Source organism: Streptomyces flavofungini, assembly GCF_030388665.1.
GTDB classification, from domain to species: domain Bacteria; phylum Actinomycetota; class Actinomycetes; order Streptomycetales; family Streptomycetaceae; genus Streptomyces; species Streptomyces flavofungini_A.
Map to the genome: position 1 here is coordinate 4,893,815 of NZ_CP128846.1, position 452,445 is coordinate 5,346,259.

400 protein-coding genes, 11 tRNA genes, 3 rRNA genes, 1 other RNA gene, 8 pseudogenes and 2 riboswitches (2 of these 425 only partly in view) are annotated in these 452,445 nt (G+C 72.1%); of the genes and pseudogenes, 214 read left to right on the forward strand and 209 right to left on the reverse strand.

Features of this window, described 5'->3' with window-relative positions:
• Both QUY26_RS20570 and QUY26_RS20575 read left to right on the forward strand, forming a co-directional pair.
• Positions 1-14: the 3' portion of an ABC-F family ATP-binding cassette domain-containing protein gene (locus tag QUY26_RS20570; protein WP_289948775.1), read on the forward strand. 1,585 nt of this gene lie to the left of the window's left edge; the window shows 14 of its 1,599 coding nt (coding positions 1,586-1,599); its start codon lies beyond the left edge, outside the window; its stop codon occupies positions 12-14.
• Between the two features lie 93 nt (positions 15-107).
• On the forward strand, positions 108-671 hold the full coding sequence (locus tag QUY26_RS20575; protein ID WP_289948777.1) for a GNAT family N-acetyltransferase: 564 nt from the start codon (positions 108-110) through the stop codon (positions 669-671).
• Here QUY26_RS20575 and QUY26_RS20580 read toward each other — a convergent pair.
• The gene (locus QUY26_RS20580; RefSeq protein ID WP_289948779.1) at positions 668-1,648 is read right to left on the reverse strand and encodes a LysR family transcriptional regulator; all 981 of its coding nucleotides are present in this window, start codon (positions 1,646-1,648) and stop codon (positions 668-670) included. The two genes, QUY26_RS20575 and QUY26_RS20580, sit on opposite strands and share 4 nt — an antisense overlap.
• 93 nt (positions 1,649-1,741) lie before the next feature.
• Between QUY26_RS20580 and QUY26_RS20585 the strand changes: the two genes are divergently transcribed.
• Positions 1,742-2,743: a DMT family transporter gene (locus QUY26_RS20585; protein ID WP_289948780.1), complete on the forward strand. Its 1,002-nt coding sequence runs from the start codon at positions 1,742-1,744 to the stop codon at positions 2,741-2,743.
• Here QUY26_RS20585 and QUY26_RS20590 read toward each other — a convergent pair.
• Positions 2,680-3,384 (reverse strand): annotated as a pseudogene (locus tag QUY26_RS20590) (sensor domain-containing protein); the annotation flags it as partial. The gene QUY26_RS20585 and the pseudogene QUY26_RS20590 overlap by 64 nt on opposite strands.
• 483 nt (positions 3,385-3,867) lie before the next feature.
• Here QUY26_RS20590 and QUY26_RS20595 point away from each other — a divergent pair.
• A complete protein-coding gene (locus QUY26_RS20595; RefSeq protein ID WP_289948782.1) occupies positions 3,868-4,500 on the forward strand; it encodes an RNA polymerase sigma factor in 633 nt (210 codons plus the stop codon).
• Positions 4,493-5,470 carry a CU044_5270 family protein gene (locus QUY26_RS20600; protein WP_289948785.1) on the forward strand — a complete coding sequence of 326 codons (978 nt, stop codon included), beginning with the start codon at positions 4,493-4,495 and terminating at the stop codon, positions 5,468-5,470. The genes QUY26_RS20595 and QUY26_RS20600 overlap by 8 nt, the downstream gene beginning before the upstream one ends.
• A gap of 213 nt (positions 5,471-5,683) precedes the next feature.
• Here QUY26_RS20600 and QUY26_RS20605 read toward each other — a convergent pair whose 3' ends face one another.
• From QUY26_RS20605 to QUY26_RS20620, 4 genes are all read right to left on the reverse strand, one after another.
• Complete coding sequence (locus QUY26_RS20605) at positions 5,684-6,106, reverse strand: PIN domain nuclease (RefSeq protein WP_289948786.1); 423 nt, start codon at positions 6,104-6,106, stop codon at positions 5,684-5,686.
• A complete protein-coding gene (locus QUY26_RS20610; RefSeq protein WP_289948787.1) occupies positions 6,103-6,318 on the reverse strand; it encodes a type II toxin-antitoxin system VapB family antitoxin in 216 nt (71 codons plus the stop codon). Before QUY26_RS20610 ends, QUY26_RS20605 begins: the two co-directional genes overlap by 4 nt.
• An 81-nt stretch (positions 6,319-6,399) precedes the next feature.
• The gene (locus QUY26_RS20615; RefSeq protein WP_289948788.1) at positions 6,400-7,194 is read right to left on the reverse strand and encodes a hypothetical protein; all 795 of its coding nucleotides are present in this window, start codon (positions 7,192-7,194) and stop codon (positions 6,400-6,402) included.
• Between the two features lie 1,658 nt (positions 7,195-8,852).
• Positions 8,853-8,940, reverse strand: a tRNA-Ser gene (locus QUY26_RS20620).
• Between the two features lie 120 nt (positions 8,941-9,060).
• Between QUY26_RS20620 and ffs the strand changes: the two genes are divergently transcribed.
• The 6 genes from ffs to QUY26_RS20650 all read left to right on the forward strand — a co-directional run bounded on the left by ffs (position 9,061) and on the right by QUY26_RS20650 (position 18,654).
• Positions 9,061-9,159: signal recognition particle sRNA small type (gene ffs / locus QUY26_RS20625), an RNA gene on the forward strand.
• A 90-nt stretch (positions 9,160-9,249) separates the two neighbouring features.
• Entirely contained in the window at positions 9,250-11,667 is a 2,418-nt protein-coding gene (locus QUY26_RS20630; RefSeq protein WP_289948790.1) for a DNA polymerase III subunit gamma and tau, read from the forward strand.
• Between the two features lie 251 nt (positions 11,668-11,918).
• Complete coding sequence (gene purD / locus QUY26_RS20635; RefSeq protein WP_289948792.1) at positions 11,919-13,178, forward strand: phosphoribosylamine--glycine ligase; 1,260 nt, start codon at positions 11,919-11,921, stop codon at positions 13,176-13,178.
• 506 nt (positions 13,179-13,684) lie between these two features.
• Positions 13,685-15,727, forward strand: coding sequence for a hypothetical protein (locus QUY26_RS20640; RefSeq protein ID WP_289955871.1), 2,043 nt, complete (start codon positions 13,685-13,687; stop codon positions 15,725-15,727).
• Between the two features lie 373 nt (positions 15,728-16,100).
• Positions 16,101-17,609 (forward strand): N,N-dimethylformamidase beta subunit family domain-containing protein, encoded by a 1,509-nt coding sequence (locus QUY26_RS20645; RefSeq protein WP_289948797.1) that lies wholly within the window; start codon positions 16,101-16,103, stop codon positions 17,607-17,609.
• A 130-nt stretch (positions 17,610-17,739) separates the two neighbouring features.
• Positions 17,740-18,654: a phosphoribosylaminoimidazolesuccinocarboxamide synthase gene (locus QUY26_RS20650; protein ID WP_289948799.1), complete on the forward strand. Its 915-nt coding sequence runs from the start codon at positions 17,740-17,742 to the stop codon at positions 18,652-18,654.
• 57 nt (positions 18,655-18,711) lie between these two features.
• Here the strand turns inward: QUY26_RS20650 and QUY26_RS20655 are convergent.
• From QUY26_RS20655 to QUY26_RS20690, 8 genes are all read right to left on the reverse strand, one after another.
• Positions 18,712-18,784: transfer RNA gene (locus QUY26_RS20655), tRNA-Gly, on the reverse strand.
• A gap of 23 nt (positions 18,785-18,807) precedes the next feature.
• Complete coding sequence (locus tag QUY26_RS20660) at positions 18,808-19,419, reverse strand: response regulator transcription factor (RefSeq protein ID WP_289948800.1); 612 nt, start codon at positions 19,417-19,419, stop codon at positions 18,808-18,810.
• A complete protein-coding gene (locus QUY26_RS20665) occupies positions 19,416-20,705 on the reverse strand; it encodes a sensor histidine kinase (RefSeq protein ID WP_289948803.1) in 1,290 nt (429 codons plus the stop codon). Before QUY26_RS20665 ends, QUY26_RS20660 begins: the two co-directional genes overlap by 4 nt.
• Before the next feature lie 46 nt (positions 20,706-20,751).
• The gene (locus QUY26_RS20670; protein ID WP_289948805.1) at positions 20,752-21,573 is read right to left on the reverse strand and encodes an ABC transporter permease; all 822 of its coding nucleotides are present in this window, start codon (positions 21,571-21,573) and stop codon (positions 20,752-20,754) included.
• The gene (locus tag QUY26_RS20675) at positions 21,570-22,565 is read right to left on the reverse strand and encodes an ABC transporter ATP-binding protein (protein WP_289948807.1); all 996 of its coding nucleotides are present in this window, start codon (positions 22,563-22,565) and stop codon (positions 21,570-21,572) included. Before QUY26_RS20675 ends, QUY26_RS20670 begins: the two co-directional genes overlap by 4 nt.
• Before the next feature lie 207 nt (positions 22,566-22,772).
• A tRNA-Gly gene (locus QUY26_RS20680) sits at positions 22,773-22,848 on the reverse strand.
• Between the two features lie 79 nt (positions 22,849-22,927).
• Positions 22,928-22,999, reverse strand: a tRNA-Gly gene (locus QUY26_RS20685).
• Positions 23,000-23,141: 142 nt separating this feature from the next.
• Entirely contained in the window at positions 23,142-23,459 is a 318-nt protein-coding gene (locus QUY26_RS20690; RefSeq protein ID WP_289948810.1) for a histone-like nucleoid-structuring protein Lsr2, read from the reverse strand.
• Between the two features lie 457 nt (positions 23,460-23,916).
• On the opposite strand from QUY26_RS20690, the gene purS reads away from it, so the two are divergent.
• The 10 genes from purS to purM all read left to right on the forward strand — a co-directional run bounded on the left by purS (position 23,917) and on the right by purM (position 34,074).
• Positions 23,917-24,180, forward strand: coding sequence for a phosphoribosylformylglycinamidine synthase subunit PurS (gene purS / locus QUY26_RS20695; protein WP_030362773.1), 264 nt, complete (start codon positions 23,917-23,919; stop codon positions 24,178-24,180).
• A complete protein-coding gene (gene purQ / locus QUY26_RS20700) occupies positions 24,177-24,860 on the forward strand; it encodes a phosphoribosylformylglycinamidine synthase subunit PurQ (RefSeq protein ID WP_289948816.1) in 684 nt (227 codons plus the stop codon). Before purS ends, purQ begins: the two co-directional genes overlap by 4 nt.
• Positions 24,857-27,106 (forward strand): phosphoribosylformylglycinamidine synthase subunit PurL, encoded by a 2,250-nt coding sequence (gene purL / locus QUY26_RS20705; RefSeq protein ID WP_289948820.1) that lies wholly within the window; start codon positions 24,857-24,859, stop codon positions 27,104-27,106. Before purQ ends, purL begins: the two co-directional genes overlap by 4 nt.
• A gap of 106 nt (positions 27,107-27,212) precedes the next feature.
• Positions 27,213-27,713: an ArsR/SmtB family transcription factor gene (locus QUY26_RS20710; protein ID WP_289948821.1), complete on the forward strand. Its 501-nt coding sequence runs from the start codon at positions 27,213-27,215 to the stop codon at positions 27,711-27,713.
• 101 nt (positions 27,714-27,814) lie between these two features.
• The gene (locus QUY26_RS20715; protein WP_289948824.1) at positions 27,815-28,669 is read left to right on the forward strand and encodes a M23 family metallopeptidase; all 855 of its coding nucleotides are present in this window, start codon (positions 27,815-27,817) and stop codon (positions 28,667-28,669) included.
• A 35-nt stretch (positions 28,670-28,704) separates the two neighbouring features.
• Positions 28,705-29,394 carry a TetR/AcrR family transcriptional regulator gene (locus QUY26_RS20720; protein WP_289948826.1) on the forward strand — a complete coding sequence of 230 codons (690 nt, stop codon included), beginning with the start codon at positions 28,705-28,707 and terminating at the stop codon, positions 29,392-29,394.
• 9 nt (positions 29,395-29,403) lie between these two features.
• Entirely contained in the window at positions 29,404-30,201 is a 798-nt protein-coding gene (locus QUY26_RS20725) for a maleylpyruvate isomerase family mycothiol-dependent enzyme (protein WP_289948828.1), read from the forward strand.
• A 114-nt stretch (positions 30,202-30,315) separates the two neighbouring features.
• Positions 30,316-31,140, forward strand: a complete 825-nt coding sequence (locus tag QUY26_RS20730) for an META domain-containing protein (protein WP_289948830.1) — start codon at positions 30,316-30,318, stop codon at positions 31,138-31,140.
• Positions 31,141-31,441: 301 nt separating this feature from the next.
• Complete coding sequence (purF, locus tag QUY26_RS20735; protein ID WP_289948831.1) at positions 31,442-32,968, forward strand: amidophosphoribosyltransferase; 1,527 nt, start codon at positions 31,442-31,444, stop codon at positions 32,966-32,968.
• A 32-nt stretch (positions 32,969-33,000) separates the two neighbouring features.
• Positions 33,001-34,074 (forward strand): phosphoribosylformylglycinamidine cyclo-ligase, encoded by a 1,074-nt coding sequence (gene purM, locus QUY26_RS20740; protein WP_289948833.1) that lies wholly within the window; start codon positions 33,001-33,003, stop codon positions 34,072-34,074.
• Between the two features lie 129 nt (positions 34,075-34,203).
• Here purM and QUY26_RS20745 read toward each other — a convergent pair whose 3' ends face one another.
• Together QUY26_RS20745 and QUY26_RS20750 are read right to left on the reverse strand one after the other, a co-directional pair.
• Entirely contained in the window at positions 34,204-34,458 is a 255-nt protein-coding gene (locus QUY26_RS20745; RefSeq protein ID WP_289948836.1) for a DUF3073 domain-containing protein, read from the reverse strand.
• Between the two features lie 331 nt (positions 34,459-34,789).
• Complete coding sequence (locus QUY26_RS20750; RefSeq protein WP_289948838.1) at positions 34,790-35,872, reverse strand: Leu/Phe/Val dehydrogenase; 1,083 nt, start codon at positions 35,870-35,872, stop codon at positions 34,790-34,792.
• A gap of 236 nt (positions 35,873-36,108) precedes the next feature.
• Between QUY26_RS20750 and QUY26_RS20755 the strand changes: the two genes are divergently transcribed.
• Together QUY26_RS20755 and bldC are read left to right on the forward strand one after the other, a co-directional pair.
• Positions 36,109-36,975, forward strand: coding sequence for a hypothetical protein (locus QUY26_RS20755; protein WP_289948851.1), 867 nt, complete (start codon positions 36,109-36,111; stop codon positions 36,973-36,975).
• Between the two features lie 534 nt (positions 36,976-37,509).
• On the forward strand, positions 37,510-37,716 hold the full coding sequence (gene bldC / locus QUY26_RS20760) for a developmental transcriptional regulator BldC (protein WP_003949541.1): 207 nt from the start codon (positions 37,510-37,512) through the stop codon (positions 37,714-37,716).
• A 583-nt stretch (positions 37,717-38,299) separates the two neighbouring features.
• On the opposite strand, the gene QUY26_RS20765 is transcribed toward bldC, so the two are convergent.
• The 3 genes from QUY26_RS20765 to hrpA form a co-directional block, all read right to left on the reverse strand.
• Entirely contained in the window at positions 38,300-38,587 is a 288-nt protein-coding gene (locus QUY26_RS20765) for a DUF6274 family protein (protein WP_289948852.1), read from the reverse strand.
• Between the two features lie 180 nt (positions 38,588-38,767).
• Positions 38,768-38,842 (reverse strand) — tRNA-Asp (locus QUY26_RS20770).
• 119 nt (positions 38,843-38,961) lie between these two features.
• Positions 38,962-42,921, reverse strand: a complete 3,960-nt coding sequence (gene hrpA / locus QUY26_RS20775; protein ID WP_289948854.1) for an ATP-dependent RNA helicase HrpA — start codon at positions 42,919-42,921, stop codon at positions 38,962-38,964.
• Between the two features lie 83 nt (positions 42,922-43,004).
• On the opposite strand from hrpA, the gene QUY26_RS20780 reads away from it, so the two are divergent.
• From QUY26_RS20780 to QUY26_RS20790, 3 genes are all read left to right on the forward strand, one after another.
• Positions 43,005-43,451 carry a hypothetical protein gene (locus tag QUY26_RS20780; RefSeq protein ID WP_289948856.1) on the forward strand — a complete coding sequence of 149 codons (447 nt, stop codon included), beginning with the start codon at positions 43,005-43,007 and terminating at the stop codon, positions 43,449-43,451.
• Positions 43,452-43,555: 104 nt separating this feature from the next.
• Positions 43,556-44,407 carry a DsbA family protein gene (locus tag QUY26_RS20785; protein WP_289948859.1) on the forward strand — a complete coding sequence of 284 codons (852 nt, stop codon included), beginning with the start codon at positions 43,556-43,558 and terminating at the stop codon, positions 44,405-44,407.
• A complete protein-coding gene (locus QUY26_RS20790) occupies positions 44,404-45,246 on the forward strand; it encodes a cytochrome c biogenesis CcdA family protein (RefSeq protein ID WP_289948862.1) in 843 nt (280 codons plus the stop codon). Before QUY26_RS20785 ends, QUY26_RS20790 begins: the two co-directional genes overlap by 4 nt.
• A 273-nt stretch (positions 45,247-45,519) precedes the next feature.
• Here the strand turns inward: QUY26_RS20790 and QUY26_RS20795 are convergent.
• From QUY26_RS20795 to QUY26_RS20805, 3 genes are all read right to left on the reverse strand, one after another.
• Positions 45,520-45,593, reverse strand: a tRNA-Phe gene (locus QUY26_RS20795).
• Between the two features lie 27 nt (positions 45,594-45,620).
• Positions 45,621-45,695, reverse strand: a tRNA-Asp gene (locus QUY26_RS20800).
• 492 nt (positions 45,696-46,187) lie between these two features.
• The gene (locus QUY26_RS20805; RefSeq protein ID WP_087884809.1) at positions 46,188-46,940 is read right to left on the reverse strand and encodes an AfsR/SARP family transcriptional regulator; all 753 of its coding nucleotides are present in this window, start codon (positions 46,938-46,940) and stop codon (positions 46,188-46,190) included.
• Positions 46,941-47,041: 101 nt separating this feature from the next.
• Between QUY26_RS20805 and QUY26_RS20810 the strand changes: the two genes are divergently transcribed.
• The 3 genes from QUY26_RS20810 (at position 47,042) to QUY26_RS20820 (ending at position 50,533) form a co-directional block, all read left to right on the forward strand.
• Positions 47,042-48,586: an FAD-dependent monooxygenase gene (locus QUY26_RS20810; protein ID WP_289948867.1), complete on the forward strand. Its 1,545-nt coding sequence runs from the start codon at positions 47,042-47,044 to the stop codon at positions 48,584-48,586.
• Positions 48,587-48,713: 127 nt separating this feature from the next.
• The gene (locus QUY26_RS20815) at positions 48,714-49,688 is read left to right on the forward strand and encodes a DUF1611 domain-containing protein (protein WP_289948869.1); all 975 of its coding nucleotides are present in this window, start codon (positions 48,714-48,716) and stop codon (positions 49,686-49,688) included.
• Entirely contained in the window at positions 49,685-50,533 is an 849-nt protein-coding gene (locus QUY26_RS20820; RefSeq protein WP_289948871.1) for an SMP-30/gluconolactonase/LRE family protein, read from the forward strand. Before QUY26_RS20815 ends, QUY26_RS20820 begins: the two co-directional genes overlap by 4 nt.
• A gap of 10 nt (positions 50,534-50,543) precedes the next feature.
• Here the strand turns inward: QUY26_RS20820 and QUY26_RS20825 are convergent, their stop codons facing one another.
• From QUY26_RS20825 to QUY26_RS20835, 3 genes are read right to left on the reverse strand one after another with little or no spacing between them, the layout of a single operon-like run.
• On the reverse strand, positions 50,544-51,860 hold the full coding sequence (locus QUY26_RS20825; RefSeq protein WP_289948872.1) for an MAB_1171c family putative transporter: 1,317 nt from the start codon (positions 51,858-51,860) through the stop codon (positions 50,544-50,546).
• The gene (locus QUY26_RS20830; protein ID WP_289948873.1) at positions 51,857-52,420 is read right to left on the reverse strand and encodes a toxin; all 564 of its coding nucleotides are present in this window, start codon (positions 52,418-52,420) and stop codon (positions 51,857-51,859) included. The genes QUY26_RS20825 and QUY26_RS20830 overlap by 4 nt, the downstream gene beginning before the upstream one ends.
• A gap of 8 nt (positions 52,421-52,428) precedes the next feature.
• Complete coding sequence (locus QUY26_RS20835; RefSeq protein ID WP_289948876.1) at positions 52,429-52,899, reverse strand: XRE family transcriptional regulator; 471 nt, start codon at positions 52,897-52,899, stop codon at positions 52,429-52,431.
• Between the two features lie 190 nt (positions 52,900-53,089).
• Between QUY26_RS20835 and QUY26_RS20840 the strand changes: the two genes are divergently transcribed.
• Together QUY26_RS20840 and QUY26_RS20845 are read left to right on the forward strand one after the other, a co-directional pair.
• Positions 53,090-54,259 carry a sensor histidine kinase gene (locus QUY26_RS20840; RefSeq protein ID WP_289948878.1) on the forward strand — a complete coding sequence of 390 codons (1,170 nt, stop codon included), beginning with the start codon at positions 53,090-53,092 and terminating at the stop codon, positions 54,257-54,259.
• Entirely contained in the window at positions 54,238-55,011 is a 774-nt protein-coding gene (locus QUY26_RS20845) for a response regulator (RefSeq protein ID WP_289948880.1), read from the forward strand. The genes QUY26_RS20840 and QUY26_RS20845 overlap by 22 nt, the downstream gene beginning before the upstream one ends.
• Here the strand turns inward: QUY26_RS20845 and QUY26_RS20850 are convergent.
• Positions 54,957-55,661 (reverse strand): SDR family oxidoreductase, encoded by a 705-nt coding sequence (locus tag QUY26_RS20850; RefSeq protein WP_289948881.1) that lies wholly within the window; start codon positions 55,659-55,661, stop codon positions 54,957-54,959. The two genes, QUY26_RS20845 and QUY26_RS20850, sit on opposite strands and share 55 nt — an antisense overlap.
• A gap of 69 nt (positions 55,662-55,730) precedes the next feature.
• Positions 55,731-56,783, reverse strand: coding sequence for a ketoacyl-ACP synthase III family protein (locus tag QUY26_RS20855; protein WP_289948882.1), 1,053 nt, complete (start codon positions 56,781-56,783; stop codon positions 55,731-55,733).
• Between the two features lie 380 nt (positions 56,784-57,163).
• Between QUY26_RS20855 and QUY26_RS20860 the strand changes: the two genes are divergently transcribed.
• From QUY26_RS20860 to QUY26_RS20895, 8 genes are all read left to right on the forward strand, one after another.
• Positions 57,164-57,436, forward strand: coding sequence for an acyl carrier protein (locus QUY26_RS20860; protein WP_087884800.1), 273 nt, complete (start codon positions 57,164-57,166; stop codon positions 57,434-57,436).
• Positions 57,429-58,667, forward strand: coding sequence for a beta-ketoacyl-[acyl-carrier-protein] synthase family protein (locus QUY26_RS20865; protein ID WP_289948890.1), 1,239 nt, complete (start codon positions 57,429-57,431; stop codon positions 58,665-58,667). The genes QUY26_RS20860 and QUY26_RS20865 overlap by 8 nt, the downstream gene beginning before the upstream one ends.
• Positions 58,664-59,821, forward strand: coding sequence for a beta-ketoacyl synthase N-terminal-like domain-containing protein (locus QUY26_RS20870; protein WP_289948891.1), 1,158 nt, complete (start codon positions 58,664-58,666; stop codon positions 59,819-59,821). The genes QUY26_RS20865 and QUY26_RS20870 overlap by 4 nt, the downstream gene beginning before the upstream one ends.
• A 116-nt stretch (positions 59,822-59,937) precedes the next feature.
• Positions 59,938-61,005: an aldo/keto reductase gene (locus QUY26_RS20875; RefSeq protein WP_289948893.1), complete on the forward strand. Its 1,068-nt coding sequence runs from the start codon at positions 59,938-59,940 to the stop codon at positions 61,003-61,005.
• A 109-nt stretch (positions 61,006-61,114) separates the two neighbouring features.
• A complete protein-coding gene (locus QUY26_RS20880) occupies positions 61,115-62,314 on the forward strand; it encodes an MFS transporter (protein WP_289948894.1) in 1,200 nt (399 codons plus the stop codon).
• 42 nt (positions 62,315-62,356) lie between these two features.
• Positions 62,357-63,343, forward strand: a complete 987-nt coding sequence (locus QUY26_RS20885) for an AfsA-related hotdog domain-containing protein (RefSeq protein ID WP_289948895.1) — start codon at positions 62,357-62,359, stop codon at positions 63,341-63,343.
• A gap of 78 nt (positions 63,344-63,421) precedes the next feature.
• Positions 63,422-64,108 (forward strand): HAD family hydrolase, encoded by a 687-nt coding sequence (locus tag QUY26_RS20890; RefSeq protein ID WP_289948896.1) that lies wholly within the window; start codon positions 63,422-63,424, stop codon positions 64,106-64,108.
• A gap of 431 nt (positions 64,109-64,539) precedes the next feature.
• Positions 64,540-64,680, forward strand: a complete 141-nt coding sequence (locus QUY26_RS20895) for a hypothetical protein (protein ID WP_289948897.1) — start codon at positions 64,540-64,542, stop codon at positions 64,678-64,680.
• A gap of 276 nt (positions 64,681-64,956) precedes the next feature.
• On the opposite strand, the gene QUY26_RS20900 is transcribed toward QUY26_RS20895, so the two are convergent.
• Together QUY26_RS20900 and QUY26_RS20905 are read right to left on the reverse strand one after the other, a co-directional pair.
• Positions 64,957-65,029: transfer RNA gene (locus QUY26_RS20900), tRNA-Glu, on the reverse strand.
• An 81-nt stretch (positions 65,030-65,110) separates the two neighbouring features.
• On the reverse strand, positions 65,111-66,670 hold the full coding sequence (locus QUY26_RS20905) for a metallophosphoesterase family protein (RefSeq protein ID WP_289948898.1): 1,560 nt from the start codon (positions 66,668-66,670) through the stop codon (positions 65,111-65,113).
• 149 nt (positions 66,671-66,819) lie between these two features.
• Here QUY26_RS20905 and QUY26_RS20910 point away from each other — a divergent pair, with 149 nt between their 5' ends.
• From QUY26_RS20910 to QUY26_RS20965, 12 genes are all read left to right on the forward strand, one after another.
• Positions 66,820-67,170 (forward strand): metallopeptidase family protein, encoded by a 351-nt coding sequence (locus QUY26_RS20910; protein WP_016643405.1) that lies wholly within the window; start codon positions 66,820-66,822, stop codon positions 67,168-67,170.
• A gap of 219 nt (positions 67,171-67,389) precedes the next feature.
• Positions 67,390-67,890: a hypothetical protein gene (locus QUY26_RS20915; protein WP_289948907.1), complete on the forward strand. Its 501-nt coding sequence runs from the start codon at positions 67,390-67,392 to the stop codon at positions 67,888-67,890.
• A 251-nt stretch (positions 67,891-68,141) separates the two neighbouring features.
• A complete protein-coding gene (locus tag QUY26_RS20920; protein WP_289948909.1) occupies positions 68,142-70,457 on the forward strand; it encodes a DEAD/DEAH box helicase in 2,316 nt (771 codons plus the stop codon).
• Between the two features lie 147 nt (positions 70,458-70,604).
• A tRNA-Lys gene (locus tag QUY26_RS20925) sits at positions 70,605-70,677 on the forward strand.
• A gap of 343 nt (positions 70,678-71,020) precedes the next feature.
• The gene (locus QUY26_RS20930) at positions 71,021-72,250 is read left to right on the forward strand and encodes an alginate lyase family protein (RefSeq protein ID WP_289948911.1); all 1,230 of its coding nucleotides are present in this window, start codon (positions 71,021-71,023) and stop codon (positions 72,248-72,250) included.
• Positions 72,251-72,362: 112 nt separating this feature from the next.
• Positions 72,363-72,436, forward strand: a tRNA-Met gene (locus QUY26_RS20935).
• 175 nt (positions 72,437-72,611) lie between these two features.
• The gene (locus QUY26_RS20940) at positions 72,612-72,986 is read left to right on the forward strand and encodes a hypothetical protein (protein WP_289948913.1); all 375 of its coding nucleotides are present in this window, start codon (positions 72,612-72,614) and stop codon (positions 72,984-72,986) included.
• Positions 72,987-73,062: 76 nt separating this feature from the next.
• Positions 73,063-74,304 carry a PLP-dependent cysteine synthase family protein gene (locus tag QUY26_RS20945; RefSeq protein WP_289948915.1) on the forward strand — a complete coding sequence of 414 codons (1,242 nt, stop codon included), beginning with the start codon at positions 73,063-73,065 and terminating at the stop codon, positions 74,302-74,304.
• Positions 74,301-75,569 (forward strand): MFS transporter, encoded by a 1,269-nt coding sequence (locus QUY26_RS20950; protein WP_289948916.1) that lies wholly within the window; start codon positions 74,301-74,303, stop codon positions 75,567-75,569. The genes QUY26_RS20945 and QUY26_RS20950 overlap by 4 nt, the downstream gene beginning before the upstream one ends.
• Before the next feature lie 407 nt (positions 75,570-75,976).
• Entirely contained in the window at positions 75,977-77,002 is a 1,026-nt protein-coding gene (locus QUY26_RS20955) for a PP2C family protein-serine/threonine phosphatase (RefSeq protein WP_289955874.1), read from the forward strand.
• Between the two features lie 230 nt (positions 77,003-77,232).
• Positions 77,233-77,368: riboswitch (cyclic di-AMP (ydaO/yuaA leader) on the forward strand.
• Positions 77,369-77,379: 11 nt separating this feature from the next.
• The gene (locus tag QUY26_RS20960; RefSeq protein WP_289948917.1) at positions 77,380-78,477 is read left to right on the forward strand and encodes a M23 family metallopeptidase; all 1,098 of its coding nucleotides are present in this window, start codon (positions 77,380-77,382) and stop codon (positions 78,475-78,477) included.
• 155 nt (positions 78,478-78,632) lie between these two features.
• Entirely contained in the window at positions 78,633-79,577 is a 945-nt protein-coding gene (locus QUY26_RS20965; protein ID WP_289948918.1) for an aldo/keto reductase, read from the forward strand.
• A 28-nt stretch (positions 79,578-79,605) separates the two neighbouring features.
• Here QUY26_RS20965 and QUY26_RS20970 read toward each other — a convergent pair whose 3' ends face one another.
• From QUY26_RS20970 to QUY26_RS20985, 4 genes are all read right to left on the reverse strand, one after another.
• On the reverse strand, positions 79,606-80,994 hold the full coding sequence (locus QUY26_RS20970; RefSeq protein ID WP_289948921.1) for a PrsW family intramembrane metalloprotease: 1,389 nt from the start codon (positions 80,992-80,994) through the stop codon (positions 79,606-79,608).
• Between the two features lie 80 nt (positions 80,995-81,074).
• Positions 81,075-81,953 (reverse strand): tRNA (guanosine(46)-N7)-methyltransferase TrmB, encoded by an 879-nt coding sequence (trmB, locus tag QUY26_RS20975; RefSeq protein ID WP_289948923.1) that lies wholly within the window; start codon positions 81,951-81,953, stop codon positions 81,075-81,077.
• 329 nt (positions 81,954-82,282) lie between these two features.
• Positions 82,283-83,488, reverse strand: coding sequence for an L-2-hydroxyglutarate oxidase (lhgO, locus tag QUY26_RS20980; RefSeq protein ID WP_289948925.1), 1,206 nt, complete (start codon positions 83,486-83,488; stop codon positions 82,283-82,285).
• A gap of 118 nt (positions 83,489-83,606) precedes the next feature.
• Positions 83,607-85,052 carry an MFS transporter gene (locus QUY26_RS20985; RefSeq protein WP_289948926.1) on the reverse strand — a complete coding sequence of 482 codons (1,446 nt, stop codon included), beginning with the start codon at positions 85,050-85,052 and terminating at the stop codon, positions 83,607-83,609.
• An 827-nt stretch (positions 85,053-85,879) separates the two neighbouring features.
• Between QUY26_RS20985 and QUY26_RS20990 the strand changes: the two genes are divergently transcribed.
• Complete coding sequence (locus QUY26_RS20990; protein ID WP_289948927.1) at positions 85,880-87,979, forward strand: asparagine synthase-related protein; 2,100 nt, start codon at positions 85,880-85,882, stop codon at positions 87,977-87,979.
• A gap of 627 nt (positions 87,980-88,606) precedes the next feature.
• Positions 88,607-92,086, forward strand: coding sequence for an AfsR/SARP family transcriptional regulator (locus QUY26_RS20995; RefSeq protein WP_289948928.1), 3,480 nt, complete (start codon positions 88,607-88,609; stop codon positions 92,084-92,086).
• Positions 92,087-92,227: 141 nt separating this feature from the next.
• On the opposite strand, the gene QUY26_RS21000 is transcribed toward QUY26_RS20995, so the two are convergent.
• Together QUY26_RS21000 and QUY26_RS21005 are read right to left on the reverse strand one after the other, a co-directional pair.
• Positions 92,228-94,342 (reverse strand): sigma-70 family RNA polymerase sigma factor, encoded by a 2,115-nt coding sequence (locus QUY26_RS21000; protein WP_289948930.1) that lies wholly within the window; start codon positions 94,340-94,342, stop codon positions 92,228-92,230.
• 210 nt (positions 94,343-94,552) lie between these two features.
• Positions 94,553-95,374, reverse strand: coding sequence for a TetR/AcrR family transcriptional regulator (locus tag QUY26_RS21005; protein ID WP_289948932.1), 822 nt, complete (start codon positions 95,372-95,374; stop codon positions 94,553-94,555).
• A 373-nt stretch (positions 95,375-95,747) separates the two neighbouring features.
• On the opposite strand from QUY26_RS21005, the gene QUY26_RS21010 reads away from it, so the two are divergent.
• Positions 95,748-97,106, forward strand: a complete 1,359-nt coding sequence (locus QUY26_RS21010; RefSeq protein ID WP_289948933.1) for an NAD(P)/FAD-dependent oxidoreductase — start codon at positions 95,748-95,750, stop codon at positions 97,104-97,106.
• A 251-nt stretch (positions 97,107-97,357) separates the two neighbouring features.
• Positions 97,358-99,028 (forward strand): ATP-binding SpoIIE family protein phosphatase, encoded by a 1,671-nt coding sequence (locus QUY26_RS21015; RefSeq protein WP_289948935.1) that lies wholly within the window; start codon positions 97,358-97,360, stop codon positions 99,026-99,028.
• 25 nt (positions 99,029-99,053) lie between these two features.
• Here the strand turns inward: QUY26_RS21015 and QUY26_RS21020 are convergent, their stop codons facing one another.
• Positions 99,054-100,328 carry an MFS transporter gene (locus QUY26_RS21020; RefSeq protein ID WP_289955875.1) on the reverse strand — a complete coding sequence of 425 codons (1,275 nt, stop codon included), beginning with the start codon at positions 100,326-100,328 and terminating at the stop codon, positions 99,054-99,056.
• Between the two features lie 115 nt (positions 100,329-100,443).
• Here QUY26_RS21020 and QUY26_RS21025 point away from each other — a divergent pair, with 115 nt between their 5' ends.
• The 4 genes from QUY26_RS21025 to rrf all read left to right on the forward strand — a co-directional run bounded on the left by QUY26_RS21025 (position 100,444) and on the right by rrf (position 106,881).
• A complete protein-coding gene (locus tag QUY26_RS21025) occupies positions 100,444-100,992 on the forward strand; it encodes a MarR family winged helix-turn-helix transcriptional regulator (protein WP_289948938.1) in 549 nt (182 codons plus the stop codon).
• 724 nt (positions 100,993-101,716) lie between these two features.
• Positions 101,717-103,242, forward strand: a 16S ribosomal RNA gene (locus QUY26_RS21030).
• A gap of 310 nt (positions 103,243-103,552) precedes the next feature.
• Positions 103,553-106,675, forward strand: a 23S ribosomal RNA gene (locus tag QUY26_RS21035).
• An 89-nt stretch (positions 106,676-106,764) separates the two neighbouring features.
• Positions 106,765-106,881, forward strand: a 5S ribosomal RNA gene (rrf, locus tag QUY26_RS21040).
• The 16S, 23S and 5S rRNA genes sit together here, the layout of an rRNA operon.
• Positions 106,882-106,969: 88 nt before the next feature.
• On the opposite strand, the gene QUY26_RS21045 is transcribed toward rrf, so the two are convergent.
• The 4 genes from QUY26_RS21045 to QUY26_RS21060 all read right to left on the reverse strand — a co-directional run bounded on the left by QUY26_RS21045 (position 106,970) and on the right by QUY26_RS21060 (position 110,766).
• A complete protein-coding gene (locus QUY26_RS21045) occupies positions 106,970-107,650 on the reverse strand; it encodes a response regulator (RefSeq protein WP_289948941.1) in 681 nt (226 codons plus the stop codon).
• Entirely contained in the window at positions 107,647-108,924 is a 1,278-nt protein-coding gene (locus QUY26_RS21050; protein WP_289955877.1) for a sensor histidine kinase, read from the reverse strand. The genes QUY26_RS21045 and QUY26_RS21050 overlap by 4 nt, the downstream gene beginning before the upstream one ends.
• A gap of 109 nt (positions 108,925-109,033) precedes the next feature.
• Complete coding sequence (locus QUY26_RS21055) at positions 109,034-109,840, reverse strand: ABC transporter permease (RefSeq protein ID WP_289948942.1); 807 nt, start codon at positions 109,838-109,840, stop codon at positions 109,034-109,036.
• Positions 109,837-110,766 carry an ABC transporter ATP-binding protein gene (locus QUY26_RS21060; protein ID WP_289948945.1) on the reverse strand — a complete coding sequence of 310 codons (930 nt, stop codon included), beginning with the start codon at positions 110,764-110,766 and terminating at the stop codon, positions 109,837-109,839. Before QUY26_RS21060 ends, QUY26_RS21055 begins: the two co-directional genes overlap by 4 nt.
• 157 nt (positions 110,767-110,923) lie before the next feature.
• Here QUY26_RS21060 and QUY26_RS21065 point away from each other — a divergent pair, with 157 nt between their 5' ends.
• Entirely contained in the window at positions 110,924-111,484 is a 561-nt protein-coding gene (locus tag QUY26_RS21065; protein ID WP_289948947.1) for a GNAT family N-acetyltransferase, read from the forward strand.
• Between the two features lie 41 nt (positions 111,485-111,525).
• Here QUY26_RS21065 and QUY26_RS21070 read toward each other — a convergent pair whose 3' ends face one another.
• The 12 genes from QUY26_RS21070 to QUY26_RS21125 all read right to left on the reverse strand — a co-directional run bounded on the left by QUY26_RS21070 (position 111,526) and on the right by QUY26_RS21125 (position 126,215).
• Entirely contained in the window at positions 111,526-113,019 is a 1,494-nt protein-coding gene (locus QUY26_RS21070; protein WP_289955878.1) for a type VI secretion protein, read from the reverse strand.
• A 124-nt stretch (positions 113,020-113,143) separates the two neighbouring features.
• Entirely contained in the window at positions 113,144-114,574 is a 1,431-nt protein-coding gene (locus QUY26_RS21075) for an ATP-binding protein (protein ID WP_030363591.1), read from the reverse strand.
• Positions 114,575-114,602: 28 nt separating this feature from the next.
• Positions 114,603-116,162 carry an SCO6880 family protein gene (locus QUY26_RS21080; RefSeq protein ID WP_289948950.1) on the reverse strand — a complete coding sequence of 520 codons (1,560 nt, stop codon included), beginning with the start codon at positions 116,160-116,162 and terminating at the stop codon, positions 114,603-114,605.
• A complete protein-coding gene (locus tag QUY26_RS21085; protein WP_289948952.1) occupies positions 116,159-117,487 on the reverse strand; it encodes a hypothetical protein in 1,329 nt (442 codons plus the stop codon). The genes QUY26_RS21080 and QUY26_RS21085 overlap by 4 nt, the downstream gene beginning before the upstream one ends.
• Positions 117,477-118,322: a hypothetical protein gene (locus QUY26_RS21090; RefSeq protein WP_289948953.1), complete on the reverse strand. Its 846-nt coding sequence runs from the start codon at positions 118,320-118,322 to the stop codon at positions 117,477-117,479. Before QUY26_RS21090 ends, QUY26_RS21085 begins: the two co-directional genes overlap by 11 nt.
• Positions 118,323-118,503: 181 nt before the next feature.
• A complete protein-coding gene (locus QUY26_RS21095) occupies positions 118,504-118,812 on the reverse strand; it encodes a hypothetical protein (protein ID WP_030363595.1) in 309 nt (102 codons plus the stop codon).
• A 364-nt stretch (positions 118,813-119,176) separates the two neighbouring features.
• Positions 119,177-120,640 (reverse strand): hypothetical protein, encoded by a 1,464-nt coding sequence (locus tag QUY26_RS21100; RefSeq protein ID WP_289948955.1) that lies wholly within the window; start codon positions 120,638-120,640, stop codon positions 119,177-119,179.
• A gap of 682 nt (positions 120,641-121,322) precedes the next feature.
• Complete coding sequence (locus QUY26_RS21105; RefSeq protein ID WP_289948956.1) at positions 121,323-122,003, reverse strand: hypothetical protein; 681 nt, start codon at positions 122,001-122,003, stop codon at positions 121,323-121,325.
• Entirely contained in the window at positions 122,003-124,279 is a 2,277-nt protein-coding gene (locus tag QUY26_RS21110; protein ID WP_289948959.1) for a hypothetical protein, read from the reverse strand. The genes QUY26_RS21105 and QUY26_RS21110 overlap by 1 nt, the downstream gene beginning before the upstream one ends.
• Before the next feature lie 9 nt (positions 124,280-124,288).
• On the reverse strand, positions 124,289-124,714 hold the full coding sequence (locus tag QUY26_RS21115; RefSeq protein WP_289948960.1) for a hypothetical protein: 426 nt from the start codon (positions 124,712-124,714) through the stop codon (positions 124,289-124,291).
• Between the two features lies 1 nt (position 124,715).
• Positions 124,716-125,969: a type VII secretion-associated serine protease mycosin gene (gene mycP, locus QUY26_RS21120; RefSeq protein ID WP_289948963.1), complete on the reverse strand. Its 1,254-nt coding sequence runs from the start codon at positions 125,967-125,969 to the stop codon at positions 124,716-124,718.
• A 48-nt stretch (positions 125,970-126,017) separates the two neighbouring features.
• A complete protein-coding gene (locus QUY26_RS21125) occupies positions 126,018-126,215 on the reverse strand; it encodes a hypothetical protein (RefSeq protein ID WP_289948965.1) in 198 nt (65 codons plus the stop codon).
• Between the two features lie 943 nt (positions 126,216-127,158).
• Here QUY26_RS21125 and QUY26_RS21130 point away from each other — a divergent pair.
• Positions 127,159-127,518, forward strand: a complete 360-nt coding sequence (locus QUY26_RS21130) for a hypothetical protein (RefSeq protein WP_289948967.1) — start codon at positions 127,159-127,161, stop codon at positions 127,516-127,518.
• 79 nt (positions 127,519-127,597) lie between these two features.
• Here QUY26_RS21130 and QUY26_RS21135 read toward each other — a convergent pair whose 3' ends face one another.
• Positions 127,598-128,149 (reverse strand): hypothetical protein, encoded by a 552-nt coding sequence (locus tag QUY26_RS21135; protein WP_354670700.1) that lies wholly within the window; start codon positions 128,147-128,149, stop codon positions 127,598-127,600.
• Between the two features lie 430 nt (positions 128,150-128,579).
• Here QUY26_RS21135 and QUY26_RS21140 point away from each other — a divergent pair, with 430 nt between their 5' ends.
• A complete protein-coding gene (locus QUY26_RS21140; protein ID WP_289948968.1) occupies positions 128,580-129,050 on the forward strand; it encodes a flavodoxin family protein in 471 nt (156 codons plus the stop codon).
• A gap of 48 nt (positions 129,051-129,098) precedes the next feature.
• Here the strand turns inward: QUY26_RS21140 and QUY26_RS21145 are convergent, their stop codons facing one another.
• From QUY26_RS21145 to QUY26_RS21155, 3 genes and pseudogenes are all read right to left on the reverse strand, one after another.
• Positions 129,099-129,320 carry a DUF397 domain-containing protein gene (locus QUY26_RS21145; RefSeq protein ID WP_289948970.1) on the reverse strand — a complete coding sequence of 74 codons (222 nt, stop codon included), beginning with the start codon at positions 129,318-129,320 and terminating at the stop codon, positions 129,099-129,101.
• Entirely contained in the window at positions 129,313-129,501 is a 189-nt protein-coding gene (locus tag QUY26_RS21150; protein WP_289948974.1) for a DUF397 domain-containing protein, read from the reverse strand. The genes QUY26_RS21145 and QUY26_RS21150 overlap by 8 nt, the downstream gene beginning before the upstream one ends.
• A gap of 10 nt (positions 129,502-129,511) precedes the next feature.
• Positions 129,512-129,934 (reverse strand): annotated as a pseudogene (locus tag QUY26_RS21155) (DUF5753 domain-containing protein); the annotation flags it as partial.
• A 202-nt stretch (positions 129,935-130,136) separates the two neighbouring features.
• Between QUY26_RS21155 and QUY26_RS41190 the strand changes: the two are divergent.
• Positions 130,137-130,433, forward strand: a complete 297-nt coding sequence (locus tag QUY26_RS41190) for a transposase (RefSeq protein WP_436840372.1) — start codon at positions 130,137-130,139, stop codon at positions 130,431-130,433.
• 248 nt (positions 130,434-130,681) lie between these two features.
• Here QUY26_RS41190 and QUY26_RS21165 read toward each other — a convergent pair whose 3' ends face one another.
• From QUY26_RS21165 to QUY26_RS21195, 7 genes are all read right to left on the reverse strand, one after another.
• Positions 130,682-130,999 carry a hypothetical protein gene (locus QUY26_RS21165; protein ID WP_289948976.1) on the reverse strand — a complete coding sequence of 106 codons (318 nt, stop codon included), beginning with the start codon at positions 130,997-130,999 and terminating at the stop codon, positions 130,682-130,684.
• 311 nt (positions 131,000-131,310) lie between these two features.
• Positions 131,311-131,805 carry a hypothetical protein gene (locus tag QUY26_RS21170; protein WP_289948977.1) on the reverse strand — a complete coding sequence of 165 codons (495 nt, stop codon included), beginning with the start codon at positions 131,803-131,805 and terminating at the stop codon, positions 131,311-131,313.
• A 95-nt stretch (positions 131,806-131,900) separates the two neighbouring features.
• Positions 131,901-133,151: a DUF7224 domain-containing protein gene (locus QUY26_RS21175; RefSeq protein ID WP_289948979.1), complete on the reverse strand. Its 1,251-nt coding sequence runs from the start codon at positions 133,149-133,151 to the stop codon at positions 131,901-131,903.
• A gap of 2 nt (positions 133,152-133,153) precedes the next feature.
• Positions 133,154-133,897 carry an ATP-binding cassette domain-containing protein gene (locus QUY26_RS21180; RefSeq protein ID WP_289948981.1) on the reverse strand — a complete coding sequence of 248 codons (744 nt, stop codon included), beginning with the start codon at positions 133,895-133,897 and terminating at the stop codon, positions 133,154-133,156.
• A gap of 440 nt (positions 133,898-134,337) precedes the next feature.
• Positions 134,338-134,568 (reverse strand): DUF397 domain-containing protein, encoded by a 231-nt coding sequence (locus tag QUY26_RS21185; RefSeq protein WP_289948983.1) that lies wholly within the window; start codon positions 134,566-134,568, stop codon positions 134,338-134,340.
• The gene (locus QUY26_RS21190) at positions 134,561-134,755 is read right to left on the reverse strand and encodes a DUF397 domain-containing protein (protein ID WP_289948985.1); all 195 of its coding nucleotides are present in this window, start codon (positions 134,753-134,755) and stop codon (positions 134,561-134,563) included. The genes QUY26_RS21185 and QUY26_RS21190 overlap by 8 nt, the downstream gene beginning before the upstream one ends.
• 11 nt (positions 134,756-134,766) lie before the next feature.
• Complete coding sequence (locus QUY26_RS21195; RefSeq protein ID WP_289955881.1) at positions 134,767-135,612, reverse strand: helix-turn-helix domain-containing protein; 846 nt, start codon at positions 135,610-135,612, stop codon at positions 134,767-134,769.
• 197 nt (positions 135,613-135,809) lie between these two features.
• Between QUY26_RS21195 and QUY26_RS21200 the strand changes: the two genes are divergently transcribed.
• The 3 genes and pseudogenes from QUY26_RS21200 (at position 135,810) to QUY26_RS21210 (ending at position 138,551) form a co-directional block, all read left to right on the forward strand.
• Complete coding sequence (locus tag QUY26_RS21200) at positions 135,810-136,229, forward strand: ATP-binding protein (protein ID WP_289948987.1); 420 nt, start codon at positions 135,810-135,812, stop codon at positions 136,227-136,229.
• A 69-nt stretch (positions 136,230-136,298) separates the two neighbouring features.
• Positions 136,299-137,300, forward strand: a pseudogene (locus tag QUY26_RS21205) (NlpC/P60 family protein); the annotation flags it as partial.
• 546 nt (positions 137,301-137,846) lie between these two features.
• On the forward strand, positions 137,847-138,551 hold the full coding sequence (locus QUY26_RS21210; RefSeq protein ID WP_289948992.1) for a phosphatase PAP2 family protein: 705 nt from the start codon (positions 137,847-137,849) through the stop codon (positions 138,549-138,551).
• An 85-nt stretch (positions 138,552-138,636) separates the two neighbouring features.
• Here QUY26_RS21210 and QUY26_RS21215 read toward each other — a convergent pair whose 3' ends face one another.
• Positions 138,637-140,220 (reverse strand): FAD-binding oxidoreductase, encoded by a 1,584-nt coding sequence (locus tag QUY26_RS21215; protein ID WP_289948994.1) that lies wholly within the window; start codon positions 140,218-140,220, stop codon positions 138,637-138,639.
• A gap of 438 nt (positions 140,221-140,658) precedes the next feature.
• Here QUY26_RS21215 and QUY26_RS21220 point away from each other — a divergent pair, with 438 nt between their 5' ends.
• Entirely contained in the window at positions 140,659-141,480 is an 822-nt protein-coding gene (locus tag QUY26_RS21220) for a hypothetical protein (protein ID WP_289948995.1), read from the forward strand.
• 112 nt (positions 141,481-141,592) lie between these two features.
• A complete protein-coding gene (locus QUY26_RS21225; protein ID WP_289948996.1) occupies positions 141,593-141,802 on the forward strand; it encodes a hypothetical protein in 210 nt (69 codons plus the stop codon).
• Positions 141,803-141,814: 12 nt separating this feature from the next.
• Here the strand turns inward: QUY26_RS21225 and QUY26_RS21230 are convergent, their stop codons facing one another.
• Positions 141,815-142,183: a metal-sensitive transcriptional regulator gene (locus QUY26_RS21230; RefSeq protein ID WP_289948997.1), complete on the reverse strand. Its 369-nt coding sequence runs from the start codon at positions 142,181-142,183 to the stop codon at positions 141,815-141,817.
• A gap of 167 nt (positions 142,184-142,350) precedes the next feature.
• Here QUY26_RS21230 and QUY26_RS21235 point away from each other — a divergent pair, with 167 nt between their 5' ends.
• Positions 142,351-142,971: a DUF47 domain-containing protein gene (locus QUY26_RS21235; protein WP_289949001.1), complete on the forward strand. Its 621-nt coding sequence runs from the start codon at positions 142,351-142,353 to the stop codon at positions 142,969-142,971.
• 9 nt (positions 142,972-142,980) lie between these two features.
• Positions 142,981-143,979 carry an inorganic phosphate transporter gene (locus QUY26_RS21240; protein WP_289949003.1) on the forward strand — a complete coding sequence of 333 codons (999 nt, stop codon included), beginning with the start codon at positions 142,981-142,983 and terminating at the stop codon, positions 143,977-143,979.
• A gap of 109 nt (positions 143,980-144,088) precedes the next feature.
• Here the strand turns inward: QUY26_RS21240 and QUY26_RS21245 are convergent, their stop codons facing one another.
• From QUY26_RS21245 to mshD, 9 genes are all read right to left on the reverse strand, one after another.
• Positions 144,089-145,519, reverse strand: coding sequence for an FG-GAP-like repeat-containing protein (locus tag QUY26_RS21245; RefSeq protein ID WP_289949005.1), 1,431 nt, complete (start codon positions 145,517-145,519; stop codon positions 144,089-144,091).
• 249 nt (positions 145,520-145,768) lie between these two features.
• Positions 145,769-146,545 (reverse strand): phosphate ABC transporter ATP-binding protein PstB, encoded by a 777-nt coding sequence (pstB, locus tag QUY26_RS21250; protein WP_030362251.1) that lies wholly within the window; start codon positions 146,543-146,545, stop codon positions 145,769-145,771.
• 56 nt (positions 146,546-146,601) lie between these two features.
• Positions 146,602-147,678: a phosphate ABC transporter permease PstA gene (pstA, locus tag QUY26_RS21255; RefSeq protein WP_289949009.1), complete on the reverse strand. Its 1,077-nt coding sequence runs from the start codon at positions 147,676-147,678 to the stop codon at positions 146,602-146,604.
• Complete coding sequence (gene pstC / locus QUY26_RS21260; RefSeq protein ID WP_289949011.1) at positions 147,675-148,700, reverse strand: phosphate ABC transporter permease subunit PstC; 1,026 nt, start codon at positions 148,698-148,700, stop codon at positions 147,675-147,677. The genes pstA and pstC overlap by 4 nt, the downstream gene beginning before the upstream one ends.
• 107 nt (positions 148,701-148,807) lie before the next feature.
• The gene (gene pstS / locus QUY26_RS21265) at positions 148,808-149,929 is read right to left on the reverse strand and encodes a phosphate ABC transporter substrate-binding protein PstS (RefSeq protein WP_289949013.1); all 1,122 of its coding nucleotides are present in this window, start codon (positions 149,927-149,929) and stop codon (positions 148,808-148,810) included.
• Between the two features lie 350 nt (positions 149,930-150,279).
• Positions 150,280-150,708 (reverse strand): NUDIX hydrolase, encoded by a 429-nt coding sequence (locus tag QUY26_RS21270; protein ID WP_289949016.1) that lies wholly within the window; start codon positions 150,706-150,708, stop codon positions 150,280-150,282.
• Entirely contained in the window at positions 150,705-151,988 is a 1,284-nt protein-coding gene (locus QUY26_RS21275) for a CHAD domain-containing protein (protein ID WP_436840373.1), read from the reverse strand. Before QUY26_RS21275 ends, QUY26_RS21270 begins: the two co-directional genes overlap by 4 nt.
• Entirely contained in the window at positions 151,969-154,371 is a 2,403-nt protein-coding gene (locus tag QUY26_RS21280; RefSeq protein ID WP_436840374.1) for an RNA degradosome polyphosphate kinase, read from the reverse strand. The genes QUY26_RS21275 and QUY26_RS21280 overlap by 20 nt, the downstream gene beginning before the upstream one ends.
• A 458-nt stretch (positions 154,372-154,829) precedes the next feature.
• The gene (gene mshD / locus QUY26_RS21285) at positions 154,830-155,771 is read right to left on the reverse strand and encodes a mycothiol synthase (protein WP_289949021.1); all 942 of its coding nucleotides are present in this window, start codon (positions 155,769-155,771) and stop codon (positions 154,830-154,832) included.
• A gap of 238 nt (positions 155,772-156,009) precedes the next feature.
• On the opposite strand from mshD, the gene QUY26_RS21290 reads away from it, so the two are divergent.
• Both QUY26_RS21290 and QUY26_RS21295 read left to right on the forward strand, forming a co-directional pair.
• Positions 156,010-157,872: a bifunctional metallophosphatase/5'-nucleotidase gene (locus QUY26_RS21290; RefSeq protein WP_289949023.1), complete on the forward strand. Its 1,863-nt coding sequence runs from the start codon at positions 156,010-156,012 to the stop codon at positions 157,870-157,872.
• Between the two features lie 52 nt (positions 157,873-157,924).
• Positions 157,925-159,202 (forward strand): LmeA family phospholipid-binding protein, encoded by a 1,278-nt coding sequence (locus QUY26_RS21295; RefSeq protein WP_436840375.1) that lies wholly within the window; start codon positions 157,925-157,927, stop codon positions 159,200-159,202.
• Between the two features lie 91 nt (positions 159,203-159,293).
• On the opposite strand, the gene abc-f is transcribed toward QUY26_RS21295, so the two are convergent.
• The 6 genes from abc-f to QUY26_RS21325 all read right to left on the reverse strand — a co-directional run bounded on the left by abc-f (position 159,294) and on the right by QUY26_RS21325 (position 166,495).
• Positions 159,294-160,922 carry a ribosomal protection-like ABC-F family protein gene (abc-f, locus tag QUY26_RS21300; RefSeq protein ID WP_289955886.1) on the reverse strand — a complete coding sequence of 543 codons (1,629 nt, stop codon included), beginning with the start codon at positions 160,920-160,922 and terminating at the stop codon, positions 159,294-159,296.
• A 236-nt stretch (positions 160,923-161,158) separates the two neighbouring features.
• Complete coding sequence (locus QUY26_RS21305; protein WP_289949027.1) at positions 161,159-162,574, reverse strand: sensor histidine kinase; 1,416 nt, start codon at positions 162,572-162,574, stop codon at positions 161,159-161,161.
• Complete coding sequence (locus QUY26_RS21310; protein ID WP_289949028.1) at positions 162,571-163,332, reverse strand: response regulator transcription factor; 762 nt, start codon at positions 163,330-163,332, stop codon at positions 162,571-162,573. The genes QUY26_RS21305 and QUY26_RS21310 overlap by 4 nt, the downstream gene beginning before the upstream one ends.
• Before the next feature lie 88 nt (positions 163,333-163,420).
• A complete protein-coding gene (locus QUY26_RS21315; RefSeq protein ID WP_289949031.1) occupies positions 163,421-164,476 on the reverse strand; it encodes a S1C family serine protease in 1,056 nt (351 codons plus the stop codon).
• Positions 164,477-164,576: 100 nt separating this feature from the next.
• Positions 164,577-165,626 (reverse strand): LacI family DNA-binding transcriptional regulator, encoded by a 1,050-nt coding sequence (locus tag QUY26_RS21320; RefSeq protein WP_289949033.1) that lies wholly within the window; start codon positions 165,624-165,626, stop codon positions 164,577-164,579.
• Positions 165,627-165,649: 23 nt separating this feature from the next.
• Entirely contained in the window at positions 165,650-166,495 is an 846-nt protein-coding gene (locus QUY26_RS21325) for a response regulator transcription factor (RefSeq protein WP_289949040.1), read from the reverse strand.
• 333 nt (positions 166,496-166,828) lie between these two features.
• On the opposite strand from QUY26_RS21325, the gene QUY26_RS21330 reads away from it, so the two are divergent.
• The 11 genes from QUY26_RS21330 to ygfZ all read left to right on the forward strand — a co-directional run bounded on the left by QUY26_RS21330 (position 166,829) and on the right by ygfZ (position 174,451).
• Positions 166,829-167,674, forward strand: coding sequence for an alpha/beta hydrolase (locus QUY26_RS21330; protein WP_289949042.1), 846 nt, complete (start codon positions 166,829-166,831; stop codon positions 167,672-167,674).
• Between the two features lie 21 nt (positions 167,675-167,695).
• Positions 167,696-167,950, forward strand: coding sequence for a MoaD/ThiS family protein (locus QUY26_RS21335; protein WP_289949044.1), 255 nt, complete (start codon positions 167,696-167,698; stop codon positions 167,948-167,950).
• A 10-nt stretch (positions 167,951-167,960) separates the two neighbouring features.
• Positions 167,961-169,256 (forward strand): hypothetical protein, encoded by a 1,296-nt coding sequence (locus QUY26_RS21340; protein WP_289949046.1) that lies wholly within the window; start codon positions 167,961-167,963, stop codon positions 169,254-169,256.
• 129 nt (positions 169,257-169,385) lie between these two features.
• Entirely contained in the window at positions 169,386-170,138 is a 753-nt protein-coding gene (locus QUY26_RS21345) for an LmeA family phospholipid-binding protein (RefSeq protein WP_289949048.1), read from the forward strand.
• Between the two features lie 203 nt (positions 170,139-170,341).
• Complete coding sequence (locus tag QUY26_RS40950) at positions 170,342-170,422, forward strand: putative leader peptide (protein ID WP_352321565.1); 81 nt, start codon at positions 170,342-170,344, stop codon at positions 170,420-170,422.
• A 179-nt stretch (positions 170,423-170,601) separates the two neighbouring features.
• Entirely contained in the window at positions 170,602-171,447 is an 846-nt protein-coding gene (locus QUY26_RS21350) for a sulfurtransferase (protein WP_289949050.1), read from the forward strand.
• Positions 171,448-171,485: 38 nt separating this feature from the next.
• Positions 171,486-171,773 carry a DUF1416 domain-containing protein gene (locus tag QUY26_RS21355; RefSeq protein ID WP_030362227.1) on the forward strand — a complete coding sequence of 96 codons (288 nt, stop codon included), beginning with the start codon at positions 171,486-171,488 and terminating at the stop codon, positions 171,771-171,773.
• Between the two features lie 127 nt (positions 171,774-171,900).
• Positions 171,901-172,158: a DUF3099 domain-containing protein gene (locus tag QUY26_RS21360; RefSeq protein WP_289949056.1), complete on the forward strand. Its 258-nt coding sequence runs from the start codon at positions 171,901-171,903 to the stop codon at positions 172,156-172,158.
• Positions 172,159-172,391: 233 nt separating this feature from the next.
• On the forward strand, positions 172,392-172,964 hold the full coding sequence (locus QUY26_RS21365; protein WP_289949060.1) for an FABP family protein: 573 nt from the start codon (positions 172,392-172,394) through the stop codon (positions 172,962-172,964).
• A gap of 16 nt (positions 172,965-172,980) precedes the next feature.
• Positions 172,981-173,451, forward strand: coding sequence for a Fur family transcriptional regulator (locus QUY26_RS21370; RefSeq protein WP_289949062.1), 471 nt, complete (start codon positions 172,981-172,983; stop codon positions 173,449-173,451).
• Between the two features lie 34 nt (positions 173,452-173,485).
• On the forward strand, positions 173,486-174,451 hold the full coding sequence (gene ygfZ, locus QUY26_RS21375; protein ID WP_289949064.1) for a CAF17-like 4Fe-4S cluster assembly/insertion protein YgfZ: 966 nt from the start codon (positions 173,486-173,488) through the stop codon (positions 174,449-174,451).
• 694 nt (positions 174,452-175,145) lie between these two features.
• On the opposite strand, the gene dtd is transcribed toward ygfZ, so the two are convergent.
• A complete protein-coding gene (gene dtd / locus QUY26_RS21380; RefSeq protein WP_289949066.1) occupies positions 175,146-175,571 on the reverse strand; it encodes a D-aminoacyl-tRNA deacylase in 426 nt (141 codons plus the stop codon).
• Positions 175,572-175,885: 314 nt separating this feature from the next.
• Here dtd and QUY26_RS21385 point away from each other — a divergent pair, with 314 nt between their 5' ends.
• Together QUY26_RS21385 and QUY26_RS21390 are read left to right on the forward strand one after the other, a co-directional pair.
• On the forward strand, positions 175,886-176,557 hold the full coding sequence (locus QUY26_RS21385; protein WP_436840376.1) for an RsiG family protein: 672 nt from the start codon (positions 175,886-175,888) through the stop codon (positions 176,555-176,557).
• 216 nt (positions 176,558-176,773) lie between these two features.
• A complete protein-coding gene (locus QUY26_RS21390; RefSeq protein ID WP_289949068.1) occupies positions 176,774-177,757 on the forward strand; it encodes an asparaginase in 984 nt (327 codons plus the stop codon).
• A 269-nt stretch (positions 177,758-178,026) separates the two neighbouring features.
• On the opposite strand, the gene QUY26_RS21395 is transcribed toward QUY26_RS21390, so the two are convergent.
• Positions 178,027-178,212: a hypothetical protein gene (locus QUY26_RS21395; RefSeq protein WP_289949070.1), complete on the reverse strand. Its 186-nt coding sequence runs from the start codon at positions 178,210-178,212 to the stop codon at positions 178,027-178,029.
• A 279-nt stretch (positions 178,213-178,491) separates the two neighbouring features.
• Between QUY26_RS21395 and QUY26_RS21400 the strand changes: the two genes are divergently transcribed.
• Positions 178,492-179,355, forward strand: a complete 864-nt coding sequence (locus QUY26_RS21400; RefSeq protein ID WP_289949072.1) for a winged helix-turn-helix domain-containing protein — start codon at positions 178,492-178,494, stop codon at positions 179,353-179,355.
• 66 nt (positions 179,356-179,421) lie between these two features.
• Here the strand turns inward: QUY26_RS21400 and QUY26_RS21405 are convergent, their stop codons facing one another.
• Positions 179,422-179,610, reverse strand: coding sequence for a hypothetical protein (locus tag QUY26_RS21405; RefSeq protein ID WP_289949076.1), 189 nt, complete (start codon positions 179,608-179,610; stop codon positions 179,422-179,424).
• A 125-nt stretch (positions 179,611-179,735) separates the two neighbouring features.
• On the opposite strand from QUY26_RS21405, the gene QUY26_RS21410 reads away from it, so the two are divergent.
• The 4 genes from QUY26_RS21410 to QUY26_RS21425 all read left to right on the forward strand — a co-directional run bounded on the left by QUY26_RS21410 (position 179,736) and on the right by QUY26_RS21425 (position 183,666).
• Positions 179,736-180,650 carry a winged helix-turn-helix domain-containing protein gene (locus tag QUY26_RS21410; protein ID WP_289955890.1) on the forward strand — a complete coding sequence of 305 codons (915 nt, stop codon included), beginning with the start codon at positions 179,736-179,738 and terminating at the stop codon, positions 180,648-180,650.
• Positions 180,651-180,695: 45 nt separating this feature from the next.
• The gene (locus QUY26_RS21415) at positions 180,696-181,403 is read left to right on the forward strand and encodes an HAD family hydrolase (RefSeq protein WP_289949078.1); all 708 of its coding nucleotides are present in this window, start codon (positions 180,696-180,698) and stop codon (positions 181,401-181,403) included.
• A gap of 284 nt (positions 181,404-181,687) precedes the next feature.
• Positions 181,688-182,719 carry an aminoglycoside phosphotransferase family protein gene (locus QUY26_RS21420; RefSeq protein WP_289949082.1) on the forward strand — a complete coding sequence of 344 codons (1,032 nt, stop codon included), beginning with the start codon at positions 181,688-181,690 and terminating at the stop codon, positions 182,717-182,719.
• Positions 182,720-182,808: 89 nt separating this feature from the next.
• Positions 182,809-183,666, forward strand: a complete 858-nt coding sequence (locus QUY26_RS21425; RefSeq protein ID WP_289949084.1) for a hypothetical protein — start codon at positions 182,809-182,811, stop codon at positions 183,664-183,666.
• Here QUY26_RS21425 and QUY26_RS21430 read toward each other — a convergent pair.
• Complete coding sequence (locus tag QUY26_RS21430; RefSeq protein WP_289955893.1) at positions 183,647-184,378, reverse strand: ABC transporter permease; 732 nt, start codon at positions 184,376-184,378, stop codon at positions 183,647-183,649. The genes QUY26_RS21425 and QUY26_RS21430 overlap by 20 nt on opposite strands.
• Positions 184,379-184,487: 109 nt before the next feature.
• Entirely contained in the window at positions 184,488-185,588 is a 1,101-nt protein-coding gene (locus QUY26_RS21435) for an ABC transporter ATP-binding protein (RefSeq protein ID WP_289949085.1), read from the reverse strand.
• 77 nt (positions 185,589-185,665) lie between these two features.
• Between QUY26_RS21435 and QUY26_RS21440 the strand changes: the two genes are divergently transcribed.
• Complete coding sequence (locus QUY26_RS21440) at positions 185,666-186,577, forward strand: TetR/AcrR family transcriptional regulator (RefSeq protein ID WP_289949086.1); 912 nt, start codon at positions 185,666-185,668, stop codon at positions 186,575-186,577.
• A 76-nt stretch (positions 186,578-186,653) separates the two neighbouring features.
• Here QUY26_RS21440 and QUY26_RS21445 read toward each other — a convergent pair whose 3' ends face one another.
• Positions 186,654-187,316 carry a TetR/AcrR family transcriptional regulator gene (locus tag QUY26_RS21445; RefSeq protein WP_289949087.1) on the reverse strand — a complete coding sequence of 221 codons (663 nt, stop codon included), beginning with the start codon at positions 187,314-187,316 and terminating at the stop codon, positions 186,654-186,656.
• A gap of 73 nt (positions 187,317-187,389) precedes the next feature.
• On the opposite strand from QUY26_RS21445, the gene QUY26_RS21450 reads away from it, so the two are divergent.
• Both QUY26_RS21450 and QUY26_RS21455 read left to right on the forward strand, forming a co-directional pair.
• A complete protein-coding gene (locus QUY26_RS21450; protein WP_289949088.1) occupies positions 187,390-189,564 on the forward strand; it encodes a HelD family protein in 2,175 nt (724 codons plus the stop codon).
• An 85-nt stretch (positions 189,565-189,649) separates the two neighbouring features.
• Positions 189,650-190,561, forward strand: coding sequence for an SRPBCC family protein (locus tag QUY26_RS21455; protein ID WP_289949094.1), 912 nt, complete (start codon positions 189,650-189,652; stop codon positions 190,559-190,561).
• Between the two features lie 186 nt (positions 190,562-190,747).
• On the opposite strand, the gene QUY26_RS21460 is transcribed toward QUY26_RS21455, so the two are convergent.
• Complete coding sequence (locus QUY26_RS21460) at positions 190,748-191,893, reverse strand: pyridoxal-phosphate dependent enzyme (RefSeq protein WP_289949096.1); 1,146 nt, start codon at positions 191,891-191,893, stop codon at positions 190,748-190,750.
• 63 nt (positions 191,894-191,956) lie between these two features.
• Between QUY26_RS21460 and QUY26_RS21465 the strand changes: the two genes are divergently transcribed.
• From QUY26_RS21465 to QUY26_RS21485, 5 genes are all read left to right on the forward strand, one after another.
• A complete protein-coding gene (locus QUY26_RS21465) occupies positions 191,957-192,277 on the forward strand; it encodes a hypothetical protein (RefSeq protein WP_289949098.1) in 321 nt (106 codons plus the stop codon).
• Positions 192,278-192,572: 295 nt separating this feature from the next.
• Positions 192,573-193,409, forward strand: coding sequence for a DUF4097 family beta strand repeat-containing protein (locus tag QUY26_RS21470; RefSeq protein ID WP_289949100.1), 837 nt, complete (start codon positions 192,573-192,575; stop codon positions 193,407-193,409).
• Positions 193,410-193,489: 80 nt separating this feature from the next.
• Positions 193,490-194,497 (forward strand): ATP-binding cassette domain-containing protein, encoded by a 1,008-nt coding sequence (locus tag QUY26_RS21475; protein ID WP_289949101.1) that lies wholly within the window; start codon positions 193,490-193,492, stop codon positions 194,495-194,497.
• Entirely contained in the window at positions 194,494-195,297 is an 804-nt protein-coding gene (locus QUY26_RS21480) for an ABC transporter permease (protein ID WP_289943958.1), read from the forward strand. The genes QUY26_RS21475 and QUY26_RS21480 overlap by 4 nt, the downstream gene beginning before the upstream one ends.
• A gap of 177 nt (positions 195,298-195,474) precedes the next feature.
• Positions 195,475-196,068, forward strand: coding sequence for a hypothetical protein (locus QUY26_RS21485; protein ID WP_289949105.1), 594 nt, complete (start codon positions 195,475-195,477; stop codon positions 196,066-196,068).
• A 33-nt stretch (positions 196,069-196,101) separates the two neighbouring features.
• Here the strand turns inward: QUY26_RS21485 and QUY26_RS21490 are convergent, their stop codons facing one another.
• Together QUY26_RS21490 and QUY26_RS21495 are read right to left on the reverse strand one after the other, a co-directional pair.
• Complete coding sequence (locus QUY26_RS21490) at positions 196,102-196,500, reverse strand: nuclear transport factor 2 family protein (RefSeq protein WP_289955895.1); 399 nt, start codon at positions 196,498-196,500, stop codon at positions 196,102-196,104.
• A gap of 340 nt (positions 196,501-196,840) precedes the next feature.
• Positions 196,841-197,509 carry a haloacid dehalogenase type II gene (locus QUY26_RS21495; RefSeq protein ID WP_289949107.1) on the reverse strand — a complete coding sequence of 223 codons (669 nt, stop codon included), beginning with the start codon at positions 197,507-197,509 and terminating at the stop codon, positions 196,841-196,843.
• Between the two features lie 213 nt (positions 197,510-197,722).
• Here QUY26_RS21495 and QUY26_RS21500 point away from each other — a divergent pair, with 213 nt between their 5' ends.
• Positions 197,723-198,199 carry a pyridoxamine 5'-phosphate oxidase family protein gene (locus QUY26_RS21500; protein WP_289949110.1) on the forward strand — a complete coding sequence of 159 codons (477 nt, stop codon included), beginning with the start codon at positions 197,723-197,725 and terminating at the stop codon, positions 198,197-198,199.
• Between the two features lie 62 nt (positions 198,200-198,261).
• Here the strand turns inward: QUY26_RS21500 and QUY26_RS21505 are convergent.
• Positions 198,262-198,577: pseudogene (locus QUY26_RS21505) on the reverse strand (DUF1062 domain-containing protein); the annotation flags it as partial.
• Positions 198,578-198,829: 252 nt separating this feature from the next.
• Here QUY26_RS21505 and QUY26_RS21510 point away from each other — a divergent pair.
• The 3 genes from QUY26_RS21510 to QUY26_RS21520 all read left to right on the forward strand — a co-directional run bounded on the left by QUY26_RS21510 (position 198,830) and on the right by QUY26_RS21520 (position 200,467).
• Complete coding sequence (locus QUY26_RS21510; RefSeq protein WP_289949112.1) at positions 198,830-199,312, forward strand: helix-turn-helix domain-containing protein; 483 nt, start codon at positions 198,830-198,832, stop codon at positions 199,310-199,312.
• A gap of 46 nt (positions 199,313-199,358) precedes the next feature.
• Positions 199,359-199,985 carry a hypothetical protein gene (locus QUY26_RS21515; protein WP_289949114.1) on the forward strand — a complete coding sequence of 209 codons (627 nt, stop codon included), beginning with the start codon at positions 199,359-199,361 and terminating at the stop codon, positions 199,983-199,985.
• Positions 199,986-200,134: 149 nt separating this feature from the next.
• Positions 200,135-200,467, forward strand: a complete 333-nt coding sequence (locus tag QUY26_RS21520; RefSeq protein WP_164328415.1) for a DUF2516 family protein — start codon at positions 200,135-200,137, stop codon at positions 200,465-200,467.
• A 95-nt stretch (positions 200,468-200,562) separates the two neighbouring features.
• On the opposite strand, the gene QUY26_RS21525 is transcribed toward QUY26_RS21520, so the two are convergent.
• From QUY26_RS21525 to QUY26_RS21535, 3 genes are all read right to left on the reverse strand, one after another.
• Positions 200,563-202,044, reverse strand: coding sequence for a PP2C family protein-serine/threonine phosphatase (locus tag QUY26_RS21525; RefSeq protein ID WP_289949121.1), 1,482 nt, complete (start codon positions 202,042-202,044; stop codon positions 200,563-200,565).
• A 528-nt stretch (positions 202,045-202,572) separates the two neighbouring features.
• Positions 202,573-203,634, reverse strand: a complete 1,062-nt coding sequence (locus QUY26_RS21530; RefSeq protein ID WP_289949123.1) for a C40 family peptidase — start codon at positions 203,632-203,634, stop codon at positions 202,573-202,575.
• Between the two features lie 261 nt (positions 203,635-203,895).
• Complete coding sequence (locus QUY26_RS21535; RefSeq protein WP_289949125.1) at positions 203,896-204,702, reverse strand: class I SAM-dependent methyltransferase; 807 nt, start codon at positions 204,700-204,702, stop codon at positions 203,896-203,898.
• 185 nt (positions 204,703-204,887) lie between these two features.
• Between QUY26_RS21535 and mshA the strand changes: the two genes are divergently transcribed.
• The 3 genes from mshA (at position 204,888) to QUY26_RS21550 (ending at position 208,541) form a co-directional block, all read left to right on the forward strand.
• Positions 204,888-206,237, forward strand: a complete 1,350-nt coding sequence (mshA, locus tag QUY26_RS21540) for a D-inositol-3-phosphate glycosyltransferase (RefSeq protein WP_289949127.1) — start codon at positions 204,888-204,890, stop codon at positions 206,235-206,237.
• Positions 206,230-206,730, forward strand: a complete 501-nt coding sequence (locus tag QUY26_RS21545) for a YbjN domain-containing protein (protein WP_289949128.1) — start codon at positions 206,230-206,232, stop codon at positions 206,728-206,730. Before mshA ends, QUY26_RS21545 begins: the two co-directional genes overlap by 8 nt.
• 146 nt (positions 206,731-206,876) lie before the next feature.
• Positions 206,877-208,541, forward strand: coding sequence for a glycosyl hydrolase family 28-related protein (locus QUY26_RS21550; RefSeq protein ID WP_289949130.1), 1,665 nt, complete (start codon positions 206,877-206,879; stop codon positions 208,539-208,541).
• A gap of 38 nt (positions 208,542-208,579) precedes the next feature.
• Here QUY26_RS21550 and QUY26_RS21555 read toward each other — a convergent pair whose 3' ends face one another.
• The 3 genes from QUY26_RS21555 to QUY26_RS21565 all read right to left on the reverse strand — a co-directional run bounded on the left by QUY26_RS21555 (position 208,580) and on the right by QUY26_RS21565 (position 210,563).
• A complete protein-coding gene (locus QUY26_RS21555; protein WP_289955897.1) occupies positions 208,580-208,780 on the reverse strand; it encodes a hypothetical protein in 201 nt (66 codons plus the stop codon).
• 65 nt (positions 208,781-208,845) lie between these two features.
• The gene (locus QUY26_RS21560) at positions 208,846-209,094 is read right to left on the reverse strand and encodes a hypothetical protein (RefSeq protein ID WP_289949131.1); all 249 of its coding nucleotides are present in this window, start codon (positions 209,092-209,094) and stop codon (positions 208,846-208,848) included.
• A gap of 74 nt (positions 209,095-209,168) precedes the next feature.
• Positions 209,169-210,563 carry an MDR family MFS transporter gene (locus QUY26_RS21565; RefSeq protein ID WP_289949133.1) on the reverse strand — a complete coding sequence of 465 codons (1,395 nt, stop codon included), beginning with the start codon at positions 210,561-210,563 and terminating at the stop codon, positions 209,169-209,171.
• A gap of 152 nt (positions 210,564-210,715) precedes the next feature.
• On the opposite strand from QUY26_RS21565, the gene QUY26_RS21570 reads away from it, so the two are divergent.
• Positions 210,716-211,477 carry a phosphoglyceromutase gene (locus QUY26_RS21570; protein WP_289949135.1) on the forward strand — a complete coding sequence of 254 codons (762 nt, stop codon included), beginning with the start codon at positions 210,716-210,718 and terminating at the stop codon, positions 211,475-211,477.
• A 229-nt stretch (positions 211,478-211,706) separates the two neighbouring features.
• The gene (locus QUY26_RS21580) at positions 211,707-212,273 is read left to right on the forward strand and encodes a GNAT family N-acetyltransferase (RefSeq protein ID WP_289949136.1); all 567 of its coding nucleotides are present in this window, start codon (positions 211,707-211,709) and stop codon (positions 212,271-212,273) included.
• Between the two features lie 30 nt (positions 212,274-212,303).
• Here QUY26_RS21580 and QUY26_RS21585 read toward each other — a convergent pair whose 3' ends face one another.
• Together QUY26_RS21585 and phoU are read right to left on the reverse strand one after the other, a co-directional pair.
• Positions 212,304-212,858, reverse strand: coding sequence for a DUF4760 domain-containing protein (locus QUY26_RS21585; protein WP_289949138.1), 555 nt, complete (start codon positions 212,856-212,858; stop codon positions 212,304-212,306).
• Positions 212,859-213,609: 751 nt separating this feature from the next.
• Complete coding sequence (gene phoU / locus QUY26_RS21590; RefSeq protein WP_190116020.1) at positions 213,610-214,290, reverse strand: phosphate signaling complex protein PhoU; 681 nt, start codon at positions 214,288-214,290, stop codon at positions 213,610-213,612.
• A 349-nt stretch (positions 214,291-214,639) separates the two neighbouring features.
• On the opposite strand from phoU, the gene QUY26_RS21595 reads away from it, so the two are divergent.
• Both QUY26_RS21595 and QUY26_RS21600 read left to right on the forward strand, forming a co-directional pair.
• On the forward strand, positions 214,640-215,956 hold the full coding sequence (locus QUY26_RS21595; RefSeq protein WP_289949140.1) for a sensor histidine kinase: 1,317 nt from the start codon (positions 214,640-214,642) through the stop codon (positions 215,954-215,956).
• Complete coding sequence (locus tag QUY26_RS21600; protein WP_030362171.1) at positions 215,953-216,633, forward strand: response regulator transcription factor; 681 nt, start codon at positions 215,953-215,955, stop codon at positions 216,631-216,633. The genes QUY26_RS21595 and QUY26_RS21600 overlap by 4 nt, the downstream gene beginning before the upstream one ends.
• Positions 216,634-216,750: 117 nt before the next feature.
• Here QUY26_RS21600 and QUY26_RS21605 read toward each other — a convergent pair whose 3' ends face one another.
• Entirely contained in the window at positions 216,751-217,506 is a 756-nt protein-coding gene (locus QUY26_RS21605; RefSeq protein ID WP_289949143.1) for a DUF461 domain-containing protein, read from the reverse strand.
• A gap of 775 nt (positions 217,507-218,281) precedes the next feature.
• Between QUY26_RS21605 and QUY26_RS21610 the strand changes: the two genes are divergently transcribed.
• The 7 genes from QUY26_RS21610 (at position 218,282) to QUY26_RS21640 (ending at position 225,503) form a co-directional block, all read left to right on the forward strand.
• A complete protein-coding gene (locus QUY26_RS21610; protein WP_003953493.1) occupies positions 218,282-218,764 on the forward strand; it encodes a CarD family transcriptional regulator in 483 nt (160 codons plus the stop codon).
• A gap of 409 nt (positions 218,765-219,173) precedes the next feature.
• Complete coding sequence (gene ispD / locus QUY26_RS21615) at positions 219,174-219,971, forward strand: 2-C-methyl-D-erythritol 4-phosphate cytidylyltransferase (RefSeq protein WP_289949144.1); 798 nt, start codon at positions 219,174-219,176, stop codon at positions 219,969-219,971.
• Positions 219,961-220,500 (forward strand): 2-C-methyl-D-erythritol 2,4-cyclodiphosphate synthase, encoded by a 540-nt coding sequence (gene ispF / locus QUY26_RS21620; RefSeq protein WP_289949146.1) that lies wholly within the window; start codon positions 219,961-219,963, stop codon positions 220,498-220,500. Before ispD ends, ispF begins: the two co-directional genes overlap by 11 nt.
• Before the next feature lie 174 nt (positions 220,501-220,674).
• Positions 220,675-221,079 (forward strand): PPOX class F420-dependent oxidoreductase, encoded by a 405-nt coding sequence (locus QUY26_RS21625; RefSeq protein WP_289949148.1) that lies wholly within the window; start codon positions 220,675-220,677, stop codon positions 221,077-221,079.
• A 91-nt stretch (positions 221,080-221,170) separates the two neighbouring features.
• Positions 221,171-222,574, forward strand: coding sequence for a cysteine--tRNA ligase (gene cysS, locus QUY26_RS21630; RefSeq protein WP_289949152.1), 1,404 nt, complete (start codon positions 221,171-221,173; stop codon positions 222,572-222,574).
• 124 nt (positions 222,575-222,698) lie between these two features.
• Positions 222,699-223,643, forward strand: coding sequence for a 23S rRNA (guanosine(2251)-2'-O)-methyltransferase RlmB (gene rlmB / locus QUY26_RS21635; RefSeq protein WP_289949153.1), 945 nt, complete (start codon positions 222,699-222,701; stop codon positions 223,641-223,643).
• A 117-nt stretch (positions 223,644-223,760) separates the two neighbouring features.
• The gene (locus tag QUY26_RS21640) at positions 223,761-225,503 is read left to right on the forward strand and encodes a DoxX family protein (protein ID WP_289949154.1); all 1,743 of its coding nucleotides are present in this window, start codon (positions 223,761-223,763) and stop codon (positions 225,501-225,503) included.
• Positions 225,504-225,628: 125 nt separating this feature from the next.
• Here QUY26_RS21640 and QUY26_RS21645 read toward each other — a convergent pair whose 3' ends face one another.
• The 3 genes from QUY26_RS21645 to QUY26_RS21655 all read right to left on the reverse strand — a co-directional run bounded on the left by QUY26_RS21645 (position 225,629) and on the right by QUY26_RS21655 (position 228,375).
• Complete coding sequence (locus QUY26_RS21645) at positions 225,629-226,363, reverse strand: nucleotidyltransferase family protein (protein WP_289949157.1); 735 nt, start codon at positions 226,361-226,363, stop codon at positions 225,629-225,631.
• 94 nt (positions 226,364-226,457) lie between these two features.
• Positions 226,458-226,916 carry a hypothetical protein gene (locus QUY26_RS21650; protein WP_087884697.1) on the reverse strand — a complete coding sequence of 153 codons (459 nt, stop codon included), beginning with the start codon at positions 226,914-226,916 and terminating at the stop codon, positions 226,458-226,460.
• A gap of 322 nt (positions 226,917-227,238) precedes the next feature.
• Positions 227,239-228,375 (reverse strand): ABC transporter ATP-binding protein, encoded by a 1,137-nt coding sequence (locus QUY26_RS21655; RefSeq protein ID WP_289949161.1) that lies wholly within the window; start codon positions 228,373-228,375, stop codon positions 227,239-227,241.
• Positions 228,376-228,582: 207 nt separating this feature from the next.
• Between QUY26_RS21655 and QUY26_RS21660 the strand changes: the two genes are divergently transcribed.
• Positions 228,583-228,659 (forward strand) — tRNA-Thr (locus QUY26_RS21660).
• Positions 228,660-228,731: 72 nt separating this feature from the next.
• Here the strand turns inward: QUY26_RS21660 and QUY26_RS21665 are convergent.
• Positions 228,732-230,135: pseudogene (locus tag QUY26_RS21665) on the reverse strand (NAD(P)/FAD-dependent oxidoreductase).
• 90 nt (positions 230,136-230,225) lie between these two features.
• On the opposite strand from QUY26_RS21665, the gene QUY26_RS21670 reads away from it, so the two are divergent.
• Both QUY26_RS21670 and QUY26_RS21675 read left to right on the forward strand, forming a co-directional pair.
• Positions 230,226-231,095, forward strand: coding sequence for a DsbA family protein (locus QUY26_RS21670; RefSeq protein WP_289949163.1), 870 nt, complete (start codon positions 230,226-230,228; stop codon positions 231,093-231,095).
• Between the two features lie 218 nt (positions 231,096-231,313).
• Positions 231,314-232,216 carry an aminoglycoside phosphotransferase family protein gene (locus tag QUY26_RS21675; RefSeq protein WP_289949164.1) on the forward strand — a complete coding sequence of 301 codons (903 nt, stop codon included), beginning with the start codon at positions 231,314-231,316 and terminating at the stop codon, positions 232,214-232,216.
• A 125-nt stretch (positions 232,217-232,341) separates the two neighbouring features.
• Here QUY26_RS21675 and QUY26_RS21680 read toward each other — a convergent pair whose 3' ends face one another.
• On the reverse strand, positions 232,342-233,493 hold the full coding sequence (locus QUY26_RS21680) for an endo alpha-1,4 polygalactosaminidase (protein ID WP_289949167.1): 1,152 nt from the start codon (positions 233,491-233,493) through the stop codon (positions 232,342-232,344).
• Between QUY26_RS21680 and QUY26_RS21685 the strand changes: the two genes are divergently transcribed.
• On the forward strand, positions 233,492-233,968 hold the full coding sequence (locus tag QUY26_RS21685; protein WP_289949169.1) for a GNAT family N-acetyltransferase: 477 nt from the start codon (positions 233,492-233,494) through the stop codon (positions 233,966-233,968). The two genes, QUY26_RS21680 and QUY26_RS21685, sit on opposite strands and share 2 nt — an antisense overlap.
• Here QUY26_RS21685 and QUY26_RS21690 read toward each other — a convergent pair.
• The 6 genes from QUY26_RS21690 to QUY26_RS21715 all read right to left on the reverse strand — a co-directional run bounded on the left by QUY26_RS21690 (position 233,965) and on the right by QUY26_RS21715 (position 241,585).
• A complete protein-coding gene (locus QUY26_RS21690; protein ID WP_289949171.1) occupies positions 233,965-235,590 on the reverse strand; it encodes a GNAT family N-acetyltransferase in 1,626 nt (541 codons plus the stop codon). The two genes, QUY26_RS21685 and QUY26_RS21690, sit on opposite strands and share 4 nt — an antisense overlap.
• 137 nt (positions 235,591-235,727) lie before the next feature.
• Positions 235,728-236,846, reverse strand: coding sequence for a zinc-binding dehydrogenase (locus QUY26_RS21695; protein WP_289949173.1), 1,119 nt, complete (start codon positions 236,844-236,846; stop codon positions 235,728-235,730).
• A gap of 81 nt (positions 236,847-236,927) precedes the next feature.
• On the reverse strand, positions 236,928-238,181 hold the full coding sequence (locus QUY26_RS21700; protein WP_289949175.1) for an NAD(P)-binding protein: 1,254 nt from the start codon (positions 238,179-238,181) through the stop codon (positions 236,928-236,930).
• Between the two features lie 416 nt (positions 238,182-238,597).
• A complete protein-coding gene (locus QUY26_RS21705; RefSeq protein ID WP_289949177.1) occupies positions 238,598-239,098 on the reverse strand; it encodes a hypothetical protein in 501 nt (166 codons plus the stop codon).
• 185 nt (positions 239,099-239,283) lie between these two features.
• A complete protein-coding gene (locus QUY26_RS21710; protein ID WP_289949179.1) occupies positions 239,284-240,075 on the reverse strand; it encodes a response regulator in 792 nt (263 codons plus the stop codon).
• A complete protein-coding gene (locus tag QUY26_RS21715; RefSeq protein ID WP_289955899.1) occupies positions 240,065-241,585 on the reverse strand; it encodes a sensor histidine kinase in 1,521 nt (506 codons plus the stop codon). Before QUY26_RS21715 ends, QUY26_RS21710 begins: the two co-directional genes overlap by 11 nt.
• Before the next feature lie 673 nt (positions 241,586-242,258).
• On the opposite strand from QUY26_RS21715, the gene QUY26_RS21720 reads away from it, so the two are divergent.
• A complete protein-coding gene (locus QUY26_RS21720; RefSeq protein ID WP_289955901.1) occupies positions 242,259-242,816 on the forward strand; it encodes a GlcG/HbpS family heme-binding protein in 558 nt (185 codons plus the stop codon).
• Positions 242,817-242,897: 81 nt separating this feature from the next.
• Positions 242,898-244,361 (forward strand): M1 family metallopeptidase, encoded by a 1,464-nt coding sequence (locus QUY26_RS21725; protein WP_289949180.1) that lies wholly within the window; start codon positions 242,898-242,900, stop codon positions 244,359-244,361.
• An 84-nt stretch (positions 244,362-244,445) separates the two neighbouring features.
• Here the strand turns inward: QUY26_RS21725 and QUY26_RS21730 are convergent, their stop codons facing one another.
• Together QUY26_RS21730 and QUY26_RS21735 are read right to left on the reverse strand one after the other, a co-directional pair.
• On the reverse strand, positions 244,446-244,742 hold the full coding sequence (locus QUY26_RS21730; RefSeq protein ID WP_289949183.1) for a GNAT family N-acetyltransferase: 297 nt from the start codon (positions 244,740-244,742) through the stop codon (positions 244,446-244,448).
• A gap of 16 nt (positions 244,743-244,758) precedes the next feature.
• Positions 244,759-245,508 carry a transposase family protein gene (locus tag QUY26_RS21735; protein WP_289949186.1) on the reverse strand — a complete coding sequence of 250 codons (750 nt, stop codon included), beginning with the start codon at positions 245,506-245,508 and terminating at the stop codon, positions 244,759-244,761.
• A gap of 271 nt (positions 245,509-245,779) precedes the next feature.
• Between QUY26_RS21735 and QUY26_RS21740 the strand changes: the two genes are divergently transcribed.
• Positions 245,780-246,220 carry a DUF6188 family protein gene (locus QUY26_RS21740; RefSeq protein WP_289949188.1) on the forward strand — a complete coding sequence of 147 codons (441 nt, stop codon included), beginning with the start codon at positions 245,780-245,782 and terminating at the stop codon, positions 246,218-246,220.
• On the opposite strand, the gene istB is transcribed toward QUY26_RS21740, so the two are convergent.
• The 6 genes from istB to QUY26_RS21770 form a co-directional block, all read right to left on the reverse strand.
• Positions 246,217-246,999 carry an IS21-like element helper ATPase IstB gene (gene istB, locus QUY26_RS21745; protein WP_289949190.1) on the reverse strand — a complete coding sequence of 261 codons (783 nt, stop codon included), beginning with the start codon at positions 246,997-246,999 and terminating at the stop codon, positions 246,217-246,219. The two genes, QUY26_RS21740 and istB, sit on opposite strands and share 4 nt — an antisense overlap.
• A gap of 25 nt (positions 247,000-247,024) precedes the next feature.
• A complete protein-coding gene (gene istA / locus QUY26_RS21750) occupies positions 247,025-248,641 on the reverse strand; it encodes an IS21 family transposase (protein WP_289949192.1) in 1,617 nt (538 codons plus the stop codon).
• 150 nt (positions 248,642-248,791) lie between these two features.
• A protein-coding gene (locus QUY26_RS21755) for an IS5 family transposase (RefSeq protein ID WP_289955696.1) occupies positions 248,792-249,576 on the reverse strand; the annotation gives its coding sequence in 2 pieces (ribosomal slippage) (positions 248,792-249,243 and positions 249,243-249,576; 786 coding nt in all).
• Between the two features lie 519 nt (positions 249,577-250,095).
• Positions 250,096-251,184, reverse strand: coding sequence for a hypothetical protein (locus QUY26_RS21760; RefSeq protein WP_289949193.1), 1,089 nt, complete (start codon positions 251,182-251,184; stop codon positions 250,096-250,098).
• Entirely contained in the window at positions 251,181-251,855 is a 675-nt protein-coding gene (locus QUY26_RS21765; protein ID WP_289949195.1) for a PadR family transcriptional regulator, read from the reverse strand. The genes QUY26_RS21760 and QUY26_RS21765 overlap by 4 nt, the downstream gene beginning before the upstream one ends.
• Before the next feature lie 166 nt (positions 251,856-252,021).
• Positions 252,022-252,597, reverse strand: a complete 576-nt coding sequence (locus QUY26_RS21770; RefSeq protein ID WP_289949196.1) for a TerD family protein — start codon at positions 252,595-252,597, stop codon at positions 252,022-252,024.
• Between the two features lie 280 nt (positions 252,598-252,877).
• Here QUY26_RS21770 and arfB point away from each other — a divergent pair, with 280 nt between their 5' ends.
• Complete coding sequence (gene arfB, locus QUY26_RS21775) at positions 252,878-253,321, forward strand: alternative ribosome rescue aminoacyl-tRNA hydrolase ArfB (protein WP_289955904.1); 444 nt, start codon at positions 252,878-252,880, stop codon at positions 253,319-253,321.
• 18 nt (positions 253,322-253,339) lie between these two features.
• Here the strand turns inward: arfB and QUY26_RS21780 are convergent, their stop codons facing one another.
• A complete protein-coding gene (locus QUY26_RS21780; RefSeq protein WP_436840518.1) occupies positions 253,340-253,858 on the reverse strand; it encodes a flavin reductase family protein in 519 nt (172 codons plus the stop codon).
• Positions 253,859-254,459: 601 nt separating this feature from the next.
• On the opposite strand from QUY26_RS21780, the gene cdgB reads away from it, so the two are divergent.
• Positions 254,460-256,133 carry a diguanylate cyclase CdgB gene (gene cdgB / locus QUY26_RS21785; protein ID WP_289949198.1) on the forward strand — a complete coding sequence of 558 codons (1,674 nt, stop codon included), beginning with the start codon at positions 254,460-254,462 and terminating at the stop codon, positions 256,131-256,133.
• Between the two features lie 252 nt (positions 256,134-256,385).
• Positions 256,386-257,432: a carbohydrate-binding protein gene (locus QUY26_RS21790; RefSeq protein ID WP_289949200.1), complete on the forward strand. Its 1,047-nt coding sequence runs from the start codon at positions 256,386-256,388 to the stop codon at positions 257,430-257,432.
• A gap of 175 nt (positions 257,433-257,607) precedes the next feature.
• On the opposite strand, the gene QUY26_RS21795 is transcribed toward QUY26_RS21790, so the two are convergent.
• From QUY26_RS21795 to QUY26_RS21810, 4 genes are all read right to left on the reverse strand, one after another.
• The gene (locus QUY26_RS21795) at positions 257,608-258,453 is read right to left on the reverse strand and encodes a class II fructose-bisphosphate aldolase (protein WP_289949201.1); all 846 of its coding nucleotides are present in this window, start codon (positions 258,451-258,453) and stop codon (positions 257,608-257,610) included.
• 171 nt (positions 258,454-258,624) lie between these two features.
• Positions 258,625-259,560, reverse strand: coding sequence for a 1-phosphofructokinase family hexose kinase (locus tag QUY26_RS21800; RefSeq protein ID WP_289949204.1), 936 nt, complete (start codon positions 259,558-259,560; stop codon positions 258,625-258,627).
• Positions 259,561-259,683: 123 nt separating this feature from the next.
• Positions 259,684-260,823, reverse strand: coding sequence for an N-acetylglucosamine-6-phosphate deacetylase (gene nagA / locus QUY26_RS21805; RefSeq protein ID WP_289949207.1), 1,140 nt, complete (start codon positions 260,821-260,823; stop codon positions 259,684-259,686).
• Between the two features lie 7 nt (positions 260,824-260,830).
• Complete coding sequence (locus QUY26_RS21810; protein ID WP_289949209.1) at positions 260,831-261,916, reverse strand: ROK family protein; 1,086 nt, start codon at positions 261,914-261,916, stop codon at positions 260,831-260,833.
• A 560-nt stretch (positions 261,917-262,476) separates the two neighbouring features.
• Here QUY26_RS21810 and QUY26_RS21815 point away from each other — a divergent pair.
• From QUY26_RS21815 to otsB, 3 genes are read left to right on the forward strand one after another with little or no spacing between them, the layout of a single operon-like run.
• Positions 262,477-263,700: an extracellular solute-binding protein gene (locus QUY26_RS21815; RefSeq protein WP_289955908.1), complete on the forward strand. Its 1,224-nt coding sequence runs from the start codon at positions 262,477-262,479 to the stop codon at positions 263,698-263,700.
• Between the two features lie 42 nt (positions 263,701-263,742).
• Complete coding sequence (locus QUY26_RS21820) at positions 263,743-263,994, forward strand: DUF3263 domain-containing protein (RefSeq protein ID WP_289949211.1); 252 nt, start codon at positions 263,743-263,745, stop codon at positions 263,992-263,994.
• A 16-nt stretch (positions 263,995-264,010) separates the two neighbouring features.
• Positions 264,011-264,871, forward strand: coding sequence for a trehalose-phosphatase (gene otsB, locus QUY26_RS21825; protein WP_289949214.1), 861 nt, complete (start codon positions 264,011-264,013; stop codon positions 264,869-264,871).
• Between the two features lie 107 nt (positions 264,872-264,978).
• Here the strand turns inward: otsB and QUY26_RS21830 are convergent, their stop codons facing one another.
• Positions 264,979-266,373, reverse strand: coding sequence for an alpha,alpha-trehalose-phosphate synthase (UDP-forming) (locus QUY26_RS21830; protein WP_289949216.1), 1,395 nt, complete (start codon positions 266,371-266,373; stop codon positions 264,979-264,981).
• Between the two features lie 111 nt (positions 266,374-266,484).
• Positions 266,485-267,468 carry a glucosyl-3-phosphoglycerate synthase gene (locus QUY26_RS21835; protein ID WP_289949217.1) on the reverse strand — a complete coding sequence of 328 codons (984 nt, stop codon included), beginning with the start codon at positions 267,466-267,468 and terminating at the stop codon, positions 266,485-266,487.
• Positions 267,469-267,599: 131 nt separating this feature from the next.
• A riboswitch (SAM riboswitch) is annotated at positions 267,600-267,752 on the forward strand.
• Between QUY26_RS21835 and thrC the strand changes: the two genes are divergently transcribed.
• The 7 genes from thrC to QUY26_RS21870 all read left to right on the forward strand — a co-directional run bounded on the left by thrC (position 267,746) and on the right by QUY26_RS21870 (position 274,771).
• Positions 267,746-269,086, forward strand: coding sequence for a threonine synthase (thrC, locus tag QUY26_RS21840; RefSeq protein WP_289949218.1), 1,341 nt, complete (start codon positions 267,746-267,748; stop codon positions 269,084-269,086). It overlaps the preceding riboswitch by 7 nt.
• A 127-nt stretch (positions 269,087-269,213) precedes the next feature.
• A complete protein-coding gene (locus QUY26_RS21845) occupies positions 269,214-269,489 on the forward strand; it encodes a ubiquitin-like small modifier protein 1 (RefSeq protein WP_128432056.1) in 276 nt (91 codons plus the stop codon).
• Between the two features lie 419 nt (positions 269,490-269,908).
• On the forward strand, positions 269,909-270,112 hold the full coding sequence (locus tag QUY26_RS21850) for a cold-shock protein (protein WP_005315736.1): 204 nt from the start codon (positions 269,909-269,911) through the stop codon (positions 270,110-270,112).
• A 408-nt stretch (positions 270,113-270,520) separates the two neighbouring features.
• Complete coding sequence (gene groL / locus QUY26_RS21855; protein ID WP_016643490.1) at positions 270,521-272,146, forward strand: chaperonin GroEL; 1,626 nt, start codon at positions 270,521-270,523, stop codon at positions 272,144-272,146.
• 179 nt (positions 272,147-272,325) lie between these two features.
• On the forward strand, positions 272,326-272,823 hold the full coding sequence (locus QUY26_RS21860; protein WP_289949253.1) for a SigE family RNA polymerase sigma factor: 498 nt from the start codon (positions 272,326-272,328) through the stop codon (positions 272,821-272,823).
• Complete coding sequence (locus tag QUY26_RS21865) at positions 272,816-273,322, forward strand: hypothetical protein (RefSeq protein WP_289949255.1); 507 nt, start codon at positions 272,816-272,818, stop codon at positions 273,320-273,322. The genes QUY26_RS21860 and QUY26_RS21865 overlap by 8 nt, the downstream gene beginning before the upstream one ends.
• Before the next feature lie 111 nt (positions 273,323-273,433).
• The gene (locus tag QUY26_RS21870) at positions 273,434-274,771 is read left to right on the forward strand and encodes a mannosyltransferase family protein (protein WP_289949257.1); all 1,338 of its coding nucleotides are present in this window, start codon (positions 273,434-273,436) and stop codon (positions 274,769-274,771) included.
• Between the two features lie 91 nt (positions 274,772-274,862).
• Here QUY26_RS21870 and QUY26_RS21875 read toward each other — a convergent pair whose 3' ends face one another.
• The 3 genes from QUY26_RS21875 to QUY26_RS21885 form a co-directional block, all read right to left on the reverse strand.
• Complete coding sequence (locus tag QUY26_RS21875) at positions 274,863-276,104, reverse strand: esterase/lipase family protein (protein WP_289949259.1); 1,242 nt, start codon at positions 276,102-276,104, stop codon at positions 274,863-274,865.
• Positions 276,105-276,226: 122 nt separating this feature from the next.
• The gene (murQ, locus tag QUY26_RS21880) at positions 276,227-277,177 is read right to left on the reverse strand and encodes an N-acetylmuramic acid 6-phosphate etherase (protein ID WP_289949261.1); all 951 of its coding nucleotides are present in this window, start codon (positions 277,175-277,177) and stop codon (positions 276,227-276,229) included.
• Positions 277,178-277,362: 185 nt separating this feature from the next.
• Complete coding sequence (locus QUY26_RS21885) at positions 277,363-278,292, reverse strand: MurR/RpiR family transcriptional regulator (protein WP_289949263.1); 930 nt, start codon at positions 278,290-278,292, stop codon at positions 277,363-277,365.
• A 123-nt stretch (positions 278,293-278,415) separates the two neighbouring features.
• On the opposite strand from QUY26_RS21885, the gene QUY26_RS21890 reads away from it, so the two are divergent.
• Together QUY26_RS21890 and QUY26_RS21895 are read left to right on the forward strand one after the other, a co-directional pair.
• Positions 278,416-278,802 carry a hypothetical protein gene (locus QUY26_RS21890; protein ID WP_289949265.1) on the forward strand — a complete coding sequence of 129 codons (387 nt, stop codon included), beginning with the start codon at positions 278,416-278,418 and terminating at the stop codon, positions 278,800-278,802.
• Complete coding sequence (locus tag QUY26_RS21895) at positions 278,799-279,065, forward strand: DUF4031 domain-containing protein (RefSeq protein ID WP_289949267.1); 267 nt, start codon at positions 278,799-278,801, stop codon at positions 279,063-279,065. Before QUY26_RS21890 ends, QUY26_RS21895 begins: the two co-directional genes overlap by 4 nt.
• A 176-nt stretch (positions 279,066-279,241) precedes the next feature.
• Here QUY26_RS21895 and QUY26_RS21900 read toward each other — a convergent pair whose 3' ends face one another.
• Genes QUY26_RS21900 through QUY26_RS21910 form a run of 3 tightly spaced genes read right to left on the reverse strand, consistent with a single transcriptional unit; the run spans position 279,242 to position 282,320 of the window.
• On the reverse strand, positions 279,242-280,486 hold the full coding sequence (locus QUY26_RS21900; RefSeq protein ID WP_289949269.1) for an ABC transporter permease: 1,245 nt from the start codon (positions 280,484-280,486) through the stop codon (positions 279,242-279,244).
• A complete protein-coding gene (locus QUY26_RS21905; RefSeq protein ID WP_289949271.1) occupies positions 280,483-281,262 on the reverse strand; it encodes an ABC transporter ATP-binding protein in 780 nt (259 codons plus the stop codon). Before QUY26_RS21905 ends, QUY26_RS21900 begins: the two co-directional genes overlap by 4 nt.
• The gene (locus tag QUY26_RS21910; protein ID WP_289949273.1) at positions 281,259-282,320 is read right to left on the reverse strand and encodes an efflux RND transporter periplasmic adaptor subunit; all 1,062 of its coding nucleotides are present in this window, start codon (positions 282,318-282,320) and stop codon (positions 281,259-281,261) included. The genes QUY26_RS21905 and QUY26_RS21910 overlap by 4 nt, the downstream gene beginning before the upstream one ends.
• Positions 282,321-282,409: 89 nt before the next feature.
• Between QUY26_RS21910 and QUY26_RS21915 the strand changes: the two are divergent.
• Positions 282,410-282,940, forward strand: a pseudogene (locus QUY26_RS21915) (RNA-guided endonuclease InsQ/TnpB family protein); the annotation flags it as partial.
• A gap of 34 nt (positions 282,941-282,974) precedes the next feature.
• Here QUY26_RS21915 and QUY26_RS21920 read toward each other — a convergent pair.
• Positions 282,975-283,682 carry a hypothetical protein gene (locus QUY26_RS21920; RefSeq protein WP_289949275.1) on the reverse strand — a complete coding sequence of 236 codons (708 nt, stop codon included), beginning with the start codon at positions 283,680-283,682 and terminating at the stop codon, positions 282,975-282,977.
• A gap of 134 nt (positions 283,683-283,816) precedes the next feature.
• Here QUY26_RS21920 and QUY26_RS21925 point away from each other — a divergent pair, with 134 nt between their 5' ends.
• From QUY26_RS21925 to QUY26_RS21935, 3 genes are read left to right on the forward strand one after another with little or no spacing between them, the layout of a single operon-like run.
• Positions 283,817-284,506, forward strand: coding sequence for a response regulator transcription factor (locus QUY26_RS21925; RefSeq protein ID WP_289949277.1), 690 nt, complete (start codon positions 283,817-283,819; stop codon positions 284,504-284,506).
• Positions 284,503-285,954, forward strand: coding sequence for a sensor histidine kinase (locus QUY26_RS21930; RefSeq protein ID WP_289949279.1), 1,452 nt, complete (start codon positions 284,503-284,505; stop codon positions 285,952-285,954). The genes QUY26_RS21925 and QUY26_RS21930 overlap by 4 nt, the downstream gene beginning before the upstream one ends.
• Positions 285,951-286,508, forward strand: coding sequence for a GerMN domain-containing protein (locus QUY26_RS21935; RefSeq protein WP_289949280.1), 558 nt, complete (start codon positions 285,951-285,953; stop codon positions 286,506-286,508). Before QUY26_RS21930 ends, QUY26_RS21935 begins: the two co-directional genes overlap by 4 nt.
• 10 nt (positions 286,509-286,518) lie before the next feature.
• Here the strand turns inward: QUY26_RS21935 and QUY26_RS21940 are convergent, their stop codons facing one another.
• The 3 genes from QUY26_RS21940 to QUY26_RS21950 all read right to left on the reverse strand — a co-directional run bounded on the left by QUY26_RS21940 (position 286,519) and on the right by QUY26_RS21950 (position 289,560).
• Positions 286,519-287,718, reverse strand: coding sequence for a Cmx/CmrA family chloramphenicol efflux MFS transporter (locus tag QUY26_RS21940; RefSeq protein WP_289949282.1), 1,200 nt, complete (start codon positions 287,716-287,718; stop codon positions 286,519-286,521).
• Positions 287,719-287,798: 80 nt separating this feature from the next.
• On the reverse strand, positions 287,799-288,902 hold the full coding sequence (locus QUY26_RS21945; RefSeq protein ID WP_289949284.1) for a GNAT family N-acetyltransferase: 1,104 nt from the start codon (positions 288,900-288,902) through the stop codon (positions 287,799-287,801).
• A gap of 10 nt (positions 288,903-288,912) precedes the next feature.
• Entirely contained in the window at positions 288,913-289,560 is a 648-nt protein-coding gene (locus QUY26_RS21950; protein WP_289949286.1) for an HD domain-containing protein, read from the reverse strand.
• 158 nt (positions 289,561-289,718) lie between these two features.
• Here QUY26_RS21950 and QUY26_RS21955 point away from each other — a divergent pair, with 158 nt between their 5' ends.
• Positions 289,719-290,399, forward strand: coding sequence for a maleylpyruvate isomerase family mycothiol-dependent enzyme (locus tag QUY26_RS21955; RefSeq protein WP_289949287.1), 681 nt, complete (start codon positions 289,719-289,721; stop codon positions 290,397-290,399).
• Between the two features lie 37 nt (positions 290,400-290,436).
• Here the strand turns inward: QUY26_RS21955 and QUY26_RS21960 are convergent, their stop codons facing one another.
• On the reverse strand, positions 290,437-291,378 hold the full coding sequence (locus QUY26_RS21960) for a hypothetical protein (protein ID WP_289949289.1): 942 nt from the start codon (positions 291,376-291,378) through the stop codon (positions 290,437-290,439).
• Between the two features lie 143 nt (positions 291,379-291,521).
• Between QUY26_RS21960 and QUY26_RS21965 the strand changes: the two genes are divergently transcribed.
• Both QUY26_RS21965 and QUY26_RS21970 read left to right on the forward strand, forming a co-directional pair.
• Positions 291,522-293,807, forward strand: coding sequence for a heavy metal translocating P-type ATPase (locus tag QUY26_RS21965; RefSeq protein WP_289949290.1), 2,286 nt, complete (start codon positions 291,522-291,524; stop codon positions 293,805-293,807).
• Positions 293,808-293,999: 192 nt separating this feature from the next.
• On the forward strand, positions 294,000-294,692 hold the full coding sequence (locus QUY26_RS21970) for a copper homeostasis protein CutC (RefSeq protein ID WP_289949291.1): 693 nt from the start codon (positions 294,000-294,002) through the stop codon (positions 294,690-294,692).
• 13 nt (positions 294,693-294,705) lie between these two features.
• Here QUY26_RS21970 and QUY26_RS21975 read toward each other — a convergent pair whose 3' ends face one another.
• Entirely contained in the window at positions 294,706-296,811 is a 2,106-nt protein-coding gene (locus tag QUY26_RS21975) for a HelD family protein (RefSeq protein ID WP_289949293.1), read from the reverse strand.
• Between the two features lie 415 nt (positions 296,812-297,226).
• Between QUY26_RS21975 and QUY26_RS21980 the strand changes: the two genes are divergently transcribed.
• Positions 297,227-297,436 (forward strand): hypothetical protein, encoded by a 210-nt coding sequence (locus tag QUY26_RS21980; protein ID WP_289949294.1) that lies wholly within the window; start codon positions 297,227-297,229, stop codon positions 297,434-297,436.
• Positions 297,437-297,479: 43 nt separating this feature from the next.
• On the opposite strand, the gene QUY26_RS21985 is transcribed toward QUY26_RS21980, so the two are convergent.
• The 4 genes from QUY26_RS21985 to QUY26_RS22000 form a co-directional block, all read right to left on the reverse strand.
• Positions 297,480-299,123 carry a DNA repair helicase XPB gene (locus QUY26_RS21985; protein WP_289949296.1) on the reverse strand — a complete coding sequence of 548 codons (1,644 nt, stop codon included), beginning with the start codon at positions 299,121-299,123 and terminating at the stop codon, positions 297,480-297,482.
• A gap of 348 nt (positions 299,124-299,471) precedes the next feature.
• A complete protein-coding gene (locus QUY26_RS21990) occupies positions 299,472-300,404 on the reverse strand; it encodes a hypothetical protein (protein WP_289949297.1) in 933 nt (310 codons plus the stop codon).
• A 94-nt stretch (positions 300,405-300,498) separates the two neighbouring features.
• The gene (locus QUY26_RS21995; RefSeq protein WP_289949298.1) at positions 300,499-302,955 is read right to left on the reverse strand and encodes a helicase-associated domain-containing protein; all 2,457 of its coding nucleotides are present in this window, start codon (positions 302,953-302,955) and stop codon (positions 300,499-300,501) included.
• Between the two features lie 208 nt (positions 302,956-303,163).
• Positions 303,164-304,081 carry a trypsin-like serine peptidase gene (locus tag QUY26_RS22000; protein WP_289949300.1) on the reverse strand — a complete coding sequence of 306 codons (918 nt, stop codon included), beginning with the start codon at positions 304,079-304,081 and terminating at the stop codon, positions 303,164-303,166.
• Positions 304,082-304,387: 306 nt separating this feature from the next.
• On the opposite strand from QUY26_RS22000, the gene QUY26_RS22005 reads away from it, so the two are divergent.
• Positions 304,388-305,653 carry a hypothetical protein gene (locus QUY26_RS22005; RefSeq protein WP_289949302.1) on the forward strand — a complete coding sequence of 422 codons (1,266 nt, stop codon included), beginning with the start codon at positions 304,388-304,390 and terminating at the stop codon, positions 305,651-305,653.
• A gap of 17 nt (positions 305,654-305,670) precedes the next feature.
• Here the strand turns inward: QUY26_RS22005 and QUY26_RS22010 are convergent, their stop codons facing one another.
• The 4 genes from QUY26_RS22010 to QUY26_RS22025 form a co-directional block, all read right to left on the reverse strand.
• Positions 305,671-306,660 (reverse strand): ABC transporter substrate-binding protein, encoded by a 990-nt coding sequence (locus QUY26_RS22010; protein WP_289949304.1) that lies wholly within the window; start codon positions 306,658-306,660, stop codon positions 305,671-305,673.
• The gene (locus QUY26_RS22015; protein ID WP_289949306.1) at positions 306,657-307,586 is read right to left on the reverse strand and encodes an ABC transporter ATP-binding protein; all 930 of its coding nucleotides are present in this window, start codon (positions 307,584-307,586) and stop codon (positions 306,657-306,659) included. Before QUY26_RS22015 ends, QUY26_RS22010 begins: the two co-directional genes overlap by 4 nt.
• Positions 307,583-308,608 carry a FecCD family ABC transporter permease gene (locus QUY26_RS22020; RefSeq protein ID WP_289955910.1) on the reverse strand — a complete coding sequence of 342 codons (1,026 nt, stop codon included), beginning with the start codon at positions 308,606-308,608 and terminating at the stop codon, positions 307,583-307,585. The genes QUY26_RS22015 and QUY26_RS22020 overlap by 4 nt, the downstream gene beginning before the upstream one ends.
• Before the next feature lie 116 nt (positions 308,609-308,724).
• On the reverse strand, positions 308,725-309,723 hold the full coding sequence (locus QUY26_RS22025; protein ID WP_289949307.1) for a FecCD family ABC transporter permease: 999 nt from the start codon (positions 309,721-309,723) through the stop codon (positions 308,725-308,727).
• A gap of 109 nt (positions 309,724-309,832) precedes the next feature.
• Between QUY26_RS22025 and QUY26_RS22030 the strand changes: the two genes are divergently transcribed.
• Positions 309,833-310,489 (forward strand): HAD family hydrolase, encoded by a 657-nt coding sequence (locus tag QUY26_RS22030; RefSeq protein WP_289949310.1) that lies wholly within the window; start codon positions 309,833-309,835, stop codon positions 310,487-310,489.
• Here the strand turns inward: QUY26_RS22030 and QUY26_RS22035 are convergent.
• The gene (locus QUY26_RS22035) at positions 310,453-310,716 is read right to left on the reverse strand and encodes a hypothetical protein (protein ID WP_289949312.1); all 264 of its coding nucleotides are present in this window, start codon (positions 310,714-310,716) and stop codon (positions 310,453-310,455) included. The two genes, QUY26_RS22030 and QUY26_RS22035, sit on opposite strands and share 37 nt — an antisense overlap.
• Positions 310,717-310,926: 210 nt before the next feature.
• On the opposite strand from QUY26_RS22035, the gene QUY26_RS22040 reads away from it, so the two are divergent.
• A complete protein-coding gene (locus tag QUY26_RS22040) occupies positions 310,927-311,310 on the forward strand; it encodes a cold-shock protein (protein WP_030363393.1) in 384 nt (127 codons plus the stop codon).
• Between the two features lie 195 nt (positions 311,311-311,505).
• Here QUY26_RS22040 and QUY26_RS22045 read toward each other — a convergent pair whose 3' ends face one another.
• The 4 genes from QUY26_RS22045 to QUY26_RS22060 form a co-directional block, all read right to left on the reverse strand.
• Positions 311,506-312,369: a 1,4-dihydroxy-6-naphthoate synthase gene (locus QUY26_RS22045; protein ID WP_289949318.1), complete on the reverse strand. Its 864-nt coding sequence runs from the start codon at positions 312,367-312,369 to the stop codon at positions 311,506-311,508.
• Positions 312,362-313,096, reverse strand: coding sequence for a futalosine hydrolase (locus QUY26_RS22050; RefSeq protein WP_289955912.1), 735 nt, complete (start codon positions 313,094-313,096; stop codon positions 312,362-312,364). Before QUY26_RS22050 ends, QUY26_RS22045 begins: the two co-directional genes overlap by 8 nt.
• Complete coding sequence (locus QUY26_RS22055; RefSeq protein ID WP_289949319.1) at positions 313,093-313,593, reverse strand: DUF2771 domain-containing protein; 501 nt, start codon at positions 313,591-313,593, stop codon at positions 313,093-313,095. Before QUY26_RS22055 ends, QUY26_RS22050 begins: the two co-directional genes overlap by 4 nt.
• 141 nt (positions 313,594-313,734) lie before the next feature.
• Positions 313,735-315,183 carry an MFS transporter gene (locus tag QUY26_RS22060; RefSeq protein WP_436840377.1) on the reverse strand — a complete coding sequence of 483 codons (1,449 nt, stop codon included), beginning with the start codon at positions 315,181-315,183 and terminating at the stop codon, positions 313,735-313,737.
• A gap of 514 nt (positions 315,184-315,697) precedes the next feature.
• Here QUY26_RS22060 and QUY26_RS22065 point away from each other — a divergent pair.
• The 4 genes from QUY26_RS22065 to QUY26_RS22080 all read left to right on the forward strand — a co-directional run bounded on the left by QUY26_RS22065 (position 315,698) and on the right by QUY26_RS22080 (position 322,680).
• On the forward strand, positions 315,698-316,636 hold the full coding sequence (locus tag QUY26_RS22065) for a DUF3027 domain-containing protein (RefSeq protein ID WP_289949321.1): 939 nt from the start codon (positions 315,698-315,700) through the stop codon (positions 316,634-316,636).
• Positions 316,637-317,228: 592 nt separating this feature from the next.
• A complete protein-coding gene (locus QUY26_RS22070; protein ID WP_289949323.1) occupies positions 317,229-320,516 on the forward strand; it encodes a molecular chaperone Hsp90 in 3,288 nt (1,095 codons plus the stop codon).
• Between the two features lie 406 nt (positions 320,517-320,922).
• Positions 320,923-321,783, forward strand: a complete 861-nt coding sequence (locus tag QUY26_RS22075; protein ID WP_289949324.1) for a calcium-binding protein — start codon at positions 320,923-320,925, stop codon at positions 321,781-321,783.
• A 66-nt stretch (positions 321,784-321,849) separates the two neighbouring features.
• Positions 321,850-322,680 carry a calcium-binding protein gene (locus QUY26_RS22080; protein ID WP_289949326.1) on the forward strand — a complete coding sequence of 277 codons (831 nt, stop codon included), beginning with the start codon at positions 321,850-321,852 and terminating at the stop codon, positions 322,678-322,680.
• Positions 322,681-322,768: 88 nt separating this feature from the next.
• Here the strand turns inward: QUY26_RS22080 and QUY26_RS22085 are convergent, their stop codons facing one another.
• Both QUY26_RS22085 and QUY26_RS22090 read right to left on the reverse strand, forming a co-directional pair.
• Positions 322,769-325,171 (reverse strand): cation-translocating P-type ATPase, encoded by a 2,403-nt coding sequence (locus QUY26_RS22085; protein ID WP_289949329.1) that lies wholly within the window; start codon positions 325,169-325,171, stop codon positions 322,769-322,771.
• A gap of 109 nt (positions 325,172-325,280) precedes the next feature.
• Positions 325,281-325,601: a DUF2530 domain-containing protein gene (locus QUY26_RS22090; RefSeq protein ID WP_289949331.1), complete on the reverse strand. Its 321-nt coding sequence runs from the start codon at positions 325,599-325,601 to the stop codon at positions 325,281-325,283.
• A gap of 226 nt (positions 325,602-325,827) precedes the next feature.
• Here QUY26_RS22090 and QUY26_RS22095 point away from each other — a divergent pair, with 226 nt between their 5' ends.
• Entirely contained in the window at positions 325,828-327,273 is a 1,446-nt protein-coding gene (locus QUY26_RS22095) for an NCS2 family permease (RefSeq protein ID WP_289949333.1), read from the forward strand.
• A gap of 78 nt (positions 327,274-327,351) precedes the next feature.
• On the opposite strand, the gene QUY26_RS22100 is transcribed toward QUY26_RS22095, so the two are convergent.
• Entirely contained in the window at positions 327,352-327,528 is a 177-nt protein-coding gene (locus QUY26_RS22100) for a ribbon-helix-helix protein, CopG family (protein ID WP_289949335.1), read from the reverse strand.
• A 166-nt stretch (positions 327,529-327,694) separates the two neighbouring features.
• On the opposite strand from QUY26_RS22100, the gene QUY26_RS22105 reads away from it, so the two are divergent.
• Together QUY26_RS22105 and QUY26_RS22110 are read left to right on the forward strand one after the other, a co-directional pair.
• Positions 327,695-328,132: a MarR family winged helix-turn-helix transcriptional regulator gene (locus QUY26_RS22105; RefSeq protein ID WP_030361471.1), complete on the forward strand. Its 438-nt coding sequence runs from the start codon at positions 327,695-327,697 to the stop codon at positions 328,130-328,132.
• A gap of 25 nt (positions 328,133-328,157) precedes the next feature.
• Positions 328,158-329,549 carry an MFS transporter gene (locus tag QUY26_RS22110; protein WP_289949338.1) on the forward strand — a complete coding sequence of 464 codons (1,392 nt, stop codon included), beginning with the start codon at positions 328,158-328,160 and terminating at the stop codon, positions 329,547-329,549.
• A gap of 128 nt (positions 329,550-329,677) precedes the next feature.
• Here QUY26_RS22110 and QUY26_RS22115 read toward each other — a convergent pair whose 3' ends face one another.
• Positions 329,678-330,211 (reverse strand): GNAT family N-acetyltransferase, encoded by a 534-nt coding sequence (locus QUY26_RS22115; protein ID WP_289949339.1) that lies wholly within the window; start codon positions 330,209-330,211, stop codon positions 329,678-329,680.
• Between the two features lie 17 nt (positions 330,212-330,228).
• On the opposite strand from QUY26_RS22115, the gene thpR reads away from it, so the two are divergent.
• Positions 330,229-330,879, forward strand: coding sequence for an RNA 2',3'-cyclic phosphodiesterase (gene thpR, locus QUY26_RS22120; protein ID WP_289949341.1), 651 nt, complete (start codon positions 330,229-330,231; stop codon positions 330,877-330,879).
• A gap of 235 nt (positions 330,880-331,114) precedes the next feature.
• Here the strand turns inward: thpR and QUY26_RS22125 are convergent, their stop codons facing one another.
• From QUY26_RS22125 to QUY26_RS22135, 3 genes are all read right to left on the reverse strand, one after another.
• Positions 331,115-332,107 (reverse strand): aldo/keto reductase, encoded by a 993-nt coding sequence (locus tag QUY26_RS22125; RefSeq protein WP_289949343.1) that lies wholly within the window; start codon positions 332,105-332,107, stop codon positions 331,115-331,117.
• A gap of 61 nt (positions 332,108-332,168) precedes the next feature.
• The gene (locus tag QUY26_RS22130; protein WP_354670701.1) at positions 332,169-332,300 is read right to left on the reverse strand and encodes a hypothetical protein; all 132 of its coding nucleotides are present in this window, start codon (positions 332,298-332,300) and stop codon (positions 332,169-332,171) included.
• 34 nt (positions 332,301-332,334) lie between these two features.
• Positions 332,335-332,904 carry a MarR family winged helix-turn-helix transcriptional regulator gene (locus QUY26_RS22135; RefSeq protein ID WP_436840378.1) on the reverse strand — a complete coding sequence of 190 codons (570 nt, stop codon included), beginning with the start codon at positions 332,902-332,904 and terminating at the stop codon, positions 332,335-332,337.
• A 23-nt stretch (positions 332,905-332,927) separates the two neighbouring features.
• Here QUY26_RS22135 and QUY26_RS22140 point away from each other — a divergent pair, with 23 nt between their 5' ends.
• From QUY26_RS22140 to QUY26_RS22150, 3 genes are all read left to right on the forward strand, one after another.
• On the forward strand, positions 332,928-333,440 hold the full coding sequence (locus QUY26_RS22140; protein WP_289949347.1) for a carboxymuconolactone decarboxylase family protein: 513 nt from the start codon (positions 332,928-332,930) through the stop codon (positions 333,438-333,440).
• A gap of 80 nt (positions 333,441-333,520) precedes the next feature.
• Positions 333,521-333,934, forward strand: coding sequence for a VOC family protein (locus tag QUY26_RS22145; RefSeq protein ID WP_289949350.1), 414 nt, complete (start codon positions 333,521-333,523; stop codon positions 333,932-333,934).
• Positions 333,935-334,067: 133 nt separating this feature from the next.
• Positions 334,068-334,589, forward strand: coding sequence for an iron chaperone (locus QUY26_RS22150; protein WP_289949352.1), 522 nt, complete (start codon positions 334,068-334,070; stop codon positions 334,587-334,589).
• A gap of 60 nt (positions 334,590-334,649) precedes the next feature.
• On the opposite strand, the gene QUY26_RS22155 is transcribed toward QUY26_RS22150, so the two are convergent.
• On the reverse strand, positions 334,650-336,200 hold the full coding sequence (locus QUY26_RS22155) for a helix-turn-helix domain-containing protein (protein ID WP_289949354.1): 1,551 nt from the start codon (positions 336,198-336,200) through the stop codon (positions 334,650-334,652).
• 278 nt (positions 336,201-336,478) lie between these two features.
• On the opposite strand from QUY26_RS22155, the gene QUY26_RS22160 reads away from it, so the two are divergent.
• Entirely contained in the window at positions 336,479-337,102 is a 624-nt protein-coding gene (locus tag QUY26_RS22160; protein ID WP_289949356.1) for a hypothetical protein, read from the forward strand.
• 101 nt (positions 337,103-337,203) lie between these two features.
• Here the strand turns inward: QUY26_RS22160 and QUY26_RS22165 are convergent, their stop codons facing one another.
• The 5 genes from QUY26_RS22165 to QUY26_RS22185 form a co-directional block, all read right to left on the reverse strand.
• A complete protein-coding gene (locus tag QUY26_RS22165; protein WP_289949361.1) occupies positions 337,204-339,537 on the reverse strand; it encodes an FG-GAP repeat domain-containing protein in 2,334 nt (777 codons plus the stop codon).
• Between the two features lie 2 nt (positions 339,538-339,539).
• Positions 339,540-341,033 (reverse strand): FG-GAP and VCBS repeat-containing protein, encoded by a 1,494-nt coding sequence (locus tag QUY26_RS22170; protein ID WP_289949364.1) that lies wholly within the window; start codon positions 341,031-341,033, stop codon positions 339,540-339,542.
• Positions 341,034-341,145: 112 nt separating this feature from the next.
• A complete protein-coding gene (locus QUY26_RS22175) occupies positions 341,146-342,513 on the reverse strand; it encodes a DUF418 domain-containing protein (RefSeq protein WP_289949366.1) in 1,368 nt (455 codons plus the stop codon).
• A gap of 46 nt (positions 342,514-342,559) precedes the next feature.
• Positions 342,560-342,769 (reverse strand): DUF397 domain-containing protein, encoded by a 210-nt coding sequence (locus tag QUY26_RS22180; protein WP_289949373.1) that lies wholly within the window; start codon positions 342,767-342,769, stop codon positions 342,560-342,562.
• Entirely contained in the window at positions 342,766-343,578 is an 813-nt protein-coding gene (locus QUY26_RS22185) for a helix-turn-helix domain-containing protein (RefSeq protein ID WP_436840379.1), read from the reverse strand. Before QUY26_RS22185 ends, QUY26_RS22180 begins: the two co-directional genes overlap by 4 nt.
• Positions 343,579-343,661: 83 nt before the next feature.
• Here QUY26_RS22185 and QUY26_RS22190 point away from each other — a divergent pair, with 83 nt between their 5' ends.
• Both QUY26_RS22190 and QUY26_RS22195 read left to right on the forward strand, forming a co-directional pair.
• Positions 343,662-344,081, forward strand: a complete 420-nt coding sequence (locus QUY26_RS22190) for a hypothetical protein (protein WP_289949374.1) — start codon at positions 343,662-343,664, stop codon at positions 344,079-344,081.
• A gap of 107 nt (positions 344,082-344,188) precedes the next feature.
• Complete coding sequence (locus QUY26_RS22195; protein ID WP_289949375.1) at positions 344,189-345,214, forward strand: hypothetical protein; 1,026 nt, start codon at positions 344,189-344,191, stop codon at positions 345,212-345,214.
• Here the strand turns inward: QUY26_RS22195 and QUY26_RS22200 are convergent.
• On the reverse strand, positions 345,204-347,129 hold the full coding sequence (locus tag QUY26_RS22200; protein WP_289949377.1) for a tetratricopeptide repeat protein: 1,926 nt from the start codon (positions 347,127-347,129) through the stop codon (positions 345,204-345,206). The genes QUY26_RS22195 and QUY26_RS22200 overlap by 11 nt on opposite strands.
• Before the next feature lie 76 nt (positions 347,130-347,205).
• Complete coding sequence (locus tag QUY26_RS22205; protein WP_289949379.1) at positions 347,206-347,994, reverse strand: SDR family oxidoreductase; 789 nt, start codon at positions 347,992-347,994, stop codon at positions 347,206-347,208.
• Here QUY26_RS22205 and QUY26_RS22210 point away from each other — a divergent pair.
• Entirely contained in the window at positions 347,986-348,492 is a 507-nt protein-coding gene (locus QUY26_RS22210) for a TetR/AcrR family transcriptional regulator C-terminal domain-containing protein (RefSeq protein WP_289949381.1), read from the forward strand. The genes QUY26_RS22205 and QUY26_RS22210 overlap by 9 nt on opposite strands.
• On the opposite strand, the gene QUY26_RS22215 is transcribed toward QUY26_RS22210, so the two are convergent.
• Positions 348,474-349,076, reverse strand: a complete 603-nt coding sequence (locus QUY26_RS22215; protein WP_289949383.1) for a hypothetical protein — start codon at positions 349,074-349,076, stop codon at positions 348,474-348,476. The genes QUY26_RS22210 and QUY26_RS22215 overlap by 19 nt on opposite strands.
• 255 nt (positions 349,077-349,331) lie before the next feature.
• Between QUY26_RS22215 and QUY26_RS22220 the strand changes: the two genes are divergently transcribed.
• Complete coding sequence (locus tag QUY26_RS22220) at positions 349,332-349,805, forward strand: profilin (RefSeq protein WP_289949385.1); 474 nt, start codon at positions 349,332-349,334, stop codon at positions 349,803-349,805.
• 50 nt (positions 349,806-349,855) lie between these two features.
• Here the strand turns inward: QUY26_RS22220 and QUY26_RS22225 are convergent.
• A pseudogene (locus tag QUY26_RS22225) lies at positions 349,856-350,923 on the reverse strand (cupin domain-containing protein); the annotation flags it as partial.
• Positions 350,924-351,058: 135 nt separating this feature from the next.
• Between QUY26_RS22225 and QUY26_RS22230 the strand changes: the two are divergent.
• Entirely contained in the window at positions 351,059-351,991 is a 933-nt protein-coding gene (locus tag QUY26_RS22230) for an MBL fold metallo-hydrolase (protein WP_289949389.1), read from the forward strand.
• A gap of 191 nt (positions 351,992-352,182) precedes the next feature.
• Positions 352,183-353,451, forward strand: a complete 1,269-nt coding sequence (locus QUY26_RS22235) for a serine hydrolase domain-containing protein (RefSeq protein ID WP_289949390.1) — start codon at positions 352,183-352,185, stop codon at positions 353,449-353,451.
• A 36-nt stretch (positions 353,452-353,487) separates the two neighbouring features.
• Here QUY26_RS22235 and QUY26_RS22240 read toward each other — a convergent pair whose 3' ends face one another.
• Positions 353,488-354,159, reverse strand: a complete 672-nt coding sequence (locus QUY26_RS22240; RefSeq protein WP_289949391.1) for a GDSL-type esterase/lipase family protein — start codon at positions 354,157-354,159, stop codon at positions 353,488-353,490.
• Positions 354,160-354,270: 111 nt separating this feature from the next.
• Between QUY26_RS22240 and QUY26_RS22245 the strand changes: the two genes are divergently transcribed.
• Entirely contained in the window at positions 354,271-355,314 is a 1,044-nt protein-coding gene (locus QUY26_RS22245; protein WP_289949394.1) for a WD40 repeat domain-containing protein, read from the forward strand.
• On the opposite strand, the gene QUY26_RS22250 is transcribed toward QUY26_RS22245, so the two are convergent.
• Positions 355,311-355,691 (reverse strand): hypothetical protein, encoded by a 381-nt coding sequence (locus QUY26_RS22250; RefSeq protein WP_289949397.1) that lies wholly within the window; start codon positions 355,689-355,691, stop codon positions 355,311-355,313. The genes QUY26_RS22245 and QUY26_RS22250 overlap by 4 nt on opposite strands.
• A 104-nt stretch (positions 355,692-355,795) precedes the next feature.
• On the reverse strand, positions 355,796-358,774 hold the full coding sequence (locus tag QUY26_RS22255; protein ID WP_354670702.1) for a hypothetical protein: 2,979 nt from the start codon (positions 358,772-358,774) through the stop codon (positions 355,796-355,798).
• A 56-nt stretch (positions 358,775-358,830) separates the two neighbouring features.
• Here QUY26_RS22255 and QUY26_RS22260 point away from each other — a divergent pair.
• Positions 358,831-359,043: pseudogene (locus QUY26_RS22260) on the forward strand (DUF1731 domain-containing protein); the annotation flags it as partial.
• Here QUY26_RS22260 and QUY26_RS22265 read toward each other — a convergent pair.
• Positions 359,040-359,813, reverse strand: coding sequence for a TetR/AcrR family transcriptional regulator (locus QUY26_RS22265; RefSeq protein ID WP_289949401.1), 774 nt, complete (start codon positions 359,811-359,813; stop codon positions 359,040-359,042). The pseudogene QUY26_RS22260 and the gene QUY26_RS22265 sit on opposite strands and share 4 nt — an antisense overlap.
• Before the next feature lie 165 nt (positions 359,814-359,978).
• Between QUY26_RS22265 and QUY26_RS22270 the strand changes: the two genes are divergently transcribed.
• Positions 359,979-361,055: an ATP-binding cassette domain-containing protein gene (locus tag QUY26_RS22270; RefSeq protein ID WP_289949402.1), complete on the forward strand. Its 1,077-nt coding sequence runs from the start codon at positions 359,979-359,981 to the stop codon at positions 361,053-361,055.
• Entirely contained in the window at positions 361,052-361,960 is a 909-nt protein-coding gene (locus QUY26_RS22275; protein ID WP_289949404.1) for an ABC transporter permease, read from the forward strand. Before QUY26_RS22270 ends, QUY26_RS22275 begins: the two co-directional genes overlap by 4 nt.
• Before the next feature lie 193 nt (positions 361,961-362,153).
• Here QUY26_RS22275 and serC read toward each other — a convergent pair whose 3' ends face one another.
• Positions 362,154-363,272, reverse strand: a complete 1,119-nt coding sequence (gene serC, locus QUY26_RS22280) for a phosphoserine transaminase (RefSeq protein ID WP_289949407.1) — start codon at positions 363,270-363,272, stop codon at positions 362,154-362,156.
• Positions 363,273-363,640: 368 nt separating this feature from the next.
• Here serC and QUY26_RS22285 point away from each other — a divergent pair, with 368 nt between their 5' ends.
• The 9 genes from QUY26_RS22285 to QUY26_RS22325 all read left to right on the forward strand — a co-directional run bounded on the left by QUY26_RS22285 (position 363,641) and on the right by QUY26_RS22325 (position 376,683).
• Entirely contained in the window at positions 363,641-366,490 is a 2,850-nt protein-coding gene (locus QUY26_RS22285; RefSeq protein ID WP_289949409.1) for an FAD-binding and (Fe-S)-binding domain-containing protein, read from the forward strand.
• Between the two features lie 249 nt (positions 366,491-366,739).
• On the forward strand, positions 366,740-367,726 hold the full coding sequence (locus QUY26_RS22290; RefSeq protein WP_436840519.1) for an EamA family transporter: 987 nt from the start codon (positions 366,740-366,742) through the stop codon (positions 367,724-367,726).
• A 130-nt stretch (positions 367,727-367,856) separates the two neighbouring features.
• Positions 367,857-368,663, forward strand: a complete 807-nt coding sequence (locus QUY26_RS22295; protein ID WP_289949413.1) for a TIGR03084 family metal-binding protein — start codon at positions 367,857-367,859, stop codon at positions 368,661-368,663.
• 59 nt (positions 368,664-368,722) lie between these two features.
• Positions 368,723-370,417: an acyclic terpene utilization AtuA family protein gene (locus tag QUY26_RS22300; RefSeq protein ID WP_289955919.1), complete on the forward strand. Its 1,695-nt coding sequence runs from the start codon at positions 368,723-368,725 to the stop codon at positions 370,415-370,417.
• Positions 370,414-372,012 carry an acyl-CoA carboxylase subunit beta gene (locus QUY26_RS22305; protein WP_289949415.1) on the forward strand — a complete coding sequence of 533 codons (1,599 nt, stop codon included), beginning with the start codon at positions 370,414-370,416 and terminating at the stop codon, positions 372,010-372,012. The genes QUY26_RS22300 and QUY26_RS22305 overlap by 4 nt, the downstream gene beginning before the upstream one ends.
• A gap of 21 nt (positions 372,013-372,033) precedes the next feature.
• Positions 372,034-373,908 carry an acetyl/propionyl/methylcrotonyl-CoA carboxylase subunit alpha gene (locus QUY26_RS22310; protein ID WP_289949416.1) on the forward strand — a complete coding sequence of 625 codons (1,875 nt, stop codon included), beginning with the start codon at positions 372,034-372,036 and terminating at the stop codon, positions 373,906-373,908.
• 140 nt (positions 373,909-374,048) lie between these two features.
• Positions 374,049-375,212: an acyl-CoA dehydrogenase family protein gene (locus tag QUY26_RS22315; protein ID WP_289949419.1), complete on the forward strand. Its 1,164-nt coding sequence runs from the start codon at positions 374,049-374,051 to the stop codon at positions 375,210-375,212.
• A 9-nt stretch (positions 375,213-375,221) separates the two neighbouring features.
• Positions 375,222-375,983 carry an enoyl-CoA hydratase family protein gene (locus QUY26_RS22320; protein WP_289949421.1) on the forward strand — a complete coding sequence of 254 codons (762 nt, stop codon included), beginning with the start codon at positions 375,222-375,224 and terminating at the stop codon, positions 375,981-375,983.
• 91 nt (positions 375,984-376,074) lie between these two features.
• The gene (locus QUY26_RS22325) at positions 376,075-376,683 is read left to right on the forward strand and encodes a TetR/AcrR family transcriptional regulator (RefSeq protein WP_289949423.1); all 609 of its coding nucleotides are present in this window, start codon (positions 376,075-376,077) and stop codon (positions 376,681-376,683) included.
• Between the two features lie 10 nt (positions 376,684-376,693).
• Here the strand turns inward: QUY26_RS22325 and QUY26_RS22330 are convergent, their stop codons facing one another.
• Together QUY26_RS22330 and QUY26_RS22335 are read right to left on the reverse strand one after the other, a co-directional pair.
• On the reverse strand, positions 376,694-377,158 hold the full coding sequence (locus tag QUY26_RS22330; RefSeq protein ID WP_289949425.1) for a cupin domain-containing protein: 465 nt from the start codon (positions 377,156-377,158) through the stop codon (positions 376,694-376,696).
• Between the two features lie 118 nt (positions 377,159-377,276).
• Positions 377,277-378,377 carry a citrate synthase 2 gene (locus tag QUY26_RS22335; RefSeq protein WP_289949428.1) on the reverse strand — a complete coding sequence of 367 codons (1,101 nt, stop codon included), beginning with the start codon at positions 378,375-378,377 and terminating at the stop codon, positions 377,277-377,279.
• A 262-nt stretch (positions 378,378-378,639) separates the two neighbouring features.
• Here QUY26_RS22335 and pdxH point away from each other — a divergent pair, with 262 nt between their 5' ends.
• On the forward strand, positions 378,640-379,389 hold the full coding sequence (gene pdxH, locus QUY26_RS22340; protein ID WP_436840520.1) for a pyridoxamine 5'-phosphate oxidase: 750 nt from the start codon (positions 378,640-378,642) through the stop codon (positions 379,387-379,389).
• A 145-nt stretch (positions 379,390-379,534) separates the two neighbouring features.
• Here the strand turns inward: pdxH and QUY26_RS22345 are convergent, their stop codons facing one another.
• Together QUY26_RS22345 and QUY26_RS22350 are read right to left on the reverse strand one after the other, a co-directional pair.
• Positions 379,535-380,401 (reverse strand): alpha/beta fold hydrolase, encoded by an 867-nt coding sequence (locus QUY26_RS22345; protein ID WP_289949430.1) that lies wholly within the window; start codon positions 380,399-380,401, stop codon positions 379,535-379,537.
• 552 nt (positions 380,402-380,953) lie between these two features.
• Positions 380,954-381,646, reverse strand: coding sequence for a metal-dependent transcriptional regulator (locus tag QUY26_RS22350; RefSeq protein ID WP_289949431.1), 693 nt, complete (start codon positions 381,644-381,646; stop codon positions 380,954-380,956).
• Positions 381,647-381,825: 179 nt separating this feature from the next.
• On the opposite strand from QUY26_RS22350, the gene QUY26_RS22355 reads away from it, so the two are divergent.
• Positions 381,826-382,620 carry an SIS domain-containing protein gene (locus tag QUY26_RS22355; RefSeq protein ID WP_289949434.1) on the forward strand — a complete coding sequence of 265 codons (795 nt, stop codon included), beginning with the start codon at positions 381,826-381,828 and terminating at the stop codon, positions 382,618-382,620.
• Positions 382,621-382,696: 76 nt separating this feature from the next.
• On the opposite strand, the gene QUY26_RS22360 is transcribed toward QUY26_RS22355, so the two are convergent.
• Both QUY26_RS22360 and QUY26_RS22365 read right to left on the reverse strand, forming a co-directional pair.
• Positions 382,697-384,055, reverse strand: a complete 1,359-nt coding sequence (locus QUY26_RS22360; RefSeq protein ID WP_354670703.1) for a sensor histidine kinase — start codon at positions 384,053-384,055, stop codon at positions 382,697-382,699.
• The gene (locus QUY26_RS22365) at positions 384,052-384,720 is read right to left on the reverse strand and encodes a response regulator transcription factor (protein WP_289949436.1); all 669 of its coding nucleotides are present in this window, start codon (positions 384,718-384,720) and stop codon (positions 384,052-384,054) included. Before QUY26_RS22365 ends, QUY26_RS22360 begins: the two co-directional genes overlap by 4 nt.
• A gap of 122 nt (positions 384,721-384,842) precedes the next feature.
• On the opposite strand from QUY26_RS22365, the gene QUY26_RS22370 reads away from it, so the two are divergent.
• The 4 genes from QUY26_RS22370 to QUY26_RS22385 are packed head-to-tail and all read left to right on the forward strand — an operon-like array spanning position 384,843 to position 388,454.
• Complete coding sequence (locus QUY26_RS22370) at positions 384,843-385,349, forward strand: hypothetical protein (protein WP_289949438.1); 507 nt, start codon at positions 384,843-384,845, stop codon at positions 385,347-385,349.
• Positions 385,346-386,416 carry an efflux RND transporter periplasmic adaptor subunit gene (locus tag QUY26_RS22375; RefSeq protein WP_289949440.1) on the forward strand — a complete coding sequence of 357 codons (1,071 nt, stop codon included), beginning with the start codon at positions 385,346-385,348 and terminating at the stop codon, positions 386,414-386,416. Before QUY26_RS22370 ends, QUY26_RS22375 begins: the two co-directional genes overlap by 4 nt.
• Complete coding sequence (locus QUY26_RS22380; RefSeq protein WP_289949441.1) at positions 386,413-387,243, forward strand: ABC transporter ATP-binding protein; 831 nt, start codon at positions 386,413-386,415, stop codon at positions 387,241-387,243. The genes QUY26_RS22375 and QUY26_RS22380 overlap by 4 nt, the downstream gene beginning before the upstream one ends.
• Positions 387,240-388,454 carry an ABC transporter permease gene (locus tag QUY26_RS22385; RefSeq protein ID WP_289949443.1) on the forward strand — a complete coding sequence of 405 codons (1,215 nt, stop codon included), beginning with the start codon at positions 387,240-387,242 and terminating at the stop codon, positions 388,452-388,454. The genes QUY26_RS22380 and QUY26_RS22385 overlap by 4 nt, the downstream gene beginning before the upstream one ends.
• 218 nt (positions 388,455-388,672) lie before the next feature.
• Here QUY26_RS22385 and QUY26_RS22390 read toward each other — a convergent pair whose 3' ends face one another.
• From QUY26_RS22390 to QUY26_RS22405, 4 genes are all read right to left on the reverse strand, one after another.
• The gene (locus tag QUY26_RS22390) at positions 388,673-390,037 is read right to left on the reverse strand and encodes a PAS domain-containing protein (RefSeq protein ID WP_289949445.1); all 1,365 of its coding nucleotides are present in this window, start codon (positions 390,035-390,037) and stop codon (positions 388,673-388,675) included.
• A 448-nt stretch (positions 390,038-390,485) separates the two neighbouring features.
• Positions 390,486-392,120, reverse strand: a complete 1,635-nt coding sequence (locus QUY26_RS22395; protein WP_289949447.1) for a transporter — start codon at positions 392,118-392,120, stop codon at positions 390,486-390,488.
• Positions 392,117-392,908 (reverse strand): ABC transporter ATP-binding protein, encoded by a 792-nt coding sequence (locus QUY26_RS22400; RefSeq protein ID WP_289949448.1) that lies wholly within the window; start codon positions 392,906-392,908, stop codon positions 392,117-392,119. The genes QUY26_RS22395 and QUY26_RS22400 overlap by 4 nt, the downstream gene beginning before the upstream one ends.
• 220 nt (positions 392,909-393,128) lie before the next feature.
• Positions 393,129-393,815: a bifunctional DNA primase/polymerase gene (locus QUY26_RS22405; protein WP_289949449.1), complete on the reverse strand. Its 687-nt coding sequence runs from the start codon at positions 393,813-393,815 to the stop codon at positions 393,129-393,131.
• 390 nt (positions 393,816-394,205) lie between these two features.
• On the opposite strand from QUY26_RS22405, the gene QUY26_RS22410 reads away from it, so the two are divergent.
• Complete coding sequence (locus tag QUY26_RS22410) at positions 394,206-395,594, forward strand: transcriptional regulator (protein ID WP_289949450.1); 1,389 nt, start codon at positions 394,206-394,208, stop codon at positions 395,592-395,594.
• Positions 395,595-395,839: 245 nt separating this feature from the next.
• Complete coding sequence (locus tag QUY26_RS22415; protein ID WP_289949451.1) at positions 395,840-397,921, forward strand: hypothetical protein; 2,082 nt, start codon at positions 395,840-395,842, stop codon at positions 397,919-397,921.
• Between the two features lie 49 nt (positions 397,922-397,970).
• Here the strand turns inward: QUY26_RS22415 and QUY26_RS22420 are convergent, their stop codons facing one another.
• A complete protein-coding gene (locus tag QUY26_RS22420; RefSeq protein ID WP_289949452.1) occupies positions 397,971-399,371 on the reverse strand; it encodes an ABC transporter substrate-binding protein in 1,401 nt (466 codons plus the stop codon).
• Positions 399,372-399,489: 118 nt separating this feature from the next.
• Between QUY26_RS22420 and QUY26_RS22425 the strand changes: the two genes are divergently transcribed.
• Both QUY26_RS22425 and purU read left to right on the forward strand, forming a co-directional pair.
• Positions 399,490-399,990, forward strand: coding sequence for an SCO4402 family protein (locus QUY26_RS22425; RefSeq protein WP_289949453.1), 501 nt, complete (start codon positions 399,490-399,492; stop codon positions 399,988-399,990).
• A gap of 73 nt (positions 399,991-400,063) precedes the next feature.
• Positions 400,064-400,957 (forward strand): formyltetrahydrofolate deformylase, encoded by an 894-nt coding sequence (purU, locus tag QUY26_RS22430; RefSeq protein WP_289949454.1) that lies wholly within the window; start codon positions 400,064-400,066, stop codon positions 400,955-400,957.
• A 134-nt stretch (positions 400,958-401,091) separates the two neighbouring features.
• Here purU and QUY26_RS22435 read toward each other — a convergent pair whose 3' ends face one another.
• Both QUY26_RS22435 and QUY26_RS22440 read right to left on the reverse strand, forming a co-directional pair.
• Positions 401,092-402,639 carry an MDMPI N domain containing protein gene (locus tag QUY26_RS22435; protein WP_289949455.1) on the reverse strand — a complete coding sequence of 516 codons (1,548 nt, stop codon included), beginning with the start codon at positions 402,637-402,639 and terminating at the stop codon, positions 401,092-401,094.
• Entirely contained in the window at positions 402,636-403,229 is a 594-nt protein-coding gene (locus QUY26_RS22440; protein WP_289949456.1) for a sigma-70 family RNA polymerase sigma factor, read from the reverse strand. Before QUY26_RS22440 ends, QUY26_RS22435 begins: the two co-directional genes overlap by 4 nt.
• Before the next feature lie 390 nt (positions 403,230-403,619).
• Here QUY26_RS22440 and QUY26_RS22445 point away from each other — a divergent pair, with 390 nt between their 5' ends.
• A complete protein-coding gene (locus QUY26_RS22445) occupies positions 403,620-403,994 on the forward strand; it encodes an STAS domain-containing protein (RefSeq protein WP_289949457.1) in 375 nt (124 codons plus the stop codon).
• 324 nt (positions 403,995-404,318) lie between these two features.
• Positions 404,319-404,816: an EF-hand domain-containing protein gene (locus tag QUY26_RS22450; protein WP_289949458.1), complete on the forward strand. Its 498-nt coding sequence runs from the start codon at positions 404,319-404,321 to the stop codon at positions 404,814-404,816.
• Between the two features lie 30 nt (positions 404,817-404,846).
• On the opposite strand, the gene QUY26_RS22455 is transcribed toward QUY26_RS22450, so the two are convergent.
• A complete protein-coding gene (locus QUY26_RS22455; RefSeq protein WP_289949460.1) occupies positions 404,847-406,400 on the reverse strand; it encodes a class I adenylate-forming enzyme family protein in 1,554 nt (517 codons plus the stop codon).
• Between the two features lie 180 nt (positions 406,401-406,580).
• Between QUY26_RS22455 and QUY26_RS22460 the strand changes: the two genes are divergently transcribed.
• The 3 genes from QUY26_RS22460 to QUY26_RS22470 all read left to right on the forward strand — a co-directional run bounded on the left by QUY26_RS22460 (position 406,581) and on the right by QUY26_RS22470 (position 409,564).
• Positions 406,581-407,723, forward strand: a complete 1,143-nt coding sequence (locus QUY26_RS22460) for an acyl-CoA dehydrogenase family protein (RefSeq protein WP_289949463.1) — start codon at positions 406,581-406,583, stop codon at positions 407,721-407,723.
• A gap of 7 nt (positions 407,724-407,730) precedes the next feature.
• Positions 407,731-408,627, forward strand: coding sequence for an acyl-CoA dehydrogenase family protein (locus tag QUY26_RS22465; RefSeq protein WP_289949465.1), 897 nt, complete (start codon positions 407,731-407,733; stop codon positions 408,625-408,627).
• A 466-nt stretch (positions 408,628-409,093) separates the two neighbouring features.
• A complete protein-coding gene (locus QUY26_RS22470; protein WP_289949467.1) occupies positions 409,094-409,564 on the forward strand; it encodes an ATP-binding protein in 471 nt (156 codons plus the stop codon).
• A gap of 504 nt (positions 409,565-410,068) precedes the next feature.
• On the opposite strand, the gene QUY26_RS22475 is transcribed toward QUY26_RS22470, so the two are convergent.
• Entirely contained in the window at positions 410,069-411,091 is a 1,023-nt protein-coding gene (locus QUY26_RS22475) for a cyclase family protein (protein WP_289949470.1), read from the reverse strand.
• Between the two features lie 83 nt (positions 411,092-411,174).
• On the opposite strand from QUY26_RS22475, the gene QUY26_RS22480 reads away from it, so the two are divergent.
• From QUY26_RS22480 to QUY26_RS22495, 4 genes are all read left to right on the forward strand, one after another.
• Complete coding sequence (locus QUY26_RS22480; protein ID WP_289949473.1) at positions 411,175-412,215, forward strand: SDR family NAD(P)-dependent oxidoreductase; 1,041 nt, start codon at positions 411,175-411,177, stop codon at positions 412,213-412,215.
• Positions 412,216-412,223: 8 nt separating this feature from the next.
• Positions 412,224-413,483 carry an acyl-CoA dehydrogenase family protein gene (locus QUY26_RS22485; RefSeq protein ID WP_289949476.1) on the forward strand — a complete coding sequence of 420 codons (1,260 nt, stop codon included), beginning with the start codon at positions 412,224-412,226 and terminating at the stop codon, positions 413,481-413,483.
• Positions 413,480-414,529, forward strand: a complete 1,050-nt coding sequence (locus QUY26_RS22490) for a Zn-dependent alcohol dehydrogenase (protein ID WP_289949479.1) — start codon at positions 413,480-413,482, stop codon at positions 414,527-414,529. Before QUY26_RS22485 ends, QUY26_RS22490 begins: the two co-directional genes overlap by 4 nt.
• A gap of 202 nt (positions 414,530-414,731) precedes the next feature.
• Positions 414,732-416,054, forward strand: coding sequence for an MFS transporter (locus tag QUY26_RS22495; protein ID WP_289949481.1), 1,323 nt, complete (start codon positions 414,732-414,734; stop codon positions 416,052-416,054).
• Positions 416,055-416,147: 93 nt separating this feature from the next.
• Here QUY26_RS22495 and QUY26_RS22500 read toward each other — a convergent pair whose 3' ends face one another.
• Complete coding sequence (locus QUY26_RS22500; protein ID WP_289949483.1) at positions 416,148-416,711, reverse strand: GNAT family N-acetyltransferase; 564 nt, start codon at positions 416,709-416,711, stop codon at positions 416,148-416,150.
• A 79-nt stretch (positions 416,712-416,790) separates the two neighbouring features.
• Positions 416,791-417,840 (reverse strand): GlxA family transcriptional regulator, encoded by a 1,050-nt coding sequence (locus QUY26_RS22505; RefSeq protein ID WP_289949484.1) that lies wholly within the window; start codon positions 417,838-417,840, stop codon positions 416,791-416,793.
• 72 nt (positions 417,841-417,912) lie between these two features.
• Here QUY26_RS22505 and QUY26_RS22510 point away from each other — a divergent pair, with 72 nt between their 5' ends.
• Positions 417,913-419,481, forward strand: coding sequence for an MFS transporter (locus tag QUY26_RS22510; RefSeq protein WP_289949486.1), 1,569 nt, complete (start codon positions 417,913-417,915; stop codon positions 419,479-419,481).
• 113 nt (positions 419,482-419,594) lie between these two features.
• Here the strand turns inward: QUY26_RS22510 and QUY26_RS22515 are convergent, their stop codons facing one another.
• From QUY26_RS22515 to QUY26_RS22540, 6 genes are all read right to left on the reverse strand, one after another.
• A complete protein-coding gene (locus QUY26_RS22515; protein ID WP_289949488.1) occupies positions 419,595-420,377 on the reverse strand; it encodes a flavin reductase family protein in 783 nt (260 codons plus the stop codon).
• A gap of 177 nt (positions 420,378-420,554) precedes the next feature.
• A complete protein-coding gene (locus QUY26_RS22520) occupies positions 420,555-421,019 on the reverse strand; it encodes a MarR family winged helix-turn-helix transcriptional regulator (protein ID WP_289949492.1) in 465 nt (154 codons plus the stop codon).
• A 403-nt stretch (positions 421,020-421,422) separates the two neighbouring features.
• Positions 421,423-422,088: a hydrolase gene (locus QUY26_RS22525; protein WP_289949493.1), complete on the reverse strand. Its 666-nt coding sequence runs from the start codon at positions 422,086-422,088 to the stop codon at positions 421,423-421,425.
• A 282-nt stretch (positions 422,089-422,370) separates the two neighbouring features.
• Positions 422,371-422,943 carry a MepB family protein gene (locus QUY26_RS22530; RefSeq protein WP_289949495.1) on the reverse strand — a complete coding sequence of 191 codons (573 nt, stop codon included), beginning with the start codon at positions 422,941-422,943 and terminating at the stop codon, positions 422,371-422,373.
• A gap of 241 nt (positions 422,944-423,184) precedes the next feature.
• Positions 423,185-423,364 (reverse strand): hypothetical protein, encoded by a 180-nt coding sequence (locus tag QUY26_RS22535; protein ID WP_289949497.1) that lies wholly within the window; start codon positions 423,362-423,364, stop codon positions 423,185-423,187.
• Positions 423,361-423,810, reverse strand: a complete 450-nt coding sequence (locus QUY26_RS22540; protein ID WP_289949499.1) for a hypothetical protein — start codon at positions 423,808-423,810, stop codon at positions 423,361-423,363. Before QUY26_RS22540 ends, QUY26_RS22535 begins: the two co-directional genes overlap by 4 nt.
• Positions 423,811-424,039: 229 nt before the next feature.
• Here QUY26_RS22540 and QUY26_RS22545 point away from each other — a divergent pair, with 229 nt between their 5' ends.
• From QUY26_RS22545 to QUY26_RS22555, 3 genes are read left to right on the forward strand one after another with little or no spacing between them, the layout of a single operon-like run.
• Positions 424,040-424,303 carry a hypothetical protein gene (locus tag QUY26_RS22545; RefSeq protein WP_289949500.1) on the forward strand — a complete coding sequence of 88 codons (264 nt, stop codon included), beginning with the start codon at positions 424,040-424,042 and terminating at the stop codon, positions 424,301-424,303.
• A complete protein-coding gene (locus QUY26_RS22550; RefSeq protein WP_289949501.1) occupies positions 424,272-424,802 on the forward strand; it encodes a DUF6879 family protein in 531 nt (176 codons plus the stop codon). Before QUY26_RS22545 ends, QUY26_RS22550 begins: the two co-directional genes overlap by 32 nt.
• A gap of 23 nt (positions 424,803-424,825) precedes the next feature.
• Positions 424,826-425,677 (forward strand): helix-turn-helix domain-containing protein, encoded by an 852-nt coding sequence (locus QUY26_RS22555; protein ID WP_289949503.1) that lies wholly within the window; start codon positions 424,826-424,828, stop codon positions 425,675-425,677.
• Positions 425,678-425,701: 24 nt separating this feature from the next.
• Here the strand turns inward: QUY26_RS22555 and QUY26_RS22560 are convergent, their stop codons facing one another.
• From QUY26_RS22560 to QUY26_RS22570, 3 genes are all read right to left on the reverse strand, one after another.
• Positions 425,702-426,502 (reverse strand): enoyl-CoA hydratase/isomerase family protein, encoded by an 801-nt coding sequence (locus QUY26_RS22560; protein WP_289949504.1) that lies wholly within the window; start codon positions 426,500-426,502, stop codon positions 425,702-425,704.
• Positions 426,503-426,650: 148 nt separating this feature from the next.
• Positions 426,651-428,876, reverse strand: coding sequence for an acetate--CoA ligase family protein (locus tag QUY26_RS22565; RefSeq protein ID WP_289949505.1), 2,226 nt, complete (start codon positions 428,874-428,876; stop codon positions 426,651-426,653).
• Between the two features lie 360 nt (positions 428,877-429,236).
• Positions 429,237-430,430, reverse strand: coding sequence for a flavin-containing monooxygenase (locus QUY26_RS22570; RefSeq protein ID WP_289949507.1), 1,194 nt, complete (start codon positions 430,428-430,430; stop codon positions 429,237-429,239).
• Positions 430,431-430,673: 243 nt separating this feature from the next.
• On the opposite strand from QUY26_RS22570, the gene QUY26_RS22575 reads away from it, so the two are divergent.
• Together QUY26_RS22575 and QUY26_RS22580 are read left to right on the forward strand one after the other, a co-directional pair.
• A complete protein-coding gene (locus QUY26_RS22575; RefSeq protein WP_289949509.1) occupies positions 430,674-430,853 on the forward strand; it encodes a hypothetical protein in 180 nt (59 codons plus the stop codon).
• Complete coding sequence (locus QUY26_RS22580) at positions 430,850-431,296, forward strand: Zn-ribbon domain-containing OB-fold protein (RefSeq protein ID WP_289949511.1); 447 nt, start codon at positions 430,850-430,852, stop codon at positions 431,294-431,296. Before QUY26_RS22575 ends, QUY26_RS22580 begins: the two co-directional genes overlap by 4 nt.
• 62 nt (positions 431,297-431,358) lie before the next feature.
• Here the strand turns inward: QUY26_RS22580 and QUY26_RS22585 are convergent, their stop codons facing one another.
• On the reverse strand, positions 431,359-431,862 hold the full coding sequence (locus tag QUY26_RS22585; protein ID WP_289949513.1) for a GNAT family N-acetyltransferase: 504 nt from the start codon (positions 431,860-431,862) through the stop codon (positions 431,359-431,361).
• Positions 431,859-432,629 carry a pyridoxine/pyridoxamine 5'-phosphate oxidase gene (locus QUY26_RS22590; RefSeq protein WP_289949515.1) on the reverse strand — a complete coding sequence of 257 codons (771 nt, stop codon included), beginning with the start codon at positions 432,627-432,629 and terminating at the stop codon, positions 431,859-431,861. The genes QUY26_RS22585 and QUY26_RS22590 overlap by 4 nt, the downstream gene beginning before the upstream one ends.
• Positions 432,630-432,843: 214 nt before the next feature.
• On the opposite strand from QUY26_RS22590, the gene QUY26_RS22595 reads away from it, so the two are divergent.
• Positions 432,844-433,689: a calcium-binding protein gene (locus QUY26_RS22595; RefSeq protein WP_289949516.1), complete on the forward strand. Its 846-nt coding sequence runs from the start codon at positions 432,844-432,846 to the stop codon at positions 433,687-433,689.
• A gap of 585 nt (positions 433,690-434,274) precedes the next feature.
• On the opposite strand, the gene QUY26_RS22600 is transcribed toward QUY26_RS22595, so the two are convergent.
• A complete protein-coding gene (locus QUY26_RS22600) occupies positions 434,275-435,414 on the reverse strand; it encodes a thiolase C-terminal domain-containing protein (RefSeq protein ID WP_289949519.1) in 1,140 nt (379 codons plus the stop codon).
• 241 nt (positions 435,415-435,655) lie between these two features.
• Here QUY26_RS22600 and QUY26_RS22605 point away from each other — a divergent pair, with 241 nt between their 5' ends.
• On the forward strand, positions 435,656-437,089 hold the full coding sequence (locus tag QUY26_RS22605) for an acyl-CoA dehydrogenase family protein (RefSeq protein WP_289949522.1): 1,434 nt from the start codon (positions 435,656-435,658) through the stop codon (positions 437,087-437,089).
• On the forward strand, positions 437,089-437,565 hold the full coding sequence (locus tag QUY26_RS22610; RefSeq protein WP_289949524.1) for a nitroreductase/quinone reductase family protein: 477 nt from the start codon (positions 437,089-437,091) through the stop codon (positions 437,563-437,565). Before QUY26_RS22605 ends, QUY26_RS22610 begins: the two co-directional genes overlap by 1 nt.
• A gap of 169 nt (positions 437,566-437,734) precedes the next feature.
• Here QUY26_RS22610 and QUY26_RS22615 read toward each other — a convergent pair whose 3' ends face one another.
• On the reverse strand, positions 437,735-438,382 hold the full coding sequence (locus tag QUY26_RS22615) for a TetR family transcriptional regulator (RefSeq protein WP_289949526.1): 648 nt from the start codon (positions 438,380-438,382) through the stop codon (positions 437,735-437,737).
• Between the two features lie 338 nt (positions 438,383-438,720).
• Here QUY26_RS22615 and QUY26_RS22620 point away from each other — a divergent pair, with 338 nt between their 5' ends.
• Entirely contained in the window at positions 438,721-439,503 is a 783-nt protein-coding gene (locus tag QUY26_RS22620) for a VOC family protein (protein WP_289949527.1), read from the forward strand.
• 238 nt (positions 439,504-439,741) lie between these two features.
• A complete protein-coding gene (locus QUY26_RS22625) occupies positions 439,742-442,240 on the forward strand; it encodes an outer membrane protein assembly factor BamB family protein (protein ID WP_289949530.1) in 2,499 nt (832 codons plus the stop codon).
• A gap of 54 nt (positions 442,241-442,294) precedes the next feature.
• Here the strand turns inward: QUY26_RS22625 and QUY26_RS22630 are convergent, their stop codons facing one another.
• From QUY26_RS22630 to QUY26_RS22640, 3 genes are all read right to left on the reverse strand, one after another.
• On the reverse strand, positions 442,295-443,089 hold the full coding sequence (locus QUY26_RS22630; protein WP_289949531.1) for an enoyl-CoA hydratase/isomerase family protein: 795 nt from the start codon (positions 443,087-443,089) through the stop codon (positions 442,295-442,297).
• On the reverse strand, positions 443,086-443,547 hold the full coding sequence (locus QUY26_RS22635; RefSeq protein ID WP_289949535.1) for a Zn-ribbon domain-containing OB-fold protein: 462 nt from the start codon (positions 443,545-443,547) through the stop codon (positions 443,086-443,088). Before QUY26_RS22635 ends, QUY26_RS22630 begins: the two co-directional genes overlap by 4 nt.
• A 129-nt stretch (positions 443,548-443,676) precedes the next feature.
• A complete protein-coding gene (locus QUY26_RS22640) occupies positions 443,677-444,828 on the reverse strand; it encodes a lipid-transfer protein (RefSeq protein WP_289949538.1) in 1,152 nt (383 codons plus the stop codon).
• Between the two features lie 111 nt (positions 444,829-444,939).
• Here QUY26_RS22640 and QUY26_RS22645 point away from each other — a divergent pair, with 111 nt between their 5' ends.
• Together QUY26_RS22645 and QUY26_RS22650 are read left to right on the forward strand one after the other, a co-directional pair.
• Complete coding sequence (locus QUY26_RS22645) at positions 444,940-446,601, forward strand: FadD3 family acyl-CoA ligase (protein WP_289949540.1); 1,662 nt, start codon at positions 444,940-444,942, stop codon at positions 446,599-446,601.
• 117 nt (positions 446,602-446,718) lie between these two features.
• Entirely contained in the window at positions 446,719-447,342 is a 624-nt protein-coding gene (locus tag QUY26_RS22650) for a Uma2 family endonuclease (protein WP_289949543.1), read from the forward strand.
• Positions 447,343-447,376: 34 nt separating this feature from the next.
• Here QUY26_RS22650 and QUY26_RS22655 read toward each other — a convergent pair whose 3' ends face one another.
• A complete protein-coding gene (locus QUY26_RS22655; protein WP_289949544.1) occupies positions 447,377-447,760 on the reverse strand; it encodes a VOC family protein in 384 nt (127 codons plus the stop codon).
• A gap of 457 nt (positions 447,761-448,217) precedes the next feature.
• Here QUY26_RS22655 and QUY26_RS22660 point away from each other — a divergent pair, with 457 nt between their 5' ends.
• Both QUY26_RS22660 and QUY26_RS22665 read left to right on the forward strand, forming a co-directional pair.
• The gene (locus QUY26_RS22660) at positions 448,218-448,721 is read left to right on the forward strand and encodes a hypothetical protein (RefSeq protein WP_289949546.1); all 504 of its coding nucleotides are present in this window, start codon (positions 448,218-448,220) and stop codon (positions 448,719-448,721) included.
• 75 nt (positions 448,722-448,796) lie between these two features.
• Positions 448,797-449,600: a hypothetical protein gene (locus QUY26_RS22665; protein ID WP_289949547.1), complete on the forward strand. Its 804-nt coding sequence runs from the start codon at positions 448,797-448,799 to the stop codon at positions 449,598-449,600.
• A gap of 139 nt (positions 449,601-449,739) precedes the next feature.
• Here the strand turns inward: QUY26_RS22665 and QUY26_RS22670 are convergent, their stop codons facing one another.
• The 3 genes from QUY26_RS22670 to QUY26_RS22680 form a co-directional block, all read right to left on the reverse strand.
• Positions 449,740-450,024 (reverse strand): hypothetical protein, encoded by a 285-nt coding sequence (locus QUY26_RS22670; protein ID WP_289949550.1) that lies wholly within the window; start codon positions 450,022-450,024, stop codon positions 449,740-449,742.
• Between the two features lie 183 nt (positions 450,025-450,207).
• Complete coding sequence (locus QUY26_RS22675) at positions 450,208-450,384, reverse strand: sigma-like protein (RefSeq protein WP_289949552.1); 177 nt, start codon at positions 450,382-450,384, stop codon at positions 450,208-450,210.
• A 203-nt stretch (positions 450,385-450,587) separates the two neighbouring features.
• A protein-coding gene (locus QUY26_RS22680) for an AfsR/SARP family transcriptional regulator (RefSeq protein WP_436840380.1) crosses the window boundary here: on the reverse strand, positions 450,588-452,445 show its 3' portion. Its footprint extends 1,217 nt past the window's final position; only the last 1,858 of its 3,075 coding nucleotides appear in the window; its start codon lies off the right edge, out of view — the gene reads right to left on this strand; it ends in the stop codon at positions 450,588-450,590.

A 452,445-nucleotide genomic window follows, 5' to 3' on the forward strand; every position in this document is an offset into this window, starting at 1 on the left:
TGTCCCTCGCCTGAGGCCGGAGGCCTGAGGCCTGCCGCCTGAGGCCCGGCGGCGGGCGGTGGGAAACTCGCGCGCCGGGCGCCCGGGGCGTGTGTTTCCATGCCCGGATGAGCGACCGACGCGAGGGTGCCGAAGCCGTGGATCTTCTTGTACGGGGACGGGCCCCCGCCGACCTCGACGCCTGCGCGCACGTCCTCGCCGACGTGCACGCCGGCGACGGCTACCCCACCAACTGGCCCGCCGACCCGGCCGGTTGGCTGACGCCGTCCGGCCTGCTCGGGGCCTGGGTGGCCGAGGCCGACGGGGACGTCGTCGGGCACGTCGCGCTCTGTGGGCCGGCGGCGGACGACGTGGCGCCCGGGATGTGGGGCGCGCGGGACGGCTCCACGGCAGTGGTCAGCCGGTTGTTCGTGGGGTCGACGGCACGGGGGCGGGGGATCGGCGCGGTGCTCCTCGACCGGGTGGCGGGGGCGGCGCGGGAGCGGGGGCTGTGGCCGGTGCTCGACGTGGTGGCCACGGACACCGGGGCCGTGGCGCTGTACGAGCGCGCGGGCTGGGAGCTGCTCGGGGTCGGCGAGCAGCGGTGGAGCGCGCGGCAGACGGTGCGGGTGCGGTGTTACGCGGGTCCGGGGTCGGCGTCGGCGGCAGGGCCGGGGTCGGCGTCGGCTTAGGCCGTCCCGCTCGTCACGCCCGCCTCGGCTGTCATGTCCGCCCCACTGGACCCGTCCGCCCCGCTCGCCTCCGCCGCCGCGTCCCGCAGCGCCCCCAGGAACGCCCGCAGCACCGGCCCCCGCGGCGCCGTCGCCCGTACCGCCGCCCAGATCGACCGCACCGGCTCCGGATCGCGGACCTCGCGTACGACCCACGCGGGACGGCCCCCGTCCGTGCCCGGCGCCGTGACCAGGCCCATCTCCGGCACCAGGGCGACGCCCACCCCGGCGGCCACGAACCCCTGCGCGGTGGCGTAGTCCCCGCTCTCCACCACGAAGTCCGGGGTGAACCCGGCCGACCCGCACGCGTCGAGGACCGCGTCCAGGCAGGGGCCCGGCAACTCGCTGCCGACGAAGGGCTCTTCGGCGAGGTCGCTGAGCCGCAGCTCCGGGCGGGCGGCGAGGGGGTGGGCCGGGGGAAGGACGGCGCGGTAGCGGTCGTCCAGGAGGTGGACGAAGCGGATGCCGTCGACCGGGGGCGCGTCGTGGCGCCGGACCACGAGGGCCACGTCCGTGCGGCCCGCCTTCACCTCGGGCAGCGGGTCGTCCGGGTCGGTGAGGCGCAACTCGGCCCGCACGCCGGGGTGTTCGCGGCGCAGCCGGGCCAGGGCGGGCGCGGCGACGCGGGCGCCCGCGGTGGCGAAGTACCGTACCGAGATCCGGCCCGTGCGGCCTGCCCGCAGGTCGGCGAGGGCTGTCTCCGCGCGGGCGACGTGCAGGCCGATGGAGGTCGCGCAGTCGGCCAGGAGCAGCCCGGCGTCCGTGGGCCGCACCCCGCGTCCGGTGCGCTCCAGGAGCGGGGTGCCCGCCTCCTTCTCCAGGGCCGCCATCTGCTGGCTGACCGCGGACGGGGTGTAGCCGAGGTGCCGGGCCGCCGCGGTGACCGAGCCGCTGGTGACGACCGCCCGCAGGATCTGCATGCGCCGCATGTCGAGCATGCCGCCAGCGTACGCCCCGAATACAGCACAGCTTAAATCTGCCTTCGAATCTTTTCGCTTGTCTTACGAATGGGGCCGGGGCACCGTCGAGGCATGCGCATCGCCGTCCTCGCCCTGCTGTGGGGCTCGAGTTTCCTGTGGATCAAGCTGGCCCTGGAGGGCGGCATCGCGCCGCTGCACGTGACGATCGTGCGCTGCGCGCTCGGTGCCGCGGTGCTCCTGGTCCTGGCCCGCTCGGCCCGCCAGCGCCTGCCGCGCGCCCGCCGGATCTGGGGCCATCTGCTGGTGGCGGCCCTGTTCTGCAACGCGCTGCCGTTCCTGTTGTTCAGCATCGGCGAACAGACGGTCGACTCCGGCGTCGCGGGCGTCATGAACGCCACGACCCCCCTGTGGTCCCTGGGACTCGGGCTGCTCCTCGGCACCGAGCGGGGGCTCGGCCCGAAGCGGCTCGCCGGTCTCCTGCTCGGCTTCGGCGGCACCCTGCTGATCTTCGCGCCCTGGCAGCAGTCGGGGCTCGCGACCTGGGGCGCCCTCGCGCTCCTCGCCGCCGCCGTCAGCTACGCCGTCGCCTTCGCGTACATGGCCCGCCACCTCATCGGCCACGGCACCCCGCCCCTGGCCCTCTCCGCCGCCCAACTCCTCGCCGCCACCGGCCTGACCACGCTCGGCCTGCCCGCGAGCCCGCACACGGAGTCGGCGCCGACCCTCACCGGCGTCCTCGCCCTCGTCGCCCTCGGCGTCCTCGGCACCGGCCTCACCTTCCACCTCAACTCCCGCCTCATCGCCGACGAGGGGCCGACCGCGGCGGCCACGGTCGGCTATCTGCTCCCGGTCGTCTCGGTCGGCCTCGGCGCGCTGGTCCTGGGGGAGGAGGTCGGCGTACGGGTGCTGGCCGGGATGGCGGTGGTGCTCGTGGGGGTGGGGCTGACCCGGGTGGCGACGGCCCGCACCCGGCCGGAGCCTCACCTGCCGAGCAGCGACCGCACCGCGGCCCGGTCCACACCGGTGAGCGCGCGCACGACCAGCGGCGTGAGCAGCACGAGCAGCCAGCCGACGGCGCCGACTCCGGCGACCTGCCAGGGCGACTCGATGTAGTACGCGTGGTGCTCGCCGCCGGACGTGTAGTCGAAGAGGCGGTACCCCGGCCAGTCGGTGTAGCGCGCGAACACCCACGAGTACGCGGGGAACAGCGCGACCGCCCAGCCGGTCACCCACAGCGTCAGCGCCACCACGAAACTCGTCACCCGCCACGGGAACATGACGATCTGGAACACCAGCGCCCGCCACCCGGCCCCGTCCCCGATCCGGGCCAGCGCCCGCGCCCAGACCCCGCCGTCCCCCGCCCGCACGGCCGCGGGCCCGGCCACCTCGACGCCGAGTCGCACCCGCGCCCGCCGCCGCTCGACCGCGCCGAGACCGCGCGCCCCGGCCAGCATCACCGCGAACACGGGCAGCCCGAGCAGCGTGACGGCGAGCCCCGCGCCCAGTGAGAACAGCGTGACGGCGAAGACGAAACCGGCGACGGCGATCGGCAGCGAGACGAGCGTGTACCCGAACTCGCGGAAGGTGACGGCGGCGAAGGGGGCGCGCCAGAAGGAGGGGCGCGGGGAGGCGGGGCCCGGGGACTCGTGACGCGCGGAGGGAACGGGCTCCTGGACCGGGGCCGTGGAGGGCGTCGGGGTCGGGGCGGGGGTGTGGGTGTGGGTGTGGGTGTGGGGGAGGGTGCCGATGGTCATCAGGGGCCTCGTATTCGTCTGTTCGCCCGGCAGGGGACGTACCGTGCTGACATCCCCGACTCTGCTGCGTGGACGGGCGCGAGGGCATAGGGGGAGACGGTGTCCGGGGGTGTACCCAGCACCCCTCTTCGCCCCGCCCGCGGGACGGCGGGCCGCGGGCACCACCGGGCGTCGCGGCCGAAAAGCAGCGAAGGGCCCTTCCGAAGTCCGGAACTCCGGAACTCCGGAACTCCGGAAGCCCGGAACTCCGGAAGCCCGGAACTCCTGGAGACCGCGGGCTTCATCAACGACCACTGAGCATCGGCGTGCGGCGGCCCGTGCCCACCGTGCCCCGGCCGCCGGCCGGCTGACCTCTCGCACATGACGAAGGCTCCGACCACGGCGTCGTCGAAGGGGGCTGAGGGAACCGCTTCGGCGCGAGGGGCGAAGGACAGGTGAAAGCCCAAGTATTCGAGCATCGTCCCTTGGACGAGAGGAGCCCCGATGACCGTCGTACCAGGCGTCGGCATCGGCACCCCGCGTGCCGACGCCGAGAGCGACGCCTCAGTGATCGCGCGGTCCTGGGACGAGCCCGAGGCGTTCGCCGTGCTCTTCGACCGGCACGCCGACGCCGTGCACCGCTATGCGGCCCGCCGCCTCGGCGGCGAGGTCGCCGACGACCTCGTGGCGGAGACCTTCACCACCGCGTTCCAGCGGCGACATCGCTACGACCCGGACCGTGGCGCGGGCACCGACGCCCGGCCCTGGCTGTTCGGCATAGCGACCAACCTGGTCGGCAGGCACCGGCGGGCCGAGGCCCGCCGGTTCAAGGCCATGGCCCGGGTCCCGGCCCCCGCCGACCACGACGAGCCGCTGGCCGACCGGGCCGCGGACCGGGTGGTGGCGCGGGCCGTACGCCGTGAGCTGGCGGCGGCGCTGGCCGCGCTGCCCGCTCGGCACCGGGACGTGCTCCTGCTGGTGGCGTGGGGGGATCTCAGCTACGGGGAGGCGGCCCAGGCCCTTGGTATCCCCGTGGGCACGGTCAGATCTCGGCTGCACCGGGCTCGCAGCAAGCTGAGCGAAGCACTGGGCGGATCCAATCCGACGGCACTGCGAGAGGTATCCGACCATGAATGACGAACTCGAACTCCTGAGGGAGTGGGACGCGGACGCGACCCCCCTCACCGGTCCGGCCCGGGACCGGGCCCGGCACCAGCTGCTCAACGCGATGGCCCACGCGGACCGGCGTACCGCCCCCGGCCCCGGTCGCCGCCACGCACTGCGCCTCGTGGCGGCCGCGGCGGTCGCCACGGCGGTCACGGGGACGGCGGTGCTGATCGGCACGGACGGCTCCGGCGAGGGCGGCGCACCGGGCACGAGCACCCCGAGGGTGAAGATCGCCGCCGCGACGGTGCTGAACGGGGCGGCGGCGTGGGAGCGCAAGCGGGAGAAGGAGCCGGTGGCGCCGCGCGACGACCAGTTCATCTACTCGAAGCGGATCATCAAGGAGACGGAGCAGAAGACCGGAAAGGTCAAGACCTACACCGACGAGATGTGGGACTCCGTGGACGTCTCCAAGCCCTCCTTGTCCATGGAGCTGGGCCGCGAGATGTGGGAGGAGCCCGCGGGGAAGGGCGGCGGGGTGTGGCCGCCCCGGAAGTGGAGCGAGCTGAAGAAGCTGCCCAAGGACCCGGAGAAGCTCATCTGGACCATCGTCTCCTCCGGCTCCCGCGACGGGTCCGACAACCGGCCGGTCAGCGACCTCGACAAGCTCAATCGGTACGAGGCCTACTGGCTGCTCGGCGAGCTCCTGAAGAACCCGGTCCTGCCCCAGGGACTGCGCCCCGCGGCATACGAGGCGCTGGCCCTCGTGCCCGGCGTCAGGACGATCCCGGGAGTGCAGGACTCCGCCGGGCGGACCGGGGTGGGGATCGCCCATACCGGGCGTGGCTCCTACAAGAGCAAGTACCTGATCTTCGACCCGGCGTCGTATGAGTTCCTGGGCTTCCGCGACGAGCGGGTCTCGGCTGACGGGAAGAAGAAGTACGGCCAGCTGTCGCACGTGGTGGCCTGGGGGATCGTCGACCGGGTGAGGCAGCGCCCGTAGTCCGCTGTCCCTCAGGCCAGGACCCGCGGGGCCGCCGGAACCGGCAGCCGGCCGTCGGCGGCCCCACACGTCGAAGGGCCCACACGTCGAAGGGCCCACGTCGAAGGGCCCCACCGCGAACGGTGGGGCCCTTCGACATCGTGCCCGGTGAGGCACTGGCGGAGGATACGAGATTCGAAGGTGAACGCAACCGGAACCGCGACCGCGCACCGGTTACTTGCCCGGTTCGGGCCCGTACCACTGCAGTGCCTGACCGGTGACGGCGGCGATGCAGTCGAAGTCGCGGTCGCGGTGCAGCAGAGTCAGTCCCTGAAGCTCTGCGGTGGCCGCCACGATGAGGTCAACGGCTCCGGCGCTACGGTGCTGCCCGCGCTTGGTGAGTACCTCCTGGACCTGCCATGCGCGGTCGTGGGCTCGGTCGTCAACGGGCACCCAGCCGAAAAGCAGCCGTATGTCCTCGATGCCCTTCGCCCGATCCGCGGCGGATCGGGCGCTGTAGCAGAATTCGAGCTCCGTGATGGGGCAGGTTGCGATCAGCCCAGCTGCTGCGGCCTGGTCCCAGCCGTATTGCTCGGCGTCAGCGCGCATGAACCTTGCGAGCGCGCTGGTGTCGATCAGGAACTGTGCCGCGTTCACCTGCGGTAGTTCCGCTTGTCCTCGAAGAGATCCAGGTCGAAGGCACCTTCGTCGGCCGTTGTCCGCAGCCGCGCCAGCGCGAGCGCGCGCCGCCGGTTCTCCAGAACCTCGCGCAGGGCGGTGTTGACGGTTTCCTTCTTGGTGCTGGTGCCCAGAGCCTTGGCCACGTCGGCGACCAGGCCGTCGTCGAGATCGATCACGGTCCGGGTCATCGACGCACCTCCATAGATACCTAATGTGCCACTGAGTATATCTCGCGAGGTGTCGTACGTGTGAGTTGCAGAGAGTGGCGCCTACGGCGAGCCCTCGTCCGGTCGGCCATCGGGCAGCATGCGGATCTCGTCGCCCAACTCGGGGGCGGATATCTCATGACCCCGGGCGAAGCTCTTGAACACTGCCGCCCCAGTGCTTCGATCGACCGAGGAGGCGTAGCAGATCTCCATCTGCTTGCATTGATCGCACAGAAGGCTGGCCACGAGGGGCGCCAGGGTGAGTGGACCCGCTGGACTCAGCACGTAGAACGTGTCGTTGGCGACAGGCTCAGCCCATGTGAAGGACTGGCACTCGAAATCGGGGTGGTCGCCCGTTACGCACTGCATGACTACTTCAAAGGCTCGCGGTCTCGGCCGATAACTACACGAAATCGTGAGAAGCCACCGAGTGCCGCTGAGGAATTCGGCCTTTCGCAGGGCCCGTTCGAGATGCGGTCTGAACTCGGCCACGCGCAGAGCGGATTCCTGCGGGCTCCGGGGCTTGTCGCCGTGCGATGTGCGGTTGCGTTCGTTCTGCAGGGCCCGGAGATCCGTGAGGATCCCTGGAGCCTGGCCGTCGCCCTGGAGGGCGTTCCGAAGGCCGGGGGTCAGGTCGGGCTGGGTGTCGGCGATCGGCCCGAGGTGCTGGTCGAGCCAATTCGTCCACGTCCCGAAGGTGGTGCGCTTGAGGAATGCGTTTCGCAGCGCGGTCAGCCCCTGCCGCGCTCGATCTCGCTGATCACTGTCACCGGCGACACGGCCATCAACCTGCCCTCGAAGCAGCGCTGCCCCGGTGACTGCGAGGGTGATGGCGAGGATCTCGGCAGCCTCGAGCACTGCCTCGTACTGTTCCTTCGGGGTGTGTGCCCGTTGGAGCGCTCGTACGGCGCGGGCGAGGGGGTGTGGCAAGGATTCCCGGGCGGTCACGGGTGCTTGTGAGGAGCGCGGAGGATGACGGCCGTCTTCCCGGTGCACACTGCTGATCGGCACAGCCTGCGACGGCTGAGGAGTCGGCACGTGGGTAACCGGGCGTTGTGGGGCGCGCCCGGAGGGCGGTGTCGGCCCACCGGGCCGAGGCGGCCGTACGGGTGCCGGCCCAGCGGTTTGGGCCGGCACCCGTGGCACCGTGCTGGGTGGCTCCTCCTGTCGCCGCCTCCGCCATCGGCGGAAGAGCAGTCGCAGCCAAGCCGGGAAGATGCCGAACAGTGCGATGAACACGACGACGGCGAGGAGGGTGTCCAGCCATGTCGGTAGAGCGCTCGGTTCTTTGCTGCTCGGAATGGAGGCGGCCGCGACAAGCCCCCAGCCGATGGTCATCCAGAACGCCCAGTCCCGGTACACGGGGTCGTCGAACAGTCCGAGCGCCGCGTTGCGTCGCTTCGGCCGGGCCAAAGGCGTAGGCGACGACGGGACTCTGGCGCCACTGTCCATAGAGCTATGGTGCCTCCGGTTGTCGTCCGAAAAAAGCGTCGCGTAACGCTCAGTCGATGCTTCGGAAGCCTTGGGCGGCAGGACAGTTCGAGAGCCGGAGCGGTCTTGCCGGGTGCGGAGGATACGAGATTCGAACTCGTGAGGGGGTGCCCCCAACACGCTTTCCAAGTCTTCGTGCGGCCGTCCGGTGGTGGTCGTGGGTGTACTGACCTGGGGCTGCGTGCTCAGGGGAGGGGACGCCGGACAGCGCCGGACGGTGGTGAACAAGACCGGGACCGAGACCACGGTTCGGTCTGTGCCGAGCCCTGGATGAGTCGAATCAGCCCTGTTCACGAGGCGGAGGGAGTAGCTCCGGCCAGGGGCACCACGCTGTTGGGCCGGGCCACCACGCTCCGTCGAAGGGCGGAACGTTGTCGATCCACAACACGGCGGCCAGCTCCTGCGGTGGCACCCACGCCGCAGCGTGGGTCGTAGGGGCGGGCAACGGTTCGGGGCAGAGCTGATCGCTTACGTCCTGGTGGAACTGCACGCGCGGCCCGCCCGCCACGAGTGTGTCGAGGAAACCGGCGGACAAGCCCACCCAGGGGTGACAGGCCAGGGCCACGACGAGCGGTACGGCGCCCGGATATGGCGCGTGGTCGTCCACCTTCTCCCGCACCGCTGCGGCGATCCGGGTCTCGGCCATCGGGCCGTGGCACGACAGATGCCCCCAGCATGCTCCCGCGCCTCCAGGCGCTGACTTCTCCTGTTCGACTGACAGCCGCGATATGCCCAAGCTGGAGACCGGCACCGGCGGGGACCGGCCCGACCGCTCGCGCCGCCGCAAGAGGGGCCTCGACGGCGCGGGACGCCGATGGGGCGCGCCTCGCGCGGCGACCGTTGCGACCCGGTAGGCGCGACGTGCGGGGAAGACCTCGCCGACGTCTGAGGCGCGGGGGCGGTGGCGCCGTGTCTCGAGCCGCGCCCGGCGATTGGGGCCGACTGAGACGGAAACCGAGACGGAGAACGTCGAAGGGCCCCACCGCAAGCGGTGGGGCCCTTCGACATCGTGCCCGGTGAGGCACTGGCGGAGGATACGAGATTCGAACTCGTGAGGGGTTGCCCCCAACACGCTTTCCAAGCGTGCGCCCTAGGCCTCTAGGCGAATCCTCCGCCGCAAACAATACAAGACGCGAGGGAGTGCTCGCGAACGCGTTCCGGTCTGGGGGACCTGCCGCGTTCGTGTCCGGGGAGCGGGCTCGTTCGCACCCCCCGGGATCGGCTAGGGTGGGGGCCAGCCCCTCACGTGGCGCTATCTGACTGAACTCCCCCAGGGCCGGAAGGCAGCAAGGGTAGGTCGGCTCTGGCGGGTGCGTGAGGGGCGCTTTGCGTTCCGGGGCCCGGGTGCGGTGGGGCCGGTGGGGGCGGGGGCTTCGTCCGGGGCGGTCCGGGTTGTCAGTGGGCGCCTATAACCTCGTACACGTGTCGTCTCTCGCGCTGTACCGCCGTTATCGCCCGGAGTCGTTCGCCGAGGTCATCGGGCAGGAGCATGTAACCGACCCGCTGCAGCAGGCGCTGCGCAACAACCGGGTCAATCACGCGTACCTGTTCAGTGGCCCGCGCGGCTGCGGCAAGACGACGAGCGCGCGCATCCTCGCCCGGTGTCTGAACTGTGAGCAAGGTCCCACTCCCGCCCCGTGCGGCGAGTGCCAGTCCTGCCGCGACCTCGCGCGGAACGGGCCGGGCTCCATCGACGTCATCGAGATCGACGCCGCCTCGCACGGTGGTGTGGACGACGCGCGTGACCTGCGCGAGAAGGCCTTCTTCGGGCCCGCCTCCAGCCGGTACAAGATCTACATCATCGACGAGGCCCACATGGTCACGTCGGCGGGCTTCAACGCCCTCCTGAAGGTCGTCGAAGAGCCGCCGGAGCACCTCAAGTTCATCTTCGCGACGACGGAGCCCGAGAAGGTCATCGGCACCATCCGGTCGCGTACGCACCACTATCCGTTCCGGCTCGTCCCCCCGGGCACCCTGCGCGACTACCTCGGCGAGGTGTGCGGGCGCGAGGGCATCCCCGTCGAGGACGGCGTCCTGCCGCTCGTCGTGCGCGCGGGCGCCGGGTCCGTGCGTGACTCCATGTCCGTCATGGACCAGCTCCTCGCGGGCGCCCGCGAGGACGGTGTGACGTATGCCATGGCGACGGGCCTGCTCGGGTACACGGACGGCTCGCTCCTCGACTCCGTCGTCGAGGCCTTCGCCTCCGGTGACGGCGCCGCCGCCTTCGAGGTCGTGGACCGCGTCATCGAAGGCGGCAACGACCCGCGCCGCTTCGTCGCCGACCTCCTGGAGCGGCTCCGGGACCTGGTGATCCTCGCCGCCGTGCCCGACGCCGCCGAGAAGGGCCTCATCGACGCCCCCGCCGACGTCGTGGAGCGCATGCAGGCCCAGGCCGGGGTGTTCGGCGGCGCCGAGCTGAGCCGCGCCGCCGACCTCGTCAACGAAGGCCTCACGGAGATGCGCGGCGCCACCTCGCCCCGCCTCCAGCTGGAGCTGATCTGCGCCCGCGTGCTGCTCCCCGCCGCGTACGACGACGAGCGCTCCGTGATGGCCCGCCTCGACCGCCTGGAGCGCGGCGGCAACTTCATGGCCGCGGGGCCCGCCGGCGCTCCCGCCATGGGGTACGTGCCCGGGCCCGAGGCCCACGCCGCCGTGCGGCAGCCGGGCGTCGCGATGCCGTCGCCGGGCCCGGACGTCCCGCCCGGGGGCGGCGCGGCCGCGGCTCGGGCGGCGGTACGGGGCGCCGGTGCGGGTTCTGGGGCGGGTTCCGGTCCGGCTTCTGGCGCGGCTTCCGGCGCTGGTGTCGGTGCCGAAGCCGGGGGCCCGCCCGCCGTGGCCCAGCCCGCTCCCGCCCAGCCCGCTCCCGCCCAGCCCGCCCCCGAGGCCCCGCCGTCCCCCCAGCCCCCCGCCCCGGCCGCACCCCCGGCCCCCGCCGAGCCCACCGCCCCGGCCCCCGCGGCCACCCGCCCCGGAAGCTGGCCCACGGCCTCCGCACCGGGCAGCGGTGCCTCGGCCCCGAGCGGTGGCGCGACCGGCGGCCCGGCCGGTGGGCCCGCGCCCGCAGCCCCCGCGGCCGCGGCGAACCGCCCGGGCGGCTGGCCGACGGCGGCCCCCGCGGGCGGCGGCCCCGCGCAGGCTCCCGCCGCGCCCCCCGCCCAGGCCCCGCAGCAGGTCCCCGCGGCCCCGGCGCAGTCGGCCCCGGCCGCCCCCGCCGCCGCGTACACGGGCGGTGGCCCCGACCCCCGCTCCCTCTGGCCGAACATCCTCGACGCCGTCAAGAACCGCCGCCGCTTCACCTGGATCCTGCTCAGCCAGAACGCCCAGGTGGCCGGGTTCGACGGCACCACGCTCCAGCTCGGCTTCGTGAACGCCGGTGCCCGGGACAACTTCGCGTCCAGCGGCAGCGAGGACGTCCTGCGGCAGGCGCTGTCGGAGCAGTTCGGGGTGCAGTGGAAGGTCGAGGCGATCGTCGACCCCTCCGGCGGCTCGGCACCGCCGCCCGCGGCGAGCGGATTCGGCGGCGCCCCGGTGGCCCCCCGCCCCGCCCCGCAGCAGCCCGCGCCGCCGCAGTCCCACGCGCCGTCGCCGTCCCCCGCCCCGCAGCAGTCCGGCCCCGCCCCGTCGGCGTCCGCGCCCTCCGCCTCCCCGCAGGGCCCGTCGCGCCCCTCGGCCCCGGCGCCCGCCCAGGCCCCTCCGTCCAGGGCCCCGGAGCACGTCGCCCCCGAGGACGACATCCCCGAGGACGACGACCCGGACCTGGTCGACTCGGCCCTCTCCGGCCACGAGCTGATCGTCCGGGAGCTGGGCGCGACGGTGGTCGAGGAGTACCCCAACGAGTAATGAGCGGCCGGGGGGCTCCAGCGGGCAGGAGCGGCGGGGGTACCCCAGCGGGCCATGCGTAACGAGTGGAGCACTCCACCGGCCAACGAGCGGAGCGCACCACCGGCCAACGAGAGGAGCGCACCACCGGGCGATGAGCAGGGAATCCCCAGCTCCGCACCCCTCACCTGGAGAAACCCACAAGCCTCAGGCCGCCCGTGCCTCGGACGCCCGAACAAAGGCACCCCGCCCGCCGGGCTAGGCTGACCCCCGTGAAGGTCCTCGTCATCGGCAGCGGTGCCCGCGAACACGCCCTGTGCCGCTCCCTGTCCCTCGACCCCGCGGTCACCGCCCTGCACTGCGCCCCCGGCAACGCCGGGATCGCGGACGTGGCCGAGCTGCACCCGGTCGACGCCCTCGACGGCGCCGCCGTGGCCGGGCTCGCCAAGAAGCTCGACGCCGCGCTGGTGATCGTCGGACCGGAGGCGCCGCTCGTCGCCGGAGTCGCCGACGCCGTGCGGGAAGCGGGCATCCCGTGCTTCGGGCCGTCGAAGGAGGCCGCCCGGCTGGAGGGCTCCAAGGCCTTCGCCAAGGACGTGATGGCGGGCGCGGGCGTACCCACAGCGCGCAGCTACGTCTGCACCACCCCCGAAGAGGTCGACGCGGCCCTCGACGCCTTCGGCGCGCCGTACGTCGTCAAGGACGACGGCCTCGCCGCGGGCAAGGGCGTCGTCGTCACCAGTGACATCGAGCAGGCCAGGGCGCACGCCCTGGCCTGCGGACGCGTCGTCATCGAGGAGTTCCTGGACGGCCCGGAGGTCTCCCTCTTCGCCGTCACCGACGGCGAGACCGTCGTCCCGCTGCGCCCCGCCCAGGACTTCAAGCGCGCCCTCGACGGCGACGAAGGCCCCAACACCGGCGGCATGGGCGCCTATTCGCCGCTCCCGTGGGCCGACCCGAAGCTCGTCGACGAGGTCCAGGAGACGGTGCTCCAGCCGACCGTCGACGAACTGCGCCGCCGCGGCACCCCGTTCTCCGGACTCCTCTACGCCGGACTCGCGATCACCAGCCGCGGCGTGCGCGTCATCGAGTTCAACGCCCGCTTCGGCGACCCCGAGACCCAGGTCGTCCTCGCCCGCCTCAAGACCCCGCTCGCGGGCCTCCTGCTCGCCGCGGCGAACGGCACGCTCACCGACCTGCCGCCGCTGCGCTGGAGTGACGACGCGGCCGTCACCGTCGTCATCGCCTCGCACAACTACCCCGGTACGCCGCGCACCGGCGACCCCATCGAAGGCCTCGCCGACGTCGCGGACCAGGACGCCCCGGACGCGTACGTCCTGCACGCGGGGACCAGGCGCGACGGCGACGCGATCGTCAGCGCGGGCGGCCGCGTGCTCTCGGTGACGGCGACCGGCGCCGACCTCGCGCAGGCCCGCGAACGCGCGTACGCGGCGGTCGGCCGCGTACGCCTCGACGGCTCCCAGCACCGCACGGACATCGCGGAGCAGGCGGCGCGGGGCGGCGCCGCGTAACCCCGCGCGCGAGGGCGCGGGCGGCGGCGTGCGGCCGCGTAGCCCGTACGGTCCGAGTCGTCCCGCGCAACCTCCCACCCCCGCGCCCCACGGGTCTACGGTCATCCGTAGACCCGTCCGGCGTTACGGAGGGCGTCTGCTGAGCCCGCCGTATGACGGCCGCCGACTTGCCGGAACCGCGGGCCTGGTCGCCGCCGTGGACGTCGGCCCCGAGGCCCCTGCGCACGGGCCCGCGCCCTGTCCCGCGGCCGCTCGCGGAGCGGGCCAGCTTTACCCAAAGCCATTCCATCGAGTGACCGCTCGGCCATCCGGCTGACGATGACCGACACCCCAACTAGGGTGCGGCGAAGGCATTGAAGGCACTCACAGCCAAACAGCCCACCGGCATTGCGATGTCGGTGGCGGGTGCCACAGTGGGGGAGTGAGCAACGCCAACGACGTGCGCCGTCGGCTCCGGCCGCCGGCCGAGCTGTAGGCAGCAGGGGGTGACTTCGGTCGTGTCAGGTATGGGTGTGGAGGCGGGCGCGCGGGCCGCGCGTTCCCGGGCCCTCGCCGTGCTGCGCATCCGCAGCCGGGCGCTGGCCGTCGCCCTGCTGCCCGCGGCCGTCGCCGTCGTGCTCCTCGCCGCCACGGCCATGGGGCACATAGGCGGCGGCAGTTGGGCCGCGGCGCGCTGGGCCGTGACGGTGCTCGCGGTGCTCGTGCTGCTCGGCGCCGGGGCCGTCGCCCTCGTCGTCGCGCGGGCCAGACCCGCCATGAGCCCGACCGTCCCGATCACGGAGGCCTCCGCCCCCGACCTGTACCGCCTGGTGCGGGACCTCGCCGACCGCCTCGAAGTCCCCGCCCCCTCGGCCATAGCGCTCACCCCGGACTGCGACAGCTGGCTCGAGGACCGCACGCACCGCGCGCACGGCGCCCCGGCCGACGTCCCCGCCCCCGGGCCGGGCACCGGCCCGGACGGTTCGCGTACGGACCTGCCCACCCCGCCCGGCGGGACCGCCCTCCAGGACGCCCGGCCGCCCCGGCGCCGCGCGCCCGCCGCCCCCGTCCTCGTCATCGGCTCGCCCTTCCTGTGGTGGATGCGCGTCGGCGAGCTGCGCGCGGTGCTCGCCCCCGTCGTCGCGGGCACGGGCCCCTCGGCGCACCCCGACATAGCGGCCGCCCGCCGTTTCGTACGCGGTCTGGACGCCGCCGTCGCCGTCGCGTCCGCGCCGGGGCGCGGACCGCTCGCGCGCACCGTCCTCGGCGGGGTCGGGAAGGTGGCGCGGCTGCTCCTGCGCAGCTGCCGGGTGCACGCCGCGGAGATGGAGCGCGGTGTCGCGGCGGCCGCGGCCGAGCGGGCCCAGAGCGTCGACTACGGCGTGCGGATCGTCGCCCAGGAGCAGGTCGGCCTCGCGTACGCCGGGTGGGACCGGCTGCTCACCCGGGTCGCGCTGCCCGCCTGGCGCATGGGGCGGTGGCCCTCGCGGCTCGACGCGGGCGTCGTCTCCGCCCTCACCGAGCTCTCCCGCCGCGACCGCCTCGCCGAAGGCTTCGCCTCCCGGCTCGGCGAACGCCCCGCGTGCGACCTCCTGGAGGAGCCCGGCGCGGTGGACGAGGCCGCCTCGCTGCTCGCCGCCCGCCTGTTCCACGGCGGGCCCGCCGAGTCCGGGCCCGGCTGGGTGCCGGTGGCCTGGCACGAGTATCCGGACGAGGTCGTCGACCGGAAGTGGCGGATGGACGCGGCGCGCCTCCACCGCGTCCTCGACTCGCTCGGCGTCAGCCGCTCCAGCGACCCGACGGCGGCCGACCCCAAGGGGCCGACGCTCGGGCGGATCCTCGAACACCTCACGGACCCGGAGGCGATGGCGCGGCGCGCGGCGGCAGAGGTGGCCGCGGGCCGCGCCGGGTCCCGCCCCGAGGGCGGTGCCCCCGCCTCCGAGGGCCGTGGTCCTGCCTCCGGCGGCGGCTCCCCCGCCCCCGAGAGCGGTGGCCCTGCTTCCGGCGCCGCTGCCCCTGCTTCCGGCGCCGCTGACCCCGCCGCTGACCCCGCCCCCGGCCCCGCCTCCGACTTCGCTCCCGGCCTCGCCGAAGCGGGCCTCACGGACGCCGAGTTGGCGCAGGCCGGATTCGTCGCCGCCGTCGATCCGGCCGAAGCCGCCGACGCCCCGGAAGGGCCGGGCGGGGAGCTCGCCGCGAGGCTCAGCGCGGAGCTGGCCCGGGAGGAGGCCGCGGCGCCGCCCCGGCCCGCGCCGACCGGGCAGGGGCCGGACGATGCGTTGTGGGACGACGGGGTGCTGCCGTTGTTCCCGCTGCAACCGCCGCGGTCCGGGCGGGAGTTGCTGGCCGATCACGTCACGGCGATGGTGTGCTGTGCGGCCGTGGACACGGCGGGTGCGTCGCCGGGGCTCGACTGGTTGGACGGGCCCTCGCTCCTGATGCACGGTGAGCGTGCGGCCGACCTGACGCCGAAGGTGCTCACGCTGGTCGAGGACGGTGACCCCGAGCCGCTCCGCCGCTGGCTCACCGAACTGGGCGTCCGCCCCGAAAAGCCCGTCCGCCTGGTCTGACCCCGGCGCGGCGCCGATCAGCCCATCAGCCGATCAGCCCATCAGCCGATCAGCCGATCAGGGGGCTGTCCCACCCGCACGGACACCCACCCCCGGGGGCCTCTCCCCTGGGGCCCTCCCCCCGGAGCCCAGGGGCGAAGCCCCGGTTCCGGGAAGGGGCGGGGACGGGGAGCCCTCGGCGGGACACCCACCCCCACCAATTCACGACGAACGGTAACGACGCACGTGCGTAATGTGATGTGCTGGACCCGGCAGCCGACACGGCCACGTGGGACAGCGCAGCACAACACGTGGGACAGCGCGGAGCAATCCGCGCAGCCCCGCCGCGCGACCCGTGTCGACCAGGCCGGGGAAGCGAGGGAGGGGACAACGCATGGGACCGGAGCCGATCCGCCGCTGGGAGTCGGGCGCCCTCGCCCACGCCGTGACCGACCCGTTCGGCCAGGGCCCGCTGCCCTGGCTCCGCGGCGCCGAGCACTACTTCGACGACACCGGCCAGGTCGTGCCCTGGTACGTCGACCACACCCCCGGGGCCACCGGCCCGGTCCCCGCCCCCCGCACCGGCAGCCCCCGCACGGCCGACGACATACACCGTCAGATCAAGGGCTTCACCAGCACCGGAGCCGCCGCCCCCGGCGAGGCGATCGACTTCCACATCACCGTGGACCCGCCCCAGCAGTTCAGCGTGGACATCTACCGCATCGGCCACTACAGCGGCGACGGCGCCCGCAAGATCACGACGAGCCCCCGCCTCTCCGGCATCGTGCAGCCGGCCCCGCTGGCAGCCGACCGCACGGTCTCCTGCCACCACTGGTGGCTGTCGTGGCGCCTGCAGATCCCGTCGTACTGGAACATCGGGGCGTACGTGGCCGTCCTCACCACGACCGACGGCTACCGCTCCCACATCCCCTTCACCGTCCGCGACAGCGTCCCCCCGGGCCCCGGCGAGCCCGTCGCCCCCTCGGCCGACCTGCTCGTCCTGCTGCCCGACATCACGTGGCAGGCGTACAACCTCTACCCGGAGGACGGCCACACCGGCGCCAGCCTCTACCACGCCTGGGACGACTACGGCCGCCTGCTCGGCGAGAGCGAGGCCGCGACGACGGTCTCCTTCGACCGGCCGTACGCGGGCGCGGGCCTGCCCCTGCACGTGGGCCATGCCTACGACTTCATCCGCTGGGCCGAGCGCTACGGCTACGACCTCGCCTACGCCGACACCCGCGACCTGCACGCGGGCCGCATCGACCCCACCCGCTACCGGGGCCTGGTCTTCCCCGGCCACGACGAGTACTGGTCGACGGCGATGCGCCGCACCACCGAGCTGGCCCGCGAGTCCGGCACGTCCCTGGTCTTCCTCTCCGCCAACACCATGTACTGGCAGGTCGAGTTGGGCCCTTCGCCCTCCGGCGTCCCGGACCGCCTGCTCACCTGCCGAAAACGCCGGGGCCCCGGCAAGGCCGCGCTGTGGCGCGAAGCGGACGTCCCCGAGCAGCAGTTGATCGGCATCCAGTACGCGGGCCGGGTCCCCGAGCCGCACCCCCTGATCGTCCGCAACGCCGACCACTGGCTGTGGGAGGCGACCGGCGCGCACGAGAGCGACGAGATCGACGGCCTGGTCGCGGGCGAGGCCGACCGCTACTTCCCGCGCACCGCGCTCCCCGAGCACCAGGACCGCATCCTGCTCGCCCACTCCCCGTACGAGGACAGCGAGGGAGCCGTGCGCCACCAGGAGACCTCGCTGTACCGCGCCCCGTCCGGCGCCCTCGTCTTCGCGTCGGGCACCTTCGCCTGGTCCCCGGCCCTGGACCGCCCCGGCCACATCGACGCACGCGTCCAGCGCGCCACAGCCAACCTCCTGGACCGCATCTGCAAACGCGACTGAGGCCCCGCCCCAGCGGACACGACCGAGGCCCGTTCGCGTTCACCACGCCCCGTCCGGGCAACCCGTGGCCAAAGCCAGCTCCCGCATACGGGAGAATCGAGGACATTGGACAGAACCACGGGGAGGAACCGTGTCCGGATTCGTCGAAAAGCCCGAGCCGATCCAGGTTCCGGGTCTGGTGCATCTGCACACCGGCAAGGTGCGCGAGCTGTACCGGAACGAGGCGGGCGACCTCGTGATGGTCGCCAGCGACCGCTTGTCCGCGTACGACTGGGTGCTGCCCACGGAGATCCCCGACAAGGGGCGGGTGCTCACCCGGCTCTCCCTGTGGTGGTTCGACCAGCTCGCCGACCTGGCGCCCAACCACGTCATCTCCACCGACGTGCCGCCCGGCGCCCCCGCCGACTGGGAGGGCCGCACGCTCATCTGCAAGTCCCTGGCGATGGTGCCGGTCGAGTGCGTGGCCCGCGGCTATCTGGCCGGTTCGGGGCTCGTCGAGTACGAGCGGTCCCGCACCGTCTGCGGCCTCGCCCTGCCCGAGGGCCTGGAGAACGGCTCCGAGCTGCCCGCGCCCATCTTCACGCCCGCCACGAAGGCCGAGGTCGGCGAGCACGACGAGAACGTGTCGTACGAGGAAGCGGCCCGCCGGGTCGGCGCCGACACCGCCGCCCAGCTGCGCCAGACGACCCTCGCCGTGTACAGCCGCGCCCGTGACATCGCCCGCGAGCGCGGTCTGATCCTCGCGGACACCAAGTTCGAGTTCGGCTTCGAGGCCCGCGACGGCGAGCCCGACACACTGGTCCTCGCCGACGAGGTCCTCACCCCCGACTCGTCCCGCTTCTGGCCCGCCGACGAGTGGCAGCCGGGCCGCAACCAGCCGTCCTTCGACAAGCAGTACGTACGCGACTGGCTCACCTCGGCCGCGTCCGGCTGGGACCGCACGAGCGAGCAGCCGCCCCCGCCGCTGCCCGCGGACGTGGTGGCGGCCACCCGCGCCAAGTACATCGAGGCGTACGAGCGGCTCACGGGAACGCCCTGGGCGTAGGCACGACCGGCAGCACGACAAAGCCCCCCGGTTCCGAGAACCGGGGGGCTTTCGCTGAGCGGACGACCAGGTTCGAACTGGCGACCTCAACCTTGGCAAGGTTGCGCTCTACCAACTGAGCTACGTCCGCGCTGCGCCGAAGCGCGAGAGCAACTATACCCAACCTCGCTCCCGCGCGAGACGCACTGCCGCATGCCGGTTCTCCGCGCCGATCTTGGTGACCGCCGAGGAGAGGTAGTTGCGGACCGTTCCCTGGGACAGCGCGGCCCGCTCCGCGATCTCCGACACGGGCGCGCCGTCGGCGGCGAGTTCGAGCACCTCGGCCTCGCGGGCGGTCAGCGGGGAGTCCCCGGCGGAGATCGCGTCGGCGGCCAACTCCTGGTCCACGTAGCGGTTTCCCGCGTGCACGGAGCGGATGATCTCCGCGAGCCGCTGCGCACTGACCGTCTTCGGGACGAACCCCCGCACACCGGCTTCGAGCGCCCGCTTGAGGTGCCCCGGACGGCCGTGGCTGGTGACGATCATGGTGCGGCAGTCGGGGAGTTCGTCCCGCAGGAGTGTGGCGACACTCACACCGTCGGCGCCCGGCATCTGCAGATCGAGCACGGCGACATCAGGGTGGTGGGCCCGCGCCATGGCCAGCGCCTCGGGTCCGGACGCGGCCTCGGCGACGACGACGAGGTCGTCCTCCAGGCCGAGCAGGGCGGCGAGCGCGCCGCGGATCAGATGCTCGTCGTCGGCGAGCAGGACGCGTACGGCGGTCATGAGGCCCTGGCCTCCGGGGTGAGCGGGGCGGCGTCCGCCGGGCCGTGGGCCGCCGCGGTGCCCGGTTCCGGCAGCGGCACCCGCGCCGTGAGCCGGAAGCGTCCGTCGGCCGAGGCGTGCTCCAGCGTGCCGCCCACGGTGGCGAGGCGTTCCCCGAGGCCCCTGAGCCCGGACCCGCCGCTGCCGACGGCGGTCTCGGGCGCGCCGTCGTTCTCGATGGTCAACTCCGTACGTCCTTCCGTCACCGAAACCGTGATGGTGCACGTCTCCGCGTCGCCGTGCCGCAGCACGTTGGTGGTGCCCTCACGCACGACCCACCCCAGCGCTGCCTGTACGGCCGGGGGCAGACGGCGCTCGGGGTCGTGCGCCCCGGTCACCCGGCAGTCGATCCCCGCGGCCTCCAGGACGCCCTGCGCCCCGGCGAGTTCGGCGCCGAGCTCGGCCTCGCGGTAGCCGCGGACGACGTCCCGTATCTCCCGCTGGGTCTCGTGCGCGATCCGCTGCACCTCGACCATCTGGTCCACCGCCTCGGGCCTTCCGCGCCGGGCGAGCTGCACGGCGAGCTCGCTCTTGAGGGCGATGACGGCCAGGTTGCGGCCCATGACGTCGTGCAGGTCGCGGCCGAAGCGCAGGCGTTCCTCGGCGACGGCGAGGCGGCTCTCGGTCTCGCGGGCCCGCTCTGCCTCCCACATCACCGAAAGCGTCCAGGCCCCGCAGCGCGAGGTCAGCAGCGAGACCAGGCCGCCGCCGACGACGAGCAGCGCGAGCGCGGCCACCTGGCCCCCGCTCGCGCCGACGGCGGCGAATCCGGCCGCCACGACGACGAGGATGCCCGCGAGGTGGCGGAAGAAGCTCGGGATCGACACGGCGAAGCCCAGCGCCTCCGCGTACGGGGTGATCAGGAACAGTATGGCGAGGCCGATCACGTCGCCCTTGACGCCGTCGACCTGCTGGAGCGCGAGGGCGAGGCCGAGGCCGGCGGCACAGAGGCCGAGCATGACGGCCAGGTCGCGGTGCGGGAACGGGCCACGTCCCAGGTAGTGGTCGAGGAGCCGGCGCAGCGAGCGGTTGATCTGTACGCACTGGAGCGCGGCCACGGCGAGCATCGACCAGCCCAGGAGCTGCGCGGTGGGCTCGTGCCGCAGGTCCAGGCCCACCGGCACCGCGCACCAGCTGAGGAAGAAGATCCACGGCACGGTGTGCCACATGACGATGCTCTGCAGCTCGACCTGCTCGATCTTCCTCAGGCCGCGCCAGCCGCGCTGCCAACCCCGGATCCTGCCCACCGCTCCCTGTCCCTTCGCCCGCTCGACGGCGTCCTGACGGGCGCCGCTAGCGCCGCGGCTCCCAGCGGAACCACTTGCGTACAGCAAACACGCCGACCGCGATCCAGGCCACCGCGATCGTGAGGGCGCGCAGCGCCTCCCCCGTGTCCAGCTCACCGGTCCAGCCGCCGCGGATCAGCGCGATCACGGGGGACAGCGGAAGGAGTTCGCAGATCCTGGCGAGCTTGTCCGGCATGACTTCCAGGGGCACGGTCGCACCGGAGCCGATCAGGGAGGCGATCAGCAGTGGCATGACCATGACCTGGGCGCTCTCCACGCTCTGGCTGACGATCGAGGTGACCGCCGCGAGCAGCGGGAACATCACGAGTCCCAGGACCAGCCCCAGGGCCACGTAGTGCACGGCGCCGGGGGTGCCGACGTCGAGCATGGCGGCGCACATGCCGATCAGCACGAGGCACTGGACGAGGCCGATGGCGACGGACGGCAGTGCCGCGCCCGCGAGGATCTCGGTGTCCCGCACCTCGCCGGTGCGCAGCCGCTTGAGCACGAGTTCCTCGCGCCGGGCCGCGTACACGGTGACCAGTGCCGAGTACACGGCGAAGAGCAGGGAGAAGGCGATCGCGGACGGCAGCAGGACCGAGCCGACGGAGAGGCCGGTGCCCTTCAGGTCCATCTCCTGGGCCGCCGACTTCATGGTGAAGGGCACCACCAGGGGCACGAAGAGCGCCGCGAACAGGGTGCCCTTGGCGCGGCCGATCAGGGTGAGCTCCGCGCGGGCCAGGGAGAGGAGCCGGCCGACCGGGGTGGTCGTGGTGGTGCCGGGGGCGGGCCGGTGGGTCCGCGGGGCAAGGGTGTCGGTGGGGCTCATCGCACGGTCTCCTTCTGCTGGCGCGACCGGCGGGTGCCGCCGACCTGACGGACGTCGCCGGTCTCCTCGGCGGTCCGGGTGGCCTCCTGGGCGATCTGCAGGAACGCCTCTTCCAGCGAGGCGGCGCGCACGTCGAGCCGGTCCAGCTGGACCCGGGTCGCCTGGGCCCAGTTGAGCAGGGCCGTGGCGACCCGCTGGAGCTGGTCGGTGCGGAGCCGGATGGTGCGGCCCTCCACCTCGTGTCCGGTCACGCCGAGTTCGGCGAGCGGCGGCAGGTCGCCGGGGAAGTAGCCCTCGGGCAGTTGGAAGGAGATGCGGGCGGGCTGGGAGGCGACGACCTCGGCGACGGTGCCGGTGGCGGCGATGCGGCCTTCGTGCAGGATCGCGAGGCGGTCGGCGAGGTTCTCGGCTTCTTCCAGGTAGTGGGTGGTGAGGAGCACGGTGGTGCCCCGGTCGCGCAGGGCGCGCACCAACTTCCAGGTCTCGCGGCGGCCTTCGGCGTCGAGCCCGGTGGTGGGTTCGTCGAGGAACAGCACGTCGGGGTCGCCGAGGAGGGCCGTCGCGAGGTCTAGGCGGCGCTTCTCGCCGCCGGAGAGCTGCTTGACGCGTACTTTTCCGCGGCCGGTGAGGCCGACGGATTCGAGGACCTCGGCGGCGGGGCGGGCCCCGCTGGTGCACCCGGCCCACATGCGCAGCGTCTCGTCGACGGTCAGCTCGGAGGGGAAGCCGCCTTCCTGGAGCATCACGCCGATCCGGGGCCGTACGACGGCGCGTTCGCGGTACGGGTCGTGTCCGAGCACGCGGACGGTCCCGGTGGTGGGTGCGGCGAGGCCTTCGAGGACTTCGACGGTGGAGGTCTTGCCCGCGCCGTTGGTGCCGAGCAGTGCGAACAGCTCACCGCGACCGGCGGTGAACGAGATCCCCCGGACCGCTTCGAAGCCTCCCGTGTAGCGGCGCCGCAGGTCGGTCACTTCGATCACTTGGTCTGTCATGACTCAAGGCTCGCCCGCCGCCGGAGCCGCGGGCAGTGCGCGTTGTCATCGGCTCGCATGACAAATGTCAGACGCGGGGGAGGGGGAGGGAGAAGGAGGGGGAGAGGGAGGGGGAGGGGGGGAGGAGGGAGCGCGGTGGTGGACGTGGAGGCAGCCGGTCCTGGGCATGACGAAGGCCCGGTGTCTGGGACACCGGGCCTTCGTGACTGGAGCGAACGACGAGGTTCGAACTCGCGACCTCAACCTTGGCAAGGTTGCGCTCTACCAACTGAGCTACGTTCGCATTGCCTCCGACCAGCTCTCACTGATCGGCGCGAGCACCAGCTTACCGCACCCGAATGGGTGGTCGGTGAGCGGTGCGGAGCGGGTGACAGGAATTGCACACTGCGCCTTCCCCCTGGAAGGGGGATGTTCTACTACTGAACTACACCCGCACGACTCCTCGGGGTCCGGCCTTTCGGCCTTGCCCTTCGGCGTGCTCCAGACTCTAGCTGACCAGCGGGGGTGCTGCGCAAGTCGGTTGCGCGAGCACCCCCGTTCCGAGGTCCGGGGGAGCCCCGTCGCCTGCGTCCGGAGTCAGTTGGCGGCCTCGAACGCCTCGTACACCTTCTTCGGGATCCGGCCGCGCGGCGGTACGTCGAGGCGGTGCGAGCGGGCCCAGGCGCGCACGGCCGCCGGGTCGGGGGTCACGGCCGTGTGCCGGTAGACCTTGCCGGACTTCGACTGCTTGCGGGCCGCGTCCAGGTAGGGCGCGAGCACCTTGCGGAGTTTCTCGGCATTGGTTTGGTTGAGGTCGATCTCGTACGACTTCCCGTCCAGACCGAAGGCGACCGTTTCCGCCGCTTCTGAGCCGTCGATGTCGTCGAAGAGAGTGACCACGACACGCTGCGCCACGAATATCGGTCCTTTCGTGCGGCGCCACCGCATTGACGTGCAACGATGTGCGGTGATGCCGACTGTCCGGCAGTTTTGGGACAAAGTATCGGCTATTGCCAATTCCTTTGTACAGTGCCCGGCATTGAATAGTGAAGCCATGGAAAACCAACCGCGTGTTCCGGCGGCGTGTCCGGGAGAATACGGGCAGGCCGGGCGCTTCCCCAGCAGGGTGGGTGCGGTGGGGTGGTGGGCGCAATGGTGAACTGTGATCTTTTCCAGGATTTTTCGCGGACGTGTCCTGCTCGACGCCGTGCCGACCCCTTCGAAGTGACTGCGGTCACGTATGTTGCTACGAATCTACGCGGGTAGAAATTTTGTACGGGTAGTCTGAAGGAACCTGCTCGACGGCCCGCTCGGCGCCGACTGAGCAGTACCCCGCAAGCAGCAGCGCAAGCACCACACACCGGGAGTGCCAGTGGCACGCGTCGTAGTCGACGTCATGCTCAAGCCGGAGATCCTCGACCCCCAGGGACAGGCGGTGCAGCGTGCACTGCCGCGCCTCGGTTTCCAGGGCATCTCCGACGTACGTCAAGGAAAGCGCTTCGAACTCGAGGTGGACGGGCCCGTCGACGACGCCGCCCTCGCCCGTATCCACGAGATGGCGGAAACCTTCCTCGCCAACACCGTGATCGAGGACTTCGTCGTAAAGGTCGAAGAGCCGGCGGTGGAGGCGAAGTGACCGCTCGAATCGGAGTCGTCACCTTTCCTGGAACGCTCGACGACCGCGACACCCAGCGCGCCGTGCGCGTCGCCGGTGCCGAGGCCGTGCCGCTGTGGCACCGCGACAAGGACCTGAAGCAGGTCGACGCCGTGGTCCTTCCCGGTGGTTTCAGTTACGGCGACTATCTGCGGGCGGGCGCCATCTCGCGTTTCTCGCCGGTCATGGAGTCGGTCATCGAGCAGGCGAAGGCCGGAATGCCGGTCCTCGGGATCTGCAACGGCTTCCAGGTCCTCACCGAGACCCACCTGCTGCCCGGTGCGATGCTGCGCAACAACCACCTGCACTTCATCTGCCGTGACCAGAAGCTGCGCGTGGAGACCAACTCGACCGCCTGGACCGCCGACTACGAGGCGGGCCAGGAGATCTCGATCCCGCTGAAGAACATCGACGGACGCTACGTCGCCGACGAGCGCACCCTCGACATGCTGGAGGCGGAGGGCCGCGTCGCCTTCCGGTACCTGGACATGAACCCGAACGGCTCGCTGCGCGACATCGCGGGCATCACGAACGAGGCCGGGAACGTCGTCGGCCTCATGCCGCACCCCGAGCACGCGGTCGAGCCGCTGATCGGGACCGGCCGCACGGACGGTCTGGGATTCTTCACCTCGATCCTGAAGAAGCTGGTGGACGCCCGATGACCCTCGACACCGTCAAGCACGCGACGGAGACCCCCGAGGCCGCGCAGCCCTGGAAGGAGCTCGGCCTCAAGGAGGACGAGTACACCCGCATCAGGGAGATCCTCGGCCGCCGCCCGACCGGCGCCGAGCTCGCCATGTACTCGGTCATGTGGTCCGAGCACTGCTCGTACAAGAGCAGCAAGGTCCATCTGAAGCAGTTCGGCGAGAAGGTCCCCGAGAACGACGCGATGCTCGTCGGGATCGGCGAGAACGCGGGCGTCGTCGACGTCGGCCAGGGCTACGCGGTCACCTTCAAGGTCGAGTCGCACAACCACCCGTCGTACATCGAGCCCTACCAGGGCGCGGCCACCGGCGTCGGCGGCATCGTGCGCGACATCCTCGCGATGGGCGCGCGCCCGGTCGCCGTCGTGGACCCGCTGCGCTTCGGCGCCGCCGACCACCCCGACACCAAGCGCGTGCTCCCGGGCGTCGTCGCGGGCATCGGCGGCTACGGCAACTGCCTGGGCCTGCCCAACATCGGCGGCGAGGTCGTCTTCGACTCCTGCTACCAGGGCAACCCGCTGGTCAACGCGGGCTGCATCGGCGTCATGAAGCACGAGGACATCCACCTCGCGAAGGCGTCGGGCACCGGCAACAAGGTCATCCTGTACGGGGCCCGCACGGGCGGCGACGGCATCGGCGGCGTGTCCGTCCTGGCGTCGGAGACCTTCGAGTCGACCGGTCCCGCCAAGCGTCCTGCGGTGCAGGTCGGCGACCCCTTCCAGGAGAAGCTCCTCATCGAGTGCACCCTGGAGATCTTCGGCGAGAAGCTGGTCGCGGGCATCCAGGACCTCGGCGGCGCGGGTCTGTCCTGCGCCACCAGTGAGCTGGCGTCGGCCGGTTCGGGCGGCATGCGCGTGGAGCTGGACACGGTTCCGCTGCGCGACTCCTCGCTCTCGCCCGAGGAGATCCTCATGAGCGAGTCGCAGGAGCGCATGTGCGCGGTCGTCGAGCCGGACAAGGTCGACCGCTTCATGGAGATCTGCGAGAAGTGGGACGTCATCGCCACCGTCATCGGTGAGGTGACCGAGGGCGAGCGCCTGGAGATCTTCTGGCACGGCGAGCAGATCGTCGACGTGCCGCCGCGCACGGTCGCCCACGAGGGCCCCGTCTACCACCGCCCCTACGAGCGCCCGTCCTGGCAGGACGCGCTCCAGGCGGACGACGCGAACAAGCTGGCGCGCCCGGCGGACTCCGCCGAGCTGCGCGAGCAGATCCTCAAGCTGGTCGCGTCCCCGAACCAGGCCTCCAAGGCGTGGATCACCGACCAGTACGACCGCTTCGTCCAGGGCAACACGATCCTCGCGCAGCCCGAGGACGCGGGCATGGTCCGCGTCGACGAGGAGTCCAACCTGGGCGTCGCGATGGCCACGGACGGCAACGGCCGGTACGCGAAGCTCGACCCGTACGCGGGCGCCCAGCTCGCGCTCGCCGAGTCGTACCGCAACGTCGCCGCCTCCGGCGCCAAGCCGCTCGCCATCTCCAACTGCCTGAACTTCGGCTCCCCCGAGGACCCGGACGTGATGTGGCAGTTCGCGGAGGCCACCCGTGGTCTCGCGGACGGCTGTCTGGCGCTCGGCACCCCGGTGACCGGCGGCAACGTCTCCCTCTACAACCAGACCGGCGAGAGCGCGATCCACCCGACGCCCGTCGTGGCCGTGCTCGGCGTCATCGACGACGTCACGCGCCGCACGCCGATCGCCTTCAAGGAAGAGGGCCAGCTCCTCTACCTGCTCGGCGACACCCACGAGGAGTTCGGCGGCTCGGCCTGGTCCCAGGTCGTGCACGACCACCTCGGCGGCCTGCCGCCCAAGGTCGACCTGGAGCGGGAGCGGCTGCTCGGCGAGATCCTGATCTCCGCCTCGCGCGACGGCATGATCGACGCCGCGCACGACCTGTCCGACGGCGGCCTGGTCCAGGCGGTCGTGGAGTCCTGCCTGCGCGGCGGCACCGGCGCCCGCCTGGTGGTGCCCGACGGCCTCGACGCCTTCACGTTCCTGCTCTCCGAGTCCGCGGGGCGTGCCGTCGTGTCCGTGCCGCGCAGCGAGGAGCTGCGGTTCACCGACATGTGCGGGGCGCGGGGTCTGCCCGTCACGCGGATCGGTGTGGTCGACGGGGACGCCGTCGAGGTGCAGGGCGAGTTCACGCTGCCGCTGAGCGAGCTGCGCGCGGCGCACGCGGAGACGATTCCGGGGTTGTTCGCCTGACGCCGCTCCGACGAGAGCTGCGGGAGCCCCCGTTCGGACGTGGTCCGGGCGGGGGCTTCGGCGTTCCGGGATTGATTGAGATTACGTAATTACGTAACCTGGTAGCGTGGATCTTGAAGAGCGCGTCGCCGAACTGGAGCGACGGATGGCCGCCCTCGAGGGCGAGGACCGGCCGGCGCCCGCCGTCGGCCGCGATGACTTCTGGGCGCTCGAAGGCCTGAAGGCGCAGCTCGCCGAGCTCGGGGCTGCGGACGGCGGGGTGCTGTACACCGGAGCGGTGCGGCTGCCGACGGGCCAGCGGTACGAGTGGCAGACCGGGAGTCTCACCGACCAGCTCTTCGACGAGGACTGGGCGGCGGCCGCCGACTCGTTCGCCGCGCTCGGGCACCCGGTGCGCCTGCGGCTGCTCCGCGAGATCCTCGGCGGCCGCCGCACCGCCGCCGACCTCGCCGCGCTCGACGACATCGGTACGACCGGGCAGATCTACCACCACCTGCGCCAACTCACCGCCGCCGGCTGGCTGGAGACGACCGGGCGCGGGCGGCACGAGGTGCCCGCGGGGCGGGTGGTGCCGCTGCTCGTGGCGCTGTCCGTCGCCCGGCCCTGACGCACCGGCACGGACCACCCGGCCCTGACGCCCCGGCGCGTACCCACCCCGGCCGTGACGCACCGGCACGCACCCAACCGCACACACCAGGGGGAACGACCATGTCCATACGTCTGCGCAAACTCCTCTACGTCCTCAGCCGTGTCCTGTGGCTGGCCTTCTTCGTCCAGGTGACCGCGGGCTCCTTCGTCGACCTGCCCTACAACTACTGGCTCGGCTGGCTGCCCGTGCTCGGCGCGATCGCGCTCGACGTCCTGCGCCGCCGCGGCGCCGCGAGCCGGATCCGGGCGGAGGCCCGGCCGCCCGTCGAGGTCGAGCCCCCGGTCACCGGCCGCTGGTCCGCCCTCAACAGCCCCGCCGACAAGGTGCCGAGCCACGGCACGCACAGCCTCGGACAGACGTACGCCATCGACATCACGGCCGAGCCGGAGGGCGGGCCGAGCCGCCCGGCCCCCGTCTGGTTCTGGCCCGTCGCCCGGCACGGCCGGGCCTACCCGGCCTTCGGGGCGCCGCTGCACGCGGTCGCCGACGCCACCGTCGTGCACGCCGAGGACGGCCAGCGCGACCACCTGAGCCGCAGCTCCCTGGCCGGGGTGCTGTACTTCTGGCTGATCGAGGGGGTCGGCAGGGCGATCGGCGGGACCCGCCGCATCGTCGGCAACCACATCGTCCTCGACGTGGGAGACGGCGTGTTCGCCGTGTACGCGCACGTCCAGCAGGGCTCGCTCGCCGTCCGCGCCGGGGACACGGTCGTCGCCGGACAGCGGCTCGGCAACTGCGGGAACTCCGGCAACTCCACCGAGCCGCACGTCCACTTCCAGCTGATGGACGGCCCGGACCTGAACACGGCCAAGGGCGTGCCCTTCCGCTGGCGGGGCATCGGAGTGCCCGCGAACCGGGAGGTGTTCACGGCGGAACAGGCATCCGGCGGGAAATTGATCCAGAGCCAAACTTAGCCTGAGAGTAAAATTCATCCTGGTATGGTCCGGCCATGGCAGCACGAGAAGCCACACCGGCCGGCGAGCCCGCAGCCTCTGACCAGGTCGGTCGCGCGCCCGGCCTGCGGGAGCGCAAGAAGCGGCAGACCGCCGCCCGGATCTGGCAGGCCGCGGTGGAGCTGTTCGTCGAGCGCGGCTTCGACAAGGTGTCCGTCGCCGAGATCGCGGCCGCCGCCGACGTCTCGAAGATGACCGTCTTCAACTACTTCGGCACCAAGGAGGACCTGCTCCTCAGCCCCATGGAGGAGCACGTCGCCGACGCCGCCGAAGCCGTGCGCGCCCGCGCCCCCGGCGAGTCCGCCGCCGAGGCCCTGCGCCGCCAGCTGCTCGACCTGATCGAGGCCAGGGACTCGTCCGTCGGCCTGAGCGACAGCGCCCGCACGCTCCAGGTCCTTCGCCTGATCACCGAGACACCCGTCCTCCTGCACCGCGCGCACTCCTTCCACCTGCGCCGCCAGGAACTCCTCGCCGACGTCCTCGCGGCCGAGACCGGCGACGCGGTCCTCGCGGAGGTCGCCGCGGCCCAACTGATCGGCGTGCGCAACGCGGTGTTCGCCGAGGTGCACCGCCGCCGGGTCGCCGGCGTCCCCCTCGACCAGGTCGCCGCCGACGCCGCGCGCCTGGCCAAGGACGCCTTCGGCCTGGTGGAAAAAGGCCTCAGCGGCTACGCGGTCAAGGCTTAGGCTCCCCCCATGCCACCGGCCAAGAAGCGCACCCGCAGCTACGACCCGACCAAGATCCGCACCGCCGCGCTCGCCCAGTTCGCCACGGTGCGCACGGCCGTCGCGGGCCTGAGCCCGGAGCAACTGGCCGCGCCCACCCGGCTCGGGGACTGGACCGTGCGCGAACTGGCCGCCCACCTCACGATGGTGCTCGGCTCCGTCGCCCGCTGTCTGGACGCGCCCGAGCCGGACAAGCTCGAAGTGCCGCTCCAGGAGTGGCCGTTCCGCACGTCATCGGCAGCCGGTCAGGTCGACGAGGACGTCCACGCGATCGTCGACGAGGGCTCCGACCTGGACGCCCTGTTCGCGCACGCCCTCGACCGGCTGGCGGACACCCTCCCCGGAGCGGCCGACGACCGCCTCGTCCCGACTCGCTTCGGCGGCATGACCCTCGCCGACTTCATGGTCACCCGCACCGTCGAACTGATCGTCCACACCGACGACTTGAACGCCGCGCTGCCGGGCCTCGACGTGCCGTACGACCGCCAGGCCCTGGCCGCCTGCACCCGCCTCCTCGCCGACGCCCTGGCCGTCAAGGCCCCCGGCGGCTCGGTCGAGGTGCGCGTCCCGCCGTACGCCGTGGTCCAGTGCGTCGAGGGCCCCCGGCACACCCGCGGCACCCCGCCGAACGTCGTCGAGACCGACCCGCTGACCTGGATCAGGCTCGCCACCGGGCGGACGACGTGGGCGGCGGCGCGCGAGGCGGCACAGGTCAGCGCGAGCGGTGAACGGGCCGATCTGGGCGGGTTGCTGCCGATCATGTCGTGACGGGTGGGGCCCGAGTGCCGAGACCACCGGCGGGAGCCGCGCGCCGGGCGCCGGCGCGCACGGAGGGAACCGGGCCCGGAGCCGCGCCGTCACAATGACATGTACAAGCAGCGTGTGACCCAGACCCTCACCGTCCTCGCCGCCGCCGGGCTGCTCGCGGCCTGCGGCTCTGAGTCCGGCTCCGGCGACGGCGGCTCCGACAAGGCCGGACCGGGCAACTCAGGCTCCGGCAAGGGCGGCGGCTCGGACTCGTCCCTGACCGGAGTCCGCTGGAACGTCGAAAGCCTCACGGTCGACGGCAAGAAGAAGACGGCCCCGAACGGCGCCTATGTGAAGTTCGGCGGCAAGGGCACCGCCGCGGGCAACTTCGGCTGCAACGGCTACGGAGCCAAGGCCTCCGTCGACGGCGACACCGTCCACTTCGAACCCGGGCAGCACACCCAGATGGCCTGCGACGCGCTCGACTTCGAGAAGAGCCTCGCCCGCGCCATGGACGGGAAGCTCAAGGCCCGGGTGGACGACGAACGCCTGACGCTCACCACCGCCGAAGGCGACCGCATCGCCTTCAGCGCCGAGGCCGGGGCGCCGCTGAAGGGCACCGAGTGGACGGTGACCTCCGTCGGCACCGGAGACACCACGACCTCCCTGCCCAAGGGCCTGAACGACAAGATCAAGCTCACCTTCACCAAGGACGGCGCGGTCCGCGGCAACCTCGGCTGCAACGACGTCACCGCGAACGCGGCCGCCGCCGACGGCAAGATCACCCTGGGCCGGCCCCGCGTCACCCGCAAGATGTGCCCCGGCGACGTCATGCCGACCGAGCGCGCCCTCCTGAAGCTCTTCGGCGGCAAGGCCTCCTACGAGCTCGACCACCGCACCCTCACCCTCACCGCGCCGGACGGCAGGACGACGGCCAAGGCCCAGGCCCCGGCGGCCTGACCCGGCGGCGGCTCCCGCGACCTCACCGGCGCAGGCCCGCCGGGGCGGCACCGAAGCCCGGCGGGCCCCGGCGAACGGGATGATTCGGACTCGTATGAAGACACGAAGTCCTCCTGGGCGGCGCGGGCGCGGCGGAGGCCGGGAAGGGCGCTCCAGCGGTGCGCCGCTGTTCAGGAGGGCTTCGTAGGATCGCCACAAGGGGTACTCAGGAAGCCGCCCGCGCCAGGGGCGCGCTCACGTTCCGTACAGGCTCCGTATCCCCAATTCGGACCAGTGGTCGATCTCGCCTACACTCGGTGGCGTGCCACGTGGTGACGGTCGACTCAATCACGATCTGCTCCCCGGCGAGAAAGGCCCCCAGGACGCTTGTGGCGTCTTCGGTGTCTGGGCTCCGGGTGAAGAGGTCGCAAAGCTCACGTACTTCGGGCTCTACGCCCTCCAGCATCGGGGCCAGGAATCCGCGGGAATCGCGGTCAGCAACGGCTCCCAGATCCTCGTCTTCAAGGACATGGGACTCGTCTCCCAGGTCTTCGACGAGACCTCCCTCAGTTCTCTCCAGGGACACATCGCGGTCGGTCACGCCCGCTACTCCACTACGGGAGCGTCCGTCTGGGAGAACGCCCAGCCCACCTTCCGCGCCACGGCCCACGGCTCCATCGCCCTCGGCCACAACGGCAACCTGGTCAACACGGCGCAGCTCGCCGAGATGGTCGCCGACCTGCCCAAGCAGGAGGGCCGCACCACGCGCGTGGCGGCCACCAACGACACCGACCTGCTCACGGCACTGCTCGCCGCGCAGACGGACGCCGACGGCAAGCCGCTGACCATAGAGGAAGCCGCCGGTGTGGTGCTTCCCCAGGTCCAGGGCGCCTTCAGCCTCGTCTTCATGGACGAGCACACGCTGTACGCCGGACGCGACCCGCAGGGCATCCGCCCGCTCGTCCTCGGCCGCCTCGAGCGCGGCTGGGTCGTCGCCTCCGAGAGCGCCGCCCTGGACATCTGCGGCGCCGCCTACGTCCGCGAGATCGAGCCGGGCGAGTTCATCGCCATCGACGAGAACGGCCTGCGAACGTCCCGATTCGCTGAAGCGAAGCCCAAGGGCTGTGTCTTCGAGTACGTGTACCTGGCTCGCCCCGACACCGACATCGCGGGCCGCAACGTCTATCTCTCGCGCGTCGAGATGGGCCGCAGGCTCGCCGAGGAAGCCCCGGTCGAAGCCGACCTGGTGATAGCGACGCCGGAGTCCGGCACGCCCGCCGCCATCGGCTACGCGGAAGCCTCCGGCATCCCCTTCGGCGCCGGACTGGTCAAGAACGCCTACGTCGGCCGGACCTTCATCCAGCCCTCGCAGACCATCCGCCAGCTCGGCATCAGGCTGAAGCTGAACCCCCTCAAGGAAGTCATCAAGGGCAAGCGCCTGGTGGTCGTCGACGACTCGATCGTCCGCGGCAACACCCAGCGCGCCCTGGTCAAGATGCTCCGCGAGGCCGGCGCCGCCGAGGTCCACATCCGGATCTCCTCGCCGCCCGTGAAGTGGCCGTGCTTCTTCGGCATCGACTTCGCCACCCGCGCCGAACTCATCGCCAACGGCATGAGCATCGAGGAGATCGGCACGTCCCTCGGCGCCGACTCGCTCTCCTACATCTCCATCGACGGCATGATCGAGGCCACCACCATCGACAAGCCGAACCTCTGCCGCGCCTGCTTCGACGGCGAGTACCCGATGGACCTGCCCGACCCGGAACTCCTCGGCAAGCAGCTCCTGGAGACCGAGCTGGCGGCCGGCCCGGCGGCCACGGCAGCGGCCGACGCGATCCGTCGCCCCTGAGCCCCGTCATCCAACCCGAAAGATCCCAGGCAATGTCTGAGACAACTGGTGCTTCCTACGCTGCGGCAGGCGTGGACATCGAAGCCGGCGACCGCGCCGTCGAGCTGATGAAGGAGTGGGTCAAGAAGACCCAGCGTCCCGAGGTCGCGGGCCTCGGCGGCCTCGGCGGCTTCGCCGGCCTCTTCGACGCCTCCGCCCTCAAGCGCTTCGACCGCCCGCTGCTCGCCTCCGCCACGGACGGCGTGGGTACGAAGGTCGACCTCGCGCGCAAGCTCGGCGTGTACGACACGATCGGCCACGACCTCGTCGGCATGGTCGTCGACGACATCGTCGTGTGCGGTGCCGAGCCGCTGTTCATGACCGACTACATCTGCGTCGGCAAGGTCCACCCCGAGCGCGTCGCCGCGATCGTCAAGGGCATCGCCGAGGGCTGCGTCCTCGCGGGCTGCTCCCTCGTCGGCGGCGAGACCGCCGAGCACCCGGGCCTGCTCGGCCCGGACGACTTCGACGTGGCGGGCGCGGGCACCGGTGCCGTGGAGGCCGACCGCGTGCTCGGCGCCGATCGCATCCGTAAGGGTGACGCGGTCATCGCCATGGAGTCCTCGGGTCTTCACTCCAACGGGTACTCGCTGGTGCGGCACGTCCTCTTCGACCGCGCCGGGATGTCCCTGGAGCAGGAGGTCGAGGAGTTCGGCCGCACGCTCGGCGAGGAGCTCCTGGAGCCCACCAAGATCTACTCCCTGGACTGTCTGGCGCTGATCCGCACGGCCGAGGTGCACGCCTTCAGCCACATCACCGGCGGCGGCCTCGCGGCGAACCTCGCCCGGGTCGTCCCGGACGGCCTGCACGCCACCGTGGACCGCTCCACGTGGACGCCGGGCGCGGTCTTCGACCTGGTCGGCCGCGCGGGCCGGGTCGAGCGCCTGGAGCTGGAGAAGACCCTGAACATGGGCGTCGGCATGATCGCCGTCGTGCCCCAGGAGTCGGTCGACGTGGCCCTCACGACCCTCGCCGACCGCGGGGTGGGCGCCTGGGTCGCGGGCGAGATCACCGACCGCGGTGACCGCGCGAGCGGCGCCGAACTCACCGGCGACTACGCGAAGTAGCCCCGACGCGGTCCCATGGACAGCACAAAACCCGGTCCGGCGGTGTTACCACCCCGGACCGGGTGAAGTGCGATCGCTGTCAGAACGGCGCGATTGGCGCGAACTCAGCTTCGTGCGGCTACCGCGAGGTCAAGCGCCGCGGCGCTGCGACGAGGGACCGGACTGGTCGTCCTCGTCTTCCTCGTCGTCGTTGTACAGATCCGCGTACTGCGCGTACGGGTCGTCTTCCTCGTCCTCGTCCTCGAACGGCTCGCCATTCGGCGGCTGCTGCGAAGTCGAAGCGCCCAGCTCATTGGCCAGACGCGACAGGTCAGTCCCGCCGCTGTTGTACTTCAGCTGGCGGGCGACCTTTGTCTGCTTGGCCTTGGCCCGGCCGCGCCCCATGGCTCGACCCCCTCGGTATCGGGGCTTCATGGCCCCAGAGTCTTGACACGCGTTCATGATCTAGAACGGACTCTCCATGGAGAGACCGGTCCGTAGGGCTTCCACGGTACCTGCTCCTGCGGCCATACGGTACGTCGCCCGCAGGACGCGCCTAGGCGCACGACTGGCAAGGTGCCCTTCCCTCGCTGGTCAGCTGCGATTTTAACCTCTTCTTGGCGGGCGACCCGCCGACGGGGGTGAGTCTTGTCTCCCGAGGGCGTCGGCGGGCCGTGGTCCGGCGTCGAATCGGCGCTTTCCGCGCACGTTCCGTCGGGTGCGCGTCAGCGGTGCGTCACGGGCGGCGGGCCTCCGCGATGCGCTGCTCGGCGATCCTGTCGGCCGCCGCGGCGGGCGGAATCCCGTCCTGCTTCGCACGTGCGAATATGGTCAGCGTGGTGTCGAAGATCTTCGACGCCTTCGCCTTGCAGCGCTCGAAGTCGAAGCCGCGCAGCTCGTCGGCGACCTGGATGACACCGCCCGCGTTCACCACGTAGTCGGGCGCGTAGAGGATCCCGCGGTCGGCGAGGTCCTTCTCGACGCCGGGGTGTTCGAGCTGGTTGTTGGCCGCGCCGCACACCACCTTCGCGGTGAGCAGGGGCACGGTCGTGTCGTTCAGGGCGCCGCCGAGCGCGCACGGGGCGTACACGTCCAGGCCCTCGGTGCGGATCAGGGTCTCGGTGTCGGCGACCGCGGTGACCTCGGGGTGCTTGCTGGTGACGCGGAGCAGGGAGTCCTCGCGCACATCGGTGATCACGACCTCGGCGCCGTCCTCCAGGAGGTGCTCCACGAGGATGTGGCCGACCTTGCCGACGCCCGCGACGCCGACCTTGCGGCCGCGCAGCGTGGGGTCGCCCCACAGGTGCTGGGCGGAGGCCCGCATGCCCTGGAAGACACCGAAGGCGGTGAGCACCGAGGAGTCGCCGGCGCCGCCGTGCTCCGGGGAGCGCCCGGTGGTCCAGCGGCACTCGCGCGCGACGACGTCCATGTCCGCGACGTACGTGCCGACGTCGCAGGCCGTCACATAACGGCCGCCGAGCGAGGCCACGAAGCGGCCGTAGGCGAGCAGCAGTTCCTCGCTCTTGATCCGGTCCGGGTCACCGATGATGACCGCCTTGCCGCCGCCGTGGTCGAGCCCGGCCATGGCGTTCTTGTACGACATCCCGCGCGCGAGGTTCAGGGCGTCGGCGACGGCCTCTTCCTCGGTGGCGTAGGGGTAGAAGCGCGTGCCGCCGAGGGCGGGGCCCAGGGCGGTGGAGTGGATGGCGATGACGGCCTTGAGGCCGCTGGCGCGGTCCTGGCAGAGCACGACCTGCTCGTGGCCCCCTTGTTCCGAGTGGAACAGGGTGTGCAGGACGCCGTCGGTTACATCGGTCACGGTGGTGACTCCCGGTTGCGTAGCGGCGGTTGGGCGGGGTTCCCGTGCGGGTGGCGGGCCCCGTTTGCCATGAGAGTAGAGCCTCGTGGTGCCCGGGCGCCGCACGGTGGCCGGCATGACTCTGTCCGGTCCCCGCGCGGGTCACTCTCGCGGGCCGCAGGACGGAGTACGGCACTGTTCGGCCATGGCACGATTTGCAGTGTTTTCCAGCCGCTGCGCGGGGGAGGGGAGGAGCCGTGCCCAAGGTGTCCTCGGTGATCGTCCCGTACGCGTCGTACCTGCGTGTGTATGAGCCCCTGGCGGCTTTCCCTGAGCCCGAGCGCGGCCACTGGGCGCGCTACGCCCGCCGCCGGGACCGCCCCTCGTACCAGGACGAACTCCGCCGCTCCCTGGCCGATCTCGTGCCCACGCCGCCCGTTCCGGTGCCGGTGCACGAGAGCGGCGAGGCGTTCGTGGTGGAGACGGACGGCGTGGTGTGCGTCTGCCCCTGGCGGACCCGGCTGCGCGGCTGGCAGGCCCTCGGCGCTCTCGGCGGCCAGCTGCCCCCGCCGGTCCTCGACGCGGTCCTGCCGCCGGTGGTGCGCCGCCAGGCCGCCGCGGACTACGAGCAGTGGCTGGCCCGCAACCCGGACGCGCGCCCCTGGATCCGCACGGCGACCTGGCACGTGCCGCTGAACTGGTTCGTCCTCGTCACGGACGAGGAGCGGCTGTACGAGCCCGGGGGCGCCGAGGGCGAGGAGACGTCCGCGGGGTCCGGGGGGCCGGTGCTGCGGTACCGCACGCCGATGGTGCAGGCGCGGCGCCGGGTGGCGCGGGGCCTGAAGGCGCTGCGGGACGCGATGGACGAGGGGCCGCTCATCGACGGCCTGGTGGACGTCGGGCGGTGGCTGGAGGAGTTCCACCCGCGCTCCCTGGTGGAGCTCGACTACGGCGGCCTGGTGCACGCGGTGCCGGAGGAGCTGCTCGACGAGGACCACTCGGCGGCGGACGTGGCGGCCGGGATCGAGGCGCTGCGGGCCGGTGACGGGGTGGGGGCCGGCGAGGCGTATGCGAGGCTCGTGGAGCGCTGGCGCGCGGTGCGGGAGCGGCAGTTCTCGAACTGAACGCCGTTCGGACCTCCGACTGAGCGACGCCGGTCCCCGACCGGTGCGGCGCTCCGGCCTGCTCTCATGGAGAGCGCTTGTCCCGGTGCCGGGACGTAGGTCCCGATCCGGGCCTTTGCCTCAAGCGTGATGGACCGCACTTAAGTCACCCTTGCGCCGATCGGCCTTCCTCATGCCAAAATAGGACAAGGAGTCCGGAGAGGGCTCCTTCCGTTCAACTATGGGCGGAATGCTCTGCATTGCACGCTATGGGGGGTCTGTTGACTCCTGATCGCTCTGTGACTGATCGTCACTGTGGCGTGACTGTCCGCTATGGCATGGTCCATCGGCTTCCGTCGCTGATGGACACCTGGGAGGGCAATTCCATCGGTTTGGCCGACGCGGCTGGACGGATGGTGTAGTTGTAGTGCCGAGGACAAGCCGTTCGTCCTATAACCGACTCGACTCGCGTCCGCCATTTCGGGCAACGCGGGTCAAGGTGCAGAATTTAGAGGAATGAACCGAGAAGGTTCGGTTCTCCCGAGGAGGCCGCTCATGACCGCTCGCACCCCTGATGCCGAGCCGCTGCTGACCCCGGCTGAGGTCGCCACGATGTTCCGCGTCGACCCGAAGACGGTCACGCGCTGGGCCAAGGCTGGCAAGCTCACGTCGATTCGCACGCTCGGCGGGCACCGCCGTTACCGCGAGGCTGAGGTCCGCGCCCTGCTGGCGGGTATCCCCCAGCAGCGCAGCGAGGCCTGAGCACGGCGTTTGTGAACTAAGCAGCAATAAGCAGTACACATCGGATGATGAGCTCGACCGCTGCCGGGTCCCCCAACCTGGCCGTAACGTCCGACATATAGCTACACGCGACACGGGACCCGCCCCAACGGGCCCCACGCCTGATCGTTCTGGGTGCGTCGTTGATCGCGCTGGACTCCGCCGGGTCCAGCGCGATTTTTCATGCCCGCGTGCCCCCTGGCGGCCCCCGCCGGCCGCCGTCCCCCGGCTGGGTGCGCGCTGTTGGGGGCCTCTGTGAGCCGTCCTGTTGATCCCTGGGGGACCCTGTCGGGCGAGCCGTACGGGGTCGGGGGGCACGCCGTCAAGGCGGCGCGTCAGGTGGTGCAATTGCACATATTAGATTGACCTGTTGTAGGGCAGGTGTAAGTTCCGGGGTTTCCAAAACTCGTTCGGTGACTACCGTCACACGAACCGTGGCTTGTTGCCCTGACTGCCCGTGCGCTAAAGGGGCGAAGCGCGCCGACACCGGGACGACTCCCCCGGAGAGCGCTCCCGCTCTCCGCTCAGCTTCCCACTGGACGGGTGGGGCGCGCCTCGGCTTTGGTCATGCCTTGGGAGGACTTTCGTCCGCGCGTTGCTCAACGGCCTCATGGGCCTCAGAGGCCTCGGCGGCCTCTGGGGCGCCCTCCATCTCCGGGGCGGCCTCCGCGCCCTTCTCCGGGGCTTCCTCCGGGGTGTCGCGCGGGTCGCCGGAGGGTTCCATGGCGAGGCGCAGGAGTTGGTGGCAGATGGGACAGTGCCGGGTCAGGTGGCGGTAGCTGGTGGCTGCCGCGAGATGGGCGCGCAGCAGCGCGCGGGTCTCGTGCCGTGCGGACGCGGGGTATGCGGGCATGCGCCACCTCCTCGGGAGCGTGCGGCTCGCTCCCTGTTGTCTGGGGTACCGGCGGAATGTGACGCCGTCAACCCCGCTGCGCACGGGCACGACGCAGGGGGCCCGCCCCCTCGCGGGGTGCGGGCCTGAACGCGAAAACGGGCCGCATCCTCATCGGATGCGGCCCGCTCTCCTTCACTGCGGTCCTGACGGGATTTGAACCCGCGGCCTCCACCTTGACAGGGTGGCGAGCACTCCAAACTGCTCCACAGGACCAGGTTTCGCAGCTCCGATTGTTGCTCTGGGCTGCGAGAAAAGACTGTACAGGAGGTCGGCTCCCTGGTCGAACTCGCTCTGGGTGAGCGGCTGGTTACAGCCGTGCGGCCGGAGGGGGCTCAGGGAGCGGCGGCGTCGATGGCCTTCACGATGCGTTTGTCCGAGACGGGGTACGCCGTGCCGAGGGCGTGCGCGAAGTAGCTGACGCGCAGCTCCTCGATCATCCAGCGGATGTCCAGGACCTCGCGCGGCACGGGCCGCCCCTGCGGCAGCTGCTCCAGGAGCCAGGCGTACTCGTCGCGCATCTCGCGGACCTTCTCCATGCGCGTGGTGTCCCGCTGGACGCTCGTCGGCATCTGCTGGAGCCTGCGGTCCGCGGCGACCAGGTAGCGCATCAGGTCGGGCAGCCTGCGCAGCCCCGTCTCCGTGACGAAGCCGGGCTTGATGAGGGCGTCGAGCTGCTCCCGCACGTCCGCGAGGTTCGCGAGCAGCGCCGGGCTCCTGGTGGACTTCAGGCGCCGCTCGCAGGCCTGCCAGGCGGCGAGGACCTGCTGGACCTGCGCGACGGCGTGCACGGTCGTGTCGACGATCTCGGCGCGCACCTTCTCGTACAGCTTGCGGTACGACTCCTCGTCCCACGCGGGCCCGCCGAAGTCCGCGATGAGCTTGTCCGCTGCGGCCCGCGCGCAGTCGTCGAAGAGGGCCTGCATGGAGCCGTGCGGATTCGCCGACAGGGCGAGCTTCTGGGCGTTGGTGAGCTTGTCCTGGGCGAACTTGGCCGGATTGACCGGGATGTTGCGCAGGATGAGGCGGCGGGTGCCCCGCCACATCGCGCCCGTCTGCTCCGCCTCGGTGTCGAAGAGGCGTACGGAGACGGTGTCGCCGTCGTCGACCAGGGCCGGGAAGGCCTTCACGGGCTGGCCCGCCCGCCGGGTCTCGAAGACGCGGGAGAGCGTGCCGATGGTCCAGTCCGTGAGGCCGGTGCGCTCCACGGACTCCCCGCCCGAGCGCTCGGCCGTCGCGGCGGCCGCCTGTGACAGGGCCTTGCGGGCCTTCGGCTTGAGCCGGAGCTTCAGGGCCTCGAGGTCCTTGTCCTCGGCGAGCTTGCGGCGCCGCTCGTCGGTGATCCGGAACGTGATCTTCAAGTGGTCCGGTACGCGGCTCAGGTCGAAGTCGTCGCCGTGCACGGGCACGCCGACCATCTTCTGCAGCTCGCGCCCGAGCGTGACGTGCAGCGGCTCCTGGAGGGGGGTGGCCCGCTGCAGGAACTCCTTGGCGTAGTTGGGCGCGGGGACGTAGTGGCGGCGGATCGGCTTCGGCAGGGAGCGGATCAGCTCGGTGACGACCTCCTCGCGCAGGCCGGGGATCTGCCAGTCGAAGCCGTCGGGCGAGACCTGGTTGAGCACCTGGAGCGGGATGTGGACGGTCACGCCGTCCGCGTCCGCGCCCGGCTCGAACTGGTACGTCACCCTGAACTTCAGCGGCCCCTGGCGCCAGCTGTCCGGATAGTCGTTCTTCGACACGTCGCCCGCGCGCTCGTTGATGAGCATCGACCGCTCGAAGTCGAGCAGCTCGGAGGCTGCGCCTCCTTCTTGGAGCTTCTTCTTCCACCAGGAGTCGAAGTGCGCCCCCGACACCACGTGCTCGGGCACCCGCTGGTCGTAGAAGTCGAACAGGGTCTCGTCGTCGACGAGGATGTCGCGGCGCCGGGCCCGGTGCTCCAGCTCCTCGACCTCGGTGAGCAGCCGGCGGTTGTCGGCGAAGAACTTGTGGTGCGTGCGCCAGTCACCCTCGACCAAGGCATTGCGAATGAAAAGTTCCCGGGAGACCTCGGGGTCGATCCGGCCGTAATTCACCTTGCGGTCGGTGACGATCGGGACGCCGTACAGCGTCACCTTCTCGTACGCCATGACGGCCGCCTGGTCCTTCTCCCAGTGCGGCTCGCTGTATGTGCGCTTGAGCAGGTGCTGGGCCAGCGGCTCGATCCACTCGGGCTCGATCCTCGCGTTGACGCGGGCCCACAGCCGGGACGTCTCGACCAGCTCGGCCGACATGATGAAGCGCGGGGGCTTCTTGAAGAGGGCCGAGCCGGGGAAGACCGCGAACTTGGCGCTCCGCGCGCCCAGGTACTCGTTCTTCGCGCCTTCTTTGACGTCCTTCATGCCGATGTGGGACAGCAGCCCGGCGAGCAGCGAGAGATGGACCTGCTTGTCGCCCGCGTCGTCGTCGTTCAGACGGACGCCGAGCTGCTTGGCCACCGTGCGCAGCTGGGTGTAGATGTCCTGCCACTCACGGATCCGCAGGAAGTTCAGATACTCGCGTTTGCACAAGCGGCGGAACGCGGAGGAGCCGAGCTCCTTCTGCTGCTCGCGGACGTACCGCCACAGGTTCAGATACGCGAGGAAGTCGGACGTCTCGTCCTTGAAGCGGGCGTGCTGCTGGTCGGCCTGCGTCTGCTTGTCGGCGGGGCGCTCGCGCGGGTCCTGGATGGACAGCGCGGCCGCGATCACCATGACCTCGCGCACACAGCCGTTCTTGTCGGCCTCCAGGACCATCCGGGCGAGCCGCGGGTCCACGGGCAGCTGGGCCAGCTTGCGGCCCTGCTGCGTGAGCCGCTTCTTCGGGTCCTTCTGGGTGGGGTCGAGGGCGCCGAGCTCCTGGAGGAGCTGCACGCCGTCGCGGATGTTGCGGTGGTCCGGCGGGTCGATGAAGGGGAACTTCTCGATGTCGCCGAGCCCGGCCGCGGTCATCTGCAGGATGACGGAGGCGAGGTTCGTGCGCAGGATCTCCGCGTCCGTGAACTCGGGGCGGGCGAGGAAGTCCTCCTCGCTGTACAGCCGGATGCAGATGCCGTCCGACGTACGGCCGCAGCGGCCCTTGCGCTGGTTGGCGCTGGCCTGGCTGATCGCCTCGATGGGCAGGCGCTGCACCTTCGTGCGGTGGCTGTAGCGGGAGATGCGGGCGGTGCCCGGGTCGATGACGTACTTGATGCCCGGGACCGTCAGGGACGTCTCGGCGACGTTGGTCGCCAGGACGATTCTTCGCGCTGTTCCTGCACCGGGCCGCTGGAACACGCGGTGCTGCTCGGCGTGCGACAGCCGGGCGTAGAGGGGGAGGACCTCGGTGAACCTGTAGTTCTTCTTGTTCAGCGCGTCCGCCGTGTCCCGGATCTCGCGCTCGCCGGACAGGAAGACCAGGATGTCGCCCTTGCCCTCGGCCTGGAGCTCCTCGACGGCGTCCGTGATCGCGGTGATCTGGTCGCGGTCGGGGTCGTCGTTGTCCTCTTCCAGGAGCGGGCGGTACCGCACCTCCACCGGATACGTCCGGCCGCTGACCTCGACGATCGGTGCGTCCCCGAAGTGGCGCGCGAAGCGCTCCGGGTCGATGGTCGCGGAGGTGATGACCACCTTCAGGTCCGGGCGCTTCGGCAGCAGCTGCGCGAGATAGCCGAGCAGGAAGTCGATGTTCAGGGACCGCTCGTGGGCCTCGTCGATGATGATCGTGTCGTACGCGCGCAGCTCGCGGTCCGTCTGGATCTCGGCGAGCAGGATGCCGTCCGTCATCAGCTTCACGTACGTGCCGTCGCTCACCTGGTCCGTGAAGCGGACCTTCCAGCCGACCGCCTCGCCGAGCGGCGTGTTCAGCTCGTCGGCCACCCGCTCCGCGACCGTGCGGGCCGCGAGGCGGCGCGGCTGCGTGTGCCCGATCAGGCCGCGCACGCCCCGGCCGAGCTCCAGACAGATCTTCGGGATCTGGGTCGTCTTGCCCGAGCCCGTCTCACCCGCGACGATCACGACCTGGTGGTCGCGGATCGCCTCGGCGATCTCGTCCTTCTTCTGGCTGACCGGCAGTTGCTCCGGATACGTGATCGCGGGCACGCCGGCGGCGCGGCCCGCCATGTGGGCCGCGGCCTTCTCGACGTCCGCCGCGATCTCCGCGAGAACGGCGGCGCGGGCCTCGGGCTTGCGGATCCGGCGCGCACCTTCGAGCCGCCTGCCGATCCGGTGCTCATCGCGCAGCGAGAGCTCCGTCAGGCGGGGGGCGAGGGCGTCGAGGGTGAGGGCGGGCTGCGTAGACATACGCGGTCCAGGATCTCACCCGGCGCTCGGGAACGGCCAACCGATTTCCCGTGGGGCACGGGGGAACACGTACGATTCCGGGCATGTGGTCCCGGGCCCGGCTTGCTTGGCGCCTCCTGGTGGGGGTGCTGGTCGTCGTGCTCGGGGTCGGGGTGCTGTGTGGCTCCGCGGGGGCTGCCGGGGCGACCGGGGTGTCTGGGGCGACCGGGGTGCCCGGGGCGATGGGGGTGCCCGGGGCGGTTGTGTCGTCCGGGGCTGTGTCGGCCGGGGGCACCGAAGCGCCGGTGTTCGTCGCCGAGCGCCAAGGCGTGCCCGGGTGCGGTCAGGGTGGCGACAAGGGTGACGTGCAGCGGCCCGCCGCGCCGCCGCGTTCCCCCACCTCCTACGAGCTGCTTCCCGCCCTCTACGACACCCGGGCCGGCACCTGCTCCTGGGTCGCCGACCAGGCCTTCCTGATCCTCTCGCCCGGCCGGGCGCCGCCCGCCCTGGTGCCGCCCTCGCCGATGGACCTCTCCGTTCTGCGTGTGTAGGAGGCCCCTGTCCCAGGGGCCCTCAGCCGCGTACGCGTACACGTACGCATCCCATGCATCTCACGCATCACACGCATCACACGCATCAGGAGAAGTGCATCAGCATGTCGTCATCCACGGGCAAGTCGTCCACGGGCAAGTCGTCCACGGGCAAGTCGTCCACGTCCACCAGCAAGGCCGCCGCCCGCGCCCAGCAGGCCGCGCGCGAGAAGGCCGCCGCCCGCAAGAAGAAGAACCTCGCCCTCGTCGCCGGTGTGGTCGTCGTCGCCGCGATCCTCGGCGTCGCCTCGTACACCGCCTCCAAGCCAGAGAAGGCGTCCACCGCCACCGCCGAGAAGTCCTCCGGCTCCGGCGAGACCGGCGCCTCCCCGCGCAAGGGCGTCTACCCCGAGCTGGCCGCCCTCGCCCGCCGTGACGCCAAGGACCCACTGGCCCAGGGCAAGGCCGACGCGCCTGTCGTCATGATCGAGTACGCCGACTTCAAGTGCGGCTTCTGCGGGAAGTTCGCCCGGGACACCGAGCCCGACCTGGTCGAGAAGTACGTCGAGGACGGCACCCTGCGCATCGAGTGGCGCAACTTCCCGATCTTCGGCGAGGACTCCGAGCGGGCCGCGCGCGGGGCCTGGGCGGCCGGCCGGCAGGGCAAGTTCTGGGAGTTCCACGAGGCCGCGTACGCGGACGGGGCCAAGGAGAAGGGCTTCGGGGACGGGCGGCTGAAGGAGCTGGCCCGGGAGGCCGGGGTCGGGGACGTCGAGCGGTTCGCCCGGGACGCCGGGAGCGATGCCGCTCGGGCCGCCGTGAAGAAGGACCAGGAGGAGGGGTACAAGCTCGGTGCCACCTCCACGCCGTCGTTCCTCGTGAACGGGCAGCCGATCGCGGGGGCGCAGCCGGACGCCGTGTTCGAGCAGGCCATCGACGCGGCGAAGGCAGAGGCGGCCGAGGGCAAGAAGAAGTGAGCGCCGACGTCGGGTACTTCGCCGCCTTCCTGGCGGGGTTGCTGGCCCTGGTGAGCCCGTGCAGCGCCTTGTTGCTGCCCGCCTTCTTCGCCTACTCGATCGACTCCACCTCGCGGCTCCTCGCCCGTACCGGGATCTTCTACGCCGGGCTCGCCACGACGCTGGTGCCGCTCGGCGCCGCCGGGTCCGTGGCCGGGCGGTTCTTCTTCGGGCACCGGGAGCAGTTGGTGTTCTGGGCCGGGTGGCTGATCATCGCGCTCGGTGTCGCGCAGGTGGTGGGCCTCGGGTTCGCCTCGCGGCGCATGGCCGAGCTGTCCGGGCGGATCCGGCCCACGACGGCTGTGTCGGTGTACGCGCTGGGGGCCGTGTACGGGCTCGCCGGGTTCTGCGCGGGGCCGATCCTCGGGAGCGTGCTGACCGTGGCGGCCGTGAGCGGGAGTCCCGTGTACGGGGGCGCTCTCCTCGCCGTGTACGCCCTGGGGATGGCTGTGCCGCTGTTCGTTCTCGCCGTGCTGTGGGAGCGGTTCGAGTTGGGGCGGCGGCGGTGGCTGCGGGGGCGGGTGTTCCGGGTGGGGCGCTTCGAGCTGCATACGACGTCGGTGCTGTCCGGGCTGTTCTTCGTGCTGCTCGGGGGGTTGTTCCTGGCGTACGACGGGGCTGCGGCCTTGCCGGGGTTGCTGGACGTGGACGACTCGTTCGCCGTGCAGGAGTGGGCGGGGCGGCTCGGGGACGCTGTGCCGGACTGGATGATGCTGGTGGGGGTCGTCGTGGTGGTGGGGGGTGTGGTGCTGCTTCGGCGCCGTCGGTCCGCCGCGGCTGAGGCTGACGTGTCTGGGTGACTGGGGGGATTCGGGTTGCGGTCCCTCGCCCTCGGTTCGGTTGTGGGGCGGGGCCGCGCCGGTATGTCCGTGCTCGCGTGTGTGGCCTGGTGAGTGTGCTGTGTGCGTTCGTCGTGGTCATCCGAGCTGCGCGCGGACATACCGGCACGTCCCCTCCGGTTCGGTTCGCGGCTTTCGGTCCGGTGGGGGTTCCCCATTCGGCCGACGGTCACTGTGATGTGAGGGGGAGGGCAACGGCGAAGGCCCCGTCCTGGGGACGGGGCCTTCTGGAGGTGGCTGGGGCCGGGATCGAACCGGCGACCTATCGCTTTTCAGGCGATCGCTCGTACCAACTGAGCTACCCAGCCACGCAGCTCACCGGGGTGATCTGCAAGCGGTCCTGACGGGATTTGAACCCGCGGCCTCCACCTTGACAGGGTGGCGAGCACTCCAAACTGCTCCACAGGACCATGTATTGCGCGAGGGTAATTCTCGCACAGTGTGTTGCGTGCTCCCAACGGGATTTCTTCTTCCACACGGAGGTGGAGTGAAGGGCGATCCCGGAGGAAACGGTGCTCTCCGTCACTGTTTCCTCGGAGCACTGCCGACTCCAGGAGGTTGACTCCCGGTGTTGGTGGAGGTGCTCGTCAGGTCTGGTGACGTCGCTGGATCAGCGTATCAGAGTGGATGCCGTGCTCTGAAAACGTGGCGCCGGGGCCAATGGATCTTGTCGCTCGATGGGGCACGGCAGGTCGGACCGGTTCGGCCGACACCTTGAGTGGCTCGGTGTCGGCGGAGTCGCTGTGTCTCCAAAGCGGCAACAGGGCCCTGTGGCAGGTCCTTTGACGGCGCTTTCTCCTCGCTTTCATCGGGGTTTCAAGAGCCCGTCCCACCCTCGGGGACACAGTGAGGAGGAACTGATGCACCCCAGGAACGGGAGGCTTCCCGGAACCGCTGCCGGGTCACGCGGGCACGCTCCACAGCGGCTCGTCCGCGGGTTCGATGCCCAGTTCGTCCCGGAGCAGGGTGCGCAGTGCCTGGAACGCGGTGCGGGCCTCGCCCCGGCGGCCCGACTCCCGCAGGGACGCGACGAGGGCCTGGTGGAACCACTCGTTGAAGGGGTGGGCGGCCACCAGGTCGCGCAGTTCGGGGACGAGCTGGCGGTGTCGGCCCGCGCGCATCTCCGCCTCGACGCGGATCCGCTGCGCGTGGATGCGCAACTCCTCCAGGTAGTCCACGTGGCCGGCGAGTACTCGGCCGGGGCGCAGCGTCGACAGGGCTCGGCCCCGCCACAGGGCCAGGGCCTCGTGGCAGGCGGAGGCTGCTTCGGCCGGGCGGTCCAGAGCGAGCAGCCGCTCGCCCTCCTTGCTCAGGCGCACGAATCGGGTCGCGTCGAGCCGCTCGGGGTCGATGTCCAGGACATACCCGGCCTGCCGGGTGTGCAGCAGGTGGCGTGCGGGCGTGCCGAGTGCTTCGTCGAGCTGGCCGCGCAGGTGGTAGATGTGCGTCCGCACGGTGCTGACGGCCCAGCGGGGCGGACGCTCCTCCCACAGCTCGTCGATGAACACATCGACGTCGACCACCTGGCCCAGGCGCAGCAGAAGCAGAGCCATCACCTTGTTCACCTTGGGGCCGCGCAGGGTGTGGGGGGTGCCGTCCACGGTGAGGTGGAGGGCGCCCAGTACCGAGAAACGCTCGTGCGTGTCGTCGTTCACGGGCCGGAATACAAACACGGCCGCGGGCCGCGTGCGGTGCGGCTGCGCCTCAGTGGGCGTACGGCTGCGTCCAAAGAGACATCAGCACAGAAGGTGGAATCATGACCGAACCCTCGCAGGTGCTCATCGTCGGCGCGGGCCCGGTGGGCCTCGTCACGGGGATCGAACTCCTCCGGCGGGGGGTGCCGGTGCGCGTCGTCGACCGCTCCGAGCGGCCCAACCCGCACTCCAAGGCGATCGCCCTGTGGCCGCGGGGGATCGAGGCGCTGGCGCGGTTCGGCGCCGCGGACGAACTGCACCGGCGGGGTGTGGTGCTTCGGGCCCAGAACTACTACTCACAGGGGCGGCGCGTCGCTCGGCTCGCCTTCGGCGGAATGCGCCGTACCCGCTACCCGTATGCGCTGTCGATCCCGCAGCAGGAGACGGAGGCGGTGCTGCGAGACGTGTTCCAGGACCTCGGCGGTGTCATCGAGTTCGGCACCTCCCTGACCGGCTTCTCCCAGGACGGAGAGGGTGTGCGGGCCGAGCTGGAGACCGGGTCGGCCCAGCGGACGACCGAGCGGTTCGGCTGGCTGGTGGGGTGTGACGGCGCGCACAGCACAGTGCGCGGCGGGCTCGGGGTGCCCTTCCGGGGCAGCTCGTACCCGCAGCAATTCCTTCTCACCGACGGCCCCGTCCGTACGTCGCTGGCCCATGACGAAGTGCACTACTTCATGTCGGGCGCCGGGATCCTGGTCGTGGTGGGGCTGCCGGGCGGCTCGTATCGGACGTTCGTGAGCGCTGCCCCGGACCTGCGGGTGGACGACGCGACCCAGGCGGTGCAGCAGGCCGCGTCCGAGCGTTGCCCGGTACCGATCGAGCTGGTCGGCGAGCAGCGCACCGGGGTGTTCCGGGTGCACCGCAAGGTCGTCGACCGCATGCGCGTGGGCCGGGTCCTGCTGGCGGGTGACGCGGCGCACATCCACAGTCCGGCGGGCGGCCAGGGGCTCAACACAGGGATCGAGGATGCCGCCTCGCTGGCCTGGCGCCTCGCCGGAGTACGAGCGGGGCGGTACCGGGACGAGGTGCTCGACCGGTGGGAGAGCGAGCGGCTCGGGGTGGCGCGGGCGGTCGTCGGTGACACCGACTGGCAGACCCGGATGTGGACCATGAACGGCTGGCGGGCACGGGCGCGCGACGCGGTGCTCGGCGTGGGCGGGCGCAGCGGCGTTCTGAACCGCGTGGTGGTGCCGCGCCAGGCGCAGCTTTCGCTCGCCTACCCGGGCCCGCGGGAGCGGGTGGGTCGGTTGCGCACCGGGATGCGGTTGCCCGACGTACCGCTCGACGCGGGGCGGTGGCTGCGGGACGAACTGGACTCCACGGAACCGCTGTTGCTGTTCTTCCCGGGCGTGGGAAAACACCGGCGCGATGTCGGGGGCCTGGTCGAACACCACCGGAAGAAGCATGTCGGCATCCGTGTGACCGCGCCGGCCGACACGGGCGAACGCGCTCATCGGCTGCTCGGTCTCGTCCGGCCGTGTGCGGTCCTCGTACGGCCCGATGGAGCCGTCGTCGCGCTGCGCGACCCATTCGGTGATGAATTTGAATTGGACCAGTCCGTACGTGAATTGACCGGTGTGGCAGCCGAGGCGCGATGGGTAGGCTGATCACGTGCTGATATCTGAATTCTCGAAATCTCCGCTACGTGTTGTGCTGTTCGCGGACGGTGCTTTCTCTCATCCCGAGGGAAAGACCGCCCAGGGTGTCCTGCGGCACAGCACATGGCTCCGGCCCGTGGCGGTGATCGACCGCTCCCACACGGCCCCGACCACGGCATCCGTGGTCCCCGGGACCGACGTGCCGGTCGTCGGGTCACTCGCGGAAGCCATACGGTTCGAGCCGGACGCGCTGGTCGTGGCACTGACCGAGTCCGACTTCGGGGAGTCGGTCGACGGTAAGTTCCTGCATACGCCCCGGGAACCGGGTGACCTCCCAGATTTCTGGTGGGACACCATACGTACCGCCGTGCGCGACGGCCTCCACGTCATTTCCTGTCTGCATGTGCGCCTCCGCGAAACGGAACTGGTCGACCTGCTCGCCGACGGCCGGGAAATAGTCGACGTCAGGCGTCCGTACGAGAATTTGCCAAAATATTCCGGACGTCGTCGCCGCACCCGGGCCAGGCTCATTCACATCGCGGGCAGCGACTGCGTCGTGGGCAAGCGCACAGCCGCGTTGCAGATACACCGGGAAGCCCTCTCCCGGAACATTGACTCCGGCTATGTGGGGACGGGCCAGACCTGTCTGCTCGCCGGGTGCACCGAGGGAGCCATCATCGACAGGACCCCGGTGTTCCAGGCGGCCGGACTCGTGGAGCACCTCGTCCAGCGTGCGGACCCGCGCCACGACCTGCTGGTCATCAAGGGGCAGGCGTCCGTCATGCACCCGGCCTTCGGAGGCCTGGCCACCGCGATCCTCCAGGGCTCCCAGCCGGACGCGGTGATCTTCGCCCACGACCCGGACCGTGGGGCTCGCTACCACTGGGACCATCTGCCGCTGGCGGACCTGGAGACCGAGCTGCGCATGGTCGAGCAGCTCGGCGGCGCTCCGGTCGCCGCGATCGCGACGCGCGGCCGGGAGAACGTACGGCGCCTTGCCGCCCTCGGGCTGCCGGTCGCCGACGTCCTGGACGGCGATGGCGCGGCGGTGCTGCTCGACGCGGCGCGGCGCGTCTGGGCCGGCCCGCGGGAGACCAGGGGAGCGCTGTGACGGTCGAGGTGGTTCTGCGCGCGGCGGCGGCGTTCGGTGAGTGCCCGACGTGGGACGCGGCGGACGGGTCGCTGCTCTGGGTGGACCTGAACCGGTGCGAGGCACATCGGCTGCGTCCCGCGGACGGCAGCGACACGGCGCTGCGGTTCGACCAGCCCGTCGCCGCGGCCAAGCCCCGGGCGGGCCGGGCGGGCGGTCTGGTGCTGACCCTCCGGGACGGGGTGGCGGTAACGGGGCCCGACGGGGCGGTGCGCATGGTCACGGATTGGTCGGCCGAAGGGGTGCGGGGGAACGACACCGGCGTGGACCGCCGGGGCCGCCTCTGGGTCGGCACCGTCGCCGGGGACGTCGCGCCGGGGTGGCTGGGACGGCTCTCGGGGGACGGGGCGACACACCGGGTGGTGACGGACACCCGGCTGAGCAACGGCATCGCCTGGAGCCCGGACGACCGCCGGATGTACTTCGTGGACACCCCCACGCGCCGCGTCGACGTGCTCGACTACGACCTCGCGTCCGGCACGGCCGTGAACCGGCGCCCGTTCGTGGACCTCGCCGACGTCGAAGGGGTGCCCGACGGCCTGTGCGTCGACGCCGACGGCGGTGTGTGGGTGGCGCTCTTCCGGGGTGGCGCCGTCCGGCGCTACACCCCGGAGGGCCGTCTCGACAGGGAGATCCGCTTCCCCGTCTCGCTCACCACCGCGTGCGGCTTCGGCGGCCCCGACCTGACCGAGCTGTACGTGACCTCGGCGCGTCGCGCACCCGACCACGACGAGCCACTCGCGGGCAGCGTGTTCGTGGTGACCGGGGTCGGCCAGGGCGTCGCGGCGCCCGCCTTCGCTGGCTGACCGTCCACGGTCACCCGGTGGGCGTGCGGCGCTCCCGCTCGGGCAGGGCGGCGAAGGCGCGGGAGACCTGGACCAGCCACCGTACGTCCGAGGAGAAGTCGAGGTCGCCGGGGCTCGTGGCGCGGCCCGATGCGATGCGCGGAGCCGGATCGCCCGCGGTATCGGGGGCCGGACCCCCCGCGGCACCGGAGCCCGGATCGCCTGCCTGACCGGTCACGGCGAGGACATCGGCCCGGCCGGGTGCGGCGACTGCGGCCGGTGCGGCGATCGGGACCACGCGGTCGGCCGCCCCCGCACCTCCTGACTCCGCGGCGAGCGCGGCGGCGATTCCGGCTGCCTCCCAGGCTGCCCGTTCCCGCTCCGTGCTGTCGGGGGGTGGCGCGGGTGCCGGGCCGGAGGTCTGGTGGACGCGCAGGGCCAGGCAGCCGTCCCTGATCTCGATGACCCGGCGGTGCAGCGCGAAGCGCAGGTCCCACAGGGCGGACAGGTCGCCGCGCGGATCGGTGTGCAGTGAGGTCTCCGGGTGCGCCCGGTGCAGCGCGTACCAGAGCGGACGCAGCCGCCGGTAGCTGCGCAAGTCGGCGCACCAGGCGTGCAGGGAGTCGAGCCGCTGTCCCCACAGGGGAGCCGTCCAGCCGATGGTGTTGAGCGCCATGCCGAGGGTCAGGCTGGTCCGCGTCGTGTTCGCCCACAGGGAGGGGTCCCAGCCGAGGTGGACCAAGAACACGTCGGCGAAGCGGCCGAGCGAATAGACGAGATCGAGGCCGGCGCCGACCGCGGCGGTGCGCAGCCCGCGCCGCACCCAGGTGTCCTCGGTCCGGCCGGCGTAGAACCAGCAGGCGCGCGCCACGACGGCCTTGCCGAGTGCGAACGCGGTGAGGTACACGACCTCGTACGCGACGAAGTAGGGCTGCTCGCCGGGGTGTGCGAACGAGTTGTGAGGATGGCCGTGCGTGGTGGCCAGCTGGAACAGGACGGCCATCGCGACGGGTACGCAGGCGATGACGGCGACCGCGCGGCGGGCTCGCGCGCGGGCGGCGTCGGCGGGGTACAGCCAGTGGATGAGCAGGACCTGCTGGCAGGCGATCACCGCGATGATCCACATCTGGACCGAGACGTTGTACCAGGTGACCGTGCCGAAGAGCGACCCCGTCCAGTGCGCCGGGGCCGACATGGCGAGGTACATGCCCTGGCACCCGAAGGAAGCGCACAGGGCGACGACCGCGGGCTCGCGGCGCCGGTGCCGGTGCCGCAGGATCGGGGTGAGCGTGCGGGCGAAGGCGAGCCAGCAGACCAGCGCCGCAAGCGGGTAGCGGACGCTGTTCACGCGCGGCCCCTGCGGCGCCAGTCGAGGGAGCCGCGGATGCGGTCGAGGACGCCGTCCGAGGGAGTGGCGGCAGGGGCGGGTGCGGGGACGTCCGGCCTCTCACGCAGCCGTTCACCCAGGAGGAACGCCATCACCTCGGCTTCCCGCTCCTGGATGTCGGAGTAGGTGTCACGGCACAGCAGGTCCTGCACCAGCGACGGGTCGAGGTCCGGGAAGAGCGTGGCGACGGGGTCGGAGCCGCCGCTCCCGCTGCGGTGGCCGCACAGCATGTGGGCCAGTTCGTGGGCGACGATGTGCTCTTGGTGGTGGCGGCTGGTCTCCTGCTCGTACACGACGTAGTCGGCGTCCGAGAAGGCCAGCCACAGACCGCAGGGCCCGCTCGCGGACAGGGGCATCGGCACCAGGTGGAGGGGCCGGTTCCGCGAGCTGCCGAGGTGGGCGCAGAGGGTCATCAGGTCGTAGGTCTCGGGCAGTTCGAACGAGGCGAGCCGTTTGCGGCACTCGCGGCGCAGGGTCTGCAGTCCGGCTGCCTCGTCGCCGCGGGGGCGTATGAATCGCATCGAGTGCCCTATCCCCGTCCCTCGGCGCCTTCCGTGCCGTCTCGGCCTCCGTCGGCCCGTGCGGCCCCGTCCGGCCGCGGGTGCCCGGAGGCCGCCGAGTGCAGTTGGCTCACCTCGTGGATGATGCGGGCCAGGTGCTTGCGGCCGGAGTCGTCCATGCTCATGGCGCGCAGCGCGATGTCCCGGACATCCGCGTTCCCCAGGGCCGAAGCGAGCGCCAGCTGGGCGTCGATCCGGTCGGCGGCGACATCGTCGAAGAAGTAGGCGGCGGGGACCCGGAAGAAGGCCGCGAGGGCCTCCAGGTGCCGCTTGGTCGGGTTGTCGCGCTGGCCTGTGCGCAGTTGCCAGACGTACGTCTTGGAGAACGTGCCCCCGCTCTGCTCGCTGCAGCCCCGGGCGACCTCTTCGTACGAGTACTCCCGGCCGTTGGTCAGGATGGTCTTGAAGAGCCGGTCGACCTTGTCGGCCAGTTCGGGCATCGCGGGCTCCTTCTGTCCGCAGGCGTGAACACGTGGGTCGTGTGAAAGTCATCGTAGTTGACACTCCGCGGGGGCACACCTACCGTCGAGCCGTTAGCTGAGATGGACAAGCGGGTCCTGGGCGGCAGCCATGGCAGGTCGCCGCTCTGCGTCGCCCGCGGGTCACAGGGGACGTACTCAGGAGGCTCGGGTGGGGACACCGCAGGTGGGGACAGTTCGGCGGGCAGCGCCACAGCTCGGGGAGCGGCGACCGGCACCGGCCGTCCCGGACGTCCTCGACCGGTATCGCGACGCCCTGCGCAGCGCGGGCAGTCCCCTCGGTGCGCGTCCGGAACTGTGGCAGGACGCCGCCGAACAGGCCGCGGTGATCCTCGCCGACCACGAGGCGCGTGCGGACAGCACGGACCAGGCCCGAGCGGGCGACCGCGCGGAGGTCTCCGCTGCGCTCGGCGCCCGGTGGGCCGCCGCGGGAGTCGGGCTTGCCGACTGCCTCGGCGCCACCGAGTACCTCGCGGACGCCGCGCTCGCCCGCTCCTCGGCTCGCCGATGGGCCGCCGCGGGGCCGGATGCCGCGGACGCGCTCCACCGGGTGATCTCCCGGCACAACCGGGCCACCGCCCGCGGCTACGAAGAGCGGCTGCGGGCCGACGCCCGGAGCCGGGACGCCGACTGCTGCGGACGCCTGGCCCGCGACGTCCATGACCATCTGGGCAGCAGCCTCGCCCTGGCCCTGCGCCAACTCGAGCTGTACCGCGTCAGGACGAGGGCCACGACCGCGCACGCGGCCGACGGCGAACGCCACCTCCGCGCACTCCACGACGCGCTCGGTCAGGCCGCGGACCTCACCCGTGGCCTTGTCTCGGGACTGCGCACGGTGCAAACGGCGGCGGACACCGGCCTGGGCCAGTCACTGCGGGACTGCGCCGCGCAACTGGACCCGGCACCGGACGGCCCGGCGGTGCGGGTGCGGGTGACGGTGGAGGGAGACGAGGCGAGGCTCCCGCCGGGCCACCGTCGGGAACTGTTCCTGATCCTGCGGGAGTTCCTGCGCAACTCCTTCACCCACGCCGATCCCAGCACTGTCGCGATCGGCCTCCGCGTCCGGCCCGCAGGCGTCGAGGTCCACGCTGTCGACGACGGCCGAGGCTTCTCCTACGGGGCAGTGCGAGAGCACGGCGGCGGACTGACGGCCGTACGCGAACGGGCGTCCCGGCTCGGCGGACGGTGCGTGCTGCTCAGCACACCGGGCGACGGCACCCGACTGCTGCTGTGGGTGCCGCTTCCCGGCAGCCGCCGTCCGCAGGAGGAAGAGCGGCGGAGTGCGTATGAGGAGGCGGCATGGATCCCATCCGCATCCTGATCGCCGACGACCACACGCTGTTGCGCGACGCGCTGGCAGAACTGCTCGACACCGAGGAGGACTTCGAGGTCGTCGGGGTCGCCGGTGACGTGTCCGAGACGCTCGGCCTGGTCGCCGAGCTGGACCCGCACGTACTGCTCCTCGACATCGAGATGCCGGGCAACCAGCATCCGCCGAGCACCGTGCGGCACCTGCGCCAGCTGGCTCCGGGGCTACGGATCCTGCTGCTGACCATGCATGACGACCCTCGGCTCGTCCAGGCGCTGCTGCCTCTCGGCATCCGAGGGTTCCTGCACAAGACGGTGAGCCACCAGTCCCTCGCGGGCACGGTGCGCGACGTGTGCGCGGGCGGCAGCCGGGTCACTGTCTCCTTGTCCGCGGAGAGCCTGGCCGCGCCCGAACCCGACGGCGGCGGGGTGCTGTCCGCAAGGGAGACGCAGGTGGTGGAACTGGCCGCGAGCGGACTGAGCAACTACCGGATCGCCCGGCGGCTCTCCATCGCCGAGGGAACCGTCAAACGCCATATGCGCAACATCTTCGGCAAGTTGAGTGCGGGCTCACGGGTGGAAGCGGCGAACAAGGCCGTGGAACTGGGCCTGATCGCGCCGCCGGTGGCGGTGCCGCGGGCAGGGTCCCGGGTCGGCCGGCAGCACCGGCCCGCGCCCGGGGAGCCTGCCGCCGCGCGGCAGGCCGGGGTTCAGATGCCCATGCCGATGCCACCGCCCACCGGCAACACCGCGCCGGTCACATAGCCCGCCTGCTCCGACGCCAGGAACCGGACGGCCGCGGCGACCTCCTCGGCCGTACCCGGCCGGCCCAGTGGAGTCATCCCCATGACCTGCCGCATCCGGCGCTCGCTCAGTGCACTGGTCATATCGGTCTCGATGATGCCGGGCGCCACCAGATTGACGGTGACACCCCGGCCTCCCAGTTCCCAGGCGAGCGAACGGCCGAAGCCGAGCAGCGCGGTCTTGGCGGCGGCGTAGTTGGTCTGCCCCGGCGAGCCCAGGAACCCCAGCGCGGACGACACCAGCACGATCCGGCCCCGGCGCGCGGCCAGCATGCCGCCGGCCGCGGCCCGCACGGTGCGGAAGACCCCCTTGAGGTTGGTCTCGAGCACCTCGTCGAACGCCGCGTCGTCCATGCGTGGCAGCAGCGTGTCCCGGGTGATGCCGGCGCTGGCGATCAGGACCTCGACGGGCCCCTGCTCCCGGGCGACGGTGTCGAACGCGGCGCGCACGGACTCCTCGTCGGTCACCTCGCACCGCACCCCGAGGAACCCCTCCGGCGGGGTGCCCGTGCGATGGCCGACGGCCACCCGGTCGCCGTCGGCCGCCATGGCCCGCGCCACGGCCAGACCGATTCCCCGATTGCCTCCGGTGACGAAAACAGAACGTGACATACGTACGCAGTCCTCCTAGGACGGTGAAGCCAGAACGAACCGGTGCGGACCGCACCGTGGGTGCGCGACTCAGCGCCGCGGGGACTCGACCAGCAGGCATGACCAGGTGAAGCCCGCGCCCGCGCTGAACACCAGGGCGGCGTGGCCGGGCGCGGGCAGGCCCCGCCGCACCAGATCGGCGAGTCCCGCGAGGGCGTCGCCCGCGCCCAAGTGGCCCGTCGCACGTCCGAAGTCGAGCAGCTGCGCGTCCACGCACTGGGCGAGGACCGGGAGCCACGACTCGGTCAGCGTCTTCGCGCCGAACCGGGGCAGGACGACATGGCTCAGGCGCGGGTCGGACGCGGTCATTCCCGCGTCCGCCAGAGCCTCGGCCACGACCGTACGGATGGCCCGCTCGTTGGCCGTGGTGAAGGGCTCCACCCCGTTGACGCGCAGCCAGGATCGCTTGGTGGCACGCATGTCGACCCGCTCGCGCAGGTCGCGCGCGGCCGGCATGAAGGGGTCCGTGCCGCGGTGCATCTCCTCCAGCTCCGGGTCCGCGTACGTCGCGACCGAGCGCAGGAGCAGGGCATCGCCGGGCACGGCCGGGCGACGCAGCACGACGGCCGTGCCGCCGTCCCCGTACGCGACGCCGTAGTCGCTCGCCCAGCGGTCGAAGCCGGGCTCTGCGAACCGGTCCGCGGTGGTCACGAGCCCGAGCCGGGGGCGTGATGCCTCCGCGGAATCCGCTGTGGCGAGCCACGCCGTGACAAACCCGAGGGCGGCCGCGCCGCCGTTGCAGACCTGCTGGACCCCGACGGGGAGGGCCCGCGGGGCCCCGAGCCGACGTGCGACGTAGTGGGCGGGCGACCACAGGTCGTGCCCCTGGTGGTACATCCACGCATGGGCCAGCACCGCAAGGCGCTCGGCCGGCTCACCGGCCGCGTCCAGGGCCAGGTGCGCCGCGCGGACGGCGGCGTCGGGAGGGGCGGTGACGTCGGCGTCGGGCAGGGACTCGTGGCCCAGGTCCTCGGCCGCACGCTCGCGCAGGCGGCCGGCGGCGACCGCGTTCGAAGCGAGGGACCGCCCCTCGGGCAGCCACAGTCCGGCCGCCGCTATGCCGACCGGCTCCGTCGGTCTCATCCCCGCACCACCCCGCCCCTTTTCCACCTGGTCGTCGTGCTCCCGGTCGTGTTCCAACCGGTCGTTTCGCACCTGATCGTTTCCATCGCGGGAATGCTTGAAGGGCCCGATGAAAACGCGGGCAAAAGCGAGCCGACCAGGAGCGCGTGCCCGTTGCGGGACTCCTATGGAGGGCGCGGTGCCGCCCTTCGGGGACACCCCCGATGGCACTTTGGAAGTGCTTGTCGCTGCCTCTGCCTCCGGGATTGGCTGACGCAGACCCACCGGGGAGCCGCGGAGCCGCCCCGGACCGCGGTCTCACACAGGCCAACGGGCTTGTTCCGCAGATCAATTCGGCCGGCCCGTTCGGCGGACTGACCGATCGATTCGGAGGGCAGGACATGAGCGACATCGTCATATCGGAGGAGCAGCGCGAGAGGGTGCGTGCCGTCGTGGCGGACGTACTCGAGGCGGACCTCGACGCGCTGACCGACCGGAGCAGCTTCGCCGACGACTTCGAGGCCGACTCGCTGCTGGTCATCGAGATCTTCTCGCGCTTCGAGCGGGACCTCGGCATCAAGATCCCACAGGAGGCCATGACCGAGCTGGACGATCTGCCCAGCGCCTACGCCCTGGTCGCCGCGCACAGCGCCCCGGAGGCGCTGGGTGTCTGACAAGGCCGCCGATGCCGGGCGCCGGGTCGTGGTGACCGGGCTCGGCGCGGTGAGCGGTCTCGGTCTCGGCGCCCGCGCGTTCACCGCGGCGATCAGGGCCGGACGCGGCGGCATCGGGCCCGTCGAGCAGTTCGACGCGACGGGTTTCGAACGGTCCCTCGCCGGTGAAGTGCGCGGATTCCACCCGGAGATGCACCTGCGCGGGACCGACCCGGCACGGTGGGGCCGCAGCGGCCGGTTCGCCGCCGCGGCCGCCCGGATGGCGGTACTGGACGCGGGGATCGACCAGCGGGAGCTGTCCGCCCTGCGCACCGCGAGCTGCTTCGGCACGACGAACGGCGAGTCTCAGGTCGTCGAGCGGCTGACGGAGCGGTGGGTGACGGACGGCGGCCTCGCCGGCCTCGACCCCGTCCTCGCCGGGCAGGCGGATGCCGGCCGGATCGCGGCGGCGGTCAGCGCCGAGCTGGATCTGAGCGGCGAGGCCCTGACCTTCGGCACCGCGTGTGCCGCGAGCAACTACGCCATCGGGTACAGCTTCGACCTCATCCGCACGGGAGAGGCGGACGCGGTGCTGTGCGGTGGGGCGGACGCTTCCAACCGGGCCACCCACGCCGGGTTCCACCGCCTCGGCGCCCTCGCCGCGGATGTTCCGCGCCCCTTCGACGAGCGGCGCGACGGCATCGTCACCTCCGAGGGCGGTGCGGCGCTGCTCCTCGAACCGCTCGACGCGGCCCTCGCACGCGGTGCCCGCGTCTACGCCGAGGTGCTCGGCTACGGCATGACGTGCGACGCGCGGCACATGACCAACCCGGATGCGGTGTCCATCGCCGAGTGCATCCGGCGCGCCCACCACAACGCGGGGGTCAAGCCCGGCGACGTCGACTACATCTGCGCGCACGGCACCGGAACGCGGGCCAACGACGCCACCGAGACGGCGGCCGTGCGCGAGGTTTTCAACGACTCTCCGCCACCGATCAGCTCCATCAAGTCGATGCTGGGCCACACGATGGGCGCCGCGGCCGGGTTCGGCGCCCTGGCGTGCTGCGCCGCCCTCTTCGAAGGCTTCCTGCCGCCGACCGCGACGGTGCGCCAGGTCGACTCGGCCCTCGGCCCGGACCTCGACTGCGTCCCCGGGCAGGCCCGGGCCGCGCGGCCACGCGTCGCGCAGAACCATGGATTCGCCTTCGGCGGCAACAACGCCGTCACGATGTTCGGGGGGTTCTCCCGATGAGGACTGTCGACAGGACGCCCGGCGTGGCCACCGCCGCTCCGGCGCGACCGGTGGCCCCGGTCGACCTCGTGGCGGCGGGCGTGATCAGTGCCGCCGGGGTGGGCCTTGACGCGCTCGGCGACGCCCTGCGCGCGGGCCGGGCCGAGGGCGGCCGGCCGGACGCCGCCCGGGACACGGAGACGTACCCGCCCGTCGAACTGCGCGCGGCCGACTTCGCGGCCGTCGACCTCCTCGGGCGCAAGGGCCTGAGCCGGCTGACTCGGGCCGACCAGCTCGGCGCGGCCGCGTGCGGTCTGGCGCTCGATTCGGTCGCCGACCCCGCAGGGACCGGTGTGGTACTCGGCACGTCGCTGGGCAGCGCCGGCGCGGTCGCCAGGTTCGCCCGGGACACCTTCGTCCAGGAGCGCCCCTACCTGGTGAATCCCTCGGACTTCCCGGGGACGCTGATGAACTCGGCGGCCGGGCGCACCGCCATCCGCCATCGCCTCACCGACGTCAACGCGACCGTCTCAGGCGGCCCGCTGGCGTCCCTGCACGCGCTGCGCTACGCACGCCAGACCCTGCTGGCCGGCCACGCACGGCGGATCCTGGCGGGAGGCGTGGAGGAACTGTCCCCGCAGAGCGCCTGGGCCTGGCACCGCACGGGTGCCCTTGCTCCGCGCGTCGCCCTCGGCGAAGGTGCGGCGGTGTTCGCCCTGGAGTCCCCGGGTGAGCGGCGCGGTGCCGGGACGCCTCCCTTGGCCAGGCTCATGGTGTGCACCACCGGCTTCGCGGACGTCGCCCGCGGTGCCCTCGTGGTCGCCCATCGCCTCACCGCGTGCGTCGAGGGCGCCCTGCGACGTAGCGGCCTGACGGCGCAGGACGTGGCCGTCGTCGCTCCCGGTGCGGCCGGGCGGCGCGGATGGGCGGCGGTGGAGGAGCGGGCGTTGCGCGCCGCGCTGCCCGCCGCCGCGGACCGGCACCGTCTGCCGGTGCACGCGGTGCTCGGCGAGACCCATGGCGCGGGCGCCGCGCTCCAGGTGGCCGGGGTCCTCGCCCGCTGGCAGGACCCGCGGCTCGACACCCGGCACGAACACGCGGCACTCGTGACCTCGTGCGGACCGGACGGGTCGGTCGGCTGCGCCGTCCTCGTCCGCGCGAACGCCCCGGTGTGAGGGGCCGCTTGCCCTGCGGGCGGCCGCACGCACACCCGGCGCCGTACACCACCCCCATATCCCCCATATCCCCCTCCTCTTCTCCTCTTCGTCTGTTTCGTAAGGAACCCTTCTCCATGCGCTACCGCTACCTCGGCCGCACCGGCCTCCAGGTCTCAGAGCTGTCGTTCGGAGCGGCCACCCTCGGCACTCCCGGCGCGTTCGGCGGCCTGCCCGGCGCCAACTGGTCCCAGTTCGGCGTCAACACCGGCGACGACGCCGTACGGCTCGTCCATGCCTGCCACGACGCCGGCGTCAACTTCTTCGACACGGCCGATGTCTACCGCGACGGCGAGTGCGAGGAGCTGCTCGGTCTGGCCCTCAAGGACCGCAGGGACAAGGCCGTCATCGCCACCAAAGCCCGCTTCCGCACCGACCCCGACGACATCAACGCGGCCGGCTCCTCCCGGCACCACCTCGTGCGTGCCGTGGAGGCCAGCCTCCGCCGCCTCGGTACCGACTACATCGACGTTCTCTACCTGCACGGCACCGACCCTCGCACCTCGCTGGAGGAGACCCTCGGTGCCCTTGACGACCTGGTGCGGGCCGGCAAGCTGCGCTACATCGGCTGCTCCAACTTCCCCGGTTGGCAGCTGATGAAGGCCTTGGACATCTCCGACCGCCGCGGCCTGGTCCGGTTCTCCGCCTACCAGGGCTACTACAACCTGGGCGCCAGGGAGCTGGAGCACGAGATCGTCCCCGCCGCCGTTGACCAGGGCGTGGGTGTCACTGTCTGGAGCCCGCTGGCCGGCGGCTTCTTCTCCGGCAAGTACCGGCGCGGCCAGGAAGTCCCCGAAACCTTCCGCCTGGCACACGAAGGACCCTCGGCCATCGCTCCGCTCACTGACCGCGAGCAGGCGTACGACGTGGTCGAGGTGCTGGACGGCATCGCGAAGGAACGAGGTGTCTCCGTCGCGCAGGTTGCCTTGAACTGGGTGCTGAGCAAGCCGGCCGTGACCTCGGTGGTGTTCGGCGCGAGTCGCCCGGACCAGCTCCGCGACAACCTCGGTGCTGTCGAGTGGGAGCTGACACCGGTCGAGACGGCACTCCTCGACACGGCGAGCGAGCGCCCCGCCCCGTACCCCTACTGGCACATGCGCGCGATCGCAGGCGACCGCGACCTTCCCGGCGACATCCTGCCCTGAGCCCTGAGCCCTGAGCCCTGAGCCCTGAGCCCTGAGCCCTGAGCCCGGCCCTCGCCCGGGCCGTCCCCCCTCGATCCACCTACGTACGGACCCCACCAGGAGCACAGCCGTGCCCATTGCCGTGATCGCCCTCTCCCTCAGCGGTTTCGCCATCGGCGTCACCGAGTTCATCATCGCGGGCATCCTGCCCGACATCGGATCCGACCTTGGCGTCTCCATCCCCACCGCGGGGCTGCTGGTGTCCGGATACGCGCTCGGCGTCGTCATCGGCGCCCCGCTCCTGACCGTGCTCTGCGCGCGCACCGAACGCAAGCGCCTGTTGATCCGGCTCATGGCGCTGTTCCTGATCGGCACGGTCGTGTCCGCCCTCGCGCCCACCTACGGGGTGTTGATGGCGGGCCGCGTCCTGTCGGCGCTCGCCCACGGCGCCTTCTTCGGCGTCGCGATGGTGGTGGCCGCGGACCTCGTGGCCGGTGACCGCAAGGGCCGCGCGGTGTCCATGGTCGCCGCGGGCCTGACCATGTCCACCATCCTCGGCGTCCCGGCGGGAACCTTCATCGGGCAGAACTTCGGCTGGCGCTGGGCCTTCTGGATGGTCGCTCTCTTCGGAGCCGTCGGCCTCGCCGGCATTTCCGCGCTCGTGCCCAGGACTCCCGCGCCCGAGGGCACCGGCCTGCGCGGCGAACTGAGCGTGCTGCGCCGCCCCCAGGTGATCCTGGTGCTGCTGACCACCGTGCTCGGCTTCGGAGGTGTCATGACCTCGTACACCTACATCGCCGAAATGGTCACCAAGGTCACTGGCTTCTCCGACGGTGCCGTCACCCTGATCATGGTCCTGTTCGGGGTCGGGATGTTCGTCGGCAACCTGATCAGTGGCCGACTCGCGGACCGTGCCCCCAACAGCGCCATGTGCGGCTCGCTGGCCCTGCTCACCGTGGTCCTCGCGGTGTTCGTCCTCACCGTGCACGACAAGACGGCCACCTGCGTGACCGTCTTCCTCTTCGGCGCCGCCACCTTCGCCACCATCTCGCCTCTCCAGATGCGGATCATGGCCAAGGCCGACGGAGCCCCCACCCTGGCCTCGGCGTCGAACATCGCCGCCTTCAACCTCGCCAACGCCGCGGGCCCGCTGCTCGGCGGCCAGATCATCCACGCCGGCCTCGGCTACCCGGCCCTCAACTGGGCGGGCGCCCTGGTGACCCTCGCCGGTCTGTTGCTCGCCGCACTCGGGGTGGCCGTCGAGCGCCGTGCCGACGCCGTGGCACCGGCCCCCGCCCCCGCCGTCACGAGCGGCTCAGCCGCCCACTGACATCCGACCGCATCAACGATCCGCTACGAAAGGGCAGTCACAGTGGAAACCCAGGTCCTGGAGGCGCCCCCCGAGGCGCCCGGTTACGACCGGACCGTGTCCCGCGCCCTGGTGCACCGCTGGGCGCTGTCCGAGGTGTTCCTGACCGACTCGGTGTCCGTGGGTGACGGCCTCTTCGTCGCCGGTGCGCAACTCCCGCTCACCCACGGGTACTTCCGGGACCACATCCCCGGACGCCGCCACCACGATCCGCTGCTCGTCCTGGAGAGCTGCCGCCAGGCCGTGACGTATGCCTCCCACGTCCACGAGGGCGTATCCGCTGACACCACGTTCATGGTCACGTCCTGGACGCTGGACATCGCCGACCCGGCGGCCCTGAAGTGCGGCGAGCGCCCCGGGGAGCTGCGGATGGACGGGGAAGTCACCGACCGACGCAGGCGTGGCGGTCGGCTGCGGGGCCTGGCCTTCGCCATGGATCTGACCCTGGACGGCCGCCCGCTCGGCAGGCTCACCATGGACACCAACTGCACGCCCACCGACCAGTACCACGCGCTGCGGCGGATGCAACGGGGCACGGCCGTGCCCACGGCCTTCGACCTCCCGGCCGACCCGGCCGGTGAGCCGGTGGAGCCCGCGCTGGTGTGCCGCCTCGACTCCGCGAACGCGGTCCTCGACGCGGTACGCCGACAGGGGGCGGCCCTGACCGCCCGGCTCAGCCCGCGCACGTACCGCAATCGCAGCATGTACGACCACCCCTACGACCACGTTCCCGCGATGGTGTTCAGCGAGGCGGCGCGGCAGTGCGGCCTGCTGCTCGGCGCCGACGCGAGCGCCGTCACCGGGTCCCCGCCGGACTCCGGCCCTCGCCGGGTCCTCAGGCTGCACGGGTCCTTCGTGAAGTTCGCCGAGCTGGACGCCGAGGTCCTGCTGAGCGCCGCACCGGAGGACGGAGCCGGGCCGGGTGCCTTCCGCATGGCAGCCGTGCAGGGGGACGAGACGGTCGCGGAGGTGCGCGTCACGCTCGGCTGAGCCACCGCCTTCCCTTCCCCTTCCCCTTCCCCTTCCCCCTCCCCCCTCCCTTCAGCCCCGACCGCACTCGGAGTTCTTGTGATCACCCCACCGTTGCCTTCGGCGACCGCCGTCGCGTTCTTCGACGTCGACGAGACGCTGACCACCGTCAAGACCATGTTCGACTTCTACGACTTCTTCCTGGCCGCCGTCGGCCACAGCGAGGAGGAGCAGGCCCGGCTGCGGGACGACGCCCGCGCCCTGCTGCTCCCGGGCCTGCCCCGGGAGCAGGGCAACCGCCTGTTCTACCGGCGGTTCGCGGGCTACAAGGCCGAGCAGGTCGACGCCGCGGGCGAGGCCTGGTTCGACCGGCACCTTGAACGCGGTGGGTTCTTCCACCGTGACGTCCTCGACGCCTTGCGGGAGCACCGGGCGGCGGGCCTGGCCACGGTGCTGGTCTCGGGCTCCTTCCAGGGCTGCCTGGGGCACGTCGCTGCGTACGTGGGGGCGGACGCGGTGCTGTGCACCCGGCCCGAGATCCGAGACGGCGAGTACACCGGCGACGTACTGGAGACCATGATCGGCGACGCCAAGGCGCGGGCCGCCCGCGCCCTCCTCGCGGAGCGCGGCATCGCACCGGAGCACTGCCACGCGTACGGCGACCACACCTCCGACCTGGAGCTGCTCCGCCTCGTGGGCCACCCGGTGGTCGTCGGCTCGCATCCGGACATGGTGGCCGAGGCCGCCCGCAACGACTGGCGCCGCCTGCCCGGCGTACCCGGCTGACTGTCCCCCTGCACAGAGACCGAGCGATGGGCACCATGACGACGACGCAGCAGATACCGGAAGACCGCCCCGGCACGGCCACGGTCGAGCGCGGGACCGACCTGGCCGGGCTGCTGTTGCGGGCCGCAGCAGAGTTCCCCCGAGCACGGGGTCCGCTACTGCTCGGGGGAACGGGCCCTCGACCACACGCCGCGCACCTATCCACAGCTGCTCGACGACTCCCGTCGGCTGCTGGACTCCTTGCGTGCGGCGGGGGTCCGTCCCGGACGGGTCGTGGTGCTCCTGCTGGAACAGCCCGAGAAGTTCCTCCCGGCCCTCTGGGCGTGCCTGCTCGGGGGGATCACCGTCTGCCCGCTGGTTCCCGTCCGCGACGATCCGCAACGTTGGGCAGCGCAGTTGAGCCACGTCCATGCCCTGCTCGAAGGGCGCTCATGGTCACCGACAGCGGGACGCGTGCGGAGCTTCCGGCAGTTGAAGGGCTGGCGGTGGCCACCTTCGAGGAACTGGCCCGGGCCGCCGCCGCCACCCCGACTCCCTTCTCGATCGTCGAAGCGTCCGTGAACGGGAGCTGACCGCGGGCCGTGCCCGCGCTTGGCGTGCGTATGAGGCGGAGCGGGAGTGGCTTCAACAGGCTGTGGACAACCACAGGCGCAGGCAGCGCACCACTCGGCGCCAGGCTCAAGAGCGCGAGCCCGGCGATCCGGAGGCAGAGATCTGTATCACATGGCCCGCCTCGCGCCTGGACAGCATCACAGAAACGGAGGAAAACGGCGGAAAGAGTGACAGAAAGGACGCCAGCTACTCAGAAGCACGCCCCCACGATGGAGAGCGTGCCTCGAAGCTGTAGGTGCCCCCAACGGGATTCGAACCCGTGCTACCGCCTTGAAAGGGCGGCGTCCTGGGCCACTAGACGATGAGGGCTAAGAGGCCCGCCGTGGCGCTTTGCAGCGCGTCGGGGACGTGAGAAGCATATGGGATGGGGGGAGGGATCGCCAAAACGGTTTACGAGGGCGGGACCGGAGGTGGTGTCGAAGGGTCGGCCCCGGGCTGGTTCTCCTTGGGCAGATGGCGGCTGACCTCGGCCTTCGTGAGGCCGAGCCCGCCCAGTTTGATCTCGTCCCAGGCCTGGAGGCGTTTGGTGGCGCGGTCCAGGTAGAGCACGGACGTCTCCACCGGGTCGGGGTGCTCCCCCTCGACCGCGCGCAGGCCGCTGCCCCCCGTCGAACCCTCGATGCGCAGCCGCGTGCCCTCCTCCATGACCTCCATCTCCTGGTGGTGCACATGGCCCGCGAGGACGAGCGGCACCGTCCCGTCCGTCCTCCGCGCGGCCGCCGGGTTGTGCGCGACGGCGATGTCGACCGGCGTGCCCTTGGCGGCCTGCTCGCGGAGGGAGGCCGCGAGGTTGATGCCCGCCATCTCCTCCACCGGGTTGCCCTCCTGCTTCACCGAGCGGTCCGGTGTGAACTGGGGGTCCCCGATCCCGGCGAAGCGCAGGCCCGCGACGTCGACCGGCTTGCCGCCGTCGAGCACGTGGGTGTTCTTGAGCTTCTTCACATAGCGCTGCGTCGCGAACGAATCGTGGTTGCCGCGCACCCACACGTAGGGCGCGCCCAGGTCTTCGATCGGGTCGAGGAAGGCGTTCTCCGCGGCGCTGCCGTGGTCCATGGTGTCGCCGGAGTCGACGATGACGTCGATCTCGTACTGCTCGACGAGCGAAGCGATGATCTTCCAGCTCGCCGGGTTGAGGTGGATGTCCGAGACGTGCAGCAGGCGGATCGTGGACGGGTCCGGCTCGTACGCCGGGAGGGTGGACGTCACGTCGTACAGCTTCGTCACGTTCGTGACCAGGCGCGCCAACTCCCTTTGGTAGACGTCGAATTCGCTGACGATGTTCCGGGCGTTGCCGACGACCGAGGGGGCGCTGCTGAGGAGGCCCGAGAACTTCGGCTCCAGGACCGACTTGGGGTTCCAGGTCGCGTACGCCGCCGCGCCCGATGCCGCCAGGAGGGCGAGGGCGAGGCCGCCCGCCGCGAGCGCCCTGCGCGGCCTGCGGTACACCGCGAGGCCCAGCGCCGTGGCGCCCGCGACCACCGCCGCGCACGAACGCACCGCCAGGTCGAGCGTGCCCGTGACGACGTCCTCCGCCACCTCCTCCTGCATCCCCGAGATCCGCTCCGGATGGTCCACCAGGGCCTCCGAGCGCACCGGGTCCAGGCGGTCCACCTCGACGTCCAGGCGGATCGGCGCCACGTGCGAGTTCAGTTCCAGGGCGCCGAGCGGCGACACGTCGATCTTCGTGCCGCCGGTCAGGGACGGGCGCAGCTGCATCCGCGTGTCCATGGGCCCCACGGACGTACGTACGCTGCCGACGATCAGCAGCCCCAGCCAGGCCCCCAGGAGCACCACCGCCACCAGGCCCACCGCCCGGCCGAACGGGTGCGGGGTGCTGGTGAGGTTCGTGGTGGGGGGCGGGTGTGCCGCGCGGTAGCGGCTGACGAGAGCGGTCGTCGCCCCGCGCAGGCCACGCAGGTTCCGCAGAACGACAGTCCAGTCGCGCCCCATTGGGGCCGTATGCCCATGCGGGGTGGTGGCTATGCCCGCGCCGGGCGGTCGCCGTGCCCGTCGGCCCACGGGCGCCGGCCCGGTGCGCGGCCGTTCCCCGCCGGGGCGGCGGTGGGCGTGGGGCGTGGGGCGTGGCGGACAATGGGCGTGTGCTGGAGATGACGCGCGAGGAGTTCGAGGAACTGGTGGCCGAGGCGCTCGACCGGATTCCTCCCGAGCTGACGCGGCTCATGGACAACGTCGCGGTGTTCGTCGAGGACGAACCGCCCCGCGACGACCCCGAGCTGCTGGGTCTGTACGAGGGAACTCCGCTCACCGATCGCGGGGAGTGGTACGCCGGGGTGCTGCCCGACCGCATCACCATCTACCGGGGACCCACCCTGCGGATGTGCGAGTCGCGCGAGGACGTCGTCGCCGAGACCGAGATCACCGTGGTGCACGAGGTCGCGCACCACTTCGGGATCGACGACGAGCGGCTGCACGCCCTGGGGTACGGATGAGGTTCCGGGGCCTCGCGGACGGTCGAGCGCGGTCGGATTGAGGCTTCGGTCACAGGTCGGGCGCGGGCGCGGGGTTTCCGTGTCCTCTTGCGGGGCGCGGGAGTTGGGCAGGGCGTTCCTTCCCCCCAGCGCCTTCGGAGGTGCTCGGCCGTGCGCCATGTGTACGTTTCCGTTCGGTGGGCCGCGGCTGTCGTGGCCGTCGCGGCCACCGCGGGCTGTATGAGCATCGGCGACGACGGGAGCGGCGCGCCCGCCCCCGCGCGGTCCGCCGGTGAGCGGAGCGGGGCCGCCGCCCCCGACGGGGGGACCGTCACGCCCGGCGGCTCCCGCGCCGACGGGCGCGCGGACGGCCGCCGGGGCGGAGAGAAGGACGGCAAGGGCGGCAAGGACGGCAAGGACGGCGATGAGGACGGCGGCAAGGACGGCAAGGAGCCGGCCGCCGGGCGCGGGAAGGACGCCGCGTCGGACCACGAGCACCCGAAGGGCGGCTCCGGCGGCGGCTCGACCGTCGAGCCCACCAACGACGGCGGCAAGCCCTCGCCGACCCGTACGCGGCCGGGCCCCCGGCCGACCCGGAGCACCCCCGCCCCCGACCCGACGTCCGCGACGCCCACGCCGACCCAGGAGCCGACGCCCCCGGAGCCGTCGTCGTCCGCCCACGGCGGGGTGGGGGAGCCCGCGGGGCAGGGGGAGCCCTCGCCTCAGGCCGGGCCCGCGTAGGGGGTGTGGCGCCGTCGTCGGGGCCTTGGGAAAGCCCCGATATGGTGGGCGTTTGCCAATTGGGGTGGAGGGTGCGTATGGTGGTAGATCGTTTGATCCCATTTGCCCGGCCCTCTTGGTGGAAAAGCCACAGAAGAGCGCCGCGTGGCGCGTACTCTCCCTTGCCGTGGCTGACCGCATAGAGGCGGTCCATTGCGAAATCACGGAGTTGACGGGCGCGTGCCGAGACTCCGGAAGGTTTCGCATTTCGCATGTCCATTTTTAGTTCTGACCACGCCGTCCTGCCCGAGAACGAGTCGGTCGAGGCCGTCGAAGCCGTCGAGGCCGTCAAGAGCGACGCCGTAGCGGCTGTCGCCGAGGCCGCGGAGACCGTCGAGGCCGCGGACGTCACCGAGGTCACCGCCGACGCCGAGGCCGTCGAAGACGACGCCGAGCCCGAGATCACCTTCGGCGACCTCGGCCTGCCCGACGGCGTCGTCCGCAAGCTCGCCCGCAACGGCGTGCACACCCCGTTCCCGATCCAGGCCGCGACCATCCCGGACGCCCTGGCCGGCAAGGACATCCTCGGCCGCGGCCGCACCGGCTCCGGCAAGACCCTCTCCTTCGGTCTGCCGACCCTGGCGCGCCTCGCCGACGGCCACACCGAGAAGAAGAAGCCCCGCGCGGTCATCCTCACCCCGACCCGCGAGCTGGCGATGCAGGTCGCCGACGCCCTCCAGCCCTACGGCGACGTCCTCGGCCTGAAGATGAAGGTCGTCTGTGGTGGTACTTCCATGGGCAACCAGATCTACGCCCTGGAGCGCGGCGTCGACATCCTCGTCGCCACCCCCGGCCGCCTGCGCGACATCATCAACCGCGGCGCCTGCTCCCTGGAGAACGTCGAGGTCGCCGTCCTCGACGAGGCCGACCAGATGTCCGACCTGGGCTTCCTGCCCGAGGTCACCGAGCTGCTCGACCAGGTCCCGGCCGGCGGCCAGCGCATGCTGTTCTCCGCCACGATGGAGAACGAGATCTCCACGCTGGTCAAGCGCTACCTGAACAACCCGGTGACGCACGAGGTCGACAGCGCCCAGGGCAACGTCACGACCATGACGCACCACATCCTGATCGTGAAGCCCCGCGACAAGGCGCCCGTCACGGCCGCCATCGCCGCCCGCAAGGGCCGCACGATCATCTTCGTCCGCACCCAGCTGGGCGCCGACCGCATCGCCGAGCAGCTGCGCGATGCCGGTGTGAAGGCCGACGCGCTGCACGGCGGCATGACGCAGGGCGCGCGCACCCGCACCCTCGCCGACTTCAAGGACGGCTACGTCAACGCCCTCGTCGCCACTGACGTCGCCGCCCGCGGCATCCACGTCGACGGCATCGACCTGGTCCTGAACGTGGACCCGGCCGGCGACCACAAGGACTACCTGCACCGCTCCGGCCGTACGGCCCGCGCGGGCCGCAGCGGCACGGTCGTGTCCCTGTCGCTCCCGCACCAGCGCCGCCAGATCTTCCGCCTCATGGAGGACGCCGGCGTCGACGCCTCGCGCCACATCATCAACGGCGGCGGCGCCTTCGACCCGGAGGTCGCCGAGATCACCGGCGCCCGCTCCATGACCGAGGTCCAGGCCGAGTCCGCGGGCAACGCCGCCACCCAGGCCGAGCGTGAGGTCCGCGAGCTCACCAAGGACCTGGAGCGCGCCCAGCGCCGCGCAGCCGAGCTGCGCGAGGAGGCCGACCGCCTCACCGCCCGCGCCGCCCGCGAGCGCGGCGAGGACCCCGCGGCCGCGGTCGCGGAGGCCGCCGAGGCCGCCGCCGAGACCGAGGCCGCCGCGGTGTCGGTGCCGGAGCAGCCGGTCGCGGAGCGCGACGCCGAGCGTCCCGCCCGCGAGGACCGTCCCTCGTACGAGCAGCGCCGTCCGGCCCGTGACGAGCGCGGCAACTACGAGAAGGAGCGCCGCTCCTTCGACCGCCGTGACGACCGCGGTGGCGACCGCCGTGACGACCGCGGTGGCGACCGTGGTGGCTTCAACCGCGACCGCCGCGACGACCGTCGTGACGACCGCGGTGGCCGTTCCTTCGACCGCCGTGACGACCGCGGTGGCGACCGTGGTGGCTTCAACCGCGACCGTCGCGACGACCGTGGTGGCTTCAACCGCGACGACCGTGGCGGCGACCGTGGTGGCTTCCGCCGCGACTTCAACCGTGACGACCGCGGTGGCCGTTCCTTCGAGCGCCGTGACGACCGGGGTGGCTTCAACCGTGACCGTCGTGACGACCGCGGTGGCCGTTCCTTCGAGCGCCGTGACGACCGGGGCGGCTTCAACCGTGACCGTCGTGACGACCGTGGCGGCCGTTCCTTCGAGCGCCGCGACGACCGGGGCGGCTTCCGCCGCGACGACCGTCCGTCCGGTCACCGGGGCAGCGACCGCCCGTTCAACCGCGACCGCCGCGACGACCGCCCCGCCGGCGGCCACCGCGCGGGCGGCCACGACCGTCCGTCGTACAACCGCGGCTCCGGCTCCGGCACCGGCTCCTTCGGCCGCCGCGACGACAAGCCGCGCTGGAAGCGCAACGGCTGACGCCGTCCGAGAGCAGTGACCGAAGGCCCGTACGACGTACCCGTCGTGCGGGCCTTCGCCCACCCGTGGGCACACGGACGGGATACCCGATCGGATGCCGGGGCCCGGCGGGCTATGCTCATGGGTGCGCCGACAGCTTGTCGGCGAGGACCGTTAGCTCAATTGGCAGAGCAGTGGACTTTTAATCCATTGGTTGTGGGTTCGAGTCCCACACGGTCTACCGGGAGCGGGTTGGCGAGGACACCGTCCGACCCGCGTGCGAGCGCTCCACTCGATCATTTCGGGTGGGGCGCTCCGCTGTGTCCGGGCTGCTGGCGGGCCCTGGCCGGGCCGCATCGGGTCCGGCGCGTACATGGCAAACTCGGCGGGTGCGGATCGCGATGCCGGGGCCGTTCGAAGTGCGTACCGGCGACGGCGGGTTGGTCGACGTGCCGGGGGCGCAGCTGCTCGTCGCGCCGGAGTTCCGCCTCCGAGCCACGTCACCCGCATGGCCCATCACCCCCTGCGCCCCCACCCGCCCCACGCGACGCTGCCAGTGGCGCGACCCGATACGGAGGTGCGGGATGGCGGCAGCGGAACGCAGGGGCCGGGCTGGGCGGGTGGTGGTCGCCGTTGTGATGGGGCTGGTCCTGGGCGCCGGGGGCGTGGGGTGCGGCGGGGAGGACGGTGAGGGGGACGGAGTACGGCGGGCGCGGGCCGCCGACCTGCCGTTCTCCCACCCCGGGGTGCTCGTCAGCAAGAAGCAGCTCGACCGGGTCCGCGCGCATGTCGCCGCGCGCGAGGAGCCCTGGTTCAAGGCCTTCCAGCAGATGCGGGCCAGCAAGTACGCCGCGAACGACTACACGGCCAAGCCGTACGCCGTCGTCGCCTGCCCGCCCGACCTGCGCCCCGGGCGGGGGTGCGTCGAGGAGCGCGAGGACGCGCTCGCCGCGTACACCCACGCGCTGCTCTACAACATCACCGGCGACCGCGCCCACGCCGCGAAGACCGTGCAGATCATGGACGCCTGGTCCCGCGTGCTCACCCGGCACACGGAGGCCAACGCCGGGCTCCAGACCGCCTGGGCCGCCACCTCCTGGGCCCGCGCCGCCGAAGCCGTGCGCTACACCTACGACGGCTGGACCGACGGCGAGCTGCTGCGCTTCGAGCGGATGCTCCGCAACGCCTACCTGCCCCAAGTCCGCGACGGCTCCGCCGACTTCAACGGCAACTGGGACCTCGTCATGGCCGACGCCACCATCGGCATGGCCGTCTTCCTCGACGACCACGAGGCGTTCGAGCGGGCCGTGCGCCACTTCCGCACCCGCGTCCCCGCCTACTTCTACCTGAAGTCCGACGGGGAGCTCCCCGTGTCGCCGGAGGGCAGCGACATCACCACCGGGGCCCAGCTCCGGACGTACTGGTTCGGGCAGAAGACCTTCGCCGACGGCCTCTCCCAGGAGACCTGCCGCAACTTCAAGCACGCCGGCTACTCGCTCGCCGCCACCGCGCACATCGCCGAGACCGCCTGGCACCAGGGCGTCGACCTGTACGACGAGACCAAGGACCGGCTGCGGGCCGCCCTGGAGTTCCACTCCCGCTACCAGCTCGGCGCCGCCGCGCCCGGCTGGCTGTGCGGCGGCGAGGTCCGGCGCGACATGGGCCCCGACACCGAGGTCGCCCTCAACCATCTGCGCGGCCGCCTCGGCCTCGACCTGCCGCAGACCCAGCGGCTCACCTCGCAGCAGCGGCCCGAGGGGACCGACGATCTGTTCGTCGCCTGGGAGACGCTGACCCACGCCGAGAATGCCTGACGGCGGGGGTCTGCGGGGGCGCCGGGGACAGGGGTGCGGCGCCCCCGCCGAGGGGGTGCGCGTAACCAGTTCGCTTTCCGCACGTCGCATGGCGTACTGTTGGGTTCACCGACGCGGGGTGGAGCAGCTCGGTAGCTCGCTGGGCTCATAACCCAGAGGTCGCAGGTTCAAATCCTGTCCCCGCTACTGAAACCGAAGGCCCGGAATCGTTCATCGATTCCGGGCCTTCGGCGTGTGCGGCGCCGGGTCCACGTCGGCTGACGTGTTTCGGCTGTACGTGGCGTTGTTTCACGCCGTTGTCGGCGTCGGGCTTTGCGCCGGATCATGTGCCGTGCGTAGCTTTGTGGTCACTATGAGTCGGGTGCGGTACGTGCTCTCGGTGGTGCTGCTCACCGCCTGCGCGCTGTTCGCCGGTGTGTGCCACGGGCCGCACGGGCTCACCGCCGCGACCGCGGTCACCGCCGTCCCGCCCGTCCACCACGCCTGCCCGGGACCCGCCCACGGCGAGCACGCGGGCTCCTCCCACCCCGCGGCGCTCGCCGCGCAGCCCGCCGACCGCGAGCGGAAGGACGGGGCGGGCGGCAAGGGCGGCAGGGCCGGCAAGGGCGCCCTCGACGGCGCACCCGCGACGGACACGGCGGCCCGGTTCGTCCGGTGCGCGCCGCCCCGCGCCGGGCCCTGTTGTCCGGAGTCGGGCCAGCGGCTCCTTCTCGTCATCGGAGTGGACCGGAACTGAGGGTGCCCCGGAGTCCCCGCGCGGACTCCCACGCCACCCCCCATCCACGTACCGAAGCACCGAAGGACACCCCCGCATGATCGGCAACCTTCAGCCCGCGGCGGCCGCCGTGGGCAACACGCCCGTGCTCTGGATCGACGAACCCTCGCCCGACGGCGGCCGCGGCTACTGGGCCAAGCTCGAAGGCTTCAACTTCGGCGGCATCAAGGACCGGGCCGCCCTCCACATGGTCGAACGGGCCCGCGCCCGCGGCGAGTTGCGGCCCGGCGCGCCCATCGTCGAGTCCACATCCGGCACCCTCGGCCTCGGCCTCGCCCTCGCGGGCGTGCACTACGGCCACCCCGTCCACATCGTCACCGACCCCGGCCTCGAACCCATCGTCGAGCGGATGCTGACCGCGCACGGCGCCCGCGTCCACCTCGTCCGCGAACCAGGACCCGTGGGCGGCTGGCAGCAGGCGCGGGTCGAGCGGGTCGCCGCGCTGATGGAGCGGCCCGAGTTCACCGGGGCCTGGTGCCCGAACCAGTACCACAACCCCGAGAACCAGGCCGCCTACCGACCCCTCGCCGACGAACTCGTCCGGCAGATCGGCCAGTTCGACGTCCTCGTGTGCGCCGTCGGCACCGGCGGGCACTCCGCCGGGATCGCCCGCACCCTGCGCGCCGCCGCCCTGCCCGGCCTCGAACTGGTCGGCGTGGACAGCGTCGCCTCGACCATCTTCGGGCTCGCCGCAGGCCCCCGCCTGATGCGCGGGCTCGGCTCGTCGATCCATCCGCGCAACGTCGACCACGCCGCCTTCGACGAGGTCCACTGGGTGGGCCCCGCCGAGGCCGTGCGCAGCGCGCGGCGGCTCGCCGGGCGGCAGTTCGCCTCCGGCGGCTGGAGCGTGGGCGCGGTCGCGCTCGTCGCGGCCTGGCTCGCCCACACCCGGCCGCGCGGGACGCGGATCGCGGCGGTGTTCCCCGACGGGCCGCAGCGGTACTTCGACACCGTGTTCAACGACGAGTACTGCGACGCGCACGGGCTGCTCGGCCGTCCCGGCACGATTCCGGACGAGCCCCGGGAGGTGCCGGGCCCCGGGGACGGGGTGGTGGCGTGGAGCAGGTGGCGGGCCGGCCGGTGCGCCACGGCTCCCCGGTGGGACGTACGGGGAGACGCGGGGGACGGCGCGCGGGGTGACGCGCGGGGTGCGGTGAGTCCGTCCGGCGGTGGTCCCGGTCTTCCCGGGGAGCCCGTGGGCGGTCCCGGTCTCCCGGGTGAACCCGTCGGCGCCCACGGCCACCCCGTCGCCGTACCGGGCGAAGGCGTCGTCCAGTGACCCAGGTCTGGGCCCGCGCGCGCACCTTCGAGCCCGCCGTGCAGCTCCTCTTCGTCAACCAGTTCACCATCAACCTCGGCTTCTACATGCTGATGCCGTACCTGGCGGCCCACCTCTCCGGCGAACTCGGGCTCGCCGCCTGGGCGGTGGGCCTGGTGCTCGGCGTGCGGAACCTCTCCCAGCAGGGGATGTTCCTGGTCGGCGGCGCGCTCGCCGACCGGCTCGGGTACAAGCCGATGATCGTCGCCGGGTGCGCCCTGCGCACCGGCGGCTTCGCGGCGCTCGCGTTCGCACAGACGCTGCCGGTGCTCATCGCGGCGTCGGCGGCGACCGGGCTCGCGGGGGCGCTGTTCAATCCGGCGGTACGCGCGTACGTGGCCGCGGAGGCGGGCACACCGGAGCGCCGCGTGGAGGCGTTCGCGCTGTTCAACGTCTTCTACCAGACCGGCATCCTGCTCGGCCCGCTCGTCGGACTCGCCCTGACCGGCGTGGACTTCAAGCTCACGTGCGCGGTGGCGGCCGTCCTGTTCGCCCTGCTCTCCGTGGTGCAGGTGCTGCGCCTGCCCGTGCGCAGGGGAGAGGCGGCGACCGCGGACGGCGCCGCCGGGACGGGGCGGGGACAGTGGCGGGCGGTGTTCGGCAACCGGCCGTTCTGGCTGTTCTCGCTCGCCATGACCGGTTCGTACGTCCTGTCGTTCCAGGTGTACCTCGCGCTGCCCCTCGAAGTGGAGCGGCTGCTCGGCGGGGGCACGGCCACGACCGTCGCGACCAGCGCGCTGTTCGTGGTGTCGGGGCTCGTCGCGCTCGTCGGCCAGCTGCGGATCACCGACTGGTGCAAGCGCACGTGGACGCGGGAGCAGTGCCTGTTCGGCGGGCTCGCCCTGATGGGTGCCGCGTTCCTGCCGCCCGCCCTCGGCGGACCCGGGTACGCGGGCGTCACGGCGCTGCTGCTGTGCGCGGCGGCCCTTGCGGCGGCGAACGCGGTGCTCTACCCCTTCGAGATGGACACCGTCGTCTCGCTCGCCGGGGAGCGGTGGGTGGCCACGCACTACGGCCTCTACAACACGGTCTGCGGGATCGGCATCACCGCGGGGAACCTCGCGATGGGCGCGCTGCTCGACGTGGCGGAGAACCGGGGGCTGCCCGCGGTGCCGTGGCTCGCGCTCGCCGTCCTCGGCGTCGGCTGCGCGCTGGCCCTGCGCTCGCTGGGCAGGTCCGGTCGGCTCGCGGCGCCGGTGCCGGTGCTCGGGGGTGACGCCGCCTGACCCCCGCGCGCCCGGGGCGTGCGGTGCCGCTCCTGCTCGGCCCCACGCCTCCGGGCGCGTCCACGCCCCACCACACGGCTCACCCACTCGGCCCACATCAGGTCGCCCCCGGCCACCGCTGCGGGAAGCCTGGACGGGCCGACGCGGCGCTGATGCGGTGGAGTGGAGTGGTGGTGGTTGCTGTGCGTGGTGGGGGGCCGGACGGTGCGCAGGGCGGCCCGGGGACCGGGGGCGGTGAGTCCGGCGGCTCAGGTCGCGCCCGTCCCCGCTCCCGCTCCCGCCCCCGCAAGGCACGCCGCCCCCAGCCGACCGTCGCCCCCGTCGGCCCCACCCGCACCCTGCCCCGCGAGCGGGCCCTCGTCCGCGCGCTGCCCCCGCTCCTCCTCGTCGCCGGGATCTGCTTCGACATGATCACGCCGCCCGAGTTCACCGCGTCCCCGCTGTTCGCCGCGGCACCCCTGATCACCGCCCCGTTCTTCCGGCTGCGGACCACCGTCGCGGTCGCCGCCGTGTCCTGTGCCGCCGTGCTCGTGCTGCGCCTGAGCGACCGCGTCGGCGGCACCGACGTAGAGGTCACCACCGAGTTCCTGACGATGCTGACCGTCGGCGCGCTGGCCGTCGTCATCAACCGGGTCGTCCGCCGCGGCGACGCCCGCCTGGCCTCCGCCCGCTCCATCGCCGAGGCCGCCCAGCGCGCGGTCCTGCCGCAGCCCGACCCGCGGATCGGCGGCCTGGACATCGCCGCGCGGTACGAGGCCGCGGAGGCGGACGCGTTCATCGGCGGGGACCTGTACGCGGTGCAGGACACCCCGCACGGGGTGCGGCTCGTCGTCGGTGACGTACGGGGCAAGGGGATGGGCGCGGTGGCCGCCGTCGCCGTCGTCATCGGCGCCTTCCGGGAGGCCGCCGAGCAGGAGGCCACGCTGGAGGCGGTGGCGCAGCGTCTGGAGCGTGCCCTCGCGCGGGAGGGGATGCGGCGCGACGGGCTCGACGCCTTCGAGGGGTTCACCACGGCGGTCCTCGTGGAGATCCCGCGCGGCGACGAGGGCACCGTACGGATCCTCAACCGCGGCCACCCCGAGCCGCTGATGCTGTGCGCCGACGGGCGGCTGTGCGTGCTCTCGCCGTCCGAGCCCGCGCTGCCGCTCGGCATGGGCGAACTCGGCACCTGGCCGGACCGCGCGGACCGGAGTCCGTTCCCGCCGGGGGCCACACTGCTGCTCTACACCGACGGGCTCTCCGAGGCCCGGGACCAGGACGGCGAGTTCTACGTCCCCGCCGCCCGGCTCGGCGGCCGGATCTTCCCGGGCCCCGCGGGCCCCGACTCGCTGCTCGCGACCCTCGTCGAGGAGGTCCGCCGCCACACCGGGGGCGGCGCCACCGACGACCTGGCGATGCTCGCCGTACGCCGCCCGGTGACGGTCGGTGACTGAAGGGCACCCCAGCGCAGCGCGATTGACGTGATGTCAGCAAGCCGTGGAGATCCAGAACGCTGCGGTGCGTCATGGCCTCCGCGCAACTCGCCCTACTCCAGCCGCTGATGTCCCTTGTGTTCGTAGCGTAAGCGTTAACGATCAGTCGGAACGGCTTGGAATACGGCACCGCTGTCTATTAACGTTCGATAACGCAGCGCGGTCGTCCCAGCCGACACTCCAGTCGGCTCCGTGCGCACGCGCCTAATCCCGCAAGGGAGCCGGGGAACCACCACATTGGGGTGAATCGGGCACGCACCATGCCCGTAGGAGACCTTCCTGCTCCGAACCCGTCAGCTAACCCGGTAGGCGAGAAGGAAGGAAAGGAGTGCGCCCCAGTGGCGTCCAACCGGCCTGCCCCCGAAGCGCTCTACGTACCGAACGACTCCGCCGAAGGACCTGACGGTTCCCCGGGGTTCGCCGCGTACGCCCCCCAGGAGTCGTGGGAGGAGTGGAACCCCACCGCGGAGTCCATCCGCCCCGTGCGCGGCCGGCACCGGGTCCACAAGAAGGGCGGCGGCGGACTCGCGCGCAGCTCCACCGTCCTCGGCGTCGGCGTCATCGCGGCCGTGGGCGCGGGCGGCATCGCCACCGCGCAGGGCGGCAAGCCGCCGGTCTCCATCGCCATGCCGGACATGTCGGCGGTCACCGACCAGCTCCCCGAGGCCAAGTCCCTGCCGGGCGTGGGCTCCCTGATAGCCGACGACTCCGACGGCGGCGCCGACACCTCCACCGTCGCGGCCCCGCTCAGCTCCGCGGGCGTCACCACCGCCGACGCCGAACGCGGCACCACCGGCGCGGGCGAGGCCCTGCGCGCCCGCATCATGCAGCAGGCCGAGAACCAGCAGCACCAGGCGGACGACGCCCAGCGCATCGCGGCCGAGGACGCCGCCGTGAAGAAGGCCGCCGAGCAGGCCGCGGCCCAGCAGGACAAGGCGCAGGCGGCCGCGAAGGCCAAGGCCGCCGAGGAGAAGCGCAAGAAGGAAGAGGCCGCGCGCAAGAAGGCCGAGGCGGAGCGCCTCGCCAAGCTCGCCAAGAGCTTCTCGCTGCCCACCTCCTCGTACACCCTCACCTCGCACTTCGGCGACTCCGGTTCCATGTGGTCCTCCGGCCAGCACACCGGCCTTGACTTCGCCGCCCCCACCGGCACGCCCCTCAAGGCCGTGCACACGGGCACCATCAAGTCGGCCGGCTGGTCGGGTTCGTACGGCTACCGCACGGTGCTCGAACTCAAGGACGGCACCGAGATCTGGTACTGCCACCAGTCCTCGATGAGCGTCAGCGTCGGCCAGAAGGTCACCACGGGCGAGGTCATCGGCCGCGTCGGCGCGACCGGCAACGTCACCGGGCCGCACCTCCACATGGAGGTCCACACCAGCGGCGGCGCCAACATCGACCCGCTCGCCTGGCTGCAGGGCAAGGGCCTCAACCCGTAACACCCCACCGGCTCCGGCGGTCCTGGCGACGACCCCCCGACGCCAGGGCTGCCGGTCGGTGTCCGCGCGGGCCGCACCCGGCCCCCGGAACCGTGCCGCAGATTTCCGTGAGCCACACACGGAATTCGTTCCCCGGTACGGATGTTGAGCCCCTTATGACCACACTCCGCCCCCTGGGCTCCTCCGACCTCGAAGTCTTCCCCCTCGCCCTCGGCGGCAACGTCTTCGGCTGGACCGCGGACGAGGCGCAGTCCTTCGCCGTCCTCGACGCCTACACGGCCGCGGGCGGCAACTTCGTCGACACCGCCGACGTCTACTCGGCCTGGGCGCCCGGCAACAAGGGCGGCGAGTCCGAGACCGTCCTCGGCCGCTGGCTCGCCGCGCGCGGCAACCGCTCCGACGTCGTCATCGCCACCAAGGTCGGCGCCCACCCCGACTACCAGGGCCTCGCGGCGAACACCATCAAGTCCGGCGTCGAGGAGTCGCTGCGCCGCCTCGGCACCGACTACATCGACCTCTACTACACCCACTACGACGACCCGTCCGTGCCGGTCGAGGAGTTCCTCACCGCCCTCGACGAACTGGTGCGCTCCGGCAAGGTCCGGGCGATCGCCGCGTCCAACATCAGCGCCGAACGCCTCCAGGAGTCCCTGGACTTCTCCGACCGCGAGGGCCTGGTGCGCTACGTCGCGCTCCAGCCGCACTACAACCTGGTCTCCCGCGACACCTACGAGGGCCCCCTCCAGGAGGTCGCGTCCCGCTCCGGCCTCGCCGCCATCCCGTACTACTCGCTCGCCTCCGGCTTCCTGACCGGCAAGTACCGCCCCGGCGCCGAGGTCGACAGCGCGCGGGCGGGCAGCGCGGGCGCGCACCTGGAGACCGAGCGCGGGCAGCGCGTCCTCGCCGCCCTCGACGCGATAGCCGAGGAGCGCGGCGCCCAGCACGCGACGGTCGCCCTGGCCTGGCTCGCCGCCCAGCCCACGGTGGCGGCGCCGCTCGCCTCCGCGCGCACGGTCGACCAGCTCCCCGCGCTCCTCGACGTCGCCGACCTCGACCTGACCGAGGACGAGGTGGCCCGCCTCACCGCCGCGTCGGCGTGAGCGGCCCCGGCGCGCGCCGGGTCGTGCGTCAGGTGCGGTAGGGGTTGTACGAGGGGTAGGCGGGGCCGTGCGCGAGGTTCGGTGACGCGTGCGGGGCGGGGGGTGCGGCGCGGGGGTGGTGCGGGGGGCCGTACGCCGGGTACGGCAGGTGCGGGGGGCCGTAGGCCGTGTACGGCAGCGGCACCACGACCGGTGCCATCACCCGTGCCGCGTACGCCAGCGCCGGGCGGACCACCTCGCGGCGCTCCCACAGCGCGTCCAGCAGCTCCCGCTCCCGGACGGCGAAGTCGGCGCGGGCCCGGCCCCGGCCGGCCCGGTGCCGCAGCACCGCGAGGGTCGTCGCGTACGTCTCGTACGCGACGACGGTCCGCCCGCCCGGCCTGCCCAGGTGGTGCGTGGCGTAGTCGCGGGCGAGGTCCCGCGCGGACATCGAGCCGAGGGCGAACGGCTCGGCGGCGGTGAGCCAGCCCGCCGCCACATAGGCGGGCAGTTCGGCGCGCACCAGCCGCAGTTCGCGCTGGCGCAGCCAGACGGCGAGCCAGCAGAGCAGCCCGAACAGGGGCAGCATGAACGTCGCGTACACGACGAAGAAGCCGTACTCGCCGAAGCTCGCCGAGCCGTTCCAGAAGGCGTGCAGGGCCATGGCGAGCAGCAGTCCGGCGATGGGCAGGAGTATCCGCCGGGCCGTGTGCCGCTCCCCGCTGAGGGCGGCGATCCCGAAGCCGATGCCGGTGAGCACGGTGAACAGCGGATGCGCGAACGGTGACATGACGACCCGGACGAAGAACGTCGCGGCCGTCACCGACGCGAGGCCGGTCTCGCCGCTGAGCTGGTCGGTGCCGAAGGCGTTGCCGAGATAGAGGATGTTCTCGGTGAAGGCGAAGCCGGTCGCGGTGACGCCCGCGATGACGAAGCCGTCGACGACACCGGTGAAGTCGGCTCTGCGGAAGAGGAAGACGAGCAGCACGGCCGCCGCCTTCGCGGTCTCCTCGACGATCGGGGCGATGACGGTCGCGCCGAGGGTGTCGGCGCTGGTCGGGTCGGCGGTCGCGGTGGCTATCCAGCGGGTCGCGAAGCTGTTCGCGACGATCGCTATCAGCGCGGCCGCGCAGGCGCCCCAGGCGAAGGCGAACAGCAGGTTCCGCCAGGGCCCCGGCGCCACCCGGTCCAGCCACCGGAACGCGGCGACGAGCAGCGGCACCGGCAGCGTGGCGAGCCCGAGGCCCACCAGGAAGCCCTCGGTGCCGGTCTGCTGCCGCACCAGGGCGAGGATCACCAGGCCGGACAGCGCGAGCAGCGTGACCGGCGCGGCCGCGCGGATGGCCCGCCGCTGCCACCAGCGCGGATGCCGGGATCCGGGTGCTCCGGCGGGCCCGGCGGGTGCCGGGCTCGTCGGGTACGCGGGACTGGTGGCCACGGCTTTGACAGTAACGAGGGTTGCGGCGGACCGCGATGGTGCCTCGGGCGTGGAGGCCTTGGGCGCGGGGCGTCCGGGCCTCAGGAGCCGGACGGGGCCTCGGGGACGGCCGGTTCCTTCGGCTGCTCCTCCGGCTGTCCCTGGGGCTGTTCCCGCGGCTGGTCCGGGGCCGGCTCGGGCTGCTCCGTGAGGGTGGCGGCGCGGCGGAACAGCAGGTCGCGCACGACGTGCCCCTTCCGCAGGCCCTGCCCCTCGAAGCGGGTCTGCGGCCGGAAGTCGGGCCGGGGCGCGTACCCGCCGTCCTCCTGTACGTTCTCGAAGTCCGGGTGCGCGGTCAGCACCTCCAGCATGTGCTCCGCGTACGGCTCCCAGTCCGTCGCGCAGTGCAGCAGCCCGCCCGGCTTGAGGCGGGGCGCGAGCAGGCTCAGGAACTCGGGCTGGATCAGGCGCCGCTTGTTGTGCCGGGCCTTCGGCCACGGGTCGGGGAAGTAGACGCGGACGCCGTCCAGGGCCTCCGGGGCGAGCATCTCCGTCAGGAGGATCACCGCGTCGCCGTTCGCCACCCGGACGTTGGACAGCCCGTTCCGCTCCGCGAGATTGAGCAGGTTGCCCTGGCCCGGGGTGTGCACGTCCACGGCGAGGATGCGGGTGCCGGGGTCGGCGGCGGCCATCTGGGCGGTGGCCTCGCCCATGCCGAAGCCGATCTCCAGGACGACGGGGGCGGTGCCGGGCTGCTCGTCCGCCGCGAACAGCGCGTCCAGGTCCAGGACTTCCTTGCCGTCGATGTCGAGCCCCCACTGCGGCCAGAGCCGGCGCAGGGCGTCGCCCTGGGCGGTGGTGACGCGGCTGCGGCGCGGCGTGAAGCTGCGGATCCGCCGCTCGAACCTCGACCCGGTCGGGTCGGGCGCGGGTCCGTCGGGGAAGCGGGGGGTGCCCTTCGGGCGGGGATTCTCAGACACAGTGGGGCGATTTTACCGGGGGTGCGGGCGGGCGGGGGCCTCGCGGGTGTGCCCCAGGCCCGCCCCTTCCCGAACTGGGGCTCCGCCCCAGACCCCGCTCCTCAAACGCCGGAGGGGCTGAATTCCACCGGCACACTTCCAGCCCGCCCCGGCAACGTCCCAGCCCGTCCGGCGATTGAGGACGAGGCGCGGAGCGCCGATCGGCGGGGGCCCGTCCCACCCGCCCGGGACCTCCACCCGCACCTCATCAGCCGGTCAGCGGGGTCCAGGGGGCGCAGCCCCCGGTTTCGGAGAAGGGGTGGGCCTGGGGCGCCCCGCGAGGGCACCGCTCACAGCACGTCCAGGACCCGCCGCGCCACCTCCCGCCCGATCGGCAACGAGGCCGTGGCCGCAGGCGAGGGCGCGTTCAGGATGTGGACGGCACGAGCCCCCTCCCGGATGAGGAAGTCATCGGCGAGCGACCCGTCCCGCAGCACGGCCTGCGCCCGCACCCCGGCGGCCGCGGGCAGCAGATCCTCGGCCCGCACAGCCGGAAGGAGCCGCCGCACGGCGTCGGTGAAGGCCCCCTTGGACAGCGACCGCCGCAGCTCACCGGCCCCGTACCGCCAGTGCTCCCGGGCCATCCGCCAGGCCCCCGGCCAGGCGAGCGTCCCGGCGAGCTCCCGGGGCCGGACGACCGACCAGCCGTACCCCTCGCGGGCGAGCGCGGGGACCGCGTTCGGCCCGACGTGCACACTGCCGTCGACGCCGCGCGTGAGGTGGACGCCGAGGAAGGGGAAGGCGGGGTCGGGCACGGGGTAGACGAGGCCCCGCACGAGGCCGGGCCGCGCCAGCGTGAAGTACTCCCCCCGGAAGGGCACGATGCGCATGCCGGGGTCGTCGCCGGTGAGCCGGGCGACCCGGTCGCAGTGGAGCCCGGCGCAGTTCACGAGGACCTTGCCGCGCACGACGTCCCCGGCGGCGGTGCGCACGGCGACGCCGAGGTCGGCCCGCCGGTCGACGCGCACGACCTCCGCGCCGTAGCGCACCTCGACGCCGGAGGCGCGGGCGAGCTGGGCGGCGACGGCGCCGTAGTCGCATATCCCGGTGGTGCCGACGTGGATGGCGGCGAGGCCCTGCACACAGGGTTCGTACTCGGCGATCTGGGCGGGGCCGAGCTCGCGGACCGGAATGCCGTTCTCCCGACCGCGCTGGACGAGGGCGTGCAGGCGGGGCAGCTCGGCGCGGTCGGTGGCGACGATGAGCTTGCCGGTGACCTCGTGCGGGATGCCGTACTCCGCGCAGAACTTGACCATCTCGGCGGCGCCCCGCACCGCGTACCTCGCCTTGAGGGAGCCGGGGCGGTAGTAGATCCCGCTGTGGATGACGCCGCTGTTGCGCCCCGTCTGGTGGCGGGCGGGGCCGCGCTCCTTCTCCAGGACGGTGACGCGGGTGCCGGGCGCGGCCCTGGTCAGGGCATACGCCGTCGCGAGCCCGACGATCCCGCCCCCGACCACGAGCACGTCACAGTCGTACCCCACAGCACCTCGCCCCATCGCCACACCTCCCACCCCCGATACTGCCTTGCGCCACTGACATCCCCGCCAAACCTGCGATCGGCGAGAGCCGGAGCACAGCCGTGCCCGCGGTGGGCGGCCCGCCGCGGGCCCCGGGCTAGGCGGGAGCGACAAGCAGCGGCCGCGCCCGCTCCCGCAGCTCCGCCACCCGGGGCTCGTCGCCGTACGGCTCCAGGCGGTGCAGCAGGTCCTTCACGTACTCCGTGGTCCGCGCGGACGAGATCCTTCCGGCGACCTCCACCGCCCGCACCCCCTGCTCGCAGGCGGCGTCGAGGTTGCCCGACTCCAGCTCGGCGACGGCCGACACCACGAGCCGTAATCCGTGCGAGCGCACGAACTCCTCGGTGGGCCGCGACAGCGCCTGCTCGGTGAAGCGGCGCACCTGGCGGGGCGCCTTCAGGTCGCGGTAGCACTCGGCGGCGTCCGCGGCGAAGCGGTCGTAGCCGTAGAAGCCGAGCCAGGAGGGGTCGTTGTCGCCGTCCCTGGCGCGCTCCAGCCAGCCTTCGGCGGCCCGCAGGGCGGCACCGGCGGCGGGCGCGTCGTTGGCGCGCGCGTGCGCGCGCGCCTCCACGAGCCGGAAGAAGCTCATGGTGCGCGCGGTCGCGAGGCCCCTGTTGCGTTCGAGCGCGGCCTGCGCGAGGTCCACCCCTTCGTCGCCGAAGCCCCGGTACGTCGCCTGGAGGGACATGGACGCGAGGACGTATCCCCCCAGGGGCACGTCGGCGGCCGCGCGGGCGAGCCGCAGGGCCTGGATGTAGTACCGCTGGGCGGCCTCCTGCTGGCCGGTGTCGAACGCCATCCAGCCGGCGAGCCGGGTGAGTTCGGCGCTGGCTCCGAAGAGGGCGCGTCCCACTTCGTCGGAGTACGAACCGAGGAGCAGCGGCGCCGCCTCGACGCGCAGGCACTCGGGGACCATGGAGGAACGCCAGTCCCCGCCGCCGTACTTGGAGTCCCAGCGGCGCGCGTCCTCGGCCGCCTCGCGCAGCTTCAGGACGTCGCTGTGGCCGACCTTCATCGGCGGTCCGCCGTCGTCCTGGTGGGCCGCGTCGGGCGCCCCGTCGTGCGAGGCGTCACGCGCGACGGAGCTGTCGGCCGGGGTTATCAGCCAGCGGGACGCGGGCGTGGCGTACGCGCTGACCGCGAAGGAGCCGGCCAGGGACTGCCAGATGCCGCCGCCGGTCCTGCGTCCGGCCAGGTCCAGGCGGTACAGCTCGGTGGCCGCCTTCACGGCGGCGCCCACGTCGCGCGGGAAGGCGAGGCCCACCTCGGGGGCCGGGTCGGCGTCGGCGAGGCCGATCTCGTGCAGGGGCACGGGGCGGCCGAGCTTCTGCCCGATGGCGGCGGCGATGAGGTGCGGGGCGGCGCCCTGCGGCACCATGCCCTTGGACACCCAGCGCGCCACCGACGTCTTGTCGTAACGAAGCGTCAGGCCGCGTTGCGCGCCGAGGTCGTTGACTCTGCGGGCGAGTCCCGCGTTGCTGATTCCCGCGAGGGCGAGAACGGTGCCGAGCTTCTCATTCGGCCCGCGTTGCTCCCTGGACATGGCCACCCCTCGACACAGACGGCTGCCGGGCAGTGGCTTGACCGCACGGCATTCGTGCTGTGTTCCCCCGGGGGACAGCGACTGGGTGCCCGGCCCGTCGGCGTGTCGTGCGCCGCGGCCCCGATCCCCGGCCGCAAGAGCACTTGGCCGAGCCCCCAGGTATATGCCTCCGCGAAAACATCAGCACACCCAGCGTAGTTCCACGGATCCCAAGCGTTAAGAGGCGCAGTTCCGGATGGCGAGATTGTTGTCCGTACGGGAGTGCGGGGGTGTCGCCGCGCGCTCCGGGTGTGTGGCCGTGCGCCCATGTGTGCGCTCTTCTCCGGCCACGTGGGCAGGGGTTCCATGGTCGGTGCGTGGGTCGGCCCGCTGCGCTGGAGTCAGTGGGCTGGGGGACACCGCCGCCTCCATCCCCGCGGGCGGCGGACCGGTCCGGGAGGCGCACACCGCCTCCCGGGCTGTGCGTGGGTGTGACGGCGCGGTGGGGCGTGTTCGGCCATGGCTGATTTGGCCGAAAACCGACCCCTCGAAAGTGTGCTCAAGCCGTCCCACGTCCCCTTGTCGGTGCCGTTGCGGCCTCAACGACCGATCGCCCAGGGCGCGTTCGCGCCGGTGTGAGCGCCGCCGTAGGCGCTCCCGCGCGCCTCCTTCGTGGCAGCATGGGACCCCGGTCCCTCGGTTCCCGGGTGCACTGGCGCCGCTCTCGGCCCCGCTCCCCGGTTTCCGTACTCGGGCGGACCAGTCGCGGATCGGTTCCGGATGCGTGCCGCGCATTGCTGGATCAGTTCCTGGGCGCACTGGTCCGTCCACAGCCTGTGGAGGCGGCGATGCGGTGGTTGGTGGGGTGGAGCAGTACCACCACTGGACCCTCTGTGGGCGCTGCCGCCGTCGGCACGGCGGGTGCCACCGGTGCCGACGGCGAGACACTGCACCCCGTGGGGTCCCAGCTGCTCTGGGGCGACCCGGACCCGCTGTGGGCGGTGGGTGACTGGCGCCCCGACGAGGTCCGCACGGTGAAGGCCGACGACCGGACCCGCATCGCGGTGCTCGGCACCTGCGGCGCCAGCGACGAGGAGCTGCGGGTCAGTCTGTTCGCCGCGCGCGGCGGCGCCCTGCGCCACCTGACGGCCTGGCCCGGCAGCTACACCGCCGTCGTCCAGGTCGGCCGCCGCGTGATGATCGCCGGTGACCTCGCGGGCGCGCGCCCCGTGTTCTTCACCCCGTGGGCGGGCGGCACGGCGTACGCCACGGCCGCGCTGCCGCTCGCCGACCTCGTCGAGGCCAACCTGGACATCGGGCACCTCGCGGCGCTGCTCGCGGCCCCCGACGTCCCGGAGGCGCTGCAGGACTCCACCCCGTACCAGGACGTGCGCCGCGTGCCCCCCGGGCATGCCCTCATCCTCCGCGCGGGCGCACGTGAGATCGCCGGGTACGAGCCCGTCGCCTCGCTCGCCGTCGCGGCCCCCGCGGCCGACGAGGCGGGCGCGCTCGACGGGGTCAGGGACGCCCTCGTCGAGGCCGTACGCGCACGGCTGCGCGCACCCCGGCACGTACCCGGCACGGACATCGACCCCGGGCCCGTGCCCGGCATGGGGCCCGCCGAGCGGCGGGCCGCGCGCGGCATGCCCGTGCCCGGCATCGGAGCCGACCTCTCCGGAGGGCCCGCCTCGGGAACCCTCGCTCTCCTTGCCGCCGGTCTCCCCGGGATGCCCGGCACCGTCCTCGGGCACGGCACGGGCGCCGGTGAGCGGCTCCTCGCCGTCACCTTCAACGACCTCGTGTCCGGCGGCCGCGAGGCCGAACTGGAGCGCGCGGGCGCCATCGCCGCCAACCCCCGGCTGCACCACGTCGTCGTCGCGGCGGGCGAGGAGGCCCTGCCCTACGCCGACCTCGACGGCCCGCTCACCGACGAGCCCAGCGCCGTCATCGTCACCGCCCAACGCCACCGCGCGCGGCTCGCCGCGGGCAGCGCCGACCACTTCACCGGCTACGGCGCGCGGCAGGTGCTCGACGCCCATCCGGCGCGCCTCGCCGACCTGTTGATGGACCGCAAGCGTCGGCACCTGGTCCGGCCCGTCACCGCCCTCGCCAAGGCCGAGGGCTCCGTCATGGTCCCCGCGCGCGTGTACGGCGCCGCCCGCAAGCTCGCCCGTACGACGCACCGCGCGGGCGTGCAGTCCCTCGCCGACCGACTGCTCCACCGCCACTTCGAGGAGCCCGGCGGGGCCGTGGGCGCCTCGCTCGCCGCCCTGGCCTGGGCCAGACCGGGGCCTGCCGCGCGCTGGCTGACCGGCGAGGCCCTCGCTGAAGTATCGGTTCGCCTCCAGGAGGCGGCGACGCGGCCGGGGCCCGGGCCCGGGCAGCGCCCCGGTGAGTTCCGCGCGCGTGCGGCGCTCTTCCGGCACGCGGCGGACCTGCGCGTCCTGGAGCAGGCCGCCGAGGTCCGCTTCCAGCGGCTGCACGCGCCGTTCCTCGACAACCAGGTCGTACGCGCCTGCCGGGCGCTGCCGGAGTCCCTGCGGGTGCGGCCCGGGGCGCGCGCCGCGATCCTGCGCAGCGCGCTCGAAGGCGCCGGCGTCACCGAACTCCCGCCCGGCTGGGGCGCACCCTCGCACGCCTCCGCTGCCGCCGCCGCCCGCACCGGCCTGCGGGTCGCCGTGCAGGGCCTCGTCGACCTCTTCGACACGCCCCTGCTCGCCCAGGCCGGCCTCGTCGAGGCCCGCGTCGTCCGCAAGGCCCTGCGGGCCGCGGCCGACGGCGAACCCCTGCCCCTGGACGGCCTCGCCGACCTCGTCTCCACCGAGATCTGGCTCCGCCGCCTCCTCGCCCGCCGCGGCACCTGCTGGACCGGCACGCCCGCCCGCCAGCGCGCCGTGCCGACGGGGTCCGTCGTCCCGGAACGGGGAGCGCTGGGGGCGGGCCGCTAGCCGCTGCGCGGGGCTCGGGGGCCGGGGGCGGCAAGCCGGGGCGGGTCGGAGGCGGCGATCCGGGGCGGGGGCGGCGACCCCGGGCGGGTCGGAGGCGGCGACCCGGGGCGGGGCTCCAGACCTCGGCGCGGGACCGCCGACCTCGGTGTGGAGCCGACCGTCCCCGGGGCCCACCTGCACCGCCGCTCCGCGGGCGGATCTCTCCCACCCGCCCGCCCGTTCACCGGAACAGCACCCTCGGGCCGGCACATGGCCCACCCTCCGGCCAACCCCTCGCCTGGGTCGTCCGCCCCCGTGCCACAACGGCCGGTCAGGCGTCGCGGGGCCGAGTGGGTGGCATGGGCCGCCCGCCGCCTGGGGGAGGGGGGCACAGCCCGGGGAGACGGTCCCGTCACGCCGGGGGAGGGGCACGGCTCCAGCGCGGCGGCGCCACGACGGCGGGGGGAAAGGCGCAACGCGACCCCACGGCGCCACGACGGCGGGGGAAAGCACAACGCGACCCCACGGCGCCACGACGGCAAAGGAAGCGTCCCCCGACCCCCGCCGCCCCCGGCGAACCCCACCCCCAAGGCGCCCCCGCCAGGAATCTCCGCGACGTCACCCACCCCCACCGGCCACACTGACCCAGTGCGGTACCGGATCCTGGGCGCCACGCAGGCGCACGACGACCAAGGGGCACCCCTGCCCGTAGGAGGCCCCCGCCTGCGCTCCCTGCTCGCGGCCCTGGCGCTGAGAGCCGACCGTACGACCCCGGTCGACACCCTCATCGACGACATCTGGGCGGACGCCCCACCGGCGGACGCCCCCGCGGCCCTCCAGGCCCTCGTGGGCCGCCTCCGCAAGGCCCTGGGCCGGGACACCATCGCCTCCGGCCCCGGCGGCTACCGCCTCATCACACCGCCGGACGCGGTCGACCTGCACCGCTTCGAGCGCCTGACCCGCGAGGGCACCGCCGCCCTGGACCGCGGCGACCCGGCGACCGCCGCCCACCTCCTGCGCGAGGCCCTCGCCCTGTGGCACGGCCCCGCCCTCGCCGACCTCCCCGACCGTACGGCGGCCACCCGCCCGGAGGCCCGCCGCCAGGAGGCCACCCGGGCCCGGGTCGAGGCGGACCTGCTGCTCGGCCGCGCCCCGGACGTCGTACCGGAACTGAGAGAGCTGACCGCCGGTCAGCCGTACGACGAGGCCCTGCGCGCCCTCCTCATCCGCGCCCTGCGCGACGCGGGCCGCGGCGCGGACGCCCTCGCCGCGTACGAGGACGCCCGCCGCACCCTCGCCGAGGGACTCGGTACGGACCCGGGCCCGGAACTGCGCGCCCTGCACGCGGAGTTGCTGGCCGAGCCGTCGAAGCCGTCGAAGCCGTCGAAGCCGTCGAAGCCGCGGGAGACGCAGGAAGCGTGGGAGCGGCGGGAGAGGCGGGAGCGGGAGGTCGGGGCCGACGCGCGGGCCAGCACGCGGGGCGAGGCCGCGCCCCGACCCGCCCGTGCCACGGACACCATGCGTCCCACCAGCTCCACCAGCTCCACCAGCCCCATCAGCCCCACGCCCCCCTCAACTCCCCGTCCCCCAGCCGAGCGTCAGGGAAATCTCCGGCCTCGGCTGACTTCCTTCGTGGGGCGGGAACCCGAACTGGGGGCCATCCGTTCGGATATGCGGAGGGCACGTCTGGTCACGCTCACGGGACCGGGCGGCTCCGGGAAGACCCGCCTCGCAGAGGAAGCCGCCGCCGGGCATCCGAGCGCGTGGCTGGCCGAGCTCGCCCCGCTCGACCGGCCGGAGGCGGTGCCCGGGGCGGTCGTCAGCGCCCTCGGCCTGCGCGAGACCGTGCTGATGACCAGTGAGCTGACGATCCCGCAGGGAGACCCGGTCGCCCTGCTCGTCGAGTACTGCGCCCCGCGCAGCCTGCTCCTGATCCTTGACAACTGCGAGCATGTCGTAGGCGCTGCGGCCGAGTTGGCGGAGACGCTGCTCACCCGCTGTCCGGGGCTCACCATCGTCGCGACCAGCCGCGAACCCCTGGGCGTGCCGGGCGAGTGCGTGCGCCCGGTGGAGCCGCTCCCGCCCGACCCGGCGCACCGCCTGTTCGCCGAGCGGGCGGAGGCCGTGCGCCCCGGCTTCGACGCGGCCGGGGACGCGGAGTCGGTGGCGGAGATCTGCCGCCGCCTCGACGGCCTCCCGCTGGCGATCGAGTTGGCCGCCGCCCGCCTGCGGCTGCTCACGCCCCGCCAGATCGCCGACCGCCTCGACGACCGCTTCCGGCTGCTCACGAGCGGCTCCCGCACGGCCCTGCCCCGCCAGCAGACCCTGCGGGCGGTCGTCGACTGGTCCTGGGACCTCCTGGACGCCGCCGAGCGCACGGTCCTGCGCGAGGTGTCCGTCTTCGCGGGCGGCTGGGACCTGGAGGCCGCCGAGGCGGTCTGCTCCGGATCGGCCGCGGACCTCGTCGGCGCGCTCGTCGACAAGTCCCTCGTCGTCGCGGACCCGTACGACCAGGGAGGCGAAGGCGGGCTCGGCGGGGGCGCGGGACCCGGGATGCGCTATCGCCTCCTGGAGACCATTCACGAGTACGCGACGGAGCGCGCCGCCGAGACCCCCGAGGTGCGCGCCGAGGCCGAGCGGCGGCACGGCGCGTACTTCCGCGCGCTGGCCGAGACGGCCGAGCCGCTGCTCCGCTCCGCCGAGCAACTGCCGTGGATCCACCGCCTGGAGGCCGACCTCGACAACCTCCGCGCGGCACTGCAGCGCTCCGTGGAGTCCCGCGACGAGGAGTCGGCCACGGCGCTGGCCCTGGGCCTCGGCTGGTTCTGGTGGCTGCGGAACTACCGCACGGAGGGCGCGGAGTGGGTCGGCCGCGTCCTTGGCCTGACACTGCCGCCGGACTCCTTCGACGGGTCCGGTGCGAGCGCGTCGTCCCTCACCGCGGGCGCCGCGGGCCTGGAGGCCGACCTCGCCGACGAGGACGCCCCCGCGTTCTGGCCCCGGATGAACCTGCGCATGCTGCATCTGTTCCTGACGGTGGAGTCCAGGCCTTCGGAGATGCTCGACGACGGCCTGGAGCCGGACTACATCCTGCGGGTGCGGAACGTGTTCACCCGCCCGGTGCCCGAGAGCGGCCGGTTCCCCGGCCTGGTGTGGCCGTTCACGCTGTACTTCGAGGACTCCCTGGGGCGGGAGGCGGACGCCCTGGGGTACTTGGACATGGCGGTCGCCAACTGCCGCCGGTTCGGCGGCGACTGGGAGGTCGCGATCACACTGATGTTCCGGGTGCACACCAGCGTCGACCGGCAGGGCAGCCTGAGCGGTGTCGACGACGATCTGGTGGAGCTGCGGGGGCTGAGCAGACGGGTGGGCGACCGGTGGCTGCGCGCACAGGTGTGCAGCGCGGCGGGGGAGGCGGCGATGGCCCGCAGCCGGTACGAGGACGCCCGGCAGGAGTACGAGGAGGCGCTGCGGCTCGCCTACGAGGTCGGCGCGCACGCCGAGGCGCCCTTCCTGATCGGCCGCCTGGCGGAGATCGCCTACCGCTCGGGCGACCGCGACCTGGCCGTGAAGGGCCTGGACGAGGCCGATGCCTTGGGCGATCAGTACGGCGTCATGGACTCCCGTGCCTTCGTCCGCCTCATGAGCGCCGAGATGGCGCTGCACGACGGGGACGTGGCGCGGGCCCGCACCCTGTGGAAGGAGTCCCGTGACGCGTCCGAGCGCGGAACGCTCCCGCCCCAGTTCGCCGCGGGCCTCGGCGGTGTGGACGCCCGGATCACGGCGGCCGAGTCGGGGCCGGGCGCCGGTCTCGCCGTCCTCGCCGAGGTGCTGCCGGAGGCGTTGCGCAGCCGCTGCTCGGAGATGGTCGTCGCGGGCCTGGTGGACGCCGGCGCCGTCCTCAGATCCCAGTCCGGCGACCACACCCGCGCCGCGCGCCTCCTCGCCTTCGCCACCCACTGGCGCGACGGCTGCGAACGCCCCATGCCGGACCGCGTCGAGGCCGAGCGCACGGCCCGGAGAGCCCGCGCGGCACTCGGCGACGCGGCGTACGAGCGGGAGAGCGCCGCGGGCCGCGGCATGACGATGACCGAGGCCCTGGAGAGCCTGACGGCCACGTCCGACTGACACGCGCCACACCAGCGGCACGGGCTCGCCGACCGCGCGTTCCGGCACCGGCCCGCCGACCGCACCGCCGCGCCGACCGCACCGCCGCCCGGCACCTCAGGCGCGAGCGCCGCCCCCAGAGGCCCGGATGCCGCCGGTGACTCAGGTGCAGGAGAGCCGCGACTGCGCCCAGTCCGCCAAGGCCGTCGACGAGAACGGAGTGTGGGGCTCGACGACAAGGCGGATCGTCTTGCGCCCGGTCAGACCGACCCGCACGGGTACCGCCGCGTCGCCGCCCTTGATCAGCGGGGAGCGCCACAGCGGCACCCCGTCGCCGTACACGGAGAAGCGCACCTTGCCGAGGCCCATCGTCATGTCGTCCACGCCGACGAGCGCCTCGTAGGAGGAGCACGTGCGGTTCAGGTCGATGGTGACCGAGGAGCGGCCGTGCACGGTGACGCCGTGGCTGTAGCGCTTGTCGGCGATGGACATGCCCCAGCGCTGCCACACCCAGCTGCTCTCGCCGAGCCGCATCTCGGGCTTGGTGCCGTCGCCGCCCAGGCCGTACTCCAGCTGGTTCCACTGGAAGACCCGCGGCGCGGGCGGCGGTGGGGGCGGCGGCTTCGGCGTCGGCTTGGGCGGCGTGGGCCTCGGCGTGGGCGTCGGCTTCGGCGGCGGTGGCGGCTTGGGCTTGGGCTTCTCCGGGGGTGGCGTCGGCTTCGGGGTGGGCTTCGGCGTCGGCTTGGGGGTGGGTTTCGGCGTCGGCGTCGGCTTCGGTGGCGTCGGCTTGGGCTTAGGCGCGGGGGGCTCCGGCTTGGGCTCGGGCCTGGGGGGTGGCGGATCGTCCGGCAGGACGGGCGCGGAGACCGGCGCCTTCGCCTTCGGCGGGTCCTCCTTGGGCTTGGGGTCACCGGCGAGCGCGATCGCCACGGCGACCCCGGCCGCGACGACGACACCCGCCGCGATCCCGGCCTTGGCGGGCGCGCCGAGCCCCTCGGACGCGGCCGCGCCCCCGGCCCCGGCCGAACCGGCACCGCCCGTCGCGGCCCCGGCGGCTCCCGCCGCACCCGCGCCCGCGACGCCGCCGCCGACGAGGGCGGCCACCTTCGCGTATCCGGCGGCACCGAACCAGCCGATGACGGCGATCGGCACGACAGCGGGGATGCTGTTCGCGACTTCCTTGATCTGACCGGCGGCCACCCGGCAGTCGGCGCACTCCTCCAGGTGCTTGCGCAGTCCGCGCTCGGCGCGGGTGCGCAGGCCGCCGCGGGCGTAGGCGCCGAGCCGGTCGGCGTAGCGCGCGCACTCCTCGCTCTCGGTGCGCGTGGCGCTCACATGGGCCTGGAGGTAGGCCTGCTTGAGGCCTTCGCGGGCGCGGCTGGCGAGCACGCGGGTGCCGTTGGCGTCCAGGCCGAAGAGCGTGGCGACCTCGCTCGGGGACTCGTCCTCGACCTCCGTGTGCCAAAGGACGGCCTGCCAGCGCTCGGGCAGACTGCGGAACGCCTGCATGGCGAGGGACTGCTCGGCCTCGTGCATGGCGCGCACGTCCGCGCCGAGGTCCATGCCCGCTCCGAAGGAGCCCATGGACGCGGTGTCGTCGGACACCTCGGAGCCCCGGGCGGCCTGCGCGGCGAAGACCGCGAAGTCGTCGACCAGCTGCTCCCGCTTCGCGGACTTCGTCCACCCGGCCGCGACGCGCCGTACCGTGGTCAGCAGATAGGCGCGCACCGCGTGCTCGGGGCCGGACCCGGAGCGCACGGCTCCCAGCATCCGCGCGAACACCTCGGCGGTGAGGTCGTCGGCGGTGTGGGCGTCGCGGCAGCAGGTGCGGGCGTAGCGGCGTACCGATTCGGCATGTCTGCGGTACAGCTCCGCGTACGCGGAGTCGTCGCCCGCGCGCATGCGCTCGATCAGGTCGGCGTCGGACGGCGGGACGTCGGGACCGGTGCGGGCACCGGGCACCACGGCCTCCGTGCCCCCGGCGGAACCGCCCGCCGGGCCGCCACCGGGACCGGCGGGGCCGCCGGCCGCGGCACCGGCTCCCGCAGGCGTCTCGGAGCCGCGCTCCCGCTGCGTCGGCACGCTGGGGTCGGGACCGGTCGCCCCGGACCCGCCGGAGCCACCGCCTGCCGGACCACCCGTCGTACCGCCCGCGGCGCCGGAGCCCGCGGCCCCGCCGCTGCCACCGGGACCGCCTTGGTTCGGCACCTGCCGGGGCGGAAGCCCGCTCGACTCACCCCCGCCGGGGGTGGGCTCGTCCCGCCCGTCAACACTCATCGCGGAAAGCCTCCGCATGCACACTCGGACCCGAACACCGGGCCAGAGTGCCACACGGTCGCGCTCCGTCGAATAGCGCGGACGAGCAACCACCCGTCCGGGGCGCGTTCCCGCAATGGAGCACTAGTGTTCACTCATTCGGGGAACGCTCAACCCCCGTGAAAGACACGGGAGTTGAGCATTCGAGGCCCGAATGTCGCACGTGAACGCCTATGCGGGCCGAGAACGCAGCCCCTCGAGCAGGATGTCGAGCAGCCGAGACGAGGCCGCCGCCTGCTGCGCGGCGTCCGGCAGCGAGGGCGCCGCCGTGGCTATCACCAGCAGTACGTCCGACACGGTCACGTCCGCGCGCAGCTCACCGGCCGCCCGCGCCCGCTCCACGAGCCGACCGACGACCTCGAGCAGCGCCGCCGCTCCGGCGTCGTCGCTCTCCGCCGCCGGCGCCGGCCGTTGCTCCACGAGCCGCAGCTCGGGCCCGGCCAGCGAGGGCACCTGCCGCTGCTGCGGCACCCTGGCCTCCGCCGAGCCGACCGTCCCGGCGATGCCCGCCGCTCCCGCCGCGCCCTCGGCGCCGACCGTGTTGTCGGTGCCGTCGGAGTCCTTGGCCTGCACCCGCAGCACCTGCGGCGGCAGCAGCCGCCCCGCGCCCGACGCCACCGACGTCCGCAGGAAGCGCGAGAGCGCCGACCACGGCTCGTCCTCCTGGCCGAGCGCCGCCCGGGCCTGTTCCGTCAGCCGGGAGGTCTCCTCCTCGGCTATCCGTCGCACCAATACGTCCTTGCTGGGGAAGCGGCGGTAGACCGTGCCCACACCGACGCGGGCGCGGCGAGCCACGTCCTCCATCGGCGCGCCGTACCCCAGCTCTCCGAATACCTCACGGGCCGCGCGCAGCACGTGTTCGAGGTTGCGCTGCGCATCCACGCGCAGCGGTGTCGAACGCGCTCCGTCCGCCAGATCACGGCCGTTTCCGCCTGTGGCGACGGCAGCAGCCGACGCTGTCGCGGAAGTCCAGTGAGAGTCCTGAATGTGCATATACGTTCCCCCGGTAATGACGTCTCCCCCCGGAGACACTCCCCGCCATCGAAGACCGGCGTGACGGGCGAAGCTCCTCCACGAGTCCGGCAAACCGGACCCGACGAGCGCATCCCCCGACACCCCGACGTCACACGAACATAGTTGAGCCAGAGTCAATTCAGAAGAGGTGGGTTCCGCACAGAGCGCCCCCCGATCGGAGTACGCACCGTTTCCCACCCGATTGCCCCCCGCGCCACCACCCTGACAGCAGCCTCTGACCTGCGCACATTCCATCAGCCCCGGTGGCAGGGCGGCGCCGCGCCGACGGCGACTTCCTGTCATACAAATTGTCGAGCCTGTGGACAAACACGAAGTGCGGGTGCGTCATGGGATGGTGACGGAACCTGTGCGCATTCTCGTTGTCGGTGGTGGCTACGTCGGGATGTACACCGCGCTGCACCTCCAGCGGAAACTGAAGCCGGAGCTCAAGCAGGGCGCGGTGGAGATCGTCGTGATCTCGCCAGATCCTTATATGACGTATCAGCCGTTCCTGCCCGAGGCGGCGGCCGGTTCGATCTCACCGCGCCACGTCGTCGTACCGCTGCGCCGCGTTCTCGACAAATGCCGGGTGATCGTCGGCGAGGTCCGCTCCGTCGACCACGCCAAGCGCACCGCGTCGTTCACCACGCTCGCCACCGTGGAGGAGGGCGCGGGCCCCCTCGACATCACGTACGACGAACTGGTCCTCGCGCCCGGCTCGATCTCCCGCACCCTGCCGGTCCCCGGCCTCGCCGACTACGGCATCGGCTTCAAGACCGTCGAGGAGGCCATCGGGCTGCGCAACCACGTCATCGAGCAGATGGACATCGCCTCCTCCACCCGCGACCCCGCCGTCCGCGACGCCGCCCTGACCTTCGTCTTCGTAGGCGGCGGATACGCGGGCGTGGAGGCGCTCGGCGAGCTGGAGGACATGGCCCGCTACGCCGCGCGGTACTACCACAACGTCAAGGCCGAGGACATGAAGTGGATCCTCGTCGAGGCGTCCGGGCGGATCCTGCCCGAGGTCGGCGCGGAGATGGGCAAGTACACGGTCAGCCAACTGCGCAAACGCAATATCGACGTACGCCTGGAGACCCGGCTCGAGTCCTGCGAGGACCGCGTCGCCGTGCTCGACGACGGCGCCCGCTTCCCCACCCGCACCGTCGTGTGGACCGCCGGCGTCAAACCGCACCCCCTGCTCGCCGCCACCGACCTGCCCCTGAACGAACGCGGCCGCCTGAAGTGCACCGCCGAGCTGGCCGTCGACGGCGCGCTGCACGCGTGGGGCGCGGGCGACGCCGCAGCCGTCCCCGACGTCACCGCCGACGAACCCGGCAAGGAGTGCGCCCCCAACGCCCAGCACGCCGTGCGCCAGGCCAAGGTCCTCGGCGACAACATCGCCGCGACCCTGCGCAAGCAGCCCCTCCAGGAGTACGCGCACAAGTACGTCGGCTCGGTGGCGTCCCTGGGACTCCACAAAGGCGTCGCACACGTCTACGGACGCAAGCTGAAGGGCTACCCTGCCTGGTTCATGCACCGCGTCTACCACCTCAGCCGGGTGCCCACCCTCAACCGCAAGTCCCGCGTGCTCGCCGAATGGATCCTCTCCGGCCTGTTCAAACGCGAGATCGTCTCCCTGGGCTCGCTCGAGCACCCGCGTGCGGAGTTCGAACTCGCAGCCGGGAGCGAGCGCCCGAAGGAGTCCCGATGACCACCGAGACCTCCGACAGGAACTGCCCGGGCGGGTCCGGCGCCTGACGGATGTCAGTCCCTTCGGCCAGACTGGACGTGTGACCATGATGGGCGGGCACACCCACGACGGGCACACCCAAGAGAAAACGTCCGCTCCACGCCATGCTGTGTCTTCCCGGGAGGCGGCGCACACAGCCGCCGCGCCACCGGCCGGACCCCCGGCCGCACACCCCCGCCCGATCCAGAAGCGACACCACGAGGCCTACCGCAGTGAACTTCACGCGCTGGAGCGCCCGGCTCCCCGGAACACAGCGCCGCGCCGCGGCGCGCACCAAAGCCGGCGGTTCCCCGGCACAGCTGGGCGAGAGCTCCGTCCCCGCGGCCCGCGCCGAGCGCCTCGCGGACACGCGGAGCCCCGCGGACACGCCCGCCGGGGTCGACGAACTCCCGGCCCGTGAGGTCCTGGACCGCATCCCGGCCCTCGTCGCGCTCGTGCACGGCGCGGACCACCGCATCGCGTACGTCAACGACGCGTACACCACGGCGTTCGGCGCCCGCCCCGTGGGCGCCCCCGCGCGCGAGGCACTGCCCGAGCTGGACGCGGTCGGGCTGCTGCCGCTCCTCGACCAGGTCCTGCGCAGCGCCAAGCCGCGCACGGTCAAGTCCCGCAAGGCGCCCGGCGGCCGGTCCTACACCTTCACGTGCACCCCCGTGTCGCTGTCGCTCGGCGGCCCCGCGGACGACGGCTCGGGCGGCGTCCTCGTCTTCGCCGCCGACGTCACCGACCACGCCGAGGCCGCCGAACGCCTGCGCGCCAGCGAGCGCACCCAGCGCGAGACGGCCGTGACGCTGCAACGCTCCCTGCTGCCCCAGGAGTTGGAGCAGCCCGACGACCTGCGCATTGCCGCGACGTACCAACCGGGCGGAACGGACGCCGCGGTCGGCGGCGACTGGTACGACGTGATCACCCTCGGCGGCGGCCGCACCGCCCTGGTCATCGGCGACGTCATGGGCCGCGGGGTGCGCGCCGCCGCCGTCATGGGCCAGCTCCGCACGGCCGTGCGCGCGTACGCCCGCCTCGACCTGCCGCCGCACGAGGTGCTTCAGCTCCTCGACGGCCTCGCCTCGGAGATCGACGCCAGCCAGATCGCGACGTGTGTGTACGCGGTGCACGATCCGAACGAGGGCAGCCTCGCGTACGCCTCCGCCGGCCACCTGCCGATCCTCGTGCGCGACGAGAACGGCACGATCCACCGCGCCGACGAGCCCACGGGCCCGCCGCTGGGCACCGGCGGCTGGCTGCACGCCTCCGGCTCCCTGCCGCTCGGCCCCGGCTCCACCGCCGTCCTCTACACCGACGGCCTGGTCGAGCGCCGCAGCGAGGACATCGACGAGGGCGTGGCGGCCCTGGAGCGCGCCCTGGCCGGGGCCACCGGCACGCCCCAGGTGATGTGCGACCGCCTGATCCGAGCCCTGGGCGTGACCGCCGACCACGACGACGACGTGGCGGTCCTCGTCCTGCAGCAGCCCGCCCGCACGGGCGTGCACGCGGACCTGTTCCGCAACGCCGCGCTCGAACTCCTCGGCGGGGTGGAGGCCGCGCCCCGCGCGCGGGCCTTCGCCACCGGCGTCCTCGCCAGCTGGCGCTTCCCGCCCGAACTGCACGACCTGGGCGTCCTCGCGGCCAGCGAGCTCGTCGCCAACTCCTTGCAACACGGCACCCCGCCGATGCGGCTGCGCCTGCGCCGCACCGACCGCCGCCTGATCATCGAGGTCACCGACGGCGACGACCATCTGCCGCGCCGCCGCCGTGCCGAGCCCGCCGACGAGGCGGGCCGGGGCATCGCCATCGTCGCCACGATCGCCTCGAACTGGGGCTCACGGCGCACGCCCGGGGGCGGCAAGGCGGTCTGGTGCGAGTTCGCGCTCCCGCGCGCGTAGCGCGGAATACCCGCGTCCCCCACTCCTAGGAGTGGGCGGTCACGGTCTCCGGGGCGTCCGGCGTTCCCTGCGCCACCACGCGGCTCTTCTGCGGGTGCGGGTGGTTCTGTGCCGGGGTGAGGTGTCGGCCGAGGCGCAGCCCGAGCACCGTGATGCCGAGGGAGAAGAGCAGGAACGTCACGATGTACGGAGCGTGCAGCGTGGCGCCCATCGGGCCGCCCACGGCCGGGCCGACCGCGAGCGCGAGCTGCTTGACCAGCGCGAAGGCGGAGTTGTACCGCCCGACCATGGACTCCGGCGCGAGGTCGGCGACCAGCGGCGCGACGGTCGGCGCGAGCATCGTCTCGCCGAGCCCGAAGAGCGCGTACGTCGAGATGAACGCGGCGGTCGCCATGGCCTGGCTGCCGTGCCCGAGCCCCGCGTACCCGGCGGCTGTCCAGGCGACGGCCCAGATGAGGCCGACGGCGGCGATCACCTGCGAGCGCTTGCGGCGCTCGACGAACCGCAGGACCGCGAACTGCGCGATCACGATGGCGCCGGTGTTGGCGGCCAGGGCGATGCCGAGCGTGGACGGGGATATCCCGGCGGCCTCGACGCCGTACGCCGAAAGGCCCGACTCGAACTGGCCGTAGCAGGCGAAGAACAGCACGAAGCCGAGGACGCACAGCTGCAGCATCACGCGGTTGCGGAATACGTCCCTGATGCTGCCGCCGGCCTGGGGCGTGGCGTCCGCGATCCGCGCCGAGCGGGGTATCCGAGCCGTCAGCATGACGCCGATCAGGACCAGGAAGATCACGGTCTCGATGGCGAAGAGCAGGGTGAAGTCACCCGGCCGTTCGTGCTTCACGATCTGGCCGCCGATGAGTCCGCCGATGCCGAGGCCCAGGTTCTGCAGGAAGAACTGCATGGCGAAGGCGCGCGTGCGGGTCGCGGGCGTGGAGCACTCCACGATCATCGTGGCGAGCGCGGGCTGCATCACGGCCTGACCGGCGCCGAGCGCACCGGCCGAGAGCAGCACGAACGGAGCGCTGGAGGACAGGCCCAGGCTGAGCGCGCCGACGGCGGCGGTGGACAGCGCGGCGACGAGCACGGGCAGGGGGCCGCGTCGGTCGATGGCGCGGCCCGAGAAGGGCAGCACGATCAGCGCGGCCACGGCGAACGCGGCGAGCACGAGGCCCGCGGTCACCGCGCCCAGGTCCCGGACCTGCGCCACGTACACGTACAAGAAGGGGACGGTAAACCCCAGACCGAACGCACTCAGCGCGTTGCCCACGTGGATCCGGCCCATCGCAGCGCCCATCGCCTTGTTCACTTTCACCTGCCTTAGACCTGAAGACTTCGAAGCTAAAGTTAGGATCTAAACAATACACACCGAAGGACTTCGACGGCAAGCGGCCCCGTGCCATACTGCGGCCATGGGCGATACCCCCGGCCCCACAGAGCCGACACTCGAAGAGCAGATCGCCGCCTACCAGCGGGAGTTCCAGGACCTCGACCCCCAGGTCGAGAAGATTGTCTCGGCCCTCGGCCGCCTCAACCGCCGCATGAACGTCGCCTACGGCCGCCAGACCGCGACGCTCGGCATCAGCAACGCCGAGTGGGAGGTCCTCAAGGCCCTGGTCCTGTCCGGCGCCCCGTACCAAATGGGCCCCGGCGACCTGGCCAAGCGCCTCGGTCTCACGCCCGCCGCGATGACCCACCGGATCGACCGCATGGTCAGCGAGGGCCTCGTCACGCGCGAGCGCGACGAGAACAACCGGGTACGCGTCATCGTCGAGCTGACCGCGGAGGGCAGGGAGAAGTGGCTGGAGGCGATGCGCCTCGCCACGGTCTTCGAGGAAGACCTCCTGCAGGACCTCACCCCGGTGGAGCGCGGTGTGCTCGGCGAGGTCCTCACGCGGCTCCTTCGCCGCGTCGAGCACGCCCAGCCGGACGCGGGCGGCCGCCTCACCGACCTCGACTGACTCTCGGCCACCCTTGCTGCGCACCCTTGATACGAGGGGTGTCACGCCCCCGACCGGCGCGGGTTGACAGTCGCCTGCTCGATCCGTAAGGTTCTTCGGGTTGCCGCCGAGCCGTAACGGTTCTGCGACAACAACTCCCGCCGCTCACGCGGCCACTCAAACCACCTGCACGATCTTCCTCCGGGGATGATTTCGGCACGCCCGAATTCATTTCCCTGATCTTGTCGCGACCGGAAACGGCCCGATTAGGAACTGCCGGGAGAATCCGCTAAAGTTTGAGACGTCGGAACGGCCCAACAGCCGTGAGGACAGCCCAAGTTGACTGGGAATCAGGCCCGAAAGGATCTGATAGAGTCAACACCGCCGGAAGGCCGAAAGGCCGGAAAGCACCGAGGAAATCGGGTCGGAACGGGAAGCCGGAAAGATCTGATAGAGTCGGAAACGCAAGAACAAAAGAAACACCGAAGGGAAGCGCCCGGAGGAAAGCCCGCGAGGGTGAGTACGAAGGAAGCGTCCGTTCCTTGAGAACTCAACAGCGTGCCAAAAGTCAACGCCAGATATGTTGATACCCCGTCTACTGGACGTCAGTCCGGTGGCGAGGTTCCTTTGAAAAAGTCCTGTACGGCATGGTCCGTGCAGGCGCACAGCGAGGACGCTGTGAACCGGGAGATTATTCCTCTCCTGGTTCCGCTCTCGTGTGTGTCGCCGGGATATCCCGGAAGCATTCACGGAGAGTTTGATCCTGGCTCAGGACGAACGCTGGCGGCGTGCTTAACACATGCAAGTCGAACGATGAAGCCCTTCGGGGTGGATTAGTGGCGAACGGGTGAGTAACACGTGGGCAATCTGCCCTGCACTCTGGGACAAGCCCTGGAAACGGGGTCTAATACCGGATAACACCTTCTCTCGCATGGGAGGGGGTTGAAAGCTCCGGCGGTGCAGGATGAGCCCGCGGCCTATCAGCTTGTTGGTGAGGTAGTGGCTCACCAAGGCGACGACGGGTAGCCGGCCTGAGAGGGCGACCGGCCACACTGGGACTGAGACACGGCCCAGACTCCTACGGGAGGCAGCAGTGGGGAATATTGCACAATGGGCGAAAGCCTGATGCAGCGACGCCGCGTGAGGGATGACGGCCTTCGGGTTGTAAACCTCTTTCAGCAGGGAAGAAGCGCAAGTGACGGTACCTGCAGAAGAAGCGCCGGCTAACTACGTGCCAGCAGCCGCGGTAATACGTAGGGCGCAAGCGTTGTCCGGAATTATTGGGCGTAAAGAGCTCGTAGGCGGCTTGTCACGTCGGTTGTGAAAGCCCGGGGCTTAACCCCGGGTCTGCAGTCGATACGGGCAGGCTAGAGTTCGGTAGGGGAGATCGGAATTCCTGGTGTAGCGGTGAAATGCGCAGATATCAGGAGGAACACCGGTGGCGAAGGCGGATCTCTGGGCCGATACTGACGCTGAGGAGCGAAAGCGTGGGGAGCGAACAGGATTAGATACCCTGGTAGTCCACGCCGTAAACGGTGGGCACTAGGTGTGGGCAACATTCCACGTTGTCCGTGCCGCAGCTAACGCATTAAGTGCCCCGCCTGGGGAGTACGGCCGCAAGGCTAAAACTCAAAGGAATTGACGGGGGCCCGCACAAGCGGCGGAGCATGTGGCTTAATTCGACGCAACGCGAAGAACCTTACCAAGGCTTGACATACACCGGAAACGGCCAGAGATGGTCGCCCCCTTGTGGTCGGTGTACAGGTGGTGCATGGCTGTCGTCAGCTCGTGTCGTGAGATGTTGGGTTAAGTCCCGCAACGAGCGCAACCCTTGTCCCGTGTTGCCAGCAAGCCCTTCGGGGTGTTGGGGACTCACGGGAGACCGCCGGGGTCAACTCGGAGGAAGGTGGGGACGACGTCAAGTCATCATGCCCCTTATGTCTTGGGCTGCACACGTGCTACAATGGCCGGTACAATGAGCTGCGATACCGCGAGGTGGAGCGAATCTCAAAAAGCCGGTCTCAGTTCGGATTGGGGTCTGCAACTCGACCCCATGAAGTCGGAGTCGCTAGTAATCGCAGATCAGCATTGCTGCGGTGAATACGTTCCCGGGCCTTGTACACACCGCCCGTCACGTCACGAAAGTCGGTAACACCCGAAGCCGGTGGCCCAACCCCTTGTGGGAGGGAGCTGTCGAAGGTGGGACTGGCGATTGGGACGAAGTCGTAACAAGGTAGCCGTACCGGAAGGTGCGGCTGGATCACCTCCTTTCTAAGGAGCACTTCTCAGCCAAGCTTGCTTGGTTCAGAGGCCAGTACATCAGCGAATGTCTGATGCTGGTTGCTCATGGGTGGAACGTTGACTACTCGGCACACTTGACCTGATCTGGTCGCGAGTACTGCTTCGGCGTGGAAAGCGAGATGGAGAGGGCGAGGGTGTCGGGCACGCTGTTGGGTGTCTGAGGGTACGGCCGGTTTCGGCTGCCTTCAGTGCCGACCCCAGTGCACTCAAGCCGTACTGGTTTGGGGTGATGGGTGGTTGGTCGTTGTTTGAGAACTGCACAGTGGACGCGAGCATCTGTGGCCAAGTTTTTAAGGGCGCACGGTGGATGCCTTGGCACCAGGAACCGATGAAGGACGTGGGAGGCCACGATAGTCCCCGGGGAGTCGTCAACCAGGCTTTGATCCGGGGGTTTCCGAATGGGGAAACCCGGCAGTCGTCATGGGCTGTCACCCGCTGCTGAACACATAGGCAGTGTGGAGGGAACGCGGGGAAGTGAAACATCTCAGTACCCGCAGGAAGAGAAAACAACCGTGATTCCGGGAGTAGTGGCGAGCGAAACTGGATGAGGCCAAACCGTATGCGTGTGAGACCCGGCAGGGGTTGCGTATACGGGGTTGTGGGATCTCTCTTCTGTTGTCTGCCGGCGACAGGACGAGTCAGAAACCGTTGATGTAGGCGAAGGACATGCGAAAGGTCCGGCGTAGAGGGTAAGACCCCCGTAGTCGAAACGTCAGCGGCTCGTTTGAGAGACACCCAAGTAGCACGGGGCCCGAGAAATCCCGTGTGAATCTGGCGGGACCACCCGTTAAGCCTAAATATTCCCTGGTGACCGATAGCGGATAGTACCGTGAGGGAATGGTGAAAAGTACCGCGGGAGCGGAGTGAAATAGTACCTGAAACCGTGTGCCTACAAGCCGTGGGAGCGTCGCTATGCAGCTTGCTGTGTAGTCGTGACTGCGTGCCTTTTGAAGAATGAGCCTGCGAGTTTGCGGTGTGTTGCGAGGTTAACCCGTGTGGGGAAGCCGTAGCGAAAGCGAGTCCGAATAGGGCGGTTTAGTAGCGCGCTCAAGACCCGAAGCGGAGTGATCTAGCCATGGGCAGGCTGAAGCGGAGGTAAGACTTCGTGGAGGGCCGAACCCACCAGGGTTGAAAACCTGGGGGATGACCTGTGGTTAGGGGTGAAAGGCCAATCAAACTCCGTGATAGCTGGTTCTCCCCGAAATGCATTTAGGTGCAGCGTCGTGTGTTTCTTGCCGGAGGTAGAGCACTGGATAGGCGATGGGCCCTACCGGGTTACTGACCTTAGCCAAACTCCGAATGCCGGTAAGTGAGAGCGCGGCAGTGAGACTGTGGGGGATAAGCTCCATGGTCGAGAGGGAAACAGCCCAGAGCATCGACTAAGGCCCCTAAGCGTACGCTAAGTGGGAAAGGATGTGGAGTCGCAGAGACAACCAGGAGGTTGGCTTAGAAGCAGCCACCCTTGAAAGAGTGCGTAATAGCTCACTGGTCTAGTGATTCCGCGCCGACAATGTAGCGGGGCTCAAGCGTACCGCCGAAGTCGTGTCATTGCGATATATACCCCCAACGGGGATCGTGATGGGTAGGGGAGCGTCGTGTGCCGGGTGAAGCTGCCGCGTAAGCGAGTGGTGGACGGTTCACGAGTGAGAATGCAGGCATGAGTAGCGATACATACGTGAGAAACGTGTGCGCCGATTGACTAAGGGTTCCTGGGTCAAGCTGATCTGCCCAGGGTAAGTCGGGACCTAAGGCGAGGCCGACAGGCGTAGTCGATGGATAACCGGTTGATATTCCGGTACCCGCTGTGAAGCGTCAAACATCGAATCCAGTGATGCTAAGGCCGTGAAGCCGCCCTGATCTCTTCGGAGTTGAGGGGAGTGGTGGAGCCGCTGACCCGATCTGGTAGTAGGTGAGTGATGGGGTGACGCAGGAAGGTAGTCCAGCCCGGGCGGTGGTTGTCCCGGGGTAAGGGTGTAGCCCGAGCGATAGGCAAATCCGTCGTTCTTGTGGGTGAGACCTGATGCCGAGCCGATTGTGGTGAAGTGGATGATCCTATGCTGTCGAGAAAAGCCTCTAGCGAGTTTCATGGCGGCCCGTACCCTAAACCGACTCAGGTGGTCAGGTAGAGAATACCGAGGCGTTCGGGTGAACTATGGTTAAGGAACTCGGCAAAATGCCCCCGTAACTTCGGGAGAAGGGGGGCCATTTCTGGTGATGACACTTGCTGTCTGAGCTGGGGGTGGCCGCAGAGACCAGCGAGAAGCGACTGTTTACTAAAAACACAGGTCCGTGCGAAGCCGTAAGGCGATGTATACGGACTGACGCCTGCCCGGTGCTGGAACGTTAAGGGGACCGGTTAGTCACTCTTCGGGGTGGCGAAGCTGAGAACTTAAGCGCCAGTAAACGGCGGTGGTAACTATAACCATCCTAAGGTAGCGAAATTCCTTGTCGGGTAAGTTCCGACCTGCACGAATGGCGTAACGACTTCTCGACTGTCTCAACCATAGGCCCGGTGAAATTGCACTACGAGTAAAGATGCTCGTTTCGCGCAGCAGGACGGAAAGACCCCGGGACCTTTACTACAGTTTGATATTGGTGTTCGGTTCGGCTTGTGTAGGATAGGTGGGAGACTGTGAAGCGGGCACGCCAGTGTTCGTGGAGTCGTCGTTGAAATACCACTCTGGTCGTGCTGGATGTCTAACCTGGGTCCGTGATCCGGATCAGGGACAGTGTCTGATGGGTAGTTTAACTGGGGCGGTTGCCTCCCAAAGGGTAACGGAGGCGCCCAAAGGTTCCCTCAGCCTGGTTGGTAATCAGGTGTTGAGTGTAAGTGCACAAGGGAGCTTGACTGTGAGACTGACGGGTCGAGCAGGGACGAAAGTCGGGACTAGTGATCCGGCGGTGGCTTGTGGAAGCGCCGTCGCTCAACGGATAAAAGGTACCCCGGGGATAACAGGCTGATCTTCCCCAAGAGTCCATATCGACGGGATGGTTTGGCACCTCGATGTCGGCTCGTCGCATCCTGGGGCTGGAGTCGGTCCCAAGGGTTGGGCTGTTCGCCCATTAAAGCGGTACGCGAGCTGGGTTTAGAACGTCGTGAGACAGTTCGGTCCCTATCCGCTGTGCGCGTAGGAGTCTTGAGAAGGGCTGTCCCTAGTACGAGAGGACCGGGACGGACGAACCTCTGGTGTGCCAGTTGTTCTGCCAAGGGCATGGCTGGTTGGCTACGTTCGGAAAGGATAACCGCTGAAAGCATCTAAGCGGGAAGCCTGCTTCGAGATGAGGACTCCCACCTCCTTTGAGGGGTTAAGGCTCCCAGTAGACGACTGGGTTGATAGGCCAGATATGGAAGCCCTGTGAGGGGTGGAGTTGACTGGTACTAATAGGCCGAGGGCTTGTCCTCAGTTGCTCGCGTCCACTGTGTTGGTTCTGAAACCACGAACAACCCCATGCCGTGGTTATGGTGTGGTGCGGTTGAGAGTTTCATAGTGTTTCGGTGGTCATAGCGTGAGGGAAACGCCCGGTTACATTCCGAACCCGGAAGCTAAGCCTTATAGCGCCGATGGTACTGCAGGGGGGACCCTGTGGGAGAGTAGGACGCCGCCGAACTAATTGTAGAGAAAACCCCCGTGCCGTTCGGCACGGGGGTTTTCTGCGTTTAAGGGACGTTTCCCGTTCCACCGGGACGCCCCCCGTTCTACGACGGGCTCACCAGCTTCGTGTCGTACGCCAGGATGACCGCCTGCACGCGGTCCCGCGAACCTGTCTTCGCGAGGATGCGGCCCACATGCGTCTTCACCGTCGACTCCGCGAGGTGCAGACGCTCGGCGATCTCCGTGTTCGTCCAGCCCTGGCCGATCACTGTGAGGATGTGGAGCTCGCGTTCCGTCAAGGACGACAGGAGCGGATGCTTCGCGGGATCGGCCGGGCCGGCCTCGGTGCCCGGTCCCGTCGGCAGCTGGTGCGCGAACGTGTCCAGGAGGCGCCGCGTCAGCCGAGGTGCCACCACGGCGTCCCCCGTGGCCACCGCACGAACCCCTGAGAGCAGCTGCTCCGGCAGGGCGTCCTTGATGAGGAAACCTGACGCTCCCGCCCGCAGCCCCGCGTACGCGTACTCGTCCAGGTCGAATGTCGTCAGGATCAGAACCCGCGTACCGGAACCCGAAGCGACGATGCGGCGCGTGGCCTCGATGCCGTCCATGTCCGGCATCCGCACGTCCATCAGGACCACATCGGGACGCAGACCGGACGTCATGCGGATCGCGTCCGTGCCGTTGCCGCCCTCCCCCACCACCGTCATGTCGTCCTGGCTCTCCAGGAGCATGCGGAAGCCGAAGCGCTGCAAGGGCTGGTCGTCGACTATGAGGACGGTCGTCACCGAACGGATTCCTTCTCGGTCTGGGGATCGGTCTGGGGATCGGTCTGGGGAGGGGAAAGGGAAGCGGAGAGGGAAAGGGAAGTGGAAAGGGGAGTGGTCGCGCGGGGGAGATGGAGCCGGACCTGCCAGCCCGGCTCGGGGTGCGGGCGTGGTCCGGCCTCAAGTCTGCCCGCGTACAAGGCGGTTCGTTCACGCATGCCGGTGAGGCCGCGGCCCCCCTCCGACGGCGTACCGCCCTGCCCGGTGTCCGTGACCGACACCGACACACCGTCCGTCGTGTACGAGACCTCGACCGTCGCCGTCGCCCCCGGACCCGCGTGCTTCAACGTGTTCGTCAGGGCTTCCTGCACCACGCGGTACACGGTGAGTTGCTGGCCCTGGGGAACGGCGTCGGCGCGGCCGTGGAACGTGCTGCGGACGGGCAGGCCCGCCGCGCGGACACCGTCGATGAGGCGGCCCAGGTCGGTGAGGGCGGGCTGCGGAGCCAACTCGGCGGTCTCGGCGGCTTCCTCACGCAGCACGTCCAGGAGGCGGCGCAGCTCCGCGAGGGCCTGGCGGCTCGTGGAACTGATGGCGTCCAGGGCCTGCGCGGCGCGCTCGGGGGACCGGGCGGCCGCGTACTTGCCGCCGTCGGCGAGGCCGGTGATGACGGACAGGTTGTGGCCGATGATGTCGTGCATCTCGCGGGCGATGCGGGTGCGTTCGGCGGCTGCGGCGAGCCGAGCCTGCTGGTCGCGTTCGACCTCCAGTTGGCGGGCGCGCTCGACCAGGGCGCGGGTGTAGTCCTGGCGGGAGCGCACCGCGATGCCGAGGAGGGCGACCAGGGCGTACGCCCACACCTGCGGGACGATCTGCTGGTCCCAACTGCCCTTCGGATAGCGGAGCGTGCCCACCACCAGCGGCGCCAACATCAGCACCCCCGCCCAGCCCAGCGTCTTCAGGGGCAGCCGCAGCGCGATGTTGAACAGGACGATGAGCTGGACCAGGGCGACCTGCAGCATCGCGCCGGAGGCGCTGTTGACCGCGCCGAACGCCACCATGACGGCGAGGACCGTCATCGGCCGGCGGCGCCGCCACAGCAGCGGCACCGACATGCCAAGGCTCAGGAGCAGCACCAACGCCCCCGGCACGTCGGTGTTGTGCGCGATGTTGCGCCAGCCGCCGCCCGTGAAGTCGATGAGCGCGGCCGCCGTGAAGAAGCCCGTCACGAGCAGGTCCCAGACCAGCGGGCGGCGCCCGTCGAAGGCGCGCGCCCGCTGGGCGAGCCGCTGCATCTGCCGGGTGAGCGGGTGCGTATCCGCGTCGGGGGTCACCGGCTCATCCTCGTACACGTACGGGCTGTCGTACACGTGCGCGATACTCCTGTGTCGACTCGGGCCGGACTCATACGTCCCGGCGCTTGAGCAGCGCCGATGCCGCCGCGAGGATCGCCGCCGCCCACAGGGTGAGGGCGAGCAGGCCCGTGCCTGCGGAGACGGAGTTCTCGGCACGGGCGATCGAGCCGAGGGACGAGGAGGCCTGGGCGGGGAAGTACTTGACGGCGGTGTCGACCGCGTCGAGGGGCAGTGTGCCGATGACCTCGGGCAGGACGAGGACGGCGCCGACGAACGCGCCGATGCCGCCGGGGACCGAGCGCAGGAGCGCGCCCAGGCCGAGGGCGATCAGGCTGAGGAGCGTGATGGCGGCGGCGCTGCCCGCGAGGGCGCCGAGGACGCCGGAGTCGGTGAGGGACAGCTTCTTGTCGGTGCCGGAGAGCCAGATCTGGGCGACGAGGAACGTGACGACGTTCGTGACGAAGGACAGGGTGAAGGCGACCGCCGCGAAGACCGCGGCCTTGGACCACAGGACGGGTCGGCGGGTCGGGACGGCGGTCAGGGACGCGCGGATCATGCCGGTCGCGTACTCGCCCGCGGTGACGAGGATGCCGAGGACGGCGAGGCAGATCTGGGAGAGCTGGGTGCCGAAGAGGACGAAGACGACCGTGTCGATCTCGGAGTCGTCGCCGTCGTAGGTGGAGCCCATGGTGATGCCGACGGCGAGGACGAGGACGACCGCGGTGATCAGCGTGATCCAGGTGGTGCGCAGCGTCCACAGCTTGTGCCACTCCGAGCGCAGGACGCGGGCAGGGGTGACGCGGTACGCGCTCCGGGCGGGGGCGGGGGTGACCGGGGCGAGGGTGTCCGTGGTCATGCCGCGGCTCCTTCCAGGGGCGTGACGTACTCGACGGAGTCATGGGTGAGGTCCATGAAGGCCTGCTCCAGGGACGCGCTGTGCGGGGTGAGTTCGAACAGGGGGATGGCGTGGGCGGCGGCGGTGCGGCCGATGTGCTCGGCGTCGGTGCCGCGGACGTCGAGGGTGCCGGGGGCGCTGCTGGTGATGGTGACGGCGGGGCTCGCGAGGAGTTCGGCGAGGTGGGCGGCGGCGGGGGACACGACCTTCACGGAGCCGGTGCCCGAGTCCCGTACGAAGCGCTCGACCGTGGTGTCGGCGAGGAGCCTGCCGCGGCCGATGATGATGAGGTGGTCGGCGGTGACGGCCATCTCGCTCATCAGGTGCGAGGAGACGAGGACGGTGCGGCCCTCGGCCGCTTGGGCCTTGAGGAGGTTGCGGATCCACAGGACGCCCTCCGGGTCCAGGCCGTTGACCGGCTCGTCCAGGATGAGGGTCGCGGGGTCGCCGAGCAGGGCCGCCGCGATGCCGAGGCGTTGGCCCATGCCCAGCGAGAAGCCCTTCACGCGGCGGCCCGCGACATCCGTGAGGCCGGTCGCGCCGAGCACGTCCTCGACGCGGGAGCGCGGGATGCCGTGGGTGTGCGCGAGCGCCATGAGGTGGTGGTACGCGGAGCGCCCCGGGTGGATGGAACGGGCCTCCAGGAGCGCGCCGACCTCCGTCAGGGGCGCGCTGTGCGCGGCGTACGCCCGGCCGCCGATCGTGCAGCGTCCGGCGGTCGGCGCGTCCAGACCGAGGAGCATGCGCATGGTCGTGGACTTGCCGGCGCCGTTGGGGCCGAGGAAGCCGGTGACGGTGCCGGGGCGGACCTCGAAGGAGAGGTCGTCGACGGCGGTCTTGGGGTTCTTCCCGCCATAGCGTTTGGTGAGTCCGTGTGCCCGAATCATGGCTCGATGGTCGCGTCGGGGCGGGTGCGGGCGCGTCGGACCGGGGTCTCCTCGTCGGGCGGGGAGTAGTACCGGGGTACGACGGCGGGGCGGGCGGTCGCGGGGCCGGTGGACGAATTGCGTTGCGTACGGCGGGTCGTCCGCTCAGGATCGGTGTATGGAACACCTCATACGCCCCGTGCGTGCCGACGAATGGCGACAGGTCCGTGAGCTGCGGCTCCTCGCTCTGCGGGACCCGGCAGCGCCGGTCGCCTTCCTGGAGACGTACGAGGTCGCCGTCGCGAGGCCCGACGACTTCTGGCAGGACCGTGCCGCGGGCTCCGCCGCGCCGGGCGGTTCGGTGCGGCAGTTCATCGCGGAGGGGCCGGACGGCGTCTGGGCGGGTTCGGTGACGGTGCTGATCGAGGAGCCGGGGACGCAGGGCGTGCTCGGACCGGGCCCGTCAGTGCGGCAGGCGCATCTCGTGGGGGTCTTCGTCAGGGCCGAGCATCGGGGTACGGGGGTGACCGAGGCGTTGTTCTCGGCCGCCGTGGGCTGGGCCCGGGACCGGGACGGGGCGGGGGTGGAGCGGGTGCGGTTGTTCGTGCACGAGGACAACCCGCGCGCGGAGGCCTTCTACCGGAAGTTCGGGTTCGTGGCCAGCGGGGAGCTCGCGCCGGTGCCGGGGGATCCGGGGGCGCGGGAGCGGGAGATGGTGCTCGAGCGGGCGGTGGTGTAGGACCCGTCCCGCGTGCCGGTCCGGCCCGCGCGGATGCTGCTCTAGCCCGTCAGCTCGTCGTGGGGCCAGCGGGCGCGGCCCTGTTCGCGGGAGCGGAGCAGCGCCAGGGTGGGCATGCCCCGCTCCGGTCCGGTGGCGAGCAGCTCCGGCAGTTGGGGGAGCGGGGCGACCGCGGCGACGTCGTCCAGGACGAGGGTGATTGGTGGGTCGAGCCGACCGGAGGATGACCGTTCGGCCATGCGCCGGCCGTGCTCGACCACGCTGGAGGCGAGTGCCGTCAGGAGCGGCATCGCGCCGGGGTTCGTCTTGGGGTCCTCGATCGCCTCACCCACCACAAAAAGCGTGCCCCCTTCATCGATGAAGGAATCCAGGGTGAGGGCATCAGTTCGGTTCGGCGTGCAGGATTCCCGTACGTTGACCGTGAACAGGGCGGAGAGGGCGCGGGCCGTCAACTCCTGGGCGATGTCCCGGCGTTCGGTGTGCGCGGTGAGGGCCGACTCCAGTTCGCCGGCCGCGCCCGACGCCGCCTTGGGGTGGGTGCGCAGGACGCGGACGGCGTCCTGGACCTGGGTGCCCTGGGCCCAGCGGTGGACGTGCTTGATGTTGCGGCCGTCGATGGCCGCGGCGTGCAGGAAGCTGCGGAGCAGGGTCTCCGCGGTGTCGGCCACGGCGGTGTCCAGCTTGGCGCTCGGCCTTATCGGGGCGAGGAGGGATCTCGCCCGGTGGGCGGCCGTGGCGTTGTCCTCGCAGCCGGTGGTCGGGGGCCAGTGGAGGCGGGCCGGGGTGTCGCACAGGTGCGAGGGGTCGTAGACCAGGACGGGGCCGAGCTTCGCCCGGGCGTCCTTGGTCTCCTCCCAGAGGGTGGGGTCCGAGGTGATGACCAGGGCGGCGGATTCCGCGTCCGCGATGGCCTGGGCGGCCAGGGGGCGGCGGGTTTCCGGGGTGCCGAGGACCAGGGGGGTACGGGGGGTGGGGACCGTGGGGGTTTTGTCCAGGGGGGCCGTGGTGGGCGCGGGGGCGAGGACTTCCACCGGGGCGGGGACCTCGGCGTCCGCAGGGAGAGAGGCAGGGGGAGAGGCAGGGGGAGCGGGCTCCTCACGTGCGGGAGACTCACGTACGACGGGGGCCGGGTCCGCCTTCTCCCGCTCTTCCTGGGCCGGAACCTCCCGGGCCGGAACCTCCCGGGCCGGAACCTCCCGGGCCGGAACCTCCCGGGCCGGAACCTCCCGGGCCGGCGGGTTCATGGCCTCCAGGCGGCGGGCTCTTCGTACCGCCCTGAAGCGGGTGACCGTCCCCATGACGAAGACCGCCAGGACGATGAGGACCATCACCTGGCCGATGAGGAAGCCCCAGAGGAGGCCGTAGCCGGAGAGCTGGGTGGCGGGGGTGTCGGGCCAGGCGCCGGCGACGTCGTGAGGTTCCTGGGCGAGGTGGCGTACCGCGGGCGGGGTCTTGCCGAAGGTCACGCCGTCGGGCCAGGAGCCGTGGGCCCACCAGCCCGCGATGCCCGTGGACGACCAGATCAGGACGACCATGCCGAGCACGAAGGCGAGGCCGCCCACGAGCAGGCCGTCAGGGACGCCGCCGCGCCCGCCCGTGCCCTGACCGGCGGAGCCCTGCCCGGAGCCCGGGCCCTGCCCGGGTCGTCCCTGCCCCACGTCAGGCCACCGTCGACCGGGAGCCGGAGGACCCGGCGGGTCCGTCGCCCATCTGCTGTTCCATGTACGCGGCCCTTTCCTCCGCCTCCCGTTCGGCCGCCGCGAGGGCGTCGTCGGCGAGCAGGTCGCTCGCGGACTCCGTCATGGCGCGGTCGGTGAAGACCAGGGGGCGTTCCGTGTCCGTGATGAGGTGTTTGACCACCTGGACGTTGCCGTTGACGTCCCAGACGGCGATGCCGGGGGTCAGGGTGGGGATGATCTCGACGGCCCAGCGGGGCAGGCCGAGGACCCGCCCGGTGGCGCGGGCCTCGTCGGCCTTCTGGGCGTAGATGGTGCGGGTGGACGCCATCTTGAGGATGGCGGCGGCTTCCTTCGCGGCGGCGCCGTCGACGACGTCGGAGAGGTGGTGGACGACGGCGACGAAGGACAGGCCGAGGCGGCGGCCGAACTTCAGCAGGCGCTGGAAGAGCTGGGCCACGAAGGGCGAGTTGATGATGTGCCAGGCCTCCTCGACGAGGAAGATGCGCTTCTTCCGGTCGGGGCGGATCCAGGTGTGCTCCAGCCACACGCCGACGATCGCCATGAGGATGGGCATGGCGATGGAGTTGCGGTCGATGTGGGACAGGTCGAAGACGATGAGGGGCGCGTCGAGGTCGATGCCGACGGTCGTGGGGCCGTCGAACATGCCGCGCAGGTCGCCGTCCACGAGGCGGTCCAGGACCAGGGCGACGTCCAGGCCCCAGGCGCGGACGTCGTCTATGGCGACGTTCATGGCCTCGGCGGACTCCGGTTCGGGGTGGCGCAGTTGCTCGACGATGTCGGTGAGGACGGGCTGGCGGTCGACGATGGTCTCGTTGACGTAGGCGTGGGCGACCTTGAGGGCGAAGCCGGAGCGCTCGTCGAGGCCGTGGCCCATGGCGACCTCGATGATCGTACGGAGCAGCGCGAGCTGGCCGGTCGTGGTGATCGCCGGGTCGAGGGGGTTGAGGCGGATGCCCATGTCGAGGGCGGCGGTCGGGTCGAGCCGGATGGGGGTTATGCCCAGCTCCTGGGCGATGAGGTTCCACTCGCCGACGCCGTCCTCGCCCTGGGCGTCGAGGACGACGACCTGGCGGTCCTTGAACCTCAACTGGCGCAGGACGTACGTCTTCTCCAGGGCGGACTTGCCGTTGCCGGACTCCCCGAGGACCAGCCAGTGCGGTGCCGGGAGCTGCTGGCCGTACAGCTGGAACGGGTCGTAGATGTAGCCCTTGCCGGAGTACACCTCGCGGCCGATGATCACGCCGGAGTCGCCGAGGCCGGGCGCGGCCGTCGGCAGGTAGACCGCCTGGGCCTGGCCCGTGGACGTGCGCACCGGCAGGCGGGTGGTCTCCACCTTCCCGAACAGGAAGGACGTGAACGCGTCCGTGAGGACGGTCAGCGGGTCCCGCATCGCACCTTCACACCCCTACCGTTGAGGTTCATCGCCGGATGCCGGTCGCGAACGGCAGTGTGTTCACAAATGCCCGGTGGTGCTCGCGGTCGCACCACTCCAGCTTCAGATACGACTTTCCGGCCGATGCCCTTATCGTCCGCTTGTCGCGGGCGAGGGCTTCGGGGGAGCGGGACGACACCGTGATGTAGCCGACGAGGTTGACGCCTGCGGCGCCGCTCGCCAGGTCCTCGCCGCGCTGGTCGAGGCGGGAGTGCGAGGCGATGTCGCGGGGGTCGACGGTGCGGTTCATCTTGGCCTGGCGGCTGGCCTCGGCCTCGTCGTTGGTCTTCTCCGTGAGCATCCGCTCGATGGCGATCTCGGTGGGTTCCAGATCCATGGTGACGGCGACGGTGCGGATGACGTCGGGGGTGTGGACCAGGAGGGGGGCGAGGAAGTTGACGCCTACGGGGGTCATCGGCCACTCCTTCACCCAGGCCGTGGCGTGGCACCAGGGGGCGCGGGTGGTCGACTCGCGGGTCTTCGCCTGGAGGTACGTCGGCTCCATCGCGTCCAGCTCGGCGGGCCAGGCGTTGCGCTTGGTCATGGCCTGGATGTGGTCGATGGGGTGGTCGGGGTCGTACATGGAGTGCACGAGGGAGGCGAGGCGGCCCTGGCCGAGGGGCTGGCGGACGCGGATGTCGGCTTCCTGGAGGCGGGAGCAGATGTCGGTGAGCTCGCGGGCCATGACGACGGCGAGCCCGGCGTCCTTGTCGAGCTTCTTGCCGCCGTGCGGGCGGGACGCGCGGGCCATGGCCTGGGCCTCGGCGGCGAGGTCGCGGGAGTAGTGCATGCAGGCGACGAGGTAGGCGCGGTGCTGCTCGCTGCTGGTGGAGACCATCGACTGGAGCTGTTCGTAGCTGTCCCGCAGCCAGGGCAGGGCGCGGTCGTCGCCGCGCGCGCTGACGTCCTTGGCGTGCGCGTCGGGGTCGGCGGGCAGGGTGCGGGCCAGCATCTGGATGCGCGTCACGAAGCCGTCGCCGTTGGCGACGTGCTTGAGGAGCGTGCCGAAGCGGTCGACGAGGGCTTCCTGGTCCTCGCTGTCGCGCAGGCCGACGCCGGGGCCCTCGATCTCGATGGCGGCGGTGACGGTGCGCCGGTCGGCGTGCAGGAGTACGGCGATCTCGTCGGGGCCGAAGGGCGCGGCGAGCCAGTTGATGCGGCCGATGCCGGGCGGCGGGCCGATCTCGACCTCGCGTCCGTCGAGGCGCACCCCGGCCTCGGCGACGCCGGAGCGGTAGGTGGTGCCGCGCCGCAGGGTGCGCTTGAAGCTGCGGTTGATCTCGAACCACTTGTAGAAGGTGCGGCCCTTGTAGGGGAGGTACACCGCCGCGATCGCGATCAGGGGGAAGCCCATGAGCAGCAGGATGCGCGGGAAGAGGAAGGGGATGAGGATGCCGCACATCATGCCGAGGAAGGCGCCGCCGATGATCAGGGCGATCTCGCCGGTCTCGCGGTTACGGCCGATGATGGCGTTCGGCCGGGCGCGGCCGATCAGATAGGTGCGGCGGGGCGTGACCGGTGGGGACACATGGGACTGGGTCGTCAACGCCCTTCACCTCCAGTGCTGTTCGTACCGCCGCGGTTGCCCGCGTGCGGGGTGTTCGACGGGCTGGTACGGGGTGGGGGTGCGGCGGAGGGGACAGTTCCGCCGCCGTTCGGGGAGCCGGAGCGGTGGCCGTGGGTGGACACGCCGCTGCCGACGGCGTTGGCCGTGGCGGGCTGGGGCGGGGTGTCGCCGCCGCCCGCCTTGCCGCCGCCGGCCTTGCCGCCCGAGCGGGCGCTGTGGGTGCGGATGCCCTGGGCGACCCAGGCGGCGGGGGAGTTGAGGGCGGTGGCGGCGCGGTTCTCGGCGCCGCGCATGAGGCGGTTGTTGCGGGTGGCCATGATGTCGTCGCCGAAGCCGGGGACGAAGCGGTAGATGGAGGCGCTGGCGAAGATGGCGAGGAGGATGACGGAGAGCCCGGACACGACGGCCGACAGCGAGTCCGGCCCGTCCTCGCCCTGGAGCGCGCCCGCGATCCCGAGCACGATCACGATGATCGGCTTCACCAGGATGATCGCGACCATCAGGCCCGCCCAGCGGCGGATGCGGCCCCAGGTGTTCTTGTCGACGAGGCCGGAGTAGACGACGGTGCCGAGGAGCGCGCCGACGTACAGCATGGCGGCGCGGATCACCAGCTCCAGGCAGAGGATGCCCGCGGCGGCGATGGACACGGCGGACACGACGATCAGCATGATCGGGCCGCCGCCGATGTCGGTGCCCTTGTCCAGGGCCTGCGAGAACGTGCCGAAGAACTTGTCGGTCTCACCGCCCACGGACTTGGCGAGGACCTCGGAGATGCCGTCGGTCGCGGACACGACGGTGGCGAGGATCAGCGGGGTGAACGCCGACGCGAGCACCGTCAGCCACAGGAATCCGATGGCCTCGGACAGCGCGGTGAGCATGGGGACGCCGCGGATCGCGCGCTTGGCGACCGCGAGCAGCCACACGATCAGCGTGAGCACGGTCGAGGCGGCGAACACCACGGCGTACTGCTGCAGGAACTTCTCGTTGGTGAAGTCCACCGCGGCGGTGTCGTTCACGTACTCCGTGAGCTTGTTGACGATCCAGGACGCGGCGTCGCCGAAGCCGCGGGCGAGGGAGGAGAGGGGGTCGAGCTTGGAGAAGGCGCCGTCGTCGGAGGGGGCCCTGGGGGTGCCGCTGTCGCCGCCTTCGCCCCGTTCGCAGTACTTCTTGGCGGGGCCGCGGATGAGTTCGCAGGGGTCGTCGGGTTCCGCCGCGGCGCGGGTGGCCAGCATGAGGACGGCGGTCTGTACGGTCACCAGGGCGCCGGTGAGTGACAGGACGCGACGTCGGGTGCTACCGGGCATAGGTGAACCCTCCGTACTCCTCCACGGCCTTCGCCATGTCGTCGGCGGTGGAGGCCCGCTGGTCGCGGCCGACCGGGACGGGGCCGTCCTTCTGCTTGAAGTCGGCGACCTTCCAGTCCCCGTCGACCCAGCGCATGTCGTACGTGTTCGTGAACCAGCTCTCGGTCACGGGGTTCTCGGTGTTCTCGCCCGCGAGACCGAAGAGCGAGGAGTACCAGATCTCGACGGTCGCCGAGCCGCCGCCGAATTCCGTGACCTTGGTGCCCACCGGGATGATGCGGGACACGAACGTCGTGCCCTTCGGCGCGTTGCCGTCCTTGTTCAGGCCGATCCGGGACAGGAACGACTCACCTGCGTACACCTTGTCCAACTCTGGCTTGCGCTTGGCGGCGACCGTCGGGGTGTAGACGTTGTCGACGATCACGTGGCGGCGTGCCTTGTCGAACATGTCGGCGGAGCCGAGAGCGATGGCATAGTTCGCCGTCGCGCTCTCCACGCCCTGCTGGGTCTTCGGGAACCCGGAAGGGATGCCCGCCGCACCCTTCCCCTTCACCGGCTTCTCCCCCGTAGGCGCAGTAGGAGCCGCCTCCGCCCCCTTGCCGCCCCCGCGCCCCCCGTCCCCGCCCCCGTCGGACGACGAGTCGTCGCGGTTGGCGAAGGCGATGGCGGCGATGAGGAGGACGACGACGCCGATGACGGTGACGACGCTGCGGGAGGGGGACCGGCTCGCGCCGCGTGCGGGTCTGCGGGAGCCGTAGCCGTCGGGGCCGTCGCCCTCCGGGAGCCGCGTCCGGGTCTCGCCCGTGCCGCCGAAGAGGTCATCGTCATCGCTCATGCCGCGTACGTCCCCTCAACCTCTTGCTTGACCGCGCTATCCGCCAGGTGCACCCGGTACGACGGTAGCCGGGCCGACTCCGACGCGGGCGCGGTGTGGTGACTGGACATCAGGGAGTTGCAACCTCAGCCGGTGGGCGCGTCGGACGGGGGAGAACCCGGTGGCAGCCGGGGAACGGGTGTCAGACCGCCATGCCGTACACGATGGTGAACAGCGTGCCCAGCGAGCCGATGATGAAGACGCCGGTGAGTCCGGCGATGATCAGGCCTTTGCCCTGTTCCGCGCTGAAGGTGTCGCGCAGGGCCGTCGCGCCGATGCGTTGTTTGGCGGCGCCCCAGATCGCGATGCCGAGGCACAGCAGGATGGCGACCGCCATCACCACCTCGATCATCACGCGCGCCTCGTTGCCCAGGCTCCCGAAGGGGCCCCAGTCGGGGGCGATCCCACCGATGATGGTGTTGATGTCGCCCTTCTCGGCTGCCATAAGCATGTGTAACTCACCGCCCCTAGTGGGTTGTTCTAGCGCCTCTGCCCGCCTCTGCTTACCCAGTGCAGAGGACGAGGCTCATTGTCGCTGACAATCGGTCCGGCGCGTGCCGCCTTGACGTCATTTGTTGGCCGACTTCGCACGTTTCGTCGTACGCAGCCCGCGTAGGCGGTCGGCGGCGGACGCAGAACGCTATACGCAGGAACGTATGGTCACTCTGTGTATCACGAGGGGTGACGCCGGGCAATGAATGCCCGGCGTGGCCACTGACGTCAACTCAGGCGAGCTCGGGGCGGGGCTTCCAGACGGAACGTCAGGTCGACTCGTCAGGCCGGCTCCGTGAGGTCGGCTCCGTGAGGCGGAGTCGTCAGGTCCGGGGCGCGAAGTCGCCGAGGCCGCCGCGGACGACGTAGGCGCAGTCCGTGTAGCGGTAGCCGCCCTGGACCTTGGCGCCGTCGCTGTGGTCGCGGACGAGGGTGCCGGCGCCGGTGCCGCGCTTGTAGAGGAAGTGGTACTCGCCGGCGGGCAGCCGCAGGGTCTTCTGCGGGTAGCTCCGGCCGCTGGCCTTGCAGGCCTTGGCGCGCCCTTCGGCCCTGCTGCTGTACGTGGTGCAGCCGAGGCAGGGGCCGAGTTTGACGCTGCCGGTGGCGGGGCCGGTGAAGAGGACCTCGACGGCGCTGGGGCCGTCGTTCTTGATGACGAACTCCTGGCCGGAGCCGGGTCCGCGCTGCGCGGGCAGCTTGCGGCCGGCCTGCGGGCGGGCGGCGGCGACCTCGGCGGCGATGGCGATGGTGCGGGCGCGCTGGCGCTTGCCGCTGTCCTTGTACGTGTCGGCGTAGCCGGAGAGGGTCTTGGCGGCCTCGGTGTAGCGGCCGTCCTTGAAGTCGTCGATGCCGCAGGCGTAGCTGCCGGACTGGATGGTGGCGGCGGTCTTCGCGCGGAGCCCGGCGGTGGCGCTGCCGGGCAGGGTGGCGGCGGTGGTGCGGATGGCGCGCAGCTCGGTGGTGGCCGAGCAGGGGTCGGGGCCCTTCAGCTCGTCGGCGCGCTCGTCGATCGCGGCGCGGATGCCGGGGACGACCTTGGCGGCGGCGTCGGACCCGGGGAAGGTGTTCATCAGCTCCCGCAGGTCGGAGCCGCCGCCGGTCTTGCCGAGGGAGGACATGCCGCAGGCGTAGAAGGAGTCGGCGAGGCGGTTGTCGGGCCAGGTGGCGAGGCGGCCGAGGCGGTCCTTGCCGAGGGTGTCGGGCAGGGTGCGCAGATACTTCAGCGGTTCGATGGCCTCGCAGTACTGGCGGTCGGCATAGGGCGCGGCGACGGACTTGTAGTACGTGTCGAGGCGGTCGGGGACGCGGTCGGCGGCGCGGGAGCCGGCGTGGTCGCGGACGAGGCCGCGGTAGATGCCGAGGGCGTCGCGGTACTCGCTCTCGGTGGTCGTGAACGGGCGGCCCTCCTGGGCCTTGACGAGCCGGTCGGCCTTGTCGAGGCGGTCGAGCAGCATCTGTTCGACGGCCTCGTCGCGCGCGGAGTCGTAGGCGAGCGCGCCGGTGGCGGGCACGGCGAGCAGGACGACGCCGAGCCCGGCGGCGACGGGGGCGCGCAGCCGCCAGCCGATGGGTGTGCGGCGGGCGCGGCGGGCGGCGTCGGCGGCGGCGAGCACCAGCACGACGGCGTACCCGAGGAGGGCGCCGCCGGGGACGCCGTCGACGTCGGCGGGCAGGGCGACGAGGAGCAGCGCGGCGGTGGCGGCCCAGCACAGGGCGGCGGGCACCCAGGCGCGGAGCAGTACGTAGCCGAGGCCGAGCCCGGTGAGGTTGAGCAGCGCGGCGGCCACGGGCCGCAGGGGCTCGGGCGGGGCGGGGTCGGGTGTGGGTGGGGTGGGGGTGGCTGGGGGTTCTAGGAGTTCGGGGGTGGTGTAAGGGGAGGCGGGTGAGGCAGGTGGTGTGGGCGGGGCAGGCGTGCCAGGCATGCCGGGCGGGGGCTGCTGGGGCGGGCCGTAGGCGGGTGGCGAGCCGTAGGCGGGTGGTGCGGGCTGGGCAGGCTGGGCGGATGGGGCGGGCGGGGTGATCGGGGCGTACGCGGGCGGTGGCGGAGGTGCGGTGGGCTGGGCGGGTGTGGCGGGCGGTGCGGGCTGCGTGGGCGTGGCTGATGGCGTGGGCGTGGCTGGCGTGGCTGGGGGCGGGGGCGGGCCGGAGCTGCCCTCGGCCTCGTCGTCGGGCCGCCGGTCCTGGGGTTCGCCGGGACGGCGGTCCTGGGGCTCGTCTCTGGGCTCGTCACGCGGTCCATCGGTTGCCAACGTCGGCTCCCCCTAGCCGTAGGGCGCACAGCTCCGAACACGGGCGTGCGCACGGGCCGACGCTCCCCATCCCCACAGGGTCGGCCCAACTCCCTAGCCTTCCGCCAAAGTTGGCGCTGCGTCAATCACCCGTCACGGGTGGTTTCCACTCCGGCGCACGCCCGGCGCTGCCTCCGCCTGAGCCGACTTGCCGCGTTCCGGCAAGCGCCCGTGGCGAAGGTCAGTCCTTGATGGATGAGGGGAGGGTCGTGGGGATCTGCGGATTGTTGGTGCATTTGAAGGCGTCGGTCATGACCTTGGCGGAGTGGAGGAGGAGCTCGAAATGGGCGTGGTAGCTGGAGTTGTTGGTAAGGGCGTCGGACATCCATCCTTCCAGCGTTATATCGTTCAGTTGTGAGGCACTCGCTCCGGGGATCCCGCATCTGACGTTGATGAAATACCTTCGCTTATCGAGGTGCCGACTTTCCCTGTAGGCGATCTTGACGTCCCGCCCGAGGGTGGCTGAACTCAACGAACCGTCAACGTCAGGGTATTTATCGAAGGGTTGCTTGATCGCGCTGTAGTCCAGCATTAAATCGTAGCCGACCCCGCGCTCCGGGTCCCATGCGCGGCACATGGAGGATCCTGAGATGCTTTGCTCGTCAACCAAGTAGTGTTTTTCAGTGGTGGCCAGCCTACGGAATTCTGCACGCGCATAGGAAATCTTCTCGGAGGTTTTCGGGTGCACCTTGGAAACTGCGTTGTGTTCCTTCAGCCAGGCCTTACCCTCCCTTCCGAGGAGCTTCTCGCATGGCCTGCTCTCGTCGAGAGTGCGGTCTGGCTTCTCATCGCTGCTGGTGCAGCCCGCCATGGTGAGGAGTGCGAAGGTCAGGGCGAGCGTCGTAAGGCGGAGGTTCCGCATCAGTGGCCCCTCGCCTCGTCGGTGTCCGTCTCATCGCGTCCACCACCGTATTTGAGCTCCAGGTTGGGCATGTATTTTTCCATTGGTTTTCCGACGAGCCCTTCGGATTGTGCGTAGTTGATGATCGGAGCCATGGCATTGCGCCGTCCCTCCTTCTTCGCGTCGTCGATGCTGTCAACCGCCTGCTGTCTATTGTCGTACTCGTCCGCCTTCAGCCAGTCGAAGGTATTCGCGCTGAACGTATCCGCGGCCCCGCCCCCAGCCTCGAACGCGAGAGGGACCGCGATGGCGGCAGCTGCTCCTGCGGGGATGACGGTGGCTGCCCCCACCCCAACCACCGTGCCGATGGCGGCGCTTGCGGCGAATTTCCGCCATTCGGCTTGATTTTCCAGTGCCTCGTTGCGTTTGTCCTCTTCGTCGGCGAACTCCTTTCCGATGGCCTCGATCCGGGCCTCATCAAGCGCGCCGTGCACCTTCATGCTGTATCCGGCTGCGTTCATGGCGGCGTCGTGGTCGTTGCCCTGAGCCGCCATGAGGCTGGTGCCGTAGACCTGTTGGGCGCTGGACACCGTCGCGTACGAATCCTGATCCGAAGCCAGAGCGCGAAGGAAGTTCTGGGTTCCGGATCCAAAATCGACCAGGTGCTTGTTGTTCGTGTCGAGCAGCTCATCGACTGTCGTCACACCACTGCTGCCCCCGAAGTCGGCTACCGAGCGTGTGATGCTGTCGACATGCCCCGCAGCCATCCGCGCCAGGCTGTCCCGCATCCCGGGCTGCCCGTCGATCGCGTCGGCGCTGTTGTAGTGGTCAACAACCCGCCTCATGAGGTCAGTTCGGTCCTGGCGTGCTTCGATTTGCGCGTCCGTCTTCATCGGGGGGATCTCGGGGGTCTTGTCGTCATACGCGTACCCGAGGGTCGCCGACTCCAGCGCGTGCCCGAGGCTCGCGTACCCGGCCGGTTTGCCGTCCTCGCCCTGTGGCCACGAGCGGACGTCGGGTGCGTTGGCCTCGTCGCCCTTGGCGCCCACCAAGTAGTCGTAGTTGTCGATCGGTTCAAGGCCCTCACCCTGCGTGGAGCCCTTGAAGAACGCGGCTGAGGCGCCGGGGTTGTGGGCCAGGCCCTCCAGGAAGCCGGCGATGGGGTCGTTCGGCTTGTCCGAAGGCGGGTAGTCGAGCCGGCTGTCGAAGCCCCAGAGGTTTCCGGGGTTTCCGTAAGCGGGGCTCTTCCCCTTCTCCCGCTCGAACTCGATCAGTTTCGTGCCGTAGTCGTTGAGGAAGCCCGATGCGAACTTCCCCTTCTTCATGAGGCTGCTGGCGATCTGGAATCCGTAGGGGCCCTGGATTCCGTCGGGCAGCGGGAACTTCTTGTCTCCGGCCGCGATGACGTCGCGTTTCCATTCGTCCATGGCCGGGGTGTCGACGTGGGTGGCGTTCGCCAGCGACATGCTGAAGTTGTCCTGGACGTGGGCCAGCATCTTGGCCCGGTCGCCCTCGACGTCGGCGCCGGGCGGGTCGGCGAGGTCGCGCCAGAACCGGAGGGTTCCCTCACCGCCCAGACTCGTGGCGAGCGTGGCGGTGAAGGCCTTGTTGTCCCGCTGGTTTCTCAGCGACTCGTTGAAGCGGGCGAGTTCCTTGTCGCTCCACTCGCTGGGATCGCCCTCCTTGATCTTCTTCGCCCAGTACTCGGCTTCCTTCTTGCCCTGCCTGGCGTCCGCCTCGCCGAGGTTCTTGGGGCCGCCGGTGCGGAAGTCGTGCTTGTTCTTCGCGATGCCGCGCAGGGCCTCGGCTGCGATCCGGTCGGTCTCGGTGGCTTCCCACAGGATCCGGGTGACCCGCTCGGCCGCGGCGTCCAGCTCCGCTTGGCTGGGCTTGTCCGTGATCTCGCTGCCGAGCATCCCCTTCGGGTGGGCGTAGCGCGCCGTGCCGTCCTCCTCGTGGCGGATCCGCCGTGTGCGCCCGTGGTCGATGGCCGTCTGGAGGTCGCTCTTGTGCTTGGCGAGGTCGCTGTGCGTATCGCGCAGCAGGCCCAGGACCGTCTTCGCCTCGGCGGCCGCCTGGCTGAACTCGCGGCTGGTCTTGGTGATGAACTCCCGGGTCACGGTGGCGTTCACGCCGTGCCAGTCGGCGGCGCCGGCCTGCTGGGCCAAGTCGGCGGCGGAGATCCCGTCCTTGCCTTCGGCCAGCCGCTGCAGGCGCTTGGCCATGGTCTGCCAGTCGGTGACGGCTTCCTGCAGTTTCCCCAGGCGGAGTTGAAGTAGATCCGAGACGGTCAGCATCAGTTCCCTCTACGTGAAGTACTTCGAGATGGCCGAGGCTTTGATGGACGTCGCGACCTTGTCCTCGTCCTTGGCGTGCTGAGAGCGCGCGAAGTCCAGGCCGTTGGAGATGTGGGCGCAGGCGTCCTTGAGGACCTTGGCCTTGCTGTTCCACGCGTCGTGCAACTCGGTGAGCGCGGAGCCGGTGTCCAGGCCGTCGTTCCCCAGCTCGACGGAGGCGTCGAACGTGGCCTGCCGGGCGTGGTCACTGTCCACACGGAACCGCTCCCGCAGGTCGTACGCCATGTTGCCGAGCTTCCCGAGCACGTTGTCGTGAACGACGAGGTCCTTGCCACCCCCGCCCCCGGGCCCGTCGGGCAGCTGGTTCAGCCGCATCCGGTCGGTCTGCCGCTCAGCAGCATCCGCTTTGAGCTGCTCCCACTCTTCCCACGCCATGTCATGGCCTCCCGAACACGTTGGGGGGCGCAGCGGCCCGGCGCCTGCGGGCGACGGCCACCGCGGCGACCACGCCGCCGATCAGCGCGGCAGCGCCGACGCCCAGGCCGATCTTGGCTGTTGTGCCGATGCCGCCGCCGTCGCCGTCGCCGTCGTCGGACTCGTCCTGTGCCGCCGATCCGGGGGCGGTTGACGGGGTGGGCGACGTGGCCTTCGGCTTGGGCCCGGGCTTGGACTGCTTGAGGTCCGGCAGGGGGTATTCGTCCGGTGCCCCCGGGTTACCCGGCTTCTCCAGGGCGACCCGGGGACGCACGATGCCGTAGCCGATGGAGTCATTGCGCTTCGCGCCGTCCGTGGGGGCGCCGATGGTGTTGAGCATGACCCGCAGGACCTGGTTGTTGGTCCAGTCGGGGTGTTTGGACCAGATCAGGGCGGCGCTGGCAGAGGCCAGGGCGGTCGCGGCGCTGGTGCCGTGGCCGTTGCAGATGCCCGTGCCCGACGCGCACGTCGTGTAGATCTCGTCACCGGGTGCGGCGAGGTCCACCTGCGGGCCGTACTGGGACTCCTTTGTCTTACGGAGGCTCTTGCCTACGGCTCCGACGCCGACCACCCCCGGCGTACTCGCTGGGTAGCGAAGCTCCGAGATCCCCTCGTTGCCGACTCCGGCGAAAACGAGCGAGCCTTTGTCCAGGGCGTACCTCACTGCGGCGGTGAGGTGTGGTGACCCCTTGACCAGCGCCATCGAGATGTTGATGACCTTCGCACCGTGATCGGCTGCGTAGCGGATGCCACGGCTGAAGCGCTTGTTGTCCCTGATGATGTGCTGATTGGAGTTCAGCCCGTCATCCTGGACTCGGATGGGGAGAACCTTGGCACCCGGTGCGAGGCCAAAGGTGCCGTTTCCACCGCTTCCCTTTCCTGTTCCTGCAATCAGCATCGCCATGTACGTTCCATGGCCCTTCGGGTCGGCGTGCTCATCCCCTGCTCTCTCCGGCGCCAGGTCCATGCCCGGAAGCACTTGGCCCCGCAGATTCGGCAAGTCGGCGTTGACACCCGTGTCGATGACAGCGACGGTGACGCCCTTGCCCGTACTGGTCTGCCACATCTTCTCGGCTTGCATGGCGTTGAGGTGCCACTGCTTGTCTCGTACGGACTCCGCGTGAGCGGGTGTGGCCGCGACGCCTGTCAGCAGGAGGCTCACGGCACCCGAGGCGACGGTCCGCCACCGTGTGTGGTGCGGTGTCCTGGCAGCCATCTGCTCTCTCATGACCTCGTGGTTTCTGAGTGGGGGGATCACGGTGATTCAGTCGATGACGGGCGGGACGACCCGGCGGCCGTCCGGGCGCCAGGTGTCCTGGTCCTCGGTGAGGTAGTCCGGTCTGCCGTCTCGTTGCTCGTCGCGTCGTGAGCGTGAGGGCTGCGTCGTGTTCGGCGGCATGGCGCCCCGCATCGGTCCCTGCCGTCGGGGCTGCCCGCCCGCGATGCCGTTGGGGGCACTCATCGGTCGCTGTCCCGCTGCCGCCCCTCGTCCGGCGCCCGGTCCTCCCGGGCCCGTCCCCGCGGGAGACCCGCCGACGACCGCACCTCGGGGCATACCGCCAATCGGCCCGCCGGGGACGGACGGCGTGGGTCGACCGCCGACGATGCCGGGGCCGCTCGGCATACGTCCAGCGGGCGGGCCCGCAGGGGGAACCCTGGGGGTGCCCCCGACCACCGGTTGTGCCGGGCCCGTCGGGCGCGGAGGCAGAGGCTGTCCCCCACTGGGCGTACGCCCGGGAGCCGGTCCCACAGGCCCACCACCCGCCGTCCGTCCGGGAGTGGGCCCTACCGGACCACCACCCGCCGTCCGTCCGGGAGGAGGTCCCACCGGGCCGCCCCCAGGCGGCAGAAGTGAACGCCCCCCGGGTCCAACTGGCCTTGGCCCCGGCGGAGTCGTGGGGTTCACCGGGGGACTCGGTTGCCGTCCCGAAGATGGCGGAAACAGACCTATGGGTTGCGCCGTCCCGTCGGGCCTGACCGGGGTCGACGTGCCACCGGAAGGGGAGGGCGGAGGTGCCGTCGGGGCGTCAGGAAGCGGTCCCGTACCGTCGACTCGGACGCCCACCGGGCCCGGGCCTTGAGGCATCGGCTGTGGGCCCAGGCCCGTTGGCGCGTCCGATCCGCCTCCCGACCCGCTGGGCCCGGATACGGCAGCCGGCGGCCGGGACAAATCTTGATAGGGCACCTCACGCGCAGGCCCACCCGCTGACCCTCCGCCAGACGGCACGGCACTGCCTCCTCCGCCAGGCGCCACCACAAAGACGCCCGGCACCGGCGGCGGCGTAACCTCCGGCGGCAACGGCCGAAACCGAGGCCTCTCCAACCCCTCCAACTGCTGCGCCGCCAACTGATACGCCTGCCCCAGCTTCCGCATCTCCGCCGCAGCCTCCTGGCGGACCTTCTCCTTGGCTGCCTCGATCCGCTCCAGCTCCCCGGCCGACTTCGCGCCCACCGCCCGCGCGTCCGGGTCGTTGGGGTTGGCCTGCGCCGCCGCCAGGTTCCCCTCCGCGCCGCCCTTGTCACGCGGAATCGACGCCTGCGCGGTAGCAATCGCCTCCGACGCCCGCGTCAGCCACTTCGCCGACGCCTCGCTGAAGTCACCCAGGCGGAGCGTGGAGTTGGCCAGATCCCCGCTCCACGTACGGAACGCCGTCGCGCCCTCGCCCTTCCACCGCACCCACTGCGGCCGCACCTTCAACTCGTCCGCGATCTTCCGGATCTCCGCAGCCGCAGCCACCAGCCGATCCGCGGCCGCCTGGACCTGACCGGCGTTCGCCTGGTCCAACCACGCCAGCATCTGCTCATGACTCATCGACTCAAACGACGTGCTGCCCTTGCCGCCCATCAGATCGACCCTCCCGCGTCCCCTGCCGGATCCTCCGTACGCCGGTCCGCCCGGCCCGGCTCCTGCCCGGCGCCAGCACCAGCCCCGCTCCCGTACCGCTCAGAAATCCCCGCGCTGATCTCCGCCATGCGATCACGAATGTCCTCATCCACGTTCCGGTAGCCCTTGTGCGAGGCGAGGACCGCGATGCCCATCCCCTCCATGGAGTCGGAGAGGAGTTTCGACAGGCCCTCCAGCTCCGTGAGCACCGTCCCGTACGCACCGAACAGGCCCGCGGCCTCGGCCCACGCCCCGTCCCCACCACCGAACTGCGGCCGCCCCAGCTGCTCTTGCCCCACCTTGGCCGGTCCGGCCGCCGACCCCTTCAGATCACGGATCAGGTCATCGACCCGCTTCTGGAACACCACGAACGACGACAGCTCCGTGGCCACATCCACCACAGCGTCCGTGATCCCGTCGAAGGGGTTCGCGGACCAGAACGAACCGTCTGACCCACCCGACCCGCCGCCCGACTTCCCCGCCCCCACCGGCCCCACCCCCAGTACGACCACACGGCCCAAGCTCGATCACGCAGCGAGCGCATAGCTATCGCGAACTACCGGGCAACTCTAGTCACTGGGTATGACAGTTCGTATCTGAACGATCACTCATACGATCAGATTCAGGCCAGCACGAGACACCCACGAGGCCCGCACGGTGCCTGCCAACGGAGCTCAGCACACGGGACCTTGCACGTTCCAGGACATTCGCACCGGTACACACGAGGCCAAACACCATGCGATATCAGCCAAAGCCCGCCCCTCCTCAGCTTGGCGCGGCGGCTTCGCAGGTGGTACCCGTCGACACTCGCCGCCATCTACGGGGCCGCACCCATCCCCGCCCCGGCCCTCCATTCGGTGTGCCTGTCATCACACCCGAGTGGTGTCACGCCTGATGTCGCTGCGGTGTCTCATGACAGAAGCGAGAGAAGGGACCGTAAAGATGAAGGCCGTCATCGTGTGCGCCTCCGTGTCGCACGGCAATACGCGTCGTGTCGCCGACTGCATGGCCCAGGTGCTGGGCGCGAAGGTCGTCTCCCCCGAGCAGGCGGACCTGGCGGAGCTGGCCGATGCCGACCTCGTGGGATTCGGCTCGGGCGTCTTCTATCAGAGGCTCCACCCCCGCCTGATCAACTTCGTCAAGGCGCTGCCCACCGGGCGGGGCCGGGCATTCGTGTTCGCCACCAGCGGCCTTCCCGAGCTGCCGCTGGCGCCCTTCTCCCGCCCCTTGGTCAAGCTCCTGGAAGGCAAGGGCTTTGAGGTGGCCGGAAACTTCTCGTGCCGGGCGTTGGACACCATGGGGCCCTTCAAGCTGGTCGGCGGCATCCAGAAACAGCGGCCGAACGACGGGGACCTGGCTGCCGCGCGGGCGTTCGCCGCGCGGCTGAGGGACGGGCAAGGGCCGGTTTCCTGACACGCGCCGCGCCGCGTCGCGTTGCCGGGAGGCGGCAGGCAGCGCGTACTAGACCTCTTCAGCGAAGTGGTCGAACTCGCCTGCCTGTACGCCGAGTACGAAGGCGTCCCATTTCTTGCGGGTGGTCGTGACGACGTTGTCCGGGGCGTCGGTCGTGCGCAGGTAGACGGCGTCGTCCGCGCCGAAGGCGAGTTCGATCCAGGGGTCGGGGCCGTCTTCCTCTTCGGGGGCGGTTCGGGTCCAGTCGAGGTCAGGGGGCACGTCAGGCACGGTTGGGGCTCTCCTTTGCGGCGCGGAGGAGGGCGGCGAACGCGGTGCGCGGTGCGGAGAGTATGACTGGGGCCGGGGCGGCGCTCTCCGTGAGGCGGATGTTGTGGGCATCTGCTGTGGACACGTGTATGCAGGAGTTGCCCTCGGAGCAGTAGGACGACTTCTGCCAGGGGGAGTTCATCGGTACTCCTTCACAGGTCTTGCATGATGGTGAGGATCAGGTCCCGGGACTTGGCGGGGGAGAGCGCGGCGCTCTCGATGCGCTCGAAGAGAGTCCTGTACTTGTGAAGTTGGGCCTCGGCGTCGAGGAACGCCAGACCGTGGGACTGGTCCAACTGAACTGTGTCCAGCTGCGGCACCGGTCCGTTCACGAAGTAGATCGACTGCCCTGAGCCCGGGTAGGCACCGGCGTCGAAGGTGATGGCACGCACGGTGACGTGGCTGCGTTCGCTCATGTCGAGGATGTGCTGAAGCTGTTCGCGTGCCGTCGCCGGACCGCCGACCTTCATGCGGAGCGCCGCCTCGTGGATGACGGCGTGATACGGCGTGGGAGTGTCCGCGTACAGGATGGCCTGTCGCTTGATCCGGAACGAGAGCCTGTGTTCGATGTCCGGTGCCCCGCCGTCGAGGCCAACCGCCGAGACCTCCGCCTCTACGCTGATCCCGGCGGACTCCCGGGCAGCTAGGGCCTGTTGCGAAATGAGATCTTGGTCGTAGATGATCACACCCTGTGGGACGCGGAGATCTGACGAACGGCCAGTGGGCCCGGCTGGAGCCGTTGTTGCCGCAGGGCATCAAGCCGGGCCGGCCGCAGGTATGGAGGAGCCGCCCGGCGGAGTCTCCGTCGAACCGGTTGACCACGGACTCGGCCGGTCCCGTGGCGGGCTGACCTACAAGATCCACCTCGCGGTCGAGCAGGGGCAGAAGCCGCTGTCGGTGGTGATCACAGCTGGGCAACGAGGGGATTCGCCGCAGTTCGAGCCGGTCCTGGAAGCTGTCCGAGTGCCGCGGTTAAGGATCGGCCGACCGCGCAGGCGACCGGACCGGGTGCGGGCCGACAAGGCGTACGACTCCCGCAGCAACCGTGCTTACCTGCGCAGACGCGGGATCTAGGCCACGATTCCGGTGCCTGCGGACCGGGTCCGTAACCGGCTCAAGCTCGGATCGCGCGGCGGGTCGGCCACCGACGTTCGACAGGAACGACTACAAGCAGCGGCACGCCGCCGAGTGCGGCATCAACCGCCTCAAGCGCCACCGCGCCGTCGCCACCAGGTACGACAAACTCGCCGTCCGCTACGAAGCAACCGTGCTGGTGGCAGCCATCACGGAATGGCTGTGAGGGACACGCCTACCGACGTTACTTACGGCTCGTACAGCGGCAGAAAATGGATGACCGCTTGCTCGTAGGGGTGGGCATCGCGGACAGCCCGCTGGACGGCGCTGGCCTGATCCGCGTCACAGACCGATTCGATCCGGCACTCTTCGCTGTGCCGTACGAGACCGACTTCACCGTCGTACGGCTGCGCGCCAGGCAGGGCCTGCCAGCTGCCAGTCACCTTCCAGACGCTGGAACACCTTGCGTACTCGCCCACCCGCCCCGCACCGGCCGCGTGGAGAGCCTCGATCACCACTTCCGCATGACTCTCGGGGACGGATATCTCGATCTTCAAGCGCGTCATGCCTGGACCCTAGCAACCCGTGCCACCAGCACTTTCGCAACAGGCTTTAGGGGTGGTTGATGGTGCGTAAGACATGGCTGCTCGCGGCCGTCGGGCCGTAGTCCGGCGGGCGGTTGGGCCGGGCCGTACGGGGGCTGGTGCGGGGGCGGCGGAGAGCCGGCTCCCCCGGCCGCCAGGCGCAGATCGAGTGGGCACACCACTCGTGGGCGCCTCCCCTGCGCCCGCCTCCCATAACCTCTGCCAGAGGTGGCGCTCCGTCAAACAGCCGTGACGGTCGGTTTCGGGTCGTCGACGATGTCGAGCCTCCGGTGCTACGTGCCGGAGGTATCGCTGTGTCCCCGTTCGCGCAGGAGAGGCGGGCGGAAGGACAGGGCGAGACCGGTCGCGAACAGGAGGGCGGCGCAGCTCGCTGCCAACGGGGCGTCACCGTCTTGAAGGGGCCAGGCCCACCAGGCTGGTTGGCCCGCGTTGCCTCCGATCGAAACGACGGCGAACGGCAGGAAGGCGGTCAGGCCTGTTGCCGCCTGCGGCGTCGAGAGCCAGCGGACCAGCAGGGCGAAGCCCAGATAGCCCGCCAGGTTGCGGGCGACGGCGACACCGTCGGGGACGACGACCGAGGCCATGGACATACAGGCGACCATCCCCACGGCGAGGCACGCGTCCATGCGGCGTACAGGCCGGGCTGCGACACTCTCCGACACCCGGTCGGTTCGCGCCTGACCGTTCAGGACGAGCAGTGTGGGAAGCAGCGGCACGAGGTAGCGGAAGGGCAGTCCGGTGGTGAGGCCGCCTATGACGGAGGGCACCGGAACCTCGGAGTTGGGAGCGAGGGCTGCGATACATCCGACTGCGAGGAGGGAAGCGAGGGCTGCGGGGACGGCCCTGACGCGGAGCCACCAGATCACGCGTCACCGCCGCTGTGGGCGTCGGGGTTCAGCTCGGGCTTGACACCGCAGCTGGTGAGTGCGGCGCGGTTCTTCTTGTACCACTGTTTCTGCGCCCGTACGGGCTGCTTCCGCACCCGGTGGACCAGCGCCAGCGTCCTGCCGCCGTCGTCGAAGCGTCCCGCGACGTCCGCCGTGCGCGCTCCCGCCGTCAGCTCAAGCCAGGCAGCGAGGGGCCCGTATGCCGATTCCCCGGCCCAGGAGCCCTCATCGGCCGCACAGGCGGGTGTTGTCTGCGGCATAAGGGCGCTGACCAGCGAGGCGACCACGTCGGGTCGGGTCGGGTGGGAGTACGCGGGTGTGTATGTCCGGGGCATGGCGATCCCTGCCTTCCTCAGGCGTCCTGCGCTGTCCTCCACCCAGGTCCGGAACTTCTCGGCGTCGTCATCCTGCTCGGGCCAGACGCACACCTGCGGGGACGTACCGGCACAGCTGAGTGCGGCGGTGTCCCGGCTGTCCGTTGGGTCGTAGCCGAGCGGATCCACCATGGGTACGGCGACCAGCACGGCCAGCGCCAGCGGCAACAGCCCGGCGAGACGGGCCGCCCACGCCCGCACCACGATGGCGACGACCGCGGCCACCAGCAGACCGGTGGCGACCAGAGCCGGGCCGACCAGCGCTCTGGTGTCGAGTGTCCGGTCGTAGGCACAGCACTCGGCGAGGTTCGTGCCGTTCAACTGGCGTAGCCAGAAAGGCTCCAGGGCGACGGGGTACGATAGCCACAGGAACGTGGCCACTGCGACCGCCGGAACGGCGAGCACCCCCGGGAACAGCCAGCCCACGGCGTATCCCGCCAGGGTATAGGCGAGGATCATCAGGCACAGCAGCCCGATCACCCGTGGGTCTGGGGCTCCCGGCGCGCCTGCGGCCCATTCGGAGACGCAGACAAGCGTCCACAGGACGCAGGCGAGTCCTGCGCCCCACACGGTACGCAGCTGGGAGAGCGCGACCACGATCGGAGTGCGCACGGGAGCCCCGGCACCGTCCGCGATGCGTGAGCGCCGGAGCCGGACGGCCTCCCAGGCCGCGGCCGCCGCGCTGAGCGCGACCGCGACGATGCCGATGGTCGTGGTCTGTGCGGTGGCGGCTTCCCAGTACCGGTCCGTGACAGTGGAATCCGGCTGGTGGGCGAAGAGCCACATCCATACGCATGCGGGCAGCAACCCCCACAGGGCGCCTGAGGTGCGCAGCAGCGCGCGCCATGGCATGCTCAGACCTCCCCGTGCACGAATCCGGCGTACGCGGCCTCCGCGAGGCGCCCGGGGGCGGCGTCGGCGGGCGCTGTACGGAGGAAGTCCGGTACCGAGCCCTGAAAGCGCACGTGCCCTTGGTCGAGCACCACTACGGAGTCAAAGATCTCGGCGAGGTCCTCGGTCTGGTGTGTGGACACGACGAAGCTCGTGGTGGGTGCCAGTTCTCCCAGCAGGTCGCGGAACACGCCCCTTTGATGGGGATCGAGCCCGGCGGTCGGCTCGTCCATGAGTACGACCTCGGCCTTGTGGACGAGCGCCTGCGCGATGCCTAGCCGCCGCAGTTGTCCACCGGACAACTGCCGCCCCGTACGGTCCGTCAGGCCACCGAGGCCCACTCGGTCGAGGGCCTCCGCAGCGGCGTCCCAGGCAGCGGGCTTCGACATGCCCTTCAACCAGCCCGCGTAAGCGACCTGCTCCCTCAGCTTGAGCCCTGCGACGGGGCGCACCGACTGGGGCAGCCAGCCGACGCGGCTGCGGTAGGTCCTCAGTTTCGCGCGGGAATCAGGAGTGAGGCCGTGCAGGCTCAGTCGTCCGGACCGGGGAGTGAGGGCCGTGGCCATGACTCCGAGCAGCGTTGACTTGCCGGCACCGTTGGGGCCGAGCAGCACGGTGCAGCCAGGGCCGAGGGTGAGGGTGAGCCGGTTCAGTATGTTGCTGCCGCGTCGGTAGCCGAATGTGCAGCGGGATATTTCCAGAGACATGTGACCTCATGAAGCGGAACCGGGGGCTGCCCCTGGGCGTGGGCAGCCCCCGGCTGATGGATCAGGGGCCCAGGACTTGGCCCGGTAGAGGGTGAGAGGACCCAGGAACCCGCTGCTGCGGTCGGAGTCACAGCCCTTGAACCGGACCTTGGTGTGATTGCTGTCCCTGCGGCTGTCGTGCCAGCGGCTCGACTCCTGGTCCGCGCGCCACCCCTTGCGCCGTGTTGCGGCACGGCCGGCCGTGTATGTGATGCCCGCCCCGGTCGTTTTCCCTGGCCGGGGCGGGCATCACCCTTCCTCAGGGCATACATCCCAGGCAAGCCGCATCATTTCGCACGGGAGTGAAGAAGGCATTCCGATTGTGCGCAGAGTGACATCTTCTGGTCGAGGGGGGAGGTTCTTACGCGCCTCGTCTTGCCAGCGACAACCAGATGTAACGGTCAGTCATCTCCGATGCCTGCCACGAAGTGATCGAACTCACCCGCCTGTACACCCAGCACGAAGGCGTCCCATTTCTTGCGGGTGGTCGTGACGACGTTGTCCGGGGCGTCGGTCGTGCGCAGGTAGACGGCGTCGTCCGGGCCGAAGGCGAGTTCGATCCAGGGGCCGGGGCCGTCTTCCTCTTCGGGGGCGGTTCGGGTCCAGTCGAGGTCAGGGGGCACGTCAGGCACGGTTGGGGCTCTCCTTTGCGGCGCGGAGGAGAGCGGCGAACGCGGTGCGCGGTGCGGAGAGCATGACTGGGGCCGGGGCGGCGCTCTCCGTGAGTCTGACCTGGCCGGTCGGGCTGGCGGACACGTGTATGCAGGAGTCGCCCGAACCGCAGTAGGACGACTTCTGCCAAGAGGTGGGCTCGGGCATCTCGTTTCCTTTCACAGGTCGCCAAGCAAGTTGAGGATGAAGTCACGGGACAGTTCCGGAGTAAGAGCCACGCGTTCCATGCGGTCGAGGAGTACGCGGTACATCTGCAGTTGGGCTTCCGCGTCGAGGAAGACGGGGCCGTGGGACTGGTCGAGATGGACTGCGTCGAGTTGAGGCACCGGACCGCTGGAGTAGAAGATCGACTGCCCGGAGCCGGGGAAGGAACCGGCGGCGAAGGGGAGCACCTTCAGCGTGACGCGCTCGCGTTCACTCATGTCCAGTAGGTGTCGGAGCTGCCCCTTGGCGACACCTGCTCCGCCGAACTGCATGCGTAGGGCGGCCTCGTGGACGATCGCCAGGTAGGGCGTCGGTGAGTCTCTGAAGAGGACGGCCTGCCGCTTGATGCGGAACGAGACGCGGTGCTCGATGTCAGGTGGCGAGAGCTCGGGCACGACTTGGCGGAACAGCTCGCGGGCGTGATCGGGGGTCTGCAGCAGGCCAGGGATGTGCACTGTGATGGCTGTGCGTAGCCGCCGGGCGTGGTGCTCGACTTCGGCGAGGTCGAGCAGCGCCGCGGGAAGGATCTCGCGGTACTCCTCCCACCAGCCGCGCGTGCGATCGGCGGTCATGATGCTGAGGGCTTCGATGAGGGCTGCGTCGGCGCACTTGTAGTGGCGGGCCAGCGTACGCACGCGTTCGGGGCTCACGCCCACGCGCCCCGCTTCCGTGTTGCTGATCTGATTCTGCTTCACCCCGAGCAGTTGACCGGCCTCGGTAGCGGTGAGCCCTGCGCGCTCACGGAGTTTGCGCAGTTCGGCGCCGAATCGGAGTTGACGACCCGTTGGGTTGCTTCGCACGGGCTTGCCCGCCTCCTTGATGCTCCAGGTCACTCACACGGGTGGCAGTTAACGGCAATCCTCAGAATCGGTTAACCCGTTAAATTCTGCGCCGCTACCTTATAGCCGGGCCCCCACCCCAGAAGCACCCCGCTCGACGGAGCGGCAACGGTCACTGGGCACGACCCCGCAACTCCCCTGCGTGAACGGAGACTTCCATGACCACCGTAAACCCGTCCTGGGCCTACGCCCTCCACCTCCCGCACGATCCCCGCGCACCGGGGGTCGCCCGCGCACACGTACGGGCCGTGCTCGCCGCCCATGGGCTCACCGAACTCACGCCGACCGCCGAGCTCCTGGCCGCCGAGATGCTCAACAACGCCCAGCTGCACACCGAGGGGGCCTACGGCCTCGGGCTTCAGCCTTCCGCCCCCGATGGGGTCCGCGTGGCCGTCTGGGACAGCAGTCCCGTCGTCCCGCCGGGGTTCGGGGCGGCGGTGTCCCCGGACGGCGGCACGTCCCCGCAGTGGGCGGAGGCCGGCCGGGGGCTGTGCCTGGTGCGCGCGTGTTCCCACTCGTGGGGCGCGTACGCGAGTCCGGGGCGCGGCGGGAAGCTCCTGTGGGCCGCGTGTTCGTAAGCCCCTCGCCAGGGGCCCCGCCTCTACACTGGCTCCGGCGGACTCCCGGGCGGCGAGGGGTGGTTGACGGTGCGTAAGGCATGGCTGCTCGCAGGCGTCGCGTTCAGTGGGTCCATGGGGTTCATGATGCTGCTCGTCGTCGGGACCTTCGTCGCGGCGGGGAGTCTTGCCGAGCAGTCGGGCGGTGGGGGGAACGTCGGGCTCGCCAAGGGGGCCGTGCCCGCCTCGTACCAGCCGCTGGTGCAGAAGTGGGGCAACCTCTGCAAGGCGATCAACCCGGCCCTGCTGGCCGCCCAGCTGTACCAGGAGAGCGGGTTCAACCCGCGTGCGCAGAGTCCGGCGGCGGCGCAGGGGATCGCGCAGTTCATCCCCGGCACCTGGGCCTCGCACGGGCTCGACGGGGACGGTGACGGCGACCGGGACGTGTGGGACCCCGAGGACGCCATCCCGTCCGCGGCCTCCTACGACTGCAAGCTCGCCAAGTACGTGAAGGACGCGCCGGGCGACCCGACGAAGAACATGCTCGCCGCGTACAACGCGGGCGCCTACGCCGTGATCAAGTACGGCGGCGTGCCCCCTTATCGCGAGACGCAGAACTACGTCAAGATCATCACGACGCTGGAGAAGAGTTTCGCCAGGCCCATCGACCGGGTGGACCCCTCGCAGCAGGCGGCGGGCGCCATCTCCTACGCGCAGAAGAAGCTCGGCACCGAGTACCTGTGGGGCGGCAACGGCACCGCCGACCAGAACGGCCGGTTCGACTGCTCGGGCCTCACCCTGGCCGCGTACCGCAGCGTCGGCGTCGACCTGCCGCGCGTGGCCAACGACCAGTACAACGTCGGGCCGCACCCCAAGCGCGACGAACTGCTCCCCGGTGACCTGGTGTTCTTCTCGGACGACCTCAGCAACTCGCGTGCCATCCGGCACGTGGGGATCTATGTGGGTGGGGGCTACATGATCGACGCCCCCAGGCCCGGTGCGGTGATCCGCTTCGACCCGATCGATACGCCGGACTACTTCGGAGCCACGCGAGTCACCAAAGATGGCGCAAAAGCGATCCCCGAGAAGCCGGTGGAGAAGTTGGTGGAGCGGCCCGGAGAGAAGCCGGAGAAGTCAGAGAAGCCTGTGAAACCTGATGAGTCGACGAAGCCGGAAGAGGGCTCGGGCGTGGATCCCGAAGGCGGGCCCGCCGAGGAACCTTCCGGTTCGCCTTCGGGAGGGCCCACCGGCCGTCCCTCCGGGCGACCCGCGGACGAGGGCGCCGAGGCCTGACCCGGGCCCGCGCCGCCGACTGTCCCGCCGGAGAGCGGAGGGCGCGCGCACGGCGCGCGCCGCGTGATCTGGCTGGAACCATCCGCCGGAGCAACCCCCTGAGCTGCGGCGATGAATCTCTCTTCGATAACGTCTGAGTGATCTTTCGGTGGAGAGTGGAACGTATGGAAGGGGACCAGGCGTTCCCTTGTCTGGTACGGCACGTACGCGAAGAACAGCGCCATGGACGCGAAGGCAGCGCGGGGAGCACTGAACCAGCGGCACGACTGCACTGACCACGGGGGTTGATGGAAGGGCGCACGACCACGTGCGCTCGCGAGTGAGAAGACAAGGGGCCGCAGCATCATGGCTGGACTCGATGATTCCGGGTCGAACCCCGACGTCAGCCTGCTCTACGACATCAACGGCCTGGCCGAGGACGCCCCCGGCTGGCTCGCGCGGACCATGGAGTTCGTCGGTGAGTACGGACTCCTGCTCGCCCTGGTCCTGCTCGTCGTGTGGTGCTGGTGGGGAGCCCGCCGCCGCCCGGTCCTCGACGACGCGGCCTCGTCCGTCGCCGCCGTCGTGTGGGCGCCGCTCGCCGCAGGTATCGCCGTCCTGGTGAACGTGCCGATAAGAGGCTTCGTGGAGCGCCCGCGCCCCTTCGTGGACCACCAGGGCCTGGAGGTCCTGGCCGACGGCAAGACCGACTACTCCTTCGTGAGCGACCACGCGACGCTCGCCATGGCCATCGGCGTCGGCCTCTTCGTCGCCAACCGCAAGTTCGGCATCGCCGGCATCGCGCTCGCCGTCGCCGAGGGCTTCTGCCGGGTCTTCATGGGCGTGCACTACCCCACCGACGTCGTCGGCGGGTTCGCGCTCGGCACGGCGGTCGCGCTGCTGCTCTCGCCGCTCGCCATGGCCCTGCTGACCCCCGTCACCAAGGCTGTCGCCCGCTCCAAGAAGGCCTCCCGCCTGGTGTGGCGCGGCCCCGGCGACGTCGAGCCGGTCGCCGCCCTGGCCGAGCAGGAGCCCACACCGGGCTCCGACGAGCGGGACTTGGCGGCCTAGCCGGGAGCGGGGCTTGGCGGCCTGGCCGGAGCGGGACCTCGCGGCTCAGCCGGACCGAATCCGGCGGCCCGGCCAAGGGGAGCGGTCACAGGGCCTGGGGGAACGAGAAGAAGCGCGTCGGGTCGTACTGCTTCTTCAGCTTCTTCAGGCGCGGCGCCGCCTGCCCGTAGTACGCCTCCCGCCAGTTGGTGAGCGTCGGGTCCGCGTAGTTCTGGTACGCCGCCCCGGACGCGTACCGCCGCATCCCGGTGTGAGCCGTGTTCAGCCAGGACTGCGCGGTGCTCCCCGAGGTGCCCGCGCGCCAGGACACGATGTACTGGGCGAGCATCCGCGAGCGGCGGTGGACGAACGCCGTTGCCGTCGGGTCGACGCGGTTGATGGCGCCGCCGAGCGCGGTCAGGGCGATGCTGCCCGCGGTGCCGCGCTCGCCCCGCACGCCCTCGATCTGGTGGAGCAGCGCGCGGATGCCCGCGGCGGACAGGGAGCGGTCGAAGAAGTCGGAGCGGGCCGCGTACGTCTCCCGGCCGAGCGCGCCGCTCGGCGTGCGGCCCGGCGTGGAGCCCGGCAGATGGCACTGGGCGTCCGAGGCGAACGACGAGCAGCCCGCGTACACCTCCATCGCCTGCTCGTAGGAGCGGCGCTTCAGCGAGACGCTGCGCGCCGGTGAGCCCACCTTGTCGGCGAGCCGGTCGACGGCGTTCTGCAGCGAGCCGTACGTGCCGAGGGAGAACGCGGCGACGGAGATGGTGGGCGTGCCGCCCGGCACCGCCGCGAGGTGCGCGGAGGACCAGATCTCGTCCGGCTGCGAAGGCCCCCACTCCTGCCAGGCCTTGAGGACGGCGGCGGCCTTCGACCAGGGCCAGGTCAGATACGCGGAGACGGCCTGCGGGGCGGGGTGGGTGCGGAAGGTCAGCTCGGTGACGATGCCGAACTGGCCGTTGCCCGCGCCGCGCAGCGCCCAGAAGAGGTCCTTGTTCTCGCTCTTGCTGGCTCGTATGCGCTTGCCGTCCGCCGTGACGAGGGTCGCGCCGGTGAGGCTGTCGCAGGTCAGGCCGTAGGCGCGGGAGACCACGCCGTGGCCGCCGCCGAGGGTGAGGCCGCTGATGCCGACGGTCGGGCAGGAGCCCGCGGGGATGGTGACGCCCTTCGCGGCGAGCGCGCGGTAGACGTCGATGAGCTTGGCGCCGCCGCCGATGGTGGCGGTGGTGCCACTGGAGCGGACGCGGTTCAGCTTCGACACGTCGATGACGAGGCGGCCCGTGCCGGAGGACCAACCCGCGTACGAGTGGCCGCCGTTGCGGATGGACACGGGGGTGTCGTGGGCGCGGGCGTAGGCCAGGGTGGTGCGGATGTCGTCGACGCCGGCGACATAGGCGACGGCGGTCGGCTTCAGGTTGTCGAAGCGGGTGTTGTAGAGCTGGCGGGCGGTGGCCCAGGCGGCCTCGTTCGGGCGGACCAGGGTGCCGTCCAGGTCCCGGGCGAGGGCGGCGAGGTTGGCAGGGGCGGAGGCCGCGGCCGTCCTGATGGGCGTGGTGGCGGTGCTGGTGTGCGCCGTGGTGGTCGTGGCGGTGCCGCTCGCCCCGCTGCCGGAGTCCGCGCCGCTGGTGCAGGCGGTGGTGGCCGCCGCGAGCGCGGCGGTCGTCGTTCCGAGGAACGTACGTCGTTGCATGAGGCCCTCCCGTTGCTTCCCGCACAACGAGACGGCGCGGGTGCTTGCGGGGTTCCCGTCGGCGTGCGCCGTGAACTCACCGGCGGGCGCCGCGCACGTGCGGCTCGGTGGGCGCCGTGAACTCACCGGCGGCCACCGTGACCGGGCTACACCGCCTGCGCCATGTGATCCGCCGCGTCCGTCCGGGCCCTGCTGCGCGCTCTGCGGGCCGGGCCGCGCCAGCCGCAGGTGCACCGGGCGGCGCAGAACGGGCCGTTCTCGACGGTGGAGGTCCGGTGCGGTTGCGGAGGTCTCTGCTCAGCCACCCGACCACGGTACGCCCGCCGGGTGAACGCGCTCCCGCGTGACGACCCCTCGGACCGGTCGTTAACCGACGTGGCGAGAGGCCGGACGGTTGGCGTGGGATCGGCGTGGGAAAGGCTGGGGGCCGACGGGGCGATGGGGCAGCAGCGCGGGCACAGGAGCAGAGCGGCCGCCGCGAGCGCGGCGGCGCTGATGACGCTGGCCACGGCGTGCGCCGGTGACGGGGCCGCGGCCAGCGACGACCCGGCGGCGGCCGACCCCGTCGGGACGGTGCGGGCCGCCCCCGACTCCCTGGTGCGCGCCGGGAGTTCCCGGGCGCGCACGGCGATGGAGATGGCCAGCGGCGGCACCCGCGTGACCGTCACGGGCCGGGGCGGGTACGACTTCCGGCGCCGCGTCGGCCGGCTCGACGTCGCGCTGCCGCAGGAGCCCGCGGACACGTCCGGGCGCAGGCCGCCCGTCACCGAGCTGCTCGCGGGCGGGGACCTGTACATGAAGAACCGGGGCGCGGGCGTGCCCGCCGACAAGTGGGTGCACATCGAGACGGCGTCCCTGTCCGACGGGAACCTCGTCACCGGCGGCGCCACCGACCCGTTCGCCGCCGCCGAACTCCTGCGCGGCGCGGGCGAGGTGACGTATGTGGAGCGGACCCGGCTCGACGGCGTCGACGTGCGGCACTACCGCGGTGTGGTGGACCTGGCCCGGGCCGCGCGGGCCGCCTCCAAGGAGCACAGGCCCGCGCTCAGGACCGCGGTGGAGAAAGGGTTCAGCAAGGCCGGGGTGCCGTTCGACGCCTACCTCGACGGGCGCGGGCGGCTGCGTGAGGTGCGCCACCGCTTCCGGGTCGCGGACGCGACGGTGGCGTCGACGACCTCGCTGTACGGGTACGGGGCGCCGGTGCGGGTGCGGCTCCCCGCGGCCGGTGACATCTTCACCGGGAAGATCGCGGTGCGCTGAGCCGTTGCACGGGTGAGGGGTGGAATATGGTCCGTCCGTGCCATGCGCGGTGCGTAGGCCGCTCCCTACTCTAGGAAGCCGATACCGGCACGAGTGTGGTCAGGAAGAGGTGATGAACGTGGCTCCGGTGGGCGGAACGGCAGTTCAGGACCACGTTGCCCTCGCCGAGATCGAGCTGTGCGGAGAACTGATCATCGCGGCGTCCGCCGCGCGCGGTGAGCGGCTCAGCGCCGACCGGATCGACGAGGTGCTCAGGGTCTTCGACGGGGACGGCGCGGTGGCCGGGAACGGCGCGGTGGCCGGGGACGAGCCCCGGCCCTAGGCCTACGGCCTGTCAGGTGCGCAGCATCCGGGCGATGGCCTTCGTGGCCTCCTCGACCTTCGCGTCGATCTCGTCGCCGCCCTTGACCGCCGCGTCCGCGACGCAGTGGCGCAGGTGCTCCTCCAGGAGCTGGAGGGCGAAGGACTGCAGGGCCTTCGTGCCGGCGGAGACCTGGGTGAGTATGTCGATGCAGTAGACGTCCTCCTCGACCATCCGCTGCAGGCCCCTGATCTGGCCCTCGATGCGGCGCAGGCGCTTGAGGTGCTCGTCCTTCTGCTTGTGGTAGCCGTGTGTCTGGTGGGCCGTGCCCGCCGCTGCCGCCTGGTCCTCGCCGGAGGGCGCTTCGGTCGTGGCCGCGGCGGCCGCCTCTGTGGTCGTCATCGCGTCCTCCTGTGCATACCCCTGGTGGGTATAGGGTAGCCGATTCCTCGGGTGGTGTGCTGATCACTGTGCCTGATGGGCGACACTGGGGTCCGGCCGGTTAGCCGTGGCCGGATGATGCGCCTAGCATCAGCCTGACCGCATCCAAAGCACCCCGAGGACCCCACGTGCGATTTCGTCTGACCCCCAGGGAGACGAGCTTCTACGACATGTTCGCCGCATCCGCGGACAACATCGTCACCGGCTCCAAGCTCCTGATGGAACTGCTCGGGGCCGACGCCTCCGCCCGAGCCGAGATCGCTGAGCGTATGCGGGCCGCCGAACACGCGGGGGACGACGCGACGCATGCGATCTTCCACCAGCTGAACTCCTCGTTCATCACGCCGTTCGACCGCGAGGACATCTACTCCCTCGCGTCCTCGCTCGACGACATCATGGACGCCATGGAGGAGGCCGTCGACCTGGTCGTGCTCTACCAGGTCGAGGAGCTCCCCAAGGGCGTGGAGCAGCAGATCGAGGTGCTCGCCCGCGCCGCCGAGCTGACGGCCGAGGCGATGCCGCATCTGCGCACCATGGACAACCTCACCGAATACTGGATCGAGGTCAACCGCCTGGAGAACCAGGCCGACCAGATCCACCGCAAGCTGCTCGCCCACCTCTTCAACGGCAAGTACGACGCCATCGAGGTGCTGAAGCTCAAGCAGATCGTCGATGTGCTGGAAGAGGCGGCCGACGCGTTCGAGCACGTCGCCAACACGGTGGAGACCATCGCGGTCAAGGAGTCCTGAGGCACCTCCATGGACACCTTCGCGTTGATCGTGACCATTGGCGTCGCGCTCGGTTTCACGTACACGAATGGCTTTCACGACTCCGCGAACGCCATCGCCACCTCCGTCTCCACGCGTGCGCTGACGCCACGCGCGGCGCTCGCCATGGCCGCGGTCATGAACCTCGCCGGTGCCTTCCTCGGCAGCGGCATCGCCAAGACGGTCAGCGAAGGGCTGATCGAGACGCCGCACGGCACCAAGGGGATGTGGATCCTCTTTGCCGGTCTGGTCGGCGCCATCGTCTGGAACCTCGTCACCTGGTACTTCGGCCTGCCCTCCTCCTCGTCGCACGCGCTGTTCGGCGGTCTGGTGGGGGCGGCGCTCGCGGGCGGCATCGGGGTGATCTGGTCCGGGGTCGTCGAGAAGATCGTCATCCCGATGTTCCTGTCGCCGCTGGTCGGCCTGGCGGTCGGCTATCTGGTGATGTGCGCGATCATGTGGATGTTCCGCAAGTCCAACCCGCACAAGGCCAAGCGCGGCTTCAGGATCGCGCAGACCGTCTCGGCGGCCGGCATGGCGCTCGGCCACGGCCTCCAGGACGCCCAGAAGACCATGGGCATCGTGGTGATGGCCCTGGTCATCGCCGACGTCGAGGACGCCGGTGACCCGATCCCGATCTGGGTCAAGATCTCCTGTGCGGTGATGCTGTCGCTCGGTACGTACGCCGGTGGCTGGCGCATCATGCGCACCCTCGGCCGCAAGATCATCGAGCTGGACCCGCCGCAGGGCTTCGCCGCGGAGACCACGGGCGCGGGCATCATGTTCACCACCGCGTTCATGTTCCACGCGCCGATCTCCACCACGCACGTCATCACGTCCGCGATCATGGGCGTCGGTGCGACCAAGCGGGTGAACGCGGTGCGCTGGGGCGTCGCCAAGAACATCATCCTGGGCTGGTTCATCACCATGCCCGCGGCGGCCCTGGTCGCTGCCTTGAGCTTCTGGATCGTGAATCTGGCGTTCCTGTAGGGGCGCGGACGCGGGAGTGCCCCCGGTCCGGATCGTGGTGATCCGGGCCGGGGGCACTTCGCGTGTACGGGCCCGCTCTCGGCGTGCCCGGCGTACTCGGCGTACGCGTCTACTTCGCGAAGTACTCGCCGAAGTGGGCGGAGCCGTAGCCGCCGCCGAGGTTGAAGCTCTTGGCGCCGGTGCCGGTCACGCCGCTCGCGTCGGTCTGGAGCTGCCAGGTGCGGCCGACGAAGGTGTCCTCGCCCATGCCGCCCACGTAGACCTCGGGGGTGCCGTTCTTGTCGGCGTCGACGACGGTGACCGCCTCGCCGAAGTGGTCCGACTTCTCCGAGGTGCTGGGGATGCCCTTGGAGTTCTGCGTGAGGACCTTGGCGCCCTTGGTGGTGACGCCGCTCTTGCTGCCGCGCAGCATGGTGACCGAGCCGGACACGGCCGTGGACGGATCCGTCGCGGACTCCCAGGACGCCCCGACCAGGATGTCGCCGTAGCCGTCCTTGTCCAGGTCGCCGACGGCCACGTCGGTGCCCCAGCGGTCGCCCTTCTCGTCGATGCCGGGGACGCCCGGGCTGTCCTGGTCGTAGACGCGGGCCGGGATCGTCTTGCTCACGCCGTCCGGGCCGCCGTAGGTGACGGAGATCGCGCCGCTGTTGTCGGCGTCGTACTCCTGCGGCGTGCCGACGAAGTCCTGGAAGCCGTCGCCGTTGAGGTCGCCGAAGGCGCCGCCGTGGCGGGCGTTCAGCTTGCCGCCGGGGACGTAGCCGTCGCGGGTGCCCTGCAGGACGCGGGCCTGGCGGCCGTCGGACGGGCGGGTGCCGGTGCCCATGGTCACCACGTCGTCGACGCCGTCGCCGGTCATGTCGCCGACCTGGACGCTGGTCGCGGCCACCCCGTCCTTGGCCTCGGTGTCCCGGAACTGGACGGAGGCCGGCTTGCCGGTGCCGCGGTCGAAGGGGCCGTAGAGCGTGCCGAGGCCCCAGTTGGCGTTCATCTGCGGGCCGACCTGGGCGGCGCCGACGATGTCGGCCTTGCCGTCGCCGTTGACGTCGCCGATCCGCTGCCAGGCCTGGCGGAAGGCCGGGGACGCGGTGGTGCCCTCGCCGGTGGGCACCTCGGTGCCGCCGGAGATGCCGTCCTTGCCGCCCCACAGCACGAGCAGCCCGGGGCCGTCGCTGATCAGCAGGTCGTCGTAGCCGTCGTCGTCGAGGTCGCCGTGGCTCGCCTGGATGCCCCAGCCGTAGGGGTTGGCCTTGGGCTCGCCCGGGACGCCGGGCGTGGCACGGCTGACCAGCTGCTGCTTGTCGTACTTCAGGCCCTCGGCGGAGCCGTAGACGATGGAGACGAGCCCGGCCCGCTTGATGCCGTCGATCTTGGCGCTGGGCGCGCCGATCGCCAGGTCCGGGTAGCCGTCGCCGTTGAAGTCGGCGGCGTCCTTCCCGGCGGCGGGCTTGGCGGGGGCCGCGGGGGCGGCCTGGGCCGGGGCGGTGACGCTCAGCAGGGCCGCGGCGCAGGCCGCGGCCGTGAGATAGGTGGTGCTGCGCAAGAGAGAGTCCCCCCAGGGTGTGTGCCGGGCCGGGAACGGATTCCGGCCAGGTCCTGATGCCGAAGTTGACCAACGGGGGGCGCGGATAGTTGTGGTGACGCCGAACACGGGAGACGCGGGAAGGGCGGCTGGGGCGGGACGGGAAAGTGATACGGGCCCGCCCCCCGGGAGCCGGGGGGCGGGCCCTTCTCGTCCCTGCGGTGGCACCGCCATGCAGCACCGCGGGGAGTTCTGTCCGGCCGGTGAGGTCTAGCCGAAGCGGCCGGAGATGTAGTCCTCGGTCGCCTGGACCGACGGGTTGGAGAAGATGCGCTCGGTCTCGTCGATCTCGATGAGCTTGCCGGGCTGGCCGACCGCCGCGAGGTTGAAGAAGGCCGTGCGGTCCGAGACGCGGGCCGCCTGCTGCATGTTGTGCGTCACGATGACGATCGTGAAGCGCTCCTTCAGCTCGCCGATCAGGTCCTCGATGGCGAGGGTGGAGATCGGGTCGAGCGCCGAGCAGGGCTCGTCCATCAGGAGCACCTGCGGCTCCACGGCGATGGCGCGGGCGATGCACAGGCGCTGCTGCTGGCCGCCGGAGAGGCCGGAGCCGGGCTTGTTCAGGCGGTCCTTGACCTCGTTCCAGAGGTTGGCGCCCTTGAGGGACTTCTCGACGACGTCGTTCAGCTCGCTCTTCTTGTACGAGCCGTTGAGCTTCAGGCCCGCCGCGACGTTGTCGTAGATCGACATGGTCGGGAAGGGGTTCGGCCGCTGGAAGACCATGCCGATGGTGCGGCGCACGTTCACCGGGTCCACGCCGGAGCCGTACAGGTCGTCGCCGTCCAGGAGCACCTTGCCGTCGACGCGGCCGCCGGGGGTGACCTCGTGCATGCGGTTCAGGGTGCGCAGGAACGTGGACTTGCCGCAGCCGGACGGGCCGATGAAGGCCGTCACGGAGCGGGGCTCCACGGTCATGGAGATGTCTTCGATCGCCTTGTGGGAACCGTAGTAGGCGTTGAGGCCCGATACGTCGATTCGCTTGGCCATGGGGATCACTGCTTTCGAAAAGGGGGGGTACTGCCGTCGGTCGCTGGGTGGCCGCGTCAGCGACCGGTCTTCGGGGCCTTCCAGCGGGCGATGCCGCGGGCCACGAGGTTGAGGATCATGATGAACGCGATCAGCGCGAGCGCCGCCGCCCAGGCACGGTCGTAACCGGCGGAGGTGCCGGACGCGTACTGCTGGTAGATGAAGAGCGGCAGCGAGCCCTGCGGGCCGTTGAACGGGTCCGTGTTGATGAAGGGGTTCGTCCAGACCAGGAGCAGCACGGGCGCGGTCTCGCCCGCGATGCGGGCGACGGCCAGCATGACGCCGGTCGTGATGCCGCCGATGGCGGTGGGCAGGACCACCTTCAGGATGGTGCGCCACTTCGGTACGCCGAGGGCGAGCGATGCCTCGCGGAGCTCGTTCGGGACGAGCTTCAGCATCTCCTCGGTGGAGCGCACGACCACCGGCATCATCAGGATCGACAGCGCCATGGCGCCGGCCCAGCCGGAGAAGTCGAAGCCGAGGATCAGGATCCAGAAGCTGAGGACGAACAGACCGGCGACGATGGACGGGATGCCCGTCATCACGTCGACGAAGAAGGTGACGGCCTTGGCGAGCTTGCCGCGTCCGTACTCGACGAGGTAGATCGCGGTGAGCAGGCCGATCGGCACGGCGATCAGGCAGGCGAGGCCGACCTGCTCCAGGGTGCCGATGAGCGCGTGGTAGATGCCGCCGCCGGGCTCGTCGTCGGCGACGACGCCCATCGAGTGGCTCAGGAAGTACCCGTCGAAGACCTCCGTGCCGCGCTGGACGGTCTCGAAGATGAGGGAGGCCAGCGGCACGACGGCCAGCAGGAACATGACCCACACCAGCGAGGTGGCCAGGCGGTCCTTGGCCTGCCGGGTGCCTTCGACACTCGCCGAGAGGAAGTACGAGACGCCGACGAACAGGATCGCCGAGATGAGGCCCCACTGCAGGCGGGAGCTGAGGTCGGCCGCGAGGCCGATGCCGCTGCCCACGGCGAGGGAGCCGACGGCGATGACGTAGGGCGCCCAGCGAGGCAGGCGGGCCCTGCGCAGGTCGGACGGGGGCCGGCCGCCGGGGGTACCGGTGGGCTTGACGGTCGTGGTGCTCATGCGTTGGCCCCCGAGTACTCCTTGCGGCGCGCGATGATCAGGCGGGCCGCGCCGTTGACAAGGAGAGTGATGACGAACAGGACGAGACCGGAGGCGATCAGGGCGTCCCGGCCGTACTCGCTGGCCTCGCTGAACTTGCTGGCGATGTTCTGGGCGAAGGTGCCGCCGCCGTAGTCGAGCACGGACGCCTGGATCACGAAGGTCGGGGAGAGCACGGTGGCCACGGCGATCGTCTCGCCGAGCGCGCGGCCGAGGCCCAGCATCGAGGCGGAGATGATGCCGGAGCGGCCGAAGGGGAGCACCGACATGCGGATGACCTCCCAGCGCGTGGCGCCGAGGGCCAAGGCGGCCTCCTCGTGCATCTTCGGGACCTGCAGGAAGACCTCGCGGCTCACGTTGGTGATGATCGGCAGGATCATGATCGCGAGCAGGATGCCGACGGTCATCAGGGAGCGCGGGGCGCCGCCGTGGTACTCGAAGATGCCGGTCCAGCCGAAGTAGTCGTCGAGCCAGCTGTAGAGGCCGGTGAGGTTCGGGGCGACCACGAGGGCGCCCCACAGGCCGTAGACGATCGAGGGCACCGCGGCGAGCAGGTCGATCACGAAGGCGATGGGGGCGGCGAGCCTGCGCGGCGCGTAGTGCGAGATGAACAGCGCGATGCCGATGGCCACGGGCACGGCGATCACGAGCGCGATGATCGAGCTCACGATGGTGCCGAAGACCAGGACGGCGATGCCGAAGTAGGGCTTGCCGTCGTGCAGGGAGCCCGCGGGGTCCCACTCGAAGGTGGTGAGGAAGTTGCCCTCGTTGTCCGCGAGCGCGATGGAGGCGCGGTAGGCGAGGAAGGCCGCGACGGCGGCCATGATCAGCAGCAGCGTGATGCCGGAGCCGCGCGAGAGCGCGAGGAAGATCCGGTCACCGGGGCGGGTGGCGCCGCGCGCGGCGCGCTTCTGCTCGGTGGTCGTCGGCTCGGCGTCCTCGACGTGCGAGGGCGGGGGAGGGGTGTCGGTGGGTATGTCCATGGGGGTTCTCCGGTCTGCGGAGCCGGCCGCGCGGTCGGCGCGGGTGGCTCCTGGCGGCGGTGCACCGGACGGCGCGGCCCGCCGGGGAGGCGGGCCGCGCTCTTAGGTCAGCTCAGGCCCTTGACGGTCTCGCGGACCTTGGTGATGATCTCGGTCGGCATCGGGGCGTAGGACTCGTCCTTGAGGACGGACTGACCGTCCTCGCTCGCGATGTAGTTCAGGAAGGACTTCGTGGTGGCGAGGGTGTCCTTCTTGTTGTTCTTCTCGCAGACGATCTCGTACGTGACCAGGATGATCGGGTACGCGCCCTCGGCCGTGGGCTTGTAGTTCAGCTCCATGGCGAGGTCCTTGCCCTTGCCGACGACCTTGGCCTCGGAGATGGCCTTGGAGGCGTTGTCGACGGTGGCCTTGACCGGCTCCTTGGCGCCCGTCTTGAGGTCGACGGTCTTGATGCCCTCGGTGGCGTACGACAGCTCCATGTAGGAGATGGCGCCCTCGGTCTGCTTCACCTGCTGGGCGACGCCGGAGGAGCCGCTCGCGGACTGGCCGCCCTTGGCGGCCCAGACCTTGGCGGGCTCGTGCGGCCAGGCGGAGGGCGCGGCGCCCTTCAGGTACTTGGTGAAGTTGTCCGTGGTGCCGGACTCGTCGGAGCGGTGGAAGGCCTGGATCTTGGTGCCGGGGAGCTTGGCGTCGGGGTTGAGCTTCTCGATCGCCTTGTCGTCCCAGGTCTTGATCTTGTCGTTGAAGATGTCGGCGATGGTCTTCGCGTCCAGGGTGAGGCTGTCGACGCCCGGGACGTTGTAGGCGATCGCGATCGGGCCGCCGACCATCGGCAGGTCGATGGCCTGGCTGCCCTTGCAGACCTTCTTCGACTCGGCGATCTCCTCCGGCTTCAGGGCCGAGTCCGAGCCGGCGAAGGCGGTCTGGCCCTGCAGGAAGGAGGTGATGCCGGCGCCGGAGCCGTCCGGCTTGTACTGCAGCTGCACGTCCTTGCAGGCGGCGCGGTACTGCTTGACCCAGGCGTCGATCGCGCCCTTCTGTGCGGACGAGCCGGAGGCCATGAGCTGGCCCTTGGCGCCCTCGCAGTCGATGTTGCTGTTGGCGTTGGTCTTCTTGCCGCCGTTGCTGCTGCCGTCGTCGTCCGAGCCGCACGCCGTGAGGGCCAGGGCGCCGGAGACGGCGAGAGCACCGAGGGTGAGGGCCCGCCGGTTCATGCGCTGAAGCTTCACTGTCGGGAGTTCCTTCCGGGAGCCGCCGGGCGGCGGCGTGCGAAGTCTGTACGAGTGGCCGTAGGTGGCCGTGGGTCTGGCGCGTGCTGCCGGGGCGTTCCGTGGGATCGCGCCACGCATCACGTAGGGCCGAAATTAGGCAGATCAGGTGAAGTGACCGATGGCCGTAAATGAACGCGTGGTGAACCTACGAGGACTTTGTGGTTAGGTCACGGTCGTATTACGTCGCGGGGGGCGCGGCGAGGCGGCGGCTCTCCAGGAACGGGGCGCCGCCGACCAGCACCGCGTGACTTTACGCGCCCGGCCGGGTACTCACGGTCTCCGGCGCGTGTCCGATGCGCACACTTGCGTCAGGCCCCGTCCACCCGGTGCAGCGTGGTGAGCAGGGCGTCCAGGAGCTCGCGGTCGCGGAGCTGGGTGAGGCGGGCGCGGGCCTCGGCCGGGGGGAGCCAGCGGATCCGGTCGACCTCGCGGTTCGGCGTGAAGTGGCCGTGGGTGGCCTCGGCCGCCCAGTAGTGGACCACCTTCGGGCGGCCGCCGGTGCGGTAGTGGGCCGTGGGCAGGGGCGGGCCGGGGACGCAGTGGTGGCCGGTTTCCTCCCCCACCTCGCGCACGGCGGCCGCCAGCGGGGACTCGCCCTGCTTCAGCTTGCCCTTGGGGTGCGACCAGTCGTCGTACTTCGGCCGGTGCACCAGGCAGACCTCAAGGCCGCCCGGCCCCGGCGCGCGGCGCCACAGCACGCAGCCCGCCGCGCGGATCAGGTCCGGCGGCCCGGTCACGGCGCCGTGACCGCCTCGCGGAGCCAGGCCTGCTGGAAGGCGAACCTCGCCGCCTCCACCTCGTGGCGCTGGTCGGCGTGCAGCACGCCGAGGGCGTACGCGGTGGCCGGGGCGATCCGGGGGGTGCGGGCCGCCGAGGCGGCGGCCGCCGCCGCGTCCGCGGCCTCCCGGTGCAGGTCCAGGGCCTGGCCCGCCTGGAGCAGGCGGGGGTCGAGGGGGGCCTCGCCGAGGAGGACCTCCTGGGCGTAGCGGTGCAGGCGCAGCAGGGAGCGGACCTTCAGCCAGGGGGCGTCCTGGGCCTCCGGGGCGGTGTCCGTCGCGAGACCGTGGATCAGGGCCTCCGCGTTGTACGGGTGGCCCGCCCTGATCAGGGGGAGCGCCGTCACCGCCTCCGCCAGGTGCTGTTCGGCCGTCGCGGCCAGGGGTTTGAGGTCGGCGTCCGGGGCGGCGCGCAGGGGGACCTCGCTGGCGAGGACGGCCACGTTGTCCGCCACGGCGTGGAAGCGGGAGGAGCCGAAGGCCTGGAGCGCGGCGGAGTGGGCCCGGGTGCGGGCCAGGGTGAGCTGGCGCTCCAGGAGCGCGGCGGCCTTGGCGGCGCCCACGGCCAGGGGGCCGGTGGGCTTCTTGGCGGAGCCTTGGGCGGGGAGGCCGGCCTGGCGGGGCCTGGACGTGTCGGCACCGTCGGCCGGGGGCTGCGCCCACCCTCCCCCGCTCTCGGCTCCGCTCGGCCGGGGGTGCCCCCCTCGCCCTGCGGAACGCCTGCCCACAGCGGTGGAGGCGGCATCCGGTGCGGCCGCGGGCAGTGGTGCCCCCGGGCTGCTTCCGGTCCACCTGTCGGTGGCGGGCGGGGGGTATCCGCCGCGGAGGGGCGGTGTCGAGGGTGACGGCGGGGCGGACGAACCCGGCGGGGAGGCCGGGGCCGACGGGCCCGGGAGGGGCGGTGGCGGGGAGGACAGCCGGTGGAGGGCGCCCAGGAGCCGCTCCAGTCGCGCGGCGTAGGCGTGCTCGCGGGCCAACGTGCCGGACAGCCACGCCAGCTCGGGCCGGAGGGACTCCGTCCACTCCGGGTCGAGGAGCGGCCGGAAGGTGTGCAGGGTGGCGCCGATCCTGCGGGACGCGCGCCGCAGCGCCCGCGCCGCCTCCAGGGACTCCTCGGCGCCGTGCGCGTCCGTCGAGGACTCGCGGTGCAGCCGCAGCGAGCGGAGGAAGTCGGTCGCCTGGTCCTGCAGGTAGACCGACAGCGTCTCGCCCGCCGTCATCTCATGGTGTTGCTGTGCCACGCCGGCGCCTCCGGGCGTCTATGAGCATCTCCTGTACGTTCCGCAGGGGCTGGCCGTCCGGGTCCGTGGCATGCCGGGTCCAGTTGCCGTCCGCCCCCAGGTGCCACGAGGCCGTGGTGTCCGACATGCCGGTCTCCAGGAGCCGGTTCAGGGTCGCCCGGTGCGCCGGGGCCATCACCCTGACCAGGGCCTCGATACGGCGGTCGAGGTTGCGGTGCATCATGTCGGCGCTGCCGATCCACACCTCCGGCTCGCCCCCGTTGCCGAAGGCGAAGATCCGGGAGTGCTCCAGGAAGCGGCCGAGCACGGAGCGGACGCGTATGTTCTCGGACAGGCCCGCGACCCCCGGCCGTACCGCGCAGATCCCGCGCACCCACACGTCCACCGCCACCCCGGCCTGCGAGGCGCGGTACAGCGCGTCGATGACGGCCTCGTCCACGATCGAGTTGACCTTGATGCGGACGTAGGCGGGGCGGCCCGCGCGGTGGTGCTGGATCTCCCGGTTGACGCGGGTGATCAGGCCGTCGCGCAGGGACTTGGGGGCGACGAGCAGGCGCCGGTAGGTCTCCCGGCGCGAGTAGCCCGAAAGCCGGTTGAAGAGGTCCGAGAGGTCGGCGCCGACTTCCTGGTTGGCGGTCAGCAGCCCCAGGTCCTCGTAGAGCCGGGCCGTCTTGGGGTGGTAGTTGCCGGTGCCCACGTGGGAGTACCGGACAAGGTTGTCACCCTCCTGGCGGACCACGAGCGACAGCTTGCAGTGGGTCTTCAGACCGACCAGGCCGTACACGACGTGGCAGCCGGCCTCCTCCAGCTTGCGGGCCCACTTGATGTTGGCCTGCTCGTCGAAGCGGGCCTTCAGCTCGACCAGGACCAGGACCTGCTTGCCGGACTCGGCGGCGTCGATGAGCGCGTCCACTATCGGGGAGTCGCCCGAGGTGCGGTACAGCGTCTGCTTGATGGCGAGGACGTTCTCGTCGGCGGCGGCCTGTTCCAGGAAGGCCTGCACGGACGTGGAGAACGAGTCGTAGGGGTGGTGCAGGAGCACGTCGTGGTCGCCGCGCAGGGCCGCGAAGATGTCGGGCGCGGACGCCGACTCGACCTCGGCGAGGTCGCGGTGGGTGCCCGCGACGAACTTCGGGTACTTCAGCTCCGGCCGGTCCAGGCCCGCGATGGAGAAGAGGCCGGTGAGGTCGAGGGGGCCCGGCAGCGGGTGCACCTCGGACTCGCCGATCTTCAGCTCCCGCATCAGCAGGTCGAGCACCTTGCGGTCGATGGACTCCTCGACCTCCAGGCGCACCGGCGGCCCGAAGCGGCGCCGCATCAGCTCCTTCTCCAGGGCCTTGAGGAGGTTCTCGGCGTCGTCCTCCTCGACCTCCAGGTCCTCGTTCCTGGTGAGGCGGAACATGTGGTGCTGCTTGATGTTCATGCCCGGGAACAGTTCCTGGAGGTGCTTGGGCGCGGCGATGACGTCCTCGATGGGGACGTAGCGCTGCGGGGAGGCCTCCAGGAAGCGGGACAGGAGCGGCGGGACCTTGACGCGCGCGAAGTGCTCGTGTCCCGTGACCGGGTTCTCGATCACCACGGCGAGGTTCAGGGACAGGCCCGAGATGTAGGGGAAGGGGTGCGCGGGGTCGACGGCCAGGGGAGTGAGGACCGGGAAGATCCGGTGCATGAAGAGGGTGTAGAGCCGGGACTGCTCCTTGTCGGTGAGCTCGTTCCAGCGCACCACGTGGATGCCCTCGTCGGCCAGGGCCGGGGCGACCTCTTCCTGGTAGCAGGCGGCGTGCCGGGCCATGAGCTCGCGGGAGCGGGACCAGATCAGCTCAAGGACCTCGCGGGGCTGCAGGCCCGAGGCCGAACGGGTGGCGACGCCGGTCGCGATGCGCCGCTTCAGGCCCGCCACCCGGACCATGAAGAACTCGTCCAGGTTCGAGGCGAAGATGGCGAGGAAGTTCGCCCGCTCCAGGAGCGGGGTGTTCGGGTCCTCGGCGAGTTCGAGGACGCGTTCGTTGAAGGCGAGCCAGCTGCGCTCCCGGTCCAGGAAGCGGCCCTGCGGCAGCTCCGCGCCGCCGTACCCCGCCTGGGCGTCCTCGTCGTAGCCGTCCAGGTCGGCGTCGATGTCGGGGTCCAGGTCGGAGACCGTGGCCGCGATGGTGTGCGGCCGGTGGGCGGCGAGGGAGCCGACGGACGGCTGCGCGTGGCGCACTCCGATGTCGGCGCGGTCGTCGGTGTGCTGGCTGTCGGACTGCGCGGTGGGCTCGCTCATGCGCCCATTGTTCCGCGCCGTGCCCGCTCCGGGCGCGCCGAAGGCCTCGGGCGCGAGACGGACCTGGCCGTTCGGGCGCGCTCCGTCCGGCGAGGGTTCGGGCACAGTGGGGGGCTGCATTGCCTGAGCGTCGCAAGGCTGTCTGAATCAGTGGTTACGCCGACATGACGCCCGGGGGTTCGCATGGATACCCCCAGGCGTCTACACGGGAGAGTGTGGCCCAGAGGTTCCTCAGGGCGTCCGCCGTCGCGGGATCCGGAAGGGCGCCTACACCGCCGCGGCCGCGAGGGCGAGGCCGATCCCGGACTCGATGAGCTGTACGTACAGAAGTGGGACCTGGGGTGGAAGTCCGCGTAGGCCCGGACGAGCGGGGTCCCCCTCGGTCGCCTCGACCGCCTAGCGGGCCGTGGGCAGCTTGTCGCCGGGCTCCAGCAGGCCGAGGCGCAGGGCCTGCTGGACGATCTGGAGGTAGGTGGCGCCGCCCCCCCGGGTTGTTGCGCGTCCGCCCGGAGGCGGGATCGGGACCGTGTGTCCCAGGACTCCGTGTCCCAGGACTCCGTGCCTCAGGCCCCTGTGTCTCAGGACTCCGTGCGGTACATCAGGTCCGTCTCGTGCGTCACGAAGCCGAGGCGCTCGTACACGCTCACCGCCGCCTTGTTGTCCGCGTCGACGTACAGCATCGCCGTCGGCAGCCCGGCCGCCGCGAGGTGCCGCAGGCCGATGGTGGTGAGCGCCTTGCCGAGCCCGCCGCCCTGCGCGCCGGGACGCACCCCGACGACGTACACCTCGCCGAGCCGCTCCGCCGCGTGCGTCTTCGTCCAGTGGAAGCCGACCAACTCGCCGCCGCCGTCGCCGGACTCGCGCTCGGCCAGGAAGAACCCGGCCGGGTCGAACCACGGCTCGGCCTTGCGGTCGTCGAGGTCGCGCTGGGTGAGGGAGCCCTGCTCGGGATGGTGGGCGAAGGCGTCGGCGTTCACCGCGAGCCACGCGGCGTCGTCCTCGCCGGGGACGAAGGCACGTACCCGCACACCCTGCGGAAGCACCGGCTCCGGCAGGTCGAGGCCCGTCAACGGGCGCCGCATCTGCCGCAGTTCCCGGAACAGGGTGAGGCCGAGCACCTGGGCCAGGTGGCGCGCCGCGGAGTGCCCGCCGTGCGCCCACACCCGCAGCCGCCGCCCCGACTCCGCGAGCAGCGCGGTGCCGAGCGCCCGCCCGTGCCCGTGCCCCCGGTGCGCCGGACGCACGACCAGCTCCGCGGCGGGTGCCTCGACGGGGTCGGTGTCCTCCAGCTGGGCGTAGCCGACCAGTTCGCCGCCGACGCTCAGGAGCAGATGGCGTACGCCCTCCCTCTGCCCGCCGCGCAGCTGCAGCCGTCCCTGCTCGGACACGGCCTGCTGCCCGTCGGTGCGGGCCGCCTCCGCGAGGAGCGTGAGCACGGCCTCGGCCTGATCGGCCGTGAGCACGTCGAGGGTGTCGATCTGCCGGAGGGAGGGTGCCGTGGCGGGCTGCTCGTCAGTCATGAGTCGAGGGTACGGCGACGAGGGGCGGACTCATGGGGCCTGTCATGGGGGTCCCCCCGTTCCTTGAGGGGTTGGGGGAGATCGAGGACGAGCGCGCAGCGCGGTGAGACCTCAGCCGAAGTCCTCCCGCAGACGAATGGCAACCACCCTGTAACCAGCGGGCCCCTGTTGCGCTACGCGCGTTGACCATAGGCTGCCCGACGGCCCAAGTCGTCCCTAACGCCCCCGGGGGGAACCCGTGTCCGCCATACCGAAGCACCGAAGGCCCAGGCGCCGAGCCACCCGCGTCCTCGCCGTCGCGGCGGGCATCGCCACTGTCGGGGCGCTCGCCGTCGCCCTGCCCGCGAGCGCGGGGCAGGACGCGCGGGACGGCGCCATGGCCAAGGACAAGCGCGGCGCCACCGCGGCCAAGGACAAGAAGCGCACGGTCGACGTGCAACTGCTGTCCTTCAACGACTTCCACGGCAACCTCCAGCCGCCCGCCGGGTCCTCGGGCCAGGTCACCGAGAAGCAGCCGGACGGCACGGAGAAGAAGGTCGACGCGGGCGGCGCCGAGTACTTGGCGACGTCCCTGCGCAAGGCCCGCAAGGGGCACCCGTACTCCATCACCGCCGCGGCCGGCGACCTCATCGGCGGCAGCCCGCTGCTCTCGGGGCTCTTCCACGACGAGCCGTCCGTCGAGGCCCTGAACAAGATGGGCCTCGACGTCTCCAGCGTCGGCAACCACGAGTTCGACGAGGGCGCGACGGAACTGGCGCGCATCCAGAACGGCGGCTGCCACCCCAAGGACGGCTGCTACGAGAAGGACAAGCACGGCAAGCCGAAGAAGTTCAAGGGCGCCGACTTCCCCTACCTCACGGCGAACGTCACCAAGGAGAAGACCGGCAAGCCCCTCCTCAAGCCCTACTCGGTGTGGAAGCACAAGGGCGTGAAGATCGGCTTCATCGGGCTGACCCTGGAGGGCACCCCGGACATCGTCTCGGCCGACGGCATCAAGGGCCTGAAGTTCCACGACGAGGTCGAGACGATCAACAAGTACGCGAAGATCCTCGACAAGCAGGGCGTGAAGTCGATCGTCACGCTCATCCACGAGGGCGGCTCCCCGGCCAGCCAGGCGTACAACTACAACTGCGACTCCCCGGGCGCCGGCGACGGCATCTCGGGCCCGATCACCGCGATCGCCAAGGCCGCCTCGCCGAAGGTCGACGCGTTCGTGACCGGCCACACCCACCAGGCGTACGTCTGCACCATCCCGGACCCCGCGGGCAAGCCGCGCATGGTCACCTCGGCGTCCTCGTACGGCAAGCTCTACACGGACACCACGCTGACGTACGACCGCAAGACCAAGGACATCGTCCGCACCAGCGTGAAGTCGGCGAACCACGTCGTCAGTCGCACGCAGTCGAAGGCCCGCGACATGGGGCGCCTCATCAAGCGCTGGGACAAGCTCGCGGCCCCCATCGCCGGCAAGCCCGTGGGCTTCATCTCCGGCGACATCCCCGGCCGCGGCGCCACCTCGCCCGAGTCCCCGCTCGGCGACCTGATCTCCGACGCGCAGCTCGCGCACGCCAAGTCCCTGGATCCCAAGGCGAGCCTGGCCCTGATGAACCCGGGCGGCATCCGATCCGACCTCGTCCACAAGGCGAGCGGCAGCGAGGGCGACGGGGTCGTGACGTACGGCGAGGCGTTCACCGTGCAGCCGTTCAGCAACACCGTGAACCTCGTCGACCTCACCGGCGCACAGCTCCTGACCGCCCTGAGGCAGCAGGTCAGCGGCTCGAACGAGGCCTCGCCGAAGATCCTCCAGGTGTCGGACGGATTCACGTACACGCTCGACATGACGAAGTCCGGCGCCGACCGGATCGTCACCGACTCCGTGAAGCTGAACGGTAAGCCGCTCGATGCGAACGCCACCTACCGCGTCGCCCTGAACTCCTTCCTCGCGGGCGGCGGCGACGGCTTCGCCGAACTCGGCAAGGGCAAGAACCCGCTGGTCGGCGCGGACGACCTGAAGGCGCTCAACGACTACTTCGCCGCCAACTCCTCGGCGGCCGAGCCGATCGCGCCGCCGAAGGCGGACCGCATCACCGTTGTGAAGTAGCTCTCCGGCGAACGAGCTTGGGGTGGGGTGGAACGTATGGTGAGATCATCTGATGCGTTCCCCCCACCGCATGGCCGTTTCTGAACCGTCCGCTCCGCTCGAAGAGACAACCCCCCACCAGCCGTACGAAGAGACAATCTCTCGCGACCCGTACGAAGAGACAGCCTCCCGCAACCCGTACGAAGAGCTCGGCTCCCTCGCGCCCGGCCCCCTGGAGGACTTCCTCCGGGAGGAGCCCGAGGCGGAGGCCGAAGCCCCGTGGCAGCCGCCCAACCACCGGCGCGCCGGCCGTCGGCGCCGCAATCGGTTCGCCGGGCTTCCGCTGGCCGCGAAGGCCGTCGTCGCTCTCGCCGTCGCCGCCGCGTTCCTCGTCCTCGCCGACCGCTGGGCCCTGCTCTACGCCGAGCACGAGGCCGCCGACAAGCTCAAGGACCAGCTGGACCTGAGCGCGGCCCCCGAGGTCGACATCGAGGGCTTCCCCTTCCTCACCCAGGTCCTCGACCAGCGTCTGGACGAGGTGAAGGTGACCGTGCCCGACGTCGCCGCCGACCGCGTCTCGCTCGCCAAGGTCTCCGCGACCGCCACCGACGTGACCATGAAGGGCGACGGGCCCACCTCCCTGACCGGCGCCGTCATCGGGCGGATGCGCGGCGAGGTGCTCCTCTCCTTCGACGACCTCAACCGCGAGCTCGGCGCCTCCCAGGTCACCTTCACCGGCCACGGCCGCGACAAGGTGTACGCCCGCGGCACCCTGCCCGTCGCCGGGCACGACCTGAAGGTCCGCGCCGACGCCCGCATCGAGCGCACCGGCGAGCGCGGCGTCGCCACCGACATCGACCGGATGCGCCTCGACATCGGCGACATGGCGACCTACCGGCCGGGCGCGCGGGAGTCCGAGGGGCTGCACCTCAGCCGCGAGGGCGCCCGGCGCGTGGCCGACGAGTCGTCCCAGGCCAAGGCCCTGCTCGCGGTGCCCGAGATCGCCCGCCGCCTCGGGGTGCCGGACGGCGCCGTGCGCGAGGCGCTGCGCAGCGACGCCAAGCTCAACGACGTCACCGGGTCGCCGGAGTTCGTCGACGACGTGATGCGCCTCAACCTCATCGACGTGGCGATGGGGCACCCCGCCCTCCTGAAGCGCCTCGGCCTCGACCCCGCCCTCCTCAAGGGCCTCGACGACCTCACCCGGCCCGTCCTCGTCGACCGGCTCTCCCTCTCCTTCGAGCTGCCGAGGCTTCCGGGCGAGGGCGCCATGCGGTTGCAGGGTGTGAAGGTGGAGGAGGACGGGATCCGGGTGGGGGTCGAGGGGTACGGGATCGGGTTCGGGGGGTAGGCCCTGCCGGGGGCTCCCCAATCCCGCCCCTTCCCGAAACCGGGGGCTGCCGCCCCCGGGCCCCCGCTGATCGGCGCTCCGCGCCTCGTCCTCAATCGCCGGACGGGCTGATATCGCTCGGGCCCGTCAGGGGCAGGGTCAGGGTCTGGCCCCGGTACCCCGCTCGCAGCCGCCGGTCGTGCGTCACCACGACCAGCGTTCCCGCGTACGTCGCGAGTGCCGCCTCCAGGTCCTCCACAAGCGCGGGCGAGACGTGGTTCGTCGGCTCGTCCAGGAGGAGCAGGTCGTACGGGCGCGTGACCAGGCGGGCCAGTTCGAGGCGGCGGCGCTGGCCCGTGGACAGGGTGCCGACCGGGCGCCGCAGGTCCGACTCGTGGAACAGGCCGAGCGCGAGCAGCTCGTCGCCCCGGTCCTCGCCGAACGCCGCGAGCAGCGAACGCGCGCCCTCCGCGCGGGACACGGGCGCCGCGACCTGCCGCAGCAGCCCCACCCGCGCGGGCCGCCGCACGGTGGCGCCCGGCTCCGGCTCGACCTCCCCCGCGAGCACCCGCAGGAGCGTGGACTTGCCCGCCCCGTTGGGCCCGGTCACGAGGAGCCGCCCGCCGGCCGGAACCCGCAGGGAGTCCAGGGCGAGCCGCCCCGGCACCCGCAGGTCGGCCACCTCGACCGCGCCGTCGGCTGCTCCCGCGACGCTCGCAGCGAACCGCAGCGGCTGCGGCGGCGCGGACACCGGGTTCTCCGTGAGCCGCCCGAGGCGTTCGCGGGCGTTGCGGATGCGGCTCATCGCGCCGTGCGCCCGGGACCGGGCCCGGAAGGCGCCCGCGCCGCTGAAGGCCGCGGGGGCCTTGCGCGGGATGGCGTCGAGCCGCCCGATGCCCGAGTCGGCGAGCCGCGACTGGCGCCCCACTTCGGCACGCCACTCCTCGTACTCCCGCTCGTGCCGGGCCCGTTCGGCGGCCTTGGCGGTCAGGTAGCCCGCGTAGCCGTCGCCGTGGCGGCGCACGGATCGGGTGTCATGGTCGACCTCCAGGACGGTGTCGGTGACGCGGTCCAGGAAGGTCCGGTCGTGGGTGACGGCGACGAGCGTGCCGCGGTGGGCGCGCAGCCGCTCCTCGAGCCAGGCCACGGCCTCGTCGTCGAGGTCGTTGGTCGGCTCGTCGAGCAGCAGCAGCTCGGGTGCGGAGGCGAGGGTCGCGGCCAGGGCGAGCCGGGAGCGCTGCCCGCCGGAGAGCGTGCCGAGCCGCCGCGAACGGTCGAGGCCGGTGTGCTCGCCGAGGTGGCGCAGGGCGACGTCGACGCGTCGGTCGGCGCCGTAGCCGCCGCGCGCCTCGAAGCGGGCGACGAGCGCGGCGTAGGCGTCGTACGCGGCCGGATCGGCGCCGTCCAGATCCGCGCCCGCGGCCTGGATCCGGCGCTCCAGGGACCGCAGTTCGGCGAGCGCGAGGTCGACGGCGTCACCGACGCGGGCGGAGTCCGGCAGGTCCAGGGTCTGGGCGAGGTGCCCGGTGCCGCCCGGGGCGACGACGGTGACGGTGCCGTTGTCGGGCCGCTCCCGCCCGGCGAGCAGCCGCAGCAGCGTGGACTTGCCCGAACCGTTGTCCCCGATGACACCGGCCCTCTCACCGGGCCGGACGGTGAGCCGGACCCGGTCGAGGACGAGGTGGTCGGCGTAGCGCTTGGTGACGTCGGTGAGGGTGAGCTGGGAGACGGCGGGGGCCACGGAGGTGGTGGAGGTGGTGCTGGAGGGGGCGGCGGTGGGGGCGGCTACTGCGGGGGCACGGAACAAGTGGGTCTTCTTTCGCAGGCGACGGTGGTGGGGGCGCGGGTGGTGCGTGCGCCCCTTCGCTGGTGACGAGACGTATCGTCTCGCGCCAACGACGGGAACCGTAGCGCATGCGAGGCGCCGACGCAAGACGCTGCGTCTCGTTGAGGGAGAGGCGGGTGCTCAGGGCCGGTTCACGGCGTCGCGGGCGGCGGGGTCCCCGCCCCCGGCAGCCGCACTCTCGCCACCGTGCCGCCGCCCTCCGCGGGGGCGAGCCCGACCTCGCCGCCCGCCTGGCGCACGGTCCGCGCCACGATGGACAGGCCGAGCCCGGAACCCGGCAGGCTGCGGGCGGTGGGGGAGCGCCAGAAGCGGTCGAAGACGTACGGCAGTTCGTCGGCGGGGATGCCGGGTCCGTGGTCCCGTACTGTCAACTCGCCGTCCTTGAGGGCGACTTCGATGGCTGTGCCCGCCGGGCCGAACTTCACCGCGTTGTCGAGGAGGTTCACGATGGCCCGCTCCAGGGCCGCGGGCTCCGCCCGTACGAACCACGGGGTGAGGTCGGCCTCGAAGGTCAGCTCGGGGCCGCGCAGGCGGGCCCGCTCCAGGGCCGCGTCCACGATGTCGTGCAGGGCGACCACCTGCACCTTGCCGCCGCCCTGGGCCGCGTCGGGGCGGGACAGCTCCTGGAGGTCGCCGATGAGGGAGGCCAGTTCGGTCATCTGCGCCTTGACGGAGGCGAGGAGCGCGCGGCGGTCGTCGGGCGGGATGGCGCGGCCGGTCTCCTCGCTCCGGGCGAGCAGTTCGATGTTGGTGCGCAACGAGGTGAGCGGGGTGCGCAGCTCGTGCCCGGCGTCGGCGATGAGCTGCTGCTGGAGGTCGCGGGACGAGGCGAGGGCGGAGGTCATCGCGTTGAAGGACCGGGAGAGCCGGGCGATCTCGTCGTCGCTGTCGTCGTCGGCGGGCAGCCGCAGGTTCAGGTCCTCGGTGCGGGCGACGTGCTCGACGGCGGCGGTGAGTTCGTCGACGGGGCGCAGTCCGGTGCGGGCCACCCAGAGCCCGGCGGCGCCCGCGCCGAGGACGCCGACACCGGCGACGAGGGAGAGCACGAGGACGAGGTTGTTGAGGGTGTCGTTGACCTCGTCGAGGGGGCGGGCCACGGAGACGGCGAGGGGCGTGTTCTGCAGCGGGTAGGTGAAGACGCGGTACTCGACGCCGTTCGCCGCGCGCGTGTTGTGGTACGTCTCCGCCGACTCCTGGCGGGCGACGGCGAGGTCGGACTCCTTGATGTCGATCTTCTGCCGCCCCATGATGACGCAGCTCGCGTTGTTCGCGAAGACGACCTGGATGGTCTGCTTGTACAGGTCCGGGTTGCTGGGGAAGGTGCGCAGACACCGTCCGCCCTGGACGTCGATCTGGTCGACGACGTCGGAATCCGACGGGCGATTGCTCCGCAGCGCGTCGTCCAACGAGCTGACGAGCACGTTCCGTACGACGAACCAGCACGCCACCGCCGCCGCGGCGACGGCCACCGCGACCGCCGTGGCGACGAGCAGGGCGAGCCGGGAGCGCAGCGGGAGCGCGCGGAAGCGGCGGACGAACCGGTTCACGCGCCGCCGCCGGTCCCCGAGGCGTCGGCGCGCAGCACGTACCCCACTCCCCGCACCGTGTGCACCAGACGCGGCTCGCCGCCGGCCTCCGTCTTGCGGCGCAGATACATCACGTACACGTCCAGGGAGTTGGACGACGGCTCGAAGTCGAAGCCCCACACCGCCTTCAGGATCTGCTCGCGGGTCAGGACCTGGCGGGGGTGCGCCAGGAACATCTCCAGGAGCGTGAACTCCGTGCGGGTCAGCTCCACCGTGCGCGTCCCGCGGGTCACCTCGCGCGTCGCCAGGTCCATGCGCAGGTCGGCGAAGGCCAGGCACTCGTCCTCCGGCGCCGTCCGGCCGGACGCCGTCGCGTAGGTGCTGCGGCGCAGCAGGGCGCGGATGCGCGCGAACAGTTCGTCCAGCTCGAACGGCTTGACCAGGTAGTCGTCCGCCCCCGCGTCCAGGCCCGTCACGCGGTCCCCGACCGTGTCCCGCGCGGTCAGCATCAGGATCGGCGTCGTCGAGCCCGCCGACCGCAGCCTGCGCGCGGCCGTCAGGCCGTCCATCCGGGGCATCTGGATGTCCAGTACGACCAGGTCGGGGCGGTAGGCCGCGGCCTTCTCCAGCGCGTCGGCGCCGTCCACGGCGACCTCCGTGCCGTAGCCCTCGAACGCGAGGCTGCGCTGCAGGGCCTCACGCACGGCCGGCTCGTCGTCCACGATCAGGATGCGCTGCTGGGGGTGCGGGTACTCGCGGTCGCCTTCGGCGGGGCTCATGGGGGGGGCGGCTCTCTGGTGGGTGGGCGGAGGTGTGGGCGGGGTCGGTATCAGCGTCGCACGGGGGCGGGGTCGGGCGCTGCGGGGCTCACCCACTCGCCCCGGCCCGCAGCTTCCCCAGGTCCGCCTTGACCGTGTTGATGGGAATCGCGAACCCGAGCCCGACGCTCCCCGACTCGGACCCGCCCCCGGCCCCGGACCCCGAACCGGCCGAGTACATGGCCGAGTTGATCCCGATGATGTTCCCGTCCATGTCGATGAGCGCGCCCCCGGAGTTCCCGGGGTTGAGCGACGCGTCGGTCTGCATCGCCTTGTACGTCGTCTTCGAAGACCCCGTGTCCCCGTTGAACTGCTCCCCGCCGAACTCGAACGGCCACCCCCCACCGGGCCCCTGCCCCTGGTTCTGGTCCTGCCCACGCCCGGGGTCGGCGGAGACGGTGACGTCCCGGTCGAGCGCGGAGACGATGCCGCTGGTGACGGTCCCGGTCAGGCCCTCGGGCGAGCCGATGGCGACGACCTCCTGCCCGACCTGCACGTCGTCGGAGTCGCCGAGGTTCGCGGCCTTGAGCCCGGACGCCCCCTCCAGCTTGATCAGCGCGAGGTCCTTCTTGCTGTCGGTGCCGACGGTCCTGGCCTTGTAGGTCTTGCCGTCGCTGGTCCGGACGGTGATGTCGGTGGCGCCGGAGATGACGTGGTTGTTGGTGACGATCTCGCCGTCGGAGGTGATGATCACGCCGGACCCGGTGGACTTGCCGGAGCCGGTGGTGGCGTTGATCTCGACGATGCTGGGGGAGACGGCGGCGGCGACCCCGGCGACGGTGCCCTTGCTGCCGGCGGAGACGCTGGTGCCGTTGACGTTCCGTGTGCCGCTGCTGCCGCTGTCGTCGCCGGTCAGCGTCTGGAAGGCGTACGCGGTGCCACCGCCGACGGCCGCGGCGGCGAGGGCGACGGCGGCGAGGAGGGCCACGGGCCCGCGGGCGCGCCGACGGCCGGAGTGGACGGGACCGGCCGGGGCGGGCTCGAAGGCGGGCTGCGGCGGATAACCGGGCTGCTGCGGGGCCGACGGGGCCGACGGGGCTGACAGGGCCTGCGGGTGCTGCGGGCCGGACGGGTTCTCATCGCTCTGGCGGAAGGGTTCTGTCATGTCTCCGAGCGTGTTCCCGCCACATGAGAGCCCCCTGAGGACGCCCTGAGAACCCCGACAGAACCGTGTTTGCCCGATATAAAGACGCGGGGCGCAGCCCTCAGAGGCCGGCTCCCGCGGCAGCCGCGGGCTCACATCCGCACGACTGTCGCACCACGAGCCGCGAGGGGAACACCTTCAGCCGCTCGCGCCGCGACCCGGCCACCCGCAGCCCGTCGTCCAGGACCAGGTCGACCGCCGCGCGGGCCATCGCCGGGCGGTCGGAGGCGACCGTGGTGAGGGGCGGGTCGGTGAGCCCGGCCTCCTTGACGTCGTCGAACCCGGCGACGGCCAGCTCGCCGGGCACGTCGATGCGCAGCTCGCGGGCGGCCCGCAGGACGCCGATGGCCTGGTCGTCCGTGGAGCAGAAGATCGCGGTGGGGCGGTCGGGGCGGGAGAGGAAGCCGAGGGCGAGCTGGTAGGCGTCGTAGCGGTTGTAGGGGGCCTCGAAGAGGCGGCCCTCGGTCGGCAGACCGGCCTCGCGCATGGCGCGCCGCCAGCCCTCGACGTGGTCGGAGACGGGGTCGCCGACGGTCGGGGTCTCGGCGGTGCCGCCGACGCAGGCGACGTAGGCGTGGCCGTGTTCGAGCAGGTGCCGGGTGGCGAGCTGGGCGCCGCCGACGTCGTCCGTCACGACGGCGACGTCGTCGATGGCCTCGGGGCGCTCGTGCAGCAGGACCACGCGCGCGTCCCAGGCGTCGATCTCGGCGGCGGCCTGGTCGGTCAGGCCGTGGCTGACGAGGATCAGGCCGGAGACGCGCATGCCGAGGAAGGCGCGCAGATAGTGCGTCTCACGTTCTTCGACGTAGTCGGAGTTGCCGACGAGCACCATCTTTCCGCGCTCGGACGCGGCCTGCTCCACGGCGTGGGTCATCTCCGCGAAGAACGGCTGCCGCGCGTCCGGCACGATCATGCCTATGAGGTCCGTGCGCCGGGACGCCATGGCCTGGGCGACCCGGTCCGGGCGGTAGCCCAGCTCCTTGATCGCGGCGAGCACGCGCTCGCGCGTGGCCGGGGCGACCGGCCGGGGTCCGTTGTTGATGACGTAGCTCACGACCGCGGTCGAAGTACCCGCCAGTCGCGCCACATCGTCCCGCGTCACCTTGGCCACGCGCGCAGTCTACGCGGATGGACTCAACCCTGAGCAGGGCGTGCGACGGCTTCCTTCGCCCGTTCGGCGGCGGCCTGCGGCGCCCGTCCCGCGGCGGGCTTCGCGGCGCCCGCCGTGGCGCCGTCGGAGTCGCCCGTGCGCGCCGTCTTGTCGGCCTTCTCCGCGCCGTCCCGCACCGTCTTCTCGGACCGCTCGGTCTTCTCGGGGACGACGAAGCGGTAGCCGACGTTGCGCACGGTGCCGATCAGCGACTCGTGCTCGACGCCGAGCTTGGCCCGCAGCCGTCGTACGTGCACGTCGACCGTCCGCGTGCCGCCGAAGTAGTCGTAGCCCCAGACCTCCTGGAGCAGCTGGGCGCGGGTGAAGACCCGGCCCGGGTGCTGCGCGAGGTACTTGATCAGCTCGAACTCCTTGAAGGTCAGGTCCAGGACCCGGCCCTTCAGCTTCGCGCTGTACGTCGCCTCGTCCACGGACAGGTCGCCGCCCCGGATCTCCATGGGGGAGTCGTCGGCGGTGATCTGCTGGCGGCCCATGGCCAGGCGCAGGCGCGCCTCGACCTCGGCGGGGCCCGCGGTGTCCAGGAGCACGTCGTCGATGCCCCAGTCCGCGGTGACGGCGGCGAGGCCGCCCTCGGTGACGACCAGGAGCAGCGGACAGCCGGGCCCGGTGGAGCGCAGGAGCTGGCAGAGGCTGCGGACCTGGGGCAGGTCGCGCCGTCCGTCGATCAGGATGACGTCGGCACCGGGGGTGTCGACGAGCGCCGGGCCCTCGGCGGGGGCCACCCGCACGTTGTGAAGGAGCAGGCCGAGGGCGGGAAGCACCTCCGTCGACGGCTGGAGGGCGTTGGTCAGGAGCAGCAGAGAACTCATCGCGGCCCACCTGCCTGGGTCGTCCGCCGGTTCCTCTGGCTGTCGTGCACGTTTCGCTCGCCCATTACGTCGGTTCCTCCTCGGTCCCTGCGGAGGGGGTCCCCCTGCTCCTTATGAGCTTGGGGGCGTATGGCACTGCTTCGTACGTATGGCTCGTATGGCACTGCTTTGTACGGTTGATACACCTCCCGCGCCCTGGGAAGTGGCCGTGCGCGCCGTTCTTGAGGCTTCGTTTACGGGGCCTTGGTGGGCCACGTGCCCGAGTCCGCCGGAAAGCACGAAAGGACCCGGGGGCTTCACTGCCCGGATCCTCTGCGCAGCAGAATAGCCCACATGAGTTCCGGTCCGGCAGGTCAAACGGCGCGATCTTCTGTGCAGCCGATCACTCGCGTTCAGCCGCGCGCCACATCGCGTTCCACGCTCCTTACCTCGGACGGGGTGCGGATCGAAGCCGCGTACGACCCCGGTCCCGGTCCGGTCGGCGGGCCCGCGATCGTGCTCGCGCACGGCTTCACCGGGGACCTGGGGCGGCCGCACGTGCGCCGGGCCGCGACGGTGTTCGCGCAGCGTGCGGCCGTGATCACGTTCTCGTTCCGGGGGCACGGCGGATCCGGCGGGCAGTCCACGGTCGGCGACCGCGAGGTGCTCGACCTGGCGGCGGCCGTGGCGTGGGCGCGCTCGCTCGGGCACACGCGCGTGGTGACGGTCGGCTTCTCCATGGGCGGCTCCGTGGTGCTGCGGCACGCCGCGTTGCACGGGGGGCGCACGGAAGCGCGCGTCGACGCGGTCGTGTCGGTGAGCGCGCCGGCCCGGTGGTTCTACCGGGGTACGGCGCCGATGCGCAGGCTGCACTGGGTGGTGACGCGGCGGGCGGGACGCCTTGTCGGGCGGCTCGGCCTGCGGACCCGGATCCACCCGCACGAGTGGGACCCCGTGCCGCCGTCGCCGACGGAGTCCGTGCCGCTCATCGCCCCGACCCCGCTCCTGATCGTGCACGGCGACCAGGACCCGTACTTCCCCGTCGACCACCCCCGGATGCTGGCCGCCGCCGCGGGCGAGGGGGCCGAGCTGTGGCTGGAACCCGGCATGGGGCACGCCGAGCACGCGGCCGACGACGAACTCCTTGGGCGGATCGGCGCCTGGGCCACGGCATCATGGACGTCGGCAACCGCCGAGTGACTTGAGCGAAAGGAGGGGGCAATGGCATCAGGGACCATCCGGTACTGGGCCGCCGCCAAGGCCGCCGCGGGGATCGCCGAGGAGCCGTACGCCGAGGCCACGCTGGCCGAGGCGCTCAGCGCGGCCCGTGCGCGACACCCCGGAGAACTCGACCGCGTGCTGCTGCGCTGCTCGTTCCTCGTCGACGGCGACCCCGTGGGCACCCGCGCCCATGAGACGGTACGGCTTGCCGAGGGCGGCACGGTCGAGGTGCTCCCGCCGTTCGCAGGAGGATGACCCGTACGCGATGAGCAACGAACCGTACGACCCTTATCAGCAGTACCCGCAGGACCCCCAGCAGCAGTACCCGCCCCAGCCCCAGCCCCAGCAGCACCAGGGCCAGCAGCAGCCGTACGACCCGCACTACGGGCAGTACGCGCAGTACCCGCAGGAGCCCGCCGCCCAGCAGGCGTATCCGCAGGGGCAGGGTGAGTGGGGGTACCAGGAGCCCTACGCCCAGCAGCAGTACGCCACGCAGCAGTGGGAAGGGCAGACCTGGGAGACCCAGGTGTCGGCGCCGCTGCCCGCCGTCGACGTGACCGAGACCGCGTATCTGCCGCCGCAGGCCTACGCGGAGCCGCCGCAGGCGTACCAGGGGCAGGCGTACCAGGCGCAGGCCTACCAGGCGCAGGCGTCCGGGCCGGACCACTCGGGGTCGTACCCGCAGGAGCCCGCTCCTGCCCCCGCCCCCGCAGGGCCCGCCCCCGTGACCAAGCCCGAGTCCGAGCCCGAAGCCGCCCCCGACACCGCCGGATACGGCCCCGCCACCCTCACCGGCAACCCCCGGATCACCGACGCGCAGCGGGCGCGGGCCGAGGGGCGGTCGCCGATCATAGAGCCGGGGATGCAGCCCGCGCTGCTCACGGCGCTGCTGGGGCTGCTGCTCGCCGGGGGCGCCGCGGTGGGGCAGTACGGCCTCCTCGTACCGCTGGTGATCCTGCAGGGTGTGACGGCCGCCGGATGGTTCCGGCTGAACGGTATGTGGCCCGCCCGGCAGGGCATCGCGCTGGCGTTCCTCGGCGGTGTCGCCGCCGACGCCGCGCTGCTCGCCACCGGCGAGGGCAACGCCCCGGCCGCGATCCTCGGCACCCTCGGCGTGTGGGTGCTGCTCGTCCTCGTGCTGCAGCTGCGCAGCCGGGCGGGCGCGGACGAGCGGATGTACGGCCTGATGGCCACCCTCGCCTCCAGCGCGCTCGCGATCATCGCGGCCGGGCACCTGGCCGCCGTGGACGACGCCGCCGTGGTCGGCGGGGTCGCTGTCGCCGCGGCCGTGCTCGCCCGCGCGCTGCCGATGCCGACGCCCGCCTCGGTGGTCGTGGCGCTGCTCGCCGCGGCCGGCGCGGGCATCGCGGTCGGCGGGGCGACCGACCTCGGCAGCGAGGGCGCCCTGCTCGGGCTCGCCGCGGGCGTCTGCGCGGTGATCGGGCACCGGGTCGCCTCCTACGACTACCCGTCGCGGTTCGTGCACTTCACGGCCGGTGTCGCGCTGCCCCTCGCGGTCGCCGCGCCCGCCGTGTACCTGCTGGGCCGCGCCCTCGGCTGAGCCCGCGCGGGAGCCGCCAGCCGCGTCACAGTCGATCTACAGGTCCCCGGCCGGGCACGACGGCCGGGGACTCGTCCTTTAGGCTCGCGGCAACGGAACAGCCGAGGCGGGGGACGGGGAACAGCAGGCATGAGCAAGCGCGCGATACGCATACTTCTGATCGTCGTGGTGGTCCTCGGCGGCCTCTTCGTCGCCGCCGACCGGTTCGCGGTGTCCTTCGCGGAGAGCGAGGCCGCGGAGAAGATCAAGGCCCAGGAGGGCCTGAGCAGCACGCCCGACGTGTCCATCAAGGGCTTCCCGTTCCTCACCCAGGTCCTGGGCGGCAAGCTCGACGACGTCGAGATCGGCATCAAGGACTACGACGCCAAGTCCGACGGCGACACCATCCGCATCGCGAACCTCAGCGCCACCGCGCACGGCGTCGACTTCTCCAGCGACTACAGCTCCGCCACCGCCGACTCCGCCGCGGGCGTCGCCCGGATCTCCTACGACGAGCTCCTGAAGGCCGCCAAGGCCGAGCCGGTGAAGCTGCCGCTCGGCGCCACCGGTGAGGTCGTCGGTCTCTCCGACGGCGGCGACGGCAAGGTCAAGGTGGAGGTCGAGGTCAGCAAGGGCGGCACGAAGCTCCCCAAGCCGGTGCACGTCCTCAGCTCCCTGAGCGTCGAGGGCGACACGATCAAGGTGCACGCCGACACGATCCCGGACAGCCTCGAAGTGCTCGGCGTGAAGATTCCGCTGCCCGAGGGCCTGGCCCGCGACATCACCGACTTCGAGGAGAAGGTCACCGACCTGCCGGGCGGCATCAGGCTCGACACGGTGCAGGCGGCCCCCGACGGCGTGGACGTGGCCGTGAAGGGCGAGAACGTGGACCTGGTCTCCTGACCCTCCGCCCCGCCAGCTGTCCGTAGTACGAGACGCGGGCGTCCGTCCCTCAGATGGTGGGCGGGCGCCCGCGCCGCGTCCCCGGCCCCCCGGGCCTCGGCGACCGGCCGGAAAGTATTCACCTGACCGCATCCTGGACGAAAACGTCTCAGTATCCGACACACCGGTGACACGGCCGCCTCCCCGTCCCTACGATCGGACGCATGCACCGACAGGCGGACCTCACGAAGCGGCGGGCAGTGGACCTGTGCCGCGTCGCCGCCATGCTCTGTCGCACTCTCTGAACCGGACCCCCGGCTCCGGTGTTCCCCGGGCCTGTCGACCCCCTCACGGTCGCCAGCGCCACCCCGTGCCGTATGCCCGGCGCCTCCCCGCATACCCATACGCGCACATTCCCGCACCACCCGTGCAATCCGTGTCATCCCCGCCGCAACTGCCCCGAACTGCCCCGGAGGAGAACAGCATGAGCCGCAGCGACGTCCTGGTAGACGCCGACTGGGTCGAGGCCCACATCGACGACCCGCAGGTCGTGATCGTCGAGGTGGACGAGGACACCTCGGCGTACGACAAGAACCACATCAAGAACGCCATCAGGATCGACTGGACCAAGGACCTCCAGGACCCGGTCCGCCGCGACTTCATCGACCAGGAGGGCTTCGAGAAGCTGCTCTCCGCCAAGGGCATCGCGAACGACTCCACCGTCGTCCTCTACGGCGGCAACAACAACTGGTTCGCCTCCTACGCCTTCTGGTACTTCAAGCTCTACGGCCACCAGGACGTGAAGCTCCTCGACGGCGGCCGCAAGAAGTGGGAGCTGGACTCCCGCGACCTGGTCGACGGCGCCCAGGTGCCGCAGCGCGCCACCACGTCGTACCGGGCCAAGCCCCAGGACACCTCGATCCGCGCCTTCCGTGACGACGTCGTCGCCGCGATCGGCTCGAAGAACCTCGTCGACGTCCGCTCGCCCGACGAGTTCTCCGGCAAGCTGCTCGCCCCGGCCCACCTCCCGCAGGAGCAGTCGCAGCGCCCCGGCCACGTGCCGAGCGCCCGCAACATCCCGTGGTCGAAGAACGCCAACGACGACGGCACGTTCAAGTCCGACGACGAGCTCAGGGCCCTCTACGAGGACGAGCAGGTCGACCTCGCCAAGGACACCATCGCGTACTGCCGCATCGGTGAGCGCTCGGCCCTGACCTGGTTCGTCCTGCACGAGCTGCTCGGCCAGACCAACGTCAAGAACTACGACGGCTCCTGGACCGAGTACGGCTCCCTCGTCGGCGTGCCGATCGAGCTCGGCGCCAACAAGTAATCCGCGACCGACCTTCCCCCTTCTTCATAGGAGCGCACATGTGTGGAGCCAAGGCCGGTGGCCCTGACGCCTCGACGATCAAGCCCGGTGAGACCACCATCCAGGGCCAGGTGACCCGCGACGGCGAGCCCGTCACCGGTTACGTCCGCCTGCTGGACTCGACCGGCGAGTTCACCGCGGAGGTGCCCACCTCCGCGACGGGCCAGTTCCGTTTCTACGCGGCCGAGGGCACGTGGACCGTACGGGCCCTGGTGCCCGGCGGCTCGGCGGACCGCACGGTCGTCGCCCAGACGGGCGGGCTCGCGGAGGTCGCGATCGCTGTCTGAGAAGACAGGCCGAGCAGGCAGCTGAGCAGTCAGCCGAGCAGGCAGCTGAGCAGACAGGCCGATGGGCCGCACCCCAGGGGTTGGACGCCGCTGGAGGGGTGCGGCCCTTCGGTTCTACGCTGGAGTCATGTACGCGCGACGGCGTCATGTGTACTTCGCCATGATGGGCACCTGCCTGGCCCTGTTCGTCCTGGCCTGGGGTGTCGTGCGGCTCTGGTCGGTCCCTGTGGCTGTCGGCATGTGCGTCGTGGCGATGGTGATCCCGCCGGTCGCCGCGATGGTCGCCAACCGGCGCGGTCCCGAGGACCGCTGGTGGGACGACCCCTCGGGGGATCCGAAATCCGACGAGTGGTGGGATGAGCTGGACGGCAGGCGCCGCCACTAGCCGGGTGGCCCACCTCGGCGGGAGGGGGCGGCGTGGCCCGACTACAGTGGGACCCGGCTCTGTACCGCCCTACATACCGCTCACCAAGGAGCTTTAAGTGCTTGAGGCCTTCTTCTCCGCCCTCCTTGTCCTGGTCTGCGTCGGCGTCCTCGCCTTCGCGGGTCTGACCGTGAAGAAGCTGTACCAGGGCCAGCGCTGACCGCACCCCCCACCGAGAGACTCCTGAGCACCTCATGATCGAGATCCCGTCCGACCTGCACCGCGACCTCGTCCCCCTCGCCTGGCTCCTGGGCAACTGGGCCGGCGCGGGCGTCACCGACTTCCCCGGCTCCGCCAAGGCGAATTTCGGCCAGGAAGTCTCCTTCTCGCACGACGGGCGGGACTTCCTGGAGTACCACTCGCACACCTGGGTGCTCGACGCCGAGGGCAACAAGGTCGAGCCGCTGGAGTCCGAGTCGGGCTTCTGGCGCATCGACAAGGAGCGCAAGGTCGAGACCGTCATGGTCCGCCAGGACGGCGTCGTCGAGGTCTGGTACGGCGAGCTGGCCGACCAGAAGCCGCAGATCGACCTGGCCACCGACGCCGTCGCCCGCACCGCCGCCTCCGGCCCGTACAGCGGCGGCAAGCGCCTCTACGGCTATGTGAAGGGCGACCTGATGTGGGTCGGCGAGAAGCAGACGCCCGAGGTGCCGCTGCGGCCGTACATGTCCGCGCAGCTCAAGAAGGTCGTCTCGCCCGAGGACGTCGCCGAGATGGCGCGCAACCTGGGCGACCTGCCGGACGACGGGATCGCCTTCTTCAAGTAGGCCTAGACTTCGGGGTGTGGTGAGCACCGACTCCGACTGGAAGAGCGACCTGCGGCAGCGCGGGTACCGCCTGACGCCGCAGCGCCAGCTCGTGCTCGAAGCCGTGGACGCACTGGAGCACGCGACCCCCGACGACATCCTCTCCGAGGTCCGCAAGACGGCGTCGGGGGTCAACATCTCCACCGTCTACCGCACCCTGGAGCTCCTGGAGGAGCTGGGCCTGGTCAGCCACGCCCACCTCGGCCACGGCGCCCCCACGTACCACCTCGCGGACCGCCACCACCACATCCACCTGGTGTGCCGGGACTGTACGCACGTCATCGAGGCCGATCTGGACGTGGCCGCCGAGTTCACCGCGAAGCTGCGGGGGATGTTCGGGTTCGAGACCGACATGAAGCACTTCGCGATCTTCGGGCGCTGCCAGGACTGCGCGTCGCCGGCGGCCGCCGACGATCAGGAACGGGCCGACGAGGCCGCCGCGGAATAAGCGTCCCGGTCCTCGGGTCGTAGTCTTTGTGAACATGAAGAGCCCCCTGCTTTCGCTGCCCGGCGCCGTCCCCGCCGAGGGCGTGGACGAAGGTGTCGCCGCGCACTACGGCGACCTGTTCCGCGAGCAGCGTGCCCTCGCCGACGGCACCGGATTCGTCGACCTCTCGCACCGCGGCGTCGTCACCGTCACCGGCGCCGACCGGCTGAGCTGGCTGCATCTGCTGCTCACCCAGCACGTCAGCGAACTGCCCCCGGGGCAGGCCACCGAAGCGCTGATCCTCTCCGCGAACGGGCACATCGAGCACGCCCTGTACCTGGTCGACGACGGCGAGACGATGTGGGCGCACGTCGAGCCCGGCACGCAGGACGCGCTCATCGCGTACCTGGAGAGCATGAAGTTCTTCTACCGCGTCGAGGTCGCCGACCGCACCGCCGACTTCGCCGTGGTGCACCTGCCCGCCGGGTCCATCGCGGCCGTCCCGGACGGCGTCGCCGTCCGGGAGACGCCGCACGGCCGCGACGTCTTCCTGCCCCGCGCGGAGCTCTCCGCGTACGCCGAGGCGCACAGGCCCGCCGCCGGGCTCCTCGCCTACGAGGCCCTGCGCGTCGAGCACCACGTACCGCGGCTCGCCTTCGAGACCGACCACCGCACGATCCCCCACGAGCTGGGCTGGATCGGCTCCGCCGTCCACCTCCAGAAGGGGTGCTACCGCGGACAGGAGACCGTCGCCCGCGTCCAGAACCTCGGCAAGCCGCCGCGGCGCCTCGTCTTCCTCCACCTCGACGGCAGCGATGTGCACCTGCCGGGGCACGGCACGCCCCTCCACCTCGCCGCGGACGGGCCCGAGGGCCGCAAGCTCGGCTTCATCACCACGTCCGTACGCCACCACGAGCTGGGGCCCGTCGCGCTCGCGCTCATCAAGCGCAATGTGCCTGTCGATGCGGAGCTCCTGGCCGGGGAAACGGCTGCCGCCCAGGAGCCAGTAGTCGAACCCTGACCCCTGGCCCCCCTTGCCCCGGGGCCCGGCCCTCCTTGACCTCGGGGCCCGGCCCCCCTTGCCTCGGGACCCGGCCCCCCCTTGCCCCCGGGCCCGCCCCCTTTGACCTCGGCCTCGGGGCTGGCCCTACTTGACCTCGGGGCCCGTGCCCTGTGCCGGGGCCCGTGCGGGTGGCTCGGGGGTGCCGTCGATCGGCGCTGCGCGCCTCGTCCTCAAGCGCCGGACGGGCTGCTTTCCCTGCCCGCGTGGCCTTTCCTTGCTCTGTGGGCGGGGGTGACGGGGGTGGGTCTCTGCTTCGGGTGGCTCGGGGGTGCCGTCGATCGGCGCTGCGCGCCTCGTCCTCAAGCGCCGGACGGGCTGTCTTCCCCGCCCACCCGCCCCCTCCTTGCTCTGCGGGTGGGTTCTTCCGGCCCGCCCGCCCCCTCATCGCCCTGCAGCCAGGACCTCCCCCGGCCCACCCGCCCCTCCCTGCCCTGTGGGCGGGTTGGGGGTGCCGGGCTGTTGGTGAGTCGGGGGAGTTGGGGCGGGTGGGTGGGGGAGAGCCCGTCCGGCGATTGAGGACGAGGCGCGGAGCGCCGATCGGGGTGGGCGTGGAGTGGCCGCGGCTGCGGACGGCCCGAGGCGCGGGGCAGGGACGCGGGGCCAGAGAGGCGGGGGCAGGGACGCGGGGCCCGGGACGCGGAGGGAGGTGGGGTCAGGTGTCCAGGAGGACTGTGAAGGGGCCGTCGTTGGTGAGGGCCACCCGCATCTGCGCGCCGAACCGGCCCGTGGCCACCGTCGCGCCGAGAGCACGGAGCCGAGCCACGACCTCGTCGACGAGCGGCTCGGCCACATCGCCGGGAGCGGCCGCGTTCCAGGTGGGACGACGGCCCTTGCGGGCGTCGCCGTACAGGGTGAACTGGCTGATGACGAGGAGCGGCGCACCGACGTCCGAGCAGGACTTCTCGTCCGCGAGGATCCGCAAGGACCAGAGCTTGCGGGCGAGTTGCCCGGCCTTCTCCTTGGTGTCGGAGTGCGTGACACCGACCAGCACGCACAGCCCTTCGCCGACGATCTCCCCGACCGTCTCCCCGTCCACGACGACACTCGCGCCGTCCACCCTCTGCACCACCGCTCGCATGCGGACCATGATGCCCTGCCCGAGTGCGCCGTCCGCGCGCCGGTCCAGAACCCCCCATCCGGGGCCGATTGGGGGCACTCACGCACAGAGCGACCACTCGGGGTGGCACGATGCTCACACGCGGTGTACCGCGCCGGCTGAGGGGACGGTAGAGCCACATGAGCACACCCAGTACACCCAGTACGCCCAGTATGCCCAGCACGCCATGGTCGCCCGGGGCGCCATGGCCGTCGGGAGCGAGACATCCGGGCGGCACACCGGGGACACCAGGGGCAGCAGGCACGGCAGCAGGGGCAGTGGGGAAGGCGGGGTCGGTGGGGACGGTGGGGACGGCAGGGGCAGCCGGGATCGTGGGCGCCCCGGGGGCCGAGGCGGGCGGGGCGGCCGCCGCCGCGGGCATCGGCGGCACCCACGTCCCGCGCCCCCCGGTCCAGCGCACCGACAGCCCCGTCCTGCCGGACGTACCCGCGCACGACCTGACCACCCTGCGCCTGCCGGAGCTGCGCGAGCTGCGCCGCTCCACACAGCAGGACGAGGCGGATCTGAGCTACGTACGACGGCTGCTGCAGGGCCGCATCGACATCCTGCGGGCGGAGACGGCGCGCCGCAGGGCCCCGGGCCCCGGCGGGCGGGACCCGGAGGCCACCACCGCCGCGGAGTCGCCGCTGGTCGTGGACCGGCTCCCGGAGATCCTCACGGACGGCCCGGCCCGGCACCGCTCGTCGGCCCGCCATGTGACGCTCGGCACCCCGCACAGCGAGGAGTACCGGCGTCTGGCCGCGGAGATGCTCGCCGACGTGGAGCTCTCCGACCTGGTGGCCCGCACGGACGAGGAGCTGCACGCGGCCATGGGCCGCCTCGTCCGCTATGAACAGCAGGTTTCCCGGCGGCGTCAGGAGATGCAGCGGACGACGGACGATTGCAGTGCGGAGATCGCCCGCAGGTACCGTGAAGGAGAAGCACAAGTAGACGACCTGCTCGCCTGACCCGCCGGCCCCGGTGGGCACCGCCGCCCCGACGGGCCCGGTGACCCGCGGGACCCGGCGGCCGCCGTCGGCCGTGACCCCGGCGGACGTCCGCGTGCGGCGCCCGCCGAGATCCCGTGATCCCGGTGGCCGCCGGATCCGGGACGGCCGCCGCGACCCCCGGCCCGGCGTTCCCGCGGGCGGTCCGTCGCACCGCCCGCACCCGGAAGGCCGAAGATGCCGACAACGACGCCGTCGTCCGCCGTCACCAGTTCCCCCGTCATACCCCCGGTCCTCGCCGAGGTCGTCCGGTCGGGCTTCGTCGAGGGCCACCACCGCGGCAGCCTGGTGCTGCTCGGGGCCGACGGCGACGTGCAGCTCGCGCTCGGCGACGTGACGGCCCCCGTCTTCCCGCGCTCCACCAACAAGCCGATGCAGGCGGCGGCGGTGCTGCGGGCCGGCCTCGACCTGGCCGGCGAGCGCCTCGCCCTGGCCGCCGCCAGCCACTCCGGCGAAACGTTCCACCGGGACCTCGTACTGAAGATGCTGGCCGAGCACGGGCTGACCCCGGCCGAGCTGCAGTGCCCCGCCGACCTGCCCCTCGACCCCGAGGAGGCCGAGACCTACCTCGCCTCGGGCGCCGTCCGCGACCGGGTCACGATGAACTGCTCCGGCAAGCACGCCGCGATGCTCGCCGTCTGCGCCCTGAACGGCTGGCCCAAGGAGAGCTACCTCGACCCCGAGCACCCCCTCCAGCGCCTGATCCACGAGGGCATCGAGGCGGCCGCGGGCGAGCCCGTCGCCGCCGTCGGCACGGACGGCTGCGGCGCGCCCCTGATGGCGATCTCCCTGACCGGCCTCGCCCGCGCCTACCGGCACTTCGTCCTCGCCCCCGAGGGCAGCCCCGAGCGCCGGGTAGCCGACGCCATGCGGACCCACCCCGAGTACGTCGCCGGGACCCGGCGCCCCGACACCTGGCTGATGCGGGAGCTGCCGGGCACGCTGTCGAAGATGGGCGCTGAGGCCGTCCAGGCGGTCGCGCTGCCCGACGGCCGGGCCCTCGCCTTCAAGATCGATGACGGTTCGACGCGGGTCCTCGGGCCGGTCCTGGCCCGCGCCCTGCGCCTGCTCGGCACCGACGCCCCGGTCCTGGACCGGATCGGCAGGGCGCCGCTGCTCGGGGCGGGACGCGAGGTCGGGGAGATCCGGGCGGCGATCTGAGGCCGTGCGGCCGTGATCCGCGTCCGGCTGTGTGATCCGCGTACGGGGGAGTGCGTAAGTGCGTAAGAGGGAGTGCGCCCGTACGCGGCTTCCTGAACGCTTCGGCGGGGTGGCCCACGGGTGTGGGCCACCCCGCCGCTTCTTCGGGGCCCGGGCCTGGCGATGGCGGGGCCTTGGATGGGCCCGTGCCCCGGGTCTGACGGCTGACCGAACTCCCGGCTCCCCTCCGGATGAGAGCTCGGCCAGCCCGTTTCGTGGGTCGGGCCCGGTCAGCCCGACTGGGCGAGCAGCAGCACGAGGATCAGCGCCCCGATGCCGCCCGCGGTGGTGTTCCTGGCCTTGATGCCGACGGTGAGCAGGACGAAGGCGATGATGCCCATCGGCCCGTATTTCCACTGGATGGCCTGCTCGAATCCAATGACGAGGGCGGCGACGACAACGGCGATGAACGGCATGACGGTCCCCCTTCCGGTACGGGGGCGGCGGGCCCCCTGGCCGGCTGCCGACTGGCCGACCCGGGCGCCGGGTTCGGCCCGGCGGCCCGGGCTGGTGGCCAACCCCCCCGAAAGGTCTGACCATGTCGCCCAAGTTGGCTACCAACTCCACCTGACTTATCTCCGCGATGGCGCGTCTTATAACCACCTTCTCGGCAACTCCCCTAAGATGGCGAGAAGTTGTACTGTTTGGTTGTGAGCCCGGACCAGGCCTCCGTCAACGAGCGGAAGAGGCCGACCATGACTTCGCGCCGCTCGCACCACGAAGTGGCGGACGCGCTGCGCGACCGGATCAGGTCGGGGCGGCTGCGGCCGGGACAGCGCATGCCCACGCAGGCGGAGCTCGCGCTGGAGTTCGGCGTGGAGCGCGGTGCCGTACGCCAGGCGCTGCGCATCCTGCAGAGCGAGCAGCTCCTCGTCAACGTGTCCAAGGGCAGCCCCGCCACGGTCGCGGCACCGTCCGGGCCGAGCCCCGACACGGTCCGGCCCGAGCCCACGATGGTCGGCCTGGCCCCGCGCATCGCCGCGGCCTTCCAGGCGCAGCACGTGGAGATCGACGCGCTGTGCCTCACCTCCGTCTCGCTGACGATGGCGATCGGCGAACCGCTGCGGCAGATCCACGCCGGACAGCTGAAACCGGCCAAGGTCGACGTGCGGGTGCTGCTGCCGAGCCGCGACATCGACCTCGCCTTCCCGGCTCCGGTGGAGGGCGGGGACGAGGGCGGCCGGGTGCACCGCCGCTGGCTCGACCAGCGCAACGCGCAGGGGCAGGTGCTCCGCCACAACCTGCGGATGCTGCAGACGACGCACGGGATCGACGTACGGGTGGAGTTCCGCGCCCTGCCCTTCACCCCACCGGTCAAGCTCTACCTGCTCAACGGCTCCGAGGCGCTGTTCGCGTACTACACCCTCACCCAGCGCCGGGAGGAGATCGGCCAGGAGTCCCTGGAGATGTGGGACGCGCAGGGAACGCAGTCGATGCTGTTTCCGTTCCACTCGGGGGACGGGCTGCGGGACACGACGTTCGTGGAGCAGTCCCATCTGTGGTTCAACGCGCTCTGGGAGACGATCAGCCAGGACCTGAAGCTGAACCCCGGCCCGTAGGGCGGACCAGGGTTCAGGCGGTTCAGGCGGGTTCAGACGGTTCAGGCGGTGCGGTCCCGCGCCTCGTCACAGGGCGGGGCCGGTCACCATCAGGGCGAGCACGACGGCTCCGATGGAGCTGCAGGTGGTGTTCTTCGCCTTGACGCCCACGGTCAGCAGCAGCAGACCGATGATGCCGAGGGTTCCGTACTTCCACTGCACGACCTGCTCGATGGTGACGGCGAACACGGCTGCGAGGAGGGCTACGGCGGGCATGATGGTTCCCCCTTCTGCCATCTTGAGCGAGTTGGCAACCAACTCCACTAGAGTTGTCCCCGCTTGGTAAGCCTTCATAAACAACTTTCCGTCAACTCCCGTGAGATGGCGTCGAGTTGTATCGTCTGGTCGTGACCAAGGAGAGCGGTGCAGTGAACGGCAGCAGAAAGACCTCACCTCAGGACATCGCCGACGCCCTGCGCGACCGCATCCGCACCGGCACCCTCAAAGCGGGCGACCGCCTGCCCACCCAGGCCCAGATCGCCCAGGAGTTCGGCGTGGAACGCGGCACGGTGCGCCAGGCGCTCCTGTCGCTGCAGCGGGACGGGCTCCTGAACCACATCAGCAGGGGGAGCCCGCCACGGGTGGCGGCGGAGGCCGCGGCGCCCTCGGCGGGGCCTGCGGGGCAGCCTGAGCCGCAGCCGTCGATGGTGGCGCTGCAGCCGCGCCTCATGGAGGCGTTCCGGCAGCAGCACGTGCGGATCGACGCGGTCTCGTACACGGCGGAGACCTTGATGAACGCCGTCACCGAGCCGATCCGCCAGATCCACCAGGGCCGGCTGTGCCCCGAGTCCATCGCCGTCCGCATCCTGCTGCCGAGCAGCGCCATCTCCCTGGCCTTCCCGGTGCCGGTCGAGGCCGAGGACGAACGCGACCGGGTCCGGCTGCAGCAGCGCTGGCTGTCCCAGCGCAACGCGCAGGGGCAGGTCCTGCGGCACAACCTCACCTCGTTGCGGCAGTCGCACGACATCGATGTCCGCGTGACCTTCCGCGCCCTGCCGCTGACGACGCCGGTGAAGCTCTATCTCCTCAACAAGTGCGAGGCCCTGCTCGCGTACTACACGCTGGAGTCCATGGAGGTGCCGCTGGACGGTGACGGCGGGGAGAGCGTGCGCGCCTACGACGCCGGCGGACTGACCACGACCCTCTTCCCCTTCCTCCACGGGGACAGTTCGCGCGACTCGGGCTTCGTGCAGGAGTCCCAAAGATGGTTCGACGCCCTCTGGGAAACGATCACCACGGACCTGACACTCTCTTAGGTGACTCCTGATTCCGCGCGACCCGAGGCGAGAGCGACCGAGCCAGTGACAGGTGCGACCGACGATCTGCGAGAACTCATCGACATCGCCCAGTTCGTGCTCTTCGATTTCGACGGCCCCGTCTGCCGTCTCTTCGCCGGGCGCTCCGCCGTGAAGGTCGCGAAGGAACAGGTGCGCTGGCTGGAGGAGCAGGGGCTGCACGGGCTGCTCACCGCGGGAGTGCGGGACGAACCCGATCCGTACGTCGTGCTGCGCGCCGTCGACAAGCGCCACCCCCAGAGCGATCTGGTGGTCGAGCTCGAGGCGCGCCTGACGTACGAGGAGCAGAAGGCGGTGACCTCCGCCTGGCCCACGGCCTACGCCGACGCGCTGATCCGCACCTGGCACGCCACCGGCGCCGGGCTCGCCGTCGCCACCAACAACGCGCCGGGGCCGGTGGCCACTTATCTGAAGGGCAGGGGGCTCATCGACTGCTTCGCGCCGCACATATACGGCCGCACGCAGAACCTGCACCTGCTCAAGCCGGACCCGTACTGCGTCAAGCGCGCCCTCCGCGGGCTGGGTGCCGACCCGGCCCGCACCCTGATGATCGGCGACGCCGACTCGGACTATCTCGCCGCGCGTGCCGCGGGCGTGCACTTCCTCGGATACGCCCGCAACGACCGCAAGATGCGGGTACTCCGGGAAATCGGAGCCGAACGGATAGTGACGTCACTGAAGCCGTTGCTCGACGTGCTCAAGGGCAAGAAGTGACACGTGCCGCCGGGGCGCCGGACTTCGCGGTGAATTAGTCCCCGACATATTCACCGGCAAGGAAAACGCGCAGTAATGACACGCGCGCGCAAGGTAAGCAAGTGCGAGCGTCCGCATACTGGTCAAGTGGGCAGGTGGACGCCGTCAGGACGATACCCTCTGCGCTCATGTCGCAACCTCTGCCCGGCGGAGCCGATTTGGCCCCACCGGCCCCACTCGGCTGGCGCGACCGGCTGATCCGCCGATGGGCCACCGCGCACCGGGAACGCCCTGACGGCGAGGTTGTGACCGGTTATCACAACAGTAACTACATCGTGCCGCTCGGCTGGCGCCTCGCGCTGTTGCTGCGGACGATGCCGTATCGCGCCCGCGTGAAATGCCGCACGCCGTTGCAGGCCGCCGAGGTGGCGCCGCGCATCTGGCCCAACGAGAGCGAACTGCTCACGGTGGTCACCCGCCATCTGCGCGAAGTCCCGCGCTGCCTGCGGGACTTCGGCGACTGGTCGATGCACGCCTACCGCGCCGGGCGGCCGCTGACGGACGTCGACGAGAGTGAACTCCACACCGACGAACTGATGGCGAGGCTCGCCGAGTTCTTCGCGAGAACGGCGGCCGTGCCGGAGTCCGAGCTTCCGCCGAGACCCGAAGGCTGGCCCGCGAGCGGTGATTCCGACGGCTTTCTCGCCTGGCTGATCGACTTCACCGAGGAGCGGGTGCACCGCGCCAACAGGCAGCGATTCGACGCGTTATTCGAAGGCGTCGGGATTCGACGGCACGCGATGACCGAGTTCAAGGAGCGGGCTCCGCGCCTGCACGAGCGCCCTTTCTGTCTTCTGCACACGGATGTCCACCGCGCCAATATCGTGGTCGACCGCAAGGAAATCGCCGTGATCGACTGGGAGTTGGCCCTGTACGGCGACCCCTTGCACGACCTCGCCACGCACCTGGTGCGCATGGACTACGACAAGGAACAGCACCTGCGCATGCGGCGGCGCTGGGTGGAGGCGATGACGGCGGCGGGCAGGCCCGAGCTGACCGCGGGCCTCGACGAGGATCTGCCCGTCTATCTGGATTTCGAGTACGCCCAGTCCGTCTTCCCGGACGTCATGCGGGCCGCCATCGCCCTGCCTGCGCAGGCACCCTCGGACGCCGACTTCGCGTGGGCCGCCGCCCGGGTCTGCCGGGCCCTGCGGCGGGCTGCCGAGCCGCTCCGCCTGGAAGGGGTGCCGGACCAGGCCCACGCCGTCGAGGCCGTGCGGTCCTGGCACGCCGAGGCGCGCGGGCGGGAGGCGGCACGGCCGAGTCCGGTCGTGTGACGGTCTCCCGGTCTTCCTGACCGGCCCGCCCAGGGGCACCATGAACCCTTGCGTGCTCGTGTCAACTACGAGGTGGCCGGGGGGACGTGATGAGCGGTCGAACGTCGTGGGGGTCCGACTCGCAGAGGTGGGCGCGGGCGGAGTCCGCCGTCACCAAGGCGCTCTTCCTCGCGGTGTTCGTCGTGGGTCTCCTCGCCCAGTTCATCACCCCCCTCGGCGACGCCCTGGAGGGCAAGGCCTATGTCGGCAACGCCATCCTCGGCCTCGTCGGGTTCGTCCTCTACAGCGAGGTGCGCGGCCTCAACGACGCGCGGCGGCCCGCCGCGCCGCGGCAGGAGGTCGCCGCGAGTGAGCTGCGGGGGTTCTTCGAGGCGGCGCTGGGGCGGGCGGCGCCGCGGATCGATGCCATCGGGTACACGGGGGAGACCGTCGTCAACGAGCTGGCGCGGTCGTTGGACGGGCTGCAGGGTGCGGTCAGGCCGGAGGTCGCGGTGCGGATCCTGGTGCCGGACTTCACGCGGGAGATGGCGATACCGGGCATGCTCGACGCCGACGGCAAGGCGGTGGACGACCCCGACTTCCGGGCGGAGCTGCTGCGGCAGGTGCGGGGGTACGAGCGGGGCATGGAGGTCCTGGCCCGGCGGCTGCGCCACGACCGCAGGGGCGAACTCGCGGTGGAGTTCCGGGTGCTGCACATCACTCCGTCCGTGAAGTTCTGCCTCGTCGACGGCGAGCACCTCTTCGACGGCATCTACGACGCCGTCAAGGAGGAGCCGTCCCGGGACCACCCGGGGCGGCAGGTGCTCGACCTCATGGGGTACGACTCCCTGCTCACCCACTGGCACATCGACGCGGGCGCGGCGGCGCGCGCGAAGATCGGGGGCCGTCGGGAGCTGTTCGAGACCCTGTGGCGTGTCGCCCGCCCCCTCACCCCACCCGCCTCCTGAACAGCACCCCCGCCAACCCCATCGACCCCGCCAGGATCCCCAGGCACCACGCGAGGGCCAGCCACGGTGTGGCGCCCGCCGGTTGGCCGAGGAGGAGGGCGCGGAGGGAGTCGATGACCGCGGTGACCGGCTGATGGTCGGAGAACGCGGCGAGCCAGGCCGGCATCGAGTCGGTGGGGACGAAGGCGCTGCTCGGGTAGGGCAGGAAGCTCACGAAGAAGGTGTAGCCGTTCGCGGCCTCCGCGGACCTGGCGAGCAGGCCCACCGCCGCCGACAGCCAGGACAGCGCGAGGACGAAGGCCACCAGGAGGCCGATCGCGGCCGGCCAGCCCGCCGGGGTCGCCGCCGGGCGGAAGCCGATCGCGAAGGCCAGGGCCAGGACCAGCGCGGTCGCCAGGAGGTTGCGGGCCACGGAGGCCAGGACGTGGCCCGTCAGGATCGCCGTGCCGCTCACGTCCAGGGAGCGGAAGCGGTCGATGATGCCGCCCTTGAGGTCCTCCGTGACGGCCACCGCCGTACCGGCCGAGCCGAATCCGGCGCACAGGAGCAGGACGCCGGGGACCACATAGGTGACGTAGCGGCTGCTGGTTCCGGTGTCGATCGCCCCGCCGAAGAAGTACACGAAGATCAGGAGCAGGAGCACGGGGAGTGCGAGGGCCGTGATCAGGGCGTCCACGTTCCTGCGGCTCAGGCGCAGGGAACGGCCGGTCATGGTGAGGGAGCTCGACAGCCAGTTGGTGGGGTTGGGGTTGGGATTGGGGCTGAGGTTGGGATCGGGGTTCGGGCTGAGGTCCGGGTCCGGGTTCGGGCCAGGTGAGGGCTCAGGCACGGGTGGGCTCCTTCGGGGGCGCGGCGGGGGGCGTGGGCGCCGTCAGCGTCAGGAACACCTCGTCCAGGCTCGCCGTGCGCAGCGCGAAGTGCGCCACGTCCGTCCCCGTCGGGTCGAGTTCGTCGAGGAGCGCGCGGACGTGCCGTGCGGTGCCGTCGGTCGGCAGGGCCAGGGTGCGGGCGCGCGGGTCGCGGCGGGTGGCGTGCGGGGCCTGGGCGTGAACGCGGAGGTAGGCGTCGGACGTGGCCAGGGTGAGGTCGAGGTGGTGGCCCACCACCCGGGACTTGAGCTCCGCCGTGGTGCCCTCCGCCACGATCGCCCCGCCGTGCAGGACGGCGACCCGGTCGGCCAGGTGGTCCGCCTCCTCCAGGTACTGCGTGGTGAGGAAGACCGTGGTGCCCCGCGCGGCCAGGCCGCCCACGACGTCCCACAGCTCCCTGCGGCTGCGCGGGTCCAGGCCCGTCGTCGGCTCGTCCAGGAAGATCACCCGGGGCTCGCCGACCAGACCGGCGGCCAGGTCCACGCGCCGCCGCATGCCGCCCGAGTACGTCCGGACCAGGCGGCCGCCCGCGTCGGACAGGCCGAAGCGGGCGAGGAGTTCGTCCGCCCGCGCCCGGGCGGCGGCCCGGCGAAGGCCCGCGAGGCGCGCCATCATGCGCAGGTTCTCCGCCCCGGTCTGGGCCTCGTCGACCGCCGCGAACTGCCCGGTCAGGCTGATCGCGCGGCGCACGTCGCGGCGCCGCGCGCGGATGTCGTACCCGGCGACCCGCGCCGTGCCCGCGTCCGGCTCCGTGAGCGTCGCGAGGATCCGGACGGCGGTCGTCTTGCCCGCGCCGTTGGGGCCGAGGAGGGCGAAGACGGTGCCGGGCGGGACGTGCAGGTCGATGCCGCGCAGGACGGGGAGCGGGGGGTTGGTGCCGCTTCCTCCGGAGGACTTGTAGGACTTCGTGAGGCCGGTGGCCTCGATCGCGGCGGTGGTCGTGATGTTCGTGGTGGTGGTCCTGGCGTTCGTGGTGGTGGTCCTGGCGTTCGTGGTGGTGGTCGTGACGTGCGCGGCGCTGGTGTCGCCGGCGCCTTCGGCGGCTGCTGGCATCGCCCCTCCCTGGGGTACGGAAGACAGGTACTGCGTAAGGCATACGCATTACTGTGTAAGGGTTACGCAGAACTACGATGGCCGTCAAGCGAAGGCGCGGAGCGGGTGAGGAGGCCGGGGAGATGGCGGCGGACGGCGGCGGTGGCGCGGGCCTGCCCGGAGGGTCGGGGCCGGGGGCGGAGGCCGGGACGTCCGCGCGGGCGGGGGCGGAGCCGTCGGCCGACGCGGAGACCGGTCTGCCCGCCAGCCTGGAAACCGCCTGGGGCCTGCGGGAACGCCCCTCCAAGGGCCCCCGGCCCGGCCTCAGCCTCGACCGCATCGTCCGCGCCGGCATCGGCGTCGCGGCCGCCGAGGGCGTCGGCGCCGTCTCCATGGGGCGCGTCGCCAAGGAGCTGGGCGTCTCGACGATGTCCCTGTACCGGTACGTCTCCGCCAAGGACGAGCTGTACGTCCTGATGGAGGATGCCGCCGTGGGCCCCCCGCCCCCGATGCCCGCCGACGTCACGGGCTGGCGCGCCGGGCTCGAGTGGTGGGCGCGCGCCCAGCGCGAGGTGTTCCACCGGAACCTGTGGCTCCTGCGGATCCCGGTCTCCTCGCCGCCCGCCTCGCCCCACTCGCTCCAGTGGATGGAGCGCGGCCTCGCCGCCCTGGCCGGTACCGGCCTGGACGAGGGCCGCAAGATCTCCGTGATCATGCTGATCGGCGGCTATGTACGCAACGAGGCCACCCTCATGGCCGATCTGGACGCCGCCATGACCGCCCGCGGCCTCACCCCCGACGAGGTCATGCGCCGCTACGAGCGCACCGTCGACGCCCTCACCGCCCCCGACCCCGGCCGCTACCCGGCACTGCGGCACCTCCTCGCCTCCGGCGCCCTCGGCGCGCCGGACGAATCCCCGGACGTGGAGTTCGAGTTCGGCCTGGGCTGCCTGCTCGACGGGGTGGAGGTGCTCGTGCGGTCGGGGGGCGGGGGTACGTGTACGGCGTGAGGCCCGGGGTGGTGGCTGCGCGTACGGTGTGAGGCCCGGGGGCTGTGTGTGCGGCGTGCGGCCCGCAGGGGGGGGGCTACGCGTACTGCGCGAGCCCCGAGCTCAGTTGGGCGAAGGCCTGGTCCGCCGCCCGCACGGCGTCCGCGCGCACCTCCGCCGCCGGCTCGCCCGCGGCCACGCGGCGCCAGTTCTCCAGGGCGAGGACCCGCTGCGCCGCCAGGATCTGGGCGGCGGCGAGGCGTGCGGGCAAGGGGGTGACGGCCTCGGTCGCGGGCTCTGCCGCCACGCCGCCCAGCGCCTCCGCGAGCGCCCGCTCGGCCCGCTCCTGGTAGCCGTGGAGGCGTGCCACCAACGACGGCGTGCCGTACAGGAGTCGGTGGAAGGCCAGGACCTCGGGCTCGTCGTTGAGGCCGGTCACCGGGTCGCGCCGGGCCAGGCCCGCCAGGAAGTGGGCGTGCAGCGCGGCCAGCGGGGAGTGGCCCCGGGGGCGCCCGGTGACGACCCGCGCCGCCTCGTCCTCGTGGTCGGCGAACCGGTGCAGGACCAGGTCCTCCTTGGCGGGGAAGTACCGGAACAGCGTCGGCTTGGAGATCTCCGCCGCCGCGGCCACCTCCGCGACCGACACCTTCTCGAAGCCGCGCTCCAGGAACAGCGCGATGGCGGCGTCGGAGACGGCCTCGTACGTCCGCCGCTTCTTGAGCTGGCGCAGGCCCGAGGGCTTCGTCTCGTCGTCCGTCATGCGGGCAGCCTACCGCACGGTGAGTCTGAGTAATAAATGTTACTCGGTAACGTTTTCTTGTACGCTCGTCGGCATGACGGCACCCGGCACCTCCTCCGACACCCCCGCCCCCGCCACCGCCCCCACCCCCGACGCCGCGCTCGCGCGGGAGCGGCAGTACCACGACCGCTGCCGCGCCGCCCTCGCCGCGATGGTCGACGGCGCCCAGGAGCACGTCGTCACCGGCGAGCACGTCGCCGCGTCCGGGGCGGACGCCGAAGTGCTCGGCTACCAGCTGCGCAGCCGGGCCAAGGAGATGCGCGAACTCCCCGACGCCCCGCTGTTCTTCGGCGCCCTCGACTTCGCCGCCGACGCCGACGCGGCGGGCGACCACCGCGGCCAGCGGTACCACGTCGGCCGCCTGCGCATCACCGAGGACCCCGCGGCCCCGCCCCTGGTCGTCGACTGGCGCGCTCCCGTCTCGCGCGCCTTCTACCAGGCGGGCGTGCGCGACCCGCAGGGCGTGGCCGTACGCCGCCGCTTCGGCTGGGCGCCGGGCAGCGCGGGCGACTCGGCCGACCTGACGGGGCTCGAGGACGAGTACCTGGCGGGGCCCGGGGACGAGCGTCTGGCGGCGGCCGGCGGGCACCTCGCGGCGGTCGACGGCGGGCACCCCGCGGCCGAGGGGGAGGCGGCCGCCACCGCCCCCCGCAGCCGCATCCTGACCGGCGAGATCGAGCGCCCCCGCGTCGGCCCCATGCGCGACATCGCCGCCACCATCCAACCCGAGCAGGACGACCTGGTCCGGGCCGCGCTCACCGAGACCGTCTGCGTCCAGGGCGCCCCCGGCACCGGCAAGACGGCCGTCGGCCTGCACCGCGCCGCCTACCTCCTCTACACCCACCCGCAGCGGATCCGCCGCTCCGGCCTGCTCATCCTCGGCCCCAACCGCACCTTCCTGCGGTACATCGCGGAGGTCCTGCCCTCCCTCGGCGAGACCGGGGTGCGCCAGTCCACCGTCAGGGACGAGATCGCCCGGCAGCCGGTGCGGGCCGCGGACGGGCCCGAGGCCGCCGTCGTGAAGCACGACGCCCGGATGGCCGAGGTGCTGCGGCGCGCGCTGTACGCCCGGGTGCGGCCGGGCGGCGCCGAGCCGCTCGCGGTGCCGGACGGCTCGTACCGCTGGCGGGTGCCCGCCGGTGACCTGGACCGGATCGTCGCGGACGTACGCGCGGAGGAACCGCCGTACGAGACCGGCCGCGAGCGCGTGCGCACCCGCGTCGTGCGCCACATCCAGGAACAGGCCGAACGGCGCGCGGGCCCCGTCGGCGACGCCTGGCTGCAGAAGGTCTCCCGTGCCAGGCCCGTCTCCGCCTTCGTCGACGCGGTGTGGCCGAGGGCGCGGCCGGAGGAGGTGCTCGCCGAACTCCTTTCGGACGCGCGCGTGTTGGCGGCCGCCGCGGACGGTGTCCTCGACGAGGCGGAGCAGCAGGCGATCGGCTGGGACCGGGCGCCGCGCTCGTACCGGTCCGCGAAGTGGTCGGACGCCGACCTCGTGCTGCTCGACGAGCTCGCGGGCCTCGTCGAGCGGCCCGCGGGCTACGGCCACATCGTCGTCGACGAGGCACAGGACCTCTCGCCCATGGAGTGCCGCGCCATCGCGCGCCGCGCCGACTTCGGCTCGCTCACCGTCCTCGGCGACCTCGCTCAGGGCACCACGCCGTGGGCGGCCCGCGACTGGCCCACGCTCCTCGCCCACCTGGGCGAGCCGGACACCCCCGTGACCCCGCTGACCACCGGTTTCCGCGTCCCGCAGGCGATCGTCACCCTCGCCAACCGGCTGCTCGACGGCCTCGGCGTCGACGTGCCGCCCGCCCGCTCCCTGCGCGGGGACGGCGAACTCGCCGTGCACCGTGTCGACGGTGACCGCGACGTGGCCGCCGCCACCGTCGACGCGGTGCGCCGCGCACTGGCCCACGAGGGCTCGATCGGGGTCATCGCCGCCGACAGCGCCGTCGCGGGGGTGCGGGCCGCGCTGACGGCGGCGGGCGTCGAGCCCGCGGGCCCCGACGAACTGGGCGCCCGCGTCACGGTCGTGCCCGCCTCGCTCGCCAAGGGCCTGGAGTACGACCATGTGGTGGCCGTCGAACCGGCCGACATCGTGGCGGCGGAGGAACGCGGGGCGCACCGGCTGTACGTGGTGCTGACCAGGGCGGTCTCCCGCCTGGACGTGGTGTGCGGGCGGGAGGTGCCCTGGGCCGCGGCCTAGGTGTTGCCCCGGTGGGCCGGTGCGCGCTCCGCCCTGCGGCCGGGGGCCCCGCCGGTTATGTTGACGCGATGGAGGACCACTCGGCATGAGCCCCCGCAACCCCCACTCCGACACCCTCACCGCGGCCGACGACGACGGGCGGTACGCCCTGCGGATGGAGCGCCGCCTGGGCCGCCCGCCCGCGGAGGTCTGGGACGCGCTCACCCGGCCCGAGCGGCTGGCGCACTGGTTTCCGTCGGAGGTACGGGTCGAGCTGGTGCAGGGGGGTGCGGTGGAGTTCGTGTTTCCCGCGGAGGCCCATGGGGCTGGTGAGGGTGGGGAGGCCGGTGATGCCGGTGCGGCGGCCGAGTCCGGCATGACCGGGGTGGTGACCGACCTCGACGAGCCCCGGCTGTTCGCCTTCACCTGGGGCGAGGACCACCTGCGCTGGGAGATCGCCCCGGACCCGGAGACCGGCGGTGCGCTGCTCACCCTCGTCCACACCTTCGGCGACCGGTTCGGCGCGCCGAGCTTCGGCGCGGGCTGGCACCTGTGCCTCACGGCGCTGGGCGCCCATCTGGACGGCGACGCGCCCGACCCCGCCGTGGAGACGGTGGACAAGGGGGAGTTGCACGAGGCCTATCTGGAGCAGTTCGACCTGGGCGGCGGGGAGATCACCGGCACCAGGACCGTGCGTTTCGAGCGGCAGCTGGTACGGGACGCGGAGGCCGTCTGGGCCGAACTCACCCAGGGCGTGGGTGTGTCGGAGGGCCTGCTCGCACCCGTCGGCCTCGCCGCCGAGGGGGTGCCCCCGGGCCCGGTCACGGAGGTGCGGGCCCCCGTCCTCTGCGCGTACGCGAGCCCGGCGGGCGGCTCGGTCAGGTGGAAGCTCGGGGCGGGCACGGGGTACGGGGCGCGGCTCGTCCTCACGCACACGGGGGCCGCGGACGCGAGGGCGGCACTGGCGGCTTGGCACGCGCGGCTGGAGCTGTTGGCGGGGCGGTTGTTGGAGGGGTAGTGCGGGGGTGTGGGTGTGGGTGTGGGTGTGGGGTGGCGCTCGGTACGCCGTCGTCGCGCCGTCGTGCGGAGGGCTGGTGCGGCTCACGCCGTCCCGTGAGGTGCGGGACCACCATCCCTCACGCCGTCCCGTGAGGTGCGGGACCACCCCGCTCACGCCGCCCCATGAGGCCCGGGACCACCCCGCTCACGCCGCCCCGTGCGGATTCGCCGCCGTCCCCTCCGTGCTCAGGAGCACCACCGTCGCCCCGGCCCCGAGGCCCAGCTCCGCCCGGCGCCCCCGTGCCCCCGCCCCGGTCAGCGCCGCCCGCGCCCCCGCGAGGGCCGCCGCCCCGCACGGCCCCGACGACACCCCGAGCGCCCTCAAGTCCCCCACCGCCGCGAGCGCTTCGGCGTCGGGTACCGCCACCGCCGCGTCCAGGCCCGCCCGCAGCACCGGCCAGGCGAGGCCGGACAGCGTGCCGCAGTTCAGCCCGGCCATCACCGTCTCCCCGGCCACCACGGGCACCGATTCGCCCCGCACCAGGCTCGCGAGCGCGGGTGCGGCCTCCGTCGGCTCCACGGCGAGCAGCGCCGGGCCGCGCGCGCCCCGGCTCCGGTAGTGCGTGACGGCCGCCTGCGCCAGCGAACCCACCCCCACCGGCACGGCCATCAGGTCGAGGCCGTCGGCGCCCGCGTCGGCCAACTGCCCGTCCACCTCGGCGAAGAGCGTGGAGTACCCCTCCACGATCCGCGCGGGCACCTCCTCGTACCCCTCCCACGCCATGTCCTGCACCAGGACCGAGCCCTGTGCCCGTGCCGCCGCCGCGGCCTCCCGCACCGCCCGGTCGTAGTCCCCGGCGACCCGCGTCACCCGCGCCCCCTCGCCCTCGATCGCGGCCGCCGCCCCGGGGTGCACCCCCTGCGACACGAACACATGGGCCCGTTGACCCAGTTGACGCGCGATCCGGGCCACCGCACGCCCGTGGTTGCCGTCGGTCGCCGTGACCAGTTCCACGGGGGCGTCCGACGCGCGCTCCGCGAGGACGCGGTGCACGGCCCAGGACGCGCCGAGCGCCTTGAACGCGGGCAGGCCGAGCCGCGCCGACTCGTCCTTCACGAAGACCCGACCGACGCCCAACTCGGCGGCGAGAGAGGGGAGTTCGGTGAGGGGAGTGGGGGCGTACTCGGGGAGCGTGGCGTGGAAGGCGCCGACGTCGGCGGGTGCGGGGGCGCAGGACCACTCGCGTGCGGCGGGGCGGGCGTACCAGGCGGGCGGGGCGCCGGGGGCGCCGGGGGCGGCGGTGTGGGGGGACGTGGTGCGGGACTCGGTGGTGGAGCCGGTGTCGGTCATGGGACAACCCTGCGGCGCATCGCACCCTTCGGTCGAGCTCGTCTTTCCGACGTGCATTCGTCGGTGGAACCGAAGGGATCGAGGGCGGTCGCGAGGGCGCCCACCCGGCGAAAGGGTGCCGTCGCCACGTACGACCTCCACCGCCTGCGCCTCCCGCGCGAGCTGAAGCACCGCGGCACCCTCGCGGCCGTCGCCGCCGCCCTCGCGCTCGTCCCGGCCGCGCTCACCCGGCCGCACCCCCTGCCCGCCCGCCAGGCCTGCCTCCCCACCCGCCCGACCCGCCCCTCCCGCCCCCTGGTGCCCCACTCGGCGCCGCTGTGGCACCGCGACGGCGCCAACCCGTCCCCGTACACCCTCCTGATTCCCGCCCGCGCCACGCCCTGACGCCCTTCTGGCGCGGCGAGGGCCACTTCTCGCCGATCGAATGCCCGAGAGGAAACCCCAGCTCACGGGGGGTATGGGCGGGCTCCCTGACGCGCTGTGCGCCGCACCTCACCCCTCGTGGCACCACCTGGGTGCCAAGCGGGGTTGCGTTGGCGCCATAGTGATGCCATGCTGGCGTCATGAACAGCACGGCTCCAGGGGGCTGAGAACGCCGGCCCGCCGGAGCGACGCAGGACCCCCCCATCCGCCCGCTGCGACCAGCGGGTCCGCACACCTCAGCTCAGACAGGACGGCCATGCCTACTTTCGACACCCCCGAGCCCCTCTCCGCCCTCATCGAGTTCGAGATCGGCACCGCCCGCATCTCCGCCGGAAAGCGCCTGGACACCGTCGTCTCGGTGCTCCCGAGCGACGGCCGCGAGGACGTCGACGTGAAGGCCGCGGAGCAGGTCCAGGTCACGTGCAACAACGGCCGCCTGGCCGTCAAGGGCCCCAAGAAGCGCTCGCTGTTCGGCAAGGGCGGCTCGATCGAGGTCAGCGTGGAGCTGCCGGCCGGGTCGGACGTCCAGGGCCTCTCGCCCGCCGGCGTCTTCACCACCGAAGGCCGCCTCGGCGACTGCCGGTTCGAGTCCGCCGCCGGTGACATCCACGTCGCGGAGGTCGGCGCCGCCTTCCTCCGGTCCGACCACGGCGACGTCCGCGTGGACCGCGCCACCGGCGACGTGGAGATCGACGCCGCGGGCCGCATCGACCTCGGCACCGTCGCGGGCGCCGCCAACATCCGCAACCGCAAGGGCGACACCACCCTCGGCGAGGTCACCGGCGAGCTGCGCGTCAACTCCTCCAACGGCCGCATCTCCGTCGGCGTCGCCCACGCCGGAGTCGACGCCAAGTCGGACAACGGCACCATCAAGCTCGGTGAGGTCGCCCGCGGCCAGATCACCCTCCAGACCGCCGACGGCGACCTCGAAGTCGGCATCCGTGAGTCCAGCGCCGCCTGGCTCGAGGTGAACTCCCAGGCGGGCACGGTCCACAACTCGATCGGTTCGACCGACGGCCCCGGCCCGGACGCGGAGACCGTCCAGGTGCGCGCCCGCACCGGCCTCGGCGACATCGTGATCCGCCGCGCCTGACCGCACCCGTACACGCAAGGGCTCGTGCCACGCGGAGACCGGCCTCGCATCAACTACGGAAAGAAGAAGGAGGCGGCACGATGACTGCCACCACCGGTTTGACCGCCCCGCCGAAGGGGATCACCGCCCAGGGGCTGCGCAAGTCGTACGGCGAGAAGGTCGTACTCGACGGGATCGACCTGCAGGTCTCTGAGGGCACGATCTTCGCCCTGCTGGGCCCGAACGGCGCGGGCAAGACCACCACCGTCCAGATCCTCTCCACCCTCATCTCCGCCGACGGCGGGGACGCCCAAGTGGCGGGGAACAACCTGGCGCAGGAACCGGACGGCGTCCGCAGGTCCATCGGCGTCACCGGCCAGTTCGCCGCCGTCGACGGCCTGCTCACCGCCGAGGAGAACCTCTTCCTCATCGCGGACCTGCTGCACCTCGACAAGGCCGAGGGCCGACGCCGCGCCGCCGAACTCCTGGAGCGCTTCGACCTGACCGATGTCGCGAAGAAGCCCGCGTCCGCCTTCTCCGGTGGTATGCGCCGCAAGCTGGACCTGGCGATGACCCTGGTCGGCCGCCCCAGCGTCATCTTCCTCGACGAGCCGACGACGGGTCTGGACCCGCGCAGCCGTCGCACGATGTGGGACATGATCCGCGACCTGGTCGCGGGCGGCACCACCATCTTCCTCACCACCCAGTACCTCGAAGAGGCCGATCAGCTCGCCGACCGCATCGCGGTCCTGGACGGCGGCAAGATCGTGGCCGAGGGCACCGCGGACGAGCTGAAGCGCCGCATCCCCGGCGGCCACATCAAGCTCCGGTTCAACGACATGCAGCACATGAACGCCGCCGCCCACCGACTCGCGCTCTCCACCGTCACCCGTGACGACGAGTCGCTGAGCCTGCAGATCCCCAGCGACGGCAGCATCCCCGCCCTGCGCGCGGTGCTCGACGTACTCGAAGGCGCCGGCATCCACGCCGAGGCACTGACGGTGCACACCCCCGACCTCGACGACGTGTTCCTGGCCCTGACCGGTCAGGGCCGCAAGTCCACCTCTGACGCGAACAGCGCGACCGCTGTGAAGGAGGCTCAGCGATGAGCACCAACTCGTACGCCGTGCGTGACTCGATGACGATGCTGCGCCGCAACCTCAAGCACGCGCAGCGCTACCCGTCGATGACGGTCTCGGTCGTCGCGATGCCGATCCTGATGCTGCTGCTGTTCGTGTACGTCTTCGGCGGCGCGCTGGGCGGGGGGATCGACATCCCCGGGGTCGGTGGCGGCGGGGACCGCGGTGACTACACCAATTACGTCACGCCCGGCATCCTGCTGATGGCGATCACCTCTGGTGCGGTGTCGACGGCGGTGGCGGTGTGCTCGGACATGACCGAGGGCATCATCAACCGGTTCCGGACCATGGCGATCTCGCGGGCGTCGGTTCTGGTGGGGCATGTGGTGGGCAATGTGGTGCAGACGCTGATCAGTCTGGTCCTGGTCATCGGTGTGGCGCTGGTGGTGGGTTTCCGTCCGAACGCGAACGTGGTGGAGTGGGTGGCCGCGATCGGTCTGCTGGTCTTCCTGGCCTTCGCGCTGGCGTGGATCTCGGCGGCGATCGGTCTGGGTTCGGACAGTGTGGAGACGGCGTCGAACGCGCCGATGCCGCTGACGTTCCTGCCCTTCCTGGGTTCGGCGGTGGTGACGCCGGACTCGATGCCGGCGGGGATCCGCTGGTTCGCGGAGTACCAGCCCTTCACGCCGATGAACGAGACCCTGCGCGGTCTGATGCTGGGCACCGAGATCGGCAACGACGCCTGGATCGCCCTGGCCTGGCTCGCGGGCCTGTCGATCCTGGGCTACCTGTGGGCCAAGGCCTCCTTCAACAAGGACGCCAAGCGCTGAGGGTGACGGTGCCCCAAGGGGCACCGCACCACCGCGCACCTCGCGTGGGCGGCTTCCCGACCGGGAAGCCGCCCACACGCACGAGCACGACCCGGGCCTTTCCCTTTATCATCCGCCCAAGCCACCGAGCCCCCGCAGGAGCGGCGGCGGGACGGCATGAGGGCCAGGGGGGCAGAGTTGACGTCGGAGTACCAGCGCAAGCTGCGGGAGCGTTACCTCGACGCCCCGGTCGTGCCCGCCCCCGAGCCCTGGCGCCTCGCGCCCTGCGGCACGATCCCCGTCGGCGGGCTGCTCGGCATCGGCTTCGCCGTGTGCCCCGGCACCGGGCGGGACCTCGTGATGGTCGTGTCGGGCGACGGGCACGGCCTGTTCGACACGGTCACCGGCGAGAAGATCGCTCGGGACCGCGACCCCGACCCCGAGACCAGCACGCCCGACGACTCCCCGGACCTCACCTGCCCCGGTCTCGGCCCGGTCGCGGGCACCCCGGTCCACATCGCGGGCCTCTTCGGCGGCGGCCTGCACAGCACGTCGTCCGACGGCTGGACCGTGCGCGTCGTCAGCCCCGACTGGCCCTGCCACCGCGTCGTCCTCGCCGCGGGCGACAGCCTCCACCGCGGCCCGGCCGGCCAGACGTGGTGGCACGTCCTGCACGCCCGGTACTCGGAGTTCCGCGCCGCCGGATTCTCCCCGTCGGGCCGCACGCTGGCCGTCGCCACCAGCAGCGACCTGACGCTGTGGACCCGCCCACGGGCGTACGCGGGCCGCTGACGCCGCAGCCGTGCGGCGGCTCGGTCCCGCAGCTCAGTCCCCCGGCACCGCGCAGGCCTCGGCGACGGCTCCCGTGTCCCAGTAGAAGGGGTCGACCTCGGTGATCAGGCCGTCCGCGACCTTGATCGTCTGCAGGACGGGGAAGGTGAGTTCACGTCCGGTGGCACGGGCGACCGCGTGCACCCGGGTGCGTACGACGGCGGTCGCGCCCGTGGCCAGGAACTCCTGCTCCACCATGTCGAAGGCCGCCCACACCCGGCTCATCGCGACGAAGAACCGCTCCATCCCGGCGTGCCCGCGCCAGACGCCGCCGTAGGGCAGCCAGTCGGCCTGGCGCAGGACGACGTCCGGCGAGAAGCAGGGCGCGAGCAGGTCGAAGGAGGCCTCGCCGGGGCCGCCGGCGGCCAGGTACTCGGCCTCGGCGGCGTACATGCCGGTGAGGACGGCCAGGGTGTCCGGGGTGCGCACTGTGTCCGAGGTGCGCACCGTGTGCGGGGTCCGTGCTGCGCCCGGGGTGCGTGCTGTGTGCGGGGTCCGTGCTGCGCCCGGGGTGCGTGCTGTGTCCGGGATCCGTGCTGCGCCCGGGGTGCGTGCTGCGCCCGGGGTTTGTGAGTTCGCCATGCGCGCAGCCTGCCGGGTGGGGTGGGCGTGCGCTGGCGGACATCGGACATCGATGTGCGCGGCCCGGAGACCCCGGGCCTCTGCGGCTCCAGGTGCCCGAGCGCCCCCGGAAGCCCGCGTGGCCCCGGAAGCCCGAGCGCCCCCGGAAGCCTCAGAGGCCGAGCAGTTCGGCGACTCCGGCGAGGGAAGTGACCTCGTGGGAGTGGTAGAAGGGCGCCGATGGCTCGGTTCCGCGATTGACGTACACGCGGTCGCGCACGCCGAGGTCCGTCGCCGACTGGAGGTCGTAGCGCGGGCTGGAGGACACGTGCAGGGTGTCCTCAGGGCGGCAGCCCAACTGTTCGTACATGAACTCGAACGCGCCGAGCCGCGGCTTGTACGCGCGCGCCGCCTCCGCCGTGTACACGGCGTGGAAGGGCGCGCCGAGCTTCGCGACGTTCCGGCCGACGTGGCTGTCCGCCGCGTTGGAGAGGACGACCAGCGGGAAGCGCGCGGCGAGCCGTGCGAGCGGCTCGGGGACGTCGGGGTGGGGTCCCCACTCCGGGATCGCCGCGAAGACCCGGGCGGGGTCGTCCGGCCGGTACGCGACCCCGGTGCTCGCGCAGGCCCGCTCGAAGGCGCGCGCCACCACCTCGTCGTACGGCCGCCAGTCACCCATCACCTCGTCGAGCTGATAGCAGCCGAAACGGTGCACGAACGCGTCCAGGGCCTCGGGCGGGGCGATGTCCTCGACGGCCTTTCTGGCGGCGGCGCCGATGGCGAAGTCGGTCAGCGTCCCGTACAGGTCGAAGGTGATGAAGGCGGGCTCGGGGCGGCTCAACTGGCTCTCCTCTGACTCTCCTTGTGAAGGACGGGCCCTTCGGCAACCGCGCGGCCGGACCGGTTTGTTCCGCGGTGCCGTCGGTGGGTGCCGTCGGCGGGCGCCGCCGACCGGTGCCGTCGGCCGACGGGAAGGCCGAGGTGTTGATCGGTCGCCGGGAGTAGGCCCCGCGCCCCATGCGCGCCGCGAAACCGCTGGTTAGGGTCGGTTCCCATGCAGAGCACAGGAATCGTCCGGCGCGGGACGGCGGAGCGCAGGCGGGACACGCTGGAGCGGCTCGCCGCCGAGCGCGACGTATGGGTGTCGACGGCACACCCCGAACGCGGCCCGCACCAGGTGCCGTTGTGGTTCCTCTGGGACGGGAGCGCCGTGTGGATGTGCACCGGCGCCACGTCCGTGACGGCGCGCAACGTCCGCGAGGAACCACGCGTGCGCCTGGCGCTGCCGGACACGTTCGACGTGGTGCTCATCCAGGGCGAGGCGGAGTGCTTCCCTGACGGCGAGGTGCCGGGAGCCGCGGCGGAGGCGTTCACCGCCAAGTTCGGGTGGGACCCGCGCGCGGAGGAGGCGCCTTACCTGTACGTCCGTGTGGTGCCGAGGACGGTGCGCGCCTGGCGGGGCGAGCCGGAGCTGCGGGGGAGGGTCATCATGCGGGGCGGGACGTGGCAGGACCAGGGGCCGGAGGACTGAGGACCGGCGACTGAGGGCCGAGGCCCGAGGGCTGAGGGGCGAGGGCCGAGGGCCGAGGGGCGGAGCTTCCCCTCCACGATCCGTCTCTCGACCTCGGCCCGCGCGAGACCGCACCCCTCGGCGATCAGCCGCACGGGCCGCACGGGCATGCGGGCGGCGAACCGGACCGCGACGTCGACGACCTCGCGGTCCGGTGATCCGACCCGCCGGTGTCGGGGCGCCAGGCCCCGCTCCAGTCGAGGGCGACGCGGTTGCGGCGCAGCAGCACCGGGTCCTGGAGCAGCTCGGCCGCGAGGCCGGGGTCGTTGGCGTGCATCCGGTCGAGCAGTTCGGGCCGTACGGAGCGCACCGTACGCGCTCGAGGACCGTGAGCGCGGCGCACAGGCGCGACGCGCGACAGATCAGCTCTCGGGAGGTCTCACACGGTGTACAACGGCACGTCCTCACGCAGACGACTTGCTCCGGCAGCACGCTAGGCGCGCGTGGCCGTTCCGCTCCAGCGCCTCTCCAGAGGTCTTCCGGCGGAGGCCCACGCGAGGCCCACGGCCCGTGCGAGGCCCACAGTGACATGGCGCACTATTGCAAGCAGCTTGCTTGCAATAGTTAGCGACCTGGGTGCAGTATCGGAGCATGGCATCGCTCAACGTCGGCAATCTCGGGGAGTACTTGCGCGAACAGCGGCGCACCGCGCAGCTGTCGCTCAGGCAGCTCGCCGATGCCGCCGGGGTGTCCAATCCGTATCTGAGCCAGATCGAGCGCGGGCTGCGCAAGCCGAGCGCCGAGGTCCTGCAGCAGGTCGCCAAGGCGCTCAGGATCTCCGCCGAGACGCTGTACGTCCGCGCCGGGATCCTCGACGAGAAAGAGCGGGACGAGCTGGAGACGCGCGCCGTCATCCTCGCCGACCCGTCCATCAACGAGCGGCAGAAGCAGGTGCTGCTGCAGATCTACGAGTCGTTCCGCAAGGAGAACGGCTTCGTGACCTCGGCGGACACGGACGGCACCGGCGAGGACGCGGCGGGGGACGCGGGCGTCCGGGCCGACGGCAGTGACGACGAAGCGCCACCCCCACGCAAGCAATCCGCGGGCGAGCCGTTCCAGGGCGAGCAGCCCTAGGGCGGGCGGCCCGCAAGCCGAAGCGAATCCGGGAGGACCATTCGCCATGCCCATCTCCGACGACGTGCGCAAGACCATCACCGACCCCAAGCCCCTCTACTTCGTCGCCGGCAGCGCCGAACTGGCCTACCAGCAGGCCAAGAAGGTGCCCGGCATCATCGAGCAGATCGCCGCCGAGGCCCCGGCGCGGATCGACGCCGTCCGCAGGACCGACCCCAAGGAGGTCCAGGACAAGGCGGCCGCCCGCGCCAAGGAGGCGCGTGACGTCATCCAGGCCCGGGTCGGCGGGCTCATCAGCACCCTCGACACCGACCTGAAGAAGCTCGGCGAGGGCGCCCAGGACCTGGCGCTGCGCGGTGTCGGCGTCGCCTTCGAGTACGCCGTGCAGGCGCGCGAGAAGTACGACCAGGTCGCCGAGCACGGCGAGCAGACCGTGCGCGCCTGGCGCGGCGAGGCCGCCGACGAGCTGGTGGAGCTGGCCGACGCCGTCGAGCCGGACGCCGAGCAGAGCACGCGGGCCGACAAGTCGGCGCAGGCCGAGGGCGCGAGCGAGGCCGGGGCCGGGTCCGAGGGCTCCGCCCGCAAGAGCACCGCGGCCAAGAAGACCGCGGCCGCGGACAAGCCCGCCGCCAAGAAGACGACGGCGAAGAAGACCACGCCGCCCGCCAAGTAGCGCGGCCGTCGGCTGACGGGGCGTCGGCTCGTCGGCGCCGCACCGGGCCGGGCACTCTCGGAGTGTCCGGCCCGTTGTTCGGGTAGCGGGTACGGTGACTGCGTACGTCGCGTAGGGACTCGCCGAGACTGGTGGTGGACGTTGTGCTGATGCAGGGGTTCTCGAACCTCATGTGGCTGCTGTCGCTGGCCCTGATCGCGTTCAGCGGCTTCGCGCTGCTCGACGCGGCGATCCGACGCGAGGACGCCTATCGCGCGGCGGACAAGAAGACCAAGCCGTTCTGGCTGATCATCCTCGGGCTCGCCTTCGTGGTGAACCTGATCTTCAACATCCTGTCGTTCCTGCCCATCATCGGCCTCATCGCGACCATCGTGTACATGGTCGACGTGCGGCCCGCGCTGCGGCAGATCACCGGCGGGGGCGGCGGCCGCCGCGGCTCCAGCAGCGACGGTCCGTACGGCCCGTACAACGGCGGTCGCTGAGGGCCGTCGACCACGGCCGTGGGTGAGGGCGCCGTGGGTGAGGACGCCGTGGGTGAGGGCGGGGCCGGGCCCGGGCGGTCGGCCCGGGAGGGCTGCTAGCGGGCCCGGTCGAGCAGCAGCACGGCCACGTCGTCCGTCAGGTCGCCCCCGTTGAGGTCCCTGACCTCGTTCACGGCCGCCTCCAGGAGCGCGTCGCCGCGCAGGCCCGCCGCCATCTGGCGGCGCACCATCTCCACCATGCCGTCCTGACCGAGCCGCTGGTTGCCCTCGCCGATGCGGCCCTCGATCAGGCCGTCGGTGTACAGCATCAGGCTCCAGCTGCCGCCGAGCTCCACCTGGCGGCGCGGCCAGCGGGCACGCGGCAGCAGGCCGAGCGCGGGGCCCCCGTTGTCGTAGGGGAGCAGCTCCGCGGGGCGGCCCGGGCGGGCTATCAGCGGTGACGGGTGCCCGGCCAGGCACAGCCCGGCCCGGCGGCCGTCCGGCGCGATGTCCACCGTGCACAGCGTCGCGAAGATCTCCTCGTCGGCCCGCTCGTGCTCCAGGACCCGCTGGAGGGTGGAGAGCAGCTCGTCGCCGCACAGGCCCGCGAAGGTCAGCGCCCGCCAGGCGATGCGCAGTTCCACGCCGAGCGCCGCCTCGTCGGGGCCGTGGCCGCAGACGTCGCCGATCATCACGTGCACCGAGCCGTCGGGCATCCGCACCGTGTCGTAGAAGTCGCCGCCGAGCAGCGCGCGGGAGCGGCCGGGGCGGTAGTGGGCGGCGAAGCGCAGCGGGGAGCCGTCGAGGAGCGGCGTCGGCAGCAGGCCGCGCTCCAGGCGGGCGTTCTCCTGCGCGCGCAGCCGGGACTCGGTGAGCTGGCGCTGGGCGGCGTCGGCGCGCTTGCGCTCCACCGCGTACCGGATGGCGCGGCTGAGCAGGCGGCCGTCCAGCTCCTCGCGCAGCAGGTAGTCCTGCGCGCCGACGCCCACGGCCTGCGCGCCGATCTCGGCGTCGCCGGACGCGGTGAGCGCGAGGACGGCGTGGTGCGGGGCGAGGCGCAGGACGTGCTTGAGGACGGCCAGCTCGTCGGGGGCGTGGTCCGAGGCGGCGGCGTCGGTGGAGGTCCTGTCGCCGTCCTTGCCGTGGGGGGCTTCGGCGCCGGTGCCGTTGAGGTGGCCGGAGCCGCCCGCGGGGGCGCGGCCGGGCAGGGCCAGGTCCAGCAGGATGCAGTGCACGTCGTCCGTGAGCAGCCGCTCGGCCTCGGTGAGGTTGCGGGCGGTGGGGATGCGGATCGGTTTGCCCGCGGCGTCCAGGAGCTCGGGCACGCTCAGCGAGCCTGCCGGGTCGTCCTCGATCACCAGCAGGGTGAGCCCGTTGCCGTTGCCCACGGGGTCGCTGACCATGGGGTCGCTCCCTCTGGGGTCGTGGTCCGCGAGGCCGTCGCGTACGGATGTGTCGCGTACGGGGGTGTCGCGAACCTGGTCGGTGCCCGCGGGCCTGGGGGCGGTGGGGCCGGCGCCGTCGGTTGTCGGCGCCGCGTGAGCCTGACCGCCTTCCGCGGCCGGGATCGCTCTCTGCCGCGGTATGGGTACGGGCATCGTCTACATCCTTCCCTCCCCCCGAGGGCATGGCAGGGCGACGGTCGCACGCCCCACCAGACGGGGACCATAGCGTCCACAGGGGCGTGTGTGGAATGCCGTTCGGCACGTGGCCGAAGGCATATGCCGCATCCTGGACCGCATTTGGGCACGAACCCGGTCCGCCTGGGATGACGAACGTCACGCCCGGAGGGTTGAGCGGGGCGCGGGGCCGTGCGGTGGGTCACAGGGGGTGGGGAGCCCGGGGCCGGGGCGGTCGGTCACGGGGGGAGCGCGAGTCCGGGCCGTCGGTCACGGGGGAGTGCGAGTCCGGGCCGTCGGTCACAGGGGGAGTCCGGCGCCGGGCGGTCGCTCACACGAGGGCCCGGGTCCGGGCGGTGGGTCACAAGGGGGCCGGGCGGGGCGGTCGGTCACAGGGGATGGGCGCCCGGGCCGGGCGGTCGGCACGGAGTGCGCCGGGTCACAGCACGCGGCCGCCGGACCCGCCCCGCCCGGCCTGTCCCACCTGTCTCACCTGGTCCGCCCGACTCACTTGTCCGGCCGCACGACGCCGAGTATCTCCATCGACCCCGCCCCCGCGAGCGTCACGCTGCGCCCGGGACGAGGGGCGTGCACGATCGCTCCGTCGCCCACGTACAGCCCGACGTGGCTCGCGTCCTTGTGGTAGATGATCAGGTCGCCGGGCCGCATGTTCTTCACGTCGACGCGCGGGAGCCGCTTCCACTGCTCCTGCGAGGTGCGCGGGATGCCCTTGCCCGCGGCCGCCCAGGCCTGGGAGGTGAGCCCCGAGCAGTCGTACGACTTCGGGCCCTCCGCGCCCCAGACGTAGGGCTTGCCGATCTGTGCCGTGGCGAACGCGATCGCCTTCTTGCCGGGGGAGGTCGCCTCGCCCTTGGCGTCCTTGAGTATGCCCGTGTCCACCCAGGCCGACTGCTGCCTGAGCGCGGCCTCCTCCTCCAGCTTCCGCAGCCGGTCGCGCTCCTTCTTCTCCAGGCGCGACTCCAGCTTCTCGGCGGTGGCGATCTTCTTCTTGATCTTCTTCTTCGCCTCCGCCTTGGCCTTGCGGCCCGCTTCCAGCTTCTTCCACTGCGCGGAGGCGTCCTTGGCGTACGTCTTCAAGTCCGCCTGGGTGCGGCTCATTTCCGTGAGCATGGCCTTCGTCGCGTGCTGGCCCTGGCGGAGCCGCCCGGTGCCGTCCAGGAAGCGGCTCGGGTTGTCGCTGAGCAGCAGCCGGGCCTCGTCCGGGACGCCGCCGCCGCGGTACTGCGCGCGGGCCGCGGCGCCCGCGCGGGCCTTCAGCCTGTCCAGCTTCCGCTGGCCCTTGTCGATGGATCTCGCGAGCCGCACGATCTCCTGCGACTGCTTCTCGGCCTTCTCCTCCGCGGCGTTGTACGCGTCCGTGGCCGTGCCCGCCTCGCGGTAGAGCCGCTCGATCTCCTTGCGGACCTTCTCCAGGGAGCTGTTCGACGAAGGAGTGGGCTCGGCCGGGCTCGCGAACGCCGTGCCCGGCGCGGCGAGCACCGCGGCCGCGCACGCGCAGACCAGTGCCACGGCTGTCGTCGAGTGCCTCTTGCCGGTCACGCCCGCCACCCCCAAAGCTGATTTACCGTCAGTAACTTCCCGGTGTTCCCGGGATGGTGCCACGCCGGTGCTGAATGCGACAGAGCCGCGCGGCAACTCCGAACTCCCACCCGCCACATGTGACGAACCGCACGCGAAGATCGTTCCTCGCAGGTCACGAGGCATTCGCGGAACAATTCCGGCACCCGGGCCGGGGCGAAGGCGGTGGTGGCGGCGGGGCCGCCCCTCCCCGGACGGCACCCGCGCCCGGCCTGTCGCGCGCCTCCGGGTTCAGCCCCGCACCGGCGCCAACGCCCCCCACGCCACCGTCACTTCCCCCTGCCGCCACCGCGAACTCCGGTCGAGCACCGGCCAGTCCGCCGTCAGGTCCCGCACCGCCCGCAGCCACCGCTGCCGCGCCCCGTACGCGGCGTACGGCGCGGCCGCGGCCCACGCCCGGTCGAAGTCGCGCAGGAACGCGTGCACCGGCTCGCCCGGCACGTTCCGGTGGATCAGCGCCTTCGGCAGTCGCTCGGCGAGGTCGGACGGGCGGTCCAGGGAGGCGAGGCGGGCCGCGAAGGTGACCGTGCGCGGGCCCTCGGGGCCGAGCGCGACCCACACGTGCCTGCGCCCGATCTCGTCGCACGTGCCCTCGACGAGGAGGCCGCCCGGGGCGAGCCGCGCGCACAGCCGCTCCCACACGGCGGCGACCGCCTCCTCGTCGTACTGCCGCAGCACATTGGCGGCGCGGACGAGCAGCGGCCGGGCGGGCAGCGGCACCTCGAAGCCGCCGTGCCGGAAGGTGAGGCCCTCGCGCGCGTAGGGCCGGGCCGCCGCCACCCGCTCCGGGTCGATCTCGATGCCGACCACGCGCGTGCGTGGGGCGACGGTACGCAGCCGCAGCAGCAGCTCGACGGCGGTCCAGGGGGCGGCTCCGTAGCCGAGGTCGACCGCGATCGGCTCGTCCGCGCGGCGCAGGGCGGCGCCGTGGGTGGCGGCGATCCAGCGGTCCATGCGGCGCAGCCGGTTGGGGTTGGTGGTCCCGCGCGTCACGGTTCCCACAGGTCGGGAGGGTGGACGGGGAGCGCGGGGGGTCATGAGGGCAAGCGTAAGCAAGGGGCGGGGCCGGGCCCTGCCGCGCCATCAAGGTAATGCTTTGGCAAAGAGGAAATGGAGGTGGGGCTTCCGGTGTTGCTCCTCCAGGAGGCCCGCACCCGGCCTCCGCCTCGTCGTGCCCGCCGTTCCCGGCAAAGCCCGCCGTCAAGGCCAAGGAGGACCGCCACGTGAGCCACTACGTGACCAGGCTCGGGCGTCGCTCTCCAACCCCCTCGTACGCCAGGATCCGCCTTCCCGGCTCCTCCCGCCGCCCCCGCCGGGTGGCCATGCTGAGCGTGCACACCTCGCCGCTGCACCAGCCGGGCACCGGTGACGCGGGCGGCATGAACGTCTACATCGTGGAGCTGGCCAAGCGCCTGGCCGCGATCAACATCGAGGTCGAGATCTTCACCCGCGCCACCACCGGCGCCCTGCCGCCCACCGTCGAACTGGCACCCGGCGTGCTCGTGCGCCACGTCGACGCGGGCCCCTACGAAGGCCTCGCCAAGGAGGAGCTGCCCGCCCAGCTGTGCGCCTTCACGCACGGCGTGATGCAGGCCTGGGCAGGCCACCGGCCCGGCCACTACGACCTGGTCCACTCGCACTACTGGCTCAGCGGGCACGTCGGCTGGCTGGCCGCCGAGCGCTGGGGCACCCCCCTGGTGCACGCCATGCACACCATGGCCAAGGTCAAGAACGCCGCGCTCGCCGCGGGCGACACTCCGGAGCCCACCGCCCGCGTCATCGGCGAGACCCAGATCGTGCGCGCCGCCGACCGGCTCATCGCCAACACCTCCGAAGAGGCCGACGAACTCGTACGCCACTACGAAGCCGACCCCGGCAAGGTCGCCGTCGTCCACCCCGGCGTGAACCTGGACCGCTTCCGCCCCGCCGACGGTCGCGCCGCCGCCCGCCACCGCCTCGGTCTGCCGCAGGACGCCCTGATCCCCCTCTTCGCGGGCCGCATCCAGCCCCTGAAGGCGCCCGACGTGCTGCTGCGCGCCGTCGGCGTCCTCCTGGGGGAGCGGCCCGAGCTGCGCTCGCGGATCGTCGTGCCCGTCGTCGGCGGGCCCAGCGGGAGCGGGCTCGCCAAGCCGGAGGGCCTGCAGAAGCTGGCCGCCCGGCTCGGCATCGCGGATGTCGTACGGTTCCAGCCGCCCGTCGGGCAGGAGCAGCTCGCGGACTGGTTCCGGGCCGCGTCCGTGCTCGTGATGCCCTCCTACAGCGAGTCCTTCGGGCTCGTGGCCATCGAGGCGCAGGCCGCGGGGACGCCGGTGCTCGCCGCCTCGGTGGGCGGGCTGCCCGTCGCCGTGCGCGACGGCGTCACCGGGTTCCTCGTGGCGGGCCACGAACCCGCCCACTACGCGCGCGTACTGCGCGAGTTCGCCGACTCTCCACAGCTTGTGGACCGCATGGGCGCGGCGGCCGCGCGGCACGCCGAGTCCTTCGGGTGGGGGACCGCCGCGTCCGCCACGGCCGACGTGTACACCGCCGCCGTGCACGATCACCGGCGTCACGTACGCTCGCACCATGGGTGACGTTGCTGGCGGGGAGCCTTCCGCGGTGATCGAGCGGGCGCTGGACGAGGCCGAGCTCGAGTGGGAATCCCCCGAGCCCGGGGCGTACGTGGTGAAGCTGCCCGGCACGCGCAAGCTCTCCACGACCCTCTCGCTGCGCGTGGGCAAGCACTCGCTGTCCCTCAACGCCTTCGTGATCCGCCGCCCCGACGAGAACCACGAAGGCGTCCACCGGTGGCTCCTGGAGCGCAACCTCCGCCTCTACGGAGTCGGTTACGCCATCGACTCCCTGGGGGACGTCTACGTCGCCGGCAAGCTGCCGCTCGCCGCCGTCACCCCCGACGAACTCGACCGGCTCCTCGGCTCCGTCCTCGAAGCGGCCGACGGGTCCTTCAACACCCTTCTGGAGCTGGGGTTCGCCACGGCGATCCGTAAGGAGTACGAGTGGCGCGTCGCGCGCGGCGAATCCACGCGCAACTTGGACGCATTCACCCACCTGACCCAGCCCAGGTAGTCCGCAGCCACGGCCGACGGTGCCCGTAACGCCCGCGGTAACGCGCACGGTACGGAGTCTTCCCCCGGCGGGCAGCCTCGTGGCATGCTCCCGCCCAACGTAGACGTGAACGTCGTTCACGTACATATACGGGAGGCGGGGCGGGCATGGGCAACCTCAGCAGACGCGGCATCCTCGGCGGAGCCGTCGCCGTCGCGGCGACCGCCGTCACCGGCCCGGTCGCGACCGCGGCACCCGGACCCCGCCAGGCCGCCGAACCCCCCACCCTCTGGCGAGAGTTCACCAAGGCCCCCTACACCCACCCCCAGATCCCCTACGTGGGACGAGCAGGAGCCCGCAGGGGCGCCCGGCACCTCCGGCGGCCCGAGCGCGTGTTCCACGCCCACCGATACGGCGCGAGGCCCGACGCGGAGTCGAACGCGTCCGCCATCAACCGTGCCCTCGCCGCCGCCGGAAGGGCCGGCGGGGGCACGGTCCAGCTCGCCCCGGGCACGTACCGCATCGACGACATCATCCGCATCGGGGACGACGGCGTCGTGCTGAGGGGCGCGGGCAGCGGCCGCACGAAGCTGCTCGCGACCAGGAACCTGACCGAACTCGTCGGCCCCTACGGCAGCCGCTACGGCGGCGACAAGTCCAGCTGGTCCTGGGCCGGAGGCCTGATCTGGCTGTGCCCGCGCGACCGACTGGACAGCCTCACGGCCGCCATCAGGGCGAAGGACTGGCCGTTCGAGGGCTGGACGGGCAACAAGCGCGACGAGTGGCGCACCCTCACCACGGTCGCCCCCGCCACCCGCGGCTCCTGGTCGGTCCGCGTCGCCGACACCTCCCGGCTGCGCCGCGGCAGCCTCGTCCTGCTGCGCCTCGCCGACGACGCCGACCACACGCTCCTGGAGCACATGGCGGGCGAAGGACCGGGGGCGCGGGCGTACACCTGGGACGACAAGACGAAGCTGACGTCGTACGTCCCCTACGAGTGGCCCGTGCGGATCGCCCAGGTCAAGGGGCACACCGTCACCTTCGAGCGCCCCCTGCCGCTGGACGTACGCCCCGAGTGGGACCCCCGGCTCACCACCCACGTCCCCGCGCTCACCGGCTCCGGAGTCGAGGGGCTCACCCTGGAGGCGGTGCGGACCCCGCAGTCCCCGCACCTGCTCGACAAGGGCCACAACGGCGTCACCTTCCAGTGCGCGTACGACTGTTGGGCCGACGACGTGCGCGTACGCCACGTGGACAACGGCTTCGGCCTGGTCGCCGCCTCCGCCTGCACGCTGCGCCGCACCGCCGTGGGCGGCCGCGGCTCGCACCACCCGTACTTCTGCCGCGAGGGCTCGCACGACAACCTGATCGAGGAGTTCCGCATCGAGCGGCGCACCGTGCCCGCGCCCGCCGGGACCCAGCTGCACGGCATCAACGTGGAGGGCCTGTCCTCGTACAACGTGTGGTCGCGGGGCGTCATGGAGATGGGGACGTTCGACACGCACCGGGGGATGCCGTTCGCCAACGTACGGACGGAGATCACCGTCGAGAACGACGGGCGGCACGGCGGCGACGCCAGCGCGGGGCCCCTCTACGGAGCGCGATTCACCCACTGGAACGTCACGGTCACCAACCAGCGCGCCGGACTGGTTAAAATTGACGGCATCGCTCCGTACAGTGCCACGGTCGGCATCTCCCGGGTCCGTGAGTTCGACCAGATCGACGTACCGGACTTCTCCGGAGAGCTCAATTCCCGTATCGAGGCGTACGGTTCACCGGGTTCCGTCCGGCCTCGGAACCTGTACGAGGCGCAGCGCGTTCTGGGGGAGTGAGGCCGGGCCCGCAGCCCGCAGCTCTCAGGCCTCGGGCCTCAGTTGAAGGGGACCAGGCGGACCACCGTCACGGTGAGGACCGACCCCGACACGTAGTAGAGGACGATCGCGCCGCCGACCGTCGCCTCACGGCGGTCGCGCTCGGCGGCGTCCGTGGAGACGGCCGTCGAGCCGTGGCCGTAGGGGTCGCGGCCGAGCGTGCGCTCCATCGCCGCCCGGAAGGCGTCCGCGTCGTTCATCTTGGCGAGGGTGTCGTCGGCGGGCGGCGCGTAGGTGATGCGGTACCTGCGGCTCCGGTGACGGCTCACGCGATGCTCCGCCTCTCGGCCTCGTCGGCGGCGAGCCGGTCGAGCACCGCCTCGGCCTCGGGGTCGGGCACGGACTCCAGCATCCAGTGCCGCATCACGGAGTGGATCTCGTCGACTCCGGCCTCGTTGATGGCCCGGTCGAACTCCGCGCGCCGGTCCTCGGGCAGGGCGGCGCGGATGTCCGGGATGGTGTTGGGGACATCGACCTCCTCGCCGCCGACGAAGGTCTTCAGTGGTTCGGCCATGGTCGGGTCACTCTCCCTGGGATCCCTGGGTGGGCCCTGCGCTGATCTCACGGTAGCGGCGGTGCGCGGAACCTTCAGTCGCCGAGGGCCTTGGGCACCACGACCTCCGGCTCCGCGGCCCGCGCCACCATGAGCTCCGGCACCTCGCCCTCGCGCATCACGCCCTCGCGCATCACGCCCTCGCGCACCTCGCCCTCCGACTCCGCGGTCCGCGCCACCGTCGGCTCGGGCGCCGGGACCTCGTGCCCCGCCGCCCCCGCCCGCGGCTCCGCGGGAAGCCCCCGCATCAGACCCCAGTACCCGAGCGCCGCCACCGTACCCACGAGCGCGCAGCCGCCCCACAGCCACTCCGCGCCCAGGCGGTCGATCAGGAAGCCGGACATCAGCGGTGCCACGAGCCCCGCCACGGCCCACGACATCGTGTACATGCCCTGGTAACGGCCGCGCCCGTGCGTCGGCGAGAGCCGCACGACCAGGCCCGTCTGGGTGGGCGCGTTGATGATCTCGGCGAGCGTCCACACCATCACCGTCAGCGCGAACACCCCGACCGAACCGGCGAACGCGGTGAGCCCGAACCCGTACCCCGCCACGAGCGAGGACAGCACGAGCAGGCGCTGCGGGTCGCGGTGCTCGATGAACCGCGTCACGGGGATCTGCAGCGCGACGATCATGACGCCGTTCACGGCGATGGCGAGGCCGTAGTCGCTCGGTGAGAACCCCGCCTCGCCCATCGCCACCGGCAGCCCGAGCGCCCCCTGCTGGAAGACCAGCGCGACCAGGAAGGACAGGCCGACCACACCCATGAACCGCCCGTCCCGCAGCACCGTGCCGAGCCCGACCGACTCCTCGGCCGCCGTCGCCTCCGCACTGCGCGTCGGCCGGGACTCCGGCAGCTTCACGAACACCAGGACCGCGCACACCAGCGTCATCGCGCCCTCGACGAGGAAGCCCGCGCGGTAGCTGTACGAGGCGATGAAGCCCGCGCCCGCCGTGGAGATCGCGAACCCCAGGTTGATCGCCCAGTAGTTGAGCGAGAAGGCCCGCACCCGGTCCTCGGGCCGCACGATGTCGGCCAGCATCGCCTGCACGGCGGGACGCGAGGCGTTGCTCGCCATGCCGACGAGGAAGGCGACGCCCGCGATCGCCACCGGGTGCGTCATGAACCCGAGCAGCGCCACGGAGGCGGCCGTCGACACCTGCGCGATCAGCAGCGTGGGCCGGCGCCCGAGCCGGTCGGTCATGACGCCCGCGCCGATCGAGGAGATGACACCGCCGAGCCCGTGCAGCGCGGCGACGAGCCCCGCGTACGTGGCCGAGTACCCCTGCTCCACGGTCAGGTACAGCGCCATGAAGGTGGCGACGAAGCCGCCGAGGCGGTTCACCAGGGTGCTGGTCCACAGCCACCAGAAGGCGGGCGGCAGTCCTGAGACGGACTCTTTGACGGCACGTCTCATGGCGACGATCGGCATGGATCCCCCGGATGGAACAGACACTGCTTGTAAGTGGCAAAAACCGCATGCACAACTTACGACCCACGGGAACCTTCCCGCCACTCGATTGACGACAACCGTCAATCGCTCCCGGGGGCGACCCCTCCGGCGGTTCGATTACGCTCAGAGGCATGGCCGACGCACCGTACAAGCTGATCCTCCTCCGCCACGGCGAGAGCGAATGGAACGCGAAGAACCTGTTCACCGGCTGGGTGGACGTCAACCTGAACGACAAGGGCGAGAAGGAGGCGGTCCGCGGCGGTGAGCTGCTGAAGGACGCCGGCCTGCTCCCCGACGTGGTCCACACGTCCCTCCAGAAGCGCGCGATCCGCACCGCGCAGCTCTCCCTGGAGGCGGCCGACCGCCACTGGATCCCCGTCCACCGCAGCTGGCGCCTGAACGAGCGCCACTACGGCGCCCTCCAGGGCAAGGACAAGGCGCAGACCCTCGCCGAGTTCGGCGAGGAGCAGTTCATGCTGTGGCGCCGCTCCTACGACACCCCGCCGCCCGCCCTGGAGGACGGCGCCGAGTTCTCGCAGTCCGCGGACCCGCGCTACGCCTCCATCCCCCCGGAGCTGCGCCCCCGCACGGAGTGCCTGAAGGACGTCGTCGTCCGCATGCTCCCGTACTGGTACGACGGCATCGTCCCCGACCTCCTGGCCGGCCGCACGGTCCTCGTCGCCGCCCACGGCAACAGCCTGCGCGCCCTCGTCAAGCACCTCGACGGCATCTCCGACGCCGACATCGCGGGCCTGAACATCCCCACCGGCATCCCGCTCTCCTACGAACTGGACGCCGACTTCAAGCCCCTGAACCCGGGCGGCACCTACCTCGACCCGGACGCCGCGAAGGCGGCCATCGAGGCGGTCAAGAACCAGGGCAAGAAGAAGTAGGTTTTGCGATCATGCCCCCGACCTGTGCCTATGGCGCGGATCGGGGGCGTTTTCACGGCCTGGGCCCACTGCGGGCCCTCGGTGCTGGAGTTCCTGTGCTGCTTCGGACGCGTACCGGCTGCTCCAAGGACCGACCCATCCGGTGCACCATCACCACGTTCCGGGGCGATATCAACCGGATGACCTACGCGATCGGTGACCTGGCCGCCCGAAGCGAGAACGAGCCTCAGTGAGAATCATCCCTGCCCAGCCGGGCGACGTCTCCGCGCTGCTGGCCTTCCGAGCGGAAGCTGCAGCTTGGCTCTCCCGTTTCGGCACCGACCAGTGGCAACGCCCCTACCCCGCTGACAAGCTGTTGGAGAACATCCGGGCGGGAACTGTGTTCATGGTCCTGGACGCTGACGCAACGGCGGCGACGATCACCCTGACCCCCGAAGCGGAAGAAGGGCTCTGGACAGAGCAGGAACTGGCCGAGCCCTCTCTGTTCATAAACAAACTCAGCGTGGCGCGCACGTATGCCGGACAGAACCTCGGGGGACGTCTGCTCGACTGGGCCGGAGACCGTGCGTACCGAGCCGGGGCCACCTGGCTCCGGCTCGACGCGTGGACAACCAACAAAGACCTACAGGCGTACTACCTCCGTCAGGGGTTCGAGCACGTCCGTACGGTCCTGGAGGGGGCAGCGATCAACGGGGGGCCTCGGGTGTCAGGTTGGCTGGCTCAGCGCCAAACCCGACCGACAGAGCACGTCTTCACGGACGAGACCCCGGAGCCTGCGCGTATGGGCAGCACCTAAGAACGAGCGGCGGTCGGCCCCAGGGGCCTGCTACGCCACCGGTTGTCCCTGCGGGGGCAGGGTTCCGCCGTCTCCGGCGGGAGCGGCAGACCGACGCGGGGTCATGTGGCCGGCCAGCCACTCCAGGTTCTCCCACACGCGTGGCTCGCCGTACTCCTGTCGCTTCACTTCGATCCAGGGCCGGTAGTTGTTCCACACGGCGATGATGAGGCCGCCCCAAGCCTCGTCGATAACCCTTCGGTCGAAGGCGTCCGTCTGCGCGCCTACGGCCAGGAAGTTGAACGTGGTGAGGTACGCAGTGATCAGCTTGGTCGATTGATGGTCGCCTGACAGCGAGAGGCTGATCAGAGCGGCGATGGCCCCATGATCGCGCTCATTCGGTATCCCCTCATCGAACAGCGCCTTCCGCCGGTCCATATTGGCCGTGAGGTACTCCATGGTCGCCTGCTTGCGCCGCCTGTCGTGATCTTGGGCTGTGCTGCGAGACAGCAGGAGAAGCTGCCACGCCAGTGCGCCGAAGGCGGTGACACTGACGACCAGAGAGCCGAACGAACCAACCAGGGACCACAGCTCATACGACGTCACGGCCGGATACTTTACGGAAGACGCGCAGCTCGCGGGGCTGTTTCCGACATCAGCAGGCACGTACAGCGGCACACGACAACAGACCGACACCGTCCCACGCCCGTGTGAGACTGCTCCTCTTCGCTACTGAGGTCTGGGGTGACACCACCCGGGCCCTCCATGGGCCCTCCGAGGTCGACCGACGGCGACCGACAACGCGCGACAACGACGGCCCGGCCGCAGGTCAGGTGAGGTGCGCACCCCTGACCAGGCCCGAAAACGGGCCCGCCAGACCCAGGGCAAGAAGAAGTAGGTCCGCCCGTACGGGAAAAGGGGCTCCACGCGCGCGTGGAGCCCCTTTTCTGTGTGCGATTCCGTGCGCGCGGGGGCGCGTGGGAGGGAGCGAGCGGCGGACGGCAGCGTGGGGTGAACAGGTGCGCACGCGTGCGCCGTTGACGCGCCCCGCCGCCTCGGGCTTGCAATGGAGAGGCAGGCAGTACGTCTTCGCAGTATGCCTTCGAGGAGGAGACACATGGCTGAGTCCCCCAGGCCCGAAACCCACGCCGACGGTTGCCAGTGCGGTCCCGGCTGTAGCTGTGGCTGCCAGTCCGGCGGCTCCTGCCAGTGCGGCGGCGGCTGCGGCTGACGCTCAGCGCGGGTGAGGTTCCGGCGCGTTTCGGTTCAGCGGAGCACGAAGGGGTGGGCGCGCGAACCTCGGCGCCCACCCCGCGCACGGCTCGGGGCGCGCACCCACGCGCCCCGTCGGCAGGTGCTACGCGCCCTCGACGGGCGCCGAGCCCGGCTGGATCTCGTCCGCGTGCTCACCCGTCACCAGGTACACGACGCGCTTGGCGACGGACACCGCGTGGTCCGCGAAGCGCTCGTAGTAGCGTCCGAGGAGCGTCACGTCCACGGCGGTCTCGATGCCGTGCTTCCAGCGGTCGTCCATCAGGTGCTGGAACAGCGTGCGGTGCAGCAGGTCCATCTCGTCGTCGTCCTGCTCCAGCTGCAGCGCCAGATCGACGTCCTTGGTGATGATGACCTCCGCCGCCTTCGCCATCAGGCGCTGCGCGAGCTGGCCCATCTCCAGGATCGTCGCGTGCAGGTCGCGCGGCACCGCCGACTCCGGGAAGCGCAGCCGGGCCAGCTTGGCCACGTGCTGGGCCAGGTCGCCGGAGCGCTCCAGGTCGGCGCTCATCCGCAGCGAGGTGACCACGATCCGCAGGTCCGTGGCGACCGGCTGCTGCCGCGCCAGCAGGGCTATCGCGCGGGCCTCCAGCTCGTGCTGGAGGTCGTCGACCTTCTGGTCGGCGGCGATCACGCTCTCGGCCAGCTTCAGATCGGCGTCGAGCATGGCCGTGGTGGCGCGCCCGATCGCCGACCCGACAAGGCGGGCCATCTCGACCAGGCCCTCGCCGATCGAGTCAAGTTCCTCGTGGTACGCGTCACGCATGTGGCTGTCCCTCTCTCGTACGTCACAGGGGCTCACCCCCACGCTCCCACGGTGGTGGCCCGACGCGTCCGTTTAAGTCATCTCAAATGAATCACCTCTGTCGCCAAGGTGAACTGTGGGCGACGGAGCCTCGCCGCCCGCCCGATGCGCCACACTGCACCAAGGGCCCCGCGAGCCGACCCGCGCTCGGCACCCGGAACGCGTGCCGCACAACGGAATCCGCCGGTCCGGCGGGGCGCCCCGCCGAAATGAACCACTGCCGTCCCCACAGTGAACTCTGAGCGACGAGTGTTCGAGTGGCCACCCGGATGGCTGTGGCCGGTACTCCGACCGCGCATAACCTGGAGGCATGGACGTGAACGCGGCGGTCGCCGCAGCGGCAGCGATCGCCGGGGTGTGCACCGGCGTCATCGCCATGCTGGCGTTTCGCTGGAGCGAACGCGACCAGAAGAGGCCCACCCGGACGTCTCTGCACACGGACGCGGTCCTGCCCCCCGGCGTCGACACGGTCCTCTCCGTGCTGCGCTCCTCCGCGGTCGTCCTGGACGAGGCGGACAGCGTGGTCAAGGCGAGCTCCGCGGCGTACGCCCTCGGACTGGTGCGCGGCGGCAAACTCGCCGTCGAGCCGATGCTGCAGATGGCCAGGGACACCCGGCGCGACGGTGAGATACGACAGGTCGAGCTGGACCTGCCGCGCCGGGGCACGGGCCGGGGTGACGCTCTCGCGGTCTCCGCGCGGGTGGCGCCCCTGGGCTCCCGCCTGGTCCTGCTGCTCGTCGAGGACCTCACGGAGGCCCGCCGCATCGAGGCGGTGCGCCGCGACTTCGTGGCGAACGTCAGCCACGAGCTCAAGACGCCGGTGGGGGCGCTCTCGCTGCTCTCCGAAGCCGTCATGGACGCCGCCGACGACCCCGAGGCCGTGGAGCGCTTCGCGGGCCGGATGCAGAACGAGGCGACCCGTCTGACCAACCTCGTGCAGGAGCTCATCGACCTCTCCCGGGTGCAGAACGACGACCCCCTGGAGGACGCCGAGCCGGTGCGCGTCGACGAACTGGTGGCCGAGGCCATCGACCGCTGCCGACACCAGGCGGGCACCAAGCAGATCACCATGGCCGCGACCGTCGGGAGCGCCGCGGCGCCGACCGCCGAGGGCGGCTCCGGCAGCCGGACAGCGGTCTCCGACCTGCATGTCTGGGGCAACCGCGGCCAGCTCGCCGCGGCTCTCGGCAACCTCGTCGAGAACGCCGTGAACTACTCCCCGGCCCGCACCCGGGTCGGCATAGCGGCGCGCCGGGTCACCGCACCGGGCGGCGACCACATCGAGGTCGCGGTCACCGACCAGGGCATCGGGATCTCCGACAAGGACAAGGAGCGCATCTTCGAGCGCTTCTACCGCGTCGACCCGGCCCGCTCGCGCGCCACCGGCGGCACCGGCCTCGGTCTCGCCATCGTCAAGCACGTGGCCGCCTCGCACGGCGGGGAGGTCACGGTGTGGAGCTCGGAGGGCCAGGGCTCCACCTTCACCCTGCGTCTGCCCGAGGCGGGCGCGACGCGCGACCGCGGCACCGGACGCTCCGTGCCCGTGAACGGCGCGCACCAGGGCGCCAGGCCCGACGACACAACCGCATACGAACCCATTCCTGCCGCCCCGGAGGTCCTTCCGTGACCCGAGTGCTCGTCGTCGAGGACGAGGAGTCCTTCAGCGACGCCCTGTCGTACATGCTCCGCAAGGAGGGCTTCGAGGTCGCGATCGCGGCCACCGGACCCGACGGACTCGACGAATTCGAGCGCAACGGCGCCGACCTCGTCCTGCTCGACCTGATGCTGCCGGGCCTGCCCGGCACCGAGGTCTGCCGTCAGCTGCGCAGCCGCTCGAACGTGCCGGTGATCATGGTCACCGCCAAGGACAGTGAGATCGACAAGGTCGTCGGCCTGGAAATAGGAGCCGATGACTACGTCACCAAGCCCTTCTCGTCCCGCGAGCTCGTGGCCCGCATCCGCGCGGTCCTGCGCCGCCGCGGTGAGCCCGAGGAGGTCGCCCCGCAGGCCCTGGAGGCGGGTCCGGTCCGCATGGACGTCGACCGGCACGTGGTCACGGTTTCCGGCTCCAAGGTCGACCTGCCCCTGAAGGAGTTCGACCTCCTGGAGATGCTGCTGCGCAACGCGGGCCGCGTACTGACCCGCATGCAGCTCATCGACCGCGTCTGGGGCGCCGACTACGTGGGCGACACCAAGACCCTCGACGTGCACGTCAAGCGCCTGCGCGCCAAGATCGAGCCGGACCCGGGCGCACCCCGCTACCTGGTGACGGTCCGCGGCCTCGGCTACAAGTTCGAGCCGTAGACAGCACCCACGTGAGCACGCGAAAGGGCGGGACCCCTGAGGGGTTCCCGCCCTTTCGCGTGCTCTTCTCGAAACGTCCCCGCGTACGGGTCGAACCGTCCCGCGTACGGGAGGACGTCAGCGCTGCGCGTCGCCCTCGTGCCCGGCCTCGCCGGACGGCGTGGTGCCCGCGCCCTGGGCGCCTTCGCCGCCCTCGGCGCCGTCGGCCCCGGCGGCGCCCTCAGCGCCGTTCCCGGTGCCGTTCTCGGCGTCCCCGGACGGCGTGCCCGACGGGCTGCCGGAGGGCGATCCCGAGGGCTTTCCGGACGGCTTGCCCGAGGGCTTGGCGTCCGGGGCCTTCGGGAGCTCGCTCGGGCCCCACTTCTGGAAGTAGCTCTCGGCGGGCACGACGAACGTCTTCAGCTTCACGTCGCCGGTCTTGCTGAAGGCGAAGGTGACCGGCTGCGCGTTGCCGTCCTTGACGGACTCGCGGCTGCTGGGCAGGACCGCGGCGGCGTTGTCCTTGCCGCCGATGGTGACCGACCCGCCGGCCGGGATGGTCAGGCCGCCGCCCGCGCCCTTCTTCTCGCCCTTGGCGGGGCTCAGCGCGGCCTTCTTGCCGGTGCCGTCGACCTTGATGGATTCCAGGGTCTGGGCGGTGCGGCCGTTGTTGAAGACCGTCGCGGCGATGACGGCGGGGCCCGTCGACTCGCGGTCGGGCTGCGTGATGATCATGGCATTCTGGATCTTGATGTCGCCGACGGCGGTCGCCGCGTTGTCCGGCTTGATCTCGATCGTCTGGGCGTTGTTTCCGGCACCGCAGGCGGTGAGCGTGGCGAGCGAGAACGCGAGGGCGGTGGCGGCGATGGCGCCGCGTCGAAGGCTGCGGCTCACGGCGGCGGCAACTCCTAAACGTGGGCGGTACGGAGGGGGCGGGCGGCCTTGACGCCGTCCTGGCGGGCGACCGTAGAGCCGCCCTAAGGGTGTGTCAGCGGGCTTAGGTTACCGAGCCGTTCCCGCGCCGCCGCACCCGACCCGCCCCTCAGCACCACGAGCTGCCGGTCTCCCCGCCCGATGCTCCCGTCCCGACTCGCCCCACGGCCTCCCCGCGCCCTCCCGGGACCTCGCGTGCCCCACCCGTTCCAGGGCCTGTTCCGTATTCGTAAATCCGGGGCCGCCGGCGTTCCGGCGATTTTCGGATAAGGAAATCGGAGGAGGCCGGGAAATTGATCAGTGGATGGCGCACGGGACGTGCCACCTGGTGGATCGGAGCGCGGTTCGGGCGCACGGGCGCTCGTGGTTCTTGATCAATTCCGGATTCGCGCCGGACCCGCCTCCGGGACCGTCGCGAAGTGATCCCGAACGCGTCCGGCGCGTCGTCTCGTACGTGTCAGCGAGTGCTGAACGGAGTAGCGGAAGTTCACCTACGGGAACCCGGCAAACCGGGACGTTCGTCCCCTTGCGGCCCTCTCTCGGGGCGCGTAACGGGGGCGTTTCACCGTCCCCGAACAGCCGCTCCGACCTGCGAATACCCCCTTCCGCGGCCCTCGCGCAGCACGTTCCTGTTGCAGTTGTCAAGCCCCGAGATATGCCCTGACCTGCGAAAACGCCATTCAGAAGACGCCGTATCCGTGTTACCCTGGATAGCCACGGAAGGGGTACCTGTCACATGACGTTCAAGGTTGGCGACACCGTGGTCTATCCCCATCACGGGGCCGCGCTGATCGAGGCTATCGAAACTCGCCAGATCAAAGGCGTGGACAAGACCTACTTGGTGCTGAAGGTCGCCCAGGGCGACCTGACGGTACGTGTGCCAGCGGACAATGCGGAGTTCGTCGGTGTGCGTGATGTGGTCGGCCAGGACGGCCTCGACCGGGTCTTCGAAGTACTGCGCGCGCCGTACGCAGAAGAGCCCACGAACTGGTCGCGCCGTTACAAGGCAAATCTTGAGAAGCTTGCCTCCGGCGATGTCATCAAGGTCGCGGAAGTGGTCCGTGACCTGTGGCGTCGGGAGCGCGAGCGCGGACTGTCCGCCGGTGAGAAGCGCATGCTCGCCAAGGCCCGTCAGATCCTGGTGAGCGAGCTGGCCCTCGCGGAGAACACGAACGAGGACAAGGCCGAGGCCCTGCTCGACGAGGTCCTCGCGTCCTGAAGTCCTGACCGACGCAGCGCAGCGCCACACCACCTGGCGTGCGTCCCGGGACGAACACAGAGCGCACACATTGCCGCGGTGCCCGCCGACTCCTGAAAGGTGTTGCCGGGCACTGCGGCATGTTCGCACTGCGGCATGTCCGTACCCGAGGGAGTCCTCGTGCCCCGAGGGCACCCGCGTACCCGTACCCGTACCCGAAAACGGGCAGGCGTCGACCCCGGGCGCGCGTGCGCGTACCCCGGTCTTCACCGCCGGTTCGCGTGTACGGAAAGATCCCCCGGTACTTTGGCGTGCCGGGCTCGGGCAGCTGCCTCGACCAGATGTCACGGAAGGGTCCGGTCAAGGCGTCGCGCCCGGCACGCTGTGGCCATACCCATGTCGGCCGAGCACACAAACCTGAACGGAACCGATGTCTGACGCATCTTCTGTGGCGGGCCGGCCTGGTCCCGCCCAGCACGCCCAGTCCACGCACCCCGCCGAGCCCCTCCGCACCGCCGCGGTGATCCCCGCGGCGGGCCGCGGCGTCCGCCTCGGCCCCGGCGCCCCCAAGGCCCTGCGCGCCCTGAACGGTACGCCCATGCTCATCCACGCCGTGCGCGCGATGGCCGCGTCCCGCGCCGTCTCCCTCGTCGTGGTCGTGGCCCCGCCGGACGGCGCCCCCGAGGTCAAGACCCTCCTCGCCGACCACGCCCTGCCCGAGCGGACCGACTTCCTCGTCGTGCCCGGCGGCGCGACCCGCCAGGAGTCCGTGCAGCTCGGCCTCGATGCCCTGCCCCCCGGCATCGACATCGTGCTCGTGCACGACGCGGCCCGCCCCCTGGTCCCCGTGGACACCGTCGACGGCGTCATCGAGGCCGTCCGCGACGGGGCGCCCGCCGTCGTCCCCGCGCTGCCGGTCGCCGACACCGTCAAGGAGGTCGAGCCAGGAACGCCCGGCGAGCCCGAGCCCGTCCTCGCCACCCCCGAGCGCGCCCGCCTGCGGGCCGTGCAGACGCCGCAGGGCTTCGACCGGGCCACGCTGCTCCGCGCCCACGAAGCCGCCGTCGTCGGCGAGGGCGCCACGGACTGCGCGGGCCTCGTGGAGCGCCTCGGCGAGCCGGTGGTGCTCGTGCCGGGCCACGAGGAGGCGTTCAAGGTGACCCGGCCCCTCGACCTCGTCCTCGCCGAGGCCGTACTCGCCCGCAGGAGGGCCAACGATGGCTTCTGACCCGACCCGGCCGCAGCCGCAGTCCCAGCCGGGGCCGGGCGCGCTCCCGTACCCCCTGCCGCAGGTCGGCGTCGGCACCGACATCCACGCCTTCGAAGCGGGCCGCGAGCTGTGGTGCGCCGGGCTGAGGTGGGAGGGGGAGGGGCCCGGGCTCGCCGGGCACTCCGACGCGGACGTCGTCGCGCACGCGGCGTGCAACGCGCTGTTCTCCGCCGCCGGGCTCGGCGACCTCGGCGCCCACTTCGGCACCGGGCGGCCCGAGTGGGCCGGGGCGTCGGGGCTGACCCTCCTCGCGGAGGCCGCGCGGATCGTCCGGGAGGCCGGTTTCACCATCGGCAACGTCGCCGTGCAGGTGATCGGCCCCCGCCCGAAGATCGGCAAGCGGCGCGACGAGGCCCAGAAGGTGCTCTCCGAGGCGGTCGGCGCACCGGTCACCGTCTCCGGCGCCACGACGGACGGCCTCGGCTTCCCCGGCCGCGACGAGGGGCTCATGGGCATCGCGACGGCGCTGGTCGTCCGTACGGGCTGAGCGGGACCGGCCGTCCGTACGGCCGAGCCGGACCGGCCGTCCGTACGGGCTGAAGGGGGCCCGTCGCCCGTACGGGCTGCGCGGGGCCGAAACCCGCCCCGCCCCGTGGTGCGGCGACCCGGGATCGGGTAGGGCTACGAGTCGTCAAGCGGTCAACAGCCGAGGAGTGAAGCCATGTCCGCCCAGCTTTCCGACGACCTCAAGTCCCAGCTCGACAACCCGGTCTTCGTCACCGTCGCCACCATCCAGCCCGACGGCAGCCCTCAGCTCTCACCGGTCTGGGTGAAGCGCGACGGCGACGACGTCATCTTCTCCACCACCGTCGGACGGCAGAAGGAGAAGAACCTGCGCCGCGACCCGCGCGTGACGGTCCTGCTCCAGCCCTTCGACGCCCCGTACACCTACGCGGAGATCCGCGGCACCGCCGAGATGACCACCGAGGGCGGCCAGGAGCTGATCGACGAGCTGTCGCTGAAGTACACGGGCCTGAAGTACGCCGAGTTCAGCGCGCAGGCGGGCCAGGACGCGCCGCGCGTGGTCGTCCGCGTCACGCCGCGCAAGGTCGTCGGCAGGATCTGAGCGGGCCGCGGGACAGCCGTTCATCACAGTTGTGTGCCCTGTCGCCCCCTAGGGGCGCGGGGCACTGCCCCGGGGCCACTACCCTGGTGTGGTGACGATTCGCCTGTACGACACCAGCGCCCGGCAGATCCGTGACTTCAGCCCCCTCGTCGAAGGCTGTGTCTCGATCTACCTGTGCGGCGCCACGGTGCAGGCGGCCCCGCACATCGGCCACATCCGGTCGGGCCTCAACTTCGACATCATGCGCCGCTGGTTCGCGCACCGCGGCTACGACGTGACGTTCATCCGCAACGTCACGGACATCGACGACAAGATCATCAAGAAGTCGGCGGAGCAGGGCCGCCCCTGGTGGTCCATCGGCTACGAGAACGAGCGCGCGTTCAACGACGGCTACGACGTCCTCGGCTGCCTGCCGCCCACGTACGAGCCGCGCGCCACCGGCCACATCACCGAGATGATCGAGATGATGCGCGGCCTGATCGAGCGCGGACACGCCTACGAGTCCGAGGGCAACGTCTACTTCGACGTGCGCTCGTACGAGGGCTATCTGGAGCTGTCCAACCAGGAACTGGACAACCTCCTGCAGCCCGAGAGCGAGGGCGAGACCGGCAAGCGCGACCCGCGCGACTTCGCCATGTGGAAGGCCGCCAAGCCGGGGGAGCCCAGCTGGGAGACCCCCTGGGGCCGCGGCCGTCCCGGCTGGCACCTGGAGTGCTCGGCCATGGCCCACAAGTACCTGGGCGAAGAGTTCGACATCCACGGCGGCGGCATCGACCTGATCTTCCCGCACCACGAGAACGAGATCGCCCAGGCCAAGGCCTTCGGCGACGCCTTCGCGCGGTACTGGGTGCACAACGGCTGGGTCACCATGAGCGGCGAGAAGATGTCGAAGTCGCTCGGCAACTCGGTCCTGGTGTCCGAGATGGTCAAGCAGTGGCGTCCCATCGTCCTGCGCTACTACCTGGGCACCCCGCACTACCGCTCGATGATCGAGTACAGCGAGGAGGCCCTGCGCGAGGCCGAGTCCGCGTTCGCGCGCATCGAGGGCTTCGTGCAGCGCGTGGTGGACAAGGCCGGGGGCGTCGTCGAGCCCGCCGCCGAAGTGCCGCCCGCGTTCGCCGAGGCCATGGACGACGACCTGGGCGTCCCGCAGGCCCTCGCGATCGTCCACACCACGGTCCGGCAGGGCAACTCCGCGCTCGCCGCCGACGACAAGGAAGCCGCGATCGCCCGCCTCGCCGAGGTCCGGGCCATGCTCGGCGTCCTCGGCCTGGACCCGCTCGACCCGCACTGGGCGGGCGGCGAGGGCGACAGCGGTGAAGACCTGCACGGCGTGGTCGACACCCTCGTACGCCTCGTACTCGAACAGCGCGAGGCAGCCCGCGGCCGCAAGGACTGGGCCACCGCCGACGCCATCCGCGACCAGCTCGGACAGTCGGGCCTCGTCATCGAGGACAGCCCGTCGGGCCCCCGCTGGACGCTCGGTCCGCGCTAGCGCGGACCACACGCTGATGTGCCGCCCGGGACCTCGGGCGGCACACTGCATATACGACGACTTCAGAAGCGTCCGCACGCCTTCGCGCGCGGACGCGACCACGCATCACACAGACAGGTAGGTCATGGCCGCTAACAACCGCCGCATGTCCGGCAAGAAGGGCGCGCAGATCGGCAGCGGCGGAAAGCGGCGCCGGGCCCTGGAGGGCAAGGGGCCCACGCCGCCCGCCGAGATGCGCAAGGGGCACGTCAAGCAGCGCGCCGCCAACGCCAAGGCGCGCCGCGCCGCCGGCGGCAAGCAGGCCCCCCGCGGCCGGGGCGGCAAGTCGGCGTCCGAGCTGGTCGTCGGCCGCAACCCCGTCTACGAGGCGCTGCGCGAGGGCGTGCCCGCCACCACGCTGTACGTCCAGCAGTTCATCGACAACGACGAGCGCGTCCGCGAGGCGCTCCAGCTCGCCGCCGAGCGCGGCGACATCCACCTGATGGAGGCCCCGCGCCCCGAGCTGGACCGGATGACGAACGGCCTCAACCACCAGGGCCTGGTGCTCCAGGTCCCGCCGTACGAGTACGCGCACCCCGAGGACCTGGTCGCGGCCGCCTACGACGACGGTGAGGACCCGCTGATCGTCGCCCTGGACGGCGTCACCGACCCGCGCAACCTCGGCGCGGTCGTCCGCTCCGTCTCCGCCTTCGGCGGGCACGGCGTCGTGGTGCCCGAGCGCCGGGCCGCCGGTATGACGGCCGGCGCCTGGAAGACGTCGGCGGGCACCGCCGCGCGCACGCCGGTCGCGCGCGCCACCAACCTCACGCGCGCCCTGGAGGCGTACAAGAAGGCGGGCATCGCCGTGGTCGGCCTCGCCGCCGACGGCGAGCAGGAGATCGGCGAGCTGCAGGCCCTGGAGGGCCCGGTCGTCATCGTCGTGGGCAGCGAGGGCAAGGGCCTGTCCCGGCTCGTCGGCGAGACCTGCGACTTCCGGGTGCGCATCCCGATGCCCGGCGGCGCGGAGTCGCTGAACGCCGGTGTGGCCGCGGGCGTCGTGCTGTACGAGGCGGCGCGCCGACGCCGGTGAGGGCGGGCGGGGCGGGACGGCAGGACCGTCCGCGCCCCGCCGGTCACGGCTGCTTGACGGGGTCCGGACATTTGCCGTGGGTCAAGGCAGTGTCCAAACCACACATCACTCGGTTAGATGAGTGTGGACACCAGAACACCCCGCACACCCACGGGGGGCCGCTCGTCAGGGTTCGACGACACTCCCGCGCTGAGCATGGTGAAGGTGCCCTGCGACCCGGCGCAGGTCATCGTCAATCACGCGAGCTTCCGCGTGCAGCTCCGGACCTCCGGGCGGACCCAATCGCCGCGTATCGCACGCGACTTGAACACCACGGACGACACCGTGCGGATCCCCGCCGCCGGGGCCGCCCCGGCGCGCAGGCGCGCGCCCGTCGTATGGAGCGGCAAGTCCGCGCCGGGCGACCTCGACGCCAGCGGACTGCTTCAGGCCGTCCGTGCGAGCGGTGTGCGCCGTTCGGCCGAGGGAAGCGGCCGCGACACCTACGACGACGGCGGTTCCACCCAGGTCATCCCGCGCGTCGACCTCGACGATCCGTACGCCGACCCGGCCGAGACCGCGGCCTTCACCCCGCCCCGCGACCCGGCCGAGACCGCCGCCTTCACCCCGCCCCGCGACCCCGGCGACGGCACCCGGCTGCTCCCGCAGATGCGGCTTCCCGGCAGCGCCGACGACGAGCACCACGAGGCCGAGGCCGCGCGGTACGCCGACGACGGTGACGACGGCTACGACCGGCACGACCGCGACGAGGCCACCGGACGCCGCGGCGGCTCCGGGACGGCGGCCGCGCAGCGGCACGCCTACTTCCCCGGCCGCCGCCTCAACCTGGGCGTCGTGCTGCTCCCGCTGCGCGTCTTCCTCGGCTTCATCTCCATCTACGCCGGCATGGGCAAGCTCTGCGACCCCGTCTACTTCGACGGCGGCGAGCGCGGCTCCATGGTCAAGTGGCTGAACTCGCTGCACCCGTGGGCGCTCGCCGAGCCGCTGCGGGACTGGGCGCTCCAGCACCCCGTGGGCGCCGGACTCGTCATCGCCTTCCTGCAGGTCATCGTCGGGGTGCTGACGGTGCTCGGCCTCTGGCAGCGGCTCGCCGCCTCCATCGGGGTGCTGCTCTCCGCGGCGCTCCTGGTGACGGTGAGCTGGAAGACCGTCCCGGCGTACGACGCGCCCGACATCATCTACCTGGCCGCCTGGTCCCCGCTGATCATCGCGGGCGCGCCCGTCTACTCCGTCGACGGCCGCCTCGCCAACGAGGCCTGGCGCACGCTCGGGCCGCGCGCGGAGCTGTGGGAGCTGCGGCGCCGGGTGCTGCGGCGCGGCGCGCTCATCGGGACCGTCGTCGTCGGCCTCACGTTGCTCGTCGGCTCGCTGCTCGGCGGCGCCGTGCGGGACGCGGACCGCGTCACCGTGCCGGGGCCCGGCGAGTCCCCGCGCAACGAACTGCCCGGCTCCCCGCTGCCGGAGAACTCCGACGGGGAACGCAAGCTGCGCCGCGACAAGCAGAGCCCGTCGGCGACCGTCGACGGCGCGCCCACCCAGGGCAGCACGGCCAGCCCCACCCGGGGCGCCGAGGGCACCCCGGGCGCGGCCCCCGAGACCGGCGGCGCGGACCAGCGCAGGCCGAGCGCCACGCAGGGCACGGGCGGCCAGGCGCCGTCGTCCCAGCAGGAGGCGCCCCCCCAGGAGCAGCCGCCCGCGGCCACCAGCGGCCCGGCCGCCACCAGCGGCAGCACGGGCGGCGGCTCCGGCGGCTCCACCGGCGGTGATGGCACCACCGGCGGTTCGGGCGGCTCCACCGGCGGTGGCGGCAGCACGGGCGGCGGCGCGAAGCCGGGCCTGCTCGGCGGTGTCCTCGGCTGAGGCGCCCGCTCCCGTCCGTCCCCGGTACGCCGATGGGCCCCGCACACGACATGTGTGCGGGGCCCATCGGCGTACGCCCGAAGGACATCCGCGTACCGACGACGCCCGACGGACTCAAGGCGGGGTCAACGTCCCTGGGCCGCAAGCTCCTTGGCCGCCTCGGTGAGGTCCTTGGCGGTGTCGATGGCGCGCCAGTACGCGCCCTGGGGGAGCGGGAAGCCGGCCAGGCGCTTCTCCCGGGCGAGGCGCGGGAACGTGGTGCGCTCGTGATCGCCGCGGTCGGGCAGCAGGCTGGTGAAGGCCGCCGAGAAGACGTACACGCCCGCGTTGATGAGGTACGGCGACGGCGGGGCCTCGATGAAGTCCGTGATGTGGCCGAAGGCGTCCGTCTCCACGGCGCCCCAGGGGATGCGGGGGCGGGCCAGGGCGAGGGTGGCGGTGGCGTCGCGCTCGGCGTGGAAGGCCGCCATGTCGCGCAGCGAGAAACGGGTCCAGATGTCGCCGTTGGTCGCGTACCAGGACCGGTCGGCGTGCGGCAGGTGCGCGGCGGCGTACTTGAGGCCGCCGCCGCGGCCGAGCGGCTCCTTCTCGACGACCGTGGTGACCTTCAGCGGCAGGTCCGCGGACTCCAGCCACTCCTGGAGCACCTCGGCGAGGTGGCCGCAGGAGACGACCGCGTCCGTGACGCCCTCGGCGGCGAGCCAGGACAGCTGGTGGCCGATGATCGGGGTCCCCGTGCCGGGGATCTCGACCATGGGCTTGGGCCGGTCGTCGGTGTACGGGCGAAGGCGTGAGCCCTGGCCGCCGGCCAGGACGACGGCCTGCGTGGGCCGTGCGGGGTGGTGGGCACCGGTGGTCATGACGGAACCCTACGCGGCGTACCGCGCAGGGTTCTGTGCCGCCTCGGCCCCTGAGTGGCCCCTACCGGCCCTTGTCGGCGCCGTACGGGCCCGCTCAGCCGTTCTGGTGGGCGGCCACGCCGGTGGCGAAGGACGTGTCGCAGACCGGGCGCGCGTAGGACTGGGCGCGGCTCGGGCCGTACGCCCGGACGGCGGCGCGGCCGAGTGCGCGGGCGATGGACACGCAGTGCTTGGCGAGCGAGGGGTGCCGGTCGACCTCCTGCTGCAACTGCGTGAGGGCGACGCCGGGATTCTTCTCCTGGAGTTCCAGGAGGAGCCGGTGGCGCAGGACGTCCTGCGGCGCGCGGGACTTGGCCGGTACGGACAGGTCGCCCGCCGAGGCGGTGAGGACCGAGTCCGAGGAACTGCCGGACCAGTTGACCCGGGTGACCGCGAGCGTGCCGGACAGCACCAGGACGACGGGCAGGACGAGGGCGAGCGTGCGCCCGATGCGGCGGCCGGGGCCGCGGTGGCCCCGGCGCGACTTCTGGGTGTGGTTGGCGGAGTGCGTCACGCGAGTGAGAGTAGCGGTAGGTGATGATTTGGCGACATTTAGTCACCCGGTCGAGCGACGGACGGAGGTGTCTTTCTGTGTGCGCGTTGACGCACAAGGATCGAAATGACCGATGTGCCGGGGTATTTGTCGACAACCCTTGGCGGGGGGTGGGGGCGGGGGGTGTGCGGCGGACGGCGGCCGGGTACGACGAAGGGCCGCCGCGCGCGGGAGGGGGGCGGCCGGGTGCGAGGAAGGACTGCCGCGCGGCACGGGTGCGGCCGGGTGCGACGAAGGGCCCCGCACTCTCCGGTGCGGGGCCCTTCGCGCAAGCGGTCTGCGGTCAGTCGCTGAGCCGCTCGCCCGTCGACGTCGAGAAGACGTGGGTCTCGCCCGGGCGGGGCACGACGTGCAACTGGGCGCCCTTGTCCGGCACCTGGCGGCCGTTCACGCGGACCACGAGGTCCTTCTGCTCGCCGCCGACCTCGGCGGTGCCGTAGACGTACCCGTCGGCGCCGAGCTCCTCGACGACGTTCACGGACACGGCGAGGCCGGCCGGGGCGTCCGCGCTCTCCTTGGAGAGGGACTTCGCGGCGCCGCCGTTCTGCTCCACGATGTCGAAGTGCTCCGGGCGGACGCCGACGGTGACCGTGCGGTCGCCCTTGTCGGCGGCGGCGGACAGCGCCTCACGGTTCACGGGCACGACAGAGTTGCCGAACTTCACGCCGCCGTCGGTGATCGGGACCTCGACGAGGTTCATCGCCGGGGAGCCGATGAAGCCCGCGACGAACAGGTTCGCCGGGCGGTCGTACATGTTGCGCGGCGAGTCGACCTGCTGGAGCAGACCGTCCTTGAGCACGGCGACCCTGTCGCCCATCGTCATGGCCTCGACCTGGTCGTGGGTGACGTACACCGTGGTGATGCCGAGACGGCGCTGGAGCGAGGCGATCTGCGTACGCGTCGACACGCGCAGCTTGGCGTCGAGGTTCGACAGCGGCTCGTCCATGAGGAAGACCTGCGGCTCACGGACGATGGCGCGGCCCATCGCGACGCGCTGGCGCTGACCGCCGGAGAGGGCCTTGGGCTTGCGGTCCAGGTACTCCGTGAGGTCGAGGATCTTCGCGGCCTCCTCGACCTTCTGCCGGATGGTGGCCTTGTCGACGCCCGCGATCTTCAGGGCGAAGCCCATGTTCGCGGCGACCGTCATGTGCGGGTACAGCGCGTAGTTCTGGAACACCATGGCGATGTCCCGGTCCTTGGGCGGCAGGTGCGTGACGTCGCGGTCGCCGATGCGGATCGCGCCGCCGTTCACGTCCTCCAGGCCCGCGAGCATCCGCAGCGAGGTGGACTTGCCGCAGCCGGACGGGCCGACCAGGACGAGGAACTCGCCGTCCTCGATCTCGATGTCGAGACCGTCGACGGCGGGCTTGGTGGAACCCGGGTAGATCCGGGTCGCCTTGTCGAACGAAACAGTGGCCATGGTGAGGGCCCCCTTCACCGGCAGGAACGTGCCGGACGATCCGAGTAAAGGATGGGTCTAGTCCACGTGGGTGAACTGTCCGTGACCGTACCCCGCAGGTCGTTGGTCTGTCAGTAGCCGGAAGGTCACGACCTTCGCGGAAATTTTCGAGAGCGCCCCCGGACGTGTCGGACCCGTTGGTTACACTGCACGGGCACGTCGCCGCATGCCTCCTTAGCTCAGCTGGTCAGAGCGCCGCTCTTGTAAAGCGAAGGTCGTCGGTTCGAATCCGACAGGGGGCTCCAGAGCAACACCAGGCCGAAGGCCCTGTCGTGCACGCCGACCGCGTGCACGACAGGGCCTTCGGCCGTGAGCCCTCAGGCGCCCCGCCCCGAGAGCCGGTCGGCGAGGCGGGCCCGGCGCGGGGACTCCGCCGTGTGGGACGACAGCTCCTTGCGGTCCGCCGAGCGGTACGTGGCGTACATCCCGTGCACCCCCAGCCACCGCAGCGGCTCCGGTTCCCATTTGCGGACGCGGTGGTTCACCCAGGGCAGCGCGGTCAGGTCGGTCGGGCCCGCCTGGCCCGAGTCGTGCTGGACGAGGTCGCGGAGCGTGCGGGCGGCGAGGTTGGCGGTGGCCACGCCGGAGCCGACGTAGCCGCCCGCCCAGCCGAGGCCCGTGGCGCGGTCCAGGGTGACCGTGGCGCACCAGTCGCGGGGCACGCCGAGGACGCCCGACCAGGCGTGGTCGATCCGGACGCCGGTGAGCTGGGGGAAGAAGCGGACCAGGATCTCGCGCAGGGAGTCGACGGTGGCCGGCTGCGTACGGCCGTCGTTGTCCGTCCGCGAACCGAAGTGGTACGGCACGCCGCGGCCGCCGAGCGCGATGCGGTCGTCGGCGGTCCGCTGCGCGTACATGTACGCGTGCGCCATGTCGCCGAGCGTCTCGCGGCCCGCCCAGCCGATGGTCTCCCAGACGTCGGCGGGCAGCGGGGCGGTGGCGATCATCGAGGAGTTCATCGGCAGCCAGGTGCGCCGCTGGCCCTTGAGCGAGGCCGTGAAGCCCTCCGTGCAGCGCAGGACGTAGGGGGCGCGGACCGTGCCGTACGGAGTGATCGCGTGCTTCGGCTTGATCTCCGTGACCGGTGTCGACTCGTGGATCGTGACGCCGAGCGCCTCGACGGCCGCCGCGAGGCCCTTCACCAGCTTCACCGGGTGCAGCCGCGCCCCGTGCGGCGTCTAGGACGAGCCGACGGCACCGGCGACCCGGATCCGCTCGGCCGTCTCGCGGGCGCCGTGCAGGGTGCGGTCGTTCTCCCCGTACGAGAGTTCCGTCTCGTGGAAGGCGCGCAGGCGGGCCAGTTGGGCGGGCGTGTACGCGACTTCGAGGACGCCGCCGTGGTGGACGTCCGCGTCGATCTTCTCCTCGGCGGCGACGTGGATCACCTCGTCGACGGTGGCGTTCATGGCCTGCTGGAGGCGGACGGCCGCGTCGTGGCCGTGCAGGCGGGCGTAGCGGTCGCGGCCCGCGATGCCGTTGTAGAGCCAGCCGCCGTTGCGCCCCGACGCGCCGTAGCCGCAGAACCGCTGCTCCAGGACCGTGACCCGCAGGAAGGGCGCGGCCTTCTTCAGGTAGTACGCCGTCCACAGGCCCGTGTAGCCGCCGCCGACCACGCACACGTCCGCCGTCGCGTCGCCGGTGAGGGGTTCGCGGGCCGTGGGCAGACCGTCGTCCGCGTACCAGAAGGAGATGCCGCCGTTCACGGTGTTCGTGCTGCTCATGGGGCGGGACGTTACTGGTCGCGTGAGCCGCTGGGCAGGGGTCGGATAGATTTTCGGGCCACTGGTTCCGACGTTTTCTGGGGGCTGTTCATGGCCGTACGTGCCGTACGCAAGGCTGGGCGCGTGGCCGCCTCGGTGACCGCCGTCGCGCTGCTCGGGGTCGCCGTCACCGCGTGCGACGACTCCGACGACGGCGGGCCCGACTGGATGGGGGCGGGCAAGAAGTCGCCGTCGGCTTCCGCTTCGGCGTCGGGCAGCGAGTCGGCCGGTTCGTCCGGCGGTTCGTCCGATGGCCCGTCCGGCGGTCCGTCCGAGGGGGCCTCCGGTGGGCCGTCCTCCTCCTCGTCGCAGGAGACCGTCCCGGAAGCCAAGGTTCCGCCCGTCTCCGTCGAGCGGCTCGCCAAGGTGCCCACCGCTGTGAAGGGTGGCGTGATCACCGTCGGCAAGCCGGGCGCCGAGCACACCGTCAAGGTGTACGAGGACCCGCGCTGCCCGTTCTGCAAGAAGTTCGAGGAGGGCGGCGCACAGGCCCTCGTTGGGCCGCTGGCCGTCGGTGACGTGAAGGTCGAGTACACGATCGCCTCGTTCCTCGACCGGAACCTGGGCGGCAGCGGCTCGGTGAACGCCGCGAACGCCCTGCGGGCCGCCGTGGAGGCGGGCAAGTTCCCGCAGTTCCACTCCGCGCTCTTCGTCAACCAGCCCGAGGAGAGCGAGGACGCCTTCACGCCCGCCTTCCTCCTCAAGATCGCCGAGAAGGTCGGCCTGCGCGACGCCGCCTTCCGGAACGCGGTCACCAACAGCACGTACAAGAGCTGGGTCGGCACCGCGATGAAGGCCTTCCAGGAGGACGGGATCACGGGGACGCCGACGGTCGTCGTGGACGGCGAGAAGGTGGCCGGTGAGGCGCTGTACAGCGAGAAGGACTTCCGGAAGGTGCTGAAGGACGCGGGGATTCAGTAAGGGGGCGGGGCTTCGGGGCTTCGGGGCCTGGTGAGGGCGCGGGGATTCCGTGATAGCGCGGGGTTTCGGGGCTTTGGCGCGGGGATTCGGGGCTTCGGTGAGGACGCGGGGATTCCGTGAGGTGTTCCGGGGTGCCTGGCGGTGGCCGGAACGGGGTGCGCCTCGTGTCCGGAACAAATCGCATGTGGTGATTTTGGCGCGTCGGTAGTGTCGCCAGCGTGATCGATATCAAGGTCCCTGACGAGCTGATCGAGTCGCAGTACGAGTACGCGGGCGAGGCCGGTCGCGCCTTCATCGCCGCCCTGCCCGCCCGGGTCGCGGAGTTCGCCGACCGCTGGGAGCTGAAGATCGTCGGCGAGTCCATGTACGGCATGGCGGCGCTCGTGCTGCCCGTGCGCCGCGCCGACGGCAGCGACGCCGTCGTGAAGTTCCAGGTCCTCGACGAGGAGACGGAGGGCGAGCCCGTCGCCCTGCGCGTGTGGAACGGCGACGGCGCGGTGCGGCTGCTCGACTACGACGACGCCACCGGCACCATGCTCCTCGAGCGTGCCCGCGACGGCGCGGAGCTGTCGGAGTACGCCGAGACCGGCCCCGCGGAGACCCGCAAGGCCGTCGTCATCCTCGCCGAACTCCTCGCCCGCCTCACCTCCGTGCCCGCCCCGCCCGGCATGCGCACCCTCGGCGACATCGCGGCCCAGATGCTCGACGACACCCCGGCCGCCCTCAAGGCCATCCCCGACCCGGGCGAGCGGGCCCTGATCGCGCGCTGCGCCGACGCCGTGCGTGAGGTCGTGGGCGAGCCCGGCGACCGGATGCTGCACTGGGACCTGCACTTCGACAACGTCCTGGCCTCCGACCGCGAGCCGTGGCTCGCCATCGACCCCAAGCCACTCGCCGGCGACCCCGGGTTCGACCTGTGGCCCGCACTCGACAACCTCTTCGAGGCGGACGAGGTGTGCTGGCGGTTCGACGCCATGACGGAGATCCTCGGCCTCGACCGGGAGCGGGCCAAGGCGTGGACGATGGGGCGGGTGCTGCAGAACGCGCTCTGGGAGATCGAGGACGGGCGGCCGCTGCCGGCGGATCACCTGGAGGTGGCCCGGCGGCTGTGGGGGCGGTGAGGGGGCACTCGCGTTGAGCGGGGGCGGGTGTTGAGGTCGGGTGTGTGGGCGGGGGCGGGTGGTGAGATCGGGTGTGTGGGCGGGGGCGGGTGCTGAGATCGGCGTGTGCCGTCGGCCGGTGGGCCTCAGGCGCAGCGCTTCCGGTACGCCCCCGTCGGCGGCTCGTCCTTGATCAGTCCGTCCAGGCCGTGCTTCCTGTGCGTACGGCAGGCCTTCGCCGGGGCGGCCACCGACTTCCTGTAGTCGACGGCGAACACCGCCTTGCCCGCCGCCACGAACGGCTTCAGCTCCCCGCACTCCGCGAACTCCACGCACTCCTCGGGCAGCGCCCAGTCGAAGGAGTCCACGAGCCGCGCCGCCGTCCCCGGCTCGTTGTGGCCGTTCTTCATGCCGACGGAGAGCCCGCGCGCGTGCGCCTGCCGTGCGACCTCCCGGTACCAGGAGACCTGGTCCGCGAGCGGGATCCGGAAGCCCGGGTCGTTGCCGCGCGGATTGTTCTGGTCGGGCTCGACCCCGTCGCAGCCCATGCGTTCCGCCAGGTCGAACCGCGCCCACACCGCCTCCGCGAACGCGTCCCGCGAGCCCTCGCGGATGTCCAGCCAGCGCTCACCCGCCCAGCCCGTGTCCCAGCCGATCACCGAGCCGTCGGCCGGGGCGTCCGGCCGGTTCGGGATGGCGTCCTCGCGCTTCTCGTGGCCGGGGAAGCGGGCCGCGTCGGGACGGTAGTGCTCGTACGCCCCCGTGTCGACGTAGCAGATCACGACGGGGCGCGGGCGGCGCGCGTGCAGCTCGTCGATCTTCCCGGCGAGGGGGCCCGGGGGTACGTCGATGACGTCGCCGTCGGCGTACCGGAGCTGGGAGCCCTTCGGCGCGAGGTCGAAGAGGTCCAGGTCGTACATCTGGCGGGGCGCGGAGAGGTCGTAGGGCTCGGTGATCTGCCAGTCCCAGTCCGTGATCTCTCCTGGCGCGGGGGCCCACCAGGCGGGGTCGGCCGGGGTGCGCGTCGGTTTTCCGGCGGGGCTCTGGGTGGGCTTCTCCGTCCGGCTCGGGTTTTCGGCCTGGCTCGGCTTGTCCGCCCGGCTCGGATTCTCGGCCCGGCTCGGCTTTTCCGCCTGGTTCGGATTCTCGGCCCGGCTCGGCTTCTCGGCGCAGCCGGTGAGGGCGGCGGCCAGGAGCAGCAGGGGCCCGACGAGGCGGGCGGTGGGTCGGGCGGTGGGCCTTCGCGCGGTGGAAACGTGGTTGACCCCGCGCCGCGGCCTGTGGCTTGCTGCGCGCATGATTCGTACCGCCACGCCCGATGACATCCCGCTCATCCACACCCTCGTCCGTGAGCTCGCCGAGTACGAGAAGGAGCCGCACGAGGCACGCGCCACCGAGGAACAGCTGCGCGAGGCGCTGTTCGGCGAGCGGCCCGCCGCGTACGCCCACATCGCTGTGGACGACGCGACGGGGGAGCCCGTCGGTTTCTCCCTGTGGTTCCTGAACTTCTCCACGTGGCGCGGGGTGCACGGCATCTACCTGGAGGACCTGTTCGTGCGCCCCGAGGCGCGCGGCGGCGGCCACGGGAAGGCGCTGCTGCGGGAGTTGGCCCGCATCTGCGTCGAGCGCGGGTACGGGCGCCTCGAGTGGTCCGTCCTGAACTGGAACGCGCCGTCGATCGCGTTCTACGAGGCGATGGGGGCGCGGCCGCAGGACGAGTGGACGGTGTACCGGCTGACCGACGGCGCGTTGGCCGAGCTCGGCTCCTCCTAGAACTCGTCCACGGTGTGCGGCAGGCGGTCCGTGCGCAGGGCCGCGTCCAGGGCCGCCGCCGCGCCCGGGGTGTGCTCCGTGGCCAGGCCCGCCCGCACGGCCGCCGTGATCCGGGTGCCGCCGAGGTAGGCGGCGCCCAGGTCGCGGACCTCGACGCTGAGGTCGGCGGGGGCGGTGGTGGGTTCGTACGTGGCCTGGAACGTGGCCTTGTACGTGGTCTTGAACGTGGTCTTGAACGTGGCTTTGTACGTCTCCGTGCCTGTGGCGGGGTGCGGGGTGTCCGTGTCTGCGTGGGGGGTGTCCGCGCCTGCGTGCGGGGTGCCCGTGCCTGCGTGTGGGGTGTCCGCGCCCTCGTGCGTGGTGCCCCGCGGTGACACCGTCAGGCGGAAGCGGCCGTCGTTCGCCGGGACCTGGGTGTCGGTGACCTCCAGGACGAGGGCGGCGGGGGCGGCCCAGTCGCGGGTGAGGAGCGCGGCGCGCACGTCCACGAGCCGCAGCCACAGCGCCGGGAAGTACCCCGTCACCCGGACCTGGTCGCGGTCCGCGGCGAACAGGAGCAGGTCGTCGTCCACGGGGCGGCCCCAGGCGCGGATTACGCCCGTGAGGTCGATGTCCGCGAGGTAGCGCCAGAGCGCGGCGGCGGCCTGCGGGGTGTCGGCCTCCAGTTCGTCGAGGCGGACCAGGCCGCGGGCGTCGTCGCGGGACTTGGTGCGGTAGAGGGCGTAGCCCTTGATGGGGGTGGGAGCGAGGGCGGGGGTTCGGGGGGTGGTGGGGTCGGCGGCGGCCTGCGGGGTGGTGGCGGTCTGCGGGGCATCGGCCTGCGGGGCATCGGCCTGCGGGGCATCGGTCTGCGTGCCGTCGGGGTGGGCGCCGAGCACCACCACTCGCGGCGGCGACAGCTCGTCGTCCTCCTCGTCCTCCGTGACCAGCCACTCCTCGCTCCACCACGCCTCACTGCGGGCGATGCGGCCGCCGCGGTCGGCGCGGGTGCGGTCGTAGTACGCGCCGAGCAGCGCCGGGGCGTCCGCCGGGTCGACGAGGCGCAGGGGGCCGTCGTCCGGGGTGACACGCAGGGCCAGCGGGCGCTCGGAGTTGATCTCCACGGTGTTGCCGTGGGTGGCCGGGCCGAAGCCGAAGCGGCCGTAGATCGCGTCCTCGGAGGCCCAGAGCGCGGCCACCGGGCGGCCCTCCTCCTGGCACATCTCGTACAGCTTCGCGATCATCCCCGAGAGCACGCCGCGACGGCGGTGCGTCGGCGCCACGGAGACGAACGTCAGGCCGGGGCAGGGGAGTTCGCCGCCCGGCACCGACACCGTGAAACGGAACGCGGCGATCAGTCCGACCAGGGTGTCCCCGTCGTACGCCCCGATGCGGTCACAGCCGAGCAGCAGGTCGTGGTGGTGTTTGCGCTTCTCCTCCTCGGGCGTGTCATGGAAGACGAGGTACGCCAGGTCGAGGGCGCGGTCGATGTCGGTCTCGGGGAGGGGGCGGATGGTGAGGGGGGTGGCGTGGGGGGTGGCTTGGGAGGTGGTGGGGTGCGGTGCGGAGCTGTGGGGTGTGGCGGTGTGGGGTGTGGAGCTGTGAGGTGTGGCGGTGTGGGCGGCGGGGCGTGCGGAGTCCATATAACGGACGGTAGTTCCCGTTTGTCGTACGAGCACCTTGTTTTCGCCACGGTGCGGGGCTGGGGCTGGGGCTGGGGCTGGGGCTGGGGCTGGGGGCGTGAGCGGGGGCAGGGCGGGGCGGGCCCCGACCCTCCCGTCTACGGGATCAGCACCACCTTGCCCGACGTCCCCCGGGACTCCAGCGCCCGATGCGCCGTGGCCGCCTCACGCAACGGGAACCGCTGCACGGCGGGCGTGAAGTACCCCCCGGCGTACGCCTCGAACGCCGCCAGCTCAAGCGCCCGCATCGGATTCTCCCCACCCGTCCTCTCCAGCATCGCCGCCCCCAGCGGATTGACCTGCGTGATCCCCCGCTCCGCGAGCTCGTCCTGCCTGAGCGTCACCGGCCCCTCCTTCCCCGACCAACCGAACGTCACATGCGTACCGCCCGCCCCGAGCAGCTCCACGGCCGCCCGCCCCACGGCTCCGCCGACCCCGTCGAGCACAGCGGTCGCCGCGGTCTCTGCGGTCTCTCTGGCCCCTGCGGTCTCTGTGGCCCCTGCGGTCTCTGTGGCCCTTGTGGTTCCTGCGGTCGCCGCGCGTCCGCCGTCGTGGGGCCCGCTGTTGCGGGAGCCGCCCTCGCCGAGCCCCTTGAGATACCGGCGCACCTCGTCCGGCCAGCCCGCGTCGGTGTAATCCACCGCCAGATCCGCCCCGTTGTCCCGCACCCGTGCGACCTTCGCGGGCCCACCCGCCAGGCCCACCACCGTCGCCCCGGCACGCTTCGCGTACTGCACGAGCAGCGTCCCGATCCCGCCCGCCGCCGCCGGAATCACCACCACCGATTCCTCGTCCACCTCCACGAACTGCAGGATTCCCATCGTCGTACGCCCCGTCCCGATCAACGCCACCGCCTCCGCGAAGTCCAGGCCCTCGGGGAGTTCGTGCAACCGGGCCGCATCCGTCACCGTCAGCTCGGCGTACCCGCCGGGCGCGAAGCCGATGTGCGCGACCACGCGCTTGCCCAGCCAGTCCGCGGGCACCCCCGGGCCGACGGACTCGACGGTTCCGGCGACCTCCCGGCCCGGAATCGTGGGCAGCGCGGGCAGTTCGGGCATCGGCCCCTTGTCGCCCGCGCGGATCGCCGTGTCGACGAGGTGAACTCCGGCCGCTGCGACGGCGATACGCACCTGACCCGCCGTCGGCCGAGGGTCTTCGACCTGTTCGTACGTGAGGTTCTCGGCGGGGCCGAAGGCGTGGAGGCGGACGGCGCGCATGAGGTCTCCCTGCGGTGACGTCGGGGTCCGTCCGGCCGCTGAGGTGGCCGCCCGGACGCTGGCCCTCGTCACTCTTCAACCTCAAGCAGACTTGAGGTCAACCCAGGGGGTGTGGTCGCCCGGTCGTCCGCCACCGGCCATCCCCCTCCTCCTGGTCAGCGCCAGCGTCACCGACTCGATCGCGCTGTTGAACGACACCTCCGACAGGAGCCCGGGTGCCGCCACCTGATCTCCCGCGAGATACACGTCCCCGCCCCGGTCCACCGCCGGCCGGTCGCGCCAGGTGGTGCCGGGGCGGTCGAGTGCTCCGGTGCGGCCGTTCGCCACGCCTGCCCGTCGCCAGGTCACGCGCTCACGCCAGTCCCGGAAACCGAGGTCGAGCAGTTCCTCGGCGCGCGCGACACCGTCCGCCTTGGCCTCCTTGGGGCCGATCGGGATCTGGGCCTGGATCAGCTGCTCACCGGCGGGCGCGAGCGTGCGGTCCTGCGTCGTGAACCGCTCCACCCACCCCGTCGCATCCAGGTCCGACACCGCGAACAGGTCCCCGCGGCGGCTCCTGACCGCCACATCCACCAGCGCCGTACGCCCGCTCTCCCAGCGCAGTGTGTCGTCCTTCAGCAGCCGCCGCGCCGCGTCCAGCGACGTCGCCACGACGACCGGGCCCCGGTCCGTGAGCTCTCCCACGTCGTCCACCCGGGCCAGCGTCTCCACCCGCACCCCCAGGTTCCACGCCAGGCCGGCCATCCGGTCGACGACCGCTCCCCAGCCACCCACCGGATAGTGCGCCTCCGGCGGGAACTTCGCGGCCCGCCGCAACCGCGTGTGCACGAACCGCGCCGACAGCGAACCGGGGTCGTGGTGGAACAACGCCACCGCCGAGTAGTGCGCCGCCGCCCGCGCGCCCTCCTCGCCCACCTGCGCCCCCGCCCACGTCGCGAAGTCCATGTCCACCGGCGCCTGTTCCGGCGACCGCCGCAACAACTTCAGCATCGCGAACGGCGGCGTCCGACGCAGCGCCCCTTGGTGGCGGAGCCGCAGCCTCGTCCCTTCGATCGGCGGGATCGGCGCGAGGTCCCCGATCAGCCCCCGCTGCTTCAACCACGTCCAGTGCGGCCCACCGCTGTACAGCGCATGCGGCCCTTCATTCGTCTTGTACGCCCCCTCAGCCGTCCGGGCCCTGCCCCCCAACGTGTGGTGCGCCTCGTGCAACGTGACACGTGCACCGGCCTCCGCAGCCGTGATGGCGGCGGTGAGCCCGGCGAACCCGCCACCGACCACGGTGATGTGGGTCTCGGAACGTCCTGGGGAGTGGGGAGCACGGGTGGCGCGGGCCATGGGCGGCCTCCGTTTCAGTCAACCCTCACGGGCACGAGAACGCGTTCACCACTACGACGTACGCCCCACCCCGAATGTGACATCCCCCCACCGGCCGTTCCCCGGGCCGTTCCCCGGGCCCTTCCCCGGGCCGTTCCCCGGGCCGTTCCCCGGGCCGTTCCCCGGGCCGTTCCCCGGGCCGTTCCCCGGGCCGTTCCCCGGGCCCTTCCCCGGGCCCTTCCCCGGGCCCTTCCCCGGGCCCTTCCCCGGGCCCTTCCCCGGGCCTTCCCGGGCTCTCGACTGGGCCTCCCTCGCGCGCCTCCACTGGGCCTCCCGCGCGCCTTTCGCCGAGACTCTCCCCCTGGCTCTCCGCCGGTCTTCCCGCGCGCCTGTCACCAGGTCTCCCGCGCGCCCCGGCTCACCTTGCCGACCGGGCGTCAGCCCACCCGCGGAAACTGTGCCTGCAACGTCCAGATCACCGGATTCGCCCCCAGCTCCTCATGCATGTCGATGAGGTCGGCCAACAAGTCGTGCAGGAAGTCCCGAGCCTCCTTCCTCAGCTCCCCGTGCGAGAACGTGAGCGGCTCCTCCTCCGCCCTCATCCAGTCCGCCTCGATGTCCACCCACCCGAACCGTCGCTCGAACAGCATTCGGTCCGTCGACTCCGTGAAGTCCAGCTCCGCGAACTGCGACCTCGACGCCCGGCTCCCCAGCGGATCCCGGTCCAACTGCTCCACGATGTCGCACAGCGCCCAAGCGAAGTCGAGCACCGGCACCCACCCCCACGCCGTACCCACCTCCCGGTCCGCCTTGGTGTCCGCCAGATACACATCCCCGCAGAACAGGTCGTGCCGCAGCGTGTGGACATCCGCCACGCGGTAGTCCATCTGCGGCGGGTCCGGAAAACGGCGAGAAAGGGCGTAACCAATATCGAGCACGCGCCCGATGGTGCCACGCTCCCCACCCTCGGGCCGCCCGCACCTCACCCGCACCTCACCCTCGGGATGGCCTCGGGGTGGCCTCGGGCGGCCCGCAAGGTGGCCTCGGCAAGGCCCGCCGGGTGGCCTCGACGTGACTCACAAGGACCTCGACGCGGCCGGCACCCCCTCCCCCTTGGCCGCTCTCAGGGAAGCAACCGCCGCTCCTTGGCCACCGCCACGGCCCCCGCCCGCGTATCCACCCCCAACTTCTCGTAGATCCGCCCCAAGTGCGTCTTCACCGTCGCCTCACTGATGAACAGCGTCCTCGCGATCTCCCGATTGCCCATCCCCTGCGCGAGCTGCTTGAGAATGTCCAGCTCCCGAGGCGTGAGTGTGGGCTTCGGTTCCCTCATCTGCGCCATCACCCGGGACGCGACCGGCGGCGACAACGCCGTACGCCCCTGCGCCGCCGCATGGATCGCTGCAAACAACTCCTCAGGCCGCTCGGCCTTCAGCAGATACCCCGTCGCCCCCGCCTCAATGGCCCGCGTGATGTCGGCATCGGTGTCGTACGTGGTGAGAACCAGAACCCGCGGCGCACCACGACCACCCCCACCGTCCCCGTCACCACCCCCACCATCTCCGTCACCACTCCCGCCAGCGCCGTCACCACTCCCACTCGCGCCAGCACCCCTTCCGCCAGCGCCAGCGCCACTGCCGTCACCGCCCTCACCCCCGCCGCCGTGCTCCCCGGCCGCGATACGCCGTGTCGCCTCCACGCCGTCGATCCCCGGCCCCAACTGCAGGTCCATCAGCACCACGTCCGGCGCCAGTTTGGCGGCCAGCGCCACCGCCTCCTCACCCGTCCCGGCCTCACCGATCACCTCGATCCCGGACGCACTGGCCAACAGAGCCAGCAACCCGGCACGTACCACCACATGGTCGTCACACACCAACAGCCGTACCGGCTCACTCGTGGGCGTACTACTGCTCATGGGCACTCCCGGATGACGGTGGATCGGCGGGCGGCGGGCTCGACGAAGGCGATGGGGACGGTTGGGTGGCCGAGGCGGTGGGCGGAGGCGACGGCGTGGACGGCGGCGAGGGGGAGGAGCCCGTCGTGGGTGGAGGTGCCGCGGCAGGCAGCCCTGAGCCTGCGCCCACGTCTGGGGCCGATGCCGATGCCGATGCCGATTCCGTGGACGTGGACGTGGACAAGGGGATCGAGACCGACAGCACTGTCCCCTCGCCCGGCGCCGACTCAACCGTCAGCGTCCCTCCCAGCTGTCGAGCCCGAGCCCGTATCGCGGGCAGCCCATGGCCCCGCCCGCTCCGGGCGCCTGGCCCACGCAAGCCAAGCCCTCGCCGACCACCCGTGGCCGAGGCCCCTCGGGCGTCGCCCTCCGCCCCGGAGCCCCCGGAGCCCCCGGAGCCCCCGGAGCCCCCGGGAGCTTCGGACACGTCGGACACCTGCTCATCCCGTCTGCTGGCGAACCCCGCAACGCCTCCCGCGACCACGAACCCTCTCCCGTTGTCCGCGATGTCGAGGACCACCTGGTCGTCCAGGTACGTCAGCGTCAGCGCCGCCGCGCTCGCGTCCGCATGCTCGCGTACGTTCGCCAGCGCGCCCTGGGCGATCCGGAGCAGCGCCGACTGGGCTCTGCCAGGCAGGGGGACGGGCTTTCCCTCGGCGTGGAACCGGATGGCAAGCTCCGCTTCCGATTCGCGTGCGGCCAAGGTGCTGAGGGCCGATGGCAGGGCTTCGCCGTCGTCGGAACCGGCGTCCGCAAGGTCTGCGGGTGCGAGGTCGTGGACGAATCTTCGGGCTTCTGCCAGCCCCTGCTCGGTGATGGCTGCCGCTGTTCGGACGTGGGTGCGGGCTGTCGCCGGGTCGGCGTCCCACACCCGTTCGGCGGCCTGCAGCAGCATCTGCTGGCTGGACATGCCTTGGGCCAGGGTGTCGTGGATCTCCATGGAGAGGCGTTGCCGCTCGGCGAGGGTGCCCTCGCGTCTTTCGGTGGCGGCCAGCTCGCGGCGGGTGCGGATCAGGTCGTCGATCAGGGCGCGCTGCTGGGCTGTCTGCCGCTGCATGTGGATGAACACGGCTGTGGCCACGGCTGCGACGGCGGGTGGTGCGAAGGCCAGGTTCGGGTCGAAGCCGCCGGCGAGTCTGAGCTGTGCGGCGACCACAAGGGCGGTGAGGGCTGTGACCAGGACGAGCGCCGCTCGTGTCGGGAGCGTGCGCAGCCCCGTATAGAACAAGGGCACCGCGCACCACGCGAAGCTCGGTGCGAGGACGACCAGGACCACCCATGCGCCGACCACTGAGCCGAGCCAGAGCGGGCGGCGGGTGCTGGGCGTGGCGCCGGGGGCGGGGCCCAGGAGATAGAGGACGGCGAGGGCGACGGCGAGGGCGACGATGCCTGGGGTGCGGGGTTCGCCCGGGTGGCGCAGGAGGAATCGGGTGAGGGAGGCGGTGAGGAGGAGGAAGAACGCTGTGTGCATGACGGGGCCGAGCCAGCGCGACTCGGGGGCCGTCGAGTGGAGGCCGGCCGTCTGCTGATCCACGGCGAGGGTGTCGCCCTCGCCCTGCCGCGCCCCGCGCAGGCCGTCCTTGCCTTGGTCCATGGTGCTGAGGCCGTCCGGGTGCTGTTCGACAGCGCCGAGGCCGTCTGTGTGCCGTTCCACGCTGGCCTCCTTCTTGGCCGCCGTTGACGTTGGACCGCACGGGCTGATCCCGCGCGCCCGATTCCGTGTACGTGGTCCCGCGCACTCGACCGGTGCACCAGACCTTGTCCACTTGGCCCTGTTCACCTGATCTTGTGCGCTTGATCGTGTGTGCGCCTGGTGCCGCGCGTGCGATCCGACGCGTGATGCGTCGCAATTCGCTCGCGCACTTGACCCCACGATGACGCGCCTGGCTGCGCACGCCTGATCGCACATGCCTGATCGCACACGCCTGATCTGGGAAGACATCCCCATTCTGGCTCGTGGTGCCGAGCACCCGGATCAACCGATCGGTTGACATGGCTGTCAGCCGAATCGTGCGCGGCACGCAGCCGTAGTGCCGACGAGGAGAGGCGGCAAGCGGCCGGACGATGGATTGCGAGGCGGGGATCGACTCGCCGCCCACTCTCAACAGACCGCATTCGCACAGGAGTCAACGGACATGAAGTCGATGAAGCAGCTCTCCCCGCGCACCCGCATCCTCACCACGGCCGCGGCCCTCGCCACGGTCGCCGCCGCGACGTTCGGCACGGTCTCGGCCACGGCCGGGACGCCGGACGCCGCCGCAAAGGCCGCCGTGACCGCCGACGCCGGCAGTCGCCACCTCACCACCTCCACGCACCTCAATATGGCGGCCGCGACCAAGGCCGCGGAGGCTGCTCTGGACGCCGCGAAGAAGGAGAACCAGCGCGTGACGGTCGCCGTCGTCGACCGCAACGGCAACACCATCGTCTCGCTGCGCGGTGACGGCGCCGGCCCCCAGTCCTACGAATCCGCCGAGCGCAAGGCCTACACGGCCGTGTCGTGGAACGCCCCCACCTCCGAGCTCGCCAAGCGCCTCGCCCAGACGCCGAACCTGAAGGACATCCCCGGCACGCTGTTCCTCGCGGGTGGCGCTCCGGTCACAGCCAAGGGCGCGCCGATCGCGGGCATAGGCGTGGCGGGCGCGCCCAGCGGTGACCTGGACGAAAAGTTCGCGAAGGCGGGAGTGGCGGCGCTCAACCGCTGACTGCTCCAGCCCGAGCGGACGCCGCTCAGCTGACGCCCCTGGCATGAGGTCTCGCGGGGCGGTGGCCATAGGATCACCGAGGTGAACTACCGAGCCACCGCCCCTCTGACCAAGGGGCCCCGCGCCCGCCGTATCGCCCCCGCAGCCCTGGCCGCCCTGACGCTGACCGCCCTCACCGCCTGCACTGGCGGCGGAGTCGACGGAACCTCCGGCGCCGCAGGTGTGCGCGACCCGTTCTTCCCCAAGCTCGGCAACGGGGGATACGACGTCGCTCACTACGGCCTGACGCTCGGATACGACCCGGAGAACCGCCACCTCACCGGCAGGGCGGACATCACCGCCCGAGCCACCAAGAAGCTCAGCGCCTTCAACCTCGACCTCAGGGGCCTGGAGGTGAAGGAAGTCACCGTCGAGGGCAAGGAAGCCCGCTTCAACCGCACCGGTGACGAGCTGACCGTGCACCCGCGTAACGATCTCGACCGGGGCGAGACCTTCAGCGCGACCGTTCGCTACTCCGGGACGCCACAGACGGTCACCGACGCGGACAAAGCGAAGGAGGGCTGGCTGAAGGGGGAGGAGAGCGCACTCGCGGTCGGGGAGCCCGCCGGTTCGATGGTGTGGTTCCCGAGCAACAACCACCCGAGCGATAAGGCCGCATACGACATAAAGATCACCGTGCCCAAGGGGCTGAAGGCGATCTCCAACGGCGAATTGACACACGAGACCACGGCGAACGGCCGCACCACGTTCGCCTGGCACACCGCCGAGCCCATGGCGACCTACCTGGCGACCGTGGCGATCGGCAAGTACGACACGAAGAAGTCGATGACGGCCGAGTCGAATTCCGGCATCCCGGTGTTCACGGCGATCGATTCGACACTGCCGGACGACAAGGCCGAGAAGACCAAGAAGGTCCTCTCGAAGATCCCCGAGATCATGGACTGGGCGAAGCTGAACTTCGGGACCTACCCCTTCGCCTCGACCGGAGCGATCGTCGAGGACCGGGTGAACCTGGGCTATGCCCTGGAGACCCAGACGAAGCCGGTGTTCCCCGCTTCCGAGGTCAACACGTCGACGCTCGTCCACGAGCTGGCCCACCAGTGGTTCGGCAACTCGGTCACGCCGAAGACGTGGCAGGACATGTGGTTGAACGAAGGACTCGCGAGCTACGCGGAGTGGTTGTGGGAGGAGGACTTCGGAGAGGACAGCGCGCAGGACATCTTCGACGCGCTGTATGAGGAAGGGGAGGACGAAGACCTCTGGGCCTTCCCGCCGGCAAGGCAGCCGGACGCCGCGAACATCTCGGGTACCCCGGTGTACGACCGGGGAGCGATGGTGATCCACAAGATTCGCGAGACGGTCGGCGACGAGACCTTCTACGAGATCATCCAGGGCTGGGCGAAGACCTACCGCCACGGAAACGCGAACACCAAGGACTTCACGACATACGTCGAGAAGCACGCGGGGGACGACGAAGCACGCGAGGAACTCAAGAAGGTGTGGGCGGACTGGCTCTACGGAGAAGGGAAGCCGGACAAGCCGTAGGCCCACAGAGCGCCGGCCTGCAGGGCACCGGCCTCACAGGCCCACAGAGCGCGACTACCACTTCAGCTGCCCAGGGCCAGGCACTCATAGGGGCTTGCGGAGTACGGCGCAGGGGCGGCCGAGTTGGGTGTCTTCGCGGTGGTCGAGGAGTTGGTAGCCGAGGGCGGTCCAGAAGGCGAGGCCCTTCGGGTTGTTGTCGAGGATGGCGAGGCGTACGGCGGTACGGCCGGCGGTGCGCAAGCGGTCCTCGGTGACGGCGACCAACTGGCGGCCGAGGCCCGTGCGTTGGACTCGGCTGTCCACCAGGAGGAGGCCGATCCAGGGATCGGGGTCGGCCGGGTCGGGGTGGTGGGCGAGGGTGACGACGACGCCTGGCCTCACGCATCATTGAGCGTTTTCAGCGGTGCTGCTCCAGAGTGAGGACGGCTTTGGCGATGATGGTCATGTGGTTGGGGCTGCTGCGGGATCTGCGGAAGATGCGCCAGGTCTTGAGCCGTGCCATGCCGCGTTCGACGGGTGCCCGGGCCCCGGCCAGGGCTCTATTGACGGTGCGCTCGGTCGGCGACAGTTCTCCGCCGGGTGGTCGTTTCTTCCCGGTGGTCACCCACGGCCCGCTGCCTTGGTATGCACGGTCGGCGAGCACGGGAACACCCTGCCGGGCGCAGATCCGGATGATCCGGTGGGTGCGGGCCGCAGTGAGGTCGTGGCTCCGGCCGGGCAGCGCCGGCGAGATCCACAGCACCTGCCCGACCGGGTCGGTGACGACCTGCACGTTCACGCCGTGTCGGCGGTGCTTGTGGGAGTAGTCGGCCGTGCTGTCGCCGACGCGGTCGCACTCCGCCAGGGTGCCGTCGAGCAGTACGTAGTCCGGATCGCTCGCGCGCAAGACCTTCAGCAGGCCCGGGGCCCGTTCGGCAAGGAGGGCGATGACGGTGCTGGTGTAGGCGTGGGCGGTGCCGACGGAGATACCGAAACCGGCGGCTGTCTGCGCGAGGGTGTCGTGCTTGCGCAGGTACACCAGGGCCACCAACGCACGTTGGTGCGGAGGGAGCTTGCAGCGGCGGTCACCCTCGCGGGTGACGATGAGCATGGTGACCCACTCGACCAGGGCATGGGGCAGGTCGAGTGCGGCAGGATAGGGAACCAACGAGGCTCCTGCGCCGGTGGGTTGAGACTTCGAACACCTCCCTCAACGGCACGGGAGCCTCGTGCGTTGCGGGCACCTGCACCATCACCCGATCAGTGGCCACTCTGAAAACGCTGAGTGGTGGCCCCGTTGAGGAGTGGGTTTTGGCCCCACTTGCGCGCCGGGAAGGTGTTGATCACCGGTGAGTTTTGGCCCCACCTGGTGGTAGCTGTGAGGCTTCCGGGACAGATCTGACTGGCGCGGCAGGTATGTGGCAGTGCATCGTGCGGTGGTGAATGAATCTGCCTTTGCCGAGCATGAAGACCGTTGGATCTTGGGCCTTCGGGGCCTGGTTGTCACCAAGATCAGCGTGGACTATCAGCTGTCGCTTCTGCTGGGATCGGATGCCTGGGTCGTTCTGGAAGGCCCGTGTCGACTGTCTCAGGGCCCTGCTGCCAGGGACGGTCGGCAGGAGATGATGGATCCGGGGCAGCAGGATGTGGCGGCGGCTCTGGCCTTGTTCGGAGCCAAGATCTTGTCGGCTGTGGCCTTCAAGACAGGAACTCTGCGGCTGGTCTTCGACAACGGACTGCATCTCGACTGCGGAGCCGATCCGTCGTTCGAAGCCTGGCAGGTGACAGGCCCGGGAGACTGGCGATTCGTGTCGATGCCGGGTGGGGATCTTGCGGTGTGGTCCGGTGCCGAAGCAGCCGGTGGGAACGAAACTGTTTAGCCGTCGGCTTGTTGGGCTCGGGTCTGAGCAAGCCGGTAGGAGTCTGTTCCAGTCTCGATGATGTTGCTGCCGAAGGTGAGACGGTCCACGATCGCGCCGCAGAGCCGAGGATCGGTGAAGGTCTTCGTCCAGCCAGAAAAGGACTCGTTGGAGGCGATGGCGACGCTGTTCTTCTCCTCACGTTCGGTCAGAACCTGGAAGAGGAGTTCGGCGCCTCGCCGGTCGAGTTCCATGTATCCGAGTTCATCGATGCAGAGCAGATCGACGCGCCCGTAACGGGCGATGGTCTTGGTCAGTTGCTTGTCGTCGGCCGCCTCGACCAGTTCGTTGACGAGTTTCGCGGCGAGGACGTAGCGGACTCGGAAGCCGGCCATGGCAGCCTCGGTGCCCAGCGCGATCAGCAGGTGGGACTTGCCGGTGCCCGAGTCGCCGATCAAGCAAAGCGGCTGCCCTTTGCGGACCCATTCGCAGGTGGCCAATGTGTGGACGGTGGCGGGTGTGACGTTGGGGTTGGCGTCGAAGTCGAAGTCCCGCAGGAACTTCTGCCGGGGGAACCCGGCGGACTTGATGCGTCGCTCGGACCGACGCCGGTCGCGGTCTTCGCACTCGGCCATCAAGAGTTCGGCCAGGAAGCCGCGATAGGTCATCTGTTCACGCTCGGCGGCATCGGCCGTCGCGTTGTACTGACCTCGGATGGTGGGCAGTCGAAGCACTCGGCAGGCGGTGTCGACGGCCGCGTCGGCAGCCTGCTCGGTCAGGCCGCGATGGCGGTCACTCACGGCGTTCTCCCTTCCTGGCAAGGTTTCAGGGTTCAGCAGGTGGCGGCCGGTGCCGCCTCAGCAACGAGTCGTAGGCGGCAACCGACGGCAGCGGCCGGGTGTCCGGGGGCAGAGCAGCCAGGCGCCGTTCGGTGAGCGAGGTGACCTGCGGGAAGCTCTGCTCAGGTCCGTGATCAACGGTGCTGACCGAGTCGGTCCGGGCCGCTTTGCGGGCCTCGACTGCGACCGCATCCGAGGTCATGGCGCCGGCCTGGAGGGCCGCGGCGATGCCGGCGACGACATGCTCGTGTGTCATCGTGCGGTGCAGCAGAAGCACCTCGATCAGTGCCCGGGTGCCTGCCGGGTCCCCGTGAAGTTTGCGGACCGCCGCCCACCAGGCATCGTGGACAGGAGTGAACTTGCCTGCAGCGCGTGCTTGTTCGAGTGCGGTCGCTCCGGGCAGGGCTCCGGGCTTTCGCAGGAGGGCCTCGAGGTAGTGGTCCAGCTCCAGGCGGACTCCGCCGCGGGTGGCGAGCCGTTCATGTCGGGCGACCTCGGTGCGTCCCTCGTAGATCACCAACTCGGAGGCGTGCAGCAGGACGCGCACCTGCCGGCCGATGAGACGCACCGGCACCGAGTAGCGGTTCATGCGGATGCGGATCTGCCCGTATCTGTCGACGCGCGGGTTGAACAGCCTGGCAGTCTCGAAGTGTTCTTCGGGCAATGCCCTCAGCAGGGGCTGTTCAACGGTGAAGTGCTCGCCGACGGTGTGCGGTCTGGAACCGATCCGTCGGGCGTCGTCCTCCAGGTCCCAGCGTTCGACCTGGGCATTGAGCTCTGCAAGTGAATCGACTTCCGGAACCGGGACGAGGTGGTTGCGGCGGAAGCGTCTGACTTCGCCTTCGACTCCGCCCTTTTCGTGGGCGCCTTCCTTGCCGGGCTGGCAGTAGAACGCCTCCAGTCCGTAGTGCGAGCGGAAGGCCACCCAGCGCTCGGATTCACGGCGGTCACGAAAGCCCAGCACCCGCGAGACCGCGGAGCGCAGGTTGTCGTATCGGACCTTGCTGGTCGGGATCCCGCCGAGCACCCTGAGGGCATGGACGTGCCCCTCCAAGAACGCCTCCTGGCCTTCGGAGGCGAAGATGCGGTGCACGGCCTTGCCCGAGAACGACATGCGGAACGTGAACAGCGTGCACTTGGTCGGTTGGCCCCGGAGTTTTACCCACACATCCCCGAAATCAACTTCGGCCTCCGCCCCGGGCCGGTGGGACTGGGGAATGAACACCTGCACCGGCCCCAGCCCGGCTTCCTGGCGTATCTCCGGTCGGCGCCACTGCACGTAGTCGCAGACGGTGGAGTAGGAGATGCCCTCCATCTCGTGCTCGTCCCGCAACCGCTCGAACATCCGCTTCACGGTGTGCCGCTGCGTGCGTGGAGCATCCAGATCCGTCCGCAGCATTTCGTCGATCGCGGGCTTGAAGGCATCCAGGCGCGAACGGCGGGGCGGCAACTTCTTCCGCGGCGCAGGAAACGCCGACGACAGGGCCTCCCGGACCGTGCGGCGATGGACTCCGTACTTGCGAGCCAACGCGCGTACCGACAAGCCCAGCATGCGCGAGTCACGACGGATCGCCGCGTACATCTCGATCTTGCTTGGCGCCATACGCGCCCCCTCAAAGCTCAGGGCACGCTGATGCTCCCACCGCAACAGTCCCAGTGGGGCCAAAACTCGCTGGAACCGTTTCCCGCCCTTGACAGGTGGGGCCAGCACTCATTCCTAAGTGGGGCCAGAGAACACTCCTAAGACGTCATTTCATTTGGCGATTCTGCGATGGCATATGAGGGTTGCCGCGATGGCGGTGAAGGCGAGGAAGTGCTCGGGCTTGCGTTCGTATCGGCGGTGGAGTCGGCGGCAGCCCGACAGCCAGGACACCGTCCGTTCCACGACCCAGCGGTGCCGACCCAGGCGCTGGGAAGACTCAGTGCCCTTGCGTGCGATGCGGTGGGTGATCTGCCGTAAAGAGAGCCAGCGTCGCAGGTGGGGGTAGTCGTACCCCTTGTCGCCGTGGAGCTTGGCGGGCCGCCGACGCCTGGGGCCGCGGCGGGAGCGGACGGGCGGGATACCGCGGACCAGCGGGATGAGGGCCTGGCTGTCGTGGAGGTTGGCGGCGGAGATTCCGAGCGAGAGAGGCAGGCCGTGACGGTCGACGATCAGGTGGATTTTCGATCCGTTCTTGCCGCGGTCGGTCGGATTCGGTCCCGTCAGCCGCCCCCTTTGAGGGCGCGGACGCTGACTGAGTCGATCGCACAGCGCGACCAGTCCAGCTCACCGCGGGAGCCGAGCTCATCGAGGACAAGGCGATGGAGCTTGGCCCACACCCTCGCCTCGGACCACTCGGTGAACCGGCGGAAAGCGGTCACTCCCGAAGGGCCGAAGCCCGGCGGCAGTTGGTTCCACGTGCAGCCCGAGGTGGCGACGAAGATGATCGCGGCCAGCACCTCCCGGTCCCCATGCCGACGGCGACCGCCGCCCTGCGGACGCTCCGGCGCCGGCGGCACCACCCGCTCGAACAGCTCCCACAGATCATCTGGAGCCATTCGCTCAACAAGCGAAGAAGTCACCGTCCCAGGCTGCCGCAAGATCACACCAAACGAAATGGCGTCTAAAGCCACGACGCCGATGAGTCGACCCTCGGAACGGCCGAGGAGCACTTCGGCGCCGGGTTGGGAGAGCTCGTCGGCGAGTGCGGTGGCGACCTGCTCGGTGCTGATGTGGTGCGGGTCCGGGAAGTCTCCGCTGAGTGCGAAGAACTCGTGGTTGGAGGCGTACAGGGCGGTGAGTTCCGTGAGGAGGGGGCCCGGCAGGTCGTCGGGGGAGGCACCGTCGACGGTGGCGGCGAGCGGTTCGAGGATCATGTGGCGCAGGCTAACGGCCCGGCAGGGAACGGGGCGGACGTCGCCCGATAGGGCAGGCCCGGGCCGTGTCCCGGCGGGCAAATAGCGGACCGTGCTCGGGCGATGCATCGGAGCTGGGTGGCGGATGGTGCCCGGGTGATGCGTCGGAGTCGGGTGGCGGACTGCGCCCGGGTGATGTGTCGGAGTCGGGCCAGGCCGGGGTTAGGACGAGGTGTCGGGGGACGGGGAGTTCCCGGGGTCCGGGGAGGTGGGGGTAGTGCGTTTGGTGGAGCGGCGCCATTCGCCGAGGAGGGACCAGAGGGTCGCGCCGAGGGCACCCGTGTTGACGGCGAGCCAGAAGGGGGAGGTGTCGGGGTCGGTCAGATTGTCGATGAGCAGGATGGTGAGGCAGACAGCGAGAAGACAGGAACCGTAGAACTGGCGGCGGGCGAGACGTTGGCTGCGGCGAGGGCCGTCGGAGAGGCGTAGGGCGTAGACCTCGACGTCGCCGAAGACGTCGGCGGCGGGTTCGGTGCCCGGGGTGGCGGCGAGGTGGTGGCGGGCCTCGCGCACGTGGTCGCGGGCCTGGGCGGACGGCATGGCGTGGCGGCCGCGCAAGAGGCCGTCGAGGCGGGCGAACCAGGCCTCGTCGTCACCACTGCACGGGGCGGGGGTGAACCAGCGGTCGAGGGTGGTGTCGGGGAACTTCACCGCTGCGGCGATGGCGGCGAGGCAGACGACCATCAGGACCGGGGCGGGTACGGCGAAGAGTTGGCCTGTGGGGACGAAGGGAGTGGCGCCAACTGCCGTGCAGACCGCTCCGGCTGCGGCGGCTGCGAAGTACCAGGCGCCGCGGACCCGGCCGGCGGCGCGGGCGGCGAGGGCCGCGGTGGCCAGCGTCGCGCCGAGAACGACGGCGGCGGTGATGGTGAAGGACGGCCAGCCGATGCCGACCTGGAGGCCGTCGCGCAGCCACTCGAAGCCGCAGAAGAGGAGTCCGCCGACGCCGAGGGAGACGAAGGAGCCGGAGATGCGTTCGCCGGGGGTCAGGCCGTGGGCGTCGATGCGAGCGCGGTGTTCTTCGGGGATGCGTTCGTCGGCGACGGATCGGGCGTAGGAGTCGGGGTCGCCGAGGAGGTCGAGGGCGGTGCGGTCCGCCTCGTGGACGAGTTGGTGCGCCTCGGTGAGGACGTCGTCGGCGAGGCCGGCGGGCGCGTCGTGGTCGAGGACGAGGCGCAGTTCGACGGAGGCGGCCCACGCCTCGTCCTCCTTGCGCCCCCAAGTGAGCTTCGGCTGGTGGCCCTTGGTCATGTCGGTTCCCCCGGTTCCGCTGTATGAGATGTGGGCCGTGCCGGGCCGGGGTCACCGGGTGTGCGGGACGCACTGGGTGAGCCCGGTGAGCTGGCTTCACTGGGTGAGCTGGCTGCGCCGACTTCACCGGGGACGCTGGGTGCGCTGGTCCCGGTGAGGGTGGCGACGGAGTGGGTGAAGGAGGCCCAGGCGGTGCGGTCGTGGTGAAGGCGGGCTCGGCCGGCGTCGGTGATGCGGTAGTACTTGCGGCCGGGGCCGCCCTCGCCGGCGCCCCACTCGATCTCGACGGAGCCGTCCTCTTCGAGGCGGGTGAGAGCCGGGTAGAGGGTGGCCGCCTTGACGCCGTGGATGCCTGCGGTGGCGAGGTGGTTGAGGAGGGCGTAGCCGTAGCTCTGCTTCTCGGTGTCGAGGATGGCCAGGAGGCAGAGGGGCAGGGCGGCACGGGTCCAGGCGGTGCTGACGGCGCTGGTGTGCGTGGTGCTGGTGTGCGCGGTGCTGGTGTGTGTGGTGCCGGACCCTGCAGCGCCGTGCCGTGCCGTGCGGGACCGTGCGGCGTCGGACTGCGCAGTGCCGGACCCCGCAGCGCGGGATTGTGAGGTGCCGGTGCCGGTGCCGGAGCTCGTGCTGGTGCTCAGGTCCGTGGCGGCGGGCGCTTTCGGCGGTTTTGGCACTCCGGTCCCCCCTTCGCTCTTCGGTCGCGCCTTCTCGACTAGTTGGGGATTCAGAATAGTTGGAGGGAGGGGATAGTGCCAGTGTCGGTGGGTTGGTTGGGGCATGGCGAAGGGCCCCGACCTGGTGGGGTCGGGGCCCTTGCTAAGTCCGCGGGGCGGAGGAACCTCAGACGTTGACGCCGAAGTCCTGCGCGATGCCGACGAGGCCGGAGGCGTAGCCCTGGCCGACGGCGCGGAACTTCCACTCGGCGCCGTTGCGGTAGAGCTCGCCGAAGACCATGGCGGTCTCGGTGGCGGCGTCCTCGGAGAGGTCGTAGCGGGCGATCTCGGTGCCGCCGGCCTGGTTCACGATGCGGATGAACGCGTTGCGGACCTGGCCGAAGTTCTGCGAGCGGTTCTCGGCGTCGTAGATCGAGACCGGGAAGACGATCTTCTCGATGTCGGCGGGGAGGCCCGCGAGGTTGACGTTGATCTGCTCGTCGTCGCCTTCGCCCTGGCCGGTGACGTTGTCGCCGGTGTGGACGATGGTCTGGTCCGGCGTCGCCTTGTTGTTGAAGAAGACGAAGTGGGCGTCCGAGTAGACCTTGCCCTGGGTGTTCACCGCGATGGCGGAGGCGTCCAGGTCGAAGTCGGTGCCCGTGGTGGTGCGGACGTCCCAGCCGAGGCCGACCGTGACGGCGGTCAGGCCAGGTGCCTCCTTGGTGAGCGAGACGTTGCCGCCCTTGGACAGGCTTACAGCCATTGTTGGGAGTCCCTTCCTAGTTGCGTGAGTACAACCGTGTAGTACGTGCGTACTGTGCGGGCTTCGTGCTGGGACGAAGCTACCGACACCCCTATGAACGCCGAGGGGGGTATCGAAGGTTCCATATGCCGGGGACTGTCTTTACTTTCTTTACTCGTTCGATGCGGACCGAAGCTGTCCTGGTCATGGGGCTTTGATGCGGACCGTTGGTACGGGCTTCGGGTGCGGGTGGGGTGCGGGCGGGAAAAGTGGGTGACGTGGGGTGTTCGTACGCGGGACCATGGAGCACATGTCCGGTCACCGCGCTTACGTCATCCGTGGCTCCGTCTCGCTGCCCGAGGCCGAGCTGATGTGGCGTTTCTCGCGGTCATCAGGGCCCGGTGGGCAGCACGTCAACACCAGTGACTCGCAGGTCGAGCTCCGCTTCGACCTCGCGCGCACGGAGGCGCTGCCCGAGGTGTGGAAGGAGCGGGCGCTCGAGCGGCTCGGGCCACGCCTTGTGGGCGGCGTCATCAGCGTACGGGCCAGTGAGCACCGTTCGCAGTGGCGGAACAGGGAGATGGCGGCCACCCGCCTCGCCTCCCTGCTCGCGGAGGCCACCGCTCCGCCGCCCAAGCCGCGCCGCGCCACCCGCATCCCTCGCGGGATCAACGAGCGGCGGCTGCGGGAGAAGAAGCGGCGCGGGGAGACGAAGCAGGGGCGCTCGGGCAAGGGCTGGGGCTAGGCCTGGGCCCGTGCGGTTCTAGTCCAACTGGCGGTAGCGGCCCTTGAAGTACAGCAGTGGGCCCCCGTCCGCGCTCGGCAGCTCCGCCGTCAGTACGCGGCCGATGACGAGGGTGTGATCGCCCGCCGTCACGGTCTGTTCCGTGCGGCACTCAAGGGTCGCGAGGGCGCCGCCGACCAGAGGGGCGCCGGTGATGTCGCCGCGTACGTAGGGGATGTCCTCGAAGAGGAGCCGGTCGCTGATGCGGCCCTTCATGGCGAAGCGGCCCGCGATGTGCCGCTGGCTCTCGGTCAGGACCGACACGGCCCACAGCGGCTGCTCCGCGAGCAGGTCGTCCATCCGGGAGCCCTCCCGCAGGCTGACCATGACCAGGGGCGGGTCCAGGGACACGGAGAGGAAGGCCGTCGCCGTCATGCCGACGTCCTCGCTGCCGGGGGCCGTCGGGTCGTCCGGGTCGAGCGGGGGCTCTTGGGCCGTCACCAGGACCACGCCCGCGGCCAGGCGGGACATGGCGGCGCGGAACTCGTCGTTGCTCACCCCCACAGGATGAGGGGTGGACGAGGCCCCGGTCGGGGTCCGGGTCTGGGTCTTGATGGTCAGATCGGCAGCCACGTTGTTGACGCTAGTCGCGGACTCGGGTGCTTCGCATCGGACCCCGGGCTGAGGGTGGACCTAGGGCGAGACCTAGGACTTTCGGGGGCGGCGGGCCCCGCAGGGGCGTATGGTGCGCGGGACCCCGGGGGTCGGCCCCGGCTTCGGTGGTGCAGTCGCGTTGCCCCTTGGCCAAGGCTTGTGCACCACCCTCCGTATAGCTCAAATTTGGCTCAACTCCAGGGCTCAAATCGGACCTCTCACCTGTGACTTGAGTCACAGGGCCCATATTTTGTTGACCCTGTGTACCGAGTGGGCAGCTCGCTGTGATTCAGTGACGGTGGCAATCGGACAGGTACGGAACAGGCACGTACAGGCACAGACGCTGGGGCGCCACGGCGCGACGGGGCGCGAAGGAACCCACGGCGGAGTCAGAGATTCAGAGTCAGAGCTAAAGATTCAGCTAGAGATTCAGAGTTTCAGAGTTACGGACACTGAGGACGCTGCGGATCCTGGAGTTGCTGTCGAGGTCTCGGGGAGAGCGAGCATGGAGACCGAGTCGGAGCCGTACGTCCGTCTTGCGACCCTGCGGCAGCTGCATCAGGTGGTTGCGGACCTCAATACGGCCCGTAGCCTCGCGGACACGCTGCAGACCGTCGCCGACGGCGTGGTCAACGGCCTTGGCTATGAACTGGCGTGCGTCAATCTCGTACGCCCGGACGGCGATCTCGTCGTCGCCGCGTTCGCGGGCAACCCGGCCGCAGAGGCCCTGATCACCGGCCGCGTCGGCTCCCGGGAGTCCTGGGAGCGCCGCCTGACCATGGGCGAGGCCTGGGGGGCGCTGCGCTTCATTCCGTACACGGAGGGCTGGGTCCTCGACGAGGACGACGTGCCGCAGTGGTACACCGAAGGCCCCGAGCCCCGCTTCGAGGACGAGTGGCACCCCTCCGACCGCCTGTTCGCGCCGATGTACGCGACGGGGTCGTCGGGCGGCGAGCTGATCGGTGTGATCTCCGTGGACCGCCCGCGCAACGGGCGGCGCCCGGGCGCGTGGGGGCGCGAGGCGCTCCAGATGTACGCCTTCCAGGCCGCCATCGCCATCAGCAACGCCCGGCTGCGCGCCAACATGCAGCGCGCCCTGGTCCGCCTCGAGCGCGAGCAGCAGGCGCTGCGGGCCAGCGAGGAGAGCTTCCGGCAGGCCTTCGAGTACGCGCCGAGCGGCATGGCGATCGCCGAGATGGGCGGGGACCAGCACGGGCGGATCCTGCGCACGAACGACGCGCTGTGCCGTCTGCTCGGCCGCCCCGCGTCCGCGATGCGCCGCTACTCCTTCTCCGACCTGGTGCACCCCGAGGACATCGGGACGCTGCTGCGCACGTCGGCCGAGGGCGGGCGGGCCGAGCTGCGGTTCGCGCGCCGCGACGGGACGTACGTGTGGGTGTCGCTGCGGAACTCGGTGGTCGCGGACGCCGCGGACGGGCCCAGGTTCCTGCTCACGCACGTCGAGGACATCGAGGAGCGCAAGCGCCGTGAGCTGCAGCTCGCGCACCGCGCCTCGCACGACTCCCTGACCGGACTGCCGAACTCCGCCGAGCTGCGGGCCCGCCTCAGCGCCCGGCTCTGTCGCAGGCCGCACGCGGGTTCGCCGTCCACGGTGGACTCGTTGGACGCGGCGTACGACAACAGCGGGCTGTACGCCTCGGGGCACGCCGTCGGGCACGGGCACGGCCCCGGGGGCGCGCACGCGGGGGCGCACGGCGACGGCTATGACCACCACGTCCATACCGTCGCCCCGCCCGATGAGAGCGCCCCCGACGACGGCACCAAGGGCCTCGCCGTCCTCTTCTGCGACCTCGACGGCTTCAAGTCGATCAACGACCGCTTCGGGCACCACACGGGCGACGCCGTCCTCATCGAGGTCGCCCGCCGGCTGACCAACGGGGTCAGGGACGGGGACACGGTGGCGCGGCTCGGCGGCGACGAGTTCGTGGTGCTCGCCGACGGGCTCGGCCGGGCCGACGCGCAGGACCTCGCGGTGCGGCTGCGGAACGCGATCATCCCGCCGATCCGGGTGGATGGGCGCGCGGTGCGCGTCGGCGCCAGCTTCGGCATCGGATGGGCGCATTGCGGGATGTCCGCGGACGAAGTGCTGCACTCCGCCGACCAGCGGATGTACGTGGAGAAAAGGTCGCGGGCCAAGCAGCACCGGCGGGCCGGGTGAGCGTGCGCGTACGCGCGCGCGCCGACAGTGCGCCGTGCGCGCGGTAGGGGTGTGAACTCCCGTACGCGGTAACGGATGCGGGGCGCGGGGTGCTCTGGCGCGGGCGCCCCGGCGGGGGCGGGCGCACGTGTTCCGGCCGATGTCCCCGCCCGTGTCCCCACCTGTGTCCTGGAAGAAGTCAACGTCAACTCGGGCGGTCACCCGGAGCGGGTAGGCTCGCCCGCATCCGCGATGCGAGGGAGTGACCTGCGAATGACGCCCGGCAATAACGGCGAGCACACGCCGCGCGCGCCAGAGGGCGATGACGACCCGTTCGGCTACCTGTACGCAGACGGCCAGGCGGCCGGTGCGACACCGCCCTCGGGCGGCGGGTACGGCTACCCGGGGCCGCGGTCCTCGTACAACCACGTACGCGCGGTCGGAGAGCGCCAGTACGGGCAGCAGGCCCAGGGCCAGCAGCCCGCCTACGGCCAGGCCCCGGCGTACGGCCAGCAGCCCGCGTACGGTCAGCAGCCCGGGCAGGCTCCGCAGCAGGCCTACGGGCAGCCCAACGCCCACTACGCGGCGCCCGAGGCGCAGGCCGGCGTCACCGCGCCCATGCGGCAGGCCGGCGGGCCCGGGGCGCCCGGCTCGCACGCCCCCGCCGGTGGCGGGGGGCGTGGGCGCGGGCCCAACACCAAGGGGCTGCTGATCGGCGCGATCGCCGTCGTCGCCGTCGTGGCGATCGGCATCGGCGCCGCGATGGTCTTCGGCGGGGGTGACGACGACGGCGGTAGCGACGACGCGAAGAAGCCGGGGTCGAAGGTCAGCCAGTCCGAGACCGAGGCGCCGAGCCCCTCCGCGTCCAAGGAGGACAAGGACGACGTCGAGCTGCCCAAGTCCGACGCCAAGGCCCTGAAGTTGGAGGGCGGCACGACCACCGCGTCCGACATCGAGGGCGCGCAGTCCGCGGGCGGCGTGTACGTCGCCGGGCTCAACAAGCCCGGCGCGCAGGTCACGTGGACCGTCGACGGGATTCCCAAGAGCGGGCCCTACACCGTCTTCGTGGGGTACTCCGTGCCCGGCAAGGCCGCCGAGACCACCCTCGGGATCAACGGGACGGCCTCCGGGCGGAAGCTCAACATGGACAACTTCACCGGGGCGAAGGAAGGGGCCTGGGACAAGGGGTGGACGAAGACGTTCGCCTTCGTCCAGCTCAACAAGGGCACCAACACGGTGACCGTGTCCTGCCAGGCGGGGGACAAGTGTGACGCCGTGCTGGACCGGGTGTGGTTGAAGGCGGGGCACGTCAAGGAGTAAAGGAGTAGCGGGGCACGTCAAGGAGGAGGGCCCTGCGGGGCTTTCCCCAGTCCCACCCCTTCCCGGAACCGGGGCTCCGCCCCCGGGGCCCCGTATCGGCCTGAACGGCCTCTTCCGCTAACGCCGGACGGGCAGCGCAGGACGGGCAGCGCAGGACGGGCAACGCCGGGCGGGCTCAGACAAGCCGCAAGAAGGACTCCACCACCCCGGCCATCGCCTCGCGGGCCGGGGTCAGGTACTTCCGGGGGTCGACCACGTCCGGGTCCGCCGCCAGATGGCCGCGTACCTCGCCGGTGAACGCCGCGTTCAGGGCGGTCCCCACATTGATCTTCGTCATGCCCGACGCGAGGGCGGCGCGGATCTCCGTGTCGGGTACGCCGCTCGATCCGTGCAGGACCAGGGGGACGGGGACGGCGTCCCGCAGGGAGCGGATGAGGGCGTGGTCCAGGACCGCGGTGCGCTGCGTCATGGCGTGGCTGGAGCCGACGGCCACGGCGAGGGCGTCGACGCCGGTGGCGGTGACGTAGGCGGCCGCTTCGGTGGGGTCCGTGCGGGCGCCGGGGGAGTGGGCGTCCAGGGGGGCCGCGCCGTCCTTGCCGCCGACCTCGCCGAGTTCCGCCTCGATCCAGATGCCGTGTTCGTGCGCCCAGCGGGCGGCGTCGGCGGTCGCCTCGACGTTGGCGGCGTGGCTCAGCTTCGAGGCGTCGAACATCACCGAGCTGAAGCCCCCGGCGTGGGCGGCGCGCAGCAGGGCGGTGTCGGTGACGTGGTCCAGGTGGAGGGAGAGCGGTGCCGAGGAGGCGTGGGCGACCTCGGCGGTCGCGGCGGCGATGGCGGACAGGTCGCCGCCGCGGAACTTGATCGCGTTCTCGGACAGCTGCAGGATCGCCGCGGTGCCCGCACGCTCCGCGCCGAGCGCGATGGCTTCCGCGTGTTCGAGGGTGATGACGTTGAAGGCGGCGACGCCCCGGCCGTCCGCGACGGCGTGGGCGACGAGTTCGCCGGTGGTGCTGAGCGGCATGCTGACCGATCCCCCTTCGTGGGCCGGTGGCGGCCCGTCGTGCTGGTTGCGTCCAAGCCTCGAACCGGTCGCGCCCATGCCTCGAACCGGTCGCGTCCATGCCTCGAAGCGCTGCCACGGCCTCCTCAGCGGCTCCTCGGCGGCTCCTCAGCGCCTCACGACCATCCGCGTTCAGCCCGCCGGTGGCTTGCCCGTCACCGCGACCTTCGCCAGCACGTCCTCGTACACCGTCGCGTCGAACTCGCCGGCCACGGGCGCCGCGACCGTGGCCGCCGACAGGGCCACCGCGCGGGCCAGGCGGTCCGGCCACGGCAGGTGCCGGACGAGGCCGGAGAGCAGGCCCGCGACGGCCGAGTCGCCCGCGCCGGTGGGGTTGCCGCGGACCGGGCCGGGGGGCTTGGCGCGCCAGGTGCCCTCGGGGGTGAGGGCGAGGAGGCCTTCGGGGCCGAGGGAGGCGACGACGGCGTGGGCGCCGCGGCGGCGGGCGTCGCGGGTGGCCTGGGACGGCTCGTGGGCGCCGGTGAGTTCGGCGAGTTCGTCGGCGTTGGGCTTGACGATGTCGGGGCGGGCGGCGACGCCGCGGCGCAGTGGTTCGCCGCTGGTGTCGAGGAGTACGGGGACGGAGGCGGCGCGCGCGGCGCGTATGAGGAGGGCGTACGCGCCCACCGGGACGCCGGGCGGGAGGCTGCCGCAGAGGGCCACGGCGCTCACGTCGTCGCCGGTCAGCAACTCCTCGTAGGAGGTGAGGAATCCGGCCCACTCGGTGGGCGTCACGGTCGGGCCCGGCTCGTTGAGCTGTGTGGTGTCGCCGGTGCGGGCGTCGACGACGGCCAGGGTGCGGCGGGTGGCGCCGGCGACGGGGCGCAGGCCGTCGCGGACGCCGGGGACGCGGGCGAGGTGGTCGCGCAGGGTGCGGCCGGTGTCGCCGCCCGCGAAGCCGGTCACCGTCACGTCGTGGCCGAGGGCGGCGAGGACGCGGGCGACGTTCAGGCCCTTGCCGCCCGCGCGTTCGGTGACGTCGGTGACGCGGTGCGAGGTGTGCGGGGTGAGGGAGGGCACTTGGTACGTGATGTCCAGGGCGGCGTTCAGCGTGACCGTGACGATCACTGCTTCACCCCCGGGACCACGGATGCGCGTGCTGTGCGCGTGTGCGGCTTGCGGGCTCTGATCATGCCAAAAAGAAGGCGGTTGGCCCAGACTTCGGACCAACCGCCGCTGTTATGAGGTGAATTACGGCTCGATGACCCACTCGCCCTTGCGCAGTACGCCCTTGAGGTCGAACTCGGCGTCCAGGACCACGATGTCCGCGTCCTTGCCGGGCTCCAGGGAGCCGATGCGGTCGTACATGCCGAGGAGCTTGGCGGGGTTCGCGGAGATCGCGGCGACGACGTCCTCGACGGGCAGCCCGTCGACGGTCACCGACCGCTTGAACGCGCGGTCCAGGGTCAGCGTGGACCCGGCGATGGAGCCGCCCTCGGCGAGCCGGGCGACGCCGTCCTTCACCTCGACCTCCAGCGGGCCCAGGTGGTAGGTGCCGTCGCCGAAGCCCGCCGCGTCCATCGCGTCCGTGATCAGGGCGACGCGGTCGGCGCCCGCGTGGTGGAAGGCCAGCTCGAAGGAGGCCGGGTGCAGATGCGTGCCGTCGTTGATCAGCTCGACGGTGATCCGCTCGTCCTCCAGGAGGGCGGCGATGGGGCCGGGGGCGCGGTGGCCGAGGCCGGGCATGGCGTTGTAGAGGTGCGTGGCGACGGTGGCGCCGGCGTCGATGGCGGCCTTCGTCTGCTCGTACGTGGCGTCGGTGTGGCCGATCGCCGCGATCACGCCGTGCTCGGCGAGCAGGCGTACGGAGTCGAGGCCGCCCGGCAGCTCGGTGGCGAGGGTGACCATGCGGGCCTGGCCGCGGGCCGCGTCGATGAGCTTGCGGACATCCGCCGGGTCCGGGTCGCGCAGCAGGGCCTCGCTGTGGGCGCCCTTGCGGCACGGCGAGATGAACGGGCCCTCGAAGTGGACGCCCGCGATGTCGCCCTGCTCGGCCAGTTCGGAGAGCAGGCCCGCGCGCTGCGCCAGGACGTCCATCTCGCCGGTGACCGTCGAGGCCACGGTGGTGGTGGTCCCGTGCAGGCGGTGGGTGTGGACGCCGTGCAGGATGTCCTCGGCGGTGCCGCTGGTGAAGGACGCGCCGCCGCCGCCGTGGTTGTGGATGTCGACGAAGCCGGGGACCAGCCAGTGGCCGGTCAGGTCGATCGTCTCGGCGTTCGCGGGCGGGCTCCCCGTGATGCGGCCGTCGTCCGACACGAGCACGCGGCCGCCCGGGACGATCCCGGTGGGCAGTACCACCTGGGCACCGGCGAGCACCTTGCTAGTGGCCATCTGGTGGTTACCTCCGGGGGGTCGGGGTCGCGGGGTTGGTGGGGGCGGCTTCGGCCGTGGCGTCGGCTGTGACATCGGTCGTCGCGTCGGCTGTGGCGCCGGTCGTGGCGCCGGTCGTGGGTCGTGCGGTGGGGGCGGCCGGAGTGGCCGGGGCGGCCGGGGTCTGCTCGGTGGCTTCGAGCAGGTCCCACGCGAGCAGGCCCGCGCCCAGGCAGCCCGCCGCGTCACCGAGCGCCGCCGGAACGATCTCCGGCAGCGTCTGGAACTCGACCACGCGGGCGGCGACGGCCGCGCGCAGCGGTGTGAACAAGGTTTCCCCGGCCTCCGCGAGGCCGCCACCGATGATCAGGGTGTGCGGGTCCAGGAGGGTGAGGGCCGTGAGCAGGCCGTCGGCGAGGGCCTGGACCGCGTCGTGCCAGACGGCGAGGGCGCGGGGGTCGCCGGAGCGGACCGCCTTCGCGCAGTCCGCCGCGTCGGCCGCCGGGTCGCCGCTGGCCTCCGCCCAGGCCTTGCTCACCGCGGACGCGGACGCGAGGCGCTCCAGGCAGCCGCGCTGGCCGCAGCCGCACGGGGGACCGCCGGGGCGTACGACGATGTGGCCGATCTCGCCCGCGGAGCCGTGGGCGCCGGGCTCGATGGTGCCGTTGATGCCGATGGCGCCGGCGATGCCGGTGCCCAGGGGGACGAAGAGGAAGCGGTCGGCGCCTTTGCCCGCGCCGAGTCGGCCCTCGGCGAGGCCGCCCGTGCGGACGTCGTGGCCGAGCGCAACGGGGATGCCTTCCAGGCGGGCGCTCAGGAGGTCGCGCAGCGGTACGTCGGACCAGCCGAGGTTGGCCGCGTACACCGCGATGCCGTGGTCGGCGTCCACGATGCCGGGTACGGCCACGCCGGCCGCTGCCGCCGGTTCGCCCAGGTGCGCCACGCCGTGGGCCCTCAGGTCGGCCGCGAACTCGACGATCGACTCGACCACGGCGTCCGGGCCGCGGTCGCGGCCGGTCGGGCGGCGGGCCTCGTGCAGCAGCGTGCCGTCCGCCCCGACCAGGGCGGCCTTCATTCCTGTGCCGCCCACGTCCAGGGCGATGACATGTCTCACGGGGACAGTGTCGCGTGTGACCCCGCGAGAGGTCTAGTCCACCTGCGTGGCGTCCGGCCTTCGCGGGGCGCCCCAGCCCCGCCCCTTCTCCGATCCCGGGGCTCCGCCCCCCCAAGCTGCTCAGGGAACAGGGGCCCCCACGACGGGCTGGAAGGTGCCGAGGGCAGGACTGATCGCGGTCCGGGCAGGGCTGATGGTGGTCCGGGCAGGGAGTGCGGACGCCCCTGGTCGAAGTGATTGCTGGGGCGGGTGCATGGGAGAGAGCCCGTCCGGCGTTTGAGGACGAGGCGCGGAGCGCCGAATCGGGGGCGGCCCCTGCGGGGCTGACGGCGCCGGGCTGTCGCTCGGCCGACGCCGCCGTGGGGCAATGATGCTGCTGTGGGGCAATGACGCCGCCGTGGGGGCAATATGGCAAGGCCGTTGCAGAAGTGATACTCGGGTGGTGTAGACCTTGTATATGGACGCGGGGGAAACTCGCGGTTCAGTACGTACGACGAGGGTGGGAAACAGCAGTGCAGCGGCGCGTGACAGGTCTGACCGCGGCGGTGGCCGCACTGAGCATGACGGCGCTGCTCGCCGGCTGCGGCGGCGACTCCGGTGACTCCGGTGACGTCACCCTCAAGCTCGTGGCCGCCGACTACGGCGACTCCGCCGCCAACAGCTCCAAGAAGTACTGGGGCGAGCTGACGAAGAAGTTCGAGGCGGAGCACCCGGGCATCAAGGTCGACGTGACCGTGCACTCCTGGACGGACGTCGACCGCGAGGTCAAGCAGATGGTGAAGGACGGGAACGCCCCCGACCTCGCCCAGATCGGCGCGTACGCCGACTACGCCGCGCAGAACAAGCTGTACTCCGCCGACGACCTGCTCTCCATCCCCACCCAGGCCGACTTCCTCGCCCCGCTCGCGAAGGCCGGCGAGGTGAACCGGGTGCAGTACGGCATGCCGTTCGCCGCGTCCACGCGCCTGCTCTTCTTCAACGAGAAGCTGTTCAAGAGCGCCGGGATCAAGCCGCCGCAGAGCTGGACCCAGCTCCAGGCCGCCGCGCAGAAGCTGAAGGCGCGCGGCGTGAAGATCCCGTACGCGCTGCCGCTCGGCCCGGAGGAGGCGCAGGCCGAGACGATGCAGTGGCTGCTCAGCGGGGGCGGCGGCTACACCGACAACGTCGACTCGTACGACATCGACTCCAAGCAGAACGTACAGACCTTCGACTGGCTGAAGAACGAGCTGGTCGGCAAGGGGCTCACCGGCCCGACGCCGCCCGGGAAGCTGAACCGCGCCGAGGCCTTCGCCGCGTTCACGCGCGGTGACGTCGGCATGCTCAACGGGCACCCCACGCTGATGCAGATGGCCTCGAAGAAGGGCCTGAAGTACGGCATGGTGCCGATGCCCGGCGTCAACGGCAAGGCCCAGTCCACGATGGGTGTCGCGGACTGGATGATGGCCTTCAAGCAGAACGGCCACCGCAAGGAGATCGGCGAGTTCCTCAACTTCGTCTACAGCACGAAGAACGTCCTGGACTTCTCCCGCGAGTACGACCTGCTGCCCGTCACGACGTCGGCGTCGCAGGAGATGTCGGACAACAAGGAAGACTCCGCGAAGCTCGGCCAGTTCCTGGAGGAGCTGCCCGCCTCGCAGCTGTACCCGGTCGGCAAGACGTCCTGGGCGCAGGTCTCCGTGCAGATCAAGAAGTACATCGGCAGGACCGTCGAGGAGAACGGCGACCCCGAGACCATCCTCGGGCAGATCGAGTCGAAGGCGGCCGCGGAGGAGAGCGCGCGGTGACGCGGGGGCCGGGGCGGCGGCGCCGGGGTTAGCGTGGGCGTCATGACGGACGACGCGCAGACCGGTCCCGGGGAGCTCTCCGGGCGGGCCAAGGACGTGCTCGCCCTGGAGCGGCGCAACTGGGCCGGGCCCGGAGCCAAGGAGCGGGCCATCCGGGAGGAGCTGGGGCTCGCCCCCGTCCGCTACTACCAGATCCTGAACGCCCTCCTCGACGACGAACGGGCCCTCGCCCACGATCCGGTCACCGTGAACCGACTGCGACGGGTTCGGCAGGCGCGGCGCGCCGAGCGTTGACGTTAGGGTCTGGCCCATGGGTGACCCGACGCACTCCCCGCCGCACTCCTTGCCGCAGCCGTCCACTCCCGCCGGGCGGGACGGACTCGCCGCGCTTCTGGCCCGGCCCGAACGCGCAGTGATCGCTCTGGACTTCGACGGCACGCTGGCGCCGATCGTGCCCGATCCCGAGCGGGCGCGGGCCCATCCCGACGCGGTGCCCGCGCTGGCCGCGCTCGCCCCGAAGGTCCGCTCCGTCGCCGTCGTCACCGGGCGGCCCGCGGGCGTCGCCGTCCGCTACGGCGGGTTCGCCGGGGTCCCCGGGCTCGAACACCTCGTCGTGCTCGGGCACTACGGTGCCGAGCGGTGGGACGCCGTCACCGGGACCGTGCAGGCCGCCGAGCCGCATCCCGGCGTCGCCGCCGTGCGGGCCGAACTGCCCGGGTTCCTGGACGCGATCGGGGCGTGGCACGGGACCTGGATCGAGGAGAAGGGGCGGGCCGTCGCCGTGCACACGCGGCGGGCGCGGGATCCGCAGGCCGCGTTCGACGCGTTGCGGGGGCCGCTCGGGGAGCTGGCCGCGCGCCACGGGCTGATCGTCGAACCCGGGCGTCTCGTCCTCGAACTGCGGCCGCCCGGCGTCGACAAGGGGGGCGCTCTTGTCGACTACGTACGTGAGGTGGGCGCCGAGACCGTCCTGTACGCCGGGGACGACCTCGGGGACGTGCCCGCCTTCACCGCCGTGGACAAGCTGCGGTCGGACGGGGAGGTGCGGGGGCTCCTCGTGTGCAGCGGGAGCCCCGAGGTCACGGAGCTGGCCGACCGCGCGGACGTGGTGACCGAGGGCCCCGCCGGCGTGGTCGCCCTCCTGTCGGCCCTGGCACACCAACTGCGCTGACGACGCGGCCGGACCCCATCGCCCCTGGCGGCCCACCTGCCCGCAGCGGATGGGCGGACACGGGAGCCGCGGGCGGCCAGGAGCCCGTGGCGGGGGGCAGGCGGGGGTCAGGCGGGGGTCAGGGCGTGGAGCTGGTCCAGGAACCACTGGGTCGGGGGGAGGGCGGTCGCGGCTGCGGCCAGGCGCTTGGTGCGCTCCGCCCGCTCCGCGGGGGGCATCAGGAGGGCCTCGTGGAGCGCGGACGCCGTCGCGGACACGTCGTACGGGTTGACCGTGAGCGCGTCCTCGGACAGCTCCTCGTAGGCCCCGGCCTCCCGGGAGAGGACGAGCGCGCACCCCTCGTCGGAGACGACGGGAACCTCCTTGGCGACGAGGTTCATGCCGTCCCGGATGGGGTTGACGAGAGCGACGTCGGCGAGCCGGTACGCGGCCAGGGAACGGGCGAAGTCGTCCTTGACGTGGAGGACGACCGGCGTCCACCCGGCCGTGCCGTACGCGGAGTTGATGGCCTCGGCGACCCGCGACACCTCCGCGGTGTACGCGCGGTAGACGTCGAGGTCCTGCCGCGAGGGGTAGGCGAAGGCGACGTGCACGACCCGCTCCCGCCACTCGGGCCGCTCGGCGAGGAGCTGTTCGTAGGCGCGCAGCCCGCGCACGATGTTCTTGGACAGCTCGGTCCGGTCCACCCGGACGATGACCTTCCGGTCGGGCCCGATCTGCTCCCGCAGCGCGGCGAGGCGCTCCTCGACGTCCGGGCGCCCCGCCCGCTCCCGCAGGAAGTCCGCGTCGGCCCCGAGCCCGTGCACCCCGATCCGGGTCCCGGACGTGCCGCCGAGCACCGCCACGCAGCAGGCCGTGAAGGCGTCCGCCCAGCGCCCGGTGAGGAAGCCGAGCCGGTCCGCGCCGAGCATCCCGCGCAGGAGCTGCTCGGCGATGTCGTCGGGCAGGAGCCGGAAGTAGTCGACGGGCGCCCAGGGCGTGTGCGAGAAGTGCCCGATGCGCAGGTCGGGGCGGAGTTCGCGGAGCATGCCGGGCACGAGGGCCAGGTGGTAGTCCTGGACGAGGACGGCGGCGCCGGGCGCGGCCTCGCGGGCGAGGGCGTCGGCGAAGGCCTGGTTGTACGTCTCGTACGCGGCCCACTGGGCGCGGAACTCCGGCCCGAAGGCTGGTTCGAGGGGCGTCTGGTACAGCATGTGGTGCACGAACCACAGCACGGAGTTCGCGACGCCGTTGTACGCCTCGGCGTGCACGGCGGCGTCGATGTCGAGCATCCGCACGCCCGGCTCGCCGACCCCGCGCCGCACGGCCTCCCGGTCGCCGTCGCCGAGCGCCGAGCACACCCACAGGGCGTCGGCCTCGTCGCCGACGGCGCTGAGCCCGGAGACGAGCCCGCCGCCGCCGCGCTTGGCGTCGAGCGTGCCGTCGGCACTGAGGGAGTACGTCACCGGGCCGCGGTTGGACGCGACGAGGACCTGGGCTGTGCCCACCTGCTCGGAAGCCATGTGCCGAAACCTAGCCGCTCGCGCAAACGCTCAAACGTACGGCCGGCGGGTGGGCGGACGGATGGCGGGACCGGACCGTATACACCTCGCCCGCCGCCCCCGCCCGGACCCTCAGGCCACCCGCCGCTCCGCGTACTCCGCGACCTCCGCCATCGGCGGCCGCTCCTCCGTGTCCACCGCGTACGTCCGCGGTTCGAAGCCGTGCTCGCCGCGGACGAACTGGGTCAGCTCGGGGCGGACGAGATGGGCGCGGGCGAGCCGCAGCTGCGCGGTGCGGTAGATCGCCGCCGCCATCCGGCCGAGCGCCTGCCCGTCCTGGTGCCGGTGCCTGCGCACCCCGACGTCGACCTGCGCGAGCGCGTCCAGGCCGACGGTGTGCAGCGCGTCGACGAGCAGGCCGAGCTCCACGCCGTACCCGACGGGGAAGGGGAGGCGTTCCAGGAGCGACCTGCGGGCCGCGTACTCGCCGCCGAGCGGCTGTACGAACCCCGCGAGCTGCGGCCAGTGCATGTTCAGCAGGGGCCGCGCCATCAGTTCGGTGACCCGGCCGCCCTGCCCGGCCGTCGCGCCGGACGCCGGGCCCTCGGCCGCGGGGCCGTCGGACACCGTCATCGGGCGGTCGTACATCGCCTTCACGAACTGCACGTCCGGCTCCGTGAGCAGCGGTCCCACGATGCCGGAGACGAAGTCCGCCGAGAACTCCTTCAGGTCCGCGTCCACGAACGCCACGACGTCACCGCGGGTGACCAGGAGGGAGCGCCACAGGACCTCGCCCTTGCCGGGGACGGCGGGCAGCCTCGGCAGGATCTCGTCCCGGTGCACCACCCGGGCCCCGGCGGCCGCGGCCACCTCGGCCGTGCGGTCCGCGGAGCCGGAGTCGATCACCACGAGCTCGTCGACGAGCTTGACCTTCTCCATCAGCTCACGACGGATCTCGGCGACGATCCCGCCGACCGTCTCCTCCTCGTCGAGGGCGGGCAGCACCACGCTCACCGAGGTGCCGAGAGCGCGCTTGGCGGCTGTCAGGGCGCCGGGCGCCCGGTCGGCGACGGACCAGGAACGCCTGCTGAGCCAGCGCTCGACCTCTTCCAGCACGCGCGTCCTCCCGGTTGTGATCCATCTCGCGCATCGGACGACTATCTCAAGAGTCCAAGGCTTCGGTTACAGTCTTGAACAACGCCGGTGACCATCGCATGTCGGGGGTCCCGGGCGTCACAATCGAATACCGCTCATCCAGAGGGGCAGAGGGATACGGCCCGTTGAAGCCCCGGCAACCCTCCAGCCGGTCTCGATCGTCGCGTACGCGCGCCGCGAGGCTCCCGGCTCGGGAAGGTGCCAATTCCGTCTCGTGGCGAGATGCGCCGCGAGGAAGATGAGGAGAAAGGGCCTCGCCTCCATGGCTGTGCAGACTGTCGCAACCTCCCCCGCCGACTCCGGCACCTCCGCCGACTCCGGCACCGTAGACCTCGGCCCCGCCTCGGGCCTCTCCTGCCGCGAGTGCGGAACCCGCTTCGACCTGGGCCCCATCTTCGCCTGCGCCGAGTGTTTCGGCCCCCTCGAAGTCGCCTACGACCTTCCTCTCGGCGACCCGGAGGGCCTGCGCAAGCGGATCGAGTCCGGCCCCGCGAACATCTGGCGGTACGCCCCGCTGCTTCCCGTCCCCGCCGACGTGGCCGACAAGCCGAACCTCAACCCGGGCTGGACCAAGCTCGTCAAGGCCGACAACCTCGCCGCGGAACTCGGCGTCGAGCAGGGCAAGTTGTTCATCAAGGACGACTCGGGCAACCCCACGCACTCCTTCAAGGACCGCGTCGTGGCGCAGGCGCTCGAAGCCGCGCGCGCCTTCGGCTTCACCACGCTGTCCTGCTCCTCCACGGGCAACCTGGCCGGTGCCGTCGGCGCCGCCGCCGCCCGCGCGGGCTTCCGCTCCTGCGTGTTCATCCCGCACGACCTGGAGCAGGGCAAGGTCGTCATGGCCGCGGTGTACGGCGGTGAGCTCGTCGGCATCGAGGGCAACTACGACGACGTGAACCGCTTCTGCTCCGAGCTGATCGGCGACCCGCTGGGCGAGGGCTGGGGCTTCGTCAACGTCAACCTGCGGCCGTACTACGGCGAGGGTTCCAAGACCCTCGCGTACGAGATCTGCGAGCAGCTGGGGTGGGTCCTGCCCGACCAGCTCGTGATCCCGATCGCCTCCGGGTCCCAGCTCACGAAGATCGACAAGGGTCTGAAGGAGCTGATCGCGCTCGGTCTCGTCGAGGACAAGCCGTACAAGATCTTCGGGGCGCAGGCGGAGGGCTGCTCGCCGGTGTCCACCGCGTTCAAGGCGGGCCACGACGTCGTCCGGCCGCAGAAGCCGGACACCATCGCCAAGTCCCTCGCCATCGGCAACCCGGCCGACGGGCCCTACGTCCTCGACATCGCGCGGCGTACGGGGGGTGCGGTGGAGGACGTGAACGACGAGCAGGTCGTCCAGGCGATCGAGCTGCTCGCTCGGAGTGAAGGGATCTTCGCAGAGACCGCCGGAGGCGTGACGGTCGGCGTCACCAAGAAGCTGGTGGATGCCGGGCTCATCGACCCGACCCGCACCACGGTGGTGCTGAACACCGGTGACGGCCTGAAGACTCTCGACGCGGTCGCCGAGAGGTCTCAGGCGACCGCCACGATCAAGCCCAGTCTTGATGCGTTCCGCTCCGCAGGGCTTGCCGGCTGATCGCCGCAGGGCCTGGAGCATTGTTTCGTCCGCGGGAGCGCTGTGGCTGGTCGCGCAGTTCCCCGCGCCCCTTCGGGGGCGCCCCTGACGGGGCGCTCATCCTCCCCGTACCCCTGAGGTGAAACCCATGAGTGTCAACGTCCGCATCCCCACCATTCTTCGCACCTACACCGGTGGTCAGGCCGAGGTCGCCGCCGAGGGGGCGACGCTCGGTGAGGTCATCGCCGACCTGGAGAAGAACCACACCGGTATCGCCGCCCGGGTCCTGGACGACCAGGGCAAGCTGCGGCGGTTCGTGAACGTGTACGTGAACGACGACGACGTGCGGTTCGAGCAGGGTCTCGAGACCGCGACGCCGGACGGCGCCGGGGTTTCGATCATTCCTGCCGTCGCCGGCGGCTGACGCACGCAGAGTCACTGGTATTGCCCCCTCCGCGAGAGAAGCGGAGGGGGCAATTCTGCATGGTTGAGCGCGGTACAGTTGGGAATGGAGTGCCGCTCTCGGCGCAAGCAGTGCCGCGCGCATATTCGAAGTCGGCCGCGGAGCCGACAAGAAGCAGCCAAAGTGTCCTGCCCATTTGAGCCCTATGTGGCATTTGTCGGGCCCGACTTGCCCTGAATTCCGTGGAATTCTCCTGAAATCGCCGATAGCGCGTGCCCAGAATTCTCGTCCGATTGACCTGTTGCAGAGGGCAGTTGGACAGATACATTCAGCCGCGGTCGACGCGTTCCGGCGCACACCCCCAACCCATGGGGGGTGAGGTCTGACCCGGGTCCGCGAAGTGCGGGTCTGCGCAAGGGCCAGTAATAGGGGAGTTAGGCATGGCTCAGGGCACCGTCAAGTGGTTCAACGCGGAGAAGGGATACGGCTTCATCGCGGTCGACGGTGGTGCGGATGTTTTCGTCCACTACAGCGCGATCCAGATGGACGGCTACCGCACCCTGGAAGAAGGTCAGCGAGTCGAGTTCGAGATCTCGCAGGGCCAGAAGGGTCCGCAGGCGGACATGGTCAAGCTCGCCGTCTGAGCGGCTTGACGCGATCGGCCACCGACGCGACGCAGACGAAGGGTCCGCACCCCGGGAACGGGGTGCGGACCCTTCGTCGTTCCAAGATCGGAGTGTTCCGCCCGGCCCGAGGGGGCCCGTCGCCCGGCCACCGCCCCTCATCGACGCTTCTTCGAAGCGACCTTGCCCCCACCCGTCGCCCGACCACCGCCCCTCATCGACGCTTCTTCGAAGCGACCTTGCACTCTCGGGGGTCGAGTGCTAATCATTGGCGTTAGCACTCTACGAGTGAGAGTGACAGAACTTGGGTCGGGTCGGTGAGGTCCGCAGGCCGGGTGGGGCAAGGAACCACACGGTGAGCAGGCCGTCCGTCGCGGGCGCCAGCCAGATCCGTTTGCGTTTCCACCCCGTCCGGGAGGACCACTTCACATGGCCAAGATCATCGCGTTCGACGAGGAGGCACGGCGCGGCCTCGAGCGCGGCATGAACCAGCTCGCCGACGCCGTCAAGGTGACCCTGGGCCCCAAGGGTCGCAACGTCGTCCTCGAGAAGAAGTGGGGCGCCCCCACGATCACCAACGATGGTGTGTCCATCGCCAAGGAGATCGAGCTCGAGGACCCGTACGAGAAGATCGGCGCCGAGCTGGTCAAGGAGGTCGCGAAGAAGACGGACGACGTCGCCGGTGACGGCACGACGACCGCGACCGTCCTCGCCCAGGCGCTCGTCAAGGAAGGCCTGCGCAACGTCGCGGCCGGCGCCAACCCGATGGCCCTCAAGCGCGGCATCGAGAAGGCCGTCGAGGCCGTCTCCGGCGCCCTGCTCGAGCAGGCCAAGGACGTGGAGACCAAGGAGCAGATCGCTTCCACCGCCTCCATCTCCGCCGCCGACACCCAGATCGGCGAGCTCATCGCCGAGGCGATGGACAAGGTCGGCAAGGAAGGCGTCATCACCGTCGAGGAGTCGCAGACCTTCGGGCTCGAGCTTGAGCTCACCGAGGGCATGCGCTTCGACAAGGGCTACATCTCGGCGTACTTCGCCACCGACATGGAGCGTATGGAGGCGTCGCTCGACGACCCGTACATCCTGATCGTCAACTCCAAGATCTCCAACGTGAAGGACCTCCTTCCGCTCCTGGAGAAGGTCATGCAGTCGGGCAAGCCGCTGCTGATCATCGCCGAGGACGTCGAGGGCGAGGCCCTGTCCACGCTGGTCGTCAACAAGATCCGCGGCACCTTCAAGTCCGTCGCCGTCAAGGCCCCGGGCTTCGGCGACCGCCGCAAGGCCATGCTCGGCGACATCGCCATCCTCACCGGTGGCACGGTCATCTCCGAGGAGGTCGGCCTCAAGCTGGAGAACGCCGGTCTCGACCTGCTCGGCCGCGCCCGCAAGGTCGTCATCACCAAGGACGAGACGACCATCGTCGACGGCGCCGGTGAGAGCGACCAGGTCCAGGGCCGCGTCAACCAGATCCGCGCCGAGATCGAGAACTCGGACAGCGACTACGACCGCGAGAAGCTGCAGGAGCGCCTGGCGAAGCTCGCCGGCGGTGTTGCGGTCATCAAGGCCGGTGCCGCGACCGAGGTCGAGCTCAAGGAGCGCAAGCACCGCATCGAGGACGCCGTGCGCAACGCGAAGGCGGCCGTCGAGGAGGGCATCGTCGCCGGTGGTGGCGTGGCCCTGCTGCAGGCCTCCTCCGTCTTCGAGAAGCTGGAGCTCGAGGGTGACGAGGCCACCGGTGCCGCCGCTGTGAAGCTGGCCCTGGAGGCCCCGCTGAAGCAGATCGCGGTCAACGCCGGCCTCGAGGGCGGCGTCGTCGTGGAGAAGGTGCGCAACCTGGCCGTCGGCCAGGGCCTGAACGCCGCCTCCGGCGAGTACGTCGACATGATCGCCGAGGGCATCATCGACCCGGCGAAGGTCACGCGTTCCGCCCTGCAGAACGCCGCGTCCATCGCCGCGCTGTTCCTCACCACCGAGGCCGTCATCGCCGACAAGCCGGAGAAGGCCGCCGCGGCGGGCGCTCCGGGCGGCATGCCCGGCGGTGACATGGACTTCTGAGCCTGACGGCTCGGACCCGGTCCGCTCGTTCCGAGGGCGGCACTCCTTCCAGTTCCTGGAGGGGGTGCCGCCCTCGGGCGTTCGCGGGAGACACCCGGAAAAAATCTCCCGGCCCGTGTCAACCGGACGCGCCCCCGCCGGTCTAGAGAGGTTGTACCGACCAGATGGGGAGCACGTCATTGACCGCTGAGGAGTTCGAGGAGTTCTACGCCCACGCGGTCCGACGGCTCACCGGCCAGCTGTATGTGATGCTCGGCGACCTCCAGGAGGCGCAGGACGTCGTGCAGGAGGCGTTCGTCAAGGCCTGGAGCAGGCGCGGCCGCCTGGTGAAGGAGGCCGCGCCCGAGGCGTGGATCCGCACCGTGGCCTGGCGGCTCGCCGTGCGCCGGTGGCACGGGCGGCGGCGCAGCGAGCAGGCCTGGCAGCGGCACGGCGGCGCGCCGCCCGAGGCCGCGCCCGACCCCGGGTCCGTGGTCCTCGTCGAAGCGCTGAAGGGGCTGTCCCCGCAGCAGCGCAGGACGGTGGCGCTGCACTACATCTGCGATCTGTCGGTGGAGCAGATCGCCGCGGAGACGGGCCAGTCCACCGGCACGGTCAAGACGCATCTGTCCCGGGGGCGGGCCGCCCTCGCCGACCGCTTGCAGGACCCTCGTATCCAGGAGGCGCACGGTGACTGAAGCCCACCACGACGATCCGCTCGCGGACGCGCTCAGGGAGCTGGCCGCGGCGGCGGAACGCGGCACCGACCCGGCGCCCGCGCCCCTGGTCACGGCCCGCGGCGAGCGGGTGCGGCGGCGCAGGTTCGCCGTGCTCGCGGCCAGCGCCGTGCTGCTGTGCGGCGGGATGGGCGGCGCGGTCGCCGCCGGGCTCGCCGGCTCCGCGGAACGGGTGCCCCCGGCCGACACCAGCGACCCGCGGCCCGCGCCCTCCTCCGGCGACCCGGTGCCCGACCCCACCGAATCCTCGGCGTCCTCGTCGTCCTCGTCGTCGCCAGGGCCGACCGAGACCTCCGAGGGCCCCGACACCAGTACGCCGCCCACGGCCGGCAGCTCCGCCGCCGACCCCAGTCACTCGCCGACGTACCCCCGGGGCACCACGCCCCCGACCACCGGCACCCAGGGCGCGACCGAGGCCCCGTACCGGGGCGGCCGGACCAGCCCGCCCTCGACGCCGTAACCCGGCACGCCCCGCCCTGCCCACGACCGGCACCCCTTCCCGCAGCACCCACCGACCGGCGGCGCACCGCGCGCCGCCGGGCGATTCCGCGCGCCCGAACGGAGACCACGCATGCCCGCGGCACCGGCGACGACCGCCACCCGGCCCTCCCCGCGCCCGCCCCGGCCCGACGTCCGCGGGCAGCAGCGGCGGCGGCCCGGCGGCGCGCGGGCGGCTCTGCGGCGGCTGGTGGGGCGGCTCGACGCCACCGACTGCTTCGTGCTCCAGGTGTACGCGGGCACGCGGGTGGGGCTGTTCGTCACCGGGTACTGCGTGGGGTGGCTGTTTCCCGCGAACTCCCGTGCCAAGGAGGCGCCGGGGCCGCTCTCCGTGTGGGAGCAGTGGGACTGGACGCACTTCCGGCACATAGCGGAGTACGGCTACTTCGGGCCCGCGCCGGGGTACGCGGACGGCTTCGAGAACGAGGAGGCGTTCTTCCCCGGGTTTCCGCTGGTGCTGCGCGCGGTGCGGCTCGTCGTGCCGGACTGGGTGGCGGCCGGGCTGCTGATCTCGCTGGTCTCGGGCGCGGTCGCGATGCTGGCGCTGGCCCGCGTGGCCAGGCTCGGGGGCGCGGGCCCCGGCAAGGGCGCGGGCCCCGGCAAGGGCGCGGGCCCCGGCAAGGGCGGGGGAGGCGGTGCGGGGGCGGCGGTCCGGCTCGGGGGCGGGGACGACGTCGCCCGGCGGGCCGTCCTCGTCGTCCTCCTCTCGCCCTGCGCCGTCTTCCTCGCCGCGGGCTACTCCGAGTCCCTCTTCCTCGCCTTCGCGCTGCCCGCCTGGCTCGCCGCCCGGTCGGGCCGCTGGCCGCTCGCGGCGACGCTCGCCGCGTGCGCCACGGCGACCCGCGTCAGCGGCCTCTTCCTCGCGGCCGCCCTGGCCGTCGACTTCCTCCTGGCCCGCGACGGCCGCCGCGACTGGCGCAGGCTGCCCTGGCTGACGCTGCCCGCGGTGCCCGCCCTCGCGTACACGCTGTACCTGTACGACCGCACCGGCGACTGGATGGCCTGGAAGCACGCCCAGGAGCGCGGCTGGTACCGCACCTTCCACCCGCCGTGGGAGGCCTGGGGCAACACCTGGAACGCGGCGTTCGACGGCCGCTACTCCACCGGGTACGCCCTGATGTCCCAGGCCGAGCTCGTCGCCATGGTGGTCGGGGCGGCCCTGCTCGGCCGGCTCCTGCGGCGCCGGAGGTGGCCGGAGGCGGTGTACATCGCCCTGAACCTGTGGGCGCTCGGCACCTCGTACTGGTACACGTCCGTGCCCCGGGCGACCCTGCTGTGGTGGCCGCTGTGGACGGGCCTGGCCGGGTGGAGCGTCAGGGCGCCGTGGCGCGCGTACGCGGGGCTGTGCGTGCTGGCGCCGCTGAGCACGCTGTTCGCGGTGACGTTCCTGTCGGGGAGATGGACGGGCTGAGCACCGGGCCCGCGCGGCCGGGTGCGCCGGTGCCCGCGGCGGCAGCCGCCCCGCGACGGCCGCCACCGCGGGCGGGTGCCCGCCCCTCGGGCTACGGCAGGCGCTCCAGGATCCAGCCGCACAGCTCCTCGGTGATGTGGGTGTGCGGCTCGTTCTGGGAGGCGACCTTGAACTCGTCGAGCTCGCTGTCCTCGGGGGCGAGGGCGTTGATGTCGGAGTAGAGGTCGTCCTGGCTGGTGACGTCGCGGATGGCGACGGCGCTGACCGCGGGCACGAAGCAGTGCTCGCGGACCGGCACGTCGACGCCCAGACCGGCGATCTTGTTGAGGGCGTCGGCGAGGATGCCGAAGCCCTCCAGGGTGCCGCCGGGCGCGCCGTCGAACTCGGGCAGGCCGGAGGTGTGGATCTCCGGCTTCTTCAGGGTGAGGACGCGGAGCGTGGCCACGAGCTGGGCGTCGCCCGCGGACTGGGTGTTGAGGTCGGTGCCGACGATGCCGAGGCCCTTGCCGAGGACGGCGTCCACGCCGGGCCGGATGCCGTTGCCCTCGCCCGTGCCGACGCCGTTGGCGACGCCGATGGTCCGGGGCTGCCGCGGCCAGTTGCCGACGCGCGCCAACTCGGCGAGGAACTCCTCGCGTTCCTTGTCCACGGCCGGGGCGTCCTGCCACTCGGCGATGTGCTGGGCGAGCAACTGCCGGGACGCGGCGCTGTTGATCTGGTCGGAGAACCGGGCGTCGAGCTTGCGGATGTAGTGCGCGAAGGCCTGCAGCGCGATGGGGATCCAGGCGCCGCGGTGCGGGCTGTCGTACGAGAAGTAGAGCCGCGTCCCGTGGTCGGGGCCGCCGGGTTCGGACTCCATCTTGGCGAGGGCGTACCGCGTGACGAGCCCGCCCATGCTGAACCCGCCGACGACCAGCGGGTGCCCGCCCGCACGCTCCGCGGCGGCACGCTGAATGGCGGTGATCGTGGCCTGCGCGTTGTCGAGGATCGACGCGCTGCGCTCGTGGTAGCCGATCAGGACGACGTCCCTGCCGCGCCTGCGCAGCTCGCTCAGGAACGGGAACGGGGAGGTGAAGTCCAGCGCGTTCCAGGAGAAGTCGGGGGTGCTCGGCCCCGTGTTGAAGCCGTCGGCGAGGAGCACGGGCCGGGTCAGGGCGCTGTTGCCCTCGCCGCGGTACACCCAGGCGGTGCCGCCGGGCAGCTCCCAGACGTCGTGCGGCACGGGCGGGACCTGGGTCGGGGCCTCCCTCGGCCCCGGGGCGAGAACGATCGGCGGCGCGGCACGCAGGGCTTCCTGTACCTGGGCTTCGGTGGGCGCGTTCTGCTCGGGCATGCGCGTTCCCCTCCCTTGAGCGTCACCAGCTGACGGTCAAGGGGCATCCTGCTTATGGCCCCTACGCTCCGGAAGGCGTGTTTTGCGCCGTAAATGGAGCGCCCACCGAGCCCCAAGGGTCCCTATGGCGTACGGGAGTTGTCGAGCGCGGCGCGGAGGTGGCCGTCGGACTCGGCGAGGAGGCGGGCGGCGGTGGGGCCGTCGACGGAGCCGAGGAGGGTGAGGATGGCGTTCTTGACCTCGCCGTCGGTGGCCGCGAGGGCCGCCTCGATGTCCTCGTCGGAGGCGCCGGTGGCGAGGGCGACGATGCGGCGGGAGCGGGCGCGCAGCTTCTCGTTGGAGGCCCGCACGTCGACCATCAGGTTCCCGTAGGTCTTGCCGAGGCGGATCATCGTGATCGTCGACAGCATGTTGAGGACGAGCTTCTGGGCCGTGCCCGCCTTCAACCGGGTGGATCCGGTGAGGAGTTCGGGCCCGACGACGACCTCGATGCCGTGCTCGGCCGCGGCGGCGAGGGCGCTTCCCGCGTTGCAGGACAGGCCGACGGTGAGGGCGCCGGCGGCACGGGCGTGCTCGACGGCGCCGACGGCGTAGGGGGTGCGGCCGGACGCGGACACGCCGACCACGGTGTCGTCGGCGGTGAGGCCGAGCGCGTCCAGGTCCGCGGCGGCCAGGTCCTTGCTGTCCTCGGCGCCCTCGATCGAGGTGACCACGGCGGCGGGGCCGCCCGCGATGAGGCCGACGACATCGCCCGGGTCGGTGTTGAACGTCGGCGGGCACTCGGAGGCGTCGAGCACCCCGAGCCGCCCCGCGGTGCCCGCGCCCGCGTAGATCAGCCGTCCGCCGCGGGCCATGCGCTCGGCGGTCGCGTCGATGGCTGCGGCGATCCGCGGCACCTGCTCGGCGACGGCCGCGGGCACGGACGCGTCCTCGCCGTTCATGATCGTCGCGATCTCCGCCGTGGACAGCCGGTCGATCTCGGAGAGCTCGGGCCGGAAGGCCTCGGTGGTGAGGGTCTCCAACTGGGCACGGAGTTCGCCGTAGGCGGCGGGCCCGGTGGGCGTGGAGGTCATGGGGGAGGGCTCTTTCGGGGGAGAGAGGGGACATGGTGGGCGAGGGGTGCGGTGGCACGGGCGCCACTGCGCGGCCGGGGGAGGTGTTTCCAGCCCGTCGTGGGGGTCCCCCTGCTCCTTAAGAGCTTGGGGGAGTTGAGGACGAGGCCGCAGGCCGATCGGCGCCCGCCCCGGCGAACGCGACCTCAGCGACTGCCGGCGCCCCCGCGAGGGCTGTGCCGGTGAGCCAGGGCCTCGTAGGACGCGGCCAGCGCAGGCGCAGCCGTTTCGTACGTCCGCTGGGCGACACCCACGAACAGACAGTCCACGACCAGCAACTGACTGGTCCTGGACGACATGGCCGCAGGCCGCAACTCGCTCTCACGCGCGGTGGACGTGGTCAGTATGTGATCGGCGTACTGCGACACGAGCCCGTCGGGCCGCCCCGTGATCGCGACGGTGGTCGCCCCGTGCTCGAAGGCGACCCGCAGCGGCTCGATGACGTCACCGGTGGACCCGGAGTGGGTGATCGCGATGGCGACGTCCTTGGCGCGGAGCGTGACCGCGTTGGTGACGGCCAGGTGCGGATCGGAGTGCGCGTGCGCGACCTGGCCGATGCGCAGCAGCTTCTGTACGAGGTCCTGGGCGACGAGCCCGGACGCGGCGACGCCGTACACCTCCACGCGGCGGGCCGCGGCCAGCGCGCTGACGGCCGCGCCGAGCTGGACGGTGTCGAGTCCGGCCGCGGTGTCGGCGAGGGTCTGCTGCTCGTCGTAGGCGAGCTTCGCCACCACGTCCGCGATGGGGTCGTCCACGGCGATGTCGGCGGTGACGGCGGGGGCGCGGCCGGACTGCTGCTGGGCGGCGAGTCCGGCGAGGGCGAGGCGCAGATCGCGGTAGCCGGGGTAGCCGAGCAGGCGGGCGGTGCGGACCACCGTGGCCTCGCTGGTGCCGGTGAGCTCGGCGAGGCCGGTGACGGTGAGGGCGGCGGTGCCTGCCGGGTCGCCCGCGACGGCCTCGGCGACCCGCTGCATGGAGCGGGTCATCGACGGCGCGAGCGTGCGGACCTTGGCCGCGAGGGCGGCCGGGGCCGGGGGCGCGCCACCCGCGAAAATTTCCTTCACGTCATGGGTCACCCTTGAAAGATATTTTCGGCACCGGGGCGGGTCAAGACCCCCGACGTCCGCGGCCCGCGGGTGGGGCCGCCGTCGCCCCGGACCGCCCGGCGCCCGGTGCGCGGCGGGGCGCACAATGGCTGCATGGACTCCTCCGCATCCTCCGTCCCCGTAGGCCCGCTGGAGCGGGCGCTGCACGCGGCCCGCGCGCTGGTCCTCGCCGACCTGGTCGCGGACGAGGTGGCCGAGCCGGACGTCGTGTCGTTCGTCGAGGACTCCGTGGCGCAGCGCCGCTGGTGGGTCGAGCAGTGGCCCGAAGGCGTCGACTTCGTCGCCGGGCTCGTCGCGCAGGACGTGCAGGACGCCCTCCTGGAGCGGTACGGACGGTGGCCCCTGTGCCCGGTGTGCGGCTCGGGCGACCCGCACGCCCTCGACGTGGAGCCGGAGTTGGGCGCCGACCCGCACTGGGTGTGCGGGAAGGCGGGCGTGATGGTCGCGGCCGTCGGCTCGCTGGGGTCGGTGCGTCGGTGACCCTCTACATCGACCCGCCGATCTGGCCCGGCCACGGCCGCATGTGGTCGCACCTGGTCAGCGACGAGTCGTACGAGGAGCTGCACGCGTTCGCCGCCCGGATCGGCGTGCCGGAGCGGGCCTTCGAGCGGGACCACTACGACCTGCCCGCGCACCGGTACGGGGACGCGGTGCGGGCGGGGGCGGTCGCGGTCGGGTCGAAGGAGCTGGTGCGGCGGCTGACGGAGGCGGGGTTGCGGCGGCGCAAGGGCCGGGAGGCGTAGGGCCCCGGGGAGGCCCGAAGCCTGACGCCCCGAGCCCCGAGCCCCGAGCCCCAAGTCCCGAGCCCCGAGCCCCGAGCCCCAAGTCCCAAGCCTGACGCCCGACGCCTGACGCCTGGCGCCTGACGCCCGAAGCCTGACGCCGGGAGGCGTAAAGGGCGCCGGTGGGCGCAGCGAGCTCACGTGGCGTTCAGCGCGACCGTCGGGTGCAGCCGCGAAGCCCGTACCGCCGGATACAGACCCGCGAGCACGCCGATGAGCAGCGTCGCCCCGAACCCGGCCGCCACCGACCACGCCGGGACCACCGCCGTCCAGCCCTGCGCGAGGGCGAAGCCGAACGTCGCCGCCGTGCCGAGCGCCGCGCCCGCCGCGCCGCCGAGCGCGGAGAGCAGCAGGGACTCCGTGAGGAACTGCAGCCGGACCGCGTTCCTGGTGGCGCCGAGCGCGCGCCGCAGGCCGATCTCCTGTCGGCGTTCGAGGACCGAGATGACCATGGTGTTGGCCACGCCGACCCCGCCGACCAGGAGCGCCACCGCGCCCAGGCCGAGCATCAGGGTGGTCAGGCCCTTGTCGGTGGCCGCCTTCGCGGCGAGCGCGTCCGAGGGCCGTGAGACCTTGACGGAGCCCTCGGCACCGGGGCTGACCGTGCGGGCGAGGACGGCCCGCACGTCCTCGACCGTCCCGTCCGGGGACCGCTCGAAGATCATCGAGGGGTGGCCGTCGAAGCGGAAGTGCCGCGCCGCCGCCGGGAAGCCGATCATCGCGACCCGGTCCAGGGTGGGGACCAGCTCCACGGGCTCAAGGATGCCGACCACGACGACGTACTCGTCGTCCATCATGATCTTCGCGCCCGGCTCGGTGATGCCGAGGCGCTGCGCGGCGACCGAGCCGAGGACGGTGACGGGCAGCCGCTCGTTGGCCTTGTTCAGCCAGATCCCCTTGGCCACGCGGGCACCCAGGGCGTCGAGGAGGTCGGTGCGGGCCGCCTGCGTGGTGACGCCGGCCGTCCGTTCCTCGGGCACGACGTCGCTGCGCCGGATCCTGGCGTCGACGTTGCCGGTGGCCGTGGCGTGCTGGACGGGTCCGACGCGCTCGACCATCGCCACGGCCGACTTGGGCAGTTTCAGCTCGTGGCCCCTCAGGTCCTCGCCCGCCTCGACGGTGAGGAGGTTCGTGCCGAGCCGGTCGAGCCGCGCCATCAGGTCCGACTTGCTCGACTGGGACAGGCCCACCACGGCGACCATCGTGGCGATCCCGATGGCGATGCCGAGGGCGGACAGGACGACCCGGGCCCGCCGGGCGCGCAGGCCGACGGCGCCGAGGCGCAGGACGTCGCCGGGCGCGAGCGGGGAGGGCTTGAGCCGGGCGGACTTGAGCCGGGCGGGCTCGGGCCGGGGCGACGTGCGCGGGGACGCCGTACTCATCGTGAACTCACCTCCCCGCCGAGGGAGTCGGACACGATCTCGCCGTCCCTGAACCGGACCCGGCGCGGCAGCGAGTCCGCGATCTCCTGGTCGTGGGTGATGACGCAGATCGTGGTGCCCGCCGCGTTCAGCTCGTGCAGGAGCTCCATGACGACCTCGCCGGACGCGCTGTCCAGGGCGCCGGTCGGCTCGTCGGCGAGCAGCAGGTCGGGCTCGCCGACCAGCGCGCGGGCGATGGCCACGCGCTGCTTCTCGCCGCCGGACAGCTCGGCGGGCCGGTGGCCGAGGCGATGGCCGAGCCGGACCCGCTCCAGGGCGGCGCGGGCGCGGGCCCGGCGCTGTCGGCGGGGCACGCCCGCGTACAGGAGTCCGTCCGCGACGTTGTCGACGGCGTCGCGGCCCGCCGCCAGGTGGAAGTGCTGGAACACGAAGCCGATGTGGCGGGCGCGCAGCGCGGAAAGGCGTGCGTCCGACAGGCGCCCCACGTCGTACCCGGCCACGCGGACCGTGCCCGCCGTGGGCGCGTCGAGCGTGCCGACGACGTGCAGCATCGTCGACTTGCCCGACCCGGAAGGGCCGACGACGGCGAGGAGTTCGCCCGCGTGGACGGTGAGGCTGACGCCGCGCAGGGCGTGCACGTCACCGGCGTACGACTTGGTGACGTCACGCAGTTCGACGACGGGGGCCGGGGCGTGGACGCGGGCGGGGCCGGGCGGGGAGCCGGGTGCCGGACCGGGCGGGAAGCCGGGTGTCGGGCCGGGCGCGGGGAGCGTCATTCCGTGGCCACCCCCACCCTCAGCCCCTCCTTGATCTGCGAGCCGCTGACCTCGATGCGCCCGTCGGCCGTCATGCCCGTCTCGACCCGCACCATCCGGGACGTACGGCCCTCGACGAGCTGGAGGCCGTAGCCGCCGTCCGTGCCGCGCAGCGCGACGACCGCCTCGACCGGGACGGTCAGGACGTCCTCGCGGCTCTCGCTGACGAACTTCACGCTCGCCGTGGCCTTGGCGTCCTTACTGGACGCCGACGCGCCGCCGTCCAGGGAGACCTCGACGGTGATGGTGTCGCCGGACGCCTCCTCGTCGCCGGAGCCCTCCGGCTTGACGGTGCCGGTGACCCGGCCGCGCTCGGTGGTGCCGCCGGGCAGGGTCACCTCGACCCTGGTGCCCTTCGCGGTGAGCGAGGCGTCGGTCTGGTCGAGCTGGGCGCGGACGACGGGCCTGGTGGAGGCGATGGTGAGGGCGGGCGTGTCCGGGCCGACCTGGTCGGCGAGGGCCGCGTCCGCGCGGACGACCTTGACCTGTTCGGGCTGGAAGACGACGTCCCCCTTGCCGACCCTGCCGGTCGGGGCGCGGTTGAGGGACTTCTGCCAGCGCTTGACGGCGGCGGCCGTGGCCCGGTCGTAGCGCGGGTCGACGTACAGGCCGCTGCCGTAGCCGAGCGCGACGAGGTTGCGCTCCAGTTCGAGGACGTCGCTGCCGCGGGCGCCGACCTTCATCTCGCGGAAGGCGGGCACCGGGCCGTACAGGAGCGTCACCGGCTTGTCGTCCAGCTCGTAGAGGGCCTGCCCACGGGTGACGGTGGCGCCCTCGCGGGCCGCGACCGTCACCGTGCCCGGGACGGCGGACTTCACGGCACGGCGCTGCGCGTAGTCGACCTTCCCGTCGACCGTCTTGGACAGCACGAGGTCGGTGCGGGTGATGGTGGCGGTGGCGGGCGGCCGTTCGGACCGGCCGCCGCCGGAGTCGCCGCCCCCGTACGCGAGGGCGGCCGCGCCCGCCGCCACGGCGGCCGCGGCGGCACCGCCGACGAGGATTCCCGTACGCCGCTTCATCGGGTCTCTCCTTCGTGGATACTCCCGGCTTCAGCCGGGAGAGGAAGCGAAGCCCCCACGGAGCAGGGCAGGGAAAGCCGGTTCGCCGCCGGGGCGGGAAGCTGACGCCGGCGAAGATGGCGGAGCCGCCGGCCATCGTCTGGTCGCGCCCCCTCCCGGAGGGCGCGAGCCCGTCGACGGTGACCGTGTCCCAGGACGCGGCCGGCAGCTGGTACGTGTCCCTGCTGTGCGAGGACCCGTCGCTGTGCGAGGACCCGTCGCTGTGCGAGGACCCGTCCGTGAAGCCGCTCCCCGCCACCGACGCGGCTCGGTCGGAGTTCCGGAGCATGCTGGAGCGCAAGGCCCGTTGGTACGGCCGCGAAGTGATCGCGATCGACCGGTGGTTCCCCTCCTCCGAGCCGTGCTCCGTCCGTGGCGCCTCGCCGGACAAGATGCCGCTGGACGTCCGCGAGTGGACGTGCGACTGCGGGACGACCCACGACCGGGACGTGAACGCGGCGAAGATCATCCTGGCCGTCGGGCTGACGGCGGCTGTCTGTGGAACTGGTGTAAGACCTCAACGGAGTACTCCGGGCGGGCAGTCGGCGATGACGAGGAAACCCCTGCGGCGCGAGCCGTAGGGATCCCCCTCCTCCAGGAGGGGGAGGCAGTCAACTACTGCATTCCGTCCAGGCCTTCGAGCAGCTTGCTCTTGCACGCCTCGCGGGCCCGTTCGTACGCGGGCGAGTTCCGGTCGAGCGCCGGGTTCGCGGGGCTCGGGTCGCCCCCGGGGATGACGTTGCCGCCGGACATCGTGGGGTTGGTGAACTTGGAGACGCCGTTGTCGCGCATGCACTTGGCGTGCGCGAGCATCGACTCGTAGTCCTTCTGCGCGTCGCGCTTGGGCGCCAGGTCCATGGCGGCGCGCAGTTCGTCGGCGCAGACGCCGTTCTTGCCGCCCTTGTACTCCTCGCCGCCGCCCTTCGGGTCGACGAGCTTCTCGATCTTCGACCAGTCGAGGTAGCCGCTCAGCTTCGGGTCGGGGTAGTCCTTCAGACCGGCCTTGGAGCGCATGCAGCGGACGTAGGTCATCTGGGCGTCGTAGAAGGCGCTCTTGCCCTCGGCGGCGGGCTTGGAGGCGGCGTCGCCCTTGCCCTCGCCCGCGCCCTTGTCCTTGCCGGAGGCCCCGCCCGTGGCCGGCTCGTCGGGGGCGGAGGCGACCCCCTCGTCCTTGACGCCGCCGTCCCCGCCGCCGCAGGCGACGCAGAGGGCGAGGAGGGGGGCGGCGACGGCCGCGGCGACGCGGAGGCGGGTGGCGGTCCGGGCAGCGGTGCTCAGGGGACGCCGGGCAGCGGCGCTCCGGGAGGCGGTGTGGATGCTCATGCGGACCACCGTCGGGCCCGTACATGGTGGCTGGTCCATGGCCGCATGATGAGCGCGTAACAATGCGCGAGAACGCGGGTCCTGGCCCTCACCACCGGCCTGAACAGGGCAAACCCTCACGCATAATCGGCCGCATGGCCCATGTGCTGCTGATCGAGGACGACGTGTCCGTGCGCGACGGCATGGAGCTGGTGCTGCGCAGGCACGGCTACGACGTCGCCACCGCCGCCACCGGTGAGGACGCCCTCGCGCTCCTCGCCGACCCGGCGGGCGCCGCCGTCGAACTCGCCGTGCTCGACCTGATGCTGCCCGGCGTCGACGGCTTCGAGGTCTGCCGCCGACTGCGCGCGGGCGGCTCCACGCTGCCCGTGATCATGCTGACCGCGCGCGGCGACGACACCGACATCGTGCGGGGCCTGGAGGCGGGCGCCGACGACTACGTGGTCAAGCCGGTGACCGCGCCCGTCCTGGAAGCCAGGATCCGGGCGGCGCTGCGCCGGGCCGAGCCCTCCCAGTCGGCGCGGGGCGAGGACCACGCGGGTCTCGTCATCGACCGCGCCGGGCTCACCGTCGCCAAGCGCGGAGTGCCGATCGCCCTGCCGCCCACCGAACTGCGGCTGCTCCTTGAGCTCTCCGCGTCCCCGGCGCACGTCTTCAGCCGCGAGCAGTTGCTCCAGTCCGTGTGGGAGCACGGCTTCCTCGGGGACTCCCGGCTCGTGGACGCGGCGGTGGGCAGGCTGCGCGCCAAGATCGAGGACATTCCGGCGCGGCCGCGCTACATCCAGACGGTACGGGGCTTCGGCTACCGGTTCGGGCCGGTGTGAGGGTGGCCCGCCGCGCCCTACGACGCCTCGTCGGCCTCCGCACCCGCCTCGTCGTGGCCTTCGTCCTCATCGCCCTGGCCAGCGCGGTCACGGCGACCGCGCTCGCGTACCGCGAATCCCGCACCGCCGTCCTCGAACGCAAACAGGACGCGGTGCGCACCGCCTTCAAGAACCGCGTCGAGCAGGCCGCAGCGGACTTCGACGTCCCCGCCGACGAGGTGTCCCTGACCCGCTTCGCCACCGGCGTCGCGGACGGCCTCGGCGACGACGCGGTGGTCGTGGCCCGGTACCGCTCCCTCACCGTGTCGTCCGACGCGTCCGCCGACCGCTCGCGGATCACGCCCGCCCTGCGCGAGGCGGTGCGCGACCACAACCGCATGAGCTTCCAGCGGGTCGAGCGCGACGGCCGCCCCTACCTGGTCGTGGGCACCCCCGTCACCTTCGACGGCGCGTCGCCCTCGGGCCTGGACGCCTTCGCCGTCACGTCGCTGCGGGCGGAGAGCGAGGCGACGGCGGGCGTCCTGGAGGCGGTGCGGGACGGCATCGTGCCGGTGGTGCTGCTCGCCGCCGTCCTCGCGCTGCTCTCCGCGGGCACCGTCCTGCGTCCCGTACGCGAACTGGGCCGCGCCACCCGTCGGCACGCGGCCGGTGACCTCTCGTCCCGGGTGCGGGTCCGGGGCCGCGACGAACTGGCCGACCTGGCACGGGACTTCAACGAGACCGCGGACGCCCTGGAGGCGTCCGTCGCCGAACTGCGCGAGCAGGACGCGCGGGCCAAGCGCTTCGTCGCCGACGTCTCGCACGAGCTGCGCACCCCGCTCGCCGCGATGACGATGGTCGCCACCGTCCTCGACGAGGACGCGGACGCCCTGCCGCCGGACACGGCCCAGGCGGCCCGCACCGTCAGCGAGGAGACGGCGCGGCTCTCCCGCCTCGTGGACGACCTGATGGAGATGTCCCGCTTCGACTCGGGCGCGGCCCACCTCAACCTCACCCCCACCGACCTCGCGGAAGCCGTCTCCGCCACGCTGTCCCTGCGCGGCTGGACCGACCGCGTACGCACCGAACTGCCCCACGGCGTCCGGGCGCTGGTCGACCGCCGCCGCGTCGACGTGATCGTGGCCAACCTCGTCGGCAACGCCCTGCGCCACGGAGCGCCCCCCGTGACTCTGACCCTCGCCACCGACCCGGCGGGCGACTGGCTGACCGTGGAGGTGGCCGACCGGGGCCCCGGCCTCCCGCCCGAGACCCTCGCCCACGTCTTCGACCGCTTCTACAAGGCCGACTCCGCACGCACCCGCTCCGAGGGCAGCGGCCTCGGCACCGCCATCGCCCTGGAGAACGCCCGCCTGCACGGCGGCACGATCGAGGCGGCCAACGGCCCCGAAGGCGGCGCGGTGTTCACGCTGCGGCTGCCGTGGCGGCGTCCTCGGGAGGAGCACGCATGAAGTCCCTGTCCCTGTCCCTGCCCGAGCCGGGGCGTGCGGCCCGCGGTGTCGTGCTGACGACTCTGGCCGCCCTGCTGCTCGCCGGATGCGGGGTCCGCCCCACCGGTGTCCTGGACGGCGGCGAGGCGGCCGGAGGCCTGACCAAGGGGCTGCGTCTCTACTTCGTGTCGCAGGCGGGCCGATTGGAGGGCGTGTCGCGCCCCAGCATCCCCGCGACCAGGTTCACCGACCCCAAGAGCGTCATCAAACTCCTCCTGAACGGACCGGCGAAGCCGGAACTCGCCAACGGGCTCACCACGCTGCTCGGCTCGGACGGCAGCTACGACGCCACGGTCGCCGGGGGCAGGGTCACGGTCCACGTCCCGCAGGGGGAGCTCTCCGGCACGCCCGTGGAGAACCGGAACCTGATCGGCCAACTCGTGTGCAGCATCGCGCGGGCGCGGGCCATGGCGGACACGAACGGCACGACCCGGACCGACGACATCCGCGTCACGATCCGCCCGCGGGGCGACGCCCGCCCGGGCACGTACGTCTGCTCGGACTTCCTGAAGTGAACGGGTGGACTCAGTCCTGCCGGAGCAGGGCCGGCCCTTCCGACGTCTGCGGTGCGGTGTCCCGTACGGAGCCCCGCACCCGGGCCGACACCCCGACGACCCCCAAGGCCAGCGTGGTCAGCCCCGCCCCCGCCCAGGCGGCCGACTCGTACCCCCACCCCGCGTCGATGACGGTCCCCCCGAGCCAGGGCCCCGCCGTGTTGCCGAGGTTGAACGAGGACGTCGCGGTGGCCCCCGCGAGGGTGGGCGCGGCGGCAGCGACCTCGAAGACGCGGGCGTTGAGCGCGGGCCCGGTGTAGAACGCGGACACCCCCAGCAGGAAGGCGAGCACCACCACCGCGACGCCCCCGCCGGACAGCAGGGCGAGCAGCGCCAGAAACACGGTGGACGCGGCGATCCCGCTGAACAGCACGGTGAACAGCCGCCCGTCGGTCACCCGCCCCCCGATCGCCGTACCGATCAACGCCCCCACCCCGAACAGCGCGAGCACCCCCGGCACCCAGCCCTCGCCGAGCCCGGCGACATCGGTGAGGAGCGGCGCGAGATAGCTGAAGGCGCAGAAGACCCCGCCGGCGGCGAGCGCGACGACGGCGACGGCGAGCCACACCTGCCGGTCGCGGTAGATCACGAGCTCGCGTCGCAGGACGGGCTGTTCGGCGGGCGGGGCGATGCGCGGGACGAGCAGGACGACGCCGACGAGGGCGAGCGCGGAGGCTCCCGCGACCGCCCAGAAGGCCGAGCGCCAGCCGAAGTGGTCGCCGAGGAAGGCGCCCGCGGGCACGCCGAGGACGTTCGCGAGGGAGAGCCCGCCGAGCATGACGGCGATGGCCCGAGCCCGCTGGGCCACCGGCACCATCGCGACGGCGACGGACGCGCCGACGGCCCAGAACCCGGCGCAGGCGAGCGCGCTGACGACGCGGGACGCGAACAGGACGGCGTACGAGGGGGCGAGGGCGCCCGCGATCTGGCCGAGGCCGAAGACGCTGATGAGGGCGATGAGGGTGGCCCGGCGCGGCAGCCGCAGGGTGGTGGCGGCGAGCAGCGGGGCGCCGACGACCATGCCGATGGCGAACGCGGAGATCAGCAGCCCGGCGCGCGGCACGGAGACGTCCATGTCGTCGGCGACGGCGGGCAGCAGCCCCGACAGCATGAACTCACTGGTGCCGAGGGCGAAGACGGCGACGCCGAGGGTGTGGACGGCTATGGGCATGCGAGAGGGCACGCTTTTCGCCAACGTGTTCGCAGGTGCGCTCATGCCCGCTGGGGGGCGGGCCGGTCGACCGGGCGCGATCAGGCCTCGCGGGGGTGCTCGAAGACGACCGCGTCCTCGCGGTCGGCGGCGCGGACGAATCCGGCCCGGGTCAGGACGTCGTGGGATGCGGTGTTGCCGACGTCGGAGAGGGCGCGCACGCCCCGGACGTCGCCGTGGTCGGGGTGGGCGAGGGCCCAGTCGGTGAGGGCGCGCAGGGCCTGGGTGGCGTAGCCGTTGCCGCGGGCCGCGGGGACCAGGCTGTAGCCGACCTCGGCCCAGCCGTCCTCGTCGGGCACGCCGTGGAAGCCCATGGCGCCGACGGCGCGCTGGTCCTCGGTGCGGACGAGGGCGAACATGCCCCACTCGGGGCGGTGCGTCCCGGCGGCGTACGACTTCGCGGTGCGGTCGGCTCCGGCGCGGGTGCCCCCGGACGGGCCCTCGCCGTCGGCCCACTCGAAGCCGCCCGTGCCGCCCGCGGCGATGTCGGCGGCGGCGTCCGGGGACACCTCGACGAGGTCGACGGGGCCCGCGGGCAGCAGCAGGGGGTTGTGCCAGCGCCAGCGGTCCAGGCGGGCGTGGCCCTCGCGGGTGCCGCGGCCGGTGGCCCACAGCAGGACGCGCCAGTGGTCCTCGCCGTCGTGGGCCGGGGGCACCTTCGGGAACTGGCGGGCCAGCAGGGCCTCGCACAGGTCGGCCGGGGGTTCGTAGGCGACGTCGAAGGCGCGCAGGACGTCGTAGGTGTGCAGGAGCAGCTCGGCGACGCCCATCGCCGCGAAGCCGGTCGCGTCCGCGGTGCCGTACGGGTACGGGTGCCAGCCGCGCACGCCTCGCGGTGTGGTCCGTACGACCGCCGCGAGCAGGCCCGCCGTCGCCTCCACGACGTGCAACGCGCCGTCCGCGTCCGTGTCCTCCTCGAAGTGGATGTCCATCGGGACGTACGCGCCGGTGCTCGCCGTGCGGCCGGTGAGCTGCGTCGCGTAGGCGTTGAAGTCGCCCGCGATGTGCTCCGCCGTGTCCAGGCAGCTCCACTCCAGGTCGCCCGCGGGGACCGTCCAGTCGTACTCCGGTGTCGCCACCGCGCGCAGTGCCGCCAGCGCGTGTGCCGTCGCTTCGTCGATGCGTTCCCCGCCGTTGAAGAGCATGGGCGTGAGGTTACGTGAGCAGCTCCAGCTCCGTCCTGAGGTTTTCCCTGGCCGGGGCCTCCCAGTGCGTCGCTCCGTACTCCGTGCGGAACAGTCGGGGCAGGGCGAGGAGCTGGCGCAGGACGTCCGCCCTGCCCGCGCGGAACGCCTCGTCGGGGACGAAGGCGTACTCCTCGCGGACCGCCGCCGCGTAGGTGGCGTACGCGTCCGGGGGTGCCGCGAGGATCGCGAGGTCCGCGTCGCACAGGACCTCGCCGTTGGTGTCGCCGTCGGCCGGGTCGTGGCTGGTCGTGAGGCGGACCAGGCGGGCCACCTCCGCGGTCGCCTCCTCGGTCAGGCCCGCCTCCGGCAGGGCCCGTTCCGCGAGGCGGGCGCTGCGTTCCTCGTTCTCCGAGCGGTCGGGGGCGTAGACGGCGTCGTGGAACCAGGCCGCGAGCCGCACCAAGTGCGGGGTGTCCGCGTGCGGGTGGAGGGTGTCGATGTGGGTGAGGACGGCGAGCAGGTGGTCCGTGGTGTGGTACCGCCGGTGCGGCTCGGCCCACCGGGCGAGCAGGTTCTCCCCGTACGGCTCCGGGTCCGGCCCCGGTGCCGCGCCCCGCGCCCCGAGCAGGGCGTCCCGCCAGCTGGTGCGGAGGGCTTCTACATCATCTGCAGCCATACGCAGACCCTAGCGGGGCTCCCCGGTCCCGCCCCTTCTCCGTTCCCGGGGGGCGGGCTGGCCCACCCGCGCGGGGCACCCCGGCGGAGCCGCACCGTGGTGAGCGAAAAGCGGCCTGGACGTTGCCTTTCGGGGCAACGCCCGCTTGGCTGGCCGCCATGACGTACGACGAAGCGAACACGCCCGACGAAGCGTACGAATCCGACCGGCCGGGCAGGCTCCTGCGCACCGAGCGGGACGCTCTCATCCCGCTTCTGCGCTCCGCCGCCGACGAGGCGTTCGCGGCCCCCACCTGCTGCCCCGGCTGGTCGGTCCGGGATCTGCTCGCGCACTGCTCGGCCGCCCTGGCTCGAGTGATCGAGAGCCGCTTCGAGGAGGGGGTGTTCACCGCCGAGGGCAACGACCGGGACATCGCCGAACGCGCGCACTGGCCCAACTCCCGCATCGTGGACGAGCTGGAGCACGGCATGACGCACGCGGGCGCCGCCATCGCCGCGTCGAAGGGCCTCTTCGACGGCGTCGCGCTCGGCGAGTGGGTGCACGCGGGCGACGTACGGGACGCGTGGGGCCTGCCGGGCGCGTACGGCGGCGACGGCCTCGCCGACGCGCTGCCGCTGCTCGCCTCGTTCAGCAAGCAGTCCTCGGCTCCGCCCCTGCACGCGGACGTGGACGGCTTCGACGAGCCGCTGTTCCTGGGCGTGACGGACGGCAGCCGCCCGCCCGCCCGGTACATCGGGGACGCTCCGACCCTGGTCCGCCTGTACGCGGGCCGCCCCCTGTCCGACGCGAAGTTCGAGCTGGCGGGGGCGACGCAGGAGGAGTTGAGCATCTTCAGCTGAGGTCCGGCAGGCCGAGTGCGCCCGGCGGCGGGGCGCCTCAGTGGCCGTGGGGCGCCTCCGTCCCGGTCCCCGCCTCGTGCGGCGCCCCGCCCGCACGCACCGTGAACGCCGCCGTCCGCACCACGCCCTCGTGCCGGAAGTCCAGGAACAGGCGGTACGCCCCCGCGCTCGGCGCCGTCGCCGTGAAGGACACCTCGGGGCCGGGCTTCGTGGTGCCGTCGCCCGGTTCGCCGTTCGGGTGGACGTGGAGGTAGGCGAGGTCGCCGGCGCGCAGTGCGACGAGGTGGCCGTAGGCGCCGAGGTAGGGCTGGAGGTCGGTGACCGGCTTGCCGTCGCGGGTGACGCGGAGGGTGACCTCGCGGGGCTTGCCGGGGGTCAGCCCGCCGGTCAGCCGCACCTCGTAGCCGTCGGCGGCCTTGGCCGTCGCGGTGACGGGCGGCAGCTTCCCGGGGGCGTACGGGCCGGTCACGGCCAGGTCCGTGCCGAGGGTGACCTTCTGCTTCACGCCCCGGGGCGTGAAGTCCGCGAAGACGCGGTAGTCCCCGGCCTTCGGCAGCGTCGCGGGGACCGACCAGGTGCCGTCGGCGGCGCGTGCGGGGTGCAGATGGCGGTAGGTCGTCAGGTCCCGTGAGGCGAGGATCAGGTGCAGTTCCTTGCCGTGGTCCTTCTTGTACGTCTTCAGGGGCGCTCCCGAGGACTCCTTCCGGACGGTGAAGCGCAGGTCGGTGCGCTCGCCCGCCTTCGCGCGCGGCGTCTCCAAGTCGAGTGCGTAACCGCCGGCGGCGACCTGGAGGCCCGCCGGGGCCGCGCCGCCCTTCTTCTCGGCGCCCTGGTCCGAGTGCCCGCCGCCGTGGTCCTTCTTCTCGCTGTGCGCCACCGGCTTGCCCACGGTGTCGACGTTCGTGCCCACGGCGTACGCGGCGCCGAACGCCGCCGCGACGGCCGTGGCGTATGCGGTGATCCGCAGTCCTGTGTTCATGGGGACGACGATACCCCCTAGGGGTATCAAGTCAAGCCCGGTTCCGCTCCGGGATCTTCTTGCGCCTTGATACCCCCCAGGGGTATACATGGACTCGCAAGGCGATACCGACCCGGGGTACCCGGCCATGAGGAGCAGCTGGCATGTCGACCACTGAGACAGCACAGACGGCGCAGGTGGAACTCTCCATCGGCGGCATGACCTGCGCCTCGTGCGCGGCCCGCATCGAGAAGAAGCTCAACCGCATGGACGGGGTCGCGGCGACCGTCAACTACGCCACCGAGAAGGCCAAGGTCACCTACGACGGCGACGGCGTCGCCGTGGCCGACCTGATCGCCACCGTCGAGGCCACCGGGTACACCGCAGAGGAGCCCGCGCCACCGAGCGCGGAGCCCGGCGGGGGAGGGGGCGAGGCGGGCGGCGGCGCCGCCGAGGCCGCCGACGCGGCCGCGCTGCGGCCGCTGAAGGAGCGGCTGATCACCGCCGTCGTGCTCTCCGTGCCCGTCATCGCGATGGCGATGGTCCCCGCGCTCCAGTTCGAGTACTGGCAGTGGCTGTCCCTGACGCTCGCGGCGCCCGTCGTGACGTACGCCGCCTGGCCCTTCCACAAGGCGGCGTTCACCAACGCCCGGCACGGCGCGGCCACGATGGACACGCTGATATCGGTCGGTACGTCGGCGGCCTTCCTCTGGTCGCTGTGGGCCCTGTTCTTCGGCTCGGCCGGGACGCCCGGCATGACGCACGCCTTCGAGCTGACCATCGAGCGCAGCGACGGCGCCGGGAACATCTACCTGGAGGCCGCCGCCGGGGTCACCGCGTTCATCCTCGCCGGGCGGTACTTCGAGGCCCGCTCGAAGCGGAAGGCGGGCGCCGCCCTGAAGGCGCTGCTCGAACTGGGCGCCAAGGACGTCACCGTCGTGCGGGAGGGCCGCGAGGAGACCGTTCCGGTGAGCGAGCTGAAGGCCGGTGACCACTTCCTCGTCCGGCCCGGCGAGAAGATCGCCACCGACGGCCGCGTCGTCGAGGGCTCATCCGCCGTCGACGCCTCCATGCTCACCGGCGAGTCCGTGCCCGTGGAGGTCGCCCCCGGCGACGCCGTCACCGGCGCCACCCTGAACGTCGGCGGCCGCCTCCTCGTCGAGGCCACCCGCGTCGGCGCCGACACCCAGCTCGCCCGGATGGCGCGCCTCGTCGAGGACGCGCAGAACGGCAAGGCCGCCGCCCAGCGCCTCGCCGACCGCATCTCGGGCGTCTTCGTGCCCGTCGTCATCGCGCTCGCCGTCGCCACGCTCGGCTTCTGGCTCGGCAACGGCGCGGGGCTCACCGCCGCGTTCACGGCCGCCGTCGCCGTACTGATCATCGCCTGCCCCTGCGCCCTGGGCCTGGCCACACCGACCGCGCTCATGGTCGGCACCGGGCGCGGCGCCCAGCTCGGCATCCTGATCAAGGGCCCGGAGGTCCTGGAGTCCACGCGGCGCGTCGACACGATCGTCCTGGACAAGACCGGCACGGTCACCACGGGCCGGATGACGCTGCTCGCCACGCACCTGGCCGACGGCGCGGACGAGGGCGAAGTCCTGCGGCTCGCGGGCGCGTTGGAGCACGCGTCGGAGCACCCGATCGCCCAGGCCGTCGCGGCGGGCGCCACCGAGCGGGTCGGTGAGCTGCCGACGCCGGAGGACTTCGCGAACGTCCCGGGGCTCGGGGTGCAGGGGGTCGTCGAGGGCCACGCCGTCCTCGTGGGCCGGGAGCAGTTGCTCGCCGAGTGGGCGATGGAGCTGCCGGAGGGCCTGAAGCGAGCCAAGGGCGAGGCCGAGCGGGCCGGGCGCACGGCCATCGCGGTCGCCTGGGACGGCGAGGCGCGGGCCGTCCTCGAAGTCGCCGACGCCGTCAAGGAGACCAGCCCGGAGGCCATCCGCAGGCTGCGCGCGCTCGGCCTCACGCCGATCCTGCTCACCGGCGACAACGCGGCCGTCGCGGCGTCCGTCGCCGCCGAGGTCGGCATCGACCCGGAGCACGTCATCGCCGAGGTCCTGCCGCAGGACAAGGTCGACGTGGTCAAGCGGCTGCAGGGCGAGGGGCGTTCGGTCGCCATGGTCGGCGACGGCGTCAACGACGCGGCGGCGCTCGCGCAGGCCGACCTCGGGCTCGCCATGGGCACGGGCACGGACGCGGCCATCGAGGCGGGCGACCTCACCCTCGTCCGGGGCGACCTGCGGGCCGCGGCCGACGCCATCCGGCTCTCGCGCCGCACCCTCGGCACCATCAAGTCCAACCTGTTCTGGGCCTTCGCCTACAACGTCGGCGCGCTGCCGCTGGCCGCGGCGGGGCTCCTGAACCCGATGATCGCGGGCGCCGCGATGGCCTTCTCGTCGGTCTTCGTCGTCGGCAACAGCCTGCGGCTGCGGGGCTTCCAGCCGTTGAGCTGAGGTCGTACGGCCGGACGCCTTGATCCATGGCCTGATCAACCCGGTACGTGGCCTGATCGCCCCGGTGCGATGCGATTCGCGCCGGGGTGATCTGCGCGTACCCTGGTAATTGGACTAGACCTGTGTTTCTGTAGTCGGCGCTCCGCACGACGTCAGCCCACAGCCGGCCCCGACTCCAGAAGGAAGACATCCATGAGCAAGCGCGCGCTCCTGGAGGTGATCGCCCTCGACGCCGAGGACGCGGTCGCCGCCCAGGCCGGAGGTGCGGACCGCCTCGAACTGGTCACCGACATGGCCGCGGACGGGCTCACGCCGTCCGTCGCGACCTTCACGGAGATCCGTTCCTCCGTCGACATCGCGCTGCGCGTCATGCTGCGGCTCGCCGACGGGTTCGACGCCGGTGACGTGGACGTGCTGGCGCGGCGGGCGCGGGAGCTGCGGGACGCCGGGGCCGACGAGTTCGTCCTCGGCTTCCTCGACGAGGCGGGCGGCGCGGACGTCGCCGCCGTCGACGCGGTCGTGGAGGTCCTCGACGGCTGCCGCTGGACGTTCCACCGCGCCATCGACCGGGCCGCCGACCGGGACGCCCTGCGCAAGCAGCTCGCCGACCTGCCCGGGCTCGACACCTACCTCACCGCCGGTGCCGCCGACGGCGTCGACGCGGGCCTGCCCACGCTCCTCGCCGAGGCCGCGCGCTCCGGGGAGCCGGGGTACGAGCCCCGCATCCTCGTCGGCGGCGGCCTCCGCCTCGACCACGTGCCGCGGCTCAGGGCGGCCGGTCTCGACGCCTTCCACATCGGCGGCGCGGCCCGGCCCCACGGGTGGGACGCGCCGGTCTCCGCCGACGCGGTCGCCGGGTGGCGACGCACCCTGGACGCCGTCTGACCCCGGACAGGCCTCAGGCCGCGTCCGCGTCCGCCAGCGCCTCCGGCAGCGGCGCCGAGTGCAGCACCGTCAGGCCCGACACCGCTCGCGTCAACGCCACGTACAGGCGGCGCAGGCCGGTGCGTTCGTCGGGTTCGGCGGCCACCACCGCCGCGGGCTCGTCCAGGACCACGTAGTCGTATTCGAGGCCCTTGGCCAGGGGCGCGGGGACGAGGGTGAGGCGGGTGTCGGGGGTGGTCTCCTCGCCGGGGGAGAGGTGGGTGACCCCGGCGGCGGCGAGGGCGGCGGCGAGGGCCGGGACGCGGTCGTCGGCGGCGATCAGGCCGATGGAGCCCTCGTTGCGGAGGGACTCGGCGCAGGCGGCGAGGACGGCCGCGTCGAGGTCGTCGGTGTGGCGCACGGACAGCGAGCCGGGGGACTGGCGGACCGAGTTGACCTCGGCGAGGCCGGGCGCGATGGCGGGAAGGAGCCGCGAGGCGTACGCGATCACCTCGCGCGGCACGCGGAAACCGGCCGTCAGCTCCTCCACCACGGCGTCCGACTTGCCCAGATGGGCCAGCGCCTCGCCCCAACTCCTCGTCGCCCACGGCGTGGTGCCCTGCGCGAGGTCGCCGAGCACGGTCACGGACCCGGTGGTGCAGCGCCGTCCGACGGCTCGGTACTGCATGGGCGACAGGTCCTGCGCCTCGTCGAGGACGACGTGTCCGAGCGAGTGCGTGCGCGCCACCAGGTCCGCCGCCTCGTCGATCAGCACGGCGTCCGCCGCCGACCACTTGGCGCTCTTCGGCGTGCGCGGCGCCTTCGCCCACAGCACCGCCTTCTGCTCCGCCTCCGAGAGCAGCCCCTCGGCGTGCTCCGCCAGGAACTCCGCGTCGCCGAGCAGCCGCAGCACGAGCCGCGCCGGATCCACCTGCGGCCACACCGCCTTGACGGCCGCCTTCACCGCCGCGTTGCGCGCCACCGCGTCCTGCACCCGGTCGTCGGGCGCCTCCCCGGACCGCTCCATCTGCACGAGCACGGCGTGCGCGAGGCGCTGCGGCAGGGCCTCCCGCGCGGCCCCGTACCGCATGTCGCGTGCCAGCAACTCCCTGACGATCTCCTCGAATTCGTACGCCGGTACGCGCCACCGCCGCGACCCGCGCACCACCACGACCGCCTCCGTCGGCATCGTGACGTGCGACCGCAGCGCCCGCCGCAGCACCTTGGCCATCCGGGCGTCGCCCTTGACCAGAGCGGCCTCCGGCTCGTCCGTGCCGCGCACCTCGACGTGCGCCACGAGGTCGGCGACCGTCGCCTGCCGCACCTCCAACTCGCCGAGGGCGGGCAGGACTTGCTCGATGTAGTGCAGGAAGGAGCGGTTCGGTCCGATGACCAGGGTGCCGGTGCGGGCGAGCCGCTCGCGGTGGGCGTAGAGGAGGTAGGCGACCCGGTGCAGGCCGACCGCCGTCTTGCCCGTGCCGGGACCTCCTTGCACGCACACGGACCCGCCGAGGCCACCGCGCACGATCTCGTCCTGCTCCGGCTGGATCGTCGCGACGATGTCCCGCATCGGGCCGACGCGCGGCCGCTCGATCTCCTCCTGGAGCAGCTTGCTGACCTGCTCGGCCTCCGTGGTGTCCGACAGGTGCTCGTCCTCGTACGCCGTGAGGTCGCCGCCGGTGTAGCCGAACCGGCGCCGGAGCCCGACGTCCTGCGGGTCCTTCTTCGACGCGCGGTAGAACGGCTGCGAGACGGGTGCGCGCCAGTCGATGACCATCGGGTCGCCGTCGGCGTCGTGCACATGCCGCCGCCCGATGTAGAACCGCCCGCCCGTCTCCCACCCCCGCCCTTGCGCGGAAGTCGCTTCGCTCCCCTTGTTCTCCGCCCCCTCGGCCAGGTCCGCGCCGGGGGCGTGCAGGAAGTCGAGGCGACCGAAGAACAGCGGGGTGTGCGAGAGGTCGGCCAGGGCCTTGACGCGCTCGTCGATCTGGCCCTGGAGGATCTGGGCGTTGACCCAGTTCGCCGTCACGTCCCGGATGTCCAGGGACTCGACGTCCTCGCGCATGGCGCGCAGCGCGGCACGGGACGCGGTCAGGTGCGCCTGTTCGCGGGCAAGGGGGTCTGAGGGCGCGGCGTTCACGGGGTGGCCTCCGGCGGCGGGTGCGGGATGTGCTCGGTGCGTGGCTCAGGGCCGCCGGTTTCCGGCCGGGCGGCGGCGCTCCACTGGGCGGGAGGCGGGAAGGGGAAATCTTAGTGACGGGGGTGGGGCGGGCCAAACGGTTTTTCGGAGGCGGAGCGGGGCGGGCCCGGGCCCCGCAGGCGCCGGGGAGTCCCGTACGGCGGGGCCGCCCGGCGCCGGGGCGGCAAACCCTGACCCACCCCCGAGAAAACCCTGAGGGACGCCGTCCCCGCGGGTCCCTCCCGAGGCGTACGGGCAGACCCCCGGTGGTCCTCCCGGCGGAGGCCGCCCGTGACCCCCGAGTCCTACCGTCGGACGCCGACGTTTACCCCCGCAGGCCGATGTGCGCGCGCCCCGCGAAACCGACCATGGACACATGAGCAGCGCAACCTTCACCCCCGCGTCCCTGTCCGCCCCGAAGATCCCCGGACCCCGCCCGGCTCCCGGCGCGACGGCCCTCTCCGACACCCACCGCCCGCACCGCGTCGGCGCCACCCTGCGCGCCGCGAAGGTGTTCGTCACCGCGGCGTTCGGAGTGGCCGTGCTCGGGGAGTACGCGGAGGAGGCCGGCGTCCGCCGCCGCTGACCCTCCTGCCGCGGCCGCACGCCCCTCCGCCCCTACCCCCTGCCTACTCCTCCGCGAGCACCGCGTCCGCGTCCAGGATCCGATACGCGTACCCCTGCTCCGCCAGGAACCGCTGCCGATGCGCGGCGAAGTCCTGGTCGATGGTGTCGCGCGCGACGACGGAGTAGAAGCGGGCCTCGTGCCCGTCGGCCTTGGGCCGCAGCACCCGGCCGAGCCGCTGTGCCTCCTCCTGCCGGGACCCGAACGTCCCCGACACCTGAATGGCGACGGTCGCCTCGGGAAGGTCGATCGAGAAGTTCGCGACCTTCGAGACGACGAGCACGGAGATCTCCCCCTGCCGGAAGGCGTCGAAGAGCTTCTCGCGCTGGGCGTTGGTGGTCTCACCCTTGATGACGGGCGCGTCCAGATGCTCACCCAGCTCGTCGAGCTGGTCGATGTACTGTCCGATGACCAGCGTCTGCTGCCCCTGATGCTTGCGCACCAAGGCCTCGGTGACCTTCCGCTTGGTCGCGGTGGTCGCGCAGAAGCGGTACTTCTCCTCGGCCTCGGCGGTGGCGTAGGCGAGCCGCTCGCTGTCGGTCAGGTTGACGCGGACCTCGACGCAGTCGGCGGGCGCGATGTACCCCTGCGCCTCGATCTCCTTCCAGGGCGCGTCGAACCGCTTGGGCCCGATGAGCGAGAACACGTCCGACTCCCGCCCGTCCTCCCGGACGAGGGTGGCCGTCAGTCCGAGCCGCCGCCGCGCCTGGAGGTCGGCGGTGAACTTGAAGACGGGCGCGGGCAGCAGGTGCACCTCGTCGTAGACGATGAGCCCCCAGTCCCGGGAGTCGAAGAGCTCCAGGTGCGGATAGACACCCTTCCGCCGTGTCGTCAGCACCTGATAGGTGGCGATCGTGACCGGCCGGATCTCCTTCTTCGTACCGCTGTACTCACCGATCTCGTCCTCGGTGAGGGAGGTCCGCTTGACCAGCTCGTGCTTCCACTGCCGGGCGGAGACGGTGTTCGTGACGAGGATGAGGGTGGTGGCCTTGGCCTCGGCCATGGCACCGGCGCCCACGAGGGTCTTGCCGGCGCCGCAGGGCAGCACGACGACGCCGCTGCCGCCGTGCCAGAAGCCCTCGACGGCCTGGCGCTGGTAGGGGCGCAGGGCCCAGCCGTCCTCGCGCAGGTCGATCTTGTGGGCCTCGCCGTCGACGTACCCGGCGAGGTCCTCGGCGGGCCAGCCCAGCTTGAGGAGGGTCTGCTTGATCTGGCCGCGCTCGGAGGGGTGCACGGCGACGGTGTCGGGGTCGATCCGGGCCCCGACGAGCGGGTGCACCTTCTTGGACCGCAGGATCTCCTCGAGAACCGGCCGGTCGGTCGACGTCAGCACGAGCCCGTGCACGGGGTGCTTGCTGAGCGTGAGGCGCCCGTACCGCGCCATGGTCTCGGCCACGTCCACGAGCAGGGCGTGCGGCACGGGATACCGCGAGAACTCGACCAAGGCGTCGACGACCTGCTCGGCGTCGTGCCCGGCGGCCCGCGCGTTCCACAGGCCGAGCGGCGTCACGCGGTACGTGTGGATGTGCTCCGGCGCCCGCTCCAGCTCCGCGAACGGGGCGATCGCGCGGCGGCAGGCGTCGGCCCGGTCGTGGTCGACCTCGAGAAGCAGAGTCTTGTCCGACTGGACGATGAGCGGTCCGTTCACCAGGGGGTGCCCTTTCGCTAGGCCAAACATCCAGTGTGCCGCATCGCCGCCGGGACGGCGGTGGGCCGCTGTGACGCGTGAGTACGAACACGCCGGTGCGGGGCCCGCCGCCTGAGTACCCGCACGGCGCCGCCCCCGACGCCCGGGAGCCCGCAGCGCACCCTCGCGCTGACGGTGACGCTGGGCGCGGCCCTGGTGACAGCCGCCGTCCTCCTCGCGGAACCGATCCTGCAGACGCTCGGCGTCGCGGTGTTCCTGGTGCTGCTGTTCACGGGGAACGCGTCGTCCTGACCGCGCACGGCGGCCCGGGACCTGGGTGGTCCCGGGCCGCTTGCCGTGGGGTGTGGCTCAGCTCGCGTCGGCGGTGTCCGTCGAGGGGGCCGGGGTCCCGGCGAAGAGGTCGTCCACGGTCGCGGCGGACAAGGCCTGATCGAACCACAGGCCGAGTGTGTCCAGGTCGGTGCAGGATGCGATGCGTTCCCTGGCGTCGTCGGGGACATGGATCTCGCGCATCTCCAGAGCGCGAAGGATCATGGAGGCACGAGCCTCGGCCTCTGCCTCCGCCTTACCCTCCGCCTTGCCTTCGAGGTAGGCCGTCTCGCGGACCGTGCCGCGTCCGGGGAAGTAGCTTACGAAGCCCAAGATTTCCCTCCATTTGTCTCCGGCTGCGGTGTCCCGCAGGTTGATGTCCAGGAACTCGTAGAAGTAGTCGGCGGCCTCCGGGTCCTGCTGCTGAAGGCTGCGGCCGAGTGCTTCCAGTATGCCGTCGATGTGGCGGCTGCGGGCGTGTGCCAGCGCGGAGAAGGCCGCCATCGCGGGGTTCTCCGCCGCCGTTCTCTGATCGGTGATCACCGGCAGGTTGTCGGGGCCGATGACCAGCGGGTGCGTGCGCTGAGTGGTCCAGCCCCGGACTCCGCAGTCGAAGGGACCGGCCGCCCACTTGGCCGTGGCCAGGTCCTGGCAGACCACGAGCAGCAGCACCGGCAGGCGGTACTTGGCCTGGAGGTGGGCGACGTAGTACGGCCAGCTCGACTCCTTGTCGGGCTTCCTCGCTCCCTGTGCCTCGATGGCCAGCAGGAAGTCGTCCCCGTCGGACGGGCCGATGCGCAGCACGGTGTCGATGCGGCGTTCCAGCGGCTTGGTCTCCGTCACGTCGGGGGTGAGCGCGTCCAGGGTCGCCTTCTCGGGGAAGGGGAGGCCCAGTACGCGGAAGACGGGGGCGAGGATTTCCGGCCGCTCCTGGAAGATGCGGTGTAAGCCCTCGTGGGATGAACTGACCATGTGGGCAACCCTGTTGCATCACGTTCGGTGTGTCCGGCGATCCGGGACGCGTTCACTCTTTCGATGATTCCGAACGTGTGCAGGTCGGAGCCCGTCAGTCGTCCGCGAGTTCCGCGACCCCCGTGACCCGGTGCAGGGGATAGGTGCGGACCTCGTCGGCCGTGTGGTCGTAGGCCGTGACGAAGCCGCCCTCGACGCGGACGGGGGCGATGACGCGTTGGCTGGCGGCGCCCTCGGCGTTGACGTAGCCGATCCAGAGGGTCTCGCCGGTGAGGACGGCGGCCTGCATGGTGGCGAGGGTCTCGGCGGGGGTGGTGCGGGGGAGTTCGCCGGTGCTGGGGGTGCCAGGGGTAGTGGTCTTGCGGGGGGCCGTGGAGGCCAGGTCGCCGGCGCGGATGGCGCGTACGGCGGCGTCGATGAGGGTGGCGTCGGGCAGTGGCGGGCCGTCGGGGACCGGCTCCGGCGGGGTGCGCGGCGGCGTGCGGTGGCTGTGCGCGCGGGTGATCAGGACGTCGCCGTCGGCGCTCTCGGCGGACGGGGCGAAGCCGAGGGAGCGCAGGCCGTCGAGGAGCGCGGCCGGGTCGGCCTGGGCGGCGAGGACGGTCGGGGCGAGGCGGCGCAGCCGCAGGCCCTGGGCGCGCTTGTCGGCGAGGATCTCGTTGAGGACGCCCTCGTCGTCGCAGCGCACGTACGCGGACGCGGCGCCGACGCGCAGGTGGCCGTGTTTCCTCGCGACGTCGTCGATCAGGTACGTGAGGGGCTGGGGGACCGGCGTACGGGAGTGCTCGGCGAGGAAGGCGTGCAGGTCGGACGCGCTCTGCCCGGCGTCGAGCGCGCGGCGCACGGAGCCGGGCGTGAACCGGTACACCGTCGCACCGCCCTTGGACTCGACATCGGCGAGCACGGTGAGCGCGTCGGCGAGCGGCCGCTGCAGGGGCCCCGGCGCGACCGCCGTGAGGTCGGCCTGGAGCAGGACGTGGTCGAGCGGGTCGGGGAGGAGGGGGGCGAGGAGACGCGCGGCGTTCCGGGCGGCGACGGCGAGCTCGGCGGACGGGTGGGCGGGGTCCGCGCTCAGCAGGGCGCGGGCGTGGGACGCGAGGGCTCCCCGTCCCGTCACGCCGAGGAGTTCCGCCTCCTCCAGCGTCCATCCGGCCAAGCGCGACCGCAGGTCGGACGCGCCCACGCCGGGCGGCCGTTCCCAGCGCAGGCGGGCGAGGAGGGAATCGGGGACGGGAGCGGCGCCCTCGGGGAGGCCGGCGAGGAGGGTGAGGACGCGGTGGCGCACCTCGGGGGCGGCGGAGCGGTCCAGGCCGGGGCCGAGCGCGGACAGGGTGCGGTCCTTGGAGTCGCGGCCGCCGACCAGGCCCGCCGTGCGGGTCGCGGTGAGCCATGCCGTGGCGAGGCCGGCCCAGCGTTCGGCGGCGGGCAGCTCCTGCCAGGTGTCGTACGCGGGCGTCGCCGCGTATCGCTCGTCGGCCTCGCCGTCGGCCGCGAGGAGCCCGGCCGCGTAGGCCAGTTCCACCCAGAACGCGGCCTGCGGCTCCGGCACGTCGAGCGCCACCGCGGTCCGCTTCAGGTCGCGCACGCTCAGGCCGCCCGCCCGCAGCACCGCGGGCCCGCCCTCGTCCCAGTCCTTGAGCAGCTCCTCGACGGTGGCGAGCGCCATGTGCGCCTGCCCCGCGGCGGTCGCGTCCACAACCTGTGGACGGTGTTCGCGCGCGGCCTCGACGGGCGGTGCCGTCGCCTCCAGTACGCGGTGGGCGCGCCCGCCGCGCAGGTGCAGGGCCGCCTCCCGGGGCAGGACGACGGTGCCCGGCGCGGTCGGCAGGAGCAGCCCCCGGTCGATCAGCCAGCGCAGGTGCGCCGCCGGTTCGGCGGTGACCTGGCCGTACGGCGGCCCCCACACGAGCCGCGACAGGACCTCCACGGACTCGGTGGGCGCCTCGTCCAGGAGCGCCGCCATCCGCTCGCGGTCGGTGAACAGCGCCGTCAGCGCCTCCACGGCCGACACCGCGTCGTGCGTCGCGGCGAGCCCCGCCGCCGCGACCAGGCTCTGCACCCGCCCCGGCGACATCCCCGCCATCGCCTCGGCGACGGTCGGCCCGAGCCCCGTCGGGGACGGCCGCTGCGGGGTCGGGGCGAGCAGTTCGCGGGCGGTGCGGACCAGACGGAGCCGGTCGTCCCCGCCCCACACGAGGGCCTGCCCGCGCAGGGTCGCGAGCGCGCGGTCGAGGGCGCCCCGCACCTCGGCCGCGCCGGTCCCGTCCCCGCCGTCCCCGTCGTCACCCGCCAGCAACCCCAGCAGCTCCGGATACGTCGCCGGGTCCGCCGCCACCGCCAGCGCCTCCGCGACCTGCTGCGCGAAGCGGTCGAGCCGTTCGAGCGCGCGCACGACGGACGCCCGCGTGCCCGCGCGCGTCGCGAGCTGCGTGAGGTCGTTCGGGACCGGCGTCAGGAGGTCCGGCCGGGTCCGCAACAGCGCGGCCATCGCCGCGTCGTCGCTCGCCCGGAGGGCTTCCGCCAGGGAACGGGGGGCGTCCGGGGTGCTCATCCTCGCCACGGTAGCGGGTCGCCCGCCGGGCCGGGCCGGGCCGGGCGCCCGCGCCGCACCGCGCGGGCGGGCGGCACCCGCGGGACAGGGGGCGGTTCGGGCGCCGGTTCGGGCGGCGGCTGGACGCCCCCGCCCGCCGCGTCAGGCGCCCCGAGCCCGCCGCGTCAGGCGCCCCGAGCCCGTCGCGTCAGGCGCCCCGCGCCCGCCCTCAAGCGTTCTGCGCCCGGTCGTACACCTTCTTCGCCAGGCTCCCGAACACCTCCCCGTACATCTTGGTCGGCTCCAGCGAGTCCAGCGCGCTGTTGACCGAGATCAGGGTGCCCCGGCCGGTGCGCGCGCTGAAGTCGGCGAACCAGGGCCCACCGCTGGAGCCGCCGGTCATGTCGCAGGGGATGGCCTGCGTACCGTTCTCCTTCTTCGCCGTACCGACGCAGCGCAGCAGCGACTCGCCGCGCTGCGGGCGGGTGGCGGAGTAGCCGAGGGCGGAGACGGTGCCGCCGACGGGACGGTCGAACGCGACGGCGCGGGCGCCTACCACGTCGGTGAGCTTCTTGCCGTTCTTGTCGGGGGCGACGACCAGCGTGGCCAGGTCGTCGGTGGAGTCCGTCTCCCAGGCGCGCGGCGTGATGGCCTGGCGGACCGGGAACACGCCGTGGGGCGCCTTGCCCTCGTGGTAGCCGGGGACGAACACCATGTCGATGTTGGTGTTCACGGGGGAGGAGCCCCGCCGCACGCAGTGGGCCGCGGTCATCACGGCGGAGCGGTTGGCGCTCTTCACGGCGGTGGCCGTGCACCAGGTGTCGGCGCCGCCGGAGTTGACGAAGAACAGGCGGCCCACGGTCTTCAGCTTGGGGCCCTGCCACGGCTTGGCCTTCGGACCGGACGGGCCGAGGTCCACGGACCTGCCGACGGCCTTCATCCGCGCGGGCGTCCAGTACGCGAGGGCGGCCTTGCGCTCCGCGGAGGTGAACTTCAGCGCGGAGGTCGGGTCGGCGGCGGCACCCGCCTGCCCGGCCGCGCCGGTCACCACGACGGGCGCGGCGACGGCCAGGGCCGCACCGGCCACGGCGAGTCCCAGGGCGCGGCCACGAAGGCGCCGGAACAGGGAAGGGGGTGTCGCGGTCATGGCGGGGTCTCCTCGACTTGGGTTACGAACAGCGGACGACGGACGACGGACGACGGACAGCGGACGACGGACAGCGGAGAAAGGTCAACGGGCAGAGGGCGCCGGACGGGCAGAAGGTGTCGGGCTGCTCTGCAAGAACGGGGAACACGTGTGTTCGGTTGGCGCTGTCGACGTTCTGTGACAGAAGTCCGCGACAAGCGGGACGGCCGGGCCGGTGCTGCCACCTCGGGGGCAGGGGCGCCGGAGGCCGCGGATCACGGTAACGTCGAGGTCGGGCCAGAACACCGCAGCCCCGGAGGGGACTTCGTGGGGATCGAGAGCGACCAGCTCGTCTTCGACTACCTGAGCCGCGTCGGCGACGTGGCCCAGCAGCGCCAACTGCCGTCCGGCACCCGGATGCGCCTCGTCTCCGGGCTGCGCGGCGAGATCGACCGCCGCCGCGCGGGCGCCGCCGACAGCCCGGCCGCGATCCGCCGCATCCTGAACGGCCTCGGCACCCCCGACGAACTGGTCGACGCGGCGGCCGACAACCCCGACGACATCAGCGCCGCCATCCCCGAGCAGCGCCCGGAACCCCAGACCAGCCGCCTGCGCCGCGTCGTCCCCCGGCCACGCCTGCGCCCGGCAGCGGAGCGCCCCGCGGCCACGGAGAACCCCGCGCGCCCCGCGCCCGAACCCCCGGCCACGGAGCGCCCGGCCCGCCCCGCCCGCTCCGCGCAGGACCGCCGCCCCGCCCGCGCCGCGCAGGACCGCCCCGCCAGGCGCCGCCCGGCCGCCCCGCCGCCCGCCCCCGACCCCCGCCCCGCGCCCCCGCACCTCGCGGGCACGGACGAACTGGGCGTCACCGGCGCGGACTTGGAGCCGGACTGGTGGCGCGTCGACCACTCGCCCGCGGCGGGCAAGGACACCGTGCACGGCTTCGTCGGCGGGGTGGAGATCCCCGAGATGCTGAAGCGGCCGTCGGTGAACATGGCGAAGCGGGGCCCGGGCGCGACGGCGGCCGAGGACGCCGAGGACGAGTACTTCGACGAAGAGGTCTACGAGGACGACGGGGAGGGGGACGCGGAGGAGGAGGCGGGCGAGGCCGTCGAGACCGCTGGGCGCAGCCGGCTGCGGCGACTCGTCGCGCCCGCCGCGAAGGCCGCCCCCGAGGAGGAGGTCGCCGAGGAGGACGAGCCCGCCCCGGTGGCGAAGGGCGCGGGCGCCAAGGCGGGCCTCGCCCGTGCCCTCGCCAACCCCGTGCCCCTGCTCGCGGCCATCGCGCTCGTCGTCGGCGCCGTCATCGGCAACTGGTTCGCGCTGGCGGGCGGTTGGGTCGTCGCCTGGTTCTCACGGAAGCTCAGCCCGGCGGAGCGGAAGGTCGGCGTGTTCGTCGTGCCGGGCCTCGCCATCGCGTCGGGCGTGGCCTGGCTGTGGGGCCGCTCGCAGGGCAAGTGGGGCGAGCCCATCGTCAAGGGCCATATGAACGAGGCCGTGGCCGGCACCTGGCCCTGGGTGGTGCGCGGTGCGGCCGTCGCCTCCGCGCTCTTCCTGGTGTGGAGGTCGCAGCGGCGACGGCCGTCGGCGGACTAGGAGCAGTGCCCTGGGGGCTACTTCGTCAGGTCGGCCCGCAACTCGTCCAGGATCTTCGCCGCGGCCGTGTAACCGATGCCCTGGATCCACAGCTCGTCGTCGACGACGTGGACGTTGCCGGACTTCACCGCCTTCATGTTCTTCCACAGCCCGCTGCTCACGGTCCGGGTCTGCTTGGACTTCTCCGGATCGCCGTACGTGGACCGGAAGATGACGTCCGTGTCGGCCATGTCGATCTTCTCGGGGCTCAGGTCGTACGAGAACCCGTCCTTGGCCTTCTCGGACAGGGGTGCCCGGCCGAGCCCGACGTCCTTGAGGATCGTGGCGATGTACGTCCGCTCGCCGTACACGCGGATGTCCGCGCCCTCCACGAAGCGGACGACGTTGACCTCGGTCGCCTCGGCCTTCGCGGGACCGCCGAGGGCGGTCGTGACCTTCTTGGCGTGGGCGGTGTAGTCGGCGACCACCTTCTTCGCCTCGGGCTTCTTGCCGAGGGCGTCGGCGTGGATCTGGAAGTTCTCCTTCCAGGGGTGACCGGTGGTCTCCGTCATCACGGTCGGCGCGATCTTCTTGAGCTGGTCGTACTTCGCCCCGTGCCGGACCTTGGAGGTGAGGATCAGGTCGGGCTCGAGCCCGGCGATGACCTCCATGTTGGGGTTCAGCATCTCCCCGACGTCCTTGATCCCCGCGACCTCGTCCTTCGGCAGATAGTCCGGGAACCCCTCGGCCGCCTCGACGTGGGTGGAGCCGACCGGCTTCACGCCGAGGGTGAGCGCGGAGTCCAGCTCCGCGGTGTCGAGCACGACGACCCGCTCCGGCTCGACCGGCACCTGCACGTCGCCCATGGCGGTCTTGACGGTGTGTGTCCTGCCCGACCCGGACCCCGCCTCGCCGTCGTCCGAGCCGGACCCGCAGGCGGTGAGGGCGAGGGCGCCGGAGAGCGCGAGGGCGCACGGGACGAGGGCGCGGCGGCGGGGGAAACCGGTGCGGCGGGGGAAACCAGTCATGACGTGGGCCTTTCGTCCAGGGGTGGTTTCTTGTCCGTGGGAAGGGCGGTGGGCGCCGACGGCCCGGCGGGAGCCGCTGACGTCCCGGTGGCCGACGGCTGCCAGGGCGCGCCCGGCACCACCAGCGGCGAACCCGTCACCGGGTCGGGGACGACCACGCAGTCCAGGCCGAAGACCTCGCGTACGAGCTCCTCGGTGACGACCTCCGCGGGCGTTCCCCGGGCGACCACCCGCCCCTCCTTCATGGCGACGAGGTGGTCGGCGTACCGGGCCGCCTGGTTCAGGTCGTGCAGGACGACGGCGACCGTGCGGCCCCGGTCGCCGTCCCGGGTGGTCGTGGCCAACTGACGTACCAGGTCGAGGACTTCGATCTGGTGGGAGATGTCCAGGTAGGTCGTGGGCTCGTCCAGGAGGAGGATGTCCGTCTCCTGCGCGAGCGCCATCGCGATCCACACGCGCTGCCGCTGCCCGCCCGAGAGCTCGTCCACGGACCGCTCGGCGAGCGCCGCCACGTCGGTGCGCTCCATGGCCTCGGTCACCGCGGTCTCGTCGGCGTCGGACCACTGCTGCCACCAGCGCTGGTGCGGCTGGCGGCCGCGCGCCACCAGGTCGCCGACGGTGATCGCCTCGGGCGCCACCGGCGTCTGCGGGAGCAGCCCGATCTGCTGGGCGATGTGCCGCGTCGGCAGCTTCGCCAGGGCCTCGCCGTCGAGCAGCACCGCGCCGCCCTTGGGCTTCAGGAGTCGGCCGAGCGCCCGCAGCGTCGTGGACTTGCCGCAGGCGTTGGGGCCGACGATGACGGTGACCCGGCCGTCGGGGACCGCGAGGTCGAGGTCGTGCACGACGGTGCGGTCCTCGTACGCGAGGGTCAGCTCGCGGGCCGTGAGGCGGGCGGCCGCCGTGGTGGCGGGGGCGGGGGCGGTCACGCGGTGCCTCCATTGCGTACGGAACGACTGCGGATGATGAGCCAGATCAGGTACGGGGCCCCGACGGCCGCCGTCAGGACGCCCACCGGCAGCTCCGTCGGCGCGAACAGCTTCCGGGCGAGCAGGTCCGCGAGGACGACGATCAGCGCGCCCAGGAGCGCCGAGCCGAGCAGCGGGATCTGGGCGGTGCGGGTGAGGCGGCGGGCGATCTGCGGGGCGAGCAGGGCCACGAAGTCGACCGGGCCCGCCGCGCCCGTCGCCACGGAGGCGAGCACCACGCCGAGCAGGACGAGACCGAAGCGGACCCGGCCCAGGCGCACGCCGAGGGCCGTCGCCGTGTCGTCGTCCATCGCCGCCGTGCGCTGGGCGCGGGCCGCCCAGGCCACGAACGGGAGCAGCACGAGCAGGGTCAGGGCGAGCGGGTCGGCCTCCGGCCAGCCGCGGCCGTTCAGCGAGCCCGTCATCCAGATCTGCGCCTGCTGCGCGACCAGGTAGTCGCCCTTCGTCATGAACAGCGTCGTCACCGAGCGGAGCGCGATCGCGAAGCCGATGCCGATGAGGACGAAGCGGGTGGCGTGCAGGCCGCCCCGCCAGGCGAACACGTACACGAGCAGGGCGGCGAGGATGCCGCCCGCCACCGACAGGTACGGCAGGAGCGTGTACGACGTCACGCCGAACGTCATCGCCCCCACCGTCACCGCGCTCGCGCCCTGGCTGATGCCGATGATGTCCGGGCTCGCCAGGGGGTTGCGGGCGACCGTCTGGATGAGGGCGCCCGCGACGCCGAAGGCCGCGCCGACCAGGAGGCCCACCACCATGCGCGGTTCGCGCAGGGTGCCCACGACCAGCTCGTCGGGGGAGGGCTGCCCGAGGACGACCTTCAGGGCCTCCGCGGGGTGGACGAAGGTCTCGCCGACGCAGAGGTAGGCCAGGCAGGCGGCCGCGAGGGCCAGGCCGAGGGCCAGGGCGACTGCGGCGGAGCGGCGGTGGAGGAGGAAGGTCGCCCTTCGGAACCGGAGCACGGCATGGCCGGGGGGACGTCCACGGAACGGTTGCCCGGCACCGTGGGCACAGCGGCCGGAGGCAGCGGTCGGGGCGCCGTCGGCGGGAGCGGGCGTGGTGTTGTCGCTCGTCCTCGTCACGCCGCCACCGCCTTCCTGCGGACCAGGGCCACCAGGAACGGCACCCCGATCAGCGCTGTCATGACGCCCGCGGGGACCTCGCTCGGGGGGAAGACGACGCGGCCGATCGTGTCGGAGACCAGGAGCATGACGGGGCCGATGAGGGCGGCCAGGGGGAGGACCCAGCGGTGGTCGCTGCCGATGACGGCGCGGGCGATGTGGGGGACGGCGAGGCCGATGAAGGCGATGGGCCCGGCCGCGGCGACGCCGACGGCGGTGAGGACCGTGGCGCCGAGGCCGCCCACGACGCGTACCGTCGCGACCTTCTGGCCGAGACCCTTGGCCACGTCCTCGCCGAGGGCGAGGGCGTCGAGGCCGCGGGCGACGGAGAGCACGAGGAGCAGCCCGACGAGCAGGAAGGGCCAGATCCGGGCGGCGATGTCGGCGTCGCGGCCGGACAGCGAGCCGACCTGCCAGAAGCGGAACTCGTCGAGGGCGGAGGCCTTGGTGGTGAGGACGGCGGTGGTGACGGAGACGAGCAGGGCGTTGATGGCGGCGCCGCCGAGGGCGAGTTTGACGGGGGTGGCGCCGCCGCGCCCGCTGCTGGCGATGGCGTACACGGCGACGGAGGCGATCGCGGCGCCCGCGAAGGCGTACCAGACGTAGCCGGTGAGGGTGTGCACGCCCGCGTAGGCGATGGCGAGGACGACGCCGACGGAGGCGCCCTGGCTGATGCCGAGGATGCCGGGGTCGGCGATGGGGTTGCGGGTGATGCCCTGCAGGGCGGTGCCGGCGACGGCGAGGGCGGCGCCGACCATCACGCCGATCACGGTGCGGGGCACCCGCAGCTCCCGGATCACCTCGGCGGCGTCGCTGTGACCGCCGTGCAGGAGGGCGTCGAGGACGGCGGACGGCGCGATCGCGCGGGCGCCGACGGCGAGGCTGAACAGGACGGCGAGCAGCAGGGCCACGACGGCCGCCGTCATCGCGACAGCCCGTCTGACGGACACACGCATCGGCTGGGGCTCGTTTCGCAGGGGTTCGCAGAGATTGGTAAGGCTTGGCTAAGTCTAAGCGGGGCGGGGGTCCCCGCCGGGGGCCTGCGGCCCTCGGCACAATGGCCCCATGACCTCACGGACCGGCCGGACCACCGCCCCCCTCACCGTCGGCTTCGACCTCGACATGACGCTGATCGATTCCAGGCCCGGCATCCACGCCTGTTACCTGGAACTTTCCGCGCGTACGGGGACCTACATCGACGCGGACCTGACGGTCACCCGGCTCGGACCGCCTCTTGAGGAGGAGTTGAAGCACTGGTTTCCAGCCGATCGTGTCGCGGCCATGGCCACGCTCTACCGTGAGATCTATCCCACATACGCGATCACCGCGACGCCCGCGATGCCCGGCGCCCGCGAAGCCGTCGACGCGGTGCACGCGGCGGGCGGCCGCGCCCTGGTGGTGACCGCCAAGTTCGAGCCGAACGCGAAGCTCCATCTGGAGCACCTGGCCATCGACGTGGACGCGGTCATGGGCGACCTGTGGGCGGAGCAGAAGGCGCGGGCGCTGACCGAGCACGGGGCGTCGGTGTACGTCGGCGACCACACCGGTGATGTACGCGGCGCGCGTACGGCGGGCGCGCTGTCCGTGGCGGTGGCGACCGGGCCGTGTGACGCAGCGGAACTGCGCACGGCGGGCGCTGACGTCGTACTCGACGACCTGACCTCGTTCCCCGCCTGGCTGGCGGCCTACCGGGCGGAGGGCTCCGCCGCCGACCTGGCCTGACGCCGCTGCACCGCGATCCCGCGCAGCACGCCCGCGCCCGCGATGAGGAAGCCGACCCCCATCAGCATGCAGACCGCGTACGCGATGGGTGGGAAAGTGTCGCCGCCGAGGAACAGCGGTGCCACCGTGACCAGTGTGGCCACGGCGCCGACGAAGAAAACGATCGCGCCAATCCGTACGAGGCCGTCGCCCGGTCCGGTGGAATTCGCTTGGGTTTTGTCACGCACCGGACCAGGGTAGTTCCCAGCGCGTAGGAAGAAACCGGGGACGTCTTGTCACCGGCCCGGGGACCCATAGTCTTGGTTCCGGCGGGTCGGGGCGACCCGCTGTACTGCTATCCAGAGCCGTTTACGCCCGGCGGGCCGGACCGTCCCGTCCGCCGGAACGCGTCGCGGCACAGACGAGTACGACGACGAGTACGAGGACGAGGACTTCACGTGCCTACCGGCAAGGTCAAGTGGTTCAACAGCGAGAAGGGCTTTGGCTTTCTCTCCCGCGACGACGGCGGCGACGTCTTCGTGCATTCCTCCGTACTGCCCGACGGCGTCGACACCCTCAAGCCCGGCCAGCGCGTGGAATTCGGCGTGGTCGCCGGGCAGCGAGGGGATCAGGCTCTTTCGGTGACGCTGCTCGACCCGACGCCGTCCGTCGCCGCGGCGCAGCGCCGCAAGCCGGACGAACTGGCGTCCATCGTCCAGGATTTGACGACCCTGCTCGAAAACATCACGCCCATGCTGGAGAAGGGGCGCTACCCCGACAAGGCTTCGGGCGCGAAGATCGCGGGGCTCCTCCGGGCGGTAGCGGACCAGCTGGACGTGTAGTCACCCCGGGGGCTGCGCCCCCCGGACCCCCGCTATCGGCGCTCCGCGCCTCGTCCTCAAACGCCGGACGGGCTGAACCTTGCCGCACCGGCGAGATACACAGCCCCTCCGGCGTTTGAGGAGCGGGGGTCTGGGGGCGGAGCACCAGTTTCGGGAAGGGGCGGGATCGGGGAGCCCCCGGCAGGCCCCCACCCGTCACGGAAACGCCAGCGCCCCCGGCCGCAACGCCGGCACGAGCCCCTCGGCCGCCGCCCGCGTGAGAAGCCCACGAACGGCGGCGTAGCCGTCCTCCCCCAGGTCGGCGGTGAATTCGTTGACGTAGAGCCCGATGTGCTGATCGGCGACGGCGGGATCCATCTCCTGGGCGTGCTCCCGGACATAGGGCCGGGACGCCTCGGGATCGTCCCAGGCCATCCGCACGGACGCTCGCGCCGCGGCGGCCAGCTCCCGCAGGACGCCGTCCCCGAGCGCCCGCCGCGCGATGATCGCGCCGAGCGGAATGGGCAGCCCCGTGACCTCCTCCCAGTGCTCGCCCATGTCCGCGAGCTTGTGCAGGCCGTAGTCCTGATACGTGAACCGGGCCTCGTGGATGACGAGCCCCGCGTCCACCTTCCCGTCCCGCACGGCGGGCATGATCTGGTGGAAGGGCAGGACGACGATCTCGCCGACCCCGCCGGGCAGGACGTCCGCGGCCCAGAGCCGGAAGAGGAGATAGGCGGTCGACTTCTCACTCGGGACGGCCACGGTCTTCCCGGTCAGGTCGGCCCCGGCCTCGCGGGTCAGGACGAGCGGCCCGCACCCCCGCCCGAGCGCCCCGCCGCAGGGCAGCAGCGCGTACTCGTCGAGGACGTAGGGCAGCACGGCGTACGACACCTTCAGGACGTCGAACCCGGCGGCGCCGCGCTCGGCCATGCCGTTGGTGATGTCGATGTCGGCGAAGGTGACGTCGAGTCCGGGGGCGCCGGGCACCCGTCCGTGCGCCCACGCGTCGAAGACGAAGGTGTCGTTCGGGCAGGGCGAGTAGGCGATCTTCAGGGACCGGGGCGGGGCGTCAGTCATGCCTGTTCCAACTCTCCAGTACGGGCGCGAGCTTCCCGATGACGGGCGTGAACTTCCCGAACGCGCCGGTCAGCGCGGCCAGCGCGGCCCCGATCCGCCAGGCCTCCCGGTCGCGCGGGCCCACCGGGTTGGACACGGCGCGGACCTCGAGGACGGGAAGCCCGTACAGGGCGGCGGCCTCGGCGACCCCGAAGCCCTCCATGGCCTCGGCGAGGACGCCGGGGTGGCGCGCGCGCAGCGCGTCGGCGCGGGCCGCGGAGCCGGTCACGGTGGAGACGGTCAGGACGGGGCCGACCGCGGCGCCGGTGGCGGCGGCCAGGGCGCTCACCAGCGCCGGCGGGGGCAGGTGGGTGACCCGGCCGAAGCCGAGGTCGGTGACGGGCAGGAACCCGTCGGGCGTCTCGGCGCCGAGGTCGGCGGCGGTGACGGCGTCGGCGACGACGAGGGAGCCGACGGGGGCGCCGGGCTGGAAGCCGCCGCCGATCCCGGCGGAGACGACCAGGTCGTAGGGGGCGTCGGCCGCGGCGGCGAGAGCGAGGGCGCGGCCGGTGGCGGCGGCAGCGGCGGCGGGCCCGACCCCGGCGACGAGGAGGTCGACGACGGGGGCGCGGTCACCGGGGGAGGGGCCGGGCAGGCCGGACGCCACCGCGTCCCGCTCGGCGGGGACCGCGGTGGCGATCAGGACGCGCGGGCCCGGGGGCCGGGTCCGTGGTGCGGTCCCGGTCAGGCGTCCGAGTCCTTCTTGAACTTGAACGACCACAGGCCGGTCGCCTTGGCGCCGCCCTCGGCCTTGCCGCCCTCCAGCAGGCTCACCGTGGTCGAGTTGCCGCTGCCGCCGTACTGCTGGTTGAAGAACACGCTGCCCGGGATGACGACGTACGTCTTCTTGCTGGCCTCGGTCAGCGGCCGGCCGTTCATCAGGAGCGTCCAGCCCTTGTCGGCGATCTCCGGGTCGACGCCGAAGCGGACCTTCTCGTCGGGGTCGACGGTGATGGACTTGACGTCCTTCTTGTTCTTCAGGCAGTCCTGAACCTCGGACTCCGTGAGTTCCTTGCCGTCGTTGTAGCAGGACGCCTCGGAGTGCACGGAGTCGCTGCCGACCGTCACGGTGGCCAGCGGCGTCGGCTTGTCACAGGCCGACAGGACGAGAAGTCCGGCGGAGGCGGCGCCGAGAGCGGCGACGGTGCGGCGGCGACGCGCCGAGCGGGGTACCAGGGAGGTCATGGCGGAAGGCTATCGGGCGCCGGGGTGACCACTGCGAGGTGGGTGCGGCGTGCCGCCACGTGGGGTGGGGTCGGGCGGGTGCGGGGACGCGGTGGGTGCGGCGCGGGTGCGGGTGGCGCGGGGCGGCCGACGAGGCGCGGGTCAGGCGACGCGGGGGCGGCGTGCACCGCCCCTGCGTGCCGCCGCCAGGAGCCCCTTCACCGTCGGCACCCAGCCCGTGGCGACGATCCCCGCCGCGACCCACAGGCCCAGCGTGCCGTTGAGCGGCAGCGCGATGCCGATGCCGCCGCCCACCACCCACGCCATCTGCAGCAACGTCTCGGAGCGCGCGAACGCCGACGTCCGCACCTCCTCCGGTACGTCCCGTTGGATCATCGCGTCCAGCGACAGCTTCGACAGCGCCTGCGCGAAACCCGCCACCGCCGCGAGCGCGGCGATGCCCACCGGGCTGACGAACACGGCCGCGCACACCGCCACGCCCAGGACGACCGCCACCACCGTCACGATGATCAGCTCCGGGGCCCGGGCCTTCAGCCACGCGCCGACCGCCGTGCCGAGCGCGTTGCCCGCACCCGCCGACACGCCCACGATGCCCAGCGACACCGCGGCGCTCTGCCCGGCCAGGGGATGCTCGCGCAGCAGGAAGGCGAGGAAGAAGATGAGGAACCCCGAGAGCGCGCGCTGCGCGGCGTTCACGGCGAGTCCGTGCGTCACGGACGGGCCGACGGTGCGCAGGCCGAGGCGCCGCCTGCGGGAGCTGTCCTCGCGGTCCCTGGCGCGTGCCAGGTGCAGATGCTCCTCGTCGGCGGCGAGCAGCGCCTTGTGCTCGCCCTTCGCCGAGTCGACCTTGTGCGGCAGCGTGAACGACAGGACCGTGCCCGCGACGAACAGGACGAACGCCCCGTACAGCGGCCAGCGCGGCCCGAGCGCCTGCAGGCCCGCGCCGATCGGCGCCGCCACGCCCGTGGCCAGGAGGCCGCTCAGGGTCACCCGGGAGTTCGCCTTGACCAGCGAGAAGGCCGGTGGCAGCAGCCGGGGTACGACGGCGCTGCGCACGACCCCGTACGCCTTCGACGCCACCAGGACGCCCAGCGCCGCCGGATACAGCTCGAGCCCGCCCGTCACCACCGCGCCCGAAAGCATCAGGGCGAGCAGCGCCCGCGCCAGCATCGCGCCCGCCATCGCCGCGCGGCGGCCGTGCGGGAGGCGGTCCAGGAGGGGGCCGATGACCGGGGCGAGGAGCGTGAAGGGGGCCATCGTGATCGCCAGGTACAGGGCGACGCGGCCCCGTGCCTCGTCCGTCGGCACCGAGAAGAACACTGTCGACGCGAGCGCGATCGTGATCATCACGTCGCCCGCGCCGTTCACGGCGTGCAGCTCGATCAGTTTCCCGAGGCCCGACTCGCCCGCTCCGTGGGCGTGGGTCGCCTTCCTGATGCCCTTCGCCGTGCCGGTGAACGGGAGGCGCAGGGCGCGGCCCACCGCTCGGGCCGCCCGGGTTGCCGCACCCGGGGTGCCCGGTCGCTGGGACGACGACCTGACGCCAGTCACCCAGTCATAGTGCCCCGTCCGGGGGTGGACTAGCGGCATAACCACTCGCGGCCCTCGCGGGAACGCCCCGGTCCCGCCCCTTTCCCGAACCCATGGGCTGCGCCCCTGGACCCCGGGGGTGGGTGTCCCCTTCGGGTGGGACGGCTCCCGCCGATCGGCGCTCCGCGCCTCGTCCTCAAGCGCCGGACGGGCTGAGATGTGCCGGGCTGTTGGTCGGCAGACGGGAAGCAGGGGCGGGCGGGTGGAAAAAAGCCCGTCCGGCGCTTGAGGACGAGGGCCGCAGGCCCGAAAAACGGGGGCGCGGGGGCAGAGCCCCGACCAGCCGCCCGGTACGCCGGTGTGGGCCCAGGGGCCAGGAGAAGGTAGCGTGCGTAACGCGCCTGCGGCAGCAGTCCTCGGCCGCGCGCCTACCGGCCATCCCGCAGAATGGATGGCGTAGGTGCGCCCGGTGACGTCGGGCGCGGACGTCGACGCGGCCCTCTGGTCCGCTCCGTCCGTGCCGCCGCGTAAGAGTGGCGCACTCGTGAGACGGCGTAGGAGAGAAGCGATACCTGTGAGCGCAGCGACAACGCGAAGCCGTACCCAGCGCACCCCGCGTACCCCCGACCGTCTCTGCGCCGAGGCGATCGGCCTGGCCCGTGCCGCCGCCGAGGAGGCCGCCGCACCCGGGGTGGTCGGTGAGCACGTCGAGGTCGTCATCGAGGGCGACCGCGTCGTCACGCATCTCTTCGAGTGCAAGGAACTGGGGTACCGGGGCTGGCGCTGGGCGGTGACCGTCGCCCGCGCCTCCCGCGCGAAGGTCGTCACCCTCGACGAGACCGTCCTGCTGCCCGGACCCGACGCCCTCCTCGCCCCCGAGTGGGTGCCCTGGAGCGAGCGCCTTCGCCCCGGCGACATGGGGCCCGGCGACCTGCTGCCCACCGACGCGGAGGACCTGCGGCTCGAACCCGGTTACTCCGGTGAGGACGAGCCGCCGCCCAACTCCGTCCTGTCCGAGGACATGGCCGAGCGCGTCGAGGCGGAGGACGCCGAGGTCACCGCGGGGTCGCCCGCCGACCTCACTGTCGCGCCCGCCCGCGGGTCGCTCGCGGCGATCGCCGACGAGCTGGGGCTGCGGCGCGCCCGCGTCCTCTCCCGGTACGGACTGCACACCGCGGCCGACCGCTGGGAGGAGGCGTACGGCCCGAAGACCGCCATGGCGCAGGCCGCGCCCGCGCCCTGCGTCAGCTGTGGGTTCCTCGTGCCGATCGGGGGGTCGCTCGGGCAGGCGTTCGGGGTGTGCGCCAATGAGTTCGGGCCCGCGGACGGGCGGGTCGTGTCCCTCTCGTACGGGTGCGGGGGGCACTCCGAGGCCGCCGTCATGCCGAAGCCGCCGCGGCCGGCTCCGCCGGTGCTCGACGAGACCAAGGTGGACGCGCTGCCGCTGCGGCCCGCGCCGGACTCCGGCTCGGTGGTGCCGGTGGGTGCCGGTGAGGATCTGGGCCACTCCTAGCCTCTACGGTTTCTGGGGTCCGGGTGCGCCCGGGGCTGTCCGGGGCTGCCCGCGCCTTGGCGGCCCGTCGGCGGGTCGGCCCGAGGCTTCGCGTGCGGGCTGGTGGATGGTTTCCGCCGCGCTGCGCGCGACGGGTTCCCCACCCGTTACCCCCAAAGGTGGCTTCCTGGGGCTTCGCGTGCGGGTCCGGTGGGTGGTGACGCCGCGCCGCGCGCGACACCTATTCCGCCGCTCCACTCGCCCACGCCGTATCCCGTGTGCCCGCACCCCGCACCCGCGTCCCGCGCCCCCCGCACCCCGCACCCGCGTCCCGCGTGCCCGCACCTCACCCCCCCCGAGCCCGACACTCGCCGTCCCCCGCACCCGACTCCCACCCAAGCAACGTCCCGTACCCGAACCCTCCGGTTCCGAGTAGCCGGTGGGCGGGTGGGGCGTGCGGCGCGCGCAGTGCGGTGGAACGGGGAGCGACGGGCCGCACCCGAAGCCCACCCCCCAGCGGGACGCGATAGCGTCGCCCCCCGACGACGACCACCACGACCACAGCCAGCAGCGGCCCCAGGCCCGTATCCGCAGGCAGAGGGAGAGCGACCACGTGAGCAAGACCGTGCGGCCGGCCGACGAGGGCACCGACCCGTTCGGCACCGCCCGCCTGCGCCGCTCAGTCCTGGAGGCCTGGGCGGCGAGCCCGGCCCGGTTCCGCGAGGACGCGAACGCCGAGGAGGACATGGCCCTCGGCGGCTACCGCGACCGCCTGGTCGTGGAACTCGCCCAGAACGCATCGGACGCCGCCGCCCGTGCGGGCGTACCGGGCCGCCTGGCCCTCACCCTCCAGGACGGAGTCCTCGCCGCGGCGAACACGGGCGCGCCCCTGGACGCGACGGGCGTGGAGTCGCTGTCCACCCTGCGGGCCTCCGCGAAGCGGGAGGACCGCGACCACCGCCTGGACCGGCAGGACGGGCCGCAGGCCGCCGGGGTCGACCGGGCGGACCAGGACCCCGCCGCCAGGCGGACGACCGGCCGCTTCGGCGTCGGCTTCGCCGCCGTTCTCGCCGTCTCCGACGCCCCCGCCGTCGTCGGCCGCACCGGCGGCGTCCGGTTCTCGCTGGCGGAGGCCCGGGAACTGGCGGCGGAGACGGCGAGGTTCAGCCCGGGGCTCGGGGACGAGATCCGGCGCCGCGAGGGCCACGTACCGCTGCTGCGGCTGCCGCTGCCCGCGGAGGGCACCGCCCCGGACGGGTACGACACCGTCGTCATCCTGCCGTTGCGGGACGCCGCCGCGGAGGACCTGGTCACCCGCCTCCTGGAGGGCGTCGACGACGCGCTGCTGCTCGCCCTGCCGGGACTTGAGGAAGTCACCGTCACGGTGCCGGGCAGCCCGGCCCGCACCCTGCGCCGCACGGCCGACGGCCCGTACACCGTCGTGGCGGACAGCAGGGACGGCACGACCCGCTGGCGTACCGTCAGCAGGCAGGGCGCGCTGGCCCCGGAGCTGCTCGCGGGGCGGCCCGTGGAGGAGCGGCAGCGCCCGTACTGGCATCTGACGTGGGCCGTGCCCGTCGGCCAGGACGGCGCCCCGGAACGGCCCCGGACGAGCGCGGTCGTGCACGCGCCCACCCCCAGCGACGAGCCCCTCGGCGTACCCGCCCTGCTCATCGCCTCGTTCCCGCTGGACACCAGCCGCCGCCACGCCGCACCGGGCCCGCTCACGGACTTCCTGGTGGAGAGCGCGGCGGACGCGTACGCCGAACTCCTCGCCGCCTGGCGGCCGGTGACCGAGGGCGTCATCGGGCTCGTGCCGGGGCCGCTCGGCACGAGCGAGCTGGACGGGGCGCTGCGGGGCGCCGTCCTCGACCGGCTGCCGCGCACCGCGTTCCTGCCGCCCGCCGTGCCGCCCACGCGGGCGGACGGCGACCCGGGCGGACAGGACGAGTGGCTGGACGCCGAGGCCGCCGCCGTCCCTGAGACATTGCGGCCGCGCGACGCGGAGGTGGTGGAGGGCGCGGCCGCCGACACCGTGCGCGTCCTCGCCGAGGTGCTGCCCAGCCTGCTGCCCGCGGGCCTGGAGCGGCGCGGTGAGCTGCGCACGCTCGGCGTCGCCCGGGTCCCGCTGACCGAGGCCGTCGACCGGCTCGCCGGTCTGGAGCGGGAGCCGTCCTGGTGGCGGCGGCTCTACGACACCCTCGCCGGGGTCGACCCGGACCGGCTCTCGGGCCTGCCCGTGCCGCTCGCCGACGGCCGCACCACCATCGGCCCCCGCCAGGTCCTGCTGCCCGCCCCCGGCACCACCACGGCCGACGAGAGCGGCTCCGCGGCCCTCGCCCGGCTCGGCCTGAAGGTCGCGCACGCCGACGCCGCCCACCCGCTCCTGGAGAAGCTGGGCGCCCTTCCCGCCACGCCCCGCGCGGTCCTGACGACCCCGCAGGTGCGGGCGGCCGTCGCGGCGTCCCTGGACGACGACAGCTGGTACGGCGACGGTGAGGGGCCCGGCGAGGGCGGGTCCCTGGACGCCGAGGAGCTGGCCGAGCTGGTCCTCACCCTCGTACGGGACGCGGAGCTCGCACCCGGGGACGAGCCCTGGCTCGGGGCGCTCGCCCTGCCCGACGAGGACGGCGAACCGGCGCCCGCCGGGGAGCTGGTGCTGCCCGGCAGCGCGTTCGAGGCGGTCATGCGGGCGGGCGAACTCGCCGGAGTGGACGCCGAGCTGGCGGAGCGGTGGGGCGAGCAGCCGCTCGCCGCGTGCGGGGTGCTCGCCTCGTTCGCGCTCGTACGGGCCACCGACGTCGTCCTGGACCCCGACGAACTGGAGCCCCGCGACGGCGACTTCGCCGAGCCCGACGACGCGGGTCTGCTCGACGCCGTCGACGTGTGGTGCGAGGACATCCTGGACCGGCTGCCGGACACGCCGGTGCCGCCGGTCGCGACGGAGGTCGTCGCCGTCCGCGACCTCGACCTCGTCGACGACGACGCCTGGCCGCGGGCCCTCGCCCTGCTGTCCCGGCCGCCGCTGCGCGACGCGCTGACCCAGCCGGTGCGGGTGCTGCTTCCGGACGGCACGACGGAGAGCGTGCGGTCGTACACGGCGTGGTGGCTGCGCGGCCACCCGGTGCTCGGCGGGCGGCGCCCCGCGGGCCTTCGGGCCGCGGGCGGTGACCCGCTGCTCGACGGGCTCTACGACGACGCCGACGCCTCCGGGTTCGACGACGAGCAGGTCCTCAGGGCGCTCGGCGTGCGGACGTCGGTCGGCTCGCTGCTCGCGGAGCCGGGCGGTGCGGCCGAGCTGCTGGACCGGCTCGCGGACCCGGAGCGGACCGTTTCCGCGGCGCAGCTGCACGCGCTGTACGGGGCGCTCGCGGACCTCGACCCGGAGCAGGTGACGCTGCCGGACGAGGTGCGGGCGGTCCTCGGCGGCGGCCCGGACGGGGAGGCGGGGGAGGTCGTGGTCGTCGACGCGGCGGACGCGGTCGTCGCCGACGCCCCGGACCTGCTGCCGTTCGCCTCCGGCGTGCCGCTGCTCCCCGTCGCCCCGTCCCGCGCGGCCGACCTGGCCGAGCTGTTCCAGGTGCGGCGCCTGAGCGAGCGGGTGGCGGCGGAGGTCGACCCCGCGGGCGGGGTGGAGCACGAGGTGCCGGAGTCCGTGCGGGTGCTGCTCGGTGCCGGGACCCCGGCGACGTACCGGGAGTACGAGGAGCTGGTGGTCGACGGCGTCGACCTGGAGTGGCGCCGCACCCCCGACGGGGTCGTGCACGCGGCGACCGTGGAGGGCGTGGCCGCGGGGCTCGCGTGGGCGGCCCGGCAGTGGCCGAGGCGGTTCGAGGTGGCGGCGCTGCTCGAGGATCCTTCGCGCACGGAGGAGCTGGCCCGGGACCGGTGGTTCGACTAGCCGGGGCTTGGCCGGGCGGGGTTCGGCTTGGCCGGGCTGGGCCGGGTGGGGCTTGGCCGGGCGGCGCTTGACTCGGTGGGGCTTGGCGGGCGGGGCTCGGGTTGGCGGGGCTTGGTGCGGCTTGGTGGGGCAGGCTCTGGCCGGGCGAGTCGGCCGGTGCGGCCAGGTCGGGCCCGTCCGGCGGTTCGGTCACACCACCGCGCCGAGCGATGTCCCGGCCGCCGCCCACGGGCCGCCCGTCCGATATGCGGCGTGCACACCGGTCTCCGACAGGAGCTTCACACTCCGTACAACCTCTGGTCAGGGTTGTGGGTCTGATCTGCCGAGTCAACAGACTCCTAGATCATCGGGACTTCGCGAGCAGGCTTCAACACCGCGCGGTCCCCTTCTCCACCTGGGGAAACACATGCGAATCCGTGCCACCGTCGCCGCTGTGTCCGGCACCCTGGCTCTGTCCGCTCTCGCTGTTCCGGCTGCCCACGCGGGCGACGAGCCGGTTGCCCCCAAGGCGTCCGCCGCCGTCGCCGGGGCCGGGGACGCCGTCGGCGCCCAGGGCGCGCGGCGCGCCGCGGCCGACGTGACCGTCAAGGACGTCACCGTCAACGGCGGCAAGGACGTCGTGATCGGCACCACCGCGAAGAAGAAGTTCTCGCTCGCCATCACGGCCAGTGACCCGGTCGGCATCAAGGTCTCCAGCGGCTTCCTGTGGCTCGGCGACGACGTCGACGCCCCGACCGGGATCATCACCCCGGCGACCGAGGCCGAGTACAACCCCACCTGCGACACCCTTGACGACACCACCAGCACCTGCACGGTGAACGTCACCGCCGACCCGGCGCGCCTCAGCAACGCCGGCGCGGGCGTCCGCTGGAACGTCTACGCGGCCGTGCGCAACAACGACGACGAGCTGGTCGAGCTGACGGGCCTGAAGTCGGACATCCGCCTCAAGCGCGCGTCCCGCCTGACGGTCAACGCGTCCCCGGAGCCGGTGAAGAAGGGCAAGACGATCACCGTGGCCGGTGCGCTGACGCGCGCCAACTGGGACACGAAGAAGTACGCGGGCTACACGAAGCAGCCGGTGAAGCTGCAGTTCAAGAAGAAGGGCGCGAGCGCCTACACCACCGTGAAGACGGTGAAGTCGGACCGCAAGGGCAACCTGAAGACCACGGTGAAGGCGTCGGTGGACGGCACGTTCCGTTACGTCTTCGCGGGTACGTCGACGACCCCGGCCGTGACCTCCGCGGGCGACGCCGTCGACGTCCGCTGACCTTCCGCCTCCGGCGACGCACCGCACCTCTCCTCACCTCTCCGTTCTCACTCCCAAGGAACCACCATGCGCATCCGCGCCACTGTGGCCGCCGTCTCCGGCGCCCTCGCCCTGTCCGCCTTCGTCGCCCCGACCGCCCAGGCCGCCCCGGTCGCCGACCCCGGCTTCCCGACGAAGGACGTGCAGCAGGGCGACACCAAGATCACGAAGGCCGTCGTCAACCGCGGCAAGGACCTCGTGGTCGGCACCACGGCGAAGAAGAAGTTCACCATCGCCGTCACCGCGACCGACCCGAAGGGCGTCGCCGGTGCCGGCGGCCTGCTGTGGCACGGCGAGAAGTTCCACGAGCGCTACCTCGACGGCATGCTCGCCCCGGTCGCCGACGAGAAGTGCGCGCACGCCGACGCGACCACGGCGACCTGCACGGTCACCATCACGGTGAACCCGAAGGCGTCCCTGCAGAACAACGGCCTCGGCAACCACCTGGCGGGCGGCGGCTGGAAGCTCCTCGCCGCCGCCGGCGGCAAGGACGACGACTACGTGGTCAAGACCGCCCTCAAGCCCGGCATCCGCCTCAAGCGCGCCGCCAAGCTCACGGTCAACGCGTCCCCGGAGCCGGTGAAGAAGGGCAGGACGATCACGGTCTCGGGCGTCCTGACCCGCGCGAACTGGGACACGAAGAAGTACGCGGGCTACACGAAGCAGTCGGTGAAGCTGCAGTTCAAGAAGAAGGGCGCGAGCGCCTACACCACCGTGAAGACGGTGAAGTCGGACCGCAAGGGCAACCTGAAGACCACGGTGAAGGCGTCGGTGGACGGCACCTTCCGTTACGTCTTTGCGGGGACGTCGACCACCCCGGCCGTCACGTCGACCGGGGACTCCGTCGACGTACGCTGAGCCCCGCGCCCCAAAAGGGGCGCGGGGAACTGCGCGACAAGCCCCCACCGGCCCGCGGGGAAGAACCGACCGAGGCCCAGGGGCCCGACTACGCCGCGAAGCGGCGGTCGACCCAGCGGAAGGCGAACTCGATCGCCACCGCCGCGACCGCCGCGATCGCGACCGCCGCCCACGGCATCGTCGTGCCGACCAGCTTCAGGGCGAAGAAGTCCTGGAGCCAGGGGATGACGAGGACGAGCAGGAAGCCGAGGCCCATGGCGGCGACCAGGGCGATGCGCCACCAGGTGTAGGGGCGGGCGATGATCGCCAGGACCCACAGGGAGACCAGGAAGAGCGCGAGGGTGGCCGCGCTGGTCTCGGCCTCGCGGGCGCCCTCGCCGGTGTAGTGGTGGCGGGCCAGGAGGTACGTCGCGAAGGTGGCGACCGCCGCGATGATGCCGCCCGGCAGGGCGTAGCGCATGACCCTTCGCACGAAGTGCGGTTTCGCGCGTTCCTTGTTGGGGGCCAGGGCGAGGAAGAAGGCCGGGACGCCGATGGTGAGGGTGGAGAGCAGGGTCAGGTGGCGGGGCAGGAAGAGGTACTCCACCTGGGAGCAGACCACCAGCAGGGCGATCACGACCGAGTAGACGGTCTTGACGAGGAAGAGCGTCGCTACTCGGGTGATGTTGCCGATGACGCGGCGGCCCTCCGCGACCACCGAAGGCAGCGTCGCGAAGCTGTTGTTCAGGAGGACGATCTGGGCGACCGCGCGGGTCGCCTCCGAGCCCGAGCCCATCGAGACGCCGATGTCGGCGTCCTTGAGGGCGAGCACGTCGTTGACGCCGTCGCCGGTCATCGCGACCGTGTGGCCCTTGGACTGCAGCGCGCCGACCATGTCGCGCTTCTGCTGCGGGGTGACGCGCCCGAAGACGGAGTTGGCGTCCAGGGCCTCGGCCATCTCGCCCTGGTCGGTGGGGAGCTGCCGGGCGTCGACGGTGTTCTCGGCGCCGGGCAGGCCGAGCTTGCCCGCGACCGCGCTGACGGACACCGCGTTGTCGCCGGAGATGACCTTCGCCTGGACGTTCTGCTCCTCGAAGTACCGCAGGGTGTCGGCGGCGTCGGGGCGCAGGCGCTGTTCGAGGACGACGAGAGCGGTGGCGTGGGCGCCGGCCGCGATGTCGGGGGCGTCCAGGTCGCCCGCGGCACGGGCCAGGAGCAGTACGCGCAGGCCCTGGTGGTTCAGGTGCTCGACCTCGTCGAGGGTCGGGTCCCCGGTGGGCAGCAGCACGTCGGGGGCGCCGAGCAGCCAGGTGGAGTTCTCGCCGTCGCCCTCGCTGAAGCTGGCGCCGCTGTACTTGCGGGCGGAGGAGAACGGCAGTGACTCCGTGCAGCGCCACTCGTCGCTGTCGGGGTAGGCGTCGATGATGGCCTGGAGGGAGGCGTTGGGGCGCGGGTCGGACTCGCCGAGGGCGCCGAGGACCTTGCGTACGTAGGCCTCGTCGGAGCCGCCCAGGGGGCGCAGCTCGGTGACGTCCATGCCGCCCTCGGTGAGCGTGCCCGTCTTGTCGAGGCAGACGGTGTCGACGCGCGCGAGGCCCTCGATGGCGGGGAGTTCCTGCACCAGGCACTGCTTGCGGCCGAGGCGGATCACGCCGATCGCGAAGGCCACGGAGGTGAGCAGGACCAGGCCCTCGGGGATCATGGGGACGATGCCGCCGACGGTGTAGGCGATCGACTCCTTGAAGTTGTCGTCCTTGACGACCAGCTGGGAGATGATCAGGCCGATCGAGGTCGGGACCATCAGCCACGTCACGTACTTGAGGATCGTGGAGATGCCCGAGCGCAGTTCGGAGTGGACGAGCGTGAAGCGGCTGGCCTCCTCCGCGAGCTGCGCCGCGTAGGCCTCGCGCCCCACCTTCGTGGCCGTGAAGGCGCCGCCGCCCGCGACCACGAACGAGCCCGACATCATCTTGTCGCCGGGCTTCTTCAGGACCGGGTCGGCCTCACCGGTGAGCAGGGACTCGTCGACTTCGAGGCCGTCGGCCTCGACCGTCTCGCCGTCGACCACGATCTTGTCGCCGGGTCCGAGCTCCACCAGGTCGCCGAGGACGATCTCGGAGGTGGAGATCTCCGCGGCCACGCCGTCCCGGCGGACCGTGGGCTTGGCCTCGCCGATGACCGCGAGGCCGTCGAGGGTCTTCTTGGCGCGCAGTTCCTGGATGATGCCGATGCCCGTGTTGGCGACGATCACGAAGCCGAAGAGGCTGTCCTGGATCGGCGCCACGAACAGCATGATCACCCAGAGCACGCCGATGATGGCGTTGAACCGGGTGAAGACGTTGGCGCGGACGATCTCGGTGGTGGACCGGCTGCTGCGGACGGGTACGTCGTTGATCTCGCCGCGGGCGACCCGCTCGGCGACCTCGGCCGCCGTGAGGCCGGTGGCCCGTGCCGTCGGCGGCGCGACCGGATGGACCGGGTCCAGCTCGGCGCCCGCGTCGATATGCGTCATGCAGAAGACGGTACGGGGGGAGCGGGGTGTTCACCCCTTGAGTACCGGAAAGATCCGACCTCGGTAGGACGGGGTTTGCCCTCAGGTCGTATGCCGTACTGCCGACGTACTACACCGGCCCGGAAGCCTCCGGCCGCGCGGGCTCGGAACCCTCCGTGCCCGGGCCCGGCGTGCCGGGTGCGGCCTCCGCCCGCGCACGCTTGATCGCCGCGTCGCGCGAGCGGACGTACCAGATGCCGATCAGGCCGAGGCCGCCGCCGGCCAGGCACGTCCACACCCACCAGGTGATGTCCCGGTCGTCGAACCAGCCGTAGAACGGCATCTGCGCGACGAAGAGGACGAACCAGATGATCGTGCCGCCGGTGATGGTGGCGACGATCGGGCCCTCCAGGGGCTCCGGCGCCTCGTGCTTGGGTGTCCACTTCGCCATGGCCCCTAGCTTAGTCGGGGCCGTTCCCGGCCTCCGGTGGACGCTCGCACCCCTTGTGCCACAAGGCTCTACGCGCGGAGATGGCCATTTCTCGTTCATGTATTCATACTGAAACGGCTTCTTAATGGCCAGTTGCTTTCGTACGAAGACACAATCTCGCGCAAGCGAAGACACCGTCTCGCGCAAGCCCGGCTCATCCCGTTCAACAGAGGTCACGAGGTCCCGCATGTCCCCCTCGGCCAGCGCTCCGGTCGACGCCAAGCAGCCCCCGAATTCCCCGCAGGGCGGGCTCGACGGCTTCTTCAAGATCTCGGAGCGGGGCTCGACCCTGGCCAGGGAAGTACGGGGCGGCTTCGCCACCTTCTTCGCGATGGCCTACATCATCGTGCTCAACCCGATCATCCTCGGCAGCGCCAAGGACATGTACGGCCACCAGCTCGACAACAAGCAGCTGGTCACCGCCACCGTCCTCACGGCCGCGTTCACCACGCTGCTCATGGGCGTCATCGGCAACGTCCCGATCGCCCTCGCCGCCGGTCTCGGCGTGAACACCGTGGTCGCTCTGCAGCTCGCGCCGCGGATGTCCTGGCCGGACGCCATGGGCATGGTCGTCCTCGCGGGCTTCGTGGTGATGCTCCTGGTGGCCACGGGGCTGCGGGAGCGCGTGATGAGCGCCGTGCCGCTCGGCCTGCGCAAGGGCATCGCGATCGGCATCGGCCTGTTCATCATGCTGATCGGCCTCGTCGACGCGGGCTTCGTCTCGCGCATCCCCGACGCCGCGCACACCACCGTGCCCCTCCAGCTCGGCGGCGACGGTCACCTGAACGGCTGGCCGGTGCTCGTCTTCGTGCTCGGCGTGCTGCTCACGCTGGCGCTCCTGGTCCGCAAGGTACCGGGCGCGATCCTGCTGTCCATCGTCGTCATGACGATTCTGGCCATGATCATCCATGCGGTCGCGGACGTGCCGTCCTGGGGCCTGACGACCCCGGAGTGGCCCGGCAACCCGGTCTCCACGCCCGACTTCGGCCTGGTCGGTGAGATCAGCCTGTTCGGCGGCTTCGACAAGGTCGGCATCCTCACCGGTGTCCTGTTCGTCTTCACCGTGCTGCTCTCGTGCTTCTTCGACGCGATGGGCACGATCATGGGCATCGGCGACGAGGCCCACCTGACCGACGACAAGGGCAACATGCCCGGCATCAACAAGGTGCTCTTCGTCGACGGCATCGCGGTCGCCGCGGGCGGCGCCTCCTCCGCCTCGGCCACCACCTGCTTCGTGGAGTCCACGGCGGGCGTCGGCGAGGGCGCGCGGACCGGCCTCGCCAACGTCGTCACCGGCGGTCTCTTCGCCGTGGCGCTGTTCCTCACGCCGCTCGCCACGATGGTGCCCTCGCAGGCGGCCACGCCCGCGCTGCTCGCGGTCGGCTTCCTGATCCTGTCCGGCTCGATCGGCGCGATCGACTGGAGCGACTACACCATCGCGATCCCGGCGTTCGTGACGATGCTGATGATGCCGTTCACGTACTCGATCACGAACGGCATCGGCATGGGCTTCATCGCCTTCACCGTGCTGCGGCTCGTGGCCGGGCGGGGCCGCGAGGTGCCGGTCGCCATGTACGCGGTGTCCGCCGTGTTCGCCTTCTACTACCTGATGCCGGCGCTCGGTCTCACGTAGCGCCCCGAAGGTCTCGCGTCGCACCCCTCGGGGGCGCGGGCCGGGGGCGGGGGCCCCGGCGGTGCCCCTGGGTGCCCCCTAGGCGTAGAACTTCTCCGTCGCCTCGACGGACGACTTGAACCGCTCGTCGAAGTCATCACGGATGAGCGTCCGGGCCACGTAGTCCTGGACGCTCATTCCTCTTTTCGCGGCGTGCTGCCGGATCCGGTCGAGCAGATCGCCGTCTATCCGCAGGCTGAGCACTGTCGATCCCATGAGGGACAGCGTTGCGGCCCTCTCGTGGGGGATGCCCGGCTTTCCGAATCCAGCTCACTCATTCGGGTGACTAAAGGGTTCTGTGTGCCAGATCACGGGCAGCCCGGGCTTCTCCGGTCGGTAACCGAATGGTCTTTAGTTAGGGTAATGAGTTACGCTAAAGAACATGCCGGACCTCTCCCATGGTGACAACGCTGCCGCCGTGAACTCGCTGCGCTCCGCCGTGATGCGCCTCTCCCGTCGACTCAAGCACCAGCGGGTCGACGAGTCGCTGAGCCCCACCGAGATGTCGGTGCTCGGCACCCTCGCCCGCTGTGGCAGCGCCACACCGGGTGAACTCGCCCGCAAAGAGCATGTGCAGCCGCCGTCGATGACCCGCATCGTCGCGCTCCTGGAGGCCAAGGGCCTGGTCAGGCTCGAACCGCACCCGGAGGACCGCCGCCAGAAGGTGGTGACCCAGACGGAGCAGGCCGAGGCCATGCTCGAGGAGAGCCGCCGCAAGCGGAACGCATGGCTCGCGAACCTCGCCGCCGACCTCGACGAGGACGAGTGGGAGGCGCTGCGCGCCGCCGCTCCGGTTCTGGAGAAGCTGGCCCACCTCTGATCCGACGCCAAGGAGGCGAACCCTTTTGAGTACGGGATCCGGAGCAGACTCCGCCCCCGCACCGACCGCCCTCGACACCCCCGCCCGCCGCCGCTCAAGGAGCCTGCTTCGCAGGCGCCGTGATGATGGCCCCCACAAGACCTCGATGTTCAGCTCCCTGAGGATCCGGAACTACCGGCTCTTCGCCGCGGGAGCCGCCGTCTCCAACACCGGCACCTGGATGGCCCGCATCACCCAGGACTGGCTGGTCCTGAGCCTCACCGGCTCGTCCGCCGCCGTCGGCATCACCACCGCGATGCAGTTCCTGCCGATGCTGCTCTTCGGCCTGTACGGCGGCGTCATCGCCGACCGGTTCGCCAAGCGGAACCTGCTCTTCGTCACCCAGGGCGCCATGGGCCTGGGCGGCCTCTTCCTGGCCGCGATGACGCTCTCCGGCCACGTCCAGGTCTGGCACGTCTACGCCACCGCGTTCTTCACCGGCCTGGTGACCGTCGTCGACAACCCGACCCGGCAGTCCTTCGTGTCCGAGCTCGTCGGCCCCGACCAGCTCCGCAACGCCGTCTCCCTGAACTCCGCGAACTTCCAGTCCGCGCGCCTCATCGGCCCGGCCGTCGCGGGCCTCGTCACGGCCGCCGTCGGCCCCGGCTGGGCGTTCCTCGCCAACGGCCTGTCCTTCCTCGCGCCGCTGACCGGACTCCTGCTCATCCGCACCGCCGAGCTGACCCGCAGCCCGCTCGCGCCGCGCGGCCGCAAGGGGCAGCTGCGCGAGGGTCTGAACTACGTCTCCCGGCACCCGGAGCTGATCTGGCCGATCGTGCTCATCGGCTTCATCGGCACGTTCGGCTTCAACTTCCCGATCTGGCTGAGCGCGTACGCCGACGACGTCTTCCACGGCGGCTCCGGCATGTACGCCCTGTTCACCACGCTGATGGGCGCGGGGTCCCTGATCGGGGCGCTGCTCGCCGCGCGGCGGCGCTCCTCACGGCTGCGGATGCTCGCGGGCGCGGCCGGTCTGTTCGGCGTCGCGCTGATCGCCGTCGCGGCGGTGCCCAACGCCTACGTCTTCGCGGCCCTGCTCGTGCCCGTCGGCGCGATCGGGCTCACCGTCAACGTCACCGCGAACTCCTCGGTGCAGATGGCCACCGACCCCGAGATGCGGGGGCGGGTGATGAGCCTGTTCATGATGGTGTTCGTGGGGGGTACGCCTTTGGGCGGGCCGTTGTTCGGGTGGCTCACCGACGCGTACGGAGTGCGCGTGAGCTTTGCTCTGGGCGGGCTGATCGTGGCCGTCGCCGCGCTCGGGGTCGGCCTGATGCTGGCTCGCGCGGCCAACCTCCGGTTGAAGGTGGACCTGCGGCGGGGCCACACCCACGTGGAGTTCGTCGCCCGGGAGCGGGAGCTGGCGCCCGCGGCATAGCGGATTGCCCGGCGGCGTAGCGGACTCTGTGTGTGGGGGGACTGCGCGTACTCGTCGGGCTGCTGCCCGGTGGGCGGGGGCTGGTCGCGCAGTTCCCCGCGCCCCTTCGAGGGGCGCCACCTGGGTGCCTACAGGCGCATCTCCAGGACCTGACCCGGCCAGGTGCCGTTCTTCTCCGTGAAGGACTGTGTCCGTACGAAGCCGTTGCTCTCGTAGTACGCCACAAGGCGGCCCTCGTTGCCCGCGTAGCAGTCGACCCGGAGCAGGGAGATGCCCTTCCTCCGGGTCTCGGCCGCGGCGTGGGCCAGGAGGGCGCGGCCCACGCCCAGGCCGCGGAAGCGATGGTCGGTGGCCAGGTAGTGGACGTACTGCTCGGGCTCGTCGACCGGGGGAATGTATGAGCCGGGGCCGTCGGTGAGCATCAGCATCCCCGCGGGCTCCCCGCCGACCTCGGCGATCCACGGCGAGCCGGTGGCCACGTACTTCTCGATCGCCTCGACGACCTTCGGGTTCCGCGACAGCGGCTCGGTGCCCCACTGCCCCGTCCGGCCCTGCGAGACCAGCCAGGCGACGGCGCTGTCGAGGATGGCGAGGAAGGCGGGGATGTCGGCGGGTCCGGCGGCGCGTATGCGTACGGAATCGGAGTGATCCAAATCGTCCATGGAGGCAGGCTAGTCGCATGAGACTTTTCGCGGCGGTGCTGCCGCCGGAACCGGTGGCGGACGAACTGGCCGGTGTGGTGGCAGGGTTGAGGGAACTGCCGGGCCCGGCCGGAGTGCGGTGGTCGAGCCGGGAGAGCTGGCACTTCACGCTGGTGTTCCTGGCCGAGGTGGACGACGAGGTGGTGCCCGCGGTGTGCGAGCGCATGGAGCGGGCGGCGCGGCGCACGGCGCCGTTCCCGCTGTCGCTGCGCGGCGGCGGTCACTTCGGCGGCAGGGCCCTGTGGGCCGGGGCGGGCGGCGCGGTCGCCGAGCTGCGGATCCTGGCGGGCCGGGCGGAGGCGGCCGCGCGGAAGGCGGGCGTCACGATGACCGAGCACCGGCCCTACCGCCCGCACCTGACGCTGGCCCGCTCGCGCGGCGACGCGGACTTCACGCCGTACGTGGAGGCCCTGCGGGGCTTCGACGGCACGCCGTGGACCGTGCCCGAGCTGGTCCTCGTGCGCAGCAACCTGCCCACGAGCGGAGTGCCGGGGGAACGGCCCCGGTACGAGGCGGTGGGGCGGTGGCCGCTGGGGGGTGCCGCGCAGGACGCCGCTGGGGCGGGCGCCGCTGGGGCGGGCGCCGATGGGACGGACGCCGCCGCGAGGGACGCCGGCGCGGCCGGTTAACCTCGATGGCGTGAACCCCAAGACCAGGAACCGGATCATGGCCGGTGTGCTCGTGCTGATGTTCGTCGTCGTGGCGCTCGCGGCGGCGCTCGGCCAATAGCCGAGGCCGCCGCGGGGGCGCGCGTGCGTCCTTCCGTTGTCACCGGGGTGAGGGCCTCTCACCGCAGTGCGGGCTTCTCACTGCGGTGCGGGCTTCTCACCGGGCGAACGCTCTCTCACCGGGGCGAAGGCGCCCTCACCAGGCGAAGGCCTCCGGGGACGGGCCCGGGCCCGGGAAGATCTCGTCGAGGGACAGCAGCACGTCCTTGCTCAGCTTCAGCTCGACGGCGCGCACGGCCGAGTCGAGCTGCTCCGGGGTGCGCGGGCCGACGATCGGTCCGGTGACGCCGGGGCGGGTGAGCAGCCAGGCCAGGGCGACCTCGCCGGGGTGCAGGCCGTGCTTGTCGAGCAGGTCCTCGTACGCCTGGACCTGCGCGCGCGTCGCGGGGTCGGCGAGGGCCGACGCGGCTCGGCCCGAGGCGCGCCGTGAGCCCTCGACCTCCTTCTTCAGGACGCCGCCGAGCAGTCCGCCGTGCAGCGGGGACCAGGGGATGACGCCGAGGCCGTAGTCCCGGGCGGCGGGCAGGACCTCCATCTCGGCGCGGCGCTCCGCGAGGTTGTAGAGGCACTGCTCGGTGACCAGGCCGTAGCTGCCGCGGCGGGCGGCCAGCTCGTTCGCCTGGGCGATCTTGTAGCCGGGGAAGTTGCTGGAGCCCGCGTAGAGGATCTTGCCCTGTTGGACGAGGACGTCGACGGCCTGCCAGATCTCCTCGAACGGGGTGTTCCGGTCAATGTGGTGGAACTGGTAGATGTCGATGTAGTCGGTCTGCAGGCGCTTGAGGGAGGCCTCGACGGAGCGGCGGATGTTGACCGCCGAGAGCTTGTCGTGGTTCGGCCAGGGGGCGACGCCGTCCGGCGTCATGTTCCCGTACACCTTCGTGGCGAGGACGACCTTGTCGCGCCGGTCGCCGCCCTGCGCGAACCAGGTGCCGATGATCTCCTCGGTGCGGCCCTTGTTCTCGTGCCAGCCGTAGGTGTTGGCGGTGTCGAAGAAGTTGATGCCCGCGGCGAGCGCGGCATCCATGATGGCGTGACTCTCCGCCTCCCCGGTCTGCGGCCCGAAGTTCATCGTGCCGAGAGTGAGGCGGCTGACCTTGAGTCCGGTGCGGCCGAGCTGTGTGTACTTCATGGGGGTCAAGGCAACGGGGTGGAGTGTGCTCTAGGCAAGGGGTTATGGGGGAGGGGGTGCTTCAGTCGCGGGAGAAGCCGGAGGTGTTGAGGGTGATACCGAGGGGGGTGGCGGTGAGGTCGACGTCCCCGCCGAAGGCGACGACGGTCTCGGTGACGTAGTCCCCGTCCTTCGGCTGGGTGTAGATACGCACGGCGCCGAGTCACGTACGGCTGTGCGAGGCTCGGTCACGCCCCGCCCAGCCACCCCGCCGCGTCCAGCCGGAACGCCTCCGGCGGGACGACCGCCCGCAGGTCGTCCTCCAGGGCGCGGACGCGGTCCGGGCCGAGCGCCCGTGTCCACTCCGCCCGCAGCTCGTCGAAGACCGCCGCCGAGCGGGCCAGGGCGTCCAGGCCGTGCGGGGTGAGGCGGACCAGTTTGCGGCGGGCGTCGGCCGGGTCGTCGGCGCGCTCGGCGTACCCGAGGGCGACCAGGCGGTCCACGGTCTTGCCCGCAGCCTGCTTGGTGACGCCGAGCCGCCGCCCGATCTCGCTCGCGCTCGCCCCGCCCGCGCCGACGGCCTGCATCGCGAAGCCGTGCGCGGGGCGCAGGTCCGGGTGGCCCTGGCGGGCCAGCTCGGCGTGCAGACGGTCGATGAGGGTGCGGAACCCGGCGAAGAGGAGGAGAGGCAGCTCGTAGCCGGGGCGGTCGGGGGCGGGGGCCTCCGCGGCTTCGGGTGCCTTCGTGACCCCCTGCTCTCGGTGGGCCGACCCCTTCCCTTTTTCGACAACCTGGTTTACCTTCTTATCGTCAACCATGTTGTCCACTTTAGGGGGATGGGATGTTCGCCGCACACACCGTGGAGACCGCGCCGGAAGGATCCCGGGCCGCGATGGAGGGCGTCGTACGCGCCTTCGGCGTGCTGCCGGACGCCGTCGCCAAGCTCGCCGCCTCGCCCGAACTGCTCACCGGCTTCCTGGAGTTGAGCGAGAAGTTCGAGCGCACGACCCTGGATCCGCTGGCCCGCGAGACCGTCGTCATGACGATCGCCGTGCGCAACGACTGCCACATATGCGTGACGCTGCACACCGGCAAGCTGCGCAAGCTCGGCGCCGACGCGGCGCTCGTGGCCGCGCTCCGGGAGGGCGGGGAGCTGCCCGAGGGGCACGAACGCCTCGAAGCCGTAAGACAGTTCACGCTGCGGGTCGTCGAGCGCGCCGGGGGCGTGGACGACGCCGACGTGAAGGCGTTCCTGGCGCACGGCTACACGGAGCGCAACGCCCTGGAAGTCGTCATGGGCATCGGTACGTACACGATGTCGACCCTCGCGAACCGGCTGACGGGGGCCGTCTGAGCACGCCCTGAGCCACGGCCTCGGTGACTGGTCAGGATTCGAGAAGCGCCGGTCACCGGGGCCGCAGTTAAATGACGGACATGGACCTCACCATTCACACCACCGCCCTTCCGCACACCGACCCGGACGCCTCCGTCGCCTTCTACCGCGACGCCCTCGGCTTCGAGGTCCGCACCGACGTCGGCCAGGGCGCCATGCGCTGGATCACCGTCGGCCCCGCCGACCAGCCCGACATGTCCATCCTGCTCGCGCCGCCCGCCGTCGACCCCGGCATCACCGAGGACGAGCGCCGCGTCATCGCTGAGATGATGGCCAAGGGCACGTACGGCTGGATCCTGCTCGCCACCCGCGACCTCGACGGCACCTTCGCGAAGGTCCAGGCCGCTGACGCCGAGGTCGTCCAGGAGCCCACCGAGCAGCCCTACGGCGTGCGCGACTGCGCCTTCCGCGACCCCGCGGGCAACCTCATCCGCATCCAGGAACTCCAGGCCTGAGAGGGGCTGCCCCATGTGCCGTCCCGAGTGGGCACGCGCTCTGACCGCCGCATACGTCGCAAGCGAGATCAGTGGGATCAGTGGGATCAGCAAGACCAGTGAGGCCAGTGAGATCCGTGAGAGAGGAACCGTCATGGCTGCCGCGAAGAAGACCGCCAAGAGCACCGCCGCCACCGCGACGATCGGTAAGACCGGGACGACCGAGGTGGCCGAGAAGCACGAGGGGTTCACCGAGGAGGAGCGCGCGGCCATGAAGGAGCGCGCCAAGGAGTTGAAGGCCGCCTCGCGGCGCGGCTCGCGCTCGGCCAAGTCGGCCAAGGCGGACGGTGAGAGCGACGTCCTCGCGAAGATCGCCGAGATGCCGGAGGCGGACCGCGTCCTCGCGGCCCGAGTCCACGAGATCGTCAAGGCGAACGCCCCCGAGCTGACGCCGAAGCTCTGGTACGGGATGCCCGCGTACGCCAGGAACGGCAAGGTCCTCTGCTTCTTCCAGGCCGCGCACAAGTTCAAGTCGCGCTACGCCACGCTGGGCTTCAGCGATGAGGCGAGGGGGCTCGACGACGGCACCATGTGGCCGACCGTCTTCGCCCTGACGACGCTGACCGCCGCCGACGAGGACCGGATCGGCCGGCTCGTCAAGACGGCGGTCGGCTGAGGCGGCCGCCGGGCGCGGTCCTCACCACCCCGCTGCCCGCCGGTCAGCGGCTGCGTGGGCTCAGCCGTAGGTCTCCCAACGGCGCCCCACGGTGTCGTACGTGTACCGGGGCAGGCCCTTGATGGCGCTGGTGCGGAACGGACGGCCGTCGTCGTCGATCCGCACGGTGCCCTTGCGGCCCTGGGAGGACCAGTCCAGCTCCAGGTACCAGCGGCAGTCGCACGCGCTGGTCCCTGCCGTGACCAGCAACACCTCGGGGTCCTTCGCCGAGACGCGGTAGGGCATGCGCACGGCCGGGATCGGCGTGCCGGAGTCGTTCCCGGCCACCGCGCGGGCGATGGGGCGGTCCTTGTCCAGGTCCACGGCGAAGGACCGGGGGGTGATGGAGCCGCCGCACCCCTGGTCCATGGCGTACGCGTTGCCCTCGACCGGCGCCGTACGACCCACCACGCGCACGCGCAGCGCCTCCAGTACGACGGCCGTGTCGCTGCGGCCCTGCACCGAGAGTTGGACGAGCGTCTCGCCGCCGTGCACCGCGTCCTGCGTGGCCACCCAGGGCGCCGCGTCCTGCGGGACAGGGGGCGGGGGGACCTGGCTCGGCGGCTTGGCGACGACGTAGTCGTGATCGCAGCCGAGCTTCCAGGCCTGGGAGTTGACGGACCAGGTGAGCGGCTGGCCGGCAGGCTGTTTCCCGCGTGGCGGGGCGGATGCCGCGCCGGACGGACGAGAGGCGCCCGGCTTCTTCTTCGAGTCCTTTGAGTTCTTCGAGTTCTTCGAGTCCTTCGGGGCGGCGGAGCCGGAAGGCCGCTCGGAGTCGGGGGCGGTGCCGCTCGGGTCGGGTGAGGCGCCCCGTCGCTCCGGCGCCGCGGCCTCCGTCGTACCGGTGCCCCGGTCAGGACCGTCGGCGGACGCCCGCCGCCCGTCCGGCAGCACGGAGAAGGCCCCGAGCGTCGCGAGTACGGCACAGGCGGAGGCCAGCCCGACCACGAGGCGTCTGCGGCGGTACCAGGGGCGGCGCGGGGGCGAGGGCGGGGGCGCGCCGGGGGGTCCGTGCGGCCCGGGTGGTCCGGGTGGTCCGGACGCGGGGGCCGTTTCGACGACCGGGCTGCCGTCGGCCTTCACGTCTGTGTCCGGCTCGGTGGTGCCCTCCACGTCTGTGTCCGGCTCGGTGGTGCTGTCCAGGTCCGTGTCCGGCTCGGTGGTGCTGTCCAGGTCCGTGTCCGGCTCGGTGGCGTTCTCCCCTTCCGTGTCCGCTCCGCCTGCCGCGTCGTTCCCGGCTTGGGCCGCCGTGGCGTCGGGCGTGCTCTCCGTCGCTTCCGTCGCTTCCGTCGTACGAGGCCGACGGCGGGCTGCCACTGCCAGGAGCCAGCGGCGGTGGAGTTCCAGGCGTTGCTCCGAGGTCGCCCCGCACAGGGCCGCGAAGCGTTCCACGGGGGCGAAGTCGAGCGGTACCGCGTCGCCCGCGCAGTAGCGGTGCAGCGTCGACGTGTTCATGCCCAGACGGCGGGCCAGCGAGCCATAGCTCCGGTCCGTGCCCTCCTTCAACGCCCGCAGCAGCGCCGCGAACTCCGCCACGTCGTCGATGCCGTCGCCGTCGCCCTGTGCCGACACGGGTCCTCCGTCCTCGTACGACCCCACCCGGCCCGGGACGGTATCCCAGGCACCTCATATACCTGCACGTCAGATGGGCTGGGATGGTTCCACCGTGCCCGATCGGCCGTAGGTTGTTGCGCTTGGCCGCCGTGACCGTTGATGCTCTTGGTGCCGCACCGACCAGGCCCGCACCGACCGGGCCACCATCGACCAGGCCCGCACCGGCCAGGCCCGCGCCGACCGGTCGACCTCGTCGCGGCATCCACGTCCACGCACTCACCCTCGGGGGATCACCCATGTCCATGCGCATCCGAACCAGCGCCTGCACCGCACTCGCCGTCGCCGCCCTCGCGGCGGGCACGGTCCTCACCGCACCGGCCGCCGGCGCCGCGCCGAAGGCCGCCGCGCCCAAGTTCCTGTCGGCGTCCCAGCTGCCGCCGCACGCGTCGTCGTCGTGGACCGCCGGGCCGGTCAAGGGCGGGTTCCCGGAGGGCCTCGGCGTCTGCGTGAGCACGGAGGGCGTGCCCTCCTACGACTACCGGCACCGGGAGTTCCGCACCGACCTGGACACCAACGCCGTGCAGCTGACCGTCGTGGCGGACACGGCCGCCCACGCCAAGGCCCTGGCGAAGCACTACGACGACCTGATCCGCACCTGCGCCGACCGCATCGAGCAGGGCTCGCCCGACATCGAGGCCGAGGGCCGGGACTACGGCAAGCTGCCGGTCGAGGAGGGCGCCCGCGTCCGCGGCGTGCACACCGAGTCGTCCGGGGGCGCCACCGACATCGCGCTGCTGTCGGTCGGGCGGGACGGCCGGACCGTCACCGTCGTGCAGTGGGCGCAGCTGGGCGACTTCGGCGACGCGCCCGTGGCCGCCTTCAAGAAGACCACGACCACGGCCGTCAACAAGCTGTACTGACCGGGCGGCCACTGAGCGTGGCCGGGGCCGTCCTCCCGTCACGGGGGCGGGAGGACGGCCCCGCATCCGTCATGCCTCGGCGAGGGCCGTCAGGAAACGGGCTAGCCCAGGGAAGCCCACTCCTTCCAGTACTGCGCTTCGCCGAACGCGGCCCGGTTGCTGAACGTCCCGTTCCCCTTGCCCGCGTTGAGCCACAGGCGGCCGCTCGTGTCGCGCGCCAGCAAGTCGTGCTGGCCGTCGCCGTTGACGTCACCGGCGCCGATGACGTCCTTGTACGAGGCGCCCCAGTCCTTGAAGACGCGCACCCGGTCCTTGAGCTTGCCGGTGCGCAGGCCGTCGTAGCGCCACAGCTCGCCGGACTTGTCGAGGGCGAGGACGTCGCCGACGCCGTCGCCGTTGAGGTCGCCGGCGCCGATGACGCGGGTGTAGCCGGTCCAGGCGGAGCGGATCTTCACGCGGGGCTTGAAGGCGCCCGCGCCGCCCGAGCCACCTGTGCCGCCTGTGCCGTCGTGGGCGTACAGGTACACGTTCCCGGTGGTCTTGTCGCGGGCCAGCAGGTCCGGGCGGCCGTCGCCGGTCTGGTCGCCGCTCGCGAGGAGCGTGTCGTACTTGCTCCAGTCCCGGGCGAGCCGCTTGTACGGCGAGTCCGGTGTGGGCAGGCCGCCGCACACCGGGGTGTAGAGGCGGGCCTCGCCTCCGGGCAGTCGCACGATCAGGTCGTTGCAGCGGTCCCCGTCGGCGTCGCCGAACGGCACGACGCGTGTCCTGTCGTCCCAGGGGGAGGCGTAGAACGTCTCCGTGGGGTTGGTGGTGTCGCCCGTGTACAGCTTCATCGAGTCGCTGAGCGACAGGCCCACGACGTCCCCTCGGGAGTCGTCGGCGTAGTCGTGCCACTTCGGTGTGGCGCGGGTGCCCGTGGTCGCCGTGTACGCGGCGCGCTTGCCGTCCGCGGTCTGCTGCGTCCACACCGCGACGGGGCGGCCCTTGCCGCCGACTGCCACGAGGCCCCTGCTCGCGCTGTCCTTCGTCCGCGCGCTGAGCGTGCGCGGCTTGGACGGGTCGCCGCCCTTGAGGGTCTGCGCGACGAAATCGCGGCGGACGGTCCGGCCGAGCTCGAAGCGCCGCTGGGTGTACGTGACGACGACCGTGCCGTCGGCCGTGGCCGCCGCGCCCAGGGAGTCGGAGTCCACGTACGGGGCGAGCTTGCGGGTCGTGCCCCAACTGCCCTTGTCGGCCGGACGGGTGGCGATGCCCGGGGTGTCCTTGCCGATGAAGCCGACCGCTGTGACGTCGCCGTCCGGGGTGGTGACAAGATCGGCGGGGGCGTACGTCCGTGCCCCCACCCCGGTCTGCTCCACCGCGCCCCACTCGGCCGCTCCGGCCGTCTTGCGGGCGTAGCCGCCGCCGTTCGCGAGCAGGTGGAAGCCGCCCTTCGGGTGCGCGGAGAACGCGACCTGCTTCGGCTTCTCGCCGAGCTGCGGCACGTCGCGCGGTGCGCTCCAGGAGGAGCCGTCGGCCGCGGGCTTCTCCAGGAACTTGTAGTGCCACTTGTACGCCGACGGGTCCGGGTCCACACCGTCTCCGGTGTAGTAGCTGTTGCCGCCCCAGATCACGCCGACGGTGCCCGAGGGGTCCACGGCCACGCGCAGGTCCCACAGGACGTAGTTGTAGACGTTGTCGTCGCGGACGATCGGGTCGGGCAGCTGGTCGAGGGTCTTCGGCGCGGACCACTCGCCGTCCGGGCCGGTGCGGTCGACGACCGTCAGACGGTGGTCGGCGTCCATCCACGCGACGGCCTGGTGGCCCTCGGCGTTGGCGGCGAGCGTGGTCAACTGCGTGCGCATGTGCACCCAGTCGCGGGCGAGCGTGCCGGTGGCGATGTCCTCGGCGGGCCCGAAGTCCTTGCTGTCCGCGGCGAGACGGGACAGCTTCAGGGTGCGGCTGCCGCCGTCGCCCGCGTCCGTCCACGACAGGAGCGAGACCGCGCCGTCGTCGGTGCGCTGGAGCGTGGCGCCGTCCGGCGCGGGGACGGCGGTGCCCCACGTGGTGCCGCCCGCGGGCCGCACCGCGACGACGGTCTTGCCGTCCTGCGTGAACAGCCCGGCGACCGTACCGCCCGAGGTCGCCTTCAGGTCGACGACTCCGGTGACACCGGGCAGTTCCTTGGGCGCGGCCCAGGGGCCAAGGCCGGCCGGGACGGCGTTCACGGGCGCGGGCGCCTTCGTGGCCGTCGTGGTGGGTGCGGTGGGCGTGGCCGCCTGGGCGCCCGGTGCGGCGGCGCCCAGGGCGAGGGCGGAGACGAGGGCTCCGCCCAGGAGGGCCGAACTGCCCGCTCCACCGGTGGTGGTGGTTCTGCCGGTCCTACTGGTCCTGCCGGTCCTGTTGGCTCTGCTGGTTCTGTTGGCTCTGCTCGTTCTGTTGCTTCTGCCGGACATGGTCAGCCCGCCATCCGGTAGCCGAAGTTGCCGCCGGTCGCGGGGCCGCCGACCGTGCCGAGGTGGAAGCTGGTGGCTCCCTCGCCGGTGACACCGGTCGCGCCGGTGGCGAGCTTCCAGACGCGGCCCTTGAAGCCGTCCTCGCCGTTGCCGCCGACGTACAGCTCCTTGGCGCCGTCCGTGCCCGAGTCGACCAGGGCCACCGAGGCGCCGAAGTGGTCGTCCTTCTCCGAAGTGCTCGGTATGCCACGGGAGTTCTGGGTGAACGTGGCGGCGCCCGTCCCCGTGATCCCGTCGGCGCTGCCGCGCAGCACGGTGATGGCGCCCGAGCCGGTGGCGGCGGCGTCGGAACCGGTCTCGTACGAGGCGCCGACGATCAGGTCCGCGTACCCGTCCTTGTCGGTGTCGCCGACGGCGACCGACGAGCCGAACTTGTCGCCCGCCTCATCGACGCCGGGGACGCCCGCGCTGGCCTGCGTGTACGCGCGGGACTTCACGGTGGTGCTGACGCCGTCCTTGCCGCCGTACGTCACGTAGACCTTGTTCTGCTCGGGGTAGCCCGTGACCAGGTCCTGGTAGCCGTCCTTGTTCAGGTCGCCGAACGCCGAGGGCAGGTAGTTCTCGTGCTGGTACGGCCCCCCGAACTCGCTGCCCTTGACCCAGCCTCCGGCGGAGCCCTTCAGGACGACGCCGCCCGGCTTGCCGCTGCCGAGGACAACGCCACCGCTGGCCACGACGTCGTCGATGCCGTCGCCCGTGAGGTCGCCCACGTACACCGTGCCGATGACGAGCTTGTCCTCCTTGTCCACGGCGCGGTGCCACACCCCGGCCGGCTTGCCCGTGGCGCGGTTCAGCGGGCCGAGCAGGGCCGTGACGCCGTAGGAACGGCCGTCGGCGGCACGGCTCACGAAGTCGTCGACGCCGTCGCCGTTGACGTCACCCACGCCCATGCCGCCGCCGAGCAGCTTCGGCGAGGCCGAGGTGTAGTTGCCGGGCGGAAGTTCGGTGCCCTCGCCGGTGATGCCCTCCTCGCTGCCCCACAGGACCATGTTCTTCTGGAGCCAGTGCACGACCAGGTCGTCGTACCCGTCGCCGTCCAGGTCGCCCGCGGCGCTGACCTCGCGCCACTTCGCGTCCTCGACCGGCTCGCCCGGGACGCCCGGCGTGGCCTGGCTGAGAATGCCCGACGTCTCGTACTTCAGGCCCGTCGCCGAGCCGTACGCCACGGTGACGACGCCCGCGCGCTTGATGTCGCCCACGGCGGCGGTGTGGGCGCCGATGGCGAGGTCCTGGTAACCGTCGCCGTTGAAGTCGGCCTTGTCGCCCCCCTGCGCGGCCTGCTTGCCCTGTGCGATCTGGCTGCTCTGCTTGCTCTGCTTGCTCTGGTTCTTCTGTACGTCTGCCGTCGGTGCGGCCAGGGCGGCGGGTGCCAGTCCTGTCGTTCCGACGAGGGCGGCCGCGCAGACGGCGGCCGCGGTGAGCGCTCTGCGGCGCATGTGGTCCCCCCACTTCCCATGGCGGACCGGGCGAACCGGAGGTCCGGATGCCCGGAATAGCCGCCAAAAGATCAAATCCAGCCAGATGATAAGCGGAGATGGGCGGGAACGCTCACGTCCGTTTCCCGTACATCAGGCGTCGCAGCAGTGTCTCCGCGGGGCCGCGCTTCCCCCGTATCTCCAGGGCGTACGCCCCCGCGACCGTCACCAGCCACACGCCGAAGGCGAAGAGCGCCATGGTCGCGCTGGTCAGGTGCTCGCCGAGGCCGAGGCCCCAGGCGGCGAGGACCGGGGCGAAGAGGAGGGAGTGGGTGAGGTAGCAGGACAGGGAGCGCTTGCCGACGGCCGAGATCGCTGTGACCGCGGTGGCGACCGGGGTCGAGGTGGCCGTCGTCGGAGTGGCCGTCGTGGCCGACCCGGCCGCCGCCGTCGCCGGACCCGGCTCTGCTTCCCGCCGCCGCTCCTGCCGCCGCGTCCACCAGTGGACGAACAGGGCCACCACCGCCACGTAGCCGAGACCGGCCGCGCTGCCCGTGACGTCCCGCAGCGCCGTCAGCGCGCCCGTCTCGCTCTCCGCGTCAGGCGGCACATCCAACGCGCCGACGTGTGCCAGGGCGGCGGGCAGTCCGCCCAGCCAGCCGATCGCGATCCCGATGACCGCCGTGCCCCGCAGCAGCTTCAGGTGCTTGCCCGGCTCCTCCAGGATGCGGCGCCGTGCCGCCCAGAAGCCCAGCAGGAAGATGAAGCCACCGCCGGTCACGAACACGAGTGGCGCGGCCAGGCCCACCAGGTAGAAGGCGGTCGTCATGCGCGTGCCCGCCGCCGCGAGCCAGCTCTCCTCGCCCGCCCCGTACGCCTCGCTGCCCGCGTCGGCCCCCGCGTCCCCCAGCGAGCCCAACTCGCCCTGGAACGCCGCCGTCACGACAGGCTGCAGCGCCGCCGCGACCGTCACCGTCACGGATATCCAGATCCACCACTTCAGCGCCCTGTCCCCGCGCCGCAGGAACAGCCAGCCGAGGCCGAGGCTCAGCAGTCCGTAGAACCCGATGATGTCGCCCGCCATCAGCAGCCCCGCGTGCGTGAGCCCTATGACCACCATCCACAGACTCCGCTTGCGCAGCAGCGCGGCCGCCTTCCGCTCCGACGTGCCGCTCGCCGTCTGGCGCAGATACAGCTGCATCATTCCGTACCCGAACAGGAACGCGAACAGCGGATAGATCCGGAGGTCCAGGCCCACGATCATCGCGAACTGCACCGTGTGGTCCAGCCAGCCGCCGTTCACCGGCTGCCACCCGGACGGCCCGTGATCCGCGTTCCACAGGTGGAACGCCGTGTTCGACATCGCGATGAAGAGGAGCATCAGGCCCCGGGCCAGGTCCGGGGCGAGGGCGCGCTCGGTTGCGCGGACCCCTGTCGGGCGGGGGGCCACGGGACGGGTCGCCTTGTCGGCGGTGGTCTCGGCAGCGGTGTCGGACGTCATGCTTCGACGCTATGGCTGGCCCCTGGGCCTCGCGTCAGCCGATCGGCTATCTACGGCTACCCAAAGGTGAGTGTGCGGCGAGGAAGGCGGTCCAGGTGGCGGGGCGGAGGTGGAGGATCGGACCGGTTGGGTTCTTGGAGTCGCGTATGTGGATGACCGATGCCTCTTCGGAGGGGGTGGGGCAGGCGGCCATCTCTACGCAGTCCCCCTGGTCGCCGCTGTAGCTGCTCTTCAACCAGTTCAGACCGGTGCTCATACTTTGCCTGCCACCCGTTCAATCAGTTTCGCCGAGTCTTCGGGACTTAGAGCCTGGGCTCGCAGGATCCCATAGCGTGCGAACAGGTGGCCTAGTTCGGGCTGTTCATCCACGAAGAATCCGCCACTTTGGCCTTCGACGTAAGCGAGTTGACGGTGTTCGGCGGTCTCCAGGAACGTCATCGGCCCGTTCAAGCCCGCATGGGTCTCGCGCGTGGGTGGCATCACCTGAATCTCGACATTGCGGAGTCGGGCGATGCCGAGCAGGTGATGCAGTTGTTCCCGGAGGGTCGCTGGACCTCCGATGGGACGCGTGAGTGTGATCTCTTCCAGGACGAAACTGACGATGGGCGCGGGTTTCCGGTGCAGGAGCTCCTGACGTCCCAGTCGGGTCGCCACGCGTGCCTCGATTTGTTCGTCCTCCAATGGCGGGCAGTGGCAGTCGAAGACCGCCCGCGCGTACGCCTCAGTTTGTAGCTGCCCAGGGACAACGTGGTTCTGGTACACGTGCAGGGCCACGGCCTTCGCTTCCTCCTCCGCGTACTCCGCGAACCAGGACGGAAGATGGCTGACTCGCAGCGACTCACCCGCAGCCAAAAGTGCACCTTGTGCACCCAGGACATCGTCCGCGATCTCCACGAACTGCCCCTTGGGCGGCCGCTCGCCCCGCTCCACCATGGCCACCTGGGACTTGGAGTACTTCACGTACGCCCCGAGGCCGTCCTGGGTCATCCCGGCCCGCTCGCGGAAGAAGCGCAGCAACGCGCCGAACATCTTGAGGTTCCCCGAACCTCGTTCACCGGAGTGCACAGCGTCCTCCCCAGGTGCACAACATCGCACGGCCTTCACCAGGCCCTGGTCACAGTATGTGAGCGCCCGTAAGCATTTGCTTCATGAACCTGGAAAATCCCCCCGCCCTCGTCCACCCCTGGATCCCGGCCCACGGCCACGCCCTGCGCCACACCGGAATCCACTTCGACGCGATCCGGATCCCCGGCGCGCTGGGCGACCAAGTCGCGTACGAATTGATCCAGTTCACGGACTTCAAGGCGGGCCCGATCATCCGCGAGGCGGCGGGCGCCCGGAACATGTACTTCGTGCTGCGCGCGGGCACGGCGGCGCTGCACGTCTGGCGCGGTGGGGCCCGGGTGCTCGGCCGCGACGGCCGGGGCGTCGCCTTCGTCGGCGTACCCGCCCTGGACGGCAACACCTGGCCGCTGGACTGGCGCTCGCTGCCGACGTGGGAAACGCCGTTCGTGGAGGGGGAGTTGCTGCGACAAATGGTGGAGCGGGTGTTGACTACGGTACGGTGACCGCGCAATCACGCTCTGTGTGAGAGAGGTCGCATGGAGCGGCCCTCGGAGGTGCTGGAACACCACCCGAGGACCTTCACCACCGAGTGGATCTGGAGTCCATCGGGATGCTTCGGCATGCTATCGCGCCTGCGCGGCGCTACACGAAGGCTTCGCACGACGTCGTACGGCACCCGTACCTGAACAGCGACGCGAAGATCCTGCTCCTGTACGTACAGGGGCTCCCGGACGCGGACGCGGCGGCCAGGTCGCTGAGCGAGCACGCGGCCCGCCTCGGGATCACGGGACGCGCCTACCAGCGGGCCAAACAACTCCTCGCCGACAGCGGCTACTTGCACGAGTGGCGGTGGCAGGGGGAGCGGGGGCGCTGGATCACGGACCAGTTGCTGGCGAACGTCACTCTCACGCGTGAGGGGGCCGGGGTGGTTCGGGAGGGGGGTTGCCCGGAGCCGCCCGTGCCGCCGCCGGTGCCGCCGTCCGTGTCGCCGTCGGGGCCGCTGGTTCCGCCGATGTCGCCGAGTGCGCGGCGACGGACGGTCGGTCGGCCGAGGCCTCGGGACGTCGGTGGCTCTTACCCGGACAAGAACGTGGGGGAAGACCTTTCCCACCTCCCACCCGAAGCGAAGTCTGCCGCCGAGCCGGACGGGGCGCGGCCGTCCGTGCCGGAAGTCGCAGAGGCGGAGCGGGTGTTGCTGTCGCTTCGGCACGTCAGCCGGGAGCTGCTGCTCGGGGTGCGGGAGGCCAGGGGGCTCGCGGACGCGGCGGCGGAGTGGCTGCGGCGGGGCGTCTCGGCGGCCGAGCTGCGGGTGGCGCTGACCGCGGGGTTACCCGTGGAGGGCGTGCGGTCGGCTGTCGGCTTCGTACGACATCGGCTGGAGCGGAAGCTTCCGGCTGTGGCGGAAGTGGCGCCCGTGGCCTTGCCTGGGGTGGGGGTCGGGGCCCTGGTGACGTGCGAGGGGCCCGGGGACGAGCACGTGTTCCGGCGTGTGGGGGAGGAGCGGGAGTGCGGGCGGTGTCGGGTGGCGGCGGCTGGGGTTGCGGCTGCCGCGCGGGAGGGGGGCGCGCGGGAGGGGGCCGTGCGGGTGGTGCCGTGGAGGGAACGGGTGGCGGGGGCGGCCGGGGTCATGAGGTGAGGGGTCGGTCCGGAGGGTTGTCTGCTGCCTGACTGCGGAGGGCTTCCGCTTCCTCGGCGCGGCCGGTCCGGTCCAGGAGGAGGGCCAGGTTGTGTGCGGCGTTGGGCTGACCTCTGTCGTGGGCCTGTCGGTAGAGGGTTTCGGCTTCCTGGGTGCGGCCGACACTTTCGACGAGGATGGCGTGGTTGTACGCCGCGCTGGGGTGCCCTCCGTCGTGGGCCTGGCGATAGAGGTCCTCGGCCTCGCCGGTGCGGCCGGTCTGGCTCAGGAGGATGGCGAGGTTGTACGCCGCGTTGGGGTGGCCTCTGCTGTGGGCCTGGCGGTAGAGGGCTTCCGCTTCCTCGGCGCGGCCCGTCTGCTTCAGGAGGATGGCGAGGTTGTTCGTGGCGTTGAGGTGGCCCCTGTCGCAGGCCTGTCGGTAGAGGGTTTCGGCTTCTTCGGTGCGGCCGGACCTGGCCAGGAGCACGGCGAGGTTGTTCGTGGCGTTGAGGTGCCCTCTGTCGATGGCCTGGCGGTAGAGGGCTTCGGCTTCTTCGGTGCGGCCGGACATGGCCAGAAGGTTGGCGAGGTTGTTCGTGGCGTCGAGGTGTCCTCTGCCGTGGGCATCGCGGTAGAGCGCTTCGGCCTCGTCGGTGCGGCCGGACTTGCCCAGCAGGACCGCGAGGTTGTACGTGGCCCGCCTGTCGCCCTTGTCGGCCAGTGGCCGCACGGCCGCCTCCGCGACGTGAAGCGCGCCGCCTCGGTAGGCGCTCGTCGCGACGGCACCCCGTGCGGCGTCGTCCGCCGCGTGCGCGAGCGCAGCCTCCCGCACCCACTCCGGCACAGCCGACTCCGCCCCGTCCACGAGATAGTCGAACGCCGACCACCACCCCTCACCCACCGGCACCAGCGGACTCGTCACCCCCAACCGCACCCGCGAAGCCCACGCGAACGCCTCCTCGAGCCCCTCCGGCCGCAGCACCGGACCACCCGCGTCCGCCAGGCACCGCTCATGCACCTCCACCAGCAGCCCCCGCGAGTACGGCCCCCGCAACCCCGCCCGCGACAGATCGACGGCCGCCGTCACGAGTGCCGCCCCTCGCGCGTGGCCGCGCGCCCGCCGAGCGCGCTGCCACTCCCGCAACAACACCGGCCCGGCGGCCATGTACTCGGCGATGCCGTACGTCCCGTGGTGGGCGACGGCATCCGCGATCCGCGGGTCGTCGCAGTCCCCGGCACGGGACAGCTCCCTCTCACTCCACAGCCGGTCCAGGTCCACGACCTCGGCCACCCGCAGCACCCGGGCCCCGAGCCCGGCCCAACTCTGCGCGGCACCCTCGACATCGGCGCCGTCGTCGGCCGCACTGAACGCCTCGTACGGCTTCAGCCGCATCGTCGCCACGACCGGCACCCGTAGCCGTACGAACTCCGCGAGCACCTCGGGCTCAAGCCCCTCCGGCCCGAGGTACTGCTCCAGGTCGTCCAACCACACCACACACCGCAGGCCCGCACGGCCCTCCAGCACTTCCGGAGCGGGCCGCAGCCTCGCGCCCACCGGGGGCGCCAACACCCTGTACCCCGGCAGCAGTTCCCGTACCGCCTCGAACGCCGCCCGGGTCTTCCCCGCCGTGGAGTCCCCGACCACCAGCACGAGGCCGCCCGCGTCTGCCGCCTCCCGGACCCGCTCCCGCAACTCCCCGTCGACGTCCCGCGCGACGTACGGCGGCAACTTGCTGCCGTCCTCCCCGGGCCGCGCCCGATGCGCCCCGGCGGCCAGGGCGTCCCAGTCCCGGGCGACCGGCCAGCGGCCGGGGCCCTGCAAGTACGGCTGCTGCGGCGCCCTCGCCCGTTCCCCGCCGAACGTGACGGACCCGATGGACTGCGCCTGGATGACGTCGCGCTGCGCGCCGCCGGAGATGTGGTTGTCGCCCGTCATGCCTGCCTACGGTAGTCGGGGGCACGTGCTCAACCACCGCGTTCGGCAGGGGGATCTGGAGATTCGGGCCGGTGGTTCAACCGGCCGTGAAGTCGGCGACGTGGTCGGTGGCCCACGTCGTGAACGGGCGCGCCGGGTGGCCCGTCAGCTCCTCGACCGTGGAGGTCAGGGGGACCGGCTTGCCGTCGTTGGACTCCCACCAGTTCAGGAGTGCGTCGGCGTACCTGGCGGGGATGTAGTCCGCCATCTCCTCCTTCCACTGCTCGCGCGTGACCCGCTTGACCGAGGCCGAGCGGCCCGTGACCTCGGCGAGCCGGTCGATCTGCTCGGCGAACGACAGCGACTCGGGGCCACTCAGGGTGAACGTGCCGCCGTGGTGCCGGAGTTCCCGGATGACCGCGCGGGCCGCCTCCGCCACGTCCAGCTCGTGGATCGGGTCGTTGTGCGCGTCCGGGAACGGCAGGCTCACCGGGCGGCCGGCCTTGATGGGCCACGCCCAGGCGCCGGCGTTCGACGCGAACGACCCCGGGCGCAGGATCGTCGTGGTGATCGGGGACGCCAACAGGGCGTTCTCCACGGCCAGGTGGGACGCGGCGAGCGGGTCGTCCTCGGGGGCGGGGCCCAGCACGCTCGACGAGGACAGCAGGACGATGTGCTCGACCCCGGCCCGGTCGGCCTCGGCTGTGAAGTCGGTGATCCGGTCGGGGGAGGCGTAGAGGAAGACGGTCTTCACGCCGGTCAGGGCGGTGGGGAAGTCCGTCGGGTCGGTGAGGGCGAGGCGGGTGGTGGGGACGTCGGGGGGCGGGGTGAGGTCGTCGGGGTGGGCTGAGCCGAGGCGGAGGGGGAGGCCGTCTACGTGGCCCATCGCGACGACCTCATGGCGGCGATGCTCGACGCCGCTCTCGCGCAGGTCCCACTCGCCTCCGAAGAAGCCGCGGAAGGCACCTGGCAGGAGCGGCTCCGGGCGCTGATGGCCGCCGCGACCGAGGCGATGAGCCGCCACGAGGGCCTGGCGGCCGTGGCCCTCGGCGCGATCCCCACCGGCGACAACGCGCTCCTCGTACTGGACCGCATGCTCGCGCTGCTCAAGGAGGGCGGCCTCGACGACACGACGGCCGCGTGGGCCGTGGACCTGCTCTTCCTCCACATCGCCGCGGCGGCGGCCGAACAGTCCGTGTACAACACCAAGGACACCGGTGAGGAGGACGCCATCACCGCGGCCGACCGCCGCTACGCGGCCCTGCCCGCCGACAAGTACCCCATGATCACCGCACTCCGCACGGCCCTGTTCGCCCACGGCGACCGCGACACGTGGCACCTGGACGTCCTGATCAACGGGATCCTTCACACCCCCGCGCGCTGAGGGAGTGCGCCCTCGCGCTCCCCGGCGGGGGCGCCGCCGCGACGGCGGCGGTGGTACGCGACGGCGAGGGCGATGATGGCGGGCCCCCACACGGCGGTCGGTGAGACGCACACGGTCGCGAGCGCGTTCCAGGCACTGTTGGAGTACTCGACGGTTTCGGTGACGCCGAACAGCGTGAGCCTGCGGCGCTCGCCGATCGGCACGCTGGTGAACAACACGGTGAGGATCAGACCGCCGACGACGGCGGGGACGACGGCCGCCAGCGGCCGCACGCGCCTGCCGCCGATGACCGGGATCCAGGCGGGCGCCACCTCTCCCCATCCCCGCACGAGCCCGATGGCCAGGACCGCGACCACTTCGGTGAGCACGCTGAGCCCCAGCACGTACGGGACGCTCACCCAGTAAGGCGGCATGCCCAGCTCCTGCACCTGCCCCATCTCGAAGTGCAGCGCGAACGGCAGCCGCCACAGACACGACGGCAGCAGAAGCAGCGGAAGCGCGTACGCAAGCCGCATCGCCCAACGCGGCACCGGCCGCTCGGTGTCGCTGACCTGCGGGGGCGTGTGAAAGATCTTTGGAGTCATGGGTTCAGCTTCGGGGGCTGAGCGGGGCGAGGGATCGCCCGCGAGGCTGGGAACCCTCCGCCGCGCGGCGGAGGGGGCCTCACCGGGACCGCGTCGGCGAAGCCCGCAGGAGCGGCCCATCGGTCTGCGCCAGAACCAGCCGCCGTGGCCGGGATCTCCATATCGGAACTCGCCCCGCGGACACTACGTTTCCCAGGAGAGATCCTCTCGGGGGACGCCGTCGGAAGCAGTGGAACGGTCGGCTAGGAGGCACCTGTGCGTGAGCGTTGGCAGAAGTACCTGGGGCAGGGCGACGACTTCGGGGATCAGTACCAGCGGCCCGGCGGGCAGTGGTCCACGAAGCCCGGGGACGAGTGGCAGCAGTACATGGACTACTACCTGATGGGCAGCGGCGCCTTCGCCAGCGGCGTCATCCTCGACTTCGAGGGCAGGACCCTCGCCACCTCCTACGACATCCAGGTCACCGAGAAGGAGGGCCATCTCCTCGGCGCCCTCGTCGACGAACCGGAGGACCTCGGCTCCCGGACCGTGAGGATCGGCGGCCACGAATACGCCAACCTCGGACACGAAGTCCGTACGCTCTACGGCTCGAACGGCTTCAACGGCTTCCTCGCCGCCAAGTCCAGGACCGCCCTCGTCGCCTGCCTGTACGTGGAGGGGCAGCCCCGCAGCGACGCCTCCGACGTCCTTGAGAAGTTCGTGGACTTCCTGGTCAAGAAGGGGCTCTAGGGGGATCCGAAGGGGCCCTGGGGGGATCCGAAGGGGCCCTGGGGGAGGGTTCGCTTTCGGTACCGGCCCGGCGTCACCCCGAACTCCCTGCTGAACGCGTGCGACAGCGCGTACGGCGAGCCGTAGCCCACCCGGCGCGCGATCGCGTCCAAGGGCGCCTCGCTGTCCCGCAGCAGCGCCGCCGCCCGCGTCATCCGCCACCAGCTCAGGTACGCCATCGGCGGGCGGCCGACCAGGGTCGTGAACCTGCGGGCCAGGGTGGCCCGGGAGACGCCCGCGCGGGCCGCGAGGGCGTCGTTCGTCCAGGGGCGGGCCGGGTCCGTGTGCAGCAGGCGCAGGGCCGTCGCCACCGCCGGGTCGCCCAGCGCGCACGCCCAGCCCGGCGTGCCTGCCTCCGCCCGGTCGGCCAGCCACGCCCGGATCAGGTACACGAGGAGCAGGTCAAGCAGGCCCGGTACGGCGATGTCCGTGCCGGGGCGGGCACCCGTCGTCTCGTGCGCCAACAGGCCGAGGGCCGCGTGCAGTTCGGGGTGGCGGTCCGGGGCCGCCGGGAGGTGGACCACGTCGGGCAGCTCGGCCAGGAGGGGGTGGGCTCGGGCCCGGTCCAGGCGGTATTTGCCGCACATCAGCTCTGCGGTGGGGTGGTTCGGTTCGGGGGCGCTTGGTCCGGGGGTGCTCTGCTCGGGGTGGTTCGGTTCGGGGGTGCCTGGTCCGGGGGTGCTCTGCTCGGGGAGGTCCGGTTCGGGGGTGCCTGGTCCGGGGGTGCTCTGCTCGGGGAGGTCCGGTTCAGGGGTGCTCGGCCCGGAGGCGTTCCGCTCGCGCCGGCTCGACCAGCGATCGAAGTCCACCGCCCGCCTCGCCGCCTCCGGACCCTCCGCCGCCGCGTCCGCGAGCACGTGCTCCGAGCCGTGCGGCAGCAGCACCACATCGCCCCGGCCCAGCTTGACCGGGCGGTTGCCCTCGTCGAGGAGGAGCTGGCAGCTGCCCGCCAGGACCACGTGGAAGCCCGCCCCCTCGTACGCGGACAGCCGGGTGCACCAACTGCCCTTCGCCCGGACACGGTGCGCCGACGGGTCACCGACCCGCACCGCCGCGATCGCGTCGCTCACCACATCCATCCGGCCAGCGTACGCGGAGAGTGAGACGCCTGCGTATCTATATGAGGTCTTCGCGCATTGAGGCACTCACTGCCGCCTCCTAGCGTGGGTGTGCAGCGGTCGAAGGCCGACGCGAGGCCGATGGAGGGTGGAGCCATGGAGCGGTTCATGCTGGGGGACGTCGAGGTGCTGCGGGTCGAGGAGCTGCGCGGGCGCTTCGGGTCCGGGCGGGTGCTCGTGCCCGACTGTCCGCCCGAGGTGTGGGACGCCCACCGGGAGTGGCTGGAGCCGGACTTCTGGGAGCCCGAGGGCGACCAGGTCGTGGGCGTCGTACAGACGTGGGTGCTGCGCAGCGAGGGGCGGACGGTGCTTGTCGACACGGGGGTCGGCAACGGGCGGCGGCGGCCGGGATCGCCGCACTTCGACCAGTTGGAGACGGACTACCTCGGGCGGCTCGCGGCCGTCGGCGTGCGCCCCGAGGACGTGGACGTCGTCGTCAACACCCATCTGCACGGGGACCATGTCGGGTGGAACACCCGGGCCGAGGGCGACAGTTGGGTGCCCACGTTCCCGAACGCCTCGTACCTCGTGCCCGCCGCCGATCACGCGTACTTCTCGCCGGAGGGCGCCGCCGCCCGCCCCGAGCCCCGCGACGACGCCGGGCGCGCCCGCCGCGAGGAGCACCGGAACGTCTTCGCGGACAGCGTGGAGCCGGTGGTGCGGGCCGGGCAGGCCGTGCTGTGGGAGGGCGGCCACCGCATCGACGGCCACCTGACCCTCGAACCCGCCCCCGGCCACACCCCGGGCTCCTCCGTGCTGCGGCTCGCCTCCGGCGCGGACCGGGCCGTCTTCGTGGGCGATCTGCTGCACACCCCGGTGCAGATACTGGAGCCGGAGTGCAGCAGCTGTCTGTGCGAGGACCCGAAGGGGGCTGCCGTCAGCCGTCGGCGGGTGCTCGAACGGGCCGCTGATGAGCGGGAGTTGTTCGTGCCCGCGCACTTCGGGGGCTCGGGCGTGGCTGAAGTGCGGCGGGAGGGCGGGAAGTTCGCGGTGCGTGGGTGGGCGGTGGCGCCCTCCGGCGCGAGGTGAGGGCGAAGGTGAGGGCGAAGGTGGGGCTGGGGCTGGGGCTGGGGCTGTGACTGGGACTGGGGCTGTGACTGGGGCTGGGGGTGAGGGCGAGGGCGGGGGTGGGGAGCGTAGAGCCCCCTAGTGTTTTCCCCTGATCGATATCCGGGGGATTCCTGATGGAGGGGGCCCGGCCCGGCTGGTGAGCTGGTGTCATGAATCGCCTGCCTGTCGTGCTCGGCGTCGTCCTCGGCGCCGCGTGCACGCTCACCGCCGCCGCGTCGGCCCCCGCCGCCCCGGGCCCCGGAGCCCCGGCCCGTGCCGCCTCGCCCCCTGCGGCCGCCCCTGCCGTCACCCCGGCCTCCGCCGACAAGCCGCACCGGCCACCCGCCTCGCACGCGCCGACCCAGGCGGCCCTCGACCGGATCGTCGAGCAGGGCACGCCCGGCGTCATAGCCCAGGTCCGGGAGGGGCACCGGGTGTGGCACGGCCGCGCCGGGGTCCGCGACCTCACGACCGGGCACCCGCGCGACAGTCACGAGAAGTTCCGCATCGCCAGCCTGACCAAGACCTTCACGTCCGTGGTGCTGCTCAAACTGGAGGCCGAGGGACGCCTGTCCCTGGACGACAGCGTCGAGAAGTGGCTGCCCGGCGTGGTGCGCGGCAAGGGGTACAGGCCGCAGGCCATCACGGTCCGGCACCTGCTGAACCACACGAGCGGGATCTTCGACTACAACATGGACGAGGGCTTCCGCGCGAAGTACGCGGGGGACGAGTTCGACAAGAACCGCTACACCCGGTGGAAGCCCGCGCAACTGGTCGACATCGCACTCGCCCACCCGCCCAACTTCCAGCCGGAGAAGGGCAGCAAGCCCGGTGCCCCCGGAAAATGGGACTACTCGGACACCAACTACATACTCGCCGGAATGATCATCGAGAGGGCGACGGGCGACCCGTACAAGAAGGCGGTCGACCGGCGCATCATCCACCCGCTCGGCCTGCGCGGCACCACCGTGCCCGGCCACTCGCCCAAGATGCCGCGCCCGCACGCGACGCACTACTCCACGCTCTTCGAGGACCCGCCGCACGCGAAGGTGCGCGACGTCACCGAGTTCAGCCCCACCGTGGCCTTCGCCGCCGGACAGCTCATATCGACCACGGGCGACGTGAACACCTTCATGGCGAAGCTGCTGGGCGGCCGGCTCCTGCCGCCCGCCCAGCAGCGGGCCCTGCTCGCCGCCGTTCCCGTCGACGGCGACAAGGGCCACGGCGGCCCGGAGGACGTCTACGGCCTCGGCATACGTCACTTCAAGCTGAAGGAGGGCTGCTGGGCCTGGGGCCACGGCGGCATGATCCCCGGATCGGCGAGCCGCACGGTGGCCTCGGCGGACGGACGGCACGTGCTGACCATGAACCGCAACGGGGACTGGGGCGAGCAGAAGGGGGAGGACGCGGTGGTCGAGGCCGAGTTCTGCGGGAGCTGAGGGCCCCGGCTCCGGGCGCCCCGTCCTTCGGGGCGGCTACTCCGGAGGTCCGCCCAGCCCCCAGGCCTCCCACATCGCCGCTGCGAAGGCCCCCGCCAGCTTGCGCTCGCCGTGCTCATTGGGGTGCGTGCCGTCGTAGGTGTCGAGGTGGATGTCGTACGCGGACGGGGGTGAGGCGAGGAGCAGGGCGGAGGCGGAGGTGTCCAGGTCGGCGACCGTCTTGGCGAGGAGTTCGTTGAAGCGGGTGATCTCGTCGGCGAAGTCGGGGTCGTCCTGGGCGCGGACGTTCGGTATGACCGGCAGGACGGCGATGGCGACGCGCGGGTTGGCGCGGCGGGCCTCGGCGATGAAGCGGGCCACGTTCGCGGCGGTCTGCTCGGCGTTCGTGTAGAAGCCCAGGTCGATGAGGCCCAGGGAGATGAGGAGGACGTCCGCGCGGTCGGCCTTGACGGCGTCGGCGATGAGCGGCGCCAGGTGCTGCCAGCCCTCGCCCCAGCCGGCCAAGTGGCGGCGCGGGAAGTCGGGTTCGGCGTACTCGTACGACGTGGGGGCCTCGGTCGCCTTGTCGTACAAGGCCTCCCGGGGGCCGACGATCTTGAAGGGGGCGCCGTGGGTGGCGCACAGGTGGCGCCACATCCAGTAGCGCCAGGTGTGTTCCCCGGCGCTTCCGATGGTCATCGAGTCGCCGACGAACATGAACCTGAGCATCCGCTCATCATCGCGGCACCGGGGCCCATCCGTCGCCCCGCCGCGTGTGAGGCTGAGCACGCCGCACGACCCGGAGGCCGGGTGCGCCGCGCGGATGGCACGCTTGGGAGCATGCGCTCGCTTCCGTCTGTGGTCCCCGCCGTGGTCCCCGGTGCCGCCACCGCCGCCGCTGTCGCCGTGTCCACGGCGCTCGCTCTCACGGTCTTCACCGCCCCCGCGGCCCACGCCGACGACGGCAAGGGCAGCAAGGGCAACGACGGGTTCAGCATCAAGGACCCCCGCATCACCGAGTCCAGCGGCCTCGTCGCGTCCCGCGCCCACCCCGGCGTCTACTGGACGCACAACGATCAGGACAAGGGGGCGTTCCTGTACGCGGTCGACAGTGCGACGGGCAAGACGGTCGCCACGATCACGATGACGGGCGTCGGCAAGCCGCGTGACGTCGAGGCGATCTCGATGGGACCCGACGGTGATCTCTACGTCGGCGACATCGGGGACAACCTCGGCGGCAAGTGGTCCTTCGTGTGGATCTACAAGCTGCCCGAGCCCAAGCAGCTCAAGGACCAGTCGATCCGGGCGAAGCAGTACGTCGTGAAGTACTCGGACGGGCCGCGGGACGCCGAGTCGATGATGGTCCACCCGAAGACGGGGCGGGTCTACATCGTGGACAAGAAGGAGGACGGCGAGGCCAGCCTCTACCAGGGCCCGCCGCCCGCGCGGATGTCCACGTCCCGGACCAACGTCTTCGAGCGCGTCGCCGACGTCGACCTGTGGGCGACCGACGGAGCCTTCTCGCCCAACGGCAAACAGCTGGCCCTGCGCGGCTACTTCGGCGGCGTCTCCTACCGCTGGGAGGGCGACGGCAAGATCAAGCGCGAGGGCCGCCTGAGCGTGCCCCTCCAGCGCCAGGGCGAGTCGGTGGCGTACAGCCCGGACGGCACCCGGCTGATGTTCGGCACCGAGGGCCAGGAGAGCGACGTCGAGCCGAGGGACGTCGAGGGGGCGGGGGCGCCCGGCGGTTCGTCGTCCGACAAGGGAGGCGCCGACGGAGACGGGGACGACGGCCTCGGCGGCGGCTACAAGAGCGGGGTCCTGGTCGTCGCGGCCGTGGTGCTCGCCTTCTTCGGCCTGAAGCGGGTGTTCCGGAAGAGCTAGCGCCAGGCGAAGTACAGCACCACGGAGACGGTGATGGACAGGAAGGCCACCAAGGGGTAGGTGCCGCTGTCCGTCTGGTGATCCACTCCGCAGGAGGCGCTGTCGGGGCAGGTGTCGCGATGGGCGCGCACGTCGCGCCCTTGCTCGAACGCACCGACCAGCTCGGCGAGCACGCGGATCACACAGGAGGGGGCGAGGAAGCCGAGAAACCCGATCCCAGGCGTCCCGTACGCGTTCATCACCCATACCCCGCACGCACCCGTCGCCACCAACGCCGCGACTGCTCCCGTCTTGCGGTGGCCGGGAAACACGACCCACGGCACGGCGGGGAACAACAAGATCATGCCTATGACGAGGCCAAGGGCGCCGAGCTGCATTACCTAACCTGATTCCGTTCGCCGACAGACGGCGGGTGTCCCTCACCCCATGAAGGGGATGAGGGACACCCGGGTTCATTGTGTCATTTGTCGGTTGTGTCTCCTCAGCGGGTGTACTCGACGTCGGGCTTCTTCGCCGGAGCTCCGCAGAAGTGGGCGCCGGGGTCGGTGTTCACACCGGACAGCACCGTGATGCTCCATGGGTTGCCTGCGTGCCCACTGCTCCGGGTGCATTCCTTGTACGGGTCGCCCTTGTCAAGCGGGCCCACGCCGGCGCCGATGCCACTGAAGTGGTAGAAGTCACCGGTGGTCACCGGCTTGCTCGAACCGGTGTGCTTGCCGTCCAGGTCGATCGCCTTGCCGTTGCGGTACAGGTACTGGTTCGGCATGTAGCTGGAGCGCAGGACCGGGGAGCCGGACACCTTGCGGATCGAGCCGTCGGCGCACGACTTGAAGTCGAGCTCCTGCCAGATGGGCGGAGCGGTGCCGAAAATGGAGCCGGTCTTGCCGGACTTGAAGAACATGTTGCGGATCTCCGCCGCCATCTTCGTCACCGGATGGTCCGACCCGGTCGCGTCCGACACCTGGTCCACCCACTTGGAGACGCTGTCGGTGAGTCCGTCGTTGCCGAGCGCCGGGCGATAGCCGATGGAGCCGCCGGCGGTGGTCATCACCGCGACGCATTGGCCCTTGTCGCCGGAGACGGGATTGTCGTCGTAGTCGGTGACGACGGGCTTCACGCCGATCGACTGATAGGCCAGGCCGGGAAGGATTCCGTCGCTGTTGGTGGTCGTACGCGTGGTCGCCCCGTCGTGGACGTTGAGGTTCTTGCGCGAGTAGTTCAGCTTCGGTTCCGGGATGCCGTACTCCGCGCTGACGTTCTTGAAGAACTCATGGACGAACTCCGGCATGTGCGTATCGGCCGTGCGGTCGTCGTATGTGACGGACTGGCTGCCGTCCACGATCTTCCCGTCGGCGGTCTTGATGTACGACACGGTCGCCTTGTTGTACATCTTGTAGGCACCGCCGTCCTTGCCGAACCACGACGGCTGCTGATCGGTCGACGGGCGCTTCGTGTAGGGGTTGGAGTAGTTCATCCAGGCGGGAATGGAGTGACCGTCCGGGTGGTCCGTGGTGGACGTGCCCGACTTCTCCACCTCGTCGTGCCACTTCCGCACCGCGTCGCGCGTCTTGCGCATGGCGCACCGGGAATCGGGGACCGGACCGGTGCAGGTGCTGAGGAACGCGACGCCCCGGGAGGTCTTCATCGCCCAGTCGTAGAGGTCCTGGCGGGACTTCAGCGGCGTGTTGAAGACGCTGGATTCCTCGCGGACGTCGATGTTCTGGTCCTCGTCGAAGAACGCGTCGGCCTCCAGGGTGTCCTTCACATACGTGCCCTTGATCGGCTGGAAGGCGACGGCGCCCCAGGCGATGTCGTCGTCGGCGGTGCCGTCGTGCGTGAAGTTCGACAGGCTCACGCGCGGTGTGCCGGTGAACTTGTAACCGCCGAGGGAGACCCACTTGTTGGTGTTGTCGCTGTCGGCGTTGACGGTGACGGTGCGGCTCCCGCCCTCGACGCCCTTGATCACGTAGTTGGCGTGCTCAGCCTGGGCACCGGTGTCGGGCAGATGCACCCACACCTTGCCCAGGTCCATCTTCTCGGCGAGGGTCCAGGTGCCGTCGATGGTCATCGGGCCGGAGGGGCCGCCGTGGTGGGCCTTGTCGCGGGTGTGCGTGAACCAGAAGTGGCCGCCGTGGCCGCCGCCGACCTGATGCAGATCCGCCTTGGCCTGGTAGTGCCCGTCGGAGTCGGGATAGAACGTGAACTGGAAGCTGCCCGACGACGTCACCGGACCACAACGCCCCCATGTCTCAGTGTTGTTGGGAACGGAGGCGACGACCGAGGCACCTTTCGGGGCGCCGGTGCACACGGGCTCGCCGTACTTGAGGCGGTGGCCGCGACCCGGTTCGGGCCGCTCCGTCAGATACTTGATCAGCTCATTGCCGCACGTGTTGTCGCAGTCCTTCTTCCACGTCGCGTTCTCCTCGTGCCACCAGAACTTCTCGTAGCACTTCGCGTCGGGGCACTTGGGCGGCTTCGTCGGGTCGCAGCCGTTGTGTTTGTTGCAGAAGGTGGACAGGGGCGGGGTCACGGTCGCGCGGTTGGCGGTGGTGGTCCACCAAGCAGGGTTGAATCCCGCCGAGTTGAACCCCTTCTCGCCCTTCCAGTCCTGCTTGCCGTCCGTGGAGTAGGAGTTTCCGGTGTCGATGGACCAGGCGGACCAGCCCATCACCTTCTCCTCGTACGGCCAGTCCTGCGGGTGCGCCGCGTCCTTGTTGGCGCCCGGGTCGACGTCCGTGTTCATGAACGGGCCGCGGTTCTGCGGATAGAACGGATTGGCCGGGTTGTTGAACCAGCCGAGGCCCCACGGCTTGCCCGCGGCGCCCTTGGGGTTGAAGCCGAGGTTGTAGTTCCAGGCGGCAGTGAACCAGTTCTCGACCCGCTTCGGGTCGTCGTTGTTCACCGTGACCTTCTGCCCCTTGGTGTGCACCTCGTTCCACTTGTCGGCGAGGATGTACATCGAGGCGGCGATGTTGCTCGCGTAGTCGACCGCGATCGCCTTCTGCAGCTTCGGGTCCTTGCCCTTCTCGCGGTTGCCCTTGCCGTCCGTCTTCTCCTTGCCTGCCTTGCGCATGCCGTCGGTCACCTGGCCGACGCCGTAACCGCAGTCGGACTTGTCCCAGTGGATCCGCCAGAACGCCGACGGGTCGTCCTTGTCCGCCTTGTGGCCGTAGTAGCCGTCGACGGCGGCGAGCGGTGAGCCCATCTGACCGGGGATGACCCCGGACTCGGCCTGCCAGAGGTTGGACTCCTGGGCGAGGATGCCGAGCATCACGTTGGCGGGGATCCGTCCGCCGCCGTTCAGCTTCGGCGGGGGGAACAGGCCCTGCGGGTCGATCTTGCTCATGCCCGTCTGGTTGCGGTACTCACCCTGACGGATGGCGCCGGCGCGCAGCTTGCCGCGGATGGCCATGTCGACGGCCCACTCCACCTGGTTCGGCGTGGGCTGCAGTGCCTGCATCTTCACGTCGTTGCGGGAGATGGAGCACCAGCGGTCCGGGTCGGTCGGGTCGTGGGAGACGGCGGTGGGGGGTTCCGGTGGGCCTGCCCGCCACCGCGTGGATGGCTGAGCTCGGCGCGTTCGCGCTGCGTACGGACACCGAGCTCCTTTTGAAGAGCCGCCGCGTCGTCCCCGGCCGGCTCCTCGAAGCGGGCTTCGCCTTCGACTTCGGCGGGTGGCCGGAGGCCGCCGACGACCTCGTGCGGCGGGTGCGCGGCGTGCGAGGCTAGCTTCCGTTCGGCTCCGCCGTCTCGCGCTTCCGCTGTTCCACCAATACCTCCAAGCCGTCCAGGATCCGCTGGAGGCCGAACTCGAAGTGGTCGAAGTCCGAGCCGAAGGCGTCGTCCGAGAGTCCCGCGATGAGCGGGAACTCGCCGCTGTCCATGACCCGTTCGAGGAACGGGCGCTGGGCCTCCCAGAAGGCCTCGTCGGAGAGTTGTGAGTCGGCCTCGGCCTGGGCCGCGTGCACGTGGTTGCGGGCGACCCCGGACACGTACCCCTCGACCATGATCAGGACTGAGATCAGCTCGGGGTCGGTCAGGCCCATCGGCTTGATGTACGTGAGGACCCGCTCCAGGCCGCCGACCGCGCTCGGGCCGAGCACGGGCCGGGCCTGGTTGACCTGGAGAAGCCAGGGGTGCTTGCGGTACTGCTCCAGTGTCGAGCGTCCGTATGCCGCGACGGCCACGCGCCAGCCGCCGTGGAAGGCCTCCTCGTCGTCGCCGGGTGCCTGCACGTGGTTGAGCATCAGGTCGATCAGCTCGGCCTTGCCGGGGACGTAGCGGTAGAGGGACATCGTGCCCGTGCCCAGCTCCGTGGAGAGGCGGCGCATGGAGACCGCGGCGATGCCCTCGGCGTCGGCGAGCCGCACGGCCGCGGTGACGATCCGGTCCAGTGTCAGGGCCGGTTTGGGTCCGCGTGTGGGGCGCTCGCCGCCGCCCCACATCAGTTCCAGGCTGCGTGTGATGTCGCCGCCGCCGCTGGTCTCCGTGGTCGCCATGGATCTCACGATAAGCCCTTGGGGCGAAACTGAGTACGTTGTACTCTTAATTGGGTACGGTGTACTCACAAAGGTGGCCCGTGCGGTGCGGGCACCCCTGGCCCGATCCGCGCGCACACGGCGCACGGATCGAGACCGGGAACGGGAACGGGAGTTGGAGGGGCAGTGAGCGACAGTGAGTTCGGCGGGCGCGACGACGCCGGCGAGTACGCGGTCCGGGCCCGCGGCCTGGAGAAGCGGTACGGCGACAAGAAAGCCCTCGACGGCTTCGACCTGACCGTGGCGCACGGCACGGTGCACGGCTTGCTCGGCCCGAACGGCGCGGGCAAGACCACGGCGGTGCGCATCCTGTCCACGCTGGTCCGGCTCGACGGCGGCAGCGCCACGGTCGGCGGCGCGGACGTCCGGCGCGAGCCCCGTGTCGTACGCGGCCGTATCGGCCTGACCGGTCAGTACGCGGCGGTCGACGAGATCCTCACCGGACGGCAGAACCTGGAGATGTTCGGCCGCCTCTTCCACCTCGGCGGCCGGCGGGCCGCCCGGCGCGCCCAGGAACTCCTGGAGCAGTTCGGCCTGGAGGCTGCCGCCGACAAGGGCGCGGGGACCTACAGCGGCGGCATGCGGCGCCGCCTCGACCTCGCCGCCTCGATGATCCTCGCCCCGTCCGTGCTCTTCCTGGACGAGCCGACGACCGGCCTCGACCCGCGCGGCCGCAGCGAGGTCTGGGACTCCGTACGGGACCTGGTGGGCCGCGGCACCACCGTGCTGCTCACCACGCAGTATCTGGAGGAGGCCGACAAGCTCGCCTCCCGCATCACCGTCATCGACCAGGGCCGCGTCATCGCCGACGACACCCCCGACGGCCTCAAGGCCACCGTCGGCGGCAGCCACCTGGAAGTCGTCGTCGCCGAGCCCGCCGACCTGCCCGCCGCCGTCAAGGCCGTCGCCCGCGTCGCGGACGGCGTGCCCGAGACGGTCGACGCGGAGCGCCGGGTGCAGGCCGCGGTCACCGACCGGGTCGGCGCCCTCACCGACGTCGCGCGCACCCTCCAGGACGAGGGCGTCGCCGTCGAGGACATCGGGCTGCGGCGGCCGAGCCTGGACGACGTGTTCCTGCGGCTGACCGGCGGGCGGCCCGCGGCGGAGGCGGACGGGCAGGGGCAGGCACAAGGGCACGGGGCAGAGCAGGGGCAGGTGCAGGGGCAGGCGCAGGGGTCGGACCGGACGGGAGCCGTGGCATGAGTGACGCGATGACGACGACGATGAGCGGGGCCGGGGCCGGGGCCGGGGCCCGGTCGAGGGCCGGGGGCGGTGGCGGTGGCGGCGGTGGCGGTCCCGTCGTGGGCGCCGAGCACGGGCGGGCGTACTGGGCGCTCGCCGACACCCTCAACGTCACCCGCCGCTATCTGACCCACTTCCAGCGCCAGCCCATCATGATCGCCTGGCAGCTCGGCTTCCCCATCATCAGCGTGCTCCTGTACGGCTTCGTCTTCGGCGAGGCCATGAAGGTGCCCGGCGGCGAAGGCGACTACAAGCAGTTCCTGATGCCCGGCATGTTCGTGATGACCATGGCCTTCGGCTTCATGAACACCGCGATGGGCGTGGTCACGGACGCCTCGAAGGGCGTCATCGACCGCTTCCGGTCCATGCCCATGGCGCCCTCGGCGGTCTCGGCCGGGCGCGGTCTGTCCGACCTCGTCGTGGCCTGCGCGGAGCTGACGATCCTCGCGTTCACGGCCCTGGCGATCGGCTGGCGGCCGGACAACGGCGCCCTGAACGCGGTGGCCGCGTTCGCTCTGCTGCTGCTCCTTCGCTTCAGCCTGATCTGGGTGGGCGTCTGGCTCGGCCTGCTCGTGCCCAGCGCGGAGGCGGCCGGTGGCCTGTACGCGGTGGCGTTCCCGCTGACGATGATCTCCAGCGTGTTCGTGGCGCCGTCCCTGATGCCGGACTGGCTGGCGCCCATTGCCGCCTGGAACCCGGTGTCGTCCACCGGCACGGCGGCCCGCGAGCTCTTCGGCAACCCCGGCGCGGGCGGACCCAGCTGGATCGAGCAGAACGCGGTCCTCATGGCGGTGGTGTGGCCGCTGGTGGTGACGGCGGTGTTCCTGCCGATGGCCGTGCGGAGGTTCAAGCGGCTCAGTCGGTAGAGGGTTTGGGAGTGCTTGGAGTGCTCGGAGTGCTTGAAGTACGGGGGAGTGCACTTGGAGTGCTTGAAGTACGGGGACGGCCCGGGTGCGCTTGGTGCGTACCCGGGCCGTTGCCGTTCTCGTGCGCGTTGCGTGGTGCGTGGTGCGTGGTGCGTGGTGTCGGCGTGCGGTGTGTGGCGTGTCGTGCTTGGTGTTACAGCTTCTCGATCACGTAGTCCACGCACTTCGTCAGTGCCTCGACGTCCGCCGGGTCGATCGCCGGGAACATCGCCACGCGCAGCTGGTTGCGGCCCAGCTTGCGGTACGGCTCCGTGTCCACGATGCCGTTCGCGCGCAGTGCCTTGGCGACGGCCGCCGCGTCGATCTCGTCGGCGAAGTCGATCGTGCCGATGACCTGCGAACGCTTCGCCGGGTCGGTGACGAACGGGTTCGCGTACTTCGACTCCTCCGCCCAGCCGTACAGCGTCCGCGCCGACGTCGCCGTGCGCCGCACCGACCAGTCGAGGCCGCCCTGGCCGTTGATCCAGTCCAGCTGCTCGGCGAGCAGGAACAGGGTCGTGAGCGCGGGGGTGTTGTACGTCTGGTTCTTGCGGGAGTTGTCGATCGCCGTGGGCAGGCTGAAGAACTCCGGTACGTGGCGGCCGCTCGCGTGGATCCGCTCGGCGCGCTCGATCGCCGCCGGGGAGAACGCGGCCACCCACAGGCCGCCGTCCGAGGCGAAGGACTTCTGCGGCGCGAAGTAGTACACGTCGCTCTGTGCGATGTCGACGGGCAGGCCGCCCGCGCCCGACGTCGCGTCCACCAGGACCAGGGAGCCCGCGTCGGCCCCCGCGACCCGCTGGATCGGGGCGGCCACGCCGGTCGACGTCTCGTTGTGCGTGAACGCGTACACGTCCACGCCCTCCTGCGCCTCCGGGTCGGGGTGCGTGCCCGGGTCCGACGCGATGACGGTCGGCTCGGCCAGCCACGGGGCCAGCTTCGCCGCCTTCGCGAACTTCGAGCTGAACTCGCCGAAGGACAGGTGCTGCGACTTGTTCTCGATCAGGCCGTGCGTCGCCACGTCCCAGAACGCGGTCGAGCCGCCGTTGCCGAGCACGACCTCGTAGCCCTCGGGGAACTGGAACAGCTCGCGCACGCCCTCGCGGACCCGGCCCACCAGGTTCTTCACCGGGGCCTGGCGGTGGGACGTGCCGAGGAGGGAGGTGCCGGTCGCGGCCAGGGCGTCCAGGGCCTCCGTCCGCACCTTGGAGGGGCCCGCGCCGAAACGGCCGTCGGCGGGCTTGATGTCAGCGGGAATCTGGATCTCAGCCACGTAGGGAGCGTAGCTGTTTCGGGACGTGGGGGGTCGGGGTCGTCCATCCCGCGAGACGGGGCGTCCCGGGTGGGGGCCGTGCTCTCCTCGGTCTCGTCGTCAACTGCCTTCCGGTGGGGGGTTTCCCGCGCTACCGCGCGGGATTCCTCTCCCACCCGCCCACCCGTTTCCAATCGGCCGCAGGCTCCGCGCCCCCGTCCGGCCCGCCGCCGGCCTCCGGTTCGGTCGGCCGTGCCTCCCGGTGCCGGGTTCGGTCGTTCGGCGTCGGCGGGGTGGGTGGGGAGCCTCCCCTCTCCCCGGTGGGCACAGCCGCGGGCCGACGGCGGCGTTGATGTTGGGGGTGAGTCGGCGTGGGCAACCTCTGGGGCATGGGTACTGGGAACGAGTTGGAGCAGGTGCTGCGGCGTGCGGTCCGGGGGGACGTGGACTTCTCCGTGACGGGGCGGGCGTTGAACACGATGGACGCGTCGAACTACCGGCGCGTCCCGCTGGGCGTCGTCGCCCCGCGCGACGTGGCCGACGTGGCCGCGGCCCTGGCCGCGTGCCGGGAGCACGACGTGCCGGTGGTGGCGCGCGGCGGCGGGACGTCCATCGCGGGTCAGGCGACCGGGACAGGAGTTGTCCTGGACTTCACCCGGCACATGGCGGACATCCTGGAGCTCGACCCGGAGGCCCGCACGGCCCGCGTGCAGCCCGGCCTCGTACTGGACACCCTGCGGAGCGCCACCGCGGCGCACGGCCTGACGTTCGGCCCCGACCCCTCCACGCACAGCCGCTGCACCCTCGGCGGCATGATCGGCAACAACTCGTGCGGTTCTCATTCCGTGGCCTGGGGCACGACCGCGGACAATGTTCGAGGGCTGACCGTCGTCACCGCCACTGACACCACGGGCGCCCCCCGCGTGCTGGAGCGGGGCACCTGGGACGGTGCCCCGGACGGCCTGCGCGCCCTCGTCGAAGGCGATCTCGCCCTGCTCCGTACCGGCTTCCCCGACCTCCCCCGCCGCATCTCCGGCTACGCACTCGACTCCCTCCTGCCGGAGCACGGCCCCGACCTGCCCCGCTTCTTCTGCGGCAGCGAAGGCACCCTCGGGATCCTCACGGAAGCCACGGTCCGCCTCGTCGAGGCGCCGCGCGCCCGCGCCCTCGCCGTCCTCGGCTACGCCGACGAGAGCGCGGCCGCCGAGGCCGCCCCCGGCCTGCTCCCGTACCGGCCCCTCACCGTCGAGGGCATGGCCGCCGACCTCGTACGCGACCCGGGCGGCCTGCCCAAGGGCGGCGCCTGGCTGTTCGTGGAGACCGGCGGCGGCACACCCGGGGAGGCCGGCGCGGCCGCCGAGGCCGTGGTGCGGGGCGCGGACTGCGTGGACGCCGTCGTCGTCAGCGACCCCGCGCGCCAGCGCGCCCTGTGGCGGGTCCGCGAGGACGCCTCCGGCACGGCCACCCGCATGCCCGACGGCACGGAGGCCTGGCCCGGCTGGGAGGACTGCGCCGTGCCGCCCGCCCGCCTCGGGACCTACCTCCGCGACTTCCGCGCCCTCCTCGCCGAGCACGGCCTGCGCGGCACTCCGTACGGGCACTTCGGCGACGGATGCATCCATGTGCGGATCGACTTCGACCTGCTCACGGACCCCGGCATCGCCCGCTTCCGCCGCTTCTCGGAGGACCTCGCCGACCTCGTCGTCGCCCACGGCGGCTCCCTCTCCGGCGAGCACGGCGACGGGCAGGCCCGCGCCGAACTGCTGCCGAAGATGTACGGGACCGAACTCGTCCGCCTCTTCGAGCGCGTCAAGGACCTCTGGGACCCCGCGGGCCTCCTCAACCCCGACATGCTCGTCCGCCCCGCCCCCCTCGACACCAACCTCCGGTTCACGCCCTTGCCCCGAAAGCCCGTTGACGTCGCCTTCGGCTACCCCCACGACGGCGGGGACTTCGCCGCCGCCGTCCGCCGCTGCGTCGGCGTCGCCAAGTGCCGTACGACGACGGCCGCGTCCGGCGGCGGCGTGATGTGCCCGTCCTTCCGCGCCACCGGCGAGGAGGAGCACTCCACGCGCGGCCGCGCCCGGCTCCTGCACGAGATGCTGGCCGGAGAGGTCGTCGAGGACGGCTGGCGCTCCACCGAGGTGCGCGACGCCCTCGACCTGTGTCTGTCCTGCAAGGGCTGCCGCTCCGACTGCCCGGTCGGCGTCGACATGGCCACGTACAAGGCGGAGTTCCTGCACCACCACTACGCGGGGCGGCGCAGGCCCGCCGCGCACTACGCGATGGGCCGCCTGCCGCGCTGGCTGCGCGCCGTCGCCGCCACCCGCACGGCCCGCGTCGCCAACCTCCTCGCCGCCGTCGGCCCGCTGGCCGCCCTCGCCAAGCGCCTCGGCGGGATCGAGCCCCGGCGGGCGCTGCCGAAGGTGGCACCGGTCACGTTCCGGCGTTGGTGGCGTCGGCGGACGCGCGGGGGCGGGCCCGCGGGGCGTACGGGCGCCCCCATCGGGCCCGGCGGTTCCCGCGGCACCGTCGTTCTGTGGCCCGACACTTTCACCGACCACCTCTCGCCCGCCGTCGCCCGCGCCGCCGTCCGCGTGCTCGAAGCCGCGGGCCTGACCGTCGTGCTGCCGCCCGACGGCGTGTGCTGCGGGCTCACCTACGTCTCCACGGGCCAGCTCGACCAGGCCCGCGCCGTGCAGCGCCGCACCCTGGAGCTGATGCGTCCGCTGCTCGCCGATGGCGTACCCCTCGTCGTCCTCGAACCGAGCTGCGCGGCGGCCCTGAAGACGGACCTGGTCGAGCTGGCCGCGCCGGACGAGCCGGGGGCGCGGGAGCTCGCCGCGTCGGTGGTCACGTTCGCGCAGGCCCTGGAGGAGTACGCCCCCGACTGGCGGCCGCCGCGCCTGGACCGCGCGGTCGTCGGCCAGACCCACTGCCACCAGCACGCCGTCCTCGGCGACGCGGCCGAACGCCGGCTGCGCGCCGCCGCGGGCCTCGACGGCGAACTGTCCGGCGGCTGCTGCGGTCTCGCGGGCAACTTCGGCTTCGAGAAGGGGCACTACGACGTGTCGACGGCCTGCGCCGAGGAGCAGTTGCTGCCCGCCGTCCGGCAGGCCCCGCCCGGCACGGAGGTCCTCGCGGACGGCTTCTCCTGCCGCACTCAGCTGGACCAGCTGGCGGGGGTGCGGGGGCGGCACCTGGCCGAGGTCCTCGCGGAGGCGCTGGACAACGGGTGAGGGATGCGGGTGAGGGGTGCGGGTGAGGGGTGCGGGTGAGAGGTGGAGGCGGGCGGGGGCTTTTCGGGGTGTGCGGCGCAGTGCGGTCTTCGTAAGCTGCGAAAGGGTTTCACATCCCTGACGTAGTCCATTACCTTGGACGGCGAAGTCCATGAGCGTGGACTGTACGGCTGGTCGTCGCGGCAGCGACGGCGGGAAAGGCGTGGCGTGAACATCTCTCGTACGGACGGGGCGGCGGCGCCCGAGGGCATGGCTGCCGCCGAGGCGCCGGTCACGGTCGGACAGCCCGAGGTGGCGGGCGCGGCCGACGCCGCGGCCGGGGGTGGGGGCGGCCGACGCGCCGCCCTCGGTCCCGTCGGCCTGGTTCTCGCGGGCTGTGTCTCCGTCCAGTTCGGCGGGGCCATCGCCGTCAGCCTCATGCCGCGTGCCGGGGCGCTCGGCGTCGTCACGCTGCGGCTCTTCTTCGCCGCGCTCGTGCTGCTCGTCATCTGCCGCCCCCGCCTGCGCGGGCACTCCCGCTCCGACTGGGGCACTGTCGTCGCCTTCGGCGCCACGCTGGCCGCGATGAACGGCCTCTTCTATCAGGCCGTGGACCGCATCCCGCTGGGCCCGGCCGTGACCCTCGAAGTCCTCGGCCCGCTCGCCCTGTCCGTCATCGCCTCGCGCCGCCTGGTGAACCTCGTCTGGGCGGGGCTCGCCCTGTGCGGCGTCTTCCTGCTCGGTGGCGGCGGCTTCGGCGAACTCGACCCGGTCGGCGTGGCGTTCGCGCTCGCCGCGGGGGCGATGTGGGCGGCGTACATCGTGTTCAGCGCGCGGACGGGGCGGCGCTTCCCGCAGGCGGACGGCCTCGCCCTCGCGATGGCCGTGGCGGCGGTCCTCGTGCTGCCCCTCGGCATCGTCGAGTCCGGCTCGAAGCTGACGGTCCCCAGCACCCTGGGCCTCGCGGCGGCCGTCGCCGTCATGTCCTCCGTGCTGCCCTACACCCTCGAACTCCTCGCCCTGCGCCGCCTGCCCGCGTCCACGTTCGCCGTGATGATGAGCCTGGAACCGGCCATCGCAGCCCTCGCGGGCTTCCTGATCCTCAGCCAGTCCCTCACCCTCGTCGAATCCCTCGCGATCGGCCTCGTCATCGCGGCAAGCATGGGCGCGGTGCGGACGCAGGTCGGGCGGGGGAAGGCGAAGGTGCCGTCGGCCGAGAGGGCGGGGGCGGGCCAGTCGGCGCCCGCTTCCGAGTAGTCGGGTCGCCGCTCGGGGTCTGACCGGAAAGCGACCCGCCCCCTCCGGAAAATAACCAAGCACGCTTGCTTGTTTCTCGTGGCGCTGCCATGCTCCCTGGCACACCGCCCTGCCCGGAGGGGAGCGCACCGTGTCCGACGTCAGTGCCGTGCTCGACGATCTGCGCGCCGAGAGCGACGAACTCGACCACCTGGTCGGGGACTTGGGAGAGGCGAGCTGGGCGCTCGACACCCCCGCGGTCGGCTGGACCATCGCCCACCAGATCGCGCACCTCGCCTGGACCGACCGGGCCGCACTGCTCGCGGTGACCGACGCCGACGCCTTCGCCGCGCACGCGGCCGTCGCGCTGAAGTCGCCGGACACCTTCGTCGACGACGGCGCCCGGGAAGGGGCCGCGGTGCCCCCGGGCGAGCTGCTCGCGCGGTGGCGGGACGGGCGGGACGCGTTGCAGCGCGCGCTGCGGGAGGCGCCCGCGGGGGCCCGCTTCCCCTGGTACGGGCCGCCCATGTCCGCCGCGTCCGTCGCGACCGCGCGGATCATGGAGACCTGGGCCCACGGCCAGGACGTCGCCGACACCCTCGGCGTCCGGCGCGCCCCCACCGACCGCCTCCGGCACGTCGCCCGCATCGGCGTCCGGGCCCGCGACTACGCGTACGCGGTACGCGGACTCACCCCGCCCGCCGAGGAGTTCCGCGTCGAACTCCGGGCGCCCGGCGGCGACGTGTGGACGTACGGGCCGGAAGGCGCGGCCCAGCGCGTCACCGGCCCCGCCCTCGACTTCTGCCTCCTCGCCACCCGCCGCGCCCACCGCGACGACCTGGCACTGACGGCGGAGGGCCCCGACGCCGAGCACTGGCTCACCATCGCCCAGGCGTTCGCGGGGCCGCCGGGGGAAGGCCGGGCGAGCGTGAAGGGCGCAGGGGAGGGCGGGGCGTGAGCGCGGAGGCCGCCGGGCGGGGTGAACAAGGCGCCGGAGCCGCCCGTAGGCACGCCCCCCTGCGTATCGGCAACGCCTCCGGCTTCTACGGCGACCGCCACTCCGCCGTGCGGGAGATGCTCACCGGCGGCCCCCTGGACGTCCTCACCGGTGACTACCTCGCCGAGCTGACCATGCTCATCCTCGGCCGCGACCGGCTCAAGGACCCGGACCGGGGGTACGCGAAGACGTTCCTGAAGCAGATGGAGGAGTGCCTGGGGGAGGCCCTCGACCGGGGCGTACGGGTCGTCGCCAACGCGGGCGGACTCAACCCGGCGGGCCTCGCCGAGCAGCTGCGGGAGCTGGCGGAGCGCCTCGGCCTGGACGTGCGCGTCGCCCACGTGGAGGGCGACGACCTCGGCGCCCGCTTCCGCGACGCCCTCACCGCCCACGCCTACCTCGGCGGCTTCGGCATCACGGAGGCGCTGCGCGCGGGCGCCGACGTCGTCGTCACCGGCCGCGTCACCGACGCCGCCCTCGTCACCGGACCCGCCGCCGCCCACTTCGGCTGGGGCCCCGGCGACCACGACCGGCTCGCGGGCGCCGTCGTCGCCGGTCACGTCCTGGAGTGCGGCACCCAGGCCACCGGCGGCAACTACGCGTTCTTCGGCGAGCTCGACCCCAAGGCCCTGCTCCGCCCCGGCTTCCCGCTCGCCGAGGTGCACGCCGACGGCTCCTGCGTCATCACCAAGCACGACGGGACGGGCGGTGTCGTCGACGTCGGCACGGTCACCGCGCAGCTCCTGTACGAGACGTCCGGCGCCCGCTATGCCGGGCCCGACGTCACCGCCCGCCTCGACACCGTCCGCCTCGCCCAGGCCGGGCCGGACCGCGTCCGCGTCGAGGGCGTGCGGGGCGAGGCGCCGCCGCCCACCCTCAAGGTCGGTCTCACCCGCCTCGGCGGGCACCGCAACGAGGTCGTGTTCGTCCTCACCGGCCTCGACGTCGACGCGAAGGCCGCCCTCGTCCGCGCCCAGATCGAGGACGCGTTCAGCCACTCCAAGTCCCGCCCCGCCGAGGTGCGGTGGGAGCTGGCCCGCACCGACCGCCCGGACGCCGACACCGAGGAGACCGCGAGCGCCCTGCTGCGGCTCGTCGTGCGCGACCGGGACGCGGACGTGGTGGGCCGCGCCCTCAGCGGCGCCGCGATCGAGCTGGCCCTCGGCAGCTACCCCGGCTTCCACGTCACCGCCCCGCCCGGCAAGGGAACTCCATACGGCGTGTTCGAGGCGGTGTACGTCGACGCCGCCTCCGTACGGCAGGTGGCGGTGACGCCGGACGGGCTGCGGGTGGACGTCCCTGCGGCCTCGGCCACGGCGGGCGGCACGCGGGAGTTGGCCGACGTGGAGCCGCCTGAGCTGCCCGAGCCGCTGGCGTACGACCGGACCCGGCGCCTGCCGCTCGGGACCGTCGCCGGTGCCCGCAGCGGGGACAAGGGCGGGGACGCCAACGTCGGCGTGTGGGTGCGTACCGACGACGCCTGGCGGTGGCTCGCCCATCACCTGACCGTCGAAAGGTTCCAGGGTCTGGTCCCGGAGAGCCGCGAGCTGAAGGTGACCCGGCACGTGTTCCCCAACCTCCGCGCCCTCAACTTCCACGTCGAGGGGATCCTCGGCGAGGGAGTCGCCTCACAGGCCCGCTTCGACCCGCAGGCCAAGGGCCTCGGCGAGTGGCTGCGCGCCCGCCACCTCGACATCCCGGAGGTACTGCTGTGACCGTGCTCGCGTCCGCGCTCGACCCGGCGAGCCCCGAATACGCCGACCACCGCGCCGCCATGCTCGCCAAGCTGGCCGAACTCGACGCCGAGCAGGCCAAGGCGCTCGACGGGGGCGGCGAGAAGTACGTCAAGCGCCACCGCGACCGGGGCAAGCTGCTCGCGCGGGAGCGCATCGAGCTGCTGCTCGACCCGGACACGCCGTTCCTGGAGCTGTCGCCGCTCGCGGCCTGGGGCAGCGAGTACCCGGTCGGGGCCTCCATGGTGACCGGCATCGGCGTCGTCGAGGGCGTGGAGTGCCTGATCACCGCCAACGACCCGACGGTACGCGGCGGAGCCAGCAACCCCTGGACGCTGAAGAAGGCGTTCCGCGCGCACGAGATCGGGCACGCCAACCGGCTGCCGTCCATCCACCTGGTGGAGTCGGGGGGCGCCGACCTGCCCTCCCAGAAGGAGATCTTCATCCCGGGCGGTGCCCTGTTCAAACACCTCACGCGGTCCTCGGCGGCGGGGATCCCCACCATCGCCGTGGTCTTCGGCAACTCCACGGCGGGCGGCGCCTACGTCCCCGGCATGTGCGACCACGTGATCATGGTCAAGGAGCGCGCGAAGGTGTTCCTCGGCGGGCCGCCGCTGGTGAAGATGGCGACCGGCGAGGAGAGCGACGACGAGTCGCTCGGCGGCGCCGAGATGCACGCCCGCACCTCCGGCCTCGCCGACCACCTCGCCGAGGACGAGCACGACGCGCTCCGCCAGACCCGCCGCGTCGTCGCCCGCCTCAACTGGCGCAAGGCGCACCCCGGCCCGGCCGCCCCCGCCCAGCCGCCCAAGTACGACGCCGACGAACTCCTCGGCATCGTCCCCGGCGATCTGCGCACCCCCTTCGACCCGCGCGAGGTCATCGCGCGCGTCGTCGACGGCTCCGACTTCGACGAGTTCAAGCCGCTGTACGGGGCGAGCCTGGTGACGGGCTGGGCGAGCCTGCACGGCTACCCGGTCGGCATCCTCGCCAACGCGCAGGGCGTGCTGTTCTCCGCGGAGTCGCAGAAGGCCGCCCAGTTCATCCAACTCGCCAACCAGCGCGACATCCCGCTGCTCTTCCTGCACAACACCACCGGCTACATGGTCGGCAAGGAGTACGAGCAGGGCGGCATCATCAAGCACGGCGCCATGATGATCAACGCGGTGTCGAACTCGAAGGTCCCGCACCTGTCCGTCCTCATGGGCGCCTCCTACGGCGCCGGGCACTACGGCATGTGCGGCCGCGCCTACGACCCCCGCTTCCTGTTCGCCTGGCCGAGCGCCAAGTCCGCCGTCATGGGCCCGCAGCAGCTCGCGGGCGTCCTGTCGATCGTGGCGCGGCAGTCGGCGGCGAAGGGCAAGCCGTACGACGACGACGCGGACGCGGCGCTGCGGGCGATGGTGGAGCAGCAGATCGAGTCCGAGTCGCTGCCAATGTTCCTCTCGGGGCGGCTCTACGACGACGGCGTGATCGACCCGCGCGACACCCGCACCGTCCTCGGCATCTGTCTGTCCGCGCTGCACACGGCCCCGGTCGAGGGCGCGCGCGGCGGCTTCGGCGTCTTCAGGATGTGAGGGAAGTTGACGGAAACACCCATGATTTCCAAGCTGTTGGTCGCCAACCGCGGCGAGATCGCCTGCCGCGTCTTCCGTACGTGCCGTGAGCTCGGCATCGCCACGGTCGCCGTGCACTCCGACGCCGACGCGGACGCGCTGCACGTGCGCGAGGCGGACGAGGCGGTACGCCTGCCGGGGGCGGCGCCCGCCGAGACGTATCTGCGCGGCGAGCTGATCGTGAAGGCCGCGCAGGCGACGGGCGCGGACGCGATCCACCCGGGCTACGGCTTCCTGTCGGAGAACGCCTCCTTCGCGCGGGCCGTCGCCGACGCGGGCCTGCGGTGGATCGGGCCGCCGCCGGACGCCATCGAGGCGATGGCGTCCAAGACCCGCGCGAAGGAGCTGATGGGGATCGCGCCGCCGCCCGTGGACGCGATCACGGCGGCCGACCTTCCGGTGCTCGTGAAGGCGGCCGCGGGAGGCGGCGGGCGCGGCATGCGGGTCGTACGGGAACTCGACGCCCTCAAGGGGGAGTTGGAGGCCGCGCGGGCCGAGGCGGCGAGCGCCTTCGGGGACGGCGAGGTGTTCGTCGAGCCGTACGTCGAGGGCGGGCGGCACGTCGAGGTGCAGGTCATGGCCGACGGGCACGGGACGGTGTGGGCGCTCGGGACGCGCGACTGCACGCTCCAGCGCCGCCACCAGAAGGTCGTCGAGGAGGCCCCGGCGCCGGGGCTCTGCGACGAGCAGGTCCGTGAGCTGCACGACCTGGCGGTCCGGGCCGCCCGCGCCACCGACTACCGGGGCGCGGGCACCGTCGAGTTCCTGCTCGCCGCCGACGGCACCGCGCACTTCCTGGAGATGAACACCCGCCTCCAGGTCGAACACCCGGTGACGGAGGCCCTGTTCGGGCTCGACCTCGTCGCCCTCCAGATCCGGATCGCCGAGGGCGAACCGCTGCCGGACGCCGAACCGCCGCCCGCGCACGGCCACGCCGTCGAGGCCCGCCTGTACGCGGAGGACCCGGCGGCCGGATGGGCCCCGCAGACCGGCACCCTGCACCGCGTCGCCGTGCCGGACGGGGTGCGCCTCGACTCCGGCTACGCGGACGGCGACACCGTCGGCGTGCACTACGACGCGATGCTGGCGAAGGTCGTCGCCCACGCCCCGACCCGTGCGGAGGCCCTGCGCAAGCTGGCCGGGGCCCTGGAGCGCACCGAGATCCACGGCCCGGTCACCAACCGGGACCTCCTCGTGCGCTCCCTGCGGCACCCGGAGTTCGCGGCGGCCCGCATGGACACCTCGTTCTACGACCGGCACGTGCCCGAGCTGACGGCCCCCGGCGCGGGCCCGGACGTCCGGCACGCGCCGCTCGCCGCCGCCCTCGCCGACGCCTGCGGACGCTCCCGCTTCGGCGGCTGGCGCAACCTGCGCTCCCAGCCCCAGGTCAAGCGGTACCGGACCGTGGCGGACGGCGTCGAGCACGAGGTCAGGTACACGCACACGCGCGGCGGTCCGGTCGCCGACGGCGTGCGGGTGGTGCGGGCCGCGCCCGACGCGGTGGTCCTCGAAGTGGACGGCGTACGGCGGGAGTTCGCCGTGACGTCGTACGGGGACGGGCGCGTGTACGTCGGGAACGTGGCCCTCGACGCCGTGTCGCTCCTGCCCGAGCCCACCGCGCGGCAGGAGCCGGGCTCGCTGCTCGCGCCGATGCCGGGCACGGTCCTGCGGGTCGCGGAGGGCCTGGCCCAGGGCGCGCGGGTCGAGGCGGGGCAGCCGGTGGTGTGGCTGGAGGCGATGAAGATGGAGCACCGCGTGGTGGCCCCGGCCGCGGGCGTGCTCGCCGCGCTGCACGCCGTCCCCGGCCGGCAGGTCGAGGTGGGCGCGCTGCTCGCGGTGGTCCAGGAGGACGCGTAGCCGACGGCGGGCGGCCCCGAAGGACGCAGGGCCGCGGCGGCCCAGGAAGACGCACGGCTCACCGCGGCCGAGGACGACGTACAGCTCACTCAGCTCACTCATCTCACTGTGGTCAAGGAAGACGTACAGGAGGAAGAACCGTGAACGCTCCCGTGCTCGAAACCGAGGAACACCAGGCGCTGCGCGCGGCCGTCGCGGCGCTCGGCAAGCGCTACGGCCGGGACTACATGACCCGTGTCGTGCGCGAGGAGGGGCACCCCGACGCGCTGTGGGCGGACGCCGCCAAGCTGGGCTACCTGGGCGTGAACCTGCCCGAGGAGTACGGCGGCGGGGGCGGCGGAATCGCCGAACTCGCCATCGTGCTGGAGGAGTTGGGTGCGGCCGGCAGCCCGCTCCTGATGATGGTGGTGTCCCCGGCGATCTGCGGCACCGTGATCGCCCGCTTCGGCACCGAGGCGCAGAAGCGGACGTGGCTGCCGGGGCTCGCCGACGGCAGCCGCACGATGGCGTTCGGCATCACCGAGCCCGACGCGGGCTCCAACTCGCACCGCATCACCACCACCGCCCGCAGGGACGGCGACGACTGGATCCTGACCGGCCGCAAGGTCTTCATCTCCGGCGTGGACATCGCCGACGCGACCCTGATCGTCGGCCGCACCGAGGACGCCCGCACGGGCAAGCTGAAGCCCTGCCTGTTCATCGTCCCGCGCGACGCGCCGGGCTTCGCCCGCCACCGCATCGACATGGAACTCCAGGCCCCGGAGAAGCAGTTCGAGCTGGTCCTCGACGAGGTGCGGCTGCCCGCCGACGCGCTGGTGGGCGACGAGGACGCCGGTCTGCTCCAGCTCTTCGCCGGACTCAACCCGGAGCGGATCATGACGGCCGCGTTCTCCCTCGGCATGGCGCGCTTCGCCCTCGCGCAAGCCGTCGCGTACGCCAAGGAACGCAGCGTGTGGAAGTCCCCGATCGGCGCGCACCAGGCCATCGCGCACCCGCTGGCCCAGTCCCACATCGAGATCGAGCTGGCCCGCCTGATGACGCAGAAGGCGGCCCGGCTCTACGACGACGGCGACGACATGGGCGCGGGCGAGGCCGCGAACATGGCGAAGTTCGCGGCGGCCGACGCCTGTGTGAAGGCCGTCGACCAGGCCGTGCACACCCTCGGTGGCAACGGCCTGACCAAGGAGTTCGGGCTCGCCTCGCTGATCGTGGCGTCCCGGGTCGCGCGGATCGCGCCGGTGAGCCGGGAGATGATCCTCAACTTCGTGTCCCACCAGACCCTGGGCCTGCCCAAGTCGTACTAGGGAGTTCTGATGGAATTCCGGACAGGTTCCGTCCTGGTCTCGGCTCCCGACCGGGGCATCGTCACCCTCACCCTGGACTCGCCCGCGAACCGCAACGCGCTCTCGGCGGCGCTCGTGGCCGAACTGGCGGACGCGCTCACCGAGTTGGGTATGGACGACGGCGTGCGCGCACTGGTGCTCACCCACACCGGCAACACCTTCTGCGCGGGCGCCGACCTGCGCGAACCGCCGGACCCGGGGGCGTTCGTGGCGCTGCTCAGGCAACTCGTCGAGCTGCCCAAGCCGGTGGTGGCGCGGGTGCGCGGGCACGTCAGGGCGGGCGGGCTCGGGCTGCTGGGGGCCTGCGACATCGTGGTGGCGGGCGGCCCCGACGTGTCGTTCGCGCTGACCGAGGTGCACATCGGCGTCGTCCCCGCGGTGATCTCCCTGACGCTCCTGCCCCGCCTGGAGGCGCGCGCCGCGAGCCGCTACTACCTCACCGGTGAGCGCTTCGGCGGGGCGGAGGCGGCCCGCATCGGCCTGATCACGGCCTACGCGGGAGCCGACGACTGCGTCGGCGTGGTCCTCGATCCGGTGCTCGACGGGCTCCGCAAGGCCGCTCCGGGGGCGCTGGCCGACGCGAAGAAACTCGTCACGGCTAGGGTTCTTGACGCATTCGACAAGGAAGCGGACGCCCTCGTGGCCCTCTCCGCCCACCGCTTCGGCTCCGCCGAGGCCAAGGAGGGGATGGAGGCGTTCCTGGAACGACGGGAGCGGTCGTGGGCGCTGTGACCGGGAGGCGTCGAGGGGCGCCGTGACCGGGGGACGTGGAGGGGCGCTGTGACCGAGGAGTACGGAGGGGCGGCATGACCGGGGAGTGCCGATGGCCGGCGTGATCGAGGACGACCGCGCGCCCAAGCAGGACCGCAGCCGGGTCACCCGGCAGCGGCTCCTGGAGGCGGCCGTGTCCTGCCTCGCCGAGCACGGCTGGGCGGGCTCGACGGTGTCCGTGGTCGCCGAGCGGGCCGGGGTGTCGCGGGGCGCCGCCCAGCACCACTTCCGCACCCGAGAGGAACTGTTCACCGCGGCCGTCGAGTACGTCGCCGAGGAGCGGTCGGCCGCCCTGCGCGGGCTCTTCCCCGAGGGCGCCGCGGCCGGGGCCGACCGGACCGCGGTCGTCGCGGCCCTGGTCGACCTCTACACCGGCCCCCTCTTCCGGGCCGCCCTGCAGCTCTGGGTCGCCGCCTCCAACGAGGACCAGCTAGGGCCCCGGGTCGCCGAACTCGAGGCCCGGGTCGGCCGCGAGACGCATCGCATCGCGGTGGAGCTCCTCGGGGCCGACGAGCGCGTGCCCGGGGTCCGGGAGACCGTCCAGGGGCTGCTCGACATGGCACGCGGCCTCGGCCTCGCGAACCTCCTCACGGACGACGGGGCCCGCCGCAAGCGGGTGGTGGCGCAGTGGGGGCGGCTCGTGGACGAGGCGTTGGGCTGACGGTCCCGCGCTACTCGAACGAGCAGCCCGGGTTGGGCGCGTCCTGGGACAGGGGCGCGCCGCGCGGCAGGACGTAGAGGACGTCGAGGACGAGCGGGCCGGACCCGAGGTTCCGGCCGATGTGGACGTTGCCGGGGCCCGGTGGCTCGTAGGCGCGCGAGCCGGTCGGGTAGACGCCGTCCGACGCGCACGTCTTGTCGAAGTGGCTGAGGGTGCCCTTCTTGATCACCGCGTGCAGGGGGCCGTCGTGGTAGTGCCAGCCGGTGGTCTGACCCGGCGGGACGGTGACGCGCCGCACGATGTAGTCGGTGTCGCCGACGGTGCTCTGGTGGATCAGTTCGCCGGTGACGCCCGGGCCGGGCGGGGTGGCACGGGCGGACGTGGGGGCCGCGAGGGGCAGGGCGAGGGCGGCGGCCGCCGCGAGAGCCGTACCGGAACCGGTGAGCAGACGTGCGCGTGTCGGCTTCCGCCGCATGGGGACCGTCCTCAGCTGTTGTCGGCCTGCGGGCGCGCCCCCGGGAGCCGGAGCCCCGGGGGCGCGAGCCGGGGCGTCCCTGCCCCGGCCCGGCGCCGACGTCCCGGCGGTGCGGCGCTCAGCCCGTGAGGTCTCCATACCCAGCGATCTCGTGCGGAGCACGCGCCGCGGGGCCCACATAGCGCGCGGACGGCCGCACCAGGCGCCCGGTGCGCTTCTGCTCCAGGATGTGCGCCGACCACCCGGCGGTGCGGGCGCAGGTGAACATCGAGGTGAACATGTGCGCGGGGACCTCGGCGAAGTCGAGCACGATCGCTGCCCAGAACTCCACGTTGGTGGCGAGCACCCGGTCGGGCCGGCGGGCGTGCAACTCGTCCAGCGCGGCCTTCTCCAGCGCCTCGGCGACCTCGAAGCGCGGCGCGCCCAGCTCACGGGCGGTGCGGCGCAGCACCCGGGCCCGCGGGTCCTCGGCGCGGTAGACGCGGTGCCCGAAGCCCATCAGCCGCTCGCCCCTGTCGAGGGCTTGCTTGACGTAGGCGACGGCGTCACCGGTGCGCTCGATCTCCTCGATCATGCCGAGGACACGGGAGGGCGCACCGCCGTGCAGCGGCCCGGACATGGCGCCGACGGCCCCGGAGAGCGCGGCGGCCACGTCGGCGCCGGTGGAGGCGATGACACGGGCGGTGAAGGTGGAGGCGTTCATGCCGTGCTCGGCGGCGGACGTCCAGTACGCGTCGACGGCCTGGACGTGCCGGGGATCGGGCTCACCGCGCCAGCGCCGCATGAAACGCTCGACGACGGTCTCGGCCTTGTCGATCTCGCGCTGGGGGACCATCGGCAGGCCCTGGCCGCGGGCGGACTGGGCGACGTAGGAGAGCGCCATGACGGCGGCGCGCGCGAGGTCGTCGCGGGCCTGGGCCTCGTCGATGTCGAGGAGCGGGCGCAGGCCCCAGACGGGGGCGAGCATGGCGAGCGCGGACTGGACGTCGACGCGGATGTCACCGGAGTGCACGGGGATGGGGAACGGCTCGGCCGGGGGCAGTCCGGGGTCGAAGGCCCCGTCGACGAGCAGGCCCCACACGTTGCCGAAGGAGACGTTGCCGACCAGGTCCTCGATGTCGACGCCCCGGTAGCGCAGGGCACCGCCTTCCTTGTCCGGTTCGGCGATCTCCGTCTCGAACGCGACGACTCCTTCAAGTCCGGGTACGAAGTCGGACATCAGGCGGCTCCTCATGATGTGGGCGACACGGTGTGTACGGCGATGTGTGTACGACTGGCATGTGTGCGACCCGAGGCCTGGGCTCTGGGGTCGGGGTAACCCGGTGATGCCCCGCGCGGCCGGAGGTCACCCAACCGACACGGCTTCGGAACGATAACCCTTGGTGCCACCCTTGGCGATGGACTGCGGCACCCAGTGCCACACATCACCTTCAGGTGGGGCCGCGCGCCCGCCGACTGCCGCTGTGGGGCGAGGTGTTCGGATACGGCAAGATGACCGCGTGACCGACTTCCGCGCCACCGCGCCCGACGCGCCCGGGCCTGCCGCCTCCGGCCTCGGCGGCGCCCTCTCCGACGTGGCCGCCATGCGTGCGCAGTACCGCGCCGACGGCATCGCAGAGGCCGACTTCCCCGCTGATCCGATCGAACAGTTCGGGCACTGGTTCGCGGCCGCGGCGGCCGAGGCCGCCGCCGCGGACGGGGTGATCAGGGAGCCGAACGCCATGGTCGTGTCGACCGCGGACGCGCAGGGCCGACCCAGCTCCCGCACGGTGCTCCTGAAGGGCTACGACGCGCGGGGCTTCGTCTTCTACACCAACTACGAGTCCCGCAAGGCCCGGGACATCGGCGCCAACCCGTATGTCTCGCTGCTCTTCCCCTGGCATCCGATGGCCCGGCAGGTGATCGTCGCGGGTACGGCGGAGCGGATCGGGCGGGACGAGACGGTGCGCTACTTCCGGGGGCGGCCGCACGGGTCGCAGCTCGGCGCCTGGGCCAGCGCGCAGTCGTCCGTCATCGCCTCCCGGGACGAACTGGACGCCGCGTACGCGGAGTTGGCGGCGCGGTATCCCGAGGGCGAGCAGGTCCCCGCGCCGCCGAACTGGGGTGGCTATCGCGTCACCCCGCTGTCCGTCGAGTTCTGGCAGGGCCGCACGAACCGGCTGCACGACCGCCTGGTCTACAGCCGGGCCGCCCCGGACGCCTCCTGGGCCCTGCAGCGCCTCAGCCCTTGACCGGGGCCGAGCGCCTCAGCCTCTGACCGGGGCCGAGCGCCTCAGCCCCTGACCGGGGCGGCGGCCTCATGGGGTGGCGCCCTCATGGGGCCGTGGCCTCGTGGGGGCCGTGGCCTCGTGGGGCGGCGGTGACGGGCCGGTGGGGTCAGGACCCGGCCAGGACGCCGTCCAGGAACGGCTCGATCGCCTGCCGCCAGCCCTCCGGCTGGTCGTAGTGGACGAGGTGGCCGGCGTCGGGCACCTCCGCGTACGCCCCACGGGGCAGGACGCGGACCATCTCCTGGGACTCGGCCCGGCCCAGCTCGCCGTCGAGCCCGCGCACGACGAGCGCGGGGCACTGGACCTGCACCAGCTCCTCCCAGTGCGCGTCGTACACCCAGGTCTCGCGGGACTTCAGCATCTGCGCGGGGTCGAAGACGGGCCGCCAGCCGTCCTCGCCCTCGGCCATGACCTCGGAGAAGAACGCGCCGCGTGAGGGGTTCGGCCGCTCCACCCACGGATCGTCCTCGCCGAACCACTTCCGCACGTCCGCGAGCGTCGCGAACGGCACCGGCCACGACTTGAACCAGTCCTCCCACTCCCGCTGGGAGGCCGCGCCGAGGGCCGACGCGCGCATGTCGCAGATGATCAGGCCCCGGACCAGGTCCGGGCGGCGCGCGGCGAGCTGCCAGGCGGTGAGCGCGCCCATGGAGTGCCCGATGAGCACGGCGGGCGCGAGGCCGAGCTGTTCCAGGGCGGCCTCGGCGTCGTCCACGTACGCCTCGCGGTCGTAGGGCCCTTCGGCGGGTTTGTCGCTCTGGCCGTGGCCCCGCTGGTCGAGGGCGACCGCGCGGTGGCGCTCGGAGAGCCAGCGCGCCGTGCTCGCCCAGTGCGAGGCGCGGCCCATCAGGCCGTGCAGTAACAGCACTCCGCCCGGAGGCGAGTCGGCCTCCCTGGATTTGGGAGGGTCGGCGTACTCCCAGGCGGCGAGGCTCACGCCGCCCGCGCCGGTCACGTCGATGCGTCGCACCATGGTCCCAGGCACCCCCCTTGACTCCGCTCGGGTCGTTCACTCGCGCGCCCCGGCACGCTATCGAACTCTCATTCGGTAGCGGCCGTCTTGCCGCCAACACCCCTCGTTCGGGTGACCATGCTCAAGGATTGACCGCCGCCGCCGAGGGGAGATCTTCCACGGGGGGCGGGCCGCTTGGGGAAGCGGGTCCGAGGGGGGTGACCCTGGGAGCTCGGGGCTCCGGGTCAGTACAGGGGAGGACAGGCCCCGGCGCCCAAGGGCGCCGGGGCCCTCTGTGTGCGCGCCGCGCGCGGCGCCGCTCCCCGCGCGTCCCGGTCCACCTGTCGGGCACATCCTCCGCCCCTTCTCCGGCGCCGCCCCGGTACCGGCACGGTCAAGAGCCCTCACGTCATATGCCTCACGCGACAGCCTCGCACGCAAACCGTCCCGGCGCTGCGATTCGGCACACTGAATCTTGGATTCCGGCGGGTCTCGGACTCGCCTCAACTGCCCCTCGGGTGGCGGGAGTTGACACCAGCGACGAGACCTGCCGGGGTCCGGAGCCGGGCGCGGTCAGCGCTTGGCGACGAACACGTGCGACGCGACATCGGCCGCCAGCTCGGCGGCCTCGCCGCTGCTGCCCACGAGTACCCCTCCGGCGGACTCCGTCACGCTCACGACCGAGCCGGGTTGCACCCCCGCGCGCCGGAGCGTGTACATCAGCTGGGCGTCCGTCTGGATCGGCTCGCCGATCCGGCGCACCACGACCGTCTTGCCGTCCTTGCCCGGGTCGAGGTCGGTCAGGGAGACCATGCCCTCGTCCAGGAACGGGTCGGCGCCGTCCTTCTCGCCCAGCTCCTCCAGGCCCGGGATCGGGTTGCCGTACGGCGACTCGGTGGGGTGGCGGAGCAGCTCAAGGACGCGGCGCTCCACCGCCTCACTCATCACGTGCTCCCAGCGGCAGGCCTCGGCGTGCACCTGCTCCCACTCCAGGCCGATCACGTCGACCAGGAGGCATTCGGCGAGGCGGTGCTTGCGCATCACGCGCGTGGCGAGACGGCGGCCCTCCTCGGTCAGCTCCAGGTGCCGGTCGCTGGCGACGGCCACCAGGCCGTCGCGCTCCATGCGCGCCACCGTCTGGCTCACCGTCGGTCCGCTCTGGTCGAGCCGCTCGGCGATCCGGGCGCGCATGGGGACGACACCCTCCTCCTCCAGTTCGAGGATGGTGCGCAAATACATCTCAGTGGTGTCAATAAGCCCCGACATGGGTGCCCCTCAGATTTCGCTCGTGCGCTGGCCCTGCCCTCAATTCTGACGCATACCACTGACAACCGGGTTGCGCCGGGAAAAGAGGCGGTCCAGGGCCGTATTGACAGGGCACTGGTCCAGACCGCACCGTGATCCGCGACACGACGGGACGACGGCGGGACCAAGGAGGTTCGCGGATGGGCACGGGACCCCAGGGCGGCCAGGGATCGGACGGCGGCAGCGGCGACGTGCTCGCCGCGCGCTACCTCGACGCCGCCATCGACCTGCTGCGGCGGGTCCGGGACGAGGAGTCCGCGGGCATCACGGCCGCGGGCGAGCTGATCGCCGACGCCGTCGCCGCGGACGGCCGCCTCTTCGCCTTCGGCGCCGGCCACTCCTCGCTCGCCGCCCAGGACGTCGTCTACCGCGCGGGCGGCCTCGCCCTGATGAACCTGCTGTCCGTGCCCGGTGTCGTCGGCGTCGACGTGATGCCCGCGACGCTCGGCTCGGCCCTGGAGCGCGTCGACGGGCTCGCGGGCGCCGTCCTCGACTCCAGCCCGGTCCGGCCCGGCGACGTCCTGGTGATCATCTCCCTGTCCGGGCGGAACGCGCTGCCCGTGGAGATGGCCATGAACGCCCGCGCCCTCGGCCTGAAGGTCATCGGCGTGACCTCGGTGGCGTACGCCACGGAGACGAAGTCCCGGCACGTCTCGAAGACCTTCCTCAAGGACCACTGCGACGTCGTCCTCGACTCCAAGATCGCCGTGGGGGACGCGGAGATCGCCCTCGACTCCGTGGACGCGCCCTTCGGGCCCGCGTCCACGATGGTCGCCAGCGCGTTGATGCAGGCCATGGTGGCCACGGCTGCCGCCGCGCTGGCTGAGCGGGGGATCCAGCCGCCTCTGTTGCGGTCCGCGAACGTGGACGGGGGCCATGACTGGAACGGGCGGGTCTTCTCCGAGTACGGGGATCGGATCTTCTACCGGCATTGAGTGCTCCGCTCGTGGGGCGGGTGTGATCCTGTGGGTCGGTGGGGGCTGGTCGCGCCCACGCGGCGGAGCCGCGTTCTCAACACAGCCCCGCGCCCCTGACGGGCGCGCCTCCGGTGGCGCCCGGAGGGAAGCGCACGGTCACCCGTAGGCCGCCGCCCCTGCCGTTCGCCTCCGCCTCCGCCGTCCCCCCGTGCGCCCTCGCTATCGCCGTCACGATCGACAGGCCCAGGCCCGCGCCCTCGCCGTGGGCGTGGGTGCGGGGGCGCAGGCGGTGGAACGGCTCGAAGAGGTGGGTGACGGTGGCGGGCGGGATGTCGGGGCCCGTGTTGGTGACCGTGAGCGTGTCGGAGGTCGTGGTCACCTCGGCGTGGCCGCCGGGGACGTTGTGGCGTACGGCGTTCGCGACCAGGTTGTGCACCAGGCGTTCCAGGAGCACGCCGTCGCCGTGGACGGTGAGCGGGGCGGCCCGCACGGTGACCGTGACGTCGTGACGGGCCGCCTCGTCGGCGAGCGCCCGGGCCACGCCGTGCGCGGTGACGTCGAGGGCCACGGGTTCGCGCCCGCCGGGCCCGGCCCGCCCGCCGCGTCCGGCGCCCGCGCCCCCCTGCTCCGTGGTGGCGAGCAGCAGCAGCCCCTCGATGAGGCGTTCGCTGTCGTCGGCGACGGAGATCAGCTTCGTACGGATGCGGGCGACGTGCTCGGGCGGCGGGTCCCCGGCGAGCCCGATCTCGGCGGCGGCGCGCTGCACGGCCAGGGGCGTGCGCAGCTCGTGCGCCGCGTTGGCCGCGAACCGCTGCTGCGCGCCGACCAGCCGCTGGATGCGGTCGAGCATCGCGTCGAAGGTGTCGGCGAGCTGCTTCAGCTCGCCGGGCGGCGCGTCGAGGGCGATGCGTTCGTGCAGGTTGGAGGCGGAAAGACGGTGCGCGCTCGCGGTGATCACGGCGACGGGACGCAGGACACGGCCCGCCATCCACCAGGCGAGGGCGAGGGACAGGACGGTGTACGCGGCCAGGACGATCACGGACACCGAGAGGAGCCGGCCGAGCGCGGCCTCCCCGGCGGCGTCGCTGACCCGGGTCACCGCCTGCGCGGGCACCGTGTCGGAGAGCTTCGAGGGCCGCGCGGGCGCGGCCACCGCCCCTTGCGTCGGCATGACCCACGGCGGGCCGAAGCCGGCCCGGTCCGTCCTGGCCCCCGGCGCTGCCGTGGTGACGGCCGTGCTGATCGACGAGTACAGGCCCTGCCGTACGAGGACGTACACGACGCCGGTGAGCAGCGCGCCCGCGAGGACGAGCAGGACGCCGTACAGGGCGGTCAGGCGGGCGCGCTCGCCGCGCAGGCCGAGGCCGCGGGGCGCGCCGAACCCGCGGAGGTGGTGGACGCCGTTGCGGCGCGGCGCGGCGGGCGCGCCCACACCCGGGGCGACGGGGGTCACGGCGACACCCCCGATATCCGGTACCCCGCCCCCGGCACCGTCTCCACCACCCCCGGCTCCCCGAGCTTCGCGCGGAGCTTGGAGAGGGTGACGCGGACGGCGTTGGTGCGGTAGCTGGTGTCCTCCTCCCAGACCTGCTCGATCAGGTCCTCGCCGCTGACGACCGCGCCGTCCGCGCGCAGCAGCGCCTCCAGGACGGCGAACTCCTTCCGGGACAGCGACAGGTGGCGGCCGTCCCTGCTGGCCTGGCGGCGCGCGGTGTCCAGGACGACGCCCGCGCGCTCGATGACCGGCGGCAGGGCGGGCCGGGCGCGCCGCCCGAGGGCGAGGACCCGGGCGAGCAGCTCGTCGTACGCGAACGGCTTGGTCAGGTAGTCGTCGGCGCCGAGCCCGAGGCCCGCGACCCGGTCGCGCACCGTGCCCGCCGCCGTGAGCATCAGGACGCGGGTGAGCAGCTTCTGCCGCACGACCCGGCGGCACACCTCGTCGCCGTGCACGCCGGGCAGGTCCCGGTCGAGCACGAGCACGTCGTACTCGCCGAACTGGAGCTTGCGCAGCGCGGTCGGGCCGTCCGCCGCCACGTCGACCGCGAGCGCGTCGCGGCGCAGTCCGACGGCGATCATCTCGGCCAGGAATTCCTCGTCCTCCACCAGCAGTACGCGCATGCCGCCCTGTGTACCCGAGGGCCACCTTTCGCCGGTGTAAAGGTTTGCCGTGAGAGAGACGAAACCCCGCTTGCCGTGAGTCTGGGCCGCAGTCAGGACCGGCGACAGAACCAGGGGAAGCCATGACCACACGTACGCGCACCGCGACCCGCACGCGCCCGCGCTCAGCCGGGCTCGCCGCCGCGGCCGCCGCCCTCGCGCTCTTCGCGACCGCCTGCTCCGGCGACGGCGGTGACGGCGGGAAGAAGGACAGCGGCGGCAAGGAGAACGCCGCCGACAAGGCCTTCAAGGAGCGCGAGTGCCTGCGCAAGCACGGCCTGAAGGTGCCCGAGCCGAAGTCGGGCCAGGACGGCCACGGCATCACGATCGGCGGGGACCTCAGCAAGGAGAAGATGCAGAAGGCCCTCAAGGAGTGCACCGGCAAAGGCCCGGGGGCCGGGGGCGGCGGCATCTCGCAGGCCGACAAGGACAAGATGGTCAAGTACGCGCAGTGCATGCGCAAGAACGGCTTCAACATGCCGGACCCGGAGTTCAAGGACGGCATGGCGCGCGCGATGCCCGCTCCGAAGGGCGCCGAGATGAAGAAGATGGAGAAGGCCGCCGAGGCGTGCAAGGGCATCGTCGGATGAGGCGGCGCACAGCGGTCGTCTCGACGGTCGTCGCGCTGCTCGCGGTCACCGGCGCCGGTTTCGCCGTCACCGGGTTCGGCGGGTCGGGCGGCGACGACGGCGGCTCGACGCGGAGCACGGATCTGCCGCCCGCCACCGCGGCCGTCGAGCGCGGCGACCTCAGCAGCGGCACCCAGGTCGACGGCACCCTCGGCTACGCCAAGGAACGCAAGGTCAACGCGGGTGCCGCGGGCATCCTCACCCGCACCCCTGGCACGGGCGACACCATCCGGCGCGACGGACGCCTGTACGAGGTCAACGGAGTGCCCGTACGCCTGATGTACGGCACGGTGCCCATGTACCGCACCCTCAAGCCGGGCTCCGAGGGCGAGGACGTACGGCAGCTGGAGCTGAACCTCCAGGCGCTCGGGTACGCGGCCGGGCTCGCTGTCGACGAGGAGTACACGGCGGGCACGGCGGCCGCCGTGAAGCGCTGGCAGAAGGCGCACGAGCGGCGGCGGACGGGGCGGGTCGAGCCGGGCGACATCGCCTTCTCGCCGTCGGCGGTGCGCGTGAAGTCCGTGGCCGCGGCGGTCGGCGACCAGGTCTCGCCCGGCCGTCCGGTGCTGACGACGACGGCGTCCGAGCGCGTCGTGCGGTTCCAGCTCGACGTGGCCGACGGGAAGCTGGCGAAGGTCGGCACGAAGGTCGAGGTGTCGCTTCCGGACGGCTCGACGGCGTCCGGCCGGGTCGCCGCGGTCGGCAGGACCGCGAAGCCCGGGGACGACCCGGCCGACAAGACCCCGAAGATCCCGGTGACGGTGTCCTTCAACGACCCGTCCGACGTCCGCGGCTTCGACCAGTCCCCGGTCACCGTGAACCTCACCGGCGAGACCCGTGAGGGCGTCCTGTCCGTCCCCGTCAACGCCCTCCTCGCGCTGCCCGGCGGCGGCTACGGCGTCCAGGTCGTCGCCGACGGGAAGGCCCGCCAAGTGCGCGTGCGGCTCGGCATGTTCGGCTCGGGCCGGGTCGAGGTGAGCGGCGGCGGGCTGCGGGCCGGGATGAAGGTCGGGGTGCCGAAGATATGAACGCGCGGCCTGTTCGGGCGACGGTCGGACAGGGGGCGTACGGGGACGGCCGCCCCGCCCCCCGACCTGTCGTCCGCCTCACCGGTGTCACCAAGGAGTACCCGGGCGGTGTCGCCGCCCTGCGCGGAGTCGACCTCGATGTGGCTCAGGGCGAACTCCTCGCCATCGTCGGCCCGTCGGGCTCGGGCAAGTCGACGCTGCTGCACATCGTCGGCACGCTGGACCGGCCGACCGCCGGGACGGTCGAGATCGCCGGACACGATGTGGCGTCCCTCTCGGACCGCAGCCTGTCCGCACTGCGCGCCTCCCGCATCGGCTTCGTGTTCCAGGCCTTCCACCTCGTCCCCGGCGTCAGCGCCCGCGACAACGTGGCCGAGGGCCTGCTCTACTCCGGCCTGCCGCGCGCCGTGCGCAGGGCCCGCGCCGCCGAGGCCCTGGACCGGGTCGGCCTCGCCGACCGGATGCGGCACCGGCCGCACGAGCTGTCCGGCGGCCAGAAGCAGCGCGTCGCCATCGCCCGCGCGGTCGTCGGCGAGCCGGACCTGCTGCTCGCCGACGAACCCACCGGAGCTCTCGACTCCGCCTCCGGCGAGTCGGTCATCGAACTCCTCCACGGCCTCAACTCCGAGGGCGCGACCATCGCCGTCATCACGCACGACGGGCAGATCGCGGACCGGCTGCCCCGGCAGGTGCGGATCCGCGACGGCCGGGTGGTCCACGACGGCGGCCCGCCGGTCCAGGACGTACCGGGGCGAGGGCCGGTCCAGGACGTACCGGGGCGAGGGCCGGTCCAGGACGTACGAGGACAGGGAGCCGTGGCGCGATGACCGCAGACCGTACTCGGCGCGGGCGGCTGCGCGCCGCCCGGCTCAGCCCGCGCGACATCGCCCACGTCGGCGCGTCCGGCCTGCGCAGCCGCCCGATGCGCGTGGTCCTTTCCGCCCTCGGCATCGCGATCGGCATCGCCACGATGGTCGCGGTGGTCGGCGTCTCGGCCTCCAGTAAGGCCCAACTCCTCCAAAAACTCGACAGGTTGGGTACGAACATGCTGGTGGCCGCGCCCGGTGACCCGCTGTTCTCCGGCGAGGAGCCGAAGCTGCCCAAGGACGCGGTGGGGCGGGTCTCCCGCATCGAGGGCGTCGAGGACGTCGGCGCCACCGGCGACCTCGAACGCACGGTGCGGCGCAGCGAGAAGATCCCCGAGGGCGAGACGGGCGGCATCGCCGTCAAGGCGGCCACGGAGGACCTCCTGAAGGTCCTGCGCGGCCGGACGGCGAGCGGCACCTGGCTGAACGCGGCCAACTCCCGCTATCCGTCGATCGTCCTCGGCCACGTCGCCGCCCGGCGCCTCGGCATCACCTCGCCGGGACAGCAGGTGTGGGTCGACGACCGCTACTTCACGGTCATCGGCATCCTCGCGCCACTGCCCCTCGCCCCCGACATCGAACGCTCCGCCCTCACCGGCTGGGCCGCGGCGAAGTCGCTGCTCGGCTTCGACGGGCACCCGACGTCCCTGTACGAGCGCTCGGCCGACGACGCCGTGCACGACGTGCGCGCGCTGCTCGCCGCGTCGATCTCGCCCGAGAGCCCGCGCGACGTCAAGGTCACCGACCCGTCGGCCGCGCTCCAGGCGAAGGCCGACACGGAGGGCGCGTTCTCCACGCTGCTCCTCGGCCTCGGCGGCATCGCCCTCCTCGTGGGCGGCGTGGGCGTCGCCAACACCATGATCATCTCGGTCCTGGAGCGCCGCTACGAGATCGGCCTGCGCCGCTCCCTGGGCGCCACCCGCGGCCAGATCCGCGTCCAGTTCGTCACCGAGTCCCTCCTGCTGTCCGGCCTCGGCGGCCTCGCGGGCGTCGCGCTCGGCTCAGCGGCGACAGCCGCGTACGCCGCGTCCGGCGGGCTGCCCTGGGTGGTGCCCCTGTGGTCCGTCTCCACGGGCTTCGGCGCGACCCTGGTGATCGGCACGGTGGCGGGGCTGTACCCCGCGGTGCGGGCGGCGCGGCTGTCACCGACGCTGGCGTTGCACGCGGCGTAGGGGGGCCGTCCCAGGCACTTTTTCCAGCACGCCCCGGCGAAGTATCCAGCCCGTCGTAGGGGTCCCCCTGCTCCTTGAGAGCTTGGGGGAGATCGAGGACGAGGCGCGCAGCGCTGATTCGAGGGAGGACCGTCCCACCCGCCACGGGACACCCTCCCCCGGGGCCCGGGGCCCGGGGCGTCGGAGAAGGGGCGGGACCGGGGCGTCCCCGCGCGGACCTACCCGCCCACCCCCGCCAGATCCAGCGCAGCCGCGACCCGCGCGGCGACACTCTCCGCGTACGCCGCGTCCGCCCGCTCGAACTGCGAACGGGCGGCCCCCCGCAGAAAGGTGATCACCCCAAGCGTCCGCCCCCGGCTCCGCAGCACCGCGCACAGCGCGTGGACGGACGACTCGGGCCACTGCCGGGCGAGGGCCCACTCCCGGGCCCGCGCGGGATCGTCGGTGGCGGCGGTGGCCCGCACCGACCCCACCCGCTCGACGCACTGCGGCGCCGGATGCCCCTCCGAGTACCGCAGCGGCAACCGCGCCTTGCCCGCGGGCTGGCAGGGCCCGGGCGCCCCGGCGGGGGTGACGACGGCCCGGACGAGCCGCAGCCGGGGCTCCTCGCTCTCGACGACGTCGACCAGGGCGTGATCGGCGAACCCGGCGAGGGCGAAGTCGAGTTGGACGGTGGCCGCCTCCATGGGGTCCTCGCACTCGGCGGCGGCCCGCGCGGCCCGGTGCAACTGCTGCGACCGGAAGCGCAGCTGGGACGCCTCGGCCTCCGTCTGCTTGGCCTCGGTGACGTCCAGGAACAGCCAGCCGACGCCCAGCGGCACGGGCTCCTCGGCGAGCGGCGACCCGAGCCGCAGGAACCCGCTGCGCCAGCAGCGCCGCTCCGGTTCGCCGCCGTCCCCGCGGACGGCGAGCCACATCTCCGCGGGGGCGGGCGGCGCGCCTTCCGCGAGCACGTGCGTGAGGGCGCTCTCCAGCTCCTCGACGCCCTGGGAGAGGACCTCGCCGAGCGGCCGCCCGAGGAGCGCCGTGCGCCCCATGCCGAGGGCGCGCGCGGCGTGGGCGTTCACCACGGCGGGCCGCAGATCGGCGTCGACGAGCACCACGCCCCACGAGGCGTTCTCGAACAGCGCCTCGCTCAGGGCGATGGACCGCTCCAGGTCGATCTGGGTGTGCACCTCGCTGAAGGCGCAGTACACCCCGCTCGGCTTGCCGTCGCCACCGCGCACGGCCGAGGTCTGGGTCCGCACGAGCACCCGCCCGCCGTCCTTCGTGAGCAGCGCGAACTCGTCGACCTGCCGCCCCGGCGCGTGCATGGCGGAGAGCAGCCGCCCTTCGACGTCCTCGGCGTCGGCGCTGCGGACCGCCCAGCCGGCGAACCCGCGCCGCCCGACCGCCTCCGCGGCCGACCAGCCGAGGATCCGCTCGGCCTCGCGGTTCCAGTGCGTCACGACTCCGTCGGCGTCGAACGCGCACAACGCGGCGTCCATCCCGTCGAGCAGCGCGGCGAGCAGCTCGGCCCCGCCGGGCTCGGGCTCCTCGGGGCCCAGTTCGTCGGTGGTTCCGCTCTGTCGGGAAGCACTCACCCGGACCCCCCTGCAGGCTCTGTCCTCATCGTCCTCGTCGTCGGATCATTCAACTTGAACGTGACACAGCCCACAGTAGGTTCCCGGAAGTTGAGGCAAATCGTTGCCGGACCAAGGTCTCAGAAAAACAGTTGAACGGCTCGGGCCGGGCTTTCTAGGGTGAGTGTCACTTCGGAAAGGAGGTGGTTCGGCAGATGTATGACTACCGGACGGAAGAGGTGACTGCGGGCTAGCGGCCCGCCACCACACTCAGTGCGGTGCCGGACCAGCGTGCGATCCATGTGCGCAGCCGGCCGAAATTCCAAGCAGTCACCCGACCCGCGAGCCGCCGGTACGTCCGGCCGGCTTCCCCGGCCTCACGGCAGGGGAACCACGGCTCGCGGGTCGCTGCGTGTCCGCCTCACCTCAGCCCCGCCCACCGCGCCGGCGGCCTTTGCCCAGCGCGCCCTCAGCCCTTGCTCACCGCCGCCAGGATCTCCGGCAGCCGCCGTGCCACCCGCGGCGCCGCGAGGCGCAGGCCCGCCACCGTGACGGCGGCTCCGTAGAGCGCCCCGAGGGGCAGCAGCACCCAGCTCGACGAGCCGTGGTCCGCGACGTGCAGCCAGATGGTGAAGGCGAGGACGGGCGCGCAGAGCACGGCCGCGGCGATCATCCCGCCGAGGATGGAGATCCAGGCGAGGCCGGCCTGGCCGGGGGCGACGTTCTTGTAGCCCTGCTGCGGGATGGAGTAGGGGAACCGGGCCGACGACCAGGCGCCGGTGGCCAGCATGGCGCCGAGGAGCGCGAAGGACAGGCCGAGGGCCTCCGGCAGGGCCTGCCACTCGCCGAGGAGCACCGTCGTCAGGACGGTGACGAGGGTCGCGTACGGCAGTGTGATCACGAGCAGCGCGAGCGCGCGGGCCCGCAGCTCCTCGTACGCGTCCCGGGTGGTGGAGATCGTCATCGCGACCATCCAGAACGCGGACGTGTCCTGCCCGAACTGGTTGTACATCTGGATGCCGAGCATCCCGGCGGCGAAGCACGCGAAGTACAGGGAGCCGGTGCCCTGGAGGGCGTTGAAGAGGGGCACGATCAGGCCGATGGCCAGGGACGTCACCCAGGCCGCCTTGGTCTTGGGGTCGCGCCAGACGTAGCGGAGGGTGCGCTCCATGACGGGGCCGGTGCGGCCCGCGGGGAGCAGGGCGAAGAGGCCGCCCTCGGTGCCGCGGCCCTTGCGGGAGGGTTCCGCGGCGGCGAGCGTGGAGCCGTCGGGCGTGGTCATCAGGCGGGTGAGGCTGCGCTGCCAGAGGCGCAGGAGCAGGGCGAGGGCGACGCCGGACAGGGCGAGTTGGGCGGCCGCCGTGGCGTACCGCGCCTCACCGGCCGCGTGCACCGCGGACAGCGCCGACGACGGCGGGATCCAGCCCAGCACGTCCGCCGCCGGATCCAGCTCGCCGAGGCCCGCCTCCGAGGAGCCGAGCCGCTGCGCCCCGAAGTTGACGAGCTGCGCGCCGACGGCGATGACGAGTCCGCTGAGTACGGCGAGGTCGCGGCCCTTGCGGCTGGTCAGCAGGCGGACGTTGGCGGCGGCGACGGCCCGCGCGAGCGCCACGCAGACGAGCAGCGTCAGCGGTACGGCGACGACGCCCACGGCGAGGGCCGCCCCGCCGTCCGCCACCGCGATGACCGCGCCGAGCGCCAGACAGAGCGTGAACAGCGGCCCGATGCCGACGAGCGAGGCCACCAGGAGGGCGCTGACGAGGGGCCGCGGGCGCAGCGGCAGCATCACCAGGCGGGTGGGGTCGAGGGTCTCGTCGCCGCTGGGGAAGAACAGCGGCATCACGGCCCAGCCGAGCGCGAGGACCGCGACGAGGATGATCGACACGGTGGCGGCGTGTTCGCTGCCGCGCAGCAGGATCAGGCCGAGGAGCTGGAGCGCGGCGAACAGGAGCGCGACGACGGCCGACGCCACGTACGCGGCGCGGCGCCCGGAGGACTGGCGCAGGCCGTTGCGCAGGAGGGACAGCTTCAGGCGTACGAAGACGGGGGTGAGCCCGGGGCTGGGGGCCGTGGGGGCGGCCGGTGCGGGGGCCGGGACGGTCATCGGGCGCCGCCGCCCAGCCAGTCGAGGTCCGAGCCCGCGTCGCGGCCGCCCGCGCCGACGAGTTCGAGGAACGCCTCTTGGAGCGTCGCCGCGTCGCCGCGGACCTCGGCGAGGGGGCCCTGGGCGCGAATGCGGCCCGCCGCGATGACGGCGACCCAGTCGCACAGGGACTCCACCAGCTCCATCACGTGGCTGGAGAAGACCACCGTGGCCCCGGAGGCGGTGTAGCGCTCCAGGACGCCGCGGATGGTCTGCGCGGAGACCGGGTCGACGCCCTCGAACGGCTCGTCGAGGAAGAGCACTTCCGGGTTGTGGAGCAGGGCCGCCGCCAGGCCGATCTTCTTGCGCATGCCGGTGGAGTAGTCGACGACCAGCTTGTGCTGAGCGCCCGCGAGGTCGAGGACGTCCAGGAGCTGGGTGGCCCGCTTGTCGACCTCCTCGCCGGGCAGGCCGCGCAGCCTTCCCGTGTACGCGAGGAGTTCGCGGCCGGACAGGCGCTCGAACAGGCGCAGGCCCTCGGGGAGCACGCCGATGCGGGCCTTGACCTCGGCGGGGTCCCGCCAGACGTCGTGGCCGACGACCTCGACCGTGCCCTGGTCGGGGCGGAGGAGGCCGGTGACCATGGAGAGGGTGGTGGTCTTGCCCGCGCCGTTCGGGCCGACGAGGCCGATGAACTTTCCCGCGGGGAGGGTGAGGTCGATGCCGGCCACGGCGAGTTGCCCGCCGAAGGCCTTCCACAGGTTGTGTACGCGCACCGCTGCCGCGGGGGTTTCCGTCGCCTCTGTCACTCTTGCCCCTCTGCCCTGCCGTCGTCGTGTTCGCACGATACGTGGGGCCGGGGGACCGTTGGACCGACGGTACTGCTGACCTGTGGCTGCGCCCACCTTCCCCCAGGCTCTCGGCTTCGCTCGACCAGGGGGTGCCCCCATCGCCCTCTGAGCGGCCCAGCTGCCCACAGCGGGGGCCGCCACGGCTGCCCGCGGGGCTGAACGGAGCGGCCGCTGGCTTCTACTTCCTGCGGGCCTCCCTGCCGCAGGCGTAGGACAAGGGGGAGATGACTTCTTCGGCGTCGGGGAGCCAGCGGTTGGCGGGGGTGGGGCGGTTGGCCCACTGGACGGCGCCGGAGGCGCCGAAGCGGGTGGGGGGCGCGGCCACGTAGCCGCCCTCACCGAGGGTGACGAGGTCGAGGGCGGCGGGCGGCCAGCCGAGCTTGCGGACCAGGTCCGGGACCTTCGCCGCGGCACCGGGAAGGACGAGGAACTGCATGCGCCGGTCGGGCGTGCACGTCACGGGGCCGAGCGTCAGCTCCATCCGCTCCATGCGGGCGAGGGCGAGGAAACCGGCTGTCTCGGGCACGTCGATCGCGTCGAACGTGCGGCCCGTGGGCAGCAGGATCGAGGCGTTCGGCTGCTTGGCCCACATGCGCCGGGCGACCGTCGCGCTGCCCGTGGCCTGCGTGGGCCAGTCGTCGCGCACGGGGTGGGCGCCGGGCGCGGGGCAGGCGACCTCGCCGCACGAGCAGCGCCAGGTGCCCTCGACGGACTCGAGCCAGGTGCCGGGGAAGACATCCCAGTGGCGTTCCTCCGCGTACCGAACGGCCGTGTCCTGCAGGGCCTCTCCGCGCTGCTTCGGGATCTGCGCGGCTGACGTGACTCCGATGGTCTCTTCCACGAACCTCTCAACTGCGCGCGTCATGTCGGGTTACGGGGTGTCACGTGCGCGGGGGAGGAGCATCGATCCTGCGGCGGGGCGCATGGGTGCACGGGTGGGGGCGCGCATGGGCAAGGGGGGCCGGGCGCGGGTAGCCACGTCTGGGGCAGTCGGAGTTCGACCGAGTTCAACCTCGTTCATCGGGCAGCCATGTTCACCCGGCTCGCCGACGTGTGCCGCACTCTGCCGTGTTGAGGTGCGAAACATCAAATTCAGGCAGGTTGCTGTGCATTTGTGGTGTATGTGGTGCATCTTCCGGTTGTTCCCAGGGCATTGATCATCTGGGCGATGCGGGCAAACCGGCCCGGACCGTTCCTCATTCGACATCCACATCCGAAGTTCCAGATGGTCCACGGTGCACACAGGGGGTACGCCATGGCCGCCAGGCCTCTCGTCGCACGGCAGCCGAACGAACGGCTGCAGGCGCTCATTCAGGAAGCCGGCTGTTCCAACGCCGGCCTGGCCCGTCGCGTGAACATGTGCGGCGCGGAGCACGGTCTCGACCTTCGATACGACAAGACGTCGGTGGCTCGCTGGCTGCGCGGCCAGCAGCCGCGCGGGCGCGCGCCGGGCATCATCGCCGAGGCGCTCGGCCGCAAGCTGGGGCGCACGGTCACGATCGACGAGATCGGCATGGCGAACGGCAAGAACCTCGCCTCCGGCGTGGGCCTGCAGTTCTCGCCCACCGTGCTCGGCGCGATCGAGCAGGTCTGCGAGCTGTGGCGCAGCGACGTGGGCAGGCGGGACTTCCTGTCCGGCTCCTCCGTCGCCTCGTCCGCGCTCGTGGAGCCGAGCAGGGACTGGCTGATCTCCTCGCCGGACGCGCAGGTCAGCAGGACCGCGGGGCCGCGCGTCGGGCTCTCGGACGTGGCCGCCGTCAAGGCGATGACGGAGGCCCTGACACAGCTGGACCACCAGTACGGCAGCGGGCACGTCCGCCCCGTCGTCGTGCACTACCTCAACTCCGTGGTCTCCGGGCTGCTCGCGGGCTCCTACCGCGAGGCCGTGGGGCGCGAACTGTTCGCCGCGGTAGCGCGGTTGACGGAACTGGCCGGATACATGGCCGTCGACACGGGCCAGCCAGGACTCGCCCAGCGCTACTACATCCAGGCCCTGCGCCTGGCCCAGGCGGCGGGCGACCGGGGGTACGGGGGCTACGTGCTCGCGGCGTCCATGAGTCACCTCGCCGCGCAGCTCGGCAACCCGCGTGAGATCGCGCAGCTGGCGCGGGCGGCGCAGGAGGGGGCGCGCGGACGGGTCTCGCCGCGCGCGGAGGCGATGTTCTACGCCGCGGAGGCGCGGGGCCACGCGCTGCTCGGCGACGCCCGGTCCACGCAGATCGTCGCGGGGCGCGCCGTCGAGTCGATGGAACGGGCCGTGGGCGAGGAGGACTCGGGCGACGACCCGGTGTGGATCCGCCACTTCGACCAGGCGTATCTGGCCGACGAACTCGCGCACTGCCACCGCGACTTGGGGCAGGCCGACGCCGCGGCCCGGTGCGCGGAGGAGTCCCTGGCCGGGCATCCGCCGACCCGGGCGCGCCGCCGTGCCATCGGCCTGGTGCTGCTCGCCACGGCCCAGGTGCAGCGCCGCGAGGTCGAACAGGCCTGCCACACCGGCCTGAAGGCGGTCGAACTCCTCGGCACCCTGCGGTCCAACCGCGGCGCGGAGTATCTCGACGACTTCCAGCAGCGGCTCGAACCGTTCCGGGAGGAGCCGGTGGTACGCGAGTTCGGGGCGCGGCTCGACCTCCAGGCGGCGTGAGGGGCGCCACGCCGCGTACGGCCGCTCGCGGCTTGTTGGGGGGCGTGTGGCGTGAAAGGGGCGCAGGGTGCCCTGCGCCGGGACGCACGCCCCCTTCAACAGCGTCTGTCGTGCGACTTCTGTTACTCATGTGACATCTGCGTCGAGGGTGGCGTCCGGCGTGCTCTGAGCTGCGTGGCCGAGCGCCACGGGGACCCGGTAGCGTGAGCCGACGTTCCGAAGGTCCCCCATTCGTAGGAGTCCCGGTGACGCAGCAGAGCGGGCAAGGCGCTGCTTCCTCCGAACCGCAGCAACCCGCGGCGCGACACGCGCACGAGGGCATCGTGCTGCCCGCGGACGGCAGCGAGCCGCTGATGCCGGGCACCACCGGCGACCACGCCGCCCCACCCGTCGGCAGCCCCTGGGGCGACCCGTGGGGCCCCGACGCCGCGGCCCCCGCACCGGGCGCGGGCCAGGCCTGGGGCACACCCCAGGAGCCTGCCGCGCCCTACCAGGACCCCACCCCACCGCCGCCATCGGCCGGGATGCCGCTGCCCCCGGAGGGCACGCCCCTGCCGCCCGCGGCACCCCCGACCGCCACGTACGGCGGGTCGTACGGCTCCGCGCTGCCGCCCGAGGGGACGGGGCAGGGGTACGCGCCGGGCGGGCCCGGACCGATGCCCGGGCAGAACGCGGGCCGAATACCCGGCCAGGGACCGATGCCCGCCGAGAGCGGCCCCATGCCGCCCCAGACCCACGGGCAGGGCCAAGGCCAGGGGTACGACCGGTTCCAGGGGCAGGCGCCCCTCCCGGGACAGGACCAGTTCCGAGGCCAGGCTCCCCTTCCGGGGCAGGCAGGCCCGCTTCCCGGCCAGGCTTCGCTCGCGGGCCAAGCCCCGGCCCCCTTTCCGGGGCAAGCCACCCCTCTTCCGGGTCAGGCACCGCACCAAGGGCAGGCCCCGCATCCGGCACAGGGGCAAGGCCAGGCCCACCCCCCGCTCCACGCCCAGGACCAGCCCCAGCCCCAGTTCCCCGGCCACGGCGGCCAGAGCCACCCGCTTCCCCCCGCCGACCAGGCGCCCGCCGGGCACGCCCCCGCGCCGAGCCACGAGCTGTCCCATGGGCCCTACGGCGGGAACGCCCCCGCCGGGCCGGGTGACATGCCGCTCCCGTCGGCAGGACAGACGGGACCCGCAGGACCCGCAGGACAGAGTGGCGGACCGCACGGCGGCGGCTACGGGGCGCCGGGCGCAGTGAACGGGGGTGGGCGGCACGCGGCGCCCACCGGACCCGACGCCGAGGCCACGCAGTTCATCGCCCCCGTCGGCGGCCCCGCGGCCCCGGGCGCGCTGCCGCCCGAGATGCCCGCCGACGACGGCACCCAGTTCCTGGGCCGCGCCGCCGACGTGATGCCGGGTGCGCCCGCCGCCCCGGACGACAACGCGCCCACCCAGTTCATCGCGCCGATCACGGACGGCGGCGCCCCCGCGGGCCCGCCCGCCGCCGACGCCGCGTACGGCGTGCGCCCCGGTGCGCCGGGCGACCGGCAGCCGCCCGCCGAGTTCGACAGCCTCTTCCGCCGGGAGCCGGAGCCCGACCAGGGCCCCGCGTCCACCCAGCAGATGCCGCGCTTCGACGCGGCTGCCGCGCCCGCCCCGGGCCCGGTGGCCGAGCCGGAGCCCGCGCCCGGACGCAAGGGCCGGGGCCGTACGGGCTCCAAGACGCCGCTCCTCGTGGCCGTCGGCGTCGCCATCGCCGTGCTCGGCGTCGGCGCGGGCGCGATGCTGTCCGGCGGGGGCGACGACGACAAGAAGCAGGACGACAACGAACCGCTCGCCGCGACCGCACCGGCGGGCGACGAGGAGTCCAAGAAGCCGTCACCGAGCGTCGACCCCGCCAAGAAGCAGGCCGTCGCCCTGGACAAGCTCCTCGCCGACAGCAACAACAGCCGCGAGTCGGTGATCGGGGCCGTCCGGGACGTCGGCAGGTGCGACAACCTGCGGCAGGCGGCCACCGACCTGCGGGACGCCGCCAAGCAGCGCAACGGCCTCGTCGGCAGGCTCTCCGGCCTCACCGTCGACAAGCTGCCCTCGAACCAGCGCCTGACCGCCGAGCTGAACAAGGCGTGGAAGGCGTCCGCGTCCGCCGACAACCACTACGCCGCGTGGGCCGACCAGGTCGCCCGCAAGAAGGGCTGCCGCAAGGGCCACGCCCGCCAGACCAACCACTCGGCCGCGGGCAACCGCGCGAGCGGCGAGGCGACCCGCGCGAAGCAGCAGGCGGCGAAGCTGTGGAACGCCATCGCGACGCAGCACGGCCTGACCAAGCGGAACCCGACGCAGCTGTAGCGGCGGGTGCGCGGACCCGAGTCGGCCCGAGGCGTCCCGACGGGCGCCGTCAGTGGGCCGACTCCAGGGTCTTCGCCACGTTCACGGACTGCTTGCGGGCGGGCACCAGACGGCCGTCCCGCACCACCTGGAAGGTGACGTCCGCGTTCACCAGACGCGGATAGTCGCCCGCCGCCAGCATGTCCTCGAAGCGCCAGCGCAGCATCGGCGTGAGCCCGCCGGTGTCCACGCGCAGGCCCCGGTCGAGGGTGCGGCGCAGCGAGCGGGCGGTGACCGCGTCGCCGTTCAGGGACTCGACGGCCTGCCGCAGCACCGTGAACGCGATCCACGTGGTCTGGGTGCCCGCGTCCGTCGCGTCGACCCGGTTGTCACCGAAGGCGTGCTCGCGGATGACCTCACGCATCTTCGACCAGCGCGCGTCGCTCGCGGCCGGGTACCAGCCGGTGACGTACGCCCCCTCGTACGGGCCGTCCGCGCCGCCCGTCCGGTCGACGAGCGACTGGTCGACACTGCCGAGCACGGAGGCGGTGCGCACCGGCGGGTACGCGTCCTCGGTGCGCCGGAACGAGTCGAAGAAGGTGTCCGTGCGGGCGCCGAGCGCGGCCGCGACACAGCCTTCCTTGCCCTTGCCGCCGGGCCCGGCGGCGTCCCGGGTGCCGAGGGCGCCACCGCTGCCGGACCCTGCCCCGGAGCCACGGCTTCCGCCGGAGCCGGAGCCGGAACCCGAGCCGCCGGAGGCGCGGTGCAGCGCCTGCTCGGCCTGCGACGTGTAGTCCGTGCCGTCCTCGGGCGCCCGGATGTCGGCGGACGCCGCGCGGTTGCCCTGGGCGAGGCCTGAGTCGAGGAGCTTGGAGAGGTTGTCGCCCGCGATGGTGTCCGGCCGCACCAGCGAGACGCGGTCGCAGACGTCGGCGAGCTGGCGGCCGTTGCCCGCGAGCAGCGCGGGCTGCCCGCCGTTGACGGGGTACGACAGCGGGCTCGAGAACTCCTCGTCGGTGAGGCCGTAGCCGCCGATGTACGGGATGCCGGCCGACTCCAGCGGCCCCATGAACGCGCGGCCGTTCTGGCTGTAGGAGCCGACGACGGCGGCGACGTCCTCCTTCACGGCCTGCCGGGCGCAGGTGCCCGCGCCTTCGGCGCTGTTGCGTTCGTTGCAGGTGATGACTTCGAGCTTGCGGCCGTCGAGGCCGCCGTTCTCGTTGACCCAGCGGGCGTACGCCTCGGCCATCGCGGGCATGCCGGGCTTGTTCGTCGCCCGGGTGTGCTCCGGCGCCCAGGTCATGACCGTGACGGGGTCATCCTCGGAACCCCCCGTGGTACCGGGGATGACCCCACAGCCGACGGCCAGGGACGCACACGCCGCCACCACCACCGCACCGAACGGCGCTTTTCGCGCTCGGGGCGCGGTCTGGTCGGGGCGGGGAGGGAAGACGCGTCGCAAGGCGGTCATGGACACGCACGATTCCGTCAACGGGCCAACCGTGGAGTGACGCGTATTCAACGGTTGGTGACGAGAGAGTGAACTGGTGGGGCCGTAGCCGCGTGGGGGATGTGGGAACGTACGATCGATGACCGTGCAAGGAACGGAGAAGTCTTCCCGTCGCGGCCGTCGGTCGACGACCATAGGCGGCATGCCAACGAACGACATGCCGTGGTGGCGCTGGCGCAGCAACGTGCGCTCGGCGCTGCACATGCTCTCCGACCCGGCCTTCCAGCGTGACTGCTGGCTCGCCGGGCGCGAGGAGTACGGGGATGTGACCGACGCCGTGTACCGCCTGGTCGAGGACACGTGGCTGGACAACTGGTCCGCGGAGAAGTACGTCGGGACGATCTTCCGGGACTCCCAGGAGGCGGCGCTCGTGGACGCCGCCGTGCTGCGGGTGCTGCGCATCATGCACGAGGTCGGCCCGGACGCGGCGGTGTCCGTGTATCTGGACCACCCCGGCTGGCCGGACGCGGTGCGGGCGGCGCGGGACGCGCACGTGCGGCTCGCGGCGGCGGACGGGGAGGACCCGGACGGGGCGCCGCGGACGCTGGAGGTCCTGCGGATCCTCACGCGGTCGGGCTGAGGGGTTCCCGCAGGAGGCCGGGGCGGTCGCGGTGGCGGTCCGTGGGGCGTCGTGGATATGGGACCCTGGGCGGATGAACGAGCAGTCCGCCGTCGCCGGTGACCAGCGCGCCGACCGCGCAGAACAGTACGTCCTCACTCTCTCCTGCCCCGACAAACAGGGCATCGTGCACGCCGTGTCGAGCTACCTCTTCATGACCGGCTGCAACATCGAGGACAGTCAGCAGTTCGGCGACCACGACACCGGGCTCTTCTTCATGCGGGTGCACTTCTCGGCCGAGCCGCCCGTCACCCTCGACAAGCTCCGCGCGAGCTTCGCGGCGATCGGTGACTCCTTCCAGATGGACTGGCAGCTCCACCGGGCCGACCAGAAGATGCGGGTCGTCCTGCTCGTGTCGAAGTTCGGGCACTGCCTGAACGACCTGCTCTTCCGCTCCCGCATCGGGGCGCTGCCCGTCGAGATCGCGGCGGTCGTCTCCAACCACACGGACTTCGCCGAGCTCGCCGCCTCGTACGACATTCCCTTCCACCACATTCCGGTGACGCGGGACACCAAGGCCGAGGCCGAGGCGCGGCTGCTGCAGCTGGTGCGGGACGAGGGCGTCGAGCTGGTCGTGCTCGCCCGGTACATGCAGGTCCTCTCCGACGACCTGTGCAAGCAGCTCAGCGGGCGGATCATCAACATCCACCACTCGTTCCTGCCGAGCTTCAAGGGCGCGAAGCCGTACCACCAGGCGCACGCCCGCGGTGTGAAGCTGATCGGGGCCACGGCGCACTACGTCACCGCCGACCTCGACGAGGGGCCGATCATCGAGCAGGAGGTCGAGCGGGTGGGCCACGGGGTCACCCCCGACCAGCTGGTGGCCGTCGGGCGGGACGTCGAGTGCCAGGCGCTGGCGCGGGCCGTCAAGTGGCACGCCGAGCACCGCATCCTCCTCAACGGCCACCGCACCGTCGTCTTCGCCTAGCCCCCGGCCGGGGGGCCTTCCGGCGCCGGGCCCGGTCGTTCCGGCGCCGGTCCGGTCGTTCGGTGTCGCCGGGGCCGACTCATCGCCCCCTTTGCGACGGCCTTGAGGTGGACGAGCCCTCAGGGCGCCCCGCCCTACAGCCTGCTCAACGACGCCGCCGCGAACAGCACGTCCCGGATCGCCTCACGGTCCCCCAACTGCCCGGCCGCCGCCTCCTCCGGCGCCACGTGCCCCGCCGCCAGCCGGCAGAACTCCACCCCGTCCAGGGCGATGTGCGCGACCTCGGACTCGGCCGAGCCGCTCGCTCCGGGCGAGTCGAGCGGGATGAACCATTCGCCGCCGCCGACCCCCTCGACCTCCAGCCGGAGGCTCCGCCCCGGCGCTCCCGCCGCGACCAACTCGCGCGACGGCGCGGCCCGCCCGGACCGCCGCCGCTCGGCCAGTGTGTTCGGCAGCATCCGGGCCGCGAGGTCGATCATGTGGTGCAGATGCCGGGGCGAGGGCGGCTCGTAGGGGTAGTCCACCGCCTCGGCGATGTCCTCCGCGTGGATCCAGCACTCGAAGGCCCGCTCCACCATCGAGTCCCGCAGGGGCAGTTCGACCCGCGTGCCGTCATCGCCGGGCGCGTCCCCCGGCACCCCGTACTCCACGGCGAGCCGCCCCGACCCGCCGCCCGCGAAGGACACGGTCCGGATCAACTCGTGCGTCTGGTCCCGCCAGGGCCCGCGGACCGCGCGGGTGGGCGGGAGGTGCGAGGCGCGCCAGTACGCCTCCGTGCGCCGGGTCGGGTCCGGCACCGGCGGGGCCTCCGCGCCGAGCGGATCCTGCAGTCCGAGGGCCGTGCCGACCAGGCCGTCGACGGCGAGGAGGTGCGCGATCACCCCGGCGACCGTCGTCTTGCGGCTCACGGGCGCGTCGTTCTCGAACCACCGCAGCCGCACCGGCGCGTGCCACTCGGCGTCCCCGATGTCCTGGAGGAGGGCGTCGAGCCGCGCGGCCTCGGCGTCGTACGGGGCGGCCCACTCGGGCAGCGGGATGCGCGGCGGGCGCCGTCCGAGGCAGCTCTCCAGGACGCGGGTGCGCAGGCCGGGGTCGAGGTCGAGGCTCTCCTCGGGGTGCAGCAGGCCGACGGCTTCGCGCAGCCGCAGGGCCTCCTCCGCGCACGGCCCGCAGGTGCCCAGGTGTTCCTCGACGGCCATCGACTCCTGGGCGGAGCAGGCGGCGAGCGCCCATGCTCCGAGCAGCGACTTCAGCACCTGATGGTCGAACCCGTCAGCGTGGTCCCGCCCGACTTCCCGGCCGCCCGGCCCGCCCGGCCCCCAGTCCCACCCGGCCAGGTCATCCGGCCCCGAGCCACCCTCGGCCCGTGCCTGCGGCTCCGAGCCCCGCTCGCCCCGCACATCCGGCCCCGGCTCCCCGCCGGACCGCGCATCCGCCTCCGGCTCTCCGCCGGACCGCGCATCCGCCTCCGGCTCCCAAGCGCCGTCCTGGTCCCCGGCCTCTCGCTCGGGGGACCCCCACCCCTGCGGCAGCGCCCTCCCGCCGTCCTCCACCGACACCCGCGGCGCGGGTATGCGGGGTGGGCCGCTCAGGGGGCGGTCGCCGGTGCCGGGGGAGTCCGCGTGGCCGGGGCGGTCCGTGCCGTCGTCCTCGTACGGGTCCGGCTGCTCGGGCCTGGTCACAGTGCTCTCCCGTAGCCGTGGGCTCCGGTGTCGGTGGGCTCTTCGGTGGGCGCGGTGTCGTGCGCGGTGGAGAGGAGCTGGAGGCCGAGGCGCAGCCTGCGGCGGGCCTCGTCCTCGGTGACGCCGAGGTCCGCGGCGGTCTGGCGATAGTCCCTGCGCTGGAAATAGGCCAATTCGAGGGCGGCGCGCAGCGGGGCGGGCATGGCCGTGACGATGTAGTCCGCGCGGGCGGCGGCGGAGGCGCGGCGGACCGTGCGCTCCAGGTCCTCCGTGGTGCCCTCGCCGCCCCGGGCCAGCGCGGCGGACTCGGTCTGGCGCAGCCGGCGCACGGCCTGCTGGTGGGCGAGCATGGCGATCCAGGAGCGCAGCGGGCCCTCCTTGGGGTCGTACGCCTCCGGGTTCTCCCAGACGTGGGTGAAGACCTCGCGCGTGATGCGGTCGGCCTCCGCCACGTCACCGAGGACGCGGTGCGCGAGGCCGTGCACCAGCGACGCGAAGTGGTCGTACAGCTCGCCGAGCGCGGCTGCCTCTCCGTGCGCCAGGCGCTGCTGCATGCGGCGGTCCCAGCGACGCGGCGCGTCCTTCGGCATGCGGCCCCCTCGTGCGCTCGCCGTCCTGACCCTCGTCCTCACCGTTCCATCGAATACCTCGAATGTAGTCGGCGGCACTGACAGCGCACCGCCCTTTCTCCGCGCTTTCCCGCTCTTTGCGGCAAAGCAGGCCCGGGAGGCGCCGCGGATGATATTGAACCCGGCCGCGGTGGACGGCCCGCTTCCGGGGCGCGTGGGGCTCTGGTGTTTCATGGAAGAGCCGTGGGGCAGCCGCGAAAGAGGAGCCGAAGGAGCGGCTTCCGGATCAGTGGACGCGAGCCGGTCGAAGGACGAGCCGGGACGAAGGACGAGTGCCGGATCGTAGGGACGAAGAAGGACGAGGGGCGGACCCGCGCGCGAGCGCCGGATCCACGGACGAGAGGCTGACGCGTGGCGCTGAAGGTGGCCGTGGGCGAGCAGGGCGACTGGGTCGTGCTGCGGGTGTCGGGGGAGATGGACCTCCTGGCCTCACCGGTGCTGCGCAAACGCGTGCACGACGCCGTGGCCGACGGCCGCCGCAGCCTGGTCCTCGACCTGTCCGACGTGTTCTTCTGCGACTCCAGCGGCGTCGGCGTACTGATCACCACGCGCCGCCTGATGCGTTCCTGCCGGGGCCGGCTCCGCCTGATCCTGCCCGCGCAGGGCGCCGTCGACGGCTCGCACGTGAACCGCGTCCTCGCCGCCCTCGGCGTACGCCGCCTCTTCGAGGTGTATCCGGACGCCGACTCGGCGGTCGACGACAGCGCCGCACCGCTGACCGCCTAGCCCGCACGACCGGCGCGGCCGCAGCCGCGCGCCGCGCGTGCCCCGTGCCGGAGGGCGACCGGAACCCCATGTCCCGGTCAAGATCGTCAGCTGATACAACCGTCCCGAGCGGACGCGGACGGCAGGCGCGCGCCGCGTCGGGATCGCGCCCGTGACACACCTGTGTCGCGGAATTCCAGCGGTCTTGGCACAGGCGTCGCTTTTCCGCCTCCCGGCGGGCGACGGCGTCGTACGCTCCTGGACAGATACCTGTAGTACGGCCGCCCGGCCCGGGTCGGGCGGCCGAACCCCCAACCGCATGAGAAGTGAGGCGGCCCGAAGACCATGGACAGTGCCGAGTACGAACGCAGGATCGCGGCCCGTTTCGCCACCTTCGACCAGGACGGCAACGGCTACATCTCCCGTGAGGACTTCAGCACGGCGGCCCAGGCGCTGCTCGCGGAGTTCGGGGTGACGGCGCGGTCCGAGAGGGGCCAGGCCCTCTACATCGGGGCCGAGGCGTTCTGGCAGGGCATGGCGGGCATCGCCGACCGGGACGGGGACCAGCGGATCACCCGGGACGAGTTCGTGGGCGGCGCCGTGAAGCGGCTGCGCGACAACCCCGCGCGGTTCGCCGAGATCGCCCGGCCGTTCCTGCACGCCCTGATCGTCCTCGCCGACGGCGACGGCGACGGGTCGGTCACCGGCGCGGAGGTCGAGCGGGTCCTGCGGGTCCTCGGCGTGCAGCCGGGCGTCGCCGCGCAGGCCGCCGCGGACCTGGGCACGGTCACCGAGGACCAAGTGGTCAGCGCCTTCGCCTCGTACTTCACGGTCCCCGAGTAGGCCGGGTGAGGCGTCTCGTACGGGCGCGCCTCACTGCGAATAGCGCTCCCGCAACGTGTACTTGAGGACCTTCCTCAGCGCCTCGTTGCGGGGCAGCGCCGTCACCAGTTCGAGGCGCTCCGGCAGTTTGTGCGCGGACAGGCCCTGGCCGCGCAGGTAAGCGGTGGCCTCCGCGAGCGTCAACGCGGGCGCGTCCGGGGCCCGTTCCACGACCGCGCACACCCGCTCGCCGCGCTCGGGGTCCGGCAGGCCGATCACGGCCACGTCGGCCACCGCCGGGTGGGTGTGCAGCAGGTCCTCGATCTCCTTGGCGGAGATGTTCTCGCCCTTGCGGATGATGATGTCCTTGGCGCGGCCCGTGAGCACGAGGTGCCCCGACTCCCGTACGTGCCCGAGGTCCCCGGTGATCAGGAACCCGTCGGCGTCGAAGGCGGCCCGCGTGGCCGCCGCGTCCAAGTAGCCCTGGCAGACGGCCTCACCGCGCAGCCGCACCTCCCCGTCGGTGCCTGCGGGCAGCTCCTTGCCGTCGGCGTCGGTGACGCGGATCTCCATCCCGGCGGGCGGGCGCCCCTCGGTGGTGGCCAGGTTCTCGGCGCTGTCGTCGGGGTCGCCCATCGTGATCATGGGGACTTCGGTCATGCCGTAGCCGTGCGTCAGTTGGCAGCCGAGTTCGGCCACGACGGCGTGATAGATGTCGGGAGGCTTGGGGGCGCCGCCGCCCGCGAGCAGGCGGAGCGTGGGGATCAGGGGCTCGGCGGGCCGCTCGCGCTGCTGGGCCAGGAACATCGAGTAGAACGCCGTCGAGCCGCCCGCGACCGTCACCCCGTGCCGCCGGTAGCCGGCCAGCGCGTCCGGCAGCGCGAAGTGCTCGAACATGACGGCGGGGAAGCCGTACAGGAGCAGCATCACCGTGTAGTCGGGGCCCGCGATGTGCGCGAAGGGGAAGGCCATCGAGCCCACGTCGGCCGGGGTCAGGCGCAGCGCGTGCGCGAGGCAGGAGCCGCCCGCGATCAGCGAGCGGTCGGTGTGCAGGACGCCCTTGGGGTCGGACGTCGTCCCCGAGGTCCAGTAGATCCAGCGCACCGCGCGGCCGTCGGTGGGCGGTGGCGGCAGGATCCCGGGGTCGCCCTCGGGCAGTTCGTCGTACGCCGTGAACACGCCGCGCGCGCCGAGCCGCCGGGCGAGGTCCGTGTGGTCGAAGCCCCGCCACACCCCCGGCACGGCGAAGTAGGCGGCCTTGGACTCCCGCAGCGCGAAACCGACCTCGCGGTCCCGGTAGAAGGGGATCACGGGGGACTGGACGGCGCCGAGGCGGGCGAGCGCGAAGGACAGGACGGCCGTCTCGATGCGGGTCGGCAACTGCCACGCGACGACCGTCCCGGGCCGTACCCCCATCCCGTGGAGACCCGCCGCCACCCGCTCGCAGCGCTCCCGCAGCCCGCCGAAGGTGAGGACGCGGTCGTCGGCGGGGTCGGCGGCGGCCTGGATCAGGGCGGGGGTGCCCGGGGTGAGGGCGGCGCGGCGCTCGATCAACTCCCAGAGTGTCCCGCAGGCGCTCAGGGCATGGGCGGTGTCGTCGTGCACGGCGGCCCCCTCGTGGTCGCGGTGGTGCCCGGGACGGTTCAAAGCGGTTCGCGGCGATGGTGTCTGACGGTATGTCAGATCGTGCGGTGAGCGTAGAGCCCCGCTCCTTGTCGGTCCAGAGGTCCGGGGCTAGCCTGCTGGCTGACGATCCGTCAGAAATGGTCGGGCGAGGGGACCTCGATGGACCTGACGTACACGGAGGAAGAGGAAGCCTTCCGGGCGGGCCTGCGGGGATGGCTCGCCGAGGCGCTGCCGAAGCTGCCCCCGAAGCCGTCGCCCGACGACTGGCCGGGGAGGCGGGCGTACGACACCGCGTGGCAGCGGACGCTGTACGACGCGGGGTACGGCGAGGTGCACTGGGACGCCTCGCCGACCCGGCGGCTGATCTTCCTGGAGGAGACCGAGAAGGCGGGCGCCCCCTACGTGGGCGCCAACTTCGTCGGCCTGCTGCACGCCGGGCCCACCATCGCCTCCGAAGGCACCCCCGAGCAGCGCGCGCGGTGGCTGCCGCCGATGCTGCGCGGGGACGAGGTGTGGTGCCAGGGCTTCAGCGAACCGGACGCCGGGTCCGACCTCGCGTCGCTGCGCACGCGCGCGTGGCGGGACGGCGACGACTACGTAGTGAGCGGTTCGAAGATCTGGACCTCCCACGCGGAGGTCGCCGACTGGTGCGAACTCCTGGTGCGCACCACCCCCGTGAGCGCACAGGTGCCCAAGCACCGGGGCATCACCTGGCTCGCGCTGCCCATGGACGCGCCCGGGATCACCGTGCGCCCGCTGCGCACGCTCGCGGGCTCCGCCGAGTTCGCCGAGGTGTTCCTCGACGAGGTGCGGGTGCCCGTCGCCAACCGGGTGGGCGCCGAGAACGACGGGTGGCGCGTGACCATGGTGACCCTGTCGTTCGAGCGGGGCACGGCCTTCGTGGGGGAGGTCGTGGCCTGCCGGCGGCTGCTCGGCGAGCTCGCCCGCGCGGCGCGCGCCAACGGACGCTGGGACGACCCGGTCCTGCGGCGCGGGCTCGGGCGGCTCGGCGCCGAGTTCGCGGCCCTGTGGCGGCTCACCCAGTGGAACGTCAGCGAGGCCCAGCGCACCGGCGGGGTCCCCGGCGTCGGCGGCTCCGTCTTCAAGCTGCGGTACTCGCACGCCCGCCAGGAGCTGTACGACGCGGCGGCCCGGGTGCTCGGCCCCGGCGCCCTCGACCTCGACGAGCCCTGGACGCGCGAACGCCTCTCCTCGCTGTCGTACACCATCGCCGCCGGGACCTCCCAGATCCAGCGGAACATCGTCGCCGAGCGGATACTCGGCCTGCCGAAGGGGCGGTGAGCCGCGCGTGGACTTCCAACTCGACGACGATCAGCGGGCCTTGCGGCGCGGCCTGCGGGACGTGCTCGAAGGACGCTTCGGGCGGGACGCGCTGCGGGCCGCCGTCGCGGAGCTCCGCATCGACCGGAAGCTGTGGCGGGCGCTCGGCGACGCGGGGTTCTTCGCGCTCTGCCTGCCCGAGGACGCGGGCGGCGTCGGACTCGGCCTGCCCGAGGCCGTGTTGGCCTTCGAGGAGGCGGGCCGGGTGCTGCTGCCCGGCCCCGCCGTGGCGACCTTCCTCGCGGCCGGGGAGGTCGCGGGCGCCGCCGAGGGCGGGGTGGCCGTCACCGCCGTCGAAGGGCCGTTCGTGCCGTGGCTGGAGGAGGCCGACGTGGTGCGGGGGTCCGCGGGGGGCGCGGCGGACGTGGCGGACGCGGTGGCCCTGCGGTCCGTCGATCCGCTGACGCCCCTGCATCGGGTACGGGAACGCGGGCCCGACGGCGACGAGCAGGGGGCCCCAGGCCCCCGCGCCCTCCTCCTCGGCGCCGCCGAACAGCTCGGCTCCGCCGTCCGCACCGGCGAGCTCGCCGTCCAACACGCCCGGGAACGGGAACAGTTCGGCGGGCCCGTCGGCCGCTTCCAGGCCGTGCAGCACCTGTGCGCCGACATGCTGGTCCGCGCGGAGCTCGCCCGCGTCGCCGTGTACGCCGCCGCCGTCACCGGCGACCCCCTCGAAGCCGTCGGGGCCCGGCTGCTCGCCGACGACGCCGCCGTGCGCAACGCCCGTGACTGTCTGCAAGCGCACGGCGGCATGGGGTTCACCTGGGAGTCCGACGTCCATCTGCACCTGAAGCGGGCGTGGGTGCGGGCGGAGCTCGGCGGTGGCGCCGCGAAGGCCGAGGAGGCGCTGGCGGCGGCGCTGTGAGCGGCTCCGAACGGGCGGTCCGGGGCGCGGCGCGGGCCCGGTCCCGTGATCGACTTGTGCGCCCGGGGAAAGGCGGTGAGGCTACTGAGTGTCGCACCGGGCGTCGATATCGGGTTGTGTCCTAGGCGTGACTCGTCACGACGCGGAGTCGGCGCCCGGCTCCGGTACCTTGTGTCGAATGCGAGAGGTCCTGAGGCCGGGCTGTGCCGGTGTTGCCCCCGAGGCGACTCCGTGCCTGGTAACGCGCTCCTCTCGCCGCGCAGGACGAGGCCGAGCGCCCGCCTGTTCGACACCCCGCGGCGCGCGTCGCACAGTATGCCGCACGGGTACTCCTTCGCGCTGGAATATGCCTGAAGCGCTTGTTGGGGTGACTGAACGTCAACCATGCTGTCTCTCAAGGGTTTCACGTTCTGTGACCTTGTGGAGTCACGAGGCGATGTGTCCGCCGGTTCGGATGGTGTGAGCGGTGCAGGTGCTTCAAGTTCAGCTGGAAGTCGGTCCCGATCCCGCGGAAGTGGGCCGGGCCCGCAGATGGGCCCGGTCGCGGCTCGCCGGGTCGGGCATAGCTGCCGACGAGCCGGTCGCCGAGACGCTGATCCTGCTGATCTCGGAGCTGGTCACCAACGCCGTTGTGCACACGGGCTGTCCTGCGGTCCTGCGCATGCTGCTGCCCGGAGTGCCCGCCGACGAGCCGGGCACCGTCCGCGTCGAGGTCGCCGACCGCAGCGCCTGCCCGCCCCGCCCCCGGCACGCCGAGGGCGACGACACCAACGGCCGCGGCCTGGAGCTGGTCGACGGACTCGCCGACCGCTGGGGCTGGCGGCACGAAGGCGCCGGCAAGAGCATCTGGTGCGAAGTCGACCGCTGTGATGCGGGCGCCCCCACCGTCACCTTCGACGGGACCACCCACGAGGACGTCGCGTACGAAGCGGTGTAGGGCGCCCGCGCCACCCCCGTGCGAAACCGTGTGACCCCCGGCCGCCCCCGCTCCCTGTCTGCCTCACCCCGCGGCCCCCTGCCGCCCCGCGCATCCGCGCCGCCCGGTGTGCCGTCGCATGCGCCGTCCCGTGCCCCGATGCGCGGCCGTGCGCGGGCGGGGGTAAAACCGACAAACCCCATAAATCCCCGACTCGGTGTTGACGTGCCGTGACCAATTGATCACGCTGGTGGGCAGTGATTCGCCGCGAGGGGACGCCGAGGGGCGCTGGCGCCTGTGGCCCGGTCCTTGGCGAGGTGCGGATCGCGATTCGGCGTGGCGCTCCTTCAGGGCAGAAGGGGGGCGGGGGCTCGTACGCCGGAGCCGGATGGCGGCGCGCGGTACAGCGCTCGGGGCGGGCGCCGACGCGCCGCCACCCGAACTCCGACCCGGAGGTCCATGCTCGGACCCGGGGCCCGCGGCCCCGGTGGATCGCGGACTCGGGAGAGTGCGGGATCGGCAGGCTCAGAAGATCGCGACCGGTGCCACCGGAGCGCCCGTCGCGCCCGTGAAGGGCTCCGGGGTCGCCGACAGCAGGAAGCTGTGACGGCGCTCTTCTCCACAGGCTGTGGACAACTCTTCGAGATTCCAGTTCTGGCCCTGCGGCATGCCCATCTCGACCAGATGCAGGGCGTGCACCGCGAGCCACAGGTGCTCGATCTCCGGCGGGAAGATCTCGAAGGTGAGCGTGTCATTGGCGACGGCCGCCACGTCCCGCGCGTGGAACCACTCCGGCGTCCGCACCGAAAGCCCCGGCGACGGATAGCCGTAACCGCGCCGGTCACCCGCCAGATAGGCCCGGACGTGCCCCGTCCGTACGAGGACGACGTCCCCGGCGCCGACGGTGACACCCCCGAACTCCGCCGCCTCGTCCAGGTCTTCGGGGGTCACCGCGTGGTCCACGGGCAGCCGTTCGAGGCCCTTGGCGCGGGCCACGTCGAGGAGGACGCCGCGCGAGACGACGGACGCGGCCGTGCCGATGCCGCTGAAGCGGGCGCCCTCGTGCGCGGTGATCGTGTCCGCGGGGCGGCCGTTGTAGATCAGGCCCGAGTGCGAGACGTGCGGCAGGGCGTCCCAGTGGGTGGCCGCCTGCAGGCCCATCGTGACGGTGTCGTCGCTGGTCGCGATCGAACCCGGCGCGAAGAGGGGCTGGTTGATCTGCACCATCGTGTGCAGCGGGTTGACGCGGCCCGGGATCGATCCCGTCTGCACGCCGTCGTGGCGCAGCGGCAGCGCGAGCGGCACGCGGCGGCCCGAGCGGACCGTGGCGGCGGCCGCGCGCACCACCTCGTCGGTGATGAGGTTCAGGGTGCCGATCTCGTCGTCGGCGCCCCAGCGGCCCCAGTTGTTGACGCGCTCGGCGATGCCGAGGAACTCGGGCGGCAGGGGTGGGTCGGGTGGTGCCGGCGGGGGTGGGTCGGGTGGCGTCGGCAGGGGCGGTGCGGAGGGTGCGGCCGGGGCGGCCGCGGGGTCGGACGGCGCTGACATGAGTGCTCCCCGGGGCTTGTCTTCCGGTGTCTGACGGGTCATAAAATCTAACGGTCCGTCAGAAACCGCGGGAAGGGGCCGGTGTGGGGAACTTCTTGGCAGGCAAGGTGGTCACCGTCACCGGCGCCGGACGGGGCATCGGCAGGGCGGTCGCGCTCGCCGCGGCGGCCGAGGGCGCGAAGGTCGTCGTCAACGACTACGGGGTGTCCGTCGAGGGCGCCGAGCCCACCAGCGAGGTCGCCGCGGCCGTCGTCAAGGAGATCGAGGCGGCGGGCGGCGAAGCGGTGGCCGTGGCGGACGACATCGCCACGATGGCGGGCGGCCAGCGGATCGTGGACGTGGCGCTCGCCCGCTACGGGCGCGTGGACGGCGTCGTGTGCGTCGCCGGGATCCTGCGCGAACGCATGCTGTTCAACATGACCGAGGAGGAGTGGGACCCCGTCGTCGCCACCCACCTGAAGGGCACCTTCACCGCGTTCAGGGCCGCGTCCGCCGTCATGCGCGCCCAGGGCTCCGGCACCCTCATCGGCTTCACCAGCGGCAACCACCAGGGCTCCGTCGCCCAGGCCAACTACAGCGCGGCCAAGGGCGGCATCATCTCCCTGGTCCGCAGCGCCGCACTCGGCCTGCACAAGTACGGCATCACCGCCAACGCCGTCGCCCCCGTCGCCCGCACCCGGATGTCCGCGAACGTCCCCATGGAGCTGACGGAGATCGGCGACCCCGAAGACGTGGCCGCACTCGTCGTCTACTTGCTCAGCGACCGCGCGCGCCAGGAGCGCATCACCGGCCAGGTGTACACGATCGCGGGCCCGAAGATCGCCGTCTGGGCGCAGCCGCGCGAACTGCGCGCCGGATACGCCGAGGGCGGCTGGACGCCGGAGCGGATCGCGGAGTTCCTGCCCGGGACGGTCGGCACGGACCCCATGCCGCTGCTCGCCAGGCTGGAGGAGATGGCTCGGGCCGCGGCGGCCAAGGAGCGGCCCAACGCGGGGGCGCCGCCCGGGGGGAGGCCGGGTGTCCCGGGCTCCGGCACCGGTGGCGGTACGGGTGCCGGCCCAGGTGCAGGTGCCGATACCGGCGCCGACGCCGCCCCCGCCCCGTCCTCACGGCCCGACGCCTAGGCCGCGCCGTGGACTTCGAGTTCGGGGCCGCGGACGAGGCGTTCCGGCGGGAGGCGCGGGAGTGGCTGCGGGAGCGGCTGACCGGGGAGTTCGCGGGGGCCGCGGGGCGCGGCGGGCCCGGCAGCGAGCACGAGCGGGGCGACGTGCGGCGGGCGTGGGAGCGGGAGCTGGGCCGTGGCGGGTGGATCGGCATCGGCTGGGACACGGGCCGGGGCGGCGACCGGGGCACGGGCCAGGGCGCCGCCGGGTCCGCGTACGGCGCCCGGCGGGCCACGCTGACCCAGCAGGTCGTCTGGGCCGAGGAGTACGCGCGCGTGCGCGCGCCGGGCCGCTGCGGCCACATCGGCGAGAACCTGCTCGCGCCCACCCTCCTCGCGCACGGCAGCAAGGAGCAGCAGGACGAGTTCCTGCCCGGCATCGCCCGCGGCGAGACCCTGTGGTGCCAGGGCTACAGCGAGCCCGGCGCCGGATCCGACCTCGCGGGCCTGCGCACCACGGCCGTACGGGACGCCGACGGGACGTACCGCATCACCGGACAGAAGATCTGGACGTCCCTCGCGCACGAGGCGGACTGGTGCTTCGTCCTGGCCCGCACCGAGCCGGGATCGCGCCGCCACCACGGCCTGTCCTTCCTGCTGCTGCCCATGGACCAGCCCGGCCACATCGACGTCCGCCCGATCCGGCAGCTGACCGGCACCAGCGAGTTCAACGAGGTCTTCTTCGACGGGGCACGCGCGTGCGCCGCCCATGTCGTCGGCGGCGAGGGCAACGGCTGGCGGGTCGCCATGGGGCTGCTCGGCTTCGAGCGCGGGGTGTCGACGCTGGCCCAGCAGATCGGCTTCGCCGAGGAGTTGGGGCGGGTCGTGCAGGAGGCGCTGCGGGGCGGGACGGCGGCGGACCCGGTGCTGCGGGACCGGCTCGTGCGGCAGTGGGCGGAGCTGCGGGTGATGCGCTGGAACGCGCTGCGGACGCTCGGGAGCGGCGGCGGGGTCGCGGGCGCGCCCAGCGTGGCGAAGCTGCTGTGGGGCGGCTGGCACCAACGGCTCGGCGAGCTCGCGATGGCCGTGCGCGGGAGCGCCGCCGCCGTCGGACCCGCCGACTGGAGCGCGGAATCCCCGTACGAACTCGACGCGCTCCAGCGCCTGTTCCTGTTCTCCCGCGCCGACACGATCTACGGCGGCTCGGACGAGATCCAGCGGAACATCATCGCCGAGCGGGTGCTCGGACTGCCGAGAGAGGCCAAGGGGCCGGTGAGGGGTACGCCATGAGGGGCGTGGTGTTCGACGGGGCGCGGGTCGAGGTCGTCGACGACCTGGAGATACGCGACCCGGGACCCGGGGAGGTCCTGGTCGCCGTCGCGGCGGCCGGGCTGTGCCACAGCGACCTGTCGGTGATCGACGGCACCATCCCCTTTCCGCCACCCGTGGTGCTCGGACACGAGGGCGCGGGCGTCGTCGAGGCGGTCGGCCCCGGGGTCGCGCACGTCGCGCCCGGCGACCACGTGGCCCTGTCCACCATCGCCAACTGCGGGTCCTGCGCGCACTGCCACCGGGGCCGCCCCACCATGTGCCGCAAGGCCATCGGCATGCCCCAACAGCCGTTCTCGCGCGCGGGCAAGCCGCTGTACCAGTTCGCCGCGAACTCGGCGTTCGCCGAACGCACCCTCGTCAAGGCCGTGCAGGCCGTCCGGATCCCCAAGGAGATCCCGCTGACGTCGGCCGCCCTCATCGGCTGCGGCGTCGTCACCGGCGTCGGCGCCGCGCTCAACCGCGCGCGCGTCGCCCACGGGGACTCCGTCGTCGTCATCGGCACGGGCGGCATCGGCCTCAACGTCCTCCAGGGCGCGCGCATCGCCGGGGCCACGACCGTCGTCGCCGTCGACGCCAACCCCGAGAAGGAGGCGGTGGCCCGGCAGTTCGGCGCCACCCACTTCCTGCCCTCCACGGAGGGGGTCGCCGACATCCTGCCGGACGGCGCCGACCACGCCTTCGAGTGCGTCGGCCGCGTCGAGCTGATCCGCCAGGCCGTCGACCTCCTCGACCGCCACGGCCAGGCTGTCCTGCTCGGCGTGCCGCCCGCCACGGCCGAGGCGTCGTTCCTCGTCTCGTCCCTGTTCCTGGACAAGTCGATCCTCGGCTGCCGCTACGGCTCTGCCCGCCCGCAGCGGGACTTCGCGCTGTACGCCGACCTGTATCTGGCCGGGCGGCTGCTCCTGGACGAGCTGGTGACGCGGACGTATCCGGTGGCGGAGTTCGCGGCGGCGCGGGAGGACGCGGAGGCGGGGAGGGTGGCGCGGGGGGTGCTGGTGTTCTGAGGGGCGCCACGACTGTTCTGAGGGACGTCACGACTGTTCTGAGGGACGTCACGACCGTTCTGAGGGGCGCCACGGCCGACGGGGGGTGCGTGCCCGAACACGTCTCCCCCGCACCCGAGTTGTCGCACCGGGTTCCGCACCCCGCACCGCCTGAGACAAAAGCCGTGGGGCGATGTCAGTGGGGTGACCTACCGTCGTACGCATGAGCTATCGCGAGATCGCGTCGCGGGGGACCCTCGCCTGGGCCGTCGTGGCCGTGGGCGCCCGGATGCCCGTGGCCATGGCCCCCTTGGCCGTGGTATTCCTGGTCCGGGAGCGCGAGGGCGGGTACGCCCTCGGCGCGATCCTGGCCGCGGTGTACGTGATCGGCGAGATCGCGGGCGCCGCGTTCCTCGGGATGCGGATGCGGGCCGAGCGGGCGCGGCCGCAGCTGGCCGTCGGACTCGGCGTGGGCGCCGTGGGCTTCGCTGCGCTCGGCGCGCTGCCCGACGCGCCCGCCGTGGCGCTCGCGGCCTGCGCGTTCGTCGCGGGCGGCGCGCCCGGTGCCGCGCCCGGCGGGCTGCGCGCGCTGCTCAACACCCTCGTGCCGGAGCGGGCCGTGGCGCAGGCCCTGTCCGCCGAGTCCGTCCTGGTCTTCGGCATATGGGCGCTCGCGCCCGCGGCCGTCACGGGCCTCGCCCTGGGCGTGGCACCCGGCCTGCCCCTGCTCCTGGCCGCCGCCCTGATGGGCCTGTCCGTCGCCGGCCTGTGGCTGCTGCCCGTCGGCTGGAAGGCGGACGAGTCCGACCGGGACGGCGAGCCGATGCTGCGCATCATGGCCCGCGCCTGGCCGGTGTACGTGACCGGTGCGGCCGGCCTGTCGCTGCTCGCCCTCGCGGAGCTGGTGCTGCCCGCGCTCCTGGAGCAGCGCGGGATATCCGTCGGCATGTCGGGCCCGCTGCTCGCCGGACTCGCGGTGAGCTCGGCGGCCGGTTCGTTCGTGTACGGACTGCGGACGTGGCCCGGCCGCCTGCGGACGCAGAGCCTGGTGTGCATGCTCGGCGTCAGCGGCTGCCTGGCCGTCGTCGCCGTCCTGCCGACCGCCACGTGGCTCGCGGTCGGCCTCGCCTGCGCCGGTTTCCTCCAGGCGGGCTCCATGCTCACCCGCAACCTGACGTTGCGCGAGGTCCTGCCCCCGAGCGCGCTCGCGGCGGGCTATTCACTGATGTACGCGGCGGTGGGCGCGGGTTACGCCGTCAGCGGGTCCATGGCCGGGGGCCTCCTCAGTGTCACGACCCCGTCGACGGCCATCTTGGCGGGGGTCGCCCTGACGGTCGTGCTGACGCTGGTGGGGACACTGGCGGAGGTGCGGCCGGGGCCGGTGGGGAGTGGGCCGGTGCGGGGCGGGGGGCTTGCTGCGGCTTCGGGGGGTGGTGCGGATCCGGTCGGCAGTGAGGGTTCGGGTGGCGGTGAGGCGGGCCCCGCTGGTGAGGCGGAGCCGGTGGGTGGTGCGGTGGAGAGCCCGAGGCCGGGGCAGAGGCGCTGAGCGGGGCCACGGGTGCCCCCGTCCGGGCTCCCGGGTCTCCATCCGTCGCCTGCCCCTGCCCCTGCCCTCGCCCGTGTCCGGGTGCCAACCCGTCTACGCAGCCGCCGACTTCGCCGCCCGCCACTCCGGCGCGAGGACCGACCAGACCTCCTGGTCGTGCCGCTTCCCCCGGTACGGATAGCTCTCCCGGAGGACGCCGTCGCGGGTCATGCCGAGGCGGCGGGCGACGGCGATGCTGGGGGCGTTGGCCGAGGAGACCCACCAGTCCACGCGGTGGATGCCGCGGTGCTCGACGGCCCAGTCGATGAGGGTGCGGGCGGCCCGGGTCACCAGGCCCTTGCCGACCGCCGCGGGCTCCAGCCAGCAGCCCGCCTCCGCGGTGCGCTGGGCCACGTCCATGGTGCGCAGGATGACCGCGCCGACCAGCTCGCCGTCCAGGTGGATGCCGCAGATCCTGCCGGTGTCGGCGGCGGTCTTGTCGGCGTACGCCTGGAGGTAGGCCCGGCTCGATTCCAGGTCGTGGACGACGTCGGGCAGGCCGTTGTGCCGTCCGATGAACTCCCGCCCCCGGTCGATGTGGGCCAGGAACTCCTCGGCCTGCCAGGGCTCCAACGGGCGCAGCTCCGCGCCGTCGGCACCCAGGGATATCGCGTACATGGTCGGCACCTTCCCCGTGGTTCGTGGTTCGTGGTTCGTGCGCCCATTATTCGTGCGCCCCCTATTGGCGGGCGCGCCGTCAGCGGTTCTGGCGCGGGTACTCGGCCCGGAACGTCCGTCGGTACGCCGTGGGCGTCACGCCGAGCGCCGCCTGCAAGTGCTGCCGCATCGACTGCGCCGTACCGAACCCCGCGTCCCGCGCGACCTGGTCCACCGACAGGTCGCTGGACTCCAGCAGGTGCCGCGCCCGCTCCACCCGCTGCCGGGTCAGCCACTGCCCGGGGCTGACCCCGACCTCCTCGCGGAACCGCCGCGTGAAGGTGCGCACGGACATCGCCTCCTGCTCGGCCATGTCCCGCAGCTGGATCGGTTCGTGCAGCCGCCCGAGCGCCCACGCCCGCGCCACAGTGGTCGTCGCCAACTGGGGCTCGGGGATGGGACGTTGGATGTACTGGGCCTGCCCGCCGTCACGGTGCGGCGGCACCACCGTGCGCCGGGCCACCTCGTTGGCGACCGCGGTGCCGTGGTCGCGGCGCACCAGATGCAGACACAGATCGAGCCCGGCGGCGACCCCCGCCGAGGTCAGCACGTCGCCGTCGTCGATGAAGAGGACGTCCGCATCGACCTTGATCTGCGGGAAGAGGCGCTGGAAGTGGTCCGCCGACGACCAGTGCGTGGTCGCGGGGCGCCCGTCGAGCCAGCCCGCGGCGGCGAGGACGTAGCTGCCGGTGCAGATGGAGACGAGGCGGGCGCCGGGCCGCACGTGGGCGAGGGCGGCGGCGAGCTCCTCGGTGAGGCGGCCGTCCTCGTACACGGGCCCCAGCTCGTACGAGGCGGAGACGACGAGCGTGTCCGCCTCGGCCAGCGCCTCCGGGCCGTGCTCGACGAGGATCGCGTAGTCCGCGTCCGTGCGGACCGGGCCCGGCGGCCGGGCGGAGCAGGTCACGACGTCGTACAGCCGCTCGCCCGCCGCGTTCCGCGCCCGCCCGAAGATGCGCTGCGGAATGCCCAGTTCGAAGGGGATGACGCCGTCGAGGGCGAGCACGGCGACGCGGTGGCGCCGCCGTGCCGGTGCGCCGGGCCCCGCCTGCGCCGCAGCCTTCGCCCGCTTCTCCTGAGCCTCGCTCATGGCCCGATCCTAGCGAATGCTGTCCTTCGGGCCACTCGATGGTGAGGGCGGCTGCTACGGATGCTGTGTGACGTGAACGAGACAAGCGATCCGCAGGTGCGGACCACTGGCGTGGAGCGGACGAACCGGGACCAGCTGTCGAAGCCGCCACAGTCGCCGCAGCTGCAGCCGCTGTCGCTATCGCAGCCGGAGTCGCAGCCACAGCCACAGCCACAGCCGGAGTCGCAGCCGCAGCCGGAGTCGCAGCCGCAGCCGGAGTCGCAGCCGCAGCCGGAGTCGCAGCCGCAGCCGGAGTCGCAGCCGCTGTCGCTGCCGCGAGGGCGGAAGTGGGAGCGGGAGCGGGGGCGGAAGCGGGGGCGTGATGGGGGCGGTGGCGGTGGCCGGGGGCGAGGGTTCCGGATCCACCGGGCCTGGTTCGTCGCCGCTGTCGCCTTCGTGACGATCATCGGTGGCGCCGCCTTCAACTCCCTGCCGGGCCTGCTCATCGACCCGCTGCACGACGAGTTCGACTGGTCGCGCGGTGAGATCGGCTTCGCGGTCTCGATCGACATGGCGCTGTACGGCCTGACCGCGCCGTTCGCCGCCGCCCTGATGGACCGCTTCGGCATCCGCAAGGTCGTGGTGGCGGCGCTGAGCCTGGTCGCGGCGGGCGCGCTGCTCAGCGTATGGATGACGGCGAGCTGGCAGCTGATGCTCTACTGGGGCCTGCTCGTCGGCCTGGGCACCGGATCGATGGCGCTGGCCTTCTCGGCGACGGTCACCAACCGCTGGTTCGTGGCGCGGCGCGGCCTGGTGACGGGCATCCTGACGGCGGCGGGGGCCTCCGGCCAGCTGGTGTTCCTGCCGCTGTGCGCGTGGATCGTGGACGAGCACGGCTGGCGCCCGGCGTCGGTGACGGTCGCGCTCGCCGCGCTGGTCGTGGTGCCGTTCGTGTGGCTGCTGCTGCGCGACCACCCGGCGGACGTCGGACTCGCCCCGTACGGAGGGGAGTTCACGCCGAAGCCGGAGCCCACGCGGGGTGCTGCGCGGCGGACGCTGCGGGTGCTAGCGGACGCGGCGAGGACGGGGCCCTTCTGGCTGCTCGCGGGCTCGTTCGCGATCTGCGGCGCCTCGACGAACGGCCTGATCCGCACGCACTTCGTACCGTCCGCGCACGACCACGGCATGCAGATCACCGCGGCGGCGTCGCTGCTCGCGGTGATCGGTGTCTTCGACGTGATCGGCACGATCGCCTCCGGCTGGCTGACGGACCGCTTCGAGTCCCGCCGCCTCCTCGCGGTGTACTACGGCCTGCGCGGCATCTCCCTGCTCTTCCTGCCGATGCTGCTCGCGCCGACCGTGCACCCGCCGATGGTCTTCTTCATCATCTTCTACGGCCTCGACTGGGTCGCCACGGTGCCGCCGACGCTGGCGCTGTGCCGCGAGCACTACGGCGAGGACAGCGCGATCGTCTTCGGCTGGGTCCTGGCCTCGCACCAGGTGGGCGCGGCGGTGGTCGCGTTCCTGGGAGGGGTGGCGCGGGATGTCTTCGGGAACTACGACGTGGTCTGGTACGCGTCCGGGGCGCTGTGTGCGGCGGCGGCGCTGATGGTGCTCGTGATCCGGCGGCGGGGGGTGGGGTCGGCGGAGTCGGCGGCGTGAGGGAGCTTGCTTGGCCGGCGGCGTGGGGGAGCCTGCTTGGTCGGTGGCGTGGGGGGCGCCAACTCCGTCGGCGGCGTGAGGGCGTCCGCTTGCGCTTGCCCTTGCCCGCCGACCTACGTGCCCGAGTGCGGGGTGAACTCGCCGAAGGCGCCGCGGTGGAAGAGGAGGGGTGCGGCGGCCCCGTCGACGTCACCTTCGACGTCACCGTCGACCTGGTTCTCGACCGTGCCGAGTGCCTCCACGCGGCCGACGACGATGAGGTGGTCGCCGCCGGTGTGCACGGCGTGCGCGACGCAGTCGACCCAGGCCGGGGCACCGGCGAGCCGGGGCGACCCGGTCACCGGGGCGGCGTCGTAGTCGACACCCGCGAACTTGTCCGCCCCGCTGACCGCGAAGGCGCGGCACAGGGCGCCCTGGTCGGCCCCGAGGATGTTCACGCAGAAGACGCCCGCGCGGGCGATGCGGGGCCAGGTGGTGGAGGTGCGGGCCACCATGAAGGAGACGAGGGGCGGGTCGAGGGAGAGGGAGGCGAAGGATTGGCAGGCGAAGCCGACGGGGCCTTGCGGGGGCGCGGTGCCCTGCGGGGGTGCGGGGGGCGGCGTGGTCGAGGGGGCCTCGGTCGCCCCGGCGGGACTCGGCGCAGTCGCCACGGTCGAGGGCGTGGCCGAGGGCGTGGTCGAGGGCGTGGCCGGGGCGGTGATCACCGTGACCCCGGTCGCGAAGTGCCCCAGCACCCGGCGGAATTCGGCCGCGTCGACCGGCGCGCGCTCGTCCTCGCGGACGGCCCGCAGGTGGGGCCGGGGCAGTGCCTCGACCGGCTGGGCGACGGCGGTCGGGGCCCCGACCGACCGGAGGTACCGGACGACGGTGGCGGCCATGCCTGCGTGTCCCATCATGCTTCTCATTGAACCTGACGCACCGTCAGATCGGAAGCCCCGCAGCTACGCGGACCGGCTGACGCGGCCACGCGGAACCGCTCACTTCACCGGCCTTCGCCACCCATTGCCGTCAGTTCCTAGGCCGACCGCCGACCGCCGACCGCCGACCGACGGCCGCTGGCTGACGCTCACCGCTCAGGCGTCATCGTCCAGCTTCTCCACCACGCGGACGGAGATCTCGGCCAGGGTCCGGAGCTCCGCCGCGGTGAGATGGTCCAGGAAAAGGGATCGGACGGCCTCTACATGCAGTGGGGCGGCGGCCGCGATGGCCTCGCGTCCCGCGTCCGTGATCACGGCGAAGGCGCCCCGCCCGTCCTCCGGGCAGTCCTCCCGCACCACCAGGCCCCGCCTGATCATGCGCGCGATGTGGTGGGACATCCGGCTCTTCTCCCACTCCAGCGCCCGCGCGAGGTCCTGGTACCGCTGACGCCCCTCGGGCACATCCGTCAGGTTGACCAGAACCGCATAGTCCGCCGCCGCCAAATGGGATTCCGTCTGCAGCAGATGTGACAGGCGGCCGATCAGCCGCTCATGCAGCCGGACGAAACTCCTCCACGCGTGCTGCTCCTCCGCCGTAAGCCAGTTCACCCCGTCAGTCACGACGCCGAGTGTAGTGATCTGGTCGATGCGTCATCTAAGTGACCGGGTGCACGCGCCGCGGCCGCGCCACCGTCGCGTCGGGCCGCGTCGGGTCGCGTCTCGTCCCGTCGTAGCCCGGGGCGACGTCTTCACGCCCGACGGGCCGACAGTTGGGGCATCTTGGGGCCGCGTGATGGGCAGGGCGCGGGGGCGGCAGCCCGACGCCGGGACGGCGGGCGCCCCGCTACCGGGACGGCGCCCCGCTACCGGGACGGCGCCCCGCTACCGGGACGGCGCCCCGCTACCGGGACGGCGCCCCGCTACCGGGACGGCGCCCCGCTACCGGGACGGCGCCCCAATACCGGGACGACAGCCCAACACCAGGACCCCACCCCGATGCCGGGACCGCCCCCTGCCCCCGCCGTTACGCCCCGGCCGTCTCGGCGACCGGGGTGTTCAGGAGCTGCTGCTCCCAGGCCGTCACGATCCCGGTGGCACCCGTGTGCGCCAGGGCGGCCAGCTGGTCCTCCGGCGCGATGCGGTCCGTCCGGGCCCAGTCGCGCTGCCACTCGCTCATCACGGCCAGCCAGGTGATCGGCACGACGCCGGCCTGGGTCATGCGCCGTATCGCCATGTCGTGGCCCTCGGTCGACACGCTCCCGCAGGCGTCGGTGACGACGTGGACGTCGAAGCCTTCGCCCGCCGCCTGGATGGCGGGCATGGCCACGCAGATCTCCGTCCACAGGCCGGCGATGATCAGCTTCTTGCGTCCGGTGGCCTTCACCGCGTCCACCACGACCTGGTCCTCCCAGGTGTTGATGAGGGTCCTGTTGATGGGCTTCTGGTCCGGAAAGACGTCCTGCAGCGGCTGGATCAGCAGGCCCCCGCGATCCTCCACGACCGTGGTCAGGATCGTCGGGACGCCGTAGCCCTTGGCCGCCTTGGCCAGGCCCACGACGTTGTTGGTGACCATCATCGGCTCGTGGCTGTGAAGGTTGGCGAACTGGTACGGCTGGTGGTCGATCAGTACCAGGACGCTCTCCTCGGGGGTCAGCAGGGCTTCGAGGCCGGTCTTCGGCGACGTGCTCATGGACATCTCCTCAGGAGTGCGGGGCGCGCACGAACCAATTTGGTTGACGCATCATCTTTCTATATGACACGTCAACTACCTGTCCAGTGGGGGCCGTTCAGGGGCAGGTGAACCGCCAACCGGTCAGCGCGCGGTGGTGACCACACTCCGATCCGGCCCGAGAACCGTGACCACCACCGGGCCGACGGGTCGGACCTCCCTCGGATCGCCAAGGGGCGCGCCGGGCGGGGCGGAGGGTGCTGCACAGCCACTGCTCCTACCCCCCCCGATCCGGCCCCCGGCCTACGGGCGGTAAAGCCTCCGCGCGCGCTCGACATCGAGGCGGTCCCCGCCCTCGGGCACCGGCAGGAACCACTCCCGCTGCCAGGCCTGAGTGCGCTCGGCCTGACGGCTGGTCGTGCTGACCCACGGCGGGTAGACCCGAAAGGCCCGCTTCCCGCCCACGCCACCCTCGGACACGATGCCGCGCTGACGGAGTACGCCCCGGGGGAACACGAACTGCCCGAACCGCTCGCCCTCCCGGCAACTGACGACGAACAGATCGACGGGATCGGCGTCGTCGAAGGGCCGGATGGGCCCGGCCTCGGACCGCTGCCACACGGTGACGAACTGGCCGACCTTGGTGGGCGTCGTCTTGGCGATACGAAACCGCACGTCCAGCGCGTCCAAGGTGAACGCGTGCGCCCCGTACTCGGCACTCTCGGCCTCCGGCACCGGCTGGGAACAGGTGAAGCCGAGGGGGTCGTACAGGAGAGCTTTGGCGGCGAGCAGATCGTCGTGGACGGGGCCGAGACCGGGCCAGGGGGTGGGCGCGTGGGGGCCGGAGGCTGGGGTTTCCCCGGGTTTCGTCGTCATTCGTCCATCGTGTCAGCCTGCTCTGACGGGTCCGCCCGGCGGTGGGACGGGGGTGCCTCCGCGTGCTCCTGAAGCCGCAAATCCATGCATCTTCGCGTATAGGGCACGCGCCAGCTGGCCAAGACCAATTGTCGAAGCATTTCAGCTCAGGCAGCCCCCTATTTCTATCCCCAGCGCCGCTCGATGGTGAGAGTGTCCGCAGCGGGCACGAGGATGGCCCGGACGGCCTCGGACGCGTCGATCATGTCCACCGTGGCCACCTCTTGTCGGCGGCAAGCCGCGCCGCACGCACAGCCCGGCGCAGCCGGACACCCTGGCTGCACTCGGCGCCCGTGCTGCACGCCGGGCAGTCGTCGAGGTGGCGGAGGTGGATCCGGTACAGCTCGTCCGCGCGCGCCGTCATGTCGTCGGCGACGGTCATGACTCGGTCGCCTTCATCGCCTCGGCGAGCGTGAGCAGCGCGCGCAGGCGGGCGGTGGAGCAGAGGTTGCCGGGATACCGCGGGGGCACGACCCAGTGAGTGATCAGCGAGAGGTTCCCGACGCGCGGGACGACGAGGAAGCTGCCCGTGCCGAGGCGTTCCTCCTTGCCGTGCCACTCGGCTCCGGGGGCGACGAGTACGTAGTAGTCACCGCTGGACGCCCGCAGGTCGCGGACGACAGGGCCCCCTAGCCAGTCGTCGAGGGCGGCGGCCACCGTCGCCGGGTCTTCGCTGCACAGGGAGCGGTGGATGCGTGATGCGGGGACGCGCACGGCGTCGAACTGCACGCCGAGAGGTAGCAATGAGACGCCCCGATTCGCCCACTCGGTCACGGCTTCGCGCGGTGACGGGTGAGCACCCGCGAGCCAGTCTGAGACCTCGCTCACGTCGACTCCTCACTGTTCGGCCACGCCTCGGGACCCGTCGCGCGGTCGCCAGGGTCGGTGCTGCCTCTTTCGACGCTAGAAGCGAGACGTGAGGCGCCGCCAGCAATGTGCACCGATGTACACACCGATATCTATGGCCTGGTCCCCGCCGAGAAGGGCTCTTGACGGCCCGACTCCGGCGACTGACAGTGGTGTTCATCTGTGCACACCACTGCCGACGGAGGCGACCATGGCGTTACGGTTCATCGGGATCGACCCCAATACTGGTGATGGAGAGAGCCCGACCGTCTGGGTCGACCAGGCCAAGGGCGAGATCGTCATCCAGGGGTGGAAGCCGGAGCCTGAACTGAAGGAGCAGTGCGCTTCGTTCGAGCTCCCGGGCCACGCCGTCGGCATCCCGGGGCACGAGCAAGTGGTGCGGGTTCCGGCCCGCATGGTCGCGACGCTGAGGGAGGCGTGCCATGTCGTCGAGCAGCGTGCCGAAGTTCCCTGAACTGCTGGGCCGCGCGACGGAGTCGGCGGTCCATCTGGAGATGCGCGACAGCTACGCCGTGGACTATGAGTCCGAGCCGTTCGCCCGGTGGCGTCAGGGTTTCCGCCACGACCCGACGGACCGGCTCTCGTGGTGGCGCCCCTGGCTGGACCTCGTCCAGGAGACCGTCCGACGCGGCGTGGCGATACGTCGCGCCCGCATCGTTTCCGAGCCGGTGAGCGAGTACATCCGGTACGAGCACTCGGGCACCTTCACGAACGTGGCCGCGGGCGAACAGGTGCGGTGGCTGCCCCGGCGGCGTGCCTCCGATCTCGCCCTGCCCGGCAACGACTTCTGGCTGATCGACGGCCGGGTCATCCGGTGGAACCATTTCACCGGCGACGGCGCCTCGGCCGGCGGGGAGATCAGCACCGACCCCGTGGCCGCGAGGCTGTGCGCCGACGCTTTCGAAGCGGTGTGGGAGCGAGGGGTCCCACACGACGAATTCCGGATCGACTAGCGCGAAGGCGACCAGGTCAGCTCATGCCCATCTCCCCGTCGTCCGCGGCACAGGCGGCACGCGAGAGCGTTGCCCAACGCCTGAGGGAACTCCGTCTGGACGCAGGAATCACGGGGTCCGAGCTGGCCTCTCGCTGCGATTGGTCTCACCCCAAGACCTACCGCATCGAGAACGCGCGTACGCCGCCGTCCCTGGACGACATCCGCCGCTGGTGCGGGGCATGCGGCGTACCCGACCAGGCCGGCGACATCATCGCCCAGTCCCGCAACGCCGAATCCATGTACGTGGAATGGCGTCGCAAGACCCGCGCCGGACTGAAACAGCTCCAGAACAGCTACCTGCCGCTGTTCAAGTCGACCAAACTGTTCCGCGTCTACTCCGCGACGCTGGTCCCCGGCCTGCTCCAGACGGAGGGATACGCGACGGGGCTGCTGTCCTCCATCACGGAGTTCCGGGACGTACCCAACGACGTCGCCGAAGCAGTCGCCGCCCGCCTCACGCGGTCCCAGATCCTCCACGAACCGGGCCGCAGGTTCGTGCTGCTCATCGAGGAGGCCGTGCTGCGGCACCAGGTGAGCGACTCCGACGCGATGGCCGCCCAGTTGGGCCACTTGCTGACAGCAGGGGCGATCTCTTCCGTGGCCCTGGGAATCATCCCGATGTCGACCACGGGCCGATCCATCTGGCCGATGGAGACGTTTCACGTGTACGACGACACCCTTGTGTCCGTCGAACTGCTCTCCGCCCGGGTCACCGTGACGCAGCCGAGCGAGATCGCCCTCTACGAGGACGCGTTCGAGCAGCTCCGTGCCATCGCTGTCTACGGCGCCGACGCGCGGGCGTTGATCGTGCAGGCCATCGAAGCCCTCCAGTGATCGCGGTGCACTGAAACGCCTCCCTCACCTCCCCCGAAACACAGCCCCCCGCCGCTCCACGAACGCCGCCACCCCCTCCTTCGCATCCGCCGAAGCCATGTTGATCTCCTGTGCCGCGGCCTCCGCCGCCAACGCCGCCGCGCGGTCCGAGTCCAGGGACGCGTTGACGAGTTGCTTGGTGAGGGCCAGGGCCCGCGTCGGGGACGTGGCCAGGCGGTCCGCCCAGGACTGGGCCGTCTTCTCCAGGTCGGCGTCGGGGACCACCCGGTTGACCAGGCCCAGGCGTTCCGCCTCCGGGGCGGGGAGTGCGTCGCCGAAGAACATGAGTTCCTTGGTGCGTTGGGGGCCGATCAGGCGGGGGAGGAGGTAGGCGCCCGCGCCGTCGGGGACCAGGCCTCGGCGTACGAAGATCTCTATGAAGCGGGCGGATTCGGCGGCCAGGACCAGGTCGCAGGCGAGGGCGATGTGGGCGCCGAGGCCCGCCGCGGTGCCGTTCACCGCCGCGAGGACGGGTTTCTCGCAGTCGAGGACCGCGGTGATGAGGCGTTGGGCGCCCTGTCTGAGGGTGCGGGAGATGTCGCCCGCCGTGCGTTCCGTGGCCGGTGGGGGTGTGCCGGAGCCGCGCAGGTCGGCGCCGGTGCAGAAGCCCTTGCCGGTGGCGGTGAGGACCACCGCTCGGATGGATGGGGCGGCCGTGGCCTCTTCGAGGAGGGCGATCAGGTGGTCGCGTTGGTCCGCCGTGATCGCGTTCAGGACCTCCGGGCGGTTGAGGGTGATCCAGGAGACGCCGTTGGGGGTGATGGTGTGGAGGATGGGGGTGGGCATCGGCAGGGTCCGTTTCGGTGGAGGGGGTGATGGGCCCGGTGAGGGCCACGCAGGGCCCGGTAAGGGGCACGCGGGGCCCGGTGAGGGGCATGCGGGGCCCGGTGAACCCCATGGGCCCAGCGGCGAGCTCGCCCGCCCGGGGGCGGCCTCAGTGGCACACCGCCAGCGCGTCCAGCGCCACCGCCCCCTGCCCCCGGGGCAGGACCATGAGCGGGTTGATGTCCAGTTCGGCGAGGGTGTCGCCGAGTTCAAGGGACATCCGCTGGACCCGCAGGACCACCTCGACCAGGGCGTCCAGGTCGGCCGGTGGCGCGCCGCGGACGCCGTCGAGCAGGGCCCGGCCGCGCAGGGACGACAGCATGCGGCGGGCCTCTTCCTCGCCGAACGGGGGGATGCCCACCGCCACGTCGCGCAGGACCTCCACCAGGACGCCGCCGAGGCCGACCGTCACGGTGGGGCCGAAGAGGGGGTCGGGGGAGATGCCGACGACCATCTCGACGCCGCGTTCGACCATCTGGCAGACCAGGACGCCGTCGAGGTCGACGCCTTCGTAGCGGGCGATGTCGGTGAGGTCGCGGTAGGCGTCGCGGACCTGGCTCGCGGAGGTGAGGCCGACCTTGACCAGGCCGAGTTCGGTCTTGTGGGCGATGTGGGTGCCGGAGGCCTTCATCACGACCGGGTAGCCGACCAGGCCCGCCGCCCGCACCGACGCCGCCGCGCTGGTCACCAACTGCTCGCGCGGCACCCGGATCCCGTACGCCCGCAGCAACTGCTTCGCCGCGTGTTCGCTGAGCCGCTGGCCGGGGCGCAGCAGGGCCTGCGCCTTGCGGTAGGAGGGGGAGACGGCGCGCGGCGCCTCGTCGAAGGGGGAGCGGTAGGAGGCGGTGAAGCGGTGGTGGTCGAGGTAGGCGCGCACGGCGCCGATGCAGTTGGCGAAGGTGCGGAACGTGGCCACGCGGGACGAGCCGAGCAGCGTCTCGCGGTACGCCGCCTCCGTACCCAGCGGTGAACCCCACACCACGCACACCAGCTTGTCCGTCTGTTCGGCTGCGTCCACCAGGTCCCTGGCCAGCTTGTCGCTCATCGGCGGGAAGGGGCCCGTGATGGGGCAGATGAGGACGCCGACCTCGGGGTCCGCGAGGATCGCGTCGATGATCTTCCGGCCGCGCCAGTCGCCCACGGGGTGGCCGCCGTTGTCGACGGGGTTGGCGACGTTCAGGTAGTGCGGGATCCACTCGTGGAGTTCGGCCTGCTTGGCGGCGGAGAGCGTCGGCAGGCGCAGGCCCGCCTCGGTGGCCAGGTCGGCGAAGTGCGCGCCGGTGCCGCCCGAGATGGAGTACACGACGACGCCGTCGGCCCGGGGCGGGCGCGCCCGCGCCAACAGCGTCGCCGTGTCCTGGAGTTCGTCGAGGCCGTCGACGCGGATCACCCCGTACTGCCGCATCGCCGCGTCCACCACCGCGTCCGCCCCGGTCAGCTTCCCGGTGTGCGAGGCCGCCGTGCGCGCCCCCGTCTCCGTCCGGCCGACCTTCACGGCGACCACCGGCACCCCGCGCCGCGCGGCCCGGTCGGCGGCGAGCAGGAACGAGCGGCCGTCCTTGAGCCCCTCCACGTAACAGGCGATGGCGCCCACCTCGGGCTGCTCCGCGAAGTACGAGAGGAAGTCGGCCGTCTCCAGATCGGCCTCGTTGCCCGTCGGCGCCCAGTGCGAGAGGCGTACGCCGAGCTCCTGGAGCGTGAAGACGGGGCGGCCCTGGTGGCCGGACTGGGTGATGAGGGCGATGGCCGGGCCTTCGAGGTCGTCGCGGAACCGCTCGAAGGCGTTGAGGTTGGTGTTGGGCCCGAGCAGGCGCATGCCCGAACGGCTGACGGCCGCCGCGAGCCGCTCCTGCGCGAGGGCGCCCGCCTCGCCGGTCTCGGCGAAGCCCGACGCGAACGCCACCGCGAACTTCGCCTTCGCCTCGGCGAGTTCCTCGATCACCGGCAGCGGGTCGCCCACCAGGAGCACCGCGAGGTCGATGGGCTCGGGCAGGTCGGCGACGGACGGGAAGCAGGGCCTGTCGAACACCGAGGCGCGGGTGGGGTGCACCGGGTGCAGCCGGGCCCCCATCCGCTCGGCCCACGCCACGAGCTGGCGTGTGATGCCGGTGTTCGGCCGCTCCTCCGCGTCCGACGCGCCGATCACGGCGACCGACTCGGGGCGGAAGAAGCGGTCGAGGTCGGGTACGTCGGCGGCCAGGGGCCGGCCGCCCACGTCCAGGTCGCCGGTCGCCGCGGCACGGCCGTGGACGGTGGCGGCGGGGAGGTTGCCGCAGGCCACCGCGCGGGCGCGGCGGGGGTCGGAGGTGAAGGTGCCGTATGTCGATCCAAGCATCGGTCCGCCCGCTCCTGTGTGACAGCAACATAACTGACGCATAGTCAGGTTACTGAACTGACGCTCCGTCAGGAATGGGGCTGCGGGTTTTGTACGACGGCGCGGGGGAGGCCGGCTTGCCGTGGCACGGGAGCTGCCCTGGTGCGGTGGGTGCGTGGGGTGTGTGTGGCGCGCGGGGTGTGTGCGGTGTGTGTGCGGTGTGTGGCGCGTGGGGTGGCTTCGATTTCGGGTGCGTGGCGTACGTGACGTACGTGGTGCTGCCGGGGTGGGTGCGACCGGGACGTACGCCCGGTAACACCGGTACCACCACGGAACCGCAGAAGCCCGCCCGTGCCAAGGGTGCGGAGGTGAACTGGCCGGTTACTTGCGGCGCTTCGCCACCGCCCCGGCGATCTTTCCCGCGTCCCTGGCGAGTTCGCGCAGCATCCCGCTGATGGGGTTGGTGAAGCCGGTGAAGTACAGGTCGGGGGCCTCGGGGGCGGTGCGCGGGCCGTGTACGCGGGGGCGGCCCCGGTCGTCGAGCACGCCGAGGTGGCCGAGCAGGGGCTCCAGGGCGCGGACGTAGCCGGTGGCGGCGATGACGGTGTCCGGGCCGACGCGGGAGTCGTCGGCGAGGACCACCTTGTCGTCGTCGAAGGACGCGACGGCGGCCACGGGCTCGACCCGCCCCTTGCGGACGGCGTCGATCAGGCCGACGTCCTGCACCGGGATGGCGCCCTCGCGGGCCCGTGTGTACAGGCCGGTGTCCGGCCGCGGAAGGCCGTGCGCGGACAGGTCGGGCACGCTGACCTTGGCGACGGCGCGGCCGATGCGGTCGACCACGGGCACCGGCAGCCTGCGGCACAGGATGCCGGAGCGCTGCGCCGGCCAGCCCGCGGTGGAGCGGCGCACGATGTGCGGCGCCGTGCGCACCGCGAGCCGCACCCGCGCCGCGCCGCCCTCGACCAGGTCGACGGATATCTCGGCGCCGGTGTTGCCGACGCCGACGACGAGCACGTCCTTGCCCGCGTACGGGGCGGGCTCGCGGTAGGCGCTCGCGTGCAGCAGTTCGCCGGAGTACGTGTCGCGGCCCGGCCAGTCCGGCAGGTGCGGGGTGTGGTTGTAGCCGGTGGCGACGACGACCGCGCTGCCGGTCAGCTCGCGGCCGCCGGTGGCGTGCAGCAGCCAGCCCGTGCCGTCGGCGGTGCGCTCCAGGCGGGAGACCTCCACGCCGGTGACGACTTCCAGCTCGTGGTGCTCCGCGTACTTCTCCAGGTAGCGGATCACGTTGTCGCGCGCGACCCACCTGCCGAAGGAGCGCGGCATCGCGAGGCCGGGCAGGCCGGACAGGCGGCGGGTGGTGTGCAGGCGCAGGCGGTCGTAGTGGGCGCGCCAGGAGGCGCCCACGCGGTCGGACTTCTCCAGGACGACGGCGCGTACGCCGCGGGCGCGCAGGGCGGCCGCCACGGAGAGTCCGCCGGGGCCGCCACCGATGACGTACACCGGATGGACCGCCGGACGGCCGGGCGCGGGGCGCTGGTTGCGGCGCGCTGGTGGGTTGGTGGAGTCGGCCATGTTCTGGAGAGTAACCACGCCGTCACTTGATGGGTGACGCACAAGTCTGAAACCGATTGCGATCCGATCACGCGGTCTCGCGCCCCGGTGCGCCCCCGTCTTGCGCCCCGGCGCCCGGTGCGCTGAACTGACATACCGTCAGAAAGGCTCATGCCTTGCCCGGAAGATGCCTCCATGAGGCGTATGCGGCGTGCGGGGTGGGGGTCGACGGGCGTTGATGTGAGGGACTGGGGAGGTCTCGGCGTGGACAGGATCTTGCTCGGCGGCGAGGGTGGGTGCCCCGCCGTGGCCGGTGTGGGGCTCGGGCCGGGGTGGTCGGCGGGCGGGCTGTGCGCGGGCGAGAAGGGCTGGTTCGGACGGGGTGCGGGCCGTGCCAAAGGCGCGGGCGACGCGCCCCGGCGCGGGTGGGGGGCGTCCCGGTGAGCGGCGCGGAGGCCCCGGGCGTACGCTTCGACCTCCCCGAACCCGACCCCTTCACCCGCCCCTACTGGGACGCCGCCGCCGAGGGCCACCTCCTCGTCCGCCGCTGCCACGCCCCCGCCTGCGGCCGCGCCCACCACTACCCGCGCGAGTTCTGCCCGCACTGCTGGAGCGAGCACGTCAGCTGGGAGCGCGCGAGCGGCCGCGCCACCCTCTACACCTGGTCCGTGGTCCACCGGAACGACCTGCCGCCCTTCGGCACCCGCGTCCCCTACACGGCCGCCGTCGTCGACCTCGCCGAGGGCCCCCGCATGATGACAGAACTCGTCGCCCCCGCCGACGGCACCGGCCTCGCCCCGCGCCCCGGCCTGCCCCTCCAGGTCGCGTTCCGGGAGTGCGTCGAGGGCGTGACGGTACCGGTGTTCCGGCCCCGGGGAGCCGCTTAGCGCGCGTAGCGCAGGGGGCGGGGAGGCCTCGACGGCTTCAGGAGTCGGCGGCCCCGGGGCCTTCAGGAGTCCGCGACCCGCTTCACGTACCGGTGGCACGGCACATGGATCGGGCCGCTGTCGCTCGCCGTCAAGTACTCGAAGAGGCCCTCGTCGGTCCAGCCGTTGCGTTCGTAGAACCTGCGGGCCCGTGCGTTGCCGTTGACCACCGCGAGCCAGGCGCGGGTGTGGCCCTTCGCCGCCACCCGGCGCTCCGCCTCGGTGAGGAGCGCGCGGGCCACGTCCGTGCCCCGGTGGGCCGCGTCGACGTACACCTGCTCCACCTCGTCGTCGACCACCATCACGAAACCGGCCACCTCGCCGCCGACCGTCGCCACCGCCGTGTCCGCGACCCGCTGCGGGGCCCGCAGTCCGAACGACTGTGCCGTGCGCACCGCCACCAGCGCCGCCGGTACGTTGCCGAGGTGGCCGTCGGCCCAGCCCTCGTGCCAGATCCGGGCGATGGCCGCGATGTCGGCCGGCGTCGCCGGGCGCAGCTTCACCACGGGTTCCTCGTGGGTCGTCACGGCCACATCAACTCCCTAGCCCAGCCCCCGTTTCCAGCCGCACGGTAGCGCAGCCGCACATGCCGCCTCCGCGCGTCTCCCTGGAAGAATTCCACCTCTTGAGGTGCCAGTACGTACAGCGTCCAGCTCGGCGCGTCGGCGTCCGGTTCCCGCGCGGCCCGCTCCCACGCCGCCTCCGAGGCCCGCTCCAACTCCGTATACGCCGTGAGCACTTCGCTCTGCCGCCCCACGAGCGCCGCCGCGAGCGCCCCCGCCGACCGCGCGTGCAGGTCGGCCAGGGCCTCGGCGTGCGGGGCCGTCCGCACCGGGCCACGCACCCTGACCTGGCGTCCTTGTGCCGCCCAGTAGAAGTGGAGTGCCCCGTACGGGTGTGCCGCGAGCTGTCGGCCCTTGACGCTCGTCGTGTGCGTCGCGAAGTGCCAGCCCTCGTCGTCGACGTCGTGCAGCATCACCGTCCGCACGTCCGGGTCGCCCGCCGCGTCCACCGTCGCGAGGCCCATCGTGTGCGGCTCCGGCTGCCCTGCCCGCGCGGCCTGCGCGAACCACCGGTGGAACAGCTCCACCGGGGCGGGCGGCGCCTGCTCCGGGTCGAACTCCGGCAGCTCCTCGAACTCCGGCAGCCGGACGTCCCACACCTTCTGGGCGCGCAGCAGCCGCCGGAAGTCCGACGCGGATGCGGCAGGGGACTCGGGCTCGGGGGCAGTGGGGTGTTCGGACTCGGCGGAGCCCTCGGGCTCGGGCGTGGACGCGGGGGTGGGTGTCGTCATAGGGGGATTGTCGTCCCACCCACCCCCGTCCCCTCGGCAAGGCCCTTCACGGCTCGGCGAGACCCGTCACGGCGTCCACGTCCCGGCAACGGCGTGGACCGCCTCTGTTCATGATCAACGGTGCAACTCCCTTCATATGCCTCCGGTCTAACGGGACGTACTGCGGCACCACAGCGCCACCACGGCACCCCGACATCCCGAAGGGCACTTCCGCATGCGCACCTACAGGACCCTCACAGTCACCGCCTCCCTCGTCCTCGCTCTCGGCGGAGCCGCCTTAGCGGTACCCACCGCCCAGGCGGCACCGTCAGCGACCGCCTCCCTCGTCCACGAGAACGACGAGCTGTGGTACAAGGCCGCCCCCGGCCAGCAGAACAGGCTGACGGTCACCGACAGGGTCGAGCAGGCCGGTGAGTTCGAGTCGTACTACGTCCTCACCTTCCGCGACCGCTTCGACATCTCCATCGACGCGCGTGCCGCGGAGTGGGACGAGTGCGCGTACCCGTCGGCGTCCGACCGCAAGGTCGTCGAGTGCCGGGTCGAGATCCCGCAGAACTCGGACGACTCCGACACCTACGACATCGACCTCGGCGACAAGGACGACACCCTCACCCTGAAGCCCGAGAGCGAGGCCTGGGCCGGTGTCTTCGGCGGCACGGGCAACGACGTGCTCAACGGTTCCATCGGGTCCGTGCTCCACGGTCAGGGCGGCGACGACCGCATCGTCGGGGGCGGCGGCCCCATGGGCTTCGGCTCGTACGGCGGCGCCGGGGACGACACCCTCGTCGACTGCGGGCAGGACTGCTTCGGCGGCACCGGGAACGACTCGCTCTCCGGCAACGGCGAGGAGAACACCCTGCACGGCGACGACGGCGACGACGTCCTGCACGGCAAGTCGGGCGCCGACACCCTCTACGGCGGCAAGGGCAACGACAAGCTGTACGGCGAGGCGGGCAACGACACGCTGTGGGGCAACAGCGGCGACGACGCCCTGTGGGGCGGCACCGGCACCGACAAGCTCTCGGGCGGCGCCGGACGCGACGAACTCCACCAGGACTGACACGTCCCGGGCGTGTGTGGGGGAGCGGGGGGCTCCCTCACGCACGGCGCGGGACCCTCGCACACACGGCGCCGCGTCAGCACCTCCGCGACCCGCTGCATCGTCGCCGACTGCCCGGCCGCGCTCGCCCCGACGGGGTTGTACGACAGGACGAACCTCCGCCGCCCGTCCACCGTCGAGAACGCCGCGGACGCGTAGCCCCGTCCCCGCCCCGGTCGCCGCGAGCAGCGCACCACCGGCGACCGCACCCCGGACGAGAGTCCTGCGGGAAGGACCCGGCGCCGTTGCGGACGAGGGCGAGGACGAGGGCGGGGAAGGAGGCGAGGGCGAGGGCGGGGAAGGAGGCGAGGACGAGGGCGGGGAAGGAGGCGAGGACGGGGGCGTGGACCACGGCGCAGCGGAAGAAGCAGCCATGCCTCAAGGCTCCGCCGATTCGCCCCCGCAGTGATCAGGGGCGCCCCTGGCCCACCCCTGAACCGCCCCTTAGGGCAAGCGAATCGCACGCCTCCCCCGGACAGCCGTACCTCTTCCGCCCACCTCCCTCGCCTAAGTCCCCCAACTACCTCTTCTCCCTACCTCTCCCCCCTACCTCCCCAGCACCAAAGTCCCCGAAGAACAGAACCACCCACCCGTCCCCGACACCACCGCCACCTCCGGCAGCCGCCCCCCGGCCCGCCGCACCTGCCGCGCCTCCCCGGCCGTGCCGCGCAACTGCCGTACCGCCTCCACGATCAGGAACAGGCCCCGCATCCCGGGGTGCTGGGCGGAGAGACCGCCGCCGTCGGTGTTGGTCGGCAGCTCGCCGTCCCGCAGGAGCCGCCCCTTCTCCACGAAGGCGCCGCCCTCGCCCTTGGCGCAGAAGCCCAGGTCCTCCAGGGTCACCAGGGTCATGTACGTGAAGGCGTCGTAGATCTCGGCGATGTCCACGTCCGCCGGGCCGACCCCGGCCCGTGCGAAGGCGAGCCGCCCGCTGGCCGCCGCCGGGGACACCGTGAAGTCCTCCCACTCGGACATGGTGGTGTGCGAGACGTGCTCGCCGGAGCCGAGCACCCACACCGGGAGGGACGCGCAGTCCGCCACGTACTCCTCGGCGGCGAGCAGCACCGCGCAGCCGCCGTCGGAGCGCAGGCAGCAGTGCAGCTTGGTGAACGGGTCGGCGATCATGGGGCCGGTCAGGACGTCGTCGACGGTGATCGCCTCGCGGTACATCGCCTCGGGGTTCGCCACCGCGTTCGCCCGTGCCTGCACGGCGACCTGCGCCAACTGCTCCAGCGTGGTCCCGTACTCGTGCATGTGGCGGCGCGCCGCCATCGCGTACTTGGCGATCAGGGTGTGCCCGTAGGGGGCCTCGAACTGGAGCGGGCCGCGCGCCCCGAAGGACAGGTTCGCCGTGCGCCGCCGGGCCTTGAGGTCGGCTCGGGCCGTGGAGCCGTACACGAGCAGGACGGCGTTGGCGCGCCCGGCCGCGATCGCGTCGGCCGCGTGCGCCGCCATGACCTCCCAGGTCGCGCCGCCCACGGACGTGGAGTCCACCCAGCGCGGACGCAGGCCCAGGTACTCGGCCACCTCGACGGGCGCCAGCGTCCCGAGGCCCGCGGACGCGACTCCGTCGACGACCTCGCGGCCGAGTCCGGAGTCCGCGAGGGCGCGCCGGGCGGCCTGCGCGTGCAGCGCGTACGCCGTGGCGTCGTCGACGCGCCCGCAGTCCGAGAGGGCCACTCCCACGACGGCGACCTTCCGGCGGCCGGGGGCGGCCCTCCCGTGCCCGGGGCTGCGCGTGGTACCTCCGGATCGGCGTGAACCAGTCTCAGCGGCCATGCATCTGACGGTACATCAGATGCCGGGGCGGCAGGGAGGGTGCGCGACCCTGGGCAACCGCGCCCCGGAGTCCTAGCATGTCGGCCCGTCAGCTCATGTGACGGTTCGTCAGATCCGGGCCCAGCGGGCCCGGGAGAGGAGCCCGCCGATGGACACCGCCCTCACCGCGGAACAGGACGAGATCCGCCGCACCCTGCGCGAGATCGTCACCAAGCGCTGCGGCCCCGACGACGTCAAGGCCGCCGTCCGCACCCCCGCCGGGTACGACGCCGGGCTCTGGACCGCGCTCGCCGGACAGCTCGGCCTGCCCGGCCTCGCCCTGCCCGAGCGGCACGGCGGCACCGGTTGCGGCACCCTCGAACTCGCCCTGGCCTGCGAGGAGCTGGGCCAGGGACTCGTTCCCTCGCCGCTCGTCGCCACCGCCGGGCTCGCCGCGCCCCTGCTGCTCGCCCTCGGCGCCCCCCGCCGGTGCGCCGAGCTGCTGCCCCGCGTCGCCACCGGCGAGCTGACCGCCGCACTGGCCGTCCCCGGCGCCGCCCTCGCCACCGCACTCGGCCTCGTCGGTGACAACCACGACCACCGCGACGACTGGACGGGCGGCGGCCGCGCGGGCGGCGTGCAGGCGCGCACGGCCGACGGCACCTGGCGGCTCTACGGCCAGGTCGACCAGGTCCTGGACGGGCACAGCGCGGACCTGCTCCTCGTCGCCGCGCACACCGGCGGTTTCGCCCGGTCACGGGCGCTGCTCTTCCTCGTACGCGGTGACGCCCCCGGTCTCGTACGCGTCCGGCAGACCGCGCTCGACGAGACCCGGCCGCGCGCCCGCCTCGAACTGCGCGAGGTGGAGGGCGAGTTGCTGGGAAGCGGGGATGTCGCGGGGAACGGGTCCGGGGCCGCGGGCGTGGCCGCCGCGCTCGCGGAGGCCGGGGAGCGCGTCGCCGTCCTGATCGCCGCCGAGGCCGTCGGCGCCGCCGACCGCGCGCTCGCCCGCACCGTCTCCTACGCCAAGGAGCGCGAGCAGTTCGGGCGCGCGATCGGCTCCTTCCAGGCCGTGAAGCACCGCCTCGCCGACGTGTACGTCACGGTGCAGGCGGCCCGGTCGGCGGCGTACTACGCGGCGTGGGCGGCGGACGCCCGCGACGTTGCGGGGGACGCCCGCGACGTCGCGGACGCCCGCGACGGTGCGGGGGACGGCGACGGAGGCCGGGGCGGGGGAGGAGGTTCCGGCGGGCGCGCCGAGCGGGCCGGTGGGCTCGCCCTCGCCCAGGGCCTCGAAGCCCTGCGCACCGCCGCCGCGGCCGCCGTCCAGCTGCACGGCGGCATCGGCTTCACCTGGGAGCACGACGCCCATCTGTATCTGAAGCGGGCCTCCGGCGACGAGCTCCTGTTCGGGCCCGTGCACCGGCTGCGGGCGCACGCGGCCGAGCGCGCCGGGTTGTTCGCCGCGCAGGGGGCGGACCGGGCGGCGGGGGCGCCGGGAGCGGAGGGGGCGGTGGCCGCGGGCGTGCCGGAGCGGGGCGCGCCCGCCGTTCGGGTGGTCGGGGCGGACCGGGGGCGGCGGGCCGAGGGGGCGGGCCGCTGATGGGCGCCGGGGTGGGGCTCCGCCTGGTGCGCAGGGTGTCCGCGACGCGTGCGTTCGCCCGCGTGGCCCCTCGGGTCGTGCCCGCCATGGACCGGGGCGTGCACCGGATCACGCGCGGAAAGGTGCTGCTCAGCGCCCGGATGCTGCCCGGGGTGATCCTCACGGCGCGGGGCGCGCGGAGCGGGCTCGACCGGCGTACCCCGCTGGCGTGCGTGCCGGAGGAGGGCGGGAGCTGGCTGCTCGTCGGGTCGAACTTCGGACGACCCGCGCATCCCGCGTGGACCGCGAACCTGCTGGCCGGCCCTGACGTCACCATCAACTGGCGCGGCACCGACATCCCGGTGCGGGCCCGCCTGCTCACGGGGGAGGAGCGGGCGGCGGCCTGGCGGAAGGCGCTGGCGTTCTGGCCGCCGTACGCGACCTACCAAGCGCGGGTGGAGCGCGAGATCCGGCTGTTCCGGCTGGAGCGGCGGTAGCGCACCCGAACGGGTGCGGGCGGCCTCCGTGGCGTCGCCCGGGGGCGAAGGCATGCGGAGAGCACGGCGGCGGATCACAGACAGTGATCCGCCGCCGTGGTGACAGGACTCCGGTGCTCGGCGCCTACCGCGCCTTCTGCGCCTACTGCGCCTTCTGCGTCTGCTTCGCCTACTTCGTCGGCTTCCTGCCCGTGACGCCCAGGTGCACCAACAGCGCGAGATTCGGCTTCAGTTCCGCCTGCTTGACGCCCCAGGTCTGGAAGCCGCGCTGGTGCGAGGCGACCGCGGCGAGCATGGCGACCAGCGAACCGGCCATCGCGGCCGGGCTCACGTCCTTGTCGACCTTGCCCTTGGCCTGGAGCTCCTTGACGGTGTCCGTAAGGGAGTTGTTCACCGAATTCAGGATCTTCATCCGGATTTTGTAGAACCGCTTGTCGCCCTCGGCCGCGCCGAGGTCGACCACCCGGAGGATCGCGTCGTTCTTCCGCCAGAAGTCGAGGAACCCGTCGACCAGGTCCTGCGAGGTCTGCAGGGCCGCCTTGCCGACCCAGGAGCGGCCTTCGAGGAGCTGCGTCAACTGCGCGCCTTCGGCGGCCATTTGCTCGGCGATCTCCAGGACGGCGCCCTCGACGTCCGGGAAGTACTGGTAGAACGTCGCGGGCGAAGTGCCCGCCTTCCGGGCGACGTCGATGACTTTGACGTCGCGGTAGGGCGAGGAGCTGAGCATCTCGCTCAGGCAGTCCAGCAGTTTCTGACGTGTCGCCTGACCACGCCGACCGGCCACGCGGCCGTCGACGGTACGTACCTGTCCTGTCATGCCGTCAGCTTACCGAGGGGTGATCGGAGCGCGATTCGGCCGAGTGCAAATGGGGTTGAAGGGGTGCCAGAGGGGTGTCGGAGGGGGCTCAAGAGGCGCGGAGGGGTGACGGCAGGAGGGTGAGGAGCGGGCCGGGGGCGCCCGGGGCGGGTGGTGCGCTCCGGCCGGAAATGATCGTCCGCCAGTACGTTTCGCACTCTCCGTAGTCGCCGTGGCACCCCATCGGAATTGGCCATGTGTTCGAATCGATGTGCTGCGGGCCTGCCGGCGTGCGGCTAGCTTGACTGTGACGGAGGCCACAGGAAGGCCCTCCGCGGGCGAACCGAGGGAACGGGCTCATGGAATTCGCGGAAGGCGTCCCCTGCTGGGTGGACGCGATGCTCCCGGACGTCGAGGGCGGCAAGCGCTTCTACGGCGAGCTCTTCGGCTGGACCTTCGACGACGGCGCCGGGGCGGAGTACGGGAACTACACCCAGGCGTTCCTCGCCGGTGAGCCCGTCGCCGCGCTCGCCACCAAGCCGGACGGGCGCATGCCCACGTCCTGGACGGTCTACCTCGCGACGCCCGACGCGGCCGCGCTCGCCGGGCGGATCAAGGGCGCGGGCGGGCAGATGATCATGGATCCGATGCCGGTGGGCCCTTTCGGCACGATGGGGCTCGCGGCCGACCCCGAGGGCGCCGTCTTCGGCCTCTGGCAGGCGGGTGCGCACGTGGGCTTCGGCGTTCAGCGCGAGCCCGGCGCCTTCTGCTGGACCGAGGTGTACGCCCGCGCCAAGGAGAAGGTCGACCCCTTCTACGAGGGCGTCTTCGGCTACGGGGGGCAGGACCTCGACGACGCGGGTGAGGACTTCCGGGTCTGGTCGCCCGCCGGGGCGCGGCCCGGGCCCGAGACCGCGATCGGCGGCCGGGCGCTGCTGGGCGGGGCCTTCCCGGCCGAGATGCCCCCGCACTTCCTCAACTACTTCGTCGTCGCCGACTGTGACGCGGCCGCCGCCACTGCCCGCAGGATCGGCGGCCGCGTCCGCGACGAGCCGCAGGACACCCCGTACGGCCGCATCTGCACCCTGGTGGACAACCAAGGCGCCACTTTCGCCGTCCTTCAGGAGCCGGAACAGGTGTGAACCCGATGTGAACCGGGAGAGCTGCGGGAGAGTACGGGAGGGGTATCGGAGGGCATCGCCCCATTTGATGTACCAGTACGTCACCTTTGTCCCGAAACAGCCCGATCTTGCCCCGGGTTCGCAACCGTGGGCCGAGCCAGGAAGAATCAGGGTGCGTGCCGCCGTAGCGGCTCGGTGGTGAGACGCTGCACGGGGCTGCTCCAAGCGGCGGCCGCGCGTACGGGGAGGTGGCAGGCAAGTGGTGGACCAGCTGACGCAGCACGATCCGCGGCGGATCGGCCCGTTCGAGGTCCTTGGACGGCTCGGCGCCGGCGGCATGGGGCTCGTCTATCTCGCGCGCTCCGCCTCCGGGCGACGCGTGGCGATCAAGACGGTGAGAACCGAGCTCGCCGAGGACCAGCTGTTCCGAGTCCGCTTCACACGCGAGGTCGAGGCCGCCCGGGCCGTCTCCGGCTTCTACACGGCCGCCGTGGTCGACGCCGACCCGCGCGCCGCCGTGCCCTGGCTCGCCACCGCGTACGTGCCCGCGCCCTCGCTCGAGGAAATAGTGAACGAGCACGGGCCGCTGCCCACCCAGGCCGTGCGCTGGCTGGCCGCGGGCGTCGCCGAGGCCCTGGAGTCCATCCACGGCGCGGGCCTCGTCCACCGCGACCTGAAGCCGTCGAACGTGCTCGTCGTCGAGGACGGCCCCCGCGTCATCGACTTCGGCATCGCGTCGGGCGTCTCCAACACCCGCCTGACCATGACCAACGTCGCCGTCGGCACCCCCGCCTACATGTCGCCCGAGCAGGCCAAGGACTCCCGCAGCGTCACCGGCGCGAGCGACGTCTTCTCCCTCGGCTCCACCCTCGTCTTCGCCGCCACCGGACACGCCCCCTTCCACGGCGCCAACCCCGTCGAGACCGTCTTCATGCTCCTGCGCGAGGGCCCCGACCTGGAGGGCCTGCCCGACGAGCTGCGGCCCCTCATCGAGTCCTGCATGCAGATGGAGGCCACCCGCAGGCCCACGCCCGGCGACCTCCAGGCCCAGCTCGCCCCGCACCTCTTCGCCTCCGAGGGCAACGGCGACGACAGCGGCACCGCGTCCGCGTGGCTGCCCGAGCGGGCCGTCGCGCTCATCGAGGCACGCCGGGGCGGACGCCCGCCCGCGCGTGCCGCCGCCACCGGCGGCTCCGCAGGCCGCGGCTCGCGCGGCAGCGCCGCGGCCGGGGCCTCGGCCGCGCCGGTGTCCGCCGTACCGCCGCCGCCCCGGCAGGCCCCCGCGGTGCCCTCGCACGCCCCCGGCCTGCCCTCACAGGTGCCGTCAGTGGCATCCGGGGCGCCCGGGCCGTTCCACGCGCCCCCCGGCGCCTCCCAGCCCTTCCAGGCGCCGGGCCACGGCGCGCCCGACGCCGGTCCCGTGCAGCTCGCCGGGGCCCAGGTGCCGATCGGGCCCGGCCCGCGCGTCGCCGAGGCCCGGGGCGCCGCGGCGCCCGCCGACTCCGGGCTCGCCGGGTCGTGGTCGCGGTCGGCGCAGGCGCCCGGGGCGGCGCGGCGCGGGGCCAACGGGGCCGACGCGGGCGTCACCGGAGCGGGGGGCGCGGGTGCTCCGGCCCCGGGCCCGGGCGCCCCGGCGTCCTGGCGGCCCTGGCGGTTCCGCATGTCCAACGACGTCTGGGGGACGCCCGCCGTCGCCGGGAACCTCGTGTACGTCACCTCCTTCGAGGTCCACGCCCTCGACGTGAGCACCGGACGGCGCAGCTTCAAGACCCGCGACGTCGCCTGGTCCATGGCGGTCGCCGACGGCCGCGTCCACGCATCCGACGGCCCCACCCTCTACGCCCTCGACGGCACCGACGGCTCCGACCTGTGGCGGATCCAGACCGACGCCTGGGTCTACGCCCTCCAGGCCGACCGGGGCACCGTCGTCACCGCGACCCGCGGCGGCGGCGTGCAGGGCTGGGAGGCCGCGAACGGCGAGAAGCTCTGGGAGATCACCAACGCCCAGACCGAGTTCGAGACGCCCGAGGCCGCGCCCGTCATCGTCGACGGCACCGTCTACGTCTGGAAGGACGCCCGGCTGCGCGCCGTCGAGGCCCGCACCGGCATCGAGCGCTGGTCCTACCCCGTCGGCGACGCCGCGTCCTGCGGCGGCGTGCCGGTCCGCGTCACCCAGGCGCCCGACGGATACGTGTACATCGCCGCGGGCACCCGCGTCCTCGCGATCGACGTGGCCGCGGGGCACGTGCGCTGGCACTTCGAGGCGCCCGCCGCGTTCCTGTGTCCGCCCGCCTTCGCCCCCGGCCCCGCCGTCACCGGCGGCGGTGTCTACTTGGCCGACTACCTGGGCACCGTGTACGCCCTCGACGCCACCGACGGCCGCGACCGCTGGCGCATCGCTACCGAGGCCCGCTCCTCCGTCGACCCCGTCCTCGTCGCCGACGGCCACGTGCACGTGGGCAGCGGCAAGGGCCTCTACACCCTCGACGCCGTCACCGGCACCCCCAAGTGGCGCTTCCAGGCGGGCGGCGAGGTCGTCGGCTCCCCGGTCGTCGCCGACCGCCGCATCCACTTCGGCGCCACCGACCACCTGCTCTACACCCTCAAGGCCGACGACGGCCGCCTCCGCTGGAAGCTCGCCACCGGCGGCGAGATCACCGGCGCCCCGGTGGTCAGGGACGGGGTCGTGTACGCGTGCAGCAAGGACCGCTGCGTGTACGCGCTCGACGCGGAGCGGGGCACGGCGACCTCGCGCTGAGCCCGGCGCGGGGTGCCCCGGCGGGTTCGGGGTGCCCGAGCGGCCCCGGGCGGCCTAGCGGGTGCGGAAGCCGTCGCCCCGGGCGCGGGTGGCGAACAGCTCCGCCTGCCGGGCGGCGTCCGCGTTGCCGAGGGCGATGAGGTGCGGGGCGTGGGCCATGGCCTGGGTGCGGGCGGCCTCCTTGGCGGACCAGACGGCGCGCACCGTGCCCTGCACGGCCTCGGTCGGGAAGGACGCGAGGGTGGCGGCGGCCCGCACCGCGGCGGCCACCACGTCGGCGCCCGCCACCACCTCCGACACCAGGCCGATCTCGTACGCCCGCCGCGCGGACACCCGCTCCGCCGTCCCCATCAGGGACATCCGCGCCACCTCCCCGAACGGCATCCGCTGCGCCATGGCGATGGCCTCGTACGCGCTGACCATCCCGTACGTCGTGTGCGGGTCGAAGAACGTGGCGTGCTCCGCCGCGATCACGAACTCGCACTCGCCGACGAGGTAGAAGGCCCCGCCGCACGCCATGCCGTTCACGGCGGCGAGCACCGGCTTCCACAGGTCGTTGGCCTTCGGCCCGACGGCCAGGAGGGGGTCCTCGATCGAGTACGGGGACGACGGCTGCGGGACCTCGGCGGCGCGGTCGATCCCCGTGCAGAAGGCCCGCTCGCCCGCGCCCGTGAGGACGACCGCCCGGACCGTGTCGTCGCCCCGCAACTCCCGCCACAGCCGGGCCAGTTCGGCCGCCGTCCGCGCGGTCAGCGCGTTGTGCCGCTCCGGGCGGTCGAGGGTCACCACGGCGACCCCGGTCCCCGCGTCCCGCTCCACCCGCAGCCCGGCCGCCTCCTGGTCGGTCATGACCGCTCCAGGACCCACTGCGGAAGCACGATGCCGTCGCGCTCGGCGAAGACCACCTGGACGCGGGCGCCGATGCGCAGGCGTTCCGGCGCGACGGAGTCCGGGGGGTCCCCCGCCTTGGTGACCAGGTTGCCCACCAGGCGGATCCGCGGGGCGTCGGTCAGTTCCACCAGGATCGCGTTGTACGGGCAGAGGGCGGCGTAGGCCGGGAGGAGCGGGGGGTGCGGGATCACGTACGACCAGATCCTGCCCTTGCCGCTCATGCGGCGCCAGGTGGTGTCGAAGGAGTGGCAGTGGGGGCAGCAGGGCCTCGGGGGGAACCGGAGCTCGCCGCAGGCGTCCTCCGCGCAGGCCTGTACGCGGAGTTCGCCTCGGGCGGCGTAGGTCCAGAAGGGGGCGCCGTCGTCGTCGAGGACGGGGGTGAGGAGAGCTGGCGGGGGCGCCTTCTCGTCTGCCATGTCTGGGTCCCTTCGCGGGTGCGGGATCGGTTGTGGTTGCTCGCGCAGTTCCCCGCGCCCCTCACGGGGCCCGGCATCCCCGGCGCTTGCGGGTGCCCCCGCCCCTCACGGGCGCAGGCCGCATCCCCCTCACGGGGCCCGGAGCAGCAGCGCCGATGTCGGGACTCCCTCGCCCGCCGTCACCAGGCACGTCCTCGCGTCCGGGACCTGGGCCGTCGATGTGCCCCTGAGCTGCTTCACGCCCTCGTTGATCAGGTTGAAGCCGTGGACGTAGGCCTCGCTGAGGCCGCCGCCGCCCGTGTTGAGGGGGAGGCGGCCGCCGATCTCCAGGGCGCCGCCCTCCGTGAACGCGCCGCCCTCGCCCCGGCCGCAGAAGCCGTAGCCCTCCAGGGAGAGCGGGATGAGGGGCGTGAAGGCGTCGTAGATCTGGGCCACGTCGACGTCGTGGGGGCCGAAGTCGGCCTGTTTCCAGAGCTGTCGGGCGGCCGTCCAGGCGGGACCCGAGAGCGGGTCGTCGTTCCAGTAGTTGACCATGCCGTGGTGCTGGGCGGGCAGGCCCTGGGCGGCGGAGTGGACGTAGACGGGCTTTCGGCGGCAGTCGCGGGCCCGCTCGGCGGAGACGACGACGCACGCCAACGCCCCGTCCGTCTCCAGGCAGTTGTCGAAGAGGCACAGCGGCTCGCTGATCCAGCGCGAGGTCATGTACATGTCCCGGGTCAGCGGGCGTTCGTACATCATCGCGGCCGGGTTCTGGTTGGCGCGGTTGCGGCAGGCGAGGGCGACGTTGAAGAGGTGGTCGCGGGTCGCGCCGTACTCGTGCAGATAGCGGCGGGTCAGCATGGCGATCTCGTCGGCGGGGCGGAGCAGGCCGAAGGGGCGCGTCCACTGGGCGGGGGTGGGGAGTTGGGTGGTGGTGTTGCGCCACGGCCGGGGTCCGCTGCCGCGTTTGCGCGAGCGCCAGGCGACGCCGACGCCCGCCTGCCCGGTGGCGATGGCGGACGCCAGGTGCGCGACGGTCGCGCAGGAACCGCCGCCCCCGTACCCGACCTTGCTGAAGAACGTGACGTCGCCCGCGCCGATCGCCTTGGCGACCTCGACCTCGTCGGTCTCCTCCATCGTGTACGAGGCGAACGCGTCGACCTCGGACGGCGCGATCCCCGCGTCGTCGAGCGCGGCGAGGACGGCCCGGCAGGCCAACGTCTTCTCGCTCTCGGGGAGTTGTCGGGCGAAGGGGGTCTGTCCGATACCGGCTATCGCTGTGGCGTCCTTGAGTGAGGCCATGGCTTGCACACCTCCGCGCGCGTCGTGGCGAGCCCTCGCTGCTGACAGCGCGTCAGGCTACCGCTAATCTGACGGTTAGTCAGCTAGTGGGCGACGGCGGGAGGGGCGGCCATGCGCGGCGACCTGGAGTGGGGCAGCGTGCCGGGCCTGGTCCGGGCGGCGGCGGAGCGGTACGCGGACCGGGAGGCGGTCGTCGAGGGCCGCACCCGGGTGACGTACCGCGAACTCGGCGACCGGATCGAACGGGCCACCGCCGCCTGCATGGCCGAAGGCGTCGAACCGGGCGACCGCGTCGCCGTCTGGGCCCCCAACACCCTCGACTGGATCGTCTCCGCCCTCGGCGCGGTCGGCGCGGGCGCCGTCCTCGTCCCCCTCAACACCCGCTTCAAGGGCACCGAGGCGGCGTACGTCCTCGCCCGGTCCCGGGCCAGGCTGCTCTTCGTCACCGGTACGTTCCTGGGGACGTCGTACGTGGCGTCGCTGCGGCGGGCGGCGGGGGAGCCGCCGGAGTTCGCGGCCGGGGCGGCGGTCGGCGGTACCGGCCCCGGACCCTTGCCCGGACTTCCGCACCTGGAGCAGGTCGTCGTCCTCGCCGACGACGCCCCCGAGGACTTCCGCACCTGGAAGGACTTCCTCGCGAGCGGCGACCGGGTCACAGCCGAGGCCGTCCGCACCCGGGGCGCCACCGTGACCGGAGACCACCCCTCCGACATCGTCTTCACCTCGGGCACCACGGGACGCCCGAAGGGCGCCGTCATCACCCACGCCCAGACCCTGCGCTGCTACGAGATCTGGAGCGACCTCGCCGGGCTCCGCGAAGGCGACCGCTATCTGATCGTGAACCCGTTCTTCCACACCTTCGGCTACAAGGCCGGGATCATCGCCTGCCTGATGCGCGGCGCCACGATGGTCCCCCAGCCGGTCTTCAACGTCGACACCGTCCTCGCCAACATCGCCGCCGAACGCATCTCCGTCCTGCCCGGACCGCCCACCCTCCACCAGTCCCTCCTCGACCACCCGGCCCGCGACGCCCACGACCTCTCCGCCCTGCGCCTGGTCGTGACCGGCGCGGCGGTGGTCCCCCTGCGCCTGGTCGAACGCCTCCGCGCGGAGCTGCGCATCGCCACCGTCCTGACGGCGTACGGCCTCTCCGAGGCCAGCGGCATCGTCACCATGTGCCGCAGGGGCGACCCGGCGGAGGTCATCGCGACGACGTCGGGCCGCGCGATCCCCGACACGGAGGTGAGGGTGGTGTCCCCCGCGGGCGACCCCCTGCCCCCCGGCACCCCAGGCGAGATCCTCGTCCACGGCCACAACGTCATGAGCGGCTACTTCGAGGACCCCGCCGAGACCCGCAAGGTCCGCACCCCCGACGGGTGGCTGCGCACCGGCGACGTCGGCGTCCTGGACGCGGCCGGCAACCTGCGCGTCACCGACCGGATCAAGGACATGTTCATCGTCGGCGGCTTCAACGCCTACCCCGCCGAGATCGAGCAACTCCTCGGCACCCACCCCGAAGTCGCCGACGCCGCCGTCATCGGCGTCCCCGACGCCCGCCTCGGCGAGGTCGGCAAGGCGTACGTGGTGCGGCGAGCGGGCTCGACCCTCACGGCGGACGACGTGATCGCCTGGTCGCGGCGCGAGATGGCCAACTACAAGGTGCCGCGCGAGGTGGAATTCGTACCGGAGCTGCCGCGGAACGCGAGCGGGAAGGTGGTGAAGGGGGAGCTGCGGCAGCGCGGGGCCCGGGGTGGGGGCGCCCGTCGCCACTGACGTCGCTCGCATGTTCGTACGACTTCGGCGTTGCCCGCACACTCGTGCGAGTGGCGATACCGTCATACGGGTAGGACGCAACATCCCCTCTTGCGCGATCTCCTCATGGGAGCAGTCATGGCCGCGGAGGCACACGGCGAACACGGCGAGCAGCAGGTGTCGGCCAACTCCGAGAACTGGATGTACCCGCCGGAGGACGGCTGGGCATGGGGCCAGGTTCAGGAGCTGGACGTCCCGTTCGACTGGGATCTCGTGGATGGGAAGATCGCGGTACGTGGGGTGGCGAAGGTATGGCATCAGTTGGTGCGGGACCGGCTGTACTTGCGTCTGCAACTGGCGAGGCAGGCGCCGTATGCCGTCATGAGTGGGCAATGGGTCATGTTCGACGAGCGCGACGTCCCCAAACCCGACGTGATCGTCTTCGACCGGACCGGCCTCGACGCACTGACGCTGGACTGCATTCCCGTCGCGCATGCCGTTCTCGCGATCGAGATCGTCTCCCCCGGCTCACGCAAGGACGACCGCTTCCTCAAGCCGGGCATGTACGCGGAGGCGGGCATCGACCACTACTGGCGCGTCGAGCGCGGCGAGGACAACGTGCCCGTCGTGCACGAGTTCTGGCGCCACCACGAGGCGGGGGTCTACGCCCCCAGCCCCGAGCAGCCCACGCACGTCGGCAAGCTGACCACGGATGTGCCCTTCCCCGTCGACATCGACCTGCGGGGCCTGATCGAGTTCTGAGAGTCGCCGAGACCGGGCCCCGGACCCCGGGCGCTCACGCCGTCGCGGCGCGCTCTCCCGCGCTGCGCTCCACGCAGAACTCGTTGCCCTCGATGTCGGCGAGGGTCACCCAGCCGCGTCCGTCGGGCTGCCGGTGGTCGGCCACGAGGGTCGCGCCGAGCGCGGTGACCCGCTCGACCTCCTCGTCCCGCGTGCGGTCCTGCGGCTGCAGGTCGAAGTGCACGCGGTTCTTCACGGTCTTCTTGTCCGGCACGGTCACGAACAGCAGCGTCGGCCCACCGGGCGTGCTCACCAAAGCCTCAGGGTCCCCGGGAGAGTCCTCGTCGGAGATCGCCCCCTCCAGGACCTCGGCCCAGAATGACGCGAGCTTGTAGGCGTCGGAGCAGTCGAAGGTGATGTGGCGCACGAGAGTTGTCATGGGCGCACTATCGGGGAGGGGGGCGGGGCTGTCCAACGAATTCCCCGGGGTGGCCGGAGCTGGCGGTACCGGGGGAAATCGGCCGTGTCGACGGTCCACTCCCCGAGCCGCACGGCGTCACCGAACTTGTACCGGCTCGGCGCGTCCCGGAACTGCGGTTCGCCACCGGGATGGGGCGCCGGGGGTGCCCGCCGGGCGGAGGGCAGGACGGGGAGGGGAGGAAGAAGGCGGCGGGGGCTGATGCTCGTGGGGGCGTGTGCGGCGGAGCGGGGGTGTGCCGACACGGGGTGGTGGGGGACGGGAAGGCGGTGTGGTTCCGGTTGGAGGGGGCGGGCCGGTGAGGGGGACCGGCGCGCAGAGGGCTCTGGGCAGGTGCTTAGACTGCGGCGCGTACGAACACGTCGCGTCGAGCGTGGCGCGATCGAACGACTGGAACTACACAATGGGGGAAATCCACGTGCGTATCCGTACGGGGGCGGCGTCCGCTGCCCTGACCGCCGCTCTGCTGGCCGCCAGCGCCGCTGTTCCGGCGCAGGCCGCCGAGAACCGTGACGCGCAGCAGTACCGCAGCGTCACCAGCGAGAAGTCCGCCCGCGCCGGCTCCGGCATCGGCGCCTTCCGGACCTACGGCGACAACGTGCACTTCTCGCACACGGTGCGGGGGCACATCAACGCGCACGGCTGGTGGAAGGTCCTGAGCGGCCCGGCCCGCGGCGTGAAGGCCAAGGTCACGGTCGACCTCCAGGTCAAGCGCGGCGGCCAGTGGAAGACGCTCACCAGGGCGTCCAAGAACGTCTACTCCGGCGGCGGCAGCGGCAAGCGTACGGCGGCCGCGTACAAGTGCACGTACAACGTGGGCCAGTACGACTTCCGCAGTGTCATCGACGTCGACCTGATCGGCTACCCGGACGACAACTACAAGAAGATCACCGCCACGCAGAGGCTGGGCTGCGGGCTCTGAGCGGCGCTGGTCGACGGCTGGCGGCGGGACTGGAAGTAGCCTTCCAGTCCCGCCATCTGCTTTTTGGGAGTGCCCGTGTTTCTGCCCCCCACCGTCGTCGTCGGTCTGCATGGGGTCTTGCGGACGCACCCGTGGCTGGATCCTGCCGAGAACGCGGCGGACGACGTCCTGTTCCTCGCGGTCGACCGGGCCGGAGCGTACGGCTGGCAGACCGTGAGCGGCTGGCTGCACGAGGGCGGCGAGGTCACGGCCAGCCATGAGCCGACGGCGTGGGCCCATGAAGAGGTCGGCGGCGACTGGACCCAGGACGGCGGGGTGCGGCGCCTTGCGTGGCTGGGGGCAGGGGTTCTCACGGATCCGCCGCGCCCGGGGCTGCCGGTGCGGCCGATCGCCCTTGTCCTGTCCGAGACTTTGGCGCGGGCGGGCGCGGTGACGTTCACGGGCTTGGACGCGCTGCTGCCGCTGGGCGCGACGGCGCGGCCGACGGCCTTCCATCAGGTGGAACTGGCACCGTGGTTCGAGCTCGCGGACCCCGCTGCCCGGTACGAGGTGGTGGTGACGGTCGCCTGCCGACCCGGCGACGGGGGAGTGGGCGACGGCCCGACCCTGTGCGAGGCGGTACGTGACCGGGCCCAGGGCGCGCTGGAGGTCTCCGACCCGGTGGCGGCCGGGGCCGATCTCCCCGGCCTGGACCTGGACTTGGACGCTTCCCTCCACACCGAGGGCATGAGCGAGGTCCTCCGCTTTACTTGCGGCGTACGGGAGTGGTCGCCGGATGTCGCGGTGTGGCTGGTGGAACTGGTCGAGGAGGCTCTGCAGGAGGCGGGGCGAACGGGGCCTGTGGTGGTCACGGCTTCGGTGGGGCGGGTGGCTGGGTAGGGCCTGCGGCGGCGGTGCGGTGACTCGGCTCGGCGGTGGCACAGCGACGCCCCCTGGCCTCCGCGCTGAGGCGGGCCGGAGGGCGTGTCCCGCCCGTGCGGCAGGCCGGGGCCGAGCGGCGGCTCGGCCCCGGTGCGCGTCAGTTCTGCGGAGGGGTCGGCAGGTGGCCGTCTCCGAGCAGGGTCGGCAGGTGGCCGTCACCGGGCGGCGTCGGCAGGTGGCCGTCACCGAGCGGGCCGACCGGCAGGTGGCCGTCTCCGAGCGGGCCGACCGGCAGGTGGCCGTCACCGAGCGGGCCGACCGGCAGGTGACCGTCGCTGGCCGGAGCCGGAGCGTGGTGATCCGCGAGGGCCGGGGTGGTTGCTCCGGCCGAGGCCGCGGTGATCACGGCCAGGGTGACGAGGAACTTTCTGGTTCGAGTCATTTCAACTCCTTGGAGGGGGCAAGCTTTCAACGAACGACTCTAGCCGCACATTCCGGCACATGTTCGAACAAGTACTGCTAAATCTCTGCCAGTTGACGGGGCTCACAGTCGCCCTGGATACGCCACGGCCGCGGCGGCTCCCCCTCCGCGCCGCCGCGGCCGTTCCCCGTCGGATAGAAAGCTTTAGTCCTTGGGCGGGGCGGGAATGTGTCCGTCGCCCTTCGTGGTGATGCGGCCGTCCTCCGGCGGGGCCGGGATGTGGCCATCGCCCTGCGGCGTGACCGGCCCGTCCGGCGGCGGGGCCGGGATGTGACCGTCGCCCATGGGCTTGAGCACCTTCTTCTTCTTGGCTTCGCTCATCGTGACAACTCCTGCACAGTGCGGGGCTCCGGGACTAGACCGCCCGCTCGGCAACTCCCCCGAGGGTCGCCGAGCGGGCGCTCCAGGGCCGCTCACGATAGCTGTGGGGCCCACGCGACCCGTCTGCCCCCCGACGCGACGGATCGACTGTTAGATAGTGGCAGTCGGTCATAAACGTTCGATGAACGTCCCAGTGGGCGAGGTCAGGCTGCCGCTACGGGGCGTAGAAGCGCCCGCACGTGGTCGGCCTCCGGCGACCCGGATTCCTCGTGGATGGCCAGGGCCTTCTGCCAGCAGGCCTGAGCGCGGTCGAGCTGCCTGAGGCTGTCGAGCGACCTGCCCAGCAGCGTCAGGGCGTTGGCGCGCATCCAGTCTCCCCCCACGCATCCGGTGGCGAGGGCCTGCTCTGCGTGCTGCGCCGCTTGGGCCGGCTGTTGGGCCGCCAAGTGAATCTCGGCGATGCGGAAGTGGGCCGTGCCCTCCCACAGGCGCTGGCGATTCTCTGCGAAGACCCTCAGCGCCTCTTGGGCCATCTCAATAGCTTCGCTGTAGCGTCCGGCGTGACTGAGGCTGATGCCGAAAGCCATCTTCGCATTGGCCAGGCGGAAGGTGAGACCTAGTTCGTCGTAGATCGCGATCCCCTGGCGGGCGAGGTCAATGGCCTTGGCCGTACGTCCCATGGAGACGAGGACTCGGGACAGGTTGCAGAGAGCGCTTGCCTCTCCGGGCTTGTTCCCGTCGCGGCGGAAGGCCTCGATCGCCTTGAGGAGATGGGTCTCGCAGGTCGCGTACTCGTTCAAGCAGAAAGAGGCGATACCCAGCTCATTCTGCCCGTTCCCGATGGACCAGGGGTCCTCGGACTCGAGTGACAGCTCCACTGCGCAGTGCAGCTCCGCCCTCGCTCGCTCGAAGTGCCCGCTCATGGTCAGGACTTGAGCGAGGCTCACTCGGGCCCGGCCTTCCGCGTGAGCATCCCCCTGCGCGGCCGCGGCGTCACGCGCCGCACAGGTCGCCAGCTCGTACCGAAGTGAACTCGCCCCGGACTCCGCCAGGTCCTTCGCGGCGATCAGAAGGTCCACGGCCCGCCGCAACGTGTTGGAGTCCAAGGACTGCTGAACGCAGGCCAAAATGCACAGGGCTTCAGCATGGAGCCAGTCCAATGCGCCGGAGTCGCTCTGGAACTCCAGCCCCGCCCGCTCCGTCACCGCCAGGTGATCCACCGTCCTGTCCCCAGGACGCTCGATCGCGTACACCCGCGCCGCCGAGGCCAGATAGAAGTCCAGCAACCGCGACAGCGCCGCGTCCCGCAGGGCCGGCGGCAGCTCGTCCCGTTCCGCGCAGGCGCGGGCGTAGAGCCGTACGAGGTCGTGGTAGCGGTAGCGGCCGGGTGCGGCGGACTCCAGGAGGGAGGTGTCGACGAGGGACTCCAGGAGGTCCTCGGCGTCCTCCAGCGGGAGGTCGAGCATGGCGGCGGCGGCCGGGAGGGAGATGTCTGGGCCGTCGGCGAGGCCGAGGAGGCGGAAGGCGCGGGCCTGGGCGGGTTCGAGCTGGCCGTAGCCGAGCTCGAACGTGGCCTCGACCGCGAGGTCGCCCGCCTGGAGCTCGTCGAGGCGCCGCCGCTCGTCGGCGAGCTTGGCGGCGAGCGTGGCGACGGTCCAGGTGCGCCGCGCGGCGAGCCGGGACGCCGCGATACGGATCGCGAGGGGGAGGAAGCCGCACGCGGCGACCACGTCGAGCGCGGCCTCGCGCTCCGACGCCACCCGCTCCTCGCCGATGATCTTCGTGAAGAGCTGCAGGGCTTCGTCGGGGGACATGACGTCGAGGTCGACGAGGTGCGCCCCGGCGAGGTCCACCATCCGCACCCGGCTGGTGACGAGCGCCGCGCACCCTTCCATGCCGGGCAGCAGCGGCCGCACCTGCGCGGCGTCGCGGGCGTTGTCGAGCAGAACGAGGACGCGGCGGCCGTCGAGGATGGAGCGGAACAGGGCGGCCCGCTCCTCCAGCGATTCCGGGATGGCGTCGTCCGCCGTGCCGAGGCCGCGCAGGAACGCGCCGAGCACC

Bases quoted from the DNA above. Each gene is read 5' to 3' on its own strand.
- QUY26_RS20575 (WP_289948777.1), top strand. From the start codon at position 108: ATGAGCGACCGACGCGAGGGTGCCGAAGCCGTGGATCTTCTTGTACGG.
- QUY26_RS20580 (WP_289948779.1), bottom strand. From the start codon at position 1,648: ATGCTCGACATGCGGCGCATGCAGATCCTGCGGGCGGTCGTCACCAGC.
- QUY26_RS20585 (WP_289948780.1), top strand. From the start codon at position 1,742: ATGCGCATCGCCGTCCTCGCCCTGCTGTGGGGCTCGAGTTTCCTGTGG.
- QUY26_RS20595 (WP_289948782.1), top strand. From the start codon at position 3,868: ATGACCGTCGTACCAGGCGTCGGCATCGGCACCCCGCGTGCCGACGCC.
- QUY26_RS20600 (WP_289948785.1), top strand. From the start codon at position 4,493: ATGAATGACGAACTCGAACTCCTGAGGGAGTGGGACGCGGACGCGACC.
- QUY26_RS20610 (WP_289948787.1), bottom strand. From the start codon at position 6,318: ATGACCCGGACCGTGATCGATCTCGACGACGGCCTGGTCGCCGACGTG.
- QUY26_RS20640 (WP_289955871.1), top strand. From the start codon at position 13,685: ATGGGTGTGGAGGCGGGCGCGCGGGCCGCGCGTTCCCGGGCCCTCGCC.
- QUY26_RS20645 (WP_289948797.1), top strand. From the start codon at position 16,101: ATGGGACCGGAGCCGATCCGCCGCTGGGAGTCGGGCGCCCTCGCCCAC.
- QUY26_RS20660 (WP_289948800.1), bottom strand. From the start codon at position 19,419: ATGACCGCCGTACGCGTCCTGCTCGCCGACGACGAGCATCTGATCCGC.
- QUY26_RS20670 (WP_289948805.1), bottom strand. From the start codon at position 21,573: ATGAGCCCCACCGACACCCTTGCCCCGCGGACCCACCGGCCCGCCCCC.
- QUY26_RS20675 (WP_289948807.1), bottom strand. From the start codon at position 22,565: ATGACAGACCAAGTGATCGAAGTGACCGACCTGCGGCGCCGCTACACG.
- purL (WP_289948820.1), top strand. From the start codon at position 24,857: ATGACCCTCGACACCGTCAAGCACGCGACGGAGACCCCCGAGGCCGCG.
- QUY26_RS20715 (WP_289948824.1), top strand. From the start codon at position 27,815: ATGTCCATACGTCTGCGCAAACTCCTCTACGTCCTCAGCCGTGTCCTG.
- QUY26_RS20720 (WP_289948826.1), top strand. From the start codon at position 28,705: ATGGCAGCACGAGAAGCCACACCGGCCGGCGAGCCCGCAGCCTCTGAC.
- QUY26_RS20725 (WP_289948828.1), top strand. From the start codon at position 29,404: ATGCCACCGGCCAAGAAGCGCACCCGCAGCTACGACCCGACCAAGATC.
- purM (WP_289948833.1), top strand. From the start codon at position 33,001: ATGTCTGAGACAACTGGTGCTTCCTACGCTGCGGCAGGCGTGGACATC.
- QUY26_RS20745 (WP_289948836.1), bottom strand. From the start codon at position 34,458: ATGGGGCGCGGCCGGGCCAAGGCCAAGCAGACAAAGGTCGCCCGCCAG.
- bldC (WP_003949541.1), top strand. From the start codon at position 37,510: ATGACCGCTCGCACCCCTGATGCCGAGCCGCTGCTGACCCCGGCTGAG.
- QUY26_RS20765 (WP_289948852.1), bottom strand. From the start codon at position 38,587: ATGCCCGCATACCCCGCGTCCGCACGGCACGAGACCCGCGCGCTGCTG.
- hrpA (WP_289948854.1), bottom strand. From the start codon at position 42,921: ATGTCTACGCAGCCCGCCCTCACCCTCGACGCCCTCGCCCCCCGCCTG.
- QUY26_RS20780 (WP_289948856.1), top strand. From the start codon at position 43,005: ATGTGGTCCCGGGCCCGGCTTGCTTGGCGCCTCCTGGTGGGGGTGCTG.
- QUY26_RS20785 (WP_289948859.1), top strand. From the start codon at position 43,556: ATGTCGTCATCCACGGGCAAGTCGTCCACGGGCAAGTCGTCCACGGGC.
- QUY26_RS20810 (WP_289948867.1), top strand. From the start codon at position 47,042: ATGACCGAACCCTCGCAGGTGCTCATCGTCGGCGCGGGCCCGGTGGGC.
- QUY26_RS20830 (WP_289948873.1), bottom strand. From the start codon at position 52,420: ATGCGATTCATACGCCCCCGCGGCGACGAGGCAGCCGGACTGCAGACC.
- QUY26_RS20835 (WP_289948876.1), bottom strand. From the start codon at position 52,899: ATGCCCGAACTGGCCGACAAGGTCGACCGGCTCTTCAAGACCATCCTG.
- QUY26_RS20845 (WP_289948880.1), top strand. From the start codon at position 54,238: ATGGATCCCATCCGCATCCTGATCGCCGACGACCACACGCTGTTGCGC.
- QUY26_RS20850 (WP_289948881.1), bottom strand. From the start codon at position 55,661: ATGTCACGTTCTGTTTTCGTCACCGGAGGCAATCGGGGAATCGGTCTG.
- QUY26_RS20855 (WP_289948882.1), bottom strand. From the start codon at position 56,783: ATGAGACCGACGGAGCCGGTCGGCATAGCGGCGGCCGGACTGTGGCTG.
- QUY26_RS20860 (WP_087884800.1), top strand. From the start codon at position 57,164: ATGAGCGACATCGTCATATCGGAGGAGCAGCGCGAGAGGGTGCGTGCC.
- QUY26_RS20870 (WP_289948891.1), top strand. From the start codon at position 58,664: ATGAGGACTGTCGACAGGACGCCCGGCGTGGCCACCGCCGCTCCGGCG.
- QUY26_RS20875 (WP_289948893.1), top strand. From the start codon at position 59,938: ATGCGCTACCGCTACCTCGGCCGCACCGGCCTCCAGGTCTCAGAGCTG.
- QUY26_RS20895 (WP_289948897.1), top strand. From the start codon at position 64,540: ATGGTCACCGACAGCGGGACGCGTGCGGAGCTTCCGGCAGTTGAAGGG.
- QUY26_RS20905 (WP_289948898.1), bottom strand. From the start codon at position 66,670: ATGGGGCGCGACTGGACTGTCGTTCTGCGGAACCTGCGTGGCCTGCGC.
- QUY26_RS20915 (WP_289948907.1), top strand. From the start codon at position 67,390: ATGAGCATCGGCGACGACGGGAGCGGCGCGCCCGCCCCCGCGCGGTCC.
- QUY26_RS20920 (WP_289948909.1), top strand. From the start codon at position 68,142: ATGTCCATTTTTAGTTCTGACCACGCCGTCCTGCCCGAGAACGAGTCG.
- QUY26_RS20930 (WP_289948911.1), top strand. From the start codon at position 71,021: ATGGCGGCAGCGGAACGCAGGGGCCGGGCTGGGCGGGTGGTGGTCGCC.
- QUY26_RS20945 (WP_289948915.1), top strand. From the start codon at position 73,063: ATGATCGGCAACCTTCAGCCCGCGGCGGCCGCCGTGGGCAACACGCCC.
- QUY26_RS20955 (WP_289955874.1), top strand. From the start codon at position 75,977: ATGATCACGCCGCCCGAGTTCACCGCGTCCCCGCTGTTCGCCGCGGCA.
- QUY26_RS20965 (WP_289948918.1), top strand. From the start codon at position 78,633: ATGACCACACTCCGCCCCCTGGGCTCCTCCGACCTCGAAGTCTTCCCC.
- lhgO (WP_289948925.1), bottom strand. From the start codon at position 83,488: ATGGGGCGAGGTGCTGTGGGGTACGACTGTGACGTGCTCGTGGTCGGG.
- QUY26_RS20985 (WP_289948926.1), bottom strand. From the start codon at position 85,052: ATGTCCAGGGAGCAACGCGGGCCGAATGAGAAGCTCGGCACCGTTCTC.
- QUY26_RS20990 (WP_289948927.1), top strand. From the start codon at position 85,880: ATGCGGTGGTTGGTGGGGTGGAGCAGTACCACCACTGGACCCTCTGTG.
- QUY26_RS21000 (WP_289948930.1), bottom strand. From the start codon at position 94,342: ATGAGTGTTGACGGGCGGGACGAGCCCACCCCCGGCGGGGGTGAGTCG.
- QUY26_RS21005 (WP_289948932.1), bottom strand. From the start codon at position 95,374: ATGCACATTCAGGACTCTCACTGGACTTCCGCGACAGCGTCGGCTGCT.
- QUY26_RS21010 (WP_289948933.1), top strand. From the start codon at position 95,748: ATGGTGACGGAACCTGTGCGCATTCTCGTTGTCGGTGGTGGCTACGTC.
- QUY26_RS21020 (WP_289955875.1), bottom strand. From the start codon at position 100,328: ATGGGCGCTGCGATGGGCCGGATCCACGTGGGCAACGCGCTGAGTGCG.
- QUY26_RS21025 (WP_289948938.1), top strand. From the start codon at position 100,444: ATGGGCGATACCCCCGGCCCCACAGAGCCGACACTCGAAGAGCAGATC.
- QUY26_RS21050 (WP_289955877.1), bottom strand. From the start codon at position 108,924: ATGCAGCGGCTCGCCCAGCGGGCGCGCGCCTTCGACGGGCGCCGCCCG.
- QUY26_RS21055 (WP_289948942.1), bottom strand. From the start codon at position 109,840: ATGACCACGGACACCCTCGCCCCGGTCACCCCCGCCCCCGCCCGGAGC.
- QUY26_RS21060 (WP_289948945.1), bottom strand. From the start codon at position 110,766: ATGATTCGGGCACACGGACTCACCAAACGCTATGGCGGGAAGAACCCC.
- QUY26_RS21065 (WP_289948947.1), top strand. From the start codon at position 110,924: ATGGAACACCTCATACGCCCCGTGCGTGCCGACGAATGGCGACAGGTC.
- QUY26_RS21070 (WP_289955878.1), bottom strand. From the start codon at position 113,019: ATGGTCGTCCTGATCTGGTCGTCCACGGGCATCGCGGGCTGGTGGGCC.
- QUY26_RS21075 (WP_030363591.1), bottom strand. From the start codon at position 114,574: ATGCGGGACCCGCTGACCGTCCTCACGGACGCGTTCACGTCCTTCCTG.
- QUY26_RS21085 (WP_289948952.1), bottom strand. From the start codon at position 117,487: ATGCCCGGTAGCACCCGACGTCGCGTCCTGTCACTCACCGGCGCCCTG.
- QUY26_RS21090 (WP_289948953.1), bottom strand. From the start codon at position 118,322: ATGAGCGATGACGATGACCTCTTCGGCGGCACGGGCGAGACCCGGACG.
- QUY26_RS21095 (WP_030363595.1), bottom strand. From the start codon at position 118,812: ATGCTTATGGCAGCCGAGAAGGGCGACATCAACACCATCATCGGTGGG.
- QUY26_RS21105 (WP_289948956.1), bottom strand. From the start codon at position 122,003: ATGCGGAACCTCCGCCTTACGACGCTCGCCCTGACCTTCGCACTCCTC.
- QUY26_RS21110 (WP_289948959.1), bottom strand. From the start codon at position 124,279: ATGCTGACCGTCTCGGATCTACTTCAACTCCGCCTGGGGAAACTGCAG.
- QUY26_RS21115 (WP_289948960.1), bottom strand. From the start codon at position 124,714: ATGGCGTGGGAAGAGTGGGAGCAGCTCAAAGCGGATGCTGCTGAGCGG.
- mycP (WP_289948963.1), bottom strand. From the start codon at position 125,969: ATGGCTGCCAGGACACCGCACCACACACGGTGGCGGACCGTCGCCTCG.
- QUY26_RS21125 (WP_289948965.1), bottom strand. From the start codon at position 126,215: ATGAGTGCCCCCAACGGCATCGCGGGCGGGCAGCCCCGACGGCAGGGA.
- QUY26_RS21140 (WP_289948968.1), top strand. From the start codon at position 128,580: ATGAAGGCCGTCATCGTGTGCGCCTCCGTGTCGCACGGCAATACGCGT.
- QUY26_RS21150 (WP_289948974.1), bottom strand. From the start codon at position 129,501: ATGAACTCCCCCTGGCAGAAGTCGTCCTACTGCTCCGAGGGCAACTCC.
- QUY26_RS41190 (WP_436840372.1), top strand. From the start codon at position 130,137: ATGGAGGAGCCGCCCGGCGGAGTCTCCGTCGAACCGGTTGACCACGGA.
- QUY26_RS21165 (WP_289948976.1), bottom strand. From the start codon at position 130,999: ATGACGCGCTTGAAGATCGAGATATCCGTCCCCGAGAGTCATGCGGAA.
- QUY26_RS21175 (WP_289948979.1), bottom strand. From the start codon at position 133,151: ATGCCATGGCGCGCGCTGCTGCGCACCTCAGGCGCCCTGTGGGGGTTG.
- QUY26_RS21180 (WP_289948981.1), bottom strand. From the start codon at position 133,897: ATGTCTCTGGAAATATCCCGCTGCACATTCGGCTACCGACGCGGCAGC.
- QUY26_RS21190 (WP_289948985.1), bottom strand. From the start codon at position 134,755: ATGCCCGAGCCCACCTCTTGGCAGAAGTCGTCCTACTGCGGTTCGGGC.
- QUY26_RS21200 (WP_289948987.1), top strand. From the start codon at position 135,810: ATGACCACCGTAAACCCGTCCTGGGCCTACGCCCTCCACCTCCCGCAC.
- QUY26_RS21210 (WP_289948992.1), top strand. From the start codon at position 137,847: ATGGCTGGACTCGATGATTCCGGGTCGAACCCCGACGTCAGCCTGCTC.
- QUY26_RS21215 (WP_289948994.1), bottom strand. From the start codon at position 140,220: ATGCAACGACGTACGTTCCTCGGAACGACGACCGCCGCGCTCGCGGCG.
- QUY26_RS21220 (WP_289948995.1), top strand. From the start codon at position 140,659: ATGGGGCAGCAGCGCGGGCACAGGAGCAGAGCGGCCGCCGCGAGCGCG.
- QUY26_RS21225 (WP_289948996.1), top strand. From the start codon at position 141,593: ATGAACGTGGCTCCGGTGGGCGGAACGGCAGTTCAGGACCACGTTGCC.
- QUY26_RS21230 (WP_289948997.1), bottom strand. From the start codon at position 142,183: ATGACGACCACAGAGGCGGCCGCCGCGGCCACGACCGAAGCGCCCTCC.
- QUY26_RS21240 (WP_289949003.1), top strand. From the start codon at position 142,981: ATGGACACCTTCGCGTTGATCGTGACCATTGGCGTCGCGCTCGGTTTC.
- pstB (WP_030362251.1), bottom strand. From the start codon at position 146,545: ATGGCCAAGCGAATCGACGTATCGGGCCTCAACGCCTACTACGGTTCC.
- pstA (WP_289949009.1), bottom strand. From the start codon at position 147,678: ATGAGCACCACGACCGTCAAGCCCACCGGTACCCCCGGCGGCCGGCCC.
- pstC (WP_289949011.1), bottom strand. From the start codon at position 148,700: ATGGACATACCCACCGACACCCCTCCCCCGCCCTCGCACGTCGAGGAC.
- QUY26_RS21280 (WP_436840374.1), bottom strand. From the start codon at position 154,371: ATGCAGCCCCCCACTGTGCCCGAACCCTCGCCGGACGGAGCGCGCCCG.
- mshD (WP_289949021.1), bottom strand. From the start codon at position 155,771: ATGACTGACGAGCAGCCCGCCACGGCACCCTCCCTCCGGCAGATCGAC.
- QUY26_RS21295 (WP_436840375.1), top strand. From the start codon at position 157,925: ATGCGTTCCCCCCACCGCATGGCCGTTTCTGAACCGTCCGCTCCGCTC.
- QUY26_RS21310 (WP_289949028.1), bottom strand. From the start codon at position 163,332: ATGAGCCCCGCCGAAGGCGACCGCGAGTACCCGCACCCCCAGCAGCGC.
- QUY26_RS21315 (WP_289949031.1), bottom strand. From the start codon at position 164,476: ATGACAGAACCCTTCCGCCAGAGCGATGAGAACCCGTCCGGCCCGCAG.
- QUY26_RS21325 (WP_289949040.1), bottom strand. From the start codon at position 166,495: ATGAGTTCTCTGCTGCTCCTGACCAACGCCCTCCAGCCGTCGACGGAG.
- QUY26_RS21330 (WP_289949042.1), top strand. From the start codon at position 166,829: ATGAGTTCCGGTCCGGCAGGTCAAACGGCGCGATCTTCTGTGCAGCCG.
- QUY26_RS21335 (WP_289949044.1), top strand. From the start codon at position 167,696: ATGGCATCAGGGACCATCCGGTACTGGGCCGCCGCCAAGGCCGCCGCG.
- QUY26_RS21340 (WP_289949046.1), top strand. From the start codon at position 167,961: ATGAGCAACGAACCGTACGACCCTTATCAGCAGTACCCGCAGGACCCC.
- QUY26_RS21345 (WP_289949048.1), top strand. From the start codon at position 169,386: ATGAGCAAGCGCGCGATACGCATACTTCTGATCGTCGTGGTGGTCCTC.
- QUY26_RS40950 (WP_352321565.1), top strand. From the start codon at position 170,342: ATGCACCGACAGGCGGACCTCACGAAGCGGCGGGCAGTGGACCTGTGC.
- QUY26_RS21350 (WP_289949050.1), top strand. From the start codon at position 170,602: ATGAGCCGCAGCGACGTCCTGGTAGACGCCGACTGGGTCGAGGCCCAC.
- QUY26_RS21355 (WP_030362227.1), top strand. From the start codon at position 171,486: ATGTGTGGAGCCAAGGCCGGTGGCCCTGACGCCTCGACGATCAAGCCC.
- QUY26_RS21360 (WP_289949056.1), top strand. From the start codon at position 171,901: ATGTACGCGCGACGGCGTCATGTGTACTTCGCCATGATGGGCACCTGC.
- QUY26_RS21365 (WP_289949060.1), top strand. From the start codon at position 172,392: ATGATCGAGATCCCGTCCGACCTGCACCGCGACCTCGTCCCCCTCGCC.
- ygfZ (WP_289949064.1), top strand. From the start codon at position 173,486: ATGAAGAGCCCCCTGCTTTCGCTGCCCGGCGCCGTCCCCGCCGAGGGC.
- dtd (WP_289949066.1), bottom strand. From the start codon at position 175,571: ATGCGAGCGGTGGTGCAGAGGGTGGACGGCGCGAGTGTCGTCGTGGAC.
- QUY26_RS21390 (WP_289949068.1), top strand. From the start codon at position 176,774: ATGCCGACAACGACGCCGTCGTCCGCCGTCACCAGTTCCCCCGTCATA.
- QUY26_RS21395 (WP_289949070.1), bottom strand. From the start codon at position 178,212: ATGCCGTTCATCGCCGTTGTCGTCGCCGCCCTCGTCATTGGATTCGAG.
- QUY26_RS21400 (WP_289949072.1), top strand. From the start codon at position 178,492: ATGACTTCGCGCCGCTCGCACCACGAAGTGGCGGACGCGCTGCGCGAC.
- QUY26_RS21405 (WP_289949076.1), bottom strand. From the start codon at position 179,610: ATGCCCGCCGTAGCCCTCCTCGCAGCCGTGTTCGCCGTCACCATCGAG.
- QUY26_RS21425 (WP_289949084.1), top strand. From the start codon at position 182,809: ATGAGCGGTCGAACGTCGTGGGGGTCCGACTCGCAGAGGTGGGCGCGG.
- QUY26_RS21430 (WP_289955893.1), bottom strand. From the start codon at position 184,378: ATGACCGGCCGTTCCCTGCGCCTGAGCCGCAGGAACGTGGACGCCCTG.
- QUY26_RS21435 (WP_289949085.1), bottom strand. From the start codon at position 185,588: ATGCCAGCAGCCGCCGAAGGCGCCGGCGACACCAGCGCCGCGCACGTC.
- QUY26_RS21440 (WP_289949086.1), top strand. From the start codon at position 185,666: ATGGCCGTCAAGCGAAGGCGCGGAGCGGGTGAGGAGGCCGGGGAGATG.
- QUY26_RS21445 (WP_289949087.1), bottom strand. From the start codon at position 187,316: ATGACGGACGACGAGACGAAGCCCTCGGGCCTGCGCCAGCTCAAGAAG.
- QUY26_RS21450 (WP_289949088.1), top strand. From the start codon at position 187,390: ATGACGGCACCCGGCACCTCCTCCGACACCCCCGCCCCCGCCACCGCC.
- QUY26_RS21455 (WP_289949094.1), top strand. From the start codon at position 189,650: ATGAGCCCCCGCAACCCCCACTCCGACACCCTCACCGCGGCCGACGAC.
- QUY26_RS21460 (WP_289949096.1), bottom strand. From the start codon at position 191,893: ATGACCGACACCGGCTCCACCACCGAGTCCCGCACCACGTCCCCCCAC.
- QUY26_RS21470 (WP_289949100.1), top strand. From the start codon at position 192,573: ATGCCTACTTTCGACACCCCCGAGCCCCTCTCCGCCCTCATCGAGTTC.
- QUY26_RS21475 (WP_289949101.1), top strand. From the start codon at position 193,490: ATGACTGCCACCACCGGTTTGACCGCCCCGCCGAAGGGGATCACCGCC.
- QUY26_RS21480 (WP_289943958.1), top strand. From the start codon at position 194,494: ATGAGCACCAACTCGTACGCCGTGCGTGACTCGATGACGATGCTGCGC.
- QUY26_RS21490 (WP_289955895.1), bottom strand. From the start codon at position 196,500: ATGTACGCCGCCGAGGCCGAGTACCTGGCCGCCGGCGGCCCCGGCGAG.
- QUY26_RS21500 (WP_289949110.1), top strand. From the start codon at position 197,723: ATGCAGAGCACAGGAATCGTCCGGCGCGGGACGGCGGAGCGCAGGCGG.
- QUY26_RS21510 (WP_289949112.1), top strand. From the start codon at position 198,830: ATGGCATCGCTCAACGTCGGCAATCTCGGGGAGTACTTGCGCGAACAG.
- QUY26_RS21515 (WP_289949114.1), top strand. From the start codon at position 199,359: ATGCCCATCTCCGACGACGTGCGCAAGACCATCACCGACCCCAAGCCC.
- QUY26_RS21520 (WP_164328415.1), top strand. From the start codon at position 200,135: ATGCAGGGGTTCTCGAACCTCATGTGGCTGCTGTCGCTGGCCCTGATC.
- QUY26_RS21525 (WP_289949121.1), bottom strand. From the start codon at position 202,044: ATGCCCGTACCCATACCGCGGCAGAGAGCGATCCCGGCCGCGGAAGGC.
- QUY26_RS21535 (WP_289949125.1), bottom strand. From the start codon at position 204,702: ATGACCCCCCGCGCTCCCCGTCCACCCTCCCGACCTGTGGGAACCGTG.
- QUY26_RS21545 (WP_289949128.1), top strand. From the start codon at position 206,230: ATGGGTGACGTTGCTGGCGGGGAGCCTTCCGCGGTGATCGAGCGGGCG.
- QUY26_RS21550 (WP_289949130.1), top strand. From the start codon at position 206,877: ATGGGCAACCTCAGCAGACGCGGCATCCTCGGCGGAGCCGTCGCCGTC.
- QUY26_RS21555 (WP_289955897.1), bottom strand. From the start codon at position 208,780: ATGAACGACGCGGACGCCTTCCGGGCGGCGATGGAGCGCACGCTCGGC.
- QUY26_RS21560 (WP_289949131.1), bottom strand. From the start codon at position 209,094: ATGGCCGAACCACTGAAGACCTTCGTCGGCGGCGAGGAGGTCGATGTC.
- QUY26_RS21565 (WP_289949133.1), bottom strand. From the start codon at position 210,563: ATGCCGATCGTCGCCATGAGACGTGCCGTCAAAGAGTCCGTCTCAGGA.
- QUY26_RS21570 (WP_289949135.1), top strand. From the start codon at position 210,716: ATGGCCGACGCACCGTACAAGCTGATCCTCCTCCGCCACGGCGAGAGC.
- phoU (WP_190116020.1), bottom strand. From the start codon at position 214,290: ATGCGTGACGCGTACCACGAGGAACTTGACTCGATCGGCGAGGGCCTG.
- QUY26_RS21595 (WP_289949140.1), top strand. From the start codon at position 214,640: ATGGACGTGAACGCGGCGGTCGCCGCAGCGGCAGCGATCGCCGGGGTG.
- QUY26_RS21610 (WP_003953493.1), top strand. From the start codon at position 218,282: ATGACGTTCAAGGTTGGCGACACCGTGGTCTATCCCCATCACGGGGCC.
- ispD (WP_289949144.1), top strand. From the start codon at position 219,174: ATGTCTGACGCATCTTCTGTGGCGGGCCGGCCTGGTCCCGCCCAGCAC.
- ispF (WP_289949146.1), top strand. From the start codon at position 219,961: ATGGCTTCTGACCCGACCCGGCCGCAGCCGCAGTCCCAGCCGGGGCCG.
- QUY26_RS21625 (WP_289949148.1), top strand. From the start codon at position 220,675: ATGTCCGCCCAGCTTTCCGACGACCTCAAGTCCCAGCTCGACAACCCG.
- rlmB (WP_289949153.1), top strand. From the start codon at position 222,699: ATGGCCGCTAACAACCGCCGCATGTCCGGCAAGAAGGGCGCGCAGATC.
- QUY26_RS21640 (WP_289949154.1), top strand. From the start codon at position 223,761: ATGAGTGTGGACACCAGAACACCCCGCACACCCACGGGGGGCCGCTCG.
- QUY26_RS21645 (WP_289949157.1), bottom strand. From the start codon at position 226,363: ATGACCACCGGTGCCCACCACCCCGCACGGCCCACGCAGGCCGTCGTC.
- QUY26_RS21655 (WP_289949161.1), bottom strand. From the start codon at position 228,375: ATGGCCACTGTTTCGTTCGACAAGGCGACCCGGATCTACCCGGGTTCC.
- QUY26_RS21670 (WP_289949163.1), top strand. From the start codon at position 230,226: ATGGCCGTACGTGCCGTACGCAAGGCTGGGCGCGTGGCCGCCTCGGTG.
- QUY26_RS21685 (WP_289949169.1), top strand. From the start codon at position 233,492: ATGATTCGTACCGCCACGCCCGATGACATCCCGCTCATCCACACCCTC.
- QUY26_RS21680 (WP_289949167.1), bottom strand. From the start codon at position 233,493: ATGCGCGCAGCAAGCCACAGGCCGCGGCGCGGGGTCAACCACGTTTCC.
- QUY26_RS21690 (WP_289949171.1), bottom strand. From the start codon at position 235,590: ATGGACTCCGCACGCCCCGCCGCCCACACCGCCACACCTCACAGCTCC.
- QUY26_RS21695 (WP_289949173.1), bottom strand. From the start codon at position 236,846: ATGCGCGCCGTCCGCCTCCACGCCTTCGGCCCCGCCGAGAACCTCACG.
- QUY26_RS21700 (WP_289949175.1), bottom strand. From the start codon at position 238,181: ATGGCCCGCGCCACCCGTGCTCCCCACTCCCCAGGACGTTCCGAGACC.
- QUY26_RS21710 (WP_289949179.1), bottom strand. From the start codon at position 240,075: ATGAGCAGTAGTACGCCCACGAGTGAGCCGGTACGGCTGTTGGTGTGT.
- QUY26_RS21715 (WP_289955899.1), bottom strand. From the start codon at position 241,585: ATGCACACAGCGTTCTTCCTCCTCCTCACCGCCTCCCTCACCCGATTC.
- QUY26_RS21720 (WP_289955901.1), top strand. From the start codon at position 242,259: ATGAAGCAGCTCTCCCCGCGCACCCGCATCCTCACCACGGCCGCGGCC.
- istA (WP_289949192.1), bottom strand. From the start codon at position 248,641: ATGGCGCCAAGCAAGATCGAGATGTACGCGGCGATCCGTCGTGACTCG.
- QUY26_RS21760 (WP_289949193.1), bottom strand. From the start codon at position 251,184: ATGACCAAGGGCCACCAGCCGAAGCTCACTTGGGGGCGCAAGGAGGAC.
- QUY26_RS21770 (WP_289949196.1), bottom strand. From the start codon at position 252,597: ATGGCTGTAAGCCTGTCCAAGGGCGGCAACGTCTCGCTCACCAAGGAG.
- arfB (WP_289955904.1), top strand. From the start codon at position 252,878: ATGGAGCACATGTCCGGTCACCGCGCTTACGTCATCCGTGGCTCCGTC.
- cdgB (WP_289949198.1), top strand. From the start codon at position 254,460: ATGGAGACCGAGTCGGAGCCGTACGTCCGTCTTGCGACCCTGCGGCAG.
- QUY26_RS21790 (WP_289949200.1), top strand. From the start codon at position 256,386: ATGACGCCCGGCAATAACGGCGAGCACACGCCGCGCGCGCCAGAGGGC.
- QUY26_RS21795 (WP_289949201.1), bottom strand. From the start codon at position 258,453: ATGCCGCTCAGCACCACCGGCGAACTCGTCGCCCACGCCGTCGCGGAC.
- nagA (WP_289949207.1), bottom strand. From the start codon at position 260,823: ATGGCCACTAGCAAGGTGCTCGCCGGTGCCCAGGTGGTACTGCCCACC.
- QUY26_RS21815 (WP_289955908.1), top strand. From the start codon at position 262,477: ATGACGGCGCTGCTCGCCGGCTGCGGCGGCGACTCCGGTGACTCCGGT.
- QUY26_RS21820 (WP_289949211.1), top strand. From the start codon at position 263,743: ATGACGGACGACGCGCAGACCGGTCCCGGGGAGCTCTCCGGGCGGGCC.
- otsB (WP_289949214.1), top strand. From the start codon at position 264,011: ATGGGTGACCCGACGCACTCCCCGCCGCACTCCTTGCCGCAGCCGTCC.
- QUY26_RS21830 (WP_289949216.1), bottom strand. From the start codon at position 266,373: ATGGCTTCCGAGCAGGTGGGCACAGCCCAGGTCCTCGTCGCGTCCAAC.
- thrC (WP_289949218.1), top strand. From the start codon at position 267,746: ATGAGGAGAAAGGGCCTCGCCTCCATGGCTGTGCAGACTGTCGCAACC.
- QUY26_RS21845 (WP_128432056.1), top strand. From the start codon at position 269,214: ATGAGTGTCAACGTCCGCATCCCCACCATTCTTCGCACCTACACCGGT.
- QUY26_RS21850 (WP_005315736.1), top strand. From the start codon at position 269,909: ATGGCTCAGGGCACCGTCAAGTGGTTCAACGCGGAGAAGGGATACGGC.
- groL (WP_016643490.1), top strand. From the start codon at position 270,521: ATGGCCAAGATCATCGCGTTCGACGAGGAGGCACGGCGCGGCCTCGAG.
- QUY26_RS21870 (WP_289949257.1), top strand. From the start codon at position 273,434: ATGCCCGCGGCACCGGCGACGACCGCCACCCGGCCCTCCCCGCGCCCG.
- QUY26_RS21875 (WP_289949259.1), bottom strand. From the start codon at position 276,104: ATGCCCGAGCAGAACGCGCCCACCGAAGCCCAGGTACAGGAAGCCCTG.
- murQ (WP_289949261.1), bottom strand. From the start codon at position 277,177: ATGACCTCCACGCCCACCGGGCCCGCCGCCTACGGCGAACTCCGTGCC.
- QUY26_RS21890 (WP_289949265.1), top strand. From the start codon at position 278,416: ATGGACTCCTCCGCATCCTCCGTCCCCGTAGGCCCGCTGGAGCGGGCG.
- QUY26_RS21900 (WP_289949269.1), bottom strand. From the start codon at position 280,486: ATGAGTACGGCGTCCCCGCGCACGTCGCCCCGGCCCGAGCCCGCCCGG.
- QUY26_RS21905 (WP_289949271.1), bottom strand. From the start codon at position 281,262: ATGACGCTCCCCGCGCCCGGCCCGACACCCGGCTTCCCGCCCGGTCCG.
- QUY26_RS21910 (WP_289949273.1), bottom strand. From the start codon at position 282,320: ATGAAGCGGCGTACGGGAATCCTCGTCGGCGGTGCCGCCGCGGCCGCC.
- QUY26_RS21920 (WP_289949275.1), bottom strand. From the start codon at position 283,682: ATGAGCATCCACACCGCCTCCCGGAGCGCCGCTGCCCGGCGTCCCCTG.
- QUY26_RS21925 (WP_289949277.1), top strand. From the start codon at position 283,817: ATGGCCCATGTGCTGCTGATCGAGGACGACGTGTCCGTGCGCGACGGC.
- QUY26_RS21935 (WP_289949280.1), top strand. From the start codon at position 285,951: ATGAAGTCCCTGTCCCTGTCCCTGCCCGAGCCGGGGCGTGCGGCCCGC.
- QUY26_RS21940 (WP_289949282.1), bottom strand. From the start codon at position 287,718: ATGCCCATAGCCGTCCACACCCTCGGCGTCGCCGTCTTCGCCCTCGGC.
- QUY26_RS21945 (WP_289949284.1), bottom strand. From the start codon at position 288,902: ATGCTCTTCAACGGCGGGGAACGCATCGACGAAGCGACGGCACACGCG.
- QUY26_RS21950 (WP_289949286.1), bottom strand. From the start codon at position 289,560: ATGGCTGCAGATGATGTAGAAGCCCTCCGCACCAGCTGGCGGGACGCC.
- QUY26_RS21955 (WP_289949287.1), top strand. From the start codon at position 289,719: ATGACGTACGACGAAGCGAACACGCCCGACGAAGCGTACGAATCCGAC.
- QUY26_RS21960 (WP_289949289.1), bottom strand. From the start codon at position 291,378: ATGAACACAGGACTGCGGATCACCGCATACGCCACGGCCGTCGCGGCG.
- QUY26_RS21965 (WP_289949290.1), top strand. From the start codon at position 291,522: ATGTCGACCACTGAGACAGCACAGACGGCGCAGGTGGAACTCTCCATC.
- QUY26_RS21970 (WP_289949291.1), top strand. From the start codon at position 294,000: ATGAGCAAGCGCGCGCTCCTGGAGGTGATCGCCCTCGACGCCGAGGAC.
- QUY26_RS21980 (WP_289949294.1), top strand. From the start codon at position 297,227: ATGAGCAGCGCAACCTTCACCCCCGCGTCCCTGTCCGCCCCGAAGATC.
- QUY26_RS21990 (WP_289949297.1), bottom strand. From the start codon at position 300,404: ATGGTCAGTTCATCCCACGAGGGCTTACACCGCATCTTCCAGGAGCGG.
- QUY26_RS21995 (WP_289949298.1), bottom strand. From the start codon at position 302,955: ATGAGCACCCCGGACGCCCCCCGTTCCCTGGCGGAAGCCCTCCGGGCG.
- QUY26_RS22000 (WP_289949300.1), bottom strand. From the start codon at position 304,081: ATGACCGCGACACCCCCTTCCCTGTTCCGGCGCCTTCGTGGCCGCGCC.
- QUY26_RS22010 (WP_289949304.1), bottom strand. From the start codon at position 306,660: ATGACTGGTTTCCCCCGCCGCACCGGTTTCCCCCGCCGCCGCGCCCTC.
- QUY26_RS22025 (WP_289949307.1), bottom strand. From the start codon at position 309,723: ATGCGTGTGTCCGTCAGACGGGCTGTCGCGATGACGGCGGCCGTCGTG.
- QUY26_RS22030 (WP_289949310.1), top strand. From the start codon at position 309,833: ATGACCTCACGGACCGGCCGGACCACCGCCCCCCTCACCGTCGGCTTC.
- QUY26_RS22045 (WP_289949318.1), bottom strand. From the start codon at position 312,369: ATGACTGACGCCCCGCCCCGGTCCCTGAAGATCGCCTACTCGCCCTGC.
- QUY26_RS22055 (WP_289949319.1), bottom strand. From the start codon at position 313,593: ATGACCTCCCTGGTACCCCGCTCGGCGCGTCGCCGCCGCACCGTCGCC.
- QUY26_RS22060 (WP_436840377.1), bottom strand. From the start codon at position 315,183: ATGCCGCTAGTCCACCCCCGGACGGGGCACTATGACTGGGTGACTGGC.
- QUY26_RS22075 (WP_289949324.1), top strand. From the start codon at position 320,923: ATGCGAATCCGTGCCACCGTCGCCGCTGTGTCCGGCACCCTGGCTCTG.
- QUY26_RS22080 (WP_289949326.1), top strand. From the start codon at position 321,850: ATGCGCATCCGCGCCACTGTGGCCGCCGTCTCCGGCGCCCTCGCCCTG.
- QUY26_RS22085 (WP_289949329.1), bottom strand. From the start codon at position 325,171: ATGACGCATATCGACGCGGGCGCCGAGCTGGACCCGGTCCATCCGGTC.
- QUY26_RS22090 (WP_289949331.1), bottom strand. From the start codon at position 325,601: ATGGCGAAGTGGACACCCAAGCACGAGGCGCCGGAGCCCCTGGAGGGC.
- QUY26_RS22095 (WP_289949333.1), top strand. From the start codon at position 325,828: ATGTCCCCCTCGGCCAGCGCTCCGGTCGACGCCAAGCAGCCCCCGAAT.
- QUY26_RS22100 (WP_289949335.1), bottom strand. From the start codon at position 327,528: ATGGGATCGACAGTGCTCAGCCTGCGGATAGACGGCGATCTGCTCGAC.
- QUY26_RS22105 (WP_030361471.1), top strand. From the start codon at position 327,695: ATGCCGGACCTCTCCCATGGTGACAACGCTGCCGCCGTGAACTCGCTG.
- QUY26_RS22115 (WP_289949339.1), bottom strand. From the start codon at position 330,211: ATGGACGATTTGGATCACTCCGATTCCGTACGCATACGCGCCGCCGGA.
- thpR (WP_289949341.1), top strand. From the start codon at position 330,229: ATGAGACTTTTCGCGGCGGTGCTGCCGCCGGAACCGGTGGCGGACGAA.
- QUY26_RS22125 (WP_289949343.1), bottom strand. From the start codon at position 332,107: ATGAAGTACACACAGCTCGGCCGCACCGGACTCAAGGTCAGCCGCCTC.
- QUY26_RS22135 (WP_436840378.1), bottom strand. From the start codon at position 332,904: ATGGTTGACGATAAGAAGGTAAACCAGGTTGTCGAAAAAGGGAAGGGG.
- QUY26_RS22140 (WP_289949347.1), top strand. From the start codon at position 332,928: ATGTTCGCCGCACACACCGTGGAGACCGCGCCGGAAGGATCCCGGGCC.
- QUY26_RS22145 (WP_289949350.1), top strand. From the start codon at position 333,521: ATGGACCTCACCATTCACACCACCGCCCTTCCGCACACCGACCCGGAC.
- QUY26_RS22150 (WP_289949352.1), top strand. From the start codon at position 334,068: ATGGCTGCCGCGAAGAAGACCGCCAAGAGCACCGCCGCCACCGCGACG.
- QUY26_RS22160 (WP_289949356.1), top strand. From the start codon at position 336,479: ATGTCCATGCGCATCCGAACCAGCGCCTGCACCGCACTCGCCGTCGCC.
- QUY26_RS22165 (WP_289949361.1), bottom strand. From the start codon at position 339,537: ATGTCCGGCAGAAGCAACAGAACGAGCAGAGCCAACAGAACCAGCAGA.
- QUY26_RS22170 (WP_289949364.1), bottom strand. From the start codon at position 341,033: ATGCGCCGCAGAGCGCTCACCGCGGCCGCCGTCTGCGCGGCCGCCCTC.
- QUY26_RS22175 (WP_289949366.1), bottom strand. From the start codon at position 342,513: ATGACGTCCGACACCGCTGCCGAGACCACCGCCGACAAGGCGACCCGT.
- QUY26_RS22180 (WP_289949373.1), bottom strand. From the start codon at position 342,769: ATGAGCACCGGTCTGAACTGGTTGAAGAGCAGCTACAGCGGCGACCAG.
- QUY26_RS22190 (WP_289949374.1), top strand. From the start codon at position 343,662: ATGAACCTGGAAAATCCCCCCGCCCTCGTCCACCCCTGGATCCCGGCC.
- QUY26_RS22195 (WP_289949375.1), top strand. From the start codon at position 344,189: ATGCTTCGGCATGCTATCGCGCCTGCGCGGCGCTACACGAAGGCTTCG.
- QUY26_RS22200 (WP_289949377.1), bottom strand. From the start codon at position 347,129: ATGACGGGCGACAACCACATCTCCGGCGGCGCGCAGCGCGACGTCATC.
- QUY26_RS22205 (WP_289949379.1), bottom strand. From the start codon at position 347,994: ATGGGCCACGTAGACGGCCTCCCCCTCCGCCTCGGCTCAGCCCACCCC.
- QUY26_RS22215 (WP_289949383.1), bottom strand. From the start codon at position 349,076: ATGACTCCAAAGATCTTTCACACGCCCCCGCAGGTCAGCGACACCGAG.
- QUY26_RS22230 (WP_289949389.1), top strand. From the start codon at position 351,059: ATGGAGCGGTTCATGCTGGGGGACGTCGAGGTGCTGCGGGTCGAGGAG.
- QUY26_RS22235 (WP_289949390.1), top strand. From the start codon at position 352,183: ATGAATCGCCTGCCTGTCGTGCTCGGCGTCGTCCTCGGCGCCGCGTGC.
- QUY26_RS22240 (WP_289949391.1), bottom strand. From the start codon at position 354,159: ATGCTCAGGTTCATGTTCGTCGGCGACTCGATGACCATCGGAAGCGCC.
- QUY26_RS22245 (WP_289949394.1), top strand. From the start codon at position 354,271: ATGCGCTCGCTTCCGTCTGTGGTCCCCGCCGTGGTCCCCGGTGCCGCC.
- QUY26_RS22250 (WP_289949397.1), bottom strand. From the start codon at position 355,691: ATGCAGCTCGGCGCCCTTGGCCTCGTCATAGGCATGATCTTGTTGTTC.
- QUY26_RS22255 (WP_354670702.1), bottom strand. From the start codon at position 358,774: ATGCAGGCACTGCAGCCCACGCCGAACCAGGTGGAGTGGGCCGTCGAC.
- QUY26_RS22265 (WP_289949401.1), bottom strand. From the start codon at position 359,813: ATGGCGACCACGGAGACCAGCGGCGGCGGCGACATCACACGCAGCCTG.
- QUY26_RS22275 (WP_289949404.1), top strand. From the start codon at position 361,052: ATGAGTGACGCGATGACGACGACGATGAGCGGGGCCGGGGCCGGGGCC.
- QUY26_RS22285 (WP_289949409.1), top strand. From the start codon at position 363,641: ATGGGTACTGGGAACGAGTTGGAGCAGGTGCTGCGGCGTGCGGTCCGG.
- QUY26_RS22290 (WP_436840519.1), top strand. From the start codon at position 366,740: ATGGCTGCCGCCGAGGCGCCGGTCACGGTCGGACAGCCCGAGGTGGCG.
- QUY26_RS22310 (WP_289949416.1), top strand. From the start codon at position 372,034: ATGATTTCCAAGCTGTTGGTCGCCAACCGCGGCGAGATCGCCTGCCGC.
- QUY26_RS22320 (WP_289949421.1), top strand. From the start codon at position 375,222: ATGGAATTCCGGACAGGTTCCGTCCTGGTCTCGGCTCCCGACCGGGGC.
- QUY26_RS22325 (WP_289949423.1), top strand. From the start codon at position 376,075: ATGGCCGGCGTGATCGAGGACGACCGCGCGCCCAAGCAGGACCGCAGC.
- QUY26_RS22330 (WP_289949425.1), bottom strand. From the start codon at position 377,158: ATGCGGCGGAAGCCGACACGCGCACGTCTGCTCACCGGTTCCGGTACG.
- QUY26_RS22335 (WP_289949428.1), bottom strand. From the start codon at position 378,377: ATGTCCGACTTCGTACCCGGACTTGAAGGAGTCGTCGCGTTCGAGACG.
- QUY26_RS22345 (WP_289949430.1), bottom strand. From the start codon at position 380,401: ATGGTGCGACGCATCGACGTGACCGGCGCGGGCGGCGTGAGCCTCGCC.
- QUY26_RS22350 (WP_289949431.1), bottom strand. From the start codon at position 381,646: ATGTCGGGGCTTATTGACACCACTGAGATGTATTTGCGCACCATCCTC.
- QUY26_RS22355 (WP_289949434.1), top strand. From the start codon at position 381,826: ATGGGCACGGGACCCCAGGGCGGCCAGGGATCGGACGGCGGCAGCGGC.
- QUY26_RS22365 (WP_289949436.1), bottom strand. From the start codon at position 384,720: ATGCGCGTACTGCTGGTGGAGGACGAGGAATTCCTGGCCGAGATGATC.
- QUY26_RS22370 (WP_289949438.1), top strand. From the start codon at position 384,843: ATGACCACACGTACGCGCACCGCGACCCGCACGCGCCCGCGCTCAGCC.
- QUY26_RS22375 (WP_289949440.1), top strand. From the start codon at position 385,346: ATGAGGCGGCGCACAGCGGTCGTCTCGACGGTCGTCGCGCTGCTCGCG.
- QUY26_RS22380 (WP_289949441.1), top strand. From the start codon at position 386,413: ATGAACGCGCGGCCTGTTCGGGCGACGGTCGGACAGGGGGCGTACGGG.
- QUY26_RS22385 (WP_289949443.1), top strand. From the start codon at position 387,240: ATGACCGCAGACCGTACTCGGCGCGGGCGGCTGCGCGCCGCCCGGCTC.
- QUY26_RS22395 (WP_289949447.1), bottom strand. From the start codon at position 392,120: ATGACCGTCCCGGCCCCCGCACCGGCCGCCCCCACGGCCCCCAGCCCC.
- QUY26_RS22405 (WP_289949449.1), bottom strand. From the start codon at position 393,815: ATGACGCGCGCAGTTGAGAGGTTCGTGGAAGAGACCATCGGAGTCACG.
- QUY26_RS22410 (WP_289949450.1), top strand. From the start codon at position 394,206: ATGGCCGCCAGGCCTCTCGTCGCACGGCAGCCGAACGAACGGCTGCAG.
- QUY26_RS22420 (WP_289949452.1), bottom strand. From the start codon at position 399,371: ATGACCGCCTTGCGACGCGTCTTCCCTCCCCGCCCCGACCAGACCGCG.
- QUY26_RS22425 (WP_289949453.1), top strand. From the start codon at position 399,490: ATGACCGTGCAAGGAACGGAGAAGTCTTCCCGTCGCGGCCGTCGGTCG.
- purU (WP_289949454.1), top strand. From the start codon at position 400,064: ATGAACGAGCAGTCCGCCGTCGCCGGTGACCAGCGCGCCGACCGCGCA.
- QUY26_RS22440 (WP_289949456.1), bottom strand. From the start codon at position 403,229: ATGCCGAAGGACGCGCCGCGTCGCTGGGACCGCCGCATGCAGCAGCGC.
- QUY26_RS22450 (WP_289949458.1), top strand. From the start codon at position 404,319: ATGGACAGTGCCGAGTACGAACGCAGGATCGCGGCCCGTTTCGCCACC.
- QUY26_RS22460 (WP_289949463.1), top strand. From the start codon at position 406,581: ATGGACCTGACGTACACGGAGGAAGAGGAAGCCTTCCGGGCGGGCCTG.
- QUY26_RS22475 (WP_289949470.1), bottom strand. From the start codon at position 411,091: ATGTCAGCGCCGTCCGACCCCGCGGCCGCCCCGGCCGCACCCTCCGCA.
- QUY26_RS22490 (WP_289949479.1), top strand. From the start codon at position 413,480: ATGAGGGGCGTGGTGTTCGACGGGGCGCGGGTCGAGGTCGTCGACGAC.
- QUY26_RS22495 (WP_289949481.1), top strand. From the start codon at position 414,732: ATGAGCTATCGCGAGATCGCGTCGCGGGGGACCCTCGCCTGGGCCGTC.
- QUY26_RS22500 (WP_289949483.1), bottom strand. From the start codon at position 416,711: ATGTACGCGATATCCCTGGGTGCCGACGGCGCGGAGCTGCGCCCGTTG.
- QUY26_RS22505 (WP_289949484.1), bottom strand. From the start codon at position 417,840: ATGAGCGAGGCTCAGGAGAAGCGGGCGAAGGCTGCGGCGCAGGCGGGG.
- QUY26_RS22515 (WP_289949488.1), bottom strand. From the start codon at position 420,377: ATGATGGGACACGCAGGCATGGCCGCCACCGTCGTCCGGTACCTCCGG.
- QUY26_RS22525 (WP_289949493.1), bottom strand. From the start codon at position 422,088: ATGAGCACGTCGCCGAAGACCGGCCTCGAAGCCCTGCTGACCCCCGAG.
- QUY26_RS22530 (WP_289949495.1), bottom strand. From the start codon at position 422,943: ATGACGACGAAACCCGGGGAAACCCCAGCCTCCGGCCCCCACGCGCCC.
- QUY26_RS22535 (WP_289949497.1), bottom strand. From the start codon at position 423,364: ATGACCGTCGCCGACGACATGACGGCGCGCGCGGACGAGCTGTACCGG.
- QUY26_RS22545 (WP_289949500.1), top strand. From the start codon at position 424,040: ATGGCGTTACGGTTCATCGGGATCGACCCCAATACTGGTGATGGAGAG.
- QUY26_RS22550 (WP_289949501.1), top strand. From the start codon at position 424,272: ATGTCGTCGAGCAGCGTGCCGAAGTTCCCTGAACTGCTGGGCCGCGCG.
- QUY26_RS22555 (WP_289949503.1), top strand. From the start codon at position 424,826: ATGCCCATCTCCCCGTCGTCCGCGGCACAGGCGGCACGCGAGAGCGTT.
- QUY26_RS22560 (WP_289949504.1), bottom strand. From the start codon at position 426,502: ATGCCCACCCCCATCCTCCACACCATCACCCCCAACGGCGTCTCCTGG.
- QUY26_RS22565 (WP_289949505.1), bottom strand. From the start codon at position 428,876: ATGCTTGGATCGACATACGGCACCTTCACCTCCGACCCCCGCCGCGCC.
- QUY26_RS22570 (WP_289949507.1), bottom strand. From the start codon at position 430,430: ATGGCCGACTCCACCAACCCACCAGCGCGCCGCAACCAGCGCCCCGCG.
- QUY26_RS22590 (WP_289949515.1), bottom strand. From the start codon at position 432,629: ATGACGACACCCACCCCCGCGTCCACGCCCGAGCCCGAGGGCTCCGCC.
- QUY26_RS22595 (WP_289949516.1), top strand. From the start codon at position 432,844: ATGCGCACCTACAGGACCCTCACAGTCACCGCCTCCCTCGTCCTCGCT.
- QUY26_RS22605 (WP_289949522.1), top strand. From the start codon at position 435,656: ATGGACACCGCCCTCACCGCGGAACAGGACGAGATCCGCCGCACCCTG.
- QUY26_RS22610 (WP_289949524.1), top strand. From the start codon at position 437,089: ATGGGCGCCGGGGTGGGGCTCCGCCTGGTGCGCAGGGTGTCCGCGACG.
- QUY26_RS22615 (WP_289949526.1), bottom strand. From the start codon at position 438,382: ATGACAGGACAGGTACGTACCGTCGACGGCCGCGTGGCCGGTCGGCGT.
- QUY26_RS22620 (WP_289949527.1), top strand. From the start codon at position 438,721: ATGGAATTCGCGGAAGGCGTCCCCTGCTGGGTGGACGCGATGCTCCCG.
- QUY26_RS22630 (WP_289949531.1), bottom strand. From the start codon at position 443,089: ATGACCGACCAGGAGGCGGCCGGGCTGCGGGTGGAGCGGGACGCGGGG.
- QUY26_RS22635 (WP_289949535.1), bottom strand. From the start codon at position 443,547: ATGGCAGACGAGAAGGCGCCCCCGCCAGCTCTCCTCACCCCCGTCCTC.
- QUY26_RS22640 (WP_289949538.1), bottom strand. From the start codon at position 444,828: ATGGCCTCACTCAAGGACGCCACAGCGATAGCCGGTATCGGACAGACC.
- QUY26_RS22645 (WP_289949540.1), top strand. From the start codon at position 444,940: ATGCGCGGCGACCTGGAGTGGGGCAGCGTGCCGGGCCTGGTCCGGGCG.
- QUY26_RS22650 (WP_289949543.1), top strand. From the start codon at position 446,719: ATGGCCGCGGAGGCACACGGCGAACACGGCGAGCAGCAGGTGTCGGCC.
- QUY26_RS22655 (WP_289949544.1), bottom strand. From the start codon at position 447,760: ATGACAACTCTCGTGCGCCACATCACCTTCGACTGCTCCGACGCCTAC.
- QUY26_RS22670 (WP_289949550.1), bottom strand. From the start codon at position 450,024: ATGACTCGAACCAGAAAGTTCCTCGTCACCCTGGCCGTGATCACCGCG.
- QUY26_RS22675 (WP_289949552.1), bottom strand. From the start codon at position 450,384: ATGAGCGAAGCCAAGAAGAAGAAGGTGCTCAAGCCCATGGGCGACGGT.